This is a genomic window from Reticulibacter mediterranei, from assembly GCF_016587455.1.
Genome location: NZ_BNJK01000001.1, coordinates 1,495,474 through 1,956,846 on the forward strand (window position 1 = coordinate 1,495,474; position 461,373 = coordinate 1,956,846).

General features: G+C 50.8%; 369 protein-coding genes, 1 tRNA gene, 3 other RNA genes and 3 pseudogenes (2 of these 376 cut by a window edge). 174 read left to right on the forward strand and 202 right to left on the reverse strand.

Translation table 11 applies throughout. The features are described 5' to 3' along the window. Positions 1-410 carry the 3' portion of a P-loop nucleotide/nucleoside kinase family protein gene (locus K3T83_RS06595; protein ID WP_220202177.1) on the forward strand. The gene continues 142 nt to the left of window position 1, outside the view, so only the last 410 of its 552 coding nucleotides appear in the window; the start codon falls outside the window, past its left edge; the stop codon is at positions 408-410. Positions 411-490: 80 nt separating this feature from the next. Continuing rightward, positions 491-1,522, forward strand: a complete 1,032-nt coding sequence (locus tag K3T83_RS06600; RefSeq protein WP_220202178.1) for a zinc-binding dehydrogenase — start codon at positions 491-493, stop codon at positions 1,520-1,522. A 52-nt stretch (positions 1,523-1,574) separates the two neighbouring features. Here the strand turns inward: K3T83_RS06600 and K3T83_RS06605 are convergent, their stop codons facing one another. From K3T83_RS06605 to K3T83_RS06625, 5 genes are all read right to left on the reverse strand, one after another. Further along, positions 1,575-2,042 carry a GNAT family N-acetyltransferase gene (locus tag K3T83_RS06605; protein WP_220202179.1) on the reverse strand — a complete coding sequence of 156 codons (468 nt, stop codon included), beginning with the start codon at positions 2,040-2,042 and terminating at the stop codon, positions 1,575-1,577. 35 nt (positions 2,043-2,077) lie between these two features. Continuing rightward, on the reverse strand, positions 2,078-3,448 hold the full coding sequence (locus K3T83_RS06610; RefSeq protein WP_220202180.1) for a cytochrome P450: 1,371 nt from the start codon (positions 3,446-3,448) through the stop codon (positions 2,078-2,080). A 285-nt stretch (positions 3,449-3,733) separates the two neighbouring features. Further along, complete coding sequence (fabG, locus tag K3T83_RS06615; RefSeq protein WP_220202181.1) at positions 3,734-4,495, reverse strand: 3-oxoacyl-ACP reductase FabG; 762 nt, start codon at positions 4,493-4,495, stop codon at positions 3,734-3,736. 18 nt (positions 4,496-4,513) lie between these two features. Then, entirely contained in the window at positions 4,514-4,879 is a 366-nt protein-coding gene (locus tag K3T83_RS06620) for a response regulator transcription factor (RefSeq protein WP_220202182.1), read from the reverse strand. A gap of 32 nt (positions 4,880-4,911) precedes the next feature. Then, entirely contained in the window at positions 4,912-7,071 is a 2,160-nt protein-coding gene (locus K3T83_RS06625; RefSeq protein ID WP_220202183.1) for a PAS domain S-box protein, read from the reverse strand. A 241-nt stretch (positions 7,072-7,312) separates the two neighbouring features. On the opposite strand from K3T83_RS06625, the gene K3T83_RS06630 reads away from it, so the two are divergent. After that, positions 7,313-8,773, forward strand: a complete 1,461-nt coding sequence (locus K3T83_RS06630) for a DUF4032 domain-containing protein (protein ID WP_220202184.1) — start codon at positions 7,313-7,315, stop codon at positions 8,771-8,773. 77 nt (positions 8,774-8,850) lie between these two features. Here the strand turns inward: K3T83_RS06630 and recA are convergent, their stop codons facing one another. The 7 genes from recA to tyrS form a co-directional block, all read right to left on the reverse strand. Further along, positions 8,851-9,912 carry a recombinase RecA gene (recA, locus tag K3T83_RS06635; protein WP_220208182.1) on the reverse strand — a complete coding sequence of 354 codons (1,062 nt, stop codon included), beginning with the start codon at positions 9,910-9,912 and terminating at the stop codon, positions 8,851-8,853. Positions 9,913-10,392: 480 nt separating this feature from the next. Next, positions 10,393-11,004: a recombination mediator RecR gene (gene recR, locus K3T83_RS06640; RefSeq protein ID WP_220202185.1), complete on the reverse strand. Its 612-nt coding sequence runs from the start codon at positions 11,002-11,004 to the stop codon at positions 10,393-10,395. Positions 11,005-11,007: 3 nt separating this feature from the next. After that, on the reverse strand, positions 11,008-11,307 hold the full coding sequence (locus K3T83_RS06645) for a YbaB/EbfC family nucleoid-associated protein (protein WP_220202186.1): 300 nt from the start codon (positions 11,305-11,307) through the stop codon (positions 11,008-11,010). A 13-nt stretch (positions 11,308-11,320) separates the two neighbouring features. Further along, a complete protein-coding gene (gene dnaX, locus K3T83_RS06650; RefSeq protein ID WP_220202187.1) occupies positions 11,321-13,552 on the reverse strand; it encodes a DNA polymerase III subunit gamma/tau in 2,232 nt (743 codons plus the stop codon). 101 nt (positions 13,553-13,653) lie between these two features. Continuing rightward, positions 13,654-13,753: signal recognition particle sRNA small type (gene ffs, locus K3T83_RS58620), an RNA gene on the reverse strand. Positions 13,754-13,846: 93 nt separating this feature from the next. Further along, positions 13,847-14,722 carry an S-methyl-5'-thioadenosine phosphorylase gene (gene mtnP, locus K3T83_RS06660; RefSeq protein WP_220202188.1) on the reverse strand — a complete coding sequence of 292 codons (876 nt, stop codon included), beginning with the start codon at positions 14,720-14,722 and terminating at the stop codon, positions 13,847-13,849. A gap of 78 nt (positions 14,723-14,800) precedes the next feature. Next, positions 14,801-16,036: a tyrosine--tRNA ligase gene (tyrS, locus tag K3T83_RS06665; protein WP_373324587.1), complete on the reverse strand. Its 1,236-nt coding sequence runs from the start codon at positions 16,034-16,036 to the stop codon at positions 14,801-14,803. Between the two features lie 430 nt (positions 16,037-16,466). Between tyrS and K3T83_RS06670 the strand changes: the two genes are divergently transcribed. After that, positions 16,467-16,907 carry an Hsp20/alpha crystallin family protein gene (locus K3T83_RS06670; RefSeq protein WP_220202189.1) on the forward strand — a complete coding sequence of 147 codons (441 nt, stop codon included), beginning with the start codon at positions 16,467-16,469 and terminating at the stop codon, positions 16,905-16,907. 64 nt (positions 16,908-16,971) lie between these two features. Here K3T83_RS06670 and K3T83_RS06675 read toward each other — a convergent pair whose 3' ends face one another. Then, positions 16,972-17,571, reverse strand: coding sequence for a methyltransferase family protein (locus K3T83_RS06675; RefSeq protein ID WP_220202190.1), 600 nt, complete (start codon positions 17,569-17,571; stop codon positions 16,972-16,974). Between the two features lie 263 nt (positions 17,572-17,834). Between K3T83_RS06675 and K3T83_RS06680 the strand changes: the two genes are divergently transcribed. Next, a complete protein-coding gene (locus K3T83_RS06680; protein ID WP_220202191.1) occupies positions 17,835-19,784 on the forward strand; it encodes a bifunctional homocysteine S-methyltransferase/methylenetetrahydrofolate reductase in 1,950 nt (649 codons plus the stop codon). A 33-nt stretch (positions 19,785-19,817) separates the two neighbouring features. On the opposite strand, the gene K3T83_RS06685 is transcribed toward K3T83_RS06680, so the two are convergent. Then, the gene (locus tag K3T83_RS06685) at positions 19,818-21,434 is read right to left on the reverse strand and encodes a thioredoxin domain-containing protein (RefSeq protein ID WP_220202192.1); all 1,617 of its coding nucleotides are present in this window, start codon (positions 21,432-21,434) and stop codon (positions 19,818-19,820) included. A gap of 468 nt (positions 21,435-21,902) precedes the next feature. Here K3T83_RS06685 and infC point away from each other — a divergent pair, with 468 nt between their 5' ends. The 3 genes from infC (at position 21,903) to K3T83_RS06700 (ending at position 25,501) form a co-directional block, all read left to right on the forward strand. Next, a complete protein-coding gene (gene infC, locus K3T83_RS06690) occupies positions 21,903-22,517 on the forward strand; it encodes a translation initiation factor IF-3 (protein WP_236064842.1) in 615 nt (204 codons plus the stop codon). A 244-nt stretch (positions 22,518-22,761) separates the two neighbouring features. Then, positions 22,762-24,174: a S41 family peptidase gene (locus K3T83_RS06695; RefSeq protein WP_220202193.1), complete on the forward strand. Its 1,413-nt coding sequence runs from the start codon at positions 22,762-22,764 to the stop codon at positions 24,172-24,174. A gap of 37 nt (positions 24,175-24,211) precedes the next feature. Next, the gene (locus tag K3T83_RS06700; RefSeq protein WP_220202194.1) at positions 24,212-25,501 is read left to right on the forward strand and encodes a hypothetical protein; all 1,290 of its coding nucleotides are present in this window, start codon (positions 24,212-24,214) and stop codon (positions 25,499-25,501) included. Between the two features lie 392 nt (positions 25,502-25,893). On the opposite strand, the gene K3T83_RS06705 is transcribed toward K3T83_RS06700, so the two are convergent. The 5 genes from K3T83_RS06705 to K3T83_RS06725 all read right to left on the reverse strand — a co-directional run bounded on the left by K3T83_RS06705 (position 25,894) and on the right by K3T83_RS06725 (position 30,725). Beyond that, positions 25,894-26,727: an AAC(3) family N-acetyltransferase gene (locus K3T83_RS06705; protein WP_220202195.1), complete on the reverse strand. Its 834-nt coding sequence runs from the start codon at positions 26,725-26,727 to the stop codon at positions 25,894-25,896. A gap of 14 nt (positions 26,728-26,741) precedes the next feature. After that, on the reverse strand, positions 26,742-27,665 hold the full coding sequence (locus K3T83_RS06710; protein ID WP_220202196.1) for a hydroxymethylglutaryl-CoA lyase: 924 nt from the start codon (positions 27,663-27,665) through the stop codon (positions 26,742-26,744). Beyond that, positions 27,662-29,098 carry a hemolysin family protein gene (locus K3T83_RS06715; protein ID WP_220202197.1) on the reverse strand — a complete coding sequence of 479 codons (1,437 nt, stop codon included), beginning with the start codon at positions 29,096-29,098 and terminating at the stop codon, positions 27,662-27,664. Before K3T83_RS06715 ends, K3T83_RS06710 begins: the two co-directional genes overlap by 4 nt. Before the next feature lie 9 nt (positions 29,099-29,107). Further along, entirely contained in the window at positions 29,108-30,550 is a 1,443-nt protein-coding gene (gene glmU, locus K3T83_RS06720; RefSeq protein WP_220202198.1) for a bifunctional UDP-N-acetylglucosamine diphosphorylase/glucosamine-1-phosphate N-acetyltransferase GlmU, read from the reverse strand. A gap of 100 nt (positions 30,551-30,650) precedes the next feature. Continuing rightward, positions 30,651-30,725: transfer RNA gene (locus tag K3T83_RS06725), tRNA-Gln, on the reverse strand. Between the two features lie 238 nt (positions 30,726-30,963). Here K3T83_RS06725 and K3T83_RS06730 point away from each other — a divergent pair. The 5 genes from K3T83_RS06730 (at position 30,964) to K3T83_RS06750 (ending at position 37,486) form a co-directional block, all read left to right on the forward strand. Continuing rightward, complete coding sequence (locus K3T83_RS06730; protein WP_220202199.1) at positions 30,964-32,571, forward strand: carboxyl transferase domain-containing protein; 1,608 nt, start codon at positions 30,964-30,966, stop codon at positions 32,569-32,571. Between the two features lie 124 nt (positions 32,572-32,695). Continuing rightward, complete coding sequence (gene corA, locus K3T83_RS06735) at positions 32,696-33,673, forward strand: magnesium/cobalt transporter CorA (protein ID WP_220202200.1); 978 nt, start codon at positions 32,696-32,698, stop codon at positions 33,671-33,673. Positions 33,674-33,725: 52 nt separating this feature from the next. Next, positions 33,726-34,523 (forward strand): enoyl-CoA hydratase-related protein, encoded by a 798-nt coding sequence (locus K3T83_RS06740; RefSeq protein ID WP_220202201.1) that lies wholly within the window; start codon positions 33,726-33,728, stop codon positions 34,521-34,523. A 15-nt stretch (positions 34,524-34,538) separates the two neighbouring features. Further along, positions 34,539-36,536 carry an acetyl/propionyl/methylcrotonyl-CoA carboxylase subunit alpha gene (locus K3T83_RS06745; protein ID WP_220202202.1) on the forward strand — a complete coding sequence of 666 codons (1,998 nt, stop codon included), beginning with the start codon at positions 34,539-34,541 and terminating at the stop codon, positions 36,534-36,536. Positions 36,537-36,574: 38 nt separating this feature from the next. Continuing rightward, positions 36,575-37,486, forward strand: coding sequence for an NAD(P)-dependent oxidoreductase (locus K3T83_RS06750; protein WP_220202203.1), 912 nt, complete (start codon positions 36,575-36,577; stop codon positions 37,484-37,486). A 65-nt stretch (positions 37,487-37,551) separates the two neighbouring features. Here the strand turns inward: K3T83_RS06750 and K3T83_RS06755 are convergent, their stop codons facing one another. The 3 genes from K3T83_RS06755 to K3T83_RS06765 all read right to left on the reverse strand — a co-directional run bounded on the left by K3T83_RS06755 (position 37,552) and on the right by K3T83_RS06765 (position 41,524). Continuing rightward, complete coding sequence (locus K3T83_RS06755; protein ID WP_220202204.1) at positions 37,552-38,433, reverse strand: site-2 protease family protein; 882 nt, start codon at positions 38,431-38,433, stop codon at positions 37,552-37,554. Between the two features lie 351 nt (positions 38,434-38,784). Next, the gene (locus tag K3T83_RS06760) at positions 38,785-40,107 is read right to left on the reverse strand and encodes an Nramp family divalent metal transporter (protein ID WP_220202205.1); all 1,323 of its coding nucleotides are present in this window, start codon (positions 40,105-40,107) and stop codon (positions 38,785-38,787) included. A gap of 175 nt (positions 40,108-40,282) precedes the next feature. After that, on the reverse strand, positions 40,283-41,524 hold the full coding sequence (locus K3T83_RS06765) for a competence/damage-inducible protein A (RefSeq protein WP_220202206.1): 1,242 nt from the start codon (positions 41,522-41,524) through the stop codon (positions 40,283-40,285). A gap of 277 nt (positions 41,525-41,801) precedes the next feature. On the opposite strand from K3T83_RS06765, the gene K3T83_RS06770 reads away from it, so the two are divergent. The 4 genes from K3T83_RS06770 (at position 41,802) to K3T83_RS06785 (ending at position 47,770) form a co-directional block, all read left to right on the forward strand. Next, positions 41,802-44,168 carry an adenosylcobalamin-dependent ribonucleoside-diphosphate reductase gene (locus K3T83_RS06770; protein ID WP_220202207.1) on the forward strand — a complete coding sequence of 789 codons (2,367 nt, stop codon included), beginning with the start codon at positions 41,802-41,804 and terminating at the stop codon, positions 44,166-44,168. Positions 44,169-44,496: 328 nt separating this feature from the next. Next, entirely contained in the window at positions 44,497-45,627 is a 1,131-nt protein-coding gene (gene efeO, locus K3T83_RS06775; RefSeq protein WP_220202208.1) for an iron uptake system protein EfeO, read from the forward strand. Positions 45,628-45,642: 15 nt separating this feature from the next. Then, the gene (gene efeB / locus K3T83_RS06780) at positions 45,643-46,902 is read left to right on the forward strand and encodes an iron uptake transporter deferrochelatase/peroxidase subunit (protein WP_220202209.1); all 1,260 of its coding nucleotides are present in this window, start codon (positions 45,643-45,645) and stop codon (positions 46,900-46,902) included. 13 nt (positions 46,903-46,915) lie between these two features. After that, positions 46,916-47,770, forward strand: a complete 855-nt coding sequence (locus K3T83_RS06785) for an FTR1 family iron permease (RefSeq protein ID WP_220202210.1) — start codon at positions 46,916-46,918, stop codon at positions 47,768-47,770. 144 nt (positions 47,771-47,914) lie between these two features. Here K3T83_RS06785 and K3T83_RS06790 read toward each other — a convergent pair whose 3' ends face one another. Then, positions 47,915-50,482: a polynucleotide kinase-phosphatase gene (locus tag K3T83_RS06790; protein WP_220202211.1), complete on the reverse strand. Its 2,568-nt coding sequence runs from the start codon at positions 50,480-50,482 to the stop codon at positions 47,915-47,917. Then, the gene (locus K3T83_RS06795) at positions 50,479-51,903 is read right to left on the reverse strand and encodes a 3' terminal RNA ribose 2'-O-methyltransferase Hen1 (protein ID WP_220202212.1); all 1,425 of its coding nucleotides are present in this window, start codon (positions 51,901-51,903) and stop codon (positions 50,479-50,481) included. Before K3T83_RS06795 ends, K3T83_RS06790 begins: the two co-directional genes overlap by 4 nt. Positions 51,904-52,262: 359 nt before the next feature. On the opposite strand from K3T83_RS06795, the gene K3T83_RS06800 reads away from it, so the two are divergent. Further along, positions 52,263-53,603 carry an ArnT family glycosyltransferase gene (locus tag K3T83_RS06800; RefSeq protein ID WP_220202213.1) on the forward strand — a complete coding sequence of 447 codons (1,341 nt, stop codon included), beginning with the start codon at positions 52,263-52,265 and terminating at the stop codon, positions 53,601-53,603. Further along, positions 53,603-55,000 (forward strand): hypothetical protein, encoded by a 1,398-nt coding sequence (locus K3T83_RS06805; protein WP_220202214.1) that lies wholly within the window; start codon positions 53,603-53,605, stop codon positions 54,998-55,000. The genes K3T83_RS06800 and K3T83_RS06805 overlap by 1 nt, the downstream gene beginning before the upstream one ends. A 75-nt stretch (positions 55,001-55,075) precedes the next feature. Here the strand turns inward: K3T83_RS06805 and K3T83_RS06810 are convergent, their stop codons facing one another. After that, a complete protein-coding gene (locus K3T83_RS06810) occupies positions 55,076-55,894 on the reverse strand; it encodes a ThuA domain-containing protein (protein WP_220202215.1) in 819 nt (272 codons plus the stop codon). Positions 55,895-56,224: 330 nt separating this feature from the next. Here K3T83_RS06810 and K3T83_RS06815 point away from each other — a divergent pair, with 330 nt between their 5' ends. Next, positions 56,225-56,860 (forward strand): mycothiol-dependent nitroreductase Rv2466c family protein, encoded by a 636-nt coding sequence (locus K3T83_RS06815; RefSeq protein WP_220202216.1) that lies wholly within the window; start codon positions 56,225-56,227, stop codon positions 56,858-56,860. Between the two features lie 36 nt (positions 56,861-56,896). On the opposite strand, the gene K3T83_RS06820 is transcribed toward K3T83_RS06815, so the two are convergent. The 5 genes from K3T83_RS06820 to larE form a co-directional block, all read right to left on the reverse strand. Then, positions 56,897-58,213, reverse strand: a complete 1,317-nt coding sequence (locus K3T83_RS06820) for a hypothetical protein (RefSeq protein ID WP_220202217.1) — start codon at positions 58,211-58,213, stop codon at positions 56,897-56,899. A gap of 179 nt (positions 58,214-58,392) precedes the next feature. Then, entirely contained in the window at positions 58,393-59,565 is a 1,173-nt protein-coding gene (locus K3T83_RS06825) for an aminotransferase class I/II-fold pyridoxal phosphate-dependent enzyme (RefSeq protein ID WP_220202218.1), read from the reverse strand. A 131-nt stretch (positions 59,566-59,696) separates the two neighbouring features. Next, positions 59,697-60,863 carry a cysteine desulfurase NifS gene (nifS, locus tag K3T83_RS06830; protein ID WP_220202219.1) on the reverse strand — a complete coding sequence of 389 codons (1,167 nt, stop codon included), beginning with the start codon at positions 60,861-60,863 and terminating at the stop codon, positions 59,697-59,699. Positions 60,864-60,946: 83 nt separating this feature from the next. Beyond that, positions 60,947-61,615 (reverse strand): hypothetical protein, encoded by a 669-nt coding sequence (locus tag K3T83_RS06835; protein WP_220202220.1) that lies wholly within the window; start codon positions 61,613-61,615, stop codon positions 60,947-60,949. Positions 61,616-61,633: 18 nt separating this feature from the next. Then, positions 61,634-62,521 carry an ATP-dependent sacrificial sulfur transferase LarE gene (gene larE, locus K3T83_RS06840; protein ID WP_220202221.1) on the reverse strand — a complete coding sequence of 296 codons (888 nt, stop codon included), beginning with the start codon at positions 62,519-62,521 and terminating at the stop codon, positions 61,634-61,636. 345 nt (positions 62,522-62,866) lie between these two features. On the opposite strand from larE, the gene K3T83_RS06845 reads away from it, so the two are divergent. Next, entirely contained in the window at positions 62,867-63,445 is a 579-nt protein-coding gene (locus K3T83_RS06845) for a nucleotidyltransferase family protein (protein WP_220202222.1), read from the forward strand. 98 nt (positions 63,446-63,543) lie between these two features. Next, positions 63,544-63,927 (forward strand): tetratricopeptide repeat protein, encoded by a 384-nt coding sequence (locus K3T83_RS06850; RefSeq protein WP_220202223.1) that lies wholly within the window; start codon positions 63,544-63,546, stop codon positions 63,925-63,927. Here the strand turns inward: K3T83_RS06850 and tmk are convergent. From tmk to K3T83_RS06865, 3 genes are all read right to left on the reverse strand, one after another. Beyond that, on the reverse strand, positions 63,922-64,584 hold the full coding sequence (gene tmk / locus K3T83_RS06855; protein WP_220202224.1) for a dTMP kinase: 663 nt from the start codon (positions 64,582-64,584) through the stop codon (positions 63,922-63,924). The genes K3T83_RS06850 and tmk overlap by 6 nt on opposite strands. Continuing rightward, positions 64,585-65,190, reverse strand: coding sequence for a dCTP deaminase (locus tag K3T83_RS06860; RefSeq protein WP_220202225.1), 606 nt, complete (start codon positions 65,188-65,190; stop codon positions 64,585-64,587). It abuts the gene before it with no gap. Positions 65,191-65,308: 118 nt separating this feature from the next. Continuing rightward, positions 65,309-67,375: an exonuclease domain-containing protein gene (locus tag K3T83_RS06865; RefSeq protein ID WP_220202226.1), complete on the reverse strand. Its 2,067-nt coding sequence runs from the start codon at positions 67,373-67,375 to the stop codon at positions 65,309-65,311. Between the two features lie 567 nt (positions 67,376-67,942). Between K3T83_RS06865 and abc-f the strand changes: the two genes are divergently transcribed. Further along, positions 67,943-69,616 (forward strand): ribosomal protection-like ABC-F family protein, encoded by a 1,674-nt coding sequence (abc-f, locus tag K3T83_RS06870; protein ID WP_220202227.1) that lies wholly within the window; start codon positions 67,943-67,945, stop codon positions 69,614-69,616. Between the two features lie 33 nt (positions 69,617-69,649). Here abc-f and K3T83_RS06875 read toward each other — a convergent pair whose 3' ends face one another. The 9 genes from K3T83_RS06875 to K3T83_RS06915 all read right to left on the reverse strand — a co-directional run bounded on the left by K3T83_RS06875 (position 69,650) and on the right by K3T83_RS06915 (position 80,397). Next, a complete protein-coding gene (locus K3T83_RS06875; RefSeq protein ID WP_220202228.1) occupies positions 69,650-70,867 on the reverse strand; it encodes a hybrid sensor histidine kinase/response regulator in 1,218 nt (405 codons plus the stop codon). A gap of 13 nt (positions 70,868-70,880) precedes the next feature. Further along, positions 70,881-72,065: a sensor histidine kinase gene (locus K3T83_RS06880; RefSeq protein WP_220202229.1), complete on the reverse strand. Its 1,185-nt coding sequence runs from the start codon at positions 72,063-72,065 to the stop codon at positions 70,881-70,883. Next, positions 72,056-73,378 (reverse strand): PAS domain-containing protein, encoded by a 1,323-nt coding sequence (locus K3T83_RS06885; RefSeq protein WP_220202230.1) that lies wholly within the window; start codon positions 73,376-73,378, stop codon positions 72,056-72,058. Before K3T83_RS06885 ends, K3T83_RS06880 begins: the two co-directional genes overlap by 10 nt. A 457-nt stretch (positions 73,379-73,835) precedes the next feature. Further along, positions 73,836-75,116, reverse strand: coding sequence for an amino acid ABC transporter substrate-binding protein (locus K3T83_RS06890; protein WP_220202231.1), 1,281 nt, complete (start codon positions 75,114-75,116; stop codon positions 73,836-73,838). Positions 75,117-75,552: 436 nt separating this feature from the next. Continuing rightward, a complete protein-coding gene (locus K3T83_RS06895; RefSeq protein ID WP_220202232.1) occupies positions 75,553-76,347 on the reverse strand; it encodes an ABC transporter ATP-binding protein in 795 nt (264 codons plus the stop codon). 19 nt (positions 76,348-76,366) lie between these two features. Further along, positions 76,367-77,101, reverse strand: coding sequence for an ABC transporter ATP-binding protein (locus tag K3T83_RS06900; protein ID WP_220202233.1), 735 nt, complete (start codon positions 77,099-77,101; stop codon positions 76,367-76,369). Positions 77,102-77,118: 17 nt separating this feature from the next. Next, positions 77,119-78,135, reverse strand: a complete 1,017-nt coding sequence (locus K3T83_RS06905) for a branched-chain amino acid ABC transporter permease (protein ID WP_220202234.1) — start codon at positions 78,133-78,135, stop codon at positions 77,119-77,121. Next, entirely contained in the window at positions 78,132-79,013 is an 882-nt protein-coding gene (locus K3T83_RS06910; RefSeq protein WP_236064843.1) for a branched-chain amino acid ABC transporter permease, read from the reverse strand. Before K3T83_RS06910 ends, K3T83_RS06905 begins: the two co-directional genes overlap by 4 nt. Before the next feature lie 124 nt (positions 79,014-79,137). Next, complete coding sequence (locus K3T83_RS06915) at positions 79,138-80,397, reverse strand: amino acid ABC transporter substrate-binding protein (RefSeq protein ID WP_236065103.1); 1,260 nt, start codon at positions 80,395-80,397, stop codon at positions 79,138-79,140. Positions 80,398-80,958: 561 nt separating this feature from the next. On the opposite strand from K3T83_RS06915, the gene K3T83_RS06920 reads away from it, so the two are divergent. Further along, on the forward strand, positions 80,959-83,196 hold the full coding sequence (locus tag K3T83_RS06920) for a methyl-accepting chemotaxis protein (protein ID WP_220202236.1): 2,238 nt from the start codon (positions 80,959-80,961) through the stop codon (positions 83,194-83,196). A 120-nt stretch (positions 83,197-83,316) separates the two neighbouring features. On the opposite strand, the gene K3T83_RS06925 is transcribed toward K3T83_RS06920, so the two are convergent. The 3 genes from K3T83_RS06925 to K3T83_RS06935 form a co-directional block, all read right to left on the reverse strand. Further along, complete coding sequence (locus tag K3T83_RS06925) at positions 83,317-84,687, reverse strand: TrpB-like pyridoxal phosphate-dependent enzyme (RefSeq protein WP_220202237.1); 1,371 nt, start codon at positions 84,685-84,687, stop codon at positions 83,317-83,319. A gap of 130 nt (positions 84,688-84,817) precedes the next feature. Next, on the reverse strand, positions 84,818-86,806 hold the full coding sequence (locus K3T83_RS06930; protein ID WP_220202238.1) for a WD40 repeat domain-containing serine/threonine protein kinase: 1,989 nt from the start codon (positions 86,804-86,806) through the stop codon (positions 84,818-84,820). A 21-nt stretch (positions 86,807-86,827) separates the two neighbouring features. Then, positions 86,828-92,161 (reverse strand): hypothetical protein, encoded by a 5,334-nt coding sequence (locus tag K3T83_RS06935; RefSeq protein ID WP_220202239.1) that lies wholly within the window; start codon positions 92,159-92,161, stop codon positions 86,828-86,830. 523 nt (positions 92,162-92,684) lie between these two features. Here K3T83_RS06935 and K3T83_RS06940 point away from each other — a divergent pair. The 4 genes from K3T83_RS06940 (at position 92,685) to aat (ending at position 96,803) form a co-directional block, all read left to right on the forward strand. Beyond that, positions 92,685-93,965, forward strand: a complete 1,281-nt coding sequence (locus K3T83_RS06940) for a glycoside hydrolase family 3 protein (protein ID WP_220202240.1) — start codon at positions 92,685-92,687, stop codon at positions 93,963-93,965. A 36-nt stretch (positions 93,966-94,001) separates the two neighbouring features. Beyond that, entirely contained in the window at positions 94,002-94,442 is a 441-nt protein-coding gene (locus tag K3T83_RS06945) for a hypothetical protein (RefSeq protein WP_220202241.1), read from the forward strand. Between the two features lie 61 nt (positions 94,443-94,503). Next, positions 94,504-96,219, forward strand: coding sequence for a lipopolysaccharide biosynthesis protein (locus K3T83_RS06950; protein ID WP_220202242.1), 1,716 nt, complete (start codon positions 94,504-94,506; stop codon positions 96,217-96,219). Beyond that, a complete protein-coding gene (gene aat, locus K3T83_RS06955; protein WP_220202243.1) occupies positions 96,216-96,803 on the forward strand; it encodes a leucyl/phenylalanyl-tRNA--protein transferase in 588 nt (195 codons plus the stop codon). The genes K3T83_RS06950 and aat overlap by 4 nt, the downstream gene beginning before the upstream one ends. Positions 96,804-96,808: 5 nt before the next feature. On the opposite strand, the gene K3T83_RS06960 is transcribed toward aat, so the two are convergent. Continuing rightward, positions 96,809-97,729 carry a cytochrome c oxidase assembly protein gene (locus tag K3T83_RS06960; protein WP_220202244.1) on the reverse strand — a complete coding sequence of 307 codons (921 nt, stop codon included), beginning with the start codon at positions 97,727-97,729 and terminating at the stop codon, positions 96,809-96,811. A 118-nt stretch (positions 97,730-97,847) separates the two neighbouring features. Next, positions 97,848-99,065: a sensor histidine kinase gene (locus tag K3T83_RS06965; protein ID WP_220202245.1), complete on the reverse strand. Its 1,218-nt coding sequence runs from the start codon at positions 99,063-99,065 to the stop codon at positions 97,848-97,850. Positions 99,066-99,395: 330 nt separating this feature from the next. Between K3T83_RS06965 and K3T83_RS06970 the strand changes: the two genes are divergently transcribed. Further along, the gene (locus tag K3T83_RS06970; RefSeq protein WP_220202246.1) at positions 99,396-100,547 is read left to right on the forward strand and encodes a glycerate kinase; all 1,152 of its coding nucleotides are present in this window, start codon (positions 99,396-99,398) and stop codon (positions 100,545-100,547) included. 447 nt (positions 100,548-100,994) lie between these two features. Beyond that, a complete protein-coding gene (locus tag K3T83_RS06975) occupies positions 100,995-101,195 on the forward strand; it encodes a hypothetical protein (RefSeq protein ID WP_220202247.1) in 201 nt (66 codons plus the stop codon). A 90-nt stretch (positions 101,196-101,285) separates the two neighbouring features. Here the strand turns inward: K3T83_RS06975 and rnpB are convergent. Continuing rightward, an RNA gene (gene rnpB, locus K3T83_RS06980) (RNase P RNA component class A) lies at positions 101,286-101,682 on the reverse strand. A gap of 193 nt (positions 101,683-101,875) precedes the next feature. On the opposite strand from rnpB, the gene rnc reads away from it, so the two are divergent. Together rnc and rpoN are read left to right on the forward strand one after the other, a co-directional pair. Further along, the gene (rnc, locus tag K3T83_RS06985) at positions 101,876-102,556 is read left to right on the forward strand and encodes a ribonuclease III (RefSeq protein WP_220202248.1); all 681 of its coding nucleotides are present in this window, start codon (positions 101,876-101,878) and stop codon (positions 102,554-102,556) included. A gap of 68 nt (positions 102,557-102,624) precedes the next feature. Continuing rightward, entirely contained in the window at positions 102,625-104,076 is a 1,452-nt protein-coding gene (rpoN, locus tag K3T83_RS06990; protein WP_220202249.1) for an RNA polymerase factor sigma-54, read from the forward strand. Between the two features lie 56 nt (positions 104,077-104,132). Here the strand turns inward: rpoN and K3T83_RS06995 are convergent, their stop codons facing one another. After that, positions 104,133-106,094: an Rqc2 family fibronectin-binding protein gene (locus K3T83_RS06995; protein WP_220202250.1), complete on the reverse strand. Its 1,962-nt coding sequence runs from the start codon at positions 106,092-106,094 to the stop codon at positions 104,133-104,135. Positions 106,095-106,359: 265 nt separating this feature from the next. Between K3T83_RS06995 and gmk the strand changes: the two genes are divergently transcribed. Continuing rightward, positions 106,360-107,025, forward strand: coding sequence for a guanylate kinase (gene gmk / locus K3T83_RS07000; protein WP_220202251.1), 666 nt, complete (start codon positions 106,360-106,362; stop codon positions 107,023-107,025). A 207-nt stretch (positions 107,026-107,232) separates the two neighbouring features. Here the strand turns inward: gmk and K3T83_RS07005 are convergent, their stop codons facing one another. Then, on the reverse strand, positions 107,233-108,534 hold the full coding sequence (locus tag K3T83_RS07005; protein WP_220202252.1) for a WD40/YVTN/BNR-like repeat-containing protein: 1,302 nt from the start codon (positions 108,532-108,534) through the stop codon (positions 107,233-107,235). Between the two features lie 307 nt (positions 108,535-108,841). Further along, positions 108,842-110,011: a lipid II:glycine glycyltransferase FemX gene (locus K3T83_RS07010; protein WP_220202253.1), complete on the reverse strand. Its 1,170-nt coding sequence runs from the start codon at positions 110,009-110,011 to the stop codon at positions 108,842-108,844. Between the two features lie 524 nt (positions 110,012-110,535). Here K3T83_RS07010 and glpX point away from each other — a divergent pair. Further along, positions 110,536-111,561: a class II fructose-bisphosphatase gene (gene glpX, locus K3T83_RS07015; RefSeq protein WP_220202254.1), complete on the forward strand. Its 1,026-nt coding sequence runs from the start codon at positions 110,536-110,538 to the stop codon at positions 111,559-111,561. Positions 111,562-111,631: 70 nt separating this feature from the next. On the opposite strand, the gene K3T83_RS07020 is transcribed toward glpX, so the two are convergent. Next, a complete protein-coding gene (locus K3T83_RS07020) occupies positions 111,632-112,714 on the reverse strand; it encodes an isocitrate/isopropylmalate dehydrogenase family protein (protein WP_220202255.1) in 1,083 nt (360 codons plus the stop codon). A 100-nt stretch (positions 112,715-112,814) separates the two neighbouring features. Next, on the reverse strand, positions 112,815-115,304 hold the full coding sequence (gene topA, locus K3T83_RS07025) for a type I DNA topoisomerase (protein WP_220202256.1): 2,490 nt from the start codon (positions 115,302-115,304) through the stop codon (positions 112,815-112,817). Between the two features lie 636 nt (positions 115,305-115,940). Between topA and K3T83_RS07030 the strand changes: the two genes are divergently transcribed. Genes K3T83_RS07030 through K3T83_RS07040 form a run of 3 tightly spaced genes read left to right on the forward strand, consistent with a single transcriptional unit; the run spans position 115,941 to position 119,213 of the window. Further along, entirely contained in the window at positions 115,941-117,620 is a 1,680-nt protein-coding gene (locus K3T83_RS07030; protein WP_220202257.1) for a MurT ligase domain-containing protein, read from the forward strand. After that, positions 117,617-118,540 (forward strand): type 1 glutamine amidotransferase, encoded by a 924-nt coding sequence (locus tag K3T83_RS07035; RefSeq protein ID WP_220202258.1) that lies wholly within the window; start codon positions 117,617-117,619, stop codon positions 118,538-118,540. Before K3T83_RS07030 ends, K3T83_RS07035 begins: the two co-directional genes overlap by 4 nt. A 34-nt stretch (positions 118,541-118,574) precedes the next feature. Further along, a complete protein-coding gene (locus K3T83_RS07040; protein ID WP_220202259.1) occupies positions 118,575-119,213 on the forward strand; it encodes a ClpX C4-type zinc finger protein in 639 nt (212 codons plus the stop codon). Between the two features lie 139 nt (positions 119,214-119,352). Here the strand turns inward: K3T83_RS07040 and hpf are convergent, their stop codons facing one another. Further along, positions 119,353-119,976, reverse strand: coding sequence for a ribosome hibernation-promoting factor, HPF/YfiA family (gene hpf / locus K3T83_RS07045; protein ID WP_220202260.1), 624 nt, complete (start codon positions 119,974-119,976; stop codon positions 119,353-119,355). Positions 119,977-120,422: 446 nt separating this feature from the next. Here hpf and K3T83_RS07050 point away from each other — a divergent pair, with 446 nt between their 5' ends. Both K3T83_RS07050 and nrdR read left to right on the forward strand, forming a co-directional pair. Then, entirely contained in the window at positions 120,423-120,692 is a 270-nt protein-coding gene (locus tag K3T83_RS07050) for a DUF6788 family protein (RefSeq protein WP_220202261.1), read from the forward strand. A 477-nt stretch (positions 120,693-121,169) separates the two neighbouring features. Continuing rightward, entirely contained in the window at positions 121,170-121,643 is a 474-nt protein-coding gene (nrdR, locus tag K3T83_RS07055) for a transcriptional regulator NrdR (RefSeq protein ID WP_220202262.1), read from the forward strand. Positions 121,644-121,796: 153 nt separating this feature from the next. Here nrdR and K3T83_RS07060 read toward each other — a convergent pair whose 3' ends face one another. Further along, positions 121,797-122,285, reverse strand: coding sequence for a Crp/Fnr family transcriptional regulator (locus K3T83_RS07060; RefSeq protein ID WP_220202263.1), 489 nt, complete (start codon positions 122,283-122,285; stop codon positions 121,797-121,799). Between the two features lie 227 nt (positions 122,286-122,512). Between K3T83_RS07060 and K3T83_RS07065 the strand changes: the two genes are divergently transcribed. The 9 genes from K3T83_RS07065 to K3T83_RS07105 all read left to right on the forward strand — a co-directional run bounded on the left by K3T83_RS07065 (position 122,513) and on the right by K3T83_RS07105 (position 135,728). Next, on the forward strand, positions 122,513-124,747 hold the full coding sequence (locus K3T83_RS07065; protein WP_220202264.1) for a tetratricopeptide repeat protein: 2,235 nt from the start codon (positions 122,513-122,515) through the stop codon (positions 124,745-124,747). Between the two features lie 129 nt (positions 124,748-124,876). Further along, the gene (locus K3T83_RS07070) at positions 124,877-125,647 is read left to right on the forward strand and encodes a hypothetical protein (RefSeq protein ID WP_220202265.1); all 771 of its coding nucleotides are present in this window, start codon (positions 124,877-124,879) and stop codon (positions 125,645-125,647) included. Positions 125,648-125,691: 44 nt separating this feature from the next. Further along, positions 125,692-127,146, forward strand: coding sequence for a hypothetical protein (locus K3T83_RS07075; RefSeq protein WP_220202266.1), 1,455 nt, complete (start codon positions 125,692-125,694; stop codon positions 127,144-127,146). A gap of 201 nt (positions 127,147-127,347) precedes the next feature. After that, complete coding sequence (locus tag K3T83_RS07080; protein ID WP_220202267.1) at positions 127,348-129,060, forward strand: peptide ABC transporter substrate-binding protein; 1,713 nt, start codon at positions 127,348-127,350, stop codon at positions 129,058-129,060. Between the two features lie 445 nt (positions 129,061-129,505). Next, positions 129,506-131,281 (forward strand): peptide ABC transporter substrate-binding protein, encoded by a 1,776-nt coding sequence (locus K3T83_RS07085; RefSeq protein WP_220202268.1) that lies wholly within the window; start codon positions 129,506-129,508, stop codon positions 131,279-131,281. Between the two features lie 340 nt (positions 131,282-131,621). Then, positions 131,622-132,581, forward strand: coding sequence for an ABC transporter permease (locus tag K3T83_RS07090; protein WP_220202269.1), 960 nt, complete (start codon positions 131,622-131,624; stop codon positions 132,579-132,581). A gap of 15 nt (positions 132,582-132,596) precedes the next feature. Beyond that, positions 132,597-133,706: an ABC transporter permease gene (locus K3T83_RS07095; RefSeq protein WP_220202270.1), complete on the forward strand. Its 1,110-nt coding sequence runs from the start codon at positions 132,597-132,599 to the stop codon at positions 133,704-133,706. Between the two features lie 20 nt (positions 133,707-133,726). Next, positions 133,727-134,704, forward strand: a complete 978-nt coding sequence (locus K3T83_RS07100; RefSeq protein WP_220202271.1) for an ABC transporter ATP-binding protein — start codon at positions 133,727-133,729, stop codon at positions 134,702-134,704. Positions 134,705-134,720: 16 nt separating this feature from the next. Then, positions 134,721-135,728, forward strand: coding sequence for an ABC transporter ATP-binding protein (locus K3T83_RS07105; protein ID WP_220202272.1), 1,008 nt, complete (start codon positions 134,721-134,723; stop codon positions 135,726-135,728). Between the two features lie 110 nt (positions 135,729-135,838). On the opposite strand, the gene K3T83_RS07110 is transcribed toward K3T83_RS07105, so the two are convergent. Together K3T83_RS07110 and K3T83_RS07115 are read right to left on the reverse strand one after the other, a co-directional pair. Further along, complete coding sequence (locus K3T83_RS07110; protein ID WP_268963444.1) at positions 135,839-136,234, reverse strand: response regulator; 396 nt, start codon at positions 136,232-136,234, stop codon at positions 135,839-135,841. Between the two features lie 148 nt (positions 136,235-136,382). Then, a complete protein-coding gene (locus K3T83_RS07115; RefSeq protein WP_220202274.1) occupies positions 136,383-136,829 on the reverse strand; it encodes a response regulator transcription factor in 447 nt (148 codons plus the stop codon). Between the two features lie 719 nt (positions 136,830-137,548). Here K3T83_RS07115 and K3T83_RS07120 point away from each other — a divergent pair. Both K3T83_RS07120 and metG read left to right on the forward strand, forming a co-directional pair. After that, positions 137,549-138,571 (forward strand): ThiF family adenylyltransferase, encoded by a 1,023-nt coding sequence (locus tag K3T83_RS07120; RefSeq protein ID WP_220202275.1) that lies wholly within the window; start codon positions 137,549-137,551, stop codon positions 138,569-138,571. A 186-nt stretch (positions 138,572-138,757) separates the two neighbouring features. Further along, entirely contained in the window at positions 138,758-140,422 is a 1,665-nt protein-coding gene (metG, locus tag K3T83_RS07125) for a methionine--tRNA ligase (protein WP_220202276.1), read from the forward strand. 84 nt (positions 140,423-140,506) lie between these two features. On the opposite strand, the gene K3T83_RS07130 is transcribed toward metG, so the two are convergent. The 8 genes from K3T83_RS07130 to K3T83_RS07165 all read right to left on the reverse strand — a co-directional run bounded on the left by K3T83_RS07130 (position 140,507) and on the right by K3T83_RS07165 (position 146,572). Then, positions 140,507-141,133, reverse strand: a complete 627-nt coding sequence (locus tag K3T83_RS07130) for a GNAT family N-acetyltransferase (RefSeq protein WP_220202277.1) — start codon at positions 141,131-141,133, stop codon at positions 140,507-140,509. Positions 141,134-141,185: 52 nt separating this feature from the next. Beyond that, positions 141,186-142,196 carry an ROK family protein gene (locus K3T83_RS07135; RefSeq protein ID WP_220202278.1) on the reverse strand — a complete coding sequence of 337 codons (1,011 nt, stop codon included), beginning with the start codon at positions 142,194-142,196 and terminating at the stop codon, positions 141,186-141,188. Between the two features lie 11 nt (positions 142,197-142,207). Continuing rightward, a complete protein-coding gene (tsaD, locus tag K3T83_RS07140) occupies positions 142,208-143,371 on the reverse strand; it encodes a tRNA (adenosine(37)-N6)-threonylcarbamoyltransferase complex transferase subunit TsaD (protein WP_220202279.1) in 1,164 nt (387 codons plus the stop codon). Between the two features lie 44 nt (positions 143,372-143,415). Further along, on the reverse strand, positions 143,416-144,054 hold the full coding sequence (gene rimI, locus K3T83_RS07145; protein WP_220202280.1) for a ribosomal protein S18-alanine N-acetyltransferase: 639 nt from the start codon (positions 144,052-144,054) through the stop codon (positions 143,416-143,418). Beyond that, complete coding sequence (tsaB, locus tag K3T83_RS07150) at positions 144,038-144,850, reverse strand: tRNA (adenosine(37)-N6)-threonylcarbamoyltransferase complex dimerization subunit type 1 TsaB (protein ID WP_220202281.1); 813 nt, start codon at positions 144,848-144,850, stop codon at positions 144,038-144,040. The genes rimI and tsaB overlap by 17 nt, the downstream gene beginning before the upstream one ends. Next, positions 144,831-145,421, reverse strand: coding sequence for a tRNA (adenosine(37)-N6)-threonylcarbamoyltransferase complex ATPase subunit type 1 TsaE (tsaE, locus tag K3T83_RS07155; RefSeq protein WP_220202282.1), 591 nt, complete (start codon positions 145,419-145,421; stop codon positions 144,831-144,833). The genes tsaB and tsaE overlap by 20 nt, the downstream gene beginning before the upstream one ends. A gap of 204 nt (positions 145,422-145,625) precedes the next feature. After that, entirely contained in the window at positions 145,626-146,114 is a 489-nt protein-coding gene (locus K3T83_RS07160) for a zinc-ribbon domain-containing protein (protein ID WP_220202283.1), read from the reverse strand. A 68-nt stretch (positions 146,115-146,182) separates the two neighbouring features. Then, entirely contained in the window at positions 146,183-146,572 is a 390-nt protein-coding gene (locus K3T83_RS07165) for a YraN family protein (RefSeq protein WP_220202284.1), read from the reverse strand. A gap of 202 nt (positions 146,573-146,774) precedes the next feature. Between K3T83_RS07165 and K3T83_RS07170 the strand changes: the two genes are divergently transcribed. The 5 genes from K3T83_RS07170 (at position 146,775) to K3T83_RS07190 (ending at position 152,242) form a co-directional block, all read left to right on the forward strand. Continuing rightward, a complete protein-coding gene (locus tag K3T83_RS07170; protein WP_220202285.1) occupies positions 146,775-147,509 on the forward strand; it encodes an alpha/beta fold hydrolase in 735 nt (244 codons plus the stop codon). Between the two features lie 200 nt (positions 147,510-147,709). Then, a complete protein-coding gene (locus tag K3T83_RS07175; protein ID WP_220202286.1) occupies positions 147,710-148,471 on the forward strand; it encodes a YebC/PmpR family DNA-binding transcriptional regulator in 762 nt (253 codons plus the stop codon). Between the two features lie 26 nt (positions 148,472-148,497). Beyond that, positions 148,498-149,046, forward strand: coding sequence for a crossover junction endodeoxyribonuclease RuvC (gene ruvC / locus K3T83_RS07180; protein ID WP_220202287.1), 549 nt, complete (start codon positions 148,498-148,500; stop codon positions 149,044-149,046). Between the two features lie 250 nt (positions 149,047-149,296). Next, positions 149,297-149,887 (forward strand): Holliday junction branch migration protein RuvA, encoded by a 591-nt coding sequence (gene ruvA, locus K3T83_RS07185; protein WP_220202288.1) that lies wholly within the window; start codon positions 149,297-149,299, stop codon positions 149,885-149,887. Positions 149,888-149,920: 33 nt separating this feature from the next. Continuing rightward, the gene (locus K3T83_RS07190) at positions 149,921-152,242 is read left to right on the forward strand and encodes a type 1 periplasmic-binding domain-containing protein (RefSeq protein WP_220202289.1); all 2,322 of its coding nucleotides are present in this window, start codon (positions 149,921-149,923) and stop codon (positions 152,240-152,242) included. Positions 152,243-152,339: 97 nt separating this feature from the next. Here the strand turns inward: K3T83_RS07190 and K3T83_RS07195 are convergent, their stop codons facing one another. Next, the gene (locus tag K3T83_RS07195; RefSeq protein ID WP_220202290.1) at positions 152,340-153,269 is read right to left on the reverse strand and encodes a GNAT family N-acetyltransferase; all 930 of its coding nucleotides are present in this window, start codon (positions 153,267-153,269) and stop codon (positions 152,340-152,342) included. 201 nt (positions 153,270-153,470) lie between these two features. Between K3T83_RS07195 and K3T83_RS07200 the strand changes: the two genes are divergently transcribed. Then, complete coding sequence (locus K3T83_RS07200) at positions 153,471-154,157, forward strand: hypothetical protein (RefSeq protein WP_220202291.1); 687 nt, start codon at positions 153,471-153,473, stop codon at positions 154,155-154,157. On the opposite strand, the gene K3T83_RS07205 is transcribed toward K3T83_RS07200, so the two are convergent. Then, positions 154,154-154,621 (reverse strand): hypothetical protein, encoded by a 468-nt coding sequence (locus tag K3T83_RS07205; protein WP_220202292.1) that lies wholly within the window; start codon positions 154,619-154,621, stop codon positions 154,154-154,156. The genes K3T83_RS07200 and K3T83_RS07205 overlap by 4 nt on opposite strands. Before the next feature lie 56 nt (positions 154,622-154,677). After that, positions 154,678-156,027: a hypothetical protein gene (locus K3T83_RS07210; protein ID WP_220202293.1), complete on the reverse strand. Its 1,350-nt coding sequence runs from the start codon at positions 156,025-156,027 to the stop codon at positions 154,678-154,680. Between the two features lie 334 nt (positions 156,028-156,361). On the opposite strand from K3T83_RS07210, the gene K3T83_RS07215 reads away from it, so the two are divergent. Then, positions 156,362-157,351: a GAF domain-containing protein gene (locus K3T83_RS07215; protein WP_220202294.1), complete on the forward strand. Its 990-nt coding sequence runs from the start codon at positions 156,362-156,364 to the stop codon at positions 157,349-157,351. Positions 157,352-157,358: 7 nt separating this feature from the next. Here K3T83_RS07215 and K3T83_RS07220 read toward each other — a convergent pair whose 3' ends face one another. Continuing rightward, on the reverse strand, positions 157,359-158,756 hold the full coding sequence (locus K3T83_RS07220) for a sigma-54-dependent transcriptional regulator (protein WP_220202295.1): 1,398 nt from the start codon (positions 158,754-158,756) through the stop codon (positions 157,359-157,361). Between the two features lie 18 nt (positions 158,757-158,774). After that, the gene (locus tag K3T83_RS07225; protein WP_220202296.1) at positions 158,775-161,135 is read right to left on the reverse strand and encodes a GAF domain-containing sensor histidine kinase; all 2,361 of its coding nucleotides are present in this window, start codon (positions 161,133-161,135) and stop codon (positions 158,775-158,777) included. Between the two features lie 350 nt (positions 161,136-161,485). On the opposite strand from K3T83_RS07225, the gene K3T83_RS07230 reads away from it, so the two are divergent. After that, positions 161,486-162,157 (forward strand): hypothetical protein, encoded by a 672-nt coding sequence (locus K3T83_RS07230; RefSeq protein ID WP_220202297.1) that lies wholly within the window; start codon positions 161,486-161,488, stop codon positions 162,155-162,157. 24 nt (positions 162,158-162,181) lie between these two features. Here K3T83_RS07230 and codA read toward each other — a convergent pair whose 3' ends face one another. Then, on the reverse strand, positions 162,182-163,468 hold the full coding sequence (gene codA / locus K3T83_RS07235; protein ID WP_220202298.1) for a cytosine deaminase: 1,287 nt from the start codon (positions 163,466-163,468) through the stop codon (positions 162,182-162,184). Positions 163,469-163,571: 103 nt separating this feature from the next. Then, positions 163,572-165,002 carry a purine-cytosine permease family protein gene (locus tag K3T83_RS07240; RefSeq protein WP_220202299.1) on the reverse strand — a complete coding sequence of 477 codons (1,431 nt, stop codon included), beginning with the start codon at positions 165,000-165,002 and terminating at the stop codon, positions 163,572-163,574. Positions 165,003-165,488: 486 nt separating this feature from the next. Here K3T83_RS07240 and K3T83_RS07245 point away from each other — a divergent pair, with 486 nt between their 5' ends. Continuing rightward, complete coding sequence (locus K3T83_RS07245; RefSeq protein ID WP_220202300.1) at positions 165,489-167,633, forward strand: hypothetical protein; 2,145 nt, start codon at positions 165,489-165,491, stop codon at positions 167,631-167,633. Between the two features lie 392 nt (positions 167,634-168,025). Then, positions 168,026-170,137 (forward strand): GAF domain-containing protein, encoded by a 2,112-nt coding sequence (locus tag K3T83_RS07250; protein ID WP_220202301.1) that lies wholly within the window; start codon positions 168,026-168,028, stop codon positions 170,135-170,137. A gap of 73 nt (positions 170,138-170,210) precedes the next feature. Here K3T83_RS07250 and K3T83_RS07255 read toward each other — a convergent pair whose 3' ends face one another. Beyond that, positions 170,211-170,846, reverse strand: a complete 636-nt coding sequence (locus tag K3T83_RS07255; protein ID WP_220202302.1) for a TetR/AcrR family transcriptional regulator — start codon at positions 170,844-170,846, stop codon at positions 170,211-170,213. Positions 170,847-171,085: 239 nt separating this feature from the next. Here K3T83_RS07255 and K3T83_RS07260 point away from each other — a divergent pair, with 239 nt between their 5' ends. Continuing rightward, the gene (locus tag K3T83_RS07260) at positions 171,086-173,098 is read left to right on the forward strand and encodes a sensor histidine kinase (protein ID WP_220202303.1); all 2,013 of its coding nucleotides are present in this window, start codon (positions 171,086-171,088) and stop codon (positions 173,096-173,098) included. A 9-nt stretch (positions 173,099-173,107) separates the two neighbouring features. Here the strand turns inward: K3T83_RS07260 and K3T83_RS07265 are convergent, their stop codons facing one another. Continuing rightward, a complete protein-coding gene (locus K3T83_RS07265) occupies positions 173,108-174,076 on the reverse strand; it encodes an ROK family protein (protein WP_220202304.1) in 969 nt (322 codons plus the stop codon). Positions 174,077-174,614: 538 nt separating this feature from the next. Between K3T83_RS07265 and K3T83_RS07270 the strand changes: the two genes are divergently transcribed. Both K3T83_RS07270 and K3T83_RS07275 read left to right on the forward strand, forming a co-directional pair. Next, a complete protein-coding gene (locus K3T83_RS07270) occupies positions 174,615-175,160 on the forward strand; it encodes a hypothetical protein (RefSeq protein ID WP_220202305.1) in 546 nt (181 codons plus the stop codon). Between the two features lie 3 nt (positions 175,161-175,163). Further along, entirely contained in the window at positions 175,164-175,562 is a 399-nt protein-coding gene (locus tag K3T83_RS07275) for a PleD family two-component system response regulator (RefSeq protein WP_220202306.1), read from the forward strand. Between the two features lie 33 nt (positions 175,563-175,595). Here the strand turns inward: K3T83_RS07275 and K3T83_RS07280 are convergent, their stop codons facing one another. The 4 genes from K3T83_RS07280 to K3T83_RS07295 all read right to left on the reverse strand — a co-directional run bounded on the left by K3T83_RS07280 (position 175,596) and on the right by K3T83_RS07295 (position 179,468). Next, positions 175,596-175,808, reverse strand: coding sequence for a hypothetical protein (locus K3T83_RS07280; protein WP_220202307.1), 213 nt, complete (start codon positions 175,806-175,808; stop codon positions 175,596-175,598). A gap of 137 nt (positions 175,809-175,945) precedes the next feature. Next, on the reverse strand, positions 175,946-176,347 hold the full coding sequence (gene erpA / locus K3T83_RS07285) for an iron-sulfur cluster insertion protein ErpA (RefSeq protein WP_220202308.1): 402 nt from the start codon (positions 176,345-176,347) through the stop codon (positions 175,946-175,948). Between the two features lie 127 nt (positions 176,348-176,474). Next, complete coding sequence (locus K3T83_RS07290; protein ID WP_220202309.1) at positions 176,475-178,112, reverse strand: S8 family serine peptidase; 1,638 nt, start codon at positions 178,110-178,112, stop codon at positions 176,475-176,477. A 267-nt stretch (positions 178,113-178,379) separates the two neighbouring features. Next, a complete protein-coding gene (locus tag K3T83_RS07295) occupies positions 178,380-179,468 on the reverse strand; it encodes a M20/M25/M40 family metallo-hydrolase (protein WP_220202310.1) in 1,089 nt (362 codons plus the stop codon). Positions 179,469-179,777: 309 nt separating this feature from the next. Here K3T83_RS07295 and K3T83_RS07300 point away from each other — a divergent pair, with 309 nt between their 5' ends. From K3T83_RS07300 to K3T83_RS07330, 7 genes are all read left to right on the forward strand, one after another. Next, positions 179,778-180,323: an energy-coupling factor ABC transporter ATP-binding protein gene (locus K3T83_RS07300; RefSeq protein ID WP_220202311.1), complete on the forward strand. Its 546-nt coding sequence runs from the start codon at positions 179,778-179,780 to the stop codon at positions 180,321-180,323. Between the two features lie 20 nt (positions 180,324-180,343). Continuing rightward, complete coding sequence (locus K3T83_RS07305) at positions 180,344-181,468, forward strand: ATP-binding cassette domain-containing protein (protein ID WP_220202312.1); 1,125 nt, start codon at positions 180,344-180,346, stop codon at positions 181,466-181,468. Positions 181,469-181,556: 88 nt separating this feature from the next. Further along, on the forward strand, positions 181,557-182,144 hold the full coding sequence (locus K3T83_RS07310) for an ECF transporter S component (RefSeq protein ID WP_220202313.1): 588 nt from the start codon (positions 181,557-181,559) through the stop codon (positions 182,142-182,144). Between the two features lie 73 nt (positions 182,145-182,217). Then, positions 182,218-182,580, forward strand: coding sequence for an energy-coupling factor transporter transmembrane component T family protein (locus tag K3T83_RS57140; RefSeq protein ID WP_220202314.1), 363 nt, complete (start codon positions 182,218-182,220; stop codon positions 182,578-182,580). An 8-nt stretch (positions 182,581-182,588) separates the two neighbouring features. Then, positions 182,589-183,128, forward strand: coding sequence for an energy-coupling factor transporter transmembrane component T family protein (locus K3T83_RS57145; protein WP_268963445.1), 540 nt, complete (start codon positions 182,589-182,591; stop codon positions 183,126-183,128). Between the two features lie 182 nt (positions 183,129-183,310). After that, complete coding sequence (gene trxB / locus K3T83_RS07325) at positions 183,311-184,261, forward strand: thioredoxin-disulfide reductase (RefSeq protein WP_220202316.1); 951 nt, start codon at positions 183,311-183,313, stop codon at positions 184,259-184,261. A gap of 304 nt (positions 184,262-184,565) precedes the next feature. Further along, positions 184,566-185,933, forward strand: a complete 1,368-nt coding sequence (locus K3T83_RS07330) for an MFS transporter (protein ID WP_220202317.1) — start codon at positions 184,566-184,568, stop codon at positions 185,931-185,933. Positions 185,934-186,067: 134 nt separating this feature from the next. On the opposite strand, the gene K3T83_RS07335 is transcribed toward K3T83_RS07330, so the two are convergent. Next, positions 186,068-186,991, reverse strand: coding sequence for a class I fructose-bisphosphate aldolase (locus tag K3T83_RS07335; RefSeq protein WP_220202318.1), 924 nt, complete (start codon positions 186,989-186,991; stop codon positions 186,068-186,070). Positions 186,992-187,556: 565 nt separating this feature from the next. Between K3T83_RS07335 and K3T83_RS07340 the strand changes: the two genes are divergently transcribed. Next, entirely contained in the window at positions 187,557-188,087 is a 531-nt protein-coding gene (locus K3T83_RS07340) for a hypothetical protein (RefSeq protein WP_220202319.1), read from the forward strand. 80 nt (positions 188,088-188,167) lie between these two features. Here K3T83_RS07340 and K3T83_RS07345 read toward each other — a convergent pair whose 3' ends face one another. From K3T83_RS07345 to K3T83_RS07355, 3 genes are all read right to left on the reverse strand, one after another. After that, positions 188,168-189,409: a hypothetical protein gene (locus tag K3T83_RS07345; RefSeq protein WP_220202320.1), complete on the reverse strand. Its 1,242-nt coding sequence runs from the start codon at positions 189,407-189,409 to the stop codon at positions 188,168-188,170. 185 nt (positions 189,410-189,594) lie between these two features. Then, on the reverse strand, positions 189,595-191,337 hold the full coding sequence (locus tag K3T83_RS07350; RefSeq protein ID WP_220202321.1) for a S53 family peptidase: 1,743 nt from the start codon (positions 191,335-191,337) through the stop codon (positions 189,595-189,597). A gap of 193 nt (positions 191,338-191,530) precedes the next feature. After that, positions 191,531-193,324, reverse strand: coding sequence for a S53 family peptidase (locus tag K3T83_RS07355; protein ID WP_220202322.1), 1,794 nt, complete (start codon positions 193,322-193,324; stop codon positions 191,531-191,533). 361 nt (positions 193,325-193,685) lie between these two features. Here K3T83_RS07355 and uvrB point away from each other — a divergent pair, with 361 nt between their 5' ends. From uvrB to K3T83_RS07400, 9 genes are all read left to right on the forward strand, one after another. After that, a complete protein-coding gene (gene uvrB, locus K3T83_RS07360; RefSeq protein WP_220208186.1) occupies positions 193,686-195,701 on the forward strand; it encodes an excinuclease ABC subunit UvrB in 2,016 nt (671 codons plus the stop codon). A gap of 128 nt (positions 195,702-195,829) precedes the next feature. Continuing rightward, positions 195,830-196,945 carry a homospermidine biosynthesis protein gene (locus K3T83_RS07365; RefSeq protein WP_220202323.1) on the forward strand — a complete coding sequence of 372 codons (1,116 nt, stop codon included), beginning with the start codon at positions 195,830-195,832 and terminating at the stop codon, positions 196,943-196,945. A gap of 292 nt (positions 196,946-197,237) precedes the next feature. Further along, positions 197,238-197,687: an S-adenosylmethionine decarboxylase family protein gene (locus K3T83_RS07370; RefSeq protein ID WP_220202324.1), complete on the forward strand. Its 450-nt coding sequence runs from the start codon at positions 197,238-197,240 to the stop codon at positions 197,685-197,687. A 214-nt stretch (positions 197,688-197,901) separates the two neighbouring features. After that, positions 197,902-198,774 carry an agmatinase gene (gene speB / locus K3T83_RS07375; RefSeq protein WP_220202325.1) on the forward strand — a complete coding sequence of 291 codons (873 nt, stop codon included), beginning with the start codon at positions 197,902-197,904 and terminating at the stop codon, positions 198,772-198,774. 112 nt (positions 198,775-198,886) lie between these two features. Then, the gene (locus tag K3T83_RS07380) at positions 198,887-199,876 is read left to right on the forward strand and encodes a hypothetical protein (protein WP_220202326.1); all 990 of its coding nucleotides are present in this window, start codon (positions 198,887-198,889) and stop codon (positions 199,874-199,876) included. 351 nt (positions 199,877-200,227) lie between these two features. Beyond that, a complete protein-coding gene (locus K3T83_RS07385; protein ID WP_220202327.1) occupies positions 200,228-201,247 on the forward strand; it encodes a hypothetical protein in 1,020 nt (339 codons plus the stop codon). 198 nt (positions 201,248-201,445) lie between these two features. Beyond that, positions 201,446-202,390, forward strand: coding sequence for a radical SAM protein (locus K3T83_RS07390; protein WP_220202328.1), 945 nt, complete (start codon positions 201,446-201,448; stop codon positions 202,388-202,390). A 287-nt stretch (positions 202,391-202,677) separates the two neighbouring features. Beyond that, the gene (locus K3T83_RS07395; RefSeq protein ID WP_220202329.1) at positions 202,678-203,667 is read left to right on the forward strand and encodes a polyprenyl synthetase family protein; all 990 of its coding nucleotides are present in this window, start codon (positions 202,678-202,680) and stop codon (positions 203,665-203,667) included. Between the two features lie 13 nt (positions 203,668-203,680). Next, entirely contained in the window at positions 203,681-204,424 is a 744-nt protein-coding gene (locus tag K3T83_RS07400) for a class I SAM-dependent methyltransferase (RefSeq protein ID WP_220202330.1), read from the forward strand. A 79-nt stretch (positions 204,425-204,503) separates the two neighbouring features. On the opposite strand, the gene K3T83_RS07405 is transcribed toward K3T83_RS07400, so the two are convergent. From K3T83_RS07405 to K3T83_RS07420, 4 genes are all read right to left on the reverse strand, one after another. Continuing rightward, positions 204,504-205,928: a protein kinase family protein gene (locus K3T83_RS07405; protein WP_220202331.1), complete on the reverse strand. Its 1,425-nt coding sequence runs from the start codon at positions 205,926-205,928 to the stop codon at positions 204,504-204,506. 1,013 nt (positions 205,929-206,941) lie between these two features. Further along, the gene (locus K3T83_RS07410) at positions 206,942-207,349 is read right to left on the reverse strand and encodes a hypothetical protein (protein WP_220202332.1); all 408 of its coding nucleotides are present in this window, start codon (positions 207,347-207,349) and stop codon (positions 206,942-206,944) included. 50 nt (positions 207,350-207,399) lie between these two features. Next, on the reverse strand, positions 207,400-207,864 hold the full coding sequence (locus K3T83_RS07415) for an NUDIX hydrolase (protein WP_220202333.1): 465 nt from the start codon (positions 207,862-207,864) through the stop codon (positions 207,400-207,402). Further along, the gene (locus K3T83_RS07420; protein WP_220202334.1) at positions 207,848-208,759 is read right to left on the reverse strand and encodes a P-loop NTPase; all 912 of its coding nucleotides are present in this window, start codon (positions 208,757-208,759) and stop codon (positions 207,848-207,850) included. The genes K3T83_RS07415 and K3T83_RS07420 overlap by 17 nt, the downstream gene beginning before the upstream one ends. A gap of 188 nt (positions 208,760-208,947) precedes the next feature. On the opposite strand from K3T83_RS07420, the gene K3T83_RS07425 reads away from it, so the two are divergent. The 4 genes from K3T83_RS07425 to K3T83_RS07440 all read left to right on the forward strand — a co-directional run bounded on the left by K3T83_RS07425 (position 208,948) and on the right by K3T83_RS07440 (position 213,320). After that, on the forward strand, positions 208,948-209,754 hold the full coding sequence (locus K3T83_RS07425; protein WP_220202335.1) for a Cof-type HAD-IIB family hydrolase: 807 nt from the start codon (positions 208,948-208,950) through the stop codon (positions 209,752-209,754). Between the two features lie 117 nt (positions 209,755-209,871). Then, a complete protein-coding gene (locus K3T83_RS07430; RefSeq protein WP_220202336.1) occupies positions 209,872-210,363 on the forward strand; it encodes a redoxin domain-containing protein in 492 nt (163 codons plus the stop codon). A gap of 13 nt (positions 210,364-210,376) precedes the next feature. Continuing rightward, positions 210,377-211,603, forward strand: coding sequence for a trans-sulfuration enzyme family protein (locus K3T83_RS07435; protein WP_220202337.1), 1,227 nt, complete (start codon positions 210,377-210,379; stop codon positions 211,601-211,603). Between the two features lie 184 nt (positions 211,604-211,787). Then, positions 211,788-213,320: a PQQ-binding-like beta-propeller repeat protein gene (locus tag K3T83_RS07440; RefSeq protein ID WP_220202338.1), complete on the forward strand. Its 1,533-nt coding sequence runs from the start codon at positions 211,788-211,790 to the stop codon at positions 213,318-213,320. 2 nt (positions 213,321-213,322) lie between these two features. Here K3T83_RS07440 and K3T83_RS07445 read toward each other — a convergent pair whose 3' ends face one another. Continuing rightward, positions 213,323-214,324, reverse strand: coding sequence for a BON domain-containing protein (locus K3T83_RS07445; RefSeq protein WP_220202339.1), 1,002 nt, complete (start codon positions 214,322-214,324; stop codon positions 213,323-213,325). Positions 214,325-214,595: 271 nt separating this feature from the next. Between K3T83_RS07445 and K3T83_RS07450 the strand changes: the two genes are divergently transcribed. Further along, on the forward strand, positions 214,596-215,192 hold the full coding sequence (locus tag K3T83_RS07450) for a hypothetical protein (protein WP_220202340.1): 597 nt from the start codon (positions 214,596-214,598) through the stop codon (positions 215,190-215,192). A 12-nt stretch (positions 215,193-215,204) separates the two neighbouring features. Here K3T83_RS07450 and K3T83_RS07455 read toward each other — a convergent pair whose 3' ends face one another. From K3T83_RS07455 to K3T83_RS07480, 6 genes are all read right to left on the reverse strand, one after another. Beyond that, positions 215,205-215,801: a DUF4126 domain-containing protein gene (locus tag K3T83_RS07455; RefSeq protein ID WP_220202341.1), complete on the reverse strand. Its 597-nt coding sequence runs from the start codon at positions 215,799-215,801 to the stop codon at positions 215,205-215,207. A gap of 109 nt (positions 215,802-215,910) precedes the next feature. Next, the gene (locus tag K3T83_RS07460; RefSeq protein ID WP_220202342.1) at positions 215,911-217,293 is read right to left on the reverse strand and encodes a glycoside hydrolase family 1 protein; all 1,383 of its coding nucleotides are present in this window, start codon (positions 217,291-217,293) and stop codon (positions 215,911-215,913) included. Between the two features lie 192 nt (positions 217,294-217,485). Next, positions 217,486-219,894, reverse strand: a complete 2,409-nt coding sequence (locus tag K3T83_RS07465) for an FAD-dependent oxidoreductase (protein ID WP_220202343.1) — start codon at positions 219,892-219,894, stop codon at positions 217,486-217,488. 106 nt (positions 219,895-220,000) lie between these two features. Then, the gene (locus K3T83_RS07470; RefSeq protein ID WP_220202344.1) at positions 220,001-221,332 is read right to left on the reverse strand and encodes an NADH-ubiquinone oxidoreductase-F iron-sulfur binding region domain-containing protein; all 1,332 of its coding nucleotides are present in this window, start codon (positions 221,330-221,332) and stop codon (positions 220,001-220,003) included. Next, positions 221,325-222,065 (reverse strand): hypothetical protein, encoded by a 741-nt coding sequence (locus K3T83_RS07475; protein ID WP_220202345.1) that lies wholly within the window; start codon positions 222,063-222,065, stop codon positions 221,325-221,327. The genes K3T83_RS07470 and K3T83_RS07475 overlap by 8 nt, the downstream gene beginning before the upstream one ends. Positions 222,066-222,068: 3 nt before the next feature. Beyond that, positions 222,069-222,599, reverse strand: a complete 531-nt coding sequence (locus tag K3T83_RS07480) for an NADH-quinone oxidoreductase subunit B (RefSeq protein WP_373324588.1) — start codon at positions 222,597-222,599, stop codon at positions 222,069-222,071. Positions 222,600-223,075: 476 nt separating this feature from the next. Here K3T83_RS07480 and leuB point away from each other — a divergent pair, with 476 nt between their 5' ends. Continuing rightward, on the forward strand, positions 223,076-224,197 hold the full coding sequence (gene leuB / locus K3T83_RS07485; protein ID WP_220202346.1) for a 3-isopropylmalate dehydrogenase: 1,122 nt from the start codon (positions 223,076-223,078) through the stop codon (positions 224,195-224,197). Here the strand turns inward: leuB and K3T83_RS07490 are convergent. The 9 genes from K3T83_RS07490 to K3T83_RS07530 all read right to left on the reverse strand — a co-directional run bounded on the left by K3T83_RS07490 (position 224,194) and on the right by K3T83_RS07530 (position 238,351). Next, entirely contained in the window at positions 224,194-224,427 is a 234-nt protein-coding gene (locus K3T83_RS07490; protein ID WP_220202347.1) for a hypothetical protein, read from the reverse strand. The two genes, leuB and K3T83_RS07490, sit on opposite strands and share 4 nt — an antisense overlap. Positions 224,428-224,451: 24 nt before the next feature. After that, positions 224,452-228,978, reverse strand: coding sequence for a hybrid sensor histidine kinase/response regulator (locus tag K3T83_RS07495; RefSeq protein WP_220202348.1), 4,527 nt, complete (start codon positions 228,976-228,978; stop codon positions 224,452-224,454). Positions 228,979-229,081: 103 nt separating this feature from the next. After that, the gene (locus K3T83_RS07500; RefSeq protein ID WP_220202349.1) at positions 229,082-231,187 is read right to left on the reverse strand and encodes a methyl-accepting chemotaxis protein; all 2,106 of its coding nucleotides are present in this window, start codon (positions 231,185-231,187) and stop codon (positions 229,082-229,084) included. A gap of 66 nt (positions 231,188-231,253) precedes the next feature. Beyond that, positions 231,254-231,883 (reverse strand): chemotaxis protein CheW, encoded by a 630-nt coding sequence (locus K3T83_RS07505; protein WP_220202350.1) that lies wholly within the window; start codon positions 231,881-231,883, stop codon positions 231,254-231,256. 83 nt (positions 231,884-231,966) lie between these two features. Next, positions 231,967-232,332 carry a response regulator transcription factor gene (locus K3T83_RS07510; protein ID WP_220202351.1) on the reverse strand — a complete coding sequence of 122 codons (366 nt, stop codon included), beginning with the start codon at positions 232,330-232,332 and terminating at the stop codon, positions 231,967-231,969. 111 nt (positions 232,333-232,443) lie between these two features. Continuing rightward, complete coding sequence (locus K3T83_RS07515; RefSeq protein WP_220202352.1) at positions 232,444-232,878, reverse strand: response regulator; 435 nt, start codon at positions 232,876-232,878, stop codon at positions 232,444-232,446. Then, a complete protein-coding gene (locus K3T83_RS07520) occupies positions 232,879-234,297 on the reverse strand; it encodes a DUF4388 domain-containing protein (RefSeq protein ID WP_220202353.1) in 1,419 nt (472 codons plus the stop codon). It lies immediately after the preceding gene. 500 nt (positions 234,298-234,797) lie between these two features. Continuing rightward, on the reverse strand, positions 234,798-235,529 hold the full coding sequence (locus K3T83_RS07525; RefSeq protein ID WP_220202354.1) for a response regulator: 732 nt from the start codon (positions 235,527-235,529) through the stop codon (positions 234,798-234,800). After that, the gene (locus K3T83_RS07530) at positions 235,526-238,351 is read right to left on the reverse strand and encodes a GAF domain-containing protein (protein ID WP_220202355.1); all 2,826 of its coding nucleotides are present in this window, start codon (positions 238,349-238,351) and stop codon (positions 235,526-235,528) included. Before K3T83_RS07530 ends, K3T83_RS07525 begins: the two co-directional genes overlap by 4 nt. A gap of 689 nt (positions 238,352-239,040) precedes the next feature. Here K3T83_RS07530 and K3T83_RS07535 point away from each other — a divergent pair. Then, positions 239,041-239,325, forward strand: coding sequence for a DUF7800 domain-containing protein (locus tag K3T83_RS07535; protein WP_220202356.1), 285 nt, complete (start codon positions 239,041-239,043; stop codon positions 239,323-239,325). A gap of 113 nt (positions 239,326-239,438) precedes the next feature. After that, positions 239,439-240,698 (forward strand): alkaline phosphatase D family protein, encoded by a 1,260-nt coding sequence (locus tag K3T83_RS07540; RefSeq protein WP_220202357.1) that lies wholly within the window; start codon positions 239,439-239,441, stop codon positions 240,696-240,698. A gap of 3 nt (positions 240,699-240,701) precedes the next feature. Here the strand turns inward: K3T83_RS07540 and K3T83_RS07545 are convergent, their stop codons facing one another. The 6 genes from K3T83_RS07545 to K3T83_RS07570 all read right to left on the reverse strand — a co-directional run bounded on the left by K3T83_RS07545 (position 240,702) and on the right by K3T83_RS07570 (position 248,384). Further along, entirely contained in the window at positions 240,702-240,881 is a 180-nt protein-coding gene (locus K3T83_RS07545; protein WP_220202358.1) for a hypothetical protein, read from the reverse strand. Between the two features lie 70 nt (positions 240,882-240,951). Further along, a complete protein-coding gene (gene secY, locus K3T83_RS07550; protein ID WP_220202359.1) occupies positions 240,952-242,283 on the reverse strand; it encodes a preprotein translocase subunit SecY in 1,332 nt (443 codons plus the stop codon). Between the two features lie 220 nt (positions 242,284-242,503). After that, complete coding sequence (locus K3T83_RS07555; RefSeq protein WP_220202360.1) at positions 242,504-243,742, reverse strand: hypothetical protein; 1,239 nt, start codon at positions 243,740-243,742, stop codon at positions 242,504-242,506. Between the two features lie 155 nt (positions 243,743-243,897). Next, positions 243,898-245,016, reverse strand: coding sequence for a lipocalin-like domain-containing protein (locus tag K3T83_RS07560; RefSeq protein ID WP_220202361.1), 1,119 nt, complete (start codon positions 245,014-245,016; stop codon positions 243,898-243,900). Next, entirely contained in the window at positions 245,013-247,328 is a 2,316-nt protein-coding gene (locus K3T83_RS07565) for an MMPL family transporter (protein WP_220202362.1), read from the reverse strand. Before K3T83_RS07565 ends, K3T83_RS07560 begins: the two co-directional genes overlap by 4 nt. A 168-nt stretch (positions 247,329-247,496) precedes the next feature. After that, positions 247,497-248,384, reverse strand: coding sequence for a metallophosphoesterase (locus K3T83_RS07570; RefSeq protein ID WP_220202363.1), 888 nt, complete (start codon positions 248,382-248,384; stop codon positions 247,497-247,499). A 449-nt stretch (positions 248,385-248,833) separates the two neighbouring features. On the opposite strand from K3T83_RS07570, the gene smpB reads away from it, so the two are divergent. After that, positions 248,834-249,331 carry an SsrA-binding protein SmpB gene (gene smpB, locus K3T83_RS07575; RefSeq protein WP_220202364.1) on the forward strand — a complete coding sequence of 166 codons (498 nt, stop codon included), beginning with the start codon at positions 248,834-248,836 and terminating at the stop codon, positions 249,329-249,331. Between the two features lie 26 nt (positions 249,332-249,357). Continuing rightward, positions 249,358-249,723 (forward strand): VOC family protein, encoded by a 366-nt coding sequence (locus tag K3T83_RS07580; RefSeq protein ID WP_220202365.1) that lies wholly within the window; start codon positions 249,358-249,360, stop codon positions 249,721-249,723. A gap of 5 nt (positions 249,724-249,728) precedes the next feature. On the opposite strand, the gene K3T83_RS07585 is transcribed toward K3T83_RS07580, so the two are convergent. From K3T83_RS07585 to K3T83_RS07635, 11 genes are all read right to left on the reverse strand, one after another. After that, entirely contained in the window at positions 249,729-250,988 is a 1,260-nt protein-coding gene (locus tag K3T83_RS07585; protein ID WP_220202366.1) for an MFS transporter, read from the reverse strand. A 12-nt stretch (positions 250,989-251,000) separates the two neighbouring features. Continuing rightward, positions 251,001-251,174, reverse strand: coding sequence for a hypothetical protein (locus K3T83_RS07590; protein ID WP_220202367.1), 174 nt, complete (start codon positions 251,172-251,174; stop codon positions 251,001-251,003). 182 nt (positions 251,175-251,356) lie between these two features. After that, positions 251,357-252,040 carry a GNAT family N-acetyltransferase gene (locus tag K3T83_RS07595; RefSeq protein ID WP_220202368.1) on the reverse strand — a complete coding sequence of 228 codons (684 nt, stop codon included), beginning with the start codon at positions 252,038-252,040 and terminating at the stop codon, positions 251,357-251,359. Between the two features lie 97 nt (positions 252,041-252,137). Then, the gene (locus K3T83_RS07600; RefSeq protein WP_220202369.1) at positions 252,138-253,127 is read right to left on the reverse strand and encodes a GNAT family N-acetyltransferase; all 990 of its coding nucleotides are present in this window, start codon (positions 253,125-253,127) and stop codon (positions 252,138-252,140) included. A gap of 56 nt (positions 253,128-253,183) precedes the next feature. Next, entirely contained in the window at positions 253,184-254,023 is an 840-nt protein-coding gene (locus K3T83_RS07605) for an ABC transporter permease (RefSeq protein ID WP_220202370.1), read from the reverse strand. A 26-nt stretch (positions 254,024-254,049) separates the two neighbouring features. Continuing rightward, positions 254,050-254,991, reverse strand: coding sequence for an ABC transporter ATP-binding protein (locus K3T83_RS07610; protein WP_373324589.1), 942 nt, complete (start codon positions 254,989-254,991; stop codon positions 254,050-254,052). A 256-nt stretch (positions 254,992-255,247) separates the two neighbouring features. Continuing rightward, the gene (locus tag K3T83_RS07615; protein ID WP_220202372.1) at positions 255,248-255,442 is read right to left on the reverse strand and encodes a hypothetical protein; all 195 of its coding nucleotides are present in this window, start codon (positions 255,440-255,442) and stop codon (positions 255,248-255,250) included. A gap of 192 nt (positions 255,443-255,634) precedes the next feature. Beyond that, positions 255,635-256,000: a hypothetical protein gene (locus K3T83_RS07620; protein WP_220202373.1), complete on the reverse strand. Its 366-nt coding sequence runs from the start codon at positions 255,998-256,000 to the stop codon at positions 255,635-255,637. A 157-nt stretch (positions 256,001-256,157) separates the two neighbouring features. After that, positions 256,158-258,644 carry a DUF4129 domain-containing transglutaminase family protein gene (locus tag K3T83_RS07625; protein WP_220202374.1) on the reverse strand — a complete coding sequence of 829 codons (2,487 nt, stop codon included), beginning with the start codon at positions 258,642-258,644 and terminating at the stop codon, positions 256,158-256,160. 5 nt (positions 258,645-258,649) lie between these two features. After that, positions 258,650-259,861: a DUF58 domain-containing protein gene (locus K3T83_RS07630; RefSeq protein WP_220202375.1), complete on the reverse strand. Its 1,212-nt coding sequence runs from the start codon at positions 259,859-259,861 to the stop codon at positions 258,650-258,652. Between the two features lie 4 nt (positions 259,862-259,865). Beyond that, complete coding sequence (locus K3T83_RS07635) at positions 259,866-260,837, reverse strand: AAA family ATPase (RefSeq protein WP_220202376.1); 972 nt, start codon at positions 260,835-260,837, stop codon at positions 259,866-259,868. Between the two features lie 348 nt (positions 260,838-261,185). Between K3T83_RS07635 and K3T83_RS07640 the strand changes: the two genes are divergently transcribed. The 6 genes from K3T83_RS07640 (at position 261,186) to pth (ending at position 266,474) form a co-directional block, all read left to right on the forward strand. Then, positions 261,186-261,482 carry an acylphosphatase gene (locus K3T83_RS07640; RefSeq protein ID WP_220202377.1) on the forward strand — a complete coding sequence of 99 codons (297 nt, stop codon included), beginning with the start codon at positions 261,186-261,188 and terminating at the stop codon, positions 261,480-261,482. Positions 261,483-261,501: 19 nt separating this feature from the next. Next, entirely contained in the window at positions 261,502-261,792 is a 291-nt protein-coding gene (gatC, locus tag K3T83_RS07645; RefSeq protein ID WP_220202378.1) for an Asp-tRNA(Asn)/Glu-tRNA(Gln) amidotransferase subunit GatC, read from the forward strand. A 6-nt stretch (positions 261,793-261,798) separates the two neighbouring features. Continuing rightward, a complete protein-coding gene (gene gatA, locus K3T83_RS07650) occupies positions 261,799-263,259 on the forward strand; it encodes an Asp-tRNA(Asn)/Glu-tRNA(Gln) amidotransferase subunit GatA (RefSeq protein ID WP_220202379.1) in 1,461 nt (486 codons plus the stop codon). Between the two features lie 128 nt (positions 263,260-263,387). Beyond that, complete coding sequence (locus tag K3T83_RS07655; protein WP_220202380.1) at positions 263,388-264,371, forward strand: D-alanyl-D-alanine carboxypeptidase family protein; 984 nt, start codon at positions 263,388-263,390, stop codon at positions 264,369-264,371. Positions 264,372-264,530: 159 nt separating this feature from the next. Further along, entirely contained in the window at positions 264,531-265,787 is a 1,257-nt protein-coding gene (locus tag K3T83_RS07660; protein WP_220202381.1) for a metallophosphoesterase family protein, read from the forward strand. 9 nt (positions 265,788-265,796) lie between these two features. Continuing rightward, positions 265,797-266,474, forward strand: coding sequence for an aminoacyl-tRNA hydrolase (gene pth, locus K3T83_RS07665; protein WP_220202382.1), 678 nt, complete (start codon positions 265,797-265,799; stop codon positions 266,472-266,474). A gap of 3 nt (positions 266,475-266,477) precedes the next feature. Here the strand turns inward: pth and K3T83_RS07670 are convergent, their stop codons facing one another. The 3 genes from K3T83_RS07670 to K3T83_RS07680 are packed head-to-tail and all read right to left on the reverse strand — an operon-like array spanning position 266,478 to position 268,394. Beyond that, positions 266,478-267,182: an SdpI family protein gene (locus K3T83_RS07670; RefSeq protein ID WP_220202383.1), complete on the reverse strand. Its 705-nt coding sequence runs from the start codon at positions 267,180-267,182 to the stop codon at positions 266,478-266,480. Positions 267,183-267,191: 9 nt separating this feature from the next. Next, a complete protein-coding gene (locus K3T83_RS07675; protein WP_220202384.1) occupies positions 267,192-267,506 on the reverse strand; it encodes a metalloregulator ArsR/SmtB family transcription factor in 315 nt (104 codons plus the stop codon). 9 nt (positions 267,507-267,515) lie between these two features. After that, complete coding sequence (locus tag K3T83_RS07680; RefSeq protein ID WP_220202385.1) at positions 267,516-268,394, reverse strand: YhfC family intramembrane metalloprotease; 879 nt, start codon at positions 268,392-268,394, stop codon at positions 267,516-267,518. Positions 268,395-268,619: 225 nt separating this feature from the next. Here K3T83_RS07680 and mfd point away from each other — a divergent pair, with 225 nt between their 5' ends. After that, positions 268,620-272,153 (forward strand): transcription-repair coupling factor, encoded by a 3,534-nt coding sequence (gene mfd, locus K3T83_RS07685; protein ID WP_220202386.1) that lies wholly within the window; start codon positions 268,620-268,622, stop codon positions 272,151-272,153. Positions 272,154-272,214: 61 nt separating this feature from the next. Here the strand turns inward: mfd and K3T83_RS07690 are convergent, their stop codons facing one another. From K3T83_RS07690 to K3T83_RS07710, 5 genes are all read right to left on the reverse strand, one after another. Next, positions 272,215-273,639 (reverse strand): hypothetical protein, encoded by a 1,425-nt coding sequence (locus K3T83_RS07690; RefSeq protein WP_220202387.1) that lies wholly within the window; start codon positions 273,637-273,639, stop codon positions 272,215-272,217. 75 nt (positions 273,640-273,714) lie between these two features. Then, positions 273,715-275,985, reverse strand: a complete 2,271-nt coding sequence (locus tag K3T83_RS07695; protein WP_220202388.1) for a DUF2079 domain-containing protein — start codon at positions 275,983-275,985, stop codon at positions 273,715-273,717. Continuing rightward, positions 275,978-277,003: a lysylphosphatidylglycerol synthase transmembrane domain-containing protein gene (locus tag K3T83_RS07700; RefSeq protein WP_220202389.1), complete on the reverse strand. Its 1,026-nt coding sequence runs from the start codon at positions 277,001-277,003 to the stop codon at positions 275,978-275,980. Before K3T83_RS07700 ends, K3T83_RS07695 begins: the two co-directional genes overlap by 8 nt. Next, positions 276,985-278,013: a glycosyltransferase family 2 protein gene (locus tag K3T83_RS07705; protein WP_220202390.1), complete on the reverse strand. Its 1,029-nt coding sequence runs from the start codon at positions 278,011-278,013 to the stop codon at positions 276,985-276,987. Before K3T83_RS07705 ends, K3T83_RS07700 begins: the two co-directional genes overlap by 19 nt. Before the next feature lie 213 nt (positions 278,014-278,226). Next, positions 278,227-279,000, reverse strand: coding sequence for a glycerophosphodiester phosphodiesterase (locus K3T83_RS07710; RefSeq protein WP_220202391.1), 774 nt, complete (start codon positions 278,998-279,000; stop codon positions 278,227-278,229). Between the two features lie 274 nt (positions 279,001-279,274). Here K3T83_RS07710 and K3T83_RS07715 point away from each other — a divergent pair, with 274 nt between their 5' ends. The 4 genes from K3T83_RS07715 to ssrA all read left to right on the forward strand — a co-directional run bounded on the left by K3T83_RS07715 (position 279,275) and on the right by ssrA (position 281,318). Continuing rightward, the gene (locus K3T83_RS07715) at positions 279,275-279,670 is read left to right on the forward strand and encodes a Fur family transcriptional regulator (protein ID WP_220202392.1); all 396 of its coding nucleotides are present in this window, start codon (positions 279,275-279,277) and stop codon (positions 279,668-279,670) included. 49 nt (positions 279,671-279,719) lie between these two features. Further along, the gene (locus K3T83_RS07720) at positions 279,720-280,331 is read left to right on the forward strand and encodes a VIT1/CCC1 transporter family protein (protein WP_308441666.1); all 612 of its coding nucleotides are present in this window, start codon (positions 279,720-279,722) and stop codon (positions 280,329-280,331) included. A 125-nt stretch (positions 280,332-280,456) separates the two neighbouring features. Further along, positions 280,457-280,837, forward strand: a complete 381-nt coding sequence (locus K3T83_RS07725) for a thioesterase family protein (RefSeq protein WP_220202393.1) — start codon at positions 280,457-280,459, stop codon at positions 280,835-280,837. Between the two features lie 110 nt (positions 280,838-280,947). Continuing rightward, positions 280,948-281,318, forward strand: a transfer-messenger RNA (tmRNA) gene (ssrA, locus tag K3T83_RS07730). Between the two features lie 161 nt (positions 281,319-281,479). On the opposite strand, the gene K3T83_RS07735 is transcribed toward ssrA, so the two are convergent. From K3T83_RS07735 to K3T83_RS07755, 5 genes are all read right to left on the reverse strand, one after another. Beyond that, the gene (locus tag K3T83_RS07735) at positions 281,480-285,748 is read right to left on the reverse strand and encodes an NACHT domain-containing protein (RefSeq protein ID WP_220202394.1); all 4,269 of its coding nucleotides are present in this window, start codon (positions 285,746-285,748) and stop codon (positions 281,480-281,482) included. 254 nt (positions 285,749-286,002) lie between these two features. After that, positions 286,003-287,166 (reverse strand): site-specific integrase, encoded by a 1,164-nt coding sequence (locus K3T83_RS07740; RefSeq protein WP_220202395.1) that lies wholly within the window; start codon positions 287,164-287,166, stop codon positions 286,003-286,005. 132 nt (positions 287,167-287,298) lie between these two features. After that, a complete protein-coding gene (locus K3T83_RS07745) occupies positions 287,299-287,511 on the reverse strand; it encodes a helix-turn-helix domain-containing protein (RefSeq protein ID WP_220202396.1) in 213 nt (70 codons plus the stop codon). 8 nt (positions 287,512-287,519) lie between these two features. Then, positions 287,520-287,753: an FDXHR family putative zinc-binding protein gene (locus K3T83_RS07750; protein WP_220202397.1), complete on the reverse strand. Its 234-nt coding sequence runs from the start codon at positions 287,751-287,753 to the stop codon at positions 287,520-287,522. Positions 287,754-288,059: 306 nt separating this feature from the next. Next, the gene (locus K3T83_RS07755; RefSeq protein WP_220202398.1) at positions 288,060-288,548 is read right to left on the reverse strand and encodes a hypothetical protein; all 489 of its coding nucleotides are present in this window, start codon (positions 288,546-288,548) and stop codon (positions 288,060-288,062) included. Positions 288,549-288,685: 137 nt separating this feature from the next. Between K3T83_RS07755 and K3T83_RS07760 the strand changes: the two genes are divergently transcribed. The 6 genes from K3T83_RS07760 to K3T83_RS07785 are packed head-to-tail and all read left to right on the forward strand — an operon-like array spanning position 288,686 to position 296,224. Next, positions 288,686-289,732 carry a tyrosine-type recombinase/integrase gene (locus tag K3T83_RS07760; RefSeq protein WP_220202399.1) on the forward strand — a complete coding sequence of 349 codons (1,047 nt, stop codon included), beginning with the start codon at positions 288,686-288,688 and terminating at the stop codon, positions 289,730-289,732. Further along, positions 289,729-291,582, forward strand: a complete 1,854-nt coding sequence (locus K3T83_RS07765; RefSeq protein WP_220202400.1) for a site-specific integrase — start codon at positions 289,729-289,731, stop codon at positions 291,580-291,582. Before K3T83_RS07760 ends, K3T83_RS07765 begins: the two co-directional genes overlap by 4 nt. Beyond that, positions 291,488-292,540 carry a tyrosine-type recombinase/integrase gene (locus K3T83_RS07770; RefSeq protein ID WP_220202401.1) on the forward strand — a complete coding sequence of 351 codons (1,053 nt, stop codon included), beginning with the start codon at positions 291,488-291,490 and terminating at the stop codon, positions 292,538-292,540. The genes K3T83_RS07765 and K3T83_RS07770 overlap by 95 nt, the downstream gene beginning before the upstream one ends. Beyond that, on the forward strand, positions 292,537-294,873 hold the full coding sequence (locus K3T83_RS07775; protein WP_220202402.1) for a tyrosine-type recombinase/integrase: 2,337 nt from the start codon (positions 292,537-292,539) through the stop codon (positions 294,871-294,873). Before K3T83_RS07770 ends, K3T83_RS07775 begins: the two co-directional genes overlap by 4 nt. Positions 294,874-294,895: 22 nt before the next feature. Continuing rightward, positions 294,896-295,384, forward strand: coding sequence for a GNAT family N-acetyltransferase (locus K3T83_RS07780; protein ID WP_220202403.1), 489 nt, complete (start codon positions 294,896-294,898; stop codon positions 295,382-295,384). Positions 295,385-295,426: 42 nt separating this feature from the next. Beyond that, positions 295,427-296,224, forward strand: coding sequence for a tyrosine-type recombinase/integrase (locus K3T83_RS07785; protein ID WP_220202404.1), 798 nt, complete (start codon positions 295,427-295,429; stop codon positions 296,222-296,224). 15 nt (positions 296,225-296,239) lie between these two features. On the opposite strand, the gene K3T83_RS57150 is transcribed toward K3T83_RS07785, so the two are convergent. Continuing rightward, the gene (locus K3T83_RS57150) at positions 296,240-296,374 is read right to left on the reverse strand and encodes a hypothetical protein (protein WP_268963446.1); all 135 of its coding nucleotides are present in this window, start codon (positions 296,372-296,374) and stop codon (positions 296,240-296,242) included. 129 nt (positions 296,375-296,503) lie between these two features. Here K3T83_RS57150 and K3T83_RS07790 point away from each other — a divergent pair, with 129 nt between their 5' ends. The 3 genes from K3T83_RS07790 (at position 296,504) to K3T83_RS07800 (ending at position 299,493) form a co-directional block, all read left to right on the forward strand. After that, on the forward strand, positions 296,504-297,511 hold the full coding sequence (locus K3T83_RS07790) for a toll/interleukin-1 receptor domain-containing protein (RefSeq protein ID WP_220202405.1): 1,008 nt from the start codon (positions 296,504-296,506) through the stop codon (positions 297,509-297,511). 88 nt (positions 297,512-297,599) lie between these two features. Next, positions 297,600-298,334, forward strand: a complete 735-nt coding sequence (locus tag K3T83_RS07795) for a toll/interleukin-1 receptor domain-containing protein (RefSeq protein WP_220202406.1) — start codon at positions 297,600-297,602, stop codon at positions 298,332-298,334. 16 nt (positions 298,335-298,350) lie between these two features. Continuing rightward, on the forward strand, positions 298,351-299,493 hold the full coding sequence (locus K3T83_RS07800; RefSeq protein WP_236064845.1) for a toll/interleukin-1 receptor domain-containing protein: 1,143 nt from the start codon (positions 298,351-298,353) through the stop codon (positions 299,491-299,493). Positions 299,494-299,785: 292 nt separating this feature from the next. Here K3T83_RS07800 and K3T83_RS07805 read toward each other — a convergent pair whose 3' ends face one another. The 17 genes from K3T83_RS07805 to K3T83_RS07885 form a co-directional block, all read right to left on the reverse strand. Next, positions 299,786-300,964 (reverse strand): phosphoadenosine phosphosulfate reductase domain-containing protein, encoded by a 1,179-nt coding sequence (locus K3T83_RS07805; protein ID WP_220202408.1) that lies wholly within the window; start codon positions 300,962-300,964, stop codon positions 299,786-299,788. A 65-nt stretch (positions 300,965-301,029) separates the two neighbouring features. Next, positions 301,030-301,548, reverse strand: a complete 519-nt coding sequence (locus K3T83_RS07810) for a tyrosine-type recombinase/integrase (RefSeq protein ID WP_220202409.1) — start codon at positions 301,546-301,548, stop codon at positions 301,030-301,032. A gap of 112 nt (positions 301,549-301,660) precedes the next feature. Further along, positions 301,661-302,449 carry a 3'-5' exonuclease gene (locus K3T83_RS07815; protein ID WP_220202410.1) on the reverse strand — a complete coding sequence of 263 codons (789 nt, stop codon included), beginning with the start codon at positions 302,447-302,449 and terminating at the stop codon, positions 301,661-301,663. A 194-nt stretch (positions 302,450-302,643) separates the two neighbouring features. Continuing rightward, positions 302,644-303,516: an ASCH domain-containing protein gene (locus tag K3T83_RS07820; RefSeq protein ID WP_220202411.1), complete on the reverse strand. Its 873-nt coding sequence runs from the start codon at positions 303,514-303,516 to the stop codon at positions 302,644-302,646. Positions 303,517-303,578: 62 nt separating this feature from the next. Then, entirely contained in the window at positions 303,579-304,676 is a 1,098-nt protein-coding gene (locus K3T83_RS07825) for a radical SAM protein (RefSeq protein WP_220208376.1), read from the reverse strand. After that, positions 304,610-305,881, reverse strand: coding sequence for a DNA cytosine methyltransferase (locus K3T83_RS07830; protein ID WP_220202412.1), 1,272 nt, complete (start codon positions 305,879-305,881; stop codon positions 304,610-304,612). The genes K3T83_RS07825 and K3T83_RS07830 overlap by 67 nt, the downstream gene beginning before the upstream one ends. Before the next feature lie 2 nt (positions 305,882-305,883). After that, positions 305,884-306,882 carry a DNA cytosine methyltransferase gene (locus K3T83_RS07835; protein ID WP_220202413.1) on the reverse strand — a complete coding sequence of 333 codons (999 nt, stop codon included), beginning with the start codon at positions 306,880-306,882 and terminating at the stop codon, positions 305,884-305,886. A gap of 72 nt (positions 306,883-306,954) precedes the next feature. Then, on the reverse strand, positions 306,955-309,246 hold the full coding sequence (locus tag K3T83_RS07840) for a DNA polymerase (RefSeq protein WP_220202414.1): 2,292 nt from the start codon (positions 309,244-309,246) through the stop codon (positions 306,955-306,957). Then, positions 309,243-312,068, reverse strand: coding sequence for a bifunctional DNA primase/polymerase (locus tag K3T83_RS07845; protein WP_220202415.1), 2,826 nt, complete (start codon positions 312,066-312,068; stop codon positions 309,243-309,245). The genes K3T83_RS07840 and K3T83_RS07845 overlap by 4 nt, the downstream gene beginning before the upstream one ends. A 144-nt stretch (positions 312,069-312,212) precedes the next feature. Further along, the gene (locus tag K3T83_RS07850) at positions 312,213-313,289 is read right to left on the reverse strand and encodes a hypothetical protein (RefSeq protein ID WP_220202416.1); all 1,077 of its coding nucleotides are present in this window, start codon (positions 313,287-313,289) and stop codon (positions 312,213-312,215) included. Then, a complete protein-coding gene (locus K3T83_RS07855; protein WP_220202417.1) occupies positions 313,282-313,593 on the reverse strand; it encodes a DUF4031 domain-containing protein in 312 nt (103 codons plus the stop codon). Before K3T83_RS07855 ends, K3T83_RS07850 begins: the two co-directional genes overlap by 8 nt. Then, the gene (locus K3T83_RS07860) at positions 313,590-314,963 is read right to left on the reverse strand and encodes a DNA methyltransferase (RefSeq protein ID WP_220202418.1); all 1,374 of its coding nucleotides are present in this window, start codon (positions 314,961-314,963) and stop codon (positions 313,590-313,592) included. The genes K3T83_RS07855 and K3T83_RS07860 overlap by 4 nt, the downstream gene beginning before the upstream one ends. Before the next feature lie 75 nt (positions 314,964-315,038). Next, positions 315,039-315,824 carry a DEAD/DEAH box helicase family protein gene (locus K3T83_RS07865; protein WP_220202419.1) on the reverse strand — a complete coding sequence of 262 codons (786 nt, stop codon included), beginning with the start codon at positions 315,822-315,824 and terminating at the stop codon, positions 315,039-315,041. After that, on the reverse strand, positions 315,821-316,192 hold the full coding sequence (locus K3T83_RS07870) for a hypothetical protein (protein WP_220202420.1): 372 nt from the start codon (positions 316,190-316,192) through the stop codon (positions 315,821-315,823). Before K3T83_RS07870 ends, K3T83_RS07865 begins: the two co-directional genes overlap by 4 nt. Beyond that, positions 316,189-316,482, reverse strand: coding sequence for a hypothetical protein (locus tag K3T83_RS07875; RefSeq protein WP_220202421.1), 294 nt, complete (start codon positions 316,480-316,482; stop codon positions 316,189-316,191). Before K3T83_RS07875 ends, K3T83_RS07870 begins: the two co-directional genes overlap by 4 nt. Continuing rightward, positions 316,479-316,781 carry a helix-turn-helix transcriptional regulator gene (locus K3T83_RS07880; protein WP_220202422.1) on the reverse strand — a complete coding sequence of 101 codons (303 nt, stop codon included), beginning with the start codon at positions 316,779-316,781 and terminating at the stop codon, positions 316,479-316,481. The genes K3T83_RS07875 and K3T83_RS07880 overlap by 4 nt, the downstream gene beginning before the upstream one ends. An 84-nt stretch (positions 316,782-316,865) precedes the next feature. Continuing rightward, positions 316,866-317,240 (reverse strand): hypothetical protein, encoded by a 375-nt coding sequence (locus tag K3T83_RS07885; RefSeq protein WP_220202423.1) that lies wholly within the window; start codon positions 317,238-317,240, stop codon positions 316,866-316,868. A 924-nt stretch (positions 317,241-318,164) separates the two neighbouring features. Here K3T83_RS07885 and K3T83_RS57155 point away from each other — a divergent pair. Beyond that, positions 318,165-318,290 (forward strand): hypothetical protein, encoded by a 126-nt coding sequence (locus tag K3T83_RS57155; RefSeq protein ID WP_268963447.1) that lies wholly within the window; start codon positions 318,165-318,167, stop codon positions 318,288-318,290. Between the two features lie 370 nt (positions 318,291-318,660). Here K3T83_RS57155 and K3T83_RS07890 read toward each other — a convergent pair whose 3' ends face one another. The 6 genes from K3T83_RS07890 to K3T83_RS07915 all read right to left on the reverse strand — a co-directional run bounded on the left by K3T83_RS07890 (position 318,661) and on the right by K3T83_RS07915 (position 323,862). Beyond that, positions 318,661-319,986, reverse strand: a complete 1,326-nt coding sequence (locus tag K3T83_RS07890) for a helix-turn-helix domain-containing protein (protein ID WP_220202424.1) — start codon at positions 319,984-319,986, stop codon at positions 318,661-318,663. Beyond that, positions 319,986-321,800 (reverse strand): ATP-binding protein, encoded by a 1,815-nt coding sequence (locus K3T83_RS07895; protein ID WP_220202425.1) that lies wholly within the window; start codon positions 321,798-321,800, stop codon positions 319,986-319,988. The genes K3T83_RS07890 and K3T83_RS07895 overlap by 1 nt, the downstream gene beginning before the upstream one ends. Before the next feature lie 18 nt (positions 321,801-321,818). Beyond that, the gene (locus K3T83_RS07900) at positions 321,819-322,403 is read right to left on the reverse strand and encodes a hypothetical protein (protein WP_220202426.1); all 585 of its coding nucleotides are present in this window, start codon (positions 322,401-322,403) and stop codon (positions 321,819-321,821) included. Continuing rightward, positions 322,400-322,741, reverse strand: a complete 342-nt coding sequence (locus K3T83_RS07905) for a hypothetical protein (protein ID WP_220202427.1) — start codon at positions 322,739-322,741, stop codon at positions 322,400-322,402. Before K3T83_RS07905 ends, K3T83_RS07900 begins: the two co-directional genes overlap by 4 nt. Before the next feature lie 356 nt (positions 322,742-323,097). Beyond that, positions 323,098-323,301, reverse strand: a complete 204-nt coding sequence (locus K3T83_RS07910) for a hypothetical protein (RefSeq protein WP_220202428.1) — start codon at positions 323,299-323,301, stop codon at positions 323,098-323,100. 108 nt (positions 323,302-323,409) lie between these two features. Next, a complete protein-coding gene (locus K3T83_RS07915; protein WP_220202429.1) occupies positions 323,410-323,862 on the reverse strand; it encodes a hypothetical protein in 453 nt (150 codons plus the stop codon). A gap of 237 nt (positions 323,863-324,099) precedes the next feature. Here K3T83_RS07915 and K3T83_RS07920 point away from each other — a divergent pair. Continuing rightward, positions 324,100-325,271, forward strand: a pseudogene (locus K3T83_RS07920) (IS3 family transposase). A gap of 154 nt (positions 325,272-325,425) precedes the next feature. On the opposite strand, the gene K3T83_RS07925 reads toward K3T83_RS07920, so the two are convergent. From K3T83_RS07925 to K3T83_RS07935, 3 genes are all read right to left on the reverse strand, one after another. Next, positions 325,426-325,974 (reverse strand): hypothetical protein, encoded by a 549-nt coding sequence (locus K3T83_RS07925; RefSeq protein WP_220202430.1) that lies wholly within the window; start codon positions 325,972-325,974, stop codon positions 325,426-325,428. 140 nt (positions 325,975-326,114) lie between these two features. Then, positions 326,115-326,279 (reverse strand): hypothetical protein, encoded by a 165-nt coding sequence (locus K3T83_RS07930; protein WP_220202431.1) that lies wholly within the window; start codon positions 326,277-326,279, stop codon positions 326,115-326,117. 162 nt (positions 326,280-326,441) lie between these two features. Continuing rightward, complete coding sequence (locus K3T83_RS07935; RefSeq protein WP_220202432.1) at positions 326,442-326,681, reverse strand: hypothetical protein; 240 nt, start codon at positions 326,679-326,681, stop codon at positions 326,442-326,444. A gap of 1,336 nt (positions 326,682-328,017) precedes the next feature. Here K3T83_RS07935 and K3T83_RS07940 point away from each other — a divergent pair. Both K3T83_RS07940 and K3T83_RS07945 read left to right on the forward strand, forming a co-directional pair. Next, entirely contained in the window at positions 328,018-329,343 is a 1,326-nt protein-coding gene (locus K3T83_RS07940) for a helix-turn-helix domain-containing protein (RefSeq protein WP_220202433.1), read from the forward strand. Between the two features lie 27 nt (positions 329,344-329,370). Next, complete coding sequence (locus K3T83_RS07945; RefSeq protein WP_220202434.1) at positions 329,371-330,405, forward strand: aldo/keto reductase; 1,035 nt, start codon at positions 329,371-329,373, stop codon at positions 330,403-330,405. A 133-nt stretch (positions 330,406-330,538) separates the two neighbouring features. Here K3T83_RS07945 and K3T83_RS07950 read toward each other — a convergent pair whose 3' ends face one another. Continuing rightward, the gene (locus K3T83_RS07950; RefSeq protein ID WP_220202435.1) at positions 330,539-331,609 is read right to left on the reverse strand and encodes a hypothetical protein; all 1,071 of its coding nucleotides are present in this window, start codon (positions 331,607-331,609) and stop codon (positions 330,539-330,541) included. Positions 331,610-332,984: 1,375 nt separating this feature from the next. Between K3T83_RS07950 and K3T83_RS07955 the strand changes: the two genes are divergently transcribed. Beyond that, the gene (locus K3T83_RS07955) at positions 332,985-334,676 is read left to right on the forward strand and encodes a hypothetical protein (RefSeq protein ID WP_220202436.1); all 1,692 of its coding nucleotides are present in this window, start codon (positions 332,985-332,987) and stop codon (positions 334,674-334,676) included. A 38-nt stretch (positions 334,677-334,714) separates the two neighbouring features. Here K3T83_RS07955 and K3T83_RS07960 read toward each other — a convergent pair whose 3' ends face one another. Next, positions 334,715-335,392, reverse strand: coding sequence for a TRADD-N-associated membrane domain-containing protein (locus K3T83_RS07960; protein ID WP_220202437.1), 678 nt, complete (start codon positions 335,390-335,392; stop codon positions 334,715-334,717). A gap of 625 nt (positions 335,393-336,017) precedes the next feature. Here K3T83_RS07960 and K3T83_RS07965 point away from each other — a divergent pair. The 4 genes from K3T83_RS07965 to K3T83_RS07980 all read left to right on the forward strand — a co-directional run bounded on the left by K3T83_RS07965 (position 336,018) and on the right by K3T83_RS07980 (position 340,662). Further along, positions 336,018-336,746 carry a hypothetical protein gene (locus K3T83_RS07965; protein ID WP_220202438.1) on the forward strand — a complete coding sequence of 243 codons (729 nt, stop codon included), beginning with the start codon at positions 336,018-336,020 and terminating at the stop codon, positions 336,744-336,746. Beyond that, entirely contained in the window at positions 336,727-338,787 is a 2,061-nt protein-coding gene (locus K3T83_RS07970; protein WP_220202439.1) for a type IV secretory system conjugative DNA transfer family protein, read from the forward strand. The genes K3T83_RS07965 and K3T83_RS07970 overlap by 20 nt, the downstream gene beginning before the upstream one ends. A gap of 322 nt (positions 338,788-339,109) precedes the next feature. Further along, complete coding sequence (locus tag K3T83_RS07975; RefSeq protein ID WP_220202440.1) at positions 339,110-339,352, forward strand: hypothetical protein; 243 nt, start codon at positions 339,110-339,112, stop codon at positions 339,350-339,352. A gap of 167 nt (positions 339,353-339,519) precedes the next feature. Then, a complete protein-coding gene (locus tag K3T83_RS07980; protein ID WP_220202441.1) occupies positions 339,520-340,662 on the forward strand; it encodes a DNA methyltransferase in 1,143 nt (380 codons plus the stop codon). Between the two features lie 51 nt (positions 340,663-340,713). Here K3T83_RS07980 and K3T83_RS07985 read toward each other — a convergent pair whose 3' ends face one another. The 3 genes from K3T83_RS07985 to K3T83_RS07995 form a co-directional block, all read right to left on the reverse strand. Further along, on the reverse strand, positions 340,714-343,104 hold the full coding sequence (locus K3T83_RS07985; protein WP_220202442.1) for a hypothetical protein: 2,391 nt from the start codon (positions 343,102-343,104) through the stop codon (positions 340,714-340,716). Positions 343,105-343,149: 45 nt separating this feature from the next. Beyond that, on the reverse strand, positions 343,150-344,301 hold the full coding sequence (dndB, locus tag K3T83_RS07990) for a DNA sulfur modification protein DndB (RefSeq protein WP_220202443.1): 1,152 nt from the start codon (positions 344,299-344,301) through the stop codon (positions 343,150-343,152). Positions 344,302-344,930: 629 nt separating this feature from the next. Further along, a complete protein-coding gene (locus K3T83_RS07995) occupies positions 344,931-346,016 on the reverse strand; it encodes a type I restriction endonuclease (protein WP_373324591.1) in 1,086 nt (361 codons plus the stop codon). Between the two features lie 508 nt (positions 346,017-346,524). Between K3T83_RS07995 and K3T83_RS08000 the strand changes: the two genes are divergently transcribed. Beyond that, positions 346,525-347,955, forward strand: a complete 1,431-nt coding sequence (locus tag K3T83_RS08000) for a pentapeptide repeat-containing protein (RefSeq protein ID WP_220202445.1) — start codon at positions 346,525-346,527, stop codon at positions 347,953-347,955. Between the two features lie 643 nt (positions 347,956-348,598). On the opposite strand, the gene K3T83_RS08005 is transcribed toward K3T83_RS08000, so the two are convergent. Then, the gene (locus tag K3T83_RS08005; RefSeq protein WP_220202446.1) at positions 348,599-349,177 is read right to left on the reverse strand and encodes a bifunctional nuclease family protein; all 579 of its coding nucleotides are present in this window, start codon (positions 349,175-349,177) and stop codon (positions 348,599-348,601) included. Positions 349,178-349,333: 156 nt separating this feature from the next. Here K3T83_RS08005 and K3T83_RS08010 point away from each other — a divergent pair, with 156 nt between their 5' ends. Beyond that, positions 349,334-350,074, forward strand: coding sequence for a LuxR C-terminal-related transcriptional regulator (locus K3T83_RS08010; RefSeq protein ID WP_220202447.1), 741 nt, complete (start codon positions 349,334-349,336; stop codon positions 350,072-350,074). Positions 350,075-350,180: 106 nt separating this feature from the next. Beyond that, positions 350,181-352,133, forward strand: coding sequence for a serine hydrolase (locus K3T83_RS08015; RefSeq protein WP_220202448.1), 1,953 nt, complete (start codon positions 350,181-350,183; stop codon positions 352,131-352,133). 158 nt (positions 352,134-352,291) lie between these two features. Here the strand turns inward: K3T83_RS08015 and K3T83_RS08020 are convergent, their stop codons facing one another. The 3 genes from K3T83_RS08020 to lexA all read right to left on the reverse strand — a co-directional run bounded on the left by K3T83_RS08020 (position 352,292) and on the right by lexA (position 355,662). After that, a complete protein-coding gene (locus K3T83_RS08020; RefSeq protein WP_236064847.1) occupies positions 352,292-353,398 on the reverse strand; it encodes a DedA family protein in 1,107 nt (368 codons plus the stop codon). A 107-nt stretch (positions 353,399-353,505) separates the two neighbouring features. Further along, positions 353,506-354,663 carry a hypothetical protein gene (locus K3T83_RS08025; RefSeq protein WP_220202450.1) on the reverse strand — a complete coding sequence of 386 codons (1,158 nt, stop codon included), beginning with the start codon at positions 354,661-354,663 and terminating at the stop codon, positions 353,506-353,508. A 351-nt stretch (positions 354,664-355,014) separates the two neighbouring features. Beyond that, a complete protein-coding gene (lexA, locus tag K3T83_RS08030; protein ID WP_220202451.1) occupies positions 355,015-355,662 on the reverse strand; it encodes a transcriptional repressor LexA in 648 nt (215 codons plus the stop codon). Between the two features lie 343 nt (positions 355,663-356,005). Here lexA and K3T83_RS08035 point away from each other — a divergent pair, with 343 nt between their 5' ends. Further along, positions 356,006-356,542 carry a bifunctional nuclease family protein gene (locus K3T83_RS08035; protein ID WP_220202452.1) on the forward strand — a complete coding sequence of 179 codons (537 nt, stop codon included), beginning with the start codon at positions 356,006-356,008 and terminating at the stop codon, positions 356,540-356,542. Positions 356,543-356,598: 56 nt separating this feature from the next. Here K3T83_RS08035 and K3T83_RS08040 read toward each other — a convergent pair whose 3' ends face one another. Both K3T83_RS08040 and lysA read right to left on the reverse strand, forming a co-directional pair. Then, positions 356,599-357,264 (reverse strand): hypothetical protein, encoded by a 666-nt coding sequence (locus tag K3T83_RS08040; RefSeq protein ID WP_220202453.1) that lies wholly within the window; start codon positions 357,262-357,264, stop codon positions 356,599-356,601. A gap of 57 nt (positions 357,265-357,321) precedes the next feature. Beyond that, positions 357,322-358,656 carry a diaminopimelate decarboxylase gene (gene lysA, locus K3T83_RS08045; protein ID WP_220202454.1) on the reverse strand — a complete coding sequence of 445 codons (1,335 nt, stop codon included), beginning with the start codon at positions 358,654-358,656 and terminating at the stop codon, positions 357,322-357,324. 183 nt (positions 358,657-358,839) lie between these two features. On the opposite strand from lysA, the gene gltX reads away from it, so the two are divergent. The 3 genes from gltX (at position 358,840) to K3T83_RS08060 (ending at position 361,998) form a co-directional block, all read left to right on the forward strand. Beyond that, entirely contained in the window at positions 358,840-360,369 is a 1,530-nt protein-coding gene (gltX, locus tag K3T83_RS08050; protein WP_220202455.1) for a glutamate--tRNA ligase, read from the forward strand. Between the two features lie 81 nt (positions 360,370-360,450). After that, positions 360,451-361,107 carry a DUF6483 family protein gene (locus K3T83_RS08055; RefSeq protein ID WP_220202456.1) on the forward strand — a complete coding sequence of 219 codons (657 nt, stop codon included), beginning with the start codon at positions 360,451-360,453 and terminating at the stop codon, positions 361,105-361,107. A 228-nt stretch (positions 361,108-361,335) separates the two neighbouring features. Next, positions 361,336-361,998, forward strand: coding sequence for a CPBP family intramembrane glutamic endopeptidase (locus K3T83_RS08060; RefSeq protein WP_220202457.1), 663 nt, complete (start codon positions 361,336-361,338; stop codon positions 361,996-361,998). A 36-nt stretch (positions 361,999-362,034) separates the two neighbouring features. Here K3T83_RS08060 and K3T83_RS08065 read toward each other — a convergent pair whose 3' ends face one another. Then, a complete protein-coding gene (locus K3T83_RS08065; protein WP_220202458.1) occupies positions 362,035-362,721 on the reverse strand; it encodes an ArsR/SmtB family transcription factor in 687 nt (228 codons plus the stop codon). A 176-nt stretch (positions 362,722-362,897) separates the two neighbouring features. Between K3T83_RS08065 and K3T83_RS08070 the strand changes: the two genes are divergently transcribed. Then, complete coding sequence (locus tag K3T83_RS08070) at positions 362,898-363,542, forward strand: flavin reductase family protein (protein WP_220202459.1); 645 nt, start codon at positions 362,898-362,900, stop codon at positions 363,540-363,542. 169 nt (positions 363,543-363,711) lie between these two features. Here K3T83_RS08070 and K3T83_RS08075 read toward each other — a convergent pair whose 3' ends face one another. Then, positions 363,712-364,704 (reverse strand): ornithine cyclodeaminase family protein, encoded by a 993-nt coding sequence (locus tag K3T83_RS08075; RefSeq protein ID WP_220202460.1) that lies wholly within the window; start codon positions 364,702-364,704, stop codon positions 363,712-363,714. A gap of 152 nt (positions 364,705-364,856) precedes the next feature. On the opposite strand from K3T83_RS08075, the gene K3T83_RS08080 reads away from it, so the two are divergent. The 6 genes from K3T83_RS08080 to K3T83_RS08105 all read left to right on the forward strand — a co-directional run bounded on the left by K3T83_RS08080 (position 364,857) and on the right by K3T83_RS08105 (position 370,022). Beyond that, on the forward strand, positions 364,857-365,801 hold the full coding sequence (locus K3T83_RS08080; RefSeq protein WP_220202461.1) for a UDP-glucuronic acid decarboxylase family protein: 945 nt from the start codon (positions 364,857-364,859) through the stop codon (positions 365,799-365,801). Positions 365,802-365,914: 113 nt separating this feature from the next. Continuing rightward, positions 365,915-367,516: an O-antigen ligase family protein gene (locus K3T83_RS08085; protein WP_220202462.1), complete on the forward strand. Its 1,602-nt coding sequence runs from the start codon at positions 365,915-365,917 to the stop codon at positions 367,514-367,516. Further along, the gene (locus tag K3T83_RS08090) at positions 367,470-368,624 is read left to right on the forward strand and encodes a lysylphosphatidylglycerol synthase transmembrane domain-containing protein (RefSeq protein WP_220202463.1); all 1,155 of its coding nucleotides are present in this window, start codon (positions 367,470-367,472) and stop codon (positions 368,622-368,624) included. The genes K3T83_RS08085 and K3T83_RS08090 overlap by 47 nt, the downstream gene beginning before the upstream one ends. A gap of 120 nt (positions 368,625-368,744) precedes the next feature. Then, positions 368,745-368,927 (forward strand): 30S ribosomal protein S21, encoded by a 183-nt coding sequence (rpsU, locus tag K3T83_RS08095; protein ID WP_220202464.1) that lies wholly within the window; start codon positions 368,745-368,747, stop codon positions 368,925-368,927. A gap of 89 nt (positions 368,928-369,016) precedes the next feature. Next, the gene (gene ybeY, locus K3T83_RS08100; protein WP_220202465.1) at positions 369,017-369,580 is read left to right on the forward strand and encodes an rRNA maturation RNase YbeY; all 564 of its coding nucleotides are present in this window, start codon (positions 369,017-369,019) and stop codon (positions 369,578-369,580) included. 4 nt (positions 369,581-369,584) lie between these two features. Next, on the forward strand, positions 369,585-370,022 hold the full coding sequence (locus K3T83_RS08105; RefSeq protein WP_220202466.1) for a diacylglycerol kinase family protein: 438 nt from the start codon (positions 369,585-369,587) through the stop codon (positions 370,020-370,022). A 104-nt stretch (positions 370,023-370,126) separates the two neighbouring features. On the opposite strand, the gene efp is transcribed toward K3T83_RS08105, so the two are convergent. The 3 genes from efp to K3T83_RS08120 form a co-directional block, all read right to left on the reverse strand. Further along, positions 370,127-370,693, reverse strand: a complete 567-nt coding sequence (gene efp / locus K3T83_RS08110; RefSeq protein ID WP_220202467.1) for an elongation factor P — start codon at positions 370,691-370,693, stop codon at positions 370,127-370,129. Between the two features lie 34 nt (positions 370,694-370,727). Further along, a complete protein-coding gene (locus tag K3T83_RS08115; RefSeq protein ID WP_220202468.1) occupies positions 370,728-371,780 on the reverse strand; it encodes a THUMP domain-containing class I SAM-dependent methyltransferase in 1,053 nt (350 codons plus the stop codon). 240 nt (positions 371,781-372,020) lie between these two features. Further along, a complete protein-coding gene (locus K3T83_RS08120; protein ID WP_220202469.1) occupies positions 372,021-372,815 on the reverse strand; it encodes a hypothetical protein in 795 nt (264 codons plus the stop codon). 478 nt (positions 372,816-373,293) lie between these two features. Here K3T83_RS08120 and K3T83_RS08125 point away from each other — a divergent pair, with 478 nt between their 5' ends. From K3T83_RS08125 to K3T83_RS08140, 4 genes are all read left to right on the forward strand, one after another. Then, positions 373,294-373,776 (forward strand): helix-turn-helix domain-containing protein, encoded by a 483-nt coding sequence (locus K3T83_RS08125; protein ID WP_220202470.1) that lies wholly within the window; start codon positions 373,294-373,296, stop codon positions 373,774-373,776. A 104-nt stretch (positions 373,777-373,880) separates the two neighbouring features. Further along, positions 373,881-375,197 (forward strand): MFS transporter, encoded by a 1,317-nt coding sequence (locus K3T83_RS08130; RefSeq protein ID WP_220202471.1) that lies wholly within the window; start codon positions 373,881-373,883, stop codon positions 375,195-375,197. Continuing rightward, entirely contained in the window at positions 375,169-375,942 is a 774-nt protein-coding gene (locus K3T83_RS08135) for a lipoate--protein ligase family protein (protein ID WP_220202472.1), read from the forward strand. The genes K3T83_RS08130 and K3T83_RS08135 overlap by 29 nt, the downstream gene beginning before the upstream one ends. A 59-nt stretch (positions 375,943-376,001) precedes the next feature. Further along, positions 376,002-376,829, forward strand: coding sequence for a PIG-L deacetylase family protein (locus tag K3T83_RS08140; RefSeq protein WP_220202473.1), 828 nt, complete (start codon positions 376,002-376,004; stop codon positions 376,827-376,829). Between the two features lie 57 nt (positions 376,830-376,886). Here the strand turns inward: K3T83_RS08140 and K3T83_RS08145 are convergent, their stop codons facing one another. After that, positions 376,887-377,864: a C39 family peptidase gene (locus K3T83_RS08145; RefSeq protein WP_220202474.1), complete on the reverse strand. Its 978-nt coding sequence runs from the start codon at positions 377,862-377,864 to the stop codon at positions 376,887-376,889. Between the two features lie 476 nt (positions 377,865-378,340). Between K3T83_RS08145 and K3T83_RS08150 the strand changes: the two genes are divergently transcribed. The 3 genes from K3T83_RS08150 to K3T83_RS08160 are packed head-to-tail and all read left to right on the forward strand — an operon-like array spanning position 378,341 to position 380,449. Next, positions 378,341-378,619, forward strand: coding sequence for a hypothetical protein (locus K3T83_RS08150; protein WP_220202475.1), 279 nt, complete (start codon positions 378,341-378,343; stop codon positions 378,617-378,619). 18 nt (positions 378,620-378,637) lie between these two features. Then, on the forward strand, positions 378,638-380,218 hold the full coding sequence (locus K3T83_RS08155; RefSeq protein WP_220202476.1) for an asparagine synthase-related protein: 1,581 nt from the start codon (positions 378,638-378,640) through the stop codon (positions 380,216-380,218). 39 nt (positions 380,219-380,257) lie between these two features. Continuing rightward, entirely contained in the window at positions 380,258-380,449 is a 192-nt protein-coding gene (locus tag K3T83_RS08160) for a carboxymuconolactone decarboxylase family protein (RefSeq protein WP_220202477.1), read from the forward strand. A 64-nt stretch (positions 380,450-380,513) separates the two neighbouring features. Here K3T83_RS08160 and K3T83_RS08165 read toward each other — a convergent pair whose 3' ends face one another. The 3 genes from K3T83_RS08165 to folP form a co-directional block, all read right to left on the reverse strand. Further along, positions 380,514-382,142 carry a long-chain fatty acid--CoA ligase gene (locus tag K3T83_RS08165; RefSeq protein ID WP_220202478.1) on the reverse strand — a complete coding sequence of 543 codons (1,629 nt, stop codon included), beginning with the start codon at positions 382,140-382,142 and terminating at the stop codon, positions 380,514-380,516. Between the two features lie 130 nt (positions 382,143-382,272). Continuing rightward, a complete protein-coding gene (locus K3T83_RS08170; protein ID WP_236065105.1) occupies positions 382,273-383,691 on the reverse strand; it encodes a bifunctional folylpolyglutamate synthase/dihydrofolate synthase in 1,419 nt (472 codons plus the stop codon). Positions 383,692-383,728: 37 nt separating this feature from the next. Beyond that, on the reverse strand, positions 383,729-384,601 hold the full coding sequence (folP, locus tag K3T83_RS08175) for a dihydropteroate synthase (RefSeq protein WP_236064848.1): 873 nt from the start codon (positions 384,599-384,601) through the stop codon (positions 383,729-383,731). A 205-nt stretch (positions 384,602-384,806) separates the two neighbouring features. Here folP and K3T83_RS08180 point away from each other — a divergent pair, with 205 nt between their 5' ends. Continuing rightward, positions 384,807-385,301 (forward strand): hypothetical protein, encoded by a 495-nt coding sequence (locus tag K3T83_RS08180; protein WP_220202480.1) that lies wholly within the window; start codon positions 384,807-384,809, stop codon positions 385,299-385,301. A gap of 43 nt (positions 385,302-385,344) precedes the next feature. Next, positions 385,345-386,460, forward strand: a complete 1,116-nt coding sequence (locus K3T83_RS08185; protein WP_220202481.1) for a polyprenyl synthetase family protein — start codon at positions 385,345-385,347, stop codon at positions 386,458-386,460. A 46-nt stretch (positions 386,461-386,506) separates the two neighbouring features. On the opposite strand, the gene K3T83_RS08190 is transcribed toward K3T83_RS08185, so the two are convergent. Then, the gene (locus tag K3T83_RS08190; RefSeq protein WP_220202482.1) at positions 386,507-388,045 is read right to left on the reverse strand and encodes a WD40 domain-containing protein; all 1,539 of its coding nucleotides are present in this window, start codon (positions 388,043-388,045) and stop codon (positions 386,507-386,509) included. Positions 388,046-388,438: 393 nt separating this feature from the next. Here K3T83_RS08190 and K3T83_RS08195 point away from each other — a divergent pair, with 393 nt between their 5' ends. Next, on the forward strand, positions 388,439-390,091 hold the full coding sequence (locus K3T83_RS08195) for a putative manganese-dependent inorganic diphosphatase (protein WP_220202483.1): 1,653 nt from the start codon (positions 388,439-388,441) through the stop codon (positions 390,089-390,091). 84 nt (positions 390,092-390,175) lie between these two features. Here K3T83_RS08195 and K3T83_RS08200 read toward each other — a convergent pair whose 3' ends face one another. The 5 genes from K3T83_RS08200 to K3T83_RS08220 all read right to left on the reverse strand — a co-directional run bounded on the left by K3T83_RS08200 (position 390,176) and on the right by K3T83_RS08220 (position 395,018). Then, the gene (locus tag K3T83_RS08200) at positions 390,176-390,439 is read right to left on the reverse strand and encodes a DUF6755 family protein (protein WP_220202484.1); all 264 of its coding nucleotides are present in this window, start codon (positions 390,437-390,439) and stop codon (positions 390,176-390,178) included. After that, complete coding sequence (locus tag K3T83_RS08205; RefSeq protein WP_220202485.1) at positions 390,436-390,963, reverse strand: QcrA and Rieske domain-containing protein; 528 nt, start codon at positions 390,961-390,963, stop codon at positions 390,436-390,438. The genes K3T83_RS08200 and K3T83_RS08205 overlap by 4 nt, the downstream gene beginning before the upstream one ends. Continuing rightward, entirely contained in the window at positions 390,960-391,610 is a 651-nt protein-coding gene (locus K3T83_RS08210; RefSeq protein ID WP_373324479.1) for a 4Fe-4S dicluster domain-containing protein, read from the reverse strand. Before K3T83_RS08210 ends, K3T83_RS08205 begins: the two co-directional genes overlap by 4 nt. Before the next feature lie 18 nt (positions 391,611-391,628). Further along, positions 391,629-393,851 (reverse strand): formate dehydrogenase subunit alpha, encoded by a 2,223-nt coding sequence (fdhF, locus tag K3T83_RS08215; protein ID WP_373324592.1) that lies wholly within the window; start codon positions 393,849-393,851, stop codon positions 391,629-391,631. A gap of 69 nt (positions 393,852-393,920) precedes the next feature. Further along, a complete protein-coding gene (locus K3T83_RS08220) occupies positions 393,921-395,018 on the reverse strand; it encodes a respiratory nitrate reductase subunit gamma (protein WP_220202488.1) in 1,098 nt (365 codons plus the stop codon). Between the two features lie 275 nt (positions 395,019-395,293). Between K3T83_RS08220 and K3T83_RS08225 the strand changes: the two genes are divergently transcribed. Next, complete coding sequence (locus K3T83_RS08225; protein ID WP_220202489.1) at positions 395,294-396,475, forward strand: MFS transporter; 1,182 nt, start codon at positions 395,294-395,296, stop codon at positions 396,473-396,475. Positions 396,476-396,509: 34 nt separating this feature from the next. On the opposite strand, the gene K3T83_RS08230 is transcribed toward K3T83_RS08225, so the two are convergent. Then, positions 396,510-399,104, reverse strand: coding sequence for an ATP-binding protein (locus tag K3T83_RS08230; RefSeq protein ID WP_220202490.1), 2,595 nt, complete (start codon positions 399,102-399,104; stop codon positions 396,510-396,512). 277 nt (positions 399,105-399,381) lie between these two features. On the opposite strand from K3T83_RS08230, the gene K3T83_RS08235 reads away from it, so the two are divergent. The 6 genes from K3T83_RS08235 to K3T83_RS08260 all read left to right on the forward strand — a co-directional run bounded on the left by K3T83_RS08235 (position 399,382) and on the right by K3T83_RS08260 (position 406,735). Next, positions 399,382-400,404, forward strand: a complete 1,023-nt coding sequence (locus K3T83_RS08235; protein ID WP_220202491.1) for a universal stress protein — start codon at positions 399,382-399,384, stop codon at positions 400,402-400,404. A gap of 385 nt (positions 400,405-400,789) precedes the next feature. Next, positions 400,790-401,872: a LacI family DNA-binding transcriptional regulator gene (locus K3T83_RS08240; RefSeq protein WP_220202492.1), complete on the forward strand. Its 1,083-nt coding sequence runs from the start codon at positions 400,790-400,792 to the stop codon at positions 401,870-401,872. After that, on the forward strand, positions 401,853-403,334 hold the full coding sequence (locus K3T83_RS08245; protein WP_220202493.1) for an alpha-N-arabinofuranosidase: 1,482 nt from the start codon (positions 401,853-401,855) through the stop codon (positions 403,332-403,334). The genes K3T83_RS08240 and K3T83_RS08245 overlap by 20 nt, the downstream gene beginning before the upstream one ends. A 174-nt stretch (positions 403,335-403,508) precedes the next feature. Continuing rightward, positions 403,509-404,855: an extracellular solute-binding protein gene (locus tag K3T83_RS08250; protein ID WP_220202494.1), complete on the forward strand. Its 1,347-nt coding sequence runs from the start codon at positions 403,509-403,511 to the stop codon at positions 404,853-404,855. Positions 404,856-404,909: 54 nt separating this feature from the next. Further along, a complete protein-coding gene (locus K3T83_RS08255) occupies positions 404,910-405,848 on the forward strand; it encodes a carbohydrate ABC transporter permease (protein ID WP_220202495.1) in 939 nt (312 codons plus the stop codon). Next, positions 405,848-406,735: a carbohydrate ABC transporter permease gene (locus tag K3T83_RS08260; protein ID WP_220202496.1), complete on the forward strand. Its 888-nt coding sequence runs from the start codon at positions 405,848-405,850 to the stop codon at positions 406,733-406,735. The genes K3T83_RS08255 and K3T83_RS08260 overlap by 1 nt, the downstream gene beginning before the upstream one ends. Positions 406,736-406,836: 101 nt before the next feature. Here the strand turns inward: K3T83_RS08260 and K3T83_RS08265 are convergent, their stop codons facing one another. Together K3T83_RS08265 and K3T83_RS08270 are read right to left on the reverse strand one after the other, a co-directional pair. Beyond that, complete coding sequence (locus tag K3T83_RS08265) at positions 406,837-407,925, reverse strand: phospholipase D-like domain-containing protein (RefSeq protein ID WP_220202497.1); 1,089 nt, start codon at positions 407,923-407,925, stop codon at positions 406,837-406,839. Positions 407,926-408,155: 230 nt separating this feature from the next. Then, a complete protein-coding gene (locus K3T83_RS08270) occupies positions 408,156-410,414 on the reverse strand; it encodes a sodium-translocating pyrophosphatase (RefSeq protein WP_236064850.1) in 2,259 nt (752 codons plus the stop codon). A gap of 578 nt (positions 410,415-410,992) precedes the next feature. Here K3T83_RS08270 and K3T83_RS08275 point away from each other — a divergent pair. From K3T83_RS08275 to K3T83_RS08290, 4 genes are all read left to right on the forward strand, one after another. Then, positions 410,993-413,224: an ATP-binding protein gene (locus K3T83_RS08275; RefSeq protein ID WP_220202499.1), complete on the forward strand. Its 2,232-nt coding sequence runs from the start codon at positions 410,993-410,995 to the stop codon at positions 413,222-413,224. A 123-nt stretch (positions 413,225-413,347) separates the two neighbouring features. Further along, on the forward strand, positions 413,348-414,367 hold the full coding sequence (locus tag K3T83_RS08280) for an NAD(P)-dependent oxidoreductase (RefSeq protein WP_220202500.1): 1,020 nt from the start codon (positions 413,348-413,350) through the stop codon (positions 414,365-414,367). A 100-nt stretch (positions 414,368-414,467) separates the two neighbouring features. Continuing rightward, on the forward strand, positions 414,468-415,517 hold the full coding sequence (locus tag K3T83_RS08285; RefSeq protein WP_220202501.1) for a universal stress protein: 1,050 nt from the start codon (positions 414,468-414,470) through the stop codon (positions 415,515-415,517). A 262-nt stretch (positions 415,518-415,779) separates the two neighbouring features. Next, the gene (locus tag K3T83_RS08290) at positions 415,780-418,143 is read left to right on the forward strand and encodes a phosphoketolase family protein (protein WP_220208190.1); all 2,364 of its coding nucleotides are present in this window, start codon (positions 415,780-415,782) and stop codon (positions 418,141-418,143) included. 107 nt (positions 418,144-418,250) lie between these two features. Here K3T83_RS08290 and K3T83_RS08295 read toward each other — a convergent pair whose 3' ends face one another. After that, entirely contained in the window at positions 418,251-420,248 is a 1,998-nt protein-coding gene (locus tag K3T83_RS08295) for a glycoside hydrolase family 16 protein (RefSeq protein WP_220202502.1), read from the reverse strand. Between the two features lie 406 nt (positions 420,249-420,654). Between K3T83_RS08295 and K3T83_RS08300 the strand changes: the two genes are divergently transcribed. The 4 genes from K3T83_RS08300 (at position 420,655) to K3T83_RS08315 (ending at position 423,328) form a co-directional block, all read left to right on the forward strand. Further along, a complete protein-coding gene (locus tag K3T83_RS08300) occupies positions 420,655-421,440 on the forward strand; it encodes a quinone oxidoreductase family protein (RefSeq protein WP_220202503.1) in 786 nt (261 codons plus the stop codon). After that, positions 421,437-421,646 (forward strand): zinc-binding dehydrogenase, encoded by a 210-nt coding sequence (locus tag K3T83_RS57160; protein ID WP_220202504.1) that lies wholly within the window; start codon positions 421,437-421,439, stop codon positions 421,644-421,646. The genes K3T83_RS08300 and K3T83_RS57160 overlap by 4 nt, the downstream gene beginning before the upstream one ends. Positions 421,647-421,824: 178 nt before the next feature. Further along, complete coding sequence (locus tag K3T83_RS08310) at positions 421,825-422,856, forward strand: zinc-dependent alcohol dehydrogenase family protein (RefSeq protein WP_220202505.1); 1,032 nt, start codon at positions 421,825-421,827, stop codon at positions 422,854-422,856. 52 nt (positions 422,857-422,908) lie between these two features. Then, positions 422,909-423,328, forward strand: a complete 420-nt coding sequence (locus K3T83_RS08315) for an ester cyclase (protein ID WP_220202506.1) — start codon at positions 422,909-422,911, stop codon at positions 423,326-423,328. Between the two features lie 21 nt (positions 423,329-423,349). Here the strand turns inward: K3T83_RS08315 and K3T83_RS08320 are convergent, their stop codons facing one another. Further along, a complete protein-coding gene (locus K3T83_RS08320; protein ID WP_220202507.1) occupies positions 423,350-423,508 on the reverse strand; it encodes a hypothetical protein in 159 nt (52 codons plus the stop codon). An 85-nt stretch (positions 423,509-423,593) separates the two neighbouring features. Here K3T83_RS08320 and K3T83_RS08325 point away from each other — a divergent pair, with 85 nt between their 5' ends. The 4 genes from K3T83_RS08325 to K3T83_RS08340 are packed head-to-tail and all read left to right on the forward strand — an operon-like array spanning position 423,594 to position 427,630. Beyond that, positions 423,594-423,881, forward strand: a complete 288-nt coding sequence (locus K3T83_RS08325; protein WP_220202508.1) for a putative quinol monooxygenase — start codon at positions 423,594-423,596, stop codon at positions 423,879-423,881. Positions 423,882-423,937: 56 nt separating this feature from the next. Beyond that, entirely contained in the window at positions 423,938-426,025 is a 2,088-nt protein-coding gene (ligA, locus tag K3T83_RS08330) for an NAD-dependent DNA ligase LigA (protein WP_220202509.1), read from the forward strand. Between the two features lie 49 nt (positions 426,026-426,074). Beyond that, positions 426,075-427,070: a phosphotransferase family protein gene (locus K3T83_RS08335; protein WP_220202510.1), complete on the forward strand. Its 996-nt coding sequence runs from the start codon at positions 426,075-426,077 to the stop codon at positions 427,068-427,070. Next, positions 427,046-427,630 (forward strand): GNAT family N-acetyltransferase, encoded by a 585-nt coding sequence (locus K3T83_RS08340; protein ID WP_220202511.1) that lies wholly within the window; start codon positions 427,046-427,048, stop codon positions 427,628-427,630. The genes K3T83_RS08335 and K3T83_RS08340 overlap by 25 nt, the downstream gene beginning before the upstream one ends. Positions 427,631-427,671: 41 nt before the next feature. Here K3T83_RS08340 and glyA read toward each other — a convergent pair whose 3' ends face one another. After that, positions 427,672-428,964: a serine hydroxymethyltransferase gene (glyA, locus tag K3T83_RS08345; protein ID WP_220202512.1), complete on the reverse strand. Its 1,293-nt coding sequence runs from the start codon at positions 428,962-428,964 to the stop codon at positions 427,672-427,674. A gap of 221 nt (positions 428,965-429,185) precedes the next feature. Between glyA and K3T83_RS08350 the strand changes: the two genes are divergently transcribed. From K3T83_RS08350 to fusA, 12 genes are all read left to right on the forward strand, one after another. Then, entirely contained in the window at positions 429,186-430,229 is a 1,044-nt protein-coding gene (locus tag K3T83_RS08350) for a LacI family DNA-binding transcriptional regulator (RefSeq protein ID WP_220202513.1), read from the forward strand. 199 nt (positions 430,230-430,428) lie between these two features. Next, positions 430,429-431,769, forward strand: a complete 1,341-nt coding sequence (locus tag K3T83_RS08355; RefSeq protein WP_220202514.1) for a substrate-binding domain-containing protein — start codon at positions 430,429-430,431, stop codon at positions 431,767-431,769. Between the two features lie 93 nt (positions 431,770-431,862). Next, entirely contained in the window at positions 431,863-432,789 is a 927-nt protein-coding gene (locus K3T83_RS08360) for a carbohydrate ABC transporter permease (RefSeq protein WP_220202515.1), read from the forward strand. A 3-nt stretch (positions 432,790-432,792) separates the two neighbouring features. After that, on the forward strand, positions 432,793-433,707 hold the full coding sequence (locus K3T83_RS08365; protein ID WP_220202516.1) for a carbohydrate ABC transporter permease: 915 nt from the start codon (positions 432,793-432,795) through the stop codon (positions 433,705-433,707). Positions 433,708-433,718: 11 nt separating this feature from the next. Beyond that, the gene (locus K3T83_RS08370; protein WP_220202517.1) at positions 433,719-435,098 is read left to right on the forward strand and encodes a glycoside hydrolase family 5 protein; all 1,380 of its coding nucleotides are present in this window, start codon (positions 433,719-433,721) and stop codon (positions 435,096-435,098) included. Positions 435,099-435,311: 213 nt separating this feature from the next. Further along, entirely contained in the window at positions 435,312-436,715 is a 1,404-nt protein-coding gene (locus K3T83_RS08375) for a DUF4832 domain-containing protein (protein ID WP_220202518.1), read from the forward strand. Between the two features lie 284 nt (positions 436,716-436,999). Then, positions 437,000-439,261: a serine/threonine-protein kinase gene (locus tag K3T83_RS08380; protein WP_220202519.1), complete on the forward strand. Its 2,262-nt coding sequence runs from the start codon at positions 437,000-437,002 to the stop codon at positions 439,259-439,261. A 20-nt stretch (positions 439,262-439,281) separates the two neighbouring features. Continuing rightward, positions 439,282-440,910 carry a glycoside hydrolase family 44 protein gene (locus K3T83_RS08385; RefSeq protein WP_220202520.1) on the forward strand — a complete coding sequence of 543 codons (1,629 nt, stop codon included), beginning with the start codon at positions 439,282-439,284 and terminating at the stop codon, positions 440,908-440,910. 11 nt (positions 440,911-440,921) lie between these two features. Next, positions 440,922-442,187, forward strand: coding sequence for a glycosyltransferase (locus K3T83_RS08390; RefSeq protein WP_220202521.1), 1,266 nt, complete (start codon positions 440,922-440,924; stop codon positions 442,185-442,187). 28 nt (positions 442,188-442,215) lie between these two features. Beyond that, positions 442,216-444,102 (forward strand): ArnT family glycosyltransferase, encoded by a 1,887-nt coding sequence (locus tag K3T83_RS08395; protein ID WP_220202522.1) that lies wholly within the window; start codon positions 442,216-442,218, stop codon positions 444,100-444,102. 203 nt (positions 444,103-444,305) lie between these two features. Beyond that, positions 444,306-446,102, forward strand: coding sequence for a cellulase family glycosylhydrolase (locus K3T83_RS08400; protein WP_220202523.1), 1,797 nt, complete (start codon positions 444,306-444,308; stop codon positions 446,100-446,102). A gap of 325 nt (positions 446,103-446,427) precedes the next feature. Beyond that, entirely contained in the window at positions 446,428-448,482 is a 2,055-nt protein-coding gene (gene fusA / locus K3T83_RS08405) for an elongation factor G (protein WP_220202524.1), read from the forward strand. A gap of 56 nt (positions 448,483-448,538) precedes the next feature. On the opposite strand, the gene K3T83_RS08410 is transcribed toward fusA, so the two are convergent. From K3T83_RS08410 to hisG, 11 genes and pseudogenes are all read right to left on the reverse strand, one after another. Further along, a complete protein-coding gene (locus K3T83_RS08410; RefSeq protein ID WP_236064852.1) occupies positions 448,539-449,780 on the reverse strand; it encodes an MFS transporter in 1,242 nt (413 codons plus the stop codon). A 265-nt stretch (positions 449,781-450,045) separates the two neighbouring features. After that, complete coding sequence (locus K3T83_RS08415; RefSeq protein ID WP_220202525.1) at positions 450,046-452,040, reverse strand: aldo/keto reductase; 1,995 nt, start codon at positions 452,038-452,040, stop codon at positions 450,046-450,048. Positions 452,041-452,338: 298 nt separating this feature from the next. Continuing rightward, the gene (locus K3T83_RS08420) at positions 452,339-452,677 is read right to left on the reverse strand and encodes a hypothetical protein (RefSeq protein WP_220202526.1); all 339 of its coding nucleotides are present in this window, start codon (positions 452,675-452,677) and stop codon (positions 452,339-452,341) included. Positions 452,678-452,857: 180 nt separating this feature from the next. Next, complete coding sequence (locus K3T83_RS08425) at positions 452,858-453,511, reverse strand: LON peptidase substrate-binding domain-containing protein (RefSeq protein WP_220202527.1); 654 nt, start codon at positions 453,509-453,511, stop codon at positions 452,858-452,860. 241 nt (positions 453,512-453,752) lie between these two features. Then, positions 453,753-454,952, reverse strand: coding sequence for a glycosyltransferase family 4 protein (locus K3T83_RS08430; RefSeq protein WP_220202528.1), 1,200 nt, complete (start codon positions 454,950-454,952; stop codon positions 453,753-453,755). A gap of 262 nt (positions 454,953-455,214) precedes the next feature. Continuing rightward, positions 455,215-455,676, reverse strand: a complete 462-nt coding sequence (locus K3T83_RS56180) for an MFS transporter (protein WP_308441710.1) — start codon at positions 455,674-455,676, stop codon at positions 455,215-455,217. Between the two features lie 31 nt (positions 455,677-455,707). Beyond that, positions 455,708-456,547: pseudogene (locus K3T83_RS56185) on the reverse strand (MFS transporter); the annotation flags it as partial. A gap of 275 nt (positions 456,548-456,822) precedes the next feature. Continuing rightward, positions 456,823-457,566 carry a Gfo/Idh/MocA family protein gene (locus tag K3T83_RS08440; RefSeq protein WP_373324594.1) on the reverse strand — a complete coding sequence of 248 codons (744 nt, stop codon included), beginning with the start codon at positions 457,564-457,566 and terminating at the stop codon, positions 456,823-456,825. 18 nt (positions 457,567-457,584) lie between these two features. Continuing rightward, positions 457,585-458,486, reverse strand: a pseudogene (locus tag K3T83_RS08445) (Gfo/Idh/MocA family oxidoreductase); the annotation flags it as partial. 41 nt (positions 458,487-458,527) lie between these two features. After that, entirely contained in the window at positions 458,528-460,930 is a 2,403-nt protein-coding gene (cysS, locus tag K3T83_RS08450) for a cysteine--tRNA ligase (RefSeq protein ID WP_220202531.1), read from the reverse strand. Positions 460,931-461,256: 326 nt separating this feature from the next. Next, on the reverse strand, positions 461,257-461,373 hold the final stretch of the coding sequence (gene hisG / locus K3T83_RS08455) for an ATP phosphoribosyltransferase (protein WP_220202532.1). 786 nt of this gene lie beyond the right edge of the window; 117 of the gene's 903 nt are visible here — the last part of the coding sequence; its start codon lies off the right edge, out of view — the gene reads right to left on this strand; its stop codon occupies positions 461,257-461,259.

Genomic DNA, 461,373 nt, shown 5'->3' on the forward strand with positions numbered 1-461,373 from the left:
TCCTGGGAGAGCAGCCAGAAATTGGACGTTTCGCATACGATCTTCTATTCGCGCTTTCACGCAAGCAGCTCGAACTCAATTTAAGCGTGATTCTCGACACTCCCCTCACCTACCGCAGAACATACGAGCAGGCAAGAGAGCTAGCACAATCCTTTCACATCCCGATTCTGGTAATTCACTGCCAGTGTTCCCCAGAGCTACAAAAGCGCCGCCTTGAAGGGCGCAAAGGCATGGTCTCACAATTTCAGATTACTTCATGGGAAGAATGGGAGCGCTGGAAGCCACGCTTTGAGGAATATGAAGACAATAGCTGCATCGTAAATACCGCCAATCCTATCCACGACTCTCTCGCGCACATTCTGTATTGCCTGCATGAACTGCAACAGCAGGCATCGCAGCCGACCAGATGATGCCATCAATTCCAGCTATACCCGAGAAAGTTGTAAGATAGAGGAAACATCGTCAGAAAATAGATTGATCAGGAGGGACAATGAAAGCTGTAGTATTCCATGAACATGGTGATATCAACGTTCTCAAAGTGGAGGATATGCCTCAACCGACGCCGGGCCTGACAGATGTTGTGGTAAAAGTACACGCCTGTGGAGTCAATCGTCTGGATATTTACTCACGCACAGGACGAACAAAGATTGCTCCCATGCCACATATTGCTGGTTCCGAGGTCGCAGGTGAAATAGCCGCAATTGGAGACGCGGTAAGTGGCCTCACCACAGGCCAACGCGTCGCAGTCGCACCATATCTATTTTGCGGACAGTGCGAATTCTGCCGTTCAGGAGAAGAAGTGATCTGTCTGAAGAGCGACATTGTGGGTCTGGGCAGTCAGGGTGGGTATGCTGAATACATCCGTGTACCGGCGTCCAGCATCGTTCCTTTACCGCCAGAAGTTGATTACGTCCCATCTGCCGCTGTTGGCCTGGCAGCGATCACCGCCTGGCATATGCTCATCAAACAGGCTCCTCTCACCCCCGGACAGGATGTGCTTGTTCACGCGGCTGGCAGCGGAGTTGGCAGTGCCGCCATTCAAATTGCGAAACTGAGCGGCGCACGCGTCATTACAACGGTTGGCTCGGCTGAAAAAATAGAGCATGCGCGCAAGTTGGGAGCAGATGAAGTCATTAATTACCGCGAACAGGACTTTTTCCAGGAAGTGAGGCGTCTCACCAACAAACGCGGAGTTGATGTTGTCGTCGAACATATCGGAGCAAGCACCTGGGAAAAAAGCACGGCCAGCCTGACACGTCGTGGGCGTCTGGTCACGTGTGGGGCAACAACCGGCAATGAAGGCAAGACAAACCTCTGGAATCTTTTCGCAAAAGAGCTATCGTTCATCGGCTCCTATGGAGGAACGCGACAGGATCTCGCCGATGTGCTCAAGCTAGTAGCCACCAACCGCTTCCAGCCAGTAGTTGACAGCACCTATACGCTTGCACAGATTGGCGAGGCGCACCAGCGCATGGAGAATCGAGAACAATTTGGCAAACTGATAGTTACACCAATTGTTTGATTACAACATTCAAAGCGGGAGCCGCTGGTTCCCGCTTCCTTTTTACTCACGATTATTGCTCATTCTCCCAGCGAAAGACCAGCATATCCTGTAAAAGGATGCCATTCTCAAAAACCGGCGGCTGGATGTAGCGAAAAAAATCTTTGCGTACGTGATCCATACGGAAGCCACACTTTTGATAGAAGGCGATATGATAGGGAGAACTATTCCCGGTGCCAACCAGCAGGGAACGAACATTACGCCGTCGCGCCTCCTCCAACACCACAGCCATGATCGCCTTACCATATCCGCTACCGCGCCGCGCTGGGACTACCGCAATATATTCGATTTCGCTTTCATCCTCTTGCCAGCGGACCGTGACAGCACCCACCAATTGCTCACCGGCAAGGGCCGCATAAGAGGTATACGCCTCATCAGCAAGAGTGTCACGAACCCGCTGCTCATCCTCATCGGCATCTCGTAAAATTGACACCAGCGTCTCTGTAGCAGAAAAGTCTATCCTCTGTAGCACAATTGACATACAAACACTTCCTTATCAGAAGAACAGACATCATTTCATTGTACGCTTCTCCGCCGAACCACCATTTTCATCCCATACTTTGGACGAATGGTGATAGTCTTACTCGGATCAGGCTCGATCTGCTGGCCTGATACCAGTTCAAAAGAGACGCGTTGGGCAAGCGTAGCCAGCAGGAGATGGCCCTCCATCATCGCAAAATGATTGCCGATGCAGATGCGCGGACCAGCTCCGAAAGGCATATAAGCATAGCGCGGTAAACGCTTTTCATTTTCAGGCGTAAAGCGCTCTGGATCAAATTTCTCCGGGTCGGGGAAGCAATCAGGCCGTCGATGTAAGGCATAAACCACAGCTATGACGCTCTCATCTTTACGAATCGGATACCCGCCAAGTTCCAGATCATGAAGGGCAACGCGAGAAACCGCATATGCAGGTGGGTACAGGCGCATTGATTCTTTCAATACTTGTAATGTATACGGCAAGTGAGCAAGATCGGCATAGGTTGGCGTCCGTCCTTGCAGCACAGCATCAACCTCTTGCTGCAACTTGTGATAGGCGTCAGGATGGGTAGTGAGTAGATACCAGGCCCATGTGAGAGCTGTAGCTGTTGTCTCATGACCGGCCCCAAAGAGTGTCAGCGCCTCATCACGCACCTGCTGATCGCTCATGGTATCGCCATTCTCTTCGCGCGCATGGAGCAAGATCGACAGGAAATCATTCCCTTGATCGGCTCTGGCCCGTCGCTCAACGATCATCTTCTGGATTTGTTGATCCAGCACAGCAAGCGCATGCCTGACCCGTTTATTCCGTGCAACCGGCCAGTTTGGAGGGACCGGGAAAAGATGGGAGAGGGTATAGTTGGCCTGTTCAAGTACAACGGTCATAGCGTTTCCCAACTCATCCGTCTCAGTAAAGACATCTGCATTGAAAAGCACCTTCCCAACAATGCTCATCGTCACATGCGTCATTTCTTGCCCGATATCAACTGTTTCTCCATCCTGCCAACCTACCTGTATCAATTCTCCATAATGTACCATCGCATCGGCATAGCTCACGATATGGCGCGGCTGAAACGATGGAGCTATCAGTTTGCGCTGCTGCCGATGGAAATTCCCCTCGCTAATAAACAGGCCATGACCAATAATCGGCTCAAAAGCTTTGTGCATTGTCTCGCCCTTATAGAAATCATAAGCATGCTCAACCAGAAAGCTCTGCACCAGTTCTGGAGCATTGAGCTGCACAAAAGGGAAAGGCCCAAAATGGAGATGCCCAATATCTCCACATTCGTGAGCAACACGCAAGAAAAGGGCGAGACGATCCTTTTGAAACGTAAACATACTGCCTATCAGTGGAGGTTCTGCAATATGTGGAATGATTTTTGTTGGTTTTGTGGCAACCGGAGTAACCATGTACTCATCTCCTTGTTCATCTGGCGCACCTGTTCGGGACGAACCCACCATCCTTCTGTCACCCAATCATTTCTTAATACGCCTGTACATTTCAATTTTATGCTATCAATAGTGAGAGAGAGCAATTATACAAAAAGAGCATGTTCGTAATTGTTCCTGTCGTGAACGCGGTAAAGTAATCTTTTGTTTTATCGCTTATAGTATAGAAAATAGAACCCAAAAAGACTTCCTCCAAATGGAGGATCAAAAAGACTTCCATCTTTTTGGGTTCAAAGTTACCCAAAATTACTCGGCAGTTTTTCCACCGTCAATCGCGAGTACCTGGCCAGTAATATAGCTAGCAGCCTCAGAAGCAAGGAAAAGCACGGATGGAGCAAGCTCGCCGTGCTGCCCGATCCGCTGCATGGGGGTGGCAGCGGCAATCGCGGCTTCAGAGCGTTGGAGGATCGCTTCTGTCATACGCGTTCGGAACATAGCAGGGGCAACGGCATTGACGCGCACGTTTTGCGCTCCCCATTCCAGAGCAAGAGAGCGGGTCAGGTTAATAATCGCAGCCTTGCTGGTATTATAGCCAATCGTGTTGCGCTGCCCACCACCCAGACCGGCAATCGAGGCAATATTGACAATTGCTCCCTTTTGACATTTAAGCATATGTCGCCCGACATGCTGAGACATGAGAAATGTGCCGGTAATATTGGCCTCAATCACCTGATGCCATTTCTCTAGCGGCATGGTTTCAGCGGACGCGCCCCAGGTCAAACCAGCATTGTTGACCAGCACATCAATCTTGCCACACGCCTCAAGCGTTTGTTGCACGACCTGCTCAACTGATGCAGCATCGGCAACGTCGCAAACAAAAGTATGAACAGTAACGCCTTGATCGGTGAGCATCTGTTTCGCTTCACCAAGCCATTGCTCACGACGGGCAGTAATAACGACCGTCGCTCCGGCCGCGCCAAAGGCCTGGGCAATCTCTAGCCCTAGCCCCCGTGATCCACCAGTGATAAGAGCCACTTCATTGGAGAAATCAAAGGTAACAGCACCCATTGTAAAACCTCCCTGTTTTCAAATATGCATTGCTATCTTTGTTAGAATCTCATCCATCTCAAACGGTTTCGCCACAAAATCATCGGCCCCGGCAGCAAGAACAGTCGCCTCGGCACCAGGATGGGCAGAAAACATAATTACTGGAATATGATCTGTTTCTGGTTGACTCTTGAGCCACTTGACAATCTCGCGTCCATCTTTTCCCGATAGTAAAACATCTATGAGGATGAGGTCAGGCAGGTTCTTATCGCAGAGCGTCTCTACGTACTCGGCCCTCTCTGCAACGGCGACAGCGTAGCCCTCCTGTACCAATAGCTCTCGCAGAAATTCTAAAATGTCAGGCTCATCATCAACCACAAGGATTTTCTTCTGTTTGTTTTGCATAGTAACTTTTCACCTTTACATACTCGCATTACTTACAAGGAGGCGAGCCTCTTTCCCTCGTCCGTAAGGGGCAAGGTAAAATGAAAGGTTGCACCTTCGCCCTTCCGACTCTCCACCCACATCAGTCCGCCATGTCGCCTGACGATCTCGCTGGAGATATAGAGACCGATACCCAATCCTGGATACGTCTTCTCTACGGGTTCCGTCACCTGATAAAAGCGTTCAAAGATCCTGAGATGATGATCCTTAGCAATCCCAATACCAAAATCCTGAACACTCACAAGGATCTTTTGCCGACCGTTTGCCATACGCATCAGAACAGTATCGGCTTGAGGAGAATACTTTATCGCGTTATTCAGCAGGTTGATGAGTACTTGCCCGATGCGCTCTCGATCACCAAATACCGTCGCCAGCGTTTGTCCTTCAAGCACCAGCCGATGCGTTTGCGTTGTTTCCTGAATGTTTGCTACAATTTCTCGCACCAGTTCATCCATCAAAAAAGCTTCTTCTCGATAAATCAGCTTGCCCGTCTGCATCCTGGAAAGGTCAAGCAGATCATTGATCAATGCCGTTAATTTATTGATCTGAATATCCATACGAGCAAGATAATGCAGCACTTTTTCATCGCCTTGCTTGATTGAGCGGCGCTGTACAAGATTAAGAAAACCCTTGAGACTAGTTACCGGCGTTTTGAGTTCGTGGCTTGCCATGCTGATAAATTCATCTTTACGTTTATCCAGTTCTTTGCGCTCGCTGACATCACGGAGGCTACACTGGATCACCTCATGCCCATTGGCTCGATAGCGGTTGCTCACAAACTCAACATAGCGAATCTGCCCATCTCTGGTTTGCAAAGGCAAGGCATCATAACGGCTAGAAGGCTGCTCCAATGCTTCCAGCCAGGCTGCCTGACTGATCTCCTGGCTCTGAAACATGCCTGAGTGCCCGAGATCATCGCCCAACAGTTGCTCACGTGTATAGCCCAACAATTCTGTGACAGAAGAATTTACATCGGTAATAAGATGGGTGTCAGCATCGACAATCAGCAATCCATCTTTGGAGGTTTCAAAGAGACGGCGATAACGATCTTCAGAGATCTTCAGTTGACTCTCCGCCTCCTTACGTTCGACTATCTCGGCTGCTAGCGAACTTGCCTTTTGTTGCAACAAGCTAATAGCGCGAAGACGCTCATCAATCTGAGCCAGCGAGGTATAGCTTTCATCAGGAATGACATGTGAGTGCTGCTGACAAATCCTGGAGAACTGTTCTTGATAGATTTCTCCGGCGAAGCAGTGCATTGGATATGCACAGAAAAGCGAGAAAGTATAGGGATTATGATATAGATTATTCCAGAGTTCTTCCAGGCGAACGGCAGCATCCTGCTTCCCCTCAACCCACAGTTGCGCGACCATTTCCCCAAAAACACGGACATGGCGTCCCCTCTGTACCGCTCGTGCGATCATACCTCCAATAGCTTTAGAGAAGCGCTCAGGCCCAGGCAGACCATCAACCATAAAGAGTGCGAGCGCTGTATTTACCTCACATGCAATATACTTATCCTGCGCACCAGCATGCAACAGATCCACTCCATTCGCCCGTAACTGTTCTTCAAGCATCAGAAGATGTTCCTGAGAGGCAATAACGACGCAAGCATCGCCTGTTTCAAGGCCAGTGCCGAGAAAGCTACTCACCGAATCTATAAGGAAGGCATCATTTTCATAAAATTGGACGAAATGCTTTGATGTATATATCTCACTCCAATGCAAGCGAGGGGCCAGCTTTTGTTGAGAAATAGTGCGAAATGTACAAACAATAGCTCCTACACCTGGCACTGCGAGAAGATTCGTGCTCTTGCCTTCAAACCAGTGCCACGAACCATCTTTATGGCGAAGGCGATATTCACCTTCCTGGCTCTCAGGAACTGCTTGTTCTATACTGCTTCCCTCCCATAACGCAGGCTCAAAATCGTCAGGGTGAAGCAGATCACGTGCATGGCAACCCACAATGGCCTCGGAAGCACAGACAAGCAGAGAGGAGATAGAAGGGCTGACATAGGTTATTATTCCTTTCGCATCCACAAGCACAACAATCTCCATGTTGTTTTCTGAGGGGGCAAAAGATTGTTGTTCATCTAGTGGAAACGCATTCTCCTGTTCTGGACCTATGTGATCGTCGTTAGATATAATTGCCATGCACTCTGGCCTCTATTTTCTCATAGAATACATTTTTCCTAAATACTTTAACATCTTTACTCTACCAGGGCAAGGTCAGCAATTACCAAGGATTAGAAGAGCTATCAGCAAGGCAGAAGTGCTGGCCCAATGCATAAATAGAAAGCAAGTGAGAACAACACAAACATGTCAGCAAGCAGATGATACAATTACAGTAGTGTATGTTTGCTTGATACCTTTGCAAAGGAGGGGATTTGCCACAGTGACCAAAAAAGCCACCACTCAGTTCTTAATGCGTCCAGAAGATAAGCGTCGCCTCAAAGGACTTCCCTGGAATACGAGGTTAGAGGAATGGGGGGAGCAGGGAGTACAGTTGTTAGTCGTGCGGCGCGGAGAGTCGCGCCATCCAGTCGTTTTTGTAGAGCGGCAGGGAACACGCTATGCCATCAAAGAAACGACGCCCCGTATGGCTGAGAGAGAAATACGCATTCTCCATGAGATAGAGAATCGTGGTGTTCCTGCGCTCAGTCCGATCGGCTATGTCATCGTCCCATCCTCTCCGATCGCGCTCGATATGCCTAAACTGGGAGGAACAACTCAATATATCAGCGGGGATCGTGGCTACACTGTTACCAGATTGGCACCTCGCGTCATCCCCCATGTGTTGCTGTACCGCCTGCCTCTCAATAAACGAACCAAACAACATCTATTATCTGCGGTAGCAGTGTTAATGGTCGAGTTGCACGAACATGGCGTCTATTGGGGAGATCCCTCTCTGGCTAATGTGCTGATCCGCATTGATGGTCGGAGCATCCTGGCGATTATGGCAGATGCAGAGACATCAGAGCTTTTCCCAGGACCGGTCAGCGATGGGCTACGCGAGCAAGATCTGGCCTTATTTGGCGAATCGCTGGCGTGGCAGGCGGAAGATCTACGCCAGGCGCGAGATTTGCCCGAAGATGTGCAGCTCCTGGACGATAAAGATTTTCGCTATTTTGAGAAGCGCTATCGCTGGCTACGACGCCAACACACGCATCTGGCCGATCCATCAAGTTTTCGCAATCTCTTTCAGGCCGAGCAATTCTTACACAAACTCAATCGTGTGGGATACTCACTGCTGGGTTTGACCGGGCACGCATTACAGGGCTTTACCACCGTGCTGCCAGGATGGTATCAGCGGCGCATCTATGAACTGATCCACGTCTCGGTTCCGCGTCTTTACGCGCGCCGATTTTATAACCTGATACTTGGTCATCAATACTTGATGCACGAAAAACTTGGGCGCGATGTCAGCATTGAGGAGGCCGCGCAAGATTGGTACACGAACTACCATCTACCAGCGATCTTGCTGTTGCGTCAACACCTCGCCAGCAATCAAGATCCGATGCAAGCCTACTTCGATATCATGGATCACAAATGGAATATGAGCGTCAAAGCTGGACACGAAATACCACTGGATGAGGCAATTCTCGACTGGTCGATGCAACGAGCGGATACTGGAGAGCTGGGTGCAATCGATCCCGCTATGGTTGCTACCTGGTGGCGCGAACGTGAACCTGTGGCCCAGGCATTAGAACCACCATTGATCGAAAGCGAAGAGCTTGAGCCACTGCTTTCTACCAGTGAGAGGCCACTGGTCAGGCTGAATCAACCAGAATTGGCTCAGAAGCTCCCAGGGATCCTCAAGGATAATAGAAAACAACCACAGGGAGATGAAGAATAAACGACAAAAAGGAACCTGGCATCGCGGAGAATGCCAGGTTCTCGATACATTTAGCAGAGTTTAGAAGCAGGCAACAACTAGGCTTCCTCGTCAGACGATGGCGTCTCCTCCACCTCATCCTCCTCCTCCTCAACGATCTCAGCCTCACCAACTTTAAAGTTGTTCATGTTGCCGCGAATCTGCTCCTCGATAGCCAGAGCAACGTCGGTATTCTGGCGCAGAAAATCTTTCGCGTTCTCACGGCCCTGACCGAGCCGAATATCGCCAACGTTAAACCAGGCACCGCTCTTCTTGACCAGACCCATCTCCAGACCGAGATCGAGCAGGCCACCTTCGCGTGAAATGCCTTCGCTATACATGATGTCAAACTCGGCAGATTTGAAGGGAGGAGCAACTTTGTTTTTCAGAACACGAACGCGCGTGCGGTTTCCCACGACATCCTGACCTATCTTAATCGAATCGGTACGACGAATATCCAGGCGAACCGAAGCATAGAATTTGAGGGCTTTACCACCAGCTGTCGTCTCAGGATTGCCGAACATAACGCCAATCTTTTCACGCAACTGATTGGTAAAGATAACGGCACAATTGGAATTGCTGATAGCTCCGGTGAGCTTACGAAGTGCCTGGCTCATCAAGCGAGCTTGCAAGCCAACATGAGAATCGCCCATCTCGCCTTCAATTTCAGCGCGAGGCACCAACGCGGCCACAGAGTCTACCACCACTACATCGACAGCGTTGCTGCGTACCAATGAGTCAACGATTTCGAGCGCCTGCTCACCGGTATCGGGCTGTGAAATGAGCAGCTTATCAGTATCGACGCCGCAGCGAGAAGCATAGATACGATCAAAAGCGTGTTCGGCATCGATGAAAGCGGCATACCCACCAGCGCGTTGTGCATTGGCGATCACATGTTGGCAGAGGGTGGTTTTACCTGAAGATTCAGGGCCGTAGATCTCGGTAATACGTCCTCTGGGCAGGCCTCCGATACCGAGGGCCAGATCCAGGGCAACCGAGCCAGTAGGGATCACATCGACCTGAATTTTGGCAGCATCGCCCATTTTCATGATCGCGCCCTTACCAAAGCGGCGTTCAATCTGTTGAAGCGCCAGGTCGATAGCCTTCTCTCGCTCGCTCATGCCAGCAGCAGCAGTACCATTGCGATCTACGGTAGGTTTTTCCTTCTTACTCATTAACATTTCCTCAGCATGGGGCGTACATCATTAAGATGGGATTGTCCCATTCCACCCCCTGCCTTCCTCCTTTTTCTTCAAAACCAGTCAAGGATTGCAATCTTAAAGAACTCATCCTCGAAAACGAGCAGACGCTTGTCGCTGATCTATACTTTCTCTAGAGAATGAGAGTCGCTTTGCATCTCCCGTTGCAATGCTTCTATATACGTATTCTCTGGCAAGGATTGAAAACCGGAAATAGGCGCTCTCTTCGTCTATCTCCCAGAGGTAGAACAAGAGTACCATAAGTACAAATAGCTGTCAAGTTGCGCTTGTGGTACTCACGAAACAACAATACGCATACACGCTACACGCTGGCAACCAGGGGAGGCGCAAGCTTTGGCACATCCCTCGACACCCCATCTGAGAAACAGAAAATGAATACTGCTATAGCTCGCGCCTGCCCTCCAGAGCACGGCTAAGGGTTCCCTCATCGGCATATTCCAGATCGCTCCCCAGAGGAAGACCACGCGCTAAAGTTGTTATCTTCAACTCAGGTAAATTCAGCTCATTCTGGATATCACGCTTGATCGTACTGGCAGTATAATCGCCCTCAAAACCTGGATTCGTCGCCAGGATCACCTCGCGGATCGTTTCGTTCTCCAGGCGCTTGAGCAGCTCTTCGATACGAATATCCTTTGGCCCGATGCCATTCATCGGCGATAGCGCCCCATGCAGCACGTGATACAACCCTTTATACACGCCTGTCTTTTCCAGAGCCAGCACATCAAGCGGTTCTTCCACCACACAGATGACATCCTGCTCACGAGATGAGTTGCTACAGATAGGACACGGATCGGTCTCCGTGATATTAAAACAGCGCGAACAATAGACAATACTTTCTTTCACGCGTATGATGGCATCTGACAGACGACGCGCCTGATCCGTCGGGCTACGCAAAATGAAAAAAGTCAGGCGCTGCGCGGTCTTTACGCCAATGCCGGGCAGTTTAGAAAACTCCTCGATCAACGCAGCCACCGGTGGTGCAACATCGCTCATGACTTAGAACAATCCTCCGGGCAAACGCATACCCCCGGTGGCATTACTCACTAGCTTCTGCTGCGCATCGGTCACTTTTGTAAAAGCATCCTTTGCAGCGGCCTTCACCATAATCTCCAACTCAGCAATATCTTCGGCGTTAAACGCTTCAGGGTCGATTTTGACATCGACGATCTCGAACTTTCCGCTCATCATGAGCGTGACGGCACCGCCGCCAGCCGTGCCAGTGAAGTTGGTGTTTTCCAGTTCTTCCTGCATCTTCATCAGCTTTTGCTGCATACGCTGAAGTTCTCGCATGTTCATGTTCTATAACTCCTCACTTGAGATGGATGTCCTTGATGTCTGCTTTAAACATCCGCATCACTTCCTGAACAACAGGATCATTTTTCGCTTTTTTCTCTACCTGCTCCTGTCGGCCTGCATTGGATCGTCTTATACTTTCAAGAGGTGTGGCGAGAGATGTTGCTTTACTATTCTCTCTCACACTCTCCATCCTGGCAAGTGTTGAAACGGGGCCAGGAGTTTGAGACTGGCGAACAGGAGGAGATGGCTGCTGCATCTCCACCAATGGCATCACATTTTGTGGAGGCGGCGGCATTGTAGATTGGGCCGTTCCAGGTCGTTCCAGATGGGGCGACGCCTGTGCCGGTGCAGCGGACATAGTGAACATTGTTGAGTTCCCCGCAGAACCATGAGGTGATGATGAGCCGTTACGCCCATCATCAGGCTGGCGCTGAAGCGGTGGCACAGCAATAGAACCACTAGCAATATCCGATCTATGCGGTGTCTGTATTGATAGCGCGGGCGGTGGCGGCAACGGCACAGATTGTCCTGGTGAAAGCAAACGAATACGACACTCCTGCCCCAGTTCAATCTTCAACGCCCATTCAATAAGCCGCTGACGTTCTTCACTTTTATGGATTGCTTTATAGTGAAATTCGGCTGAGGCTCTCATAACAAGAATTGGTTGAGCAGCAGTTCCTTCTATCAGCACAACCGGCAAATCATTGAGCAGCGCGGCAACAATTGCTCCATCCTTCTTCGTCTTCACGCGCCGCTTCACAAACTCCCATTTCTCCTTCACCTCAGCAACGGTCAGCGACGGAGGATCGCCAGCAGGTTGCCCATCTGAGGCGGCGGGCTGAGGTGTGACTGGCTGACTCTGTACCGAAGCAGATTCTTCAACGCGCGATGACAGACTGGTTGGCGAACTTGCGTGAGAAGCAACAAAAGATTCCCGCTGTGGTCTTTGCACTTGCTCATCTGGCAATTTATTTGGCGCTGGAGTAGTTTGCACAGGAGGTGACGCGGGCGTTTCCCGTGGTGGAGACGATACCCCGGCAGGAGCTTCACGCTGAGGCTGTTGTTGAGGAGATACGGTACGAGGTGAGGTAGCGGGCATCGGTTGAGCAGGCAGAACAGCAGGGCCGGCGGTGAGTGGTTGTCCGGTCTGCGCACGGCTATGTAACCCGACACAAGAGAGCAGAGCCAGTTCCAATCCCAATTGGGGTGTGCCCTGATTCTTCTGCATCAGATCGTTCTGGGCAAAGATACGCGCACACTCGATTAACTCTTCCAGCGCAAACAGTTTCGCAGCTTCAGCAATCTCGCGCACCTCATCTTCGGTGGTGTCCAGGATCTCAGCAATATTTGCCCCTGCTTTGCAAAGCATCATCGCACGCCAATACTCCGCAACCTGATTATTAATCTGGCGCAGATCCGCTCCGGCCTCAGCAAGCTCATGAATCAGATGCAAACCCGCAGAACTATCAAGGTTGGCGATATGTAATATGAATTTCTGGATGGCGCGGGGATCAGCAATGCCCAGCATTGCCTGGACCTGAGAGAGCTGAATACTCTGTCCCGCATAAGCGATTGCCTGATCCAGCAGGCTAAGAGCATCGCGCATACCGCCAGCCGCAGCACGAGCAATCAGTTCGGCGGCCACGCGCTCTAACTGTACCTGCTCCTGTTCCGCAATAAAGCACAGGTGCTCCACGATCTGTCGCGTGGTGATCCGTTTGAAGTCGAAGCGCTGACAGCGAGACAATACCGTTGGCAACATTTTATGTACATCAGTGGTTGCCATGACAAAGATAGCGTGAGGAGGCGGCTCTTCCAACGTTTTGAGCAGGGCATTAAATGCTTCGACGGTCAGCATATGCGCTTCGTCGAGGATATAGACTTTATATCTGCCTGTTGAGGGAGGAACCATCACCTTTTCGCGGAGTTCGCGGATGCTATCAATACCACGATTGGAGGCGGCGTCAATCTCAATCACATTAAACGAATTGCCAGCGGTAATCTCCCGACATTGTTGACATTCGTTGCAGGGTTCATGATTGACAGGATGTAGACAGTTGATGGTTTTTGCAAGAAGACGAGCGGTGCTGGTTTTCCCGGTTCCTCGGGGACCAGTGAAGAGATAGGCATGAGCTAACTTGCCATCCTTGAGCGCATTTTGCAGCGTGCGAATGACAGGCTCCTGACCGACGAGATCGGAGAACGTCTGAGAGCGCCACTTACGATAGAGAGACTGTGAGGCCATAGAAAGACTCCCGCCTGTAATCCTCATGACGGGCCACGACCGACCCCCCGACAACAAGAAAAGACATAGAAAACCGATTTTCGCCCGGTCCTGCCGGTCGGCGCAACCAGGCACCCCTGCGGCACCCAGAGAGGTCCACTTACCGTTGCTTCCTCACGGATCTGGCGGGGTTCGCAAACATCTGCCGCGCAGGACCCGATCACGCCGACCGACAGGACCGGAAGAAAACCGGCCCGTCCCTTGAACATTTTCTCTAAGAGACGGTCCCTATTATACTCCTCTGTCCCTGATTTGTCAAGAAAGGTATTTGCCAATTAGCAGGCTATACTTCTCCTTCAAAGGAGCGGGGAGCTGCAAACGATCCGTCATAATCGAGGTAGCCAAAGCGTCAGCACAGCCACAGGTTTGATGAGAGCGATTCGCCGGTATCTTCTGGGCCACCGATTGCAAGATACGTTGTGCATTGGCAACATTCGCGCTGAGATTATTGACAACCATCTGTACCGTCACCGATTCCTCAGACTCATGCCAGCAGTCATAATCGGTCGCACAGGCGATAGTGGCATAACAGAGTTCGGCCTCGCGAGCCAGTTTCGCCTCTGGCAGCGCCGTCATCCCGATAATGTCCATGCCCAGTTTGCGATAGACATTAGATTCGGCCCGCGTAGAAAAGAGTGGCCCCTCCATACAGACATAGGTGCCACCTGCATGCACGTTGACATCACCCAATTCACGTGCTGAGTCCAACAGCAGATTGCTCAGTTCAGGGCAGAAAGGATCGGCAAAGGTGCAATGCACGACCAGACCACCCTCAAAGAAGCCGTTCACGCGGCTTTTCGTGCGATCAAAAATCTGATCGGGAATGACTAGATCGCGTGGGGCAATCTCTTCACGTAAACTGCCAACAGCACTGACAGCAATAACCCATTCCACACCGAGACTTTTAAGCGCCCAGATATTTGCGCGGGCGGGAATCTCGGTGGGATTGATGCTGTGTCCGCGTCCATGACGCGGCAAAAATGCCATCGGTACACCGGAGAAGTTGCCAATCGTAATTACATCGCTGGGATCACCAAACGGTGTTGCTACCCTGACCTCCTCAACATCGGTCATCCCCTCCATACGATAGAGTCCGCTACCGCCAATGATCCCAATTGTTGCACGTCGCATAGCTGTTATCCTCCTGACTGGAGACCTGAAATATGGATATAGAATGGAGAATGGGCGCAATTGCTGCGCCCATCATTTTTATTGCTCTTGTTTAATTCTAATGTACTGCCGTTTGCCAACCTTGAGAATAGCGCCATCCTCAGCGGGCACAACAAACTCTGGATCGGCAATACGAATAGATGTGCCGGCCTCGCCCTTCGGAAAGAGGGAAACGCCGCCCTGTTTGATCAGCTCGCGTGCTTTGTTGTTGCTAGCAGCCAGCTTCGCCTCGACGATCAACTCAACAACATTTTTGTCGGCACTGAGATGATAATCGGGAATGTCGGTCGGTAGTTTGCGCTCCGAGAACTGACGAATAAAGGATTCCTGTGCCTCCTGTGCCGCTGCTTCGTTATGGAACTCGGTCACGATCTCACGGGCCATACGCAACTTCACATCGCGTGGATTGAGCGAGCCTTCTACCATCTTTCGATCAAACTCGTCAAGCTCGGCCTCATCGACATCAGTGAGCGCCTCGTAATAGGTGCGCATGGCATGATCGGGCAGCGACATCAACTTCCCGAACATATCGTTGGCGGGGGCGGTGATGGCGATGTAGTTATCCAGCGATTTTCCCATCTTCTTCACGCCATCCAGACCCACAATCAAATTGACGGTCAAGATTTGCTGTGATGGCTGTCCAAAGGTGGGCTGCAATTCGCGACCAACGAGCAGATTGAAGGTCTGATCCGTTCCGCCAATCTCCACGTCGGCGCGCAGGGCAACCGAATCGTATCCTTGCAAGAGAGGGTACATGAACTCGGCCAGATAGATTTCGATGCCGCCTTTATAGCGCTTCGAGAAATCGTCACGTTCCAACATCTGTGCCACCGTCTTGTAGCCTAGCAACTTGATGGCGTCTCCCAGCGTAAACTTGTCGAACCACTCGCTCTGGCGGCGAACTTCCGTCTGCCCGCGATCAACAATTCTAAAGAACTGGTCCAGATATGTCTTAGCATTGGCGTTGACCTGTTCCTCAGTTAGAGGCTTACGAGCTTCCTCGCGACCGCTAGGATCGCCCAATCTAGCTGTCCAGTCGCCGATGACGACCACTGCTTTATGTCCCAGGCGTTGAAACTGGCGCAGTTTACGAAAGACAACTGCGTGACCGATGGTCAAATCATAATGAGTGGGGTCCACACCAAGTTTGACCCGCAGAGGCTCGCCCTTATTGCCCTCCAACAGGAGGCGACGGAGATCAGGCTCTTTTTCGACCTGGGCGACGCCTCGCCTCAATAGATGATCAATGTCTTTGATTGATGGTTGTTGCTTCACAGTCACATCAATACCCCCTCACATAAAGGATTTATCTTTATAAGAACTTATTTGCCGCATTATATCACTAACTTTGCCCCTTGCCCTCTCTACTCAATCTTCCAGTGACGAAGTGAATAGATGCATGGCATACCATCAAAACGGCAAGGGTTTTCTGGCAAAACCAGTGTACAGCAGCAACGGCTCAACAGCAAGTAGCGATGGGACCAGAGAGAAAAACTACCAGAGCCGTCACAAGTTTGAGATGCTTAGATCACAGAGTTTGATAGATGTACTATCAAGATTTCTAACACAATTCTTACACTTCGCATACGTTCCTCTAACACATGGTGATATATAGTATGGTCAGAACAAAAACAAAGAACTTTGAGCGGTGGATGAGACCTGAGCAGCCTCTATTCCACCACAACTTGAAGAAGGAGATACAACAATGGCAAACATTACACGCTACAATCCTTTTAGTGAAGTGGTTTCTTTACGTGAGGCGATGGACCGTTTGTTTGAGGACAGCGTTATCTCTCCTCGCTTCGGTAGTGCGTTTAGTACACGTGGAGTCGCCGCCAATCTCTACGAGACCTCCGAAGGCTTTATCCTGCAAGTCCCAATGCCCGGAGTCAATTCAAGCAATGTTGAGATCAATGTACAGCAAGATATAGTTACTTTGAAGTGGCAGACAAAAGTTACTGTTCCCGAAGGTGCCACTGTTCATTTCAGCGGCTTCCAGTCTGGCGAGTATCAGCAATCCTTCACGCTTCCGGCCCCTATCAATGCTGAGCGCGCCGAAGCCAGCTACAGGGATGGCATCCTCTCGTTAACGCTGCCGAAAGCCGAACACGCAAAAGCGCGCACAATTAAGGTGAACGCTCAATAGTAGAGACCAGAAGGGGTAGGGTGTTGAGACTTCACCCTACTCCTTGCATTGTATGTTGGGGTAGTTATAGCACAAAGGGGATAAGGCGTTTCGTATGCCGCATATACTCCTTGTATCGCTGACCCAGGTGCTCCTGGAGAACGCGCTCTTCCACATGGATACGGTAGCCTAGTCCAAGTAGCGCACACCCCATCAGAGCCAACAGACTCAACCAGTTGGTAGAGCTGAGTCCGAATCCCAGAAACATGATGAGTAAGCCAGTATAGGCGGGGTGACGAATAAGCTTATACGGCCCATTTTCTACCACTTGCTGATGGGCAGCCACTGTCACGCTAGGGGTAAAATAGCGACCGAGCACGATAATGGCATAGAGTCGGAAAGCGAGACCAGCGTAGATCAGGGTAATGCCTGACCAGAAGACAAAAACGCTCGCGCTCGTAATGGCTGTAGCAGGAACAGTACGGGGTAAATACCAGCAGAGCAAGATACCAAGACCAACCGTTCCAGTGATAACCAGCCGTGACCCCTTATCCTGGATCTGGATACCAGCATGAAGGAGTACAAGCTGCCTGATCCCCAGAATCACTTCCATTACCGCCCAGATAACATACCCGGCAAGGAGGACATTCCGAAACAGAAGATTCTGAGCGAAAAATGGTGACATATTTCACGTCCTTTCCTCTCCCAGGCTCTCGCATCGTACACTCACATAATCCGTCCAACACAAATTCTGTTTAGTTCAAGCTTATATATTTCATCATATCGTGTCAATAAATATTTCTTATCATCATCCCTTCCCATTTACTCCCTTTCAGCCTCATATTACTCATTTTTAATAAGCAGATCCCTCTATCAACGCATTTCATAAACGCAAAAAAACATGTACAATAGTGTGCAGAGAGCGTTCATCTGAGAAAGAGAAGTGTTATGACACATCCATTACTTGAGCAATTACAAGAAGGTCCAGTATTGTGCGATGGAGCAATGGGTACTTTGCTCTACGCTCGGGGAATCACCTATGAGCAGTGTTTTGATGCCCTCAATCTGACACAACCAGATCTGATTCAGCGCATTCACGGCGAATATATCAGTGCAGGTGCTCAGATCATCGAAACCAATACTTTCGGAGCCAACCGCGCAAAACTTGAAGCCTATCATCTAGAAGAGCGCGTCCGCGAGATCAACTTCCGCGCCGTCCGTCTGGCACGCGAAGCGCGCGAGATTGCGGGGCAACCCGTCTTTATCGCGGGAGCTGTCGGACCCAGCGGTCGCCCATTGCAAGCCCCCAATGAACAACGATTAAGCGAGCTACGCACGATCTTTCGCGAACAGATCGAAGCACTATTAGAAGGTGGCGTTGATCTGCTCATTCTGGAAACCTTCTCCAATCTGGCAGAATTGCGACAGGCCGTCTTAGCGGCAAAAGAGGTGGGAGGTCTGCCTATTGTCGCACAAATGAGCTACTATGAAGATGGACATACGCTTTCTGGACAATCCGCTACACGAGTTGCCACCGTATTAAGCGATCTGGGCATAGATGTGATGGGGGCCAATTGCAGCGTCGGGCCGGCGGCAACTCTGGACGCGCTACAGGAGATGATCATCGCCGTCAAGCAACAACTGGATGGCGCTGGCCCGACGCTCTTTTCTGCTCAACCCAACGCCGGTCTCCCCGCACGTATAGGCAATCGCTTCTTTTATGTCGCCACCCCAGATTATTTTGCCGATTACGCCTTGCACTTCGTCGAGGCTGGGGTACACTTAATCGGCGGCTGTTGCGGCACCACACCTCACCATATCGCCGCCATGCGTAAAGTGCTGGATGAACAGTACGGCACACACACACAGTTTGCAGCCGCCGTCCAGCTACAGCAACAGCCAGTCGAACAGAAGCAAAGCTCTAATGGTCAGGTCATCGTCGCCAAACTGATCGAAGAGCAGATCATCCTTCCTCAACAGGGCAGCATGACACAGCTACAAGAAAAGCTGGCGGCAAAAGAATTTGTCGTCAGCGTCGAGCTTGATCCACCCAAAGGACTGAACCCGCATAAGATACTGGAGGGTGCAGTTCAGCTTCAAAACGCTGGCGTCGATTTTATCAATATCGCCGATAGCCCGATGGCGCGTGTCCGCATGGGATGTCTGGCTCTGGCGCGTCTGATACAAGATCACCTGGACATTGAAACCATTATTCATTTCACCACTCGCGACCGCAACCTCATGGCTCTCCAATCGGAACTGCTGGGCGCTCATGCCCTCGGTATTCGCAACATCCTCGCTCTAACCGGCGACCCATTACGGGTGGGAGATTATCCCAACACAACTGGCGTCTGGGATGTGGACTCGGTGGGCCTGATTCGTGTGATACGAGACATGAACGATGGACACGATGCCGCAGGATCATCGATTGGAGCAAGGGCATCGTTCCATATAGGCTGTGCGCTGAATCTGAATATGAGTGATGAGGAAACAGATCGCGAAATCGAGAAGTATCGTCAGAAACTCGATGCGGGCGCACATTTTATCATGACACAACCTATCTATGAGATTGCTCCCCTGCAACGCTTTCTGGATCGAGCTGGCAAGCCACCAATTCCCATGCTGCTCGGTTGTATCCCACTTCATAGCTCACGGCATGCCGAATATCTCCATAACGAAGTGCCAGGAATCACCATTCCAGACGATGTGCGCGCACGCATGAAGGCAGCTGGAGAACATGGACACGAAGAAGGTTTGAAGCTTGCTCAGGAGCTACTGGAAGAGGCAAGCGGCCAGGTAGAAGGCGTCTATCTCATGCCATCGTACGGTCGCTACGATGTGGTGAGCGAATTAACAAAAGCCCTGCACACACAGAAGCGACCAGATCGCACTGGCTAGACTGTACCTGATAGATACAGTGTTGTAGATATGCTATAGCCAGGAGTTCTCGATAGCCTGAGCGACTACACAGGCATAGATGGCCCCCTGGATACCTGTGCGGCGATACTTCTCAAGACAACCAGAGAGCACTAGCAGGGCGGTATCGTGAAGATTCTGCCGCTTGCTATAGACAGCCATACGAAGCAAGCACTCAGCAGCAATCGCATTCTCGGTGAGCGGCTGTTCACGTAAGGCCAGGCGCCCAACGGCAAGAGCATCCTCGGAATAGTCATAAAACAGGCCGCTCTGTCTATCGAGCAATTCCTGACAGGCAAAATGCATTAAAGCAATCGCTGTTTCAAGATAGTACTTGCGGCCATGCAGTTCATAGGCATCCAGTAAAGCGCGGGTCATCCACACTTGATCAGCCAGCTGACCGGGAAGATCAGCATATCCATGAAGAGAATAGTGATACATCGAACCTTCACGATGCACCATATGCTCACACAAATAATCTAACGCGCGACAAGCCATAGCATCGAGGGATGGATAATTCAGCACACGAGCGGCCAGAAAATACGAAGAGATCATGCGAGCGTTCCATGCGGTATAGACGGTGGTATCAACAAGAGGGGCAGTGCGAGACGCACGGGAGTAGAGGCCAGGCTCGTAGTATTCTTCATCAGCACTCTGGCTACCCGAAAAAATGCCTACCTGTGGTTGCCACAATTTACTATTGATATAAAGAATCAAACGTTTTGACAACTGCTGCCATTGTGGGTCGCCGGTCGCCTGCACCACAAGCAGCACCAGACGCAACAACGCAGCATTCTCCTCCAACATTTTTTCTGTATGTGGGATACTCCAATCGCCAGAGGCGGAGTAGCGGAAGAAGCCGCCCTCTTCCTGATCCCACAAACCGCCATCGCGCATCTGTTCCAGGGAATAGCAGACCAGATCAAGCATCTCTGGTTGCTGGCGACGAGATAGGAGAACAAGGAGCTCGAGCGCCTCCGGGTGAGGGAACTTGAGGTGAGGGTGAATAGTAAAGCCACCAAAGTCGGGATCATAGAGATCTTGCAACACGCGACCAGCTTCTACAGGCAGATCCGCGAGAGCAGTTCGCTCTTCAGCCAGCAACGAGCGCAGGCCCGTTGAGGGGAGTGTTTGAGAGAGCTTACGGGTAAAGCGTTGATCTTGCAGGAAACGCACCTGTTCAGCGATCTCCTGTCGGTGTTCTCCATAGTAGCGGCGTACATGACCAAGATAATAGAGCATTTGTTTCGGAGGAACATAAACGCCACCCCAGAGAATCTCCCCTTCAGAAGAAAGCAAGACCACGCTAGGCCAGCCATTTTGATTATAGCGTTGATTGACATCGGGACGAATATCGCTATCAACACGAATAGGAATATAATCATGATTAATAATAGCAATCACGCTGGGTTCAGAAAGAGTAGTCTCATCCATAATATGGCACCACTGGCACCAGGAAGAGGTAATCAAAAGGAAGATAGGCTTATCGAGCCGCAAGGCTTCCTGAAATGCATCAAAACCCCAGGAGCGCCATTGAATCTTGTGAGCCTGATTAAGGCGAGGAGAAAACCGAAATATCTCAGAAATAGATGCAGATGACTGCGTGCGACCGGCGACCACATTGCCGCTCATGCTAAAGCCTCCTTCACGCCAATCCTGTTTTTTTTGGGGTGCATGCTAAGAAGAGAACAAATCCTGATGCTGCAAAATTATCTGTCTTTCCAAGTATACCATAGAATTGGTAAAAATGTATATGTCCAGAAGAAGAAACCTGGGCATTTTCCACATGAAGCAAATGAGGACTGGTGTAGATTCTAGCGATACTAACAACGGATGAAAAAAGGTAGATACATACAAGTCACCCTTGCAAACGATAAGCAGTCGTAGTATACTTGTACCGTTCGCTGCTGATCGTCAACAGTTGGAATACACATCCATCAACATGCAAGTATGGTTGTTGATTTCAACAGGATTACATGAGCGAATACCCAGAGTAGAAACCCATAAAGCAGGAGTAAATGATCAGTTTTTATTACAAAAGAGGAGGATCGGCCTATTAACAGGGACTTTCGTGGAAACGACCGTCCGCGTGAGACACGAGTGAATGAGCGCATTCGTGCCCGCGAGATACGCTTAATCGATGAGAATGGTGAGATGATGGGAGTGATGCCTCCAGGACGCGCTCTGGATATCGCCAGAGAGAAGAACCTGGACCTGGTAGAGGTATCGCCGAACGCCATGCCGCCAGTGTGCAAGCTCATGGACTACGGCCGCTTTAAATATGAGCAGGCCAAGAAAGAAAATGAGGCACGCAAGCATCAGAAGACGATAACTCTCAAAGAGATTCGTATGCGTCCGCGTACAGACGAGCATGATGTAGCAGTAAAGACTCGCAAGATACAAGAATTTCTGGCTGAAGGTGATAAAGTCAGGGTAAGCGTTCAATTTAAAGGGGCAGAAATGCGTCACCCTGATCTTGGCCGCAAGCTACTGGACCAGATAGCAGACGTGTTGAAGGGTACAGTGACCATTGAACGTTCTCCAATAATGGAGGGCCGTATGATGTCAATGATCGTCTCTCGCGCACCTGGATGGGAACCGCCGAAGAAGCAGCAACCCGCACCATCAGCAAACAAAGCTCAGTCCTCTCAGAACGCGGCGAACAACACGTCCCAGGATCAGGATAGCGATAAGACGGATACTCCACAGAAGTAGCTTGCCGTATCCATGTGCTGATAACTCCATGCATTACAAATGTCAAAGAGATCGGCAGCCAGACAGCAAGAATTCGCGTTATCAAAAGGGTATAGTTTTTCTAGACTATACCCTTATTTTTATGTAAAAAAACGACTTAACAATTGACTTTTTCGTCATGCCCTCCTAAGATAGAACCTGAATCCAAATTAAATTGATAAACCAGTAAAAATAAATGGGATGCAATACAACACGGAGGCAATCAGTGAGTAGATATGATGACCCTCGTTGGTATGAAGAGCAACATGTAAATCCTGGAGATTCGCCTCAGCCAGCGTACGACGATTTCGATCAGTATGGACACAATAATACTCCTCGTGGTGAGGATAACCAACAAAACGGAAGAGTGTTGGAGCCATACGAGGCAACAAGAAACAGCCGTCTCGCTCGCATTGTGGGGCAACTGCTGGCACTGATTGCACTTGTAATCATTGCGTTTTGCGGAGGCTGGTTCAGTCACCAGTATTTCAGCAACTCTTTTCAAGCCAATGATCAATCAAAAAGCTATGCTCAATTGTTTCAACAAGCGTGGACAACAGTAGATCAGAACTATGTTGATCGCAAGCAGGTTGATTATAAAGCGATGTCTTATGCCGCAATTCAGGCTATGGTTGATTCACTTAAAGATAAAGGACATACACGTTTTCTCACTCCAGAACAGGTGAAAAATGAAAATCAGCAACTAAGTGGCAAATTCACAGGTATCGGGATCTATCTGCGTCAGGATACAGATAGCAAGCAACTGATTATCACAGGAACAATCCCTGGATCCCCGGCTGAAAAGGCCAGCTTGAAACGTGGCGACGTGATTCTATCGGTCAACGGTACAGATGTAAAAGGCAAGGATGTCAATGGTGTCAGCAGCCTCATTCAGGGGAAAGAAGGCTCCGATGTTTCGTTGACGGTGCAGCGTCCAGGCGTAGCACAGCCTATCACTGTCACACTTAAACGAGCGGTGATTCAGGTGCCAAACGTCATCATGCACTATATTGCAGAAAGCCATATTGCGCATATCCAGGTCGTCCAATTCTCGGATAACACCTCTGCCCAGCTCAAAAGCGCGCTGGCCGAAGCGAAAGGCAAGGGGGCCACAAAGATTATTCTGGACCTGCGCGATAACCCTGGTGGCTATCTCAACGAGGCGGTCAACACCGCCAGCTTATTCATGAAGGATGGCACCGTCTTGCTTGAACAGGATAGCTCCGGGAAACAAACGCCAATTCTTGTCACAGGAAACGCCGTCAATACAACTGACACGCTGGTTGTACTTATCAATGGTAACTCTGCCAGCGCTGCTGAGATCGTCTCAGGTGCGCTGCACGACAACAAACGAGCAACGCTGATCGGAGAAACGACCTTTGGAACGGGAACAGTCCTTCAGCAATTTACGCTCTCCGATGGCTCTGCACTGCTGCTGGGCACCCAGGAATGGCTCACACCAAAGGGACATTTCATTCGCGAGAACGGAATCGCCCCGGATATCACTGTGAAGTTGCCAACTAATGCCACCCAAATTACGCCAGGCGACGAAAACAACGGCAACATGACACTGCAACAAATTCTGAATGGCGGCGATACACAACTGACGGCAGCCATCAAGTACTTGCAAAATCATTAAGCAACACTATGAAAGGCCAGAACAGGGGGAACCGTCCATGCCAACAGGACTCATCTTCTCAGAGCTAACACTCTTTGGATTAGTACTCTGGCTTGGACTCTATCTGATTGGTCGCGACCTGAAAAATTGCCGCCTCTGGTCGATTGGAGGAGGGCAGGTAGCCTACGCGGTGGGTATAAGCTGCGGCATACTGAGCAAATATAACGTTGCATCCTCATCTATGCTGACAATTACTCACTTGATCTTGCTCCTGCTCTCCTTCTTTCTACTCTTCCCAACAGGGCTTTTCCAACTCTTCTCACTCAACGATACCTTTACCACCACTTCATCCAATCCAGCATTTCGCAAGCTGAGGCTATGCTACCTCTCCTCGCTGATCTTACTCCCGCCTGGAATAGGACTCAGCCTGCTACCATTGTATGAGCCGCTCCACGCAGGCATACTCTTCTGTGTTGGCCTCGATCTACTGGTATTTGGTCTCGTCACAGCAGCTCTAGATGCCTTCAATCGCGGAGAGGCGCTGCTGCCAGATCTGTTTCGCTCGTTCGACTACTCGCTGCTTATTGCACTGCTATTTGGAGGTCAGGTACTCCTTTTCATGTTTCTAGGCTTAGGTATCACGTTTCTCTCTTTGCTGCTCCTCATGATGATCCTCACCACCGCCATCACGACGCAAGTATTTTCTGACCAGCTTGTCACCTGGCTCGATACCATCGCCTTTTCGTCTTTCCCTCATCTGCAACAGGTGCGGGCTGAGTTACGCTCACGGGCCAGCAAGATGCCACGTGTAGATCCAGGCATCGACCTCGCAACCATCGACGAGAGCGAGTTTATCCGCTTCACTCGACAGGCATTGCGCAATTTTGGTGATCTTGGCCGTCTCTCCACCAATCCATTAGCCAATCTCCCCACAATCGAAGTTCGTTTACAACAACAAAACAGGCAGATAGACATGCTTGAACGGGCAGCGGAACTCAAAGCGGTGCTAACTGAATGCATTACAAGGCTCAAACCGCGCGGGGACGATGACTTCGGCACATCTGATGAATGGAGATATTACAATGCGTTGTATTTCCTTTACGTTGTCGGACTGAAACCATACAGCCAGCGCACACAACACATTCCAAGCGATCCCGTTACCCGCAATGCCTTGGAATGGTTCCGCGTTCATGTGCCAGAACGCACGCTCTACAACTGGCAGAATGCAGCAACCCGACTGATTGTACAAGATCTACGCAATAACTCGCAGCAACTAAACGGCACGACGAAAGAGCGTGTCGCCCCGGCAACTGCTACGAGCCGCAAAGGTGCAAAAGTTAAGAGCTAGCACTTATGGAGGTGAAAACTGGCCCCTCTCAATCAACGGAGAAGCCAGTTTTTCGTAGAGTTCGAGGGAAAAACCACTCTAAGGAATAAGCGCCGTCAAATAAAATGCGCCACCGCGATCATGTGCGTATTGAATAGCTTGCTCCACCTCTGAGAGAGGGAAAGTGCGAGTTGAGAATGCATCAAGAGGCAGGAGGCCTGCGCGCAGCAAACCAGCCAGCAAGAAGGGTGCCTGTCGAGGGAACACATATTGACCCGAATGACAAGCTTGGGTAGTAAGCTAGAAAGCTATACCAGAGTGGGCTAATACTGGTAATGACACTACCTAGGGAAAAGAATTCAAGTTGCCGCCCCGGACTGTCATCAGGGCGGCAATAAGGCAAGAGGATGGCGTTATGATTGTTCTGGCAAGATTGGTCCCCCCTGCACAGCATGGTTGCAACGGCTACAGGCGGGGTCTGCGCAGTGAGTGATTGATGGATTAGCGCGAATGGCCGCTACTGCTGCACTGAGGGTTTCTCTGGCGGGAAAGATCTGCCACACGCTCTGCCCAACCTGAACTTCGCGCTTCAAAGAGGCAAGCACTGGCGCGAAATTGCCGAATCCCTCAGAGCAGCTACCAACAGCAACCAGCATTGGTCGTCCATCGGGACCGTTCGCCCAACGTCGAAATAGCGTTCGGTTTGCCTCTTGCTCGGCAAAATGCAGGAATGTCATGCGCTCCAAGCCCACACCCATCAAAATAATCGAGCCGCGCAGTTCAGCTAACACATCCATTGGCATGTAGACCTGCAAAGGCTGTTGTCCCTCGATCAATTCCTCCGCAAGTGGACCAATGGCGGCAAATGAATTTAAGGGATGATTGCCGCGCACATGTTCAGGACGAGCAAGTACGGTTCTTGGTAGGATACCCATATCGTCGTCGATCTCGCCTGTCGCTGGTGTGTAGATACGTTGCGCGCCGCTATCTTGCCAGACATGACCGTCATCCAGGCCATTGCGAGCAGGTCTGAAATTGGGATCGACAGGTGGTGTAACTGGAAAAAATTGATCGGTAAATGTAGGAACCATCACGGTCGTATCCTCTGCCAACAGGCCATCGAGCAGCGTATCTGATCCACCTTCAATGGGACCAAACGAGCGAAGAGATGAGTGGACGCAAAGAGGTAATTCAGACAAATTGAGGGTCTTTATCACCTGCTGAATATCTTGTTTTGTGAGTGCCATAACGTTCCTCGTGGCTAGCCGGCTGAAAGTGCGGCCTGATAATACTTGCTCGTGGGAGCATGTCCCAGGAAAGGCGCAATGAAGCGCGTGGCCTCTACCACCTTCTCAAGATCTACGCCGGTCTGAATCCCCATACCATGCAACATATAGAGCAGATCCTCGGTTGCCAGATTGCCAGCGGCCCCCGGCGCATAGGGACATCCACCTAGACCGCCGGCTGCCACATCAACGATATGTATCCCCATTTGCAACGCCATGAGAACGTTGGCCAGAGCGGTCCCGCGTGTATCGTGAAAATGGACCGCCAGGCGATCAAGAGGAACAGCCCCTTGCGAGACCAGCAGATCAAGCACATCTACCACTTGATTGGGGGTAGCCACACCAATTGTATCGCCTAACGAAAGCTCATCGACTCCCATATCGAGAAGAGAACGCGCGACGGAAAGCACGCGCTGAGGATCAATGCTCCCCTCGTAGGGACAGCCAAAGACGGTCGAGATATAGCCTCGCACCGCTATTCCTTCCTGCCGGGCAAGCGCAACTACAGGGCGAAAATTTGCCAGGCTCTCATCAATAGTGGCTCGAATATTATGCTGTGTAAAGCTCTCGCTCGCAGCAGTAAATACTGCGATGGAGCGTACACCAGCCGCTCGCGCCCGTTCCATCCCCTTCAAATTCGGCACCAGTACAGGATATTGAGTTTGGGAAGAAGGAATGAGGGCAGCCATCACAGCGCCAGCATCCTGGAGTTGCGGAATAGCGTGAGGACTGACAAACGAGGTTGCCTCTACGACCGGCAAACCCGCCTCGGTCAACAACTTGATAAACTGTATTTTCTGCTCCGTTGGAATTTGCACCTTTTCATTCTGTAAACCATCGCGCGGGCCAACCTCAACAACCCGGACGGAGGTAGGCAGCGAGTGCAGTGCTGAACTCATGATGCAGTTCCTCGAACCTGATAAGAAGACGGTGAGGTAGACTCTTGCGCCTCTGGTGGCGTATCGGTATCCTTTGGGGCAGGCAACAACCGTAGAGGTGACGCGGCCTCATCCTCTTGAGAGGCTCGCTCAACACGAATCTTGGTGATGCGCCGCCCTCGCGTTGCCAACACAGCAAACGTCATATCATCAGAAGTGACGACATCGCCAGCGGTAGGGATTTTGTCGAGTTGAGCATAAACGAAGCCACCAAGCGTGTCATAATCCTCATCGCCCAGATGTGTATCCATCAGATCATTGAAATCGTAGATGTTAATTTTGGCATCGAATACATACTCATGCTCATTGATCTTCTCGTACAAATTCTCCTCGTGGTCGTACTCGTCCTTAATATCGCCGACAATCTCCTCCACGAGATCCTCGATAGTCACCAGGCCAGCCACAGAGCCATACTCGTCAACAACAATCACGATATGGACGCGATTCTGGCGAATCTCATGCAGCAAATCGTCAAGCTTTTTCGTTTCGGGTACAAAGTAGGCGGGGCGAACAAGATCGCGAATGGGATAGCTATGGTGGCCCTCACGCAACTGCTTGAGCATATCTTTAGTATAAAGAACGCCTATAATCTCATCAACACCAATCTCCGCTTCATAGACGGGGATACGCGAAAAGCCTCCCTGAAGCGCGAGATCAACCGCCTCCGTCACCGTTGCATCGCTCGACAGGGTGATCATATCGATACGGGGAACCATCACTTCGCGCACGGTGGTATCGGCGAACTCGAAGATGCTATGGATCATCTCCGTCTCTTCCTCTTCAAGCACACCTTCTTCCTCGCCGACCGTCACAAGCAGGCGCAGTTCCTCCTCAGTGACGAATGGACCCTTATGCTTGACCTGTCCACCCAAAAGGCGAACAAGCGAGGTCGTGATAATACCCAACAGCCAGACGATGGGGCGTAACATCCATGATGCTCCACGTACGAGGCCGACCAGCACCTTCGCCCAGCGCAGCGGGTTTTGTACCGCAGCGGTCTTGGGCGTAATCTCACAAAAGATCAAAACCACAACGGAGATAAGAACGGAAGAGATCAGTTCGCCCCAGGTTGCGGAGAACTGAAGCGCCAGCACGGTAGCCATGCTAGAGGCAACAATGACCGCAACACTATTGACGACCAGGATTGTTGAGAGGAAGGTGTTTGGCTCGGCGAGGAGCTTCTCGATCTCTAGAGCCTGTTGATCGCCCTCTTCGATCAAATTTTTGAGTTTAATGCGGCTCACAGAGGTTAAAGCAGTTTCAGCGGCAGAGGCAAATCCACAAAGGACTAAGGCAACAAACAAAACGATGAGTTGCAACCACACTTCTCCAGTAATTTGTGAAGTGTTCGGACTTATTGCGGCGGCTATACTTCCTATGTCAGGGCCGTCCATAGCAATTTTTTACTCCTTCTCCTTCTCGTCATGCTCACCTGAAGAGTCATCTGAAGGATGTAGCGGACGTAATAAACGAGCGGGGACGCCAACGACCAGCGTATCCGGTGCCACGTCTCTATTGACGACAGAACCGGCTCCAGTCATCGCACCATCACCCACGACAACAGGCGGCACGAGAATTGTGTCACACCCAATAAACGCGTTAGAACCAATAGTTGTTCGATATTTCTGCTTTGTCAATCCATTATAATTGGAGGTGATGGTACCCGCAGCAATGTTAGTATGATCGCCAACAGTAGCATCGCCAAGATAACTAAAGTGGCCCATAGCGGCTCCCTCACCAAGACGGGAATTCTTCACCTCAGCAAAGTTCCCCACATGTACACCACGTGCAAGATAGGCACCAGGGCGACAATGACTGAATGGTCCGACACTGACATCTTCTTCGAGCGTAGCCTCTTCCAGAGCCGAGTTACGTATGACACAACGATCTCCAACTATAGATTGATCAATCGTCGTCCCCGGACCAAGACGACAGGACGAACCGATAGTGGTGTTGCCTGACAGCATGGTTCCCGGCAAAATGATCGTATCCATCCCAATCTGCACGTCATCATCGATATAGGTAGTCGCAGGATCAACAATCGTCACTCCAGCATACATATGCCGTTCCAGAATGCGCCGACGCAAAACCTGTTCGGCTTCCGCCAACTGCACCCGATTATTGATGCCGATGCCCTCATCCAGCGTGCCAGTAACAGTCTCAATCACGCGCTCCTGCGCACTGGCGATTCCAACCAGATCAGTGAGGTAGTACTCGCCTGAAGGATTGCGCGGCAAGGCTTTCAACACGGACCAGAGCCACTCGCGATCGAAGCAATAGACGCCGGAATTGACCTCTTTGATGCGTTTCTGCTCCGGCGTCGCGCGCTTTACCTCGACGATCTCGCGCACCCGCCCGCTACTATCGCGCACGATGCGGCCAAAATCGGAGGTTTCATCTGCCATCGCAGTTAAAAACGTCACCGTCGCCCGATGAGCAAGATGCTCCACCAGCAGTTGTGCCAGCAGCTCGCTTCTGACCAGCGGCGTATCACCATAGCAGACAAGCACCGTCTCTGGCAGCGGATCGAGCGCATCAACGGCCGATTGAGCAGAGAGAACGGCATGTCCGGTCCCCAATTGTTCGTGTTGCAGCGCATAGTGGCAGCGATCACCGAAGACTTCTTCTACCTGTGAGGCTTCGTGACCAAGCACAACAATGGGACGATGAGTGGAAACTGAACTGGTAAGTGGTGCAAAGGAAGAAGTTGAAGGGATGGACTCGACAGCTTTCAACACATGAGCCAGTAGAGGTGCGCCAGCCAGGAAGTGAAGCACCTTTGGCAAATTTGAACGCATCCGAGTACCCTTACCAGCGGCAAGGACTACGGTCGCATAAGTATTCATAGCAGGATGTATTAATCCTTTTCTGTTCTCTATGACATCCGAGGGGATGAATAAAAACAGACATGAGAACATCCCATGTCTACTTCATCAAGAGAAATATTGGCTCGGGTGCTAGGATTCGAACCTAGGAATGTCGGTTCCAAAGACCGATGCCTTACCGCTTGGCGACACCCGAATAAGCAATGCACATAAATCGCACGCTCTTTTACTTGTGATAGACACCAGCCATGAAGCTGCATCCCACACGGATGTATAGTACACTAAATAGTGTGATTTGTCAACAACTAGTTTTGTGAGCGACTCGCTCTCTTGACGCTCTCTATAAGCGGTGCTATGCTGCAAAAGAGAGCAACGAAGCGAAACAGTATACGACTGTGTTCCCTACCATCGACGTTGAGAGGAACTTGGATACAATGGCAATTATCGAAACACATGTAGATCGACAGAGCAGCGATTTTCAAGAGAACACCCAATACTTCCAGCAGCAACTCGACCAGCTTCAACAGCTGATACAGCAGGTGCAGCAGGGCGGAGGTCCAGCGGCCATCGCCAGACACCGCAAACGCAATAAGCTCCTGGCGAGAGAACGCATACAACTCCTTTGCGATCCCAATACACCTTTTTTGGAATTCAGCCCTCTGGCAGCCTGGGATATGTACGATAATGATGCGCCTTCTGCTGGCATTGTCACTGGCGTTGGGCTGGTCGAAGGGCAAGAGTGCATCATCATCGCCAACGACGCGACGGTCAAAGGCGGCACCTATTATCCCATGACGGTCAAAAAGCATCTGCGCGCCCAGGAGATCGCCGAACAGAACCATCTCCCCTGCATCTATCTGGTCGATTCAGGTGGCGCATTCTTACCGCTCCAGGCCGACGTTTTTCCCGACCGTGACCATTTCGGGCGCATCTTCTACAATCAGGCCCGTATGTCGAGCCAGCGCATCCCTCAGATCGCAGCCGTAATGGGATCATGTACAGCTGGTGGTGCCTACGTGCCAGCAATGAGCGATGAAACGGTGATCGTGCAGGGGAACGGCACCATCTTTCTAGGAGGGCCACCGCTGGTCAAAGCAGCCACCGGTGAGGAGGTCAGCGCCGAAGATCTGGGGGGCGCAGATGTTCACTGCCGCATTTCGGGAGTGACCGACCATTATGCGGTCAACGATGAACATGCGCTGGCAATCTGCCGCAGCATCGTCTCGCATTTGAATTGCCGCAAATACGTCCCCTGGGATATCCGGCCTGCGCTTCCCCCACGTTATGATCCCAACGATCTCACCGGTATCATCCCAAAAGACAGCCGCAAGAGTTACGATGTACGTGAGGTGATCGCTCGGCTGGTCGATGATAGCGATTTTCACGAGTTCAAGGAATTGTATGGCCCCACACTGGTTTGCGGCTTTGCGCGGCTCATGGGCTATCCAGTGGGTATCATCGCCAACAATGGTATCCTCTTCTCCGAAAGCGCGCTCAAGGCGACCCACTTTATCGAATTATGCAGCCAGCGTCAAACGCCCCTCATCTTCTTACAGAACATTACCGGCTTCATGGTCGGGCGTCAATACGAAAATGGCGGTATCGCAAAGGATGGCGCTAAGATGGTGATGGCGGTTGCCAATGCGCCAGTGCCACGCTTCACCGTCATTATTGGTGGCTCATTTGGAGCGGGAAACTATGGCATGTGTGGGAGGGCGTATTCGCCGCGCCAGCTCTGGATGTGGCCGAACGCACGCATTTCAGTGATGGGAGGGCTACAGGCGGCGACGGTCCTGGCAACCGTTCGCAAAGAAGGATTGGCGGCACGCGGCAAAACGATGTCTCAAGAAGAGGAGAGCGAATTTATGCAACCTATCCTCGACAAGTATGAAGAAGAAGGCAATCCGTACTACAGTACTGCACGTCTCTGGGATGATGGAATTATTGATCCACGCGATACACGTACAGTTCTGGCTCTAGGCATCTCTGCTTCACTCAACGCCCCCCTGCCTGATACATCGTTCGGCGTCTTTAGAATGTGATAACCATGCATCAAAGAGGCAAGCAAAAAACGTATGTATTATGAGGCGTGTTTCGCCAACACACCTCATAATACATACGCAATGATCATCAACACTATGTTGAGCAGCAGAAAAGGAATGCAGCATGCTAAAAGCGATTCACTGCGACCCTCATGAACACAATTTTAAACGGGTCACGAGCTTAGAAGAGGTTCGCCAAATCAAAAAAGATCCCTCCTCCATCTTCTGGCTCGATCTTGAGAATCCAGCGGAACACGATCTGGCAAAGATCGGCGAGGAGTTCCAGCTCCACCCGCTGGCAATCGAGGACGCTTCGCATGAACACCAGCGGCCCAAAGTGGAGGAATATGAGCAGTTCTACTTTGTGGTCTTCTATACAGCAAATCAGCAGGAGAAAACCAATCACCTCGCAATTAACGAACTGGACATGTTTCTTGGCAAGAACTACCTCATCACAGTTCACGAGAAACCTATGCCTGAATTAGATGAGGTTGAACAACGGTGGACGCGCAACGTGAAGCAACTGGAATGGGGCATTGGCGTTCTGCTTTACTCACTGCTGGATACAATTGTGGATCGCTACTTTCCTATCGTCGATGCACTGGTCGACCAGGCCGAAGACCTGGAAGATCGCATGTTTATGGGAGCGCGAGACAATACAGCATTTACCCTCGAACTCATCGAACTCAAAAAGCACTTTTTAGCCCTGCGCCGCATTGCTACCCCGGAACGCGACGTTCTCAACGTCCTGACCAATCGTGATAATCCACTTTTTGACGAGCGGGTCTTAATCTATTTCCGCGACGTGTATGATCATATTACACGGCTTGCCGATACCGTCGATCTTTATCGCGATCAGCTAAGCACAGCAATGGACGCCAATCTATCCATTGTCTCAAATGAGCTGAACAAAGTAATGAGAACACTGACGGTTGCATCTATTATCCTGATGGCTGATGCATTAATAGCTGGCATTTACGGCATGAATTTTGAAAATATACCTGAATTACATTTAAAATATGGGTACTTTGGTGCTTTAATCGTAATGGCGCTTCTCTCAATTGCGCTCGCACTCGGCTTTAAACGGATGAAGTGGCTCTAGCTCTAATTCCTGCTCTTAATTCCAACTCTTAATTCTAAATTGGGAGGAGACAATGAAAACGTACAGGCATATCACCGTCGAGTATAGCCTTGCAAATAAGATCGCAACAGTGACGTTGCGCCGCCCTGAAGTTCATAACGCTTTTAATCCGCAAATGATGCAGGATCTTCTACAAGCTTTTCTGACGTTAAGCGCGGATGAGCAGCTACATGGCATCATTCTCACAGGCGAAGGGGCTTCTTTCTGTGCTGGTGCCGATATCAATCATATGAAAGAAACGGCGAGCTATACCACTGAACAAAATCTCGCAGATGCCTTCCAGCTAGCGGATATGCTGCATACAATCAATGCTTGTCCATGTCCTGTTATCGCGCGGATCAATGGAGCCGCGCTGGGAGGAGGCATCGGACTGGTGGCCGTGTGCGACATTGCTATAGCGGTTGAGCATGCGCGTTTTGGGTTCAGTGAGGTCAAGCTAGGGATTGCCCCCGCGGTCATTTCGCCCTATGTAGTCAGCAAAATTGGCGAGACCAATGCTCGGGCGCTCTTCACCACAGGTGAGCGCTTCCAGGCCGCCCACGCCCAGGCGATAGGGCTGGTACACAACATTGTGGCATCTGAGCAACTCGATGATGCTGTCAATAAAGCTGTACAGGAGTTACTCAGTAGTGGCCCTCACGCGCTCCGTGCAAGCAAAACGCTGGCCTTAACAGTGGGAAAGATGAGCTATGAAGAGGCACGCAACTACACGGCTCAAACAATAGCAGGGCTACGTGTTAGCGACGAGGGCCAGGAGGGACTACAAGCATTTTTAGAGAAGCGCAAACCACAATGGCTGCAAACGAAGTAGTAGCGAGAAACAACGATGTTTAGAAAAATTCTTATCGCCAATCGTGGCGAAATCGCCGTCCGTATCATGGCCACCTGTCGCGAAATGGGCATACAAACAGTCGCTGTCTATTCAGAGGCCGACCGGAATGCTCTCCACGTCATCGAAGCTGATGAAGCGTATGAGATCGGACCAGCTCCAGCGGCACAAAGCTATCTGAAAATTGATACGATCATCGCGACCGCACAAAAAAGTGGTGCGGAGGCCATCCATCCCGGCTACGGTTTTTTATCCGAAAACGCTGCTTTTGCCGAAGCCTGTGCCGAAGCGGGCATCGTTTTCATCGGGCCATCTGCTGCGGCGATGAGTCTGATGGGGTCAAAAATTGCTGCGAAACAACTGGCGCAGGAGGCGGAAGTCCCTACAGTTCCCGGCTACGACGGAGCAAGCCAGAGTCACGCCACGTTGTTGAGAGAAGCTGAACGCATCGGCTTCCCACTGCTCATCAAAGCCTCGGCTGGAGGTGGTGGCAAGGGCATGCGAACAGTTGCTAGAGACGATGATTTTTTAGAGCAACTGGCAGGCGCGCAACGAGAAGCGCTGGCCGCTTTTGGAGACGAGACCATTTTTCTGGAACGCTTGATTCAGGAGCCACGCCATGTCGAAATACAAATCCTAGGAGACATGCATGGGCATCTGATCTATCTGGGCGAGCGCGAATGCTCGATTCAGCGTCGGCACCAGAAGATTCTGGAGGAAAGCCCTTCAGTTGCGTTAACTCCAACGCTGCGCGAGGAGATGGGCACGGCTGCCGTACGCATCGCCAGGGCAGCCGGATATGTCAACGCTGGCACGATTGAGTTTCTGCTGGATGCTGACAAGCGCTTCTATTTTCTAGAGATGAACACGCGCTTGCAAGTTGAACATCCGGTAACAGAACTGGTTACGGGCCTTGATCTGGTACGTCAGCAACTACTCATAGCCGCTGGCGAGCCGCTGGATATCTTGCAAGAAGACGTTGTGCAACGTGGCCATGCTATAGAGGTACGTCTCTACGCAGAAAACCCTGAGCAACATTTTCTGCCCTCAACAGGAAGGATCACCAGCTTCATCAAACCAGAGGGACCGGGTATTCGGATGGATAGGGGCATTGCTGATGGCGATGAGATTACGCAATACTACGATCCAATGATTGCCAAGTTGATCGTGTATGGCGAGGATCGTGCCGCCACGATTGATCGTTTGCAACGAGCGCTCCAACACTGCGTTGTCTTTGGCGTCACTACCAACATTCCTCTCCTCTATGCTGTCAGCGCTCACCCCCACTTTCAACAGGGCGATACCCACACCGACTTTCTGGAGAAACATGGCTTATTGAATCCCAGCAGCCCACCGGAGCTACCAGATGAAGCGCTTATTGCTGCGGCCCTCTATGAAGCTCAACCACAGCAGGGCGGTGAGAGTGACAACCCTTGGCAACGGCTCGGCCCCTGGCGAATGGTAGGATCGGATCGGATCATCACCTATCGATATCACGAACAGGCCTACACTGTCTCTATCAGACCATCTACACATACAGCATCTGCCTGGCATGTTCAGATCAACACAGAGACAAGCGAGGATATAGCGTGTACAATTAAGGATGGCGTGCTTGTTTTGTTGAGAAAGGGAGCGCAATTGACGCGGCTCTACGTCCAGCAGAGCAAAGCAGAAATGCAGGTCGCGCTGAATGGACAGCTCTATCGTTTGCAGCGGTCACAGCCACCAGACATAGCGACAACAAAACATGGTGGCGGCTTCGCTCCCACCCAGAAAACGTTGACCGCACCAATGGCGGGTACAATTGTCAAAGTACATGTTCATGACGGCGAAGCTGTCGAGGCCCAGCAGGTGCTTGTCATTCTCAGCGCGATGAAGATGGAACATGCTATTATCGCTCCCTATGATGGGAGAGTACGCCATGTGCATTATCAGGAAAGGGAAGTTGTACCTGGAGGAGCTATTATTGTAGAAATGGAAGAACAGCAGCGCTAGAGGAACCCCCCTTTTCTGTAGGTGAAAGGATACGAACCATGCAGTTAGGTTTTATTGGTATAGGTGTCATGGGACGCCCGATGACGCTCAATCTCTTGAAAGCGGGACATGACGTGACGGTCTATGCACGTCATCCCGATAAACCTGAAGTACAGGAAGTACTGAACGCAGGCGCGAAACTGGCCCCATCGTCACGAGCCGTTGCAATGGCCTCTGAGGTGGTGATTACAATGGTTCCCAACTCCATGCAGGTTGAAGAGGTAGTTGCAGGACCGCAGGGCATTCTCGAAGGATCGCGCAAAGACCTCGTGATTATCGATATGAGTACCATCGCACCTGCCATGAGTCGCAAGCTGGCCGAAAACGCGGCATCTAAGGGCGTACATTTTCTCGACGCACCCGTCAGCGGAGGCTCACAGGGGGCCATCAACGGCACCTTAACCATCATGGTTGGCGGCGACAGAGAAATACTTGAGCGTGTGCGGCCCATACTAGAGGCGATGGGCAAAAAAGAAAATATTTTCTATGTTGGACCAACGGGTACAGGCGAGATCGTCAAGATTATCAACAATATGCTGACCGGGACCATTTCGGCATCGGTAGCCGAAGCTTTTGTGCTGGGAACGAAGGCAGGAGCTGATGTAGATACTATGGCAAAGATTATCAGCGTCAGTACTGGCGGAAACTGGCAACTCTCGAATCAGTTCCCTCTACGTGCTTTTAATGGCAGCTTTAAGCCCGGATTTATGGTCGATCTCTTGCACAAAGATCTTGGCCTGGCACTTGATCTCGCCGCTGAAAATCAGACGCCGGTTGCAATGACGGCGCTTGCTCGTCAGATGTACGAGATGGTGCGCGCCGCTGGCTATGGGCGCGACGACTATACTTCGTTGATGAAAATGCTCGAAGAGATGGTAGGGGTAGAGGTTCGCAGCAAATCGGAAAAATAGGCTGCATAACAACTAAGGAGGCTGCATCAAAACAATAACAGCCTCCTCTTTGTTGCTATGAACATCTACTGATTCGCAATAGGCATCATAGAGTGGGCTAGCGACATGCCCAGCAAGAGGACGATCACCAATCCAAAGTACAGCAAGCTCAACGAGATGCGTGTAGCAAGCGGGACATCGTAGTACGCTTTCTCTTCTGGCGTCCTCGCAGTGAAACCGCGCAACCTGAGTTGTGATGCGGCCATGACGACGAAGACCAGGAACCAGGGCGAGAAATTTCCCTGGAACCATTGCCAGACTCCAAATGCGAGCAAGCCAATAAAACCGAGCAGCCAGATGCGGCGATCAAGGACGGCCAGCACTCGTCCACCGTCAAAAGGTACGATGGGGATGAGATTGAACAGGTTCACGAAGAAGCCAAAGTAGGCCAGCGATGCCCAGACGTTCATGGGATGTGGAGATAGCTCAGCGACCAGCAGACAAACACCAGCTGCCATCGCTCCAGCAATCGGGCCAGCAATCCCTACTTCCGCTTCATCCTGCGCATTTTGTGGCATGCGACGCATTGTAACGGCAGCGCCCAAAAAAGGAATAAACGTTACCGCCGCAATGGGGATACCTTTTAGCTTCATAACCAGCGCATGACCCATCTCATGGATAAAGAGTTGTACAACCAGACCAATAGCAAAGTACCAACCAAAGATCAGCGAGTAGAGGGCGACCGAGAGAAAGGCGCTGAAACCAAACCAGCCAAATTTCAGTAAAGTGAGCAACCAGGGAACCTTCAAGACTACAGCAACCAGTGCTGCCAGAGCAGCGCCAATGCCTGCAAGCCCTTTTTTCTTCCCTTTCCCTTCCATCGTGCCACGCTGCGCAGCATCTCGCTGCTCCGTCCCAACATCCATTGTATATCCCTCTATATTCTTTGGCCCGCGATATTCACTCATCGGCTCCATCTCATAGGATGCCATCGAAGTACTTACTGAGGGGGCTGCTTCGGTATATGGTGTTGCATTGCTGGATGGGTCATAAGGGTCGTCTCTCTCTGCGGGAGGAACAGGCCGTACCTCAGCCTGGTAATATTCGGGTGAGCATAATCTATATCTTTCGCGCGACGATTGTTTTTATATCCGCGATCAGGAGTAATTTCATCAAATTCCCGATACACTGTGCGCCTCAATTCTGTAAGGTAAAAAATGTCATTCTATACATGTTATTATATACGTACTGGAACGCACAAAGATACCATCTTATTCCTCGCATGAGACAATAGCAGCCAGGATCTCCCTCAAAGATTATCAGCTTACAAAAGCTTGCCAGATTGTACTGACCATCAACAGAACCACAAGAATCGTAATCAAGATGACGGTTGCCCAGGATATGATATTAAAGAAAATGCCATTGACGCGACGACCCATCAAACGTCGGTTGTTGACCAGCAAGATAATAAAGACGAGAATAATTGGCAACATTGCAGCATTAAGGTTTTGCAGGATAACTAGCACCTGGATGATGGGGAGACCAGGAATAAGCGTTATTATCACACCGAGTACAATCAGGCCCGTGAAAATCGTCTGGAAAACGGGGGCTTCGCTAAAGCTGCGCGAGACGCCCCGCTCAAAGCCAAATGCTTCACAAATGCCATAGGAGGTCGAGAGCGGCAGAACGGCAGCCGCTAACAAAGAGGCACCAAAGAGACCCACACCGAAAAGGATAGTAGCGAAAGGACCGGCAAAACTTTTCAATGCTAAGGCGGCATCGAGCGCACTTTCAACCGGATGATTGGGATAGAGGGTCGCGCCCGTTGTGATAACGACGAAGGCGGCGACTATGACAGCGAAGGCGGTACCACTATAGACATCGAGCTTCTCATAAAAGTATTCCCCGGCATGAATGCCCTTGTCCGCAACGGATGATTGTATAAAGAATTGCATGTATGGGCTAATCGTTGTGCCAATCAGGGCGACAGCGGCAAGCAAATAACCAGTATGAGTACTTATAGTAGGTAGCACCGTTTGATGAAAAACAACACCCCAATCGGGACGAGACGCAAAAGCAGCAGGTATATAGGCAAGGAATCCCAGTGACATAAAGAGGAAGATCTTCTCAACGCGGCGATAGGAACCTTTAATCACCAGCCACCAGAGTATCACGGCGCTTAAAGGGACTACGATATAGACAAAAGGTGTATGAGGATCGCCTGCCAGCACTTGCACACTGGCTGCTATGCCGAGAAATTCGGAGACGGTGACGCCGGTATTGGCAATGAGGAGGGCGAGCATTGCCAGGGCGGTCCAGCGAACACCAAACTGCTCGCGGATAAGATCGGCCAGCCCTTTGCCGGTCACTACACCCATGCGAGCGCACATTTCTTGCACAATAGCCAGACAGAAACCGGCGATTATTAGTGCCCAGAGCAGATTATAACCATAGCTCGCACCTGCTGTCGAAAAGGTTGCAATACCGCCAGCGTCGTTCCCAGCGTTGGCCGCAATCAATCCTGGCCCTAGCACAGCCAGCAATTTAAAAATAGGAGATGAACGGTTTAAGCGAAAACGAGACCGCGCCTGCTTTTTGCGCCCAGCGCGGTCTTTTCTGGCTTTCTGGCGTAGTGTATCCATAAAATTATCCACGACGCAGGGAAGAATTACACTATATGTTCTTACCCGCACTTTCTATTTCAAGTGATCTTCCGCCTTGAATCATATCACCCGTTTCCAGCGGATACAAGAGGCAATGCAGCAAGGCCGTCTCACCTGCACACTCTCTAATACGCCAGTACACATAGAAGCGTTTCTATTCTGGAGTGAGCTGGCCTTCCAGGTAACGCCGAAGCATATTGAGGGCGGTAAGAGCTGCGTGGCGCTTGTTCTCGCTCCGACCCGCTCTCCATCCCGGTCCTGTCCCGCTAACCACGCCCTCCGGCCCTTCAATAGCAATATAAACGGTTCCTACAGGCTTATCCTCCTGCTCATCTGGTCCAGCCACGCCAGTCACCCCAATGCCAAAATCTGTTCCCAGAAACTCGCGCGTGGCGTGAGCCATCGCCCGTGCCGTCTCGTCGCTCACCACACCATAGCGATCTAGAGTTTCACGCGGCACTCCCAGTTGCGCCTTCAGGTCGGTACTATAGGCAACCAGGCCGCCAATAAAGAGGCTTGAACTGGTCTGGAAATCGGTGATGGCACTTGAAAGGAAGCCACCAGTCAGAGATTCCATCACACCCAGCGTCTGACCACGAGCCTGTAGCAGTGTGCCTACGACGCTCGCCAGCGTATCTTTGTCAGTCCCAAATACATAGTCTCCGAGCGCCTGACGAGCCAACACCTCGATCTCAGCAACCAGACGTTCCGCTTCTTCGCTGGTTGCAGCCTTCGCAGTGATACGTGCATCGACGGCATCCATTTTGGCATACGTGGCAACTGTGGGGTTTGTATTGTGAATAAGATGGTCCAGTTTCTCTTCTACCGTCGATTCACCCATGCCATAGACTCGGAGAATGCGCGTGAAGATCTTTCCGCCTGTGTAGGGGGATAGCCTGGGTACGGCTTCGTTCTCCCACATGCGATACATCTCGCGAGGAACGCCCGGCATGGCAACGAGAATTCGCCCATCTTTCTCTACCCACCATCCCGGTGCGGAGCCAACAGGGTTGGACAGGCTGCTGGCTGAGGGGATCAGTGTTGCCTGTTTGAGATTACGCTCTGGCATCACTGCATCCATACGAGCAAATCTAGCGCGTAATTGCGCCTCTAGCTCGGGATCGACTTGCATAGTCTCTCCCAATAATGTGCTGATGGCCTCACGAGCCAGATCGTCCTCTGTCGGCCCCAGCCCTCCGGTCATGATAATCAGGTCGGAACGGTCCCAGGCTCGCCTCAGCGTGTCAACCAGACGTTCGAGGTTATCGCCAACATGGGAAACGAAGTAGAGATCAATACCTAGCGGGGCCAGGCTTTGTTCCAGATAAGTTGCGTTGGTGTCGCTGATATGTCCCAGTAATAATTCAGTACCGCATGAAAGTATCTCTGCCCGCATGAATCCTCCATCGTGGACGCATTTGCCCAAAAGTTTTATGCAAAGGTAACATAGAGCTACCTTTTTTGCGCATCCTTATCATATCATACCAATTAACATCTCAACATATTGTGTCATTCCCAAAATTCAATCAATATCTTGTGTCAAAAGGGTTGTTTTTGGCGCTCATTCCGGGTATACTGGGAAGCGGAAACAAAAAAGACACTTTGCAATGATGATCTCAGCCTCGCATGAGGCTATATTTATGTGTTTCGTAGTTAAAAGGAGTTACTTGAGCATGCTAGAGCAACAGAAGCGCCCCTCTGAGGACCAGATGGGCAGCGATTCCCAGAATGCGACTCAGCTAGAGGGCATCCGTCAAAAGGTCTTTATGGACAGGTATTCCCTGAAGGATGCATCCGGGCAAGCGTTGGAGTTCTACCCCGAACAGATGTGGGCACGTGTAGCTCGTGGCATAGCGGCTGTCGAGCAGACAGAAGAGAAACGCGCCGAGTGGGAAGAAAAATTTTATGAGGCACTAAATGATTTTAAGTTTGTTCCCGGTGGGCGCATTCTTGCAGGTGCAGGAACAGGACATCAGGTAACATTTTACAATTGCTTCGTTATACCAAGCCCTGAAGACAGCCGCCAGGGTATTCTCGACAACTTGAAGCTGATGACTGAAATCATGGCGCGTGGTGGTGGCGTCGGTATCAATCTCTCAACATTGCGTCCTCGCGGCTCATATATCAAAACGGTCAATGGCACTGCATCCGGCCCCTGTTCGTGGGCGCAATTATATTCAGTAGCGACAGGAGATGTAATACAGCAAGGCGGTTCCCGAAGGGGTGCTTTAATGCTTATGCTGGATGACACGCATCCAGACATCGAAGAGTTCATTACAGTCAAAAAGCAGGCAGGTAAAATTGAGCATGCTAACCTCTCTGTCTGTGTCTCCGACGCTTTTATGCAAGCGGTCAAAGATAATACTGACTGGGATCTGACCTGGCAAGGAGAGGTAAAGAAAACAGTTCGCGCCCGCAAGCTGTGGGATCTGATCTGCACCTCGGCCTGGGAATCAGCAGAACCGGGCGTGGTCTTCATGGATCGCTACAATAAAGAGTCCAACACGTGGTACTACGAAAACATCAGATGCGTGAATCCTTGTGGAGAGCAGGGTTTGCCGCCTTTTGGAGTTTGTAATCTTGGTGCTCTTAATTTATCATCTTTCGTCAAAAATGGCAAGATAGATTATGAGCAATTGGCAGAGACAAGCAAGATCTCGATGCGCTTCCTCGATAATGTCGTCGATGCGAACGAGTACTTCATCCCGGAAAACAGAGATGCACAGATGGGGACGCGGCGCACCGGACTCGGCACAATGGGGCTTGCCGACGCACTCATTAAGATGAAGATCGCCTATGGCAGCGAGGAATCGATCCCGGTGATCGAGCGCATCTATAGCACCATTCGCGATGCCGCATACGAGGCATCAGCCGACAATGCCGCTGAAAAAGGCGCGTTCCCCAACTTTGAGCGCGACAAATACATGCAGGGCAAGTTTATCAAACGCCTGCCCAAACAGGTTCAGGAAAAGATCAAAAAGCATGGCACGCGCAACGCCGTCCTGCTCACCCAGGCTCCGACCGGCACAACAAGCCTGCTAGCTGGCGCGAGTTCGGGGATCGAACCGGTCTACGACTTTGCCATGATCCGTCGCGACCGTACAGGCGAGCATATCTTGTATCATCCACTGCTTCAGGAGTGGCGCGACAAACATCCCAATGAACCAACGCCGCAGTACTTTGTCTCATCGAAAGATCTGACGCCGGAAGAGCATGTACGTGTTCAGGCAATGATCCAGCGCTACACCGACTCCAGCATCAGTAAAACCGTCAACGCACCCAACAACCATACCGTCGAACAGGTAGAGACGCTGTATCGTCTGGCCTACGAGATGGGGTGCAAGGGCGTCACGTATTATCGCGACGGCTCGCGAGACGCGGTCCTCACGCGCATCGAAGATGAGAAGAAAGCTGCCGAGCAAAAAGCGGTTGAGGCGGCTCCCATGATCGAACCTGTAACCTCGATTCACCAGGGCATCAAGCGCCGCCCCGATCTCGTACAGGGCTACACACGCCAGGTGAGAGCGCCAGAGGGCAAGATCAATATCACTATCAACAGCGATGAACAGGGGCCACTGGAGGTCTTTGTCAATCTGGGCAAAGCTGGTAGCGATATCGCTGCGCTTTCGGAGGCACTGGGCCGCCTGATCTCGCTCAATTTGCAGATCCTCAGCCCACTCTCGCAAACTGATCGCGCTAAAGTTATCGCTGAGCAGTTACGTGGTATCGGGGGAAGCCGCTCCGTTGGCTTCGGCGCGCAACAGGTTCGTTCGCTGCCAGATGGCGTGGCGCGAGCGCTTGAACTACATCTGGAATCGCTCCAACAAACAGATGAAGATCCCAGCAACGCTAATGGCAACTCCAATGGTGGAAACTCTACAGACCAGGAAGGGCATAGCGCAGAGGAGCAATCCTTCAACGCGCTCAATCTCAGCAATCTAACTGTAACGGGCAACCTCTGCCCGCAATGTGGTTGCAATACAATGGTCTACGAAGAAGGCTGCCGCAAATGCTATAGCTGCGGACATAGCGAGTGTTAGGTTCGGCCAACTTCTAGCATCAGTTTTACTCGTGCGGCGAGTGAAAAAGTACTATTTGATCTTTTTCACTCGCCGCATTTTTATCCTCATCGCCGCTCCAATCAGCAGAGACAATCTACCAATCAGAATTATCTATACCTCTACCTTGACAAAGCGTGTTAGCACATGCTAATATCCGAGTAGGCACATAGGATTTTAGCGTCACCTAATAGATATTTAGGCACATTCTTTTGGAGTCTCCATGTGTGGATGACTGCAAGTGCTGTTGACTACACGCCAGTTTGTCAAGTGCGCTTATCTTATTATTTTGAGGAGGAGAGAACCAATTATGCGGGTACTCAAGGGTGTACTTTTTCTTGTATGTATTGGATTGTTGCTCACAGCCTGTGGCGGCCAGAACAGCCAGGCCACAAAAAGCGACACATCCAAATCTACAGCTATCACAGTCAACGTTCACGACAATTATTTCGATCCCCAGAACATTAATGTTACGCCCGAACAACCGGTCGCAGTGACATTCGTGAACAAAGGCAGTAACGTTCATATCGTCGAGATTCTCGGGCTAACGGCTGAAACAACGCTCCAGCCGGGAAGCAAGGCAACATTTACCATCACTCCCCAGAAGCGCTCTTACAAGATGTATGATGAGTTGTATGTCAGTCAGGGCATGCAAGGAGCCTTCAGCGGTCAGCAGGCAACCAATGAAGCTAAAGCAACCGCGACGGTCGCGCCAAACATCCAGAGCGCCGTCACCTCGTATCGAGACTATGTCAAGCTTCAGACTGGTCGTCTGCTAACAAATACTCAGGCATTTGTCGATGCCATTAATGCTGGCGATATGCAGAAAGCAAAAGACATGTACGGCAAAGCGCGCGAAGGCTACGAGCGCATTGAGCCTATCGCCAGCGCATTAGGAGACCTGGACCCACGCCTGGATGCACGCGAAGGCGATGTACCCAACGCACAGTGGACTGGTTTTCACCGTATCGAAAAATCTCTATGGGTAGACAACACAACAAAAGGCCTGGAGAAATACACCCAACAACTACTCGGCGACGTGAAGGCGCTTGACCAGGGCGTTGACAAGCTCGAACTCAAACCGATCGATATCATCGATGGAGCCGTCGAGTTGCTCAACGAGGCCTCACATAGCAAAATCCAGGGTGAAGAGGATCGTTACTCACATACCGACCTCTATGACCTCTCCTCCAATGTGGAAGGATCGCAGGCGGCGTTCATCGTCTTCAAGAACTTCTTAACCGAGAAAAACCCGGCGCAATATCAAGATATCCAGGCGAAATTTCAACAGGTAGAAACCACACTGCGGCCCTTCCGTAGCGGCGACGGTTTCGTCCCTTACGACAAGCTGACCACTCAGGATAAACACAACATAGCCAATGCCATTAATACAGTAGCGGAAGCGCTTTCAAAAGTCGCAGTAAACCTGCCACAGAGCTAAAAGGGATTGAAGCATATGGGTAAACGGCTCACGCGGCGCACTCTGCTCGTCAGTACAGGAGTCGCCGGTGCAGGAGTGGCCCTGGTTGGTGGTGGTTATGCGCTCAAAACAGCGCAGGATGTGGCGGCAACTCCTGCCAGGAAGAGTACAGGGACAGCCATCCCATTTTATGGCGCTCATCAGTCAGGTATCGTCACACCATCGCAGGAACACCTGCATTTCGCATCCTTTGATCTGCTCACCAATGACCGTGCAGCGGTACGCAGTTTGCTGATGATCTGGTCCAACGCGGCTGCAACCATGATGAGTGGGCACCCGCTGGGAGAGGATACAACACCTCCCCTGGCACCTCCTGCAGATACAGGCGAAGCATTGGGGCATGGAGCCGAAAACCTCACCATCACTATCGGCTTCGGCCCAACGCTCTTTATCAAGGATGGTAAAGACCGTTACGGCATAACAAATCAACGGCCAGCTGCCCTGATCGATATTCCCCCCATGATGGGCGACGCATTGCAACCGCAACGGAGCAATGGAGATCTCTGCGTTCAGGCATGCGCCGATAATCCCCAGGTTGCCTTCCATGCCGTACGCAATCTCGCGCGTCTGGCACGTGGACTGGCCGTGATGCGCTGGTCGCAGCTTGGCTTCAATCGCACAGCCAGCACCAGCAAAGGACAGGAGACGCCACGCAACTTGATGGGCTTCAAAGATGGCACAAACAACTTGAAGAGCGAAGACGCAAGCTTGATGGATCAACACATCTGGGTAGGCGCGAACGACCAGCCAACATGGATGCGTGGAGGCAGCTACGTGGTCACACGACGCATCCGCATGCACCTTGAATCGTGGGATCGCGAACATCTTCAAGGGCAAGAGGAAGTGTTCGGACGACATAAAATCAGCGGAGCTGCGTTCGGCAAAAAAGAAGAGTTTGATGCCGTTGATTTGAACGCAAAAGACGGGAAAGGCAAGCTGCTGATCGACACCAATGCTCACGTTCGGCTCGCGATCGGCGATGGAACGATCAAAATCTTGCGCCGGGGCTACTCCTATACTGATGGGATGGATAGCATCACCGGCGAGCTTGACGCTGGCCTCTTCTTTATTGCCTACCAGCGCGATCCCCGCAAACAATTTGTGCCGTTGCAGACGCAACTCGCCCGCAACGACCTCCTGAACGAATACATTACACATACCAGTAGCGCTATCTTTGCCTGTCCTCCCGGAGCAGCCCAGGGCAGCTTTGTGGGCGAAACGCTATTTGTTCGCTAGTTACGAGGTTTCTATGATTGCAGCATTTATCCTCTTCTTGCGCGAAGGACTGGAAGCCAGTCTGATCGTCGGCATCCTCATGGCAGTATTACGCCAGCTGGGACAGACAAAACACATGCTTGCCGTCTGGATGGGCGTCTTTCTGGCGGTCCTGGCCTCGATTGCGCTGGGAGTCATCCTTTATCTAACGGCGGGAGCCATGCAGCAATTTCTGCTGGTCTTTAAAGCGATCACTTTCGTCGTCGCGGTAATCATCCTGACCTGGATGACCTTCTGGATGCAACAACATAGTCGGACGATGAAGAAAGAGATGCTAGAAAAGGCCAGCACTGCCACGTCAGGCTTTGCGCTGGGTCTGCTCGCCTTCAGCACAGTCGGGCGCGAGGGAGTAGAAACAGTGATTTTCTCGCTGGCCTTCATATTCCAGAGCGACGGCTTCTCGTTTATCATCGGCGGTCTGGCTGGTACGCTGGCAGCAGTTATTCTTGGGGTGCTGGTCTATGGCGGTGGCTATCGATTGAACTACCGCATTTTCTTCCGTGTGATGGGCCTGCTGCTCATCGTGCTGTCAGCTGGTCTGTTGAGCAACGCGATAGAAAGCCTGCAAGGTCTCGGCTGGCTTCCCTTCACGCCAGCATTGTGGAGTACAAGCGATATTCTCAGCGAATTGGACGGCCCGGGTTATATCCTGCATACCTTCCTAGGCTATTCGGACAATCCAACCATCCTTCAGGTTGGAGGCTATGTGATATACTTGCTCGTCGCTGGCGTTCTCTTCTGGCGTCAAACGCGCCGCCCTGAACCTCGCCCATCAGCGCATCCTTCTTCGGAAACAATCCAACAAAGCGAGGCAACTCAAAAAGCATAATACAGACTTTAAAGCGGAGAAAGATAATTGATATCTTCCCCGCTTTAAAAAATCAATTCTCATCTTCCCTTCTTCCCCATCATCTCACTCATCTGAAAACGTCACGGTTGGTCAGAGAACTATCGGTTACACTCTTGTCAATTTTCACAGCCGAGGATCGACCGGCTCACTCTCCAGCGCCAGGACACCGAAGACGCATTCATGCACACGGCGTAGCGGTTCGCCAGCGACGAAGCGTTCCAGCGCTTCGATGCCCAGGGCGAACTCGCGTCGCGCCAGACTGCGTTTTCCGCTCAGACTGCGCTGGCGCAGCCGTGCCAGGTTCTCCGGCAGGTCATAGGTCGGCCCGTAGATGATACGTAGGTATTCCCGACCGCGGCACTTGACGGCCGGCTGGAGCAGGCCATGTTTGCCGTGCGCAATAAAGTCAGCGGGTTTGACGACCATGCCTTCGCCGCCGTGGTCCGTCAGTTCCCGCCACCATGCAATCCCCTCGGCCACGCTCTCGTCATCGTTGACCGTGATGACCTTGCAGGCTGTTGCCAAGAGCAGTGCCTCGTCGGCACGGCAGAGTTCCGAAAGCCGTTCCATATGCCAGATGTGAGGCTTGTCTGTGTGGACTGCGTCCTGCGTCGCCAGCAGGTGAAATGGTGCCAACCTAAGATCGTCGATGGAACTCACGTGCCAGCAGTAGCGACGATACGCCGTGACGTACTGGCGCGCCAGTTGCTGGCGCTGGCAATAGATCTCTCGCAGCGCCTCGGCCTCGCTTTTGTGCTGGGCTGCCTGCGTCAAGGCCGCCACAGCATCATCAAGAACAGTGTGCGCGGCGGCGCCGACAGCAGCGTATTGCTGGAGCAGGAGGGATTGCGCCTTGACCGACCAGGGCATCAGTTCGGCATCCAGGCAGAGCCAGTCGGTCGCAAATCGCTCCCACCATCCCGCCCGTTCGCAGGCGATGCGCACTCTTTCCAGCAGCGCAGCTTCGAGGGCGGCATCATCGAAGAAACGGCGCCCGGTACGTGTGTAGCAGATGCCGCAACCTTGACCCATGGTGCCAAAACACCGCCGCGCGGCATCCTCATTACGGCAGACAATCACTACGACACGCGAACCCATGTGCTTCTCTTCGCAGATCACCTGTGCGATGCCCTCTTGCCGATAATAAGCGAACGCTTCGGCGGGATGCTCCAGCATCCCTGGCTCCTGGCTCGTCTCGCATGGCGACATCGTGGGCGGCAGGTAGATGAGCCAGCGAGGATCGGCAGCGAAGCGGCTCATTACTTCCAGGGCGGCGCTGGCGTTCTCCTGGCGGATCGTGATCGTGCGCTGCAGTCGCGTGGTGAGCAGGCGCTTGCCCGTCACATCCTCAATATCAAGGAGGTCGTCGTGCTGCTGCTGGGCCGTGAGTCGCGGCCGCTGCTCTTGGGGAACCGTGAGGGGCCGCGCAGGCTCGCAATAGACACGCTTGGTGGGGACGGAAACGAGCTCTTTTTCTGGATAGCGCAGGGCCGTGAGTTGTCCACCAAAGACGCAGCCCGTATCGATATTGAGCGTACGATTGAGCCACTCAGGTTCAGGAACGGGGGTGTGACCGTAGACGACCATCGCGCGCCCCCGATATTCTGCCGCCCAGTTGTAGCGCACAGGCAGGCCGAATTCGTCGGTCTCGCCCGTCGTTTCGCCATACAGGGCGAAGTCGCGTACCGCACGCGAGCCCCGTCCCTGCATCGTCTCCTTCATACCAGCGTGAGCCACGACCAACTTGCCGTCGTCTAACACATAATGACTGACCAACGCATCAAGAAACTGCTCGACCTGGGAGCGAAAAGCCAGCGGCTGTGACTCCATCTGCGCCAGCGTCTCAGCGAGACCATGCGTGATCGAAACCTTTTTGCCTTGCAATTTCTTGAGCAATTTCATGTCATGATTCCCTGGCACGCACAGCGCCTGACCACCAGCGACCATATCCATGACGAGCCGCAGCACGCCCGGTGAGTCAGACCCACGATCCACCAGATCGCCCAAAAAGATCACTTTACGCCCTTCGGGATGCCAAACCTTGCCCTGCCCATCCGGCTTCTCTCTCGTCTCGATGCCGTAGCCAAGCTGCTCCAGCAGCGCACACAATTCGTCGTAGCAGCCATGTACGTCACCGATGATGTCGAAAGGGCCGTGCTCATGCTTGAGATTGCACCACAGCGGCTGGCGCTCGACTTTGGCTTCCTCGACCTCCTGCAGAGTCGTGAGAACGTACGTGGCATGGAATCCCTCTCGGCGTAGTCCGGCAAGCGAGCGATGCATCTGCGCTGCCTGCCGGCGCACGACATGTGGACCGAAATCACGGTCGGGGCGTTGCTGGTTGCGTGTATGGCAGATTGCCTCGGGCAAGTTAAAGATGATCGCCGTCGTCAGCGCATGGTATTCGCGCGCCAGAGCGATGAGCGGCTTGCGATCCTCCGGCTGGACATTGGTGGCATCCACCACCGTCAATTTACCAGCAGCCAGCCGTTTGGCGGCAATAAAATGCAGCACAGCGAAGGCATCCTTTGTGGCAGACTGGTCGTTTTCGTCGTCAGAGACCAGGCCGCGATAAGTGTCAGACGACAAAACCTCGGTCGGCTTGAAGTGGGTGCGCGCAAAGGTAGACTTGCCGGAACCAGAGGGGCCGATCAGCACTACCAGCGACAGTTCCGGAATCGTGATCTTCATGCGTCTTGCTCCTTCGAGAACATTACCGCTTGTGAGGGTGAGCCGTGTGTCTCATCTTGTGCCCCGATCGGGAAAAAGCGCACGCTGTAGCCGTATTGCCTGGCGATGCGTTGTCCCCACGTCTGAAATTCCGCCCGTGACCACTCGAAGCGATGATCGGCGTGGCGCAGCCTCCCCTCCGGAAGCGTGGCATAATTGACGTTGTATTCGGCATTGGGTGTGGTGACGACGACCATCCCCGGCCTAGCGCACTCAAAGATGACACGCTCGAAGGCGGAGAGGCGCGGCGGGTCAAGATGCTCGATGACTTCGGTCGCGGCAGCAGCATCGAAGCCTTGCAGGCGCTTATCACGATAGGTCAGCGCGCCGTGAATGAGAGTGACGCGCTCGCGCTGCTTTGACGGCAGGCGCTCTAGACGCAGGCGGCGCTGCGCGATCTCCAGCGTGCGATAGGAGACATCCATGCCAACGATGCGCTCGAACTGCTTCTCCTGCAGCAGAAGCTTGAGCAACTTTCCCTCCCCACAGCCCAGATCGAGAACGCTCCTGGCGTTACTCTCGCGCAGGAGAGAGAGCACCGTATGCAGGCGCAGCGTGTGCAGGCTCTGGTGCTGCTCCTGTGCGGCCTCGGTGCCTGCTGCAGTAGGCACCTCATCGTCACTTTCAGGATCGCCGCTCTCTTCCGACTCACTCTCCTCTTCGGTAACGAGACGTGCGATGGCCTCGCGCACAAGGCTGCGCTGGTGTTTGAGGTAACGCGAGGTGATGTGATCGCGCTCAGGATGTGTCTCCAGCCAGCCGCGGCCGCGCCGCAGCAACTTCTCTACCTCATCGTCGCCGATCCAATAGTGCTTCTCATCGTCGAGGACGGGGATCAGGACGTAGAGGTGATTGAGCAGTTCGCTTAACCGGCAGCACTGTGTAAGCGTGATAGTGTAGTAGTGGCTCATACCCCACGCAGGAAACTCCTCATCCAGCACATGAGGTGTGATGGTCACGGTGTAGGCCAACGGCTCGAAGAGGCGGCGCAGAAAAGCTTCGCCGCCCCGGCACTTCACTACGGAAATTGTTGCCTCCAGGGGCAGCGGTGTATTCACCAACTCTGGGCGCTGGGCGCAGTGCCCATTGAGGGCTGTTCCCATCGTCTGCGCCAGGGCGACGCTGAGGAATGAGGAGGCGGCATAGGGGCGGTCATTAACGTATTGCTCAAGCGAGAGTGCTTCGCCTTTGCGCCGCACAAGTTGGATGGGATCGATGTCGAGCAACAGCGCCGCCGTGCAGCGTCGAACACTGGCCTCGGGATAGAAGATATGCGCAGTGCCGTATGCCAGCAGGAACGACTGCACGCGCGCCGGATTTTTGTGCAGCAGGTAGCCCAGGTCAGTTGCTGGCTGATGTGTCGTAGTGAGAGTAAGCAGCATGAAGTTCCCTCCAATGATAGTGCATTAGTTTGTGACCCCATTGTAACATGCATGGTCCATGTGGATAAGCAATGAAAGCAAAAGATGGAGTACCCACTTCTCTCATTATTTTGGAGAGATGCTGGGAAGCATGGTCTTGCAGTAGGAAAACGGAAGCATAGGCTTACAGATTTTGCAAAACCCATTGGTTAAATGACAACCCACACATGTGGAATTAACTATAAGGGCATATATTCGGAAGAGGAATCGTTAACAACCGTTCGGCCAAACTTGTGCCTAAATCGTTACCTACAAGCACACCACTCGTTTAAGTGGTAGGTATTATCCCGCACTTCACACGAAAAAGAGATATTTGCTGCATGAGACGTTTACGCACATATGCACCGATTATAACTATCTTTTGTCTGGCATTGCTGGTCCGCCTGGTTTATAACGTCACCGTTGCTCGCGGCTACTTTCCAGCATATGATGCCCGCTATTACGACACGATTGCGAAAAATCTGTTGGGCGAACATTGCTTTTGCCTGGTTGGACACACACCCACCACAGATCGCGCACCGCTCTGGTCGTTTATTATCGCTATCATTTACGCCGTCACTGGCCCAATAAATTTCTATGCCCGCCTCTTTTTTTGCTTAATCGATGCTGGAACATGCGTCATCGTTTACCTTCTTGCCAGAGATATTTTTAACCAACGGATTGGCCTGATTGCCGGAATACTGGCGGCGCTATACGCTGGCCTCTTTATCTACACTGGCTGGCTCTATACAGAAACGCTCTATACTTTTTGCCTGATGGCCTTCGCCTACACGCTCTACCTTCTGCAACGCACTGGTCTCCTCCGTTGGGCCGTCTACAGCGGTCTCAGCCTCGCTCTGGCCTCGTTAACGCGACCAAATGGCTTTTTTGCTCTTGGCATGGTCTGCGTCTGGGGTATTATCGTCATCCGCGCCAAGATCATCCCCTGGCGTACAGTGGTCAGAGCTATACTGATTATTGCCCTGATAACAGCCGGGTTGCTCGCTCCCTGGACGATACGCAATTATCGCGTTGCCCATATCTTTATTCCCGTTGCGACTGGCAGCGGCGTCGTTCTCGCGGGAGTTTACAACGATACGGCGCTCACCGATCCTGAACTACTGGGCATGTGGGTGCCGGGCAATCGCATACGCCCACCCATTCCGCGCTCAGCACACCCAAGCTATATGGGAGAAAACGAGAACAGAGGCTACGCACTCCACTGGATAGACACGCACCTCTCCTCTATGCCCTATCTGCTCAGCCTCCACTTCATCAATACCTGGAAACCCTACACTTCTGAAGAAGGGCTACCATTCAGAGAATTTCCTGACCGCACCTCGTCCAAAATTGCCTGGAATCTCATACAATACATGCCGATAGTGATCATCGCACTGGCAACATTGGGACTCGCAACGACCTGGAAGAAACGTTTAGATCTGCTCGTCATCTACCTGATCCTTTTACTCACAATAGGAGTAAATATAGCCTTTTACGGCAGTATGCGTTTCCGCGCACCAATTGAGCCACTATTAGTTATCCTTACTGCGGGTGCAATCTGGTGGCTCACAGGAACATTGCGTACATTACGACAAGATAAGAGTAATAACACAAAACAACACGATGGAACAAACATTTCCACAGTTTCCGCTGGAAACAACGAGAAAGTGACCAAACCCTGATGGAAGACTTGCAAGCAAAGGATATGCCTGCTGAACAAGCATTACCATATAAACGGATACAGGCAATTATTGAAACGGCGTTGATCGTCATCGGATTGGTGGCGATGACGTTGCTCTTAAATCATGGCATGTATGGGGATGGCAAGAAGCGTTTTCTCGCTCTGACAGCCTTACTGACTCATGGCGACATCAAAGACGGACCCTATTCCCAATATTCGTTGATCGGCCCGCTTTTCTCCATCCCTTTCTGGTATCTGGGCAAGTGGCTCTCCACGCCGCTCCAGATGATCTCACAATATAATCAGTTCGTCTTTGCCTGCGGTCTGCTCTGTATCTATCTGCTATTAAAAAACCGCATAGATCGCCACCTGTTGCGTAAATTTCTCATCATTCTGCTGGCAGCCTCGATGTTTAGCATGAACGTCACAGCGTATTATGGAGAAGTGTTTACGGCTCTGCTCGTTGGCGTGGGCATACTGGCCCTGTTGCTCAGTTCAACCTCGCTCGTTGGCTGGGGAGCGATCATAATAGGTGTTGCCAACACACCAGCAGCGCTCGTGGGGCTGATCTGTATGATTGGGAAACAACTGCTCGATAGCAAGCGCCTGCGCTACATTCTGATTATAGTGGGGGCAGCTGGTTTGATTATGGCCGAGTCATGGATTCGACGTGGCAGCCCTTTTGCCAGCGGTTATGAGCATGATAGCGGCGCGCATACGGTCATGCCCTATTCGGGTCTGGTTGGCTTTCACTATCCCTTCTTCTTTGGCCTGCTCTCCATCCTGTTCTCATTTGGCAAGGGTATCTTCTTTTTCGCTCCCGGCCTGCTCCTGCCAGTCCGCAAAACCTTGCTAAAGATTGAAAAGAAAGAGAAGCTACAACTCTATCGAGCATATCTGCTGTGGATATTCTTCCTGGTCGGGCTGATCCTCATCTACTCCAACTGGTGGTCATGGTATGGAGGACTGTACTGGGGGCCACGCTTTTTCCTCATCGCCTCACTTCCTGCCTCGTTTGCCCTGGCGCTACGTTTGCACTATAAGGATAGTGCATCACTACCCATCAATCTCTTGACGCTGGGAATTCTCTGCCTCTCCTTCTGGATCGGCCTGGATGGGGCCGTCTACAGCGCCCAAGCAACAGCAATTCCGCTCTGTATGGTCAACAGTGGACGCCTGGAACTGCTCTGCCACTATACGCCCGATTTCAGTGCGCTGTGGTATCCCTTTGTCCAGCCACAACGTCTCGATCAATCTCGCGCCCTGTATGTCGTTTACTGGACCTTCACCTTTGCTTATTTGCTGCTCCCCTTGCTCATCAAAGTCATAGCACAAACTGGCGCTTTCCTGAAAGCATTCTCTACAACCCATCTCGATATGGGGAAATGGCGCATCTAAACACAACACCAACAAAGAGAGGGTACATTTTCGGACGATGTACCCTCTCTTCTTCTATCAAACGCTCCAGCATACTCAAGCAGCGGCTCCAGCGGCATACATAACACCTCCCCAAAGATGTTGCAAAAATAGAGGGTCTTTATAGCTCTCTGATGTATGCCCCAACGCTGTATACCAGGCTCGCCCACCATCATATTGATGATACCAGGCGATAGGATGAAACGCTCCCATATTGCCCCCTTGATACGTTTTTTCATCGACCGTCATGAGTACGTGAACGCTATCGCGGGGATTCGTAGCAAAATTGTACCACTCGTCGGTTCTGGTCCAATGTTCAGGTAGCGTAGAGGTCGAAGGGTGATGATGGTCGATCACATCCACCGTCGCTGATTGAGTATGCGGATGATTGCGAAAATACGCGCCAACGAGCTTGCCATACCATGCCCATTTATACTCTGTATCGGTGGCTGAATGCACGCCCGCATAGCCTCCTCCTGCCCGAATATAACGCTCAAAAGCTGCCTGCTGCTCATCATTGAGGATCTCTCCAGAGGTGAGCAGAAAAACAACCGCATTGTAACGCGCTAAATTGGCATCGGTGAACAGCGCTGCATCTTCGCTAAAATCAGCAGTAACGGCTTTTTCGGCAGCAAGTTTGCGCAATGCTGCAATCCCATCAGGGATAGACGCATGACGAAACGCACCCGTTTTGGAAAAAACCAGTATCCTCACAGAGCAATCCTTTCCACGCACAGTGCCAGGTTGACCTTTACAGCCCGATTGCGCCTCAGCCGTCAGACGCTCAGATCGAAAGCGATACCCTAGAAACGATACAACGATCACAGATAGCGCAAGAACAGAGACGAAAACAAGCACCCAGGACTTCTTAGACATGCTCTACCTCCTGGTTATGGTGGCCATCGAGAACAACAATATATGCATTAACACGCGCCCATTGCGCAACCTTTTCATTGGTACATTTCTCGTCGTGAGAGAGCCAACGCCTGTAGCATATAACAACAATGGACAATCCTCAAAAACGATGGCGAAATTTCTATAAATCGACTATGTACATTTTAACTACGCACTGCCCTGATAGTTCCCCGGACAAACTTGACATGTTCCTGTCCCTCAACGTATCCTATTTTTGTTAGAAGCTATACTTTGTGAAGCACACCCTGATTGAGATGTGCAAGTGAAAAGCACCAGGGAGGAAAGCAATACATGGCTGTAAAAGACACAACAAAGCCTGTCACGATCAATTTTCATTTCGACCCTCAGTGTCCGCTGGCCTGGCGAACAGCTCTATGGGTACGCGAGACGCGTAATACTCGCCCCGTCACGATCCAATGGCGCTTATTTAGCCTCGAAGTCGTCAACCGCAAAGAAGGGGTGGAACCCGATTATGTGAATGGCTTCGGTTGGGCTGCTCTACGTACCCTGGCCCTTGCGCGACGGCAAAAAGGGAATGAGGCCATCGAAAAGCTCTATGTTGCCCTGGGAAACGCGGCTCATGGACGCAAAGAAAGCATTCGCCAGCGTGAAGGGGTCGAGAAAGTGGCACAAGAGGCTGGGTTTGGTGCAGACTTTGTGGAGACCGCGCTCAACGATGAAAGCACCATTCAAGATGTGCTCAATGACCATGAAGAGGCGGTAAAACGCTATCATGCCTTTGGCGTGCCAACTATTGCACTAGAAGGCTCCAACGTAGGCTTTTACGGCCCGATCATCAACACAGTCCCTCAGGGAGAAGAGGCTGCCGATCTCTGGGACTATACGCTCTGGGCACTCCAGCAACCAAATATATTCGAGCTAAAACGTGATAGAAGCCAGGCCGAATGGGGGCCGGTTTCGGCATAACAGCCTTATTGCCCGTTTATAGAAAGCAAAGCGATATCAGAGCGTATCATGTACATCTGATATCGTCTTATTTTTGCTGCGAGGCCGCCGCAACCAGAGCGAAACATGATCTGGCAACATTGTCTCTTCCACAACCACAACCAACCTCTCCCGCAACTGCTCCAGATCGATCTCCTGACGCAATGTTGAACTAAACGCAGCCAATGCGCGGGTCGCGTTATATTTTTGACGATAGAAGCGCCGATCAATCAGAGATTGTAGTGCGCGGCGTAGAGGCTGGAAAAGAGCCGCCGTTACCAGCGTCGAGCCAACTTCAGCGACAGTTGATCCTGCGGTTACACCACTCAAGAGAAGCTGTAACGTGATCACCAGGGCAAGGTAGACCAGGAAAAGCAGGCCGGTCAGCAAGCTATAGACAAGCGTGCGGTTGATGAGGATATCGATATCCCAGAGTCGATAGCGCATGATTGAAAAGCCTATCGACAACGGCAACAACAGAGCAAAAACGTAGTACACAGGCACGCCGATCAAAATATAGAGAATGCGAGTAGTCCCAGGCTCATAGAATGGTCGGAACAGCAGTCCGGGCAAGAAAAAGGCGATATAACCCAGCAGAGAAGCCGTCGCTCCGAACATCACCCATTTCGTTTGCTGACGCTGAATAGGAGTGGAGATGTAGACATACCGATAAATCTGAGAGAAGAGGCCGGTGCCAAGCCAGGCCAGAAAGAGCAAAAAGACGGGAAGGGGAAGTTGCAGAGGAGTATGAATCATATTTAAAGGTACTGCGGGAAACCAGAGCCAGATCAGCGTGGCAATAATCCAGAGCAGTGCCAACCAGCGGGTCCAGCGCGGCACAAAGCGACCGCTGGGAAAGAGATAGCCAAAGAGCAGCGTAAAGATCTGTCCAAAGGCGCGGAAATAGTCCATAGCGGCATGCAGAGCGGGGCTAGCCGTCACCAGCGAATCGACCGGTCGCGTTACCCATATGCTATAGATGACAAGTACCAGAGCAACGAACATAGCGATCCATTCACGCGACACACGCCAGAAAACGATGGCCGCAATGCTCGAACACCCGAGAATATTCAGGACATCAGCTATTGTAATAGCATTGGCGAAGGCAGCGTGAGAGAAACCAAGCAGCTGCAAACTACTCTGATTTTTCTGAGCAATCAAGAGCAGCTGGGCGTATCGAACGGGCATCGAGGCAAAGAATATACCAAGCCCGGCGAGGATCACACCAGCAGACAACAATCGTGTCAATAACAGAGCTTGACCTTGCAGATAGGTATATGTATCGGACAAAAAGACGAGAAGAATATTTTGCTGATGATCTTTTTTCTGCTTCAAAAAGGGCGTATTTCTTTTCTCCATAGGCATAGCAAGCAATCTGGCTCAAATTTATCTCGATAAAAAAGCCCGATCACTCGATGAGAGGGACGCATGATCGGGCTTTTCAGGATTGCGGCATCGGCCTTCAACCATTTCGCAGTGGCACCTCGCGAATGAGAGGGGCCGATCATAATGTGTTATTGGTGCTTCTTTACGAAGCGCTCAATGCGCACCAGAGCCTCTTCTAATTGATCATACGCCGTACAATACGCACAACGCACATAACCCTGACCAGCAGCTCCAAAAGAGCTACCCGGGACAACCGCGACCTTCTCCTCAAAGAGCAGCTTTTCCGCAAACTCTTCATCGCTCATGCCCGTTCCGCCAATATAGGGGAAAGCATAAAACGCGCCCTTTGGTTCGCAGGCAGGCAAACCGATGCGATTTAAGCCAGCAACGAACATACGTCCTCGACGCTCATAGTCATCGTGCATTGCCTTGACATCATCTTCCCCGTGACGCAGCGCTTCCAACGCCGCCTCTTGCGCTGTCGTCCCTGCACACATGATGGTATATTGATGAACCTTGAGCATGGCCTCAAGCACACGTGAGGGAGCTGCAACGTACCCTATGCGCCATCCAGTCATCGCATAGGCTTTAGAGAAGCCATCGAGCAATAGCGTGCGCTCCTGCATGCCGGGCAGGGCAGCAATGCAGACATGTTCAGTGCTATAGACGAGACGGCTATAGACTTCATCAACCGCCACGACCAGATCATGCTCCACTGCCAGCCGTGCAATCCCCTCCAGTTCGGCACGCGGAATAATAGCCCCGGTCGGATTATTCGGATTACCAAGCAGGATCATTTTTGTCTGAGGCGTAATGGCAGCAGCAATCTCCGCCGCTCGAATGCCAAAGTCATATTGAGCATAGGTGGGCACGGGTACAGGAACGCCGCCAGCAAAAATAATATCGGCTTCATATGCAACGTAGCCAGGATCGGGCGCAATCACCTCATCGCCAGGATCAAGGATTGTACGCATCGCAAGATCCACGCCCTCACTGACCCCAACCGTTGCCAGGATTTGTGTGCGCGGATCATAGACCAACCCATAGCGGCGCTGCAACATCGCCGCAATCTCTTCACGCAGCTCCAGCAACCCATAGTTAGACGTGTAGCGTGTGTGCCCTTCTTGAATAGAGCGAACACCAGCCTGACGAATATGCTCTGGCGTGACGAAATCAGGTTCACCAACACCAAGCGAGATCACATCTGGCATCGTATTGATAATATCAAAAAACTTGCGAATGCCCGAAGCTTTCACCTGCCGAACGCGTTGTGAAAGCATTTCACGTTTGAGAGTATCCATACTATTCATTTCCTCTTTTCCCCGTCACGGTTGCGCTACGAGCAGCAACCGGCAATGATTGCCATCCCAACTGACAACAGAAATTTGGTCTCTACAGGTAGTATACGTTTTGCGCTAACCGAACAGGAAATTTATATGCCCAGGTTTCTCAACTTCTCAATGATACCAGGCAAGGCTGAAATGATCGTTTCCACATCCTCCTCGGTATTCTCTTTCCCCAGCGTGAGGCGCAGGCTGCCATGCGACCACTCGGGTGGAAACCCCATCGCGATCAACACATGGGAAGGATCGACGGAGCCAGATGTGCAGGCGGACCCAGTGGAGGCAGCAACCCCTAACAGGTCAAGATTGAGCAGAATAGACTCGCCCTCGACGCCCTCAAAACAGAAGCTTGCATTATTGGGCAGGCGCTCAGTGGGATGCCCGGTAAGGCGGCTGTTGGGGATCTGCAATATCCCGGCGATCAGGCGATCACGCAACGCTTGAATGCGCGGCGTTACCTCCGTCAGCTCCTCCTGTGCCAGTTGTAAGGCCGCAGCGGTACCAACGATCCCGGCTACATTCTCGGTTCCGGCGCGCCTTCCCCGCTCTTGAGAGCCCCCCTGCAATTGTGGCAAAATGCGCATCCCCTGTCGCACATATAAGATCCCCATGCCTTTAGGACCGTAGAACTTATGCGCGGACAGGGAAAGCATATCGACATTCAAAGCGGCGACATCGATAGGCAAAGCACCGCCAGCCTGAACCGCATCAACGTGGAAGGGGATCTTGCGCGCACGACAAATGCGGCCAATCTCAGCAATAGGCTCGATCGTTCCAACCTCGTTATTGGCGTACATGACCGAGACCAGGACGGTTTGATCGGTGATTGCACGGGCCACATCATCAGGATTGATCCGCGCATATTCATCGACGGGCAAGTATGTCGTTTTAAAGCCAAAGCGTTCCAGATATTGGCAGGTGTGCAAGACGGCATGGTGTTCAATCGGCGACGTGATGATATGGTTGCCCTTTTTCTGCGAAGCAAACGCCATCCCCTTGATCGCAAGATTATCGCTTTCAGAACCACAGCCGACAAACGCAATCTCCGTTGGGCGACAATGCAGGATCTCAGCGACCTGCTCACGAGAAGAGTCAATGGCTTGCATAGCATGGCGTCCCAACGTATAAATGCTGCTGGCATTCCCATACTCAGTGGTAAAGTACGGAATCATAGTATCCAGTACACGTCGGTCAAGGGCAGTGGTTGCCGCATGATCAAGATAGATAGTGCGAGTAGTAGCAGTACGCTCTGACATCGTGATATTCCTGACTATCGAATGGTAAATGATATCAACGATAGAGATAAAAACGACATACCAATAACGATTCGCCAGATAGCTTACAAATCACCCCAGTTATAGACAGTATCAGGCACTACATTGGGAGACTGATAGGCCATCGTAATTAACGTATGAGCAGAAAGTTCGATCTTATGAAAATCGCCAGTGTAAGGCTTCCCGTTCACATAGACCTTCCATCCATCAGTGTTTGAGAGCTGGACTGGATATTGCTGCTGAGGAAAGACCTGGCTCCACTCCTTGAAAAAGGTTCCCAGCGTAAAGGCCTGTTGACCTGGTGCCTCCACGTGGATTACGCCGCTGGTATCATGCGTATGCAACCAGTACAGGCACGATTGGTCGCTGGCAATCCCAATATTCTGAGGAACAGGCATCTGCTGCCCATCAATATAGAGCGAAAGATGAGCATGGACGTGATAAGCGACCTGTTCATTCGCTTCACACACAATGTTATCCACCTGGGGATAAGCAGGATTGCTACTCTGAGCGGTCGTCGTTGCAGGCGAATTGTCAGGAGCTTTTGAAAACAAGTAAACAGAAGCCGCCACAACAAGGACAACAACGAGAATGCTGACGCCCAAAACAACGCGATTGCGTTTAGCTGCGCGGAGACGCTCTTCCTCACGCCTGCGCTGCTCTTCGCGCCGATCACGACGCCGATCCTGCTTCGTTTGCTTCGCCGATGTGCTGCTAGTTACTGGTTTGCTCATACGTTAACACCAACTTCTTTAAGAATTTTCTTGAGATCTCTTCCTCTTGAAGAAACTCTCGTTCATGCTGCCAGTACGATATCCTAAAAGGTCAACCGTTACATAAGTATAGCCTATTTTGCGCAAACCATCAGTCACGGTACGACTCATCTTCTCTTCGATCAAACGTGGTATCTCCGAACGTTCGACTTCAATACGAGCGATCTTATCATGATGGCGCACGCGCAATTGTTTAAAGCCAAGCTCACGTAACAGCTTTTCCGCTTTATACACCATTTGCAACGAAGCAACATCTACTCTGCTGCCATAGGGAATACGAGACGAGAAACAGGCCATTGCCGGTTTATCCCAGACGGGAACGCCCAGCATATGCGCAACGGCGCGAATCTCGCGCTTCCCCATACCAGCCTCTTTAAGCGGCCCTCGCACGCCAAATTCGCGCGCGGCTCGCTGACCGGGCCGAAAATCGCCATCATCGTCTTTATTCACCCCATAAGCAATATAGCGCAGATTATGCTCTTTCGCCAGGGGTTCTAAATGAGAAAATAGTTCATTTTTACAAAAGTAACAGCGATTCACATCATTTGTGACATATCGCTCATCCTCAAGTTCATGGGTCTCTATAGTCAGCAGAGGCAAACCCAACTGTCGCGCGACGGCGATAGCATCCTGCGTCTCTTCAGGAGCATATGCTTCTGAGGATGCGATGACGCCCATTGCTCTCTCACCAAGTGCATCATGAGCCACCTTCAGCAACAGAGCGCTATCAACGCCACCTGAATAGGCAACCAGCACCGACTCCATCTCGCGGAGTATCGCCTGCAAATGCTCATATTTTGCTTGCGTCTCGGCATCCAATACCGTTACGCTCTGCTCATTGACATTAGGGGATGAGGAATTGATCATTGGTACTCACTATCTTTCCTAAAAGGGTGGGCGTAATAACAGCAGGCACCCCATACAGCACTCGGCAGCGCCTCTACAATGCTTTTTCACCAGCAAAACAAGGAAATAATTCCGCTCCTGCTTTCCTGATGAAAGAGCCTTACCTTAGCCGTAATTATAGCACCCGGGACAATACATTGATATTCCTTCACATCAACGCATACAACAACGCTTATCAGCATATATTACAAAGCAGTATCAAGTCAGAAAGCGACTTTTGTTCTGTTCCAGGTGGTATAACAAGAATGGCATCTCGTTCTCAACAACCATCGTTCCAAATACCGTTTCTGGAGAGCACCACAACCTATGCCAACACAGGGTACAACAGCAGTCATCATTCTTGCCGCCGGGAGTTCCAGTCGCATGAGCGGTGGACATCATAAACTCCTGCTTCCATTAGGGGGCCGCCCAGTGCTGATTCATGTTCTTGAAACAGCTCTCGCTTCTCAGGCCAGGCCAATTATCCTTGTTCTGGGCCATCGGGCAGATGAAATACGCTCACAGGTGGCCGCACATATCAAGCAGCACGATATCTCCATTATTGAGAATCCCGACTATCAGCAAGGGATGAGTACATCTCTGCATATGGGATTGCAAGCTCTTACAAACATAAGAGATAACAATCATCAGAACGCCGATCTTCCCATCAGTACTGTTATCCTGCTTGGCGATCAGCCCTTGATGACTGCATCGATTATCGACAGACTGATCGCCACAAGAGAGGCAAGTGGAAAATCGATTATTGTCCCGCTTTATCACGGCAAGCGTGGCAATCCGGTCCTCTTCGCCGCCGATCTCTTTCCTGAATTGATGGAAGTGACAGGCGATGAGGGGGCAGAAGCGTTATTATGCGACACCCGCAGGATATTGCCACGGTTGAGTTAAGCGAGGCAACAGCCAGCAGCGATATCGATACCTGGGAAGCCTACCAGCAGGTTGTTGCACAGTGGCAACGCACACAACAATAAGAAGGAAATATGGCAATGAATCGAGAGAGGCAAGATTCTGTGAAGCAACAGGCCGCGTTCTGGCTAAATTATAGTCAACAGCTATCGACAGCCATTCGCTATGTTGAGGCGCTGGCAGCATCTGAACGAGCCGTAGCGCTAGACGGCACCAACGCAGAGGCGTGGTACGTCAAGGGAACATGTCTGGCGATGCTAGCACGCTATAACGAAGCGCTGGAAGATTTCGAGCATGCTTTGCGCCTCGATACACAGTACGTGCCCGCCTGGGACGGCAAAGCATGGGTGCTGGGCATCCTGGGCAAGAAAGCTGAGGCGCTGGCAGCTGTGAACATGGCGCTCAGCCTTGACCCCGATTATTTTGAGGCGCAAAGGCGTAAAAAGCGGCTGGAGGCTCTATAATGTTTCGCTGCTGAACAACTGCTCCACGAGAGTAATGATCTCGCGATGAATCCGCTCTGGCGATTGGGTGGCGTCAATCACTTTAATACGTTCCGGCTCGGCGCGAGCAAGCGCGAGAAACTCGTCACGCAGGCGCTGATGAAATTGTTCGGACTCGGCATCGAAGCGGCTCCGTTGCCCACGCTGGCCGCTTTGATCTTGCACATGATCGGTACGTTCGCGCACCTTCGTTGCATCCAGATCAAGCAAGATCGTCAGATCGGGCACGCGACCCTGAATTGCAATCAGTGAGAGATGCTTAACCAGCTCTGCACCAACACCACGAGCGGCTCCCTGATAGGCAAGGCTGGAATCAAAACAACGGTCGGTAATCACGACTTTTCCGGCGTCGAGCGCGGGGAGGATAACGGCCGCAAAGTGTTGGGCGCGATCAGCCTGAAAGAGAAATGCCTCGGCCAATGGCATAATCGTCAGGTCCGGACGATGAAATAAGAGTTGACGGATCTCTCCACCAAGCGCAGTGCCCCCAGGCTCACGCGTTTGTATATATCCTCGCTCGGTTTCATCCAACCAGCGCGCCAATAACTCTACCTGCGTCGTCTTGCCAGCACCATCAAGCCCTTCAAAAGAGATGAGATACCCTTTCTTTTCCCTCATCTACGCATCCTTCGTGCGAACCCGATCGGTCCGATACACATCATAGTCCCAGTCAAAATAAGGCTTGGGCAACATATCCTGCGGTGTCCAATCATCGCTCTGCTTCCCATACTTGCCGCGATACTCTTTGAGCGTCTCGCCAACATACTCAAAGGTCAGCTGGCAGATGCGGAAGCCAACAGGAACCCAGATCGTGGTCTGTGTATGATTGCTAATCTCCATTGTCCAACGACTGATATAGCCAACATCGCCAACTCCAGCGCACCGGCAGACCGATAGGCCGGAGCGAGCCACAGTACTACGCGAATACATCTTGGCAAGGTATCCGTTATGCCCACCGATTATCTCCTGTGTGTGGGCCAGAATCGTTGTACCGGGACGAATGGCAATCTTTCCACTGTTCGCCTGACGCGGCTCCCCCCAATACAGACGAATCTCTTCAGGATTATCCAGGTGCATCACCTCAATATTGGCGTCCCCCTGAAAGTACCACTCACCAAGACGGCAATCATAGGAATTAGTTCCCAACTGACGAGCATCAAATGGCTCGATGACGATGTTGCCGAGCGCCTTTTCCTCCAAAATGCGTTTATCCGATAATAGCATATTAATGAAATCTCCAACTGATACGTACAGAAGTTCCGATCCCACAAAGCGCGGCTGAACTTTCTTCTCTGAATAATACCACGCCTGACCCACCGATGAGGCACACCCTTCAACAAAATCACATCACTTCATCCAATTCATCGGCTTCATCCTCAAGAGGAACGGCCCGTGCAGCTTCAGCCCCCGACCAGATTTGTTCGACGAGAAGCTGAATGCTCTGTTCATCGCTCAACGCCTGTTGAAAGGGGAAAAACGCGCGGTCATCGCTGTGACGGTGTATCCAACGACTGATAATATTAATCTGATCCACCTCAGCCTGACCCACCATATCGGGCGGTTTCCCAAGTGTGGTCGCAGTCACCAGCAGATCACGCACGGCCTGCATCATCGCTACCTGTTCATGAAGGACGCGCCGCTGTTTTGCCAGTCTCCCATGCCGAATCAGGAAAAGTTCGTCGCACTCCTCTTCAGAAGATGGATAGAGGATCAACAGATTATTTGCCTCGACCGCTCCCGTAATCAGACGTTGCCCGATGAGTACTTCGTCGGCGCTCCGCATCGCATCACGAAACCAGGCGGCGCGTTCATAGTTCAATTGTTGAGATGCCTCATGCATCTGGCGGCGCAGACGTTCAAACAGATCTTCTCGCTCACCGCCGAGAAACGCACAGACCTGGGCAATAACTGCATGGTACTCAGCCGAATCACCATCGCCACGACAGGGCGCGGAACAACGCCCCAGATGGTGGCGCAAACACGGATCAGAAGGCTTCGCTTCTGGAGGGAGAGAACGCGTACAGGTGCGAACAGGGAAGAGCTTCTGTATCAACTCAATCGTGGCATCGACAACGTGCCGACTGCGAAAAGGGCCAAAGTAGCGCGCGCCATCAGCAGCCACATCCCTGGTGGCATAGACACGAGGAAAAGGATGTTGCACATCAATTTTAATGAAAGGATACAGTTCATAGTTCCGCAACTGCACATTATAGGCTGGCTGCAACTCTTTAATAAGCTGCGACTCGACCAGCAGCGCCTCTAATTCAGAACCTAAAACGCGTACCTCGATCTCTTTAATGCTCGGAAGCAGCCCATCCATCTTCCGCGTATAGCCCAACGGCTGACTGTAGTACGACGACAATCTGGCCTTCAAATTCTTGGCCTTGCCAACATAGATGACCTGACCATTTTCATCCTTCATCATATAGATGCCCGGCTTGGTGGGGAAGTCGCGCTTCCAGGCCGGATTGAGCAACAGACTTCCATTTGGCCGCGTTGTTGCCGCCGCTATAGGGCTATCAGCACGCCAGGTTTTGCCTTTTTTTGTGACGACCGCCTGGGTAATATCTCCGGTCCAGGTGACCGGCAACTGCAAGCGCAGGCGCAAATGACCAAGTGTCGCAATGCCCTCCTGTTCAGCCCGTTCGAGCAAGCGCAAAAAGACGGCTGCTGTCACCTGAGTATCGCCCATCGCGCGGTGACGATTGGAAGCGGGAATCTTTAAATGGTTGGCAACCATATCAAGCTTGAAGCGCTTCAGCCCCGGCAACAGGCGTCGTGCCAGTGGGATCGTATCCAGACCTTCATCCGGGAAGACCTGTCCAAGCAATTGCGCTTCGCGAGACAGAAAGTTGAGATCAAAGCTCAGGTTGTGGCCTACGAGTACAGCACCTTCAATAAAATGCAGAAAATCAGGTAAGATTTCAGCTGCCTTTGGTGCATCAATCAGCATTTCAGGTGTAATGCCGGTGAATTTGATAATGAAGGGAGGGATACGACGTTCAGGATTGAGCAAGCTCTGGAAAGAACCGATGATCTCACCATTGCGTAAACGCACACCAGCAACCTCTATAACGCGATCAGAGCCAGGACGTAAACCAGTCGTCTCCGTATCCACAACCACATACTCGATATCGCGCAATAAGCGTTGTGTGCTGTGCCAACTGACCAGCCCCCAATGCCGCAAACCATCTTCCCCATTTTCAGCAGCAACCTCAAACAGGGAAGAACTCTCCAATGTCTGTCGCAAGAGTATGGTCCAGAGCTGGGAACCGTTACTATCAACACTGGCTCCGAAGAGATGACGTACTAGCTGATTTTCAGGGACAGGTTGACCCGCGCTCGCCAACAACTCATGAGCGCGACGCAATAATGTGCCACGCTGCGGCGTGCTATTACTTTCCTGCATTGTCTTGCCGCTTCCCTCTACAACAAAAAAATATATCTAGATCATACGTACGAGAATAACATGAGAGATATGTTTTGACAAGGTTGATAGCACAGAATCTTCCAGGTGTACGCTATTATTTTGTACAAGGAGAAGACATTCAGGAGGTGAATTTCAACAGTTACGCGCATCCATATATTGACTTTTTACAGCCGCCCTTATATACTTTTCTTCAGAAGATTATTCCTCATCTCGTCAGGAGAAACAAAAACGTGTAGCATGAACATAACTATCAAGCAGTTCCTCGTCAGGTAATACTCTTTTACACAATGAAGAATGACATAAAAGTGTAAAGCCTGAACGATACAGCGCATTTCCTAAATCGCTAGCTGCCGTATGTTGTGTTCATGAGGTCTGGTCGCATACATGAAATTGCTCCCCTACGACTCCTGACCCCATCTGCTTGAGATCTACTCGCACGATCCTTTTATCATAGCAATAGGAACACAACATACCAACCTCAAACATTATGTAATTAGAACAACGATGAGTTTCTCATCCAACCTGGAAGTTGAGGTGTATGTTTTTATGTTGTTAACCGTCCGCAATGTGACAAAATCATATGGTGCAATCACAGTCTTGCACAACATATCCTTTGTGGTCAATGCTGCGAGTCGTATTGGCCTTGTCGGTCCAAATGGCGTTGGCAAATCTACCTTATTGCGCCTGCTTGTAGGACAGGAAGAGATAGAGTCAGGAAGCGTTACCTATGGTCCATTGGTCGAGTTTGGTTACCTTCCCCAAACCACGCCCGATTTCTATGGCAACACGGTGCAAGATCTCATTCTGGAATCGGTGGGAAACCTGAAGCGACTGGAAGAACGCATGCACAATCTCGAAGCTCGTATGGCGACCACCGACCCGGAACATCTTCCTATGCTGCTGGAAGAGTATGACAACGTCTCAACGCGCTTCCAGGATCGCGGCGGCTACGATCTTGACTATAAGATAGACAGCATTCTGGATGGCCTGCGCCTCTCCTATCTGCCGCGCACTCAGGCAGTCGATACGCTCTCAGGAGGTGAAAAGGCGCGTCTCGGGGTGGCAGCGCTCTTATTACGTTCTCCTGATATCCTGCTGTTAGATGAACCGACGAATCACCTGGATTTCGCCAGCATGTCGTGGCTGGAAACCTATCTCGCCAACTATAATGGCGCGGTGCTGATGGTTTCCCATGATCGACAGTTTCTCAATCGAGCCGTCAACGCCATCTTCGAGATTGACGAACACGATCATCACCTCAAAACATATGAGGGAAATTACGATGCCTATGTTCAGGTAAAAGCTGCCGAACGGAAGAAATGGGAAGAGGAATATGAACGACAGCAAGAGGAAATCCAGGATTTACGCAAGCGCATAAAAAATGCTGCCTATCAAGTCGGACATGGTTCTCGTCCCACCAGAGATAACGATAAATTTGTGCGTTACTTCCTTGCGCAAAATGTCGATAGCGCCATTTCACGCAATGTGAAAGATGCAGAAGAGCGTTTAAAGCGTATAGAAGCCGATCCTATACAGAGACCACCGGAATTGTTACGGGTAAACTCGCAGTTTCGCGCGATAGCAATGCCATCGCAAACAGTGCTGGAGCTGACTCATGTGACAAAAAACATAGGAGAGCGTCGTTTGTTTGATGATGTCAATCTCACGGTCTCAGCACGAACCCGCATGACACTCACGGGGGCAAACGGAACCGGGAAAACCACCTTGCTCAAACTGATCATGGGTCTTGAAATGGCCGATGCAGGAGATATACGCGTGACAACCAGTGCTCATATCGGTTATCTCCCACAGGATTCTCAATTGGATCTGAACAAGACCATTCTAGAGACCTATAAACAGGGACAGGTTGGTTATGAAGGAGAGCTTATAGGTCGGTTACTTGGCTACGGGCTGTTTCGGCTAGAGGATATGCACAAGACGGTAAGACAACTGAGCATCGGGCAAAGACGCAAGCTGGAAATTGCCTGTTTGATGGCATCTCAGTCAAATATCTTACTGCTCGACGAACCGACAAACTACATAAGCCTGGATGTTCTGGAAGCATTTGAGGCGGCCATTATCGACTTCCCAGGCCCTGTTATCGCCATTTCACATGATCGCTGGTTTATCGAGCGTTTTGGCGGAGAGATCTGGGAAATATCACATGGACATGTCGAGAAGCATGACGATATTCCAACGACCTCACGCCAAACCAACTGACAGGGGGCCACACAACATGAGAAAGACTAACCCTTAGCGCTTTTGAGAACGTGGAGCGATGTTGGTAATATCAATAGCGGCATCAGATGGAGAAGAGAGAGGAAATGTGATAGAAAATACGCTTCCCTGATCCTTGACACTTTGTACATCGATTCGTCCACCATGTCGCTCCACAATCTGTTTAGAGATATACAAACCCAGGCCCAGACCAACACTAGAGCCTGTCTGAACCTCTATCCCTGGCACACGATAAAACCGCTCAAAGATATGAGGCAGCATTTCCGAGGAGATCCCAACACCAGAATCGTGAACCGAAACGATGCACTCCCCATTCTCCTGTCTTACCACCAGGCGAATAGGAGAGCCAGCAGCAGAATATTTACGAGCATTAGAAAGCAAATTAATAACCACCTGCTCAATGCGTTCAACATCGACGGAAACCATTGAATGCTCGTTAAGGATCTCCACACGCACAACTGGAGGAGGATTCGTTCCAGCAACATATTCATTAACCAGCCGCTGGCACAGCTCCCCCATCTCGCATAGCTGCTGATGAAGAACAAACATCCCCATTTCGATAAACGAGACATTCAGGAGATCATTGACCAGTACTTCCATGCGGCGGATCGAGTTCTCCATATTCACCAGACTACTCGCCTCGTTCGATCCTGCTCGCTCCAGGCGTCGGCGCAGTAATTGCGTCATACCCTTCAGGCTTGACAAGGGAGTTTTTAACTCATGGGATGCAATACTGAGAAATTCATCCTTAGCAGCATTCGCAGCAATCAGTTCACGTGTGCGCTCCTGTACCGTTTGCTCAAGAGATTTCGCATGTAATTCCAGCGCTTGTTGTTGTTCGGCGACCTGTATGCGTAACTGATGAGTCTGAATAGCGCGATGAAGAGCAGCAATAAAATAATCGCGCTCAATAGGTTTTTGAATAAAATCGTAGGCACCGCCCCGAAGAGCTTGAATAGCGAGGCTGTGATCGCCATGACCGGTAATCAACAACGTAGGAGTTCGCGGGCACAACTCTTGAATTTTCCCTAATAGGGCTAACCCATCCATGCCCGGCATTTTAATATCACTAACGATAGCGTCATACTCATGATGTTTGATCCGTTCAAGCGCATCTAAAGCCGAATCGCATGTATCTACCTTCACATCGTTCATACGCAGGTAGATAGCCTGCGGCAGCGCTTGCAATAGCGCATTGTCGTCATCAACAATAAGGACGTAAGCTTGATTCATCGGTCTACTACCCTTACAGCTCTTCAAATTGTAGTGGGAGTTGGATTAAGAAACTGGCACCTTCATTCTGGCGACTCTGCACCGTAATCGTCCCCTGATGCTCTTTAATAATGCCATACGTGATAGATAATCCAAGCCCCGTACCCGTTCCCACCTCCTTAGTCGTGAAGAAAGGGTCAAAGATACGTTGTTCTAATTCCGGCGAAATCCCAGGCCCGGTATCACTAACGCTGATACTGACGGCATCGGCCTGCGCCTTGCACTCAATTGTAAGCAATTTATGTGGAGAATTTATCATTGCATCACGCGCATTAGTCAATAAATTAATGAACACTTGCTCTAACTGAATAGCATTTCCAACAACAATAATCTCTTCGGCAGGGAAACGCAACACAACTTCAATCTGACGCAGGCGCAACTGTTCCCGCATCAAGGAGAGAGAACGCTCAATCACCTGAAGGATGCCCACAGGCTCCCGGCTCACAGAGGCAGCTCGTCCAAAAGTGCGCAAGTGAGAAATGATTTCTGTTGCTTTACGCACCTGTTGCATGGCATTATGCAACTCCTGAAGAATACGCTCTGGCTCTGTATCCGCCATGCCAAGCTCAATGAGATCAATGGCATTACCTACAAAGAGGCCAATATTGTTGAGCGGATTATTCAATTCATGAGCGACTCCAGTCGTTAGCTCGCCCAGGGTTGCCAACTTGCCAGCCTGCACGAGTTGCTCCTGTTTCTCGCGCAACTCCAGTTCGCGCCGTTTGACCTCCTCAGTCGTCTCTTTGAGATCGCTCATAATATGGATCATCGCCTTACGACTATTACCCAGGCGGAGATTAGACTGATGAGAATCCTGCAAAATATGCATGAGAGCGCGACGAGAATTATACAAACGCTCAGTCTGTTTTGCAAGGCGGCTCCGCTCCTGCTCATAATCTGCAAGAATATGGATCATCGCCTTGCGCTGATCGGTCAGCTTGCGATTGAGGGTATTGAGATCGCTCAGGATATGCATAAAAGCGCGCCGCCGCTCTTCGCTCTTCTGGACGCGCATTTCTAGCACTTGTTCATTTTGCAATAACGCCTCATACGCCCGCCGGAGCTGCTCCAGATTCATCCTCTTATAATCAGAAACAGCGTTTTGTTCTTCCTCGACAGGAGAAGATGCAGCAGGAACATACTGCTGGGCTACGTCCATTTGCTTTGTCCCCGCGTGAGCTTTTCAACTTCGCGTTTCAGGTTCTCAATCTCTTTTTCCAGAGCGATCATTTTTAGCTCACGCCCAACCACCACTTCTTCAAACTTCTCCAGGTCAAGGATCTTCTCCTGCAATTCCGATTTCGACTCTTGCAAATCCTGCACAACCTTCTCATATGCACGCATATCGCGCAAGATACCAATTGCGCCGATCACCTTCCCATCGGGATCACGCATGGCCGACGCATTGAGGGTTGTCGGGATCACCTCTCCCGACGCGCTACGAGGGTTTAAGCGCGCATTACGAGTTACGCCACGCTCAATGACTTCGCGTAAGGCGGCCAGGAACTCTCGCGTCTCTTCCGGGCTGATAAAGCGCGACAACGACTGCTCCAATACCTCATCCGGGCGAAAACCCAACAGTTCATAGACGGCATCATTGGCCTGTAAGATCTTGCCTTCCAGGTCCGAGACGAACAATGGGTCTGGCGCATTCTTAATCAGGCTATCGGAATAGGCGCGGGCTTTGTCCAACTCGCGCATGTCGCGCAAGATACCAATCGCACCGATCACCTTCCCATCTGTATCGCGCAACGCCGACGCATTTAAGATTGTTGGGATCACCTCTCCCGACGCACTACGAGGGTTTAAGCGCGCATTACGAATCACACCACGCTCGATCACTTCGCGCAACGCTGCCGTAAATTCGCGTGTTTCTGTTGGACTGATAAAGCGCGACAACGATTGTTCCAACACCTCGTCGGTCCGAAAACCCAACAGTTCGTAGACGGCATCATTGGCCTGTAAGATCTTGCCTTCCAGGTCCGAGACGAACAACGGGTCTGGCGCATTCTTAATCAAAATATCGGAATAGGCACGGGCTTTGTCCAACTCGCGCATGTCGCGCAAGATACCAATCGCACCGATCACCTTCCCATCTGTATCGCGCAACGCCGATGCATTGAGGGTTGTAGAGATGACCTCTCCCGATGCGCTACGGGGATTCAGGCGCGCATTGCGGGTCGCGCCACGCTCGATCACTTCACGCAGCGCTGCTGTAAATTCTCGCGTCTCTTCCGGGCTGATAAAGCGCGACAACGATTGTTCCAACACCTCGTCGGTCCTGAATCCTAATATTTCATAAACGGCATCATTGGCCGAAAGGATTTTTCCTTCCAGATCCGAGATAAAAATGGGATCTGGCGCATTCTTAATGATAATATCTGCATCGAGGGAATTCAGTGAACCATGCGACTTGTTATCTGTGCTCACGCGTGCAGCAAGAGGAGTAGTTGGCACAACGTTCTCAAGCATGAACAAAACCTCCAGTCCGCGACTAACTAACAGCATGCGCCTTAGCGCGCCAGAACCAGGTCAGAAAACAGATGTTTGACCCGAACGCTTGCTCGATCCAGGTCGGGCACAAATGCATTATGTTATCTACGATCAGAGAGCGAATATATGACAGTATAACAGAATTTTTCTATAAAGTGCAAGAAGAAAAGCTTCTTTCTATTGTTGAGCTTAAATAGATTTTACAATAAAAAGTACAGACCCAGGCTCTACTTGACACATATATTACCGCGCACCTCAAGGATTGTAAAGGATCTCAGTCCTATCATCCTATCATTTACAGGGGAAAAGAGTTTTAGAGGAAGAAAGGGACAAACACGGTGAGGGAGAGAATGATTATATTGCTTTCCTCACCGTGCTTGTTCAGCAAACAGGGGTTAGTAACCAATGCCCAACCGCTATGGATGGCAAAATTGCATCAGGCCCAGGTCTTTTTCGGGTATTGAGGTTTGGCTTGAGCCTGATTGTCAGGGTAAACAGGGATCAATTTTCCTGCCTGCCACTGGAACAGGTAAGGAACGCCGACTGTATTCTGCCCTTTATCGTTAAATTTGATATCGCCGAACAAGCTCTTGAAAGAGCCTTCGTGAAGCGTCTTGATCAAGACTTTGTTATCCAGGCTTTTCGCCTGATTGACAGCCTGCTCCAACACCTGTCCAGCAGCATAAGCCTGAACGGTGGCAGAGTTAATATCTTCTGCCGTACCACCATATTTGGCCGTATATTCCTGCGAGAACTGATCGTTCTGATAATTCTTCACACCAGGGAACCAGCCCGAGTTCGGTACGAAGATACCTTCAGTCGAGTCAGATCCAACAGCTTTGGTAAACTCTGCACCCTCATCAGGGCCAGCAGTAGCAATGAAGGCTTTCGGATTAAAATGCTGCTGCTTAAAGGATTTAATAAAATTCACACAATCGTTGACGCCTACCGTACCAATGATGACGACATCGGGATTAGCATGGACCACCTGTTTGGCAATAGGCGAAACGTCGTTGATATTCTCAGGATAGGGCTGCGACTCAAAAACAGACTTCACACCGGCATCGGTCAAAAGCTTCTTCGCATAGGCAACCTGCGGAACAGCAAAAGGATTATCTACTGTAATATAAGCTACAGACTTAGGACGCTGATCCTGGGGTAGAGATAACACATAGCGAACGAAGCCTTCCAGATACGTCTCGGAAGGAAGAGTCACCGCGAACAGGTTCTTATTTTTGAGGTCTTGCTGAAATACCTTTGGCCCATTGCCAGCACCCTCAAGAAACGCGTAACCATAGCGATCAGCGACACGCACGGAAGGGGCGTTGATGAGGGTGGAGAAGGGACCGAACACCAGATCAACATGATCGGTGCCGATCAACTTCTGATAATTAGTGACAGCTTGATCGGCCTCGCTGCCATCGTCATAAAACTTCAACTGCACCTTACGGCCCAGCAGCCCTCCCCGCTTATTGACGGAATCGCCCCAGAGTTCATACCCCTTTTGCAGGGCTTTACCATCGGCAGAGAAGTCGCCAGTAATGGACGCTGAAAAACCTATCGTTACCGGCTTCTGGTTGTTGCTTCCTGATTGGCCCTGAGAGTTTCCTCCAGTGGTGCCATTTTGTGCGCAGGCGCTCAAGCTGATCAGAGCCGCCATAATGACAAATGCAAAAGATAGAAAATTACTGATTTTTCCAACAGGACGTGTTAGCACACTACGCCTCCTTACATCCGGTTCATAATTCCTAACCAAATAAAGAACGGTGTATCGTTATACACCACACCCTAAAAGATGCATTTTTTGCATCTAGCTACCGTAAAAACAAAAAAAGATTACAGAAACACGTATAGGAGTGTCTCTGCATCTCACGCTTTATCAGGAGCACCATCGCTGCTTGTACGCTTTTTTAATCGGCTGGACCTCTACAGAACCCCGCCATACTCTAGCAGAAATGTCGCTTTTACACAACCCCTTATGACATATCGGCCATAAATTTTGTATTAAAAAATGTGAGAGCAGAGGTATATATCTATTTCCTCTGCTCTTGATTACAGGCTATAGTAAAAAGTGTGCTGCATCAAATGCATAATTTAACGACCAACAAATAATCACATCCATTCAACAAAATGAATAACTGCACAGTTATAAATTATGGCATCTCCTGTGTATCTGAGGTCCGCACTGGCAGCTCAACAGAATTCGTGGCATCATCCTGCGATGTATGGCTGGACAATGAGCCGCCCAGATATAAATGGCCAATTTCAGGATTATGTAAAATCTCCTGGCTCGAACCGGTCAGACGTACGCGTCCGCTCTCCATCACGACGCCATGCGTTGAAATATGCAGCGCGGAACGAGCATTTTGCTCAACTAGCAGCACCGTTTTTCCCATCTCGCGCAATTGTGTTGCAGTCGCCAACACCTGTTTAAGCACTTTCGGCGCTAACCCTAAAGAAGGTTCGTCCAACAGGACCAGCGCGGGATCAAGCATCAGGCCGCGAGCAATCTCCACCGTCCGCTGCTGGCCACCGGAGAGATCACCAGCACGATCATTTGCTCGCTCTTTAATCAAGGGGAATAGCTCTTCCAATTCTTGCAGGCGACGAGCGACCAGGGAGGAATCGCGCAGCAAATAGCCGCCCAGCCTGATATTTTCCCTGACAGTCATATCATTAAACAGGCTATGATTTTGCGGCACCTGCACGATACCGAGGGCCAGGATTTGGCGAGGCTTCATGCCAGCAATAGCCCGATCCTGAAACGTAATCGAGCCAATCCGAGGTTTCAACAGGCCGCTAATCGAGCGCAACACGGTTGACTTACCAGCACCGTTAGGGCCAATGATGCAGGTGATGGAGTTTTTTTCAACTTCCAGATTCACGCCCTTGAGTACGTCGCCGCCCTCGTCGTAGCCAGCAACAACATTTTCTAATCGTAATACCATTGCACACTGTCTCCCGCTTTCAGTCTCCCAGATAGGCTTCCAGGACGGTTGCATCCTTACGCACTTCCTCCGGCACCCCGGCGGCAATCGTCATTCCGCGATGCAACACAGTGATGTTCTGACAGATGCCCATCACAAATTCCATATCATGTTCAACTATCAGGAACGTAATGCCCTGCTTATTGAGTACTTTGATACGATCGGCCATATAGTTAATTACTGTAGGATTCACACCACCAGCAGGTTCATCCAACAGGATCACGCGCGGTTCGGCGATCAGGATGAAGGCAAACTCAAGCAATTTTTTCTGCCCATATGAGAGATTGCCAGCCGGGAGATCTTTCAAATGTGTGATCCCCACAAAATCGAGCAGGTCAAGTGCCTGACGCTGCTCATGAGAAGAACTCCAGCGACTAAACAGCCCAGCAGCACCTTTGCGCTGCTTTGCCACGTGCATATTTTCCATGACGGTCAGCCGGGGGAAAACACGCGAAAGCTGAAATGTACGGCCAATGCCTAGTTGAAACACTTTGTCTGGGGACTGATTGGTAATGGGCGAGCCAGCAAAGCGAACTTCGCCACCATCAACCTGCTCATAGCCGGTAATCACATTGAACAGCGTCGTCTTACCAGAACCATTAGGGCCAATCAAACCTGCAATTGTCCCCTCCTCGACGGTAATCGAACAACCATCGAGGGCGTGAATACCACCATAAGCCTTCGATATATTTTTTGCTTCTAATAATGTGGTCATCCTTACTTCTCCGTCTCTTACTTCTCTACAAGGACAGCACCTTTTTGCTCAGGCTGACGCGGGGCAGACGAAGCTACAAGCGTTGCTGTACGTTTGCGCCACAATTTGGGGAAGGTGACGAGAATACCTTCAGGCAGGGCCAGGATGACCAGCAGCAGAAGCGCGCCCAGAATTACCAGGTTCAGGCTCAATGAGCCATACTGGATAGTCAGGTATTCCTGCAACGGTTCCAGCAATAAAGCGCCGAGCAGAGGACCGAACAATGTTCCAATGCCGCCCAGGAAGGACATCAAAGCAACGGCAACGTTTAACGTCGAATCAAAGGCCACGACCGGGAAAAGGGTCTGATTATAGTAAGCGATGACCGCGCCAACCATCCCACCTAAGAAAGCGGAAATGCTATATGCCGAGAGCTTGGATGCCCAGGTCTTCACGCCCAATCCCGACGCACGATCTTCATCATCGCGAATTGCCAATAACCCCAGGCCATACTTAGAATTACGTATCCACCAGGCAATAGCAAAAGCTACGACAAGCAGAATAATGGCAACATAATAGTATGGCATATTAAAATAATCGCCGGACCACTCGGAGGCGGGAAAAAAGATGCCACTTGTTCCGCCAGTGATGGAGGTGAGATTCAGGGCCAGCGATTGCAGAATAAACGATATGGCAATAGTCACGACAACAAAGGTAACGCGGCGCGTGCGCAAGGCCACCCATCCGATAGGGATCGACAGCACAGCAGTTACCAGACCGGCAACAGGTACCAGCAAGAAGACGAGAAATCCACCTGATAGCTGCAAGCGATCGCAGATAATAGCGATCGTGTAAGCACCAATGCCAGTGAACGCTGAATAACCCAGAGAGACATAGCCAGAATAGCCCGAGAAGATATTCCAGCCAATAGCCGCCGTCGCATATAACAGCGTATATATCGCAATAGAATAGAAAGTGGGATCAGCAGTAAAAAGAGGCAGTATAAGCAGCAGAACAAGAAAGGCCAGTAGACCGCCAAGTTTGATTTTGTTCATTGGCTTCTCCCTCCAGACAGTCCAAACAATCCCTGTGGACGAAATACCAGTAGTACCACGAGCAACACAAAGAAGACAGTATTGGCCCATTGCGCACCCCAGAAGGCTGCGGTCACATCGCTCACGATCATCATTATTAATGAGGCGAAGAAGGCTCCGCGCAAACTGCCCATGCCACCCAGCACAATGATCACGAGCAGTTGGGAGACGAGGTTATACGAGCTGGCAGCGTTAAAAACGGTCGTTGCACCATAGGCAACGCCACCAGCCGCAGCCAGGGCAACTCCGACCCCAAAGGTGATCATTGATACCTTCTCGACATCAATACCAATGAGGGCGGCCGCCGTACGGTTTTGCATCGAGGCGCGCAGGCTATAGCCAAATTCAGTGCGATACACTAGCACATACAAGGCAAATAACAGGACTGAGCAGAGCAGGAAAGCAAAGACCTGCACATAGGGGAGATAAAAGCCAGCTACCGCGAAAGAGGCGTCAACATAGGACGCGTGCAAGCTAATTTGGTTGGGTGTGAAGGCAATGTTGAGGAAGCCTTCAATGATGAGCGCTACTGCAAACATCACCAACACCGAGAGCATAACACGGCTCTGATTATGCTTCAAACGACGAACAAAGGCCCATTCAATAGCAATACCAAGCAGAAACATCAACGGCATGGTAAGCAACAGGCTGAGGAAAATATCGATATGGAAATACTGGCTCAGAGCATAGCTCAAATAAGCACCAAGCACAACCATAATCCCATGTGCGACATTCACGATATCAAGCACACCAAAGATTAAAGTCAAACCAGATGCCATCAGCGCATAAACGCCACCCGCCAGTATTCCAGAGAGTAAAGCATCGAAAAAAAGTGACACGATAAAACCTTCCTAAAAACTCATACGAAGGAAGATAGTACCGCCATACAATCTTCCTTCGCACTGTGGGTCATAAGAAGCAAACATCTCGTCAACTACAATGATATTGCGGCAATATGCCAGATCAAGACCAGGAGTTTTTCGGATACTCAGGATTTGCCTGAGCCTGGCTATCTGGATACACTGGGATCAATTTACCTGCCTGCCACTGGAACAGGTAGGATACACCAAGGGTGTTTTGTCCCTGATCGTTGAATTTGACAGGCCCAAACAGATTGTTGAACGTCCCATCATGCAAAGTCTTAATCAACGTTTTATTATCCAGACTCTTTGCCTGGGTGACGGCCTGTTCCAATACCTGTCCGGCAGAATATCCCTGGACGGTACCAGAGTTAATATCATCAGCATCGCCACCATATTTTGCAATGTACTCTTGCACAAACTGCGTACTTTGAAAGGTATTGATACCTGGATACCAACCAGAGTTAGGGACAAAGGTTCCTTCTGTCCCCTTTTGGCCAACAGCTTTCATAAAAGCTGCGCCTTCGTCGGGGCCAGAGGTAGCAATAAAAGCTTTGGGATTGTAGTTTTGCTCAGCAAAAGTCTTGATAAAGCTAACGGAAAGGTCGAGGCCCACAGTGCCAAAAACAACCACGTCAGCATTAGAAGCAGCCACCTTTTTGGCAATCGGCGTCGCATCCTTGAGATCGCTAGAGAAAGCAGGCTCATTAAAGACCGTCTTGAGTCCACCTTTACTCAAAATCCCTTTGGCATAATTCACCTGTGGTACGGCAAAAGGATCGTCAACAGCGACGTATGCAACGGTCTTAGGGCGCAAATCAAGCGGCAAAGAAAGAAGAAACTGAGAGAAGCTATCTAAAGCTGTCTCAGAGGGAAGGGAAGCCATAAAGAAATTCTTATTCTGGAGCGTCTGTTGAAACGCCTTCTTACCATTGCCCGCACCACCGATAAAAGCATAGTCATATTGATCCGCGACATGCATAGAAGGAACCGTTAGTTTCGTGGAAAAGGGGCCAAGCAGCAGATCAACATGATCAGTCTCAATCAGTCTTTTGTAATTGGCGGAGGCACGGTCCGTGTCGCTACCATCGTCATAGAACTTCAAATCAACCGGGCGTCCTAGCAGTCCCCCACGTTGGTTGACTGAATTGCGCCACAATTCATAGCCTTGCTGAACGGCCTTGCCATCTGACGAGAAGTCGCCAGTAAGAGAGACAGAATAACCAATTGTTACTGGCTTTTGATCTTGCATATTTGCGGCATTATTGCCACCCATTTGTGAACAGGCGCTCAAGCCGGCAAGCAACATACTTACGACAAGGATGGAAGATAGAAAATTACCAATCCTTCCAAAAGGAAGCATTCGCACATTACTTCTCCTTCAATCAATGCGGAACGGATGAGTAGAGTATCTCAACGCGCGCCAGCATGCTAAAGCATTCAAATAAAGAGGTAAAACAAAACAAATAAGAGATTTATAGCGAAGAGACTGTAAAGTGCATTTTCCAGAGCTATAGCATAAACATAGGAACTTGCATCCGGCATTGTTACGATTACAGACTGGATACACCACAATATCCCAGCTACACTCTAACAAAAATATTATGCGTATGCAAGTTTTTCACCAACTTTACCATTCTATACTTATTTAAATCCGTAGCAGTACCTTTGCCAGCTTCCCCAAAGCGACAATAATATTCACCACCTAATAAATAAGTATCCAGAAAATCTCTTAAAGTGGGTAGCAAATAGGAAAAGTAGCTAGATTCACCCCTAAATATTTGTATTTTCTAGACAGTACGGTATACTAATCTAGATACATTGTGCTAATTATTTTTAAGTAAAAACATATACAAATCACTCCATGAAGAGCGCACACATATTTTTTATGTCGAGTGTTGCTTGAGAAAGGACTGAAGTCGGCATGTTGTTCAGAGCTGTTAGTAATTTACCTATTTTCCGACGCCTCTTTATTGCGTTTACTTTGACAGCCGTTATTCCAGGTATCGTTATTGCTTTGCTGGGGACATTTTATTTGAATACGTTGGAATCACGAGGCCAGGCAGTAAGAACGAGTTTTGAAGCACAGAGCCTCGCCACTGCCCAACAAATCAACCTGCAACGCATGAACGCTTCTCTAGAAACACGTTTCGCGCAGATTTACGCGGCGAAGGGAGGAGCATTCACGGATGATAATGGCAATCCTGATCCCGCGCTGGCGGCTTCAGGAAGTCTGATTGCTAACGACATTCAAGCGCGTGAGCTTGATTTCGATCAATCGCTTCAAACATATCAGAAGAACTTTGCGATAGCAACATCAGCAAATATGAAGAGCATCCACGACATCCTGTTAAGTGACAATCCTGATAATGTCAGCATCATCAATAATCAACAGAATGCGCTCAACCATGTTATCGCAGAAAAAGAATGGGAAAACTACAAAAACGCGCAGAACCAGGTCATTCAACTACTTGATAGGCTTCAGAAGGGAGACGAAACGGTTACAGCAGCGCAAGCCTATAAAGCACTCTATACGTCGAGAACGCTGTTTCTTCCTCTGAAGAATAACTGGCAACTCGTTGCCGGCTCAGCAGTGACGATTGGTACGGCGGTCACGCAGGTAGGACCATCACAGACGCAGCCAATTTTAACATTCACAGCCATCGCCTTCCTCTTCACCATCCTGGTAATCATCTCGACTGGTTATATCGTGAACGTCACCATCACGCAGCCTCTGCGCCATCTGGCACTGCTCACGAGGCGCATCTCGAAAGGGGATACCAGTGCTCGCGCTGTTATTCGGGGCCGAGACGAGATTTGTCTGGTTGCCGCCTCGATGAACAACATGCTTGACAACATTGTACGACTTATTCAAGAATCGCAATCACGCCACGCAGTACTGCAAGCCCAGATCGAGAAGTTGGTAAGTGAGGTGAGCGGCGTTGGTGAAGGTGATCTGCGCATCCAAGCGGAAGTCACGACCGATGACCTGGGAGTGCTGGCCGACTCCTTCAACTACATGGTTGAAGAACTCAGCAGCCTGGTGGTACGCGTGAAGTTGCTTGCGAAAGAGGTTGAGACCTCCACAACGCAGACCTATGATCGTATGGGTCAACTGGTCGAAAGCGCAGATACACAGATCGGCCAGATCTCCAGAGCGGCAACAGAAATTGGCAACACAGCAAACTCTAGCCGCCAGGTGGCGGAACGCGCGCAAACACTTTACAGCATTGCATTGGAAGCCCAACGTACTGCTCAGGATGGTCGAGGTGCTGTGAGACAGGCGGTCGAGGGTATGGGCCGTATCTTTGAAAATATTCAGTCAACCTCTGGCAAAGTGCAGTTATTGGGAGATCGCTCACGCGAAATTAACAACATCGTCGAAGTCATCAGCAGTATCGCTCACCAGACGAATCGTCTCGCCCTGGACGCCGCAATCCAGGCAGCAATGGCGGGCGACAACGGTAAAGGCTTTGGAGCAGTTGCCGCCGACATCCGCCGGCTGGCCGAACGCTCAAAAGAACAGACCAGTATTATTACCCGCATTGTCCGCAACGTTATCGAAGATATTGGTGCTGCCTCGCTCGCTATGAGTGAGACCGAACATGAAACCTCTCAAGGAACGTTGCTTGCTCAAGAAGCAGGAAGAGCGCTGGAAGCAATCTTCCCCGTCGTCGAGCGTCAGGCTAGCGAAATTGAAATCATTAACCAGATGGCGAATCAGCAGTCGCAATCATCGCGCTCGGTCGCGCAAATCATGCAAAGCGTTACCGAGTCAACACAGCAAAGTAGCTTGAGTACACGTTCCGCTTCGGAACAGATGGAACGTATGGCACGCCTGGCTGAGCAACTACTGGCCTCAGTGGAAGCCTTCAAGCTCCGAGACGATCAGAGCGACACCCTCGCTCAAAGCCTCAATCTCGCCGCTCCTGACAATCTCGATCAGGAAGGGAACATGTCGTTCAGCGGCGTGTTCCGCACCATTACCTCTTCCATTCAACCAACCAACAGCGATGCGGTCGTGCTCGAAGCTCCTCGTCTGAACAGCGGAACCGCTTACTATCCCCCTGTTCCCTATCAGAATGGTAATCAAGGTATGCCTTTCGAGAATGGAAACTGGAATAACGGCTATCAAAACGGCGGCAATCAGCCACGCCAATAAGCTACCCACCTACCAGGAGGCTCTCTTATAGAGCCTCCTCTTTTTTTAGGCAAACAATTGAAGGCAAAAAGGAGAGGATCGGCACAAGCCATATCCTCTCCCATATCCTGGTCTTCTTCGCTAGACAATCTGGGGCAGTCGTTGCTGTGCAGCCGCAACAGCATCGGCGGGATACTCGTAATCCTGCAAATTGCCAGCGAAGTAATTTTCATACGCCAGCATATCAAAGTAGCCATGCCCGGAAAGGTTGAAGAGGATCACGCGCTCTTCTCCAGCCTCCTTCGCCTCCAACGCTTCATCAATCGCCGCGCGGATAGCATGAGCAGCTTCCGGTGCGGGAATGATGCCTTCAGCGCGGGTAAAGGTCGTCGCCGCTGCGAAAACCGCATTCTGATGATAGGCTCGGGCGTCGATAATTCCCTCTTCATGCAGTTGCGAGATCAGCGGTGACATCCCATGATAGCGCAGACCACCAGCATGAATACCGGGTGGCATAAAATCATGACCAAGCGTATGCATCTTAACCAGAGGCGTCATACCAACGGTATCGCCGAAGTCGTAGGCATAAATCCCTTTGGTCAAGCTGGGACACGACATGGGTTCTGCCGCCAGGAAACGGGTGCGCAAGCCTTTTCTCAACGCTTCACCCATAAAAGGGAAGGCAAGACCGGCCATATTGCTTCCGCCGCCAACACAGCCAATGACCACATCGGGATAATCATCAGCCTTCTCCAACTGCAAAAGCGCTTCCTGACCAATCACCGTCTGATGCAACAAAACATGATTCAGCACGCTTCCCAACGAATACTTCGTCGTGCCGCCGCTCTTTGCCGCAACTTCCACCGCCTCGCTGATCGCTATGCCGAGACTGCCCATATTCTGTGGGTCTTTCTCTAAAATCGAGCGTCCGGCATCGGTGAGGTTAGTTGGGCTGGCATGAACGGTGGCCCCAAATGTCTGCATAAGATTGCGCCTGTATGGTTTCTGCTGATAACTAACCTTAACCATAAAGACCTCGACTTCAACGTCGAAAAACGCTCCCGCCATCGACAGCGCCGATCCCCACTGCCCGGCTCCAGTCTCAGTCGAAAGCTTTTTGATCCCAGCTTCCTTATTATAAAAAACCTGTGCGACGGCAGTATTGGCCTTGTGACTACCGACCGGGCTTACCCCTTCATATTTGTAATAAATGCGCGCAGGAGTATCCAGAGCCTTCTCCAGCCGACGCGCCCGGAAGAGGGGAGAGGGCCGCCACTGCGCGTAGATCTGGCGAATAGGCTGTGGGATCTCAATGTAGCGCTCGGTACTCACCTCTTGCAAGATAAGCGACATGGGAAATAAGGGGGCAAGATCATCAGGCGTTACCGGTTGCCCGGTGCCAGGATGCAAAACGGGCGCGGGAGGATTGGGCATATCGGCCATAATATTATACCAGGCCTTCGGTATCTCATCCTCGCTCAACAAATATTTACTATACGTCGTATCGGGCATTTGCAACACCTACTCTCTAAACTAGTTCTCCATTGAACAAATTTCACGCATGCATCATAGCACACTCGATCAATTCTTATTCAGGCAGAAGATAGAGTATAGCAGATGATCTTCTCGCCACCAGATACAACTAACTGCGCCAGAGCATAAGCGCGGTCTCTCTATTTTCTTCCAGCGCGGCCAGTTCTGAACGGCGCGGGGACCATGCAACAAGGAGTTGTCCAGGCAACGTTTCTGACGGAAAGGCCTCATCAGGGTGGCCAGAAAGCAGACGCTTTTCGGCAGAGGCTACCGTCATATGCTCATCGAGAGAGATACTCAAGCCGCGAGGCATTGCTGGCAGTTTGGCCCAGGTTACAACCGTTTTTCTTGTCCGCGCATCCCAGGCAACCACACGATTATCACGCATCGCCCCCGCTAGCATCCCTCCATTTGGAGACCAGGCAATGCTATTTACCTTCTGACCCGGCTCTGCCACCCGCCATACTGAAGCCAGCACTTTGCCGTACCAACCCATTATCGCTCCATTGTGTCCACCAGCAACCAGCAAGGAACCATCCGGCGACCAGCGCAATACACCAACATTGCCGCTCCGCATCGCTCCTGTTGGTATGACCAGCATTGCTGCCATCCGCTGAGTCATCAGCACAGAAGAAGAAAGTTGATAGAGGACGATTTGATTATCTGCCCACAGAGCCAGACGGCCATCGATAGACCAATCCAGCGTGTCCAGAGCACGAGCATTGTATGGAAGAGCCAGCGGCAGCAAAGATTGGGCCACGCAATCCCAGAAATAGACAGCTCCCGAAGCGCTGACGGCAAGCGCTCGACTATCTGGAGACCAGCACAGGCTTGTCGCCTCCCTTGCGCGGGCAAATTGTATTTCCTGCACCCGTCCATCCCTGGCAACAATCAACGGAGCATGCCCATACAAAGAGCAAGCAACATAGTTGCCATCAGGCGACCAGGAGAGCATACGAGGGCGAGCAGGTAATTCGCAAGGTATACTATTCTTTAAATGGATTGTTTCGTATGAAGCATCATGGTGCAGCTCTGTGCTTGGTAATCTTTGCGGCTTTGCAGGAAGAGGCTCATCCAGTAGATGCTCGCTGCCGGTATTGGGAGGATCAAGGGTGAGAGGTAAGGCCAATTCATGGTATCGCGACTGTATAGGAGATGGATTCGACTTGGTGGGGAGCACTGGACCAGAGGCAGTGGGATTGGTACGTTCAGTTCTAGCACTTGCTTGCTCTCGTTCAACGCGCAACATTGCTTGCTGGAGCGCTTGAGCAAAGTGCATGATAGAAGGGAAACGTTGAGCCGGCTCTTTCTCAAGAGCTTGCAGAATCACCTCATCAATTTCAGGAGAAATGCCCCGCTCAGCGTTCAAACGACTGGGGACTTCGGGCGGATCATGCAAATGGGCTTGAGCATATTCCTCATTGGTGCCAGCCTGAATGGGCAACTTTCCTGTAAGGAGATAACAGGCCATAATAGCGAGAGAGTACTGATCTGATGCCCGATCAACCCTGCGCTCAACCTGTTCTGGAGCCATATACGCAAACGTTCCCAACACTTCACTAGCGAGAGAGAAGGAGGATTGTAGCCAGCGCGAGATGCCAAAATCGCACAAATAAAGATGAGCAATACGTGGGGTGCTCTGTTCAAGGCGAATCAGGAAATTGGCTGGTTTGACATCCTCATGCACGATAGGAGGCTGCCGAGTATGTAAATACCACAAGCTGGCAGCTGCCTGCATAATCACATCCGCCAGATGTTGCCAGGACCAATACTTCCAGGGGGGACGCGCCTTGATCAGGTCGGCTAGAGAACCGTCGCTCATGTGGGGAGAGACGAAGAAAGGAACATAACTTTCCTCGTAGTGCATGTAACCATAGTTCAAAATTGGTAAAACATGCAAATGTTGTAGGCTGCGAGCAATCTCTATTTCGCGGTGAAAACGCTCCTGAGCTTTGTGAGTACGCCGATCATCTTCAGCAATCATGGCCATGATTTTCAGAGCCACGAGTTTCTGCGTATAGGTATCGCGAGCCAGCCAGACATGGCTCATCAACCCTTTTCCCAATAATTTCTGCCGCTCGTATCGCTCTACAGTCATAACATTATTCCTCATGACTGATCACCGTGTCTTTTTTGGATGGTTCAGTTGCCAGATTAAGTCCTGATTTTGCTTAAACAATGACTCATTCTCTTCACGCATACCCTGTAGCTCAGCCTCCAGAGCAGCATTATCCTTGACTACGCGGTCCAACTCAGCATCCAACTCATTACGTTCACGCAACACTAAATCAAGATCAGCCTGGACAGCATCTCTTTCCTGTAATACCAGATCAATATCTTTATTCAACGCCTCCCTATCACGGGCAGCTCGATCTAATTCTTCATCCTTAATGCCATGTTCCTGCTGCACTTTTTCCAATTCTTCCTCAAGCGCCTGAATGCGGTTCTGTTCTTCAAGAATCTTGGCCGTCAGAGCATAAATTTGTTTTTTATGCGTTTCTTGTTCTTCTTTCAGGTCACTTTGCAGTTGGGCAATCCGTGATGTGTAGCGTGTTCCTAACAGGACACTAAACAACTCATGGGAAGGGCTTCCCTCCTGGCTGGCATCGCGTAGCTCTTGCAGCTTCTCCACATCCCAATAACCACTGGCAAGCAGCCCCCCAAGAGCGTGTAGCGCAATCGTCAATTTCTCCGGGAACAACATACTGGTTCTAGTAGAAGATAACCCATAGGCGCTGATATTTTGCGCGTAATTCACAATGAGATCGGGGGCTGACATCAAGCCCAATACAGACGCGATTTCAGCACGCAATTCAATCGAGGTTTCAGCATCCTGAAAATCTCTCAAAAGCTGCTGCTGCGTTTTTGTGCCAAATAACAAAAGCACATAGCTTAACTGCTTACGATGTTGTGGATACTCAGCTAAAATCTGTATCAGATGCTCAATGATAACAGATTCATCCGAAAGCAGCAAGAGGGCTAACACACGTATATTCGCATCATTCATTCCATGTTGTTGCATATATTCGATCATTTCAGGGATCAGCACCTGATCGGCAGGATGCATTTTGACCTCATCCTGCAATCGTTCGAGCAACAACGCAACCGCCATAGCCGTCTTCTCCGGCTGATTACCAACTAGCAGCGCAATCAATTCATCCTTAATGTCCTCTGAACGCATGCTGTGGTATACTTCCAGTGCAGCGTCTCGGCGAGCAATATCACTGCTATCGCTGTGAGCGGTCCATATAAAAGACAGAGCAGGAACGCCCATATCACGGAGAACGTTCTTCGCCGCTTTCGCCACCCTCCCGTTCTTCTCGGTAATCAATACTCCAACACGCGATACGGCAGGCGCGCCGATCCTGACCAGAGCTGCTTCGGCACCACGTCTCCGCTCCTCGGTATAAAGGGCAGCGATCAGATGATCGAGAACGGCGTCTTGAGATGCCGCCGTTTTGCGAGAGAACAGCACCAGCGCCTCCGAAACATCATCGATCAGGTGAGCATCCTCCAGACCGTCTAAGAGCGCTGGCAAGCTCACATCAGCGAGTTCATTGGTCAGCACGTCAAGCAACATCTTATGCGCACGCTCGGGAGGAGGAGGCGCAAAGAGATGAATTACGGCGCGCACCACCTCCACCGGCTGCTCGCTCTGTCGCACCAGAGCCACAATGATACGTTGCGCACGCTCCCGAGCAGCACTTCTCTGGTCATCGAGGCCCGACACCAGCGGAACGAGTATATCTGATCCAAACAGAGGCAACAGGGCGGCGGCGGCATCTCCCCGCTCATGGTCGCCAAGCAGATCAACCAATGGCGAGACTGCCGATTCTGGATGTTGCAAGAGCAGCATATTGACGGCTCTTCTCATTGCCGATTGATCCAGCATCTCTAAAAGAGGTGGCACCACTATTGGCCCTGGCATCTCCTGCAAGGTCTGATAGATATAGTGGCGGACGCGCTCATCCTGATGCAGCAGATGGTTGACGAGGATTTGAGCTGCTTCAATGCCCTGTTTTTTGAAGATGGCAATAATCTGAGCAGCTTGATTCGCTGAACTATGCTCAAGAGCCACGATCAAGGCGGCACCAGGAAAAGGAGTCATAATCAGGATAGCACGTTGCAGACGAGGAGACAAAACAGAAGACAGTTCGATATTCAGCGCGTCAACCAAACCATTCAAGGCGACAACACCCAGCCCTCCAAGCGCATCAACTGCTTCTTCATAGATTTGTGGATTGACAGCTGAAAGTTGCTCTAACAGAGGGGCAACAACACGTTCCTCGGCAAAACGGCTCAGGGCGCGGATGCAGGCGATGGTCAACAACGTCTCAAGGTCTGGTGACTGCAAGAGCGTAATGAGCGGAGAGACGACACGAGCGTCATGGACATGCTCAAGCACCTGCACCAACAGCCGTGTGCGCTCTGGGACAATGGGAAAGAGAGCCTCCATCACTGGCACCACAACCATTTCGCCAATGCTGGCAAGGATCTGAGCAGCTTGATCAGCCACCACCTCAGCTTTTTCGGAAAGTACCAACTCAATCAAACCAGGAATGCACTCCGGGGCATAGACCAGCAGTGTCTTCGTCACCTGCTTCTGGATTGCTGACGACTGTTCAGCAAGCATGCTGAGCAGTGCAGGAAGCGCACGTCTATCGCGCACGACATAGAAGATTTCGATGATCCGTAGACGCACTTCTTCCCCTGGTTGCTGCAATTGCTCTAACAGGTGAGGTGTTGCAACTGCTCCTATCTCTTGAAAGGCAAGCACAACGTTGTGGGCTACCATCTCATTTTGAGAGGCCAGAAAACGCATTAGCACCTCAATGGCCTTCTCCCAACGACGGTCCTGTACGCTACCTCGCTCGGTTCTGCGAGCTTGCCGTACCAGAATCTCACGGGCTAGAAGTTGTATATCTGGTTCAGCCTGATACTGCGAGGTGAGTACAGGAACAATAGTCTCTAACACACGCTGACACTGCATCAGCGACAATTGCCGCCGGGCATCGGTCTCATCGAGAAATCGTCCCAGTATCAGCAGTGCCGCACGGTGAGTACGCTCAAGGTAGGGTCCAGGTGTACGCTCCTCAATCAATTGCAGTACACGCGCCAACGTTAACTCAGGGCCAAGACGAACCAGAGCGCTCGCGGCACGTTCGGCAATAAACTGTTCGGTATCCTCAAGGCGGGCCAGCAGAGGCTTCACAGCGCGGGCATCGTGCGTCCCACCGAGAATATTAATCGCCGCCGTCTGGAGACGCAAACTGCTTGTGGATGCAGGTTCGCTGAGATAGGTCGCACGCTCGACCACGACCCCCCCAAAGCGACTCAGCACGCGATTCAGGCGTTTGACCTGTGCCTCATACGCAATATCGTCAACGGCATCCTGAAGATGAGTAAAGAGCAACTCTGGCACAATATTCTGATCTAACAACGTGAGCAACTCATCGACACCGTCCGCCATAATAAGCGGCAAGAGAGAACGGTATACCTCCTGCCCTCCCTCTTCGGCGCAACGAGTGAATATGCGCGCCAGTTCCTCCCGTGCCGCCCGATTGCGAACAGCAATAGAGAGCGCATCTTCAACGCTGGCGGGCAAGACGACGGTCCGCTGGATTTCTGCCTGGGGAGGAGTCCATAATACACCGACACACACAAGAGCCAGCGCCAACGCCTGCAAGACATAAGCAGGATTGTTTTGCCCTAAAGCGCCGAAGCGTTCAGCCAACACGAGCGGATTATTCAACAGACCAGCCCAGATAGCAATCGGCTCGCTCCAACGGCCCACATTCTCTAGCAGATCTTCATGAACCGCAAGCGAGGAAGGCTCCTTTTTTTGCGTCACAGAGAAAAAATACTCGGCCACAAAATATTCAGCAATCAACTCGTGGCGAAAGCTTAAGACGCCATCATCGCTGATCTCTATCAAACCAGCACTGCGCGCAAACTGTAAAAGCTGCATCAAATCATCGTAGGGCTGAGATGGAGGAAGCATATCATCGTCGGCAAATGGTCCACGCGCCGGGTGCTCGTCCAGCCAGAACTGCAACTCATCGCTCCACTCTTCAAGGGATACTCGACGACGCCCTTCAGAGAAGGAAGTCACGCGTAACTGAATAGCGTTGCGATCATTAGCCCAGCGAGCGGCGCTGGCAACCTCGCTCAGGAAACGCACCACTTCGCGCTCGGCAGGAGCGCCACGACTCCATCTCGGCTGCTGCTGTTCATAGAGGATCAATTGTTTCACATATTCGCGCAGCAAACGGCCTCGTGTATCAATCTGCTTTCCGCGCTCAACGCCAATGCGATCAATAATGCCCATCAAAGTAAAGAGCATCATAGGATTGGTGCAATGATAGCGCAGACGGCTACGATCAATCACCTGCACAATCTGTCCCGCCGTATGTTGCCAGTGCAAATCCTGTCGCTCGACATAGCGCTCAACGAATTCGTGTACCTGCTCCGGCTGGAGTGGATAGATGATGGCGCAGGAAGCGCTCCCCTCATTCACCAGTTGGATAAAATCATGCTGCTCGCGATAATCCACCTCTCGACATGTCATCACCAATCGATTACGGCTATCATGCATCAATTGTGCCAGTTCCTCGCCAACATGCGATAGATAATTGCTATCCACCTCATTTAGCCCATCGCACAATAACAGGAGACGCCCCTGCCGTGCCAATCGCGTCAAAAGTGGGCGCAAATGGCGCATTCCAGAAAGATCGCTCTGTACAAGAAAATCAAGCAACGTAATCTTTGCCATCATCGAGGCTGCATCAGCATCAGAGGCTGCAAATTGCATTTCTTTTTTAAGGAAGAGACTATAATTCTTCATGGGAACGTAAATAGGGATTCTGCCGCGCCGAAAGACGAGTCGCCAGGGTCGCTGAGAAGCGAGATACTGATATACGCGCAATGCAGTCGTTTTGCCCGCTCCCGGCACACCCAGAATCATCTGATGCGCATCCTGCTGCTGGACCAGATCAAGAATTGAAACGTTCTCTTGTAAAGAGAGAGGAGAAGCGGTTCTCTCCTGACCATAATTCTCGGTGGCCTGACGAAGATTGGTCAGAGCGGTCAGAGGCGTGTAGAGTTTATGCTGCTCCTCTTGCGCCTTATGAACAGCGCGCAGATAGGATACCAGTTTCAATGGTGGTATTGCTAAAAATACAAGGAAGAAGAGAATCAAGAAAATCAATAATGGGATCAAGAGTAATTGAGGTGTTTGTTTAGGAAAAGCTAACAGATCTGCAAGGAACTGTTCAGGATCTTGCAGCAGATGAAAAGGATTCCACCACCAGAGTATACTTATCGCAAATAAGAGCAAAAAGAGAGTGACGCTGGCACTGATTAGAAATGCATAGAGGAAACGCCGAGAATGAGTCTTTCGTGTTGCATTTGCCCGTTTATTAATTGGGGTTGTCAGTCCTTGCTCCTGTATCATTCGTTCGAGACCTCTCGATGAAAGTAGTAGGAACAGTATAGCTTATATCATTCATCGGGACAAGCACTAGTAGTATATCGACAAAAAGAGTGAGTTACACATGAGATTACGCATAGTGATGTCAGAGCGTTGGCTTTTTTCTGAAAGCCATATTCTTCCCCTCTTTACAGTAAGACGCTGTAAAAGGGATATCATCAAAGAAATAGGACATATGACCTGAATATTTTTTATTCACAAACGATTTCTCCTATTGTTACTTTCTTTTTCTAGCCGAGTTTATTGGTATGTATGTTATAATTTTCCGCGTTACAACTGTTGTAGATGACACGTTCGTAAAAGTGCATGAGTTTTTTTCTACTACAAATCACGCACGACAAACCGTTATAACCACTCTCAAAAGGGGGGTGCGCACGTGACACCAACTGGCCCCGAACCAACTGAAGCGACACCGGACAAAAAGATTGCCGATCAGCAGCACGCAAAATCACCTCCTGCCTCATCTACGAATCTGAGGGAGGGAAACATGAACAGATGGAAAGCTTTCCTCTTGCTCGTATTGGCAAGTATAATCCTTGCTCATGCGCTCAATGCAGGAGCGATCCAGTTTATTGGTCCGCAAGGGTGGGCATCTACATTGGATATAAGCTCGACGAACGCAAATGCCGATTTATTAAAGAGGGTCGATCAACAGTTGCGAAAAACTCCAGGAACCTTATTTCAACACTCGCAGACCAGGATCACCCCGCAACAATATATCAATACCATCGTTGAAAATATGACACTAGATATGAAATTGGGGCAAATGTTTCTTGTTCAATTTGTGGGATCGGACTACTCATCTGATCTTGATACAATGCTCACTCAATATCATGTAGGAGCGGTTTTGATCTTTGCGGCCAATCAAAATATCGTGAGCAGGCTACAATTGAAGGGGCTTATTCAGCAAATGCAGCAAAATAGTCAGCTTCCTCTGGCAGTAGCAATAGATCAGGAGGGTGGCTATGTGAATCGTCTCATGAAGTTGAACGGTCCACGCCCAGCTGCCGCAGTCATTGGGGCGAGCAACGACCCCCAGAAAGCACGAGCGGCAGGTATCCAGGACGCGCAGGATCTCGCCTATTATGGTATTAATCTCAACCTGGCACCTGTGATTGACGTAGATAACAATAGCAGCTCAGAGCTACATCAAGATCAGCGCACCTATGGGAACACCCCGGCCAGGGTTACACAGATGGCTGCGGCCTATTTGCAAGGGTTGCAACAAAGCCGCAAGGTACTTGGAACGCTCAAACATTTTCCAGGATTAGGTAGTGTCACGGTTGATCCACACGTGGGAGTAGCACAGCTTCCACGCCCAAAGGATCAATTGGAGCAAATAGACTGGCAACCATATCGCACTTTGATTCAGCAAGGAAATGTCCATGCCATCATGGTTACGCACGAGATTGTCACAGCCATTGATCCTTCTCGGCCATCAACGCTTTCGGCAAAGGTCGTGGCAGGCATATTGCGAGACGAGCTTCATTATCAGGGGGTTATTATGACCGACAGCCTGACCATGCAAGGTATTACCGACTACACGCCAGAAGATCAATCCGCTGCGCTAGCTGTAGAAGCAGGCTCAGATCTGTTGATGGGAGCCTCGACGCCAAGAGATGTCGCCTCTATGATCGCTGGCATGAAAGAGGCACTTCATGCTGGCACGCTGAGCGAACAACGTATCAATGCATCGGTACAGCGTATACTAATGATGAAATACGAAATGGGATTGCTGTCTCTACCCAATACTGCATCCGATAAATAACAATCATCGATCACAACATTTGGGAGAAGCCTTTTCATGTTCAGCACAAGCACGACAGGGCAAAAAGCGATAAATTATAGACATATATCTATCATAAGTCTGGTTGCAGTTGAAACTGCTCTGGTCATGATGGCACTGGTGCCTGCACAACTCTGGACGCGCCTCTTACCGCAATCTACGGCCAGTGCGCTTGATGGTCCCTTTCCACCAGTTATTGCACCTGTCATTACAATCCTGCTGTATGTTACCCCATCTGTCATAGGATTTCTGTGTCCTGGTTGGCAACGAGCGCTACTTTATGCTACATTACCGGCGTGGATCGGCTTAGGCGCTTTCCTGGTTGCTGCCACTTTCAAAGTCGGTATTTTTTATCTCGTCTCGGCAGATCACGTCACGGCAAATGTCAGTATGCTAGAACTGTTTGCAGTTCTGGGAGGGATTGGCTGGCTAGGACGATATTTGTTCAAATTACGTTGAAAAATATAATGAAAGTATCCCTATTGATTGTTCATACATTTTAGCAAGATGGTTTATTTCAATGATGAAGAATAGCGATAAAATGAAAGTAGCAGGAGCAGAAGTCAGATCCATTGATGAGGACAGCACGTTATCTGTTGCAGCCAGCACTGAAACAGCAGATAATGCGCTGGCTGAGGAGCCTCATGGTGAAGTCGAGGCCCAACGCCTGCTAAAACGTACTCCGAATAGCTACCTGTACAATCAAGCGTACGGTCTCTGGTTCTTTATTTCCTGGTTCTTTCTTACTGTCATTATTACGCACGAAGTCTCTGCTGCCCAATATGGTGTTTTCGCGATTTCGTTGACGGCATACAACACCATCCTGTATATTGTAGCGCTGGGCCTGGAGGACGCATTAACTACCTACGTCCCGCGCATCTTTGCCGAACAAGGACAGGCAGCCGCCGCCTCTCTCACAAGACGATTACTACTCGCGCGCCTTATCGTATTAGTTATCAGCGTGGGCATCATGCTCTCTGCACTGCCAGTTATTGGAGCGTTGATTGCACACTTGCCAATCAAAGGAGCAGCAGCAGCGGCCACGAGCCTGAACAATCCTGAATTGCTGGCGCACATCACTCCCATCACAATTTACGTTCTCGGCAGCAGCATTGGAAGCTTGCTCAATGCGGTCTGTGCGGCTCTCATGCGTATGCGTATCGTGTTTTTTATCGGCAGCATCACCCAATGCGTCCTCTTAGGGTTAGGATTTGGCGTGCTGCAACTGGGAGGAGGCATCAACGGGTTGTTGTGGTTGCTGGCGATTGGCTCGCTTTTCAACGCTGGCGCATTCGCATTGTGGCTCTCTCCATTCCTGTTGACACGAGGAGCAAGCTATAAACAGGCGCTAGGACCAGTGATTAAGCTGGGCATCTCAGCATGGCTCACAAACCTGGTCACGGGCGCTCTCCTCAAACAGGCGTCGATTATCCTGCTTAGCGTTTTTGCGGTCTCGCTGGTGGATGTGGGCTACTTCAACCTCTCCTTCCAGCTCGCCGATTCAGCGAATCTCTTGCTGGTGGCAGGCTTCGGCGGTGTCTCCAGTTCAGCATTAGCAGCAGCTTTTGTTGGCAAAAACTATGAGCGCTTGTCGTACTCATGGCGGGCACTGATCAAAGTGGAGACTTTGCTGGCAGCTCCTGTGCTGGTTTTCTGTCTCTTCAACGCCTCTAACATTACCCATGCACTCTACGGCAGCCAATATGATCCAGTAGGGCCACTGCTGGCGATCTTCCTCTTTTTTAATATTATCTTCCGCGTCCTGGGCACCTTGATTCACCAGCCAACGCTCTACGTCGTGGGCAAGGCTCGTCTGGTGGTACTTGGTCAATGGGTCGGTATGCTGGCCGTGATCGCGCTGGGCATTCTATTTATTGGCTACTTCAAGCTGGGTCCATCCGGTGCTCTTATCGCGGATGGTGTCGCAAAATGTATCACGGGCATATTGCTGCTGGTGTTTCTGTGGAAAGATCTCCCACACAAATACCCGCTCGGCTTTTCGTTGCGCTTCTTGCTCGCTTTAACGCTGGCTGCGCTGCCCGGGATTCTCTGGCACCCATCAGATCGCATCTTGCTCACCATCTCTGGATGCCTGTTCCTTATTCTCTGTTGCGGCCTCCTGTTCTGGATTAAGCCGCTGGATGAAGAAGATATCGAAATGCTGGGAAGCATGAACCCAAAGATTGCTAAATACTTAGGCTGGTTCGCCAGAAAGTCTGCGGCAGGAGTCAAATGAGCCAGGAAGTTCCAGAATTGCTCGATCCGGGCATAGTTATCAACGCCTATGCGCAGGGGATCTTCCCGATGGCAGATCCATCCGGCAAGATATACTGGTATGCACCTGATCCACGAGCGATTCTGGAACACGATAACCTACATATCTCACATTCCCTACGCGCCACGTTGCGCAAAGGCACCTACGAGATACGTATGGACACGGCATTTGAGCAGGTCATACTTGGCTGTGCAGAACGCGAGGAGACGTGGATTAACGATACGTTTATCGATACATATACGTATTTCCATCGCGTCGGTCTGGCTCACAGCGTAGAGGCCTGGAAAGATGGGCAGCTTGTGGGAGGATTATATGGAGTAGCGCTTGGCGGGGCATTTATGGGCGAAAGCATGTTCTCCCGCGCCAGAGATGCCTCAAAGGTCTGTCTGGTGGCGCTGGTTGAACATTTAAAAGCGCGAGGCTATGTGCTGCATGACACTCAGTTCACGACACCGCATCTGAAAACCCTGGGTGTCACCGAGATCCCACGCCGTGTCTACGAACGTCGGCTCCAGTCCGCGCTACAGCTACCTTGTCACTGGTAATGCGGTTAAGAGCTTTGCTGCTTTATTTCTGCTACCGGAACCTCATCCTCTTCTTCCCACTCATCCTCCTCTTCTTCTTCCATTTCAGCGAGTCGCTGCCTTTCGCGATCGGCTGCCTCCGTGCGCAGTTCAATCTGCTTGAGCCAGCGGAAGAAGAGGGGGGTCATGACCAGGAGATCAACCAGACCGGGGATCAATAGCAAAGCACCAGCCGCCGCCTGATCAGCAAACGGGGTAAGGCCCATTTGTGCAGGTACAGCGTTCCAGGCTGCGATAGCAAATTGTTCTGGAATCACATAATGAGGATAAAGAGGAACCCCACAAAAGACCAACACAAAAGCATAAATATCAACTGGTTGCCCATCAACAAACGCATAGAACATCTGCACAGGATAACTCATCCTGCGCAATTCCTGCACTGACCCGATGAGCGGCCACCAGTTGAGCAGAGAAAGGAGGAAAATACTGAGCATTTGAATGTGATACAGTGTTGGATCGGCCATTGCAGCATCATAAATGAGAGGCGTGTGCCAGAGCAGAAAATTGACATTAAACAGAATCGAAACCAGCAATGGACGAGTCAGCAAACGCGTGAGATGTTTAACAACAGGCAATTCAATGAGCGGTTGCAATACTATCGTGGGACAACCAGCAAGCAATAAAGGCGAACAGACCGTTATCAGAACGACTATAGCGGCTATATGAATAGTAAATAACTGAGTACGACCTATCGTATCAACCGGGGTCAATAACATGAGAGCCGCCAGAATAATGCCGGAGAAAAACGCTATAATCCTGTATACGCTCACCGTTTTTTGCTGCATACGCATGCGGCCAAGCCTCAAAAGATAGGCCGCGACAAGTAGCAATAAAACGATTATTGCCTCTGGATTTACGGGCCAGGTAGAAGATAAATCATAAAACATCTAACTTCCTCTTCCTCTTCGCAAACAAAGCATCATCAATTCTTTGCAAGATCCTGCACTAAGTATAAGGCAACTTTTGAGCACATGCAACGCGAGAAGATGAGCAGAGAAAAGATGCTTACTCACCAGAAACATGCAGTTCATTGCTAACTGGCACCACAGATGGCTCCCTGGTGAAATGATTGGCAGCACCTTTTGCAACGACTCGGGAGTGAGGAACACAGGGTAGAGTGAAACGAAACGTACTCCCTTCACCCGCAACACCCGTACTTTCTACCCAGATCTTTCCTCCCATTGCTTCGATGAGCTGCTTGCTCACATATAATCCCAGGCCAGTTCCGCGCACCTTGCCAGAAATATCGCGCTGCAAACGCACAAATTGTCCAAATAAGCTGGAGATATTCTCCGGGGGAATACCAGGGCCGAAATCTTTCACGCTAATACAGATCTCTGGGGAGGGATGATCTCGCTGCACCAGCGCCCCGTGAAGAACTGCACTCACAATAATAGGGGTATCATGGGCAGCATATTTCGTCGCGTTCGAAAGCAGATTGCGTAATACCTGACGAAAATACTGAGCATTCGCGCGTACCACTAAATGAGAGGGAATATCCATCTGAATAGCATATTCCTGTTTCCGGCGAGGATCAAAATGCTCAATAACTTCATATACCACATCAGCAACCGGCAATTCTTCCACATACAGATGCTCTTTCTCATTCCCGATCTGAATGGTATCAAGCACATTATTGACCAACAACTGTAATTCTTCGCTGCTATACATAGCATTTTTGAGAAATGTCGCTCGCATAGATGGTTCAAGTTGCTCATTATACTCCAGCAACAATTCCAGATAGCCATAAACAGCGGTAAGAGGGGTACGCAACTCGTGATTGACATTCAAAATGAATTGATCCTTCATCTGGCTCAACTCACGCTGTTGCTCATAAAGAGATGCCACCTGTTGCCGTGTCTCATCGGAAAGATCGATCAACTCGCGCAAAGAGCCAACAAGCAGCCCTTCGATAAGCAATACAAAACTGCCAATCCCGACAAAAGAAACGAACTGCATGGATTGAAAGATATTGATATCGGCAAGTAGATAGAAAATGAGCAAAAAAACGAACAATATACAGAGAAAGATGAACATTCCCCGTCTTTTAAATAACCAAGCGATCAGAGCAACTGGAATAGTCAAAAAGGTGCCGCTGTATGACGCAGGATAGGTCAATATATACAGTATCAGGCAAAGAAGCCCAGAAAAGACCGCTATCGTCAGACGAGATGTATACGATAGAGTAAGCATAAAACGAAGCCAGCTATTTAAATAGCGCACAATCCTTGTTTTCCTCCCTGGTACTTGGAGCTATTCACCCTCCTTCTGCACACACAATATCCACGTTGCAAAAATATGGTAGAGAGATATGACAATACAGCAGATGTCACAACCGGAAACCTGTTTTTCTCGACAAAGTTAAGTTATTTTAGCACGCAACAAACAATATTGCCACATTCTTGTTATACAACAGCGATGCACCAATACCCTGATACTATCATTACAATGGGAAAAAATGGATAGCAATATGGCAACCTGGGATAGCTTGCCGCGATAGATGCAGGCTGAAGTATAATAAATGAGAGTTTCGACCATTGAGAAGGAGAAGGTATGCGTATTGTTATTGCCCCACAATCGCTGAAGGGAAGTCTTACGGCAGCTGAAACAGGCCAGGCTATCGCTCAGGGAGTGCGCCGCGTCTATCCAGAAGCAGACATCGCAATCGTGCCCATTGCCGACGGAGGAGAAGGCACAGCGCAAGCGCTTGTAGATGCGACAGGGGGACAGCTCATAACACAACAGGTCACTGGACCACTGGGGGAGGCGGTACAGGCATTCTTTGGCCTGCTAGGAGATGGCCAAACAGCGGTGATAGAAATGGCCACATGCGCAGGATTACCGCTGGTTCCGGCAAATCAGCGCAATCCACGCATTACAACAACCTATGGAGTGGGTGAACTGATTCGGGCCGCCCTGGACGCACAGTGTCGCCATTTCATCATCGGTATCGGGGGCAGTGCAACCAATGACGGTGGAGCAGGCATGGCTCAGGCGCTAGGAGCCACGCTCACAACTGAGTCGGGAGAACCGATTGAAAGAGGAGGAGCTGCTCTTGCCACGCTTGCCCATATTTCGACAAGCACAATGGACCCGCGCTTGCGCGAATGCACGTTTCAAGTCGCCAGCGATGTCACCAACCCTCTCTGTGGACCAATGGGAGCATCAGCCGTTTATGGACCACAAAAAGGGGCAACACCAGAGATCGTGCAAGAACTGGACGCAGCCCTCGCCCACTACGCCCGGATTATCGCACAGGATCTCCACCTTGCTGTCGATCACATTCCCGGCGCGGGCGCAGCTGGTGGATTGGGAGCAGGATTGATTGCATTTCTCGGAGCAACATTAAAACCTGGTGCGCAGATCGTTCTGGAAGCAGTACAGTTGGAAGAAAAACTACGCACTGCTGACCTGGTCATTAGCGCTGAGGGGAAGCTCGACGAACAAACGGCCTATGGCAAAAGCGTTGGGGCAGTGGCAGCACTGGCAAAACGCTATCATCTTCCGGTGCTGGCCCTTGCTGGTGGCCTGGGCGAACAGTATCGGACAGTGTATGATCTGGGAGTCGATGCCGTAGCCGTACTACCAGATGGTCCTATGTCTCTAGCATATGCAATGGAACATGCGGTAGCATTAACCAGTAATGCGACAGAACGTACCCTGAAAATATTTCAGATGGGAGCGACTGCACGACATAGGGAATGAAGCAGGATATCGCTTGAAATCAGGGATCGATAGTGCCATCTCTATAAGTTCAATCTTCACTCAGCATATCAGATATGCGGTATTTCGATAGTCGGCACTGTTCACTTTAAGTGGACAGTGAAGGACTTTTGTGCTACTATACACACAGAAGTCATCCTTTCCGATGTTTCCTCTGTACCGATTAGTTGAAAAACGGCCCTCATTTTGTTCCACGGCCCACCTTTGAATTTCCACAGTTAAGGACGTTTATCAGAATAGGATAGTATGATAAACATAGCTGGGAAAAATAAACAGGCATTGCGGATCAAAAAATTTGATGCAGGCCGGAAGGTTGTATCTAGAGAGAGGTCTCGCACGTATACGAAGTAACGAGTAGACCATCGAGTTCCAGGATGCGTTTCTTACCCCGTAGTCCGTTTTTGCTTGCTCACAAGGGAGTATCATCTTATGCAAGAACACTTTTATGCAACTGAAGACAAAGATTTCCAGCGTCTACTGTCTCTTGGATTCTCTGATATCGAAGCCACTCGGCTTGCACATATGAAAAGCCATGTCAACGACCAGATTGAATATCGCGAAATGCTCGAAGAAAGCCGTCGTCTCAAATTTATGCGCTGGCTTATTGAACATGACCGCATTAGCCGGTAGGTAGTGGGCAGGGCATTACTATCATCTAATGGTATTATAGGCAAAAAGGACAGGAGGAGATTTCCTTCTGTCCTTCTTTTTGTTGGTGTGGAGTTGAGGGAGCCGTAAGCCGAATTCTGTCCCCATGTCGCCTCTCGACTACATGGGGGGCAACCATCTATCTAGGACGTTAGTTACCTAACGCCTCAAGCGACCAACCCGAAGGTTCACAAGCGAGCAACCTGCTAACCCCTATGCATTGCACAAGGGCTATCCCCTCTGCTTGGTCTTGCTCCAGATGGGGTTTACCCAACCAACCAGTCACCTGGCTGCTGGTGAGCTCTTACCTCACCATTTCACCCTTACCTGGCCGTTGGCCTGGCGGTATGTTTCTGTGGCACTATCCTTGAGATCACTCTCACTGGCCGTTAGCCAGCATCCTGCTCTATGGAGTTCGGACTTTCCTCGGACCGTCATCTATATGATCCGTGATTGCCTGTCTTCCTCAAATCCACCACAAAAGTGTAGCATATCTTGCCCACCACGTCCAGTCCAAAAAAACCGGAGCTTTTTCCTGAGACTTTTCAACAAGGAGCATTGCGAACTGAAGAAAAACGCGTTACAATGGCGATAGAATACGAGAATAGGCGGTCTTTTGAGGATTCACCAAATGAAGCAGAAATGTTGTTAGAGGTGTAATAATGAATGAAGAGTTAGAAGCGATATTAGGGGTACATTTTCAGGATTCGGGGCTTCTTCGCCTGGCCCTTACACACCGTTCATATATCTATGAGGCTGCTGGAGAGGGCCAAAGCTCGAATGAACGCCTGGAGTTTCTGGGAGATTCAATTCTGGCTCTGGTCAGCGCTGACTTTCTCTATCGCACCTTTCCCAACCTGACCGAGGGCGAGCTAACTGATGTGCGGGCAGTACTGGTAAGAACCGAGACACTGGCGAAGTTTGCCCGTGATATAAACCTGGGAAAATACCTGCTGATGGGCAGGGGAGAACAGCATACAGGCGGCGGGCAACGCGTCCAGGCCTCTGCATTTGAAGCCGTGCTGGGTGCAATTTACCTTGACCAGGGATTAGCGATTGTCCAGCAATTTCTTACTCCACGCCTTGAACCCATCGCGCTCAATATCGTCTCCAAGCGGCTATTCAAAGACAATAAATCACTCTTCCAGGAGCTAGCACAGGCCCACGAGGGCATTACCCCATCGTATCGGCTCGTCAGCCAGGAAGGACCATCCCACAATCGCGAGTTCACCGTCGAAGTCGTGTTGGGCGACAAAGTGGCCGGAAAAGGGCAAGGACGAAATAAGCAAATGGCAGAACAGGAGGCTGCACATGTTGCTCTACTCAACCGAGGCTGGATTTAGACGTAGCAAGAGTCAGACATTTCGTAAATAACCAGGCAAGAGGGAAAGAGGGGAAGCAGGGGAAGAGTATGAGATTAGAGCAAACACCCAGATCAGAGCAAACCTTGCGCGTAAGTGCGAGGTTAATTACATCCAGCACCATTCTCCATCTATCGTCAGATGAATTAGAACAGGCAGTCAATCAGGAACAGATAGAAAATCCAGCGCTCGAAGTTGTTGAGCAAAAGGTTTGCCTCTTCTGCGGTACGCGTATTTATGGGCAAACCTGTACAGCATGTGGTCACGCAGCCGAGCCAAACGAGCCGCTTGTGCGCTTTGAACACACTAATGGACAACCCCGGACCGATGACCTGCACGGGGCCAATACTTACTACGACATCGACAACTACGGCTTTGCCGAGATCGATGACGATGATGCCTACGATCTCCTTGCTCATATTCCAACAGGCGCAACACTGGTCGAAACGCTTTTACAGCAATTGGAGGCGCTCATTCCACCCGATGACGCACTGATAGCTGAGCAACTGGTAGGAAACCTCAACGAACGCGGCTATCTGGAAATAGGGGTTGAAGAAATCGCCGATCACCTTCAGCTGCCAATACAACGGGTTGACTACGTCTTGAGCCAACTCCAAACGCTGGAGCCGTTGGGCATCGGCGCACGCAACGCTAGAGAATGCCTGCTTATTCAACTGCATGCATTGAGCGAGCAGAGCGCTCCGCATCCATTAGCATACGCGTTGATCGATCAATATCTCGATCAATTGGGCAAAAATCAGTATCATGAGATTGCTCGCAAATTGAAAGTCACAGAGCAAGAGGTTCGGCAGGCAACTCATTACATACGCAGCACATTGCATCCCTTTCCAGCTCATACATATGATGCGGGGACACATTACGTGCATCTTGAAAGTGGTGCCACCTATATTCGCCCCGACATCATTATCCGCAAAGGAGAGAGCGGTTTTGAGATAGAACTCGTTGAGGAGAAACGCTACCGTTTTACCGTTGAGACCAACTATACGGGAGTGGACCTGGAAGGCAGAACGGCCAATTTTGCCAGCCAGGAGGTCCAGCGCTATATGCACCATCATAGTGATCGAGCAAGATTTTTTGTTGAATGCATTGAACGGCGGTGGAAAACATTGCGGCGAGTTGCCGAACTGGTAGTGGATTATCAACGCGAGTTTCTAAGCAAGGGAATACGCTATTTACGCCCACTAACCCGCGCAGAGGTCGCGACACGCCTGAACCTGGACGAGGGAACGGTCAGCCGGGCAACAGCCAATAAATACGTTCTGTTACCCAATGGACGCCTGATTCCATTTTCCGACTTTTTCGATAGTTCGCTGGGCATCAAAGATATTTTGCGCGAACTTATACAATCCGAAAATCCCAGACATCGCCTGAGCGATGAAGAGCTTGCACGGCTTATGACCGCACGTGGGACGCCGATGGCACGCCGCACGGTCACGAAATATCGGGAAGAAATAGGGATTGGATCTTCGCGAGAACGATAAAGAAAGGGGTGACTAACCAAGCAATCACCCCACACATATACTATAAAAACTGGTTACTACTTTTCTACCAACTGGCGCGCTGCTTCCGGGTGCGAATAGATCGTGCGTTCTCGCTCGTAGATCACCATGCCAGGACCACCACCTTTCATGTGACGTACGTAGCGCTGCAACGTATAATCAACGGGAACATTTGTGCTGCCCCTGGCCTGGCTGTAGTACGCAGCGAGACTGGCTGCCTGCTCCACCGTCTGATGCGGAACCTCACGGCCCGCAGCCTTCACAATCACATGCGATCCAGGAACGCCGCGCGCATGAAGCCAGATATCATGGGCGCTGGACTGATGAAATGTTACCTCTTCATTCTGGCGGCTATTCTTCCCGATCAAAATGGTAAAACCATCGCTGCTCTGCATATGCAATGGCACTCCTCCACCCGGTAATGCAGGTTTACCTTTGCCCTGCTTGCTACCCTTGCCCTTCTTCGCTGCCTTTTGGACCTTCTTCTCTACAGGTTTGCCTCGCATATATCCAGCTGCCTGCACCTCGGCCTTGACGAGAGCAGCGTCGGCTGGAGTCTCCGCCAGCATCAAATCAGCCTGCAATTGTTCAATAGTTGCCAGTTCAACGTTATTCTGCTCGATCTGATCGGGAACCAGGGTCAATGCCCGCCGTAACTTGTGATATTTATGGAAGAGGCGATTAGAATTCCCAACAGCATCAAAGCGTGGATCAAGTGGGATCGTAACGGTTGGAGGAGCCTCGCTCCCATTCTCCTCAAAGAGATTTTCTACCTCTACCGATGGCTGCCCCTGATGTATTTCGTGCTGATACGCGAGCAGCAACTCGGCCTGCAAACGATAGCGCGCAGCTTCTTCTGAAACCGCAAGTTCCTGCTGCAAAAGATCGGCCTTGCGTTTGCAGCGCTCCAGATGCGTCTGCAACACCTTACGAATAGGAGCGCGCACACCCTCCATCGCATCACGCCACTCGCTACGCGCATAGAAATCATCGAGCAGCACATTGATCGATGGCGATTCGCGCACCTGCATCTCCGGCTTTTGCATATACTGTTCCAGCACGTAGGACGCAAAAGCAACAGGTATGGGGGCAGCCGCTTCCTGCTCTCCAGCATTTATACGAGGCCGCTCTACCAGTTGAGGATGCCACTGTCTGCGATCATACAAATTACCCAGTTCGCGCACATTCCAGGCCAGTTCCTCCCAGATCTCCTCGTTTGCCTGCGCAATCACCGTTTCGGTATCCTCTGTGGTCCGATACACGGCTTCACGGGCCAGCAGAGGGCTGAAACCAAGCACATGTCTGGTTAGCAATTGCCACAAAGTGGGTTGTGAGATTGCACGTTTTCGTTTCTTTACACCAGCCTGTTCTGGTTCCTCCTCTGGCACTTCCGCTGCACTGATCGAGAGTTGCGCCGCCGTGAGTTGCGCTGGCTCAAGGCGTGGCAGCGCTTTACCAGCGACGATACGCTGTTGAGGTGGCGGCGGCACATATGGCGCTCCGGTTGCAATCACGCGATACCGGTTCACATCTGCGCCAACACGTTTCAGACAACCCAGAATCATATCATCCTCATTGCAGAGGATAATGTTGCTATGGCGTCCCATAATCTCAACAATCAAACGAAAGCGCGTCCGTTCATCGCTCTCCGGATCTTTACGATAGCCAGCAACCAGTTCTATCACACGTTCCCAACGTGGTTGCACGACGGCTTCAATACGCGCCCCCTCCAGATGTTTGCGCAAAAGCATCACAAACGCCGGAGGCTCGCTGGTAATTCTCGCTGGTTTGAGGGCGGTCAGATGCGCCCGCGCCAGTTGAGGATGAGCGGAGAGATAGATCCAGCGATTCTTTCCCCCTTCTCCCTGACTCCCCGGAACATAACATTGAAGTGCAAGAGAGTGTTCGGTCGGTTGAATAATGGTATCAATACGTCCACCAGCCAGCAAAATACGCCACTCATCGGCGACCGCTGCCAGGGTCATTGCATCCACATGCATAACATCTCCCCCATCTCTTCTTCGATAAAGAACAAACAATACAACTATCTTCTATCACGAACTCGCGTTGAACTCGCAACGCTTGGAGTTCCGCGAGGTGGAACTCGTGTTGTACAATAAGTCCCAAGAGCATTCCATTTTACAAACATAACCATATGGAATGGATCAAACAACATCAGGAAACTCGTCGCTGAACAGTATAGCAAAGAGTCGTCCGTTCGTACACCAGCCCTCTCTAGATCATCACACAGCCAGGAAAGAAAGTATGCGAATTGAGACAGAACAAACTGTAGCTCAACAGAGTAACAATGTATCTACGTCGTCTACACATTCACAACTGAAGCAGGGATTACTATTTGTGCTTTCAGCCCCTTCAGGAGCCGGGAAGGATACCGTCATAAACACCCTCAAAGAGCAGGGCATGGACTTTCATGTGGTCTCGTCCATTACGACGCGTGCTCCTCGTCCAGGTGAAAGCGAAGGGAATCCATATCACTTCGTTGATGTGGAGACATTTGAACGTATGGTTGCCAACAATGAACTGCTGGAACATGCTCTGGTGCATGACAACTGGTATGGACAACCAATGCAGCAAATTCGGGAGAACCTGCCACTGGGACGCGATGTGTTGCTGAAAATCGATGTTCAGGGAGGGGCAACAGTACGGCAAAAAGTTCCAGGAGCCATCTTTATTTTCCTGGTGCCTGGCTCCATAGAGGAGCTGACGAGCCGCCTGATCAATCGAGATACCGAGACAGACAGCGAACGTCAACTCCGTTTGAAAAACGCTCAATATGAGCTAGCACAACAGGATTACTACGACTACGTGGTAGAAAATCGGCAGGGGCATCTGGCAGAAGCGGTTGAAAAGGTGCGCTCTATCATCATCGCCGAACACTGCCGACTCCATCCTCGCTACGTTTCTTTGTAGTAAGGCAAACCATCCTGATGTACGTGAGTTCTGGTTCTATCTCATCGGAGGAGGATCTGCTCATCCAGAATACGATACCGTTGGCGAACCCTCTGTTTCAGCTCGACACAACAACACCACGAGGTTCAATCTGAGCCTGATGTTTGGGTTCGCCAACGGTATTCAACTCCCGTACAAGCAGGTTCGAGAGGCCAGATGACAGTCCCGCTACGCCTGTGGAACGTCTCCTACTTTGGTCCACGTTTTCCCACTATTACTGATCGTAAAGACGACTGAGTCCTTATTTGAAACCATCGCCAGTGCAATACCGGTTTGAAGTGAGAACATTTGTACAACGAAATCATGATAGGTGCTTGGCAAAGGAGTACCCATCCATGAATTCTTTTGCAACGTTAAGAGAGAAGAATAGCCATATCCATTTTCTGCGATATGTGTGTCATCCAGCCGGGTGAAGTCAACATATGTTCCATCAGACGCTGTTGGCAAGACGGGGCCATTGACCTTCCATGTCGTGCCGTCGGCTTGCGGCAGGTACTGATAGGTCTTTATAGCATCAGCATATTCGCCCTCTTGAAGAAAGCCTACGAAGAGGCTGCCTTCCCGCGCGGTGGAAAATGTTATCTGGATATTCAAGGGCCGATTGACTTCCTGCGGCGGGAGGGCCAGGGATTGCTGCGTCCACGTATGACCGCCGTCATGTGTTAAAAAGAGCGTGGAAGGGTAATGATATGGATCGGGAAAAGGGTGTTTGGGATCATCAATCTTAGCGGACAGCCAGCCATTATGGGCATCGGTAAAGATGAGGCTGTCGATCTCATATTTGGAGGGAAGTTGGGCCACTTTCTGCCAATGTTGACCGCCATCGGTGGTATGGAAGAGTACTTCAAAGTCTACTGGCTTCTTAGGTTTCCCTACATCACCACAGCCGCAACCACCAGTCATATTGGGGACTGCCGTTACCCATCCCTGGTTATGGTCGAGGAAGGTCCACTTGAAGGTTGCGGCAACTCCTTTCAGGGCTGGCATGGTCGGCCAGTCCCGCCTCTGCCAGGTCGCGCCACTATCGGTCGTACCATAGTAGTATGAAAGTGGATGAGGATAGCTGCTGGAATCCATCGGGATGAGAAAGGCCATTGTTTCGTCGAAGCCGTAGAAATCGAACTGTGTTGATGTAAGGCCCGACGGCGCTGAGAGATGCTTCCAGCTTTTTCCACCGTCAGTCGTGCGGTAGAGGGTGACATGTGTCCCATTGTCATTAGAGTGCAATCCCCATCCCACCTGCGCGTTCACCATGTGCATACCAAAAGTGCCCCCCTTTGTCCCGACCACGTATCGCCCATCATAGATGAGGGTGCCAGAACCGAGAATCTTGGGTAGCGGTATCTGTGTGCTGGCCGTTGTAACTCCCTGGGAACTACAGGCAACCAGCATAGAAACAACAAGCAGGATGCCCATGAACAGAAGACATGAGTGCGCGAGGGTAGTCTTGTGAGGCAGTTCTTTTTTCATTATTTTCATCCCCCGATAGAAAATTGCATTCAGCAGAACCCCATGTTGTTCAGATTATTTTAGATGTACATTCAGCCAAAGAATAGCTTCAGCATCAAGGACCGATAATAGTATAGAGGGCAGTTGAGCACTGGAGAAATGAAATGCGTCACAAATTTCGCCGTGTGGGCATTTCGCTCACTAATGGCAAGAGAAGGGAAGGCACTCAGGAAAAATTCGATACTGCTGGAGAACTGCGCTCCCACTCAACGAGCAGCAAAGTTGCGAACAGGATAGAAAAGAGTTCGCCAACAGTACCGAACTCACATTAATAATAATGAACAGCCCGGCTCCATTCCGCAATCAGCTGAGTTGCTCTGAGCGGCAAGTGTTGCCAGAGAGGAGTGACAAGCCGGTCTCGTACCGCTCTTTTCACCTGACTTGCACGACCAGGAGCCGCCACTGTGGATTGTGTGTGTTGATCGGGTACAGGTGTGGTGCTACTCGTCTCGCCATGCAAGACAAGCGGATAGGAGTAACGATAGGTCGTTGTCATTTCAGTTGCCCATTTGGATTTGAATTGGGCGATGCCTTGATTTCCTGCTGGGGCATGGCCGAAATCGTACCAGCGTAAGCCCTGTGTGCAAGCATCCTGAATCGCTTGCCAATGAAGCAGATCATTGGGACGCAAATCCTGATCCTCTCGTTTCCATCCTGTATAAAGGTGCCAGCTAATGCCATTCCATTGAAAAAATAAAAAACCTGCCACTAACTTCCGTTGTCCGGCTTCGCTATGCTCCGCCAGCAGCAATCGCAACGCTCCCAGCGGATGCAGATGTCGCCAGGATAGCTCGAAAATGCGATATGGATGCGGCATAACCAGCGCTCTACGCATGGTCTCCAGATAGAGCTGATACCATGCTTTCAATTCGCTGATCGTCTCTGCCGGTCGAATATGCAGCCCCGAACGGGTCGCTTTGTTAACCGCGCGCTTGACCCGCGAATCCAGGTGCAAAAGATCAGGTCGCTCCGGCAATTTCAGTCCATACGACTCATGCACAGGCACGCCCACCACACTGTCCACACAATTATCGAAATTTGTAGATCTTGTCATAAACTGAAAGTTGGCGGCCTGTTCATTACGACTCCGCTCAATAGCAGCCTGAATCAGCAGCGTACTGGCCTGTTCGCTATCAGCCAGCGGGCCAGCTACTGGTGGTGGTGAGAGGCAAATCTTCCCGGATCGTAATCCTCGCCGATAAAAAAGAGGCAGAATACCGTGTATATTACCAGAAGCATCTTCACAGGCAAGATGAAGCGGTTTATAGCCATAGCCTTCTTCCACGACCGCTAGCCAGGCTGGATGCTGATAAATGACGCTAGAAGGGAGACGATTCATCAAGGCTTCCCAGCGAGCATCGCTCTGCGGATCAACTTCGACAACGCGCAATGCCGAACGCTGTGCTATGGCTTCGTCACATATTTGATCTACTTGCATAGGATTTCTATCCTTCCACGATAAGTGCCTATTCAATTCTGTTGCTATTAAAATTAGCAAACACACGAAAACTATCTTTTACATTCTGTATCGCAAGCACACTTCCTTTTGCTCATCTGCGTGATTGTACTTTTTGCGAGAACGTTGAGGTGACAATGACATACTAAGAAACACGCTTTCACCTCCCTATATTATCGCTTGTGATAGTACCATAGCTAATAGTACCATCGCGAGTATCCACTTTCACCATGAGATGAAGATGAGAAAGCAGAGATAAAATCGCATGGCATGCCTGGGAAATGATATTATTAAAGAAAAGTTCCCTTCACCCCCCACGTGGAGTCGCGAACAGCCATGCTAAATCGCTCCTGTAGCAGGACAGAGAATCGTGCCCATGACATGGGGAAGCAACGTGTAATCTATAAAAGAAACAGGAGAAAAATGGGGAGCTTGTTCCGTCCTGGCTATTGCCAGCATCGTTTCAAGAGGCTCTAATTGAGAGCCTAGCAAAGGATCTAACAACTATGGAACCAAGATTCGATGTAGTCCAAGTGACAAACAGAAACCTGGCGATGGAGCTAGTACGTGTCACCGAAGCCGCCGCGTTAAGTGCCGGACGCTGGATGGGCAAGGGTAACAAAGAGATGGTCGATCAGGCAGCGGTCGATGCCATGCGTCAAGCACTCGACGGTGTTGATATGAGTGGAGTTGTTGTCATAGGAGAGGGAGAAAAAGACGAAGCCCCAATGCTCTACATTGGAGAGCAGGTGGGAAATGGAAATCAGCCAGAAGTGGATGTTGCAGTTGACCCGGTTGATGGCACGCGTCCGCTATCGCAAGGTGTTCCGGGAGCGCTCGCGGTAGTTGCCATTGCTGAACGAGGCAGCATGTATGCAGCCCCGCCAGGTGTCTTCTACATGGAGAAAATCGCTGTCGGGCCAGCGCTCAAGCATGTGATTGATATTAATGCTCCTGTTGCCGTCAATCTGGACCGCATAGCGCGTGTTCGCGAGGCCCATATCGATGATCTCACGGTCGTTATTCTCGATCGCCCCCGCCACCAGGAGATCATTCGGCAGATTCGAGAAATAGGAGCGCGCATCCGCCTCATCAGCGATGGAGACGTTGCGGCGGCAATCCAGGCCGCGATGGAAGACTACACTGGAGTAGATGTCTTGATGGGCATTGGAGGAGCGCCAGAAGCGGTACTGGCCGCAGCTGCACTCAAGTGTATTGGTGGAGAGATCCAATGCAAAATCTGGCCGCGCAATGACGAAGAACGAGAGCGTTTTAAGCAAGACGGGATCGATCTCAATCAAGTGTATCGCACCGACGATCTGGTGAAAGGCAATGATGTCTCTTTTGCTGCTACCGGCATCAGTGGCGGAGAGTTATTAGACGGCGTGAAGTATTTTGGTTGGGGTGCTCGCACCTCCTCAGTCATGATGCGCTCACGCTCGGGGACGATTCGCTATATCCAGGCCCGCCATCAATGGCGACGCAAAAGCCAGGTCATGCCACACCCGCCGCTGCAAGAGGCAGCCGAATAAGCACGAGCAGCAGAGAACAAGCAGGAGCGGCCCTGACAGGTCGTTTCTGCTTGTCTGATTAGAGAGAGGATCACCTATGAAGCCGTTCGATGACAGCGTCGGCCACCTGCGAGGTGCCAACAGCAGTAGGATCGTCTGGGCGAGGCTTTAAATCGTAGGTTACATATTTGCCTTCCGCAATGATCTGCGTCAAAGCTCTTTCGAGGCGATGAGCAGCCTCGCGCTCGCCAAGATGACGTAACATCATCACCCCGGAAAACATCATCGCCATTGGATTCACCTTATTTTGCCCGGCATACTTTGGCGCACTGCCATGTACCGGCTCAAAGACTGCACACTGGCTCCCGATATTCGCGCCCGGAGCCACACCAAGCCCTCCTATTAACCCGGCGGATAAGTCCGAAATAATATCGCCATAGAGATTGGGCAACACTAACACATCATAGAGTTCAGGCTTTTGCACAAGTTGCATACACATGTTATCCACAATGCGATCTTCAAACTGGATATCAGAAAATTCTTTCGCAACTTCATGAGCGGTAGCAAGAAAGAGGCCATCAGAGAGTCTCATAATATTGGCTTTATGGACAGCTGTCACCTTACGACGCCCATTGGCGCGTGCATACTCGAAAGCAAACCTGACAATGCGCCGGGTCGCAGCAACGGAGATATATTTGACGCTCAGGGCAGATTCAGGGTCGAGCTGATGCCCGGAGCAGCGAGAAATCGCTTCAAGTATCTCTTCGTGTTCACGGGTGCCACGCTGAAATTCAATACCGGCATAGAGGTCTTCCGTATTTTCGCGCACAATAATCAAATCAATATTTTCATAGCGGGAACGCAACCCTGGATACGTTTTTGCGGGCCGAAGATTGGCATAGAGATCAAGTTTTTTACGTAACGTCACATTTGCACTGCGTTGGCCTCTACCAACTGGCGTGGTAATTGGTCCCTTCAATCCCACCTTTGTCCGTTTAATCGATTCAATGACATCATCGGGTAGAACCGTGCCATACTTCTCCAGCATTTCCGCTCCCGCTCGCCTCACGTCCCAGACAAACTTCACCCCGGTAGCTTCAAGGACGCGACGCGTAGCCTCGGTAATCTCTGGCCCTGTACCATCTCCAGGAATCAGAGTCACTGCATGCGGCATGTAATCCTCCAATAAATGCAGACTTACCTTGATTGGGAGAGCAATAAATTATTGCTTGTGATTATATCACACTTCGCCCCCATCCTTCTGCCGCTCCCAATCACTTGACTGCTTTTGATCTACTTCTCGTGGTAGAATTTGCAGCAGAAGTCGTTTTTCGCGTAGAGCCGGCTTTTTTCGTTGTTGTCCCATTTGTTGCAGTGGAGCGGCTGCTGGTGCGTCGCGTCGTTGTTGCCGCTTTCTTTCCATTACTGGCAACAGGCTGCTCAATAGTAACTGTCTCTTCCGGCACAGTTGTCGCTGTAGCCTTCTTGCGCGTGGTGGTCGTACGGCGAGTCGCCGCCTTCTTCTTCCCTGTGTCAGCATCGCTGGCAGCCGATGTAGCTGCATTCTTTTTCGTCGTGCGGGTCGCTTTTTTTCCGTCAGCCTGCGGCTCTTCTTCCGCTGAGCGCTGAGGGACGACAACCTCCTGATAACAGACTGGTTCCTGACCAGGTTTCGCAATTACCATCAAGCCACCGCATTTGGGGCAAAGATCAGGGACGGGCCGTTCCCAGATAGCAAAGTTGCAGGCTGGGTAGTTATTGCAGCCGTAGAATATACGCTTTTTCTGACGCGTCTTGCGCTCCACGATATCGCCGCCACATAGGGGACATAACGCTCCCGTCTTATTGACGACCGAGCGACCATAACGACACTCCGGGAAACCTGAGCAGGAAATGAAAGGCCCAAAGCGTCCGCTACGAATAATCAGATTACGACCGCACTCTGGACATTGTTCATCAAGCTCTTCGACCGGCTTCTGCACTCGCTCCATCTCGGCTTCGGCTTTCCCCAGAGTTGTCTTGAAATCGCCATAGAAATGGTGCAGGAACTCGGTCCAGGAGCGGCGTCCCTCCTCGATATCGTCCAGTTTGCGTTCCATATCCGCCGTGAAGCCAATATCGACAATATCTGGGAAGTGCTTATTCATAACCTCGTTGACGATCCACCCCAGCTGGGTCGGCACAAAACGCCGTTGCTCCTGCTCCACATAGCCGCGATCCTGAATCGTGCTAATGATCGTTACATACGTACTTGGACGCCCAATGCCCTGTTCTTCCAGCTCTTTAATCAAGCTGGCCTCAGTATAGCGTGGAGGGGGTTGCGTAAAATGCTGCTCTGGCTTCAGGCCGTGTAGATCAAGCGTCTCGTTCACCTGCATGGTTGGCAAGAGCTTCTCATCTTCCTCGCGCGGCCAGACGGCATAGAAGCCTGGAAACTTCAGATTAGAGCCGGTAGCACGAAACACATACTGCTTTGCCACAATATCAACGCGCACGGTATCAAAGACAGCTGGAGCCATAAAGCTTGCCACAAAACGCCGCCAGATCAAATCATACAGCTTGAACTGATCGGGTGTCAGATAAGGCTTAACATTTTTAGGGATCAACGTCACATCGGTAGGGCGAATCGCTTCGTGCGCATCCTGAGTCGTGGCCTTTGCTTTCCCGGTACGTCCCGCACCCACATAGGGCTGACCATATTCGCCGGTAATAAAAGCTTTTACCGCTGTTTGCGCCTCCTCAGAAATGCGCGTTGAGTCGGTACGCATATAGGTGATCAAACCCTGCTGCCCACGCTCACCGAGAGCAATACCTTCATACAACTGCTGCGCCACGCTCATCGTCTTTTTGGGCTTAAAGTAGAGCCGCGCTGACGCATCCTGTTGCATGGTGCTGGTGGTATAGGGCAGATAGGGCTGACGACGCTGTTCGCGCTCCTCATATTTCAGTACGGAGTAGGTCGCGCCTTGAAGTTCGGCCAGAATTGTATCGGCCTCCTCTTTAGAAGAGATTTTGATACGGCCCTTCTCTCTTTTGGGCGCTTTGCCTGTTCCATTCTGCTTTTCAGCAGGCGCAGCAGCCTCATCTCCATTAGCGGTTGCATCCTCACCAATGGTGTTGATATCCTTGAGGCGAGAAATCAATGTGGCCTCAAAGCGCTCTTTCTGCTGATGCTTACTTAATGTGGCCGTAATGCTCCAATACTCTTCCGGCACAAATGCGCGAATCTCGGCTTCACGATCACAAATCACGCGTAGCGCCACTGACTGGACACGTCCTGCGCTGGTGCCAGACTGGATACGCCGCCAGAGAAGGGGGCTGATTTTATACCCGACCAGACGATCCAGAACACGCCGCGCCTGTTGAGCATTAAAGAGATCTTCGTTTATCTGACGCGGCTTTTTAATTGCATCTTGCACGGCACGTTTGGTAATCTCGTGAAAGACCGCCCGGCGTGGATTTTGTAACCCCAGGACATTTTGTAACGACCAGGCAATAAACTCGCCTTCACGATCCGGGTCGGGAGCCAGGAAGACTTCATCGGCACGCAGGGAGGCCGCCTTCAGTTCATCAATTAATTTATCTTTTTTCTCGATAACCTCGTACTTAGGAGCAAAATCTTTGCGTGTATTGACACCAAGCCCCTTTTTCGGCAAATCGACAATATGACCCATTGAGGCCATCACATGAAAATCACGCCCGAGAAACTTCTCTATTGTTTTCGCCTTAGCGGGTGATTCCACAATTACAAGTTTTTTTGCCATCTCCCCACCTTGATTCTTTACAAGATACCTCTAGTAGAACCTGCTTAAAGCAGGACTTCGCAATAGTACATTCACAATTCTTTGTCATCGACCTGACCCAATAATCCTCTTTCCTCATAAGAACTGCTTCTACGCAATGATTATTCCCGATGCCAAAAGCCGGCAAGTTCTGAACGGGAAGAATACATGGTCGTTCAGCACCCAAACTACAGTCTTGTTTCAAGGTTCTGTTTACACAATCAGAATGGTCGGACGTATTCTATCACAAAGATGCAAGAGGCACCTGATTTCGCGAAAGGTTATGCCACCTGCATATTGCGCAGTTTTCTTACATCGTAAAGGTGCATCCAGACTTCTCTCCCATCCAGAGAAAATCGCCGAATCGCAATTCTTCCTTCAGGTACATTACATGACTCTTCTACAAGCGTCAAGGTGTCGGCATGATCTGTTATTCTCTGAGAGGGATTGAGAGCCGGAAATATGCCGAGAACCAGGACCAACCAACGGTGCAAAGAAGATCTAGTACTTGCAGGGACAAAGCTCTTATCACTTGACCCCAACATGCATGCATGCTATGCTGCATGCATCTACTATAGAGGAGCATACCAAAGGCGCTGATTCATTCGGAGGAGTAGCATGCGAAAAAACAAGTCATCTCGGCTCATTACAGAAAACCAACCGCTAGAACAAAGCGAAGAGACCAGGGGCCGAGTCTTGCTTGCAACAGAACAGCAGGCAGGAAAGAGTCAGCGCAGTCCGAAACATCGGCGTAGCCCATTAAGAGCGGGATTAGCAATAGTGGCAGGAAGAACTGCCGGAGCACTGAGCCGTCGCTTACATCTGGGTGGAGGAACAAGTGTTGTAGGACTCGTAGCCCAGCGTGTCTATCCCGATATTATTGAACACCTGGCTACCCAATTAGAACAAGGCTGCGTCATCGTCACTGGCACCAATGGAAAAACAACCACCAGCAGTTTTATCGCCTCGATTTTGCAAAATGCAGGGTTGCGTGTGTTGCACAACAAAGAAGGCTCGAATATGATGCGTGGAATAGCCACAGCTTTTGTGACCCGCGCCTCACCTCTTGGGAAGCTGGATAAAAAACAGCGCGCCATCTCGGTCCTTGAGATAGATGAAGCAACGCTTCCCCAGGCGCTCCAGGCCGTCACGCCACGCCTGATCGTCTTTAACAATCTTTTTCGCGACCAGCTTGATCGTTATGGCGAGGTTGATTCGATTGCTTCGCGCTGGCGTACAGTTATTGCAACGTTACCAGCCGAGACTATTCTGGTACTCAATGCCGATGACCCCACAATTGCTAGCTTAGGGGAAGGTTTTGCCGGGAAAAAAGTCTACTATGGCATTGATGATCCTGCTTTGAATCTGTTAACCCTGGAAGAGTCGACCGAGTGGCATCAGGTAATTGATACACGGGCCTGCTCGCGATGTGGCAGTGAATACACCTATGATATTCGTTTCTACAGTCATATGGGCCACTATCAGTGTCCCAACTGTGGCCTCAAGCGTCCACAACCAGATGTACGAGCCGAACATATCCAATCAGAAAGTTTTGATCGATTACGTGTCCAGATTGCATCAGAAAGCCAACAAAAAGAAGTCGTAATCCCTTTGCCGGGTCTTTATAATATATATAATGCGCTCGCCGCCATTGCAACTGCTCAGGCGTTACATATCAGTTGGGAACCCATTCTGAACGGTATTGAACAATTTCAGCCGGTATTTGGGCGTGGAGAAAGTATCGAAGTAGAGGGCAAGGCACTACGCCTCCTACTGGCAAAAAATCCAACGGGTTTCAATGAAGTTTTACGCACACTTTTTAACGATGATGCAGCCAAACATATACTTTTTGTCTTAAATGATCGTATCGCAGACGGAGAGGATGTTTCCTGGATCTGGGATGTTGATTTTGAACGCGCCGTCGGACATACAAAAACGCTCACCGTCACTGGCACACGCGCTCGCGATCTGGCCTTGCGTTTGAAATACGCAGGTATCGCACCGGAAGATATGCAAATCGTTCCGGCACTCCCTTTACGAACCGGAAAAAACGAGACAACAGGGAAAAAAGCGAGGTTCCGACCAGCCAAACGTGGAACGGGAACGCTGGAGCAGGAGACTGTTGCACAACAGAATCGCATCTATGGCCTCAAAAACGCTATTGATCAATCACTGAACCGTCTCTCAATAGGTGAAACTTTGTTTATTGTACCAACGTATACTGGTTTACTAGAAATACATCGAGAGTTAGAACAACGCGGTTTGACCGCACACTATTGGAAAGGGAGAGATGCATGACGCAAGAGACCGTCAAGCCTCTCACATTGACGCTAGGGCATTTATATCCAGACCAACTGAATTTGTACGGTGATCGCGGCAATATCTTGACGTTGCGCCGCCGTTGCCAGATGCGTGGAATAGAATTGCGCGTCATCGGGCTGGGCATAGGCGATGCCCTGGCTCCAGATGAATATGATATGCTGTTTATTGGTGGTGGACAGGACAAGGAACAGGCTCCGGTGGCCCAGGATCTTTATGAGATCAAGGGCATAGGACTGTGGGCCGCTATCGAAGATGATATGCCTGTGCTGGCCGTTTGCGGTGGGTATCAACTACTCGCCCATTATTATCGTCCGGCTGAAGGACCAGATATGCGAGGCCTCGGAGTGTTCGACGCCTGGACTATCCACAAAGGCGCAGGGGTGCCAAGATGCATTGGGAACGTTGCCATCAGTTGGAACGGCACTACTCTGGTTGGTTTCGAGAATCATGGAGGCAGAACGTACCTGGGAACGGCCAAACCGCTGGGACGTGTTCTCAAAGGACATGGCAACAACGCCGAAGATCGGATGGAGGGCGCGGTGTACCGCAATACGTATGGCACCTATATGCATGGATCGCTCCTGCCAAAGAATCCACACTTCGCCGACCACTTAATTGCCCTGGCATTGCAGCGTAAATATGGTATCAAGCACCTGACCGATACGCATAACGATGCCAGCAGGCACAATGGGTATGGATCAAAGGAGCAGCAAACGGAGAAGGCGCTCCCCGCAACAGCAGAGGAGCTTTTGTCCTTAAAGAACACTATATCCGATCAGTCAGAAATTCTTAAACCGTTAGATGATACATTAGAATGGGAGGCTCACGCCTCGATGCTAGAACGTCTCGGATTATATAATGCGGCCTCGGCTGCATTACGCACGCTCAAGGGGTAATCCCCAGCCTCAAGTCACTAAGGAAGAAGGCGTTATGAGTTTTGATCGGTCATTGGCCCGTTGCTCGTTTTGTGGTCGCCACTCATCGGAGGTGCGACGCATGGTAGCAGGGCCGGGGGCAGCATATATCTGCGATGAATGTCTGCAATTATGCAATGAAATCATTAGCGATCCAACGCCATTTTCTACAAAAGCCCTGGAGCTTGCTTCGCGTCCACCGGTGGTCATTGCTGCCCCCCAATCGTTCGATACAGACCGAAGCAACCTCACAACTAGCAATGAACCGTTACGTAGCGTGACGCTGAAGTTAGAACAAAAGCAGCAGGGAATGACCCTAATACTGCATCAGCTTCAATACTATCAGGAGCGCTTTGAGCTGCATTACATGTGGATCAGGCCGCCTTTTAGCAGTGGTTTCGCCTTTGTTCCACGTATCATTTTCTTCCTGAAAGATAATACAGGGACACAGTGGACAGGCGATAGGGGAGGCATCCTCATTGCCCGCCCCGATCTCGCCAGCGGACCAAACAACGCAGTCTATCAGGGCAGCGCCCGTTTTCGCCCGCTTCCTTCACCAGAGGCGCATATCCTCACGATACGTGCGGCTGATCCGTTGGGCCAGTTTGAGTCGCCTGCTCCACAACCCTGGAATTTTGAGATTCAGTTATTGTAGCTCCTGACGATAGAGAACCATATCACACAGTCAAACACACAACAACTGGCCCTATCACTTTTCCAGGTGATAGGGCCAGTTGTATTTCTGTTCCATAGCCAGCACCACTACAAAGCATGCTGGCTATTCTCTATTATTGTTAGACAGCCGGGACCAGCAAGCCATAGCCGCCGTTGTCCAGCTTATACATCACATTCACACTGCCCGTCTCCTCATTAAAGAAGGGATAATACGTGGCACCGCTTTTCTCCATCGCCACAATCACTTCTTGATCCGTCATCGGCTGAGCGGGAAGACTGCGAATTTCCTTGACCTGCGACCAGATCTCCTCATTCTCTTCCACATCCACCTTCTGGTTAGCAATCAGCGCTTCAACATCCTCATCCTCTTCCTCCTCATCAAGAGAAGACAAATGACCTGAGCGATCAAGGGCCAGCATACGAACAGGCGGAGTGTGTTGGCGGCGAACCATTTTGCGCTTTTTCTGACGGCCAAGCTGGGCAACCACTTTATCGAGAACCAGATCCAGGGCAGTGCTTGCGTTGAGGGCACTCACCTCACTGCGCACTGGATGAGCATTACCGGAGAGGGCGACCTGCACAGAATAGCGATCCTGAGCACTGCGCGTCTGTCCCTCAGCCACCGTAACCTCCACCCGCGCATCGTCCTCAGTCAAACGTGCAATGCGCTGAATCTTGCGTTCAATCTGCTGACGCAAACGAGGGGTTATCTGTACCTGTCGGCCTTTGATGATGATCTGCATAATTTGCACTCTCTTTCCAATCCAACATCGCCTTATTTAAGCAAGGGAACAGATGACCTTACATCTTTGTGTATGGCGTCATTATACCATATCTCAGAACAATTTTTCGTTCCTCCACATTCACAATAACATCACAAAATGCAAATGTCATACATTGTATAAGCATCTAAATCATGCTATTTTTCGGTAAAGCATATTTTTCAGCCTTATGGAGAAACATTTCATATGAAGCAGGCATATTTAGAAGATACATATGGATTTGCTGATGATATGAATAAGATGTTATATAAATATAAATCTTTTAGAAATTGTAGCCATTATTATGAACGATGTTTCATCTTTGCAAACAACAAATTCAGACAATGTTCATCATTTGATGGTATTATAGTAGTGGCAACTGCGTACACGTCTAAGTTTTACAGCATTTGTGGAAGGGTAAGAGGTTCATGAAAGAGATACCAATTGATCAACACATCACCTATCAGTTGCAGTATCGTAAATGTGGAAAAGCATCATGTAGTACATGCCGCAATGGACAGGGGCACGGTCCTTACTGGTATGCCTATTGGAGGGAGGGGCCGCGACTAAAATCAGGCTACGTAGGAAAGATTCATCCCAGTCTCAAAAAATCTTCCCCGCCTCGCGTGGAGAAGAGGGACACGCCACCAACAGATATCGTTTTACAGGATATCGTCCCAACGCCAGCGCTGATTTAACGCGGGTACTTATTTCTAGTACTTAGAGCCTCCTTGAATGTACGCAATTGTCGTCGTCATGGACCCCGGCAGGGATGCCGAGGATTGCAGGCGCCCAGCATCGGGAGTGTGCCAGCCCGAACATGACCAGACCCAGCCACCAGCGCGGGATGCGTGCATCCAGGCTGATGAGGCTACGTTCTCAGGAAGTGTTCACGTTCTTACCTGCGGATGCGAGGCCGGTCTGCTGCTCTAGAGCTGCTGGATTAAACAGAGCGTGGGTATACTCAGCGTTCAGCAGAAAGTACCGCCTAAGAACTTCGTCGAGGCCACCTTTACTTGGGAAATCAGTGGGGTTTGAGCGTTCCCATCCAAAACGCTCCCCACCAGGGGAAACGTTCTTTCCTCCCCGGCCATTCATGCTGGGGCTTCCAGAAAGGAATTTGTGTGATAGAATAGTTCTATTACACACTCAACAACATTGGGGAGAGCGTGGACATGAAATGTCCTTTCTGCGGTGGCAATGAGTCACGCGTCAAAGATTCGCGTGACATCGGCGACGCTATTCATAGAAGACGCGAATGCGAGCAGTGCAAAGGACGCTTCAGCACATACGAGCGTGTCGAGAAGTCTCCATTGATGGTTATCAAAAGAGACCAACGGCGCGAGGTGTTTGATCGGCAAAAGCTTTCTATGGGCATACGTAAAGCCTGCGAGAAACGTCCTCTTCCAGCAGTCGAGATCGAAAAGGCAGTCGAAGAGATTGAGCAAGAGCTGGACCGTCTGGGCAAGCAGGAAGTATCGAGCAGCGTCATTGGAGAACTGGTCATAGAGCGCTTACGCCATCTGGACAAAATCGCCTACATTCGTTTTGCCAGCGTCTATCGCTCATTCGCTGATGTCGAAACGATGTTTGAAGAAATACAAGAGTTACTCAGTCGTGATAAACCAGAACCCGGCAATGACTCCTAGCTATACATTCATACTCATTTAGTAAGGAAACAAAGACCAGGAAAAGAGTTCCCCCAACGAAAGAGGGGGACTCTTTTCCCCTTGCACCTTTGCCCTCCATATCAGCATGCTCAGTTCACATGATTCATGCTGGCATCACATACATCTTCCCGTTCAGTCCTGCACTATGGTAGATTCAACTTTACGTAAGCGGCGACTCAGCACGGCAAGGAGCTTGAGAGCAATATCGGGATGGCCGCGCAAAATGCTACGGAACTCCCATATTGGCAGCAGAAGAGCTGTCACATCATCTATTGCCACAACTGAAGCCGAACGAGGTAAATCGTCAAGGAGAGCCATCTCTCCCAACACATCGCCAGGACCAACAACAGCAAGTTCTGTCTCGGCTCTATCAGGATTATTGGCCTGAATAACGCGAACTTTTCCGCTTTTCAGCACGTAGAGTCCTACACCTGTATCGCCTTGCGACAAGATCGTGGTTCCAGCCGGATACGAGCGCTCCTGGCAGCTTTTGGCCAATTCCTGAAGCTCTTTTTTGTTCAATGTAGAAAAGAGGTCTACACGTGCAAGGGTGTCTTCGCTCATTGGTTGGTTTGGCGCAATCTCCATAGAAAAACGCGCATATTGAGAAGAAAGCGCCATCTCCTTTCTCGAAATAGAGGCAAGAAACGCCTACATGCCCTGAAATATTCCTGATGAAAGATCCTGATTATACTACGCTATAATCGCAAGTATTTTATCACAACGAAGCCGCCAGGTCACGCTGCCAACAAGCGTTTTTTTGACTTTCTACAGACCACGCACTACAATTGCATTAGTGATTACGCCATCTTACAGATATTCACTGCCGGGTTTAAGGAATATAGATTATGATAGACCATGAAAAGCAGGAAAAAGATCGGCAATTGGCTGAGAAACGTCAGCAGGCTGGATTTGAAGCATATAACGATGGAAAGCTGGACAAGGCGGCAGAGGCCTTTGGGGACGCAGAGATACGCTTTCGACTGATCGGCGACTTCAAACGAGCTGCCGATAGTCGGGCGATGGTTGCGGATGTACAGCGCCAGAATAATGCGCTTGAGCAAGCCATTACAAGCTACCAGCGGGCCATTAAACTCTACAAAGATGCACAACGTCCCATTGGTGAGGCCAATACGCTGCTCTCGTTGGGACATGTCGAACGACAGCTCGCCCATCTCGACCGCGCACAGGATGCATATCAAGGAGCGCAACAGCTCTATCGCGTACAGAAGAATGAACAGGGACTGGGCAATGTAGCGCTGGCATTAGGCCATATCGAGCTACAACGCGGCAATATCATCTATGCGGCAGAGCATTATCAGGAAGCCATTACCCACTTCAAAGAATCAAAAGATAGCATCAACGAAGCAGATGCCAGCCGTAGCCTTGCCGATATAGAGCGCATGCAGCACCACTTCGATGCTGCCCTGACCGCCTATCAGCGTGCGTTGGAAATTTATCGACAGACACGAGATAACTTTGGGGCCATCGATGCACAAATTGGTATTGGACGCATCTATCTTGAACAGGCACAGCCAGACAAAGCATCCGATTATTTCGCCGATGCGTTAAACGTATCAACAACGCTCGAATATGAACTGGGACAGGCCGATGCAAATCTCGGATTGGCTGAAACATTGTTCTCACAAAGCAGAATAGATCAGGCATTAATTGGCGCTCAATCGGCATTGCAACTCTATACCGATCAACATAATGCGCTTGGCACCGCCGATGCGAATCGTGTGCTGGGGGAGATCAACCTGCGTCGTGGGCAACTCTCCTACGCTAATTCAATGATGGAGCGCGCCTCTCGCACTTATACTGCTATCTCATTTTATATAGGGCAGGCCGAAGCGACCGTCGGGTTGGGCGAAATTCAACTCAAGCGTGGTTTTCTAGAACGTGCCATTCAGACCTTCAACGAGGGACGCCGCCAGGCGCATAAGCTCCAGAACATCCAGGTCGAAAGCAAAGCCTTGCTGGGGCTAGGCGATGTCTACTATCAACAGGGACACAGCAGCCAGGCCCGTACAGCCTATCAGGATGCACGAGAGCGGAGCGAGGGCATCAGTGAGACGCTCGCCGCCCAGTTCCAAGCCAGAGCAGAAACGAATCTCGCCCGTCTCGCAGTCGATCTTGGCGATCTCAAAGAGGCCGAAGGCCATTTAACAACGGCTGGAGAGATAATACGCAAGGATTCTCTGGCAGAGCAGCTTTTGCCACTGATCTCCACCGCATGGGGCGAGTGGTATCTCACCCAGGGAGATTTTGCTCAGGCAGAAACGCATTTCACCACCGCTCAACAACAGGCCCAGACATATCAAGAGCCACTCATGGCCGCCGAAGCGATCCTGGGCATTGGACAGACACAACTGGCACGTCAGGAATTGGAAGCAGCACTGGCTACGTTTCTCGAAGCCGGTCGACAATTTCAACTGTTGGAGAGTATCGACGGCGACGGTTCCGCAGTCCTGGGGGTTGCACGGGTAAATATCAGCCAGCAGCATTGGGATGAGGCAATCGAAAACAGCGATGCGGCTATCACCCGCTTCAATCAGGCAGAGGATGTATCTGGACAGGCAGACGCATTGCTAACACGAGGACTGGCCCATCGTGGCAAAGAAGAGCTTGATGAAGCTCTCGCGGATTTTGAACAGGCGTTACGCCACTACCATCAAGCCAGACAACCACTCGGCGTCGTTGACACACGTTCGGCACGAGCTGGCATCTACTTCTTACGTGGAGATCTGGAGCGGGCAAGAGACGAGCAGAGCAAAGCCATCACGCAAGTCGAGCACGTTCTTCAGACATTGAGTACACCTCAAGCCTGGAGCCTCTTCCTACGCCAGTACGCGGATCTCTATGCCCAAACCGCGATCACGGATCTACGGCGCGGACAGAATGAAGAGGCACGCACGCTGTTACAGAACTTCGTTCGTATCGCTGGCCCTCAAGAATTGCAACAGCGCCTTGAACTCTATAAAGCAGATATACCAACAAGCGACGAAGACCTGTCAGAAGAAGAGGCACACGCAAATCGTGAACTGATTGGACACATAGAACAGCTGCGAAAGGGATTGTAAAAAGAGGGAAGATCATGAGACAATGAAGGGGCATTCTGTTTCCTTGAAATACACCTGGATGATGAAATATCCTGGGCAAATCCAATGCTTACGCATTGCAGATTGCCCTGATCGGAGGGACGCTTTTTTATGACAATGCGATTTTTACGTGGAAATTCACAAGCGCCAAAGGGACACGCAATCCTTATCGCCAGGAGCGCGAGTGATTCACGCGTGATTTATAGCACTTATTGCCTGGTACCTCCTATACCAATGTCGCTGGCAAAATATCTCCCACCGCTATTCGCGGCGCAGATCCCTGCAGAAGAGCTACAGGATGCGACGAATCTTACCGGAATGCCGATTCCTCCGATGCTGGAGGAAGCATTTGATCTCAGCTACCTGGAGATGCTGGCAGAACATCGCGACGACGATCTCTGTGACATCGGTACTGTCAACTCGAAGGACGAAGTATCACGCATGCAGCTGGCAACGACCAGCAGCCATGAATATGGGCAATTGTATGCATCATACTTCGCAACGTTGGGCCGGACACCAACGTCAGCCCAGATCCGCGAGCAAGCCCCGTTGGAAGAGGTAGATGCAGAAGAGCTGCTCTTGCAAACGATGCCAGATCGACAAAAACTGGCAGAGCTAGGCAAGCTAGTAGGAACCGCTCGTTATGCAATTGGAGGTCACGATACGGCCCTCTTACAAGAAACAAAACGCAAAATGGAACGTTTTGCCCGGCTGCTGGCAGACAAATATCGCGGTCAGGAACTCGTCGCTGCTGCCACAGCAACCAACGAGCAGGGGGCTAAATTAGCTGAGCTTTATCTGAAGCGGGCTTATAAACTGCTCGACGAAGAATATGCAGACATTCCAGGTATTGAACGTGCTATTCGCGAATTACAAGAATAGCATTTTTACATTTCTTATCATTTATTGTTATCAGGAGCTTATTTATGGCACAGGTTACTATGGGCGTTGACCTCTCAACCCTTGTCAACGCTTTACTTGAAGGCAATATAGATGCTATTATCGCCGCCGCGCGCGAACATTTGCAACGTGAAGAACAGGTAGATGTCCTGATCGGGCGCCTCGGCTTGATTGCTGTACAAGGCGACCCGGACGGGCATCCATCAATCACGCTTGCCGCCGCCGCTATGCTAAGCCGTTTGCTACACACGATCCCGGCCCCAATCGACACGGACAAGCATTCAGCAGAATTAGCTCTGCCTCTTCTGGTACAGGCACTCCTCTCCGCTATCCCTGCCATCCGCGCTGGCCACCAGGCGCAATCGCAGTATCCAGATCCTCTTTTCCCCAGTGAGCTGCCAGAAGGCAAAACCGTGAACGAAATGATGCATCAGGCTGTCTATAAGAATGATGCGCTGCTGGCCGAACGCCTCCTCTTTGGATTGTATGGCTCTGGTGCCGACTACCGCACCACCGAAGTACGCGCCTATGAAGGGATCGCCACTACCTTTCAGAACGCTGGCCATCCATTGATGCTTGCGGTGCGCGGCTTCCAACTGTTGGACGCGGTCGAATGGGGCAATCGCGCACCGAACATCTTACACTGGCTCGCTCCCCATCTACCACTACGTCCCGACAGCGATGAGCCTGCCTGGGTGCGCAGCGTCCGCGAATACACAGGCGACCAGGCCCACAGTGTTGTCAGCATCCGTACACGCCTCTCCACACCGAAAAACGCCAGTGCCCTCTCGTTGCGGCAGCTCATTATTAGCGACGCCGACACCACAAAGGTTTGCCAGGGCGTCTACGATGCATTAATCAAGGGTGAGGCCTCGCCACAAGCGGTCGGTGCCGTTATCGCACTGGCTGCCGCCGACATCTTAGAGTATGTTCCCGATACTGACCGGGCATTATTCGTACGTGTTGCGCATGGCCTGCTCTTCTCAGCGGCTGTCCGTCAGGTGTTCCAGCGTGTGCAGGATGTCGAAGCACTCAATCTGCTCTTCACCTCTGCGGCCTTCGTCAATGCCTTGCACAAAGAGGTCATCGGCAATGGCGCACAGCGACAGCCAGTTCCGGCTTCTAAAGGAGCTTCATCGACGGCTATCGCAGGTGGAGGTTTGATCGCTGCTGCACAATTAGAGACAGTTGCATCACAACTGAAGGCACAGGATCTTGGCGGCGCATTGGCCACCGCACAGCGCTACTTCAGGCTCGGACACGATCCACGCGCTCTGTTCGCTACCATCGCTCTGGTTGCCTCTTCTATCGACTCCGTTGACGATCAGGGGCATACATTGCAAATCGTCCAGGCTGCCGCCGAAGAATATATAAGCTGGTCACAGCACCGCCTGCCAGAAACGAACATCGAAGGTTTGTTACTGGTCGCCTTGCGAGCTGCCGCCTTTGGCAAGCGCGACACCATTGTCTCCCAACTATAAAGGTGAACGAGCGGCTTCTCGCACCATCTCAATAAAACAACACTATCCAATAGGGGCATAATCTATTGACAATTATGCCCCTGTAGAATGTTTTTCTCATGCTATTCTACATAAAAAGGCTCAACAAACGCTTATCTCATCATCTACAAAATAACGTGAAGGAACAAAACAACGTGAAAGGCATTAAAGGAGAAATGCTGCATGTCTTCCAATAAGGATAGCGCACGATTTCTAGCAATGACGCTCTGCCTCTTAGCTTTTCTGCTCACCGCTTGCGATCTGCAAAATCCATTTCAACCAGTACAACAGGTCAAGGCTCCAAAGGAGAAACAGGTTTACACTATTCCAGAAACCAGCGTGACGGACTTCGAGACGCTGGACCCGGCCCTGGCACGCGACACCCCCTCAATGAACGCGATCCAGATGATCTTTACTGGGCTGGTACAATACAACAACAAGCTGGAAATCGCGCCACAACTTGCTCAATCCTGGCATCAGGAAGCTGACGGCGTCACCTGGACGTTTCATCTGAAACCCAACCTCACCTTTAACGATGGATCGCCCCTCACCTCAAGCGACATAGCTTACAGCATTGATCGCGCCCTGCAACCCACGACCCAATCGACCACTGCTCCATTATATTTAAGCTTGATTAAAGACGCGGATCAATTGTTAGCTGGCCGAATTCCTACATTACTTGGCCGTAGCTTACAGACGCCAGATCCCACAACGCTGGTCATCGTCACCAAAAAGAATGCAGCGTATTTCCTGGCGATGCTCACTTCGCCCTGTTCATATGTGGTTGAAAAAAGCCTGATCAGCAAATATGGAGCCAAATTCACCGATCATCTGACCGAAGGAGGCGGCGCGGGACCGTTTAAAGTCGCACAATATGTACATGGACAGGTTATTCGTTTCGTCCCCAATACGCACTACTATAATAAGCAACCACAACTACAAAACGTCAAAATGGTCTTTTTTCACTCGCCCGATGAAGCATATAACGCCTATCTTAGCCATCAGGTAGACATGACCGAAGTGCCGCTCTCAACCCTCGCCAATGCCAGACAGGGCCAGGATTTTCACCAGGTGCCTCAATTGTGGATTAACTACTACAGCATGAACTATCTTGTCAAACCTTTCGACAATGTGAAGATTCGCCAGGCGTTTGCACTCGCCATCAACAAAACCGACATTGCAAAGAATGTCTGGCAGGATACGGTCATTCCCACCAATCATATCGTGCCACAAGGGATGCCTGGCTATAATGCGAACCTCAAAGGACCGGACGGCACAACCAATCTCACAGGCAATGTCCAACGCGCACAGGAGCTATTACAACAGGGGATGCGCGAAGAAGGCTGGAACAGCACGACCCAGATGCCGAAAATTACGCTAACCTATGCAAAGGGGCTGTCGAGTTTCGACCAGGAGGTACAAAGCCTTATTCAGACCTGGCACAAAGTCTTAAATGTGGCAATTGTCAGCAATCCTGTCGATTACAACACCCTGCTGGACAAGGTGACAGGTGCCACGCTCAACACACAGGGATTGCAATTCTGGGGTCTCTCCTGGGTTGGAGAATACCCCGACCCGCAAGATTGGCTCTCGCTTCAATTTGCGCGGGGAGTGCCCAATAACAACATGAACTACGGGCAGAACACCAGTACAACACTCGCGCAACAACAGGCAGTGCAACAGGCACTGGTGAGCGCGGATGCCAATCCAGATGCAGCAGCCCGCCTGAAAAGTTATCAACAGGCAGAACAACAACTGGTTAATGATGTTGCCTGGTTGCCGATGGAACAGGTGACAGCTACGTTTCTGCGCACACCATCTATTGTAGGAATTGTTGATAATGGGCAGGGCATCATTCCGCCTGACGACTGGGCTAACATCTATCGGGTACAATAATCACTCGTTCTGACTGCAAATACATATGTTTTTCGCTGTACAATACATGTGAAAACGAGGAACGATGTGAGAGATTCTTGTCTAGCAGAACGTAATATGTAATTAGAGGTATATTTATGGCATAGCCACTGGGAGGAAGGAATCTTCGCACACAAGGGCTATTTCATAGTCCCGCTCTATCGTCGAGACAGCTCCTCTTATTGGATATGCCACTCTGGTCCGTAGCCGTTGTATACAGCAGGTGCCGCTTATGACAAATGTAAGTATGCCCTGTCAACCTGTTCGGTACAGATACAGGTTTGCGGTGCGCTACCTCCTGACAAGGAGAAAAGATACTCCCTGTTCAAAATGGATGGAAGCAGCATCAACAGCAGCTATAGAGAACAGAACAAATACCGATATATCTAATGGTAGACAAGCAAGAAAAAACGAGGAGAAGAAGACAATGCAATCCGGCAAGAACCCTGCTCTACGGTTCCTGTTGCCTTTATTTTGCCTGCTATCTTTGCTGCTCGCAGCCTGTGGTGGCGGGAGCGGCACCGGGCAAGCCAATGGCACATCATCTCAGGCAAGCAAAGCCTCAGATGACAAGCAAATCTACATTCGTCCTTATAGTGGATTATCGGACATCAAAACGCTTGATCCGGCGCTTGTCACAGATCTCTACTCGGCCCAGTCTCTCTCAATGCTCTATACCGGTCTGGTGGGATTAGACGGCAAAGGCAACATCGTCAAACAACTGGCAGCATCTTATCAAGTCAGCAGCGATGGGCTGACCTGGACCTTCACGCTGAAAGACAATCTCAAATTCAGCGATGGCAATCCATTAACGTCTGAGGATGTTGTTTATAGCTTTGATCGCGCTCTCCAGCCAGCGACGAAATCACCTTATGCGAGCTATTACATGGGGCTGATCAAAGATAACGACCTACTCCAAAAAGGTAAGGTCAAAACCCTGATCGGCGATAGCATCATCGCGCAGGATGCCAAAACAGTTATCATCAAGACCAGCAAAAAAGCTGCTTACTTCCTGTATACACTTTCCTATCAGACCGCGTTTGTCCTTGAAAAAAGCTTTGTACAGAAGTATGGCAATGATTTTACCAACCATCTCTCAGAGGGCGGCGCAAGCGGTCCCTGGATCGTCTCTAAATATCAACGCGGCAAGGAAATTGATTTCACTCCAAATCAATATTACTATGGTGCAAAGCCACAATTGAAGAAAGTTGTGCGCCCTTTCTATAAAGAAGCTGATACTGCCTGGCGCGCTTATCAGGCCAACCAGGTTGATCGCAGTGGCAATGTCCCAACCCCCAATATCGCAGACGCAAAAGCCTTGCCGAACAATCAATATCATGTTGTTCCTCTGCTCAGTAACATCTACTTTGCTATGAACTATCTGGTGAAACCATTTGATAATATCAAAATTCGCCAGGCATTCGCCCTTGCCCTCAACAAAGAGGTCATCGCCAACAACGTTTATAAGGGAACTGTTATCGCAACGAACCACATCGTTCCTGAAGGCATGCCTGGCTACAATCCTGGTCTGGTCGGTCCTGCTGGTGTAAAAAGCCCCGCTGGTGATGCAGCTCTCGCCAAAAAGCTTTTCGAGGAAGGCTTGAAAGAAGATGGCTACGCGAGCGCTGCCGCCCTGCCACCAATCGTCTTTGAAGGCGCAAGCGGTGGTCAGGCCGATGTTCGTAACGAGTTCGCAACAGAACAGCAGATGTGGAAAAGCGTCCTGGGTATCGATGTCAAACTCAACGACGTCGACTTCAACAAGTTGTCCGACGACACTACCAATACCATTGGCAACAAGAGCCTGATGGCCTGGTGGATCGGTTGGATCGCCGATTATCCCGATCCACAGGACTGGACCTCTGTACAGTTTGCGGAAGGCGCTGGCAACAACAACGCCAATTATGGACAGAATCAGTCTACTGATGCCGCGAAACAACAGGAGACACAGAAGATACTTCTTCAGGCGGATGCAAACACAGCAAATAACGACGAACGTATGAAGCAGTACAATCAGGCAGAGCAACAACTGGTGGACGATGTTGCCTGGATTCCATTGTACCAACAGGCATCTCCATTCGTAGAGAAACCGTGTGTTGTTGGGCCGACAACTAACTCTATAGATATCGTGGCCCCTGACGATTGGGGAAGCATCTACAAAACAACGGCCACCCCTTGTGCCGACGTAAGCAATTACAAATAGTAGAGTACGTTCAATGTAGCCCTTGCCATTGCAGGTAAGGGCTACACATGAGAGTGAAGCCGCCAGGTTGAGTTACTTCACTCTCCCAGCTGGCAAACGCTAGCTTCGAGAAAAGCAGTTGTGATACAATACGCACAAACATTTTTCAGTTTTCTAAACATCTTAGATAAGCAACAATAGTAACTTTGTCCATTGACAGGTGCCATTTCATCGTGACAAAGCAGACACAGCCAATACTATGTTTTTTCGACGTTTGAACTCTCCTGGTTATTCGGAAAGAGTTCTGCCGAAGCTTATCACCATTGATAGCCTCATATGAGAACGCAAGAGGTACAGTAACATGGTTCAGTTCCTTGTAAAACGCTTCATAGGGCTTATCTTTGTGATCATCTGTGTGACCTTCATTACGTTCATTCTTGGGTTCAAAGCTCCTGGTGATCCAATTAGAGCGCTTTTAGGGCAACACTTTGATCCACAAACCTACGCTCAACTCAAACACCAGTATGGATTAGATCTCCCCTGGTATCAACAATACTATAACTACATTACAGGGCTTTTCCGCCTGAATTTTGGCTATTCGATCCATTATCAGGGAGAGTCGGTCTGGGATATCCTCAAAGCTGGCGTTCCAGTGTCTACGGAGTTAGGCTTCTGGGGACTGATCCTGACAGTTGTCATTGGTATCCCCATTGGTATTTTTTCAGCCTTGAAAGCCAATACCTGGGTTGATACGCTCAACATGGGAACAGCCCTCATTCTTTACGCCCTTCCCTCATTTGTCCTGGCTGTATTTTTACAACTGCTGATCGTCTGGGTCGATAAATGGACGGGGGTAGAGTGGCCCGTCTCGAACTGGGGCAATCCCTGGCAATATACCTGGACCGATATCCAGTACAAGCTCGGGCCAATTCTCGTGTATTCAGCCGTTAGCTTTGCCTACTTTGCACGCCTCGCCCGCACAACTATGTTGGAGGTGCTACGCCAGGACTACGTACGTACAGCACGCGCAAAGGGGCTACTGGAAAAAGTCGTGGTCTACCGCCACGCATTACGCAATGCGCTGATTCCATTGGTCACTGTTATTGGCCTTTCGATTGGCTTTCTGGTCGTTGGCGTCTTCTTTATTGAGCAGATCTTCAACATTCCAGGCATTGGTACAACGGCATTGGAAGCTATTAGCAATCGCGATTACCCGGTTATTCAAGCAACTACCGTACTTGGAGCAGTCGCAGTGGTTTTTGGTAACCTGATTGCAGACATTCTCTATAGCGTTGTTGACCCACGCATTAAGGCGGAATAGAAGGGATAGAGACGGATGGACACAGCAGACAAAAATCCCGAAATTTCTTCGCCAGAAATTACGCCACCGGCCGCCGCTCCTTCTCCGCTTCAGACGAGCATGGTCATCGAATCAGAGAATGCGCTGGCAGCACCCGGCTCTCTTGAAGAGAAGCAACGGCAACTAGAGAAAACGCCGACACCATTCCAGGATTCGCTGAGGAGACTACGGCGCGATAAACGGGCAATGGCAAGCGTCGTTGTCATCCTCCTTTTTATCATATTACCGATCATTGGCCCCCCTATCTATCAACACGTCGGCAGCATCTACAACAGCCCGACCAGCGGCTCAATTGGTCCAACAGTCTATCATAGCCCCTTCCATACAGAACTGACACGTCAGGATGAAGGGCCATCAGCGCAATACTGGCTCGGCACCGATGCGATTGGTCGTGATCTGCTGGCTCGCCTGCTTCAAGGTATGCTGATCTCACTGATCGTTGCAGTCAGCGTTGAAATCGTGAACGTCGTCCTGGGTATTGGCATCGGCGTGCTGGCAGGCTTCTTTGGCGGCTGGATTGATCAGTTGTTAGCTCGCTTTACCGACGTGATGTTTGCCTTCCCGGGCCTGCTTTTCGCGATCCTGATTACCGGCATCTTCGGCACCGCAGCAGACACCGCATTTAGCAACATCCCTCTGATCGGTGCCAACGGCAATGCACGCTTGATTATCGTGTCGCTCGCCCTTGCGATGACCACGTGGCCTCTGATGGCACGTTTTGTCCGGGGACAAACGCTGCAACTGAAAGAGCAACAATTCATCGAAGCGGCCCGCACGTCTGGCACCAGCAATAGACAGATCATCATGCGCCACATCATTCCCAATCTGTTCAGCATCGTGGTTGTGGCGGCAACGCTCGATATCTCTGGCACGATCATTGGGGAAGCTGGACTCAGCTTTCTCGGCCTGGGCGTACAATCGCCAGGATCGAGTATTGGCTTGATGATTAACGATGCCAGAAACCTGATCGATACACATCCCTGGGAGATTCTCCTCCCCTCCATTGTGTTAACACTGATCGTGCTGGCCTTCTCATTCCTGGGCGATGGTTTGCGCGATGCATTTGATCCAAGAGCAAAAGATTAATAAATCGGAGTAATACTGCAATGACAGCAAATTTGCTGGAAGTCAACAATCTGAAAACCTACTTTTTCACGAGAAGCGGTGTCGTCAAAGCTGTTGATGATATCTCCTTCACGATGAAGCCGGGTGAAACACTGGGAGTAGTGGGCGAAAGTGGCTGCGGCAAAAGCGTCACAGCCCTCTCGGTGATCCGCCTGGTTGCAAATCCTCCCGGCAAAATTGTGGGGGGAGAGGTTAATTTTAACGGAGAGAACATTCTGGAAAAGAATCAGGAAGAGATGACGGAGCTACGAGGCAGCAAAATCTCGATGATTTTCCAAGATCCAATGACTTCTCTCAATCCAGTCTTTACCGTTGGCTATCAGATCGCCGAAACAGTCAAGCGTCACCGCAAAGATGTGAGCAACGACCAGGCCTGGAAACGTGCAGTTGAGATGCTTGATCTGGTGCGTATACCAGACGCGAGACGCCGAGCCAAGAGCTATCCCCATGAATTCAGCGGCGGTATGCGCCAACGCGTCATGATTGCTATCGCCCTCGCCTGCAATCCCCAGCTACTCATCGCTGACGAGCCAACAACTGCCCTGGATGTCACTATCCAGGCTCAGGTGCTTGAATTGATGAAGGGTCTGTCGCATGAGTTTGGGACAGCGGTGATGCTGATTACGCATGACCTGGGCGTTGTTGCGGGCACGTGCCAGCAGGTTAACGTCATGTATGCTGGAGGGATTATAGAATCGGCACCGGTGAAGCAGATATTTGAATCTCCTGCTCACCCCTATACGGTTGGTCTGTTGCAGTCGATTCCACGCCTCGACGATCAGCGCGGTTCCAGGCTCACGCCGATTCCAGGGCAGCCCCCCGATCTGCTGAACCCGCCTGTTGGCTGTCCTTACGCCGCCCGTTGTCCCAAAGTACAATCGCGCTGCCGTCAGGAGAAACCCCGACTGATGCCAGTTGGTCGCGGCGAACAGGTTGCAGCGTGTTTTTATCCAAACTAAAGGGAAGAAATCAGTCATGGTACAGCAACAAGTTGAAGCAGAGAAAAAAACAGACCAGACGCTCGTCGAGGTAAAAGGGCTAAAAGTTCACTTCCCCATCAAGGGAGGGCTGTTGGGCCGCACCGTAGCAAACGTCAAATCGGTAGATGGGGTAGATCTGTTTGTGCGGCGCGGTGAAACGCTTGGTCTGGTGGGAGAAAGTGGTTGCGGCAAAACGACAACCGGGCGAGCCATCCTCCAATTAATCAAGCCCACAGCTGGGAGTGTGAAGCTCAACGGAGTTGAACTCACCACACTGCCCTCTAACGAGATCCGCAAAAGGCGTGCCGAAATGCAGATGGTCTTTCAAGATCCTTTTGGCTCGCTCGATCCTCGTTATACCGTTGGGCAAATCGTCGCCGAGCCGCTGGAGAATTTTCAGCGCGGGACGCCGAAGCAGATCCGCGAAGAGGTTGCTCACTTACTGGAAGTGGTGGGCATCAATCCATATTATGTGAACCGTTTCGCGCATGAGTTTAGCGGCGGTCAGCGTCAACGCATCGGCATTGCTCGCGCCCTGGCGCTGCATCCATCGTTTATCGTGGCCGACGAACCGGTCTCAGCGCTGGATGTTTCGATCCAAGCGCAGGTACTCAATCTGCTGCAAGATCTACAGGGCCAGTTTGGTCTGACATATCTGTTTGTCGCGCACAACCTCTCGGTCGTGAAGCATATCAGCGAACGTGTGGCTGTTATGTATCTGGGACGCGTGGTCGAGTTGGCGCAGAGCGCTTCACTCTACGAAACGCCTTTACACCCTTACACGCAGGCGCTCCTTTCGGCAGTTCCCGTGCCTGATCCAGATATTGAGGCACGCCGCAAGCGCATTATCCTCGAAGGAGATGTACCAAGCCCGGTGAATCCTCCTAGCGGCTGTAATTTCCATCCTCGCTGCTGGAAAGCGCAGGCTATTTGTCGCGAGGTTATACCTCCGCTGGAAGAGAAGCAGAGCAATCATTACGCCGCCTGTCATTTTCCAGGCTGAGGATGCCCCAGGGCGGCGACAAAAAACGGTGGATATTCTCTCTTGCAAAAGCGGGTATCTACCGTTTTCTATTTATGGGATAGGGAAAAGTGAGTTCATTCACTTGAAAACTAGACGCTTGTACGCTGCTCAAGCCTTTTGATACGCGAAAGGAGACGGATACGCGCTTGCAAATGGGGTCCATCAAAAGGCTTCACGACATAGTCATCAGTACCAGCATCAAACCCCGCAACTTTATCGTGCAGTGTTGTCTGGGAGGTAAGCAACATAATAGGAAGATGCCGCAGCCCAGCTTGATTCCGCACGTAGTGGCATAAATCCAGACCACTCTCCCGACCAACTACGACTTCAGAAATCAAAATATCCGGCACAAAGGCGTTGAGAAGCTCCTTCGCCTCCGTTACCGATGCTACGCATTTTACAACAAACCCGCTTCCCAAAACGCTTTGCATCTTCTCATGTGTATGCGGGTCACTGTCAACAAAAAGAATATTTAACCTGCGCAATGACCGTAGCTCACGCGTTATGCTTCACTATGTGGAAAATACACGGCACCGCCTCATCACTTACGGCATCCCAGAACGGCACCGCCCCACATGACAGTAATTTTTGGGACAGGGCATCGCTGCCACACAAACCAATCCTGTAGAGGATTTACTCTCGCTCGGCCTGTGTCTGCACCAGATAATCCGTCCGACGCTGACGCTCGGCTGGAGTGAGATGTAATACTCGCTCAATTGCTGCATTTAAGGCGGTTGGCTTAAACGGTTTTGTCAGATACTCATCAGCACCCGACAGTAAGCCCGTCAGTTGATCCTCCTCACGCGTCATCGCGCTCAAAATGATGAGAGGCGTATTCGCGGTGCGAGCATCACCTCGTAAACAACGCACTAACTGATATCCATCCATGCGTGGCATTTTAACATCGATGATAACACAATCGGGCTGTTCAGCAAAAATACGCTCCAGCCCTTGCACGCCATCATAAGCGACGATCACCTGATATGCCCCCTGCAAATTGACGGCATATTTGATTAATTCCACAATGGTTGGATTGTCATCGATAACCAATACTTTTTTCATTGTATTCCCGCTGCTCATATGGCTACCCCTCGCAAAGCGCTGCATACACCGTACTGGTTACAGGGTAAGGGAGACTATTGCACCCATTGCATTGTAACACAGTTCGCTGCTACTGCCAACACACAATCAATGCAGCACCAATTTTCCGTACTACTGTACTAGTATGTCACATAGATTGTCATTTTTCACCCTCATCATTCAAATTGAGGGCGCTCGCCTTCCCACTATGCTCCATTTGCTTGAAAACAGAACCTTGCGCAGTCAGGTTATTGCTCGTATCAACCAGAGGCACCTGAGTTCCCGTACAGGAATACTGAAAAGACATTCACTTAGCTCCAATTGTCATACATTCATAGCATAGATAGAAAGTGATACAAAAAAATATACGTTCCCATCCAGAAGGCATACAGCGCTAAAATTGAGCAGAGATCCGCTAGATACCATAATCCCTGCCACATCTTTCATAAACATATCGCTTGCATTATTACCGATATTGATGCTGCTCACCATTTCTGGCTGGTTGTAACCAAGTATAACATAAGTTCGTGAGCTATTGCACAAGATTCATCCAATATAGTACGATGTCGCTATAACCTCATTCAAAAAATGTATAATAAGAAATAAGTGATAATTAGCTTATTGGATTGACCCAGAAACACTTCGACTGCCAATTTTGCGCCTTTATGCTAGAATAGAGGAGAAAGCGTACCTCACATAGCGCATGAAGGAAGAAAAACATGCTCGACCGCTATTCACGACAAACACTGTTCGCACCTATTGGCAAGGAGGGACAAGAGCGTCTCCGTTCATCAGCCGTCACAATCATCGGCTGCGGGGCACTGGGCACGGTCCTGGCAAATAACCTGTGTCGCGCAGGCATTGGACGATTGCGTATTGCCGACCGCGACTTCATTGAACTCAACAACCTCCAGCGACAAATTTTATTCGATGAGGACGATGTCAAGAGGCACATCCCCAAAGCGGTGGCGGCGGCGGAGAAACTGCGGCATGTGAACAGCGATGTAGAGGTGGAAGCACTGGTGGAAGATATCGATGCAGATGGGATTGAAGCGCTTGTGCAGGAGACTGATCTGCTCCTGGACGCAACAGACAACTTTGAGACGCGCTATCTTTTAAATGATGCGTGCATCAAATACCAGCACCCCTGGATCTATAGCGGTGTCATTGCCTCCTACGGCGTCACCATGAACGTTATTCCCGGCGTAACGCCTTGCCTGCGCTGTGTTTTTCCTGAGATGCCGCTACCTGGCACTACCCCGACCTGCGACACAGCAGGAGTGCTGAACGGGATCGTCGGAGCCATCACAGGCATTGCCTCAACCGAAGCGCTAAAAATCCTGCTCAACAGCGAGAAAACAAGCCATGACATGGTGTGGATGGATGTCTGGGAAAATACGTCCGAGCGCATTGCGCTGCCGAGACAACCTGATTGTCCCGCCTGTGGGCAGCACCACTATGATTTTCTTGAATCGCTTGGCGAAAGCACTTCCACAACGCTTTGTGGACGCAACGCAGTGCAGGTACGCAATCATGCAGGGAAAGGTGGAGAGAAGCTGAACTTCTCGGAGCTAGCAGAACGTTTGCAGCCAGTGGGCACCGTACACTATAATGAATTTCTTCTGCGTTTCATAGTCGATGGATACGAATTAACGGTTTTTCCCGATGCTCGCGCAATTATAAAAGGCACCGCCGATCTACAGGTTGCTCGCTCCATCTATGCACGCTATATTGGCATGTAAGCCGGACTGGTACTTAAAACTGATAAAATGCTTGTTCTCATTGTGACCAGTTGTTATAATATGTCTGTCTGGCCTCAGAGTTGTGTTTGCTGACGCTGGAGATGTGTGCAAAATGGCCTGATATCTTCCAGTCCTCCCCACGCATGACTTTATCTTACGACCTTTTAAGGGAGATTATAGTATTAAATGAATGAACATATTCTCGTATGCGTTGCCTGGCCGTATGCGAAAAGCTCTACACATGTGGGGCAGATCGTCGGCGCATACCTCCCGGCAGACACGTTCGCGCGCTATCACCGTCTGGCGGGCAATCATGTCCTGATGGTTTCTGGCAGCGACGAACATGGCACCCCTATTCTTGTCGATGCCGAGAAACAGGGCATCACGCCACGCGAATTTGTGGCAGACTACCATCGTCAGATATGCGAAGTCTGGGAGAGTCTGGGCATCTCATGGGATCTCTATACGGAAACGGGAACCGACAACCATTACCGTATCACGCAAGATTTCTTCCTGACATTATATAAAAAGGGCTACATCTTCAAAGACACCATGCAGTCGCCGTACTGCCCAACGGATCGCCGCTTTCTGCCGGACCGCTACATCGAAGGCACCTGTCCACATTGTGCTTATCCATCTGCACGTGGCGACCAGTGCGATAACTGCGGTCGTACCCTGGACCCGATTGATCTGATCGATCCCAAGTGTCGGCTCTGTGGGAGCAAGACGAGCAAGCTAGAAATGCGTCAGACCGACCACTTTTTCCTGGACCTTCCCAAGCTGCAAGCACCGTTGGAGCAATGGCTCTCGCAAGGGAAAGAACACTGGCGTCCCAACACCATGGGCTTTGTTATGAACTGGCTCAAAGAGGGGCTACGGGCACGAGCCATTACGCGCGACCTTGACTGGGGCGTGCCTATTCCGCTGGAAGGTTATGAGAATAAACGCATCTATGTCTGGTTCGATGCCGTCATCGGCTACTTCTCAGCCTCAGTAGAATGGGCCGAAAAGCAAGGAACGCCTGATGCGTGGAAGACCTGGTGGATACCGGGCGAGACCGATCCTGCGGTCAAGCCCTACTACTTTATCGGCAAAGACAACATCCCGTTCCACGCCATCATCTGGCCCGCTATGCTGATTGGCTATGGCAATCGCAATCTGCCCTACGACGTGCCAGCCAACGAGTTCATGACGATGAGCGGCTTCAAGGCATCTAGCAGTCGTGGAAACGTGATCTGGACGCGTGATGTTTTGGATCGTTACAACGTTGACACCGTACGCTATTACCTCTCGGCAACAGCACCGGAGGGACGCGACACCGACTTTACGTTCGACGAACTGATTCGCCGCAACAATGACGAACTGGTCGCGGCCTATGGCAACGTCGTGCATCGTACCCTGACCTTCTTACAGAGCAAGTTCGGGGGAGCCGTGCCAACCCCACAGGCACTCAGTGAGGCTGACCGCGCTATTCTGGCCGAGGTGGAACAGGGCTTTGAAACGGTAGGACGCAACATTGAGCAGGTGCATATCAAGGACGGCCTCAATGCGGCGATGTCAATTGCGCGTGCTGCGAATCGCTACCTTGATGAGCAGGCACCCTGGAAACAAATTAAGGTCAATCGTGAAGCGGCGGGCACAACCATCTATGTGATGCTTCAGGTACTCAGCGGCCTGCATATCCTCTTCTGCCCTTATCTGCCCTTCTCATCGCAAAAGCTGCATGAGTATCTCGGTTTTGAGGGCGATGTCAACAAGGCAGGCTGGCAATTGCAGAAAGTATCAGCAGGAGCAACACTGCCCAAACCAGCTCCTCTCTTCCCCAAGATTGAAGAGCCAGCCGCAGTATAACGCAATACAAAACAGAGAAGAGACTTGCGCGCCTGTTAAAATGGATGCGCAAGTCTCTTCTCTCATTCGCCGACAATACATTCATCAATTTCCATCATTGGATGTTGAGAGACGTTTCCCCATCGAGATAGCAACCTCGTGGGCCGAGGGACCAGGCGGGTAAAAATGAGGATTAATGCTCCAGACCTCCAACCCATTGCGCAGGTAAAATTGAATCGCGGGATAGTTGATATTCTGTGTCTCCAGAATGATCGCCCAACAATCACACTTCCGTGCCCAATCCGCCGCACAATTTAAGAGCAGCGAACCAACTCCGTAACGGCGATATTGATGTCCAACGATAATATCCTGGATCAGCGTTACCGAGCGCCATTCTTCCACGCGTAGCAAGATGGCACCAGCAACCTCGCCATCCGCCAGCGCGACATAGCCTCCTTCAACGCCCCGTATCTTTTCCTCCATAGCCGCCAGCGTCTCCTCCCCTTCGCGCAAGTTTTTATAGATGGGAGGATCGACCTGTTTTTCCAGCAGCTCAAAGGCAAAGACAGGACGGTCATTACCTCCTGCGTCGTCACTATCCTGCATCAAACGATTCTGTACACAAAGCGTATAGATGCGATCCGTCTCAAAATTGTAATCCAACGCATGGAGAGCAGGAGCGTCATTGACATGTATAGCACGCACTTCAATGTGAGGCATTTCCTCGTCCATAGACAAACCCGCCTTTCTTCCTCATCCTTGATTAGTGATGGGATAGAGAGATTTATTTACTCACCTGAAACTGGTATCCCGCCCTTTGAGCGCCCAGACAGGCGGCTCCCACAACACCAGAGAAATCACCCAGTTTTGCACGAATAATGGGAGTTTTTCGAGCAGGCACAGAAAGGGCCGTCACACGCGCCCGATGAACGGCGGTCTCAAAGAGCAGATCAATGGCCTCGATCACACCTCCGCCTAGAATAATACAATCTGGATTATAAAAGTTCATGACCGCTGCCAGGCCATAGCCAAGATAATTGGCCGCCTCCGTGACGATCTCAATAGTCAGTTCGTCTTTCTGCTCAATCGCATTGGCAAGGATGCCCGAACGGATAATCGTTTCCCCCTGCTTGAGCTGGCGCACCGCATCATCAGCCAGAATAGAAGGTCGCCCGTGATGAATCTCCGCCATAATTGCCTTTGTGATAGCCGTACGTGATGCGTAAGCCTCCAGACAGCCACGTCCACCGCAGCCACAGATACGTCCGCCGGCCTGAATGACCACATGCCCTATTTCGCCCGCCGTGCCGGTCAAGCCGGTATAGAGACGACCATTCTGCACAATGCCAGAACCAATTCCGGTTCCAACAAACACGCAGACGAAGTTATTGTATCCTCGACCCGAGCCATACAAATATTCGCCTTGCGCCGCCACCTCTACATCATTGCCAATGGTAACGGGTACGTTAAATTGCTTGCTGAGAATATCCCCCAGCGGCATGTCATGAACCCCAAGATTCGGAGCATCCAGTATTACGCCAGCCTGACGATCTATCTGACCAGCAGCCCCAACACCTATCGCGACCAGTTTTTCGTTGTCAGGCAGCTTCGCCGCATTAATTGCCGCCGTTGCCAGCTCTATCGTACGCTGGGAAACAAAGTCCTGCCCACGCTCGGCACGGGTACGCTTGCGCGCCGAGGCGATGACTTCTCCAGACATTATGTCAACAACAGCCGCAAGAGTCTTTGTTCCCCCCAGATCGATGCCCAGGGCATACGCTTTTTGTTTCGGCATAATGTACTTCCTCACTTTCTAAATGGCAAACTTAATCCTGGCTCAACATCGAGATCAAGCTCATGCCGTTCACCACGACAGAGATGAAAGAAAGCAGCGCTAGCAATCATAGCAGCGTTATCTGTACAAAATTCGATTGGTGGATACGTCAGGCGAACGCCCAGAGGAGCCAATTCCTGCTCTAAATGGGTGCGTAAACTGAGATTAGCAGCCACCCCACCGGCCAGCACGACCTGCTTCACCTGATACTCCTGAGCTGCCTGCCGTGTTTTTACGGCCAGCACCTCGACAACCGCTTCCTGAAAGCTGGCAGCAAGCAAGGACACGTCAGAGGCTCCCTGCTGCGCTCCCATCCGTGTATAGCGACTGATCTGTTTATTCGCAGCGCCCACAGGTGCAGATACCGATTGCTCGGTTGCCCCTTCCGCCAGATGCAGCATCGCCGTTTTCACCCCGCTGAAGCTGAAATCATAGGTTCCACGCAACCAGGCACGAGGGAGGCGATAGGCCTTGCGAGCAGCGCTCACCGCCTTGTGCTGCTGTTGCATCTCCTCTTCCGCCTTTTGAGCCGCCTTTTGAATCGCAGGACCACCGGGATAGCCGAGGCCCAGGATACGCGCGACTTTATCGAAAGCTTCTCCAGCCGCATCGTCACGAGTGCAACCAAGCAGTTCGTAGTCCCCATGATCGCGCACAAGCACCAGTTCGCTATGAGCGCCGGAAACAATCAAGCAGATTAAAGGAAAGGCAGGGTCACCTTCATGATAACGCCAATCATTATGAGCAGAAGCAGGTCGATCACCCGAACCACGCAACCAGTTTGCATAAATGTGCGCCTCCAGATGATTGACGCCGATAAAAGGCAAATTGTGAGCAAGCGCCAGAGCTTTTCCCACGGTCAAACCAACCAGCAACGATCCAGCCAGCCCTGGCCCATAAGTGGCGGCGATGGCATCGATCTCATTCCAGGAACGGCCTGCCTGCTCCATAGCCGTTTCGACTACGGGAATAATACTTGCCAGTTGTTGGCGCGAGGCAACTTCGGGCACTACTCCCCCATAACGGTTATGAATCTCTATTTGAGAAGCCACAACGTTTGAAAGTAGATAGCGACCATCTTCCATCAGCGCAGCTCCGGTTTCATCACAGGAGCTTTCAATACCAAGTATGAGCATGCGACCAGTTCCTATTTGTAGAATTTATCCAACTGGAACGATATTTACTGTGCTTCCAGTTTTTGCAGCAACATTGATTTCAATTCCTGAAATTTTTGTTTATAGCCCGGGGAATTGATCTCATCAGTCCACATAATCAAGGCATCTTCCTGGTTATCGCTGTAGTAGCGATGACGCAAGCCAGCCTCGCGAAAACCATATTTACGATAGAGGTTTTGCGCAGTATAGTTAGAAACACGCACCTCAAGAGTGACCCATTTCGCCCCAATATCATACGCGATATCAATGAGGCTGACCAATAAAAACTCGCCTAATCCCTGCCTCCGATAGTTAGGATGCATAGCAATCGTGGTAATATGGGCCTCATCAACCATAAGCCACAAACCAGCAAAACCGATAATAGCTGCCAGATCTGGCGATGGGACAGTAACAGCAGGGCGGCTGGGTAAGAGAGAGAGAGGGAAAAGGCGGCTCTTGCGTGGCCTCTCCTGCTCCTGCTGATCTACAACCAGACGTTCCTCTGTAATATGCTTGTCGCGCAATACAATATAATGCGCCCAACGATTATCCTGTAACTCCTTGCGATACGCGCTGGGAGGCCAGGTTGACGGATAGGCCAGGCGCTCAATCTCTATAACGCGAGGCACGTCCGACATCGTCATGCGGTCAATGACGTAACGCACCTTCTTCCCTTTCTGTCGTAGCTTGATCCCTGGAAGCCTGCTCTCCCCCACCTAATAGCGGCTGTTTTCGTACACTTTTCGTGATAGAAGGACGCCGCAGATACAGCGGTTCGATAACTAACGGATCATCTTCCTTGCCTTCAAACAAGCGCTGCATTGCAAGTCTCGCCAGGAGAGATGCTTGCCTGCTTGCCTGCATACCATACACAAAGCGACTTTTCTCTTGCAGAGACGCGTACAATGTCTGACGAGAAGCCACACTCAACTCACCGGCAAAGAGCAGTGGCACATTCTGATCTAGCTGTCCTTGTGCCTGCAAATGGGCTGCCAGTTGTTGAGGGGTGAATAAGAGATAATCGCTCTCGCGTCTCATCGTATAGGTGAGATCACCAGTATTTGTGAGCTGTTCGTCAAACAGATAACAGGCGGCATACAATTCCGAGCGCCCCGCTTCCAACACAGCACAGACGGGACCACGCCATTGCTGTTGTTGAGCAGCAATCACATCTAACGTGGGAACACCAATCAGCGACTTTTGTAATGAAAAAGCAAGAGCCTTCGCGGTAGCCAGAGCAACACGCACGCCATTAAAAGATCCAGGCCCAGTTGCCACAGCGATAGCATCGAGATCCTGAAACGTCACCTGACATTCAGCCAGCAGATGACGAATACTCTCTAACAGTTCCACGCTGTGATTATTCCCCACGTGCCAGCTATATTCGCCATATAGCTCGTTCTCTGAACACAAAGCAATGCTGGCCTGACGTGTAGAGGTATCAAGAGCTAGTAGTAGCATAGATATTCTTCTGAAACTGGCGCAACAATTCACAATAGCGCGAACCCGTCGCTACGAAAAGCAGACGGCGCTGCACTTCATCAATCAATTGCAAGCGGATATAGAGCCGTTCGGGAGGCCAAAACTCATCAGCTTTATCCGCCCATTCGACAACACATACACCGGAGCTAGCAAAATAGTCATCAAAACCAAGATCAAATAGTTCATCTGGTTCATTCAGACGGTATAAATCAAAGTGATAGAGAGCGAGCCGGCCTGCAAATCGTTTGCGCAACATCGGCTCTAATGGAGAGTCAGAAACATCCGATGGAGAGAGTGATCGACCGGCATATTCTTTCAGAAGGGTAAAAGTAGGGCTGTTGATCACCTCTGCAATGCCCATTCCTTGCGCCAATCCCTGCGTAAAGGTTGTTTTGCCCGCCCCAAGATTGCCATCCAGTAAAAGCAGTTCTTTGCCGCGCAAAAGCTCACCCAACAGCTTGCCAAGATGCTGCGTTTGTGCCGCGCTTTGGCTGATAATCTCAAGAACCTCTTCCGGCAATTGATCGCTCACAATACCATCTTTATGCACGTTTTGTGTCACCTACATCCACTGTACACTGATAAAAACTTCCCATCTCCAGACCATCCCTCCAAAACATGAGCAGGTTTCTGGCTCTCTCAACTACACTTATTGAAGACGGTGATACTTATTATAGCATAAGAGCCTTTCACAAGCTATCTTCTAGCTTTCTCTGCCGCGCTCTTCAATAGTCTCTACCAGGCTCCTTGCTGACTAGCGTAGTTTTGCCCCGCAGTTGCGACAATAAAGGGCATTGGCGCGGATAGGTTGGCCGCAATTCGGACAAAGCGACTGCGCTCCAGCAGATGCACCAGCCTGTTGACTGGTTCCAGCGTTCGCAGATGGCGTCGGGTTCACAGGTGGCGGCGTATAGTCTGGGGTCTGTACTGAGCCATACTGATCTGGCGAATACGCCTCATTTTTAATATCCTGGAGCTGCCCCTCACGCGTCTTCACATCATGATCTAATTCAAGCACGCTGGCACACAGGCGCGAAAGCCGTGAGTCGGTCAGCGCCCCCTGCTGGTAGAGATTCATTGCTGTCAACGCAAGGTCATCTAACAACTTCTGACGCTGTTCCAACAACTTATCAATCTCTCCCTGTTTGCCACGCACCCGCATCTGCTTTTGAGCTTCCCAACCTGTGCGGCTGACAGCCGAGTTTACGAGATTCTTTGCAGACTCAATAAAGTCGCTCATCATCTGCCTCCAATATTTGATCTGAATATTTGCTCACTCGCCATATTCTATAGTATGTGCAGGATCTCTGTCTATTCGCTAACTGCATGTTGATAGATACGTATTTCCTCAAATTTCCCACTACTGCTCAACTGCACCGCGACCACATCGATGCGCCATGACCGTTCTGAGCAAGCATGCGCATCGAGATAATACAATGCAAGCTCTATCAGCTTTTGCTGTTTACGCACAGTGACCGCCTCTTCAGGAAGTCCGTATGCTACTCCACGTCGTGTCTTCACCTCGACAAAAACCAGATCGTCCCCCTCTTCTGCCACGATATCTATTTCGCCATAACGGCTGCGGACGTTACGCTCCAGGATGCGATACCCACACTGTACCAATCGCTCAGCTGCCAGACGCTCGCCTGTTTGACCTAATCCCTGACGTGTTCCCTTTGGCCATGAGTTACTTCTCTCCATCACACACCTTACTTCAATTACTACGTGAACCAGCCCAGAATGTTGTGAATGCTCAGCATTTTAACATGAGATGACGACCTCTTGCACAACGCCGCCTCAGTGTATCATAATCGCTAATCTCTGCACACTCAAGAGGCAAAAGGCTGCCATCGTTTATAATGGAGGAAAATGGTACATATTTTGCAACGAAAGGGCTTTGCCGATGAATCGACCATTGATCTTCCTGCATGGCTCAGCCGACAGTACATCCATCTGGCGATTGCAGTTGGAGCATTTTAGCCAGCATGGCCGCAATAATGTTTTCGCCGTCGATCTGCCGGGGCATGGTCAACGACCAGATATTTTCTCTTCAGATGTTACCATTCAAGATTATGCCAGAGCTGCACGAGAAATTATCAAGCACGAATTGCACGTTGAGCAGCCGATTCTCGCTGGTCATTCATTGGGCGGTGCTATCGCGCTCACAATTGCACTGGAGTATAGTCAAGAATTGAGCGGCCTGATTCTCATTGGAACCGGAGCGCGCCTCCGTGTGCTTCCCACCATTCTTGAACGTGCAAGAACAACGCCCCAGGAGGCACGGCAGCAACTCGTCGAATTAGCCACTGCACCTGCCCGGCAAGTCAGCATCGTGCCTGCAATCCTATCAGAACAGGCAACCCCGGGACCAACGATTTTGTATCGAGATCTCGCAGTCTGCAATAGCTTCGATGTAATGAGCAGGCTACAGGAAATCTCCTTACCTACCCTAATTATCTGTGGAGAAGAAGATCATCTTACTCCTGTCAAATATAGCGAATACCTGCATCAACAACTCACAGCTTCAACGCTCTGTATTATTCCAGATGCAGGTCACTATGTTATGCGCGAACAACCTGAAAAAGTAAATCAGGCCATTGAACGATGGGAAGAGGCGCAATCAGCAGCATATCACTAACATCACAACATATAGAGAAGCTTGCATCATAGCAGTTGGAAATGTTACGCTTGACAAAGGGAAGGCTTGTCCCTCTCGACGCTTCAAGCCTCTTCGTGTTACAATAGCGCCATCAGTCCTGAAAGCACGAGACAAAGCATATGCTTGAGGTATATTTATCATCGAACTAGCAAAACCAGAAAGGTCGGAGGAGCAACGATATGTCAGGTCATTCCAAGTGGGCGCAAATTCGCCGATCAAAGGGTGTCAACGACGCTCGCAGAGGACAACTCTTTACACGATTAGGCCGTGAAATCGTTGTCGCCGTACGTGAGGGCGGAAGTGGTGACACGAACGCGAATTTCCGCTTGCGCATGGCAGTACAGCGCGCACGCGACGCAAACATGCCAATGGATAACATTGAGCGCACCATCAAACGAGCGATGGGCGGAACAGAAGGTGGCAATTACGACGAGATTACGTACGAGGGATATGGTCCGGGCGGCACTGCTATCCTTGTACAGACGCTCACAGAGAATCGCAACCGCACGGTAGCCGAGGTACGCAATGCCTTTAACCGCAATGGTGGAAACATGGGTGAAAATGGCTGTGTGGACTGGCTCTTTGAGGCAAAAGGGGTCATCGAGGTAGAGCTGGAGGGACATGATCCCGACGAGCTTTCGATTGAAGCAATTGAGATGGGGGCTGACGACGTAGAGCCTGCTACCGCCGACGACGAAATCCTGACCATCTATACCGACCCGTCAAACCTGGAGCAAGTACGTCAAGCATTAGAAGAACAAAAGTATAAAGTTCTGAAGTCCGAAAGCACAATGATACCAAAGACGAAAGTTGAACTGGCGGATGAGAAGGTAGCGCACCAGGCTATTCGCTTGATTGAAAGACTCGAAGACCTGGACGACGTACAGAACGTGCATACAAATGCCGACTTCCCAGAAGCATTCGCGGCATCTTACAGCTAATCCATCAACATAAGAAGGTAAAAAGATTGGATACTTCACGGGGAACCGCGTCATCTCCTCGTCCACGCGTGGCTCTGGGCATCGATCCAGGCACGGCAATTGTTGGCTACGCGGTAGTGATGGCACAGGGCAGCGACTATAATATGCTGGCCTGTGATGTCATCACTACACCCGCCAAAATGCCACTCGCGCAGCGTCTACAGCTCATCTATGAAGGTCTGAGCAACATCATAGCGACCTTCAAACCTGATGAAGCTGCAATGGAAGAGCTATTTTTCGCAAAAAATGCACGCACGGCCATGACCGTAGGACAGGCGCGAGGAGTGGCAATGCTTGCACTGGCAAATGGTGGCCTCTCCGTTGCAGAATATACCCCCAAACAGGTGAAGCAGGCTGTGACAGGATACGGAGGAGCTGGCAAAGAGCAGGTGGGAGAAATGGTGCGCATTCTGCTCAAATTGCGCGCGGTTCCACGTCCAGACGATGCTGCTGATGCTGCCGCCGTTGCTATTTGTCATCTCAATACCATCCCCTACACGAAAAGTTTCGCCAGCTACACCGAATCCAGCAGGTAAAGGTCATCGAGCAGGCGACATTTCTCCCCCCCGTTTGGGCAAGCACTGACAATTGCCTGATGCCTTTTTCAGGTCACTCTTTGCAGGCGCACCCTCCTATGCTATGATAGGAGCCAGCACAAGGATACGGCTCTATTCGTTGCTAACAGGATCAGCATCTTTTTCTCCTATCGCCAACAATCAATAGTTACTGACACAGACAAAAAGGCGTTACAGTCTATAGTGAATAGAAGAGGTACGGTTTGGAGCGATGATCACAAGCATTCATGGAACACTGGAAGCGTGTCGAGCAGACCAGGCAATCATCCGCGTTGGCGGCTTCAGTCTACTAGTTTTCGCTCCATCCACAACGCTCAGTCGCTTAAACGAAGCAGGTATGGAGGTTAGTCTCTATACCCACTTTCATATGCGGGAAGATGGCATAGCGCTCTATGGCTTTGCGACAGAGGCAGATCGGGACGCCTTCGAGCAACTCATCGCAGTCAATGGGGTGGGACCAAAGGTTGCCCTGGCCCTATTATCAGTTATGGACGCTCCCACGCTCTATAAAGCTATTGCGGACGAAGATCAACAACGTCTGGGGTTGGCTCGCGGAGTTGGCAAACGGCTGGCAGCACAGCTTATCCTTGCATTGAAAGGAAAGCTGCCCACTCTTGCTGCAACTGGCACCGAAGGGGCAACACCAGCAGGAAAGATCCAGGCCGAGGTGCTGGAGGCGCTGATCGGTCTTGGCTTCAGTAACAGCGAAGCCCAGGCTGCAATGGCAAAAATCCCGCAAGATCAGGCGATGACGCTGGAACAACAGGTCACTTATGCCCTGCGTACCTTTTCGCGCCAATAAGATTATTTTATTCTTTTTATTAATGAGGGTGCGATGGCAACGGAAGAACGACTCCCCCCTGCATGCGCATTCGCCGTATCTGTATTAGCAGAACGCAATCAAGATCCTGATGCAGTGCCCGAGGAAGCTGTAGAGGCTGCCCAGCAACATATCGCGTCATGCCCACGTTGTATCCAGGCTGCGACTTCTCAGGAGGCAACGTCACGGCCACGCAGGAAGAGAAAGACGCGCCGTGTCGCTGAAGTCGCCTCGTCTTATCAATCAACCCCTGCCGGTCTGAACACCTTACTGCATGAAACTGCTCCGCTCACAATCGAGCGCGAGAAACAATCGGAACAGCCTGCCAAAGTTCCACAAATAGGATCTCCGGCATCAGCGATACCAATAGAACCCGTTGCAGCATCTGATGAGCGGGGCCCGATTGCCGAGGGGACAATAACCTGTCAACAGTGTCGGCAACTGCTGCCAGGGTATGTAGAGGCAATGGATAGTGGCCTGAATGTTGCAGAGCTTTATCCAGAAATACAAGACCATTTAGTACGCTGTGATGCAGGCTGTCTCGTCCTGTTAGATCTTTACAAGCAAGAAGCAAAAGCCACACGTAAGTATCGCCGCCAACCCGTTCGTGATCCCTTCCGAGCCATGTATTGGATACTCACGGGCTTTTTTCGTGGTGGTCAACTGCCAATAGCGCCAATGGCGCTTTCATATGGTGCGCTCATTCTGATTATTTTATTTGCATCGCTCAGCACATATCTAGGAATCAACTGGCACGAATCTATTTATCATTCGCCACCTGCACCGGTCCACCTCATACCAACGCCAGATGGAGTTGGCATCAGTGATGGGTTGAAGATCTATGACGCATGTAACTCTCAGAGCTATCAAGCGAAGCGCGAAGCGGCTCAGGCTATGCAGAAAGCTGATTTTGCGCGAGCGGATAAGCTCCTACAAACAGCAACCAATGTGGTACAAAATGACACGACGGGCTGCAATGGCGCGGAAGCGGCTATCTATCGCGAAAACTTACATGTTCGTCAATCGGGACGGCCATTCTCCATCGTCGTTGTGAGCTTCGATAGCGGACCTGGAAAGGCTGATCCACACGGAGGAACGGATCGGCATCAGCTTTACGCCGCCTACACTCAGGAACTGGTAGGAGCTTTTATCAGCCAGCAACAGTATAACGCCCGGCAAATGCAAGCGGCAGATCATGCCCCACTGCTCTATCTGGTTCTGGCCAATACAACTGGCATAGAGTCGGGCGCGTTAGAAGTCGCCAACACGATCTCATCAATGCTCTCAACGCCCGATCTCAAGCACTTTGGCCTGTTAGCAGATAACAATCATTCAGTGCTGGCCGTGCTGGGAACTGGTCCGAGCAGTCTGACGCAGGTTGTTTTACCTGTCCTGTGCCGGGCAGGAATCCCATTGATCGCACCAACGGCAACAGGGCTATTCATTTCGGATGTATTGACGCAAACATCGCTCTATCGCCACTGCGCCCCCGGCTTTGCCTTTATCCGCTTTTCGCCCGACGATGCAGCACAAAGCGCGCTGGGTGCCAGCTATGCCTATAAACAATTGCATGCACGCAATGTAGCCGTCTTTTATGATCCAGGCAATCCATCATCTAAAGACTCTGCCGACAGTTTCATCGTTACATTGGGCAAATTCTCCGGCACACATATCGTTGCCAGAGAAACGGCGGTTGCCAGCGGCCTGTCAGACACAAATGGACGCCCCCAGGCATCGCGTGATGACTTACTTGCCGGTCTCAACGATGCATTGCAGGCCAGGCCACGACCCGACCTGATTTTCGCCCCGCTGCTGACCAGCGATGCCGTCACATTGGCGCAAGCAATTGCCAGGCTGCCACAAAAGGAACAACCAGCGCTCATGATTGGCGGCGAATTTGTGCAACCATTAGCATTGCAAGGGCTGGTGCAGTGGGCACGCCAACAACAATTAACAATGCCCCGCGTGTATATCGCGCTCTCCTCCGCCGCACGGCCACCAACGGATGGCGGCTGGCAGAAGCAATTTTACGCGACCTTCTGCACGTCCTTTGCAACTCGGGGTAGCTCCTGTAGCGGTACAGCAGCACTGGATCAGGGAGCACTCTTCTTTGCAGATGGTATCGAGATCGTCGCACGCGGTATTGGCCCTATCACTGACGAGAGCAAAATACCAACCCCGGCAACGCTCGTCAAAAACATCAGTGTGGAACAGTTCGCTGGTGTCAGTGGCCCCATCGCCTTGCAAAATTGGAACAACATCCTGCTCACTGGTACTAAATCCGCACCAGTTATTCTCAGCATTCAGCAAGATAGTAGTATCCAGATCGTCAGCTAGCAGATGTTTTTACAGAGAGGGAGGTTGCTTCGTCATAAGCAACCTCCCTTTTCATGAGGTTTAACCAGATCATTTGGCAATCTTCCAGGGTGCTGGATTACCTGGGAAGCATACGTTCCGCTTCAATATAGGTGGGACCGGCTTCAATAAAGCCCAGGCGATGATAGAGATTCACAGCTGGGATACCCAACGTCACATTCAGCAGGACCGTCGTGTGCCCCAGATCACGCAAACGTCGCATCGCTCTGACGGCGAGAAATTGACCGAGGCCAACGTGACGGAACGAGGGAGCTACAGCCATATGGCGTATGCGGGGAACTCCACGCTCCAGATGAGTGAGAATGGCACCAGCAAGATGGTAACGATCAAGACTATGCTCAACCACAAAACAGCTTTCGGGAATAAACGGACCAAAGCGCCCCTCCTGAAGAGCACGCACTTCAGCACGCCAACCAGCCACATCAGGGTGAATGCAGTCTGGTCCCCCTGTATATGCTCGCTGCAATAGGATGCCGACCTGCTCCCCCTCATCGGGATGCATTTCACGTACACGCAGAGAGCCAGGCAACGGGAGTTGTGGCATGGAAAGATCAGTAGAGGCAACCATCACCGTGCGGCGGCGTAGTTCCTGAAAGCCTGCAGAAGCAAAAGAGGCGATATACGCAGCGGGATAGGTTGCTTTTAAGTAACGTACACCTGAAGCAGCTGCACGCACCAGAGCCTCACCAACCACCTGTACAGCAACGCTGCCGCCAGCCTCTGGTAACAGGACCAGCCCGTCCAATTCAGCAGTGCTTTCATGAGAGAAAAAACGCAGCCGTCCTATGGGAGCGTCTTCTCGCCAGAGCAGATAACGCTGAGCTTGCATATCGGGAACTTCCTCTTTATAGCGAGCTATTTGCGCATCTTCCGGCTCAAAATGAAGTTGATCAGCACTACGTCGTGTGACCGAAACCCAGATAGCAGCATCTTCTGGCCGCGCCTGTCTCCACTCGACGGCGTTACGGGCCACATCAGGGTCAAGCATTGAAACACCTCCTGGTGAATGCAGTACATCATTATCTAGAGAGCAGTATACAGGAGGCACTCAGTACACACAAGAGGTCAGCTATATATGTGGTTAAACAATGTGACACTCGATTAGACTTGTTGCGTCAGCAACAGCCATATGCTATGCTATGCCCGTCATACAGACACTCTTATCCTAAAAATATTTAAGAAAGCACACATGGAATTACTGATCGTCACAGTTGCATATACAACATCAGGCAGAGATGCAGATGTCCTGGCACGCATCCGCTTTATTTCAGATACCGTGCGCAACGCTCCAGGGCTGGTCTCATCGCGCTTCTACCGCAGCCGCAGAAACGATGCCACAGTTCATTCCCCAACACAATCAACCTCTCATTCGTACTATATCATGTTGACCACCTGGGATGATGAGGAGAACTGGCAGAGGGCGCAAGAGCGATATAATCCAAAGCAACTGTTGCTTGGATCGGCTAAAGAACTCCTGACAGCGCCTCCACAACAATGGCAGATGCGCTATCTCTGGGGATATAGCCGTCCAGCAGCGAACCCCATTGTGGCTACCGCCCATTTATGCACAGCCCATCCCGACCAGATCGAATTTTTACAACAAAAATATGTCGAAGGGTTGCGCCACTATGCCATGCGACCAATGCTGGCTTTCGCATTCCTGGCTCGCAGTACATATGAAGAAGACACGAAAGCTGCCAGACGTACCGGCAGCATCAACGCTCCTTCTCAATCTGGAACAACCTTTTTAAGCCTGTTCAGTTGGGGAAGTGAAGAGGAGCGAGAAGATTTCTACTCAGACCCCTACTCGCGCACTCTCACCAGATTTATGAATAACATGGGCACAGCGCGTCAACTGCCGCTAGAACCTATCTAATCGGACGAAGACTCCGCGACCGGCCTATCGTAACGCCTGTGTAATTCTTCCTGGAGCAGATCATGATTCGACCACATCGCCTGGGTCAAGGTGTGGTACTCACCATCACAGATGGGAACCGTTGCAGCACATTTGCGATGAGGAAGCAATCTGAAGCGAATATTGCTGCCCTCGACTTCAACCCAGATATGACGCTTTGTATAACCGGTCCCCCACTTAAAAAGGACCAGGGTATCGTATTCTTCAAACCAGCCGCGCCCCTTTAACAGGTTGCGATTGACGGCCTGCAACATATCCGCCAGCCCACTTTCGCGTAACACATGCTTGGCATTCTCGCGCTGGGCAAGCCGCCTGGCCTCCTGTTCATCTATTTCTGCCGATATTTCTCGTTCCTGACTCGTAATAATCACGCCCCTTTCCGCAGCACAAAACAAAAGCACCTGCAAACGGTGCATTGGCTTCATTGTACCTCTTTTGCTAACCACGCTCAAGGGGAGATTGCTCAACCTGCATATGACCATCAAGGCAGATCTTCCTCTTCATTGCTGCGAGGTTGCAACAAGGGCTGGCTTTTTTTCGGCTGTTCAAAACCACGCAACCAGAGCGAGACATGCGTTGGCTGCACCGTCTCCTCAACCACTGCTCTTAATTGTTCACTGAGTTGGTTCAAATCGACTTCATCGCGTAATGTAGCACTAAGAGTTGCCAGGGTACGAGCGGCATTATATTTCTGTCGATAAAAATGGCGATCAATTATTTGCTGGAGATGATGACGAAGAGGCTGAAAAAGCGCTGCAATCGCTAAAGTAGAGCCAATAATCGTCACCTCAGAGTTCCATGCCTGACTGATAATATCATGCAAAAGAAGCTGCATCGTAAAGACCATGATGATATAGACCAGAACGAGCGTTGTCGTCAACGCCACATAGACCAACGTGCGATTGATGATGACATCAATGTCCCATAAGTGAGAAGAGAGAATGGCAATGCCAACGGTAAAAGGGATTCCCAACATAGAGTACATGATGAGATTCACTTCGAGCGCAAAGGCCAGAGGGCTGCCATGAGACAGCGGGGAAAACACAAGATAATAGAGCAGGCGAGGGATAATATTGCCAGCAACAGCGACCACGACGCCAAACACCGCCCAGCGAGTCTGTTGGCGTTGACGCGGAGTAGAGACGTAACGATAGCGGTACAACTGGGCCAGCAAAGTACTGACAGCAAAACCGAGAAAGAGCGTCAGGCTAAACCAGGATTGATCGATTTGCCAGGAAGGAAAGATAGCCACCACCAGCCAATATACCAGGAGAGCCAGGAGCAGCCAGCGGGTCCAACGAGGCACAAATTGTCCATCCGGGAACACATATCCACAAGACAGGAGGCTGGCATTACCAAGAGCGCCTACCACCGGAATCAGCCATATCCAATCAGGGGGTAGAGTATGCAGAGTCACATCGGAAAACCCAAAGGGCAGCATCATCAAGGCAAAAGAAGTCAACAAGGCGGCGCGATCATCTGATCTGCGCCAGAACAACACTATCCCAACAGCGGCATAGCAAATTTCAAGGAGCAGACTGGAGAGAAACATAATCAGGGCATAGATATCAAGAGAAAGCCCTAACGATTGCAGAAGAGGGAGATCAGCAGCAGTAAGTTGCACGGTAAATACCTGACCAGAAGGGGGATGAAGCTGATGAAGAGAGGCAAAATAGGACGGAACAGTAACGATCAACAGGATATAGATTGGCACAACAACCACAATCCAAGCTATACGCGCAAGGAGTAGCCCGAGGCCGCGCATGCGTAAAACTCCATCATCAGACACGATAGCGAAGGGAAATTTTGCTGCGGTTTCTGATCGGCACATTTACTACCCTCCAGACGTTCTACCTGGATTTGATCTTACCAGCAGTACAAATACATTCGCGGTCTTCTCCCTGTCCCCTGAGTGAGCGCCTTGCTTGCATTTTACCATACCGTCCCGGTAAAAGCGCGAGGCAACCCTGCTCCGAAAGAAAGAAGAGAGCGCCTGCTATGCTTCGAGGAAGGCCGATATAAAGATTTCATGAAAGTTTTGCACATAGTGACAAGATTTCATGGAATATACATCAAATATCGAGTTAGCAGTTGACGCAAAGCGTTACCTCTGCTATCATAAGCCAGAGCGAGCAAAAATTAGCAGAGTAAAGAGGTCGAATGCTATGGGTACCCCCCTACCATCATGGTCAAACGTTTTGCAGGGGATTATTAAGTCAACGGCCGAACGTCAACGCCTGGCGGCAGCTCTGGGTGTGACGAATATGACTTTAACGCGCTGGGCTAGTGGGGAGTCAAAACCACATAAAAACCATCTGGTACGTTTAGTCCAGGTGGTACAACCCGCTCATCGCCAGGAATTACTTGATGCGCTTGAACGCCAGTACCAGGATATCCATACCTGGCTCATAGAAGATACCTCCAATCAAATCCCAGCCGAATTCTTTGCTCAGGTGTTAAATATTCGTACAACGACCACCGAAAGTCTGCTTTTCTGGCGCATCTGTGATGTGGTGTTAAAACAAGCGCTTGCTCAACTCGATCCCAACAATCTTGGTATGGCGATCAAACTCATCCAATGTATGCCACCTTCGCCACGTGACGGGAAAATCCACAGTTTGCGAGAGCGTGTAGGCAAAGGCACACCGCCCTGGACAGCCGATCTTGAGCATGATGTACTCTTCCTGGGCCTTGAATCATTGTCGGGCTATGCCGTAGAAGTGCGCCACATTGTCAGCAACGACGACCTGCGCAAAAGCGGAACTATTCCTGCTTTTTCGGATGTGTATGAAATCAGTGCAGCCGCTCATCCAGTTCGTCTCGAAGGACGCATCGCGGGTTGTCTGCTGGCCTCAAGCACACAACCTGGATATTTTTCGTTGCAGCGGCTTGCATTGCTGGCGACATACAGTGATCTCATCGCGTTGGCATTCCATAAATATGAGTTCTATCCTCCATCGATCTTAGAACTCCGGGTCATGCCCAAACCCGAGACGCAACGCCCTATCATCGCTGAGTTCCGACAACGGGTCACAATGAAATCCCAGCAAGTGATGCAACAGCGGCAACAACTGAGCCATCCGGAAATTGAATTGCAAACATGGCAGGAGATAGAAGAAGATCTGCTCGCCGTCAGGGATGACTCCTATCTCTAAGGTTGCTCTACTCGATGCTATGTTTGCGCATCAGATAACGTAACTGATCGACTTTGGCAAAACCGAGCAGTTCGGCCGCACGCGTGCGATTATGCCGCGCAGTCTCTAAAGCCCAGCGAATGAAATGTTGCTCAACCCGTTCGCTGACCTCATCGAGCGAAACCGGGCCAGGAGGACGTGTTCTGAGCCACTGTTCCCAGATATCGATACAAGCTCCAGCTGCCTGATCCCCTTCGCCAGCTATCTCGTGCGGCAGGTGCATAGGCAATAATTCATCGCGATTGCTCAAAATCATGGCACGCTCGATCACATTTTTTAGCTCACGTATATTCCCGGGCCAATGATAGGCCAGCAGCAGATGTTGAGCCTCTGGCGCAATCCGCCGCACATTGCGCCCCAATGATTTGTTGAAATCCTCGATGAAGCGCGAGGCAAATAATAAAATATCGCCGGGGCGTTCACGCAGTGGCGGAAGCGTGATTTTAAGGACGGCCAGGCGAAAGTACAGGTCTGAACGGAAATGACCTTCTTTCATGGCTTGCTCCAGATCACGATTTGTCGCCGCAAGAACACGAACGTTGATCTTCACCTCCTTGCTACCTCCTAGACGAAAAAATGAGCGCGTTTCCAGCACACGCAACAGCTTTGCTTGCATATCCAGGGGCATTTCTCCAATCTCATCAAGAAAAAGCGTTCCTCCCTCCGCAAGCTCAAGTAGCCCACGTTTCTGCTTTTTAGCATCAGTAAACGCATACTGTTCATAGCCAAAAAGTTCGCTCTCTAGCAAATTATTGGCAATAGCAGCGCAGTTTAACGGGTGAAAAGGGCCGCTGGCCCGGTTGCTCTGCTCATGAATTGCACGAGCAACCACCTCTTTACCTGTGCCGCTTTCTCCCATAATGAGGACTGAGGCATTGCTGCGAGCGACGCGGGCTACCAGATCAAACACGTCCCTCATGCGTTCACTATGGCCTACGATATAGCTAAAATGATAATTATCGCTGCGATCCCGGCGAAGTTGACGCAACTCTCGCGACATAGCGCCAGTCTCCAGCGCACGTTGTACCACCAGTAATAATTCATCAAGGTCAAAGCCTTTCAGAAGATAATCAAAAGCCCCTAACTTCATAGCAGAAACGGCAGTTTGTACGTCACCATACGCCGTCAACATAACGACAGGCACCTCCGGATCGCTCTTGCGAACACTCATCAAGATCTCTAATCCACTCAATCCAGGTAGACGCAGGTCAAGCAATATAAGGTCAATAGTATTTTTCTGCAATTCCTGCAAACCCCGATCGCCGTCAGCAGCCGTATAGACCTCATAGCCATGTTTCCGTAAAAAACGAGCAATTTGATGTGGTAAATGTGGCTCATCATCGATAATCAGAATACTCAAGCTCATTGGCTGTCCCTCCCACCTTCAATCCCGATGATTGCTCTTATTTGTGATAATTGGCAGTCGCACCGATAGAGTCGCGCCATACCCAAAGTGTCCTTCCGCCCGTATATATCCTCCATGATCCTCAACTAATCTTCTTGTAATAGCCAAACCGAGACCGATCCCATGCGCTCTGGTGGTAAAAAACGGTTGAAAAATGCGCTCAAGCTGGTCAGGAGGGATGCCAGAGCCAGTATCGCTGACAGAGACCTCCAACCAGGATTGGAAAACCTCTCCAATAGAACTGCGATAGGGGTGTCTGGCAGTAGAATAGATCTCCTGATTGCTTTCTGACGACACTATGGGCTGACCATCCGAGATGGCCCGATCAGCGGCGAGAACGTGACAGGTAATGGTCAGAATTCCTCCATCAGGCATCGCTTGCAAGGCATTAATATAAATATTCAGCAACACCTGCTCTATCTGTCCTTCATCAACGTAGATATCAGGAACGCTATCATACACGCGATGGACATCAACGTTCGCTTCGACGCAGCGCGATTGAATGAGTTGCAGTACTCGATCACTGACATCGGTGATGCTACATTTGACGCGATGCAGCTGGCGAGGCTTCGCAAAGAGCAGCAGGTCACGAACGATACTATCAAGGCGCTCAACCTCCTTGAGTACAACCGAAACTGCCTCCTGCGCCCAATCGAATACTTCCTCCTCATCGGCGGGAGAAGGCTTTATTCCTCCCGCCATATCATCCATCAACATCTGCATCGAGATTTTAATCGATGCCAGAGGGTTGCGTACCTCGTGGGCCACGTTTGCCGCCATCTCACCTAACGAGGCAAGACGATCCAGACGGCGTTTCTCCTCTTCCAATTGATGCACTGATGTCACATCGGTAAATGTCACTAACACGCCGACACGCGCACTCAAATCATCGCGCAGAGGCAACAGATCGATATCAAGCACCACTTCGCGGTCATGACGATCAACAGTAATCAGTGTTCCTCCCTGTATCCCTTGCATATAAAATGGCGTATCGCTCTCTCGAGGCACATCTGTTCCCTGCTCGCTCTCAGGAAGGGTATGGGAGCGAGAAAATGATCTGATATCGAGAAATTTGTGCAGCGGCTGGCCCATCACCTCGCCGGGATGATATCCCAATATAGTAGATGCCGCTCGATTAAACATCGTCACTATACCGCTACTATCAACTGCAACTAACCCGCTGGGAATGCATTCCAGGATCAGAGCCTTTAAGCGCTCATCATCCAACACTTGCCGCAACAATTTCCGCGCCTCATTGCGTGCCTCTAGAACCTCTGCCATTAGAACTGTATTTTCAAGCACTGCGCTGGCCTGACTTGCCAATACCTGCAACAGCACAATTTCCGCGCGACGCAATTTCCAGGCGTGATAATACCCCCCAATCACAATACCCAGAATCTTTGGCTCTTCTTGTGAGAAATCATATGCAGATCCACGACTATCGCGCAATAATCCACTCTGCTTCCCGCCCTCCCTTCCATTCAACAAAGGCAGTGCAAAAAACGTTTTTATATTGGTCGGGAGTTGCGCAAGACACTCCTGTACGAAGGGATGAAGAGGATCACCTGGTCGCTCAATAATGAGAGGCGAAAACGCACGCTGCCCACGAAAATAGCAGAAGAGCTTTTCACAAAGTGAAGGTGCGATCCACGATGCCTGATCCACTCCTTCCTCCAACTCAACCAGTTCGCATAAATCCACAGCAGCTATTTCGCGGGTACGCTGCACTACAATTGTGCGCAAACGCTGTAGCTCGTACATGGAGCAATGCAATTGGCTACTGATACTATTGAGCAGAGCAAGCTCGTGAATACGTTCACGGTCCCGTTCCAGTAAACGCGTATTCTCTAATAGCAAAGCAACAACGCCTGCCACAGCTTCAAATACTACGACCTCATCTCGAGTCCAATCAAATCGTTCCTGCCCATCATGGCGAATAGCCACCAGCACCCCTATAGCTCGCTGGCGATAGAGCAAAGGGGCCGCAATAAGGGCATGGGGCGCAGGTGATGAAACAGGAACAACAACGATAGTGCGCTCTCGCCATGCCCGAGCTTCTGGCAAATCACTATGCAGATCAATAGGATTAATGCGTGCAAAGCGGAGCAGGGCAGCAGACCAACCAGGAGTATCATCAAAAGAGCCGGCAACAAACTGGAGAGTATTGCTGATCTGCTGGTAGAAGAGCACACACCGACATTTCAGCAAACCAGCGAGACGCCGGGGCAAGCTATCCTGTAATAGGCGATACTCAGTGATAGTGCTGAACTCGCTCAAAAGTGTAGTCACTATATCTGCTGCGTTTATCTGTTCATCACGATATTTTGCATCTACCAACATCTTTATCCCATCCCGGTTTACTGACGCCCTCAGAAGACTTGGGAAGTTATTCAGGTCATTCAGAGGTGCTCATGCCATTGAGAACTCTCTAGCAGCGCCTCTAACAGAACGAACACGACAGACACAAGGGTACTATCGCTTCCTGTTAAACTATACCAGAAGTCTTCTTTTTTGACACGCAAAATGCTTATTTTATGAATACATTGTAATTTTATACAAGAAAATATGATTTGATGAGGTAGAATGGTATTTTACCAGTTACTATTATCAATCCAGTGCAGAAGATATCAATTGACAGGGCAAGCATGAACGCGTACACTTAAACATACCTCACCTGGGAGCGCAACAATATGGAGAATATCACTCAACAACAAACAGATTTAAACTATTGGCGGTCAAAATCTGTGATTACACGCTGGGCAGCACTCGTGGGAGCATTGATTCTGGGATTGCTTTTCGCAGCTTTGCCAGGACGGATCACGTTCGGCTTCGGTTGGGTGCCATTAGCGATCATTGTCATCATCACACTGATTATTACTCTGCCTCATTTCGTACGCCGTCCCTTCTCACCTTCCACCATACGCGTTCTCAGCTTCATCATATTAGGAGTTGTGACATTAACTCTGGCAGTTGGAGTCTGCTTGATGATTTATACGCTCCCCAACAGAAGCCAATCGCAGGCCGGAATGTTACTGCAAACAGCAGGCCTGCTCTGGATCGCAAATATTCTCGTCTTTGCTCTATGGTACTGGGAGATTGACGGAGGAGGCCCGATCAAGCGCCACAAGCATGGGCATCAGGCAGCAGACTTTATGTTCCCGCAACAGGCCGATGGAAATACAAAAGGCTGGGCGCCACACTTCTTCGACTACCTGTTTGTTGCGTTTACTGCCGCCACTGCCCTTAGCCCGACTGATACCTATCCCTTGACTCGCTGGGCAAAGATGTTGATGATGATGGAGGCCATCATTGCCATGCTAACCATCGTTATCCTGGCAGGGCGAGCAGTGAATATCCTCTAAATTGTACTATTGAGTTTCTTCTCATTAAACGTGAAATGTCACTTCCTGCCCTTCTTTCTCGCCGGCACGTCTCACTACACTCCTACCAGGTGTGGTGCGAGCGATCTCGCGCCCTCCTTTAAAAACGTAGAGGCGGGCAGGCAACAGGCGCAATGCTTCAAAGGCAGAGGGAGCATCAAGGATGAGAAAGTCTGCTGGTTTCCCTTCTTCAATACCGTAGCGATCCTGAATGCGCAACGCCCTGGCGGCATTCGTCGTAATAAGGTCGAGAACGGCATCGATCTCTTCGTGTCCACTCATATGGCATAGGAACAGGGCCAGTTGCGCTGCTGCCAGCATATCGCCTCGTCCCAACGGAAACCAGGGGTCCATAATGGAATCATGCCCAAGTGCAACATTGACACCAGACGCCAATAGTTCTTTGACGCGGGTAATACCACGCCGTTTAGGATAGGTGTCAAAACGACCCTGAAGCACCACGTTATCAAAAGGATTGGCGATGACGTTTACCTGCGCTCGGGCAAGCAAGCGCAGCAGCTTGAAAGCATAGGCGTTATCATACGAGTGCATGGCAGTACAATGGCTCGCCGTGACACGTCCCTGCCAGCTCTGCTCAATGGTGTCCGCCGCCATCACCTCTGTAAAGCGTGATTGTGGATCATCGGTCTCGTCGCAATGACAATCAATATCGCGATTGAACTCCTTCGCCAGAGCAAACGCATAGTGAACATCTTCCACGCCCATATCCCGCGTCCACTCATAGTGGGGAATGCCTCCCACAAGGTCGCATCCCAGTTCCAAAGCCTTGCGCATCAATTCGCGTCCACCTGGAAAGGAGAGAATACCATCCTGGGGAAAAGCGACCAGTTGCAGATCACAAATATCACGAACCTCCTCGCGCACTTCGAGCAGGGCACGCAATGCGGTCAGGTTGGGATCGCAGACATCGACATGGCTCCGAATATGCAACGTACCTTGAGCGACCTCCCAGCGAATCTCTTCAAGCGCACGCCGCTTAACATCCTCATGGGTCAAATCTGGTTTGCGCTCACTCCAGATCTGAATACCTTCCAGCAAGGTGCCGCTTGAGTTATAGCGCGGCTGCCCAACGGTCAGAACAGCATCTAGATGGACATGCGCATCAATAAATGGAGGCACAACCAGCCGTCCATCAGCATCCACAACGCGGGTCGCCTCCGCAGAGGGCAGATCAGCGGCGATTTTGACAAAGAGGCCATCTTTGACGGCGATATCGACAGGCTGCTGGCGACGATGAAGCCGCACGCGACGAATGAGCAGATCATAAGACATAGACAAATCCTCTCACAGCAGAACTTCCAGGCTCCTAAAACAGCAGAAAAGAGATGAAATAGCAAGCTATCCCATCTCTTTTACTATACCAAAGTCTCGCCGATTATTGCTCTGCCTCGGCCACAGCCGCGCTCGGAATAGGTCTGGAGCGCAATTCTATAGGACGCAAGATCAGATAAGAGATTGCGGCAAAGATCACGCCCAACTCGAAACCAACATCCATTCCAAATGGAGGATGAATGAGATAAGCAATGGGGCCGACGAAGAGCAGCTGAGCCGCACCGAGGTAGACACCAACCAGACCTAGAGCCATCGAGACCAACGCAGCCCAACCAGCTGGCAACATTTCAGGGTTATTCCAGTCCTCGACGTTATATTTTCCGCGACGGAACACAAAATGCTCCAGCACCAGAATAACCGCCCAGGGGCCTAACCAGTAGGCAATCAGAAGCAGGAAGTTCTCCAGCGTTGCATTAAAGTTTTGCGCGGCAGGCAAGGCGATGAGAATATAGACGACTGCGCCAATTAACGTCCATACGGCGCGAGGGACGCGCTGGAAAGGCTTACCAAGCACCTGCATAGTCAGGCCCAGGCTATAGTCATTGGGAATATTGTTGGCGATCACACTGAGGGCAAGCAGAACCAGCAGGAACGTGCCGAATGGTCCCAGAGGCTGGAGTGCAGCTGCGAGGAGATCCCCACCACCTTTCCCTTTGTAAGCAACAACCGTTGAGAGGCTGAGTCCGAGAATTTCTAGCACAATGCAGGGAATGGTTACGCCCAGGAAGGTCAGCCAGAAAACGCGACTGGCAGGTGTATCCTCCGGCTGATTAACATTATAGTCTGAAGCGTACGAACTCCATCCGGTAGCAAAGCCATAGATAGCTCCGCCAAAGGAAATGAAGGAGGCAAGCCAGGCAATGTTCAACGCCGGCGTGGGAATAATGGTGATGTGGGGGCCGGCCACAAAAGCAAGCACCACAAAAATGAGCGCCATTGGTATCCATGCAAAGCGCTCATATCTATGAACATATTTATATCCATAGATACTCACGATGGTTGTCAGGATGGCAATGATGAGAATACCAACCCAACGGGGAATAGCTCCATTACTCAATGCCTGTACAAGCTGACCACCGACAATCACATTTACGGCAGACCAACCAATACAGGCCGCAATATTAAACAAAGCCATGACAATCGCCCCTACCCAACCAAAGGAGAAGCGCGAAATGGTCATCTGGCGCAAGCCCAGTTTCGGACCAAGTGTGGAGAAAAAGGCAACCGGGAGAACTCCAAGGACATTGAAAATAATAATAGCCAGCACACTATCCCAAAAACCGAGGTTAAAAACCGGCACTGCAATTGCGCCAAGCACAACAGTCGAGATAACCAGATTGGCGGAGAGCCACATTGTAAAATTGTCAAAGATGCGAATATGGGTGCGACTCTCCGGCGAAACACGTTCGATACCATGTGTTTCTATTCCCTTTTCGCCTTCAGAAATAATGACAGTATCGGTATCTGTGGCCATCGATGATACCTCCTTAAATGAAAAACAAAAGCATACGAAAAAAGGCACTGCACTCCTAGGGAAATGTACAGCGCTGTATGCCAGATCAACCGGGATACAACCATTATAGCATACAAACAAATAAATATATACTGTTCACAAAAGAACATTGTTTCTCTCTCATCGGTCACAACAAGGATAAAAGAAAATACAATTAAAGATACAGTTGAGAAAACTACATCCTTATATGACTTTGGTATACAAGTGTCACTCTGTCGCAGATTGGGGGATTTCCCCCCTAGCAGTGCAAAAACGTCTTAGGCATAATGATATCAGGGGCATTCTGGAAGCCTTACAGGCATGCAACGAACGCAAGCATGTGTGACAGGTTCCTAGCGGGCATAGAAAAACAGATGTATTTATCAGAAATATGATGCACTTTATCTTTGTCTTCTTTCATCGAAAATGCACATTATCTTTCAACTATAATGGAGGGCATTTCCTACCATGAATGATTTCTGGTATCGTTATAACGATCTCTCAGCACGCGCACGCATTGGTATTCTTGCAGGCATTATTCTTACAATATTCTGCTGCGTGTATATTGCTCTCTCGAATCTGCAACCGACGGAGGCCGCGACAAATGAAACGCAGACAAAGACCGCCACGCCCGCACCGAAGCTGCCAGCATCACGCTTCATCTTTGGCACGAATCTTTCGCCCAGCGATGACAAATATGAGACGATCACCTCGCAAACAACACAAGGTCTCTTACAAGAGATGCATATACAAATGGTACGTATTCCTCTAGAAAAACCGCTCTCCGATGCAGTTATCACACAGGCAGCACAGGGAGTAAAAACACTCAACGCAGTACCATTGGTGAACCTGTACGACCCGTTTGCGCCAAAGAGCCAGGAAGAGAACAGCAAGATCATCAAGATCATGAACAAGGTCTTTGGACAGACAACTGTCTATTACGAATATGGCAATGAAGACGACGCCGCCGGCATCTCAGCAGAAGATTATACAGCGGCGTGGAATAAAGCGGTTCCAGACCTGAAGAAACTGGCCCCAGGCGCGCATTTTATCGGACCTGCGACGTATCGGTACACAGAACAATACTTCCAAACATTCCTCAAGCAAGCCAATCCACTGCCTGACGAGATAAGCTGGCATGAGTATACCTGCAACGCAGCAGAATCGCAGCAAATATGCACACAGCGCCTCAACAATTGGAGCAGCGACATTCGCAATGCGCGTACAACGATGACAAAGGTTCTCGGCAAATCCCTCCCCATTGTCATCTCCGAATGGAACTACGCAGCAAACGCAAAGGCGAACGATGGGAAAGCTAACGACTCCAAATTTCTGGTCAGCTGGATGACGAAAGCATTACAAATATTGAGCGACAACCAGATCTTCGCCTCAATGCAATATTCTTGCACTGGCACGACCCCTCTCATCACCAATGACGAGTTGACCCCGCAGGGGGAAGCCTTCATGAATCTCTATGAAAACTATGTTACCAACCGCTCCCGTACAAAGCCCGGAGCAACACCTACGGCTACTCTTACTGATACACCTACGTCCACGCCTACGGCTACTCCTACACCATCTCCTACGCCAACTCCTACCGTTGCTCCACCGCCTGAAATCGTTCCTACGCCTACCCCCTGGCCTACCCCAACGCCCACACCTATGGCGCAGCCAACGCCTACACCATCTCCCACACTCATTGTTGGTAGCACGCCTCTAGTGACTCCTACTCCAGGCGGCACACCTACGGTCACGCCTACCATGGGAGCCACACCTACAGATACACCAACGCCTGAGATGACACCTACAATTGAAGCCACATCTACCGTTGGGAGCACACCTACAGTAGAGATCACACCCACTTCTACATCTGAAGTGACGCCCACTGTTGAGGCAAGTCCAACCACGACGCCAGATGAAACTCCTACCCCGGAGAGTACTCCTATCGTCGAAGTCACACCCACTTCAACAGTGACAGGAACTCCCACTACTGGCATCACACCTACGGCAACCAAGCCAACTACCCCTCCGCAGATTACGGCAAGTATGACGCCGACGCAGGTCTACCAGGCAGCAACCTCCGGGCCACTGCTCTATACATCTTCACTGCTCAAACAAGGTGCGGCCTCATGGGATGTGAAGAAGTTCACCGGCGGCGGCAGTTGTGGATTTACAACAGTTGGCTATCAGGTCAATATGCCGCAGCGCAATTACTTTGCATCGTGTATGGCCCAATCGCTCAGTTATAAGAATTTCACCATCCAGATTGCGATGAAAATTACATCCGGCACTGCAAACGATGGCGGAGGCATTATCTTCCGCGATAATGGCAAGGGCAGCTATCGCTTCCGTGTAAATCTGGATGGGACCTGGGATTGTGCACCACTCAACATCAGTGGCAGCAGTTCCGCGATCAAGAAAGGACTGAACCAGACCAACATCCTGACCATCGTAGCAGAGGGATCTGACCTCTACTTCTTCATTAACCAACAGTATATAACACATGTGACTGACTCCAGTTTTAGTGCCGGACGCCTGGGTCTGATGGCAGTAGATTGGAATGGCACAACGAATGTGAGCTTTAACAACATAAAAGTCTGGCAATTGCGCTAGCATTTCTGTCACTTAGCAAAAGACAGGAGGCCTACCAGATCAAAATGTAGTGCCTCCTGTTTTTTGCTACAGCAAATCAGCCTCTTACGGCCCTGTAAGGCCACCGATTGAGTAATAACAGGTAAATTTCTTCACGAAAAAATGAACTGGTCTCGACAAGACCAGTGGTTAGGACATATAATTGCTCATAATAGTTATGTACGTAGTGTCCACAAGTCTCAAAGAAAAATGGGCGACCAGCGTTGCGAAGCTCAGGTGTTTCACAATGTTGGTCGCTTATAGCACTTGAGTACACCTACACAGGGATGAAGGGTTCTCCCTGTACCACCGTTCCGATGACAGCAGCAGTGGTGACAGGTACACACCTATCTCAAACTAGATCAGGAGGTTGCATGTCTTCCAAGGCCAGCATCAATCATCAGCCAGGTACCGCCGATGCGGGAAGCGAGACCATCGACCAGCTCCGCCAGGAAAACCACGACTTGCATATGGAGTTGGAGATGAGAACGCAAGAAAACGCCTTGCTCAACGAAGTAATCTCGACCGTTGGCTCAACGTTGAGGCTTGATGAGGTGCTACGACACCTTGTGGACACTGTTGTCCGCGCTACTGCCTGCCAGATTGCCCTTATTTACTTGTATGATAACGACAAAGAGCGGCTTGTTTTAGCCAGTACGACAGAACAGTATCAACACCTGGTAGGCAACATCTCGATGGCACTAGGAGAAGGGATTGCAGGATGGGTGGCACTGCACCGCAAACCGGTCTTTTTACGAGAAGAAGCGATGGAAGATCCACGTTTTTGCTATTTTCCTGAATTGGAGGAGGAAAAATTTCAATCTTTCATGACGCTTCCTATCATTGCTAAAGACCGCCGCCTGGTTGGTGTAATTACACTCCAGGCAGTTGCACCGCACGAATTCACGGAGCAGCATCGCACTTTCATCAGTAATACGGCTGCACTGGTGGCAGGTGCCATTGAAAATGCCCAACTCTATGAGAATACGCAGCGCAAACTCAGCATTCTTACCTCGCTCTCCATGCTCAGTCAGACCATCAGTTCGGGTTTGTATCTCGACGACATGTTACGCACTCTGGCAACACTGACCGTCCAGATCATGGAGGTTGATCTGTGTGCGATTATGCTGATGGATCAGGCAAGAGAACGAGAAGGGGAGCTATCACGGCAACCACGCCGTCTGACGGTTCACGCCACCTCACCCAACCTCAACGACCGCGCCCATTTCCAGCCGATAGATGTAGACCGCCTGACCCTGGAACGGCTACGGGAGATGAACGAAGCACTCCTCCATCCCGGCAGTGTGCAGTTGCAAAATGGGCAACATCTGGAAATTGGTGAGGAGACGTTAGAGCGCCTCAACCCCATCAGGGATGCTCAGTACAAAACCCTGATTTCCGCACCGCTGATTGCCGGAACGGAACAACTTGGTCTCATCAACTGTTATCTGAGCAAGGCACGGCGGTTCAGCACCGAAGATCAAACGCTGCTCACCACAATTGCTAATCAGATAGCAATAGCAATCAAGAACAGCTATCTGGTCAATCAACTGGCACAAAAGAACCTGGTCAAGGGCTTCTTCGACGATTTGATGCATGGTACGACCGATTCAGAAGATTCGCTCAGGCAACGAGCGCATTTTCTCGGTTGCGATCTCAACAAATCGCATGCGGTGGTGATGATCGAGATCGCCCACCTGGATGAGCGACGCTACGAGGGCAATTCAGCACGTAAAGCAGGCAAAAACGAGCGCGCAGTTGCCCCCTCAACACTGCAAAATCTCGCTCCATTGCTAGAAGAGAGCTATACGCAGGGAACACCGTTACAAACTGCATACAAGCGGATCAGCGGAGTGGTGAGAAGGCGTATTCAAGACACTTATCCAGGCTCCATTTTCTATGACCATGAAAACCTGCTCACCTGTCTGGCCTCTTTAAACAAAGATCCAAATGGCATGCGGCTCAAAAGCTGGCTACAGGATGTCGCCCAACAGATGCGTAACGAGTATAATGTCTACCTATCCATCGGGATAGGCAACGCATGCCTGCATATTAGTGATTACCGACGTGGCTTTGCTGAGGCCAATGAAGCCTTGCAGATGGGTCAGAATCTCTCACAGGATAAGGTGGCCGAGGCACGTTTTCAGCCTATTGTTACTCATTTCAATGATCTGGGCGTGTACCGCTATCTGTACAAGATCGCTCATATGGATGATCTACGCGATGTCTATCAGGATCAGGTGGCTCGCATCGATAGCTATGACCGGCGCAAAAACACAGATTTGTTGGACACACTTGAAACCTATCTCGAATGTGCTGGCAACCTTACCAAGACATCAGAGCGGCTCTTCGTCCACCGCAATACCCTGATCCAACGTCTGGATCGCCTGCAATCGTTATGTGATATCGATTTACAGGAACGAAGTAACTGGCTTACGCTGCAAGTAGCGATTAAAGTCTACAAGCTCCGTACAAGCGGAGGATAGAAACAAGCAACGAGAGATGCAGTTTATGTCATTTAAAATTGATAAGCTGCATCTTTTGCTGTTATCTCAGCACCTATTTAACTGCGGCAATTCCTTTGAAGTAGATTTCTCCGAGGTGCGTCACCAGTTCCTCTGGCGACATTTGCTCGCCAACAACCAGGGCTTCATAGGTTCTGGGAGACTGCAAACAGAAAAAAGCATTGAGCATTACCGATGTAGGAATGCCTTTATCAAACTCGCCAGTCGCCTTCCCTTCCTCCAATATCGCTCTAATACGAGTTGCAAGTTGCCCCCAAAGCTCTCGCATGCTCTCTTTTTTCTGCATAAAGAAACGTTGTAAATCCGGGCTATGATAGATAGAAGAAAGCAAGCGCGCACGCTTACTATAAAATCCACTGTACATAAAATGAAGGATTGATTTCAGCTTCTCACTTGCTGTTAGTGACGGCGGAGCGGAAACAGCATCATCAACGGCTTGCAGAAACACCTCCATATCACGCGTTAAGATCGCCACAACCAGATCTTCTTTACTAGGAAAGTGTAAATAGACTGTACCTTTGCCAATACCAACCCGCGCGGCAATCTCATCGATGGATGTATCAAAGTATCCATTTGCGATAAAGACCTCCTCAGCGGTCTTGAGAATAAGCTGTTCGCGCTCCTGGCGCTGTTTCTCTTTTAATGTACGATGCCCGTGTGCTGCTTGCATTTTTTACTGCTTCTCCTTCAGAAATTGAAGGTGCCCATTATTTTTGATCGTTCGCCTCTCATCTACCTTGTATATCATCCTGACTCATCAGTCGCAATGCTACCTCAAGGTCAGTCCTTTGTCAAGAACTGGCACACATTCATGATCGGAAAAGCAATACAAAATACTAAAGAAAATTGGAGCCATTGCAACTTGCAGAGTTCTCTCCAGAGATGTTACACTAAAGCGTGTATACACCCATGCAAACAACAAAAGACGCTCGATGGGCCAGGCTGCATCTATGGCTCACCGTTTTGTATCTGACAATTGCCTGTATGGTGCTGCTGATCAGCGGAACCGGGCATCTACGTCTCCTCAAAGAGATCAACACGACCTTTGGGGGCTTTTTCTGGGCCATCGATACCGATGGACAGATAGTGCTCACCTCGACGCCGCCGCAACTCCCTCCTTTCGAAGCACCAGCCGCTCCGCTGCTTAACAAGGTCCATATCATCGCCGTGAATACCACTGCCATCACCAAAGAGAACGAAGCAGCATTGACACACGCCTATCAAAATGCCAAACTGGGAGACTCTATCACCTACACGGTGACCACTGGCGACAAGGACAACACTGCAATAATAGTACGCCCGGTTAGCACGTTTACATGGGATATGTGGTGGCAAAACTACGGCTCGACACTACTAGCCGGACTGTGCTGGCTCGTGATCGGTGCCATTCTGTTGATTGGTGCCAGCGAATGGACAGAAGCAGTTGAAGGTTTGACGCTTCTCCCACCAGCGCTGCTCTTTCTGCTCTACAGCCATTGGGGAAATGTTCAGCAGGCTTATCCAGCCGACCTCGTATTTCAATTGCTCTGGATACCAGCCTTTGCCCTCACAGGTGCCGTATTTCTTCATCTGAGCCTGATCTATCGACCAGAGATACTACTACATACGCGCCGCTTACGCATCGTGGATGGTATCCCCTATGTACCACTTATCGTGCTTGTGTCCTATGAGTTGAGTTCGCTACTGATCGCAGGGCAGGTTCCAACGGGCATCAACATCACGGCTAGCATGGGTTATGGAGCATTTGCGCTCGTGAGCGGACTGTGCATCAGTATCTCCTCTCTGTGGCGCATTGGACTCATTTCTCCACAAAAGCAGCTCCACAAGCAGCTTGTACCAGCGCGTATTCGCCAGCGCATCGGTAAGCTGTTGACGGTATGGATTGTAGGGCTGGTCCTGAGTTTCTGCCTGGAAATCTTACCCATGCTGCTTACCGGACACGCTCTGTTCTCTCTCCCAACCTTCACCATAGCAGCCGCCGTCTTTCCCCTGTTTCTCCTCTCTGTGAGACGCTCACAACGCCTGCTGGATCACTTATATACCTCTCTGGAACAACTTGAGGAGGAACACCAGGAGCAGCAACAGGCCTCCAGCGATCTACAAGGGGCAAATCAACAACTTGAGCAGGCAACATCGCTTCTCTTGAAGGCTGATGCGCACCTGCGTTCTCTGCTCTCACAACGTATCCACGACCAACCCCGACAACAGGCACTGCGCATCCGCTCGCTGCTTGGTCACTGGCAGCACAAATTGCAAGTCGAGGCAGAACGGGACGAGGAGAGCAAAGTCGCGGCCCAACCTCTCATCGAAGTTCTGGGGAAAGTGCGTAAGATCAGCGAGGAGTTGGAGAGCGATTTGAGAGGGCTACAACTTCTGTTAGAAGATGCCTATCAACGCAGCAGTCTTGGCCTCAAACTACATCTGGAAAAGCTGATTCGTGAAGATCTGCCGATGCGCTATCCCGAATCGCCCCTCAAGCTTCAGGCCGATCTCTGGGCCTTAGACGCCTTTACCGGAGACCTGGAACAGACAGAAGAAGGCGCAACAATCGCCGAGACCATCTCCTATACAGTGACCCAGGCGTTACTAAATATCTACAACCATGCAGGAGCAACGTTTGCAACGGTCCGCACATCCTACACAGATGGAATACTTGAGGTAACGATCAGCGACGATGGGCGCGGCTTTGATCCAGAACGCATCCCAACCGAAAAAACCAGCCTGTTTAAAGCCAGGCTCAAGGTACGAGAGATTGGTGGCACGCTGGCAGTCCAATCCAGCCCACGTTCCCGCTTATCGCGCGGCACCACCATTACCCTACGCATCCCGCTGCCACAGATAGAAAAAAACGCAACGTCTGCACAGGATACAGAAGCGGAAATGTCAGCGATTGAACAGCATCATCCTCAAACGCATCACTAGCGAGCATGCTCATAACAACGGCAAGACCGCCCCGGCCAGTTCTGCATCACTCCCGAGAACAGCTGGCACCAGTTCCACCATACTACATACCCGCGATGAGGAGCGTACAATCAGCGAGCCACGCACACGCGAGAGCAGCAAATCACTGGCACAATACTGAGCGCCGAGAATGCCGCCGAGAATGAGGACGTTTGGCTCAAACAGGTCAATATACTTGGCAATAGCTGCACTGACGCAACGGCTTATTTCGCCGTAGACCTGAAGGGCCAGCGTATCGCCACGCAGCGCCTCTTCCGCTAACAGTTGCGGGCTGAAATACTCGCGCCCAAGCAAGCGCTGAACCAGGCTCCCCTCTTCGCCACGCCGCAGCGCACGTTGAACCCTTTTCTGAATGGCATCCATTGACACCATTGTATTGATGCAGCCCTGTTTGCCACAGCTACAACGAGGACCGCTACTCGAAACGTTCAGATGGCAGATATGCCCGATATACTGCTGAGTAGGATGCTCCACCTGTCCATTGATCACCAGCGAGGCTCCCACAACAGCTTCAACGGCCAGATAGAGCAGCCGCTTGAAGCCACGACCAGCCCCAAAACGATGTTCACCCAACAAAGCTGCATCGACATCGACTTGCAGGTGAGTAGGCAGTTCATAGCGGTTTTCCAGAAAATCACACAGGGGAAAATTGCTGAGAGATGGGAGCAAAGGTATCAGAAAAGGACGACGCCTTGTATAGTCAAGTGTACCTGGAATACTAATTCCAATCCCACTCACCTGCCAATCAGAAGAGCGAGCATAAGCTAGCATAGCATCAACGGCACGCAAATACGGCTCAAGAGTGGCTGCCGCAGGACGCCCTCTCAGCGTCTTTGCATGGCTGCGCTGATGCACATGTCCAGAGGAATCAACTAGAGCAACGGTTGTCTTACTACCCCCAATCTCTATCCCTACCGCTACACGCCTGTCTGCACTCATGGGACGATACCCGCATTTCTACGTTCCAGTATTTAGCTAGAACATTCGTTCCTATTTCAACAGGTCTACAGCAATAGATGCGAGAGCGAACTCGTAGTTTCTACAGAAAGTATAAAGAGTCGATCGAACATTTGTCAAGGTCATATGTTCCGAATATCCGTACTACCTACTCCAACCACGAACAACGTTAACCATAAAACGACTCAACTACAAGCAACCGACCGGGAAACTGCACAGGGATTTCCAATTCTCCCATCTAGCGGGAGTGCAGAGGGCGGCAGCCCTTTGCCGGGGTGCAGGGTGTCCCCGCAAAAAACCTTTTTTCTTCTCTTTTGCGCGCCTCCTGTGGCGGCGCGCGAAGGAGGGAAGGAAACTGGGGACCCCCCAGACCCCGGCAGGGAGACCCTGCACCCCTTTGAGCGGAGAACTGGAAAGCCCTGGAAACTGCACCCCTCGCTGGCATTATTGATGCCGACGTGATAGAGTTAAAGAATGGCAGAAAGAGCAACTACTGTAGAGTAGAAGAAGGAGCGCTATCATGTTTGGTAGAAACAAGCAGACAAATAAAGCCGCTGAGAATAGGGTCGAATATACACCGGAAGAGAGAGCGAAAATTCTCGGGCAAAGTCATAGCTTGTCTGAGGAAGAGGGGCAGATGATTCAGCAGATGATTCGCGAGGAGCAACATAGCAGCCGCCAGCTTTACATCCCTCAAGAAGACCTCGCGCAAGAGGCAACCACTCGGATGAAGCCAGAAGTGGCACGGGTCATCCAGGCGAGCAAAGTGCGCGACATCCTGCATATGTTTAACCGCGATTATCTCTATGGGCAGGGGCGCTTCGACGAGTATCAGGATGGCCTCATCTTAAAATGGGGTGATGGATATTCGCGCAAGCATATCTGGATGACGGTGGAGGACGGCAATCTGGTATTTGAAACCAGCCACTTCAAAAAGTGCGATAAACCTTATTGTAATGGCACGCACCATATTCTGTCACCAGACCTCTACACCAACCTGGATATCATCAACGCAGAGTTGGCAGAGCGCTTCCGCCGTCCTGTCTACGAGCGTTCAGAGGATTAAAACGTGGCAATTGCTATTCTGGCATTGGAAAAAGACCTCTTTTTTGCGGTCAAGATGCGCGATACTTTACGCCATCATGACATGGAGGTTACAACGGTACGTACGCTTTCCGCCTTTACGGAGAAGCTGACAGCAGAGGAAAAACCGGCGCTGGTGATTATCAATATCGCCAGCAAGGGGATAGACTGGGAGAGCGCAATCAGTCAGGCTGGAGAGCAAGGATTACCGATCCTGGCCTTTGGCTCTCACATGGACCTGGAGGCACGCGCACGAGCGTTACAGGCAGGGGCACAAAAGGTTGTCGCCAACTCCAAATTTGCGCGTGATATGCCCGGACTGGTAACGCGCATGCTGCAAGAGCCAGTAGGGGCGGCACCAAGCGACGAGGCAGATGAAGAGTAGACACGCAATCTGCGTGTCTACATGCTCTATAGCTTAGATGCGTGGCAGGAATATCGTAGGCATCAGATGATAGGGCACAGGAATGAACGAGAGCGCGTATCCCAATGGGTGCTTCTCATAGATGGCCTCCTGACGGCGATAGCTCCAGCGCTTGCGAAAAAATGCCTTGTAGGACGACTGTGAGGGCTGCTGGATAAGCTGTCGTGCAGAACGATAGCGAGGGCGATGGGCAATACGTCGGCTCATGCAAGCTCCTTTTTCAAGAAGATGTCAACCAACACAAAAAAGGTTTCTCTGACTAAGAATATACGTCAACAGAAACCTTTTTCTCTCAAGAACGATACAATTCGACTAATGGCAAATGCAATAGTCAGAGGAAGCGATTAATGACCGCAGCCGCAGCTCCGAGCCTCGCCATCGCCTTCGGCAGTCTTGAAGGAATGCCCACAGCCACAGGTCGAGACAGCGTTAGGGTTGTTGACGGTGAAGCCAGCGCCCATCAAGCTATCAACATAATCAACTTCGCTACCACTGATATATTGAATACTCATTTCATCGATGAAAATCTTGAAGTCTCCCATAGAGATAGAGGTATCACCCTCTTGCTCTTCGTCCAGGGTCATACCATATTGGAGACCAGAGCAACCTCCACCAGCGACGAAGATGCGGAGACCAAGAGTGGGATCATTCTCCTGCGTGATAAGTTCACGTACTTTTTCTGCGGCTACCGGAGTCACAGAAATTACATCTGTCTCTGTCACCACTTGCTGGTTCTGCTCGATCATGTATTCACCTCACTAGGATTTGCCTAACAAACCCATCACTAATCAAAGATAGATACCGAAGTTCTCAACAGCTACATTTTAAGCGTATTATATCCTACATAAAATGAAGCGTCAAGACAAACGATCTTCATAAGCCAAAACGCTGTTGCACCCGGATAATATTCCCCAATAGTTCAGGAGTTGTGGGAGGTACACCAAAAAGCATATCCCCGCGAGGCTCTTGCGCGCCCGCCAGTTTGATAATCGCATTCGAGGCCGTCCAGCCCTGGGCTATCAGATGCGCGCCCAGCCCACAAACGATCGAAGTCGCAAACGATGATCCGCACCAATCTGCCCAACCCGACGTATTCTGCTCTCCTTCAGGAAAAGTGGGGGAGATATATAAACAGCGGACAGCATCGGGCAACGCGTTCGCATCCGTTTCACCATAGCTATCACCACCAAAGGAGGCCACACCACTCTCAAAAGGTGGCACGTTGGCAACATTGGCAAACCCGGATGGAGCAAATTTGCTATTGACAGAGGTCACGCTTAACGTCGTTTCATAGCGAGCAGGGACACGCGGCGGACGACGTGTCGCTCTCTGCTGCGCTGCGTGAATAGAATCGTTGCCCGACGCCGCCACCACCAGCGCGCCATGCGCATACAAACCCTCAAATAACAAACGTACCCCCTCTTCAATATGGTTGAGTACGCGTGTGACGCCATGTAATTGGGTCGTTGGCCACTGCCGATGGTCAAACCAGATATAGGGAAGGCGGCGAATATCGGGCATGATGGTCAGGCTGAGATTAATCACCAGGCGACGAATAGAGCCGGCGACCAGTTCCCGTTCCAGATCAGAGAGGGCAGCAACCAGATTATAGAAATCGCCACCACCGAAATCATTCAATACACGAATGAGCCGAATACGGGCGCGCGGAGCCACATCGCGGATTAATCCAGCAACGGCAAGGCCGTGATCGGGCATCATATAATAACGCGCATCGGAATAACGATCGCGCCCAGTACGCACATCATTTGTGAGAGGATATCGGTCATATTCAACAACAAAAGAGCCATCCTCATTGCGCAGATCAGCTGCCAGACGTTGTAATAGCCAATTGCGACGAAATTCTGGACGTGTCGAGGCTCCGAGGATACGATCAGGATGTACCGCCGTATCAAGTACAGCAACTAACACATCCTCTGCACTCTTAGAATCGAGCGGAATGCTGGTATCCAGCACTCGCACATGCCAGCCAACCAGAGCATTACCAGGGGCAGGCACATCCAGCGAAGGGGAAGGTCGAGGAGGGAGCGCTGGCCCACCATCACCATAGAAGAGAGGCGCAGCAGCCGTCACCAGCCAGTTTGGCATAGCCGAGACAATATGTAAGCCCTGCTGCGCAAGATGTTCTAAATGGGCCTGCAAATAAGAAAGAGCCGTCGGGACTGGATCTGTCACTGAGGCATCCATGTGGCGCGTATGAAAGAAGATAGCAAGCAATGGCTGTTTACGATGTAGTCCGAAAACGAACGAGCGGCGACGCACGGGCGGCATCGTGGGAACCTCGCTCCAACGTCCATGAGTGCCGTATGCTTCAAGAGCGAGGCCATATTGGGCCAGAAATTCATTTAATCGGGTGCGAACCTGCTCAATCAATAGGTCTTGAGAATCATCGACGGGCAGACGAGGTAGACGGACAATCACAACCATTTCACCAGGAATCCAGTGAAATAGTTCACCTGGCGTTCCCATCAAGTCAGTTGAACTACGAGACATGCACGAAAATTCCCCCCTCCACACAAAGTGGTGTTCAAGTTTGTGCGGTGTTGCACATGTGGGTGGACGCAACGAGGCTTCAATGAAGCGTACCCTCCCCTCGGCATTCTATTATAGCTGAGCAGGCAATGCGAGACAATCAGCAAAAATGCCTACTACATCGGAGTCACGCTCAATAGAAGCATGTACACCTGGCACACCACCAGCACTTTCATCCTGGGAATAACGTACGCGGATCATCTTCATTGGACAAAGCACAGAGAACAGCTACACTGCTTGCCCACTCCATAACGCAAAGAGTTGGATCGTATCGCTCACCAACTGCTCCAGAGGAGCTAGCGCCACATACTCTTCCACCGAATGCTCACTGGTAACACCAGTCGAAACAGTAAAGGCTCTGACGGCAGGGCGCAAACCGCTAGCGTCACTACCAATAAAGGTTGGTTGCAGATGAAGAGTTGCCCCACGCTGTAAAAGCACATGGTGATAAGCCTGTAAGAGAGGCTCATCTGGATCAAGCGCATAGCCGTTAGAATGCGTCTGAAAATGGACTTCAGCGTGGCCTCCCGCCTGATCTGCCGCCTGGACAAACGCATCTTGAATAGCCTGCTTGTAGCGCTGGCGCTCCTCGACCGGCTCAAAGCTGCGCATTTCCCCTTCGACCTTGAGCTTATCGGGAATAGCATTACGGGCGGTTCCACCGCTTATGCGTCCAACAGCAATGCGGGTCTGATCGTTAGCGAAAGAACCATATGGATAGTTAGCAGCACGAAAGATCGCAATGGCATCGACTGTCTGAGCCAGATCCTTACCAGGATGCCCTGTACGTCCGGTGATTGTCACGTCAAAAGCCTCGTATGCCGCGCCTTTGGACACCACAACGCCCGCTTCAAACGCATTATCGAACACAATACCATCTTTCACGTGCCACTTTGTCGCGTCAAAATTTGATGCACCGCATAAACCTGCCTCTTCCTGAACCGTAAACACAAGGACAAGTGGGGGATGTGGCAAACGTTGCTCAATCGTGCGCCGGACCGCTTCCAGAATAATCGTCATGCCAGCAGCATCGTCCGCGCCAAGATTTGTTGAGCCATCGCTATAGAGTATCCCATCGCGCAGAATCGGTTGATGACCAAGCCCGGGCGGTACACGATCCATATGAGCATTCAACAACAACGGCTGCCCTTCCCCGGCGAGCGCGGCGATGAGATTACCAGATCCATCGATAGACGTGCTGAGGCCAAGCGCGGAAAGATGAGGCTCTAGATGCATGCGGATCTGCTCCTCATGGCCCGATGTACTGGGGATGGCTAGAAGTTCTACAAGTGTTTTGTAGAGACGCTCAGTATACATAGTAGACAAACTCCCTCTACACTAGAGAAAATATATTCCATTATAACAAACTATATAGCGAAGATGATAGATTTTCACATTGTATGAAGATCTTCTCATCCAAAAACGGCCTCTTCAATCCTCCATTCATTGTCAGGAATAGTTTTCATCACTTATGTACAGTTTAACCAGCCTTTCACCTTCTGGCCTAAGCAGCAGGGCAAAATTATCATTGACAATTATCCGTACAGGCAACTACAATGTAAGCACATGTTATTATCTCATTTCAACCATTTAATAATTTGAGACAGGACAGGTATCTATTGAGGCATGACCACACCATCTGACAACCTATCTCATTCAATTGAAGATCAATCGCCAGCGATTGAGGTGCGCAACCTGAGTTTCCGTTATGGCGTTCCCGATGAGGAACAAGAGTCGCCGAAAGGATCGGAAGAAGCAGGTCCACACCTTCCAGCAATTGAAGATATTTCATTTTCCCTACCAGCAGGCGAGCTGATGCTCATAGCCGGGCCGAGTGGCTGTGGCAAAAGCACTCTGCTCAAATGCCTCAATGGACTGATTCCTCGCAGCTACCCAGGCGTAGTCAGCGGAGAAATCAATTTGGAGGGGCGCTCCATCACCAACCTGACATTACGCGACCTTGCTCAACACGTAGGCACGATGCTGCAAGATCCCGACAAACAAATCCTGGGCAGCACTATCGAGCAGGAAATCGCCTTTGGCATGGAAAACTTATGCGTCCCACGCAAAGAGATGATTCGTCAGATACAGGAAGTGTTGCAGCGATTGCATCTCGAAAAGTATCAGAAGCGAGCTACACATGCCCTTTCGGGGGACAGAGGCAACAGGTAGCAGCAGCTGGTATTCTGGTCATGCAACCGTCGATTTTCCTGTTTGACGAACCATTCGCTAACCTCGACGCCCGCGCAGTTGATGAACTGGAAACGCTGATCGCGGCGCTTCGTGCAGAAGGACGCACCGTTATTATTGTCGAGCATCGGGTGGAAGAGGCGCTGCAACTCAAACCAGACAAAGTATTATTAATGCGTGAGAGGCGTCAAGTCTTCTTTGGAGATACAGAGGCATTTCTCAAAGTGGCTGATCCCGAACAGGTCAAACTTCCCATCCAATCCACGCTCGACAGAATGAGCGATTCCTCACAGGCAAGCACGGTGCTGGTTCGCCCGATTGTGACCGGACAACATAGCCAGTCGCAACCAGACCAGCAGGATGATGCTCCCATTCTGACCTTCGACGATGTTCATTATCGCTATAATCTGTTCTCAGAAGAGATTATACACGGAATCTCATGCAACGTTCGTCGCGGTGAAACGATAGCGCTGCTCGGACCGAACGGGGCGGGCAAAACGACGCTGGTAAAACAGGCGCTTGGTCTGCTTCGACCATCTAAAGGGACGGTCCGACTCTATGGAGAAGATACGCGAACGTTGAGCGTTGCACAACTGGCCGCTCGCATAGGTTATGTTTTCCAGAGTCCGAGCGCCATGCTTTTTGCGCCAACAGTTCGCAAAGAGATCAGCTTTGGGCCGGATAATCTGCGCTTCCCACGTGAGCGCATAAATGAGGTCGTACAGGAAGCGGCTCAGGCTCTCAACGTCCTCCAATTCGCAGAGCGCTCGCCCTTCTCGCTGAGTTTTGGACAACAAAAACGTGTCGCCATTGCTTCGGTGTTGGCAATGCAGGGTAAAATTCTTCTGCTAGATGAGCCAACAGCAGGGCAGGACTATCGTTCGTATATTGCTTTTATGGAGTATTTACGTAGTTTACCCGGCCTGGATGCACTGCTTTTTATTACCCATGATCTTGACCTGGCACTCCGTTTCACACAACGCGTACTGCTCTTAAAAGATGGCAAACTGGTTGCGGATGGTCCACCTTTACAGGTGCTTGCTGACCCTGCGCTGCTGGACGCCTGTAACCTGCGTCCCACCTCGTTGCTACGTTATTTGCTAGCGACGCAGAATGCCATTGCTTGATCTTTCTCTCGAAAAGACAGGGGATTTCCCCTATCTTGATATTTTCTCATTTGCTTTATCCATGTTATTGCCTGAAAGGAGAACTCGCATGGCAGTATCAGAAAAGAGCACTGGCAGAGGTTTGCTAAGTACGAACATCTGGGCAGTTGGTGTGCGTCAGATCGTCTACATGGCCCTCGGAGCTGCTCTCTATGGTGGCCTGAGCTGGGCTACCAACGCGCTTCAGTTGCCCAGTGCTGGTAACGTTTCATTGCGTCCCGCTATCGTCATTCCATTATTCTTCGGTACAGTGTTCGGTCCCTGGGTTGGTCTCTTTACAGGAGGTATCGGCAACCTGCTTGGCGACTATGTTTCGGGCTACGGTGTCTTCTGGAACTGGGATGTTGGTAACGCGTTGCTCGGCTTCATCGCTGGCCTCACCCTGCTTCGTACCGGAGGACGCTATACCTCCACGCGCAATATCATCATTGCCGAAGTTTTTTCGGCCGTTGCTATCATCATCGGTATTGGTTTTGCCTCCTACACGGAGATCTGGCTCTCCAAGCTGTCTTTTATCTCAGCAACGGTTGGCTATTTCGTCCCGGCTGCCTTATCCGATCTCATCAATGGATTGATCCTGTTGCCAATATTGCTCATCGCTTATAACGCGGCAAGAGCACGCTCAGGCAGAGGATAATACACGCAGATTACGTTCAGGAGCAGAAGAGCACGCTTTTCTGCTCCTGCATTCATACAAAAGGTTTACTGCTATGCTCATCAATTTTCCCTATATTCAACGCGATACGCCGATTCACCGGCTTGATCCTCGCGCAAAATTCCTCCTCCTTTTTGCATATGGGCTTGCGGCAGCTCAAACCTCTAACATCTGGATCATTCTGGCCGGTTTGATCGCTGCTGCCTGGTATTACAGTCAGGCCCATCTCAAGTGGAAAGAAACCAGGCAGGTATGGATATTTATTATTATTTTAAATTTGATGATTATCGTTTCTAACTATTTTCTCTCTGGTGGAGCAGTCGTGAAGGGCGTCGATATCAGCAATCCCCATATTCTCTTTAGCCTTCCATTTCTCGGCCTCAAGTCAACTGCACCCTATATTGGTCCGGCCCCCTGATTTTTAGCGTGGAAAGCATCACGTTTATGCTGACGCAGGTTATGCGCAATTTCAGCATTGCGTTGCTGGCGATTGCAATCCCCTATACTACCGATCCCAGCCATATAGGAGCGGCTTTTAAAGGCATGGGTTTATCAGACAAAATTGCCTACGCCATTGATCTGGCCTTTCGGTTCCTGCCAACGGTTTCACGCGACTTTGGCACGACGCTTGACGCGCAACGGGCACGCGGCTTCGAGATCGATAAGTTGCGCGGCGGCATCTTCGGCAAAATTGCACGTCTGGCCCCGATGGTTGTTCCGGTGGTGATTGGTTCGGTTGTGGGTGCCGAAGATATCATCAGCGCTATGGAACTACGTTGCTTCGGCGTCGGCAAGCGTACATGGCTGATCGAGCTGCATACCACACAACGAGATCGCGCCATTATCATACTGAGCGTCGTTCTCTTTGTGATTGTTACCGCCTGGAATATCGCTGGTAACTACTACCACAGCGGTCTGCTTCATGCCTTGCAGACACAGGGTATACCTTTTTTCCTCTTTCCATAGAGCAAGGACTCCTCTTACCTGTATCACATATCCCTCAGTGGGAATAGGTTCGTGTTATTAATAGTAGAAGATAATAATTGTGAAAGGGAGTATGGTCAGGGATGGGCATAAAATTGCGAACTATGCTGTTATCATAAGCAGAACACAACAAGTTTTACAGGTAAGTGAGGAAGTCTTCGATTATGTCAAAGGTCTATGGTGTGATAATCATCGGCTCAGGGCCAGCAGGATATACAGCCGCACTCTATGCAGCACGCTCCAACCTCTCCGTACTGGTACTTCAGGGCTATCAGACAGGTGGGCAGTTGATGCAGACAAGCGAGGTAGAAAACTATCCCGGCTTTGAAGAGGGCATCCTGGGTCCAGAGATGATGGAAAAATTTGAGAAGCAGGCGCAGCGGTTTGGCGCGGAGATGATCCCAGAGGATGTGATCGCGGTCGATTTCACCAGCAGACCTTTTGTGGTCACGACCGATTCTGGAGAGTACCGTTCGCGTGCCGTCGTTATTGCGACAGGTGCCAGTGCCAAATGGCTGGGGCTGCCAAGTGAAAAACGTTTGCAGGGGCGCGGCGTCTCGGCCTGTGCAACCTGTGATGGCTTCTTTTTCAAGAATAAAGATCTCGTGGTCATTGGCGGTGGTGATACAGCGATGGAGGAAGCCACCTTCCTGACGCGCTATGCAAATCATGTGACGCTCGTTCATCGCCGCGATACGTTCCGAGCCAGCAAGATTATGCAGGATCGTGCCAGTAAGAATCCCAAAATCAGCTTCCTCATGGATGCTGAAGTTACTGAGGTGCTGGGAGATGATGCGGTAACAGGTGTACGGGTGCGCAATGTCAAGACTGGCGAAACGCTGGAAGTGCCGGTTCAGGGCGTGTTCCTGGCAATTGGGCACCAACCAAATACCGATCTGTTTAAAGGAATCATCAATACGGATGACGTTGGATATATCGTTCCCGTTGAGAATACGATGACGAATATTCCTGGCGTCTTCGCTGCTGGTGATGTCACTGATCATCGTTATCGTCAGGCGATCACCGCCGCCGGCGATGGCTGTCGCGCCGCCATTGATCTGGAGCGCTGGCTGGAGAGTCAGGGCGAGGATGTCGGCGTCGAAAACTGGGATTAAACTTGTTTTGCTATCCGTCTACCAAAGAACGCTTTTTTCGGTAGACGGATTATTTAATGCTCCTTGCAACTTATAATCAATTCGTAGCCACGCAATTTATCGCGCCTTACTTGTTTACTTGCGATGCACGATAAATCGCGCGACTACGACATTGTGGTTCTTCCTGCCATGCCGATTCTCCTACACCTATTTGCTTGCCAGAGCTAACAATGATCAGTATACTTTAGAGAGAAATAAACCCCAAAAGCGGCTTGCTCCTTTTCAGGAAACACTGTTGTTATCTATATGCAAAAGGGGGGTCTGAATGGAGATCAGTAAACCGCCAGAAGATACCTCAGTCTCTCTTTCTAGCAGCAGTTTGCAGCCAATCACGCTCTTTGACCAGATCAACATCAATATTTTTTGGATGGGCTGCCAGTTTCATTGGCAGGCACTACAAGCCATTGTCATCCCCAGTATGGTGGCGCATTTCCTTGATCCTCGCTTCAAAGCCATTAACCTCTCAACTGTTGTCACGCTGGGCACTATTGTTGCCTTCATCGTCAATCCGCTGGTGGGAGCAATTTCAGACTACGCAACATTTCGTATGGGACGAAGACGCCCATTTATGATCATTGGCACAATCTTCAATGTTATCGTGCTGATCATCTTCGCATTTTCGCCATCATGGTTCTCTCCCGGCTTGCTGCTCCTCATCTTCACCATCCTCTTTCTCCTGTTAGAGTTCACAAACAATGTGGCAAACGCCCCCTGGAGCGCAATCATTGCCGATAAAGTTCCAACTCATCAGCGCGGCCTTTGCTCTGGCTTCAATGGACTATTCAGCCTGTTAGGGACCGCTCTTGGCTCTATCATCGCGGGAGCGCTATTAGGTGGTGAGCTATCTATGCCTGCATACCGCAACGCCGTCGTGCAGATCTTTCTGCTCATCGCCATCGTACAAATCGTTTTTGTAGCCTATACAGTCATAACGGTCAAAGAGACACCATTACCAGCGAGCCAGCAGCAAGTATTTCATCTGAGCGCTTTCGTCAAAAAATTATTCTTTCATCCCGCTCGCTATCCCGATCTTTCCTGGGTTCTCCTCGCTCGCTTTCTAGTAATGATGGGTATCTGGAGCGTTTTCTATTTTCTGGTGTACTTCTTTACGGACGTACTTGGTGGCCCGGGAGTGAGAACGATCGTGTTGAACACGCCGTTTACCGGAGAAGAGTTTAACGGCGTGCTGTTTCAACCGGTTCTGCTGCTGGCCTCGCTGCCAACATCGCTGGTTGCGGGTTGGGCCTCTGATCGCTGGGGACGCAAGGGTCTGGTCTATCTATCCGGTGCGATGATGGCGCTGGTCTGCCTGATTTTTATTCTCTTCCCCAACCAGTATATAGCGCTCATTGGCGGCGTCTTTTTTGGGGTCGCATATGGAGCATATAGCAGCGTTGATTGGGCATTGACCGCCGATGTGCTACCATCCACCAATGAGGCCGGCAAATTCCTGGGTATCTGGACCGCGATGGGCATTCTTCCACAGGTTATTGGCATTGTTATTGGTGGCATTCTGCTTCAGAGCCTACAAGGTCTCCCCCATCACCTCGGCTACACGATCCTCTTCTTGCTGACCGTCTTCTACTGCACATCTGGAACGGTCATTATAGCAAAAGTGAAAGGGGTCAGATAAATTTTCGAGTAAATTATTAGTAAAAAGCGTTCTCGCTGTTTTTTTTGCGAGAACGCTTTTTACTCTTCTTCATGGTTTTCGTGTTAATTGATTGATATCTTTTATGTTGGAAAGATATCAATCAACACACAACATTATTTAACCGATCCCTCGTAGACGCCCATGATGGTTCCCAGGAACTTCAGAGCGTCTTCTTTTTTGCGCTGGAATGAGTTGCGGCCAATAATGGAGCCGAAGCCGCCGCCATCGCGGATCGCACGAGCCTCATCGAAGACCTGATCGTCGGCAGCGGTTGCGCCACCGGAGAAGATCACAATGCGGCGGCCATCAAACGAGCTTTGTACCACGTGGCGAACACGATCCGCCAGGGTGGAAACAGGGATCTCGTACTTCTGATAGACCTTCTGCGCTTCCGCCAGCTCAACCTTCGCGCTGGGCAGTTTCACCTTAATGATGTGTGCCCCCAACTGAGCGGCGATCTGTGCTGCATAGCTCACCACGTCAACAGCAGTCTCGCCCTCTTTGCTCAACGAGCTACCACGAGGATAGGACCAGACCACAACAGCCAGACCAGCCTCTTTCGCCTGCAAGATCAGATCACGCAACTGCTCATACATGGTGGTGCGCTCCGACGATCCGGGGTAGATGGTAAAGCCAATTGCGACACAACCCAGACGCAGCGCATCCTCAACGCCTGCCGTTACAGCAGAGATCGGATCACGCTCATCGTTCAGAACATCGTGGTTATTGCATTTAAGAATCAGAGGAATCTCACCCGCGAAGTCGGCTGCACCCGCTTCAAGGAAGCCCAGAGGAGCTGCATAGGCGTTACAACCCGCCTCAATAGCCAGTTGGAAATGGTAGCGAGGATCGTAACCAGCAGGATTGGGGGCAAAGCTGCGTGCAGGTCCATGCTCAAAGCCCTGGTCAACAGGCAGAATAACCATCTTTCCTGTACCAGCCAGGCGACCATGATTCAGCATGCGAGCAAGATTGGTGCGTACACCAGGGTTTTCGCTGGAATACCAGCTAAGAATTTCTCGAATACGATCGTTCATCTTTCGTTCCTTTTCATTCATCGTCAAGTGTCACTATCCCACATCTTCCCTGATACCTCTTTATGCATCATAAGACTATGTGGCGATAGAAATAAGCAGCCACTATCTATTTAGAAAACGCCTGCCACAGGCAATTAGATACGAAGGCGCGTTGGCATTCCTTCAGATTGCGCTGCACGCCGGGTTGACGGCTCGTAGAATCGTTGATCCTTATAAGAGGCCACCACAAACACGTATACAACTTTGCCACTCAACACAGTTTATATTTTAAGAGGACAATCAAACGTGTTCCTGCTAGAGATAGATCCTTGAAGCCCCTTTTTCATCGCTGATAGTGTACCACAGCAGGGAGGTTCTCACAAGGAATAGCCTTCAGGAAGAGCTGGGAAAGCGCAATATGAGCAGAACAAACGATAGACCAGCAATAGAGACTGGTACAGATGCAATCAAGAGATGTATGCTGTTACTTTACACAAATTAACACGTCTCTATACCAAGATAACAAGGAATCACCTTCCATAAGAAAAAGCGCAACTATACAAGTGCCCTCTATAAGGAGAACAATATGAACGGAGCCAGCTTCGACCTTATCGCGCACGAGCTATTAAAACAAAAATATATTATGGAGAAGCTGCTAGAAGAAAATCGTGAATTGCGGCGTCAAATTGCACAATTGCGTGCCGGACATGGAATTTTTGTGGAAATCGGTGGACAGCGGATAGCACTCAACCTCCTTCTAGAGGATGCAGCCCCAGCAACACCAGTAACACGCCCTGCGCCAGCAGCCCAACCAGCGAAAGCAATAGCGCCAATCACTCCCGCTCCTCAGACGGAGGAGAGCGCTGATCTCTCGCAGCCTACAGATCCACGCATACCAGTTATTCCGAAGGCGGCTGCGGCCCCCCCACGCAAACAGGAGAACGAGAAGAAAGCTCCCTCTACCTTCCTGGAAGAGATGATGGTTGACGAATTCTCAGCAGCCATGACCAGCCAGACAGCAGTATGGACGGGGCCAGCCAAACAACCAGAGATCACAGACGACGAAGAGAAGGCCGCACTACGCAAACAATTAATGGGCAGCTTCTTACTAGAATAAGACAATATCTACAAAAGTCTCAATGAGATCCAATACACCATAACAAGAGGAAGAGGCGCGATGTGCGCCTCTTCCTCTTGTTAGATCTGGAAGGGAATGGTAGCCTGCTGTGAGCCAGAAATCGAAGGGGTCGCGAGAAAGATCAGAGAAAAATCGGTACTACCTTGCGGAACTAGAAAGGCACATTCCCCTGTTGCTCCTGTTTTTCCTTTTTCGATCACAAGAGGAACGGTTGTATCTCCAGATGGTGCAGAGGTGACATCTCCGGCCTTCAAACGCAGGTAATCAACTGGGCTACCATAAAAATCCTGCGCGGAAGTATTGTCAACCTTTAAAGAGGTAATGACATAGATCATCCCTTTTTCCGCATGTTTCCCATTGGCACTCCAACGCACAAACGCGCTGGTTAAGGTCCAGGATAACCCGGTATAGGTGGTCTGCTTGTTGAGAGTTACGGTCTTTGGCTGATATTTACTCACATCAGCATTTGCCTTCAACGGTATCTGCATCTGCGCTTCAGCATCCGTTCCAACCCTCAACACCATATTGGAAACGCTTAAATCTGTAGAGGCGGGAAAATCGATCCAGTTTTGACGGTTGGTCGAGGCATCCGTTACAGTGCCGTTCTTCGCGGTAATGGGTGCAACAATCGTCCCATCAGGTAGGATCAGGCGCATTACATCACTATAGCTATAATAGGCGGCTTTTGTACCATCTTGCTCCTCTTTAAAACTAATCCTGATAACTCCAGGCTTTGGCGGTGTAACCCCATCAGAAAAACTGGCCGCTTGTTTCACATCAAGAAGGGTAATTTTCACATCGGAATAAATGAACGCAAGAGGTCGAGAACCGCTCAAGGATGTTGTTTTGATGGGAGCGGAAGTAGGAGTGCTGTCAGCAGTATTGCCGCTATTGGAGCTTTGAGTAGAACCCGTATTTCCGCTAGAGGGACTATTTGCCAGCCCCCTTAGCCAGTTGTAACCGAGATAGCTCACGCCTCCACAAAGCAAGAGTACAACGAGAATAACAGAGAGCAAGCCACAACCAATTTGCCTCATAACGCTTTTGCTGGAGTCCTTTATAGGAGGGCCAGTATAATAAGAGGGCGGTTGCTGCGGAAACGAGGATGGAGGAGGTGGCGGAGGCGTAGCAGGTACAGTGCCATCATTATGAGCAGAGGCCCAGCCTTCCATTGACGGAGGACGCGCGGTGGGTTGATGCGCTCCCACATCAATGACGGTGCCACAATTGGCACAAAAGCGTTGTTCGGGCATGAGATGAGCGCGACAGTTTGGGCAGTAGCTTCCAGGGTGCTGTGACATATATCCCCCTTGATCAAAAAGATTGTTCGGACATAACCAGAAATGGAACAATTTTTTATGAGAGAGAAGTGCGCCGACCATCTTGATGATATTACAATAAACGCTTGCCTGGCAGCATTTTGAGCCGTGACATATGGCGGGCCCGGAAAAGCTTTTCCGGGCCCGCCAGGAGATTATATACCTGTTTAAAACGTTTTCAGCATCGCCTGGTAGAAGCCGGCAATATTGGGAGTTCCCAGACCTGTAGAGTAGTCCCAGCCTGAAGTCGCTGGATAATAGAGGTTATTGCCCTTCGTCACATCAAAGTACGGGTGCAGCCCACTACTTTTATTAGCAACTTGATAAAAGATAGATGGCGAATATCCGAATTGTTGCGTCTGTTTCAGCAATCCCTGATTGACCAGCGCAAGACCTGTTGCCCAGATCGGGGCAGCGGCACTGGTTCCTCCAACGGCTCCCCATTGTCCTCTAAAGTAGACAGCCAGAGCATAAGCGGCTGCTGAAACATCGGGCAGTTGCCGTGCTCCACTTGTATATTTATTGCTGACGCCAGCGGCATTCTGCCACTGCGGGCGCTTGAAGACAACGCTATTGCCACCACCACTGCCCCATTGATTCTTACAGCTAGAGCGCTGCGAACCATCGGCCCACACCACCTCTTGCGTACGCTGACGATTGCCATTCACCGCGAGCATCGTGCCGCCAACAGAAGTGGCCCAGGGATCGCTCGCGGGAAAGCTCACCGCCAGTTTGCCATACACGCGACTGGTAAATGCTCCACAATCGCCGCTCGCGATAAAGACCGTCATATGCTCTACACGTGTCAATTGCTGAATACTGCTATCAATAGCACGCATATCCTCGGAGGTAATTTCCTGCTCGGCCGCCCCCAAACTAATACTCACAACACTCCCAGCGTTCGCATTATTCACGTTGTCATCTGCTATCTGCTGCAACATATCGTTGATCTGCCCCCAGATATCTCCATCTGTATTGCCGTCTGTCTGATAGACCATGATATTGGCAGAACGTGCCAATCCAGCTGCCATTTGAATATCCAGCGTAGACTCACCAGCGGCCTCACTGGGCTTGCCATCAATATTGATCGTGGAAAGGCGGCCTTTGAACTGGATACAATCAAAGTAGTTTTGAATATCGCTGCGATACGAGCCATCAATCTCGACCAGATTAATCGTCATGTTCTCGCCGTGTAGCCCCTGATTCCAGAGCTGCTCAAAGCCGTAAGCGCCAGCCACATCGCGTGGAAACAGGGTTTGATCTGGTGGAGAACAATCTTGAGTCGGCTGCTGGTGATTAAACGGCACAAACGAGGAGAGGGCGTGAATGGGTTTGCTACTGTAGTTATCCAGCCCTGTAATCGCATCAATATAATTCGCCAGGAAGTGCGGCACTTTGGGTGGGGTAGCGGGCGCATAGAACGTGCGACCATTATACTTGTGAATGACAAACTTCGTCTGAAGCAGCTTGGCAAACGTGCTGGCTTTGGCATCAATAGCCAGATGAGTGCGCAGCTTGCTCAGTTTGAGCGATATACCCTGAATATTGAAGAAATCCTTGATCTTCTGATACGTAGCATCATCGACGCCAAGCTTCTTTGCAAACACCTCCAGGTGCGACGGCTTGCCTGGCTGTATCTTCTGTTGCTCTGCCTGCTTTAAAAGATTGGAATTAATTTTGAAGGTAATCCGCACGGCCAATTTTGTATTATCGGGTAACGGCCCCACAACAGGAGAATTTAAGGCGTCAGCAGGGATGCCGAGATTGATAGTCGTAAATTGTACGGTATCAGCAGGCCCGGAACAGGCGGCCAGTGGAAAAAGCAAAAGCATAAGACCAAACATAGCCATCACAGCCCGACCGGACATCGAGCGAAATATGCTATGAAGCGTAGTGTGTAGCGCAGACATTTTTATTCCCTCCAATACAAGGCCCACGTCACTTGTGCCTGAAGATGATGTGACCCTGAAAAAGCACAGATGATAGGTTATGCCTTCTTGTATCACGGGCCACTCGCCAGAATCAGTTCAACAAAGTGTCGGGAATACAGGGAGGAGCATGAGTATGCTCTGTGGGCATACTCATGCGTTGTGAATTGTTTAGCTATACACTTTTAGAAATCGCAAGAAAAAGGTTGGGCAAATTGGGGGAGCCGAGGCCTGTCGGATAGTCCCAACCAGCGGTGGTCGGATAGTAGAGGTTATTGCCCTTTGTGACATCGTAGAGGGGATGCATCGATCCCTGGTTGTTTTGAATCTCGTAGAACAGATCGTTGCCATAAACGTAAACCTGTTTATCCTCGATCAATCCCTGGTTCATCAAGATCATCCCGGCAGCCCAGATGGGTGCGGCAGCACTCGTTCCACCAACACTGATCCACTGCCCCTCGAAGTACACAGCCAGGTTGTATGCAACAGCCGAGACATCTGGTATCTGTCGCATATTATTTGAGTAGCGATTTTTCACGCCGGCTCCCTGCTGCCAGGAGGGTTTATTGAAAATGACGCTGAGACCGCCTCCCGTTCCCCACTGATTCTCGCATTTGGACTTATTAGTGCCGTCAGCCCAGGCCACCTCGCCAACGCGCTGTCCTTTATTATCAACGCCCAGAATGGTTCCACCAACCGCTACGACGGAAGGATCGCTGGCAGGATAGCTGACCGAGAGATTACCATAGACCCGACTGGTAAACGCGCCACAGTCGCCGCTTGAGACAAAGACCGTCATATGTTCGGCCTTCGTCAAGATCTCCAGGCTCTGACGCACGGCACGTAGATCACCAATGGTCATATAATCCTCTGCCATCCCCAGGCTAATGCTCACAACACTGGCAGAGTCTTTGTTGTCGGCATTGTCGTCAATAATTTTTGTCAGCGCATCATTGATCTTCGTCCAGCCTGCATCCTGCTCCTGGCTGATGTCAGTTTGATAGACCATCATGTTTACAGCGGGAGCCAGGCCAGCAACCATTTCAACGTCCAGTTGCGTCTCGCCGCCCGGATTGGGGATGGTATCACCAATCGTGACCACACCCACCTTGCCCTTGTAGTCCACGCAGGCAAAGTAGTTTTCCAGGTCGGTGCGAGAGACGCCATCGATCTCGACGAAGTTCACGTTCAGTTTCTCGCCATGCCACCCCTGCTTCCAGAACTGATCGTAGCCGTATGCATGTGAGACCTGAGAAGGAACGAGCGAATCACCGCTGGCCTGACAATCAACCGAAGCGTGCGCCTGCAATGTTGCAGTTCGCTGCTGCGCCTGGGCATGGAACGTGTGCTGCGGAGGACGCGAGTAGTTATCCAGCCCGGTAACAGCCAGCACATTATCGGCAACAAGCTTTGGCACTTTGGGCGGATTGGCCGGATCAGGAGTATAATAGGTGCGCCCATCTAGCTTATGCAGAACAAAGCTTGTATGGAGCAACGATGCGAATGTTTTCGCTTTGGCATCAATCGTAATATTTGTGCGCAATTTCCCAATATTGACCGTCGCATCCTCTACCCCGAAGTAAGACTTGACCTTTTGATAGGTCTCTTCGCTAATGCCAAGCTGCTTCGCCAGATCAGCCGAGGACTGCTTCTCGCCAACCTTCACCTTATGTTTATCCATTTGATCTAATGCCGCCTGATTCGACTTAAACGTCACACCAACATGCATTTTTTGATCGTCCGACAACTTCCCAACCACAGGAGCGCTCAGCGCCTTCTGAGGCAGCCCCAGGTCAAGGGTTGTTAACGTATTAGCTGTGCTGGTATTGGCAGGAGTAGGTGTGGGCTTCGCATTTCCCGAATCGTTACCCCCACAAGCTGTTACCAGCGGAAAGAGGAAGAGCAACAGGCCCAGCACACTGAGCATTCCCCTCCACGAGCCGCAAGATGATTTTCTTGCCCCAAGCATAGAGAACATCCTCCAAACATAGTAATTAAGTAGCGTCCGTCATAGAGTGACGCCATTTTTAGCAAGTACCCTGGTCCATAAAAAGCCTTCACCGATCAGTGAATAGCTATACCCCAATCAGCTTACCCAGTCACTAAACGCTACCATAAGCTTTTTTTTGCCAGCAGTTTGATTTGGCACAAAAGAAGAAGAAAAAGACAATGCAATAGATATAGCTATCTGCAATAGCACAGGCATAAAAGCGACCGGTACAAGTGGTATCATACAGCGGCCAGACGTGGTATAATAGGTGAACCATTGGAAAAAATATTCTATACAGAGGCACAGGGAAGCACAAAAAAGGGGCAGCACTATGCCAGAAATGAGCATACAACCATCTAATGGACATAAATTTAAAGTAGAGGCACCATTTGAGCCTACTGGAGATCAACCAGATGCCATTGCCCAATTAGTAGAGGGCATCGAGAGCGAGCATAAATTTCAAACGCTGCTAGGAGTCACGGGCAGCGGCAAAACCTATACGGTTGCCAAGATCGTAGAGCAGGTGCAAAAGCCAACGCTGGTGCTTGCTCCCAATAAAACGCTTGCAGCCCAGCTCTACAGCGAATATAAAGAGTTTTTCCCCAACAACGCGGTTGAGTATTTTGTCTCTTACTACGACTACTACCAACCAGAAGCATATATCGCGCGTACGGATACCTACGTTGAGAAAGAGAGCATGCTCAACGAAGAGATCGAGAAGCTACGGCTCTCGGCCACCCGCAGCCTCTTTGAGCGGCGTGACGTGCTGATCGTGGCCTCTGTCTCCTGCATCTACGGTCTAGGCAGTCCAGAAGAGTACAGCGATGTCGTATTGACCCTGAAAGTGGGAGAAGATCGACGCAGAGATAAAATCCTGCGCCACCTGACCTCAATTCAATACGAACGCAACGACGCAAACTTTATTCGTGGCCGCTTTCGTGTGCGCGGCGACGTGCTAGAAATCTTCCCGGCCTACGAAGATGTTGCAGTGCGGATCGAATTTTTCGGCGACGAAATCGAGCGCATGACCGAGATCGACCCATTGACCGGGGAGGTGCTGGGCAAACGGCAACGGCTCGACATCTATCCCGCCAAACACTGGGTCACAACGCAGGAGCGCCTGAATAAATCGATCACAGCAATCGAGCAAGAACTGGAAGAGCGCCTGAAAGAGCTGGAAGCGGAGGGGAAGTTGCTGGAAGCGGCTCGGTTGAAGCAACGAACCAACTTTGATATTGAAATGTTGCGAGAAACAGGCTTCTGCTCCGGCGTCGAGAACTATTCACGCCACCTTGCTGGACGAGGGCCAGGCGAACAACCCTGGACTCTGCTCGACTATCTACCAGACGATTTCCTGCTCGTTGTGGACGAGTCGCACGTCGCTCTCCCCCAGGTACGCGGTATGTTTGCCGGTGATCGTTCGCGCAAACAGGTGCTGGTCGATTACGGTTTTCGCCTGCCATCGGCAATGGATAACCGCCCACTGACCTTCACCGAGTTTGAACAACATATCAATCAGGCGCTCTTCGTCTCCGCCACACCGGGACCATTTGAATATGAGCATAGCCAGCAAATTGTTGAGCAACTGATCCGCCCGACAGGTTTGATCGATCCTGAGATCAGCGTTCGACCTACCAAAGGACAGATCGACGATCTACTGGCAGAAATTCGCCAGCGTGTCGAGAAAAGCCAGCGCGTTCTAGTCACGACCCTGACCAAGAAGATGGCCGAAGATCTTGCTGACTATATGCAGGAACTAAATATTAAGGTTCATTACCTGCATTCTGAGATCGACACAATAGAACGCATTGAGATTCTGCGCGACTTACGCCTGGGCGTCTACGATGTTGTTGTAGGTATCAACCTGCTACGAGAGGGACTTGACCTGCCAGAGGTCTCGTTGGTGGCGATTCTGGATGCAGATAAAGAGGGTTTCCTGCGCTCTGAAGGGTCGCTAATCCAGATGATAGGCCGCGCCGCTCGTCACGTTGAGGGAAGCGTGATTATGTACGCAGACACCACAACAAGATCGATGCAGCGAGCCATTGATGAGACCAATCGCCGTCGCACGCTCCAGACAACATATAATGAAAGGCATAACATCACCCCCAGAGGTATTAAGAAAGAGATCAAGACGCTTTCTGAGCGCATCAAAGCCATGAGCGGTGCAGAGAGCGCGGAAGCGGATGGCAAAACTGTTGCGGCAACTCTGGCAGGAATTCCTAAAGATGAAGCTCTGCGCTTGATTAAAGATCTGGAATCGCAAATGCGCGCAGCCGCAAAACAGCTGGAATTCGAGAAAGCGGCCCAACTACGCGATCAGGTGATAGAGATCAGGCGGCTGATGATCGAATAGTTCAAAGCAACCAGATACTAGAGAATACCAGGTCGCCGCCAATTACAGGCGGCGACACTTTTATGCAAAAATCGAGTATAGTATAGAAGGTGTTTCTCACTCACTTTCTATGAAAGGATCAGCAGTAAATGTCTCACCATCATGATACACACGATAACCACGAACCAACGCAGCAGGAGTATTTGAGCGGTCCACAAATCCTGCCGCATCGCGTGCAGCCAGATATGACTGTCGCCGACCTGATCGACCAACAATTTCAGGCATATAATGCGGCTCGCCTGCATGAAGCGGCTCGTCTCTATACAGAAAAGATGCTCTCTCCCGAAGCAAATACAACGGTGGGCCTGACGATGGCAGGTGCCTTAACGCCCGCAGGATTGGGAGGGTGCCTGATTACATTAATGGAATATGGATTTATCGATTTCATTATTAGTACAGGCGCTAACCTCTACCATGATATGCATCATGCACTGGCAATGTCATTGCATCGTGGAGATTTTCGTCTGGACGATACAAAACTCCAGGAAGAAGGTGTCATTCGTATTTATGATATCTTGTTTGAAGATAAAGTATTACTTGATACTGATTCCTTTGTACGTGAGAGTTTAAAAAGTCTTCCCAATCGACCCATCTCTACATCAGAATTGCACTATCATTTAGGAGCACAGTTATTAAAAGCTGGAGTAAAACCTGAATATTCGGTGCTGGCGCAGGCGGCTGCCTGGAATGTTCCCATTTATACTTCTTCTCCCGGCGATTCGTCGATTGGTATGAACGTAGCTCGGCATGCTCTGGAGGGCAACCAGCTCACCCTCGATCCACTGGCAGACGTGAACGAGACGACCGCTATCGTCCATCATGCGGAGCGCAACGGCGTGCTGATCCTCGGGGGGGGTAGCCCCAAGAACTTCTATCTGCAAACACAGCCTCAATTATGGGAGGTTCTGGGCATTCAAAAAGGTGGTCACGACTACTTCATCCAGATCACAGCTGATGCACCACACTGGGGTGGCCTCTCAGGCGCAACGCCCTCTGAGGCGGTATCCTGGGGAAAAATCAAGCCGGATCAACTGCGAGATGCGGTGGTAATCTATGGCGATTCTACTATAGCTTTACCTCTACTTACCGCGTATGCAGTAAGCAAGGCAAAGCCACGTCCGCGCAAAGAGCTGTACACAAAGCGTGCGGCCTTGCTAAGCGACCTGAAAGAGGCATACGAAGCAGGCAAAAAGGTGCGGCCATAAAGTAGTGATTTCATCTAATGACAACTCGCTTTTCCTATTAGGTAGATGCCCTGATCACAATTAGGTACAATGCCTATCCCTATTTTGGGGTAGATAGGAACTGCCAATTAGGTAGAACGGATATTGTCATTAGATACAAATTTCGGCGTTTCCCTTTGCATTAGCTTGACAACCTAATGTATAATACCATCCGGTGTGTTTTTTCCACCTGAGATACTGTTACGTGGCTGTAGCTCTCCTCTACAGAGAGGGATAATACAGCTCGGACCTACCCCATGAGGAGGGAAACGCGATGCTTGTTCATTTGATGTTAGAGCTTTACAACTGCGACCGTGAGTTGCTCAGCAACGAGCCATTGATCCGCCGCGTGCTGGATGAGTACCCTGGTCGCGTGGATATGGAAAAAGTGAGTCCGGTTCACCTGTATGATATAGAGACCTCGAATCCACTGGATGCCGGGCTTTCTGGTTTCGTCGTGATCGCGCAGAGCCATATCAGTCTCCATGCGTGGCCGGAATATGGTGAAGTTGACATCGACATCTGCTCGTGCAAAGAATTTAGCCAGGAAGATGCTATTGCCTTTGCGAAAGAGATGTTCCAGACCGACGATGTAGAGTCTCATTTCGTGGTACGTGCCACGCGCTCTCTTCGGCCTGAAGAGCCTGATCCAGTACGTTTCGCTGAAGCAATGGCAGCACGTCGCAATCGCGCCGCAAGCCTGGCCCCTGCGGAGGTGGGCTAAAGGCAATAAGAGAAAGGCGAAGAGTACCTTCGCGATAAGCCATACAGATTACGGAGGGTGAGAAGGTTTCCAGCAAGCATCGCCGGAAGTCTTCTCACTTCTGTATTTTGCCCCTCCTCCAACTGGTCTTGACGGCCTTTTTTTTCTGTCGAAAAATAGAAGTATCCGATTAAAAAGCTCTTTATTCGCTCTCATACGAGGTCACACGCATACAATGGAAGATCTAACCATCACACAGTTTGGAGCGCCTGACGCGCCCTATTGCCAGCAGGAAACAGCGAAAGTTACTATTATCCCGGCCCCTCTCGAATACAGCGTATGCTATATGAAAGGCACCGAACATGGGCCACAGGCTATCCTCAATGCATCAAGCCAGATGGAGCTGTATGATGAGGAGCTTGATTGCTGCCCTATCGAAATAGGCGTCTATACCTGTCCTGTGCTTGACTATAACGGAATGGACCATGCAGCTGCGCTCAAAGCAACGGGAGATACCGTACGTGAGGTTCTCAAGCGCGGTCAGGTACCTCTAATACTTGGAGGCGAACACTCGCTCTCTGCCCCCGTCATCGCCGCTGTCCATGAACAGTATCCCGATCTCACCGTCGTCCATATCGACGCACATGGCGATCTACGCGACGAGTTCGAAGGCACTCCGCTATCGCATGCCAGCATCGAACGCCGCGTTGTGGATATGGGTATTCCGCTGCTCGAAATTGGCATTCGTAGCTTCAGTCCCGAAGAGGCGGCTTTTATGAAGACACAGCCTAATGTCGCTATCGTCTGGGCCTATAAGATGGCAAAGGGGCTAGCAACCATTCCCTGGGAACGGCTGGGCAAGCACACCTATGTCACCATCGACCTTGACGCCTTCGATCCAGGTGAGATGCCCGCTGTTGGCACGCCCGAACCAGGCGGTCTTTCCTGGTATCAAGTTCTCGACCTCTTCCGCGAGATCTGCCACCGCACAATGATTGTAGGTATGGATGTTGTTGAGCTTTGCCCGATGCCGGGGCAGGAGCGCGCGGATTTTCTAGCCGCCAAGCTGGTCTACAAAATGATCGGCTATCGCTGGTGTGACCGCTAAAGGGGTACTATCGTCTCTACATGGAGACGATGAAGGCAAATTTGCAGATAATGATATACTATGAAGAGGAAAGCGGTAATGCATGTAAACTCTTTTAGGATGTCAAATCATCGTGCAAATTGATCATCTGCAAAAAGACAGTATGAACAAAAAGGGCGCTGAGAAAGGAGATTTATTTCTCCTTCTCGTTTGCTTCACCCTGTTGCTCCTGGCTCTAAGCGGTTGTGATCCAACAACGCTTTCATCTAGCAGTCACACACAAAACAGAACATTTACAGGTTCATCGACTCAGCCGATTACATACAGTAGCAACCCATCCGACGTGCTCATCCGTACGTTCTACGGTGGCGGCCTCCAGGGGTCATTCTCGTTTGGTCCACAGGTGAGCATCTACGGGGATGGCAGTTACATTCTTGGCCTGGATCGCCAGGGCAAGTTGACAACAGAAGAGCTACAACAGTTGCTCAACGCCCTGGTCAACACCTATGGTGTGTTGAGCTTTTCGCAACAGCGATTTTCTGACGTTCAGGACGAAAACGCAACATTTCTGGAACTGGCATTCAATGGGAAACAGGAAGAACTGATCTATGGCACATCGAGCAGCGATCAGGATGAATATCAGCGTTTAGGTCGGGCACTGACAGCCATTAACGAGGCACTAAAAGGCCCGACGCAGCCTTATAAAGCTTCGGCGATTTCATTGCTCGTACGCCAGACCTTTAGCCCGGATCTGCATGCTCATATTCCATCCTGGCCCTTAACTGATTTCACGCTAGCCCAGGCAGCTGTCTATGAGTGTGGACCAGTGCCACCCGATGAAACCAGTCAGAATGCAGAAACAGCCTGCCTGAAATTTGTCATACCAGAACACGCCATTTTGCTCAACGGAGCGCAAGTGCAGAGCATTAAAGAGATGCTCACGGGGTTGCAAGGAGATTTCACAGAGCAAGGCTTGTACTACACAGTGTTTCTCCGCCCACTGCTGCCAGACGAAGTAACCAGAAAGCAACTCGCAATGTTTGGCAGCGATCAGGAAATATTTCGAGGGGTGCCATTGTTATCAGGTAAGGTACCGCCAATACCGAGCCAGACAGCCTCATAATATCCAGGGCGGCCCTTCTTTTTGATTGTAGAACATGTGGTGGTTGATGAGGCGACTCTAACAATTGCAGAGTTTAAGCTACGCTGGGAAGTGTCTCGCAAACATCGAAGCATATATGGTATACTATAGCAGGCGTACCCCCTTGCAACAAACACTTCCTTGCAGGCGGCCCGATCGCAGGTAGAACACAGTGAGTTCATGAGCAGTCAGGATAGCAATGATGTTAGAGAAGACTGCATATCAAGCTTATCAGGGATAGGTGCGGAACGACCAGAGGGAGGAAGCAAGAAGACTTGCGGATCTGACCACCACAGACAGTAATCCCCATATGGTTTTACCATGAAAGGAATTATGACCAGAGAATACAATAAGCCAAGACGAAATGACTCGCGTCCACCATTTCGCCAGAACTCCTCATCAAACAGATACGGAGAAGAGCAATCTTCACGCCCTGGTCGCCCTCGTCTCAACCGCGAAATAGTAGATCGCGCCTGGGAACAAGGAGCGCAAACCCAACATGCGGATTATCGACCGCGCAATGGGCAGGGGCGACAAAACAACTGGCGCGGCAATCAGCCAGACTACTCCCCCTATCAAAATGGTTCTGGCAATAACAGGCCTTACGGGAATCGCCAGTCTGCACAGGGTTCTGGTGGCAACAGACCCTATGGCAACCGGCAGCCTGCATATGATCACCCCAGGAATCGCCAGGACAACTACCGGAATAGCGGCTCTCCAACGCAGGGCTATCGGGGTACATCACAACAACCTTTTGAACAGGATCGGTATCAGAGCCGAACACCAGGCAATCGTACCAATGGAGACAGGCCGTCCTACCAGCGGAACAACTATAATCAACGTGGCACGCCTGATAATCGCAGAGAATACCGGCCTTATGACAATCGTCGGCCAGGAGAAGCGGGGAGAAATGGTCATCGTCCCGCCTACGAAGAGCATTTTGAGGGTGATTACGAGCGGTACGATTACACCGAGACGGCTCATAACCACAACAATCGCTCCTACGAAAGGCCACAACGCAACAACCATCGCAACGAGTCACGCACGCCAAACCAGGAGCGACACGTGACCCGTTTGCCAGATGGTCGTGTACTGAAAGGTTCGCGACCAGCACAACGCAAAAAGGCTCAATTCTGGACGGAGGTCGCCAACGACACCGACGAACTCATCCAGCACATTCCCGAACCGCCTGTGCATGACGCAGACAGCACGGATGAAACGAAGGGGAAAAAAGTACGAGCAAAGAAGCCTCGCACAACGCCAGACGGGGTGCGCGACAAAAAGAGCGCCTCAACAGGCCATCATTCAGGCTTGAAACCATCTCAACGTGGTTTTAAATGGCCAACGCCTTAAATAATTCAGCAAGTAACAACAAAAGGTGTTCAGTTTGGAAACTGGACACCTTTTGTTGCTGTCGGCTTAGCGTAGGGAAAGCGCAGATGTCTCCTACGCTAAGCTGCACCTCAGCACCACACTAGAGACATCAGCGCAGAAAACTTGATAGAATATAGTTATAGGCAAAGTAATTTACACGTGTAGCGGAGAAGTCCGATGCTTTATCCCAGTTATCTTCAACTTTACGAAACTGGCGAACTGGCGCAACGTGCGGCCCAGGCCTGGGAAATCTTGCGCAGTTGTACCATCTGTCCACAGAATTGTCGCTGCAATCGCATTGCAGGGAAAACAGGGGTTTGCCATTCGGCGACCGAGGCAATAGTGGCCTCGTGGAACATCCATCGCCGCGAAGAGCCTCCCATCAGCGGTACACGCGGAGCAGGTACCATTTTCTTTGGCTATTGCCAGGCTCGTTGTACCTATTGCCAGAACTTCTCGCTCAGCCAGGGAGGTCTGGGGCATCGCGTGGGACCGGAGCGTTTGGCGGATATGATGCTCTACCTCCAGAAAAAACGCTGTCATAATCTGGATCTGGTCACACCAACCCATTTCGTACCGCAAATTCTTGCCGCGCTCGTGATTGCATGCGAGAAAGGGCTGCGGCTCCCGCTCGTATACAATTGTGCGGGATACGAAAATCTGGCAACGCTGCAACTGCTGGATGGAGTCGTGGATATCTATCTTCCCGATGCCAAATATGCCGATAACAAACACGCGCTCCGAACCTCAAAAATGCCCCGGTACGTCGATCATAATCACGAGACGTTACGAGAGATGTATCGTCAGGTGGGGCCGCTCCAGATGGATGAAGAAGGCATTGCCCGACATGGTTTGCTCATTCGTCACCTGGTTATGCCAGAGGATATCTCTGGAACGCGCGAGGTTCTACGCTGGATAGCGGAAGAGTTGGGTCCAGATACACCAATCAGCTTGATGGATCAGTATTTTCCGGCCTGGAAAGCTGTCAACGATCCAATCTTGAATCGACGGCTCTCCTGGAAAGAGTATCGTACCGCATTGGATGCACTTGATGAGTTCAATTTCACAGCAGGATACGTCCAGGAGGATCTTATCGAGGTAGACACAACGGCAGAGCTTTAAAGACGAAAGAGAGCCTCCTGAAAAGCACATAAGTAATCTACTGGTCTTGGACAACACACGCTATAATCTATATGGATTAAAGACTCTTACGCGTTCATACGAAGACTTGTAGGGGGATCATCTTTCCGCGAATCTGGCCCTTTCCAGGGGGAGCGAACGCAATCGCCGGACCATAGCTGCCCGAAAAGTCAGGTTATCAGGAATGCATACAACGATGTGTACTTGCTCCATCCTATGCTCGTGATGCGTACGTCGGACCAGAAGATATACGAAATGGAGAATCATACATGAATAGAACGGCCACTTTGAGCCAACTCTTTGCCAGTATCCAGGATGATTTCGCCCTGGTCGATAAAACGTTTCAGGAGCGAGCCACATCAAGCATCTCTCTCCTGAACTCCGCCTCCATGCATGCACTCGCCTCACCAGGCAAACGTCTACGAACCGCCATCACCCTCCTCTCAGGCAAATTGAACGATTATCGCCTCGACAAGCTCGTTCTGCTCGGGGTTGCTTACGAAATGTTGCATTTAGCCACGCTCATCCATGACGATATCGTCGATGAAGCCAAAACGAGGCGCGGCAACCCAACGGTCAATGCTCTCTGGGGAGATAAAATTGCCATTCTTCTTGGCGACTATTATTTCGCAAAAACTGCCGGACTGATTGCCGACATTGAAGATCCCCGCGTCGATCACCTCTTCTCAGATACCGTCGCCACCGTTTGCGAAGGCACTATTCTTGAAATGATGACCGCCGGAAGCATCAACTTGACGGTGGATACCTACTACGAAAAAATCAAACATAAAACAGCTTGCTTGATCGCGGCTTGCAGCAAAGGCGGCGCGATTGTCAGCGGAGCCTCCGACCGGGATATCGAGTTATTATATGATTATGGCTACTATCTAGGCATCGCATTTCAGATTATTGACGATATCCTTGATTACACTGAAGATCAATCAACGATAGGGAAACCGGTCGGCAACGATTTGCGCCAGGGTATGGTGACGCTCCCCTTGATCTTTGCTCTGCAAGAGCCATCGCAAAACGGCTATCACCAGCAAGTTCAAGATCTACTCGCTGGCGGCACCCAGAAGGATGAAGATATTCAAAAAGTGGTTAACTGGGTTGTCCAGGGCAACGGCATCAAAAGAGCGTTTATGGATGCACATGCATATGGCAACAAGGCACGCGAGGCTCTCTACCACTTTCCACCATCGCCAGATCGCGACGTGCTTGATGAGTTGATCGATTTTGTTCTGGAGCGCAAACAGTAGAAGGCAGCGATATATGAGTTCTAGAATGTCATTAGAAGAGAAATTTCATGCCACCGGGGGCAAACGCTCCTATGTACAACGTCTTTTCGGACGCATTGCAGGCATTTACGATTTAATGAATCGACTGATGAGTTTTGGTCTGGATCGCTACTGGCGCAAAAGAGCCGCGCGCTATCTCGCGCTAGCTACAGGCGAGACAGGCCTCGATCTTGGAGCTGGAACCGCTGATCTCTCCATTGCCGTTATTCGTCAATCTGGTCCGAACACCCATATGATCGGCATGGATATTACCCCGGAGATGCTTGAAGAGGGGCGCAAAAAGATTGCTCGCCTGGGCCTACAGGATCAAATCGAGCTACGAACCGGGGATGCCGAACATATTGATCTGCCAGATAACAGCGTCGATGGGTGCTGCTCAGCCTTTACAGTGCGCAACCTAACCGATATCAAGCAGGGCTTTCGCGAGATGTTCCGTGTGGTCAGACCTGGAGGACGCGTGGTTTGCCTGGAGATCAGCCATCCTCCGGGCAGAATTTTTGGTGGGCTTTTTTATTTCTACTTTTATAAACTGGCACCACTGTTCGGCACAATTATCGGAAAAGCCTTTGAAGAATACAATTACCTTCCCAACTCGCTTACAACATTTCCTGATGCACCAACATTGCAAAAAATTATGGAAGAGGCTGGATGGAGCGATGTCCGTTTTTATCGCCTGAGTGGAGGTATAGTCGCACTTCACGTTGGAACGAAAGCATAAAAGCGCCTGTTTACCAGCAAATGCATTCAGCATGGTAAACAGGCGCTTTTTCTTTAGAAAAGCAGATCAAATCGCTTTTCTATATCAATCCTCTACTCAAAATGACTATCGCGATCAAACATACCAGAATACCAGCCAGCCAGATTATCGACTGCAACTGTTCATTGCGCGGCTCCATCGGGGGTAGATCCTCTGGCCTGGGCAACATCGTGCTCAGATCATCATCATCCACCATACCAGTTGCTAAGAGACCAGGCAATACCTGAGCTACGCTATCCGGGATCTCCTGTTGCGATGAAACAGAGATCGTGCTTTGAGACAACGCAGGGCGTGGCCCTCCCGAAGCGCTGATCAGCGCTTCATTTTTCGGCGTAATTGTGCCACTCACTGATCTCAGCCCTAGAAGATCCTGCCGCAACTCTAATGGGTGCTGATACCGTTGATTGACAAGAGGCCGCAATCCCTTCATCAGAATGTTGTCAAAAGCCGACGACACATTGGGATTGAGATTCTGAGCAGACGGAATGATCGTGCCACTATGCCCATTAGGAATGCTACCGGTGACAGCATAATAGGCGCTGGCAAGCAAGGAATACAGATCAAGGCGGGGATCAATGGTGCCACGAGGCAACTCGGGAGCCATAAAAGGCGAGAGTTGCGTACGATCGATGCCAGAGACAAACTGTGTCGCTCCACCAGCCATGATGACCGAAAAATTGGTCAGAAGATACTGATTTCCCGAAAGGCTCATAACGATATGCTCGGGGCGAATCAACCCATGTACCAGCGGGGGCGACTGCTGAGAAAGAAGGTCGAGCAGGTCAATGAGTTGCAAGCAGCACTCAATGACTTCTTGCTCCGCTAACGGTCGTCCTGTCCGACGCATACGAGCCAGCAAAGACTCTCCCTCAAAAGACTCAAAGACGAAAAAGTTCTGTCCCTGATCGCTAAACGCATCCCACAGCGTAGGAATGCTGGGATGCCGCCCCGCAGAGGTTAAAGCCATAGTAGCAGCACGCAACATGGACTGCACCATCATCGAGTTACTTTCGGGCACTGTCAGTTCGCAAATCATCACTTGAGAACCAGAGCGCTGGGCATCTTGTGCTATCCACATCGCCTCGGAGACGCCAGAAAGCCAATCCTGGCGACTATGCAACTCACGCAAGCGGTAACGTCCATTTCGCAGCACTGTACCAGGGGCGAGCGTGCGCTGATCCTTCAGTAGATCAGCACTATCACCGGTATCCGGTAACGGTAATTGTTGAGATAGCATGCTCTGATTTGGAGAAGAGGTGCTGACAGCGTTTCCTTCCCTCTCAGTAATCAGGCGGCTCGGGCGAAGAGGCGCGGAGATACGTCCGAAATCGGTTCCGGGGAGAGGCGTAACGGGAGAAGATGATATCGGTCCCTGGGGACGCGATGGCACATTACTGGCAGGGGCACGATCAATAGGAGGCATACCTGAGAGCTGACCGGAAAAGGTTTGTGGATCGAATTTCATCGATCCTTGAGTTCCTGAAAAGCTAGGGGTGGCGGGGAAAGGAGTCTCAGGCGACCGAGAGAAGTTGGAGGAAGAGAATGGATCAAAATTAGGCGAGCTAATAGAGGAACCAGGTGGCTGCATTGGGGGCGAAAACGACGAATTGATATCCTTTCCCCCCTGCATCGATTGAAAGCCTGGTGCAGAGAGATCTGAACCCATTCTATTCGACTGAAATCCATCATCTATATCTAATGGAGGTAGCGGTGGTAACGTTGACGGTGACCTCAGCGGAGGAGTTTGTGTTCCTTGATTCGCCCCTCTCATCTCCTTTAATACACCATTTGTCGGCGGCGGAGGTAGAGGTGGTAGTGTTGCGGATGGCTTTGGTAAGGGCATTTGTGCCCCCTGATTCGCCCCTCTCACCTGATGAGGTAAGCGCACCTGAAGGCCACAACGAGAACAAGGATTTTTGCTTACATCCCCTTCATTGCCACAACGTGGACATAACATATGCGTCTCTCCCAATAAACCAGTACATTCAAATATGCGCGGATTTTCTCTCTTGCCAGCCTCTTTGCTCACCTCACCCATTCAGCAATGAGCCAGAAGTAATAATCCTCTCCCACCAGGACCATGCAGCAATCTGATAGATATTCGCCAATACACCAGAGACGAGATTGCATGATAATGGCAGGAAGTTGGGGAGCAATCGCCACAAGATAAGTCAATCAGCGGCCAAAAATAAAACTAGATAGGTACAAAGGAAATGCCTGACAGACACTATCAAATACATCAGGATAATCATACAGCCACAGGAAAGATATATGAGAGCGCCTTGCCCTGCGTCAACGAATTACACATCATCAGGCAACAAAAAGTTAGAGACATCAGTGGCCTCCAGGTAGCAACCAGCTACAGAGATAGTTACGCATAAAGTATAGTAGAAGGAAAACAGTGTGTCAATCATCCCACTCTGTTTTCCTAGCCATATACTCCTACTGATGTGTATGCTTGCATTTGCGCTCTTATACTTAACGCTTTGTCTTACGACCAATGGGGGCCAACCCTGTGAGAAACAGCTCCAGAGTTTTTGCCAGATCGTGCAGTTGGGTTGCCTCCACAACAGAAATTTCATGGCCAGGATGAGCCACCTGATAGAGCAGTTGTACGGCGGGATGTTTTGTTTGCGTTGCGGCTTCAGTGGAGGCAGAGCCAAGCAGAGAAGCCCGTAAAGCATCAACGCTGGCGTTTACCTCCTCAAGCTGAGTAATATCAATGAAGCTGGCTGGTTTTGGAGCCGCCTGCCCCTGCTTTTCGGCAGCACGCATGATTTCCCATTGTCTCCTGGCCTGTTTGCCAGCGGAACAAAAACAAAACTCAGGGTTGGCGGGATCGGAATTTTGCAACCCGGTATCGTCGCAGATTGGACAGATAGGCATACATCTACTCCTCTATAGCGTCCCAGACACAGCGAGGACGCACATCGATGTCAAGAAAAGCGTTGATGCTCGCTCAAATAATCTTTCAGCATACTCTCGCAATCAAAGGCCATATGCCCAAAGACATCGCCGGGTGCCTGCCAGCACGTACTTCCTTCACCCGAGCCATGCTCAGTACCGCCGACGATCTGGCCCTGATATGCGAGGGCCACAGCACGAAAGCGGGGGTCGCGTTTCAGCGAAGAATAGACCCCAACGAATCCGGTGAGCAAGACATCATAGCCTGTCTCTTCACGAGCTTCACGCAGCACGCATTGCTCCACCGTTTCACTATAGTGAACGATTCCTCCCGGAATGGTATAGCCTAAGCCATCTGAGCGATCAATCAACAAAATTTTACCATCACGCTCAATAATCACACAAGCGCTTAAAATAGGAGAGATCTGGCCCAGAGTGAGGAGCGCGATCAGGCGAAAAGCCAGACCCGCCAGTATTCCCTTAACCTTCTCGATCATGTTCCGTTTTTCCCTCTAGCGCATCTTCAGACACCGCGGCTGGATTTTGCGAGGACGAGATCTGATGATGCTGTTGTTGTATGAGAGAGGCAAGCTGCTGCCCCGCCAGCACAAACGCCTGCGCAACAGGCGAATCGGGCAGACTGATAATCACCGGATGGCCCTTATCTCCACTAACAACCGCCGCTGGATCGAGGGGAATACGTCCCAGCACAGGCAAAACATCTAGTACTGAACGCACCTCCTGGCTCTGAGGAAATATATCGACATGCCCCCCACAATGAGGACAGAGAAAGCCATCCATATTCTGCATGATCCCCAGGACAGGCACACTGCTCTGCTGGAACATAGCCAGAGCTTTCGCAGTGTCGATGCGCGCAATATCCTGCGGAGTTGTTACTAGAATAGCTCCATCAAGGTGTATCTCGCGACAGAGAGTGGCCTGTGGCTCGCTTGTCCCAGGGGGAAGATCTATCAGCAAATAATCGAGATCGCCCCAATCCACAGAATAGAGCAACTGACGAATCAGCATCCCCAGCACATCGGGCATGGGCGCAACAGCCTGCTCCTCACCAATGAAAAAGCCAACCGACATAATTTTCACCCCATAGCGAACGAGCGGCTGTAGCTTCTTCTCGCGGGGCAGCTCCTTACGCTCAGCCAGCGGCAACACCGCCTCTGAACCTTTACTGGCGGCTCGCTTACGTACACCTAACATCATGGGAATACTGGGGCCGTAAGCATCCCCATCGAGGAGGCCAACGCGCAACCCCTGCTGCGCCAGGGCAACAGCCAGATTCACGCTCACCGTCGATTTGCCCACACCACCTTTCCCGCTACCAACCACCAGCAATGTATCAACCTGTTCCAAACGTGTTCGCTGTATATGTTGCACAACACCACTCCCTTTATACATGAATTCAGCACCTTCCGGTAAGAGTAGTATAAGTATATTGCATGCATTTGGCAAGATTTCACGTCGCACTTTCGCCACTTGTCAGCGACCATCTCTCACCATATACTAGAGATACATCTATCGATCAGCACACTCTGCCTATAAATATTATCAACCAGGAGTACCCCATGTATCGCTTACTTGCCATTGATCTTGATGGAACCCTCTTAACACCTCAGCGTATCATTACCTCTCGTACCTATGCAGCTTTACGTCAGGCGGTCGCAGGTGGAGTAAAGCTAGTCATTGCCAGCGGACAAACGCTGGATGTGTTGCGCGCTGTCTGCGCCAATCTCCCCCTCAATGTGCCGCAAATCATTTATAATGGTGCCATCATTGCCGATATTCAGAGTGGTACAGCATTATATGAACAACTGGTTCCAGACGAGCATATTTTATCAACACTCGCGCTCTTACGTCGCATGCATCTGCACCGAGTCTACCACACCCATAAACGCGTCTACGTTGATGAGGGGACGCCTAACGCCCGCAACTGGTATCATCCACCCGTTCCACCAGCCATTGAGGTGCCAGAGGTAGAGAGCCTCTATCCGCAGCCCTGCATCAAACTGGTCGGTGTTGGCAACGCTGCAACCTTGCGGGAGAAGCGCGAAGAACTGGAGCGCATGCTGGCAGGACAACTCTATGTTACCCAGGCGTCGCGCCACCTGCTGGAGTTCTTACATCCCGAGGTCTCAAAGGGTCACGCGCTCGCAACGCTTGTACGTATCCTGAAGGTGAGGCCTGAAGAAGTGGCAGCAATTGGCGATAATCACAACGATATCGGAATGTTGCAATTTGCTGGTCTAGGCATCGCAATGGGCAATGCTCACGATGAGGTCAAAGCAGTGGCAGATCACGTCACCACCAGTAATGCTGAGGAGGGCGTGGCACTGGCAATTGAGGAAAAGATTCTCCCTTTTCTGCCGCGTTAACCGAAAAGACATGTTCTTCTTAATATGTTTTCGCAATAACGAACGACTGGCAAAAACTACTGATTATAGCGTACTATGTACGTATACGATGAACGATCTTTCCTAGAGGAATTATTTATGACTCATAACGATACATCATATCCAACACTGGAAACGGGCCAGATTATACCGGCATTTAGCCTGCCCGGTCCTGATGGCATGCCGCATAGTCCCTGGGATTATAAACAACGCGAACATCTGCTCCTGCTCTTTGTGCAGAGCGCAAAGGCGGGACAGGATCTTCTACAAACGTTTGCCAGACATTATCCAGATTTTCGCGAAGAAGCTTGTGCAATTCTGGCAATTACAGCCGATCCGGTAATCACGAATTTGCAGGCACAGGAAGAGCTACGACTCCCCTTCCCGCTGCTTTCTGATCCGCAAGGCAACGTCATTGCGCACTACACCTTTTGGGATAGTGCAACACACAAACTGCACCCTGGCATCGTCCTGGCAGATCGCTATGGCGCGCTCTACCAGCAAGAAACCGCAGCAAATGAGGCAGAGTTGCCCGCTATTACAGAGTGGTTAGAGTCACTTCAATATCTCAACAAATTATGTACACCCTAACCAGAGGAGATTCATGGCACAACACGATCACAACCATTCCTGGAATTTTGAGACCCTCCTGGTGCACGGCGGGATCGATCATCAAGCAAAGAAGGCTGGTGGCACACCGACTGTCCCCCCTATTTACGCCAGCACCACCTATCTTCACAACAGCGTAGAGGAACTGGACCGGGCCTTCAGCGGCACAACGCCCGAAGGAGAAGATGCATTTGTCTACGCACGTCAGGCCAATCGCAGCGCGCATGCACTGGAAACAACCCTGACCAGCGCGGAAAAGGGGGTAGGAACTGTTGTTTTTAGCTCCGGCATGGCCGCTATTCACGCCTCTCTGCTCGCAGCCGGACTTGCTCCTGGCGCAAAAATTGTAGCCTCAAAAGATGTCTATGGTCCATCCATCGGCTTACTCCAAAAGCTCTTTATTCCTGCTGGCGTCGAGGTAGTTCTGGCCGATCTTTGCTGTCCAACCGCCGTTGAACGCATTCGCCAGGAACAACCAGATATTATTTACGTGGAAACCATCTCCAATCCTCTTGTTAAGGTGATAGATATCGATGCTATCAGCGCGGCGGCAAAAGAAATAGATGCAGTCACCATTGTTGATAGCACCTTCACTCCACCGAGCCTGTTCAGGCCTATCGAGCATGGAATCGATCTGGTCGTCCATAGTGCGACGAAGTATATTGGCGGACATGGAGACAGCACCGCCGGAGCCGTCATCAGCGCGAAGAATACGTTACTCGATCAGGTACGCGCCTATTCTCACCTGCTCGGCTCGATGCTCGGTCCTTTTGATACTCACCTGATGCTGCGTGGCCTGCGCACCCTCTCGTTACGTATGGAACGCCATTGTAGTAATGCGGCACAGGTTGCCAGCTTCTTACACGAACATCCGGCTGTTGCACGCGTTCACTACCCTGGCCTGCCAGATCATCCACAGCATGACATCGCCAGCCGTCTGCTAAAGCCGGGACAATATGGCGGTCTGCTGGCCTTTGAGCTGAAGGAAGCCTCACGAGCAGCCGTATTCCGCTTTATGGATAACCTGCAGCTCTGCCTGTCTGCAACCAGCCTGGGCGATGTCTTTACGCTGATCAGCTATCCACCTATCTCCTCGCACCGTACGCTCACAAACACAGAGCTACAAAATCTGGGCATCACCGAAGGGTGTGTGCGCGTGTCCGTCGGCATCGAACACGTTGAGGATATCATTCAGGATCTCGATCAAGCATTGAAAAGCTAATACCCGTTATAAAGTGGCAAATTCACAAATACGTTTCCTCCCTGAGAATTTGCCACTACCTTAACCCATAAAACAGCATGCTTTTCGATACTACACGTTGACACAAAAAGCAAGATTTTTGTATGCTCTATATGGCTTTCCCTAAATGTGCGCTACGATGTATTTTTTGAATAAGAGATAGCATATGCAAAACACGCCACCTATAGAGCCACCCGACGACGAAGTCTCAATTACCGATTTAGATACAAACAATGATGCAGACGATAAAAAGCGTGGTCAACTTGCCTCTTTTATACAGCGTTCTCTACAGTTCTTCCTTCAGGCCAAAAGAAGAATTCTGACCATCGCCATCGTAGGAGCCACTGCCCTGTTTCTTGTTGTAGTCTTTCTTCCACTCCTGCCCAAACCTACCGTATCGCAACCAAAGGTACATCCAGCAGCACCTGAGACTCAAGCGAACGCTGTTGAAACCTCCTATCTCTCCGATAAAATCATCTATCTCAACACACTTGATGGCAGCGTCAACGCATTGCAGGCAAATAGCGGGAAAGCGCTCTGGCACTATCAGCCAACTTCTCCCGCCAGCAGACCGCTTAGCATCGTCCAGAACACAGTCTACTTTACCACGCAAAACAACCAGAAAAGTGCGGCTTATGCGTTGGATGCAGGCGACGGCGAGCTAGTATGGCAGCGGCAGTTGCCCGACACCCATCTATCACTCATCAGCGCCACAACGACCGCATTATATTTTCAGGGCTTGCATGGCGAAATCTACACATTGGATGCAAAAAATGGCGAGCTACTCTGGCGGTACAGGGAGAAAAGCTCGTCCTCACATTCATGGCTCGCAATACTCCACGACATTGTTTACCTCACCAACCTTGATAGGATGACAATTTCCGCGCTACAGGCCAACACAGGACGCTTCCTCTGGAGCAAGCAAGGATCAGGCGCTATCTGGATACTGGAAACGACCCCCGATGTCGCTTATATTCAACTGAGCAATACAACGTTCGATGCTATCAAAACGAGCGATGGTAGCACGCTCTGGCAATATACAGGCGTGGAACAGGGAGGCAGTTTCACGCTTCAGCAGAACATCATCTATCTCACGACGCGCACCGGCACAGTCATTGCCCTGAAAGCTCGCGACGGTACATTGCTCTGGCAGTTTAAAGAGATGTATCCCATCTGGGGATCGCTGGTTGTGACGATACAGACCATCTATCTCAATGCTCTTGATGGAAATATCTATGCATTGAATGCTAGCAATGGCAGACTGCTCTGGAGACAGAAAATCAACGATCCGTTAACTAGCTTTGCGCCACCGATCAGTGGACAGGTGTACACAAACAGCACGGAGCAAATTTACGTCGCTACCAATAATGGCATCACCTATGCATTTCGGACGAGTACTGGGGAGCTGCTCTGGCAATATCGCGCAGGATTGATCTTACCCGCTAGAAGAGACGAGACGGAGGCAGTGATCGAACCAGCGGTCTACATCATCTTACACGACAATACCTTTGTTGCATTACGACTACGAGATGGAGCGATTATCTGGAACTATAAGAAAGCCGTTCAAGAACCGCCTTTTCTGGAACGCGGCATCCTGTATATCAGTACACAGGATGGTTTGATGCAGGCAATTCGGGCTGATACAGGAACTTCGCTCTGGCAGGTGACGATAGCCCGTCAAGCTCCACCTGCCAGATAGCGTTATTTGGTATGCCTGATATATTTACCCGGCACTTTATCAATGGCCTCTCCACCCTCCGATGAAGACATGACTCGAAGCATCTCGGCATCTGGCTTCACAATCAGATCGTTGATCACCCCCTGAACGCCGGGAAACTTGCGCGCGATCTCCTCGGCAGCATTTTTCTGCTGCACATTATGTACCGCGCCGCTCAAGCGCACAACTCCCAGGCGCGGATAGACACCGATGGGCAGAGTATGTGTACGTGGATCATGGGCCAGCTTTTGTGCAAGATCACCGGCCAGACGGTCATCGCCAATCAGATGATTTTCAATTGCCAGCAGGCCAAGCACACCAAGCGCCTGATCGCGCACAATATCGCCCCGCAGCGCACTAGAGATATTCCCATTGAGATAAAGCACTCCATCCAGCACGCGCACGGACATGCCTTTAAAATCAACATGTAACGGAGTGAGGTCAAATAAAATATCCTCAACTTCGCGCTGTAGTTCGGAATCGGGACGATAAGGAGGGAGGGTTTGCAAAGCGGCCTCAGAAATAGAGACCTCAACATATTCTTTGTCCAGCTCCTTAACGTACTCCTCACGCAACAGGGTATCCTGTCCCTGACGTAAAGAGCGTGCCACGATATAAGCCAGTTCGCCGCTTTTTGGCTGTACCGCTACCAACAATAAGGTTCCTCTGGCCGCTGATCCCTCCTGCTGGACAACACTTTTCCCGTCCAGTAGCGTAAGGGCGGGTGCTTCCTTACTGGCAGCGGCTAAAGCATCCCTGGTAATACTCAAATCCACGCCATTACCAGATGCATTTGTGACGGTATTGAAAGGGATATAGACCGTCTTACCAAAGAATCGGCCCTGTTTGACTCCGATATGTGTTAGCCGACGCGTTGAGGCATCAACACCAATATGCGTCAAAACACCATCTTCACCATCGGAACAGATGACCTTGCTGCCAAAAATAAATTTTTGCATTTCGGCAATTGACGTTGTTTTTTCCATTTAACAATCCAGCCTTTTATGAATAGTATGAATGCGAATAAAGCACAACGAGATGCTACGCCTCTCTTCTACAGAGTGTAGCACGCCAGATTTCAGAAAAACAAGCATATCTCCCCCCTATTCTGCTATAAAAACGAAGCACAGAACAGGAGGTAAACAGGCCCAACATCTTCTATCAACAAGCTAAGAATGCTATTCGCTATATACTATCACGCAAACACACGTTAAAATTAATACATCTGGCAACCAGTAGAGAAATAGGATAAATACAATGACGGCAGATATCCCTCCAGATGTGTATATTCATGCTCTGAACAGAGTACGAGAGGCATTTCAGGCATGCTTACAGCAAGATGAACATCTTGCCCAGGAGCTTTTGATGTATACACGCAACGAATTGAAGCGCTTCACTGGTGATTTGCCTATCGTTGGGCACGACTCCTCAGATGCTCCATTTCTCACTGGCACATTCGCGGAGGCGCGAGCATGGGGCTGGCTGGAGTTCGTCTCGGGCGCCTATCAATTGTGGAGAGAACGTCCTGGCGCGGCTCTCGTCCATTTCAAGCGAGCATGGCGGATCTGGCGTCCCTGGAATACGAGCGCGCCTCAGGAAGCTGAACAACTTGAGGCAAGGCGCGAAAAAGTGCGCGCAGGGTTATGGTTGGGCGAAGCCTGGGCGCGAGTGATGAGCGACCGCGCTCCCCAGGCCAGCAAAGCAATACAGCGTGCGGCGCTGACAGAGCTTTACCGCATCCAGGCGCAGGATCTCTTGCAAGAGACTCTCACACAGCAAGTAACCCTTCCACCTGCTCCGCCAGGATCACCAGCCTATCACCAACCAGCACCATATATGCGCAGATTACTGTAATCTTAAACATCGTCACCGGGAAAGAGGCACATTTGCGTTCTGATTCGCTCGTGACGACTTCCTCCTCAACCGGCGAATAATACGCGGCACGGTGACAAGGAAAATGACCACAAAGATCAGCAGCACAACGACCATCACGACAGGGAGCAACAGCGATAATAGCACGGTCAGCACCACCACGACATCTTCAGCAATACTCAGGATCGTATTTAACAAGCCTGCACTGGTCGCTGTAGACGCAACACGCGTAGCAGCCTTCGTTGTATGGGTCATCGCGGCCAGGCCAGCTCCAACCACCAGCGGCACCACCTGAGCAGCACCAGTCACCTGACTCTCGCTCGCTGCGGCGACAAGCGCGCCAGCAATCGGGCGCAGCACGGTATGAATAATATCCCAGATATGATCAAAGTACGGGATCTTATCTGCTACCAGATCAGCAATCGTGAGCAGCACCAGTCCCGCAATAAACCAATCCTGGGTGATAAAGGCGTACTGAGGGTTGACATGGTAGAGATGGAACCAGCGTACAGCAATGGAAAATGACAATAAAGGCAAGTACGCATTGATTCCAGAGGAGAAAGCCAGCCCATAGGATGTGCCGAAATTCACTATTCCTCTCAATTTCTAGCATAAAAGCAGATGATGACAAACAGAAACAAATGTCCTATGTAATATCAACGTATGACCCTGGCATTTCTCCAATAAGCACAGATGCTCTCTATACTGGCAACTCTTGCTGGCTGGTGTCGGCCTTCCCAAAAATGCTCTCAAGCGCTTCTGGCGCATAACGCTCCACCATATCTTCAGTGATGGCATTGGCGCGACAAATTTCCCCAAACATACTGGCGCTGCGGCGAGGGATGCGCTCCTGCGTTTGCGGATTGATCTCAATCAAGCCAAAACGCGCGTGCCATCCATTGTTCCATTCAAAGTTATCCACCAGCGACCAATGGAAGTAGCCACGTACCGGAACACCCTCTTCTATTGCGCGATGCACCATTGCCAGATGCTCAAGAATCGCGCGTGGACGCCGACTATCTACCGAGTCGCAAAAGCCATTTTCGGTAATATATAGTGGCTTATTGCCCCGCGCATATTTATAGACATCTTTCAATACTCGGTATAGCCCCTGCGGATAGATCTCGCCAAAATCTTCGTCTAATCCTGCGTCATTACGAATCGTGCCAGGGCGCACAAATCGTCGTCCAAAAAGCTCAGCAGGCACGGAAGGATCGAAGCGCACCATCTCACGCGTATAATAATTGATGCCGTGATAGTCTCTGGCACCAGAAGCGCCAACAATCGGAGGAACCAGTGCGTTGACGGGAAAGTGGAAGCGACCAGTTTCAGCGGCTCGCAGCATGGACCAGTTAAAGATCGTATCCTGCGCATGAGCAACGGCACGATCCAGCAGCGAGAGAGGATTGGCCGGATCAAAGAGGCGATAGTGCAGGCAATAGCCAATTTGTGAGCCTGGTTGCAGGCGACGGATCGTATAGAAAGCGGCAACGTGAGCCAGCACCAGATTGTGAAAGACCTGAAGCGTGCGCGTGATACTTTGCTCGCCCGGTGGAAATGTACCCAGATCGTACCCCTGTACAGCATAGACGTTTGGCTCGTTAATCGTGATCCAGAAATCGCAGAGATCGTGCAAGGCTTCCACAATATAAGCAACGTAGCGGGTAAAAAAACGGATATTGTCGCCTTGTGTGAAACCTCCTCGATCAGCAAACCAGAGCGGCTCAGTAAAGTGATGCAGTGTGACCACCGGTTGAATATGTCGCTGGCGCAGATCGCTGAGCATGGCTCGGTAGCGCTCTACCGCTGCTACGTCCCAGCGTCCCTCTTCTGGCTCAACACGACTCCACTCCACGCTCAAACGTAACGCATTGTTCTCCATCTGTTCAGCCAACTCAAAGTCTTGCTCTGCCCCCTCCCACCAATTCGCGGCCCGAGCACACTGCTCTCCACTGAGAATGTGCCCTTGCTGCTCCCATCGATACCATTGATTGTTGGTATTGCCGCCTTCACATTGATATGCTGCCGATGCAGTGCCCCACAGAAATCCCTGGGGAAAACGTAATACATGCTGCCTTGCCATAGAAAAACACACACTGCCTTTCCATATGTATTGCGCTGCAAACAGGCCGCTCTGCACCACGCTCGATCAAGCGCATCTAGAGATGCAGTTGCGGATACTTCTATCTATAGTATACCCCATGCGAGTTGAGGAAAAGAAAATGCCGAACCGTGTAAAAAGGTTCGGCATTTTCTTGAAACAAACGTCTTCTGATTATTCGCGGATATTGCGAGCAGGCAGAGGACGAACCAGCGGACTCATCACAGGCAAGGCTTTCTTGCTGCGTGGGAGACGCTGACGCACCAGATAGGTGGGCGCGTTGGCCAGATCATCCTTCTCCAGCGTGACATCTTCTCCGAAGCGGTTGAAGAAGGACAACTCAAAGTTCGGGGTTTCGCCCAAAGCACCATGAGGGCAAACCTCCACACAGTCGCCGCAGAAGATACAGCGATCGAGCGCGAAGGAGTAGCGCGTAAGATAGCGCTCAGCCATCATCAGCGATCCAGTCGGGCAGACCTGGACACAGGCGCCACAGGAGACACAATCGGTCTCGTGCAGGCTCACGTTGAAAGGCGTCGAAACGATGGTATCAAAACCCTTGCCAAACATGCCGTAGCAGTCAGGGCCGATCACATCGTGACAGACACGCACACACTGGGTACAGTTGATGCACTTGTTGGGATCGCGCAAGATGAAGCTATGGGAGAGATCCGTCTCATAATCATGGTAGTCGCTCGGCTCTCCATCGTGGAAGCGGTTATCAGCCAGTCCATGCTCGATACTGTACTTTTGCAGGTCACACTGTCCAGCGGCGGGACAGGCACATTGCAGGCAGCGGGCCGCTTCTCGTTCCGCCTGCTCCTTGAGATAGCCCATCTCAATGATGCGGAAATTGCGTTTGCGCTCCTCATAGGGCAGCATCGGCATCTTGACCTTTGGCTCAACCGGCTTGTAAGGCACGATATCGAACAGATCAGGCTTGCGCTCCTCCAGTTCCAGCCGCCGCGCCACCTCGTCCATTTCCTCTCCACTCAGGTAGGAATGGATGGAGCGAGCACCCAGTTTGCCCTGTGCCACACACTCGATGATCGTCTTGGCTCCCATCTGGCAGTCGCCACCAGCGAAAACACCCTTGCGATCCGCCATGAAGTTGTGCGGATTGGTCTGGATCGTCTTCCACTTGGTCCACTTCACTCCTGATTTCTCATCCAGCACACTCGTATCTACCGCCTGGCCGATAGCGGGGATTACGGTATCGCATCCCAGCACAAACTCGGAGCCGGGAATGGGAACAGGACGACGGCGACCACTGGCGTCAGGCTCGCCCAGTTTGTTGCGCTGGAACTCAACGCCTGTCACTTTGCCGTTCTCAGTCATGATCCTCGTCTGGCTCACGTAGAGTTGCAAATGCGTACCCTCTGCCTCACCATCCTCAACCTCTTCCTGTGTAGCCCCCATCTCGTTGCGGCCACGACGATACATAGTGTGAACTTTGGCACCGAGGCGCAATGAGGTGCGGGTGCAGTCGAAAGCGGTGAAACCACCACCAATGACAACAACCTCGTTGCCTTCTTTCACTGGAATTGGCTTGCCCTCAACTTTATCGCCCAGATAGGCAATAGCATTGACGACACCCTCCGCATCTTCACCAGGAACGCGCAGATCATTACTGGTCCAGCATCCGATAGCAAGATAAACGGCATCGAAGCCCTGCGCAAACAGATCGTCAATCGTGAAGTCTTTGCCCAGCGCAACGTTCGCCTGGAAATCGACACCCAGCTGCCAGACATGGCTGATCTCACGATCCATCATATCCTTCTGCAAGCGATACTCAGGAATACCATAGCGCAACATGCCACCGGGCTGCGGCTGCTGCTCAAAGACCTTACAATAGTGACCGCGCAGCGCCAGATAGTAGGCACAGGACAGACCAGCAGGTCCGGCACCCACGATCGCCACACGCTTCCCTGTAGGTGGATCTTGAATGTACGGTACGGGCGGTTCAAGCAAGCTGCTTTCCGCTGCATGCCCATGCATACGACAGATAGCAATCTCTTCTTCCACCAGCGCACGGCGGCAGGCTTTCTGACAGGGAGCAGGACAGGTCAGGCCCAGAATATAGGGGAAAGGCAAGACCTCTTTGACCAGACGAGCGGCCTCTTTCATCGAGCCTTTGGCAATCAACTCCAGATAACCAGGGATATCAATATGGGTTGGACAATCCACCTGGCAGGGAGGTTGACAATACGCATTGTGGTCTGAGAGCATCAATTCCAGATTGGTGCGCCTGATGTGGAACAACTCATCGGAGTTGGTAGTCACTACCATACCGGGCTGGGCAGGCGTATTACACGAGGGCAACGGCCGATCAGCGCCCTCGATATGAACCAGACACATACGACAGGCGGAGGTTGGCTCCAGCTTCTCGTCATTACACAGGTTTGGAATATCGTGAATGCCGTTATCGATGGCAACGCTCAGGATCGTCTGTCCCTCGTACGCCTGCATCACCTTGCCATCAACGGTTATGGTAAAGCTGGGATGCCCCACCTCATTACGCACCAGTGGGCCTTGTGGCTCCTGAGCGCTGAGTGAGAAATTATCTCGGACTGATATAGCCATGAATGAACTTCCTCTTCCGAGCAACAACGTTCAGACAATGAACAACGACGGAATTCAGTTTCAATGTCGCATATGAAATTCGTTGATAAAGAACGAATTGATGATACTAAGGCAATACGTGCTTTGTGACAAAGCGATGCGAACGAACCGGCACACACGCTCCCGTCGGGCATTGCTGTTCTTGAATGTGCATAATGAAATGTTCAGGCCAGTAACGTTTAGCAGTTTTTAGCGGATTCGTTGCCTGTACCCCAAAACCACAGATCGAACCGTTGGGAACATAGGCCGCGAATTCATCCAGTACCTCAAGATCTCCATTCACACCGAGGTCACTGATGATACCCTCAAGAATACCCGTGATGCGCTTCACTCCCAGGCGACATGGCACACACTTGCCGCACGTCTCTTTGCTAAGATAACGACTGCGCTCCATCGCCCACGACACCATACAAGTGCCCGCTGGGAGCAATTCAAGAATGCTCGAACCAATAATCGCGCCAGCATCTTCTACCGGATCAAAATCATAAGGAGTATCGAGCAATGGCGGGGGGAGAGCACCACCTTCAGCGCCTCCAACGACCACAGCGCGCATCTGATCCGGAGCGCGGTTCACACCTGCAAAGGCCAGGATCTCGCGGAGAGGAGTGCCAAAGGGAACTTCGACCACGACTGGAGCGCTATCAGGAACGAGATCATAAACGGTCACAAGCTTTGTGCCACCGGTAGTAGCCGTACCAACGCTCTTGAAAGCTGCCGCCCCATCGCGCACAATGACGGGAACGTTTGCCAGTGTTTCGAGCGAGTTGATGGCTGTTGGCTTATCCCACAGGCCGTACTGAGCCGGGAACGGTGGCCGCTGCTCAGGCATACCACGACGCCCCTTAATCACAGCGATTTGAACCGTCTCTTCACCGCCCATGAAGCCCATATCCAGAGCCAGCACGGTGATATTACAACTGAACTCTGTTCCCAGGATATCACGCCCAACCAGATTGGCCTCGCTTGCCTCTTTTAACGCGGCCTGAACTGCTTCAATCCCCTCATTGAAGAAGCTGCGAGTAACAAGGTATGCTTCCGATGCCCCCACTGCGTAAGCGGCCAGTACGATCCCCTCAATCACCTGATGAGGATTTTGAGCCAGCAACGTACGAGCAGCATAGGAGCGGCTATCAGCATCATAGGCATTACAAATAACATATTTCTGGTCATCGGGAGACTGGCGAACGATGCGCCACTTCTCACCGGCGAGGCGACCAGCACCGCCGCGTCCTCGCAGTTGCGCATCGGTAACTTGCTGAATGAGCTGTTCCGGTGTTTGCTGACGCAGCGCCTTCTCTAAAGCCAAATAGCCGCCTGTCTCGCGATAGGCAGCGAGGGAGCGAAGTGGAGCTTCTCCCGACCGCCGCAATAAGCGATAAGATTTTGCAAAATCAGGCATATGGCTGCCTCACATGATTAATATTGCCCCACACACCACGTTTATCCGGTGCCAGACCACGCTCCGGCTGATCATCACGTGTGATCCCTTTAACGGCAGGTGCAGGTTTAAACTTGGGACTCATCGTAGCGATCCCAAAGATATCGCTGAGATCGACGCCACGAGCCTGGACAACACGTTTGGCCGCCTGCATGGGTAAATAGCCATAGATATCCATAATGGCGTCCAACAGATCAGGCAACGTGCCAGCTTCGTATGACCAGGAGTCCAGTAAAGCATCAACTTTGCTCAGATCAATCTGAGGCTCCAGGTAGTCTTTTACTGGCATTGCCACACAGGGAGCGACCGGCTTATTCGAGTAGTCAACGGCATATTCAGAGATGCGCGTCTTATAAAAGCCAGCCTTTGGTGAGCCTGAAGCTGGGGGAATCTTGCGTGGAGTGAACTTTTCGGCCCCTTCGCGAATATACGACTTATACCAGGGGCGCTCTTTCCACTCGTTCATCGGCTCGTATTCAATCGTAATAGCTCGTGGGGGACAGGCCTTTTCACACAGCAAACAGGCTTCACACTTCAAATTGAACTCTGTCTTCAAGCCTTCTTCAGCGATTAATTGAATAAGGCCGCGACTACGCGGCGGCAATTTTGGTTTCTCATAGGGGTAGAGCCTCGTGACCTTTGGCCGAAAGAGATGGCTAAAGGTCAGGCCCATACCTTCAAGGATACCTCGCATCGATTACACCTCTATTTCCTTCTCGCCACGCACCTTGAGACCCTGCTTAGCGATCTTCTCGCGCAGTTTCAGAATGCCTTCAATCAACGCCTCCGGGCGAGGAGGACAGCCAGGGACATAGACATCAACGGGCACGATAGTATCAACGCCCTGAACCGTATAGTAGCTATCGTAGAACTCGCCACCTGAGTTGGCGCATTGCCCCATGCTCAATACCCATTTGGGTTCGGGCATCTGCTCCCACAGGAGGCGCAGGCGTGGCCCCATTTTCACGGAGACAGTCCCGGCCACAATCATCAAATCGGCCTGGCGAGGACTGGAACGGAAGACCTCAGAACCGAAACGAGAGAGGTCATAGTGGGACTGCGCAGAAGCCATCATCTCAATCGCGCAGCAGGCCAGCCCGTAACCCAGCGGCCAGACTGACTTGGAGCGTGCCCAGTTCTGCGCCCACTGTAACATATCTGCAAGACTGGTTAATTGAACTGGAAGCTCTTGATCTCCTGGAATATATTCCTGGGGACCAGTTGCCATAACAATTGGCACCGGTTTACGTCGAACACCAGGAACCGACGTTTTCCCATTTGCAGTTTGACTATTTTCATTACTATTGCTGCTCATAATATTTCTCCTACGCAAAGGTTTAGCAGCACCTATTGCTCAGTTTGGATAAATGAAGAAATGCGCAATGAGACAGGAGTGATTTGTCTACTTCATCTCGTCACTATTATAGCACGCACAATCCACCCGTGCTAGAAACAGTGAGCGGGGAAGCCCTGTGATGACCCATTCTCCTTGCCTCCCCCGGTTGATGCCCTGGCACGATCAACTCGACAAAAAACAGGCATTGGACACATCACTCGGAGTCAACTATACTTGCTTCCATACGTTCTAGCGCGCCAATAAAAGCAAGACAGCTGCCCACAAACAGCCATTTAGAGAGTTGTTTTCATATCGCTAAGGGCGTATGATAAAAAAACATTTGACCCTTCTAGCAAAGGAGTTTCGATTTGGGTACATATACGATTACTGTTTTACCCGGAGATGGTATTGGCGCTGAAGTCACTACGCAGGCAATAGAGGTGTTGAAAGTTATAGGAGAGCGCTATGGGCATACCTTTACCTTCCATCAGGCATTAGTGGGCCTGGCTGCTATCGCAGCAGAGGGAGAGCCTATTTCTGACGCTACGATACAATTGTGCCAGCAGAGCGATGCTATTTTATTGGGAGCTGTTGGCGGCATTCCTCAACCAGACGCAAAAGTCAAGCCGGAGCAGGCGCTCTTCCGTCTGCGCAAAGGGCTACAGTTTTTCGCCAATCTGCGCCCCGTTCGCACCCAGAAAGCGCTGCTCGACGCCTCCACAATTAAGCCAGAAGTGTTACAGGGAACCGATCTGCTCGTCGTTCGTGAGTTGACTGGCGGCCTCTATTATGGGCATCTGGAACCCTCTACGCCGGGGAAGCCAAGTGAGATCCGTCAAACCGCCAATGGTATCGAAGCCATCGATACGCTGCTCTATACTGAGGCGGAAATCGAGCGTATCCTTCGCGTAGCATTTGATATCGCGAAAGGACGACATAAAAAAGTGACATCAGTTGATAAGGCCAACGTCCTCAGCTCCTCCGTACTCTGGAGGCGCGTCGCCAACCGCGTTGCCGCCGATTACCCGGATGTCACATTCGAGCACCTGCTGGTGGACGCCTGCGCCATGCATCTGATCCGCCGTCCCACGAGCTTTGACGTGATCGTCACAGAAAATCTCTTTGGAGATATCCTCACCGACGAAGCGTCGATGCTGGCCGGATCAATGGGCATGCTCCCTTCTGCCAGTCTGGGCACGCGACGAACCAAACATGGCATTTTTGGCCTTTACGAGCCAATTCACGGTTCAGCTCCGGATATCGCGGGACAGGATAAGGCAAACCCGATTGCTACCATTCTCTCGGCGGCAATGCTGCTACGTTACTCGCTGGAACTATCACAGGAAGCCGACGCCATTGAAACAGCCGTCGAACAGTGTATCAACGCGGGCTATCGTACAGAGGATCTTCGCGAAGAGGGAAAAGAGGTGCTGGGAACAAAAGCAATGGGCCAAAGGATCGCGTCTGCTGTTGCACGCGTCACTATCTAGCCCATCATTGGTTTTGGACATGGACCCAGGAGGCGTAACCGCTCCTGGGCCATTGCTAATTTCGACATGCTAGCTGTATACTCGCTGGCCGCGTCTGCTCTCACCACATTGGTCTCTCCGCTCTCCCCAAGCTCATGCTCTGTCTGCAACGATGCCTCTAACAGAGCAATCTCATCAAGGATCACCTGACGCTGGACATACCAGCGAGTAACAGCACGTTCAACGCCCATACCAGCATCCTCCGTTATAACATACTAGCGAACAGCAGCGCCATAGACCAGAGATCTGAGCGTTCCCAACAGTTCCTCATCCTGGTATGGCTTGACCACGTAAGCACTTGCCCCAAGCTGCATCGCACGTTGCTGGTGCTTTGCGGCTGCACGAGATGTCAGCACAACGAGAGGTAGTGTACGATATTGTTCCTGCGCACGCACTGTTGCAATCAGCTCGTACCCATCCATACGAGGCATCTCGATATCGAGCAAGACAGCTGCCGGAGTCTCGTATGAGATCATCTCCAACGCCTCTACACCATCACGAGCCATCTGCACTTCCCAGCCGTTACTCTTGAGCATAGTACTCACAACTCGCCGCACGCTGGGGCTATCGTCAACGACCAGGATATGCTTCCCACGCTCGGGCACCGCAGCGGCTCCGGGCCGTACCGGGGCGATACTCTGACGATTCCCAGAAAGATCAACGCTCTGTCTCACCGGCGTCTGAGGCACAGATGCCGCGATACTTTCCTGGCGCGTGAGCATCTGAGCGCTGCCGGCAACATTCGCCACCAGCTTAGCACCGCCAGACAGCAGGTCGCTCAACTCAAGCACAAGCACCACCTGACCATTACCAAGAACTGTACCACCAGCAATACCGTGAACCTGTCGCAAATGAGGCCCGAGGCTCTTCATCACGATATCATAGCGGCCCTTGATCTCATCCACCACCAGAGCAACACGCTGTCCACTCACGTTGACAATCAACAACTGCGCCTTCTCATCGAGAGAGCCAATTGGCAGCGACAGATATTGCGCCAGCATACGCAAAGGATAATGCTCATTCTGGACCAGAATGGTTACTTGACCTCCAAGCGATCCGCGTTTGAAGTTATCCAGGCGACCAATCGACTCCACGTTGACAGTAGGAATAGCGAACTGTTGTCCACCCACACGCGCCATCATCGCGTTCTGGATCGCCAGGCTGGTTGGGAACTTCATCGTAAAGGCAGTACCCTGGCCGGGCATTGATTCTACTTCCAACGTTCCACGCAGGCGAGAAACGCTATCACGCACCACATCCAGGCCGACGCCGCGACCGCTCTCCTCGCTCAGCACAGCGGCAGTCGAAAATCCCGGGCGGAAGATAAGGTCGATGAGATCGCTCTGACTGAGGGATTGATCCGCGCGAATGAGGCCGCGAGAAATAGCAGCATGGCGCACATGCTCCGCATCAATACCGACGCCATCATCACGCACAGTAATCACAACCTGATTGCCATCATACGAAGCCGATAGCTTGATCTGTCCGGCGGGTGGTTTGCCCTTCTGTATGCGCACCTCTGGCGTCTCAAGAGCATGGTTGACGGCGTTACGCATCAGGTGTAGCAGAGGAGCGGCAACCTCTTCATACACGGTACGGTCAACCTCAGTCTCCACACCTTCCAGCAGGAACTCAAATTCCTTATGTTGCTTCAATGCCACCGCACGAGCGGCACGATACAGGCGCGGAGTCATCGTCGAGAGCGGCACCAGACGCACCTTCATCAGGCGATCCTGGAACGTTGTGCTGAGGCGGTTTTCACGCGCAAACACGCTTTCACATTCGCGGATAACCGCTTCCATCTCAGTACTCAACGTCGCCATATCTGAGATACCTTCGCTCAAACCGCGAGTCAACTGGTGGAACTCGGTGTAGCGGTCAAGCTCCAGTTCGTCAAATTCGGAGAGGTGAGCTGGCTCCGCAGTTCCCTGGCCGTTTTTATGACCATTTGCCACGATCAAGCTCTGATCGCCCTCTCCCGGAGGAACCTGAATCGAACGACCACTGGGCAATGTCGCAGCTTCAAAGCGGCTCTCCAGCTTTTGTCCAACTTCACGCAACCTGTTACTACTGATGCCGACATCAGAAACCAAACGCACAAGACGCTGCACACGCTCTTCCAACACACTACGATTAACCAGCAACTCACCGAACAGGTTCACCAGTTCGTCAAGTTTTTGCAGGCGAACGCGCACATTGAGGTCGCCGCGTGCGCCGCGTTGAGCATTCGACTCCGCCCCTTCAACACCAACCACACTACTGGCAACGGCACTGGCCTCCGTCCCTGACGTAGCAGGCATCTCGGCTTCTAGATCAATATCCTCCTCGTCTTCTGGTAGAGACGAGGTGTTCTGCTCACCTAGTAGCTCTGTATAGCGAACGCGCAACGCCTGCACACGAGCACCCTCTGTCTGCGGATTGTTCTCTTTTCCAGTGATAAGCACATCAAGCGTTTCAGCTGTATCAAGAATAATACTCAACACGGCTGGTGAAATTGCGGTCGTCCCCTCCATAATACTGTCAAGGAGGTCTTCTGATATATGGCTGAGATCGGCAATGGCGCGAAATCCCATCATACCAGCAGCGCCCTTGAGCGTATGGGTGGCACGACGAATGCCCTGAATGAGTTCGCGGTTCGTAGGTGCTTTTTCCAGTGCCGCGACATGCGTACCGATTGTTTGCAGATGCTCTTCCGCCTCCAAGCGGAAAATCTCTGTTGCCTCCTCACCAAAATCGCTGGCAAAGGAGGAAGTCGAGGAAATGCCAGCTTTTGGCGCGGGAGGTGGTGGAAGCGGAGCCATCGGGACAGGAGCAGCACCCGCAGCAGTCGGCGGCGCAGCAGTCGAAGCATTATACGTACGATCAACAAAGCTTGCAACTGTTGATGGTGAGTCTCCCGATGTTGATGTCAGACGTGAGGCAACGCTTGCATCTCCGCCTTCGCCCATAATCTGCGTCAAGAACTCCTGACGTACCTGGATCTCAATATCATTGCGCAAACGTGCTTCCAGTTCTTGCAATGACTCGGGTACTTCCATGCTACTGGTCGTGCTGCCTTGCAAACGCTGCTTCGCCTCATACTCCTGAAGTACCTGGTTGCGGATCTGCTGTTCAAGCTCTATACGAGCCATCGCTGGAATAGAATTCGCATCGTATTCGCGACGCAACTCCTCGCGCACTTGAGCTTCTATCTCAGCACGGAGAGCTTGTAGATCGCCATGTCGCTCAAACGTCACCCGCTCATGCATACCATCGTGAGAGAGCTGCATATCCCAGGGCGTCCACCCGTTCTGCTCTTGCAGAGTGTGGGTAGAGGCCTGGACCTGCATCTGCCGGAAGGCATCGCCACAGGCCGCGATAGAGGCATGTAACTGCTGAATCGCCCCGGCAATCTGCTCGTCTGTCAGCTCGATGCCGCCAGTGATCTGGTTGAGCAGATCAAGAACTTTTTTCAGTTTGCTATTTGCTACCCACATCACAGAGAGAGGCAGATAGCGACGCACCTGTTCAGGGCTATTGCGCAGGTTTAACCCCATAGCCTTCCCTGCCCAATCTTCCATGCGATCCAGAGCATCCTTCGAACCATCGAGGAAGCCTTTAAACTCGGCACGCTGCGTTTCAATCACAGACATGGAAGAACGAAGCTGTAACAGGATATTTTTGAGCGAGGCTGCCTGAGTCTCTAACGATTGAGCGTCTTTCTGTGCATCGTCATAGACCTGTGGTAGAGTATCTTCCCCCGTCGTCTCCGGGCCAGTTTGTCCGGGAACGACAGGAACAATATTGCTATCGTAAATGGTCGGTGTGCTCTCAAAAGCCGCTGGCGAGTGTTCGACGAAAGTAGGAGAAGTTTCCCAGGCAGGCATTACCGAGGGCGCTGGCGGAGGCACAACATCAGGGGCAGGCTTGCGTATTGAAGCTGCCAGAGCCTCTAAAGCGCTTGTATTGGATGAATAGCTCTCCTGTGGCTGAAACTGCGCCGGCTGCGGCACAGGAGGGAGAGAGTTCGACGCTTCAGGTTGTACAGAACGCATTTCGGGCTGCGTAGGCTCCTGAATCGAGATATCAAAGGGATCAGGAACAACAGACTCTTCAGGCCATGCAACATCCTCAGAAGGGTTCACTGGCTGAGTACGAAATGAAGCCAGCACCTCATCAAATGTGGGTATTGAAGAGGAAGATGGAGGCCCGGACAACTCAAAAGGTTGTACAACCGGAGAGGAAGTATATATTCCTTGCCCCTGGGGTGTGTCTACAGGGTAAAAAGATGTATCATACGATGGAGGTACTTCCATCATCGTCTGATAAGTTGTATTGGATTGAACATCTGAAGGCGCAGATGCCTCCATCGAAGCCCGATAGCGTGAATAATCAGCATCATCCTCCGCGATCACAGCTTCTTCATTAATGCCGTTACGAATACCCTCAAGGAGTTGATGCAATCGACCGAGAGAACGCTGTAAAAGCCCCAGAGTGGGTTCATCAAGCGTCGTCAAACCATCCAAAGCATCACACAAGATATCTTCCATCCCATGTGCCACATGCGCCAGACCAGGAAAGTCCATCATGGAAGCTGCCCCACCAATAGTATGAGTATGGCGGGAAGTTTCTTCAAGGGCATCCATGTCGCCAGGTGACTGTGCCAGACGCTCAAGGTTCGTCTCGATTTCCGGCAAATAACTATTCACCTCTTCGATAAACGAATCGAGAACTGATAGTTTATCAAATGATGTATTCGACATGTTGCGCAAACCCACTTAACTATCTTAAATGTCACGGGCACTATTTTCCTATTTGTTTGTAGGAAGACTGTGCCACGTGACACTCACTTGCTACTAAGCCCAATTATCCATTATTCGAGAAAGGCATCTGGTCCTGATTGAATGGAGATTGACCTGGATTCGGCTGAGAACCTCCCTGCCAGCGAGGACGCTGCTGAGCGCCACTCTGCTGCCCTGGCTGCTGAGGAGGGGGCAAAAGGGCTGAATTTGGTGTCTGAGCTGGAGGAGCCTGATTGGGATAGAAAGGCTGACCCTGATTCCCGCCCTGATTGCCGAAACCGGACAATGAACCAAACTGCGGGGAAGATCCAAAACCATTTCCGCCAGAAGTCGGCTGACTGTCAAAACTCCCGAAATCACCAAAGTCCTGTGGAGCACTATTGAAGCTCCCGAACTGTTGTCCTCCACCAAAGTTAGGTTGAGGCGCGCCAGACGAGGGACCGAAACTGCCAGACTGCGCACCACCAAAGAGTTGCTGTCCTCCTCCCAGGCCACCGGATGAAGGAGCAAATCCCTGCTGTCCTGCACCAAAGCCGCCAGACTGCGCACCACCAAAGTCTTGCTGATTGGCGAAATTAGGCTGCCCGGAACGCGCGGCCAGCGCCACTAGCGAACCAGTATTCCCAGGCTCGGGCAATGGCGGGAAGTTACCGGAGAATCCCTGTCCCCAATCATTGTCCATCATTGGACCGGACCCAGCAGCAGGAGCAAAGCCTGCCGACTCAGGAAGTTCCGTGACGGAGGTCACGTTCGAGAAGGAACCGCCCATTTCGTTGTTGCGATCAGGCAAGCGGAAGGTCGAAACAGAAGCACGCAATTGCTCTGCCAGTTCTGCCAGATAACTCACGCTTACAGCGGCTTCCTGCGTACCAGCGTCAGTCTGACGGGTAATTTCAGAAATTCGACCCATAGCAACAGCAACAGCCTCAGAAACAGAGGTCTGTTCGTTAGCGGCACGTGCGATGCCTTCAATCATTTGCGCCTGTCGTTCCACAGCACTGTAGATAGAGTTCAATGAACGTCCTGCTTCGTCGGCAAGTTGCGATCCCTTGACCACTTCTTGTGTGCTATCTTCCATAGCGACAACGGCTTCGTATGTATCACCCTGAATACTCTTGACCAGGGTTGCGATACGTTTTGTAGATTCTGTTGAACGTTCTGCGAGAAGACGGATTTCATCAGCAACGACAGCGAAACCGCGTCCGTGTTCACCGGCCATGGCAGACTGAATAGCAGCGTTCAAAGCGAGCAAGTTCGTTTGATCAGCGATATCTTCAATGATGCGGACGATTTCACCAATTTCGTTAGAACGCTCACCGAGACGTTTAATCTTTTTCGAGGTCTCTTGAACGTTTTCACGAATAAGCATCATACCTTCAATCGTCTGACGCACGGCGTGTTGACCGGTAGCAGCACTACGAAGTGCTTCCTGGGCCACTTCCACACAGAGCTGTGCGTTGCGGGCCACGTTTTGAATAAAGCCTGCCAGTGCTTCCACAGCCTCAGTCGTTTGAGAGATTTGCGCCACCTGCGTTTCAGAGGCCTGCGCCAGCTCAGCGGAACGATCAAGGATGCGGCGTGTAGCATTAGTAACCTGCACAGCTGTTGACTGCACGCGACCCACGACCTTCGCCAGCTCTTCAATCATATAGTTAAATGAGTCAGCGAGAACGCCGAGGGTGTCAGGTGTCACTTCAGCCTGTACGCGGAGATCGCCATCACCGACAGCGCTGACCTCCTGAAGCAGCTTCTCAATTTGAGCTTGTAGAGCCGCAGCATCGCCGCCAGCAGCAGCAAACGTAGCACCAGGAGAATTTGTCTGATTTTCAAAGAGGGTATTGAGAGACATTGAAAGTGCCGCAAAATCATCATCTCCATTCACCCCAACGCGCACGCTGCGATCGCCCGCCGCATAATCGCGACACACATCAACCAGACCTTGTATTCTTTCTTTGATTCTGCGCTGCACAAAATAATTTACGATGAGAATACCAAGCAATACAATGATAGCACAAAAAACAATTACTAACACTAGAGTAGTGTGATCCAAAGAGAGAGAAGTAAAACCAAGTAAAGCAAAGGCTACGACAGGAATAGCGATGGATACAACCAGGCCCGTCTGCATAAGAGCATCTACTGTCATACCACCTTTATTGCGTTCAGGATTCATCCGCCGACCTCCTGTTGATCATTAAAGTTATCTATATGTAAAGATAACCAGCAAGTTATCTCTATACTATCCAAGTGCCGCATAATGCTGCATTTTCTCAGAGAAAAGAAGACGGGCTACATCTAATAAGATCAGATTACGATTAGCAAGCAATGCGCTCCCGGCAGCATAGGGAACAGCCCAATGTGGAATACGAGCCTGACGCGCATTTACAGGAACAATAGCGGCCGCAGGAATAGGCAACATTTCACTAACCCCATCGACCACGAAACAAATAACCATCTCATTGTGGTGCAAGGACAACAAGCGCGTACGCGGGGTAAAAGATAATTGCGCTAGATCCAGAAACGCCCGGAGATCCACCACAGAGATAATAGACCCACGCAGATTAATGACCCCTTTCACCCAGGAGACCACGTTTGGTACAGGGGTCACATCAATAAGGCGCTCCACGCCTTGAACCATTTCCGCCTTGACAGCCAGCTCTTGATCGGCCAGAGAAAAAACAAGATATTGCTCTCCAACGACGGGAGGGCCACCATTTTCACCGGCGGCAAGATTATCTGTCTGAAGCCGCCCTGCTTGCGCAAGGGCTAGCTGCGACTGCAATGAAGCGGCGGTGGGTGATAGTGCTTTTAGTTGCTGAATTGCAGCGAATTCATCACGTTGTAGTATTCTTCGATCTTCGCTGGACACAAAAATTACTCCCCAGGCAAGGCTATAGAAGCATCAATGCCACATCAAGGGTCATCCATGCTAAAACTCGGCGTGACGACGCCTCAGACGAGGCGTCGCACACTAGCCACTAATTCATCCTCGCTAAAGGGCTTCGTCATGTAGAGGTCTGCCCCCTGTCTCAGCCCCCAGGCTTTATCCAATGGAGTGTTCTTACTGGTCAACAAAATGATTGGAATGTGCCTGCTCGCCTCAAGGCTTTTAAATTTACGACATAACTGGAAACCGTTTTGTTTCGGAAGCACAACATCAAGGACAATACACTGTGGACGTTCTTTAAAAACTTTCTCCATCGCCTCATCGCCATCGACCGCGGTTACTACCTCAAAACCGCTATTGCGCAGCGGTGCAGCGATCATGGTCAACTCTGTCCAGCTATCATCCACAACGAGTATTTTCTGCCCAGACATCCAATTATAACCCTTTCCTAACATACCACACCAGTGCGATGGGAGATAAAGGCTATCCCACTGACGTTTTTTACCTCATGGTTGCGCCACTGAGATAAAGAGAGACAAATCCTAGCCCCGGTAGCGTAAGCGAGGCCGCATATTTTCATGCTGAGGCGGCACGCGCTCCTGCCAGTTGGCAAGATGCTTTTTTACGGTCTGCACCAACTCCACAGAATCAAACGGCTTTGTCAGGTATTCAGTCGAACCAGCAAGCCGCCCCCGCATCTTGTCGAACAAACCGTCCTTCCCACTCAGCATAATAATGGGAATTTGCCGAAACTGCAAGTTTTTACGTATTATTTGGCAAATATGGTACCCATCCATGCGTGGCAACTGGATATCCAACAGGATAACCGCAGGCATTTCATCAGCAACGGATGTAAGAGCGCTCAGCCCATCGCTAGCGGTGATCACCCTGATATGCTCTCGCTGCAATGTCATCTGAACGATTTTACGCACAGTCGGGCTATCGTCCACTACCAGTACCGTCGGTTCAGCAGCCATCTACATTGACCTCCTTCGCACTTCAGGCGACCAGAATCCCCCCTGATTGTTATTGCCATTATTATCGGGGGAACCATTCCAATTTTGCACAAGACCAAGAGGTGGCGTCTGCATTCCATCTCGCCCACGAGTCGTTTGTGTATTGCGATGGGCGCGATAGACTTGATACTGTTGTACCTCGTGATCAATTTCCGAAAGAAAGATTTTCCAGGCGACTCCAAGCTGACGACCAGTATGAGAATTGCCGACTTCGTCATTCAACAATGTGCCAAAAACCATTCTCAGGAAAGCAGACAATCCTTGCACCGCTTCCCAATAGAATTCTTCGAGTTGCTCCCCTTTGACCAATTTGTTCAGAGTGAGTATATCACTACAATCAAGTTGACCATTCGCAAAGGTGGTTGTATCTAAAATCGGATACTGCTGCTTGGAAAGCGACCGCAATTGTTGTACGAAGCGACGCTCCAGGTAGCGCACAATCTCCATAGGAGGAATGTGGCCTCGCCCACGCAGGCTTCTGGCATACTTGCCATGATGGATGAGCAGAAGATTAATACACTCGGACATGGTTGTAATCAGACCGAGCAGGTGTTGTTCGGGATTGGAAGAGCCACGTTGTTGAGCCAGAGTATATTGACATTTAATAATAATATTTGAGAGATCTTGTTGGAGTTCGGTCTCCATCACAGTATCGACAACTTCGATCAGGTTCATTTGCAACAGTTGAGCCATCACACGAGCGACACGCGCCTCTGGCATCATTAATACCAGCGCGACCGCCTGCAAAGGCAGCTCGCCGTTAGAAAGGCACAGCACTTCAATGGCTTCCTGGGCCAATCCCAGACTGCGAACATCGCGACGCACATCTGGCTGCCAGCGAGAGACCGTCGTACGTGCTAGATGAGTAACGCCCTCACCCATAATCTCCTCCCACTCATCGGCCTGTCGCAATGCTTCCAGCAAGACCGAATCCACATCGAGAGGCTGCATACGGCTCTCAATCGAGACAACCTGACGATGAAAGGCAAAACGGCCATTGACCCAACGCAATGCATGGCTAATCGACTGCGTGACAGAAAACTCAAGACGACGCTGCATTTCACCTGCGCTCATCCAGCCTCGCTCTACCAGCATCGCCAGGGCGACATGCATATTGCCCTGAGCCAGCTCGCGAATCGACTGTGCGCGCGGCGGGTCCAATTTATTAATCAGGCATAACATCCCCAGGAGATCCGGTTGCGCCACCCCCTCCTCATGCAATCCCACGATTTGTCCCTTACGCAAACTAATCGAGAGTGTTTCTGGCCCTGAAGAAACAAATAATTTGCCAGTTTTGCCACTCAAGGCAAGCATTTTGAGTATGGATTGAAGACCTAGCGTTTGCAGATCTCCATCCATGATGCGGTCTTGCTGCTCCATTCTTAAATCCCAGTTCCCTTAATATCAGACTAGCCCACGAGTCGCATATACATGATTGCAAGCGGTCTCGTAACAGTTTCGGGCATCTTGCACTGTTTACTGCACCATCTACCGGCTAACCAGCAATGAATAAGCACAGTAGAAATTTCGCTCACTTGTAGAAATAGCCGCTTTACCTCTGTAAATAGCAGCGACAGGCATATCAGGAACCTTTGACCCTGGTAAGACACCCACAACCATACTACACGTTCTCTCCAGTAACAATTACACTTTCATATCTTATCGCCAAACATTCCCTTCTTTACTACCCTCTTCCTCTCCACTTTTCATTCAGTATGATACCCCACCGTCTTCTTCCAAGCTTAGCATGTGAGCGTCTCTTGAAGTTGTCACTTTTCCGGCATCCTCCTTGAGCCAGAGAAAAGCCATACTAGCCAATAGTGTATACGAAAATGAGCCAGGTAACTATTAAAAAACGTTCACAACCCATTAAATTTTTATTAAATATTCTTTTCCTCGGTTTGTGAACGAAAAACGTAGCCAATACCAGGCTCCGTTAAGATGTAGCGGGGTCTGGACGGCTCAATCTCGACCTTACGCCTCAATTGCCGAATATATACTCTCAGGTAATCTGCCTCCTCTCCATACTCCGGTCCCCATACTGCACGTAATAAAGAACGATGAGTCAACACTTTCCCTGCGTATGTCATCAACTGCCGCAGCAATTCAAACTCGGTCGGCGTGAGGCGCACATCATTTTCCCCGGCCTTTACTTGACGACGGGGTACGTTCATAGTCAGGTATCCATCGTCGCTGATCAGCATCTCTGGCCCGCTTTCGACCTGTGTCTCTGCTGTCTGAGCGCGGCGCAAACAGGCTCTTACGCGCGCCTGCAACTCATCGTTGCCAAACGGCTTGGTCAAATAGTCGTCAGCCCCAAGATCCAGCGCGCGGACCTTCTGTTTTTCTTCTGTCACAGCCGAAAGCACAATAATCGGTGTTTGTACTGATTGTCGTACCTTAGCACATACGTCAAGCCCATCCAACTCGCCCGGCATACATAGATCCAGCAGTATCAGATCTGGTTGGTGCAGACGAACCATCTCCACAGCCTGCTTGCCATTCTCCGCAATAAATACTTCATACCCGCTCATGGTCAGGTTTCGTCGCAAAATGCGTTGGATCGGTGCCTCATCATCAACGACCAGAATGCGCTTACCTCTTGCTTTCATTCCACCTCCCCCTCATTAGATACACGAGTCCCCGGCAACGAATATGCCTTCTCACCCGAAACCTCCCTGCTGCCTGTCGCGAATCTCTCCTGTCCATTCGCTGAGCTGGTGCGTAGATGAATAGGGAGCGTAAAGACAAAACATGTTCCCGCATGCTCAGGCGATGCAGTATTATCTGCTGCCTCAGCCCATATATGCCCTTGATGAGCCTCCACAATTCCTTTACAAATTGCCAGCCCCAACCCATTCCCATAAGAACGCAGGCTATAAAACGATTTAAAGAGGCGTTCTCGCTCATGAGCGGGAATAGACCGACCACGATCAATCACACAGGCGCGCAGCACTCCATCGCTGGCGTCCAACTTCACCAGGATTTCGCCTGCCATCGGACTGTGATTGGCTGCATTCACCAATAAATGATAAAAAACGCGCTCTATTTGTGTATGATCGGCATAGACGAGCGGCAGCGGCGGCGGCGCAACGATACGCACAGGATGGTCCGCCAGCATGCGATTCATCTTCTCCAACGTACCATCCACTACCTCTACTAAATCACACCACTCTTTTTCGAGAACCAGCGCACCCATCTCAATTCGCGATAATTCGACCAGAGCGTTCACCAGAATCGTGAGATGATCAGCTTCAGCGTCGATATCCTCTAGCATCCCCTGGCGATCCTCTTCATCCCAGGCAACATCTGTTTGCAAGAGACCTGTGACCGCTGCTTTGATGGTGGTTAAAGGTGTACGCAGATCATGCGAGACGGACGAAAGCAAAGCTGATCGGTTTTTCTCATCACGCACCTGCTCTGTCACATCGCAGACCTGCAAAGCATTGGCAATGAGAAAACCATCTTGATTACACAACGGATGACGGATCAATTGATAATGATAGTCGGAAGGAGCGCTCTCCAAACGGGCCGTACGATCCCTGGTCATAGTCTCCTGTAGAGCAGAAAGAGATGGCAGAGGTTCGACCGCGAGGACACAACGCATTTCACGATAATACGTATCCTGTGCAAACTCTTGCAGATAGCGCTGTACATCTTCGACATTGCGTATACGCGAGGATAACGTGGCAAAAACTTTGTCGATGGTCATTCCGGTTCTTTGAGCCACTGGTTGTCCCTGATTAGCGGCTAACAACGAAGAAGGATAGGCGACAGCAACATCTTCCAGGCGAGTCTCACAGAGCGTCTCAGCAGCAGGGTTCATATATACGCACACGCCGTTTAAATCAACCACAAACCAGGCATCCTTGACCCCATTTGTCGAGGCTTTTAACTGCATAATCAAGCGGCTCAATTCGCCCACGATGCCCGTACGCACTAGCGCGGTCTCGGCCATTTGCGTTAAGAGCGAGAGGGTATCAGCAAACGTTTCAGGCTGCCCAGATGCTCTTCTGGTTAGCGAACGCTCAGGCGGCAGTTGCGCCAGGAGAGAAGAGATAGGTGAAAGGTTACTGGTATCGAGCGTGGCTTCGGGCTGATAATTATAAAGCATGGCCTGAAGATTGCGCTCATCCTGCGTTAACAAATGATCACTAATAAACCGTAACAGGCTTGTAAAGCTCACGCCAAAGGTGCGCCGGGTCTCCTCACGTACATACGCCAGCAGTTCCAATTCATCCTGTTGCAGCTTTTCCAGTACCTGACGTGTATCCTCTGAAGAGTCTGCGGTCTCTTCGTCAACCTTCAGCGCAGTACTCACATTCTGCATGTGAGCTTTCTCAAGTTGTTCAATAGCCTCTTGAAAACGGCTGCGCCGATGAGCGGATTCAAGTAACATGCCATTATGTATGGCAACGGTGGCCTGGCTCGCAAAGAGCGAAAAGATATCTGCTTTGAGCGGTGTAAATCCGCCCGGCTCCGGCGAGCAGAAGAGCAAGACGCCAAAAACGGTTGTTCCCGTCACTAACGGATAACTAAAAATAGAATGAATCCCCAGTTCGGTAAAAAACACGCGGCTCTCAGGGAAGCGCTCATCCGTCGCAATGTCCTGCGTGACCAGCGGTTGGCGACGCTGCAACGTCTGACAGATGATGCTATTATCGTCAACGAGCAAATGGCTAAACACGTTCTCTAAGGCAACTGAGTCCATACCAAATTGCGCCTGTAAAGAGAGGCGTTCCTGGTCGCGATCCAGCACCATGATAACAGCTGCAACATTGAGGGAGTTCGCAATCCCTACGACAATCTGTTTCAAGATTGTTGAGAGATCAATCTTTGAGGTGAGAGCGCTGGTGACATCTTTGAGAACCTGTCGCTGCCGATCCTGGATAGCTGCGCTGCCACCTAACTGCACACTTTCAATCGCTGTTGCCAGCACGCCAACAACGGCACGAACCAGACGTTGCAGCGTTTCATCAGTATAGGTATCAAGAACAGAACTGCCAAGTTCCAGAGTGCCGAGGACGCGATCTTCAACTATCAGAGGCGCAATCAATGTTGCATGGAGTTGAGGCGAACCCGTTAAGGCATCACCACTTACCGCTGGAGGACCATCCAGACCTTCAGGGTAATTATTGACCATGAGCCGGGGAGAACACAGCACTTGCTCTAACATAGAACCGGAGAGAGGATGTTGATGATACGTGGCGGCCCACCTATCTGCTTCGTCACGCTGACACACAGTAACACGCACAGCCTGACGATCATGGCGTAGCAGAACAATCCCAAAGATATCAAAGGGAATAGCCTGCTCCAACTCGGCTGCCAGCCGCGTATAATCAGATTTTGTTCCGCGTACACTGGAGACAATGCGTGCAACACGCTCTACAATCGCGGACTCTTCTTGTATGGAAGTGTGTGTTCTCGTTTCCATTGCTTCCTTGCCAGTTCCTACTGGCGGATGGTGACAGGAACAAATACGATACCTTTTCGCTACACCCTCACCCAGTCGTTTTTTCTACCATTCAGGCAAGCATCCTTTTCCTGATCAGATGCATATGCCAGAAGAAATACCTCTCACCTCACAACATCCAATTTAAATTATATTACATTGTATTACAAATGTGCATCTTAATGTTGTTCAGAGGTTGCTACGAATCATCACATACATCCAGAAAATTCTTTAAACACCGCAACAAAGTATACCATATGAGTGTATGTTCTCGTCAATAATCTCACTGCTCTACCGTCAACACTCATAGTTGCAACGAACATGTAACATATTATTTATCGGTGTTTCATCGCTTTTCGTTGCATAATCATGAACATTACCTCACAATCAGCACACAATTTGTGGTGGGAGATGAAAGGACTGTCATCCTCACAGCTCGATCACAGTCTTAGATGAACAAAAGATGAAAACTACCACAAATCTATCAATCTGTTACAATGTTCCTTACATTTTATCTATTTGTAACACGTTCGCAATATTTACCTTTTTCTTTGATCGGCTACACTATCTCTTTCCATCTCTCTGTTTTACACTGTCTCATGCTACTATAGCAATCAAAAGAGAAGATTGGCAACCTATCAACAGGCATGAAGCGAAAGGAAACACGTTTTATGAGCCATGTCCGTATTGGACCACTTGTTCGCGCCACCACCACCGCTGAAGCTACCATCTGGCTTGAACTCTCCCAATCCTGTATTGTCCAGCTACAGGTTACACCTTATAATGCTTCCGATAGTGAAGTCGTAACTATTAACACGCCAACTATTACTATTGGGGGCATTATTATGCGGCACCCCAGATTACGCACCTGCAACCGGCAACCTGGTACAGTTATAACCTCTCCATCGCTGGACAGGAGCAAGCCAGCTCAGTACTTCAATGTTTTCGCACGCTAACCCCGTCCCTAGCACAAGAGCAGCCCCTGCGACTGATCTACGGCTCCTGTCGCAAGCTCAGTCGTCCAGAGGAAGATACACTGACCGCTTTTGGCAGGTGGTTGCAAAAGCATGTGGAAGAACGAGAAACGCTCTGGCCTCATCTTTTACTCTTCATAGGCGATCAGATTTATGCCGACCAACCAGCACGCGAACTGGTAGCAGTAGCACCACAGGTCAGACGAGGTGCAACCTCTTTTGAAGATTTCACTCATTTCTATCGCCATGCCTGGACGAACAACGAAGGGACACGTCAGGCGCTCGCCGCTATTCCAACCTATATGACCCCTGATGATCATGAACTTACCAATAGCTGGAATACCTGGCCTACATGGTATACAGAACTGGCGCAACAGGGTAAGGAACAAATCATTATCGATGGGCTCGTAGCATACTGGGTCTATCAAGGATGGGGCAATCTGTCAGAGCAGGAACGTCAGCGGCACCCACTCGCACAGATGATGCAGGCGGCAACACAAAGCGGTCAGGATATCATCGAAGAATTACGTGCATATATTCGCACGGCCATTGAAGAACAAACTGAGCAACGCTGGCACTACCAGATTCCTACCACTCCGCCTATTTTTGTCACCAACGCACGTGCTGATCGCACAGAAATAGTAACGGATAATCAGCAAGAGCAATTCAAGCCACTCCATATTATGGGCAAGCAACAAATGGCGGATTTACGCAACTGGCTGGCAGAACGTCAGCAGCAACCAGCAATCATTGCCTCTTCGGTACCAGTTATCCTCCCTCCCGTAATCGGTCTCGCTGAATATCTGACGGGGATTCGCCTCTGGAGCAAGAGCATAGCCCCTTTACGCTGGATGGGAGAACGACTGGCACGTCTTCAATTGCGCCTGGCTCGCCGACTGAAATTCGATCACTGGCCGATCTACAGTGCCAGTTGGAAAGATCTGCTGCAAGCGGTGCGAACTCACCCTGGAACGACGCTACTGCTTTCAGGCGATGTTCACTTCTCGTACACAGCCGAAGGACGTGTCCTCTTTTCGCCCTCATGTGCTCGTAAAAAGCGACTCTACCAGCTCGTTTCTACTCCTATAGAAAATGCGCTCTCTTATGGTGATATGAGTTTGATTAAAGGGCAATCGCTCATTCCGCGCATGATCTATGGCGGCCTGGATACACGCATCCTACCCCTTGAGATGACGGCGTCCGACGTGCATAGCCAGCGTCATCTGCTCTTTGAGAACACGCTGGCATCCATTACGCTCCAACCCGATGCCGAGGGGTGCTATACCATTCAGCAGGACTACTATGGCCTCGTGAATGGACACCTGGAGGTCATAGCGCGCATCACTTTGCCGTAACCATTACGCCTGAGAAGATTGTTGTTGGGCCTGGGGAGAAGCTTCGAGAGGAATTTCTAGCCTTGCCCACACATCATCTTTTTTACACACAAAGCGCTTGTGATCAAATTGCTTGCCTTCTTTGCTATGTGTAATCATCGTTTGCCAGATTTCCATCGGCTGATTGCATATTGGGCAATTCATATTCTCCTCCTTTGCATCGATATGGACGGACATTATATGAATAAGTATACTCACCCTAACAAAAACAAATCTACGAGAGCAGCCCTTTATACGTTCGCATTTGCATATGAGCATTCACTTGACGTACAGTATCCAATACAACTCCAACCACGATCAAAAGTTTGGTGCTATCGAGACCTCCAACAGGGATTAGCAACGGCAAGACAGCAGCAACGCCCAGGCTGAGCGCACCAACAAGCGTAAGGCGCTTGAGAATCGCCAGCAGATACTTCTCAGTTCCTACACCGGGTCGCTGACCAGGGATCACTGCACCCTGTTTTTGCAACATTTCTGGAAGGCGCTGTTGCTCCCATTGCACGAATGTATAGAAGTAGGTAAAAGCAACTACCAGAACAAAGTACAGCACCCAGTACGACCACAATCTGGTATTTGCCAGATAGGTGCTAATCCATAGCGCGCTACCGGACAACCATTTTACCGGACTTGCTGTTAAATAGCGAGCAAGCAATGCAGGGAAAATAGCTGTCGAACTGGCAAAGATCAGAGGAACCATACCGACACTGTTCACCTGCATCGGAATATAGGTTGTACTGGCCGCACCAACCAACAGATCTTTTCCCACACGGCGCTTAGTAGGATAACGCACAATAATCCGCTTCTGGCCCAGGTAAAGATAGATCATACCAACAATCAAGAGCAAGCCAAGCAGGCAGGAAACCAGCAAACTGATCATCGCACTGCCGCCACCGCCAGAAGTGATCGCGGTAACAATGTCTTGCTGGATGTTAGAGGGCAGTGTGCTCACGATACCGGCGAAGATGATGATAGAAATGCCATTGCCCACGCCATATTCCGTAATCAGTTCACCCAGCCAGACCAGAATCATCGTTCCAGCAACCAACGTTGCTAGCATTGACAGCGTATCGAGCCAAGCAGGACCAACGAAGGTGAAGCTGCTGCTCTCGACTATTCCAGCCTGCACAAAGATCGAAAGCTGCCCGATACCCTGGAGAAATGCCAGAGGAACAGCCATCAGACGAGTAATTCTGGAGAAGAGTTGCTTTCCGGTCTCTCCCTCGGTCAACCTCTCTCGCCAGGCTGGAATGATCGGGATGAGTAACTGCGTGACAATGGTAGCGGTAATGTAAGGGTAGATGCTTAGCGCAACAATAGAGAAGCGTTGCAATGATCCACCAGAAAACGTATCAAGCAGTCCCAACAACTGGCCTAAAGCAGCATCGCCTCGACCGGCAAAAAGATCTATCAGTCTCCGCTGTCCCTCGGCGCTCAGTGGCACAGGGATATTTGCCAGCACGCGAAAGATGAACAGCATTCCCAGCGTAAACAGTAATTTGTTGCGAAGATCAGGCATGGCCCAGAAATTTTGTATTTTTTCCCACATAAAAATACTCCCTAAAATACTCCTTAAGTACGCTTTTATCCACATCTTACAAAGCAATTGCTCTGAAAACCAGCAGCATTTTTTCTCTTGCTACAATGGTATTGAGCGTAAAATTTCAACCTGCCGTAGTGGGGATTTCAACGGGTGAGCATGGGAATTTCAACCAACTGTAGTGGGAGTATATATTCGGAGAACATAACGTCTCAGAGCAAGATCATAGCTATCGAGGAGGAGTGATACACCAGGAAGAGGCCAGCCAATCGGCTCCCCAATGTGCCTTTGTTCGATCTACCGGCGTCAGACAAACAGGCTTTTCGCCAACAATTCCCTGTTCATAGAGCTTTTGCAATGCAACTTCCACGCGTGGTGCAAAACGAGAGGTTAGATTGGCTTTATCGACAGGGATCATACTTGCAGCAAGCAGGTCAGCCATCACAAGAGGCATTTGGTACTTCTGACCACGCGCAAGATAACGCCAGTGTTCGACAAGATAAAGGGACATACGTAGCGCCAAACGATCATTTTGTGGATGAAGCTGAAAGATGCGCCGCTGCATCTCTGTTACGTACACATTATTATATGCTGCATACTCATCCATCCATGCTCCCGGCCTGACCAGATAGCCGACCAGTGGTTCATCCTCAGATGTGATGGATTGCAGAGAAGTGAGGTGTAGATAAGGACTATCAACAGGCAAGCGCCGCACCTTACCTTGCTCGACGATGGTATGCTCACCCTGCACATAATAGTATTGCAACAGTTGTAGATCCTGCATCACCTGTTGCTTATGCTTCCATTGGTAGCCATCGCTAAAGCGCTTCTGCGAACCGGCATAGGCTCTTCGCTGGTGCTTCTGAACGCCGCGCCATTGCAAGATTTCATCGGCACGCATAACCACGCTGCCACAGGACGCAAAGCGCGCATCATAGCGGCGGCAGAACCACAAACCCATTACAATCCGCGCCGTAAGGGCCGTTCGCTCACTCTGTTCTGCTAGCTTATCTCGCATCGCCTCAACAGGCTGCAAACGATCAGGATTTTTGAAATAGACGCGCAAGTTGTTTGATGCAACGAAATACCTTTGCTGCGAGTGTGGATCTTCCTCCCATTGCCCAACATCTGATAAAATTGCTTCTCGTATCGCACGATCTTCCGCATAATTTGCGATCGTTAACGTCGGCGCTTTACTGACCGCTGGTATATTGGCAAATAACTTTCGCCATTGCTGGTGATTATTTGGAGCACTTGTAAAAGGCTGCTCATTCGCAATGGGGCGTTCAATTGTTTGTGCAGGCAGAGTATTTGGGAGTGGCTGATCCGCTGAAAAAGAGAGGAAGGTCAAGAGAGGATGAATGACCACATTGAGCAACAAAATGCCCAGGAGACAAAGAGTCGTCCAGAGCAAACTGGTGCCCCGACTCTTTTGAGTTGGGGTTGACGCGTGCAAATGGTCCTTCATTACAGGCGTTATCTCCTCATTTTCGCAAGCTTTTTACCCACATTGCATCTATACAGTAGGTACGCATCTCTCAGCAGAAAGTTCACATTAGCACATGTACTAGAAAAAAGGATAGTGATACTGACTATTTCAAAGTATCACTATCCTCAAAAACGCTACTTCAGATATCCTGTCAGTTCCACATAGCCCATACCATTGACAGCTTTTCCTTTATGTTGCCCCTGGATATCCACAGCACCTTCCCAATAGGTATTCCCCGTCGATTCACGGACCACCAGTTCTTGATCTTTCAATTGCGGCGTAATCGTTAACGTCGTATGCACCTGGGGATCATCGACAACCAGCTTCCAGCCCGAGGGATAGGTGATGCCTGTTACCGGACTCGTCCACTTATCCAGTACTGTGATATGCAATGCATCAGCAGCTATCACACGATCATGCCCCTGTTGATCAACGTAGCCGGCATAGGTTGAGATCGTTTTGCCGCTGGCATCGCGGATAAAGTAAATCATCAGTTCGGTTGTATCGTTCAACTGAATGCTGAACCAATCCCAGCCGCTGTTTGCCAGAGTCAGAAAATCGCCCCACTGGTGATCCATCCACGCCTGACCAGTTACCTGCAAAGATTGCCCGTGATCCTGCACAGTGCCAGCTACGGCCATATTGGTGCGCGAATAATAATAAGAGAAACCAGCCAGGCCATACGTAATCAAACCGTTGCCGTTGTGCAGGATCGGAGCTTTCTGGCCCGTGAGATTCAAGTTTATGGCATAATTATTCATAGCTGCCATCAAATGGTCATGTCCATTTTCCCCTTGAATCTGCCAATCGCCCGCCCGAACGTTGATACCTGGTGTGGCAGGCTGTGCAGGCAAGGGAGCCGAGGCCATCACCTGACGCTGATCGTAATGAAACTCTCCACGTGTAATATCGCTAATGGCAAAATGGGAGGCATAAACAGGCGGCAAGTCGCTGCGTAAGACCTGAAAGATGACCAGTTCAAAACCGTAACGATGCTCCTTCCCTGATGCTTCTTTGGCCGTAAAATGGCCGGTGTAATACCACCACTCAGTCAGGTTATGATGCGAACCTTCGTCTTCAGGAAAGCGCACAGGTGGTAATGGAGTTGGCTGAGGCGACTGTTTCACCTGCGGTAACTGCTGTGCTGCCGAGATGATCCCGGGAAAGCCGCAGGATGAAAGCAATATCAGAAGCGACAGAAAAGAGAGCAGGAAGGCGAAGCGCCTCGTATTACGTTGTATGTGATCTTTCATCGCTCGCCTCCAATCTTTATATCCGTTCCCTCTTCATCGCCTGTTATTTCCTGTTCTGGCTTCAGCGGCTCCATATATTCTGCCAGGGCTGGAGGGTGGCGCTGCACACCGACAAACGGGAGCCACCAGTTCCAATCGCCCAACAAACGCATCGTCGCAGGCACTAACAGGCCACGCACCAGCGTTGCATCAATAACCACAGCCAGTGCCATACCCAGTCCCAGCGCCTTAACCAGAATCATGTCAGCAGTCGCAAAACAGGCGCTCACCACAATGACAATCACTGCCGCGCTGGTGATAATACCGCCACTGCGCTGTAAGCCAAGCGCAACGGAGCGTGTGTTATCTCCCGTTTGCCAGAACGCCTCCTGGATGCGCGAGAGCAAGAACACCTCGTAATCCATCGAGAGGCCAAAGAGCGAACAGAACAGCAGAATGGGACTCGATGCCTCCACAAAGCCAAGCGGCGTAAAGCCAAGCACTTGATGCAAAAATCCGTCCTGGAAGATGACCACCAGAGCACCATAGCTTGCCAGGATCGAAAGCGTGTTCATCAAAATCGCCTTGAGCGGCAGCACCAGAGAACGGAACAGGATGAGCAGAACAATATAAGTGACCAGAGCGACAACCAAAACGGCTACAGGAAAATCGGAATAGAGCGAATCAACATAATCGATATTGCCAGCCGATCCTCCATCAACCAGCACTGTTATCCCGTTGCCTGGAGGCGTATTGCGAATGGTCAAGGCCAATTCTTGCGAGCGCGGATCGCCCATATCATATTTACTAATCACCTGAACCATCGTCGTATCGCCTGCCACCCACGATTTCGCCAGAATTGAGAGATATGGATCAGAGATTAGCTCAGGATGGGTATAGAGCAGTTCATATTGCTCAAGCGTCATACGCGGATCGGCACTGACGATGCTATCGACTCGTGCAACACGTGGATCAGCTTCAATACGCTTGACATAATAATAGAGATTGCGAATATTCTCATCCGTCAACACACTGCCCCGCGTTTGCACTGCCAACAGAACTGGCGTGGTTTCGCGCAAATTGAAGCGTGTCGCCAGCAGATCATATGACTCACGCGACGGCACATCCTTTGGCAAAATCGAGGCGTCGGGAGCGGAGAAGCGCACCCCTAAAAAGGGCAAGCCAAATCCGATCAGGAGCAGAAAGACCGGGATAAAGACTCGCACCGGATAATTCATGACTATATGAGAGAGGCGATACCAGAATCCATGCTGTAACTCAGTTGTGGCCGCGTTCTGACGCGGCCACAAGCGCGGAATACTCACAGGAAAAGCATTGATACGTGGTCCAAGTAGGGAAAGCAGGGCCGGGAGCAGCGTTAGAGCTGCCAGTACCGCAAGCAGGACCACCAGCATTCCACCCAGGCCGACCGAGTGCAGCATATTGATGCGAAAGAAGGTCAAACCAAAAAGCCCGATAGCCACAGTGAGACCAGAGCAAGCCACCGCACGTCCGGCAGTGGCAACAGTAAGCGCCACCGCCTCATCAACAAGCCGCCCATGCCTCATCTCTTCGCGAAAACGACTCACGATAAACAGCGAATAATCAACGCCCAGACCAAGTCCAAAGAGTGTGGTGATATTAAGCACAAAGATGGACAGGTCGGTAAAGTGACCAAGCCAGAACACCAGTGCCAGCGACACAACCACTGCACAGCCACCAACCAGAGCGGGCAAAACTGAAGCCACCACCGAACGAAAGACAAACAACAATGCAACAACGGCGAATGGGAAGGCCAGCAGTTCCGCACGGCGCAAATCACGTTCGCTCACCAGCTGAATATCTTCATAAAAGACGGGGCCACCACCGATATGAAACTGGAGGTCGGGTGACTTTTGCAATCGCCGCTCCATTTCCGGCAATAGCTTGGCCGCGCTGTCGGAATCAGATTTCAGCAAGACGTTGGCATATGCCGCCTTGCGGTCAAGAGAGATCTGGCGTGGATTATCCGCGAATGTGACGATCTGGGCAACCTCCGACCAGCCATGCAGACCAGAGAGCGATTGTGCCGCCTGTTGCTGAAAGTGCGGGTCATCTACTGTGTATTTCTGGCTCGTAAAAATAACCTGAACAATCGTTTGATTTACATGAAGCTTTTGCACCAGTGTATCTATTGCACGTTGCGACTCGGCATCAGGGCTGACGAATCCGCCCGAGTGCAACACCTGACTCGCCTGGGGCGCAAAAGGCAAGGCAACGACTCCAGCAACCATCCACAGCGCCAGAATCCACCAGCGATACCGCGTTGCCATCTTGCCAAGACGGTAGAACATGCGCAAGCCTTTCTCTTCTCAAAGTATCCTGTTTGTTATCCCAACAAAAATCATAGCATGGATTGACCACTCCATACCAGGAAAGAAGAGACAGGAAGGCAAGTGAGTTGGCGTACGAGCGACTCTATCAATCATCGAGATGGATTGTACATCTCGCATGTTTTGCAATTACGAGGAGCTATCCTGGCAAACAAAGACAGTAATTTCTGGACTACAATTCAAGCGAATCTGAGGCGACATCATACCCAATCCGCGATTTGTATAATGCAGCATGCCATCCAGATGATACAGTCCCGCCTGATAGCGCTTGCCCATACTCGGTAAATGCAATGCTCCATATCCCGGGAGACGAACCTGTCCACCGTGCGTGTGACCGGAGAGTTGAAGGGCGATACGCTGCGTCGTCTTCGCAATATCCGCAAAATCAGGTTCATGCACGAGCAAAATAGCGGCACCGGTCGCCGGAAGCGATTTGACCAGCGAAAAAAGCACGTCTTTCCGCCCATCAAGCGGAAGGCGATAATGCTCCGTCTGCCCCCATAAATCATCTAATCCGATCAGATGCAGCATCCCACCGTCACGAGAGATGGTATGCACTCGATCCTTCAATTCTTGAATGTTATAAGCATGCAGCAGTGCGCGCACCACCTGGGGATCTCCCACATAATCGCGATTGCCTAATATTGCAAAGACCCCATCGCGCGCCTGTAGCTCTTTCAACGTGGCAAGTGTTTTCTCCATGCCCTTGTGCTGGTAGGTCACAAAATCGCCTGTTATCAGCACGAGATCAGGGTGTTGCTCATTCGCAATCTGAACAATATGTGCGAGACGTTGAGCGTCCATCCAGGTTGTATCGGCGTGAATATCGCTGAGTTGGAGGATACGGTAGCCACGAAACGGCGCATCCAGATATGTAAGCTTGACAGGAAGTGTCACCACCTCTAGCTCGGCGGGTTCAATGATCGTACCATACCACACAGAGCTACCTCCCAGAACAGTCACCCCAACGCTGCCCACCCCTACATATTTCAGAAACGTCCGACGTTTTATACTCATAAAATTTGTCAGTCCTCATCATCCAAAAATTCACATCTCTCTACCGAGAAAAGAGGCTGCGAGGGAAGATTCGCTCCCCACCAGGAGCAGAACAGCTTGCAGACCATACATTTTCGATATGATATTCTCAAGAGAAACTTCACATCAAAATACGCTTCATCGCAGAGATAGTTGTAACTACCCCTCTTTCGACTCACTACAAGCAATTCTTTGCAACCATTCTCGTTATTGTGGGTCTTGTGCCAGCATAATATAATAGTTACACCCAACTGTATGCAGGTCTCAGCTTAGATTGTCAAGGATAGAGCAGCTTTTAATCTAAAGCGGAGGCCTACCTATTCCTGCAAGGCCAGACAAGTACGTATTATCCTTGCAGAGTTCCTGCTCTGCCGGCAGGCAATGTTGCTCTAGCAGAGAAGAGCAGATGTACGTCCATGAAGGAGTTTTTTATGGCGAAACAGACAGCAGTGAAAAAAGACGCTGCACAGAACCGGGAGCCATTCAAAGTCATCACCGTCAATCGGCAAGCGTACCACGATTACACGGTTGAGCGCACAATGGAGGCTGGTATCTCGCTGGTTGGCACCGAGATCAAATCTATCCGGGAAGGTAAAGTCAATTTACGCTCATCCTATGCCATCATCCGCAACGGCGAGGTATGGCTGGAAAACGCGCATATTGCCGTATATGAGCATGGGAATCGCTTCAATCACGAGCCAGTGCGCCCTCGCAAACTCTTGCTGCATAAACGTGAGATTAGCCAGCTCGCGGGCAGAATAGCCACCAAAGGCTTGACGCTCATTCCTCTCAAGCTCTATCTCAAAGGGGGCAGAGCAAAGATTGAGCTAGGTCTCTGTCGTGGTAAAAAGCTTTACGACAAACGCGAGGCATTGATCGAACGCGATGTCAAACGCGATATTGAGCGCATCGTTCGTCAGCGCGGATAAACAACATTTTCTAAGGAGTTTCATCGATGAGCATTATAGGATTACATCACGCACAAATCACCATCCCCAAAGGGGCCGAAGCACAGGGCCGCCATTTCTATTGCGAAGTCCTGGGACTACCAGAGATAGCCAAACCTGAATCGTTACAGGGCAGGGGCGGCTTCTGGTTGCAGGTGGGAGATCGCCAGGTACACGTGGGCACTGAAGACGGTGTGGATCGCAAGGCCAGCAAAGCGCATCTTGCCTATCAGGTGACAGATATCACCGAATGGCAAGAGAAGCTCCAGGCGCAAGGCATCAAGATGCTCACTTCAGTGCCCATCCCTGGCTACCGCCGCTTTGAGGCTCGTGATCCCTTTGGCAATCGTATTGAATTTATCCAGGCTGAATAAAGTGTTCAGGCGAGGCGAGGATGCTCCTGTTTGAAAAGCCAGAGCAACGAAACCAACGCAACGGCAGCGAGAATCGCAGTCAGATAGATCAGTCCATCAAAGCCAAAATCGCGCGCAAAGACTCCACCCAGACCATTGCCTAACATCTGCCCCAGGCCAAGAAAAACCGAGTACAAACCCATCAACAGACCGCGGTCTTTAGCCGCATCCTCCGAAATATCCGCCAGATACGACAGCGCGGATGGTGCAAAGCTCGTCTCAGCAAAAGTCCCTAGCAAGAGCAGGGGCACCCACACATACAACCATATTCCACTCACATGATTCATACCAAAGAGCGCCACGCACGCCATGTATACGCCACCAATCGAGAGCAACATAAGCCGCAGACGTGGTACTTTATTGAGGAAAAAGGCCCAGAACAGGAGGCACAAGCCAAAAAAGAGGACAAAACCGCCCAGCATCAGGCTCAGGAGATGACCCCCACCCACTCCGCTCAGGCTCCCCATCAATAACTGGTGTGGATGATGTACCGGCGAGGAGAGAATAAATGTTATTTGTGAACTGAACCAGACGCCAAGCAAAGCGCTGATGCAGAGCCACGCCGGGATGAAGATAAAGAGACGCGGCGTGCGCAAAATATGCAGATAGCGCGCCAGCACTACACGTGTACTACCGCGATCAACAACCTGAGCCACTCTAGGGGCCAACGCCATACACACACTGACGATGACATAGAGCAACGCCAGCAAGAAGAAGGAATAACGCTTAAAATGATCCCAGGCAAAACCGCCCAGCACCGTCCCAGCTGCGATACCTCCCGTCGTAACCAGTTCGTAAAAGCTCATAATACGCATGCGCTGTCCCTGATTGTACATCGTGAAGTCGGCAAGATAACCAAGTACAGCAGGTGTTGTCATAGCCCCGGAGATCCCAGCCAATACCTGTAGAGATAGTAAATAGGGCAGGGGATTAATGGCGGGAGTAAAAAAGAAGAGAGCGGCATGAACCAAACCGAAAACGGGGCCGACAATCATAAAGCGGTGACGCCCCCAGCGATCCCCCAGTCCACCCATAAACAGGGCGAGAGAGAGTTCGGCGCTATAAAACGCGACAGGAAGCAGGCCCACCTGCACATTTGTAATCATATGGGGTGCAGGCGTGGCAAAATGGGCCAGGAAGAGGCCCAGAATAACCGTGCTGGCCCCGGAACTTGCCCGCAGAATAAATGTACCTATTAGCAAAGGAGTAATGGAACGCCGAAACATAGTGATCGATACTCATTCTCGGGCTTCGTTTTGGGCTTTGCGTTGATAGTACCACGTCAGCAGAGCGATAACACATCCGGCGAGTATCAGAATAACCGCCAGCATCACCAGTACCAGCAACCAACCTCGAAACCCTTTATCATCAGCAGCGGCCGCATATAACGATAGCAACATCATTATTGGCATACTACCAGTTGCTCCATTTCTGTTTTATTTCTACAAATATGCTACTACCTTAGTAGAACTAACACGTCCAATGAAAAGTAACAACCTGTTCCCTCTCACCATCTCTCCTCTATAAAGAGAGCACGGCGAGCAGGCCCGCCGCGCTCCAAATTGCTACCCCATGTTGTTAAGAATGGCACCTTTTATCCAACAGTGGCCCACTGCTTTTCCTGCTCCATCAAGGTATGTCCTGTATGCAAGACTTTTTCATACACATGATATTGACGAGCAACATACATGCCAGTGCGCCTTGCTAATAGCGTCGCCCCCATCAAATTCTGGGCATCGACGACCAGGTCAACCCTGACCTTGCCTTTCTCAGTGCCATCGTTCGCTTCAGGTAAGATAGCCTCATCCATATCGACCAGTAAACGCCAGAAATGACGCTCCTGTGCATATCTCTCGCGTTCCAGCAAGCGTTGCGCTGCCTGATTGAAGCTGCTGATAGCAATGCTCAGAGTGACAGGTTGCTCCAATTGAAGCCGCCGTGCCATCTGACGGGCGCGCTCTTCCACCAGCCAGATCAGCAGTGTACCGATGCCACGACCGCGATAGTCGGGATGCACATAAATCGCAAAGCTCAATTGAGCCTCTTCACTTTGCCGCACCTCGCCGTAGCCAACGATATGTCCAGCACGCGTAACGATGACCCAGGCATCCGTTTTCAAATCGAAGCCCGAAGCCTGCCAGTTTTTTTGTACGTCCTCCTCCATTGGATCTGCGATCCCAAACTCAGCGGCATCGCATTGGACCATTAATGCTGTTACAGCTTGCACATCTCCCATATGTGGAGACCGTGCCGATAGATTATGTAGACGTACGATCATAAACGTCTTCTCCATTCTTCCCCAGGACACTGTGGGGTAGTGCAGAGTGTCCTCTTCTATGTATGGAGAAAGAGACAGGCAGGGACAAGCCATTTTTCTATACTTCTACAGATTGTGTACTTAGCTCTCTCCCCGCTCGCAATTCCTTCTCGTATCGTATATTGTCTTTCACAACATGCATGCCTGCACGCTCATATAAACGTGTTGCCCCCGTCAAACTTTGTGCATCAACTCCGAGGTAGACGCTCTGCACACCCCGGCGATAAAATTCGGCAAAGGCGTGATACAACAGGGCCAATCCAATCCCTTTACGACGCCAGGCGCGCCGCACTCCCAATACATTGACCCATCCCCCCAGCTCCTTTTCATTGTGACAGAAGGCAAATCCAGCAATCTGATTGCCGTCCATCGCCAGAAAATAGAGAGAAGGATCAAAGCTTTCGCGTTTGACCATCCAGCGTTCCCATTCCTCAAACGTGCTGGGAATATGTCCCCAATGATCCCGAAACGTCTCCTCATCGACCTCAAAGAGCGTTCGCTCCGTCCCCGGAGCCATTGTCTGAAGCGTCAGACCCTCAGCCCATTGAGCCGCAGGAGTGGTTCCATCCAGGTCAATTCCCATGCGCCAGAAATGTCTGACCGGCTGAAAACCGTTATCTTCCAACAAGCGCTGTGTCGCCTGATCTTTGCTGCTGACACCTGTTCCCAGCGAGACACGTGCATCGGGAGCAGCATGTGGAATAAACTGTTGAGAACGCTGCTCAGCCACGTGCAGCAGATACGTACCAATGCCTCGCCCTTGATAGTTGGGATGGACATTGCCAAACATATGTGCCCTCGCATATTGCCGATGGCCCACATCCACCGCCCCAACACACTCCCCTTCCGGGGAAAAGACCACGCGCGTATCGGTCTCAAAGTGAAAATCAGGCATCTGCCAGGCTGTACACACCTCATCCAGTGATGTCTCAGACTCGCCGTCCACTGCTATTTCACAGGTATTAATCAATCTGGTGACAGCTTCAAGATCTTCCATGCTGGAAGGCCGCGCGGTAAACCCGCGCGGTAACAACTCATTTATCATCATATATATGCTGACTCCTTTCGAAGAGAAAATGCCTATAAGAATATTCGTTCTTGCGACTAGCCGTTACGCTTGAGACGGCCCGTATACTTGGCGTAGCGTTCTGCCCATCGAAAGATCACCACTCCCAGAGGGACGCTCACCACGCCGGTAATAATCAATGGCCAGGTATTTTGCCAGATGACGCCAGACAAGATCGTCGCCCCATCCAACAGAGATGCGCGCAAGCCCTGCAAGACGTAAGTGGCGGGAGAAATGCTCGCCAGCGGTTGCATCCACCCCGGCAACACCGATATCGGGTAATACACGCCCGATATGAGCAGCAGAATCGCACGCACGATATATGACATTTGCGAGCCACGCTCAGTAAAGAGCAGAGGCAGGACCGATGCCCCGATGCCAAAGCCAATAAAAGAGATGCTGCCGATCAACAACATAAAGATTGCCGATAGGTAGTTGGCATGGCTCAGATCAAGGTGGAAAAAAGCGCTCACCACGAGCAACTGCACAAATGTAAAGAGCAAACCATGCGCGATAGCATACCAGCAGCTTCCTACCAGATGGGTAAATCGTGAAATAGGAGCCATGAAGGTATGCTCAATCGTTCCCTCCCAGCGCTCAATCGTGATCATATCGGTGACGCCCTCAAAGGTTACGCTGAGGTAAGACCAGACTGAGGTACCGATCAACAGGTAGAGTATCAAGGGCTGCGTATCAATCTTCGCGCCATGCGCGCCGGGCAACAGTTGAGCAGCCGCGCCAATGTAGGTCACAGAAAGTGCATTGACAATGTTATAAACCAGCCAGACGACTTCCCAGGCCCAGTAACGCTTGGTCAGATTCCAGTTGCGTTCAAAGAAGGCATAGGTTGCACGTCCCTGATGCATTAAAAAAGACATAGATGTTATCCCTCGTCCTCTCTGCTCTATTCCTCGTCCTCGCGCTCAGCTTCCAACGCCTCAAAAGCTTTTTCCCAGCTGCCGTAGCGCTGGATATCCTCTTCGGTAATAAGTTGCGAGGCCGTATAGTGCATAAACACTTCATTCATCGTTACTGGATCTTCGCGCCCCATTAGCGCTGCAACGGCCCGTTTCAATTCTCCAGTTTCACCCAGCGCCATCATGCGCCCCTGATCAATAATCGCCACCCGATCACAAAGCGCATCGGCTTCATCCATATCATGCGTCGTAATCAGGATGGTTGCATCATGCTGCTCGCGCAGTTCCTCGACAAAATTCTGTACATCGATCTTTGAGCGCGGGTCCAGGCCAGTTGTTGGCTCGTCAAGCAACAACACAATCGGCGCGGTCAGGAACGCTCGCGCAATCGCAACCTTTTGCTGCATACCACGCGACATATTCTCCAATGGAGCATGGATGCGATCTGACTTAATGCCGAGGCGGGTCAGAATTGCTATAATTTTGCTGTGGGCCTCTGCGCCGGACATGTTGTACAATCGGGCTGCATACAACAGGTTCTCCATCGGCGACAACTTCTTGAAGAACGAGGCCTCCACACTGACGCGATTGATCAACCGCTGCACCATACGCTCGTCTTTGACCACATCATAGCCAAAGATGCTAATCGAGCCGGTATCAGGGATCAGCAGGGTTGAAAGCATACGAATGAGCGTTGATTTGCCAGAGCCATTTGCACCCAGAATACCCACAATCTCGCGCCGTTTGATCGTCAAGCTCACATCATCAACAGCACGCACCTCCAGTTTCTTCCCGTCTACTTCTTTTTGATTGAAAAACCTGCGGAACAACGGACGTGGCTTCTTAAACACTTTTGAGACGCCATCAATCACCACAGCATCCTTTGTTGGATCAATAAAGACATTTTCAGATAATTGAGTCTGAACCATAAGATCATCACGGACAGCCAAGTTCTCTCTCCTTCCAATGAAGCGAAACACTACTGTACCCACACCTTTCCCTGCCAGCATAAAACACTTTTTCGGGCAATGCATCCTGCATATGCACAGTCTGATACCTGTACATCAGGGCAATCGAACTACGAATCTGCTATCGAAACAACATGAAAAATAACAACAAAAAACCGTGAGTCTGGATTTTTCGGATGCCCAGCGCTCACGGTTGAGGAAGTTTATTTCTTCTCGATCACCTGTTTCTTCTCGGTAAAACAGGTGGACCTCCCCAGGAAATGGGCGCACTGATCCTCTGGGCCACATCCGTGAAGCCAGTGATGAGATGCAGACGGATAGGCCAGGAGTCAACGGGCATAGCATGGCCATGAGCAAAAAGCATATTATCGGGCTGATGGAACACACAAACATGCAGAGTATTCTTCGCCATGCTCGCCATCTCCTTTCGTGAGAGTTTGGTTACTAATTAAAATCTAATTCAGGTTACTAGTGAAATACCCTTTAATTTCAGGGCTAATTTGAGGGGATTGCACCGAGCAATCCCCGTTAGTTTCAAGTATACGGATACTTTAGCGATCTGTCAAGGCCAAAATATCCAGGATTTTTCGCAAAAAAAATTTGCTCAACCTTGCTGAGATTGCGCAAATGCCTGCAATTTACCCCGTTGAATTGCCTGCGTGCAGGCAATATGTTTTTGTGCCGCTTCTTCTGGAGTCTCGCTACTGAATTCATAGATAACGAGACGCAAGAGCGTGAGGTAGCCATTTTGTTGAGGATAGACTGCCGTGATGTAGTCACGATCCATACGGATATCATCAAATGTTGCTACGACATAGCGTTTCCCATCGGGGGCAATTGCGACATGACGAGCAATATCCAACGTTTGCAGGCGAACAGGAAGGGCATTGGCAATCTCGATCCCGCGCCTCTGGCCGGTCGAGAGCGCTACAAGTGATTGGTCGTCCTCCACAGCCTCGTTCTTGAGCATAGTCTGGTTCTCCTGGGTGTATATAAATGTGTGCACCGTGAAAGAAGAGTACACCAATTTATAAAATAGACACAACAATAGCATTGCAGTCTGTGGGAATCACAGACTGCGCTATCTATAGTGTACGAAAACACATCCTTCTGGTCAAGCAAACAGGCTAGAAATCCTCATCATCGAAGAAATCCTCGCGACGATAACGCGCCCGCCAAGCAGAGAAGAAGTTTCCCACCCGGCCAGGGAGCGAACGCAAGAAATGAGGATGCCGCAGCACATAGAAGAAGAGACGAGGCTGCAAACGGCTCCACATACCGGGCAACTCGGCCAGTTCTCCATTGCGGCGCGGATGCTCCTCGCTTTCAGGATCGGCCCAACGCTCACGGACATAGATATCCCCCAGACGCTCAATCAGTTCGGAATCCTTCGGCGTTACTGTTGCCAGATCCTGCATGTACTCGTATGGCGTTTGCGAAGGCCGCAACTTAATTCCGGCCCAACTTGCCAGGACACAGACTCGCCCATATAATTGGGACGCCAGGCTATAACGACGGAACAGGCGACTCCACCAGATGCCAAAGAAGATACTGGCAAACAGCAGCAGCAGAACCAGCCCACCTAGAGTCGTACCGATGCGCTGGCGTAGCAGCACTGCACCCTGCGTATCCGCTGCGCTGCCATCGCTCCCACCATCACCTTCATCAAGCTCAAGCGGCCTCTTCCCTTTCAGCCCGGTATCACCCAGGCTGCCAGCAGTGCCACCGACAGCTCCGGTTGCATCTGTGCCAGAAGTAGAGGGCAAGGGACGCGTAAAGGTTGCAAAGCTGCGTGACGGCTCAAAATTGATCCAGCCATAACCCGCAAAGTAAACCTGCGTCCACGCATGAGCATCTTTGCCCCGAATGACGTGCTGGTTGCTTTTGGCGTCGAGCGTCCCGTTGGTATAACCAGCTACCACACGAGCGGGTATCCCCAATGAACGAGCCATCACCGCCATTGCAGAGGCAAAGTAGTTGCAATACCCGCTCTTGTTGGGGTTATCGAACAAAAACCAGGCGACCCCATCCTCTTTCTGAGGACGTTGCACACGCACATCATACGCATAGTTTTCACGCAAGTATTTCTCTAATGCAACCGTCTTATCGTACATTGTCGGCGCGCTGGCAGTAATCTTTTTCGCCAGGGCAGCAATGCGCGGATCGAGTTGATTTGGCACCTGCGTGTAGACCCGAACAACAGCGGGGTTAAAGTACGTTACCGGAGTAGGCTCGTCATAATTGCCATACATCGGTGGCAGCGTCTTAGGAGCATCGGCAGGCATCAGAATATCACGGAGAGATTTTTCATCGGCCGAAGACACGCTAGAAACCACAGTGTAGGTTGTGCCATTCGCCAGATAACTGTTCTGTCCCAGCCATGCAGTCACCTCGCCGGTCGCCTCGCTCTGCCAGAGATTCGGCTTGAGACTGGTCGAGACGATCTGCGGAGCACCAAAGAGGTAAGCGTACTGCTCACCAGGGGGATTGACAACCGTGATCTTCTGCGTAATCTGATGCGTCAGTTGCGCACCCGACGAATATTGCTGGTTCGCTTCAACTTTGAGAACTGAATATGGGCTGACCATCCAGCCACGTTCAGAGGTATAGGTGTCATAACTGATGGACTGCAAGTATTGCGATGAATCATCGCTCTTGACGTTAAACACGATCTCATTGTTGAGGTTAGGATTGCCGCCCAGCACCAGCGTATCTCTAAAGTTGCCGCGATTCGGAGGAATGGCCCCGCCATCGACTGCAAAAGCGCGGTTCCATGTGTTCTGGAATTGTACCCAGGGATTCGCGTTCATTGTCCAGACCTGAGAGGCCGTAGGATCTAAGTAACCTGCTGGGAGCAACCAGGAGAAGATCAAAATGCCAATCGAGAGAAGCGCACCGGCCTGCATCACATCCCAACCGATATCATCCGCATAGCGCAACCCCTGTCGTTGCCACCGCTTCACCGATTCGTAGAGGTTGAAACGCAATAGGAGGAGCAGAGCAGCAACCAGAAAGACGACCAGAAACACTGTATAGCCCGCATCAACATTGCTTAAATTGATTAAAAGCACAACAGCATTTGCTACGATCATCAGCCAGGGGCTACGGGTGCGATAGACCAGCCAGGCGCTTGTATAAGCCAGGATAAACCCCAGCGTCACGATGAAGAAGAGGAAGATGGAATTATCATCTGTCGCGCCATTATGCGTAATTGTCATAAACCAGCGCTGCAAGCCATGTGCAAATTCAGCGGTACTGCCCTCGTAAAACGCTCCAGCTGTTTGCCAGAATGCGAGCAATATCCCAAATACAATGGCGAGACAATGGATCAACAGGCGAGAAAAGTGTTGCTGTTTCGCGGCAAGTACGCCACCAATCAGGCCCAGCGCGGTTGTCAGGGTGAGGATATTCAGGTGTTCAACCCAACCTGCTGACTGTACACACCAGATGGTACTATAGACGACTGTTGCTACCAGGAACAGCGAAAACCAGCCTTCAGCCAGCCCGATATGGACCTCTAATGGTCTGCGGGAACGCGTGCCTTTACCACCAGAGCTATCGTCATTTTTCTCGGAGATAATCTTCACCAGGCGTTCAACCGCAGCATCGCGCATCGCCCTTACCTCCGTTGTGCATAGCGTGCATCAGGACCACTCTCCAAAATTTGAGCGAGAGGCTCTCTACACTTCATACGCAATACAGGAATACCTGCACCTTCAAGTAGTGCTAATGTATTTTCGTCAGAAGGTTGCTGTACAAAAGAGGCAGCATCCAGACCAATAACAGCAACCTGCACTCCACGACGTTGTAAATGACGTGCGCCCTCATGCCAATCGCGAGAACTGGATGGAGTGATGATGACGGCAGCCGTATTACGTCCAAGATGAAACGCATCGAGGGCCAGGGCTTCTCTCAAGTCAGGCCCGGCACCAGCCGTTACCACTGCTAATACTTCCAGCACGCGCTCTATTTGTCGATCCCCGCGATCCAACGAAAGAAACTCGCGCCGCTGACCATTGACGATCATCCCAACCGAAAGATCCTGCCGTAGCAGATAGACGGCCACAGTTGCGGCAATCGTCACTCCATATTCTTCCGTCGAATGTTCTCCCTCACCAGCCTGCACCATTTCGTGCAGATCGAGAAAAATCCAGACATCGACTGCCGGATCGAGGTCAAACTCCTTGACCATCAGCTTATTATAATGTGCGCTAGAACGCCAGTGAATTCGACTGAGCGAATCGCCATCGGCATATTCACGAATTGTAGTAGCATTTGTCGTTGTTTGCAAGGCACGACGAGAGCTTCTCCCGCGCCCTGGCAAGCCACCTGAGAACAATGCGAAACTAGTAATCGGCAACACGTGGGGCAGCACCAACAACTCCTGTGCCGAAGAAAGGGCGATACGACGACGGAACAGACCAAAGGGATCGCCACTGGTAGCGGAGACGGGACCAAGCTGGAAGCGCCCGCGCAGACGGCAGGTTGTTCTCGCTCGCCACATAGCGCGTTTACGCCCTCCCATACTCGCCACGTAGCCAGCACGATGATTCGGCAGCGTCGAGGCATCGGTGATCTGTACCCACAGCTTGGGCATCACGCTCAAATTATCGAGCATTAAGCGTTCGTCGAATACCTCTCCAACCTGCACACGACCGCTGGCAGTTGTGCGACGAAACACCAGTTGACGGAGACTGTAACGTGCCCACAGCCAGGAAAGCACAAAAAGGGTCAGCAGCACGTAGGTCAGCACGTAGAGTACTTTCCAACCGCTGCTCACCGCAAAAAAAGCCAGTACGACGATCAGCAAGATTGCCTGCCAGGGACGCATAAGCCTAGCGCCCCTTTCCACCACCAACCCATGCACTTGGTACAGGGATGGTCTGTAAAAGCTCCTCTAGAATAGTGGTGGAGGTAATTGAACGCACGCGGGCAGCTGGCGTCACAATAATACGATGAGCCAGCGTTGGCTTCACCAACAATTTGATGTCGTCAGGAATCACATAGCTGCGCCCTCGCATCGCTGCTAGCGCCTGAGAAGCGCGGAACAGTGCCAGCGATCCACGCGGACTGGCCCCCAGATAGATATTCTGGTGCGAGCGAGTCGCATTGGCAATGGCAACAATATATTCTCTAATTGATGGATCAACATGTATAGAGCGAACCTGGCGCTGGATCAGCACCAGTTCTTCAGCCGTCATGATCTGGGCGAGATCTTCCAGAGGGTGATGATGCTGGTGGCTATCGAGAATATTCACCTCATCAGCTGCTTTCGGATAGCCCAGCTTGATATTCATCATAAAGCGGTCAAGCTGGGCCTCGGGCAGCGGAAATGTGCCTTCATATTCAATTGGATTCTGAGTTGCCATGACCATAAACGGCTCGGGCAGACGATAGGTGACGCCATCAACTGTCACCTGGGCCTCTTCCATTGCTTCCAACAGAGCGGATTGCGTTTTCGGTGTGGCGCGATTGACCTCATCAGCCAGGACAATCTGTGCCATCACCGGTCCAGGACGATATTCAAAATTCCCGCTTTTCTGATTGTAGATGGAAACGCCCGTAACATCGCTTGGCAAAAGGTCGGGTGTAAACTGGATGCGCTTAAACGTACAACCGATAGATCGTGCAATGGCTTTGGTCAGCACCGTCTTGCCAACGCCTGGCACATCTTCAATCAACACGTGACCGCGACAAATAACAGCGATCAAACTAAAAGCAACGGGTTCAGCTTTTCCGACGATAACGCGTTCAACATTTGCAACGACCCGCTGTACGGCGGTGGCTAAGTCCTGTACTGACTGCATACTTTTCTCCCCAACGAGGTATAATTGAGGTCAGTGCATCTATGATTTTATCAAGGCCGGTCTATATAAGTATCTCCTATATTATCACATCTACACAAGCGCACACACACATAAAAGCAGAGGAGAAGCATAGACTCAGGCGTGGCATGGTACCAACATGCTACTGAATAGCATGCATGCTAGCTACCTGATACGTACTACATACGTACTACGCGCATTTTTGTTCCACACTCACGCCAGCCATCCTTTGAGCGCGGTCGTCCCTTGTTGCCTGCCCGGTCCAGATCTGCTTTCCCCGGTCATAATCAGGACTATGCTCAAGACGAAGATTATGCTATTATGGTGGACATGAGCCAGAGCAAAAACTCACCTACGGAAGAACTGTATGCAGTGGTACGCGGACGGGTGCAGGGAGTAGGCTTTCGCTATTTTGTGGTTGAGAAAGCGGCCAGCCTGGGACTGCGCGGCTACGCACGCAACGAGAGCAACGGCGATGTAGAAGTGCTCGCGCAAGGATCTCGACCAGCCCTCGAACATCTCCTCTCGCTCTTACGACAGGGACCGTCCGCTGCCTATGTCAGCGATGTACAGGTGATTTGGAGAGAACCCACAGAGCATGTGAGCGGCTTTCACGTCCGCTGGTAGTTATAAAAAGAGGATCGCTATGATTGATCGCGAGACAGTGCTGAACGTTGCCAGACTCGCCAAGCTCGGCTTGAGCGAGGAAGATATCGAGACTTTTGGCAGCCAGCTTTCCGCAATTCTAGAACATATTCAAATTCTACAAGAGGCCGATGTGAGCGGAGTCTCACCCACAGCCCACGCCTCACGCCGTACCAATGTAATGCGCATGGATATTCCACAGCCTTCATACCCACCTGAAGTCCTTCTGGCCAATGCTCCAGATCAGGAAGATAATTGTCTGAAGGTCAATGCGGTATTGGAGGGGGAATAAAAATACATGACAGAACTCTATCAACTGACGATTCACGAAGCGGGAGATCTTCTTCGACAACGCAAAATCTCTTCGGTCGAATTAACGCAGGCCCATCTCGACCGCATCCGTAAGGTAGAGTCCGAGGTGAAAGCATTCACGCTGGTCACTGACGATCTCGCCCTGCAACAAGCAAAAGAGGCGGATCGGCGCATCGCGAGTGGCGAGAACCTGTCACCGCTCACTGGTATCCCGATTGCAATTAAAGATGTCATTTGCACCAAAGACATCACCACCACCTGCGGCTCTCGTATGCTGGAAAATTTCAAGCCGCCTTATGATGCCGCCGTCATGGAGCGTCTCAATGCAGCTGGCATTGTCATGGTGGGCAAAACCAACATGGACGAGTTCGCGATGGGATCATCCACCGAACATTCCGCGTTCTTCCCCACACGCAATCCCTGGGATCTTGAGCGTGCTCCGGGAGGGAGCAGCGGCGGCTCAGCGGCCGCGGTAGCAGCCGGGATGGCAATGGGTTCTTACGGCAGCGACACGGGCGGTTCTATCCGTCAGCCCGGCTCTCTTTGTAACGTGCTGGGATTGAAACCTACCTATGGTCGGGTTTCACGCTACGGCCTGGTCGCCTTTGCCTCCTCGCTCGATCAAATCGGACCATTCGCACGCGATGCCCGCGACGCCGCATTGCTACTGCAAGCCATTGCTGGACAGGATGCCCGCGACGCCACCAGTTCACTAGAACCGGTCTCTGATTATAGCGCGGCCCTCAGTGAGGATATCAAAGGCATGCGCATTGGTGTGCCGCAAGAATACTGGGTAGAAGGCACGCAGCCCGGCGTGGTGGACGCGGTACGCAAAAACATCGAGCAACTGCGCGAGATGGGAGCAGAGATCGTCGATGTCTCCCTGCCACATACCAAATATGGCGTTGCCGCTTACTACATCATCGCCCCGGCAGAAGCCAGCGCCAACCTCGCTCGCTACGATGGCGTCAAATATGGCTATTCCTACCGCGACACCGATGACATGTGGGAGGCAATGGAGAAGACGCGTCAATATGGCTTCGGTCCCGAGGTCAAACGCCGCATTATGCTTGGCACCTATGCACTCTCAGCTGGCTACTACGATGCTTACTATAAGCAAGCTGAGAAAGTGCGGTCCCTGATTACCCGCGATTTCGAGCAGGCGTTTGAACAGGTTGATGCGCTGGTCAGTCCGGCTTCCCCGACGGTGGCCTTTAAAATCGGCGAGATCTCCGATCCCTATCAGATGTATCTCAATGACGTATTCACGATCCCGGCGAATCTGGCTGGCATCTGTGGCATCTCAATTCCTGGTGGCTTCAGCGAGGGCTTACCAGTCGGCATGCAATTGCTCGGCAACGCCTTTGCTGAAAGTACGATTTTGCGCATCGCCGACGCCTTCGAGCGTGTAACCGATTATCACACCCGCTGGCCCGCCAATCTCTAATCGCTTGCACAACCATTTCTGAGCAGGGGCGCAAAAGCGCTCCTCCTCAGTCGTATATATTAATATAAGCTCTTTTCCGCTTTTAAATATATTGCTAGAAAAAATAGTAAGATCAGGTATAAGCTTCGATGAGACGCCGCATCTTTGCAGTTATTTTATTGCTGCTGGCAATCTGCATCGCCAGCGCAACACTCATACTTGCTATAACGCCCTTTGGAAATCGCTTGCTTGGTTCGGCAGGCATTACGTTATCAACAACGACCCTCACACCCATTCCGTATACTCCCACACCCACGCCACCTCCGAAGCCAGTTCTCACAGTCAAGGGCACACCACCAAAGATCCAGGCCACAGCCGTCTACCTCATGGATATGGATACAGGCAATGTATTAATTAATACGGATGGTGAAAAGACTCTGGCAATGGCAAGTACGACCAAGATCATGACCGCGCTTATCGCCATTCAAACAGCCGATCTCGATCAAATGATGACCATCCAACAAAGCGACATTGACCATGCTCTGCTGAACGATGGCAGCAATGCAGCGCTGCGAACCAATGATAAGCTTTCATTAAGAGATTTGCTCTATGCGTTGATGTTGCCATCAGGCGATGACGCAGCGACAACTATTGCGCGTGTGCTGGGTGGAGGCTCCATCGCAAACTTTGTTACGCGCATGAATCTGTTTGCATATCGTCTGCATCTCTTTCAAACCCACTTTAGCAACCCGGATGGTCTGACGCTAGATGGCGATGGCCCTCACTACACAACCGCCGCTGATCTTGCACACCTGACCCGTTACGCGCTCAGCGTGCCACTTTTCGCGCAAATCGTCAAAACGCCCACCTATACCGTGTCAGCAACTAACCACAATCATCTCTATCACTGGTCCAACACCAATCTCTTGCTGACCACCTATACAGGTACAGACGGAGTAAAGACGGGACATACATTCGCAGCGGGCTATTGTCTGGTATTTGCAGCAACACGCAACGGACATACACTGCTTGGCATTATTCTGAATAGCCCGAGCGAGACGCAGCGCAATAAAGATGCGATAACGGTCCTCAACTGGGGTTTTGCGCTCCCTCTATTACCACCTACGCCATAATTTCGATCTGGCCACGTGAGAAGCACAAAACGACGCACTAAAAATCTATCAACTCAATATCAACCGATATTTCAGTGGCCAGATACTAGAAAGGTTGCAGGAAACATGATAGAATGGTCACACTAACCCATATCATGTAGTTTGAATAGAGTGTACAAGATGCGTTACGCCATTTTTACTGATATCCACGCAAATATTGAAGCATTAGAAGCTGTGCTGGCCAAAATTGATGAACTGGCACAGGAGAACCCTATTGACCAGATCTGGTTTCTGGGAGATCTCGTTGGCTATGGTCCCAACCCTAATGAATGTATTGACAAACTACGTGAACGAACAGATGTCATCATCGCTGGAAATCATGATTGGGCAGCCGTTGGAAAGATTGATTTAGAAGATTTCAGTGAGGCCGCACGCATCTCCGCAGAATGGACTGCCAAACAGCTTACGGAGGAGCACCGCCAATTTCTGACCAATCTACCAGAACGCCTTCAAATTGGCGAATGCACGCTCGTTCACGGTAGTCCTTATGGCCCCCTGTGGGAATACCTGACCTCAGAGGTATTAGCAGAAAGAAGTTTTCAATACTTCTATACACGTTATTGCCTCGTCGGACATACCCATGTTCCGATCATTTTCCAGCAGCCTGATACCATCTCCAGCCTCCCAACAACTCCACTGGGAAATAGCGAGCAGCAAGAGGATATCGAGACCGCGCCTCTCTCCTCACCCAGTCAGGAAACGGCTGTCAATGGAACAGACGAGTTCGATTTTGATGATGACGAGACAGTCGAAATGGTAGCAGTGCGTCCCTTCCTGCGTCTAGCAACCAATCAGGTTGCGAAAGAGTCACCAGCAACTACCATATCGGATGACAAGGCAGAAAGTCAACCAGCAGATACCGAATCACCTGCCGTCGAGGAGACCAATTCCGTTCAACCTGATGAGCTAGAGAGTACAGAACAAGCTCAGGAGGATGATACCCAGGAAGAGCCGGACGATAGCAGCGCATCGACAGCATCACCTTCTGAAGCTGATGTACAGGCTGATGAGGATAACGAGGCTAAAGGTAAGACTGCCGAAGAAGACATTGTGAATGCTGAGGAACGCCTGAATCAAGAGATCGAAGAGCTTCTAGGACTACTTGGCCTTAGCCAAAGCATGGTTCAGGTCACAAATGAAATGCTCATTCCTCCTGAAGGAGAATGGCAGGCACCCGAAGGCTTTCGTGCCATTGTCAATCCTGGTGGAGTGGGTCAGCCTCGCGATGGAGATGCACGCGCGGCATTTATGATTTACGATACGGAGAGCGGCTTCACATTCTATCGTATCCCTTATGCAATTGAAAAAACACAGGAGAAGATCATTAAAGCGGGCTTGCCACCTTACCTGGCCACACGCCTGGCTTATGGTCGCTAAGGTTCTGGCATGAAACTGGTAATCGGCCTGGGGAATCCAGGCTCTCAATATGAGCAGACTCGACATAACAGTGGTTTTCGCATTGTAGATATGCTGGCTGATAAGCTTGGTTGGAGATGGGAGCGACGAGGAAGGGCCGTGTTAGCCAGCGGCACAATTGGAACAGAAAAAGTGGTCCTTATCAAACCGCTGACCTACATGAACAACAGCGGAGAAGCGGTAGGAGAGCTTGTGCGCTGGTATAAAGTGCAGCCCGACGATGTAATTGTTGTGTACGATGATCTCGATCTGGCTGTAGGGAAATTACGCCTGCGTGCCAGTGGTAGTGCGGGCGGCCATAACGGTGTGGATAGCATCATTCATCATCTGCATACGAATCAATTTCCTCGCCTGCGTGTCGGCATTGGACGGCCAGCAAACAACCGCATGGACACCATTAACTACGTGCTGGGCGTTCCACCTGGCGATGAGCGCATCCTGCTAGCAACTGGCGAAGAGAAGGCGGTCGAGTCTATCCCGCTCATCATTGAGCAGGATGTCGGCACAGCCATGAATATCATCAACGCAGATCCTGAAGCCCAGCGCAAAGCAGAAGAGAAACGTCGCCGCCAGCAAGAGCGGAGAGAACTGCGCCGTCAGGAAAAAGAGCAGCAAGCTCTTTTGGAAACCGAAAGTGCATCTGATTAGCCGCTAAGCTTTCCCTCCCGACTGGCTCAATCGTCGATAAACCAGGAAAGAATAACCTGTTAGAATGATCGCTACCAGCAGGATTGGCCCAATGATTGCCAGGGGTCGTAGCGGAGCAAAGAAACTCATAACGAGCATGACCACTCCTGCACCAACCAATAACCATCCACCCAGGCGATGCGTACGTTCCCACACTGTATCATCTGCCAATGTCCAGGGCGTGCGAATGCCAAACCAGAAATTGCGCTGTATCTTGCCAAGATAATTGCCCATAAAGATGAATAGCAGGGCAGTGGCGAGACAAACGACAAAACCTATATCAACTGGCAAGCCGAGAGCTGCTGCTGTTACAACCAGTTGTATTGCAAACATAAAAAGTATAACACCACACAACAGGTAATCAGAGAGCTTCGCTAACACGTACCGATTGGTATTACGACTAGTAGATGGAGCAATAAAAAGCAAGATGCGTCGCAGTATATATATTCCAGCGCTAATTGCAGGTACAAAAATGGCGTTGGCTGTCCTGGACATATATCCATCCACCTGCCCGCTAGCGTTCCAATGCGAAGGCACCTGTGCAGGCATAAAAGGATAAGCAAGCACAGATACAAGAATCTGCGCCAAGATGACACCAAGCACAAACCATGTCGAAGGCCAGATCTTTGCTCGTGAGCCTGTATGGTTATTCTCTTCTCGAAATTTCATTGGTTTATCCTATTCTGCTTTTAATTCAGGAGAGTCAGATTGTTGTATGCTACTCTCTTCGTCTCTCAGTCCCTCAACAAAATCAAGAATATTTTGTAGAACATCTTGCAAAACTGTTGTATTTAACGAATACACTTGAAATTGTCCACGCCGCTCAACACGCACCAGATCTGCCAGTTTCAACACCACCAAATGATGAGAGAGCGCTGTTGGCTTTGCACCTGTATACTCAGCCAGTTCGCCAGCGGTACGTTCTCCCCCTCGCAAGTACTTTAAGATGCGGCGTCGTGTAGGATCGGCAATAGCTTTATAGGCTTCCTGCATGATAGCTCCTCATTCCCCCTGTTCTAGCTGAGATGCTTCAGTAGCATCAAGCGAGAGAGTAGCAGGCGGTACGCTCTCATCAGCAGGAACCGACGCTGGCGTTTCCACACGGCGAAAGCGCCAGATAAGCCATATGCCAAACAGTCCAGCTAGCGTTACCCACCCCTCCGATAGCAACGTCACTGTGAGATTTGAACCCAACCATAAATTCAAGACAGGCCCAACAATATCCACGGCGGTATGCAACAATACTGCCAGCCAGAGCCAGAAGAAACGCTGCCGCTGAAATACCTGGAGCACCAATACCGACGCGCCAATATGAAACGGAACCGTCCACACGCGCTCCCAGGCAGCAACCAGCGGAGTCCAGAAGGGCGCGGCATTGATGGCGGCAAATTGCTGAGCAACTACCTCACGTTGAGCGGCAGGCAGGGCCTCTAACCCCGTATTGGAGAGGTACAACACATTGATAACCGTCACCAGCAGCAGCCCACCGACCAGCGCCATCGATTCAAAACCGCCATGCCCCAACCCATACATCACCGCTTTATTCCAGGTCTTCTCCTCCCGCTTCATAAACCAGCGATAGCCGAGATAACGACCAATTTCCTCTGTCAAACCAGCTGTGAGCGCCAATACAATGATCCAGACCAAACTCAACGCCACCGACGCCTTTAATTGCGGCCCCAGTACATTTTGTAACCACAATACAAGAGGGACGCGCGTAACTAATTGGAACAATAAGAAGATAAGCGCTCCATAACCAAAATAGCGCCAACTGACCTGCAAGCGTCGATGAACTACAATCGCCAGTACGAGCGGATAGAGAATCACAAAGACAAGGGCCATAATCGTACTAACTAACCAACCTGTATTTGTAAGCAGCATAGAACACCTCTAGCACAGATCTTTTCAATATTTCAGCATTTACTGAAATATTAAAGGGAATTGATGAAATTGTCAAGGGCTTCGTACATTCTCAAAGGGAAATATACTCATCTGGAAGGGCAAAATAGTATAGGAGCATTGCAAGGATGGGTCATGTGCGGTATGATTAGAACAATAAATCAGCAGGCATGACCCCCTATCGAGCTATTCATAGGGGGAATTGTCATGGTGTCGTTGGAGGATGTTGTGACATTACAGGGATTACTTGCTCTGTTAGCACAGAGGCCGGAGTATCGCCGCCTGATAGAACATTTACGCAACGCGGAGGGAGTGCCAGCCCTGACCGGAATCACGGAGGCTGCACGGCCATACGTCGTTGCCACACTCGCTCAAACACTAAAACAACCACTATTCATCGTCGTTCCCGATGAGGTGCAGGCAACTCAGATGGTGGAGACACTCAAGACGTTTCTCCCGAATCCGAGCGATATCTTCTGCCTGCCAGATCGCGACGCCCTGCCCTATGAGCGGCTCATAGGCGATGCCGAGACAACGCAACAACGTATGCAAGCGTTGATCGCTATGGTGGAACGCGAACGTACAACCATTGTAGTCTGTTCGGCTCGTGTACTCACGCAGCCTATCATTCCACCACAGGAGTTATCTGCCGCCCTGTATGAACTGGAGCCGGGGCAAGAAGTAGACCTCACCTTAATGCTGGAACATCTCTATAATCTTGGCTATGAACCAGTTGCTGAGGTAGAGGAGCCAGGACAGTTCAGCCATCGTGGTGGCATTGTTGATCTCTTCCCTCCAACGCTGCCACGCCCAGTGCGCATCGAGTTTTTTGGCGATGAGATCGAATCATTACGTACCTTCGACCAGGAGACACAGCGCTCTCTCAATCCCATCCATAAATGCATCGTCGGCCCCGCTCGCGAAGCGTTACCAATTCGCGGGCCACAGATCATCAAAGAGTTAGAAGAGCTAGATAGCAAGCTGTTGCACCGCGACGCCGAAGACCGCTGGAAGCACGATCTCGAAGAACTGCGCCAGGGCCGCTCTTTTGACGATATCGCCTTCTACCTGCCTTATCTTCACGATCAGGCCACTGCGCTGGATTATCTCCCACGCCAGGGATTGCTCATTCTTGACAATCCAGCCAGTATCCAGAACACCATTGCAGAGCTTGATACACAGGCACAGGAGATGAAAGAGCGCCTGGAACGTGAGCGGGAAAACCCGACTCATTTGCGCGATGCTCATATCGGATGGTCACAAGTCGAACTACAGATACAACAGCGTCGCCAGGTACGTTTCGCCGACATACTTTCGACAGCCGAGGGCGATTTCGATGTACGCCAGCACGACGGTACCGAATTGATTATGCCACCGTTTAGTAGCGCAAATTCTTATGGTGGCAGACTTCGCGCCTTCGTGCTAGATTGTCGCAAAACACTCGATAATCGTGATCGTATCGTGATTGTCACAGCCCAGGCGCGGCGCATGGCAGAAGTCCTCAGCGACGAGAGCATATTGCAAGAGGCAACCATCCATGTCAGCCCCGGCACCAACATTAATCAGTTGCCAGAAGCGGGTACGTTAACACTTATACAGGGCCAGATGATGGAGGGATGGGAATCTCGCTCGCTGGCGCTGCATGTCTATACCGATACAGAGATATTCGGCTGGTCGAAGCGGCGCAACGTCCAACGTCGGAAACCAATCACGCCCGCCTCGTTTTTGGCAGAGGTCAAGGCTGGCGACCATGTAGTCCATCAGGAACACGGCATCGGGCGCTTTGAAGGACTGGTCAAAATGAATATGGCTGGCGTTGAGCGTGAATATCTGTTGATCCATTACGCAGGGACCGACAAGCTGTATATTCCAACAGACCAGCTAGATCGCGTGACCCGCTACATTGGGATGGGCGAATCCGTCCCGGGGCTCAGTAAGCTGGGCACAACCGAGTGGACCCGCGCAAAATCGAAAGTGAAAGAAAACGTGCAGGACATCGCACGCGATCTTTTGCGCCTCTATAGCGCCCGTGAAGCTGCTAAAGGACATGCCTATCCACCAGACTCAGAGCAACCCTGGCTACAAGAATTGGAGGATGCATTCCCCTACGAAGAGACGCCAGATCAGGCTCATGCTATCGAAGAGGTCAAAAGCGATATGGAGCGACCACGACCAATGGATCGGCTGGTGTGTGGTGATGTCGGCTATGGCAAGACGGAAGTAGCCCTCCGCGCGGCGTTTAAAGCGGTGCTGGATCAGCGTCAGGTTGCTGTACTCGTACCTACAACCGTTCTGGCGTTGCAACACTACAACACCTTCAAAGAGCGCCTCAACGCCTACCCGGTTCGCGTTGAGCTATTAAGCCGCTTTCGGTCCGACAAAGAGCAAAAAAAGGTTCTTGAAGACCTGGCCTTTGGCAAAGTCGATATCGTGATTGGCACTCATCGTTTGCTGCAAAAAGACGTTGTTTTCTTTAACCTGGGATTGCTGATCGTTGACGAAGAGCAGCGCTTTGGCGTCACCCATAAAGAACGTCTCAAGCAAATGCGCGCGGAGATTGACGTGCTCACGATGACGGCGACGCCTATTCCACGCACGCTACATATGTCGCTCGTCAATTTGCGTGATATGAGCGTGATCGAGACGCCACCGCAAGAACGCCTCCCAATTCGTACAACCATTCGCGAATACGATGAACACATGGTACGTGAAGCCATCATCCGCGAGATAGATCGTGGAGGGCAGGTTTTCTTTGTCCACAATCGGGTGCAGGGCATCCAGATCATCGCGCAAAAGATCCAGCGTCTCGTTCCCGAAGCGCGTATTACGGTTGGGCACGGGCAAATGAACGAGGAACAATTGGAGAAAGTCATGGTGGGCTTCTCCAATGGAGAATTTGACGTGCTCATCTCAACCACTATTATCGAGAACGGCCTGGATATCCCGAACGCCAACACCATTATTGTCAATAACGCCGCCTACTTTGGCTTATCGCAGCTCTATCAGTTGCGTGGACGTGTAGGACGTGGCACGCATCAAGCCTATGCATACTTTTTCTATAACAAGGATGCCAAACTCACACCCATTCAGGAAAAACGTTTGCGTGCCATCTTTGAGGCGACTGAATTAGGGGCCGGTTTCCGTATCGCAATGAAAGACCTGGAGATTCGCGGAGCTGGCAACCTGCTGGGCGCAGAACAATCGGGGTTTATGAACTCTGTCGGCTTCGATCTGTACTGTAAATTGCTGGCTGAGGCTGTGCAAGAACTACAGGGCAAACCTGCTGAAGTGGGAGGAACGCCTGGCACCACTGTTGACCTCCCGCTCGATGCCTACCTGCCAGACGAGTTTATTGGTGATCGTACCCTCAAGGTGAACTTCTACCAGCGATTGGCGAGTCTGAATCACCCGGAACAAGTGGATGCAATGGCGGCAGAGCTGGGAGATCGCTTCGGCCCGATTCCACCACCTGTCCAAAATCTCCTGGCAACCGTGCGTCTGAAGGTCGAGGCAGCTCACCTGGGATACGAATCTATCGCGGTCAAGGACAACGCCTTTGTGTTAACTGTCAAACGCAATATCATCCCGAATCGCATCGTCCTCTACCGGCGTTTCCGCAATGAGGCTCAAGTGCAGCAGGGCATTATCCGCATCCCACGCCGTCTGCTGGGCCAGAACTGGTTGGAGCAACTGGGTGATCTGCTACCAGCGATTGCGGCCACAGCCTCATCAACGGCATAGTCATACCCAATAAAGAGGATAGCACGAGCAGATCATTCTCGTCTGCTATCCTCACGTTTCCCTAACGACGGGTATGCATCAGGTGGAACATCAACGCTTGCTTGTAATCGATCAGGCTGACCAGCCCAGTCTTGATAACTTGATTGGACAGATTAAGCAAGGTCGAAACAACCTGCAAGCGAGTTTCATCCAGCCGTCCATGCTGGCGCAATAGCTCAAGGAGTTGCGAGGGGCTTTGTCCAGCAATTTCCAGACCGGCTGTAATCGCTTCGACCCGCAGCCAGACTACGAGTTGGTGGCGCATTTGCTCGAAAATCGCAAGGTCGTCTTCGCCCACACTCATGATCGACCCATCGCGCTGTCCGCTGGCAACCGATGGAGCAGGTGCAGGCGATGGCATAGTCCGCGCCTGGGCAGGCTGCGGTGCTGTAGGTTGCTGAACAGCAGGTGCAGTTGAAGCGGGAGGAGGTTGCGTACGTGTTTTCTCAGCCTCAACCGCAGATTTTGCCCTGGGCAATTCGGAAGTCGTCTGCAAATCTAAAGTAGAGGCAGCCTGGGCAACCAGCGGCTCAGATTTACGAGTTGCAGGGGTTGGCGTCAGCGGTGCAGGTGGTGCCGCTAACGGTTCGGATTTACGCGCAGGAGGCGTGGGAGGAACGGGCGATGTGGGGGCAGACGCAGGAGGAACCAGCGGTCCAGAAGTGCGTAAAAGCACCGATGACGACGCCGAGGCTGCTGGTAAGCTGGCAGGTGGTACAGAGGCGGCAACATTCCTAGAGCCAACGAGAGGACCAGAAGGAGACGTTGCAGGCAGAGGTCCGGAGCGTACAATTTGCTGAGACGAAGAAGGCACAGCAGATGCAGGTTGAGCTGAGGCTTCGTTTTCAGTGCCAGTAGGAGATTGAGGGCGAAGTGTGCGCCGTGAGGCTCCATTCGCAGCATTGGCAGGTCTGGCCTCCCCACGAATCTCTTGCATTTGCTGCTGAAGCATCATTGTAGAAGCCGCTATCTGCTCCCACGTTAGCTCAGAACGCCCTCCCACAAGCGCAGCGCTCCAGGAAATAACAGGTCGCGGACTACCAAACGGCGGGTGTCCCTGCTTCTGCCCCGACAGATGGTTGCGCAATCCCTGAGCTACAGACCCCGCCTGTGCGCTGATCAACGTGCGAATATCGAACATCCGCTTGCGGCCCTGCTGACCAAAAAAGCTGCGATTACGCTGTACAAACAGAATAAAGAGGCGCTCGATCTGATGTTGAAAGTCGGGAGACATCAAATCGACGCGGCTCCAGGCAGTAAAATCAACAGAGCTAAGATACAGCCAGACCTCCTGCCGCTTTGCTCGATCCACAGGGCGCATACGCAACGACTGGGTACGCGGATCAAAAAATCGTGGATAGCAGAAATTGGCAATGATTGTCTCAGCCAACTCAGCTTTAAATCGCGCGATTTCAGCCGCTGGCAGTTGACCTAAATAAATGCCCATCGCAACATCCTCTTTCCTTGCTTGCATAAGTCCTATTCGCGTTCACTATGTACTCCGCTTAATACCTCTTGTCGCTCAGGGTACGATTGTCATTGGCATTAAGGGTACTGTATTCGTATCTTGCGTGGCAGAAATTGCATTCGATCCACTGATGACATGTGCTGACAGTCGCGGTTGCTGCATCAGTGTCTGCATGTCCACTATTTTACTTGACGATTGTACCAGAGGCACAAGGGCTACTGACATTTGTGCTAGCCCTTTTGGGGTAGCCAGTTCTCGCAAATTAAATTGCCTGGTAGTCATCCGCACGATTTTCCCCGGTTCCCAGGTCTGACTCTGGCACCAGAAGATAGCAGGAACGTCATTGTTTGCATAATATTCCTTGCCATCTTTATCTTTCAATACGAATAACAGTTGCAGAGGAGCGGCCATAGGCTTTGTCACCTGCCAGTAGGTCGTAACCGCCATATAATCCCCACTGCGGCTGAACGGATTCGCGCCACTGATGCTATAGCCAACAAGATTCATGCTGCCCTGCGCATCTGTAAATTGCGCCTGCAAAGAATGAGGCACATCCCGGGGAGAAACATAGACATATGAGCAGAAATTCGCCGGGAAATCAGGCAATACCAGGGCATTGCTCACATCAGGACCGGGCTTCACCGCTGAAGCAGAGGACAGCTCAGGAGCGGGTAAGCCATGCTTCAACAACAGATAGCCATCTTGTGCGGCCACTATCCCATATTGCTTGTTCACCAACAAACTCTTGATATCGCGCACATAATCAGGAGTCGTATAGTAAGGATAGATATCAGCCGAGACATCCAGAAACACATAATCGGCTACAGTCGCAGGCTGGGGAGTTACGGGATAGGAAAGAGGAACCGCGTAAGGGAACTGGTAGATATGTTTCCTCTGACTAAGATGTGGTGCCAGTGTTGCCTGGGCAGAAACAGAGGCATCTGGAGGGATCATATCCATAAAGTGTTGTGCCAGGGCCGTATGAGCATTTACGCGCGGCCAGCGAAATCCCTGAGAGTATGGAAGTTGACCGTGAAAATAATAATCAGAACGTAGGGACATAAACACTACCAGACCCAACAAAACAATCAGCAGGCCGCCCTGAACAACAGGTAGACGAACTTTCATAGGAACTGGCGAGGCATCTGTTTGGCTGGAGCGATTTGCCAGCTTCGTCTGCACTCGTCCATGCAATACCTGAGCCAACCACAAAAGGAGGACCATTGCTTCAATCGTGGAAAATATAAGTACGGGCACAATGTCGGCGCTATACTGAAAAAGACCGCTATATTGCCCCGGAGATGCGGACAGCAAATTGAGTGCGATGGAGGGAGAGGCCAGAACAAGTATCCAGGGAGCCAGCAGTGGAAGATACCCTGCTGGAGAGAGCAATGTCTGCACATACATTCTATGGCTATGCTCAATCAAGTGATCCATCAAAAAGCTACGTGGATGGCGCACAATATTCATAATCACATCGACCGGTCCCTTGCCCAAACCATCATAGCGGCCAAGCAGCAATGGTTTCCCGGTAGGACTGGCATGCGGCATTACAAGATAGAACGCAATTCCCCACCAGGCCAGGCCAAGTAGGACGAGTCCCAATCCTGTCCACCAACGACGCTGAAAGAGCATTGACCAGAGGCCAATCATCACAATTACCAGCGGCATCTGCTCTTTACAGCCCATAGAGAGGATAGCAAAGATAAAAAGCAGGACGGTACGACGGGTGTAGAGAAAATAGAGCGTAAAGAGAAGCAAAGCACTTGAGAGCGTAACTGCATGGAAATCATAGGTAGTGGCCTGTTGCTGACCAGGATAGAGCAAATACAAGAGAGCAATAGCCACGCCTGCCAGATCGCTGCGCAAGCGCAGGCGAGCCAACCAGAATGCAGGATACGCTCCGAGAGCAACAATGATCGTCTGGACGGTCAACAATGTTTTTGGACCAGGAACGATCAGATAGAGCAAAGCGATCGGGAAGAGAGTCGGCTCAAAGTGGATGGCAAAACGATTGACCCCTTCAACGCTGTAACAGTTGGTATCATGCAAAATATTGCAAATGGTCTGATGCAATCCATTGCCATGTACAAGATTCCAGAGAGCCTGATCCATGATCCCCAGGTCTTCAGCAGTGGTCAGCAGGGCATCATGGCGCGTCGTCAGGTAAAGGATAAAATAGCTGCAAAATACGATAACAGCGCCAGTCACCAGAGCCGTTGCAAGCCAGAAAAGACGCGTCTGTGGCAACGGTTCTGGTGCAGGATACAAATACAAACGATTGAACAAAATAGAGAACCGTTTACGCCAGACGGCACTAATCATCCCCAACACCTCCCTGAATACTGACACCAGACGGTACATCAGCCTCATCCGATGGTCCAACAGGCACCTGTTTGCCGCCACTCACATACGCGATACTGACACAAACCAGTTCAGCGACGGTGGACACAAGACGAGAGAACAGAGCAAGAATACCAGCGATGGTTCCAGGCACAAAAGGGACCGACAGCGCAAAAAGGCCAACAATAGCCCCCTCGCGAAAGCCCAAACCGCTGGGAGTAATAAAGCTGACAAAACCAATATCCCAGGCAATTGCATAAATGCCAATACAGATAGGCAAGACGCTGATAGGAACCGCAGGTAAGAGCGAAAGGAGCAACAGATAGAAGGCGGTCCCGGCAATTGCCCAGCTTACCAGCCAGTATAGCGTTATCAACAAAATATCGCTATAGCGCAACGTTAATACGACGGGATCGCGTTTTAAGAGACGCAATCCAAAGCTCATCACCCCATTCAGCACACGCGGATGCAAACCGACCAGCAGCCCAAGTGCCAGGGCCACGCCCAGACCGATCACAATAGGAGTGCCGTGCAATAAGATTTGAATTGCACCAATATCGGACCAGAACAGCAGGCTAAAGGCAAAAATTAAGGCACCTGCCGCCAGTTTGGTAATGAGTTCGATAGTCATACTCGCAAACGCTACTGGTCGTGAAACACCATACTTCTTCACCCATAAGATGCGGGTGAGAACATGCCAGACATTGCCCGGAATATAGCGTACAAATTCCGAGGCTAGATAGATGCGCAAGGCAGCGCGCAAATCTAACTGGGCGCCCAACCGCATCAGCACTTTACGCCAGATCAAGCCATAGGACAATTCTTGTAAGAGAAAGCCTAGAAAACCCAGTGCCAGAAACCAGGGATTCCATTCAAATTTGTATGATGTTAATTCGTTCCAATTGCGCTGTACCGATATGATAAAAAGAGCGAGAATAACCACAGGCAAACCGATCTGTAAGATCCGTTTCCCTATTTTTATCAACTTTGACCGTTGCATGAATCGAGTTCCTGCTTGATACTATACTCTTCGCCAGGCTGGAATGCATAATGCCGAATCATCTCACTTTGCAGACCAGTTATCACGAACTGGACGCCGAAGATCATGAGCAAGATACCAACAAAGAGTAATGGCTGCTCGTGAATAGGTTGTCCAAAGAAAAAGCGGCGACCAACAACAAAGATATCGACCAGGACGCCTGCTAAAAATGTGAAAAAGCCCAACGGACCAAAGAGCCGCAGAGGAGTACGCAAAAATGATGTCAGGAACAGAACATTGAGCAGGTCAATCAAGCCACGAGCAAAGCGGCGAGTACCAAACTTCGAGACCCCAAATTTACGCGGGTGATGACGCACTTTGATTTCAGCAACTTTAAATCCACGCCAATGGGCCATTACCGGCACAAAACGATGGAATTCGCCATAGAGCTTTAAGTGAGGATCTTCGATTAGCTCCCGACGATAGGCTTTAAAACCATTATTAATATCGTGCAAGTGTACACCGGTAAGTACACTCACCATCCTGTTAAAGATACGGGATGGGAACGTCTTAGAGAGAGGATCAAGCCGGGGGAATTTCCAGCCTGTGACCAGATCGTACCCCTCGTCCAACTTCTCTAAAAAGCGGGGCATCTCCTCTGGATCATCCTGCAAATCGCCATCAATAGTAAAGATCACATCGCCACGACAGCGACTAAAGCCTGCAACCAGAGCAGGTGTTTTGCTAAAATTACGACGGAAGCGGATCACACGCACGATATTGGTGTGTTCCTCATACAATTTTTTCAATTCGTTGAAGGTATTGTCGGTACTACCGTCATCAACAAATATTACTTCGTAGGTTAGCCCGAGTTTTTCAATCTGTGTAGAGACGTTATCGAAGAGGAGGCGAACGCTCTGCTCTTCATTCATTACAGGGACAACTATTGATAAAGCAACTTTTTGAGAAAAGGTCGCAGAAGAGGGCGACTCAGTTTCCGTTACTCGCGCTGGTGTTTCTGTTTGTTGCATACCTTGTCTTCTCCGCTCACAACCTTACATAGAACATCTCATCGTCATATATAGTCGTTAACAAAATCGTCGCTTGACTGGCGCTCATTATAACACACCTCTATAGACAAGCCGTAGAGGATGGTACCTTTACCTACCATGCTACTAAAACGGATAAATATCAGGAAGAGACACAATCTTCCCAAAAATACGATACGAGCTTATCTGGAAGAGCTAATCCACCCAGACCCGCGAGAAGAAATCTGGCCGATCCGTTGTTAAGGAATTAACGCCAGCAGCGGCAAAATATTGTAACTGCTCCAGTGTATTGACCGTCCAGAGTCCCAGTTGAAATCCCTGCTCATGCAGCAGTGCTGGCATATCAGGAGTAAAGAGCTTGTGATCCAGCGAGATCCATTCGCAGCCAAGCGGCTTTATTTGCTCTGTGAGGGTGTCGAGGGCGTGTTCCTCTTGTGGGTTCCACAAACTATCGGAAACAAGAGCGCCAGTGGTCAGTGTTGGTTCCAGCGATTTCACGAGGGGAAGCACCTGCCAATCAAAAGAAATAATGATGGCCAATTCTAACATGCCTGTAGCTCGCAATTCGTTAACAACGGCCTCGGCAATATTTGGATAGCGTCCCTCTGTACCATCGCGTCGGCTCGTTTTGATTTCGATAAGCACCTGGACACGTTTCTGAGAGAGATCCAGCACTTCACGTAGGATGGGAATCTGTTCCGCAGCAGGCCAACCACCAGGAAAATGCGCGGCAGCATTTAAAGAGCGCAATGAGGCCAGGTCTAAATCGAGGATATTGCCTTCACCATTTGTAACGCGCTCTAAAGTATTATCATGGATGACAACAGGAGATCCATCGCGGCTCATATGTACATCCATTTCAATAGCATCTACAGGCAACGTCAGCGCATTGCGAAAAGCAGCCAGTGTATTTTCAGGAGCGAGACGAGCGCCGCCGCGATGTGCAACACGCAAGAAAGAGGTAGTCATCAGGCTTAATTCAACCTTTCATGCTTAGTGATATCAGAGCACACATACTCTCTATATCCTAACACGCCTTTGGCCCAATACCAACTGTCCCGAAAGGATATGCCATTGCAAACAATGAAAGAACAAAGCAAATTCAATATATAGTCGTTCCGATGTAAGGAATAAGGCGCGTACATGTTCCTTGACAAGAAAGTCAAAAAGAGATATAGTAAGGATGCAAAAGTGAGAATAATTCTCATTCTTAGGTAAACCTAATATAGGAAGACCTGAAGTAATGAAAGAGAAACTGAATACGAACGCACAGGCCGTACTCGATATTGTACGCGCTACACATAATCATCCTACAGCTTTGGAGATATATGATGCGGTCAAGCAGAAACGTCCACGCATAGGGCTAGCAAGTGTATACCGCATTCTCCATCAGTTGGTTGAAAAAGGATATATTAACGAGCTTGGGCGTAGTGACGAGAGCTGTCGTTATGACGGACAAACGTCGCGCCACGATCACGCGGTCTGTACAACGTGTGGAGCGCTTCTCGACGTACCAACAGAGATAGTTTTACCGCAAGACGTATTACAAAACGCAGCTCAAGCGGCGGGTATTACGTTGAAATCCCATGAGATCAGGTTATATGGGCAATGCCCCTCATGTCATAAGGCCAGTAACTAAAATATAATGCGCTCACGAATATTGCTCATATGGAAGAGGAGTTGATTGTATGGCACAAGAAGGGAATACGAATATATTGAGTACAGAGCCACAGGAAAAACGGTCTGCATTAGCTCAGGTCGAAAACATCCAGAAAACGACGGTTCGTCAGGAAATCGCTGATATCTTCAAAGCGATTGGTCGCAATGACGCTTCATCCCATGACTTCTTGCTCCGGGTTGTTCAGCCAGGGTTGGCGGGCTTGATGGACGGATCTGTCTCGACGCTGGCACCAATTTTCGCAACAGCCTTTGCCTCTCACGAACCCTGGTTGGCCTTCCTGGTGGGTATGGCATCGGCAACGGGTGCAGGTATCAGTATGGCCTTTTCTGAAGCGCTTTCAGACGATGGAGTGCTGACTGGGAGAGGTAGTCCAATCGTGCGAGGAGCAATTACTGGCATCATGACCTTCTTTGGTGGTGCGCTCCATACCTTACCATTTTTAATCAGTCATATCCAAATAGCCTTACTAACAGCGTATATCGTTGTTGCATTTGAACTCGTTTTGATTGCCGCTATCCGTCACCGCTATTTCGGGACGAGTTGGCTGCTCTCTATGGTTCAGGTAGTGGGTGGAGGTGCCTTAGTCTTTGTTGCCGCAATGATCTTTGGCAATGCCTGACAGAACCAGTGTTCTCACGTTCAACTGAGTTGCAATAGCTTCCAAGCTCTCGTATCATTACAATAGCAGCGTTTCGTTGTTATTTGTAATGTAGTGCATCTAGCATGAGAAAGGATATTCCTGACATGACACTCACCATTGGAATGAGAGGGGAAGCGACCGCAACAGTTGTCCATGAGAACACCGCAGCAGCAGTCGGAGCGGGAGGGGTTGAAGTGTTTGGCACTCCTATGATGATCGCGCTCATGGAAAATGCGGCCTGGCAAGCGGTTGCTGATACATTGGATGAGGGACAGGTAACAGTAGGCACACATGTCAACGTAAGCCATCTGGCTGCAACGCCATTAGGCCAGACGGTGCGAGCAACGGCAGAGTTGATCGCTATCGATGGAAGACGCCTGACTTTTCGCGTGGAAGCATTCGATGAGCAGCAAAAAATCGGCGAAGGGCAGCATGAGCGTTTCATCGTTCATCTACAGAGATTTTTGCAGAAAATAACGAACTAAAAACAGTGTATTGATAAAATCACTTGCTATTTGTCAAGGTCTATGATATAATACTGACGTATTGGAAAGATCTCATAAGAGGCGGACCAATGACAACAAGTTCTTCTTCTGGGGATGTCGGGTTTCGACAGGCGGTCAGATTGAAGAATTGCAGGTCGAGGTGCCGGTATGCACTCTCGTTAAACAACCGGCAAAACATAGTTGCCAAACCAGCAACTGCACCTGTCGCTCTCGCTGCTTAATAACCAGTAGACGACCGTCCGCCCGACTTTAGCTCATGGGGTCGGAACACGGGCGTCATACACATGAGATGCGATGACGAGGACTGTCCTCTAATCGTCATCAAAGACCAGAGGACCAACGCAGAGGAATCCTGTCGATGGGAGTCCCCAGCGTACAAGCAAAGCATCGACTAAGCCTGTAGTACATTCTCCGATAAGTCCGTGTGGACAGGGAGTTCAACTCTCCCTCATCTCCACCACAAAGAAGGCGAGAAGCAATGGGTGTCAACCCGCTTCTCGCCTTTGTTTATGCTCTCTAGCAACCAAACCGTTCCTTTTATAATAGGGCGCACGGGCAGCAACGCGGGCAGCAATAGCCCTCAGAATGCACCAAAGACAACTCAATTTACCTCCTTTTCCCTCATATCTTCAACCTCTCATCGATTTTTTCTACCAACTCACCGTCACCGAATTTCTGTGCTAAACGTCGCAAATCGACAATTGTATCGATTGGCAGCAACCCTATGTAGCAGCGATCTGATGTAATGTTTTTGTAGTAGAAGGTTTCTATGCTAGCTTGCTCATAGATACTTGTCTCTTGTGCTAACTTGACTAATTCGATAGCTAACTCAACAGGCACCAGGCTTTGAACATTCAGAGCTTTCTTGAGATAATCATGACGGAAATGATCAGGAAATTCTAGATCATTGATTTTGCGGCCAAACTTGATAATAGGGACAACCAGTTCTTGTGGCACATTTGGTAGGATCTGCTGTTTTATATACGGCACAAAAAAAAGATCCACTGACTCTTGGATTTCTTGCTGATGGTCAAATTCTTGCAAGGTATTGAGCAGCTCAATCATGAGAGTTATAGGTAGGCGTCTCTCGGCTGTTGTGACCTCAAATATATAGAATGCGATAAATCTAATCAGGCCTGTCTTATCACTTGTTTCACGTATCAACTTGAATAGTTCAAGGGAAAGCTCTACTGGTATATCCTTATGCTTTCGCAGATATCTTAAAAGATACTCAACAAAGTAACCAGATATATGCTGATCTCTTTTATCTCTTGCCGATTTGACCAATTGGGTAGCTAACTTGATGGATATAGGAGCAGCATAATCTGTCATATTTTTTGAATAGTAATGATAAATAAAGTTGATCGTTTCTTGGTCGCCAGTCTCACGGGCAAGTCCAACCAACGCTGCCGCAAGTTCCATAGATAAGTGTCCTTGCTTATGTATAATTTTTTGTATTTGTTTTATGTTAATATTATGGTGAACAGATCTGCCACTTTTTTGTATAAATCGAATTACTTCAGTTAATATTCTCTGCGATTGCAGCTCTCCACCTTTTTCCTTAAATATAGGGGAACTCATAACATACCAATCTATAGCATCCTGATCGTTGGATGCTATAGATAGCCTAAACTCTTCTATTGAAATCAATTGATCTCCAAAGAATACCCTTATAAAATCATCCCCCTCGACTTCTACACCTTGGTCATCTGCTAGCTCTTGGGCTATTCTAGTCATTTCCGCAAATAAAGATGCAATTGCTTCTCGCTTACCTGTTGTTACAAAGGCATCTTTACGAGTCTCTGTCTCAAAAAACGCACGAATCTCTGCTTGTAAAATTGATAGAGCATCTTGTCGAAAAATAGAGCCTTTTCGCCTCAAACTCTGAAGCATCTTCATGGAAAGAATCGCATTTAACTGCCCATCAACCTGTTCAGCTTCTAACTTTCTACGGATGCTGCTTAGGTTTGCCTGTTCATCTTCGGTGTCAAGGGGATTGTCTACAAGGAGGCCAGCCAACCCACTTGTAATATTGTCCGCTAAGGCTTGACTGGCGCTAATAACTTGATAGAATCGGCCAATGCCTCCGAGAGGGCGAAGGTTTTTTCTCATTTTAAGGACAATTTTTGTATTATCGCGTTCTGCATCAAGAACAGTTGCTAGTTCACTGAGTGTTTCAAGAGAAAACCAAGAACGCCAGAGATAGGCGAGACGATCCCAAGCTCGTGTGCCATCAGCCGATTTTGCAAACTTCTCTTCATCGAACACAAAACCATCTCGCCCAAACATTACTCTGAGCAAGATCATATTTAGGGTGTAAATGGCAAAAAAGCCAATGGTGGGAAGAGCATCAAAGGGGCATTTTTCTCTCTCTATCATCATAGTTGGCAGTGTATTTTGCTCCAACAGGAGCTTGATATGATGGTACACAATGGTTTCCAAGTCTTGTAGAAAATCCGGCTCTTTGCACTTACTCTCCTTGAAACAATGGGGCAACCATTCACCCATCATCTTCATAATTACTGGTCGCGAGAAAAGAGGAGCATACATCAAACAGGTAAACCAGGAAGGTGAAAAGCGACTAAAATTGGCTAGTTTCTGCCAGTACTCGGCCTGGAGGTACTCGTCAGTACGCATGCTGTAGAGGGCATTAGTTTCGCGTAGGACTTGGTGCAGGATAAAATCGGCGGTGAGAAATTCGCCAAAGGTTGCGTGTAAGAATTCGTACGCCAGTTCATGTGCGCTTTCTTGCACTGACTGGTCTCCTTGCCTTGCTTCTGCTTTCTGGACGAAGAAAAAACTGCCAAGCAGAGAAGAACCTTGTTGGAGCCTCAGCCCTTTCGCTTCTGGGAACGTTCTTTCTTTGCCGAAGAAATGTAAGTCTTTGCTTAAAGCGTCTTCGCGGATGTAGAGAGCGCGGCGATTAAACATGCCAACGGCTGCCACGCCTAGGCGCTCCATTTCCGAGGCGATCTTTTCCTTTCTCGATTTTTCTGGAAGTGATGTAAAATTCGTTTCCTTCGCCAGTTCGCGCTCGATAAAGCGGTGTAGCAAGCGTTGATAGAGTAGCGTGCGGTCGAGGTCACGCGCTTTGTGGAGTCGGTTGCCCTCACAATCATAGAGAGCAAGCATAAGCAGTAAGAGTGGTTGCTGCGCCAATTCTTTGATCTTTTCGTTGTTCTGCGGCACCTTGAAAGGTCTGACCCCATGCTGCTGAAAGTAGTCTGCATTGGTAGCATTCCAGATATCGATCCAGCGTTGTTGTTTTGTCTCATTGAATTCACACAGGCGAAGGATGGTCGCACCTATTGGAATATCCGCCTTGCCGATCAGCGTCCTGCGGCTGGTCACAATAGTACGTGTAGGCCGATCCAAGTCCAATTCTTCTTCCTGAAAACGGCGCACTGTCTGTAAATAATCGGAAAAGACACTGCCAGTCGCTTGGAGCAGTTCGTCGTAGCCATCAAAGATTACTAGCGCCGAGCGTGTTTCCAGGTGACGCGCGAATTGTCCCCAACTCACGACTTCTCCTCCACTATCAAGTTCTAACTGCGCCTCGATTTGCCGTTGAATTCTTGTATCGGCCCTGATGTTACGCAGCGGTATTCGTATGGGAGTATATGCAGTCGTTGCCCAGCAAGCAGCAATCATACTGGTCAGCAGAGATTTACCAGAACCAGGATCACCCAAGATAATAAGTGGTGTCTGTACGCTGTAGGGCGATTGGAAATAACTGAGTAGAAAGATACCTAGATCGTTACGCGGTGCAGCATGTTTCCACACCATCTCCTGCTCCAATTGTTCCTTGCCAGTATAACGGAGAACCCGAAACTCCTGAGGAAGAAAAATCTGTTCTTGTTTAGGGTATGTTAACCCCGAAATACCCTCCTTACTCTCAATATCGAAAATTGGCTTCTCTAGTGCGCGTGTGTAGGTTTTCTCTAGCGCCATTAACACATAACCAACTTCTGTTTGCGCTGCCAAATCTGGTAATGAGCGTATAGTCACTTCAAGTTGTTTAAAACCGGTATCGACAACATTTTTGCTCATATCCGCCAGTTCTACGTATTTTTGAGTGAGGACGGATAAATTTTGTAATTGCCTACGCGTCTCTTCTTGCTCTTGCAGGTTCGACCAGATATAAAACTCCTCATACCTTACTGCCAGGACATAGTATTGCGCTTTAAAATATTCTGCGGCTCTGACAGGCAAATTTTTGAGCGCTTCACTGACAGAACTACGGTCTTGTCTGCTCGCTTTTTCCCAAACAGCTAGCTTTTTGAAAAATTGTTCAGTGCCAAGTGTTAGGCGTCCGTAGAGGGGCTGGAGTTGCTTAATCTGTTCTTCAAAGGTTTCAGCAGGATGAGGTAATGTAGGTTTAAATTCTAAAAAAGCAGGTTTACCACCAGTTCTGTCGTCGCTACTCGCTTGGATATTGGGACCCCATACTTCACGTGTGGCCTGGTTAGCAACAGCAAGTTTCTCTTCACGTGTCACTCCAGCCTTCTTCAAAAATGATGCCAGACATTTATCGCGGCCCAGGGCCTCAAAAAAGGCAACATAGCACAGAAGACAGTAGGCACGCTCTAGGCGATGAAAATGATCAAGAGGATCATTACCTCGTCTTCTAGTAACAGTATTGATAATGCTCTTAACAATCCGAGGAATTTCGTTTTTGACACCGAAGAGATTCGCAAGTATGCCTACTGCGGTAAGTCCCACGGCAAGTGGTGTAGCGGTAGTGCCTACAGCAACCGCAACTGCTGGGCCAGTTGCGGCAACGCCGAGTATAAGAAGAAGATTGGAGAAATTGTTGATGTCATCGCTGATTTCGGGGTATTCATCCTTGAGGCTCTGACATGCCTTATCAAAGGTCAGGTCAATGGTCATATGCACATCCATCTCTTTCTTCCAAATTATGTTCTATAACATTATAAACGGGATGATATTGCAATATTTTGCCGTGATTTAATTTCCAAAGGTGCCTGGATACCTTTTAGGCAATCCAGGCAATTCTTTTTTTAGCAGTCAAGGCTACAAAAGCTTGTCCTCAAGTACATACCAATGCATCAAAAGTATCTATTGAGAGCAAAAGTTCTTCAGGATTTTAGTCTCGAAACCAGCCTCTTAAAGTAAGGCCTGACTCAGTTTACCTCCTTTTCCTTTCCACTCTCATGCCCAAATGCAATATCCCACTTCTCCATCGTTTCTTTTTGCAACGAAGGTAAGACATGAGAATATATCCCTAGTGTAGTTGTGATATCTTCATGGCCCAGCAATTCTTGGACAATTTTCGGGTGAACACCCATGCTCAAAAGGATTGTTGCAGCACTGTGCCGGAGGTCATGAAAGCGGATATCAGGCAACCACGCTTCTTTTAGTACCTTCTTAAACAATTTCACCAGATAGCGCGGATTCAAGACACCTCCCTGTAAGCCAGTAAAAACATATCCTTCCTCTTTCCAGTCGGCCCCCGCTTTGAGTTTCATCTCTAATTGGCGCACGCGGTGCTGTTGAAGTTTTTCCACTACAAAATCAGGCAATTCTATCTTGCGTTTCCCTTTTGTAGTCTTCGGCTCCGTCACAACAATGCCATAGTGCGCGAGATAATCCAGCGTACGACGAACATGAAGACACCGATTCTGGAAATCGATATCAGTCCAGCGGAGTCCCAGCAGCTCCCCCCGACGCATTCCCGTCGTGACGGCCAGGACAAGCAATGCATCAATACGGTGTCCTTCTGCAACGCTGAGCAATTCCTGGGCCTGGATCATGGTGAGCGGCTGTATCTCAGGTTTCGGAACCTTTGGAGGCTTCACCCGATCACAGACATTACGTGCGACCAGATTCCACATCACAGCCGTATCCAGCGCTTTATGCAATACCCCATGTATCGATTGAATCGTCTTCGGCTTTAGCCCATCGTCACTCTTTTGCCTGTATAATCGTTGGACATGTTGTGGCGTCAGTTTCTGCAACTGATAACGCCCCAGGGCTGGAAGAATATAGCTGCGAATGAGTTTTTGGTATTTCACATATGTACTTGCACGTAGAGCTGGCGGTTTGCACGTGGTCTCCAACCATTCCTCAAGAAATTGCTTCACTGTCTGCTGAGGGCCAGTAGGCAACATGCCTTCATCACGCTGCTGAAGCGCTTGACGAAGGACTTCCTGGGCCTCGCGCTTTGTCTTGACCTTCCGATACTTTCGTTTTCCATCGGTTCCATAGAAGCTCACTACCCATCTCTTTATCTCTTCACGATAGTAGATTGATCCCTCACCATTGGCTTTTTGTCGAGGCTTCCCCATAGAGTCAAATCTCCTTCACAAGTGGAACTAACCTCAACAAAGAGCGCTAGATAAGATGTATCGCTTCATGACCTTATTGTGAAAACATCTTATCTAGCGCTCTTTGTTGAGGTTAGTTATTTTACTGTCAATCTATGCCGATTGTTGTTGCTCGCGCTTTTCTACCCAGGATTTGAGAGACTCCGCACGTACGCGCGTAGCTGCCCCAAACTTTACCGTTGGAAGCCCTTCGTACTTTATCAGTTCATAGACTGTTGTGCGGCCAACACTGAGAGATTGAGCAACCTGGGGAACGGTCAAAAGGATCTGCTCAACCGGCTTGGGTGTTTGTTTACGTCTTGGCATTCACTCACTCACTTTCTGCTATATGAAATCTGATCGATGGTATACCAGGGAGCCACATTATTCGCTAGTGGTGCAGTCCACCACCTTTTGTCGTTGCGCGTCATGCCGTGCGCTTGCATCTCACGCTTGGCCATGCAGCGGCGGGTTCGTTTGGAAAAGCTGCCAGTACGGTGTGCGTCGAATGCGTCCACGCCCACAAAGACTTCTCCGCAGGATACGCACTCAGAACGAAGTATGCCCATCGTGATAGTGATCCTTCGTGGAAATGCCGTTTTTTTATGCCGAGTGCCACCAAGAAAGCCTCTCTTTTGCAGAGGATAGTAATTTACCGGTCCAGAGAAAAAGAGAGGCTTTCTAGAAGGCATCTGAGCTTACGGATGTTTAAAACTACTGGTAGGAATACTGAACACACTTCCTTTTGCATCCTGAATTGGCCGATCAGCCCTCAACAAAGTCTCTCCCGGAGGTACATCTTAGCCGCATAGGAAGCAGGAATACTCTTTATCTGGAGCGGAAAGAACATGCAAAGGTGTAGCTGAAAATGGGCATCATGAAGGTATCCAGGTTAATTGTGTATAAGCATTTGCTCGTCGTGCCTCTCTGAGCTTCCGACAGCGCGGATCGTGATGTGAGCGATTCGCGATAATGGCTTGTTCAGTAGAAGTGAGGCATCGGACAGGACGCACATAGGTTTCTATTCCAACAGCGTTCTTGCGTACAAGGGTAAAGCGTGACGCACGATAGAGCGTGCCCCTGTGCCTTCTGGCGTCACAATAGCTCAATATTTCTCGTATCTGATAGGGTTCCTCTATCCACACTGGAGGCCTGCAATAGAGAAAGTCAAACACGACACGCTCCAACGCGAGATCCATCACGTAGCTGGCCGCGCTAGAATGCCAGCTACGCCTTCTATCATAGAAGCCTGGAAGCACGCTAGGGCCAATCAGCCCCGGCGGGTGATACCACTTACCTCCATCCTTCTGGAGCGCTGGATCGAGCCAGACGCGTGCAAGGTTGAGTACTTCCCAACGCGACAAGCGACATTTTCCTATGCGAACATCTTCAACACTTCCATATATTAGATATAATCTGAAGTCTGAACAGGGCAAAATCATTGTTCAGTTTCTCCTTCCTTTGTCGGCGTTGCATAATGTAAGTAGAATGAGGTAGTTAGATGGTTGAGGTTCGATGGGAATACTATCCTCTAGTGGCAGAGCATGAACGAGCACGGAAGTGGTTGCAGATCCAGGCTAATCTACAGCTTGCACCAACGACGATTGATGCATATGGGCGTTCGCTCAATGACTTTATCCACTTTTGTATTGAGCGAGGGATACAACCGGAAGAGGTCACACGCGAGCAGGTGGCGCTCTACGTTCAGGATCTTGCTACACGCCCAAACCCCAAAGGGGCCAAGATTCTCTCCATTGAAAGTGGCCGAGGCTTGTCCAACTCGACGATGCAATTACGTATTACTGTTCTGCGCTTGTTCTGCGATGCGCTGGTAGAAGAGCAGCTTCGCCAGGACAATCCCGTTGGTCGGGGACACTATGTCGCAGGAAAAGGGTTTGGTGGCACTCGTGATAGAGGACTCATCCCTCATTATCAGAAGCTACCCTGGCTTCCAAGCGATGAGGAGTGGCAAACTCTCCTGAAAACCCTCAAAACAGATCTCCTGCGTAATCAGGTGATGCTTTTGCTCGCTTACGAGGGAGCTCTCCGGCGAGAAGAACTGGTCACGCTTGCAATCGGCGATTTTGATTTCGCTTATCGTCAGATGCGCGTTCGCGCCGAGCATGCAAAGAATGGAGCGGAACGTGTAGTCGGGTATGGAAAAATTACGGAGAAGCTACTTGAGGCTTATTTACAACAGCGGCGCACTCTTTCGACGAAGCGTGGTCCCCTTTTCCTCTCAGAGTCTCGTCGCAACCGTGGACATCCCCTTTCGCTCGTTATGTGGTCAAAGGCAGTCCAGGCTATCGCCAACCGTTCACAGATTCCTCAGTTTACTACCCATACACCGCGACATCTCCGCCTCACCCACCTGGCGCGTGCTCATCTGGAACTCCACCAGATCGCGCTTTACGCTGGTCATCGTTCATTGCAAACAACGATGCGCTATATTCACTTGAGCGGGGTAGAGCTCACCATAGCGGTGAGCCGAAGCCTGGCAGGCTTTGAACAGTGGATGGATTTGATGTTAGGAGATCAACGCTCGTGAACAATCAACAACCACTTTCACCTCAAAGCCCCTCCTGGCAATGGCCGCTTAATCCCACTGTCTATGACCAGGGATTTGAACTGAGTCAGGATGAACGTGCAGAATTAGCTTGTCGATTTGATGGAGCGTCCACAAGCACTAACCGTATTTGTCCATCAACCAAAGTACGTCTCTTCCGTTTGCTACAGCCCATTGACGATGCGCTAGCATATATCAAGCTTGCCCCTGACAAACGTCTAAAGGTCATGCGAGTTCTCTGTATTGAAATGCACTGGCGCGACTCTTCCTTTTGGTCCTGGTCGCTAGAAGAATGGAAGGAAATTCTTGCGCCAAATGATACTATCTTTACTACCCGGTATGGATGGCATGAAGGCGCGGACAGAAACCCAGCTCGGAGATGGTTACCAGTGGTGGCGTATCTCCTTCAGGTCCATCCACATGCCGCCCTTCTTTTTGATGTGATGACCTATTGGGGCAATTATGCACGAAGGATCTTTGGGGAAGAGTTGGTAAGCCAGAATATTCAGCGCCTTAGAGTTCCCCTTCAAAAGTGGGGCTATCGAAATTTACAAGGAACTCGCCTGGAGCATCGGCTCGATGCTGCTGTCGGATATCTTTTGCTCCGAAATGGCAGCCCATATCTGGAAGATATCCCCATTGAACTCCTTGAAACCCTTTATGAAAGCTGCACTCATCCATCTATCCATAACTTACTTGTCCAGATTTCCCGTTCGTTGTGGGCATTGGATATTCTCACCTATCCTCTTGCAATACAAGGAAAACCTTTGTTGCCAGCCTCTGGTACTGATGGAAGCGTCAGTGATGAATGGCTTTCCTGGTGCCAGCGATGGCGTAAGACGAGTATCCTTCAACAGCCCCAAAAGCATTACTATGCGCTGCTCAAAGTCGGGCGCTGGCTCCAGGTGAATCATCCAGCAGTCAAAGGCCCCGCTGATTGGAGCTATGAGTTGGCGGCAGAGTTAGTCGCTGCCCTGAATACGATGAAGGTTGGTGAATGGTCAGATCCATCTCCCCGCTCACAATCACAGTTACGTAAAAAGCAATTTGGACAACCACTTGGTCCAGTAGGCAAAAATGCTATGCTCAAGGCAATGCGAGTCTTTCTGCATGATTGCCAGGAGTGGCATTGGATTCCAGTGACCATTAACCCTCATCGGGCCTTTCGTACACCTTTAGCTATTCAACGTCAGATAGGAACCAATCCTCGGGTAATCGACAAGGAGTTATGGGCAAAAATCTTATGGGCTGCCATGAATTTGCAAGAAGAGGATCTCCCGCGCAATGCACGTGACTATCTTTTGTATCCTTTTGAAATGGTTCGTGCCCTTGCTACTGTATGGTGCTTTGCCGCTCTCCGCTCTGATGAGATTTGGCGGTTACGGGTAGGGTGCATTCGCTGGCAATATGAGGACGTGATGATCCCTGAAACAGGCGAAATGCTTCCCAAAGACGCCGTGTGCTTCTTAGATGTACCCGTAAACAAGACATCGAGAGCCTACACAAAAGCGGTTCATACATTGGTTGGGAGAAGAATCAACGAGTGGGAACAGGTCCGCCCACAAGAACAGCCACATGCTATCGATCACAAAACAGGCGAACAGGTACAATTTTTGTTTGCCTATCGAGGTATGCGTGTCTCAAAAACATATATTAACGAAACGCTCATGTATGTTATTCCGAATACACCTCTCCCGTTATGGATAATAACATCGGAAAGAAGAAGAGGTGGTAGCGATGCAGACAATCTGTTGGGAATTTTACCCTCATGTAGCAGAAAATGCTCATGCACGCAACTGGCTAGAAACACAAGTAATGCTGGGTCTGGCTAAAAACACGATCCAAGCATATGGGCGCGGTGCCAACGACTACCTGGCTTTTTGTGAGCGGACAAGCCGCTCTTTCGTTGAGGCTACCAAGGCCGATATCGTCGCCTACATCGACGATATGACTCATCGCCCTAACCCTAGAGGAAACCATATTCGATACCTTCATACCGGCACTGGCCTTGCAAACAGCACGTTGCAGCAGCGTTTAACCGTCGTGAGATTGCTGTATGACTATCTGATCGATGAGCAGATTCGATGCAATCACCGTAACCCGGTGGGAAAGGGGAAATTTACTCCTGGCCGCGCCTTTGCTGGGAAACGCGAAAGAGGGATTCTGCCTCACTACGAACTGCTCCCATGGATACCGGGCGACTCAGAGTGGGATGCCATTCTTGATGCCACACGACGGGAGCCAATCCGGAATCAACTCATGCTCCTTCTTGCCTACGATGGAGCCTTACGGCGGAGCGAACTGGTAGCATTGCAGGTACGTGATATTTCCTTTCCTCATCAACAAATTACCGTGCGTCCGGAGATTACCAAAAATGGCCGTGGCCGAGTGGTAATGTACGGTGACGTGGCTCACCTCCTCTTGCAGGAGTATCAAGAGGAGCGCGCAGAAGCAGATATTGCCGGAGGCTTCCTTTTTCGATCCCAATCTGATCGGAATCGCACACAAGGGGTGACAGCTGACACCTGGGACAAAATCGTTGAGCGGATCGCCAAGCGGGCGGGGCTGCACCACCACTTTACGACCCATACACTCCGCCATCTTCGCCTCACGGATTTAGCGAGAACCGGCATGGATCTCAATGCCATTGCGCAGTACGCAGGGCATCGATCACTGGAGACCACCAAGATCTATATCAAGCTCAGTGGACGCGAAACAGCCGAGCGGGTTCGTCTCTGCATGCAGGATCTTGATAAGCGTCTGGAACGCTTGCGCAAGGAGGAGCAATGATGGAGCAGCAGCTTGCCCCGGCCATCTCTTCCTCAAAACGATGGAAGTCACCCATCGATGTTGAGCGGTATGATCGCCATCCCAAACTGACCGAGCCGGAGAAAGAAGCACTGGCGTGCTTTGTGACACACTTCACGGGACGAATGCGTTCCTGGCCAGAGGAGACGAAAGCCACTCTTCATCGGTTCGTCCAGCCTCTTCAAGATGTTCTGGATGTTCTGCACATTGTAGCGAAATATCGTGCGACACCTCTTGCGGTGATCTTGCAAGAAATGCACGAGCGAGGCGTTGCCTACTGGGCTTGGTCCGAGGAGCATTGGCAAGAGATTCTTCAGCCCAATTTTAAAGCTTTTCAGCAGCGCTATCCAAACTTCACTGACCAGACGGTTCGGCTTGAACTCCTCGCTATTGGCTACTTTCTGTGTCCACTCACCGACCTTTCCAGTTCGCTTTTACGAAGTGTTCAGCCTGTTCCTCTGGCCCGGCGACTCTTCGGGAGCGATATGCTTGAGCAGGCAGTCGAGCGCATTTATCAGGTAATCATGTCCTGGGGATACAACACTGGTAACCACAAAGCAGAACTCACGCAGGCCATCGCAGAAGCTTTCATTGCCAATCGAAGCCCTTACCTGGAGGATCTCACGTTCTCTCTGCTTGCAGAACTTGCCGAAAAAACGCGCTGGCATCTACGCCACAGCCTGGGGCGTCTCTCTCGTGCCCTTGAACATCTGGGACTCATTGATGGGTCACTACCTCGCACCGGGCTCCAACCGGATATCACTGGGCGGATCGACACCAACGACGTTGCTGCTGAGTGGGCCGAGTGGTGCGTTCGTTGGTATCGCTTTTCAGGACTAGCAACGCGGACCAAGAATAACTATCTGCATGTGCTTCTGAGAACGGGACGCTGGCTTGCTCTCGTCCATCCGGAGGTTACCACGCCCCACCAATGGACCTCAAAACTGGCCGCCGAATATATCGCCTCGCTCGAAGAGATCCGCGTGGGCGATTTCGTGGATGCCCAACATACCAAGACCATTCTTCCGAGCGCCTTTGGCAAGCCGCTTTCCGCACGAAGTAAAGATCGTCATTTCGCGATCATGAGGGCTTTCTTCAAGGACCTCCATGATGAACCGCACCTGATTCCTCGACGATTTGATCCGGTACGGCTCTTTCGCACCCCACGCGCTATCAGAAATCAGATTAGCCCAAATCCTCGGGATCTTAATCCGCTGTTGTGGGCCAAACTGGTACATGCAGCGCTCAATTTGACCGAAGAGGATCTTCCACGTATTGGAGGCAAAGAAGCCAATCGAGGGCTGCGCTATCCGCTCGCTCTCGTGCGTGCCGTCGCCGCTGTCTGGGTCTACTCAGGGTTGCGGTGTGACGAAATCGTGCGCCTCCCGCTCGGATGTATCAGGTGGCAACAAGAGGATGTCACGCTTCCCGAAACCGGGGAAATCCTCCCCAAAGAAGCAACCTGCTTTCTCACGGTTCCGGTGAACAAAACGACGGGGAGTTTTCAAAAGCCAGTGAATCCTCTAGTGGGCAAGCGCATTAATGAATGGGAGCAGGTTCGTTCTGCGGGGCAACCACCACAGACGGATCGGAAGACAGGGGCCACTGTCCACTATCTGTTCGCTCATCGAGGATACACCATCGGCACCAGCTACTTGAATCATAGCCTAATACCGATGCTTTGTGCGAAGGCAGGCATCCCCTCTGCGGATGAGCGCGGGACTATTACCAGTCATCGTGCCCGCGCAACTACTGCAACATTGCTCTACAACGCTCCAGAGGGCCTGACCATCTTTGAACTGATGCAATGGTTGGGGCACAAAGATCCCAAAACCACCCAACACTACGCGCGGGTCAAGCCGACGAAATTAGCGGCAGCCTACTCCAAGGCTGACCGTAACAGTCGATTAGTCGAAGTGCTGGTGGATACCAAAGCTGATGCCAATGGTGAGGTGAAGGTCTATTACGTCCTGGGGGACCATGGACTTTGTGGCAACCCGGACTGGGCCACCTGTCTCTATCGGATGGCTTGTTTGAAGTGTCCGTTCTTCGTTCCCAAAGACCAGGCACAACTGATCGCGGCCTACACCTCTGTCAAACGTTTCATGGAGATTGTCGAACTGACCGATGAGGAACTGGCTGCCGTACAAGAGGACCATGACAAATTGGAAGCAGCAGTCAAGCGAACGCAGATTCTCTCTGCTCCAACACTCTTACGAAGACGGGCGAAAGGAGAAAAAGGTCGAGGAATTCCACTCACTGTTTTGAACACATTTCAGAAGCAGGGAGAAGATCAAGGGACTATTTCTCTCTAGCTCTTGTATCAGGAGACAAGCTATGGATACACCTTTTATTAGGTTAGCAGCAGAACAAGATATTGATCAACTTATCCCTTTGTACACCGAGTTCCATGAGTTTCACGTTCTTGGTGTTCCTGACCGGTTGCGCAGACCAGATATCTATGACGAGGCATGGTTACGTGACGCGTTACATACCATCTTGTCTAATGATGACGCGGCTCTCTTTGTCGTTGATTCTGGAGAAGAACTTCTTGGCCTGGCCGAGGTCTATCTCCGCCAGGATGAGCCTCACTCGCTCACGGTGGCTCACCGGTACGGATACCTGCAAAGCCTCATCATCTCAGCTTCTCATCGAAAGAAAGGTTTGGGAAAACAGCTTGTGACAGCGGCACAACAGTGGGCGAAGGAGCGGGATGCAACGGAGATGCAACTGGATACGTGGGAGTTTGAAACGGGACCATTGGTTTTTTATGAGTCGCTTGGCTATCGTACCTTGAAGCGGTATCTCGTGACCGATTTGAGCTAAGGAATCTCTATATGTCCCCGTCAAAAGAAAACCGCTCTATGGGTGAATGAACATGTCAGTGGGAGATTTAGTCTATTCGGAATAATTCCTCTCTTATGTCGCAAGGCTGGCATTCCCAAACAAGATAGCCGTGGAAACATCACCAGTCATCGCGCACGTGCCACCATTGCTTCTATGCTCTACAACGCCAAGGAACCCCTCTCAATTTATGAACTCAAGGAGTATCTGGGGCATCAGCATCTCGCATCGACGCAGCATTACATCAAAGTCGATCCTACCAAGCTTGCCAGTCGCGTAGCAAAAGCCGGATACTTAGAGCAAAACATGGCAACGATAGAAGTTCTCCTTGATCAGGATGTGGTGCACAGTGGGGCAGCAGCTCACGGTGCTGTATGGAAGTACTACGACTTGGGACATGGCTACTGCACCAACGATTTTTGGGCCGACTGCAAGCACCGCATGGCCTGTGCTCGCTGCCCCTTCTATCGGCCCAAAGACTCACTCAAAGAGCAATTGGTAGAGGGTCAGGCCAACCTAGTACGCATGCTAGAGTTCGTCAAGTTAACGGAAGACGAAAAACTACTCGTGACAGAGGGGATTGACCTCCACCAGACACTCATTGAGCAATTGGCCGACACACCAACGCCTGCTGGGCCAACCCCACGAGAACTCACCGCGAGCAGGCAAGGTGAGACGAAGATCCTCCCCCTGGGGAGCATTGGACGAGCCACGACACCCACTGAACAGAGTACCAGTCCATCCTCTCAGAGAGTGAAAAAGCGGCACGTGCCACGTTTACAGAACAAGTGGGAGCTTGGTGATGCGCCAGAAGGACAGTAACATCTGGCCATGTTCTCATGGTCTGGGTGATTGCACGGGATGCAACCGGCAGATCGCGACGCGCATCATCGCGGTCTCGTTGGTGCCATGCATACGGCTTGCAACATCCTCAAACTCAAGCCTGACGCCGTGCGTGTGGAAGTGCATCATGGAGAGAAACCACCTCGGGATATTGTGAGAAACCGTTGGCTGTGATGGGTTGAGAGGATCTACATGTGGAGCAACGGTGTTGTGTGAGCTACTTAGAACCAGAAGACAGCAGCTATGTAGGAATGCCATATGGCTACCAGTGAGGAGGCAACCAGGATGGCGAGCCAGGAGCATCTTGACCTGTTCAAGCAAGGTGTAGAGGTTTGGAACAAATGGAGGGCAGGGAATCCTCTTATCCATCCGAACTTGAGTCACGCTCGCTTTGGCAAGCGTAGTATTGATCTCAGTAATATGAACCTGAGCGCAACCAATCTCAGCTTTTGTAGCATGACGCACGACAATCTTAGTGGGGCAAATCTCAACGGAGCTAATCTGATGGGAAGTTACCTCATGGGAGCCAATCTGTGTAGGGCTACCTTGCATGGAACCAGACTTAACGTGACTAATCTCAGCGAGGCTAACCTCACAGAAGCTGATTTGAGCGATGCTGTCCTCTCCCTGACCATCTTTGGGAATGTCGATCTCCAAGGCGTCAAAGGTCTTGAGAGGGTAAAACATGCAAGCTCATCAATCCTCGATATTCAGACTGTGTATCGTTCGCGAGGAAACATTCCAGAAATTTTTCTCAAAGGAGCAGGTGTTCCCGACTCCTTCATCGACTACGCTCGTTCTCTTGTTGGAAAACCCATTGGCTACTACACTTGCTTCATCAGCCACTCCAGTCGCGATGAGATATTTGTGAAGCGACTTTATGCAGACTTACAGAGCAACAATGTTCGTTGTTGGTTTGCCCCAGAAGATCTCAAAATCGGCGACCACTATCACCAGCGCATTGATGAATCCATTCACCTCTACGACAAGCTTGTACTCATTCTTTCAGAACATGCAGTTCAGAGCGCCTGGGTGGAACGCGAAGTCGTAGCTGCCCGTGAAAAAGAAGATCAGCTTAGACATGAGGTCCTCCTTCCGATCCGCCTAGACGACGCCGTGATGCAAACTAGTAAAGCCTGGGCCGCCGATGTGCGCCGTCGCTGGCACATCGGCGATTTTACTCAGTGGAAACACCACAATACCTATCAACAGGCACTTGAGCGCCTCTTACGTGATCTCAAGGCTGAACAAAAGCCAAAGGACTAATCTCTTGTACTTCCAGTGGTCTGCATCGTTTATCATACTGAAGCCCATATATTCACACCTTGCTGTGTTATGAGAGGAGAGAGCTCAGATGTCCACGCGCCCGTCGCCACGACTATCTGTAACCATTCTGCTGACCGTCCTCGCAGGTGTCTTTGCTGCCCTGGTGGGTATTCTCGGCAATCTTGCCACCAGCACCATACCACCTGCTATCACCCCGTGTTTACGCTTTGCCTGGCCTGCTCTTGGCGTCGTGATGCTGCTTGGCATTGGCGTCTCGGTATGGCAGGTTCGTCGCGAGGCTCTCTCATCTTCACCATCGCCTCCTGCGCGACAGAAGATTGCTGTGTCATCGCCTGCCCCAACGACCACGCAGCCACAGAAGCCATCTTCTGACTACCACTCCTGTGTCTTGAGCTATGCCACAGAAGATCAGGCATTTGCCAAGAAATTGCATGCTGATCTGCAAAGTAAGGGTGTCTCGTGCTGGTTCGCTCCACACGATCTGAAAACAGGTGATAAATTGCGCACCCAGATCTACGAAGCCATCCAGAAGAACGACAAGCTGTTGCTGATCCTCTCCGAACATGCTGTCACAAGTGATTGGGTGGAGCGAGAAGTGGAACTAGCCTTCGAGCGGGAACGTCAGCCACCAGAAACCCTCGTCCTCTTTCCCATCCGGCTTGATGATGCAGTGATGTACACTAACACAGCATGGGCAGGAGATATTCGCCGGATACGCTTTATTGGTGATTTCCGTCAGTGGAAAGATGATACTGAGTATCAGAACGCATTGCAGCGACTCTGGCGTGATTTACACATATGAAGCAAGAGGAGTATGTATGGCAAAGCAGGAACATTTTGATGTTCTCAAACAAGGGGTACAAGTGTGGAATCAGTGGAGACAAGAACATTTGGGAATACGGCCTCAGTTGAGCTATGCTCAGCTGAGCTATGCTAGTCTGACAGGTGCTAACCTAACTGATGCTAACCTAGATGGGGCAAATCTAAGCCATGCTAACTTGAGTGATACCAACCTGCACAATGCCACTTTGAGCCGCGCCAATCTGCGCAATACTGATCTGAGAGATGTTCGTCTGATTAAGGCCGACCTGAGCTTTGCCGATTTGAGCTTTGCCGATCTGCGACATGCCCACATGTTTTGTGTCAATCTGAGTAACACCGATTTGATCTACGCCAACCTAATGGGAGCTGATCTGCGCAGGGCCAACTTGCACTATGCTGACCTGCGTGAGGCTAACTTGCACTATGCTGACCTGCGTGGGGCCAACTTAAGCCGTGCTAACCTGTACAATCCTAACTTGAGCGAAACCAACTTGAGCGGAGCAACAGTAAGTCAGACATATTTTATCCAAGTGGATCTTCAGAGAACGAAAGGATTAGTCGAGGTTAATTACCAAGGTCCATCTCATGTCGAATTGTATACTGCGAAACTTCCCCAAGATGGCAGCGCTCTCCACTTTTTGAGAGGTGTGGGTATCTCTGACGAGTGGATCGACTTTTACCGTGCACAGATGATGTCACCAATTCAGTATTATTCATGCTTTATCAGCTACTCCAGCAAAGACGAGGTGCTAGCCAAACGCTTACATGCTGATCTGCAAGATCAGGGAGTACGCTGCTGGTTCGCTCCCGAAGATATGAAAATTGGCGACAAGATTCGCGCCCGCATTGATGAAGCCATTCATTTGCAGGACAAGTTGCTGCTCTTGCTCTCCAAGCATGCCCTTGCAAGCTCCTGGGTCGAAGATGAGGTGGAAGCAGCGCTGGAGAAGGAGCAACGACAACAACGTGAAGTACTCTTCCCTGTGCGTCTCGATGAGCATGTGATGCAGACGGGCACAGCATGGGCGGCGAAGTTGCATCGCACGCGGCATATTGGCGACTTTACTCGCTGGACGGACCCACAGGTATATCAGCAGGCATTTGAACGTTTGCTGCGTGATCTCAAGGCGCAATCTTAGTTGCTTAGAAAAGCAGCTAGAGGTATTGACTTTTGATTACACATAACATACCAACCGTTCACACGCGTTGCTTCTGGTCTCCCAAAGATGAAACAGCCCACTCTCTCCTCGAAGAGCGTGACTAACAACGCTACAGGGTTACAGCGGGGATCAACTGGTGTGTGGAGGTAGTGATATCGTTCCACTTGCTCTTGCGCCCAGGAGAGACCACACTTATCCGCTAAGACCACAGAGAGCATAGGTTTCCTCTCGTTTTCTGAATATGATGATCTTCCTCACAGCTTCAGAACATTCAGCTCCACAACTCTTGCTGTATAAGCCTGATGGGAAGAGATGCCTGCTTCTGCCCTTTGCGACGTGCAGCGTTCACGGCCATCAGTTCCGCATAGCGATCAACAATAGCGTCCGGCTCGCTGTACTGGATGGTCAGGTGCATGATCTCGGCAATACCCCTGCGTACCTCACTCAACAGGACTGCCTCTGCCCTGGTAGGCATCGCGGTCGGCCATCCCTTGACGTAGTGCAGGTGCTTCGGGATGCGCGCCTCCATTCGCTCTCTCAGTGCCGCTTGCTGCTTGGCCTCCTTCAACCTTGCGAGCATAGAGCCTGAGAGAAGGTGGGGGGCCACGTCTCCCAACCACCGTCCGCTCTGAAAGCTGAATGTGGAAATGATCTCTAGCTCAACCATCTCTCGATAGATATCATGATTGCGCGGATCAGTCGCAGATGCCGCGAGGTCATCTATTCCTGCCAGGATACAAAAGGCGCAACTCACTCGACCCAGACTGTAGGTGGTATAGGCTTCGTGGAGTGGGAAGTCTCGATAGCGATGGTAGGCGAGAACATCCTCCCGTGACCACGCCAGGATAGGATGCCAGGTATATCCTGTTGTACCAAAGGTGGCATTCTGTAACTTTACTTGTGGCACGCACACAGGCGCTTGCGCGCGGGTTGCGCTTTCTTGACGCCGGAGGCCCACGACCGACAGGATGATAGAGTGCTGAAAACGCTCTACGAGATCGCGGCAGATGATTGCTGTTTTCAATTCGCTGATACAAAAGCGCATAGCGGGCGTAGACCAAGGCAAAATCATCTTGACACATTGCAGTTGGCAGTAACGCTCCAGATTGTGCTGCCAGCGCACCAGCCAGCGATCCATCAGGTCTCCTGCTTTTCGTTTGACCACGATCAATTCGAGGTCGAGACGTGTGGCAAGGCGCTCACAAGCAGGCCGAGAATCTGTATGCTCCACACGCCCTAAATCACTATGGATCAACACTCTCGGGCCCTTATGCCCGGCGCGTTCAAGTGCTGCTAGTGTCTCGAAGGCGGCAACGTCGCTGTCTTTGCCACCAGAAACTCCAATCGCCACTGGTACGTGAGCCACAATCAATTCGTCGATCAAAGGAGTGGTCTCAATAGGAGGAAAGCGCGTGGGACCGACGAGGGGGCCGCTAACATTCCATGCCATCAGATACCTCGCATTCTCACGAACGTTGCATGAATGCAGGTTGATTGAAATTGCACGCTTTCATCCTACCCCTCTTCTCCATGAGAATAGGTCTCTAGCGTGGTTGCGCTCGCTTCGTGACCCGACAACTCTGGCACCATCGATGCTAGAAGCGCTCGTCTCACAGCTGCCCGCACCTCATGAAACGGGAACTGAGGCAAGGCAGCTTGTTTAAGAAGCGCGTGCCAATCCTTGAACAGATGCGCCAGTTGGAGCGCTCCCCCTCCATCGTCGGTAAAGATCAAGCCCTGATCCTGCCAGGCATCCCCAGCCTTCGATTGCAGCTTCACTTGTTGGCTCTGCTGATACTTGAGGAGTTCAACCACATCCTCTGGGAGAGAGATCCGGCGTGGACCACTCTTCGCCTTCGTGTTCTGGGCCTGGAGTTGACGTTGCTCCAGGTCCAGATCCTGCCAAACCAACCGTAACAACTCCCCTGGACGCAATCCTGTGACCAGAGCGACAGTGAAGAGCGCCTCGCGAGGATGGCCTTTGAGGGACTCTCGCAGGGTTTTGATGTGCCCTGGTATCAGATGATTTTTCATAGGTGGTTCCCTTTCATCATTTTCCAAAGTTAAGCATTCAATCCAACCAACAGCCCTTCTCACAACCATGAGAAGGGCTGAAGGGGAAAAGTGTTCAGGCATGAGTGCATCTCTAAAAGGGATGCTCATCATCCAGCTCGCCCAAATCGTCATCTTCTGCACGAGATGGTGACTGTGTGGTGCGGACATCGGTCATGCCTTGAGCCATCGCTTGCAAGAAGGCCAATTGTCCGGCAACGCGATCTTGCGCTGTCGCAGGTTGTGGGAGAGGATGCTCAATACGGCGGCACACATCAGCCAGCTTGAGCGCTATCGCTGTGTTATAGTAGCTGGAGGCCCGGTTCATCAGGCATTCTCCAACAGGATACAAGGGCGAGAGGTGATAATACTGCGCATTCTCCCGCAATCTTTCAGCCAGAAACTCCCAGTTATACGCCAGGACGTACCGGCCTACCAGCGCAGCTTGTAGCTCACCCCAGATGTCGGCCAGCGTGGGGGCATTGCGGATCTGAGCGTCCGTGATGCCAGTGTAGAAGGTATTGGCGTGCCCTCGTTGACGTTGCGGCTGAAGAAGACGATCAAACACTGGAGCGCCTGCCGCATCGGAGAGATGGACCCGGATGATGTCGCTCTCGTCATGTAAGCCGGTACTGTCAATCACGAAGAACACCAGATTGGAAAATTGGAGGAGCGCATGCGCCCACTCGACATGGCGCGGATCTGGAAGTTTCACCAGGTGATAATAACGGCTAGAGAGCGCGTTCACCGCTTTGTGCAGAGCGTTCAGTTCTTCACCGAGCGCCGCGCGGGTGGCATGTCGCTGGGCCACCTCCGCTCGTGTCATCACAGGGCCAGCCTGTTCCTCTTGCTGAAGATGCGTCTCAACGGTAGAAAAATTCATAGGATTATCCTTTCTTTATGGATCACAAGACGCAATCCACGACAATAACAAGTGAACATGGAATACAATCTAAAAAGGAGATCTCTCAAAGAGGGGGTGAGATGGCAAGTGAGAGGGATGAGGATTGCAGGCAGGGAGTTGACCAGGTGAGATTGTTTCAGTCCTGCGCCCTTTTCCTCGTGCGAGTGAGATTGTTACTGTTCTATGACCATCTTTGGTATCGCAAACAGTTTCTGCGCTCCGGGATAGTTTAGAACGGGACCAAAGGGCTGAATCTGCTCAAGCGCCAACCCATAGCGCCCCACAAACCAGGGACTATTGTGCGCCTTGACGACATTGACCAGTTCCGCCTTGCCCACAATGGCCTTGCGTGAGTACTCTGCGCTCGTTTGTGGCATCTGGCGGGCCAGTTGTCCCCCACGTGCGCCAAAGCACCGTTGCCAGTACCAGTGATCGAGCTGCCCCGCTGTATCAAAGAGACTGTCATCGACCTGCGAGCCAGCATGCAGATAGAGCGGACCACGATAGCGGGTGAACCACTCACGATTTTCTACCTCTTTGGGAGGAATACCACAGGCCTGCACCACCTCTGGATGAGTAAGTATCCAGGCCCAGGGTTGCCGAATGCTGATGCACTGTACACACTCCAGTTGTGGCAGCGCATCTGGCATGATCACTTGCACCATTGGAAGCGTTTTTTGCAAGAGAGCGACGATCGCGCTTCGATGGCACATGCCATATTCACGGCACCCACAAAGCAGTATGAGCGGGTGGCCTTCTTGCAGATAGCGGACCAGCCCTCGGATTCCGGTATCCGCATCCACCAGACTGATCGGGCCTCCAGTCGTGTGATTCTGGTTGCCCAGAAACTTGCCCGCCCAGCGGTAACGTTCTCCATAGGTGGCCCTCAGCGTTGGCTCGTTCCAGGCAGTTATCCGTGAGAATGGCGTATGGCGTGTATCGATCAGTAACATTCGGGGATGGCTCTGCATCAAATGCATAATCAGAGCAGCATCGCTACTGTAGCCACAGGGGTATATTTTCATCTGGTTGCTTTGATTCATCACACAGGATTCTCCTTGACGAACGGAAAGATGAAGTGAATGCGCAATGAGAGGAAGTGACAATATCACCCCTGCCATGTTTTCGGGCAGAGAAAGGCGAATGGAGGCGGCTCGTTTTTGCGATTTTGGTAGTGCCAGATCGGATAAGACCGCCAGCCATAGCGGTTAAAGTAGCGGCAGAAGTCGCGTCCTTGCTGGTATGAAGTCCAGTCATAACGCGATTTCACTTTCTTAGCATCTCCCAGCCAGTTGAGTGGGAGAAGAAATTGACAGAAGGGTTCGCCTCCCCATTCAATGATCTTCATGGCGCGCTCATAGCACGCCTGGATGGGTTCATTGCCGACCAAACAATAAACACGTTTTCGTGATGGGGAAACTTCTTTGAGGATGGTCATCATGCAACGAACATCCTCAAGCTCTCGCGTTTCATCGAGCGCAAAACGCCAATACGCGCGAGTCTCGTCGAGGAGCGGTTTCCAGCGTTGGTAGGTTTCTTCAGTGAAGTAGCGAGGTTCAAATCCACTATTCGCATCCACCAACGGTTGATGATACGCCCGATACCGCTCTATAATGTGGTCCTGATAATCAGCCGGTAACGCACTCAAGTTGTTGTCACATAATTTGGGAGCCGGGATAAAATCTGGATCAAAGGTGAAATGCGTCCCTTCAAGACGTGGAACAATACAAAAGCTACAATTGACAGGACACCCACGAGAGGCAAACGTCATATCATAACGACCGCGCTGCTTATCGAAGCGGTCATCAAGCCCCCGCACTGTTTCCAGGCAGGTTTCTTTGCGCCACCAGGAGGCCAAAGCAAACATGCCAGGGCCACCACACCATACCTCTGCTCGATTCTTCATACGTAGCGCAATTTCTCGTGCAAGAGGAGCATGCCAACTGAAAATCACTGAGAGGGCGACCAGATCCGCATCCAGTTCCCACATCCCAGGATCTCCATCAACATACGTAACGCAATAGCCTTGACACCAGAGCCAGTCTTTCAACTTCTGCGCCCCAAGATTATACAGTCGCTCTCCTGAAGTACTTCGAGCAGAACAATTGACGACCAGTGCTTTCATGATCTGCATTCCCTTCACATAGCGGCAATCACCCGACTCGCTACCCATTGCGCCAGCGGAGGTGGGACCATATGGCCACATTGCCTCGTAACTTCATCTTTGGAGTCCGCAACAATTTCATACTGTGGCGGCAATCCACTCCCGGCTTTGATCTCGCGCTCGTTGAGCATTCTGAACGAACACTTGTGAATATCGAGCGAGCCGTCATCAGGAGGGAAAACGAGGCCGCAACGCTCACGGGTTGAAAACGTACAAAATGGTTCGTAGATGGAATAGGGCTTGCCGTTGGAGTAGTAGGTGATCCAGAAGGGAGCTATTCCGTCGATGCGTGGCACTTCCCGTGCCTCTGATGGAGGTAGGGAAGGACGTCGAAAAAATTGATTGATGCCGTCGGCAATGCGTTGCATTGTCGCTGGTTTCAACGTGGGGAGCCGACTTGCGAGGCGCTCCCCAATCGGGATGCCACGATCCGAGAAATCAATCACCTCGGCTGCACAACGGTAGTAGGGTTGCACGCGCCTGGAGCAGCGAGGGCAATTGTAGGTATACTGCCCTCGCAATCGATAGTCATATCGCCCGGTCTTTTTTGTCGGGTTCTTCCAGCATTGCACGGCTGCAATGTCCTGCTTGCAAGACCAACAGAAAGCTGGTGGACGGAAGTTCAAGTCAGGTTTCCTAGCGCCCTTCGGCCAGAACACGGCGATCCACCTATCGCGGCACTGAGGAACGCCAAAATGCATAGCATTGACAGAGAGGATCTGATGTTCATAGTGGCGATGCGCGGGTTCTTCATCGCTAAGCGTGAGCATGTGCTGTAACCAGTCGAGGTATCCGCTCCACTCCGCAACCTCTGGCACATTCTCAAAAATCATGCTGTGATAAGGCATATGCTTGTCAGCCTTCGCTTTTGCCGCCCGATAGACTTGCCACATAGAAGCCCTGGATTTCTCAGCTTCAGGTTTGCTATCGTGATCAGTCCATCCTGGTAAACGCAACTGCCTCCGATCTCTTCTCTTTTCTCCTTTCGCTCGTGAATGATTAGTACACTCTGGTCCTCCGACCTTGATGAGAGTATCTGGCGTCGTTTTCCAATCAATCGTTTCTAACCAGGCGCACCGCACATCCGCGTGGGGGAAATTGCGACGATAGGTGGCGATACTACGTTCGTCGTGGTTGACAGCAAACTGAAGCGAGGCTCCTGCGCGCTCCAGCCCACAGGAGAGGCCTCCAGCTCCCGCAAAACTATCAGTTGCGGTCAGATCTTGATCCCAATAAAATGATCCCATACTCACGCCCTTTCCCATTCCACAATGCCTTGAAAGATGGGATAAATCTGCTGTGGGACAATGGCGTTGCCCAGTGCTCTTAGACGTTGACTTCGGGCGCGGTATCGTCCAGTGATGGTGCGGGAGGGTTCCCACTCCTGCTGGCCCTGTCCAGGTGGGGAAGGCCAGCACATGCTGTCCAACCGGGCAGAACCCCCATCAAACACTCGACCCATTCGGGATTGAGGTGAGATCCCGGTTGTGGAGCTGCCACATAGCACAACTGTACCTGATGGTTCTTCGTACTCGCTCCCCCTTTGGCGTCTCCCGTATTCGGAGTCGGCCACATCTTCACTGCATGCGCAAGCTGCGTCGTATGTCCTGGCATTCCCCCCGTTCCACTTGGATGATGATCTCTGGCAACTGGCGTCGGCCACATGCGCCGCTCTATCTTCCCATTGGCAAACACTTGCTGGCTCAAGCGCACTGCGCTGCCGGTTGGTGCTGTTGCTTGTCTGCCTGCACTCTCTGAACCGGTCGGAGTGCGCCACAACAAAGCAGCGCTCTCGGATGTGCGGGGCATCGACGGCGCAAGCCGGAAGTACAAACGCTTGCACGGCGTAACTTTCACTTTCCAGATCAGCCTGTACGATGTCGAGCGCCAGATAGGTAAAGTCATCAACGTTCTCGATAACCACCCAACGGGGCTGGCATCGTCGTACAATGCGGAACAGCTCCGGCCAGAGGTAACGGTCATCAGCCGTGCCGCGCTGCTTCCCGGCATTGCTGAAAGGTTGGCAAGGGATTCCTGCGACCACAAGGTCAATGTTTCCAAATTCATCACCCTGGACTTCCTTGATATCATGTAGACGCTTCACGTGCGGCCAATGCTTTGAAAGGACCGCTCGACAAAAGGGATCGATCTCGACCTGACCAACAACCTCTATGCCTCCAGTCCACTCAGCAGCTAAATCTGCACCGCCAATCCCAGAACAAATGGATAGCAACCGTAACGTGTTCATTGGTTTCCCTTTGAAGCAACCCGGTTCATCTTCTGAGGGGATGAACCGATAGGAGCGTGACAAGCGAGGATCTTAATCGTCTTTTTTCCAGTACGGGGCGACAATCACATCAGGAGCGGGAATATGTACGATCTTGAGGAACTGGCGGCAAGCCTGCACCATTTTTTCTTTCATCAATGCTTCTACCTGGGGAACCAACGCCTCTGGGCATTCAATGACCAGTTCATCATGCACGGCCAGGATGAGCGAGGCTCCCTCTGGCAACTCCTCATAGAGCAGGGCTAATGCACATTTGAGAATATCGGCGTTCGTGCCCTGAATCGGGTGATTTTTCGCGGATCGCTCCATATTGCCGTATTCATCGAGATCAAAATCGAACCAGCGCCTTCGCCCGGCCATCGTCACCGCATAGCCATGTTGCTTGGCCTGTTGCCCCGCCTGACGAAGCCAGGTGGCAATGCCTGCATAGGTGGCAAAGTAGGCTTTGACCAACTCTTTCGCATCCTCAACAGAGCATCCGATACGATTAGCAAGCCCCTGCGCCCCCATGCCATAGGCGAGGCCAAAGTTAATCGTCTTGGCAACGGCTCGTGCGGAGATGCCCCCTTTGTAGAGATGTTTCTTGGTGTCCGTTTCCGGCGGCAAGTCAAACATCATCTTCGCGGTCTCTGCATGCAGATCGCGCCCTTCTGCAAACAGGCGCAGCATCACTGGATCATGGGCCACCTCCGCCAGGATACGTAACTCGATGTTACTCAAGTCCGCCTTGAGGATGAGCGAGCCTTCCGGGGCCACAAAACAACTGCGCAGGTTCTCTTCCTCGTTCGTTTCTTTGGCAGGAATCTGCTGCAAGTTGGGGTGGCTGCAAATGATGCGGCCAGAGACCGCGCCAATCTGTGCATACTCAGTTCGCAATCTGCCGTCTGCTTCGACTTTCGTGAGGATGTTTTCCCCGAACGCGCTTCTGAACTTCTCTAACTTGCGCCACTCCATCAGCTTGGCGATAATGGGATGGGCCTGCACGTAGCATTCCAATTCAGCCTCGCGGGTCGAGGAGACCTGAATACCTGCCGCAACCAGGGCGGCTTGTAGCTGGGCAGACGAGGCAAGATTGATCCCTGCTTTCGGCGGCGCTGGCACTGGCGGGTGCGTCTTCTGCCATCTCGAGAGACCCGCTTTTCTAAATGCCTGCCACGTCTGCTTGCCCGCAGCGCTCTGATAAGCCTGCATCAAGCGTTTTTCTTCCGCACGTTGCGCCCCTTGATAGGCATCATAGGCCGTCTGAAGTGCCTGGCCTAAGAATGCTCGTACATGTTGCCCAAACCCTTCTTGCCGCAGCTGCTTCCGTTTGAGGATCTCACGCCAACGGGTGGTATCAATGCAAACGCCTTGCAGTTCCATCGCGGCCAGTGCCGGGAGCGCCTCGTTTTCCAGAGCTGCCACAGTCTCTAGATGGTGCGCGCGCAGTTTTGCCTGTTGCAACGTATAGAGGCGATAGGCCACTTCTACATCCTGCACCATATACGTCAATTGCTCTGGGGGAAAGGGAGCTTGCCATTCCTGGGGCCGCTTCTCCAGGCCGGGAAACCAGGCTCGCTGCTCTTTCGTCACGGCAATCTCATAGCGTGCCGCTGTCTTTTGCAAACTCACGGAGAGTGCAGGATCATGCAAGCCGACACCATGTACCAGCTGCTCCGCCAGCATAGTGTCATAGACGCGGGAGAGCTTCACGCCGAAATGGGCCGCTAAAAACTGCCAATCAAATTTGAGATTATGGCCGATCCATACGACGTTTGAGGACATGAGGAGTGCAACAAGGCTCTCACGCCATGCAACCTGCACCTCTTCAGGCAAGCTATAATACGGACGCAGGTCCAGGATCGAGACCTTCCCTGGAACTCCCAGGAGGATGGCAACCACACGATCCCTCTTTGGATGCAGTCCGGTCGTCTCCAGGTCCAGGGCTGCGGGACCGCCCTCAGCTCTCAGCGCCTCCCTCACCTCGGCCACATCCTGAGTAAAAAAAGAGGACTGGGTAATTCTGACCAGTCCTGGGGTTGCCGCACAGTGTTGCTGCGCGGATTGATAGCGGTGCGCCTTACAAAACGGCTGGCCGCGACTATCGTAGTATTCAACAAGCGCCTCACACTGACAGCAGCGTTCGCTCGTCTGGCTCGCAAAATGAGCGAGCAGCGCTGGCTTGCACTGGCGAATGCGCTCCTGGAGTTCTGCTGTCATCGCCCCTCGTGGTGCTTTGACATGCAACTGTTTGCCATCAGGATCAGGTGTACAGCTGGCCCCAATCCCCTCTAAGAGCGCAAGTGTCTCAGCCAGATCAGGGTTAGTGGTTTCAGGGGAGATCATAGGGTAAATTCCTCACTTTCATTTTCATGTGCGGGTAGTTGGTCCGTTGCGGGTAGTGCTTGTGACGATTCATCGCATCCTCCATCGAGCTTCGATTGGCCTGTAGAGCCATTTGAGGTAAAAGTGGTATTGGAGGGTTGCGGGTAGTGCGGGTAGTGGTCCCTATCATTACTATTATTATTTTTATTTTGGTCAGAAAAAATTTCAGAATTTTTTCCGTGCGCGGGGGTATTACTACCCGCACTACCCGCAACAACTCGCCACACTTTGCGTTTTTTATGGGTATCGAGTTTGCGTTCCAGGTGGATATTCTCCGATCCATAGCAGGTGCCAATCTGCCTCTCAAGCGCTTTCCCAAGGCAGATAGCAAAGCTGAGCGGTTTGTCTTTCCTCGCCAGTGCCAGTCCTTCAGGAAGTGCATCTACCAACACACTACCCGCACCTTCTTGCTCTAGCTGGGCGATAATGTGCTGCGTCGTCATCCATTCCTCACGAAACAGATCGCGCCAACCCGAGAGAAACTGTTCCCACTGGACAGACTCTTCATCAGCTTCTTCATACAATTGCTCTAAATTCGAGAGGAAGCCCTGGACCCCTGCATGCGAGACAATCGAGCCAACCGTTTTGACCCAGCCGGTGAACGTTCCCAACGCCGGGAGGCCTTCAGCCACAGGTTGACCGGCGGCATACCAGGCGCGTGCGAGCGTCAGGAGCGCACCGATTAAGGCTCCTCGTTGCTCAGTTACCCAGGTTGCCAGATCCTCGTGCTTGAAGCCTTGCCGCATCCAGGGGCGAGAGACATGCGGATCGAAACGAATGCGATAGCAGCGCCGCGCCAGATCGCCGCCGATCTTCACATTGTTGCCTGTTGCCATCCAGGTCGCCCGATTGGGGACTTTCACCATTGTCGATTGCCCCAGAATACGGCCCTCGTGGAGCGTCGCTGTCAGCACCGCATCCAGTTTGGCCGATTGGAGCTGGCCTGCAAGGTTATCAATACAGATGATGGTCCGGCCCTGCATGAGCATGGCAGTGATACGCTTATCCCATTCCTCCTCATTGTCTGGTGCTGTTAAAATGGCAGCACAGTCGCCGGTGGCGATAATCGACACCACATCCGCGAACAGCCCTTTCCCGGTCCCTGGCTTGGGAGCGTCCAATAAGGCTAGTGGGACATGCCGCTGAATGGTAGGACGCAACATCGGCGTCAACAGCAGTCCCAACGCGTTGGCCCGGTCTGCCTCACCAACATAGGGGAACTCGCCAATGGTCTCCCAGATGAGCGCGAGCGCCGCTTCCTGTTCTTCCTTCGTTGGGGCAACAGGCACCGAGCGCACAGACAATTCAGGATGAGGGGCATAGTAGAGACGTGTTGCTGAATCGTAGCCAGGAGTGTCCAGAATCGAGCCATCAGGCCGGATCACAGGCGTCTCTACAATGGCTTGCAAGGGAGGAAATGGTAAGTATGGATATTGCGTCTGACGTGCCAGGATTTGCTCTGCCACGTCTTTCGGGGGAGGAACAGGCACCTTGCGATATTCCTCCTCGTCAGTTCCAGGTAGTTTCTTGAGCCGATAGTAGTTGGCCGCATGAGTGAGGACTTCCTTCACTTCGGTCGTCGCCATCGATGCGACGATGGGATGCTTCATTTCGTTGTGTCCAACCCGCACGAGGCGAGAGGATTGAAGAAACAGCGATGGAGCGACATATTCTTTGCGCATCACAGAATTCAGCGCCAGATCCGTCAGCTCACGTAACTGCGCCACCCCAACGATGATTTCAGGAAGCGCATCACCACCATCTGGCCCATCTGGGGTTGCTGTCTGGATGCCATCGTGACGGCCAGCGCCACCGCCATTGCCTTGAGAGTCAGGAGATGGAGTTGCAAGCTCGCTCCAGGCCTCGCGTGCCTCCTCACGATAGGCACTCTCCAGACTGGCAAGCGCCTCCTCTACCTGATAGAGTTCCTCCAACCCTTTGCTATTGGTGGAAGGAACACGACCGGCATAGGCCCGCATCACCTTCTCTGCGTCCGCACGCGACACGTGATTGTCGCGCAACTGGCAGGCGAGCCAGAAACCTGCATTATTGCGCCCCTCGTGGTCATTGACCAGCTGTAAGGCACGTTTGAGCAGGGTGCGCGCCAGGGATGTAGAGGCAGGAGAGGGCGATGGAGGCACAGGTTCTTCCTGTGGAGCTGTGTTGCGAGAACGCCTCCGTTTGCTCTCGGGGGGATGGAGCAACCCAAGAAAGGCGCGTAAGTCTTCTGGTAAGAGGTCTACTTCATCAGGAATGGGATCTCGTACCCAGATGTAGGGACCACTGCGGTTGCGTCCACAAAATGCACCATACCCGCCATCCGCGCGAATATCTAAGCCCGGCCAGTGTGTGCCTAATTGCCGGTTCGCTTTATGATTCAAGGTCGCCACAGGCCAACCAGGATGACGGAAGTAGACATGTGCCCCACCGGAGCCAGTCAGCACATGAGGTTGCAGGCCCAGGCGTTCCCTCGTCCGTTGTCCATCAGGGATGTCAAAGTCGAGAATAAGTACGCCACTGATCGCCCCTGTGACAACTGCCCATGCACTTGGAGCGTAGAGACGATCCCAGTGACGAAGCTCATCAGGCGTAACGTGACGACTTTGCAATGACTTCCAGGCTAGCCGTTTAGGAGTTCCATCTGAGTGGTACTCTTGCAAGGCTGGTGGCCGCTTCTCCTCATCGAGCGGAAAGACCGACCAATGCAATCGTTGGAGCGCCTCAAGTGCTGTATGGTATGGTGTCTGCTCGCTCCATACAGTCGCCAGTGATGTGGTGGTCATGGTGAGCGTCCTTTCGTTCTAGAGGAAGTTTCCTCGTTGTGAAGCAAGCCTGCGTTGTGATCGCCCCCTGCCAGACCACAACGCTCTGTATGAGAACACTTCCGTTGGGGATCAACCGTCTCTGAAAGGGGCGTAGCACGAGGCTCATGCCACATCGCTCCCTTCCAGAAGGGCTAACCAGGAATGCTGGTGATAGATCGGGGTGTACCAACGGACCTCTCGTTCTCGAAAATGCGCGAGCCAGTCGCTGGTCAGGGCAATGTGCCGTGCTCGCTCCAATCCGCGACACCGCGTTCCTGGTGGACAGATCGGAGCCTTCTCCCCGCGCTGGTCCGTCATCTTACAACTCTCCAGCACAGGCGGCGCTTCATAGCGGGAAGAGTGCCAGGAGGCATACCCCCATTCAGCATAGCCAGTCTTTGGATCGCGCTTCACCGGGCGGGTGGATGGCCCTATACTATCCGTTGACACCTGGATGCCATAAGCATCACAGAGGTAGAGGAGCGGTCCCAATGCTGGCGCATAACAGACGCCCCAGATGTGGATGCGCTTGACTCCCTCAGCGCTCAAAAAGGGAATGAGACGCGCAAGGATAGCATAATAGGCTGGCAACAACGAGGGCATCCGCCCTAAAATGCAGAAGCCACCGAGTCCAAAGATGTCGTCCTCACGCATGAAAGGAAGAATGCGCTCAGCACAGCGGAGATACTGTTCGACGCTCACCCCTTGCGCACTCATCACACAAGAGATGCCATTACGGTGGGCATTGAGATAAGCGGCTGCGGCAACGGTTTGCTCGACGGCCCATGCCGCATCTGCCTCGCTCCAGCGTCGTTTCGTGCGTACCAGTTCTCCAGCCTCCCCTTCCATCCAGGTTTCGTCAATGAGAACGTCATAGCTTGCTCGCGCCTCTAGTTGTTCGGCATATCCAAAGTGTTCTGCATGCTCTTCCTGTCGCTTCAAGGCATCTTTGAGGGAGAGGCGCTGCTCGGTCAGCAGGGAGAGGTGTCGAGCCTGCCCCCGAAAGAGGAGACAGGCATCGTTAAAAGCACCGCTATCCTGAAGCACACGAACTCCTGGAGGGATGGCAACCTGATTCACTTTTTTCCTCGTCGTGCCACAAACCGGAGACACACAAGCATAGGCACCAGTATAGACGGAGTGATAGTTGTAGGCGCGTTCTCCCACCCCGCAATAAAACCGAATGGCCTCACTATTCACGAGCCGCGCTCCTTTCGCTGCCAGCAGTGACCACCTTCCAGGTATCGGGATAGCATACCCGCATCAACTCAACGGGGTCCACAGCCACAGCCCCTAACTGAAGAGCTAGCTCACGTTTGGAGGGAACCAGATCATAATGGGGGAAGCGCCCAGAGTGACTCGGTTGAAACCAGGATCGTTTGAGGCCCAGCTGGGCAGCGAAGGTGTGCAATTCTTCCAGATCGCCATCGGTTGCCAGATGACACCAGTATTTGTACAGCAGTTTGCAGGAAGGATAGTGCCGAACGGTATCGACATAGATCATGCCGTCACCTCACTCTCACTCACACAATCAAACAGAGTAGCCTGCGTGTTTTTCTGAAGGATGCGCTCCAGATTTTTGTGGGCCGTCTGAAAGTAGGATGGCTTCAGTTCAATGCCGATAAATTTCCGTCCATGTCGGAGTGCCTCATACCCTTCACTCCCGATTCCGCAAAAGGGAGATAAGATGGTTTCGCCCGGATTGCTCCATAGGCGCACACACCGCTCAATCGTTTCCAGTTGTAATGGGCAGATATGCCGCTCATCGTTGGCATCGCGCCCCTCTGCCGCGTTCAAGGTTTTCGACTCTTTGATGTGATACCAGACCGGGTGCGCCCATTGTATCCACTCCTCATTGGTAATCTGCGGGATGATCGGAACGGCATTCTCACCAGGCTTCCTAAAAAGCAAGATGTAGTCTGCCAAGCCTGGACGCATCCAGGAAGCATCTTTGCGCAATTGGACAAACAGGAGTCCTTTGGATTTCGTGCGAATGGCCTGGACCTGGGGGTTCTTGTCGATGCAGATCTCGCCATGATAGATCCATCCCCGTTTGAGAAACGCAGCGATGATCTCACCACGAAAATCTTTCAACCCGATGAAGCCATCACTGATGAGCGTTGCGGCCAGTTGTTGGACATGCACACAGCAGTTGCGGCCAGTCTTGGTCACACGCAACAGGTGATCAATAATATAGCTGAAGTGGTGATAGAATTCGTCGATGCTGCGGCTATTGCCCAAATCGCGTTCACTGGGGCTGTAGGTATAGAGGCTCTGGAAGGGTGGCGAGAAGATCGAGAGATCAACGGAGGCCTCCTCTAGCTCCCCTAAGCGCTCACAACTATCGCCAAGCATCAGTGTATACTGGTCCGTTGTGATCGTGCGTGTGCGATACTCATCGTGTTGAGGGATCTGCTCCAGCTCATCACGTGCGTAGGCTTGCACCTGTGCAACCAGACGTTCATTCATAATGGTTGCCTCTCGCTCCTTTCGTAATACGTTGGTATAAATGCCCTGCTCCACCTGTGACAGCACGACAAACACCTGTACTGGATACTGCTGCCCAAAGCGCCAACAGCGCCGGATGCATTGGTAGTACTCCTCAAAACTATCGGAGAGACCCACAAAGGCCATCTTGTGGCAATCCTGGAGATTGATCCCAAAGCCTGCAATACGAGGTTTGGTGATGAAGATGCGCTTGGCACCTGCTTGAAAGGCTTCAATCGCGTGCATCTTGGCATCTGGGGAGTCTGCGCCTTTGATTTCTATCGCATCGGGGAGTGCGCGGGTCAGTGCCTCGCTTTCATCATTCCGGCCACACCAGAGTATCCACTGTTCGCTGTCGGCCTGGACCAGCGCAACGGCCCGCTTCACACGTTCCTCCAGGGTGTTCTTGCGAACCTGAGAGCGGTCCGTGATCCCCCCTATTCCCGTCGCAAAGAGCGCCCCTTACGGAAGGTAGGTCGTTTCGACGAACAGAGGAGTCACAGACAGAGGAGGCAAGATGTACCCCTGCTGGGCATAGCCCAGATCGGCGGGAGTTTTCACACTCATGGACCAGGATGCCATCCAGCGGTAAAATGGCTCCTCAGCATGTTTCTTCAACCGCCACCCGCCATGCGCACTCACGTCAGAGTCGTGGGTGAAGAACAACGCGAGCAGATCCGCTCGACGCATCACCCCTAAAAACTCGGCGTGATTGGCAATCTCAATAATATCGTTAGGAGCCGGAGTTGCGGTACAACAGAGTCGGTAGGGAATACTGGCGAACAGAGAGATGAGCCGATTTCTCAACTCCCCATCAAGCGACTTGAGGATAGAAGACTCATCGAGAATGACCGCCCCAAAGTCCGCCGGGGTGAAATGGGAGAGCAATTCATAGTTGGTGATGTTAATCCCATCTACTAGATCCTTGCCTGATCTAGTATAGTGGGCCTCGATCCCGAGCTTGCGTGCCTCGCTGACGGTTTGCCGCGCCACAGAAAGCGGGGCAAGGATCAGCGTCCGTTGGCCTGTCAAACGCGCAAATTCAAGCTGCATGCCAGATTTCCCCAATCCCGTATCGGCAAACAACGCGGCTCGACCTTTGCGTAACGCCCATTGCACCAGCATCTTCTGAAAAGGGAAGAGGCGCGGGTGGATATCAGACAGGGTAATATCTATTCCGGCAGGAGAAGCGATGATTCGCTTGTGTTGTAAAAAGGCGTGATAGGTGTCGATTGTGGAGGCATTCATAGCCGTACCTCCTGCTGGGTCACTGGTTCTAACCAGCGGATCTTCTTACCCATGTGCTTTGCGTAGGCGATCTCTCGTTGTGTGGACGCTCCAACATATCCCCCGACGTTGAGAACCAGAATCTCGTGCGCCAGGTCGATTTTGAAGAAGTGGAGCAAGTCCAGTTTATCCTTATCGACTGGCCCAAGCGTCAAATCGTGATCCGATTTCGTATCACAGCCAATAGAAAGCACTATACGCCCGGCCAGGGTCTCACGCAGATTGGCCTCTTGAAATGCCTGTGAAAAACGGGTAGAACCGCATAAGCAGACAATCGTGGGGGCTGGCGTATTCGCTTTGCGGAGAAGGAAATCTTCTAGGGTGGTCATGCTTGCCCTCCCATCAGATCGCACTGGAGTTGCTCGATAAGACCATCCAGCAGTGCCAACAATTCTGACTCTAATGCCTGATCCTGCTCGTACGCATCATCCGTTGGGGTATGCGTTCCACGCGATGCTCGCCGATCCAGATAGCGCCGTTCCCGCTGTTGCTTGGCGACGAGGCGCTCTTTCATTCCGATGAGCCAGTCGAGGCCTTCTTCGAGCGTCATTGTGTCCAGCAATTTCTGATAAGTCAGGGAACCTCGCACCTGCTGTCCAGTGCGCTTGTTGCGGTTCATGGCCGCACCTCCAAACCAGGAAGCAAGCCCAAATCTGCTGCGGTGAGGCCATAGAGAGTACAGAGATGTTTGCAATAGATGGGGCGCGGTTTGCTTTCGCCACGTTCCCAGCGCCCAACTAGTTTGGCACAAATGGCAACGTCAGCTTTGCCTTCCGCTGCACAGCGTTTGTATAGCTCGTCGGCCACATCTTGCTGCGACCATCCGCGCAATAGCCGCTGATACTTGAGCGGTGAACATGAGAGCGGTGCAGCAGTGGTTTGGGAGGACACAGCCGTCTGTAGGGGGTGTGTTATCATGGAGCGGTAACTCCTTACTCACCAGGTTCCTACATTCATTAGGAACCTGGTATGGAAAACTGTTGGGACAAACGGTTGCACGAGTTACTCTGCTAGTTCAGGTGTTGGCGCACATGGGCTAGCATTTTTATTGGGGAAACGTTGCCAGGCGGCGAGAAAGTCAGCTTTGGTAACTGGCTCCTGAAAGTGAGCTTTGGTCCCATAATCGAAGCACTCCACCATGTGCTGCTGTTGAGGGGTAAGTGCTAACTGAACCCCTTGAGTGGCAGTCGAGATGAAAATGGTGTTGTTGTACACGTCAACCGCGACATCAGGGTATTTCGTTTTCACCGCACGGGCAATCAAACAACAGGAGGGAACGGTACAAATGCCGATGACCTCTTCATCTCGTTTGGAAGCGAGATAGGCTTCGACATCCTGATCGCTTAAACAATAGGTGACAGGAAGAAAATGGTTCAAACTGGAACCTCCTTTGAAGAAAAGTGAAAAGTTGGTGGAGAAAAGGAAGTAGCATAAAAGAAATACACTACAGAGTATCAGATCACTATTGCGTCAGAGGATCGTACTCTGTCTGATCCTCGCTTTGACGAATGAAGAAGCTACTTTGTGAGTGATTCGTACATGAAGGAAAAACTTCTCTTGCTCCTCTCTAAAATTCTTTCTACATATTTTACATCGATAAAATATGCAATATTTAAATTCATCCATTAAATTTTATTTTATATAAAAATAGTATATATTCTACTAAATCTCTTGTTTGTTCTCTATCAAATCCATTTCCAACTCAGCTTCAACTTCTTTTCTATCTCTTTTCTACTGTATTTTCTCCTTTTCTAGGATATAACAAAGGTGTTGTATAGAACTACCTTAAGGCGCCTCTCAAGGCACGGTTCGCCTTCCTCGGTAGAAGCCACATTCCTGCGCTTGCGCTGGGGCTTGGTTGGAAAGAACCGATCCGAACGGAGTGCCAAGCACAAGAGGGATCAAAGGATCCCTGAGCAGATATATTGGGAGTCGGCCTCGTAGAGTTGGCTGACCCACATGTAGGTGTGCGTCAGACAAGTCTTCGGGGAACAGCATGTGTCGTTTCCCGAATCCCTGTAGAGGAACGAGAGGAGGTGAACGAACATGTTTCCTGGTCTGATCCCGGTGCCTGTGCACCCGATCCCGATGGCTAGCCCTCCGCCCGCTTGCGGGCACAACCAGTGCGTGACCTGCTGCATGGGGCTGGCTTGCGTCAACCACCACTGCAACGGTGGGTGACCTGAGTGAGTGATGAGGTTCCGCCCCTGAACATCGTCGTTTCGGGGCGGAACCTCCCACCACACGAGGAACAGCATGTGTCGTTTCCCGAACCCCTGCCCTGTAGAGGAACGAGAGGAGGTGAACGAACATGTTTCCTGGTCTGGTCCTGGTGATCACGCCCATGGCAGACAATCCTCCCGGTTGCGGGCACGCTGGTTGCGCTGCCTGCGAAGCGAGGGCCGTCTGCTACACCCATCACTGTAACGGTGGGTGAGCCAAGTGAGTGACGGAGTTCCGTTCCAGGCTCTTTCTGGAACGGAACTCCCACCAACCCATCTCTCCTGATGATGACACTAGACTCACCTCCTTGTCTGGTAGTCCAGCTCCTCAAATTGGATCAAACGTGCTGTGGTATACTTTCCCTCCTATGCGTTGCATCGCCTCAATACATCGCTGTTTGTGTTCCGGTCCTTTCAAAAAGTTGTTCGTCATTGTTCCTCGCTTTCTTTCTGCTCTCCCGCACGGATCATGCGGAGAAGCTTGTTCGTCGTAACACACTACAACCCAGACTTGAAATGCCTCGCCAGGATTTGCACCTGGCCCTCGCTTTGACGAATGAGGCTCTTTCGTTGTCCTATTGAGCAGCGTGCCGGAAGAGGACAACATTATTGATCGGTGCTTCACTGTCCTGTTCTTCGTTGTCCTCTGTCCGCTCGTTCGATAGGACACTTTCCGGTGTTGGTTGTCCTATTGGTTGCGCTGTCCTCTCCTGTCCTCCTCTTTGGTTGTTGTCCTCCTCATCGTGTGTCCAGGTGAGTGGCAATTGTCCGCTTGCGCGTAAGGCTGCAAAGTGGCGCCTCACTGTTCGCTCAGTGATCCCCAGATGAACAGCGACCGCCTTTTGTGTGATCGGCTCGTGTGTCTGAACGTAGGCCAGCACGCCAGCAAACGCCCCATGCTCGCCATTATTCTTATCGCTGGTCGCGTCGAGCAATTCTTGAGCCTTCAAGCGCCAGAAACGTGCGCTCGCTGGCCGATTAAGGCCCAGGTGAGCAGCGAGGAGTGTGTCGATATCAGGCGAGCTGGCACGTTGTAGATTCTCGCGCAGGAAGTTAAGTGTCAATTCAAGCTTATCTGGTGTCCTCTCCGCTTTTGTGGTCGCTGTCCTATTGTTGGCGCTTTCGTTGCCCTGTGCCTGCTCGCTTTCCTGTCCTATTGCTGATGTGGTTGCTGTCCTCTCTGGCGCGCTGGTCTGTCCTACAGATTTGATGTCCGCTGTCCTATCGGTCATGGCCTCGTTGTTGGTCGCTGTCCTGATGCGAGAGGACATGGCCGCTTTCAATTGCTGAATTTCTTCGAGCGCTTTCGTGAGCGTGTCTGCTTTTTGATGCAATGCCTGTGTCATCTCTTGCAGCTGCTTCGAGAAGGTTGCCGCCAATTCTTCCATCTGTGAGCGATGTTGCTGCGGCGTGATCTCCTCGCCATCTTCCTCGTCGTCGTTCATGTGGGAAAGATAGCAGAAAACGATACCGGCGGCGCATCGAACCCACAAGAGCACTTCCCCAGCTTCTTTCGGCACATGAAAGACACGAAAGCCAACTGTGACGACTGTGAGAACGGCAAAGAGCCAGCCCAGGTTCCGCATCATGTTTGCCTGACTCGTTTTCCCATCGCGCCGTGCCTGCTTCGCCAACGCGATACAGCCAAGCATCGACCCTTCTATCGCGGCGTTCAACAAGTCTTCAGTGAGTGTCGCGAGTTGCTTGCCGAGCGTTTCCTTCTCGAACCAGTCAGGGGCGGCCAGTTCCGCGCCAATGACGATAGTACATCCGATGATGAGCGGCACGGCTAATATCGCCATGATCCGCAACCACCAATCAATATGCTTTTTCAGCGGCTTGAGCGAGACGACGCCACGCCAGAAACGCCGCTTTGCTGGTTGTTGTTGTGCTGCCGCCATTATTTCGACTCCTTCCATAATCCTTGCTGCTTCAAAATGGTACGAGCAAATTCGCGGTTTTTCTGGCTGGTCGTGAGTTCTAAACCAGTAAGTGTACGGTCGATATTGCCAACTGCACGGTACACAAACGGCAACATTTTGAGCTTTTCTTCATCCCAGCCGGTCGGCAAATCAATGACGCCAGTTACGTCGTCGTTTTGCCCACGTACGCCCTGTTCTGAAGCCGATAGAAGCTCATTTTTACGCGCGTAACTTACGCGCGTAACATCGGTGTTTTCAAGCTCAGAATGGTCAAGATTGCCGCTGGTTGTGTTACGCGCGTAACGTCGAGAAATTTCCCTCTCAGCTGGCGTCTGGTCAGAGCGTACGTGCTTTTTTCCCGGCGTAACCTCTACGCGCAGACGCGTAGGCAAGCGACCCTCGTTATCTTTATATCTTTTTTGCGCTCGTGCTAGATTTGGTGTTTTTGACACGTGCCGCGCTTCTTGCTGATCAAACTGCACTAGCATCGGTGTTTTTGATAAACCTCGTACAAATCCCTGCCCCGCTGGTAAATTGCGCAACTGCTTACACAGTTCTTTGTCGATGTATTTTTCGCAGCGCTCGATATCGTTATTTAAATCCTGTTTCATGACAACCTGGATGTTGAGGTTCGCAACGGACCAGTTCGCAATGTTGGCGAGTCGCTGCGTTGCCATAATGAGGGTATAGCCGAATGAGCGGCCAGCATTCGCGACTTCCACATACGCTTTCTTGAGCCGCTTGAAGCTCTTTGGATCGAGCGGAAGTGCAGAGAGAGTCGGTTGCTCAGGAACAAGATTGTGGGCCTCGTCGGTGACGACAAGACACGGAGGCCGGTCCTCTTCACTCTCCAGGTCAAACGCCCATTCAACCAACTCATGTAAGATGGTCGCGAGGGTTTCAGCCATCTCATCGAAATCGCCGCGATACGACTGGACGTTAAAGACGGCCTGAGCACCCCATTCCATCATGTCGTGGGCGAACTCGGCGGCATTGTCAGGCGTCACGCTGTAGTATGGCGCTCCAGCCTGTTCTTTATAGTCAGGATGCCCACAGGAGATGATTGTCTGATGCATCTCCCGCAATGGGTAGAACTCGTTTTTGTAGTCCACCAGGAAACAGGGAACGTTGTTGCGCGCCGCACTCAAGATGGTCGAACCGATCAGGTTGCTTTTGCCTGCACCTTGCGTGCCAGTGAGAAGAACACCTCGCCCGAACACATTATCGAAGAGTGGATCGAAGCGCCGCCCAAATCGTACCGACACGCCCCACTTGAGCGTGCCTTTTCTCCATGATCGTGTCTGGTCTTTGCTGGTCGCTGGCGAGGTACTGGCTGTAGGCTCAATCTGTTGTGACTGCACAGTTGGAGATGGCGCGGCGACCGGAACTTGCAGATAGAGACCAGGGGTTTTCTCTGAACGCAAGCCGAAAAGCCGTTTGAGCTTGGCTTGTGCTGACTGGTCAACATATACCATCGGAGTCGCTGGCGAAACAGTGTCCACGACGTGCTGTGTTGCTTCAACAAGACGAGCATGAGTTTCAGCGCCGCTGCCCGGAACCAACCATTTCGCGATCTCGTCGCTATGTCTGGCGATAGCTCCAACGGCCAGCAGGCTGAAGAACATGCCTGTTTTGTCAAAATGCATTGCTACGTCGGCGATACCGGAGGCAACGAGCGCCGTGCCAGTCACAATGGTCTGACCTTTGGTGATACGCTGCCAGATAGGGAGTGCTGACTCCCCGATCTGGTCAGGCGATGCGGTTGTTGTTGGGAAATGGCGTTGATCTTCCATGCTCGTATTCCTTGTGCGCTAGGCTCTCGACCACCCATGCTCGATCAGCGCGAGGCCGATGGTTCCGAAAAAGCCGACGATAAAGCCGGTGATAAACGCGAAGGCGATATGCCCCCAGGCCGCTGTTGAGAGCGTACCGTAGTTGTAGTCGGTCCAGAAATTGAAGCCGACGATAATCCACGAGCCGGTCTTGAAGATGCGGCCCATAAGCGCTCCAGAACGCGCGACACTGTGCTGCATCAGTTCATAGCCAACAACGAAGCCCAAGTACACCAGTTCAATGCCCCACCCAAAGATCGTGGCGATGGCTTCTTGCGGCGACTGCTGACCCGCAATCAGCGCGATAGGTTGCCACAAAATGGCCCAGTTTGGATGGTAGACATTAATTTGACCTGCATTCGTGATGAATGCCTCATTGGTTTGAATCTGCGTCATAAGCGCGACTACCCACAGAATGAGGAAGCCAACGCCGACAGCAGTGATAAACTTCGGTGGATGCGTGGACGGGGCATAGCTCATCGTTGAAACTGGGGCAACAACCGAGCTAGCCGTCACGCTCGTTGCTGGCCCGCGCGTCGTACGTGACCGTCTGGTAGTGGTCATGGTTCATTCTCCTCTTCCTCATCGCTGATATCGCGTGTGTAGGTGGTGAAATCAATCACCATTGGCTCGTCTCGCAGGATCGCGAGCAACAGCGAATCGACTTCGCATTCTTCCCATTCCAGAATGATGTAGCCGAAACCCTCTTTGTCGGTGGTGCCGTAGTCCACCAGCACGACTTCGTTGCGTCCCTCGAACCAGCCTTCGATCTTCTTGAGAAGTGCCTCGTGGATCTCCAACTCTAACGTGAAAAAGACGCCTTGCGCCTGACCAGGCAGATCTGCACTTGACGAGGGCGGTAAGGTGTCGCGCTGGAACCCTTCAGGGATAATCTGAGGCATGTGGCTCTCCTTACTATGGATTCAACCTCCTAATTGCCCAATACAATGCGAATGGGCAGCATCGGCACAATGCAAACATACACAAACAATGCATTCCAGCCATCATCAACAATCCGATGCCAATACACCCCGATCCAAATGTCACGAGGTTCAAATGAGACAGAACAAGAAATTGATTTGCGTAATAGGTCCATACGTGTCACATCTCCATTCAGCAGGGATAATGCCCACTTGTGCGGTGGGAAGGATTGCATGGTCTACTAAAGAAATGCACTATAAACACATCGCGAATTGCCAGGCCGAGGGATCGCACCTCGGCACCCGCTTTGACGGATCAGGCCGCCTTGAGAAACGCGCTAAATGGTTTTTCCGTTCACCATATCTGTCGCCTCCGAAGTGGTCAGCAACCCCTCCTGGTACAGATCGTTCACACCGTTTATGAGGTCTGAATCTTCATGGCAAGGGCATCCAAATGGGCAGAAGCCTGTGCCACTGTGAACATCCAGATCACCATCTTCGTTGAGACCGTATGTAGGCATGACTTCGTACTCTTCGTCCATGTGCTATACTCCTTTCGATAAGATCGTTCACTGCGATACTGTCACCCTGGCCGGTGCTGGAAACGCCGGCTCAGGACTCTTCAACGCGCTACGCATTGAGAAAAAAGTTCACTCCGCACCCTGATCGGGGAAAGAAGCTGCGCACTCTTCCTGCTTTCGCGCACGCTTTTCTTCCCATTTTTTCAGCACATCTGCCTCTCGCCGCTCCATTTCAGCATCTTCCTCCTGGGGCGTAGAAAAACTCGAGGGGACTTCCTCTGGAATGGTGATATTCAGATACGGCTTGCCATCATAGCCCTCTTTTTGGATGATGAGCATACTGAAATCGCGTGGTTGCACATGCTGGAGGCCTTGATAGGTCGCACGATAATCCACCTGCCAGGTCGCTGGAACGGCGATTTCCGGGACAAGAGAAACTTTCAGAAGCTCGTAGGATGGATCTTGATAATTGCCAAAGGAAGTCTGAAAGAATGCGGCCAGATCAGCATGCGTAAAGGCGCGCTCTGGATTGGCGAAGGCCTTGCCCAACGTACGTATGGAGGGCAGTTGTTGCGCTGACATGAATATTTTCCTTTCACTCTTGTTGTGTGTGCTTGACACCAGTACTCGCCATCGGTATGCTCGAAGAGAGTACCAGGTGTGTGAGGAGATCGCGGCCACTTGGGGGCGAGTATCCCTGCAAGGAGACAAGCGCTTGCTCTTTTCCGCATTAGAGAGGACAACGAAGTGAGCTTCCCCCCGTTTGAAAGAGTCGGGAAATGTGGAATATACTAGACTCAATCAAACGAGGGAAGAAAGATGACCAAAGAACAAAAAGCCTACACGAAAGAGTTCAAAATCGAAGCTGTACGCTTGGCCGAGACCAGTGGCAAACCTATCACCGAGATCGCTCGTGATTTAGGGATAAGCGACAGCACCATTCATAACTGGCGTAAGCAGTTTTCCGAGCACGGCGAGCAGGCATTTCCAGGCAGCGGGCATCAAACACCCGAGGCCGAAGAACTGCGCCACCTCAAACGCGAACTGGAAGTCGTGAAACAAGAACGAGACATTTTAAAAAAAGCGCTTCATATATTTTCACGACAATAGCGGTGAAGTTTCAGTTTATCGAAGATCACCGGCAAGAATATGCGGTAAAGACGATGTGCCGAACACTTTCCGTCTCAGAATGTGGCTATTATGCTTGGCGCAAACGACCAAAGAGCGAGCGTGAGCAGAAGAACGAAGAACTCACGCAACACATTCAGCAAATTTTTGAGCACAATCGGCAGATCTATGGGAGTCCGCGCATTCATGTGGAACTGAACGATCTGGGGGTGAAATGTTCGCGTAAGCATGTGGCTCGTCTCATGAGAGCGGCAGGCATAAGTGCAGGACAGAAACGTCGCCGGGTTCGGACCACCGATAGCTCACATAAGAATCCAGTAGCGGACAATCGCTTGAATCGAGAGTTCAATGCTTTTGCCCCAAACACCAGATGGACAGGCGACATTACCGGCATTGAGACGGGGCAAGGCTGGCTCTATCTGGCGATCATCCTGGATCTGTATTCGCGGAAAGTGGTTGGATGGTCCATGTCCTTGCATCGTGATGAGGAGCTGGTCGAAAAAGCCTTGAAGATGGCACTGATCCAAAGATGCCCCAAATCAGGATTGATGCATCATACAGATCGAGGGAGTCAATATACTAGCCAAGCATATCAAGGTCTTTTAGCTAGTGCAGGAATCACCTGTAGTATGAGTCGAAAAGGCAACTGTTGGGATAACGCCCCTACGGAGAGTTTCTTTGGCACACTCAAACGAGAATGGACTCATCGACACCACTACCAAACTCAGACCCAAGCCAGGCAGTCCATTTTTGACGACATCGAAACGTTCTACAACCGCAAACGTCGGCATTCGGCACTCGGCTATCTCAGCCCTGTAGCCTATGAGCAGCTAAATAGAAAGGAGCTTGAAACAACTGTTTAAAACGTTGACGTAACGTATTTTTTCTGATAGAGTAAAAGTATCTTAAACGTTTAACGTAACGTTCTCTACGTTTTCTTCATCGAAAGCAAACTCATGAGACGTGGAACGCTCAGACGTTCTCCACACTCCTCGACTCTACGAAACGGGGTCAAGCTCAAAGAGACCAAGAATGATCCAGATCCAGGGAATAGTGGTGCAAGACGCTGAGATTGGAACCATACCGACCATTGACGAGAACCGTGCTGACGTTTCCCTCATCTTTCGTCAGTTCCACGACTGCCTTATTGCCCACCTGATCCCGGTAGTAGATCGTGCCGTGATGCATGCGGCGGGCAAGCGTTAAAGCGTTGAGAATATCCATATTGCTGCCCCCATACCACCCGGCGGGGATATGGTGCAGTTCACGATGCTGGACAAGCCAGGCCGTCCCGGTTTCACACACAAAGATCACATCGCCGATAGCAGTGGAGCGCAGGGGTTCATCAGGAAGAAACCAGACAATTTCCTGGCGCGACATCCAGGAAAGACGCGTATGCGTCGTGAAGGCGCGCACATATTCCACTCGCGCTGCCACTTCTGCCACCAACTGATAGTGTTGGATACGGTCTGTCAACCAGTACTCTGCACAGGAAGTGTGCCTCATCTGGAGATCTTTGGCATGATAGACCAGACAGCGCGGTGGAGCATCAGAAAGGTGTTGCATCACCGTATTCCTTTATGATGAGATTATTAGGGAAGCCACAGAAACGCACTACAACCCACAAGCACAAGACCTGGCTGAGGAGTTGCACCTCAGCTCCCGCTTTGACGGATCAGGCACCGGAAAAGTTCAACAAGCAAGCACTACGCATTTGCATTGAGGATGGCAAGCCCTTCCTCATACGGGACAATCGTGATAACCAATTCCGTATCTTCGTCATCCTCATCGCTCTCTTCGGGCACCGGAAAAACGAAGTCTTCATTCTCTTCTTCATCCTCTGAAAAAGATGGAGTAGAATAGAGTGTCACTTGCGGCCTCCTATGCTGCACTGACGTTGCCCAGCAGAAGTCTTGATAGGGGCTTGCTGGGCGATACTTGTTCACAGAACGCACTACGAATCCGAAAGACCCAGCTGAGGGATTGCACCTCAGTTCCTGCTTGAACGGACCAGGTATTGAGAAAACGGGCTATCAGAATTTCCACCAGGGTTTCGCGGCAGGAGATGGCTCCACTGGTGATTGCTCCTGCGTCTCCGAGGTGTACTCGTGGGCGTGAGTATTCCAGCTTTGTATCGCTCTCTCATAGGCTAATTCGCTCGCCATCGCTTTGATTTGCTCCGGCAAATACCCTGCTGCCGCCAGGCGTTGCACATCAGCATCAGCCCGCGCTCTAGCTTCAATCGCCGCTATTTGTTCTGGTGTGAGAGACACGTCGTTTTCCTTTCCATGTAAAATATGGTTACTCTTTACCAGCCATAAGGACTGGCTACTGTCTGGCCGGAGAATTGCACTCCGGCATACCGCTTGATGGTCAGACAGTGAGGGCTTACGACAGGGATGCTCTCTTGCTACCCTTCCTTTCCGAACATCTGACGCTATCGCTCCCTCTGAAGCGTTATTTGTGACTCGCCACGCAACAGGCGAGCGGTTTATTTCGTAACGTGCCACCGATCCCAGGCACGGGGCCACTTCGTATCGCGCCGCCCGGAGCGCTTCAGCCTCGCTTGTGTCGTGCTTAGTGAACGTTACTTCCTTCGCCACTACAACTAGCAGCTAATGCTGCCACGAGACCTTTTGAGACCGCGCATCCTCTCTGTATGACCTCGCTGGCTTACTTCGCCTTCACCAGAAGCATTCACACGGGAGAACCTTGTCTATTTGTTAAAGTGCTGCTCGTTCATCGATCCATGAAAACAGTCGGAGTGACCTCAATCAGCCGTGTCTGCTCACCTGTGGTGTGGACCGATATTGATGTGAAAGTGCGCCATCAGGCCTGACCGAGTATAATGCTCATAGACCTGGTGTTGCGAGCATCGACGCTGCCTAGCCTCGAAAACTGTCAGTGCCGATGCTGTACTAGGTTCTGGAAGACACTTACGGTTGCAGCCGCAGGTGTCTTTCTGTTTATGATTATGCATGATTTTAAATAGATCTGGAACATCACGAAATAGTCTTGGTTTCTCGAACAAATGAGGCATTTTATAACTACTTCGTAACTACTCCCAAATCATGTGTCCTACGTCACATAACCACTGTAAATAATTATGTGACATAGGACACATGATTGTCAAGGGCATTACTGACCTATTTTCCTAATCATGTGTTATACTTGAGAAAAGTCATGTTACATAGGAAACACAATTAGTTGGTGAAAACATATGACGCAGCACCTTAAAAGCAATGATCGCGTTCTACTGAAGGCTGTAGATGCTCGCAAGATTGCTGGGTTCAGTAGACAACATATGCAACGCCTCTTAAAAAGTAAAAGCATTGAAGGAGAGAAGCTGGGGCGCGATTGGTTTGTGTATGAAGATTCTCTTCGAGCTTTTCTTGACCAACCCCGCAAGCCTGGACCAAAGGGGCCGCGCAAACAATCGTCTCTACAGGATGTTCAAGGAATGTCAGATACCTCGTCAATAACTTCTTTAGAGGAAGAGTCAAACAGATAAAAGTTAATGGCTTTTAATCGGATCATACAGATCAGTCATAAATAAGTAATTTACGTATGTTGCATCATAGGCTTATAAGGCTGAAAGGATGAATAAGAATGGCCTCTCATGCATCAAAGAAGCAACCAAATGAGCGCCTAACTTATTACCGAAAATTGCAACATTGGACACAAACACAGTTAGCTGATGAACTATATAAGCTGTGCGATGAGACAGAATTAAACGATCACGGCGTTCTTGATAAGAACATGGTTTCTAAGTGGGAGCGCGGCGAGAATACCCCTGGTCATTTCTGGCAAAAGAAATTATGTACTCTCTTTAAAAAAGATGCTAAAGAATTAGGCTTCATAGATGTTCCAGGCTCTCATAGCTTAGATCTTACACTTCTACGATCTGATGCGGAACAAGATACAGAGAGCAGTACAATGGATAAAAGCAAACGGCTAACTCTGCAAGTTCTTGGTCTAACAGGCACATCTCTCATTACAGGCAATTCAGAAATCGAAAATCTTCTTGTTCGTAAAGTTGCGCGCCTTCAATCCTGGTTTATTGATAGCCTGGAGGATGGAACGCTAATACGATGGCAACTGTACTATACAGCAACTAATTCACTTACTGAAAATGGGTTACGTAGCCAGATAACAAGGCTGGAGCAGATTGCAGATGAAGGTGGCAGCGAACACGCGAGAATCTGCCGTATACTCGCGCAAAACTATCAGCTCGCTGGGAGCCTGGCCCGCGATAGATTTCAGTATAGTAAGGCTAAGGACTACTTTCATAAAGCAGAACAAGCTGCCAATGAAAGCGAATTACCAGCAGATATGTTAGCTACCGCAACAGCTCGTCGTGGGCTGGCTCTATTGCGTCAAGAGCGTGTCGAGGAAGCATTGCACATCTATCGACATGCAGTGGACGCCTCTGTACATGCCGAACCTCTTACAAGAGCTTATGTTTTCTCTGGTTTAGCGGAAGCTCTCGCTAGAAACGGGGAACAGTATCGAGATGAATGTTATCATGCTCTTGATCAGGCAGAGTTACTTCTAGACCGCGCTCACAATGTTCCTCCAGAAGAAGATTTTGCCTTTGTTCGTTTAACAATGCAATCCCTACAGGACTCTCGTGGTGAGTGTCATGTGCTGTTGGGAGAACCATATAAGGGGCTAGAATATCTTCAGAAAGCCGAGAAGCAACTTGATCATAAATTGAGCCGAAGCCACTGCCGACTGCTCATGCAACAATCAGAAGCATTTCTTGTTGCGGGTCAACCTGATGACTGCGTAGAGTTTGCCTTGAAAGGACTACAGGTAGCACGTATACTTGAAAGTGCAAGCAGCATCAATTGGTCCCGCGAAATCTATGCGAAACTGCTCAACTCTCAATGGAAGGGTGAGCCTGTTGTAGAGCATTTAGCAAGCGCTCTGTAAAGAAGACATCTAGAGAGGCACGCTAACATGTCACAATCCAAATCAACCAGGATTTCTTTAGGACAGGAAAAACTAAGCGGCAGCTGCGTAGGAATTGGTACATGGGCCATCGGAGGTGGCTGGGGATCGCAATCAGATGAAGACTCACTAAAAGCAATACATGCTGCACTCGATCTTGGATGCCAGCTTATTGACACAGCACCGCTTTATGGCAATGGACATGCAGAACGCCTTATCGCGCGCGTCTTCAAGGAGCGAGGATCACGTGTTACTACGTGTACAAAAGTGTATCCCCTTGACTACCAATGGGCACCTGCCCCTGGTACGCCTCTTCAAGACATTTATCCCCCTGAACATATTCTTGCTCAGGCAGAAGGTAGCTTACAGAGATTAGGAATTGACTGCCTTGACTGCCTCCTCTTCCAAACCTGGTGCCCTTCCTGGTCTGAGGAACGTTCATGGTCTGAAACTATGTTGCATCTGCGACAGCAAGGAAAAATACGCACATTTGGCATTTCCGTGAGCGATCACCGACCCGAAGAAGTTATCGGCATCATAGAAGCGGGATTGGTTGATATTGTCGAAGTTCCGTATAGTATTCTGGATCAACGTGCAGCTGCGCGGCTTTTCCCAGTTGCCCAACAGCACCATGTCAGCATCATTGCCCGAACCCCTTTAGCCTCTGGATCATTAGCGGGTGATTGGTACAACGGCATGAAATTTCCCCGTGATGATTGGAGGCGTCGAGTCTTTCGCAACGACCTCCTTCAACAAACGCTCCAAAGAGTCGCTAAAATACGATCACTTGTTGATCCATCATTTCCTCTTGCGCAAATAGCCTTGCGATTTTGTTTGAGTCATCCAGCTGTGACCGCTGTTATCCCTGGGGTACGGAATGTGGACCAGGTACATTGCAATTTGGCCGTCCTTGAACAAGATCCGCTCCCACACACTCTCCTCGAACAGATTGACAGCTTGTGGCATGAAGAATTTCACGAAAATGTACGAACTAGTGTTGGAGAAGAGGGAGAAGGAGAGAAGAGATTGGCCTCACACGTATAATATACACAGGGATTTCGTGTTCTGCAAAAATGTTTGATAACCTAGTGGCTCTTCGGGACATGCTTCTTTCTTAGGATTAAAAGGAGTGGGCGTTAAATCGTAGATAACAATGTAGTAGATTGCATAGGTGAAGCTACGAAGATGGATTAGGTATCACTTGCTCTTTCTCTAAATCAGCAACATCCTCTTTTTGAGCTTCGTTTTGCGAAGAGGCTTCTTTACTAGGATGGCCTGGGTTATCTGCACCTAGTACAATGTTTTTTGGTATCATAGCTTTTTGCTGCTCTATCCATGATTTGAATACTGGTAGAGCTTCAGATAATGAAGGTTTAGCAGAGTTAGATATTCCATCTAAAGTAACTAATCCTGCCTCTGCGTTCCCTCCAAAACGTCCCACAAGTGCTTTAAGAAGTCCATCAGCAAAACGATCGCTAAAACCGCTAATAAAAGCAACAAGCCAAAGTATTTCCGTTGCTCCTGCAGAAGAGAGGGTTTTAGAAACCGCAGTTGGATCTTTAACAATGGAGATTAAACCTATTAAAACAGCAAAATAGGCAATAGTTCCCATTACAATTCCTGTAAGCGGCCTCGTGAAGAGCCATCGTAGAGGATCTTGTAACTCAATGTCACCTGAACTATTAAACCTGTAAAGTATTGCAGTAAAGCTTCCTATTGTACTCCACAATAAGATAGGAAGCGGTACTTGTATGATAGGCAGCACAGTATTAACGTTTGGCCCACCAGAACTTCCCCAAAATATTAAAGCACCTAAACCAGCTAAAGCGGCAATAGAGACAACGACAGCTAGCCAGCGAGCTAATTTGCGTTGGCTTTCGATATCTTGATATTGCTTTATAGCCCCTTTGATTTGTTCAAGGCTTAATTCAGCTAGTTTAAGATCTTGCTCTGTTTGAGCTTTATAAACCGTTATTGTTTGATCTAACAGTATAGGTAGAAGCCTTAATAGATCTGGCTGGTTTGACATATATAACATGATTTTTGTCTGAACTTCATTTAAAGTCCCTAAAATTTTCTCTCGCCGCTGTTCTATAGACGAGGTCAAATCCTTTGGTGCCTCTTGATATTCCTTCCGAGCGTTGGCAAGGCTTTTTACTAGCTCACCGGCAGTTAATAGTACATCACTACCTGGAATCATTTGAATGGCTAGACGGCTGATAAGTAGCGCTATAGTTGTTGGCTCCATTGAGGTATTCCTTCTCTTTCCACAAGAACTACTTCATATCATAAATCCCAGTACCGTTAAATAGGTACACCGAGATCAGTACTGATTTATGAGTTGACATTTCTCTCTTTTGAAGTCGAGATATACGCCGAATATCATTCAATTCTGCTATTTTATAAACGTGTAAACAAGCAATTTTTGTAGATAATGTATAAAGAAAACATGACATCAAAAAGGGAAAAGACGAAAACCTCATCGTAAGACAGTAGCCAATCATTCCCTTACTCCACTATAATCGTGTGCCAAACGTCCTGCTCAATGTGAGCTGATCCACATGATAAAGTGTACTCAGTATCTAAAAATGACGAGAGAAGAGCGCTTCTATGACAAGTGCTAGCCACAAGAAAAAATAAGAGCGATAAAAACACATCCACACAACGACGATCGTCTCTTGCAGAGCTGGACACGTCAACAGATACAAGGCTTGACCTTCTATGCATTCATGCTCTCTCCGCATCGACCTTTGCGGAGCGGGGAAACGCAGAACATCCCTTGCGCAGTCTCCTACTCGGGCGGGGTTGTGTCCCTTCTGCTCATTGCCTATCCCTCGAAGCATCCTTTCTTTGTCCCGACTTCCTCCCACACGCAAGCCATTGCACTCTGTTGATCTGATCTACCCCATCGCCTGTGGCGAGGAAATCTTCTCGGTAATCTCTTCGGGTGTCGCATCAGTAGGAATGGACCCATACTGACTAAGAAGAAATCTAGGCATTGCGTTCCTGGTTCGGTTGTCAGGTATGCTACTGCTGCTATTGCTTTTGAACGCTGGCCGGGTTACTTCGCCTTCGCCAGTCAGCCTCCAACGCTCAATAGTGAGTCTCTTTGTTCAGGCGCATGACGGCTCATTCCCTATGTCTCAATAAGGCATCAGATGAACGTCGACCGCCCATGCTGGTGAGCGAGCCACATGCGGAGACCTGGTAGACATGGGCACAACAAGGAATATTCCTGACCCACACAGTTACACCAGATCCTTTGCCCTGGACCGCGCTGCATGTCTTGAGGGCAAAATAGCAGGAGAAGCGCTAACAACTCCAGTAACATTTCGACCACCGTGAAACTGATTGATTTGTTAGCGGTTTTGTTATAGTCTGTAAGTATTTATTAGTTCAGCGGAAAAGCGGGCAAAAACCCCTGTGGTCACGAGAGAGGAAATGTCATAGGATACGATCCTGAGGGTATATCACACTTCCTCTAGACTTTCTCCCTGACAGGCGGTTCTTCCATACACGTGAATACGTCTCATGTCTCCCGACAATATCAGATGACCGTGAGATGCTCGAACCTTGTTGAACCTATTACTGTCTACCCAGCATATGCTCAGCTACGAGGATCTATGAACCAGAAACACAAAAGATTTCCACTATTTACTCTTCCTGCGCCAAAGTTCTTGACCGAAGATCTCAAAAAGATCGACGATTTTGTGGTCATGGTACGAGTGACACCCAAAATTACTCTTCTCAACTATGCTCAAACCGTGCTGTATCTCCTCATCTTTCTCTCTTATTGCCTGATCTTGTTTCTTATCGTATTCCCTGTTGTGCTGAAGATACCATTTCCTGTTCTCCTAACGGTCGTCCAACGAAGTGGCTGGCTTTTCGTGGCATATGGCCTTCAAGGAGGCATGGCCACCATTCCACCTGAACATCTAAAAGACTTTTTGTATATCTGGGTTGGGATCTTCGTGCTCGCAGGCGCGGCAGTCCTTGTGGCACAAACTAGGCGTGCTATTCGGGACTTTCGTGGCTTACGGGAGATCCACCAGATGACCCCACAACAACGCTCAAACTTTGCGCTTGAGAAGTACCTGCGTGTCTCCCTGCCAACTTGGTTGTATTCTTCGGTCAACTATGAGCCAACGCCAGAGGAACTGCTTGCGGTAATTCGTGAACGGGAACAGGTTACAGAAGGCCAGACGCAGGCGATTGTCGATGCCCTGGAGAGCAATGAAGGCAGTGAAACTCAAGAGGAAGAAGAGGAACAACCATCAATCAGCACGCTCCTGTCCGTCACAGATCGCCTCACGTTCTCCGCACTTGGGCCTGAAGGCAAACAGATGACGATGGTACTCAGTGATGCGGTGGCACCATCGGTCGGCTTCTTTGCGACGTGCGAAAAAGGGACATGGACGCTCAAAGGTGATGTGGAGAAAGAGGTCTACGATCTAGGGAAAGACACTGCATTCGCCGTTCATCGCCAACGCGCCAATGACCAGATTATTGCCAGAATGCGAACTGCTGACCTGCTTCCTGCCTCAGTGAAGCCTGGAGAAGCAGGATCTGACCCTGGGACGGAACCAGTAGTTCCTTTCTCTCACGAAGACGAAAAAGGCACAGAGCAAACCCCATCTCCTCAGCAACTGATGCTCAGCGAGAAGGGATTCAATCTCTTCGAGAATCGGATAGAGGGACAAGACTCCTTCTGGCGACTCCTGAGTACCTGCAGTGTCGAGGTGTTTCCCATCATGGCAAACTTCTATAAGCAAGTGGCTCAGGCCCAAGCACTCCCGCTGGCGGATGCTCCTGTCCTGCTTACGCTAGAGCAACTACGTCAAGGATGCCATCATGTCATGAAAGAATATGGTGAAGGCTTTTTAGCTTTTCATATGAAAAAAGGCTACGTCTGGTCCTGGGCGCTTCCCTTCTATAAGCACTATCGTGAACAATGCCTCGCTATTCTAGCCTATGCCAACCAACGAGAACAGGAGTATCTCAAAACCTGTGAGACCGCCAAGGAAAAATATGAAGTCATCGAGCATATTGCCCAGCTCTATGGGTGGCAGGCATTAGTCTCCACCGGATTGGACCTCAAAGACAAAGGTGTTTACAGTGAACGCGATATGGAACGCTGCTTGGCCTACTATGGAAATGTGAAAAAAAGGTCCGCAGCACGAGCCATCTATCATCGCTATTGTGAACTACGATCACGTATCGATCCTACCTATGAACCAGGCGAAGCACTGAAAAAGCGTGCCGATGAAGTGTTAGCCTCACCTAGCAAACCCTTGCGATCTCACAAAACACGGTGAGGCGATCCATAGGCCAATTTAGTCTTTTGGCCTATGGATCATGGGGCAACGGTCGCATTGCCAGTAAGAGAGTTATGCCCATTATGAGCATACAGATGTGTCTGCTCAGTAGAGAGTATGGCCCGATGCTTGATAATTTCGCCGATCACACGCTCCTCGTTCTCTGAAACTGAAGAGCTGGCAATAATGAGCGAGAGCTGTGCACAAGTAAGGGATCTCGGGACATCCTCCAATCCTTGACAGATACTGTTCGCAAGCATGTAGTTCTGCAATCGGTCCAGGCTCTTGTGAAAGGTCTGGAGCTGATCAGATGCGCGGCGGTAGAGGTAGAAATTGATGGCTGAGAGAACTTGGACGAGCGCACCTCCCACCCCGCTGATAACCGTAGTAGCCAGGTCAGCGGAGAAGCCGACAACCATGAAGATGATAATACTGAAGAAGATCAAGATACCAATACCTGCAAAAACAAGCGCAAAGATGAAGCTGAGATTAGCCTGTCGCAAGACGCATTTGTAGTAGTCTCCAGTCAGTTCCATCTCAATCAACAATGTTTTCTTGATATCTTTGATATCTGCTTCATTGAAATCATCTCGGGCCTTCGTGCAGGCCTTGATCGTCGCTTGCAAGTTAGAGCGAACCATCCAAACACCGAGCGCCACCACAGCAATAACAACAATGAATGCTGCAAGTATCCACAACGCGGCCATCAAACTCATAGCCTTTCCTCCTGATAACGAACATATTCTATTGCAAGACCCATTAGAAAAACGAAGAAGAACGCGTATTTTTACGCAGTGACACAGGCACAGACTATTCAAGACGGCAATAAACATGATGCAATGAAAAGTCATTCTTCTTTTTCAAAAATGGCATTTTTATGCGATTTGTTACTGGTTTTGTTAGTGACTTGTCTGCTAGAGTTGCAAGGTAGGCGGTTCCGCTTTCACTCTGCATGTGGCGAGCGGGCAGACCAGAACATATGACATCAGGATACAGCTTGCCCGCTCACAATAATCAAACCTTACATATAGTTGTGGAGTCGTGGAAAAGGGCCTGGAAGAGATTGAGGTCCACATAGATTGAATAAAATGGTCCCGTTTCCTTTTCGGTACTGTATTCGATACCCTAAGCCCATTTCTTTGGCTCTATATCGGCGCTTACTGCTATTCTTTCTCTTCGGTAAACATGCCAAGTACTCAAGAAGGGCAGAAGAATTATGCCAACTCGCTTCTTACGAGATGAAAGACTGACATTACTTGGAGTGCCGGGCTGAAAGTTTCATCATAGTGTGTCGCTCTTAGAGAATATGTTTCCTCGCTCTATTATGGAGGTATCGACTCGATGTCATCTGAGATAAAAACGCCAACCCATCGACTCATGCCACGTGATCATGTATGTTTAACGTGGATCACGCTACAATATGCGATTCGCCTGGATCAGTTGCAGCGATTACTCTTCCGTCACACACCAGAAGAGGACCGCTATAAGCTCAAACCCGGCGTTGACTACCTTTCATTGGATCGAACCTATGAGATCATCAACAAATGGCTTACTCTTGGACTGATCGAGAAAGATGCTATCCTGCACCGAGATAAACTCTGGATCTGGGCCTCACGTGCTGGAATGCGGGAAATCGAGCTTTCCTTCAACTTCAGCGGGAAACCCTCCTCGATCCGATTGCCACATCTCTACTACATCAACCAGGTACGCCTAGCGATTGAAGCTAAACGGCCCAATGATCATTGGAAATCGGAGCGCCAGATCCGTAAGGACACGCCCGCTAGCGTCAAAGGGACGAGCCAACCACATACACCAGATGCACTACTGACCAACGCCATGAACGGCAAGGTGACAGCTATAGAAGTAGAGTGCCATGCGAAAACGGACGACGAACTGGCCGATGACCTGCGTGAGCTGGCCGTAACCTACCGCTCTGTCTGGTACTTCACAACCAGTAGCACTAGGCGTCAAATCAAAAACATGCTAGAGAAAGACTTCACCCCTGAGATGCGGAAGCCTTTTGTGCTTTATGACCTGGAGGACTATGGACATGAGTACAGAACATCGTAAAAATCACAACGCAGGGGGCCATGATTCATGGTGGGTAGTGCTGTGTGCATTGTTCGTCGTGGCACTGTGTCTCACTGGTCTCCCAGCACTCCTCATCGGTTTCGTGGCACAACGTACTATCTCATCGCGCCTGCACTGGCGCTTGAGCTTTTTTCTCTGGTTTCTGCTGCTCTTGCCAAGTGCTTTTCTGTTGTACCAGCACTACCAACACGGTTTACAAGGCATGCTCACAAAAGTGTTCACAGACTATATCCTGGCAGTAGAGCACCATCAAGAGGACCTGGCACATTGGCCCATAGCGTTGTTATGGGCCGAGACATGGCCGCTTTGGCTCCATACCCTGATTGGTACTCCTTTCGTAGGTTTCTGGTTCGAGATCACCTCGCACATGACGAGCAATACGACCAAGCAGCTGGTTCAGCAAGAGCACCGTCGAGAACATGCCATCGCCAGAGCGCAACAGCAGGCAAGAAAACGCACACGCCAGCCAGAACAGGTTGCTGATGTTGTGGGTGATGCAATGGTGGTTGGAATACCTATCAAAGACGTAGAACAAGGGTCAATCCCAATGAGAGATCCCTTTTGGACACGCCATAAGCGATTCACCTTTCCACTCTCAGCCCTTCGGCTTCACAGCACCATCTTGGGCACCTCTGGGAGTGGAAAAACTGAAACCGTCTTCCGCATCTGTTACGGGGCACGAAAAGCGTACAAGCTCCAGGTGATCTATCTGGACGCCAAAGGTGAAACGAAACGAGAAGAAGAACAGGCAGAGGATAATGCCGCACGATTTGTCGCCGCCATGACAGCCGCTGGCGCACACAATGTGAAAGTCTTTCCGTCGCTCCATCTCGACGGATGGAAAGGCGATGTCGTGGCCCTAAAGAACCGACTTCTTTCGGTCATCGACCTGAGTGAAAGTGCCTACTACGGCGACGTAGCCGCTAATGTAGTGGATCTGGCACTTTCTGCACCAACCACACCGCGCACGAGCCGCCATTTCCTGGCAAACTTGCAATTTGAGAGGCTCAAAGCAATCTACCAGAACGATCCACGCCAGTATCAGCGAGTCCTAAACCTAGACAAAAAACTATTGCAGCAAGTCGAGATGCGCTATCAGGTGTTCTTCCGAGCTATGCAGGGACAGCTCGATGGAACCCTGGACTATTGCAATGTCGATGCAGCGTACTTGCGTGTGCGTGGCTTCGTCCTGCGTGATGAAGCACCACGTCTGGGTAGATTTCTGGTTGCTGATTTCATGCATTATGTGGCTGAACGTCGTCATCCTGGCACAAAGACGCTGTTTGTGATCGACGAATTTGGGGCGCTGCACCTGCGAGAAGAGACCAGTCTCCTCTTTGAGCAAGCTCGCTCCTTTGGTGGGAGCCTAGTCATTGCGGCACAAGGTTACTCAGCACTTGGTCCAGAGGAATATGCCAGCCGTATTTTAGACTCCTGTAGTACTTACATTCTGCATGCCTGCACCAATCCTATGTCCATTATCGAACGGGTAGGAAAAAAGTTTCGACTGGAAACATCCTGGTCAGAGGATGAAGAAGGGTTTCCTCGCAAACATCTTCGCACCACGCGCGACTGGAAAATCCCATCCGACGCAGTGATTCAGCAGGAAACCGGACAAGCCTTCTGGAGCTATAGAGGGCATACGCAACAGGTTCAAACTATCCAAGTTCCGCTCGATACTGAACAGGTCCGTGAAGGATGGGGCGAGATTCGCCGCCAAGAAGAGTTGCAGCGCCGACGGGAACAACAGACTCAAAAGAAGAGAAACACGACGAATGCAGATAAGAAGTCGTTGAACGATGCTGCATCTAACCCCCAACAAAACACCCCATCTGGCAATACGCAAAAATCACGAAATGGGAGCAAGACTCTTCCCAACAAGAAGCAGAAGCCTGAGCAAGAGAACATCCCCACTTCTTCATTAGCTTTGCCACTGCCAAAACCAACGCTATTGACCACATCTACATCAACCATGCCACCTACGCCGGACCTGGATGACGATGAACCAGATCAGCTGTAAATTAGAAGGTTACTTGGCATTTCTAGCAAGATTTGGCAGAATCCGTAAAGCAACTCCACAAGCTAATGGGAAAGCCATTAAGGTACTTAATTCGGTATCTCCTAGTTTTCAGGACACAAAATCGATACTTATTTCTGTTCTGTGAGGTCTTGTTGTAAAAGATCTATGAGAACTATCATACAGCTATCAGATCCGTATCAGAATATTGATTTATTGTTATTTTTCTGGTACGCTATAATCGATTCAACAATATTTCCTCGTATTCGTATAATGTGCTCTGTGTCAACTATTGTTCATCAGAAGTGCAGGTCGAGGAGATGTTATGGAGCAGGAACCAAATACCTCCCCTGGTCCACCTGAATTTGTAACACTCAAGTTTGCCGAAACTGAGCTTGGCATTACTCGCGTCACGCTTCGTCGCTACCTCAAGCATCTCGGCGTTGAAACGCGATCCTTTCACATCCGAGATCGTAGCCTCTATATCTCGCGAGAAGAGCTAGAGCGAGTTAAACAACTCAAGCAAAATCCCGCGTTGCTTGAGCACTTGCGCTTCCGCCCTCCCTAAATGCAGATTGGTGTAGAGATCAATGTTTGCAACAAACACCATGCTTCTACACGCCTTTGCTTTCTTCCAGTATCGGACTTATACATTTAATCGCCTTTCAACACTTACCTGGAGGAACTATGGGGGACACTAATGCGCGACCAAGGGCAGAAGCCTTAGTCGATGCTATGCGAAATACTGCACCGACCCAGGGTCTTACCCATACGTTTTACAAATATCCTGCGCGCTTCTCGCCTGCATTTGTACGCGCCGCTATTACTGAGTTTTCTCAACCTGGAGATGTCATTCTTGATCCCTTTATGGGAAGTGGGACAAGCTTGGTAGAAGCACTCATCTCAGACCGTCATGCGATTGGATCGGATATCAATACGCTGGCTCACTTCCTTGCTCAGGTGAAAACCACTCCCCTCAGTTCTCTTGAATGTGACGAGGTTGCTCACTGGGCCGCCTCTATTGGCACGTATCTTCGGCTTTCTGGGCCACAACGATCTGTAATCCCGCCTCTTCCTCCAGCCGACGACCCTTCACAACGTGGCATTCCCAGGTCACTTCGGCAGATCATCGCCGCGATTCGTGCGGAGATAAGTCACCTCTCGACATCTGGACAACGTCAATTAGCCCGATGTGCCTTGCTGCGAACGAGTCAATCAGCACTTGATTGTACCACCACCTTTCCATCAGCACCACTATTTCGTGAGCAATTCGTCGAGACTGTCAATCTCATGCTCAAGGGGCTAGAGGAATTGCGATCGATGCTTGACACTACTTCTCACGGTGTCCGTCCGCAGATAATATGCTTGAATGTTCCGGCGCAGAATCTTCAACCGGCACTCTGGGAACTCAGTATTAAGCAAAAACCTACTCTGATTGTCACTTCCCCTCCCTATCCGAGTGTACACGTGCTGTACCACCGATGGCAAATCAAGAGCCGCAGAGAGATCACAACGCCTTACTGGATCACTGATCAACTCGATGGACACGGAGAGGCATATTACATGATGGGGAGTCGAACTCCCACAGGACTCGATAACTATTTCAGAACTATTGAAGCCTCTTTTGCCCGTTTATATCAGGTAGTTGCAGAAGAAGCGTTCGTAGTGCAATTACTGGCCTTTTCCCACATCGATACGCAGCTTCCACGCTATCTTGTTGCTATGGAACGAGCAGGTTTTGAAGAGTGTGCTCATCTGATCGAAGATGAACACACTGGACGGATATGGCGGAGAGTTCCGCTCCGCCGCTGGTATGCTACGTATCAAGGAAACACGCCTTCCTCTCACGAAGTGTTGCTACTTCATCGGCGTCGTTGAGTTGCCGAGCACGAGTAGAGGAGTCAGCCGAGACCGTCAACGCCCACTTCTCTACTCGCTGTTTTCTCGCAAATTGCGATACAGCCTGGTCACTGGAATGAGCGTTTCAGCCAAGCCATTACAGGCGAGATTGACCTGTTCTAAAAGATCGCGATCTCCCTCTTCTGAAGGAGTTAGGTCGTCGTCCTGCTTGCCCAATTTGGCTCGTTCACGCACAAGACGCTGATCGTGGTTGAGCATGCCCATAGCAGCTAGGATCAGCCCCCAAATGAACCATAGTTTGACCGGTTGCCCTTCATTCTCTTTCGGCTGCTTAAGTTCTCTCACTAGAAAGGCACTATCGATATTGACTAGATAGTCGTAGCCTCCTTGTCCATCGTTCTTGATACGAATCGATTCGTAGGGGGTAAAAGGAGGACTGTACTTTTCCCATTCGGACTTCCGTACCTCTCTAAATTTAGGAGTAGAGAGGACCACCCGGCTAGTACGACCATTAGGTGATGGTCTCTGTGCGCTACGGGAAGAGGAACCTGAGGGCTGGTCTTCCATGACTTCAGGATCTGCACGCAGTTGAAAGTGACAAACAAAGGGATTGGGATGCATCACATCGCTGACGCTGACTGTGACAGGTATGAGCGTCCCAACCTCTGCGTCCCAAGGAACACGGAAGTGTGCCTCAAAGCGACCGTTCCACAGGTGACTTCCCCCCTCTATCAAGTTCGGTGGATCTATTACAATGTTCCCTGGGCTATCAGCACGCTTGAAGTAGTCATTCACCACATCAGTCTCAAATTCGACCCGACAGGTGCGGTTGAGCGGGCACCCTTTCGTCCCTCCTTCTTTTGGACTCTTCAGACGGAAAAAATTGGGGAACTTGCGCCCAACGAAAGGAGTTGGAGAGGGATTTGGACCGGTCGTCGTCGAGAGACGATCACCAGGCGAAAACACAGCAGCAAGTGTAGGATCAGCTTTGAGCAACTGCTGGAACACCTCCGCAGGTCCTTCTTCGCTTTGTTGCTGTTCCACTTCTGCTTTGCGCCGCTGCTGATTCAGCGTCTGTAGGCCAGGATGATTTTGAAGTTCATCTATTAGCGTGTGTTCGATCTCACGATACACTTCATTACGTCGAAAGCGGTCGCGTGAGGCCATGAAGAAATCTTCACGGACCTTTTCATTCATGGCAGTGCAATCAACTAGAACTAGCAGTGCACCATATTTGTCTGTCAAGTAGTCAAACTTGAGACGGCTTTTGACAAACTCTGGAGAGAAGCTTCCATGCACCTGCCCATTAATGACGAAGCAGATGCCGTGGGGGAAACGCTCTTTTTTGATTGGTTTGGTGAAGACAGCCATCTGATAGGGAAGCACCCCAATTTCTCCCAAGTTCAATTCCCCATAAGCGGGAAATCCATCTTCTAGATGCCTGCTTTCGCCTTCGTCCGTCTCCGCAGTGGCACGATTCCACCCTCCTGTAACGGTTGCACTATAGTAATTGGCACGATATTCACGTGTCTCTGTGATGCGAAAGGGAAGACAGCAAGAGAGGAGAAATTGCTCCAAATCATAGCGCCCATCCAGAGTTGCCATGCCAGAGCCTCTCCAACGATAGTTATAGAGCTTAATGCAAGTTCCGTACGGCAGGTCAGCCACATAGGAGGCATCTGGCTTATTGATTCCTGCCGATTTCCCCGGCAATACACTGATGGTATCTGCCCTAAAAGAGGGAACCCGACCGCCTGGAGCAAGGTAGACATACATCGAACTACGGCGTCCTCCCGATGGCAGTAAGCGCCGGACAAGGGTAAAACCCCAGAGATCGCGCGTCTGATCGTCCTGGTGAGTAGGGCAGCCAGGATGTCTGCGGGAGACAATAAGTTGGTAATTCTTTTGACCACAGAATTGCAGTACCCCTGTTCCGCCAGCATTAAATTTGCCCTGGACAAAAGGGATATCAATTTTATTTGTTCGCATCAAGGAAAGAAACGTTTGCGGAAACATCGCAGGGGTTTGTCCTTCGCCCTTATCAACAATGAGGTAACAGGGATTCTTTTTGCCACCAACAGCAACGATTTGGATCTCCTCGGCAAGCGCTCGCAGCTCCTCACGACTGAGGCGACCCAGGTGTCCATCGCGCACACGGAAGAAGCGAGCGGTCGCCTCAGCCATTGATTGGGGAGCCTCTGGTCCCTTCGGGTCAATTCCTCGCTGATAGCAAGCTGCCATCAACATAGCATCAATGGAATTAATCATTTTTTCGACGAGTGCTCCCGTCGCATCGCTCTGCTGGTTTCCAATGGTAGCAAAATTGTTCTCCGTGCCACCAAAGGGAAGCCAAACGTCTAAATTGTCAGTGAGGTAACCACATTCTCGAAGAATGTCTTCAACACCATCTTCAGTCTCAGCAAACATCAGCTGCTTAAAAAGGTCCAGGTAGTCAGTCACGCGATATGCTCCTTGCGTTATCAGGTTAATTCCCACTGTAGAGGATCATGATACGGGATCGATAGTAGCGGATGCTTTGGCTGGACGAGTTCCATTGCTCCCAGACCTTTTGGGAAGATTAGAAAAGATCACCCTCTCTTGATTGCCCAAAGGAAGGTCAAGAGCATTTTTCAAAACGGCCAGGGTGGCAACGCGGGCTTGGCGATGGGAAACCACAGAACCAGCGACGATGCACACATTATCCCACAGAGGATTGACCTGCCCATCAATTGATTTTCGCCAATCCAGATTAGAGAGCGCCTGGATCTTTCTGTCCCAGTCATTGGGATGACGCGCAAACAGCGTGTTGCCAACTCCTCCAAGAGCACGCAAAATGATAGCATGCGTACAGATCTTCTCCTGGCGCAGCGCTGGAGCGGCAAGCTCTCCATCTTTGACCTTCTGCCAATCGGGGATGGCCTTCGCCACTTCCGTCCAGTAGGCAATAGCCCTGCTTACCTTGTCTTTAAACAATTTGGAATCTGGATGTTCAATGGGCGATCCCAACAGTTCGCTATTGGCATCGTAAAGGGCCGAGAGAGTCAGGAGTTGGGGAGAACGCAAGGGAATGGAGGCCTTTTCCATATCGACCATCTCCTGAAACACCGGAACCTGATTAGCGACCTGGATGTTGAGGGCTGAAAGAGGATCACGATGATCATACAACACGTTCATAGGTTTTGAGGTCTTATTCACGAAGCGGTTGAGATCCAAGAACATCTGTTGGAGACGATCAAGATCTCCAGTCGGGAATAGCAAGACACTAATGCGTTCTTTGCCCAGTTCTGGTTTTTGCTTGAGTGCTTGAGTAATGGCAGCAGAGCGATGTTGTCCATCATTAATAATGAACTGCATATCCTCCAGATCCATTTCAAGCAGGCCCATCTGCTCGTTCTGCTCACTTGGAATGAAGGTGGCCGGGCAGGAGTAGGAGACTGTAATGGAGGAGAAGATATAGCCCTCGTCATTATCAAGGATATACCGTGTAATCTCTGGGATGCGTGCGACATTAAGCACGCGCTGAGCACGCGCAGCTGGATCAACCTGGTCCCAATCGTTGAACTTGAAAAAACGTGGAATCTCCGAGAGCGCCATTAGGGTCGAGTAATATTCTTGTTTTCCAATGACACCTCGCATAGCTGGAAATTGTACTTTCATGGAAATCTCATTTCTTTCATAAGAATGCACAAAACATACTACAAGAACGCTTTTTCAAAATATAAGACATCTTTTCCTTGTTGTCAAGACGTCTTCCCTACAATTTTAGGACGTCTCGCAATTCAAATAAAGACGTCTTCTTAGCTTGCTTGCATTGTAGCAAAATGCAATTTCTGAAATGGGGCTGGATATGTGCTTTTGAGTAGCAGAGCGACATTATCTCAGTTGGCTTGTGATGGGGTGTAAGGGCTCGTTTTTCTCGTACTCATTTCGCAAAAAACGGATGGGAAAGTCTATGTGGGAAGGTGACGAAGAGCGGATTTTTGCTCAAATTCGACACGTAAGTAAGGTGTCAAATAAAGTATCCACCCCTCCTTAGAGAGGCGCAAGCTCGCCTCTCGTCTGTCTTGAAGCAGACAAAAATAGTATCATTTTGATTACACTGGCTCACCGTTACACAACTATTAGTTTGGAGCCTGGAGGCTGTGTTCTTGATCTCCTAACGAGAAAGGCCTTTACTACATCCTAAAATTGACCGAAACAAGCTCTAGATCAGCAACACTTACGCTAATATGAGCTTGTTTCGTTCTGTAATACATCTTTCATCAGAGAGTCACTACAAGACTCTATTATTTACTATACGCTCCAGCAGTTGCTTTGAGCCGATCAGCCAGCCTGTAGATATCGTTCAGATTGGCAAGAGGAATACGTTCTTCATTTTTCTCGGTATTCATGAGACCTATATATTTCTGCTTGCCATTGAAGTGCAAACGACAGATAGGTTTTCGATTGTTATCGTCACATAAAATCCCAAAATAGCTCTGAGTATCGCGATAACTGATTCTTTCTGCATCGACCACGGCACAGACGATAGCCTTCACGATATGGTAGCCCTGAAGTTCCTCCTCAGTCGTCACGATCCTGCTTTCGTTCGCAGGGGATATCATTCCATTTTGATTACCGTCCAGGTGATTATCATCAGTTGTTTCTGTTGAGGAAGCTGGCTCGTCCATAACAGAGCGCAAGCGCTCAGTGATCCGTTCATTAATAAATTGAGCAAAGGCTCTTTTCGTGATACCCGTAAACTGTTCCCGAACTGCACTAGTTAACTTGCCAGAATAAACTTGAGCCGCTAAAAACTTGACAAACTCTTCTGAAGGGGCATTAAGTTGCTCATTGAGGATATGTTTGATTTCCCGTGTATATTTTAGTTCGCTGGCGACAGTCAGAATTGCTTCAAGATTGAACGCCTGTTTTGTCAATCGTTTCAGTTCGATGACCAGAGATTCCTGAATATCGAGCATATTGAATTCCATGAAAGGCTTCGGGTCCATTTTATTTGGTTGCTCGATATCCGTATAGAACCGATAGATGATGCCATCCGTCAGCACTGCAATACGTGCTTCGGTGACAGAAAAATATCTGTACAGCTGTGAGGCATGACTCTCATCCAATGAGCCATTACAGCATTTACACTCAAACAGCATGATGATTTTTCCATTCTGTTTGATGGCATAATCCACTTTTTCACCCTTTTTAATGCCAACATCCGCAGTAAATTCGGGGATCACCTCTGTCGGGTCGAAAACATCATATCCTAGTGCTGCTATAAACGGCATAACAAAGGCGTTCTTGGTAGCTTCTTCCGTCTGAATGAGATCTTTCTGCTTGCTAATCTTCGATGAAATATTTTGTAGTACTTCGATAAAATCCATGTCCATCACCATCATTCGTTCTACTCTAGAATATTCTTCAATCTCTAGGAGCTTATGAACCTCTCCCGGCACAACAAGAGAAGCACGTTGAGTTAAGAAATATGTGAACGATAGTATAGCTGAACTGGAAAAGAAGCGAAATAACAAGGCATCAAGTGAACAGATAGACATAGAACGGCCTTACAGCACACATGAGAAGGTTAGCAAGCAATAAGGATGAACTTATCAAGAACTTATCATTTTCTCAACATATCTTTATCAGAAGCATAGAAGCAGCGTTTTTTGTAAAAGTCGTGGTAAGAGCCACACACCTTTGACGTGTGGCTCTTACCACCTAAGTCGCTATCAGGAAACCAGACTCGAATTGCCCTACTCAAGACCATCTCGCTTGACATGCCTTTTTTAAATTTGTTGAAATGAACACGTTTATAGTGGTGAGAGGATTACTGATTTTTGCTCGGATCGAGACTGTATGCATGTTACCATAGAGAAAGTGGTGAAGAGAACTATGGATTGGCAAACCCTGACAAAGCGAGCAATGATTGTGTGTGTCTGTTTTATTCCCCTAGCGTTCCTCATAATCTGGCTACCCACCATTAGAGCTTCTGCCCATGAAATAGCCTCTGCAAACTCATCTCATCTTGCAAGAACAGGAATGGTTCAAGATACACCAACTGCTGACGCAACAATGGTATCCTTGCAGAAAGAGCAATTAGCAGCGCAGGTTGAGCAAGTGCGTATTCAGAATACGTGGTCTACTTGGACGAGTCTGGCAACACCACTTACTGTCTTAATAGGTGTTCTCACTCTCATTGGAGGTACGTGGCGTTACATTATTGGTCAGCGCGTTGAACACGAGAAGCAAAGGGAATTAGAGAACCAACGTTTAGTTGATAAACAGTCTGAAAGAGAAAAACAGGAAGAAGAACAACAACGCTGGCTGGAGGATCGCAAGGCCGAAAGAGAGAAGAGAGATGAGGAACAACAACGCTGGTTAGAGGATCGTAAAACTGAACGAGAAAAACAAGCAGAAGCTCGCTTCCAAAAAGTTGTTGAGGGGTTAGGGAGTGACAATGAGGCAACACAAGTTGGATCTGCCATCTTGCTTCACACATTTCTCCGTAAAGATGAAGGCAATGAACGGTTTTATACCCAAGCATTCGACCTCACTGTTGCTCATTTACGGCTTCGGCACGCCGATCCTCATGTCCCAGAACCCCTTACACCGCTGAGCTTGGCATTGATTACTGCCTTTAAAAAGTCATACCCTCTCGCCCATGATTGGCTGAATCAGGCTTCTCAAGCTTTAGACGCAACCCGAATTCAGCTAGATGCAGCATACCTTGTAAAGGCAGATTTACATAAAGCATGGATGCCATCTGCATATTTAAGGTTGGCAAACCTTACTGAAGCGGATCTTCATGAAGTAAATCTCATCCGTGCAAGCCTGAGAGGTGCAGATCTTATTGACACCAGTCTCGAAGGCGCACTTCTCTGTGGAGCTGATCTTAGTTACACCAATCTTAGTCATGCTAATCTCATCGGGGCGGATCTTAGTCATGCCAATCTCTGCGGGGCTACACTTAGTCATGCTAATCTCAGCAGCGCTAATCTCAGCAGCGCTAATCTCAACGGGGCTAAACTTTTTTATGCTGACCTGACCAGAGCAAATCTCAGAATGGCGGATCTCAGCGAAGCAGATCTCAGCGAAGCAGATCTCAGCGAAGTAAACATCTGGAGGACAGATCTTAGTGGTACAGTCTTTTGTGACGCAGATCTTCATGGTACTCATCTTCATAGGGCAAAGGAGTTACAAAATGCTAATTTGAAGGGCGTGAAGGGCTTAACTGCAACACAACTGAAAGTATATCAAGCGAGAGGGGCAATCATCGACGACCATCTTCAATTCAATCCCGATCAACCTAGTGAGGTTCCATAGCTGGGTCTGTAAAACGATATGAACTCTGCGAAATAATTCACCCTCACAAGGCAAACACTCCCTCAAGGTGGTCACTCAACAGAACCTTGCTCGCCTTCAGGCACTTTTCACATGTAGAGAACAACTTCAATCTATATCTCTATAGAAGTAGAGTGATTTCTCACACCACGGAATAGGGAGGCATTTGTTTATAATTTTCCAAAGAAGCGAAAAAGATCTGCACTTTTTTCCCTTTTTTGGGCAGCAACGGAGGCAGCAGTACCCGCGATTTTCGACGGTTGCATAAGAACGGCTACGAACAAAAATATAGTTCTCGATATTCCTCGTGGGGCTTGTGGGGCACATCGAAAAAGATGAGAAGCGAACGCAGAAAGCAATAAAAAGTGCATTGAGGGAGTTCAACTCTCCCTCATCTCCACCATCACAAAGGCGAGAAGCGGGTTTGTGACCTTCGCTTCTCGCCTTTGTTTATGTCACTCACCTTTTTATCCACAACCAACCAAGCTGAACTATTGACATCCATTTTGACATTCAAAACAGCATGACATCTATAAAACCTCTATCCTAGCTTTCCTAAACCCTCTTTTTGTACTTACCTCGATCTTGGGTCGTATCATGCAACTATCCCATTCATGATAATTTTTTATTGACTCTCCAACTCTGCAAGGCGTGCCTGCGCCTTCCTCAACTCATCTTCCACCTGAGACAATCGCTCTTTCAACATTGTCACATCTGTTGCTTCTGCGCCTACTACATCAGTATCCACATCTGCTTGCCTCTGCTCCGCTTTCTCCGACTCCGCTGAAGATGCAGAAGTAGTATTTTTCGGATCTATGCCGCATCGCTCCATCACCTGCTCTGCTACAAAGATGGGGGAATTTACACGTACGGCAAGTGCTATAGCATCGCTGGGACGTGCGTCAACCTCTATTTCCTTGCCCTCTACATCCAGAGCAATCTGACTATAGAAGATCTCATCAACAAGGTCTGAAATCGTTACTCGTAGCACTCTGCCCCCCATACTCTCAATGAGATTTTTCATCACATCATGTGTCAGAGGACGAGGCGAGCTTGTTTTTTGTAAGTGGACGGCGATGGCATAGGCTTCGGCATGTGCTATCCATATGAAGATGTAGCGCTCTTGATCAAGCGCCTTGAGAACGACCACACGTTGCTGCGTCTTCAAGTTGATACGTACACTCTCAACCAACAGTTCGATCATAATACTGGCTCCTTCCTCAGCTATTACCTCTATCAACGAATCTTCCATACACACTTAACAATATATACAACGCGAACGATATAAAAAAAGTTTTTTGTGACTTTTAGAAGGAGATCCAGGGATAAATCTCAGGACTCCACAGGAGGAATCAGTATCGTGGCGGCACTGCGTGCGCAGATTTCTCTAGAGCAGGGACGCCTGGACGATGCGCTCGTGTGGATGCAGAATCATATGCCTTCCCCCGAGAACGACATAGTGCCTCGTAATGAGATCGAATATTTTGTGCAGGTGCGAACGCTCATCGATGCTGGCAGAACCTATGCTGATAAGTTGTATATGCAGCAGGCAATGATCTTATTAGAACATCTTCGGCAGGTCGCCGAAAGCAGTGGCAGGACAAAGACGCTGATAGGAACGCTGATCTACCAGGCACTTGTATATTATTTCCTGGAGGATCTGGAAGGTGCGCTGGCTGTACTGGAACGTGCGCTTTTACTGGCCGAGCCGGGACGCTATATCCGCGTCTTCGTGGTCAAAGGCGACCCAATGCTCAAACTGCTGCGACGAGTACGGGACCGCTACAAAGCTTGCAAATCCCACGAATGCCCTATCAATCTTACCTATGTGCGCAAGCTGCTGGCTACTTTCCCACAATCTACCTCTCGCATCAAGCCGATGACCGACCGAGAAGCATATACGCTTCTCGAACCTCTGAGCAACCGCGAGCGCGAGGTCTTGCGGTTGGTGGCCGCTGGACGTAAGAATCGGGAGATTGCAAAAGAGTTGGTGGTCGTTACAGGCACCGTCAAAGCTCATATCAATAGCATCTACCGCAAATTGTCGGTCAATAACCGCATGCAAGCTGTAGCACGAGCCAGAGCATTGCATCTCCTCTAGAGACCTCTTCAGAATTATACCTCCCGCTGTAACTTTTGATAGATGCTCTCCCCTAAGCTAAAAGGTACACTGCACATAAAGGATACTTCCCCTCTTATGAAGGAGCATGATGGTGCAAAAGAACAACAATAGACAATTAGATGGGTTGAACGAATTTATTCAAGCAGTGATGCACGATACCAACGTACCTGGTCTGGCATTGGCCATTGTGAAGGATAGCGAGGTGCTGCTATCGCAGGGCTTTGGCAGGCGCAATGTAGCAGAGGACCGGGGTGTGACCTCTCAAACGCTGTTTGCTATTGGTTCTTCCTCTAAGGCGTTCACGGCGATGGCCCTGGCTGCGCTGGTGGATGAGGGGAAACTGGATTGGAACACCCCCGTCAAACACTATATACCTACTTTTAAGCTCTACGATGCAGTAGCAACCGAGCATCTAACGCCGAAGGACTTACTCATCCATAGTTCCGGGTTGCCACGCCATGATACAGCGTGGTATCACTCGACAATCTCACGGAAAGACCTGTTTGACCGTTTGCGACATTTCGAGCCAACATGCGATTTGCGCACAACCTGGCAGTATCAAAACATGATGTATATGGCAGCAGGTTATCTTATCGAGGTGATTACTGATCAGACATGGGAAGAATTTGTGTATCAGCGTTTTCTAATGCCGTTGGGCATGACGAACACGAATTTCTCTGTGCTAGACTCTCAGCAAACAGCCGATTTCGCTCTCCCCTACCGCAAAATCAATGACCAGGTACGCCAAATAGCCTTTTATGACCGTTTTCAGGCAGTTGGACCTGCCGGGTCGATTAATTCCAGCGTAGACGATATGGCGAAGTGGTTATGCTGCCTCTTGAATAAGGGCAAGAATAGCAAAAGTGAGGATGACGAGCAGCGCCTTGTCTCGGAAGTACAGTTCGACCAGCTTATCACACCTCAGAGTGTGTGTCCCGCCCTACCAACACTCTATACCAAATACGAGGAGACCTTCCATTGGACCTACGGAATGGGCTGGTTTGTCTCTTCCTATCGCGGCCATACGATGGTGCAACATGGAGGCAATATTGATGGGTTCAGCGCACTGGTTGGTTTCCTGCCCGATGATCATATCGGTATCGTCGTGCTTACAAATCTGGATGGCAACTTTGCCGCTGAGGTTGTGCTGTTCAATGTTTGTGATCGCCTGCTTGGTTTGAGCGAGGTAGACTGGTCTAAACGTTTTCAGACCAGAGATACCGAACTCAAGGAGCAGTTGGAGAAGATGAATCAGGAAAACGAGGTGAAATGTGTGCCTGATGCGCCGCTCTCACATGCGTTGGGTGCCTACACAGGCGAGTACAAACACCCCGGTTATGGCACTTTCACCATCAAGCAGGATGGCAATATGCCGGACGGGATGCCAGGCTTCAATGAAGCGTTGACCGGGCCTGCTGGAGTCTCCAGTACGCAGGGTGACGCGACAAAGGCAAAACAACTGCTGCAAGAGGGCATGCAAGAAGACGGCTACAGTAGCATTAGCCAGATACCCCCGATCACCCTGAGCTACTTTATGCTCGATAGCGATACGACCAATCTCATAAGTGTGCTTGCTCAGCGCTGGCAAACGATGCTAGGTATCACAGTACACTCTAGTGTGATGGAGGTAAATACCCTGATACAACAGATGACAGATAGTACAGGGCACCCAGGGCCGCTGCAAATGTGGTTCCTCAGCTATGGTGGCACGGCCGACCCAGAGCAATGGCTAAGTATTATCTTCGGCAAAGGTGCCACATTCAACAATATGAACTACGGGCAGAACAATAGTGGTAATGCTACTGAACAACAAGCTGTGCAGGCTGAGCTGGCGACGGCGGACTCGAATCTCAATCCGCAACAACGCATTCAGCAATACAACGATGCTGAAGTAAAGCTGGTGAACGACGTGAGCTGGATTCCTCTGTTTCAGGTAGAGCAGAACTTTGTGGTGAATCCAAAACTCCAGGACTACCTAATCTATCCCATCAGCATCATTCCTCCTGATGAGTGGGGAAATATCTACTTTGTACAGTGATCCCTGCTTAGTATAAGCTCGGTCCGATAGTTTTATTTAAAAACAAAAAGTAGGTGAATAATGCATATGACAGCACTATTCACCTACTCAATATTCAGCGAGGCTCTTCCATCTAGCCAGACAACTAAAGTTGAGCAATACTCTTTTTGCGAATTTTTCTACTGTTGTCCCCAACCCTGCTGAAATGGTGGCGACTGAGGTGGCTGCTGGCCCCATTGTTGCTGTTGGCCTTGCTGACCGGGCGGAAACGGCGATGGCTGCGGCTGTTGTTGCGGCCACTGCTGCTGCGCTGGTTGCTGGTTCCAATTCTGCCTCGGTTGAAACTGAGATGGTTGCTGTTGCGGCTGTTGCCATTGTTGCTGTGACGGCTGCTGCCCCCAACCCTGCTGCATTTGCTGAAGTTGGGATGGTTGCTGCTGAGGTGGCTGTCCCCATTGTGGCGCTTGCTGTCCCCACTGCTGTTGCGGCTGAGGCTGCCCCATTGGTTGCTGCGATTGAGTGGTCTGCTGAGCATTAAACTGTGAGAACTGTTGCTGTCCCCACTGCTGCTGCGACGGAGAAGCAGGTGCAGAATTCTGAGCTGACTGTCCCTCTTTCCCATTCTGCGTTGCATGCGCTGCACGCGCCTTGCGGTCGCTGCGTACATGATGCCAGATGTAGAGAGCAATCAAAACCACCAGACCAATAACAACGACAACATCTAAACCATGAAATACATTCCCAAGTTTATCGAGGTTATTACCAAGAACTGTTCCAACATAAGCTAAAAGCAGACAGAAAGGAAAAGAGCCAAGAAAGGTATAAATGCAAAATTTGACAAAAGGCATTTTTGAAATGCCAGCAGGGATGGAGATGTAAGTGCGTACAACCGGAAGGAGGCGAGAAAAGAAAGCAGTTGCACTTCCCCAACGCTGAAAGAACTTATCAGCAAGGTCAGCATCGTGCTGAGAGATCAGTACGTAGCGACCGTATTTAAGCATCAATGGTCGCCCACCTTTATAACCGATCCAATAAGCGGCCGTTGAACCGACCAGACATCCCGCAGCACCCGCCAGCGCCACCAGAATCAAACCTAAAATCGGATTCGTACCAGGTAAAATTTTGTTTTGATAGAGCATAATGCCAGCCAGAGGCATCACAATTTCACTGGGGAGAGGAATGCAACAGCTTTCTATCGCCATTGCCAACACAATGCCTAATAGTCCAGTAGAAACATACAGGTTTGTAATAAGATGTTCTAAGATTGTAGTTATCTGTCCTAACAAAGAAAGCCTCCTTCGCATACTGACATGTTTGTCCAATACTAACACACTTTGCGAAAAGAGGCTATAATCACTAGTACATTAAGCGCAGCTTATCAGGCTCTTCTTTCCTATTTGTAGACATCATGGTCGTCGCCCTGCTCATGGGTTTCAAAACGTGAGGAACGGCGAACTACGGGACCATCGATCTGTTGCGCCAATTCCTGGCGCAAGTCATCATCATCATATAAGTAAGGGGCACGACGCACGAGAGGATGGGTGAAATTGCCGGTTGTCACGCTGAGGGAGGAATCTCCTCCTATCGGCAAATCCTGCTCTTCAAGCTCCTGTGCGATCAGATCGGTTTGTTGATAATAATGTGCTAGTAAATGATCAGTATGAGGTTCCGCTGATAGCGATGACCCATAATGAGCGGCACTTCCCCCAGCTGGAGGCAGAGAACGAGGCGAAGCACCTTGTGGCGGTACAGAATCGACAGTGCGCCGGGAACGAGGTCGCAATCGAGCTTCCTCATCTACCCGCTGCGGCTGCAAACGATCCGTCTGACTAGCAAGGGGACGACTCGCCCGTCGAGAGGAAGATAATGGTCGCGAGAAATGAGAAGGTACAACATCGACATCATCATCTTGATGCTGGGCAGCTTCCAAGCGCGCAGTCCGTAGAGCCTGCGAACGGTGTTTATTATGTCCAGGAACGTACCCAGGAACACCTGGATAATACATGCGGCGTGTGGTCGCTCGCTTGTTCACCGGTTCCTTTTGTTCCATTTCAGGAACATCATCGGATATTTGCCGCGTGGATGGCCTTGCGATTGGTGCGTGTATGCTGCGCTGCGCCATCGGCAAGTGGTTGGCATAGTGACTTTGTACAGGAAGACGTTGAGACGAAGGGGCAGGAAGATGATGAGCAGTTGGCACATGACGATAATCATGCTGCTGATAATACGCCTCATATTCCTCATCGCTCAAGGATTGACCTTCTGCAAGAGCATACCCTTGCGCCTCATATATTCGCCTCACCATCCTTGAAGATCTTGTTGGAGTGTCGTACACAGATCTGCGACTGACCTCTTCTGCTTCAGCTTTGAGCCGCTCATCATGGCGACGAGAAAGGTATGAAAACAGCGTCAAGGAAATGGGAATACTAAGAAGCAAAGCGGCCAACCCACCGATCAATCCACCGAGCACCCACGAATTGAGGGTATTACCATACCAAAGAACCACTGCTGCACCTGCAATGAGAACCAGTGCTGCGGCAACAGCCTTCATAGAACCGGGCGTCCTTTCTGAACTTCCACGACCATCCATGGCACCAAAGATCAATAGTACCTCACTGTCATGAAGTACTCTTGCTAGAGTATACCAGACTTTAAACGAGAGAACAAGAGGAAGAGTTAGAGATGAAGGCTATAAACACAAAATAGAGGCAACAGCAAAAATGGATAAATAGAGGCAGTAAGCAAATTGCCACTGCCTGCACACCGCTGCCATCATACGTGGATCAGCATAAATCAACATGAAACACCCTGGTACTATTTTCCTACCATCAGTGTCATCAACCAGAAGCAATCGAGCAAGTTGAACAGCCTGAGCCAGCGACCTGAGTGAGAAACCTGATTGCTAGGCGGCCGAACCACACTGACGGAAAATAGCTACGACTTTCCCCTGCACCTGCCACTCACGATCCCAGACGCTCTTGGGGATCAAAATGGGTTCCAATTCAGAGTTTGCAGGCTGGAGACGAACCCGGTCGTGATCCTTTTCCTGGAAGAAACGCTTTAAAGTAGCGCTACCATTTACGCCATCCTGCATATGAACCGCAACGACGATATCGCCATTCTGACAGGTGGATTGTGGCTTAATGACCACATAATCGCCATCGCAGATATGATCATCGATCATGGAACGGCCCTTAACGATAAGAGCATATGTATTCTCGCTCTCCACCAGATCGCTTCCCAACTCGATGGTTTGAGTTGTATCGGGGAAGATATCGAGAGGCTCGCCGGCGGCAATAGCACCCATGACAGGAATACCAGAGCGGGTAACAGGTTTGGTCAGTTTAATCCCGCGACTCTTTTTGGGTTGGCGAGCAATTAGCCCTTTTTTCTCTAGCATCGTCAGATGATAATCGACATGTCCTGTACTGGCGATTTGCATCTCGCGCCCAATCTCACGGTTTGTGGGGGGCATGCCTTCGCTTCTCATATAGCTGACGATAAAATCGTACATCCGGCGTTGTATATCGCTGGCTTGCTCTAATGACATAAAACGTTTCCCTGCCTTTCTCAAGACGGTTACATACAAATCCACACCACCCATTACTAGAACGGCTATTCAAGGCAATCATACCATACTAGCACAGCCAACACAAGTCTTTTATTGAACGAATTTTCCGAATATTTTTTCTTCATATTGGTATAAAATAGACAGTCTTGGAATCACAAATTCATTTTGTTATACTCTTGAAAGTCGAGAAACAGACGTAGGAAGTATGCTGAGTCAGGACAAAAAATCCATTTGAGATTTGCGCCGGGTACTCGGATAGGTGTACAATAGTGGCATAAGATTTTCGACGGACACCGGCACGAAAGAGAGAGTCAGAAAAACTATGGTAGAGATGACGGTTGAAAGCGTGCGAATAAACCTGGCTACGCAGCAGCGGGTGGTCATCTTGAAAGCTACGAAGCAAGAGCGCTATCTGTTTATATGGATAGCGCATGCAGAGGCATATGCTATTGCCGTCGAACTTCAAGGGACAACTTCTCCCCGACCACTCACGCACGACCTGCTCAAAAATGTCATCGGCGAACTGGGGGCAAAGCTGGTCAGCATTGTGATCTCAGACCTCATCGATGAAATTTTCTATGCACGTCTCATCCTGGATGTGGATGGTAGGCATGTTGAAATTGACTCTCGCCCAAGCGATGCAATTGCCCTTGCCGTACGCGCCAAAACGCCTATCTTTGTTGAAGAAAGCGTTCTAGAACGTGCGGGAGTGACTCTAGAACAAGGCGAAGAACAACAACAGTCACCTAGAGCAAAACCTGAGCCAAAGCGAGAGCGAGACCAGGAACAAGACAATCTGGATGCGTACCGCGATTTTATCAACAGCCTGGATGTGTTAGACGAGTTTGGCAAAGACTAACACATCCAGCCTCTCAAAGCACGATAGTACTCCTGGGAAAGATGCAATTACCAATATTAACGGTAACGCGTGATCCATCTTGCAAGACGAACCAGAATGCGCGAGAGGACACTGTAGAAGACAATAGCCAGCAAGGTATAGAGTTCCGGCCAGAGGGAAAAGGGCAAGGGTATCTGTTGAATAAGTATACGTACAGGCCAGATAAACACCGGACTGAGTATATATACAACACTCACCCAGAGCGCATTATCTTGCCAATGTAGTAGTGAATGTAAAATTGACAGCACAAACTGCACAAGCAATAATAGCCGAACAGCTATGAAAAACAATCTTACAAGTGCTGGAGCAGAACTACGACGAGTTGTAGGGGCTGAATGAGCATTCTTTGGTGGCAGACCCATTTCACCATCAGGAGTTTCACCACCTGGTCGCTTCCCTTTCTTTTGTCCTGGTGCTACTCCTGATGGTGGGAAAACTGGATACGCGCCTCCTGGTGCTGGTGGAGTTGCTATTTGAGCGGGCATGAATGGGATATATTGCCGGGGAAAAGGCTGTTCCAAAGGCTGGGGAGTGGGAACCATCTCACTATAAGATGGATTCGCTTCCTGAGAAACGGTCGGCGCGGATGGCGATACAGCCTCATAGGAGATCGGCTCGGTTGGCATATCGTGTTCATCTATCTCTTCAGCACTATTATTTTGCGGTATTTGCCATTGCATCATAAAACTCCTCCCACAACAAAACAATCATCACGCCCCAACGGGACCGCCGCCAGATCCTCATTCGGTATAACGCATCAAGAGATCAGTATATGTTTCTCGGCGTTCCATCTGCCATACCTGCTGTTCGTCTATCAGAATTACGGCTGGACGAGGAACGAGGTTGTAATTACTCGCCATTGGAAGACAATATGCACCCGTCGTTGGCAACAACAAAAGGTCGCCCTCTCGCATCTGAGGCAAAACGACGCGCTCAATCAACATGTCGCCTGACTCACAGTAGCGCCCGGAGATACAGACCTCTTCTCCGGGCGTCGCCAGTTGCTCAACAGGCAGCGCTGTATAGTGAGCGCCATAGAGTGCTGGACGGATATTATCGGCCATCCCACCATCAACAAAAAGGTAAGTGATCCCGCCGGGCGTGGGCTTTCGCGCTCCAACTCGATAAAGTGTCACACCGGCTCTGGCAATAATTGAACGTCCAGGCTCAATAATAAGCGTTGGAACCGGCAACGCCGCATTATCTGCTAATCTCCGCTCCATCGTCTGTTGTAGCGCCTGAGCAAGCATATATACACCTGGAACCTCGACGCCATCAGCAGTTTCAATTCCCCAGCCACCGCCAGGACTGACCTCTTCAGGCCACCAGCCAGTCTCTTCATATACTTCAGTGGCCAGATCCAACAGGCGCTCAAGGCATTCCTCATATGGCCGCGTTTCTCGCAGCATTGTTCCTGTATGAGCATGCAGACCTGCCAGATGGAGTCGCCCCTCCTGTAAAACTGCATGGATAGCTGCCTTTGCCTCGCCATTGTTCAACGGGAAACCAAATTTAGAAGCGGCATGTCCTGTTTGCAAATAGCGATGTGTATCTGTTTCAACATCAGGAGCAATGCGCAATAAAACGTGCGGCGTCTTTTTTGTCTCCTGAGCAATCCTCGTCAGACGTTCCAGCTCGCTCCAGTTATCCAGCACAATACGTCCCACACCCAACTGCAAAGCTAGATATAGCTCGTCCTCACGTTTGTTGTTGCCGTGAAACGAGACGTTTTCCATAGGAAACCCGGCATGATGAGCTACCGATAGCTCGCCACCTGATACCACATCCAAACCCATTCCCTGCTCAGCCATCGTTCGCGCAATCAGAGGAGAAAGATATGCTTTCGCAGCGTAGATAATGCGTACTGACGAGGCATGATAGTATTGACGAAAAGCCTCCTGGTAGTGTTGGCACGCATTGATAATGGTAGCCCGGTCAAAAATATAGAGCGGCGTGCCGTAGCGTTGCGCCAGTTCGCTTAACAAATATCCAGCGATCCGCATTACTCCATACTGAGATACGGTTGTGGTATCAGGCAACAAACGGGCGGCCGACAATTGAGTTGGTGTGAGCATTACGATTGACTTCCTCTTCTCGACTTCTTATTGGGAATCATCCAAACATACATTATTCTACACCTCATGCTTATTCTGTCAAACCAGAGATAAGCCACAAAGTACTACCCAGTCGGTAGCACAATATGTTAAAATAGACCGGAAAAAGTAGTTATGATGTAGATTAGGAGATTTTTCAGAATCATGACCCAGATCGACAACCGTATTCAGGAGCCGCACACATGGGGCGCAGATCGTAAACCTCGTCTGCGTTTCGCCCCCAGTCCGACCGGCTTCCAACACATCGGCGGGTTCCGTACTGCTCTCTTTAGCTGGCTGTATGCACGCCATACAGGAGGACAATTTATCCTGCGCATTGAAGATACCGACACTGCACGCACAGTTGAAGGTGCGGTTGAAGATCTGCTCAAAGGTATGGCATGGCTTGGACTGGATATCGATGAGGGTCCGGTGATTGGAGGAGCCTATGGCCCTTATTATCAGGTACAGCGCAAAGCTCTTTATCAGCAGTACGCCAGCCAGCTGATAGAAACGGGACACGCATACCGCTGCTATTGCACACCAGAGCGGCTCGACCAGATGCGCAAAGAGCAAGAGGCGAAAAAATTGCCTCCTCGCTATGACCGGCGTTGTCGTTACCTGACCCCGGAGGAGCGCGCTGCAAATGAGGCCGCTGGTATCCCTTGGACGGTCCGCTTTGCGATGCCTTTAGAGGGTGAGACGGTTGTTCACGATCAACTGCACGACGATATGGTTTTCAAAAATGCCGATCTGGACGATATGATCATCCTCAAAGGCAACGGATTAGCGCCATACCATCTCGCGCATCTGGTTGATGACCATCTGATGGGCATTACCCATGTCATACGCGGCGAGGACTGGATACCAAGCGCTCCCCGACATATCCAGATATACAAAGCTCTCGGCTGGGAACCGCCACTGATGTATCATGTGCCAAACATCCTGGGCAAAGACAAGAAGAAGTTGAGTAAACGGCGCAACGCTCCCTCCTGGTCTGACTTCCAGCGAGAGGGGTATCTACCCGAGGCTGTCTTCAATTTCCTGGCCCTGGTTGGCTGGTCGTATGACGATAAGACAGAACTCTTCACCCGCGATGAGTTGATACGCGTCTTCACGCTGGATCGCATCGGCATTTCGTCTGGCATCTACGATCCTGATAAACTCCTCTGGATGAATGGGGTCTACATTCGTCAGTTGCCGCTCGATGAACTGGTCACACGCACCTTACCTTATATGGAGCGCCCGGCGGCAGAGGGAGGATTGCCAGATAGCGTGCAGCGTCCACTGGATCGGGATTACACAAAACGCGTCCTCGAACTTGAGCAGGAGCGCTTAAAGACGTTGGGAGCTGCCGCGCCTGCTGTTGCCTTCTTCTATGTGCGCGACCTGACCTATGATAAAGCCATGCTCATTCAGAAAGGTATGGACGAGCCACGCACGCGCGATGCCCTCATCCAGGTACGTGATCTGCTGACGGGACTTGAAGAGTGGAAGCACGAGATCATGGAGCCGCCAATGCGCGAACTGGCAAAAACGCTCGCATTGAAACCCGGCCAGCTCTTTGGCGCAACTCGTGTTGCAGTGAGTGGCAGCAATGCAACGCCTCCTCTCTTCCAGATGATGGAGGTACTGGGCCGTGAAGTGACGCTGAAGAGAATTCAGCAAGCCATCGATCTGCTCTCCCCCTCCTAAAAATATGCTCTCCTTTATGGCTGGATACTCCGTTTGCAGCACTGAGTACCCGGCCATCCAATACATCAGACAGGGGCTTCTATGATTAATAAAGATTACATCCTGCGTCTGGCCGAGCAGTTTGGCAGAACGTTGGCAATCCTGTTGCGATTGCGCGAGCGCAACCAGCACGAAGAAGCCCTTATCTATATCGACGATCTCTTCCTGAAGTATCTTGGCCTTACTTCTCGTCTCATCAACTCCTTGTCAGAAGAAAAGCTCCTGCAAACGCTCTCCCCGATGGGCGTCGTCAATATCCATGCCTGCCTCTGGGCTGCCGTTCTGCTGAAAGGCGAAGGCGACATCTACGAAGCCCAGGAAAACAGTACAGAGAGCTACTACCGCTACCGTAAAGCACTCTCTCTACTACTGGCCGCCCTGCTGCACGACCCAACCATTGCCGAAACAGATCTCTACATCAACGTTGATGAACTGTTGAGCAAACTGGAAGAGTATGAACTGCCGTTACTGCTTAAACAACAACTCTTCGCCTACTACGAACAGCTAGGAAATTATGCAAAGGCGGAAGATACGCTCTTCGATGCACTAGAAGATGATGAACGTAACCTCACACTTATCCAACTTGGCGAGGCATTTTACCAGCGCTTGCTTTTGAAAAGCAATGCCGATCTTGCGGCTGGCAATCTATCAAGGGAAGAGGTTCACGAAGGGATCGCACAATTGAAGAAAAGACAATAACCACTTTTTATAGAACAGCATCTATTGTATGCACCTTTCTCTCGAAGGGAAAAGAGAAAGGGTTGCATTACATTTCTCTTCCAGCAGCCAAAAACGCTGGACAAGTGGCGGCGAATTGATTACACTGGATTAACATGCTATTAATAGCCACTTAACGGAAAGTTTGTGTAATCAAGAATGGCTGCGACTCCAACAAAAGAGGTCTTTCTACCCAGAAGAGGTTCACGCGTGTCATCAGTACAATCATCCCAGGTGGTGCGCTCTACAGTGCGCGGCTCCTGGCGCTGGATGTGGCCGGATCTACTCATGCGCATTCTGCCAATGACGGCAGTGCCATTTATCTACATCGCCATCTTCCACCTTCCGCTCTCGTTTTTGGGCATCACCCTCCATAATGTTCCACAACAGGTGATACTTGGCCTGCTGGTAGGTATCGCGATGGCAGCCTTCGCCGCATTTTATCGCATGAGGTTCGTCGGTCCCTGGTTTCGCTGGCCCACAACGGGCGATCACTTTTTCCAGGGAGCATTCTATCTCTTCATTAACGCTCCTGTCGAAGAACTATTCTTTCGCGGCTTTCTTTTAGAAGTGGTCACGCATTGGACTGGCTGGCTCGGCTGGGGCTGGCTGGTTAGCACAGCCGCCTACACCCTCTATCATCGGCTGGGCAAATGGAACTGGCGTAGTGTGGCAGGTGTTGGACTGGCCGGAATTGTATTTAGCCTGGTTTATCTTTTATTCCCGGGTCCACATACCCTGCTGGCGGTCACGATCGTTCATGGCTTTACGACCAGCGGGTTCCTCAGTTGGGGGGATGAAGTGCTATATCGACGCTGGAAACGCAAACAACTTCAAGCGCTGGCAAAAGTAGGAGAAGAGAAGCCCGTATGAGGCTTCTCCGTCCAGGCTCCTGCATCCCCTCTCCTCCTAAAAGCTTAGACCAAGCTCTTGTAAGAGTCCTCTTTGCCCTGCATCGGAAAGGCGGATCGCACGGCTAGTTGGTGATCGCATGATCCATCCTTGCTTCAAAAACTGAGAGGCGAGGCTTGCGCCCAGTGCGCCCGCAAGATGAGGGCGTCTTTCACTCCAATCAAGACAAGAGGATGCAAATACTCTCCGCTTACATCTGACCTCTGCTACATCAATTCTCATATGTGAGAACCATACTTCCCCTTCAGTAGTCAGCCGATAGTTTTTCTCGGCTTCTGTGAGATAACCATGCTGGCACATCGCTTGCGCAATACTCACACCAAGTTTTCCTGCGAGATGGTCATAACAGGTGCGAGCAAAGCAGAGTGCTTTGGTCTCTTCAGATTGTCGCAAAGAACGAACTGGAGGACGAGGAGCAATTACCTGAAAAGCTTCAAGCGCATGCCCGACTTCAGCACTGGCAAGCCGATAATAGCGATGCCGCCCACGCGGTTCTACCACAAGAAGCCCTCCGGCAACCAGTTTCGCCAGATGCGCACTCACAGTTTGCTGTGTTAGTTGACAGCGAAAAACCAATTCGCTAACTGGCAGAGCTACACCGCCAAGAAGCGCGGTGAGGATAGTAGCACGCGTTGGTTCTCCAATCAGAAAAGCAATTGCAGCGATATCGGGTTGTGTATCCATATATCGATGGTACACGATATATTTCTGCATTACAATAGGCGGGAACCGACAAGGCAGAAAGGAAGCTGTTCTGATAGGAGGATAAGGCGCTCATGCCACATGACCTCTGTTTGAAGGATAGAAACAACACTTCCTTCTCCTGGCTCAAACTCTCTTTTTGCTATCTGGAGGATAGAATGACGAACCAGTATGTCTCTTCTAAGCAAAACGTTTCTCCAAGTTTTGACAGTTTTCGTTCTCTCACACCATCTATTCTGTACTTTGGGACTCCTGTTGTTCTCATCAGTACACTCAACGATAATGGCAGTGTGAATCTCGCGCCCATGTCATCAGCCTGGGCTTTGGGCTATACCGTGGTTCTGGGTTTAGGTGCCGCAAGCAAAACCATAGAAAATCTCAAGCGCACGCAGGAATGTGTCTTGAATCTTCCTTCCGACAACCTGTGGCAAGCTGTAGAGCGCCTGGCTCCTCTCACGGGGAAAAATCCTGTTCCGGTCTCGAAGGCGGCACAATTCCGCTATGAGCAGGAGAAATTTACCGCAGCAGGTCTCACACCTCTCGCCTCTGAATGTGTTGCACCTCCGCGAGTTGCAGAGTGTCTATTGCAGTTTGAGGCAAGAGTTCAAACAATTCGTCCTTTTCATAAGGCAGATTCAGCATTCATTGTTGAAACGGAAGTGCTTCGTGTACATGTACATCAGAACTTGATTGAGGACAAACACTACATTAACCCGGAGGCGTGGCACCCACTCATCTATAATTTCCGTCATTATTTTGGTCTTGGAACAGCGTTGGGAAAAACATTTCGAGCAGAACGCTAACTTCTCAGAAACGTTATTATCCATTTTGATGTTGCATAGCTCCTTGCTTTTTATATAGGAGCTATGCAACTCTCTTCAAAAAGATTTGCCTGTAGCACCACCACTTGCTACCACCCTCTCCATGTTTCTATTTGAGAGATTCTTTACACACTCAAGACAGGAGGAATCATTATAGATCCACCTCAACACCTATACCTATTGAACGTGCTCGTTGGTAAAGTTGCAAGGCTGCGGCCAAATCCTGCATCCCCAGGCCAACCGACTTAAAGACAGTAATCTCATGTCCATCCTGACGCGCAGGCTGTTTGCCTGTGACCAGATCTCCCAGTTCAAGCCATGATTCAGGTCCGGCTATCACTCCTTGAGCAAGAGAGCGCAACAGATCCCCAGCTTCTATCAGCGCTGCCTCCCGCTGGTCCACAATAATCTGCGCACGAGCCAGCGTTTCACCATCCAGCTCGCACATTGCAGGGGTAAAAGCTCCAATTGCATTGATGTGTGTGCCAACCTCAACATCTCTTCCGTCAAAAAGCGGTTCAGTTGCAGATGTAGCACAAACTACCAGTGACGCTCCAGCCAATGCATCATTTGCCGAATGAACGCGAGAGATCGTTGGACAATGCTCTCCTAACAACTGTTGCAACGTCATCACCAACGTTTGATAATGCTCGTCGCTGCGATTGAGCACCCTCACCTCACGTAAAGGACGCACTGTATACATTGCCAACACCTGTGTAACAGCCTGCGCTCCAGCTCCGAAAAGAGCAAGCACATCTGCATCGGGATGAGCAAGGAGATCCGTCGCCAGACCAGACGCAGCGCCGGTACGCATAGCGGTCAACCATCCCCCCTCTAACACAGCCAGCGTTTTCCCGGTGATCGCATCAAGCAAGAGGATCGTCGCGTAGCTACGTGGCAAGTTGCGCTCAGGATTGTGCGGCATCTGCGTGACGAGTTTTACGCCAAAAGCATGCCCTTCATTCGTATGTAATACAGAAGGCATGAGCAAAACAGCGCCCTGATCTTGCAGTTCCACAGCTAAACGTTGCGGCATCTGAACCTGGTCGGCGCTTAACGCTTGAAAAGCGACCCGCATAGCCGCAATAGCATCTGTCATAGTGAAACATTGTTGGATATCCGAGCGTGAGAGAATGAGGGCCATTGCCGATACTCCTTACATCTATAGAGAGGATGAGGTTCCTATAAGAGTGCTACCTCGTTACCTTCCAGAGTCCGATTCGTCTAGCCAATAGGTAAGATATACTAAAGAGAGATATCTAGCAAGCTATCTATCTATTTTTGGAGGTCAATTCTTTGAAAGTCGTGGTAACAGGTGGAGCAGGTTTTGTTGGCTCCAATCTTTGTAAACGTCTGCTTGAAGAAGGACACAGCGTTTTATGTGTAGATAATCATATTACCGGTTCTACTCGAAATATAGAGCCTTTATTGACTCATCCCCAATTTCGTTATCAGGAACAGGATGTCACTAAACCATTCGAGTTTGAAGCAGATGCAATCTTCCATATGGCAAGCCCGGCTAGCCCTGTCGGTTATATGGAGCATCCCATTGAAACGATTATGGTGAACAGCATAGGAACCTATCAAATGTTGGAGCAGGCCCGCAGGCAGGGAGCAATGTTCCTGATCTCTTCAACCTCTGAAATCTATGGTGATCCGCTCGTTCATCCTCAAACAGAAGATTACTGGGGCAATGTCAACCCTATTGGACCACGCGCCTGCTACGATGAAAGCAAACGTCTCGGCGAAACGCTCACGATGGAATATTATCGCCAGTATCGCACCAACGTCCGTATTGTTCGCATCTTCAATACGTATGGTCCCAACAGTCAGATCCATGATGGGCGCATGATTCCAAACTTCATCACGCAAGCATTGAAAAATGAACCACTCACAATCTATGGCGATGGCACCAAAACACGAAGCATCTGCTATGTCAGTGATCTGGTTGAGGGGCTGCTACAAGCAATGTTCCATGCTGGCACAATGGGCGAAGTATTCAATCTGGGCAACCCTGAAGAACACACAGTCCTCGAATATGCGCAAACCATTACTAAACTGTGCAATTCTTCCTCTCCCATCATCTTTGAGCCTGACCGCATTGATGACCCGGAGAGACGCCGTCCCAATATCACAAAGGCTCGCAAAGTTCTGGGCTGGGAACCCGCAATTGGTATCGAGGATGGCTTGAAAAGGACGATTGAATGGTTTAGAAGTCAAACGCTATCAACGGTTTCGTAGCAGCTACTTTGAACCTTCAAGTAGAGTAAAGGCGAGATATGTATCATCCAGGCATCGATAGATCTGGCCTGCGTTTTTGCGGCTCTGTGTTGCAAAGAATAGTAATAAATCCATTGGAAAATCTACATACACGTGCAACACTTGCTAATATTGTTGGCTTGCTTGGCGGCATTTTCGTCCTGGCCTGTTTACTACTTCTACCAATGCAAGTCAGTTTTCGCCTGCTGCTCTATCTGGCGGCTGCTATCTGGACGCTACTACGTCCACGAATGGTGCTGTATCTCCTGCCCCTCGCCGTTGCCTGGGGATCGCTCGATCCGATTACACTGAGCGGTATGAATCTCACCAGTGCTGATATTCTCGTCTTCTTACTTGCGGCAAACTGGCTCATGAGCTTTCCATTACGCAAGTTTGCCGCAAGCGCTTCCCCACATGTTGCGCTCTCAACAGCTATTGGTCCGCTTGACAAAGAGCATGCTGCAACTTCCCCTCGTTATCTTATCCTGGCAACAGCGATATTGCTAGGCACCATGTGTCTCTCTATCGTTGGAGCCGCCAGCATCAGTTTAAGTCTGAAAGAGATTTTCAAATGGGTCGAGTTTGCTCTGCTCCTTCTGATAGGCACTCAATATATTCGGACACGCCAACAGATCTGGACCCTGATTGTTCTCATTTGCCTTGCAGCACTTTCACAGGCGTTTCTAGGCTATATTCAAGCGTATTTCAACCTGGGACCAGCAGCGTTTACCCGTGGAGGCAGCAAGCTCCTCCGCGTCTATGGTAGTTTCAACCAGCCCAATCCTTATGCTGGCTACATCAATATAACCTTGGCCCTCACCCTGGCTCTCGCCTTACTAGGACGCAACTTATTGATACGGATACTGTCCGGGATAACCGCAATTCTGCTCGCTCTCGCTCTCTATCTTTCACAATCACGCGGCGCAGATATCGCCGTAGCAGCCGCATTTCTCTTTATTATCAGCGTTGGTATGCCACGTTTGCATCTCCTGATCAAAGCCGGAGGAATTGCAGTACTCACCATTCTAGGAGCCTACTTTGCTGGTATAGTTCCTCAACGTTTTCTACTACCCCTTCTCAAACAGCTGGGACTGGCCAGCATTTCTTTTATCGCGCCAAGCGAGGCCGATTACTCCACAGCCGAGCGGCTGGCACACTGGATCGCTGGCGTGAACATGTTTCTAGACCATCCATTTTTCGGCGTGGGTATTGGGAATTATCCAGCCGTCTATTCAAAATATTTCATTACCATCTTTGCCCTTCCCCTGGGACATGCGCACAACTATTATATTAATATGGCAGCGGAAACAGGCATATTTGGACTGGCGGGTTTTATGCTTTTGTTGATGGCGATATTTCTAGCGGGTAGTCGCACGGTACAGACCATTTACGCCCGCCTCAAACAGATCCAACCACAACAACAGACTGTCATCGCAACAGGGCAAGAACACGTAAGTATTTATGTAAGCATGCTTGTTAATGACCGGGCACTGGCAATAGGATTGTTGGCAGCGCTCGTCTCCATCTGTGTACATAACCTGTTCGATAACTTATATGTCCACAGCATGACCAATCTCTTCGCGTTACTCCTCGTGGCACTTATCCGTCTAGAGGGAGTAATGCCAATTGTAGGAAGTAACGGAGGACATTTTGATTACAGAGAATCCTCAAGATCCTGGCGTCGTGCCGACAGATAAGACTCCATCACAACCTCTCGAAATAGAGAGCGATATACTGGAAGCAAAGGGTAAAGAGGCTCAACCTGAAATCACACAAGACCAGTTAGCGCTAGGGAAACGTTTCTTCAATTGGCGAACGCTGCTTCCTCTCATTATCGTCGTTATCGCGCTTGTCATTTTTGCGCAAAAAGCCAATATTAATCCCCAAAAAACATGGCAGGCCGTCAAAAATGCCAACCTGCTTTTTTTCTGCTTTGCTTTCGTCATTTACTACCTTTCGTTTGGCCTGCGAGCATTACGCTGGCGACTCTTACTGGAAAATGTTGGTTTCACCAAAGAAAATGGCGTTCACCTACCAAAATTCTGGAAACTGGTTGAAATCATTTACATATCATTTTTCGCCAATGTCGTTGTTCCGGCAAAACTGGGCGACCTTTATCGCGCTTACCTGTTGCGACAGGAGATAGGGGTCTCTACAACACGTAGTTTTGGCACCGTACTCGCCGAACGCCTGCTTGATCTCATCATCCTATTACTTCTGTTCATACCGGCAATCATCATCAGCCTGCACGAAAATATGCCTCCCCAATTACGCCTGAGTCTGCAAGTGATGCTAGCAGTGGTCATTATCGGCATAGTTGGCTTGATTGTCTTACGTATTGCACGCGAACCAATCGCCCGGCTGGTCCCTGCTCGCTTTCGCGCTCATTACTACCACTTTCAGGAAGGCACGCTTGGTTCTTTTCGCCGTTTACCCTCGCTGACCCTTCTGACCGTTGGCGTCTGGATCTGCGAAGCATTACGCTTTTTCTTCGTTGCCGTTTCCCTTCACCTCATTGATGGTAGCTTTTTGCATATTGTTGCAGCGGCTATTTTCATTGGGCTGGGCGAAGCGCTTCTCACCGCAATTCCGACAACTGGTGGAGGCGTTGGATTGGTAGAGGGCGGCATGGTAGCAATGATCTCGCTGTTCTATCAAGGCCCAAATGCTGTCAATCTTACGGCCGCCGCAATTCTCTTAGACCGCACAATTAGCTTGTTCAGTATCCTTGCAATTGGCTTGATCGTTTTCCTATTGGCCTTCAGTCGTAAGGCGGCAAAACAACATCCGTCCAAAAAACCTTGACACGGAGATATGTCTACACTATAATTTTTGGGCAGGTCCGCGAGGGTAGAAAGGATGCTTCTACCATCCAGAGAAACAACTTTCTGCCTCGAAAACAGGCCATGAGAGGGGGGATTCTGGTTGTCGGAAGTCAAAATCGGCGAGAATGAGTCGTTTGAGACCGCGTTGAAGCGTTTTAATCGCAAAATTCAACAGGACGGCATCCTCGCAGAAGCACGTCGCAGGGAGCATTACGAGAAGCCGAGCATGAAGCGTAAAAGAAAAGAGGCTGCTCGACGACGCAAGACAGCGCGCAAAGCTTGATAAAGAGCTACCTCCATCCCGAATGGAGCTTTTCCTGATGGCGATGGAGGCCTCTTTTTATACATATTACGCTCTAAAAGGTGGGGAACATGCAAGAACACCCTCTGATAGAACTCTATGTTACAGTTGGAAATGATCAACAAAATAAGCAAATTGAACAACTGCTTTCGTCTGTCAATCTTGATGCATTTGTTCAACGCACATTACTTCAGATAGGTATTACACAAAAAGTGATGCTGACGCTCCTTGTTACCGACGAGGCTGGCATCCGCGACATGAACAAGCAGTATCGAGAGCAAGATAAACCGACCGATGTTCTGTCTTTCCCACTACTGGAGCAACCACTGGTGGAAGCTCCAGAGGAGCAACTCTGGCAACCCCAGGAAAACGCCGAGACACCCCCTGCAAATACGCCAGCATTCATCAACCCTCCCGGAGCCATACTCAATTTAGGCGATATCGTGATGTCCTGGCCCACATTGCTTCAGCAAGCTCGCGATGCAGGGCATAGCGGACAGTATGAGTTGCTCTATCTGCTCTGTCATGGTGTCCTCCATCTTGTTGGCTACGATGACCACACTGAGGCAGGGTATCAGGCAATGGTTGGCCTGCAAAACCGTATTTTGCAAGAGAGCGGCATCACAAAGGCATAAACGCATGAGTCAACCATCTTCTCCATCCAAGCCCGCCGAGCCTCGTATATCACCACCATCGCCGCCGAAAAGTGCCTGGGCAAAATTTATCGCCAGCTTTGGCTACGCCTTTCAAGGACTCTGGTATGCCCTCAGTACACAACGTAACGCGCGCGTCCATGCCGTCATTGCGACGCTGGCTACTGTTCTTGGAATTGTTTTGCGCATATCAGCAGTTGAGTTTGCTATCATCTTTATCGCTATTGCAGGCGTTTTTGTTGCAGAGATGTTCAATACAGTATTCGAGCTATGCGTTGACCTGACATCGCCCGAATACCATCCTCTGGCAAAGATTGCCAAAGACGTAGCTGCTGGCGCAGTACTTGTGAGTGCCATGCTTGCAATCGTAATTGGCCTCTTTATCTTTGGACCACACCTCTGGCTCTTCATTTCACATCGATAGCAATCAACCCTTCCCTCTTTCAGACCGCGAGCCAATCTTCCCAAAACATTAGAGAGCAGGATCAAACTACATATCCTGCTCTTTTCTTTTTTTATCGATTATTCTTACTTTACGCGCGAAACGTACTGGCCGGTGCGTGTATCAATCCGAATTTTATCGCCTGGATTGACAAACAGGGGAACGTTCACGGTGGAGCCTGTCTCCAGAGTGGCGGGCTTGGTCACATTATTGGCGGTATCGCCGCGTACGCCCGGTTCAGCACTCTCAACCGTCAATTCTACAAAGTTGGGCAGTTCAACAGCCACAATAGTCTCACCATCGACCAGCATTTCGACAACATCACCTTCTTTGAGGAACTTTATGCCGTCGCCAAGCATCTCTCTACGAATAGGCTGCTGATCAAAGGTGTCCGTATTCATAAAAACATAATCATCGCCATCAACATACAAAAACTGCCAGTTTTGATGCTCCACGCGCACCTCATCAATGGCTTCACCCGCGTTGAAGCGCTGCTCAATCACGCGTCCATTTTTTAAGTTCTTCAAGCGTGTACGCACGAACGCGCGCCAGTTTCCAGGGCTGACATGATGGAATTCTGTGATCGTCCACAAATCATTGTTATAGCGTATTACCATACCGTTACGAAAGTCGGCAGTTGTTGCATTAGCCAATGGAGTAGTCTCCTCTCAATAGTTGAACTAGATATTACACGTGTTCGGCGACAAAGATACTGGCAGGTTGTCCCAACACAACAAGTACAATTTTCTTCACCACGCGCCACCCATGATCTCGCAGCATCATCTCCCAAAGTCGATCCTCGCTTGTAAGCGCAACGAGCAGACCGTCAGCAGCCAGGACGCGGCCAAACTCCTGAATGAGCGCGTTGTAGAGATCAACATTAGTGGCATGCGAACCAATTTGCTTGCCAAAGGGTAGATTGGTAATGATGCGCGTCACGCTGGCATCCTCTATGGGCAAAGCACGTGCATCCCACTCCTCCCACGAAGCGCGCACACTGGCAGAGCGAGCATTGCGACGAGCCATCGCGACCGCTTCTTCGCGAATATCGCCGCCCAAAGCGCGCTCGACAGGAGCAAGCAGGCAGCGCTCAATCACGATAGTACCAGCGCCACAGAGCGGATCAAGGACAATATCCTGCGGAGTTGGACGAGCCAGCAAGCCCATAGCAGCTGCGACGGTTGGACGCAACGAAGCTGGTAAATGCTCCTGCTTGTAGCGACGATGCCGCATTGTGGCATCGCTCAACCTCATCCCAATGAGTGCCTCGCTCCCATATAACCAGAGCCAGAATTCGACATCCGCCTCATCTTTTGCAAGGTGCATCGCACGTGGCAAGACACGCTGCAAAGCATCCGTGACAGCCTGTCCAGCATCGATGCGACGAAACTGATGAGATCCCGCCTTCTGACTCACCACACGCCAGGTTTTCGGACGTTTTCCAGAATGGGCGCGTTGCCACATTGCTACAGCCTGACGGATATCAGCATGTAGTGTTGCGCTGTGAAGCACACGTAATGCATTGTGCTCATGTCCCAGACTTGTTATATGTGCCAACGTACAAAAAACATCTTCGACAGTTCGCAACGAGAGTAGTTTTTCGGGAGTTGATGTGGTACGAAAAAGGGCAATACCACGTGCGAATTTGACCAGTTCGGCATCTGGCATGGAAGCACGAACTTCACTGAAGGCCAGCGTCTCCAATCCTGGCATAGTCATGGCATAAAAAAGCTGCGACATCTACCTGCTATTTCTTCTGTAATGTACTTGATCGGATATCTGCGACGGGCTATCACAGAAAAGCGCAGCAAGAAATCCTGGTCATTGAAGCCAGGGAGGAATGCCGCGCCTCTTTATTTGCTCTTGTGTGCCTCCCGTTGCCGGGGTCCATAACGACGACTTACAATCTACCGGCGTGCCATGATATCACATACCGTCTGAACTGGCAACGCCCCCATCTACTTGCTTACTCACTTCAGATCAGGTTAACAGTCTTGTCACTTCCTCCGTATGGCTCGCAAACTTTGCCAGTCGCTTCTTTTTCAAATTTTCGCGCAAAATCCAGGTAATATTAGGATCATTCCAACCAGCACATTGTTTCATCAGAGCAAAGCCTTCATCGGGCGAGGCGGCTGTAATCACGCTTAGCGTATATCCCAGCGTTCGGCGAAGCTGGCGAAATGCTTCCTTTTTACTATCAGCCGATGCTTGATGCAACCGTTCCAGCACCACACGTTGCATCTCTAAAGCGGCTTTCAATATATCCGGCGTATAGAGAACAACTGGTTCGGAAACTGTTGCAACCGCGACACGTTGCTGGAGATAGTTTCCACCAGTAGCCAGTTCCATCAAATGAGGGAGAATATCCTGTGGACCGACCTCTAACAAACAACGGAAGGCGATCTCTACCCCCTCTCGAATGCGACCGTAAGGGCTACATGCGTAGTGATCCAGCAAGTCCAAAGTTTCTGGCAACCATAACGAATAGACGGCGGCACAGGAGCCAAAGGCGATAATGCCGCAAAGCATCACAAACTCTGAAGGTGTGTTGCTGGAGATCATCTTACGATCACCATTGACGAAATAAGTGAGGAGCGAATGTACGTTCTCGGGACATCTAGAAACTGAGACGGCCAGAAGATTACTGACATCATTGGCCAGTTCCATATTTGGTCGCGGTCCTGGTAAGCGGCTCTGGTCACGCAGATAAAATTCCAGAGGGCGCTGATTGCCTGTAAGCGCACGCTCAACCAGAGAAAATAGTGTATCATGCATAGTGACACATCCTCGCATCATCCAGACTGTATTGAAACAACGCCTACTCAGGTAATGCTTCTCTGAGGTCGTCAGAATACATGTAGTCAATTGTACCACATCTTCTACCAAAAGCTACCAGATTGGTAATTGCTGACCTGTATAAACCTCTTTTGACACACAGGGCTTTCCAGTTCTCCGCTCAAAGGGGTGCAGGGGTCTCCCTGCCGGGGCCTGGGGCGTCCCCAGTTTCCTTCCCTCCTTCGCGCGCCGCCTGCGGCGGCGCGCAAAAGAGAAGAAAAAAGTTTTTTGCGGGGACACCCCGCACCCCGGCAAAGGGCTGCCGCCCTCTGCACTCCTGCTAGATGGGAGAATTGGAAAGCCCTGTTTTGACACACTCTAACCTTGCCGTAAACGTTAATCTTGTGATATACTAGTGATATATTTCCACCCACTAACTTATTCATCTCTTCCACAACAGTGAAAGGGCAGGTGTACTATGGTCGCGGCCAACGGAGAAGATCAGCAAGAACTACAAAATACAGAGGAAATACAAACCTATACGATAGAGCAGGTAGCAACGAGTACAGGTTTAACCAAACGCACGTTACGCTATTATGAAGAAGTTGGTTTGCTGCCCCCCACAGGCCGCACCGAAGGAAACTACCGTCGTTATAGCGAGGAAGATATAGAACACATCAAACGCATCAAGGAATTACGCGATTTATTAGGTTTCTCGTTAGCCGATATCCGCCAGTTACTTCAAGCTGAAGAGGAGCGCGGATTGATCAAGCTAGCCTACCAGCAGGAAACTGACGTTGATGGCAAGATAGCTCAGCTGGATCGGGCTGACGAGTTAATTCGCGAACAGCTTCATCTTATAGAGCAAAAGATCAGTGGGCTGGAACAAATGCGATCATCACTTTTAATAAAATTAGAGAGACATCAGCAGAAAAGAAATGTATTAAAAAATAGAGAATAATATTGTGTATATATAACGTACTGTAGCTTTTCAAGAGCTGATAGAGGACTGGCAAGTTTGCTATCATTTCCTGAAAAGTTACGGCATTCTAGAATGGAGTCTTCATGCAAATATCCGAGAAGGATGAGGGATCTTTAGCTGCCGAACAGGTCATAGAAAAAAAAGCGAGCGGCATCGGGCGCACATTTGCCGCGCTACGTCATCGTAATTTTCGTCTCTTCTGGTGTGGTCAACTTATTTCGTTGATCGGAACATGGATGCAAACGACAGGACAATCGTGGCTTGTCCTGCAACTCACGAAAGATGCCTGGGCGCTTGGTATTGTTGGAGCGCTACAATTTCTGCCAGTAATGCTCCTATCGCTCTTTGGTGGCGTGTTAGCCGACCGCTTGCCCAAGCGCAGAATGCTACTTTTCACGCAATCGTTCGCTGCCATACAAGCCACTATCCTCTGGGTTCTGGTGGCTACTAACACGGTGCAACTCTGGCATGTGTATATTCTGGCCTTCTTGCTAGGCTTAACCAATGCGTTTGATATGCCAACACGTCAGGCATTTGTTGTGGAAATGGTAGGACGTGAAGATTTGCCTAATGCCATCGCGCTGAACTCATCGCTGTTCAATATGGCACGTATCGTCGGCCCCGGCCTCGGTGGTCTTATTATCGCCTGGCAAGGAGAGGCTTCCCTCTTTTTGCTCAATGCTATTAGCTTTATTCCTGTCATCGCAGGATTGGCATTAATCGATCTCAAACAGTTGCATTCCCAGGTCAACCATAAACGTCGGGAACTGCAACAGGGTACATTCCAGAGCCTCCGCGAAGGTCTGAGCTACATTCGCCAGGCACCAGCGGTGCTGCTGATCATTGTCGTCATTGGCACAGTCTCGCTGTTTGGCATCAACTTTAACGTTGTGTTGCCCCTGTTTGCCACTGATGTCCTGCACGCCGGACCAGCGGGCTTTGGGTTTATCTCATCAGCATTCGGGTTTGGCTCGCTGCTCTCAGCCCTCTGGCTGGCGTGGCGTAGTAACAGACCAACAATTTCGCACATGTTGCTGGCAACCATCATCTTCTGTGTCCTGGAAATGCTCTTTGCCCTTTCACACTGGTATGTCCTCTCGCTGGGACTCATCGCGGCAGTAGGCTTTGCGCAGATTGCTTTTTCAGCTACGGCGAACACCACCATTCAGACTATCTCGCCCGATCATCTGCGTGGTAGAATAATGAGCGTATATATGTTGGTGTTTGCTGGAAGCGTTCCCCTCGGCAACCTCTTCACGGGTGGTCTGGCTAGCCAGTTTAATCCCACTGTTGCATTACTCGCTGGAGGTGGATTAAGCTTGATCGCTGCCGTCGCCGGATGGATCTTACGCGCTCCAGCGGAGAAAGCTGTTGCAGAATATACGTACGTACAAGAATAAATGGCACATCTACCCGCTCACTCTTGCCGATCAACAACGCCATATCGAGCAAAGTGAGCGGTTGCTTAGCAACGTGCAACCAGGAGATCCAGCGGTGCTTTACTGGTCAATGGCAGAGTCGGATGGCCTGGTGCTGGGATATTCCCAAAGGCATACATTCCTCAATCAAACAGCGCTGGCGGAATTGGAGCTGCCCATTTACCATCGGCGAGCGGGAGGAACGGCGGTACTGGTAGGTTCGCATCTGCTGGCTCTGGATGTCGTCTTACCCGCCGGGCATCCACTGATCCTCAATGATATCGTCGAGTCGTATCGCTGGTTGGGCGAGACCTGGGTTGCTGCGTTGCGACAGTTGGGCATAGAAACCCGCGCCGTACCTCCAGAAGAGGCTCACGCTCAACGCGCGCTACGCAAACAGCCGGAAACCAGCTCTTACGAGCTGTTGATGAACCGCGCCTGCTATGGCACGCTTTCACCATACGAGGTGGTTGTGGGACAGCGCAAAGTCGTGGGCATGGATATGATTCGTCGGCGCGCGGGAAGCCTGCTGCAAGCGGGTGTTCTCCTCCACTGGGATACAGAGCAGCTTGCGCAGTTGCTTGGCCATACTGTTGAGGAGCAGGAACTGCTGCGAACAGGGCTGTATGAGCGAGCCATCGGGCTGGATACGCTGGCGGGGCGTTCTGTAGGAATAAACGAAGTCATAGCAGCGTTTGAACATACGATTGTATCTTTAGCTCAATGAGCTTGACACACCTTCTCTATTGAGCAAACTTGAAAAAGACCACGGAAAGGGTATCACCAATGGGAGATCGGAATGCGCCAGGAGCAATCCAGGTAGTCACAACTCCTGACTACGAAGTGATGGTTATTGGCGCTCATCCAGACGATGATGATTTTGCAGCATCGGCAACCAGCGCACTCTGGGCCAAACAAGGCAAAAAGGTCGTATGGGTCATTATGACTGACGGAACCGAGGGTGGTGAGGTTCCCAGTACACCCGACGCGGAATTCATGCTCTTACGCGAACAGGAACAGCGTATGGCCGCAGAAATGATCGGCGTTCAGGCAGTCGAATTTCTACGCTTCCCAGATGGACACCTTGTCAATAGCGAGGCGACCCGTAAAGCTGTTGTGAGGCTGATCCGCAAATATCGCCCTCGCGTCGTGATTACACATGATCCAACGCAGCTTTTCTTCGCGCCTGACCCCAATGAGGAGCCGAACGCTACGGGATATTTGAATAATCCAGACCACCGCGCCACAGGCAATATTGTTGTTGACGCGCTCTTCCCATCTATCGGCAACCCTCGCGCTTATCGCGAATTGCTGGCTGAAGGTCTGTTACCATATCGAGTGCATGAACTCTACCTCTTTGGCACCAGAGAGGTCAATACCTACATTGATGTCACAGAGACCATTGAACTGAAAGGCCAGGCGCTCAAATGCCATGCATCGCAGTTCGATTCAGACTCTGATATATCGGTGCGAGTTCGCGAGCGTTCGGCTGACGTTGCAAAAGAGGCCAAAAAGAAACAGGGGTTGGATATGCAATATGCCGAAGCGTTCCGTCGCATCAAGCTCCATATCCCACCGGAACCAAAGGAAGAAGCCCCAACCGAAGTCAAATAGGTTGCAAAAAACAGGATACCGTGACATAGGTATCCTGTTTTTTTGTGCCTATTTCAACTACTTTTTGGGCGTCACCACCGCTGCAAAACCAGCCCAATATTTCAAGAACGTCTGTCGCGGCATGACTTGCATATTTAAGCGAGACGAATCGGTGAGATAGACAGAAGAACTGTTCCCGCCACGCAAGACGAGCAGATGACCTCCAGCCCATCTATCGGGAGGGAAATTAATGATGATGGGTCGGCCATCGTTGCCAACTTTGACAAGATCATCAACCGAAGGCTTATTGAGCCATTGCACCTGAAAATTAAATTGTGCCAGGGTATGATCTAAGCCGGTACTTCTCAGCAATCCCAATTCAGGGGAGATCTCATGTAAACCGGACTCCACTTTCAAAATGTCCGTGATCCTATATTGCTTCCCGGTATTGTAATACTTGTTGTAAGCGTTGATGATCTCCGTCATGGAGGCGGCAGAGCAAGCAGAATATGCCCAGGTATCAAATTCCTGTGAAGAGTTATATTGCTGAGGATCTAACTGATTGACACGGGCCATGACTTTCGTAACGCCAATGGTGCCGGCGAAAGTAGCGGGCTTGGTCGTCGCAGAGGTTGGAGGCGGTGTGGAAGCTGCGACATCGGGCCAGGCATCAATCAAGACGGGCGATCCAGGTAACAATATTCTAAATAACAGAACTCCACTCAGGCACAATACACCTAAAACGAGCGCCAGGCCCAACCAGGGCGTTTGACGAACATGCGGGGAGAAGAGACCTCGCACATCCACTAGAGCAGCCACATTACTACCAGAACGTTTTTCTAACCCACGAGAAGCTCGCACAGCCCGCCCAGTTGTTCCATAACCATAGCCACCATACGCCCGACGTGATTTTGTATACCGTCCAGCACGTTCAGCGCGTCCAGCATAAGAAATACCAGGTTGTTCGGGTGTATCGACGGATTTGGCAGAGAGAAGAAACCCAACAAAAATTACCGCAAGTGCCACAGCGAGGAGCGTGAGCAGGAAGATGATCATCCATGACTCCTATCCCAAGTCATTTACAGACCCATTCGAAAAATACACGTTACGAGGTACTCTGGCCTTCGATATGGGCAACTGATTCACCTGAGTACCATTTCAGAATATACCATTACGTTCCACCATTGAGCAATATGCATCACCTTATCTTCCAAAAGTACCGGCTGCATTTGCTTCTCCATTCAGGGCTTTTCAGTTCTCCGCTCAAAGGGGGGCAGGGGTCTCCCTGCCGGGGTCTGGGGTGTCCCCAGTTTCCTTCCCGCCTGCGGCGGCGCGCAAAAGAGAAGAAAAAAGGTTTTTGCGGGGACACCCCGCACCCTGGCAAAGGGCTGCCGCCCTCTGCACTCCTGCTAGATGGAGAATTGGAAAGCCCTGCTTCTCCATTCCTACCTGCTGACAACGTGAGGATTTTAGTATATCATACAGAAACGACAAACCACCACCATACAATCGGGTTTGAGAGGATCTATGTTATGTATATTTATTATGTGCTGCGGGGAACCAGCAACGAAAAACCGGTTGAGTACGAGGGGGATCTAAGCGAAGAGCTATTTCCCGACGTTAATCTGAACGATGGCCCGGCCACTATTCAACAGATCGTTCAAAATCTGCGTACAGAAGGAACCGTCGCAGAATGGGACGATTGCGATCTGACCGATTCCTTCTTCGACCGCGAGGATAGCTATATTTACTTCAACAACCGCTGGATGCGCCGTTCAGATGCCCCCTGGCGCAAGGATAGAAACAACTAGATGCCATAGGAAATAGAGATGCCCATACTTGCAGGATGGCTTACAGGCGAGCAGGTGCCACAAGATATCATTCAACAAACGCTGCTCACGATGGAAGAGGTGCTTGGTGCGCATGGAGGAACGCCAGCGCGCACGACGCAACCCGGCGCGGGTCTTGTGGCCTACTCTGATCCCGCCTATGCAATGCAGCACAACGACGAACCAGCGGTCCTCGATTGGGTTCCAGATCGTCGTACCCTGGTCTACCGTCGCCCACTCTCCGGGCAACACCCTCTGTATTATATTGAAAACTGGCCTGCCGAGGGAAACCTGCTCTTCGCCAGCGAGATCAAAGCGCTACTCACTCTGGGTGTCCCCCGTCGTTTACATCTTGCCGCTCTGGATGCGCTATTCCGCTATGGCTTCATCCCTGCTCCCTGGACGATATTTAAAGACATCTACGTGGTGCCAGCAGGTTCAATATTGCGCTGGCAGCGAGCGAAAACTGTTGTCAACCATGCAACCGATTATCGTCTCGGCGAACCACTCGCCCCATCTGACGGCCTCGTAGACCAGTTCCACGCGCTGCTTGATCAAGCCACAGCGAACATGCTCCCTCCCCACGAACAGCTCGTTGCGTTAACTGGTGGTGGCAGCGCATCGGCCCTCTCTATCCTTCTGGCATCTCGTCATATACAGGCACCATTCAACGTTGTATCCATAGGCTACAAGAAATCTCTTGCAGCAAAGGCGTGGCGAGAAGCTGAACATATCGCAAAGCAGTGTCAGCATCCATTTCTGGCAATTACGGGCATTGATCGGCCTGAGTTCTGGATCACGACGCTTACTGCTCTGGAGTCTCCCGCTGTCGATACGCGACCAGTCACACTCCACCAGCTGTTACATACAACTACGAACGAAACTGAAGCGAGTGTCGCCATCAGCGGTCTAGGAGCACAAACATTATTTGGTTCCCCCCCACAAGCATTTCTTCAGACGCAAGCATCGCAAGATATCCTACAAAGATATTGCCAGCAAACCACCTTACGGCAAGATACTATTCCTCTCTGGTCATCTGATGTTGCAGCCAGGTTATCGCAGGAAGAGACCTGGGAAGAGACACTTCACGCGCGTAAGCTAGCGCGGCAGGCAGCAAAGTTCGCCAATCAGCTCCTCGGCTGGCATTATCTTAATCTTCATCTCCGCTTGCCCGACCTGCTTGTCGGCCCGACGCAGCAACTCGCTATTCAAGAGCGCATGGCGATACGCACACCATATCTCAATACAGATGTGATGGATGCGCTGACACGGCTCCCTTCCAATGATGGAGGTGATGAGATGAAGGCCGGTTTACTGAAGAATTTGCTACAAAGATATATACCAGAGAGTGCAGGATCTCCGCTCCCATTAAGCGGCCCGATGGCATCGCTACAACACATAGCCGACTCAGAACTGCTCCAACAAACGCTTTCGGCTGAGGCTATAGGGGCAACAGGGATTTTCAACCCTCAACTCGTGGATAGCTTGCTGAAAGAGAAGCTCACAGACACTAATCGCCGCAAGTTGTTGCTGGTATTTACGACGCAATTACTGTGCCAGATTTTTGGGTTGAGCTTATAAAACCCATCTCAGATAACAAATATTCCTGCCACCATCGCTATGCTTACAGTCCTGGGTGGCCGCGAACCACAACTACGCGTCCATCTCCATGCCGGATTCCATATCGGCATGTCGAAAGAAGATATGCAAGAGGTTATTCTACAAACTATTCCCTATGCAGGCTTCCCGACAGCGATCAATGCATGGAACCTTTTGCAGCAGATAGCTAAGGAGCTAGAAGAAGCAAAGTAAATAATTGTACAAAAGAAGAAAGAATATGCGCAATTTTGCAATTCGCATATTCTTTCCCTTTCCCCTAATCCTGGGACATACTGTACATCTCGTATTGTTTCCTGAGTACCTTCTTATCGAATTTTCCAACACTCGTTTTGGGGATGGCTTCGATAAAGATCACGTCATCAGGTAGCCACCATTTGGCGACGTGGGGACGCAAATAGTCCAATATCTCCTCTGCGCTGATTTGATCAGCAAATTCGGGTTTCGGTACGACGCAGGCTAGCGGCCTCTCCGCCCACTTGGGATGAGGTATGCCAACAACACAGGCTTCTAACACCTTTGGATGCCCCATAATCAAACCCTCTAACTCAACCGAAGAGATCCACTCACCACCAGACTTCACCAGATCCTTTGTGCGATCCACAAGCTGAAGCGTGCCATCCTCATCCACGACCGCCACATCACCGGTACGCAGCCAACCCTCAGCAAATTTTGCCGCCGATTCGCTATCGTTGTAATATGCTCGCGCGATCCAGGGGCCACGCACCTGCAACTCTCCAAACGTTTGATTGTCCCAGGGCACCTCCTGGCCCGTTTCCATATCCACCACGCGGAAATCTACGCCCGGCAGCACCGTTCCCTGCCGAGCTTTGATACGAAACTGCTCTTCTGAAGGGAGATCTTCCTGATAGCTGCGGAGTTTGGAAAGCGAGGCCAGCGGTGAGGTTTCGGTCATACCCCAGGCATGCACAATATTGATATGCTTCTGATATAGCCCCTCTATCAATGCCTGCGGGACGGCAGAGCCACCACAATAAATAGCTCGCAACGAGGAGAGATCTATCTGCTCTTTGCCAAGCAGGTTCAAGATCCCAATCCAGATTGTCGGAACTGCCGCTGAGACCGTCACACGCTCTCGCTCGATCATTCGGGCGATGCGCATCGGGTCCATAAAACGACCAGGGAAAACGAGCTTGGCACCTACAAAAGCGGCAGCATGAGGAAAACCCCAGGCGTTTGCATGAAACATCGGAACAATCGGCAGGATCACATCGCGTTCGGCCACCGCCGCCCCATCAGCCAGACACACTCCCATCGAATGCAGATAAATAGAACGATGACTATAGACAACCCCCTTTGGATTGCCCGTCGTGCCAGAGGTATAACACATTGCAGCGGCGCTGTTCTCATTCAGGCGCGGCCAATCATAGGTAGTGGGATGGCTACCGATAAACGTTTCGTAATCGACCGAGGGCTGCAACTTGCCCGTCGCGTGAGCCGCCTCTCCCATAATGACATACAACTGCACCGATGGAAATTGATCGGCATGCTCCTCCAACAACGGCACCAGATCGCCATCGACAAAGATCACCTTATCCTGAGCATCGTTGACGATATAAACGAGCTGCTCGGCAAAGAGGCGAATATTGAGCGTATGCAGGATAGCACCCATACAGGGGACAGCGTAGTAGAGTTCAAAATGACGATAGGTATTCCAGCCAAACGTGGCTACCCTATCTCCCTCCACCACACCAGCCTGCTTCAAAGCTCCTGCGAGTTGTGCCACACGCTCTCCCCAGGCGCCATAGGTGTAACGATATGGCTCACCATCGGTCTGCGTGACAATTTCTTTACGAGGAAAAATATGGACGGCGCGGTGAAAAGCATGTTGCAAGGTAAGAGGATAATCCATCATCAGAGATTGCATATATTACCTCCACAATGAAGTACAGCGCCCGAAAGATCCTGAAAGATACAACGCCTCAAGCATCTAACGCATTACAATGCAAACAATAAGTGCCAACCTGCTCCATTGCAGGCTTGCACGTACAAGAGATTTAGTGATCAACACCTCCTATTTCAGCGGCAGCAGTAGCACTTCCATGCGCGGCGGCCCAGCGCAATGCCTCCCCCGCCAGATAGACCGAACCAGTTACACAGATAAGATCATTGTTATCGGCCAGATCAAGGGCCAATGCCATCGCCTCCTCAAGATCGCTCGCCATATAACGAATCACATCTGGCGCGTGTTCGACAAAGGCAGATTCCAGCGTCTCGATAGCAGTCGTCCGGGGATTATGAATCTTTGTCAGCACCACCGCATCAGCCTCCGCCAGTTCACGAGCAATGCCACCCTGATCTTTATCCTTATTTGTCCCCAGCACAACGATTAGACGATGCATGTCAAAAGAGGAGCGGAGCGCCTGCACCAATTTTTGCATCGAGTCGGCATTGTGCGCCCCATCGACAACAATTGTCGGGTTCTGCCCAACAACTTCTATACGAGCAGGCCAGTGAACCAGCGCGAGACCACGTCGCAACGCCTGCTCATCCCAGGAAATTCCACGCTCACGCAGCATATCAAGCGTTGCCAGAGCCAACGTCGCATTCTCAATCTGATGCTCACCTGCCAGGGGTATCTCCAGCCCATTATACACCCGCTCAGGCGTCCAGACCGTAAAACGCTGCTGCTGTCCGTGCCGCTCCTCCAAGCGATAACGATAACTTAGCGGGGGAAGCTTACCAGCATCAACCTCCGCTTGAGCAGGATCATCATCAGATGGGCCAACACGTACCATCCTGGCTGCGCGCTGCTGGGCAACACGGGCGATGGCAAGCAATGCCTCTGGAGGACGAGCAGAGGTCACAACCGGGCCGTTTTGTTTGATAATCCCGGCCTTTTCCGTCGCAATCTTATCCAATGTATTCCCAAGAATGCTCATATGATCATAGCTGATCGAAGCAATCACGGAGACCAGCGGGTGCGTTACGTTCGTCGCGTCCAGTCGCCCGCCCAGACCAACCTCAACAACCGCGTGTTGCACCTGTTGCCGAGCAAAGTAAAGCAAGGCAAGGGCAGTACCAACTTCATAGGTAATGAATGGCTCAAACTTGTGCCAGGATTGAATCTGCTCAACGGCGGCACGCAGATCCGGCACTAACTCCGCTACTTCTTCCTCGCTGATCATTCTCCCGTTCACCTGCGCACGCTCGCGAAACGTATGCAGGTCAGGCTGAGTGTAGAGGCCAGTAGAGATACCCGCCTCGCGCAAGACACGCTCAATCAAGGCCGCTGTCGATCCTTTGCCTTTTGTTCCCGCAATGAGCGTATTGCTATATTTTTGCTGCGGATTACCAAGCTGATCGAGCAGAGCCTTTTCGCGCTCCAAATTTTCGTTGCGATCTCGCGTATATTTGCCAGAACGTTCATAATCTATAAAGCTGTAAATATAAGCCAGAGCTTCTTGATAATTCATCACAATACTATGTATCCCCTTAATAAATATCTCTTATTTATGATAATGCAAACGTGCCACGTACAATAGCATCGCTCATTTTTACAACTCGCATCATCTCATGAACATCATGTACGCGTACGATATCGGCTCTCTGAGCAACACTCAAAGCCACCGTTGCGGCGGTTCCTTCCAGGCGCTCGGATGCTGGTAATCCTCCCAATATACGTCCAATAGATGATTTACGTGATGTTCCTACCAGTACAGGCCGTCCCAGGACACGCAATTCCCCCAGCCGACGCAGCAGGGTCAGGCTCTCTTCAGGAGTCGTACCAAAGCCAATGCCTGGATCAACGATAATGCGCTCCCAGGCCACGCCAGCCGCCAGCGCCATATCGATGCTGCCAGCGAGGAAGCGCACCACATCGCTCACAATTTCGCGTTTTTGATATCCACGCATATTAGCCATCAATATCACTGGAACCTCGTATTTAGCAGCAACTGGTGCCATTTCAGAATCGCCGCGCAACGCCCAGATATCATTAATAATACTGGCTCCTGCCAGTAGTGCCTGCTCCGCCACTTCAGCCTTATAGGTATCGATTGATATTATTACTTCAGCAGGCAAGGCTTCGCGCAACGCCTTAATGACCGGGATGACACGAGCTTGCTCCTCCTGTGCCGAAACGGTCGCAGCCCCTGGTCGGGTTGACTCGCCGCCAACATCGATAAAAGCTGCTCCCTCATCGACAAACTTTCGGGCCTGTGCCACTGCCTGCTGAACCCAAGCCTCTTCAGAAAGCGTATCAATAGCGAGGCCATCGCCCGAAAACGAGTCGGGCGTCACATTGACAATGCCCATCACATAGGTTTGTGCGCCCCATTCTATATGGTGATCAGACCAGACAGTAGGAGGAAAAGATACAGACATAGCCAGTCAATCCTTGTTTCGTTTGTGATTATGATAGTAACGTTAGTTATCATCATATCTTTTCGCATTGCTGAATGGCAAATCACGATGTTATACTTGGCATACCGGCTATAAATAGAGTTTTAAGACCGTTCGATAATAAAATACGATTACAAAAGTTTGATCGTCATTTGGGATCATCCGAATAGACGAATGAGGGAATACGATGCACAATACAGGTGAAATCAAACATATTCATCGTCCCGTGACCGCCTCTCGTCGGTGCCACGAGTGCAGCGAAGAGGCTCTGGGCCGTTGTCCAGATTGCGGATTTAGTTTTTGTCAGGATCATTTCCCCAAGCAGCAGCATGCTCCTTGCGCGGAGAAGCAGATGAAGCTGGCTCAGACGCAAGTATGCTATGTCTGCGGCGTTCAGGTCTACCCCGATCAATGGTCGCTTTCAAAAACCTTACACTTTGTCGATCAATTCACTTGCCGAGGATGTGGTAGGCATATCTGTGATGCATTGCACACCAAGCGTAAAACAGAGGATGTGATGATCGTTCGAGAAGGTATGCGCGGCCATCGTTACCAGTATGTCAATCGGTATTGCGATCTATGCGCGCCACTTGCTTCTGTTGGAGGTATTAAGGGACTGGCCCGCTTTATCGCCGTTGCGGGAACAATAGCCGCTACAATCTTATTTTTCCTTCGTCCCTGATCGCGTTCCCATCTATCAATAGAAGAGGAAAACGAGCAAATCTATGGCCCTGTCATCTACGATCCAATCCACACTGCTACGCCATCACCACGAGATCGAGACAGCGCTGCATACAGCTATCGCAAACGTGGCGATACGTACAGGTACACAGGAAACTGATCCTTTTTATGGACAAATTCAGTATCATTTAGGGTGGGTAGATGCAAATCTTGTACCAGCGAAACACAATATGGGCAAACTGCTACGTCCGACCCTCGTGCTTCTTGCCTACGAGACAGCAGGAGCCGGGGGGCGAGCAAAGACCGAACAGCCAGGAAGTGCGTACTTAGAATGCGCACTCCCTGCCGCTGTAGCAGTTGAGCTTACACATAACTTCACACTCGTTCATGATGATATCGAGGATGGAGATATAGAGCGTCGCCATCGCCCGACCTTGTGGACGATCTGGGGAGTACCACAGGCTATCAATACAGGAGATGGAATACATTCGTTAGCGCGTATAGTCTTATGGGGTGTCCTCGATCACGGTGTCGATGGACATACCGCCATCCACCTTGCCGACCTCCTTGATCGTGCAAGCCTGACCGTAATGGAGGGACAATACCTAGACATCAATTTTGAAGCACGACTCGATATTTCTATTCCAATGTACCTGGATATGATTCGTCGCAAAACAGCAGCATTAATCGCCTGTTCAACCGAGATGGGGGCCTGTCTGGGTACTGCCAATCAGGAAATCATTCACCATCTGCGCAACTTTGGCGAGGCCAGCGGTGTTGCCTTTCAGATCCGCGACGATCTGCTTGGTATATGGGCTACCAGCGCCGAATCAGGCAAAACCCCTGCCGGCGATATTCACCGGCGCAAAAAGAGCCTCCCCATCATCCATGCTCTCACGCATGCGAACGACCAGGATCGCCAGATCTTGCTGGAAATCTATCAACAAAGCGATCCGATCACCTTCAATCAGGCAGAAGTGGTGTTGGAGATCATGGAGCACACACAGACGCAGGCGTTTTGTCGTCAATTTCTGCTGGAGCAATGCCAGCAAGCCTACGAAGTGCTCAAGAAGGTTCCATACCTTACGAACCCTCTCTCCAGGCGTGCGTATCATGATCTAGAGATTATAGTGCGTTTTATTGAAGAGGCCGCTCATTAGAACGGACACGATCAACATCAGCGTTGATGTAGAAACGGCATGGCACCTACATCAACGCCCAGATGTTGACGGCGTTGCCAACTGCCGCTGCCAGATGCTTGCCATCCGGCGACCAGGACAGGCCACGTACAATCTGCTTTACGGCTACGGTTAACAATGGTTGCTGATTCTGCGTAGAGTCCCAGAGCGAAAGCATACCATCCGTAGTGCCAACAGCAAGGAGGCGGCCATCGGGCGACCAGGCGAGCGAACGCACCGCGCTCTTGGAGACGGAGAGACGCTGCGGCACATCCATACATTGCGGCCCAAAGAGACCATTACCCTGTTGCTGACAGGTCAATCCGTCCCAAAGACGAACCTTCCCATCTGCGCCACCAGCCGCCAGCATCATACCCGTTGGAGCAAACGCAATCGCATTGAGCGACACCTGACCATCCAGATACAATCCATGCACTTCTTTGCCGGTAGCAGCACGCCAGACGCGCACGACGCCCCCCTGAGAAGCGGAGGCCACCGTTGTTCCATCGCCCGACCAGGTAACGGCATCGAGAGCAGTTGTATGACCAGTAAAGATCGTTTGCGCACGATAGTTCGTCGTGTTCCACACAATCGCGCGCCTATCCATGCCGCCGGAAACGACCTGCATCGGCTCATGCGCGGCCCAGGATAGACCCGTAATTTGCCCGGTATGCCGCTGATTTGGTCGCGCAAGTACCTTCCCATCTTGGGCACGAAAAAACGTGACTTGTGTGTTTGCCCCTGTCACCAGGCGCTTTCCATCGGCAGACCAGGCCAGAGCACGCACAGAGGCCGGATGCGCTAGCGTCTGCTGAACAGCCCCATTCATGTTCCAGATAAATACCTTTGTATCATCGGCACCACTGGCGAGCAGAGCACCATCGGGCGACCAGGTGATGGCGCGCACGGCCCCTTGATGACGTGTGAAAGTAAAGACAGAGGTCAGCTTCGTTGGAAGCGTTGGTTGAGCGGTCACAGCTGGAGGAGCGGAGTTAGTGGCCTTCTGTTGTATCATACTTTGCGTCGTCGCCTGCACTATGTTTCCTAGCGTCTTAAAAGCTCCGGCTTGATAGGCGGTATAACCAACGCCACTACCAACAACCCCCAGGACAACGCCGCTCAAGAGCAGGAACCCACGACGCGTGGGCCGAGATTTTCTTTTGACCGGCGACAAATCGTCGGAGGTGTGTCTTTCCCCGGATGATGGTAAATTGCTAAAATCTGCAATTGTCTGCGAAGAGTACAGGCCGGGATCGGGAGGCGGCGGCTCCTCAACTGACTTGACAAGCGTTGCGATCGTTCCATCTACCACATAAGAGTCCAGGGCTAGACGCATACCGGTGGTAATGCCGGCATCAAGAAGCGTGCCATTTTCTGGAAGGATGCGCCCTCCTAGAGACTGACGCAACATGTAGACCAGTTGCTTCCCAAACAGATCCGTTTTAGGGAGCTTCAATTCCTCTACCAGAGCAGGCACCAGCGCGGATACAGGCGCATCAGCCACAACCTCCATCGGACGAACGGCACCAAACGCGTTCTCTTCTATCAAAACCTCTAGCTTTTGCATACGTTTTCACTCTGTCTCCGAGCTTAATTTTTCTGTCTTAAAATATTACACGTAGTTTACCTTAGATCTTTTCAATTCCTCCGAACGAACCAAAAAGGCTAGCCACAAGATGCTAATGCCGTTATGATACTAGTAGGGAAGTAAAAAAGATGAGGAAGAGGCTATCGACCTCTATTTATTGTGACGAGCTTCGTTGTACTTATATAAACATTGATAAGAGGAGCCGTTCTAGCGTCCTTCAAAGACGAAGAGCCAGAGCAAAGAATGAAAGTAAATATTATAGACAACGCAAAGCTTGACGACACCTTCATAATAGACTCAATGAGTGACATGGATGACGTAGAAGAGATAGATGTTGCGTTACCGGAGATCACTCTTGCATGGAGACAAACTATGATGCGACCCATCTATGTAATCGGTCATAAAAATTCTGATATGGACTCCGTTGCTTCTGCCTATGCCTATGCAAAACTCCTCCAATTGCAAGGTGAAGAGGAAGCCATTCCTGCACGCAACGGCGAGTTAAAGCCCGAAGTACAATTTATTCTCGACCGCTATCAGGTCGAGCCACCCGAAGCGCTCGATGATGTCTACTTACAGGTACGGGATGTCATGCGCCGGGGAGTGACCTCCGCACGTCTCGATCAGCCATTACTGGAAGCCGGGCAGCTGTTGCAAGAACACAATCGACGTTCTATGCCCGTTGTAGATAATGATAATAAAGTACATGGAATTATAGCGAACGAAGATTTTGCCAAACTCTTCTTTAATGATCTTGATCCCCGAGCGGTCAACCGCATTCCACTTGATCGCGACAATCTGGTACGCGTCCTCAAGGGTAGTGTGCTGGTTGAGGGTCGCCGCAAGCTCGGTAATCGCGTCTTAGTGGCTGCGATGGAGGCGGAAACGATGGCGGACTACATCGAGCCAGGATGCCTTGTCGTGACAGGCGACCGAGAAGACGCACAGCTCAAAGCCATTGAACGGGGAGCCGCAGCCCTGGTTATTACCGGCGACCTGCTCGTCTCAGGAAAAACCCTCGCGGCCGCACGCAAACAGGGCGTCATGGTGATCAGCACCGGACACCACACGTTTACCGCCGTTCGTCTGATAAACCTCAGCATCAAAACGCAAGAATTTATGACCCGCGAGGTGAGCTATTGCCATCCCGAAGATCTCATGAGCGAGATACAGCCAACGCTTGCTCGTATGCGCTCGATGCCAGTCGTAGATGGCGAAGGCCGGCTGGTTGGCTTCCTCTCGCGTACCGACCTGATTAAAGCTCGCCCTAAACGCGTCGTGCTGGTCGATCATAACGAACGCTCTCAGGCAGTTGATGGCATCGAGGAGGCCGATTTATTAGGTATCATCGATCACCACCGCATCGCCGATGTCCACACAACCCGGCCCATTATGTTCCGCGCCGAACCTGTCGGCTGCACCGGGACGATTATCGCCGGGCTGTATCACGAAGCCAATATCCCTATTCCTCGCGAGGTCGCAGGCTTGCTCCTGGCCGGTCTGCTCTATGATACGTTGATCCTGCGCTCTCCTACCTGCACATCCAAAGATGAGCGCATCGCCGCAGAGTTGGCCGACATCGCCGGCGAGGATATCGAGGAGTTTGGACAGAGCATTTTTGCCGCCGCCGCCAGCGATCTGAACGAGAAACCTGCCGAGGCACTGATCACCTCCGATTTCAAAGAATTCGCCGTCCATAATACAACCTTTGCCATTGGCACCGTCGAAACGGCCAGCCCCGCGACCATCGAGAAACGCATCCCAGAACTGCTTTCTGCAATGCAGCATATCGCGCAAAATCGAGGCTATACATCATTTCTTTTCATGATCGTTGATATCATCAATCTGCGCTGCCATCTCTTAATCTACGGTGGCGAACACGCAGTTTCAGAGGCGTTGGGCGTGCCTTTAGAGGAAAATGGACATTCGGCGTTTGTAGAAGGTCTGGTCTCACGAAAAAAGCAACTGGTACCACTCTTGCCACGTATCCACGCCGCCTTCTCAGATGCAGGTGGCGGTCTATAAACAGATATTGGACAAATAAAGAGATTGGAATACGCAAATTGGTGCATCCATTGTTTGGATGCACCAATTATATACTTGATAAACTTATATTCGTCGTGGCAGGGCAATGCGCCAGACGAATATGCCTCCGAGAAAGATCAGGCCGGAGGTCAGTGCAAGCTGCCAGACGCCCTCGTTGCGGCCCGACAGGTATAAATCAAGTGCGATCGTTAACAGCCAGAGTTGCAACCCCATCAACAGAACGCCGATGGCCAGACCTGCCATAACGACCGCCACACGCCCGGCAGGAGGATGTCGCTCAACATCTCCAGTCGTCTCGCTCAAAATGGTGTTGTTCTGCTCACTCACTGTGGGTGCTCCTCTACTGCATACAACATCTCACCGTCCTGGCGAATCGCGATCTTTGGCAGTGGGCGCTGTGGTGGTCCAGCTGTAGGCTCGCCCGTTTGCGGATTAAAAGCCCCCTCGTGACAGGGACAAACCAGCTCTTCGCGCTCCTGATGATAATAGACGGCACAGGAGAGATGGGTGCAACGTCCGCTATAGGCCGCAAAGGTTCCATCGGGCAAGTGCAGCAATATGGCCTGCTCTTCCGTCGTAGGATACTGGAAGTAGTGAACGCCGCCCTCTGGCACCTCCGAAGCCTGCACAACCGCATGCAGACTCCCCTCATCTTTACGCGGACTTACATAATCCAGGCCAACAACTCCAGCAGTGGCAGCGAAAAGCGCTCCCGAAGCCATTACCGCCAGTTTGAGCAGTTCGCGGCGCGAGACGAACTCATCGGCATCCCAGTGATAGGGGAAAATGGTTTGCCAGCGCGTGGTACGTCGGTGCAAAAGGGAACGACGTGCGGAGATATGATTGTTCATGACAGCACCCATGCCTCCTCTTGCTGTTCTCCTCCCACTTCAGCACGCGCCTCTTGCAACAGGTCAGCAATATTCAAGCGCGGCATCTCTTCTGGCAATACCCAGTACACCCGCGTACGCACCGACTGCGTGCCATAGCTCGTCACATTGATCGGTTGCCCCTCGCGCTGATTCATAAACTCCTCATAGTCGCCGTACCAGAGCGCTTGCGTTGGGCAAGCCTGGGCACACCAGGGCTTGAGATCCTGACTCGTGCGATCATAACAGAGATTACATTTTTTCATCAAACGAGCCTTGATGTCGAATTTCGGCACACCAAAGGGACAGGCATAGACACAGTTGCGACACCCGATGCAGCGCGACGGCTCGGCCATCTGTACCACCCCATCGGGCGTAATTTGAATTGCCATCACAGGACAGACCTGCGCACAGGGAGCCACCGGGTCTTCGCAGTGCATACAGACCGTTGGCTGCGTTGCCACGCTCATACCCCGGTCAATAAAATCGACCATCACCATGCTCTCCCCCTTGTGGGAGTCGCATTCGCGGCAGGCAGCCTCACATGATCGGCACCCAATGCAACGCGACGGATCGATAAACATCGTTTTTATTGCCACTCTCAATAATCCTCTCTGCTCTATAATCATTGTTTTGCTCGATTGCTCCTACTTCCCTTTTGTCTCACCCACAACATAAGGGAACATCTTTGGTGCATTCTCTGCCGTAAAGTTAGTGGTATAGCTGCCCGTGTTCGGGAGTGGCTCGGCAGTTGAGAGCTTCTCAATTGTTGCGGCACAGACCTTGTATTCTGGAATCTTGACGGTCGGGTCAACCGCAGCATTTGTCAGTTGATTGATGGCCTGAGCGTGGCCGTAGTGATAGGGCACAAAGAGCGTATCCGGGCGAATCGAGGGTACAACCAGCGCTTTGAGTTGCATGGAGCCACGTGGAGTACGCAACCGCACGATCTCGTCGTTGCTGATGCCAAGCTGATTGGCGGCGTGCGGATGTATTTCCACCCAGGGCTCTGGCGCTTGCGAGTTGAGAAACCCCAGACGACGCGTCTGATTGCCGGAGAGATACTGATAGACTACGCGCCCGGTCGTCAAACGGAACGGGAAATCTGCTCCCGGCTCTTCAGCGGCAGGTCGATAGGTGATTGGAAACATTTTTGCCTTGCCATCGGGGTGCCCAAACCGTTCAGTGAACAGGCGAGGTGTGCCAGGATGATCTTCCGAGGGGCAGGGCCAGAACACGCCGCTCTGCTCGTCAATCTTCTCCCAGGTGATCCCGTAATAGTCCGAGACGCCTCCCTTTGAGGCAACGCGCACCTCTTCCCAAATTTCACGCGATGTCTGATAGGGAATAAGCGCTCCCTTGCCCATCCTTCGCGCCAACTCCCGCAGGATCTCCCAATCTGGCATTGCCTCTCCGGGCGGGTCCACAGCTCGATTGATCTTGATGACGCGCCCTTCCAGATTCGTTGTTGTGCCTTCATCCTCGCACCAGACCGTTGTGGGCAGCACCACATCCGCCAGTTCAGCCGTCTCCGACATGAAAAAGTCAACGACGATCAACGGATCGAGGTTATGCAACGCTTTCTGAACCACCTTGTTATCAGGGAGCGAGACCATCAAATTGGAGCAGGCGATCATAGTGCTTTTAATCTCACCATCGGCCATCAGATGAACCATCTCCGTTGCTGCCGCGCCCTCCCAGGGCAACTCATCAACGGGAATGCCCCAGACATCGGCGATATACTGGCGCTCTTCCGGCACATCGATATGGCGATATCCCGGCAACTGGTTGGCCTTCTGCCCCATTTCACGCCCACCCTGACCGTTGCCCTGGCCCGTCACCATCATCGAGCCGCCGCCAGGCTTGCCAAGCTGTCCGCGTGCTAAAGCAAGATTGACACATGCCAGACATGTATCGACGCCATGTGTGCTATGCTCGATGCCGCGTGCATGCATAATCAGCGAGGTTGCGGCGCGTCCATAGAGGCGTGCGGCGGCCACAATGCGTGCGGCAGGCACACCGGAGATCTTTTGCGCATATTCTGGCGTGTACGACTCGACCTCCTCGCGTACCTGCTCCCAACCGTTGGTGCGCTCCCGCAGATACGCCTCGTCGATCAGACCATCATGGATCATCTGTCGCAATATGGCGTTGAGCACCACAATATCGGTGCCGGGACGCACAGGCAGCCAGAGGTCGGCAGTGCGCGCAAGCGGCGTCTCACGCGGATCAAGCACAATCAAATGCGCACCCTTATCGCGAGCCTTCCAGACCCATTGCATGGCGATGGGGAAACATTCGGCCAGATTGACGCCAACGGTCAGAATACAATTAGCCTCTGGAATATCGGTCAGCGGCAAGGGAGCACGATCAACGCCAAAGGCTTTGGCATAGGCAACAGCGGCAGACGACATACAGAGGCGTCCATTGTAATCGATGTGGCGTGTTCCCAGCACAGCCCGCGCGAACTTGCCCATCGCGTAACACTTCTCATTAGTCATGGAAGAGCCACTATAGATAGAGACGGCATCTTTGCCATATTCAGCTTGAATGCGTTGCCAGCGTTCGACGATATAGTTGAGTGCCTCATCCCAGCTTGCCCGTTCCAGTTTGCCACCTTTGCCACCACGTCGAATCATGGGATAGAGCAAGCGGTCGGGATGGCTCGCCTGTTGATAAGCAACGATCCCTTTCGGGCAAAGGGAACCGCGATTGTGAGGATAATTGCGCGGCTCCACGCCGATCACCTGCCCATCCTTGACCTTCAAATTCATGCCACATTGCACGCCACAAAAACTGCAATGGGTCGGCACCAGTTCTTCACTGATACGAGTCGCATGCTCCCAGACAGTGCGAGGTCTGCCTGCCAGTTGCAGGTCATAGTTTGCATCACGTTGTCGAAAGATATCTTTATTGACTGACACGAGAAATGCTCCTTGCTAGAGAAAGCGCTTGCCCATCAAATGATAATAAGCGCTGCCGCGCAACACCCGTTTGCATGTAGGACAATAATCATGCAGCGATCCCAATCCCTCGCCCAGCTGATACTGCTGGCCCAGATCATTGAGCACACCTTTGAGGTCATGAATAAACTGCTCAGAGGGCAACTCCTGACCACAGCGCTCACATTGACCGCCTTCAGTTGTTGCATTGTTATGAGTATGCTCTCCATAATGCTCAATATCTTGATTGATCGTTTGATATAGAGTCACGCCGATACTGGCGGGACGCTGGATGATATGGAAAAACTTGCCAAATGGGATGGAGAGCAGCCAGAGAACCACCGTGATCTGATGCGTCAGGGAGATAAACCAGTAGAACTTCCCTTCCCACCACATCGAAGATGCCGTCAGAGCTAATCCGGTGACAGCAATTGCAATCAACAACACCAACGGCACCAGATCGAAGCTAAAGCGTTGCACAATCAACAAACCAGCATCGGTAATGCGCCTCCAGAGGGCAATCACCACACCAATAATCAGCAGAGCAGCAGTAAAATCTAAAGCATGATAAATGGCAAAACCGGTGCCAGCCTCGATGGGAAAGCGCAACATAGGCAGGCCAAAGAACCAGGCCAGATATTGGTCAGGAGGTATCAAGGTGAAACGCAACCAGCCGAACGTCAATGGCAACGTGATCGCCAGCGACAGAATCACGCCCCAGAAAATGGACATATGCATAATCCAGCGCCACAGGCCACGCTTGAGGATAAACGTCTGGGCCAGAATGTCGGTCCACCAGGCTTTGGGGATGAGCAGGCTATAGCGGCTAAAATTCCGTAAAGAGAAGAAATTGGCCCAACCTGCACGAAAATAGCGCCAGGTCGGAGGGCGGCTGATCCAGAGCGTGTAACGATAGGCCAGCGCCGCGACGGTAAAGACTGTTGCCACTGCATAGCCGATCAGGGCCGAATCAAAATCGCGTAGGCCGCGTGATCCAATCACAATCAAAATCAGCAAGAGGAGCGTCACCAACAAGGCAATACCAAACGCTGGAAAGCGCGGCGGACGGCGATCCGGTTGCACATTATCATTCATTCTATTCTCCCCCCTAAATTGTATTTTTTATCGTGCCATTCTCGATTCGCTCTATGGGTGTTTCTACCACTACTAGAAGTTAAGTATGCTAGGGGAGCATAAGCATGTCAATATATTTGCAGGGCTTTTCATTGCACTGTGATGGTTTTGTGAGGAGAGGATAACTTGCTGTGATTGCGCTGTAACTTTTTTCGGGTGTAATAGCGTTAACCAAACAACGATGAAGATTACCTCCCGTTCCAACGGGATAGCGCTCTACGGAAGGATATCATTTCATGAATACGCGCAAAGCGTCCCTTGCCCTGCTGATGGCAACGCTGGCATTCACGGTTTCGTTTGCCGCCTGGTCGTTGCTATCACCGCTTGCTCCTCAGTTGCAACAACAGTACCACATCAGCGACCTGAACATTAGTATTCTGATTGCAATCCCGGTTATTCTCGGATCGCTGGCTCGCATTCCAATGGGACTGTTAACAGATCGCTTCGGTGGTCGTAAAGTGATGACTGCTCTCCTGCTCTTTGCAATTATCCCTTTACTTGGCATGACAACGGCCACCAGCCTTACAGGTTTCTTGTTCTGGGGCTTCTTGCTTGGCATGGCCGGGAGCAGCTTTGCGGTTGGAGTACCTTTTGTGAGCCGCTGGTTTAGTGCCGAACGGCAAGGTCTGATCGTGGGTATCTTTGGCATGGGCAACATCGGTACGGCCATCAGCGCACGCTTTGCGCCACAGATCGCCCAGGCCAACGGATGGCAGATGGTCTTCTTGCTCTGTGCAGCCCTGGTGCTGGTTATGGCCATCGCTTTCTACTTCCTAGCTGGAGACGAAACAAGGGTGGCCGCGCCAAAATCGTTCGGGCAACAGCTAGCAATTTTAAAGCGCGAAAAGCTGGCCTGGGTCTTCAGCCTCTTCTACTTCGTCACCTTTGGCGGCTTTGTTTCCTTTAGCCTCTACCTACCGAAATTGCTGGTTGACCAGTTTGGCCTGGATAAGTTGGATGCCGGAAATCGCGTTGCAATCTTCGTTATCATGGCGACTCTGGCGCGTCCCTTCGGCGGCTGGCTCTCAGATCGCCTGGGCGCGGTCAATGTCTTGCTTGGAGCCTTCATCGGTATTCCACTGTTGGCGCTGATCCTCTCGTTTTCACCCAATATGATCGTCCTCACCGCCTGCTTCCTGCTGATGGCGATGCTGTTCGGAGTCGGAAGTGGAGCCGTCTTCAAACTGGTGCCTCAGCACTTTCAGAAAGAGGCAGGCACTGTGACCGGTCTGGTTGGAGCCGCTGGTGGCCTGGGTGGATTTTTCCCACCAATCGTGATGGGGTTCTGCAAATCAACGATCGGCAGCTATGCACCTGGATACGTCCTGCTCTCTGCTGCGACCCTGGGCTGCCTGCTGGTCGCCTGGACAGTGCTGGTTCCCCATCACCACAGGCAAACCGCTCACGCACACGAGTAATACGCACGCCTCCTTCCTGCGAGGGGCCATGCCATCAGGCATTGGCCTCTTTTTGTTGCTCAATTGCATCTGTTTCGATTGGCTCTGCCAGAGGGAGCGTCAGGAAAAAGGTCGATCCCTCATTCTCTACTGACTCAAACCAGATATGGCCGCCAAGCCGCTCGATGATTTCGCGACAGAGGTATAACCCCAATCCGGTCCCGGTAATACCATAGGCGTTGGCGTTTTCGGCCCGTACAAAACGTCCAAAGATACGCGGCTGCTGCTCCTGGGGAATACCGATGCCATGATCGCGGACGCTGATCTGAGCAATTTTCTTCTCGCTGTCTTCCTCGATGGCGATTTCAACTGGCCCCCCTTGCGGACTATATTTCACAGCGTTCGTAATCACGTTCGTTAACACCTGCTCCAGGCGTTGAGCATCGGCCTCTACGATAAGATGGGACAAACTGGTATGCAACGAAAGCGTGTGCTGTTCGGTGGTCATTTGTAGGCGTGTGACAACGCGGCGCACCAGAGCAATCAGATCGCCCGGCTCGCACAAGAGATGCAGGCGACCAGCCTGTAAACGCGTCACATCGAGGAGATCCTCGGTCAGGGCGACGAGGCGCACCGTCGCCTGATCGATATTTTGCAGCGCCTCCATCTGCCAATCAGCCAGTTCTGGACCTCTGCCACGTGTCGTCTGTCGAATCAACATCTGGGCATAGCCTTTGAGGACCGCGACAGGTGTTCGTAGCTCATGAGCAGCAATACCAATAAATTCATCCTTGAGCCGCTCAGCCTCTTTCAAAGCCGTCACATCCTGATGCACTACCAGTGCTGCCAGTTCCGAGCCCTCGCTTGTTTCGGTTGCATTGGAGAGCGGCGACAGCTTGAAATGCTTCATTCGTAGCGGCACAGCATTCACAAGGACGGGCAACGTGGTTCCATCGGCGTGGCGAATACTTTCCTGATGGTGATAGATGGTTTCACCCCGCTGAACGGCTCGCAGGGTCGCCAGTTGCGGAAGAGGATGTTCTCCCCCATCAACACTTGAGATGCGAATATTGTTCTCCTGAAGAAATTCGCACATAGGCTGGTGTGTTGGCCAGACCGCACCCCATAATGTGGCAGCGGCCCGATTCGCCAGCACCAGGCGAGCTTCAGGCCCATGCACCAGATAGACGCTGCTGGGAAGCTCATTGAGGATCAATTGCAACAGAGCACGCCGAGCCTCAGTCTCAGCATGGATCGAGCGCTCTTTCAGCAAATGCCGTGCTTCCGTGACATCGTGCCAGACAATAACGGCCCCTGACGCGCTCTCTGGATTATAAGATTTACTTTTTTCGCGTGTGAACAGGCGGATTGTAAGCGTAGTTGGTAAGCGCAACGGTGCCACATTGACAATGTAATCACGGGTCTCCTGTATTTCATCGGCGACACTCACCGCTATATCCGGTTCTACGACCCCACTGAGCGCATTGCGAACGGGCATATGAAAAAGAGCCTTCAGCGCTTGCTTGCCTGCTGTTGTGCTTTCAAGTTGTTTGCGCAACCGATGAGCAGCACCATTCTCGCGCAGGATATGTCCTTCCGCATCAACCAGAATGACGCCATCAGCGATGCTTTCAAAGATCGCATCGAGTTCCTGAGCATGCAGTTGCTCGACGCGATAGAGCCGGGCGTTTTCCAGGGCAATCGACGCCTGAGCAGTCAAGCCAACTAGCAGCGCCTCGTCCTCCGGCGTAAAGTGGTCCGGCTCATCATGGCCCAGGAGCAGTCCACCACAAACCTCTCGCTCACGATTCAAGAGAGGCGCACCAAGAAAGCTACGCATCCCTGGATGGCTTTTGGGGAGATGTGTGGAGCGCGACCTCTCTTTCACCAGATGTTTATGAACCTTATCGAAGCTCGTCTGGGAAACAGCGAGAATATCCGGGATACGCACCGGCATCCCTTGCCGAAAGATCGGGGCAAGCAAACCCTTGCCACCTAACGGCATCCTGCGTAATATCTGTTCTTGCTCCGGTGTCACGCCAACCACTGCCGCCAGATGAAATAGGTTGCCCTCCGCTGGCCCCAGCAACTGTCCTAACTCATCAGTCGGCCGCAACGTAAACGCGGCAATAGAGGCCCCCGTGAGATCACGAGCAGTGCGAGCAATCAAATTGAGCAGGCGTTCTTCATTCAGCTCACTACTCAACGCAGCCCCCACAGAATGAAGCGCGGCCATCCGCTCAGTCTCATGCTCGGCTGCCGCTCGCCGCTCGCGAGCAAGTTGCACCAGAGCCAGCACAAAACCAGTTACTCCGGCTAGAATGAGCAATTGCACTATATCCAGTGCAGTTGGAACTTTCAATGCCCCGCGAGGAGCAAGAAAGAAGAGATACACGCAGAGCAATTGCAATAGTGCGGCGATGATAGCATGCCATGCTCCCCAGTGATAAGCCAGCATTGCCACCAGTGGCAGATAAATCAATCCAGGATTGGGCAGGGTCACAACGGTATGGTCGAAGATCCAGATACAGAGCGTTGCCAGTACAATACCGCCTGACAATGTAGCAACCCCCGAATAGGGAGTGTCTTGCCATTGTTTGATGATCGCTCGACAACGAGCAATGAAGGGAGATTTGAACCAGGTACTCATGCTTGTATTTCCGTTTTTATGCCAGACGTATCTTCTCTAGAGCAGGATCGGCTATTCTCATTGGAGAGCATAGCACGGGGAATCCCCTGGTGCAAGGTGGCTCTTTCTTCACTATCCCCCTCCTATCTACATTGTGATCGAAATGTGAGATTGGAAGATCGTTCTGTGACAATGCTGATATCAAGCAGAAATATACTCATATCAGTAGAAAGAACAGAATAGAAAAGCACTATTAAAGAAGCGCACTTTTTCTCGCAAAGACGGGAGGAGGGAAACCATGTTTCAGCGTATTATTGTTCCTCTAGACGGATCAAGCCGTGCCGAGCGTGCCATTCCGGTGGCCGCCAATCTAGCGCGTGCTTCACAAGGATCGATTGTTTTTCTTCGAGTTGTTATTCCTGCACATAGCATAGGATTTTACGGTGCTGAGCCAGCGGTTGGAATCGTACCAACGACACTTGAAACAAATATTGCAGAAGCAGATGGCTATCTCACTTCGGTTGCAACCATTTTCCGCGACTATCTCAAAGACATTCAGATAGAAACTGAAGTGGAGACCGGCGCGGCAGCATCTACTATCCTGTCCGCTGCTCGTTGGGAGCATGGAGACCTGATCGTATTATGCAGTCATGGCGATACAGGTTTGAAGCGCTGGCTCTTCAATAGCATTGCGCTCCAGACTGCTCGCAAGAGTCCCATGCCAGTCCTGATCGTCAATGAGCATGGTGAGGCCCATCCTTTAGAAAATCTGACGCATCCGCTAAACATCATGGTGCCACTGGATGGCTCAACATTGGCAGAGACCGTCCTGACTTCTGTTATGCAATTGATGACCGCCTTGAAACCAACAGGACAGAACAGGCTCCATCTGCTACGTGTGGTCGATATTCCCGTTGTGAATGGCAGTATGAGGGGTCATGCACAACTTGATCCCATCATTCGTGAGAAAGCATGCACACGGGCGAAGGCATACCTGGATACAATCGTAAAACGTCTGCAAGAAGAAGCGCAGGGAAAAACACAACTAGAGATTACCACCTCGATTACCGTTAGTCCCGATGTTGCTGGAACCATTATTAGGCGAGCAGAAGAAAGCCAGTGCGATATGATCGCCATCGCAACACATGGGCGTGGCGGCCTGATGCGCATGCTTATGGGTAGCGTGACAGAGCGTATTCTTGGGTACACAAGGCTACCATTGTTCATAGTACGGCCCCAGGAGCCGATAGTGGAACACAGCGAAGCTGCTGACCCAATGGCAGATGAGCAAGAGTTACCATCCTGGGTAGGTCTGCTCTAGTTTGAGACCTGTTCGTGACGTTTCTCATTTTGTTTGAGAGCTGGTTGTGATAGTGCAGAAGTATGATTGTAGTGTGGTTAAGGAAATGTAGCGATGGTTGAAAGGCCGCGAACAAAAGAGGAATGTTGTCGCTTGACAGCTGCTCCCCATTCAGGACACCTGAAGCACGAGACAATGATGTCTCTGATATCGTGGGAATCAAATCCCCAAAGGTGCTTCTTGTCTGCCTTGTTGGGGAGCTTCCTCACTTCCCTACTCCCTTATGAATACCCCTCTCGCGCTCATTGCAAACGACGCCAAACTCGTGCATTTCTCTCTTGACAGCCGTTCAGTCAATATGTTACAACTCTTCTAGGCGAACGTTCGTCTAGAGGGAGTTGTTATTGTGTCCCACGTCTCTCTCAAGGATATTGCTGCTCAGGCCGGGGTCAGTTTCCAGACGGTCAGTAAAGTGCTTAAGGGAAAGGGCAATGTTTCCCCTGAGACGCGAGCCTGGATTTTGCAGGTAGCCGATGAGTTAGGCTATGTGCCTAATGCACTGGCACGGGGCCTCGTCAGTCAGCATACATCCACAATTGGCATTGTTGCCAGCGATTTCAGCGATTATGTGCTTGCTCAATTTGTAGTAGGCGCCGAACAGGAAGCGCGCCGTCAGGATCAATGCATCATTATTGGCAATATTGATCTGGCGGGGTCTGATAGTGAGCGCTATATCCGCCTTTTGATCGAACGCCGGGTTGATGGCATCGTCCTGGCTGCTCCCCAATTGGAGCAGAATCAACAGGTGGGCAAGATGTTGCACGATCAGTTGCCGGTGGTAAGCCTGCATCACGTCCCCGGTCTGCAAGTCTCGCGCGTCGGACAGGATCAGCTCCAGACGGGCTACATGGCGACACGCCATATACTAGAGCTTGGGCATCGCCAGATCGCCACTATTATAGGACCGCGCGACCGCCGCGTAACACAGTTGCGCTTACGTGGTTATCAGCAAGCCCTTGAAAGCGCTGGTATAGCGTATGATCCCGAGCTGGTTGAAGAGGGCACCTGGCAGGTAGAGAGCGGCTACGAGGCCATACTCCGACTGCTGGACCGAACGGCGACCAGCAATGCTCATTTTACCGCTGTTTTTGTACAGAACGATACGATGGCAATTGGCGTCCTCAGCGCGCTACAGCAGCGAGGATGTCGGGTGCCGGAGGATTACTCCATTGTGGGATGCGACGATATTGCGATTGCCGCCCACACCATTCCTCCCCTGACAACTGTGCATATTCCCATGTATGAAACAGGTGGAACTGCCGTTCGTTTGCTCCTTGATATCATTACGCAGCGAATTGTAGAGCCACAACGCATCATACTACCAGTTCATCTGGTGGAGCGAGCGTCAAGCGGTAGACTTGACAACAGTTCAACCATCGTCTTACCCTCGATGAAGAAGGAGACTATTTGTGGCAAAGATCAAAATTGATCTGGATCGTAAAATTGGCAATGTAGATCGTAGAATTTATGGCGGCTTCATTGAACATCTGGGACGCTGTATTTACGGTGGCATCTATGAGGAAGATTCCCCGCTGAGCGATAGCAACAATTTCCGTAAGGATGTGCTGGAGGCCGCACGTCCGCTTCACATGCCTTTACTGCGCTGGCCTGGCGGCAACTTCGTCAGTGGCTATCACTGGGTTGACGGTATCGGTCCAAGAGAAGATCGCCCACGCCGCATTGAGCTGGCCTGGCTCTCTGAGGAATCCAACCGCTTCGGCACTGATGAGTTTATGCATTATTGCTCGGTACTGGGAACGGAACCATACATCTGCGTCAATATGGGGACGGGCACGATGGATGAGGCTCAAGCGTGGGTTGAGTATTGCAATGGAACCAGCAATACCTACTGGGCTAATCTGCGCCGCAAGAATGGACACGAGGAGCCATACCGCGTCAAGTACTGGGGTCTGGGCAACGAAATGTATGGTCGCTGGCAGATTGGCATGTTAAGCGCAGAAGACTATGTGAAAAAGGCGCGCGAATTTGCCAAAGTGATGAAGTGGATCGACCCAAGTATCGAGTTGGTCAGTTGCGGGCAGACAGGTTGGACCGATTGGGATCGCATTGTACTCGAAGGCCTCGCCCCATACGTGAACTACCACAGCATTCATATCTATACCGGTAGTTCCGATTACTACAGCAACGTCCTGGCCCCCCATCAGGCCGAACGCGCCCTGCGCAATTGCCGCGCAATGATCGATCTCGTTCGCTACAATCAGAATATTTCTCATCCTATTCACGTGGCGTATGACGAGTGGAACGTCTGGTTCCGCGAGCGTACCCCTGAAAGCAAGCTGGAAGAGCGTTACAGCTTGGCGGATTCGCTGGCGGTGGCAACATACCTCAATATTTTTATCCGCTATTGTCAGACAGTCAAGATCGCGAACCTGGCTCAGCTTGTAAACGTGATTGCGCCGATCTTTACCAATAAAGAGGGTCTTTTCCTCCAGACTATCTATCATCCGTTACGCCTGTACGCCGAACATATGCAGGATATCGCCCTCGATGCCTTTGTCGATTGCGAAACCTATGCGCCGCAAGCAGACCAGGAGACCTCACAATGGCCTCATCGCGTGGCCGATATGGGACCATTCAATCTCTTAGATGTCGCTGTTACATGTGATGCCTCTGGAAAAGAATTGATGGTCTCTGTCGTCAATCGTGATCTGGAGAAGGAGCATACGACGACAATCCAGCTGGCCGACAACGCCGCCGTTGCAAGCGGTGTGGCTTATGAAGTGAATGGGGCCAGTCCTGATCTCGTCAACTCCTTCGAGCAGCCCCAGGCTGTCGGAGTACAGGAACATCAGCTCAACCTTGCCGGTCAGGACGTTACCTACACCTTCCCAGCTCATTCGCTTACAGTTTTGAAGCTCCAACTCGCATAAAACGCAGGTACAACAGATGCATAAAGCTATGCATCTGTTGTACCCAGGACGTTTACAATAGATAATTGCTCAGTTTCCGCTGAGCAGCTATCAATGGCAATCACCTCTTTTATTTACAGTTCATTGTAGTACTGTTATAGCATTGGTTGCAATTATTCAGGAGGAGATTTACCCATGATCTCTCAACGACAAGAGGCGCTGGGGCAACTGGAAAACCAGATGAGGACGGGACGCATTACGCGCCGGTCTTTTATGGCACGTGCCACAGCTCTGGGACTGAGCGCAGGAGCAGCTCTGGCTTTTCTCGAAGGGTGCGGAGGCTCCCCCTCTGCATCAGGACCGAGCGGGAGCGTGACATATTGGAACCTCTTCGGTGGCGGCGATGGCGTCCGCATGGTACAAATGCAGGACGATTTCACCAAACAGTATCCTAACATCAACTTAAAAGCTGTCACTTTAGCATGGGGCCAGCCATACTATACGAAGGTGGCAATGTCGGCTGCTGGCGGGCGCGCACCCGATGTTGGCATCTCGCATATCTCCCGCGTGGCTACGTATGCCCAGATAGGCTTCCTGGACGCGTTTGATCTCAACGAACTGGCAAAAGTTGGCATCACCGAGGATAAATTTCTCCCCGAACTCTGGCAAAAGGGGCTATACAACAACAAGCTCTATGCCATTCCGCTCGATACTCACCCCTTTGTGATGTATTACAACACCGATGTTTGCAAAAAAGCCGATCTGCTCGATGCCGATGGCAATCTCAAACCCATGCAAGGGCCAGACGAACTCATTGCAGCGTTCAAAGCAGCCCAAAAGGTGACGGGCTACTGGGGACTGGTATTTCTCAGCACATGGCGTCTTTTCAATGCCCTCTATGCAGGACAATTGAAAGGAACATATCTCACACCAGACTCTAAAGAGATAAACATCGATGACGATAAAGCATTAAAAGCGTTAGACCTGATGGCCGATCTTACACTCAAGAGCAAGGTCTGCCCTCCTATCGGCGACTCTGTTGCTACGTTTGGTAGTGGGCGCTCTGGCTTTTACTGGAACGGCGAATGGGAAGTATCGACGTTCATCACTCAGAAAACGCCCTTTTCGATGGTTCCATTCCCTAATTTCTTTGGCAGTCTGGGTACGCATGCCGATCTACACTCATTTATTCTTCCTCATCAGGACAACCCTCAGAATCGCGATGCCACCTATCTGTTTATTTCCAGCCTGCTCAAAGATAGCTACGTCTGGGCGCAGGGAGGACACATTCCAGCATATCTGCCCGTCACCGAAAGCGAACAATATAAGCAGCTCAAACCACAATCCAATTATGCAGGCGTGGCGAAAGAAGTTGTGCTTGATCCCCCAGCCTGGTTCAGCGGCTCCGGCTCCCAGTTTGAATCGCAGGGTGAAGCCGCATTTCTGGCAGTGATGTCCGGTCAGATGACGGGGAAAGAAGGGCTGCAACAGTTCAAAAAAGCGCTGCAAAAACTGTTAGATACGCCGTCTCCCGTCATTTAAGGCGTATACATGCGACACGAAATGACATAGTTGTCAACGAAAGGTGTTCGTTCAATGTCTGACATACTCGTGCAAAAATCATCGGCGCAAGTTGGCACGCTCAGTTCGCAACAAACCAGAGCGAGCAGATGGCGCACCGATCTGGTGGGATTGAGCTTTGTCGCTCCTTTTCTGATCATTTACCTGCTCTTTCTCGTCTGGCCCGTCATTCTGGGGCTGTTGATGAGCTTCTATAACTGGACGCTGGCAGGATCAGCAACATTTCTCGGTCTTGGTAACTACGGAGAGCTTCTCGGCGATCTGGACTTCTGGCGTTCACTCTGGCACACTATCGCGTTTACCATTATCAGCACGCCGATCCTTGTGATCCTGGCACTGGTCCTGGCGCTGCTTGCCAATCGCAAGATTCCCGCTCGCTGGCTCTTCCGTCTCGTCTTTTTTATTCCGGTTGCGCTCCCTGTTACCGTCGTCGTTATGATCTGGAGTTGGATGTATCAGCCGGGCTTTGGTCTAATTAACAATACGCTCGCATCGCTGGGCTTGCCCCAACCCGACTGGCTGAACGATCCCAACGTTGCTATGATCTCGGTCGTCATTCTGACCGTCTGGTGGACATTAGGCAATAACTTCCTGCTTTACCTCGCTGGTCTGCAACAAATTCCCCAGGATCTCTATGAAGCGGCAAGCATTGATGGTGCCGGGACGTGGGCGAAGTTCCGCTGGATCACGATCCCGCAACTCAATAGAATCAGCACTTTGATCGTCATCTTACAGGTCATTGCTTCGTTGCAGGTCTTCACTCAGATCTTCTTACTCACGTCTGGTGGTCCGAATTACTCGACACGCCCGGTCATTCAATACATTTACGAAACAGGCTTCTCGTCCTTCCGCATGGGATATGCATCGGCAGGCTCCTACGTCCTGTTCGTCCTTATCCTCATCGTGACCATCGTTCAGTTTAGACTATTCCAACAACAGAGGAGCAGAGCGTAATGGCGACACAGACGATACAGAATGTAAAGCAGACCGAAATTGTACACGGGCCAACGAACCAGGACACAATCAAGCGCAAGCTTTCCAGTTGGAGCGCGTTTGCCATCCTTCTCGTGCTGGCCATCCTATGGATGCTCCCGGCAGCATGGGCCATCGATACGTCTTTCAAACCCGAAGGCGAAACTACAGCGCTGCCTTTGAGCTGGCTGGCATCGGCGTTTACTGCTGAAGCATATGTGAAGGTATTCCAGGCAGGTGATCTGCCACGCTGGTACTTCAATAGCATTTTTACCTCTGTGTTTATCTCTGCGGCGAGCGTCTTGCTGGCTAGCATGGCCGCATTCGCCTTCTCGCGCGTCCCATTTCGTGGCCGTGGGATCGTTTTCTGGGTGATCCTGGCAGGCTTGATGGTTCCCGGACAGGTGCTTATCGTGCCGCTCTTCTCGATCATGCAAGCCTTCAAAATGGTGGACACCTACTGGGGTATTATCCTGCCCCAAATCGCCTCGCCGTTCGCTATGTTCATCTTTAAACAATACTTCGACGGTATCCCCTTCGAGTACGATGAAGCGGCCCGTGTTGATGGCTGTAGCCGCTGGCGCATTTACTGGCAGATCTGGATGCCGCTGTCGAAACCGATCATTGCAACGGTCGCCATCTTTGCCTTTGTTGGCTCGTGGAACAACTTTATCTGGCCCTTTATCGTCATCACCAGCACCGATATGATGACGATCCCGGTTGGTCTGGCAACGGTGCAATCCTCGTTTGGCATTCGCTATGCTCAGATCATGGCCTCAGCCGTTCTAGGTGGCCTGCCCGCCGTCATCGTGTTTGCCTTCTTCCAGCGCCAGATTGTCCAGGGATTGGCGGGTGGCTTGAAAGAATAAGATACTCCCGCCTCTCTACTCATTCTAAACAGGAGAAGCTAAAAAAGGGTCAGATGCATTGCTAGTGTATCTGGCCCTTTTTCTATGGAACGTTCAAATTACTACTCGGCGCTTTGCGAATCGCTCCAATCCTGTTGGAACGTCTGCTGCAAAGTTGTGAGTACGTTCTGATCGGAGACGATGAGGCCCAGTTCGCGGTTGCGCTCCAACGATGCCGTCGAGATGTTTTCTGATCCCACAAAGGCCTTTTGTCCATCGGCAACAATGATTTTTGCGTGCATATAGAGGTGTGCGTCCTCTTTCACCTGCGCACCACCCTGCTGAATCGTCTGTATCCCCTGGCTGTTGCTATCTTTTGATGAGCCGCTGGGAGCAGGCAGAATAACCTGCACATGTACACCTCGTTTGGCCGCATCGACAATGGCCTGTTCAATCGCGTTATCCTGCATCTCCTCCGCTTCGATCAAGAGCGTATTATGGGCATTTTTGATCAGCGAGTTGAAGACGTTGCGCGAGTTGACGGGGCTGACGACCAGATTCGCATCGTTAAACTGGGCCGTACTACGGTTCCAATCGGCATTGAAAATGTCGGACACAGCCTTAACATCCTGGGAATTGGTATCGATGATGCCATATTCACGATTAGTCGTACTATTACTGCTGCCCAGCGCCGCTGCGGTGAGATTGGCGGTCATGATATAGGCGGTCTGTCCATCAATCACCATCCCCTTCTCGTGAGTCAGGGCAAAGCTGGGATTGGTCGTCTTTGCCTTCACGCCCGCGGCGTTTAAACGGTCAAGCGTCTGTGTTGGAGAGATGTTCCCTCCACCATAAGGATGCCCTTCCAGCATGACGCGTACGTCCACCCCACGATGAGCCGCCTCTTCCAGGCTCTGGATGACGTGTTTCTCCGTCAAAAGGTACATCTCTAGCCAGATTGATTTCGTTGCACTGCTCAGCGCGTCGGTAATCACACGATAGCCAGCATCCGGCTCCACAAAGACCTTCACCCCCTCCGCGCCAGAACCTATGGCTCCCGAAGTCGTCGTGCTATTCATCGCTCCTGTGCTAGCACCGTCCTGTGTGATGCTAACGTTACACCCTGCCAGCAACACATACAAAATCGCGATGACCAGAAAGAGATAGAAAGGCTGTCGTTTATCATGAATGGGTGATGATGAGCTATGCATGGGTATTGCTGCCTGCCCTTCTACGTTTACTTCATACGAAAGCTGTTCCCTACAGATCATATATCAACATATGCGATTAGCTGCAAAGCAAAACACATCAGCAGGAAATGCCTGCCTTATTTTTAATACGGTTTCAGAGGGCATAAACGGATACAAAAGAGAGATTCGTGAAAGAAGTACCGGCTTCGCGTGTATCGAAACCGGTACTTCTTATTCATGCATGAGTTAATTTACGGATGGAGAAACACATAGAGAGGAGCAAGAACTAACGTAATAGTACTAAGCAGTTTGATAACGACATGCAGTGATGGGCCGGCGGTATCCTTGAAGGGATCGCCAACGGTATCGCCAACAACACCCGCTTTGTGGGGTTCGCTCTTTTTACCAAGCACAGTTCCCGTTGTATCAAGGCGATCAAGCATCTCCCCCTCGCTATCCACGCGTAAGTAACCGGCCTCGATATACTTTTTCGCGTTATCCCATGCTCCACCGCCATTGTTGAGGAAGAGGGCAACGACGATACCACCCATCGTGCCAACCATCAGCATACCAGCTTCCGCCTGTGGCCCCAGGATCACGCCGACAGCAATTGGCGTCAGGACGGCGACAATACCGGGCCAGACCATCGCACGTAACGCGCCACGCGTGCTGATATCGACGCAGCGGGCATAATCGGGATCAACACGGTCCGCCGGGTTCTCCGCCATAATTTTCGGATTATCGCGGAACTGGCGACGCACCTCTTCAATCATCCGCTTGGCGGCGGCACCAACCGCTTGAATAGCCAGCGCGCTGAAGAAAAAGATGAGGGTCAGACCAAGCAGTGCAGCGATAAAGACTGTGATATCGGCCAGATCAACGCGATAAACATCCGGGGTATGCTTAAAGCTATACAGCACATCCAGATATGCGCTGAAGAGCAGGAAGGCCGCCAACGCAGCAGAGCCGATGCCGTAGCCTTTCGTGAGCGCCTTAGTCGTATTGCCAGCACTATCCAGAGCATCGGTGATATCGCGCACTGATTCTGCCTCGCCGCCCATTTCCGTAATGCCACCAGCATTATCGGTGATAGGACCGAATGTATCCATCGCAAGGATATAAGCACAACTCATCAACATGCCCATCGTTGCAACAGCGGTTCCGAAGATGCCACCAACATTGATCACGTTGGGAGTTCCCGCGACAAGGGGAATGTGTACCTGGCTGCCCAGGAAGAACGAGAGACCGAGCGCAACACAGATCGCCAGCACTGGCAGCGCCACACATTCAAAGGCGATAGCAATACCGGTGATAATGGTTGTAGCGGGTCCGGTCAGCGTAGATGCCACAATCTGGCGAACGGGACGCCATGTACCGGCAGTGTAGTACTGCGTGATATAGACAAACGCCACGCTGAGCAGGATACCAACAGTCCCGGCCAGGCCGAACCAGACCCAGGCCGCAATCCCCGCGTTGCCGGTCACGTTATCGTTGTTCAGCAAAAGATAGCTGCCCAGGAAGACACCGATCACAGACAGCACGCAGGTAATCCAGTAGCCGATGTTCAATTGCTGCATGGCGATTTCGCCGGGATCGCGTCCGGCAGCTTTATCAGGCTCGACGACGACGGATGGGCGAACCCAGAGCAGGCCGAGGGCCGAAGCGATCAGGCCGAAGGCGCGTACCACCAGAGGGAAGAGAATCCAGCCGATGTTACGGGTTGCCAGATAGAGACCGACGCCAAGAATCATCGCACCAATGTTCTCTGCGGCTGTCGATTCAAAGAGATCAGCGCCACGACCAGCACAGTCACCAACGTTATCGCCCACCAGATCGGCAATAACAGCTGGGTTGCGCGGATCATCCTCTGGAATGTTGGCCTCCACCTTGCCCACCAGATCGGCTCCCACGTCGGCAGCCTTGGTGTAGATACCACCACCAAGCTGAGCAAAAAGAGCGACAAAACTGGCCCCAAAGCCAAATCCGACAATCAAACTGGGGGCTACATCGGGACTTGTCAGCCCACCATAGGCTGTAAAGACCAGCGATACTCCCAGCAGAGAGAGCGCAACAACCAGGAAGCCTGAGACAGCTCCTCCTCGTAGCGAAACCATCAATGCTTCACCCAGACTGCGCCTCGCTGCACTGGCTGTGCGACTGTTGGATTGGACTGCGACGTACATACCGATATAACCAGAGATACCCGAGCAGAGCGCACCGATCAAGAAAGCAATCGCGGTATGCCATGCAAGGTTAAATCTGGCTTCCGGCGTTCCCTGACTGAGGAAATAAAGTACGGCAGCAACAATGATAGCAGCGAAGACGGCAAGGATGGCGATGGTACGATACTGACGATTGAGGAACGCCATAGCGCCTTTGAAAATAGCACCTGCTACTTTCTGCATGGCGGGCGTCCCTGTGTCCTTACGAAGAACAAAGTTTGCGAGATAGGCGGCAAACAGGACTGCAAGAAGTCCTACCACAATTGGAACCCAGATATAGTAACTCACGACTGGAAATACCCTCCTTTGCGGAAGAAGATACTGGTAGTCAACGCTGACCACCCAACTACATCGTGACGAAACCATTGTAGAGCATAACAAGAGCGTTATCTCTACCCATATCTATCCATTTCCACCTACGAGGAGCATCTAAGTCGAAGTATAGTGTAACATATAGATGGACGAACTGACAAGAGAGAATTAGATATGATTCATGAGAATCACAAAACTGAGAGAACAAAATAAAAAGCTCTACCATGTAAATGTCATCAGCAAGATAGATGACGGAGTAATACATGATATATATGATTATGATCAGCATATATCTGGAAAAGTCACCAATCATATATAGATATGGATTGTGTTTGATCACATGTCACCTTGCTGATATATACAAAACATCGATTAAAAATAATCAGCTATCGACAAAAAATCTCATCAAGAGACGTTTATTGAAGGATGAAATTGCATATAACGGGAGCCATCATATGCTTATTGACAGTTGCAAGCCGGAACAGCTATGATGACAGGGGTACATGCTCAACATGAACAAGAGTGTTGCATCAAAACAGCCAGAAAGAGAAACTATGCCATCGCAAGAGGCGAGCAAAAAGCTCCCAACGCCTGAACGGTTTGCTGCACTCAGTCGCGTAGGAGTCGCGCTGCTTAGCGAACTCAATGAAGAGCGACTTTTACACTTGATTGCCGAAGCCGCATGTGAAATAACAGGGGCAACCTTTGCTGCCTTTACTTTGCGCCCGGTCAGCGAAACCGGACAGCCCCTTGTCCCCTCAGAGGGCAGTTTTTTCTATCTCGCGGCCATCGTCGGCGTCACCAAAGAGCAAGAGACCTTCTTTCGCCATATGTCGCTAGGGGGTGAAGGGCTGCTGGCTCCCATTTTCCGTCACGGCGTCTCTGTACGTGTCGATGATGTACACGACCATCAAGATCCCAACCACCACAAGCAGGCAAAAGGACAGGAGCGAATCACCGCGCAAGGTCTCGCCTCGGCCTATGCGCAGGGCAAGCTTCCCGCTTCCCAGCTTCATTCAATGGGAGTGCCACATGGTCATCCCATCATGCGCAGTTTCCTGGGTGCCCCCCTCCTGGATCGTGATCGACAGGTGCGTGGCGGATTACTATTGGGACATGCATTAGCAGGTCAATTTACGGCAGAAGATGAACTGTTGCTCACCGGTCTGGCATCGCAGGCGGCAGTTGCCCTGGAGAATGGACGGCTCTATCGCGCCGCTCAGATCCAGGCGCAGGAGCTTCAGGTCATTTTTGATAGCAGCGCCGATGGCATTACGCTTGTGGATAGCGCTGGACAGATCGTGCGCGAGAATCGGGCTGCCCAGCGTCTGCATCAACAATTACAGCAAGAAGCGGATGGAGCCAACACATTCGAACAACTGCTCTTTGCTCCTGCACGTCTCGCTCTGCAAGCACAAACGGAACAACAGTATTCGGTCAGTTTTCAACAAGACGGCGAAACGCACGACTATCTGGTTACAGCCTCACCATTGCGTCCCCCACCAGATGCGGGAACGCTCCAACTGGGCAAACAGGCCGCTCCCAAGAATATCACGGGCGCAGTCGTTGCCTGGCACGAAGTTACAGAAATACGCCGCCTGCTTTCGATCCAAAGGAAACAGGCAGAAACGGAAGGACGCCTCGCCCAGCTCCAATTAATCCTGGATGAGCTACCGAGCAGCGTCTATCTGGTGCGTGGACCCGATGCGCGCTTAGTGCTGGCTAACCGTGCCACAACAGGGATCTGGGGTGCACAATGGCGACCGGGACAACCTCTGCAAGATTTCTTAGAGCAGCAGCATATCCGTATTTTCGCTCCTGACGGCAATCCGCTGCCATTCGAGCGCATGGCAACCATGCGGGCAGTACAACATGGCGAAACAGTCTATCATCATCAACAGGTGATTCGCCAGCCCGATGGCTCCAACCTCCCCGTACTGGTCAATGCGGTAGCCCTGGATCTACACAGCCTGGATATCACCGTTCCCAGCGGCTCTCTGCACACCTCCGATCAACCTTCCTGGGCAGCGCTGGTTGTGCATCAAGATGTATCCGCATTAAAAGAGGCTGAACAGCTCAAAGATGACTTTATCGGTATAGCCGCACACGAGTTGCGAACACCTCTGGCAGTGCTGAAAGGATTTGCCCAGACGCTCATTGTGCAAACGGCGCGACAACAGGGGCCAGAACTGGCTGATTGGCAAATGGAAGCGCTGATGAGCATTGATCAGGCAACAATACGCCTGGTTGAACTGACCGATGATCTGCTCGATGTTAGCCGCCTGCAAGCGGGACGCTTAACCCTCCATCCCACCTACTTCGATCTGGTGTCACTAACACAACGAGTATTGACGCGCTTCCAGACGACGACCGCACACCATCATCTTGCGCTCCAGACCGATGCTGAACATCTTGTTGCCCACGCCGATCAGGTGCGCATGGAACAGGTTCTCTCCAATTTACTTTCCAACGCCATCAAATATAGCCCGAATGGTGGCCCCGTCCAACTTCGGCTGACCTGTGATGATGCAAACACAATCCTCAGTATCCAGGATAACGGCATCGGCATTCCCCAGGAACAACAGGTGTACATCTTTGGCCGCTTTGCCCGTGCAGAAAACGCCCGTATGCACGGCATCAAGGGAACCGGGCTGGGCCTGTATCTCTGTCGTGAACTGGTTGAACAGCAGGGCGGACGCATCTGGTTCGAGTCCACAGAGGGAAAGGGTACAACCTTCTACCTTTCCTTACCTTCCATCGTGGAAGATACAGAAGACGAGTTGTGAGTCACCTGTGAGATGCACCTCCCAATACAGTGATGCATCTGTGACTCTTGCTTGCTACACTTTCTGTAACGACAAATATAAAAAAGCTCCTATGTTACAGAATAACTAGCAGGTGTAAAAAATATGGAGAAGACATTGGTAAAAGCACTGGCAACCGCTGTTAACGATGAAGAAGGCCACTATCTTGCTCAAGCATTACAGGGGATCGTGGAATTACAACAGATCTCTGGCTCGCTGAACGATGTTGACCCACACGATCTGGCTGAGATTGTAGTTCTCATGCCCTTTATTCATGAGCGTATTGGGCATGCCGAAATAGAGAAAATGCCGCAACTCAAACTTATCGCCACGCGCTCGACAGGCTACGATCATATCGACCTTGCCGCAGCTGCTCAACATGGCATTGCCGTTGCCAACGTTCCAGGCTATGGCGAAACTGCCGTCGCAGAACAGACATTCGCCCTGGTGTTAACGCTTTCACGCAAAATGCATCTCGCTTATACTCGCACACAGCAAGGCGACTATAGCATAGAGGGGCTGCGAGGCTTCGATCTCTATGGCAAAACGCTTGGCGTCGTCGGCGCTGGCGCAATTGGCTTGCATGTCATTCGCATTGCTAAGGGCTTCGGCATGAACGTGGTTGCCTATGATGTGAACCAGAACCGCCTGTTAGCTGAAGTTCTGGGGTTTCGCTATGTAAAACTGGACGAGCTGTTCACCATTTCGGATATCATCACACTGCACGCACCTGCACTTCCATCAACGCAACATATGATTAACCGTGAGACGCTCTCTACGATGAAGCATGGCGCACTCCTGATCAATACGGCTCGCGGCTCGTTGATCGACACGCAAGCGCTCGTCTGGGCGTTGGATACTGGTATCCTCGCCGGAGCCGGATTGGATGCGCTCGAAGGTGAGGAGTTCTTGCAGCATGAAGAGGAACTGCTGAATACACCTGATACAGAGGACAAATTGAAAATTCTGGCACATAACAGATTGCTGCAACGCCGAGACAATGTGGTCATTACACCGCATATTGCTTTTAATACTGAAGAGGCTCTCAGGCGTATTCTAGATACCACTATCGAGAACGTTCAGGCGTTTTTACAGGGACATCCCTCTAATCTTGTGAAACGCTAACATAAACATTAGCATAACTGTGAAAGGTTGGAGCTGAAGGAGTCAGTTTACAACGAGAGGTTGAACGGTCGAGCGTTCGACTTATGAAAGGAGTCACGCGATGTGGCAACATATTCTTGTCCCATTAGATGGTACAGCGGGCGCAGAACAGGCTCTTCCTCTGGCCGCTCATATTGCCAGAGCAGCCGGAGCAACCCTGACCCTACTACGCATTCAGCAATCACTACCTGAGTCTACCTATCTATTAGATGGTGGCCTTATGCTAGCAAAGATTAAAGAAGCCGAGCGCGAACGAGCTGAAGCCAAAGAATACTTGAGGCACATCATCACAACAGACTGCCTGGATGGTGTAGGGCTTCGCACAAAGCTTCTGGAGGGGCAACCAGTTGAAGTACTACTTCGGTTTGCCAGAGAACAGCAAGTTGACCTGATCGTCATGTGCCGCCACGAACATAACGGCCTCAAGCGCTGGGCATCAAATCACACAGCTCGCCATCTTGCCCGCCAAAGCACCATCCCCATTCTTGCCCTGCACGAAGATGGCCCGATGACCTCTTCTCATGAACAGAACATCCTGCCACAACCGTTCAGCATCATGGTGGCGCTAGATGGCAGCAAACGGGCCGAAACAGCGCTACATGCTGCCGCACAGTTGAGTACAACGCTCTCATCGCCATTCCAGGGCTTGCTGCATTTAGTTCGCATTATTCAGCCCCAGGTTGCCTACAGTGAAGCTGCTGAGGTTCAATTCAGCAAGCTCAACAAACAGGCAATCATACAGGCAAAAGACTATCTGGATGAGGTGGAATGGTGCATCCAGCATGGCGATCTGGCACGTTACAACCTTCAGATTACCTCATCATTAGCAGAAGAGACAAATATTGCTCGTACACTGATACGAGATGCCGAGTTGGGTGAGCGTCTGGGCGATATGCGCTTGAGCGCAGGCTACGATGCGATTGCTCTTGCCACACATGGGCGCAACGGCCTCAAGCGTTGGCTACTTGGTAGCGTTGCTGAGCGCCTCCTGGACAGGACGATCATGCCAGTACTGATTGTGCATCCCATTGAACATCATGCGGAGTACGCAACAACGTCTAACGTTTCTGAGCAAATCGTCTCTGAACTTCAGACGACCGTATCATCATAATATATCGATTTATCAAAACTAAGACCCTTACGCATTGACACAAGCAAATGTTTGATTTGCGATACTCTCAAAGAGGCTGTAACCGCACGTCGAGCAACGCTGTGATACATTTGTGAGATAGTGTGATCTTCCTGTGATATAACAGTGAGATGGTCTCTGTATGATAATGCAGGATAGAAGAAAACTCATGCTCACTCGTTGATACGCTTTTTACGAAACCCTGCACGAGCGAGGCAAACATAGTCCGAGTCAGGAGTAGATGATGTCAAAAATTGATCAAACGCGCTTACAATTAATGGACCGCTATTGGAAGGCGGCAAATTACCTTACCGTTGGTCAGATCTACCTGCAAAGCAATCCATTACTCAAAGAGCCACTACGTCCCGAACATATTAAACCGCGCTTGCTCGGCCACTGGGGAACCTCTCCTGGTTTAAGTTTCATTTACATTCACCTTAATAGGCTGATTCAAGATCACAACGTCGATATGATCTATCTGGCAGGCCCGGGTCATGGCGGACCTGCTTTGCTGGCAAACGTCTATCTCGAAGGCACCTACAGCGAGATATACCCACGCGTTACGCAGGATGAAGCGGGTATGTACCATTTATTCCGCCAATTCTCGACGCCCGGCGGCGTACCAAGCCATGTGAGCGTACCTACCCCAGGCTCCATCCACGAAGGCGGCGAGCTGGGCTATGTATTGAGCCATGCTTTTGGTGCAGCCTTCGATAATCCGAATCTGATCGTCACGGCAGTTGTGGGAGATGGCGAGGCTGAAACGGGGCCGCTGGAAGGGGCATGGAAAAGCATTCGCTTCCTCAATCCAGAACGCGATGGAGCAGTCCTCCCCATCCTGCACCTCAATGGCTATAAAATCTCCGGTCCCACCGTCTGGGGACGATCCAGCAATGAAGAGGTCCAATCATTTCTCTCGGGCATTGGCTACGAGGTCTTCTTCGTAGAGGGCGACGATCCCATGATGATGCATCAAGCTTTTGCCGAAACATTGGAAACCTGTTATGAGAAAATCCGCGCCTATCAGGAAGATGCGCGTAAAAACGGCTTTCATGGTCGCCCACGCTGGCCTGCGATCGTCCTGCGCACACCTAAAGGCTGGACTGGCCCTCATGAGGTCGATAATGTCCAGATCGAGGGCACATTCCGCGCACACCAGGTGCCAGTATCCGAAGTCAAAACTAATGCAGAGCACCTCGCCATTCTAGAAAACTGGCTCAGAAGCTACCATCCAGAAGAAAACTTTGACGAGCGTGGACACCTCGTTCCAGAGCTGGCGGCGCTGGCTCCTCGTGGCAATCGGCGCATGGGAGCAAACCCGCACGCCAATGGCGGAAAGCTTCTGACCAACCTCGTATTGCCCGATTTTACACAATACGGCATTGATGTGAAGGAACCGGGAACGGAGCGCCACGAATCGACGCGCCAGCTCGGTAAATTCATGCGCGACATCTTTGTACGCAATACTCAGCACGAGAATTTCCGCCTGTTTTGTCCTGATGAAACCAATTCCAATCGGCTTGGCAATGTTTTTGAAGTAGAAAACCGCTGCCTGGTTGAACCTATTCTGCCAAACGATGATCACGTCTCGCCAAATGGACGCGTCATGGAGGTATTAAGCGAGCATCTGTGCGAGGGATGGCTGGAGGGCTATCTGCTCACAGGACGCCACGGCCTCTTCGCAACCTACGAGTCGTTCGCAATGGTGGCCGATTCGATGATGATCCAGCATGGCAAGTGGCTACAAGAGTCGCTCAAGCTGCCCTGGCGCAGACCCATCTCTTCCTTAAATATCCTGCTGACCTCGACCTGCTGGCGCAACGACCATAACGGCTTCAGCCACCAGGGACCGGGACTCATCGATACCATCCTGTCTCGCAAAGGCGAGGTCTCGCGCATCTACTTGCCGCCCGATGCCAACTGCCTGCTCTCGGTCGCAGATCACTGTTTCCGCAGCCGCAACTATGTCAACCTGATCGTTATCGACAAGCAGCCGCAGCTTCAGTGGTTGACGATGGAGGAAGCAGTCGAACACTGCACGCGAGGGCTGTCTACCTGGCAATGGGCCAGCAACGATGAAAAGGTGGAACCGGATATCGTGCTGGCATGTGCCGGTGATATCGTAACGATGGAGACCATCGCCGCAGCCTGGTGGTTGCGCCAACATCTGCCAGAGTTGAAGGTTCGCGTGGTAAACGTCGTCGATCTTATGACGCTCAATCCACCCAACCTGCATCCACATGGCCTTGATGAGGCAACTTTCGTCGAACATTTCACGGAAGATAAGCCAGTCATCTTCGCCTTTCATGGTTATCAGCGCGCAATCCATCAGATCGTGCATGGGCGTCCCAACGCCGAGCGCTTCCATGTACGCGGCTTCAATGAGCAGGGTACGACGACAACCCCATTTGATATGGTTGTGCTGAACGGTGTCAGTCGCTATCATCTCGCGATGCTGGCAATGGAGTTCGCCCCACGCGTTCAGAAGCTCACCCCTCCACTCAGACAGGAGTGCGAGGATATGCTCAACAAACATGAGTCATACGTGCAAGCCAATCTGCAAGACATGCCTGAAATTCAAAACTGGGTCTGGTCGAACAAAGCATAACAATGTGAAAAGTCTGTTCGCCACTCATAGCAGCCCGCCCACGATCGGCTGGATCGTGGGCGGGCTGCTATGAGTGGCGAACATCTCAGAGCGGCTCATCTTGCTATTTAATTATGCTGATAGACACGAACAAATTTGACATTCATTTGCTGCGGGAAGATTGTGCCATCAGGATTACCCGGCCAGTCGCCACCTACAGCAAAGTTCAGAATGATGAAGAACGGCTGGTTAAATACAGTATCACCACCAAGCGAAGAAGTAGAGACCGTCTTATACATGTGCCCATCTACAAAGAAATCAATGTGATCTGTATACCAGTCCATACCAATCAGATGATACCCATTGGAGAAGGTTCCGCTTTCCAGCGTCTCGTGCCCACTGCCCGAGTAGTTATTTAGACCATGCACCGTAGCCTGGATGGTGGCCGCCGACATGTTTCTCAGCCCGCTGTTCTCCATAATATCGATCTCTCCACAGTTCGGCCAACCCACTCTATCGATGTTATGGCCCAGCATCCAGAAAGCTGGCCAGATACCATTCCCTCCCGCTGGCAACTGTATGCTCGCTTCAATCCGCATCGGCTTCCCGCTCTTCGGCGCGGGAACTTCATATTTGCCCTGCGTGTCCAGGCGGCCCGATATATAAGAACAGCCGCCCTCGTTGGACTGATCCGCTTTCAATACCAGGTGGCTGTCTGCACCACTACCATTGATAGACACATGCCTGCTATCCGTCCTGTAGCACTCCAGCTCATTATTCACAAAGCCAGCAGGATAGTTACGCACCGTCCACTTGCTCGTATCGACCACGCTGGAGTCGAAGTCATCCTCCCAGACACTCCTCCAGTTAGAATCGCTCGCCGTGAGATCAAAGGCGTCTTTCCCTGTCAAACCAGTATTGTACGTTCGGGGTGTGCTACCAACGCTACTGCCACCTGTCGGCAGCGTCCCAGTGTTCGTACCTGGAGTCGTGTTTAAGGCTACGCCTGAGATGATCTCCACATAATCAGGATTGATATGGCTGGTAGCAGCATCGGCGTTCTGCTGCCCTGTCACCGTTACCTTGAGCGTATGTTGTTGATCTGGATCGAGCGTAGGGCTAGTATACATCAGCTGGCTCCCAGCTTCAGTAGAAGCATAAAAGTCTCTTTGGACCTCCGCGCCAGCATCCAGGGAGAAGCTCGCAATACCATGATGAGTACCTTTCACCCCATAAAACTTGATTTGGGTCCCCATAAAGGTGATCTGCACATAATCACCGGGCGTACTATCCCAGCCATTACTTTCATTATAAAAACCCACATTATCGTAATCACAGTTCTGGCAGTGATGCCAACCATCACCATGATAGTCAAACCGAGCGGGTTCTGTCCCTGTCACACTATCATCCACCGTCAGCATGCCGCTTCCTTCGTTCATAAGAGCTGTTGGGAGAGGCGAATTGGTGCTTGTGTCTACAGTCCAATTTTGATATTTGTGCCAGAGGGCAGCACCAACACACGTGCCAGGTGCCGAATCGAAAAGTGAGGTTCCGTTCGGATATCCTTCAGGCGTGGGATAGCCAGCACCGGCATTAGCGATCACATCCGTTTCCCCACCGTAACTCAACTCACAGGCAAGGAGGCCAGAACGATTATCCGAATCCCCATTGAAGAGATCCATATGCAGTTGCGTGTCGTCATCTTTATCGCGACCATTATCCGTGCAAACATTGTAGGCGATATCAATGTTGCAACTATCCTCGGCTACAAAATAGAGATGTAAAACGGGTAGATAAAACTTCTCGCCGATAGTGAAAGGACCATGAGGCACATCACCATTAGGGCCGTTCTTTGAGTTGATCGCTACCGTAATCGGGTCAGCAAAGGTGCCAGATCCCCCAACCTTATTGTGGACTGTGGGATATCCAGCATTCGCGGGCCAATCTATCAAATCACTGGGAGGATTGGTATCATCACCGCTATAGTTTGTTATGCGTGCCGTCAATTTGGTTCCCCCATGATTCAGAGGGATAACTGGAGATGAATCGGCATGGGCAGAATCAGCATAGGCAAAAGTGGTCATCGTTCCTGTCAGGAGGACCAGGATAAAAATAAAGTAGATCATCTTGACCCTGTTTTTCTTCAGGGAGTGCATAGGCCTCTTCTCTCTTATGAATGGTTGCAACTGGACAAACCGACAATTGCAGAAGACAAATACTTTTTATCGCTGGGCGATGCGCATGCACGCAATAAAAGTACCTTTAAAGTTTGGCAAAGGCCTGACGTAGCTTGTATCTACACCTTGCGAGGAAAACATAACAGATAAAACAGATTGCTTTGAGAGAAATAGAGGGAAGCTTGCTCAAGACTGCTGTTTGCTGGACAATGTTTTCAGCCTGATTTCTGAAGCTATGACTTTCCAGACATATGATACAACACACTCCTGGTTACGGCCGAGCTAATGCCTCATACTCTCCCCTGAAAGAGACATGATCTTTTTACATTGAACATAATGAAAGAAGGCACAACACATGAAAATTGTTCGATATTACGAGCTTGGTGGACCGGAAGTGTTGCGGATCGAAGATGCGGCCATTCCTCAGCCAGAGGCGGGACAGGTACTACTCAAAGTGGAGGCGATTGACATCGGCGCGATTGACACGCAGGTACGGCGTTCAACCCTATGGGGTACGCCCTCGTTCCCAGTCACTCCAGGTGGCTATGTCTATGGTACGATCGTGCAAATTGGACCCGATGTAAGCGATGTTCACAAAGGAGAGCGTATCTTAGGATTCGCCCCTTCGGGAGCATACGCCGAGTACGCGCTGCTCCCTCTTGCACTTCGAGTACTTCCGTTGCCAGATGCCGGCATCTCGCCCGAAGAACTGGTGACGCTCCCGGTTTCGGGCGAAACAGCGTACCATCTACTGGCAACATCTGCACAGATGCGCCCCGGCGAACGTGTTCTGATCCATGCAGCCGCCGGTGGTGTACCCCATGTCGCCGTTCAGCTCGCGCGGGCGATGGGGGCAGGACAGATCATCGCTACCGCCAGTTCCGCTGCCAAACTCGCATTTGCCCAAACGCTGGGAGCCGACACGCTGATCAATTATACAGACGCCGATTGGACAAAGCAGGTTAAACAGGCAACAGAAGGAAAGGGCGTCGATATCATTCTCGACGTAGCTGGTGGTCAGACCTTGATCGAAAACATTCCATTGCTTGCCCCCTCCGGTCGCCTCATTTCTTATGGTGCAGTAAGCGGAAATCTTCCCGCGCTCCCCCGGAAAGTCTTATGGATCTTATGCTGGGCATGAAACGCCTCGAAGGTTTTTCTGTCCTTACATTGATGCAGCAGCATAGCGACCTCGTTGTACAGGGAAGGCAAAAACTGTACTCGTATGTTGAGCAGGGCAAGGTTCGTCCTCGCATCACTCATACCTTCACGCTGGAAGAGATAGCCGAAGCACATCGCCAGCTTGAGTCACGATCTATAGTTGGTAAAATCGTGCTGCGTCCATAGCAATTGATCAGATTCTTCAAAGGTAATTTTAATTAGGAGCGATTCTCTCAGCTTATCAGGGTACAATCAAGAACGTTGCAGCAGTGATCCAGCACTCCCACGATAGACGCTAAAATCATCTGGGCACGCCCGATCCTGCTGAACCAACCAAATAGCCTGAAGAAGAGAGGGGTTCGCCTTGAAAAGTTATCACGTCAACATGGGAGCAGGTCTTGATGGATTGCTCATAAAAGAACACGATGTACCGATACCAGGGCCAGGCGAGGTGCTGGTGCGCGTACGGGCCTGCTCGCTCAATTTTCGGGAGCTGATGATCCTGGCCCTGGGCTACTATCCTTTGCCTATCCGACCAGACGTTGTTCCCGTCTCCGATGGGGCTGGTGAGGTGGCGGCAATAGGCGAGGGAGTCACCCGCGCCCAAGTAGGAGATCGGGTGGCAGGAGCGATCTTTCCACACTGGAATAATGGTCCATTCGAGCAGCACACGTCAGACCAGCTTGGTGGCTCGCTCGATGGGATGTTGACAGAATATGCTCTTTTGCCAGAAGAAGGAATAGTCCACATCCCGGATCATCTCTCCTTCGAGGAGGCGGCCACTCTCCCCTGTGCTGCCGTCACTGCCTGGAATGCGCTCACAGGAGGCCAACCAGTCCTGGCAGGAGACACATTGCTCACGCTGGGATCGGGAGGAGTTTCGCTCTTCGCCCTTCAACTCGCTAAAGTGCTGGGGGCGCGTGTCATTGTCACGACATCAAGCGCAGAGAAAGCAGAGCGACTCAAAGCGTTGGGAGCAGATGAGGTGATCAATTATCGCACGACTCCCGATTGGCATCTGGCAGTGCGCGCATTAACCGACGGGCGAGGCGTCGATTATGTGGTCGAGGTTGGTGGTCCCAATACGATTGTGCAGTCGATCAAGTCCATCCGCTTCGAGGGAGAGATCGCCCTGATCGGTGCTGTTGCCAGAGATACTCCAGCAAATAACAATAACATCCCCGCACTTTATAATGCAGCCATTATCAACGTCGCCAGACTACGAACCATTGCCGCAGGCAGTTGCAGCCAATTTCGCGCCGTGAGCCAGGCAATCGCCACAAGCAAGCTCAGACCCGTCATTGACCGCGTGTTTCCCTTCGAGGAGGCAAAAGCTGCCTACCAGTATTACCAACAATCTCAACCATTTGGCAAAGTTGTTATCACTCTACCCTGAGAGGTAGGGTCTCAGAAACATTCAACTCTATAGAGAAAAAGGAGCATTCATAATGTCAACAGAAAACAACAAGGAAATCGTTCGTCGTTATCGACAGGCCCATACTACGAATAATCTGGATGAGTTAGACGACATCATTGCGGAAGATCTCATTCCCCATAACCTTTTGCCTGGTCTGCCTTCTGGTTTAGAAGGTGCTAAGCTGGCTCACCAGACGGTCCTGGCATCGTTCCCGGACTACATGACCACAACTGAAGGCGAACTGGTTGCTGAAAACGATAAGGTTGTAGAACGCTGGTCCTGCACTGCCACCTTCACTGGCGCTCCGTACCAGGGAACCCCCGCTAACGGAAGAAGCTTTTCAGTAACAGGTATCAGTATCTACCGCCTCGCACAGGGCAAAATCGTGGAGCATTGGGCCGAAGCGGATTTCCTCGGCGCGTCTCAACAACTTGGCACGCTTCCTTCTTAGGAAGTTGCTGCCGACCATCTGTTAGAAATGGCGAAGCACTGTCTCGCCTGGCTGCGAGACAAACTCTTTTAGATCGGCTTCACCAAACCGTCTGCGCAGCAAGAGAATCAACCGGTCAACACCCAGGTTGGCATATCGTTTCGCATCATTCAGCGTGATCTTCCCTGATGGTGGGGTCACGCTGATCTCCAGCTTTGCCAATTCCTTCTGTAATTGCTAAAAAGGGCATTCCATGATAGGATAGTGGCTAGAAATGGAGGCAAAAATGGTAACAGAAATCGCTATCTTCACTGCGCTAGCCGGGAAGGAAGAAGAGCTAGGTCAGGCTATTCTCAAGGGGCTGGACGTAATACGTCAGCACCCGGAATGTATTTCAGCAAATGTCACCCGCTGCATCGAGCACCCGGAACGCTATATGGTCACAAATGTCTGGACCTCTCTGGAAGCACATACCGTCGATTTTCGCGGCGGTCCCCTCTTTGCGCAATGGCGCAGTCATATCAACGGTTTATTTACAGGAACAGCAGAAGTATTCCACTATCAAGCCTTCTAAAAAGAACTCTATAGTATCTGCAAAAAAAGAAAGAAGCCGGGGAGGAGAAGCGTTTTATGTCTACAAATAACGATACGACACCTGAGCAGAACTATACGAAAGAAGAAGAAACTTCATTATTAGAGCAAGCAGGCAAAAGCGAAGAGGAACAGCTCGCTGCTCACGTGGCAACGCTACGTCACCAGATTGAAGAGGCCAATTACCATTACCACGTCCAGGATAATCCAATACTGACCGACGCTGAGTACGATCAACTGATGATAGAGCTTTTGCGCATCGAGCGAGAACACCCGGAGCTACAAACGCCCGACTCTCCCACTCAGCGCGTTGGCGCAGCTCCCATCCAGGATGTACCACAACGTCGTCACCCGCAACCAATGCTGAGCCTGGCAAACGCCCGCAACGAGAAAGAGTTGCTCGACTGGCACAGGCGCGCACAGAATATTTTACCCAATGCGCAATTTAGCTACGTCTGCGAACTGAAGATCGACGGCCTGGCAATGGCACTGACCTATGAAAAGGGGCGTTTGACCATCGGAGCCTCGCGCGGGGATGGTATGATCGGCGAGGATTGGACGCAAAACGTGCGCACGATCCGCACGATTCCTCAAAGACTGCGTGGCGATCTTATTCCTGATAAAGTTGAGGTGCGCGGCGAAATCTATATGTCAACCAAAAGCTTTGAAAAGCTTAACGAGGAAATGACTGACAATCGCCTCTTTGCCAATCCGCGTAATGCTGCCGCTGGCTCGCTGCGGCAAAAAGATTCCCGCATCACCTCTTCGCGCAATCTTGATTTCTTTGGCTATCAGCTTGGCTATATCCAGGGGATGCGCATCAATACACAGTGGGAAGCGCTGGAACTGATTCGCGGCTGGGGCTTCCCCGTCAACCCTCATATTCAGCTGGCACACAGCCTCGACGAAGTGATGGATTTCTGCAAAAAATGGGAGCACGAGCGCTTCAACCTGCCCTATGAAATTGATGGTGTCGTCATCAAAATCAACGATCTGGCGCAGCAAGAGGAACTAGGAGTTGTCGCGCGGGATCCTCGCTGGGCCATCGCGTTCAAATATCCTCCCATCCAGGTTGCAACACAATTGCTCGATATTCGCGTCAATATTGGTCGTACCGGTTCTGTCAACCCCTGGGCCTTGCTCGAACCGATCAACATTCGCGGCGTCACCGTTTCGCGCTCTGCCCTGCACAACGAAGAAGACATCCAGCGCAAAGATCTACGCATCGGCGATTGGGTGCTGGTCCAGCGAGCAGGCGAGGTGATCCCTCAGGTTGTCAAACCCATTGAGGAGCGGCGCACTGGGAAAGAAGAGGTCTATCATCTGCCGGAAAATTGCCCGCGCTGTGGCACATCGATCATTCGCATTCCCGATCAGGCAATGGCTTACTGCCCCAATACACAGTGTCCTGCTCGCAACTTTGAAAGTATCACGCATTTTGTCTCAAAGGGTGCAATGGACATCGATACGATTGGCGAAAAAACCTGCGAACAACTGCTAGAGGCTGGATATATTCAGAATGTCGCCGATTTCTATCGTTTGACGCGCGATCAATTGCTGGCGATGGAGGGCGTGAAAGAAAAAAGCGCCGACAATATGCTCAAAGCCATTGAAGCCAGCAAACATCGTTCCCTATCGCGACTCCTCTTTGGCCTCAATATCCGTTATGTTGGCGAAAAAACGGCGCAAATCCTGGCCGGGCATTTTCTCACAATGGATCGCCTGTTGGAGGCCAGCGAGGAAGAGATTATCAAAATACCTGGCATCGGTCCTAAGATCGGCCATAGCACCTACCTCTGGTTGCAGGAGCCAGCAAACCGTGCGCTGATCGAGCAATTGCGTGAGGCGGGAGTGACGATGGAGGAGGAGCAGAAGCAAAAGAAAGATGGCCCTCTCTCCGGCCAGACCTTCTTGCTCACGGGCCGCCTCAACAATATGACCCGTTCAGCAGCAGAAGAGGCTATCGTCAACCTGGGAGGCACGATTGCGTCGGGCGTGAGTAAATCGCTCAGCCACCTCATCGTAGGAGAGGATGCCGGTTCCAAGCTGGCAAAGGCGCAAAAGTCAGGAGTACCAGTACATGATGAGCAATGGCTTGTTGATTTGCTGGAGGAGCATAAACAATAGCTGCTGCCATGTGGGGGTAAAATGACAAAACTATCCAAAGGAAGGATACATGGAGAAATATTGGGGTAGACGGCACGATTTTGTAGCGATAGAAGAGAAAGTACTCACCTCTCTGCTACAACCGGCCTTTCCAGGAAGAAAGGTCGTTTCTGCGGAGTTGCTGACTGAGGGACATTGTAATACAAATTACAAAATTCGCGTCTCTGATTTCAATGACGCCTTTGTCCTGCGCATCTATGTCCGTAACAACGAAGCACTGCAAAAGGATTGGGATATCTTCAACCTGATCCATGAAAACGTGCCCATTCCAGAACTGCTTTACGCCGATCTCCACAGCACCCATTACGATAAGCCGTACGCGATCATGAAATGGGTGGAGGGTCCACTGTTGAGCGAGGTGATGGAAACGGGCAACACTGAAGATATCGTCGCATGTGCCTACGACCTCGGAGCAGTGCTGGCTCGTATCGGAACGTACACTTTCTCTCAAACAGGCTTCTTTGGACCAGGATTGACCATTGCCGAATCGCTCGGCGATGGTCCTGCGTCCTATCTCAGCGGCATCAAGCAATATTTACAACATGGCCGTGTGCGTCAACGGCTTGGCGAGGAGGAGACCGGACAACTGGAGCAGTTTGTCAGCGACAATGCCGAATATCTCACCGAACTGAACTCTACTCCTATGCTGGTTCATGCGGACTTTAAGGGGATCAACATTCTGATGCATCAACGCGCTCAATGCTGGAAGGTGGCCGCTGTGCTGGATTGGGAATTCGCATTTGCTGGTACACCGCTGTTCGATATCGGCAATATGTTGCGCTATGAAAATCTCTATCCACCGGCTTTCGAGGCCGAGTTCGTTCGTGGCTTTCTCGATCATGGGGGCGTTCTTCCCACCAACTGGAAAAAGATCATCAAGCTCCTCGATCTCCTCAACCTTTGCGAATTTCTCAACGCGGAAACGCCAGAGCCAGCAATGACTGAGGAAGTGAAAGGTTTGATTACAAACACACTAGAACAATGGAAAGCAAGCAGCACGCATTAACCATCACCGATCTATTTCCAGATAACGAAGCCGCTATCCAACAAGTGGCACAATTGCTCATAGACGGCTTCATACACTCGCCGGGTGCCTGGAAAGATATGGAAACAGCTCTAGCAGAAGTGCATGAGTCATTTGGCCCCAACAATATCAGCCGTATTGCCATTAATGAGCAACAGCAGGCGTTGGGATGGATAGCTGGATACAGCGCCTACGATGGTAATGTCTGGGAACTGCATCCCCTGGTAGTGAGTATTGCTCACCAAGGGCAAGGCATCGGGCGCAAACTGGTCCTGGATTTTGAGGAGCGAGTGAAAGAACGAGGTGCTCTGACAATTACGCTGGGGACAGATGATGAGGACTATCGAACAACGCTCTCAGGAGTCGATCTCTATCCCAACATTTGGGAGCATATTACCAGCATAAAGAATATCAGGCGTCATCCCTATGAATTCTATCAGAAACTTGGCTACGTTATCATAGGGGTGATACCAGATGCCAACGGGCCTGGAAAGCCAGATATACTCATGGCGAAATCAATCGCCTCGAAAGCCACACGTTAGAGGGAGGAAGACATCTATCTGTCTTCCTCTCTGCTCAACAACTACACATACTTCATTTCGGTAAAACGGCCACGCAGAGCATTGACCTGCTCTTTTACGCTCTTGCCGCGCACTGCTTCGTGCAATAGTTGAGCTAGCTCGCCCATCGCCTGCTCATCCATGCCAAAGCGCGTCATCTCAGAAACGCCGATGCGCAGACCGGATGGATTGCGTGGATCGCTATCGCCAGGCAACATATTGTAGTTGAGGATAATATCGCTCTCCTCAAGGCGCTTGGCGACCTCAACGCCACCGCCCCATCCTGCGACATTCACCGCGATCATATGGCTACGTGTATAGCCAAATTCGCGCGCCTCGACCTGTGTACCCAGCTCATCAAGGGCATGACCAAGCGCCTGAGCATTGCGCACGATTTGAGCGGCATAGTCACGTCCATATTGCTTCATTTCGCGAATAGCCACCAGCAGAGCAGGTAGAGTATGCAGATGATGATTGCTGGACGAGCCTGGGAAAACGCCTCGATCAGCGGCAGGCCAGTATTTTTTCTCGCCTTCAGCATCCAGATTGCCCAGAATCACCCCACGCTGAGGGCCAGGAAACGTTTTGTGAGTACTCCCGGTCAGCCAGGTAGCCCCTTCATGCAATGGATCTTGAAACTGTCCACCTGCGATCAGCCCCAGCACATGCGCGCCATCATACAACAGGGGAATACCTTTGCTTTTACAGAAGGCCGCAACCTCCGTCACAGGCTCCGGGAAGAGAAAGAGGCTCTTGCCCATAATCACAAGCTGAGGCGAGATCTGATCGATCAACTCAATCGTTTTCTGCGCATCCACATGATAGTGATCCTCGGTCAAAGGCAGATAGTGGAGGTGAACGGATTTGTCCGTACCCAGCTTCAAGACCTGCCCTCGATTTTGAATGCGCCGGCCAATAACACCTACCGGACCATGACTGATATGTCCACCAGCATCGGTCGAGTTGCACACAACGGTATCGCCACCACGCAAATATCCCAGCGCGATGGCAGTATTCGCCGCATTTCCGCTGATGGGACGTACATCCGCTTGCTGGGCCAAAAACAGTTCGCAGATCTCATCATGCGCCATGCGCTCGATCTGGTCAATATACTTTGTGCCCTGATAATAGCGATTGACCTTGCCCGGCTCGTTAGGATGCCCCTCAGCATAGCGGCCCATAAAGTCTGAGCACTGCACCTTCCGCACAGCATCGCTCGGTGTGTTCTCACTGGCAATCAGGTTTATCGTCTGTGTCTGACGCCACGTCTCTTGCTGCGCCACAATGTTTTCAATATCATGTGTATCTACAGTCATAGCTTCCGCTCCCTCATGATCTAACAAAGAAAAGCAAATACGTCATTCAGTATAACGTGAAAGGCAACTTTTGGCTACTCTCGCCCCAGCTTCATACAGACAACGTTGTTTATTCCCGGAAATATTTCCGGGAATAAACAACGAAAATTTCTCTTGACAAAGCATTTATTTTCGGGAATACTATAGAATATTCCGAAAAAAGAGGGGGTGAGTTTCAGAACATGAGGCAACCTTCATCCAAACGTAACACTATCGCCGAGATTGCTGCAAAAGCGGGAGTTTCTATCCCCACTGTCTCGCGCGTCTTGAACAATCGGCCTGATGTAGCGCCTGGGACACGAAAACGGGTGGAGCAGGTCATCGAAGAATGCGGGTTTACTCGTAACCGCGCAACGCCTTCCTCACGGAAAGAAAGTAGCGGCATCGTTGATATGCGGGTGACGGATCTTGCCAATATGTATTCCGTCGAAATTATACGTGGAGTTGAGGAGGCTCTTGAGCGCACAGAGCTGCGTCTGGCCCTTTCGGTTACACGTTCCTCATCACAGCTTGAACAGCGCTGGCTCAATAAAGTCCTCAACGGAACCACCGATGGCGCAATCCTTGTGCTGGCGCGCGGCCAGTCGCAAGATCTTGACACCTTACGCCAGCACAAAATTCCATTCGTCGTTGTGGATCATCGCGGAGAGCTAGGCCCCGATGTTCCCTCCGTCGGAGCAACCAACTGGCTTGGTGGACGCATGGCAACAGAGCATCTCCTCTCGCTTGGACACCGCCGCATCGCAGTTATTAGAGGGCATGCCGATCTTCGCTGTAGCCGCGATCGTGTCGCGGGCTATCGGGCAGCATTAGAAGACGCGGGCATACCTGTTGAACCAGAATTAGTACGTCGCGGCGAATTTTCGCAACAAACTGGCTACGAACAAACCTGCGCCTTACTCGATCTACCAAACCCTCCAACAGCCATAGTCGCAGGTTGCGATATCCAGGTAGTAGGTGTTTATGGGGCATTACGAGAGCGCGGACTCAGCGTCCCCAACGACATGAGTGTGATCGGCTTCGACGATGTTCCTATCGCATCAATTGTCACGCCCGCCCTGACTACCATTCGCCAGCCACTTGTCGAAATGGGGCGCGTCGCGACTACTATGTTGCTACGCTTGATCGCAGAAGAACCACTCGATAGCATGCGCGTTGAGTTAACAACAACTTTAGTGGAGCGCGACTCATGCGCCCCTTTCTGTCCTCTCAACGCCAAAGGGTAAGCTCCTACATCTAAACAATATCATTCCGAGCGAAAGGAGATGAGAAAAACAAGTCCACACATGCGCTTCAAAACACTGCAAGGTAAGCAGTCGTAGGATAGCAGCTATATCGGTTTTTTTTGTTTGATTTTGATGTGTTAAAATGTGCCAGACTTTTCCGTTCGATCTGGTCAGGCAGAGATGCCAGGGAGACAATGCTATGCAAGCAAAAGTATCGCGCCGTGCCTTTCTAGAAATCGCAGGAGCAACCGCGTTAACCACCTCACTTGCTGGTTGTTTTGGCGTTGGTGGCAGCCAGCAAACTTCAACTGGAGGTGGCAATAGCAGTGGCTCAGCTGTCACCATCTGGGATATCCGTACTGGTGCTCAGCAAAAAGTCGTGCAAGCCACCGCCAGCAGATTCAACTCCAAGCATACAGATATCCATGCAACCATCAACTTCTTCCAGAATGATCCCTACAAGCAAAAGATCCAGGTGGCAATGGGAGCGCACAATCCACCTGATATCTTCATTGGCTGGGGTGGTGGCGTCCTCAAATCATACATCGATGCCAATGATGTATATGATCTGACGCCTGATATCAACGCCGATAGCACCTGGAAGAACAGATTCCTGCCTTCGGTTCTGACCGCTGCAACCTTCGATGGCAAACTCTATGGCGTACCAAACAGTGGAGTACAGCCAACAATGTTCTACTATAATAAAGATCTGTTCAATCAATATCACCTGTCGGTCCCTAAGACCTGGAATGAATTGCTGAATGTCATCAATACATTGAAACAACATAATGTCATTCCTATTGCGCTCGCAGGCAGTAGCAAATGGCCGTATCTGATGTATGAGCAGTATCTTGTCGATCGCTATGGTGGTCCAGATGCATTTAACAACGTTATCACAAATCAGAAAGACGCATGGTCGCAAGACGCATTTATTAAGGCCAATACAGCTATTCAGCAGCTTGTGAATGCAGGCGCATTTGGCAGTTCTTTCTCGTCGGTCGTCGCTGATACCAACCAGGATGCAGCACTGCTGTATACCGGGAAGGCTGCGATGATGTTACAGGGAAACTGGAACTTCCCAGTTATTCAGACAAACAGTCCTGAATTCATTCAAAGCGGCAAGCTGGGCTGGTTCCCCTTCCCCACTGTCGAAGGTGGCAAAGGCGATCCGGGCAATATTGCTGGCAACCCCTGCAATTTCTACTCCATCTCAAAAACCGCCAAGTCCTCTCAGAACTGCGTCACATTCCTCAAAGACGCCGTACTGGACGACCAGGAGGTCAAGGATTTTATTGCGGTTGGTAGCATTCCAGCGGTACAGGGGATCGAATCGCAGCTCTCCAGCTCGAAAAACAGCGAGTGGCTGCTCTTCAACTACCAGATGGTACAGAAGGCACCTCACTTCCAACTGTCATGGGATCAGGCGCTAGCGCCTCAAGCGGCTCAGGCTTTGCTCACCAATCTGGATCAGTTGTTCCTGAAACAAATCACGCCACAACAGTTCTCAGACAACATGAACAAGACCATTACCGCCTCCTAGTATCCCTTTCACATGCTGGGGACGTTTCGCCGTTGCCTTTTCCGCAACGGCGAAACGTCTCATTGCTAGCAATTCATTAGATAGGAGAGTGCAATGAGCGCTTCAATACAGGCATCGCAGGCATCAAAAGCAGCACAACGAGCAAACTGGGTGGCGGTACTCTGGACAACCCCAGCGCTGGTCTTTTACGTCATCTTCGCGCTGGTCCCTATGCTCATAGCGCTTTACCTGAGCTTTACAGAATGGAATGGTCTCTCACCGGAAACATGGGTCGGCCTGAAAAATTGGATCACTCTGCTTTCCGATGGCGTTACCGGACATGCCCTCCTCCTGACGATTGAGATGATGATTCTCAGTTGGGTGATACAGACGCCTCTCAGCTTGCTTCTCGGCGTTTTTATGGCTGGTATCCAGCGCTACCGTGCAGTCTTGAGCGTCTTCTACTTTATCCCACTGCTTTTCTCAACGGTTGCCATCGGATTGACGTGGCAGTCGATTCTTGATCCAAACTTTGGCTTGCTCGACATTTTGTTAAAAACTGTTGGCCTTTCTAGCCTGGCAAAAGGCTGGCTGGGTGATCCAAATCTAGCTTTCTACGTCATCCTGGCTCTGATCTCCTGGCAATTTATTCCGTTTCACGCACTGCTCTATCTTGGAGGTGCGCGCCAGATTCCAAAGGAAATCTATGAGGCGGCAAAGCTTGATGGTGCAGGACGCGTCCAGCAGTTTTTCTCGGTGACGCTCCCTCAACTCAAATATACCATCATCACCTCGACAACTCTGATCCTGACCGGATCTCTCACATACTTCGACCTCATCTGGGTGACGACGCAGGGCGGTCCGGGCTATGCTACGCGCGTACTCCCCCTCCAGATGTATATTACCGCCTTCCCCAATCAATCAGTAGGTTATGGCAGCACACTGGCCGTCCTCCTGGCAGTCTTCGGCATTATCCTCTCGCTACTCCTGCTGCGTTTTACCGGCTTCACCAAAATGTCAAGCCAACTCGAAGGACTATAGAGTATGACAACACCGAAATATAGGGAGGGTATAGAGATGCGTGCAAGTATGTCTGTAAATGCTACTGATCGACAACATATTGTGAAACATACACCTCGCTGGCGAGGATGGGGAGAGATCATTCCAGCACTGCTCGGCATTATCTGGCTCGTGATCGCGTTCTATCCAATCCTCTATATGGTTATGACCAGCCTCCGCTCGCAAACAGGATTTTTCGCGGAAAGCCCCTGGCTACCACCTACACATCCCTCGCTGACAAACTATCAGAACGTACTGGATAATGATTTTGGTCTCTACTTCGTTAACACTCTCTTTGTGACGGTTATTAGCGTCCTGCTGATTGTCGCCGTTTCTCTATTCGCCGCATATTCAATTTCAAAAATTCGCAATCGCTTTACGCAGGGTGTGTTCAGCCTGTTTCTACTGGGATTGGCGATTCCCCTTCAGGCAACCATCATTCCCATCTACGCAATGATCACCAACTTGCACCTGTACGACACGCTCTTTGCGCTGATTCTACCATATGTGGCCTTTGGCATTCCGCTCTCCGTGCTCGTGCTGGTAACGTATATCCGGGATATTCCGAAAGAGCTGCATGAATCGATGATCCTGGATGGTGCTGGGCATTTCCAAATTTTGCGCAGTCTGGTGCTACCATTATCACGGCCCGCTTTAATTACGGTGGTCATTTACCAGACAATCCAGGTCTGGAACGGCTTCCTGTTCCCACTGGTGCTGACGCAAAGTCCCAATATTCGTCTCCTCCCGCTGGCCCTATGGAACTTCCAGGGTCAGTTTACGACCAACGTACCCGCAATTATGGCTGCGGTCATTCTTTCAGCAACACCCATTATTCTGCTCTACATCTTTGGCAGACGCCAGTTACTCGGCGGCTTGATTGCGGGCTTTAGTAAATAGAAAGGCTATCTATGTCGAATAACATATTGAAAACACGCGGGACACAGATTGTGGACGGACAGGGCCAGACGGTCACGTTGCACGGATGTGGCCTGGGCGGTTGGATGAATATGGAAAACTTTATCACAGGCTATCCCGCTAACGAAGAGGCCCAACGCGAGGCCATTCGTCGCGTGCTTGGCAACGAGAAGTACAAACTCTTCTTTGATCGCTTCCTGGAATACTTTTTCGGACCCGATGACGCCCACTTCCTGGCCTCCATTGGCTTCAACCTGCTGCGGCTCCCTATTAACTATCGCCATTTCGAGTCCGACATGGAGCCATTTGTGCTGAAAGAAGAGGGCTTCAAGCATCTGGATCGCGTGATTGAGCTATGCGCGGAACAACACATTTATACCATCATCGACCTGCACGCGCTACCCGGCTACCAGAACCAGGACTGGCATAGTGATAATCCAACCCATAAAGCCTTCTTCTGGCAACATAAGCATTTTCAGGATCGAGTGGTTCATCTCTGGGAGGCCATCGCCCGGCGCTACAAGGACAATCCCTGGATCGCGGGCTACAATCCCATCAACGAGCCGGGCGATGTCAACGCGGAAATGATCATCCCCTTCTATCAGCGACTCTATCAAGCAATCCGAGCCATCGATCCCGATCATATCCTCTTCCTGGAGGGCAACCGCTACTCGACCGAATTCCATATGTTTACCGAAACATGGCCCGATACCATCTATACTGTCCACGACTACGCCCTTCCCGGCTTTATCGATGGCGGCCCCTATCCCGGTATTTCACGTGGAGAGTATGTCGATAAGGCTGTGTTAGAGGAAACCTTTTTGAAGCGTACGGAATACATGCGGCAGACGGAAACGCCGATCTGGGTAGGAGAGTTCGGGCCTGTCTATGTGGGCGAACCGACCGCCGACGCCATGCGCTATCAAGTGTTGCGCGACCAGTTAGAGATCTACCAGCGCCATCATGCAAACTGGGCCATCTGGACCTACAAGGATATCGGCTTGCAGGGTCTTGTCTACACAGCGCCTGACTCACCCTGGCGCAGGCTGCTGCAACCAGTACTTGAAAAAAAGGCACGGCTAGGTGTCGATGAGTGGGGAGGCGTTGATACACAGATTCGCCACATCATGCAGCCAATCGAGGAGACGTTTGCGAAAGAGTTTCCCGACTATGATCCCTTCCCGTTTGGCATTCACTGGCAGATCAATCGCGTAGTACGAAATATCCTGCTGGCAGAACCAATCCTGGAAGATTTTGCAGCGCTTTTCGAGGGTCTGAGCGAGCAAGATATCGACACGTTAATGCAATCCTTCCAGTTCAAACATTGCTCCCAGAATACTGAACTCATCGGCATTCTCTCGGCAGCTCAATAGACCACACCTTCTTTGCCTATCATAACATGATCCCTCCTGGTTCTGGAAACAACATATTTCCGAACTGGGAGGGATCTTTTCTCAACAATCAGAGCTATCCAACCACACTGCTCTTTTTTAACGCTAGGTAGCAAAGCGTAAAATACTTATAGCAGTTCTTAATAATATAAGCACAGCATTTCCTCTATTGAAGCTAAGAAAGACGAGGTTTTGATGGAAGTGTTCTGGCAAAGATGGAATAAATGGCGAACGAAGCCACTCTTTTTAACGATGGTTAGCATTCTATGTATTGGTAGTCTATTTCTCCTTACCTTTTCTATTTTTTCACATCAAAAAATATATATTACATCTAAAAAGCCATTTCAACAGGGTAATCTGAAGCCGCTTCCCGCTTTAAGCGACAACGATATCACATTTACCCCTCGATCGTTTGATAAAAACGTTGAGCTAGATAACCCACAACGCGGGCCACAATACGCCGGAGATGAAACGCCGCCCCCAAACTGGCCGCTCACTGATCGCTATAAGCGCTGGTGCTGGGGAGATCTTGAGCCACGACAGGAACAATACAACTTTTCCTTAATTGACAGAGAGCTTGAGGCAGCAAAGAAAGCTGGCTATACCTTTGGTTTCCGCATCATGCCCAGTAATCCCGGCAATCGCTCACGTGCAACCTGCCTTCCCAGCTATCTCGCCTCTGTCAGCTACAATTCCCAACGTTATCTAGATGCAGCCCAAGCGCTCTTTACTGCTCTTGGCCAGCGCTACGACCATGATCCGCGCCTGGGGTGGCTAGATATGAGTTTGTACGGGTGCTGGGGTGAGTGGAACGAATCGTGCGGAGAAGAGGAGATGTCCTCCAATTTCAGGCAACAGTTGATCGACATTCAATATCAGGCATTTCCCGATAAGCGCTTCTTAATGCTCACCGATCATGATGATTCGTTAGAATACGCTCTCGCCGCACCACGCACATATCCAACAGGCATTCGTGCAGACTGTCTGGGCCGCCAGGGAATTGGAGGAGCACAGGCACATCTCGATATGTTGTCACAAAGATGGATGAAAGCTCCGATCTATTTTGAGTATTGCGGGCAGGCAGACTTTCAGCAGGCATCGAAGGATATTCAAGCTTATCATGCCAGCGCCATCGGAGACGGAGATGGCAATATCAATCCTTATGAAAACTATAACCGTCAACAGCAGGCTTTTATGAAGCAAAACTATCAGCTATCGGGGTATCGTTTCGTATTGAACGCTATCAGCCTGCCCAGAAAGCTGGTTCCAGGCGGAACCTTCACCGCTACGACAAGCTGGTCTAATAGCAATGTAGCTCCTGCATACCACCCCTGGAACATCATGCTTCAGTTGCGTGATTCAACAAATCATGTGCTGTGGCAGGGAAAATCCGCATTCGACCTGCAAACGCTCTTGCCAGGAGTAGCGAAGGCAAACACCGATAACTTCTCCCTTCCCGCCACTCTGCCAGCCGGAACCTATATTCTCACCCTGCAAATATCCGATCCACAGCGGTATTATCAACCACTGGAACTGGCAATTACAGGCATGCAAAAAGATAGAAGTTATGTCCTTGGCTCGGTCACTGTTTCCGCCTAAAACACGACAATACTATCAGCTGGAAGAAAAGGCCATATACTGCCTTGCCCTCTTTTAACGTATCTTCATACCACAGTGACAGCTTTCACAAAAATAGTGTGAACAGCCAAATTGTCAGTAACAAAATTTTCAGTCATACTACGTTTAACAAGTATAACGTTCGCTTGTACAACCAAACTTTTCATCCTTCTACATCACATGTTTTGTTTCGAGTAACATGAGTTTTAAAAGCGGTTTCTTTTGCGATATGTTCGTTACTATAAATAATCAGTGGGAGAAAAACGATGGGCAGCGAGAATAAAAAGCCCGATATTGTCTTTCAGAAGGGGCAGCAGATCGGACAATATCGAGTCGTCGGGACGCTGGACCAGGGAAGATTCTCGGGTGCATATCTCTGTCAGGACATCCAGCAGAACAAGGTCACAGTCGAAGTACTCCGACCACCATTAATGAGTGATTTGCAGGAGAGCTTTCACACGCAGACAAAAATGTTAATGATGCTGGAACACCCTCACATCTTACGATTGCGCGATGCAAATGTGGAGAATCATTATCCCTTCCTGGTCACTGACTACCTACCACATCTTACGCTGCGCGAGGTCTATCCACACGGAAAAACCTACACATTAAATCGTGTTTTACCTTATATCAAACAGGTCGCTTCAGCATTACAGTACGCGCATGAGCGAAACATCGTGCATGGAGATGTACGCCTGGAGAACATCTTGCTCAACAGGAGCAATCAGATTCTCCTCTGGGGCTTTCTTATTGAGGCGATTACACAGAACAGAGAGCACCTGCACTATCAAAAGTCAGGCGATAAGCGCGATAGCATCACTTATACCGCACCCGAGCGCATTCAAGGGCAAACAGTGCCGGAAAGCGATCAGTACTCGCTCGCCATCATCATCTACGAACTACTCTGTGGCGTCCTGCCGTTCACAGGATCATACATCGAGATCGCTAACCAACACATGCGAACTCCACCTCCCTCTCTACGCCAGAAAGATCCGCACATCTCGCCTAAAATAGAGCAGATTGTGCAGAAAGCGCTGGAGAAGGAGCCGGGTGCGCGCTTCTCCACAATTCAGGAATTCATCGAAGCCTTAGAGCAGGAACAACAACAGGCAAAACCCAAAGTTGCAACGACTCGCAGAACTCCTCCCGCGCAGCCAACGGGAGTGATTGCGCCAGCGGACGTAAAGCAACAGGTCGCCCGATCTTCGGTGGCCCCTACAGAGGTTGCGCCCTCGCCAGTGCCAGCGCCAGTATACTCAAATAAACCACCAGTCATCCAACCGGTAGCGCAACAGCCACCACCTCCTGTCATCCGGGCTAACACACCACCATCAACACCGGTGATGATGGCAGCACAGACTCCCATGCCGCAGACGCCAATACCGCCAATCATCTCAACACCTATACCAGTAGATAGTCCACCGGCCCCACGACGCGGGGGCACGACAATGTCACGCCGGGTATTCGCCGCTGGCTTGGTTGGGTTGGCAGCAGTGGGAGGCGCTGGAGGCTGGTATCTGCTCTCGAAGAGATTGACGAAAGCGGCACCTCCCACTACAACGACATCGGATGATACGCCGCCGGCCACGCCGACTAGCGTCAATAATCAGAACGCCCTGATCTTCGCCGGCCATCTGGCAGGTGTAAACTCGGTTGTCTGGTCTCCTGATGGCAAACAAATCGCCTCGGCCAGCGACGACAAATTTGTCCAGATCTTTGACGCAACAACCGGCAAGCGCTCGGTCATCTACTCAGGACATACAAAGGAAGTGGCAACCGTAGCATGGTCGCCAAACGGGGAAATTATGTCGTCCGGCGGCCAGGATGGGACGGTGCAGATATGGAATGCCAAAACTGGTAAGATCCTGTTCACCTATAGAGGTCATAAAGATCGCGTCAACGCGGTAGCGTGGTCGAAAAATAGTCAGCGCATCGTCTCAGGCAGCGAGGATAAGACGGTACAAGTATGGAGCGCAGTCAATGGCACTGTGATCTTCAACTTCCACCAGCATACAGCTGGTGTGCTTTGCGTTGGCTGGCAACCGGACAACAGCAGCGTGGCCTCTGGTTCCTGGGATGGCACCCTGCGCGATTGGGCAATTATCCAGCACGGCAACCACTTTGACGCCGGAGAGCAAATTTTTAGCTATGGTGGACACGGAAAAGGCGAGGTGTACGGATTAGCATGGTCGCCTGATGGAGGCTTCATCGCCTCAGCAGGAGCCGATCAGACGGTGCAAATCTCGAACAGCATCGATGGCAAGCCCCGCCCGCCATTCTTTACCGACCACCAGAGCAAACAGCACGTCAACCCGGTACGCTCAGTTGCGTGGTCGCCAGGTGGCGATTTCATCGCTTCAGGGGATACAGACGGCAACGTCTATGTCTGGGCAGTCGCCGGAAGAAAGACCACCTTCATCTATCGCGGACATAAGAAAGCCGTCAACTCCCTGGCATGGTCGCCTGATGGCAAGAAAATAGCCTCAGCCAGCGCGGATAATACTGTACATGTGTGGCAGCCTCGATAAGCGACAAAGGGATAGAGATAATGCATTCATATAACGATGCCAGACGGTACAGCATGCAGAATATGGGAGCCAGAACGCCAATGACACCAGGCGGGCAAGGCAGTTGGACGGCCATCCAGCCGGCGAGAAAGGGACCGGAACAGAAGAAACCGCGTCGGGTGCTTCCGTTCATCTTGCTGGTAGGCGCACTCATCATCGCAACCGTCCTGGTAACATCTGACTACCAGCGCGCGAACTCAGCGCTTGCGGTACAGGTCGGAGATCAGCAAGCGGTCCCGATAGACCTGAATCAGAGTCTTCCCATCAGCCCATACCTGCTGGGCAGTAACGTCTTCCCCAAAGCGGGCACCAACTCTCAGGATCAGGCGAAAAGCGGATTTATGAGCTACGATCAGCAGGTAGTGCAAGGGTTGCGCTCGTCTAAAGTCAAGCTGTTGCGCTTCCCCGGTGGCAACTGGGGCGAGGAACATACGCTCTCAACAGAGCAACTTAATGCCTTCAGCGATCTGCTCAATCAGGTCGGAGCCGAGGGCTTTATGCAGGCCCAGTTATCGGACCCCAATGACATCACGCCAGTTCCGCTGGAAACCAGGGCCAGCCGCGCTGCATTGCTTGTAGACTACATGAATAACAACCAGAGCATCCAACGGACAGGAGCAAATGCAAAAGCTCCCTTCCATCCTATCAAATACTGGTCTATTGGGAACGAACCAGACCTGCTGACCAACCCGGAGACGAATCGAAAGTTCACGGTAGCAGAATATACTCAGGCATTTATCGCCTTCTCGCTTGCCATGCATCAGAAAGATCCAAATATCAAGGTTTTCGGGCCAGAGATCAGCCAGTACATGGGAACGAAGGGGCCAAAGGACACGACGGGCAAACAGTGGATGGAAGACTTTTTGCGAGGCGTCAACACCTATGAACGCACTCACTCGTTGTCGTTTCGCCTGCTCGATGGGGTCTCCTTTCATCGTTATCCATTTGATAATGCTCAGAAAGACTCGAACAAACTGTTAAACAATCCAGCAGAATGGGATAGCACCTTGCCAGCACTGCGTCAATTCATTCGACAGCAATTCGGCGAAGATCTCCCCATCGCCATCACTGAGATCAACACCAACCCGGGCAGGAATGTGCCGCCGCAGGAGTTGGCTGCGCTCTGGTGGGGTGAGACGCTCGGCAAGCTCATGAGCAATCAGGTTGAGTATGTCGCCTTTTTCTCGACTGAAGGCGTTGATACTCCCTACCCATTCTTTACCAGAGGTCTCAAAGAAACGGCGCTCCTGCGCACGACACAACTGTTCGCGCAACTGCAAAACAATCTGATCCCGGTACAGGGAGCGCAGGGACCGGTGAGCATCTATGCGACACAGGACAGCGGACACAAAACCGTCAGCCTCCTTCTCATTAACAAAACCAACGAGAGCAAACATATCAGCATACGACCTGATAGCTTGCTCCCGTTCAGCACATGGAGCAGCAGCAACATGACCATTCCAGGATACAGTATGGCAGTGCTGACGCTCCATCGCAACAATAGCAACGAGGCGTTCAGCTTCAGCAACAAAGAAAATGCACAACAGGCCGCACCGGATGTACAGCACGCCAATTGTGGCAGCAATACGGATAGCGCATCTGTGTGTTAGAGGAGGCAAGCATGAGCATTATCATCTCAGCTCTACAATACATCTACATAGCAATTATTATTCTGATGACCGCCCAGGCCATCTTTAATATCAGGTTGCGGCTCTACATCTGGGAAGATCCCAAGCAAGCCTGGAAGAACAGCGCACCGACGATCTACCGTGAGCCGCAGCTTTCCTTTACGATCCTTTTACCGGGCTATCACGAAGAGGCAATCTACAATTACACAATCCAGAACGTCTACAATCTGAACTATCCTAAGAAGTTGGTGCAGGTAATCGCACTGTTACGCGAGAATGATACAGAGACTATCAAAGTTGCACGCAAAAAGCTCGCCGAGCTGCGGGCACCCAACGTGCAACTGCTTATTACCAACGACAAGCACGGTGGTAAACCGCATCAGCTTAATCTTGGCTTGAAGATGGCGAAAGGCGATCTTGTCACCATCTTCGATGCAGAGGATGAGCCGCATCCCGACATTTTGCAGGTCATCAACACTACCTTCCTCAATGAGCCGGTGGATGTGGTTCAGAGCGGCGTGCAGTTGATGAATCACAACACAAAATGGTTCTGCTTCCTGAACGTCCTGGAATACTTCTTCTGGTTTAAATCATCGCTCCACTTCTTCGCCAAATGCGGAATGACGCCGCTGGGAGGCAATACGGTCTTCGTAAAGCGCGACCTGATGGAACGTCTGGGCGGCTGGGACCATACAACCTTGACCGAAGACGCCGATCTGGGCATTCGTCTCTGTATCGCGAAAGCCAGAGTGCGCATTTTGTACGATGATGAGTTTGTGACCAGAGAAGAGACTCCACATACTATTGAGCAATTCATCAAGCAGCGTACACGCTGGAATCAGGGCTTTATTCAAATCCTCCTGGCCGGGCGTTGGAAACAACTGGAGAAGTTCTCGCAGCGCATGCTGGCACTGTACGTGCTGATCTCATCGGAGGTGCAGGCGTTCTTCACGCTGATGCTACCCATCTCGGTCCTCATGTTCTTCTTCGTCAAGATGCCAGTATGGATGGCAATTATCACCTTTATGCCATTCTACTGCTTCATCTTTGCCATGTTTATCGATCTGGCGGGGCTGCATGAATTCGTCAAAGTCCACCATCGTAAATGGAAGTGGAGCGAGGCTTTCACGCTCTTGATCGCCTTCATTCCTTATCAGTTGTTGCTGGGTATTGGGGCGGTACGCGCCGTATGGCGACACATTGTAGGGGCATCGAACTGGGAAAAAACGGCACATATTGGACAACATAGAGGCAACTAGTATCCTGGCTGAGAAAGGAATGAGCGATATGAACGCATCAGGCAGACCAAACCAGCCCAATCAGGGGCCGCTGCAACAACAACCAGGAAATATGCAGCCCCCTCCGGGCTACCAGGGACCAGGCGCGCCCTGGACACCACCAACGCCACCTCCGCCGCAAAGAAAGCCGGACCCGGACAGAGATCCGGGGAACGTAACGCTGTTTCGTACCGGTAACTTTTTTGTCCATGCAATTCAACCATTAAAGAAAACGGGGGCGCTGCTACGAGGCGATGGCAGTACAACCATCATCGAGCGCATTCGCTGGGTATCGGCTGAAAAACAACGATTGGTAGCGGCCCAGACGCGCCTGCTACCACAGGCCGAGACATATACATCATCGCTCTTGCACGAAATCAGCATCCCCACCTGGATAGAGATGCTGGTGGTGCTGCTCGTGCTGTGTATTCCGCTTGCCATCCAGGGTGTCAACATGTTCAACTACCCCGCCTATTCGATAGACGAGGGAAACTATATGTCCAATGCCTGGGCAATTCTTCACGGCCAGATCGAGCCATACACGTACCTGTATGACCATCCCCCGTTGGGCTGGATACAGATCGCAGGATGGGTGCAACTGACGGGAGGGCTGGCGAGCTTTAGCAACGCCATCAACAGTGGTCGTGTCTTTATGCTGGTGCTGGCCGGGGCAAGTTCTCTGCTGGTCTACCTGATCACGAGCCGCTTGAGTGGCAGTCGCAGCGCGGCATTGCTGGCAACGTTGATCTATGCCCTCTCGCCGCTAAGCCTCCTCTATCGACGTGAGATCCTGCTTGACAATATTGGCATGTTCTGGCTCCTGCTGGCGCTCTGCATGATTACCACCGGCAAAAGCAAGATGCCAACCTTTCTGTTTGCGGCCGTGTCACTTGGTATGGCAATTCTGACCAAAGAGATCTTTGTCTTCTTCGTCCCGGCAACATTATACGCAGTATGGCTATACGCAACACCTTTCCAGCGCAAGTTCTCGCTGGTGACGGTCATCTATGTCACACTGGCGGTCGCATCGGCATACGTCTTGATGGCTATGCTCAAAGGTGAGCTTTTCCCGCCGGGGGTTCTCCCAGGAGATAAAGGACCACACCCCAGCTTGATTGCGGCATTGCTCCAAAAAGAGCAGCTACCAGCGGTGGGTGGCCAGTTCGTCGATAGTTGGAACAACTGGACGCAGCTTGATCGGGTCTTACTCATAACTGGCACGATTGCCATGTTCATCAACATTCTTGGCGGCACCGTCAATCGCTTTCAACTGCTCGCAGCACTCTTCGTTGCCACATACTGGGCATTTTTGCTGCTGAACAATGTTGTCTATCCCTTCTATATCGTGCCACTCCTTCCCTTCCTGGCAATCAATATCGTCATGGCACTCAATACGCCGCTACGCTGGCTAACGCGCAAAGTCGGCTTTGATCTGGGCCGCGCGCTGCTGCTGTTTATGCTAATCGGCATACTCATTCCCGCCAGCCTCCAGGCAGCAAGCCCATTGCTGACGAAAAATACAGCCGAGCCACAGCGACAGGCAATGCTCTGGCTACGCAGCAATGTGCCACATGATGCGGTCGTGATTACTAACAGCTACATGTACAGCGATCTACATGAACCCGGTGGAATGGGTGTAGGCAACGGGAAGCCCTTCGCACATGCTCACATTTACGTCAACGCTGCTCAAGATCCCGCAGTGTACAACACGGAATTAAAAGGGGATTGGCAAAGCATCAACTTCCTTGTTGTCGATTCCAGTATGCTCGACGAAATCAGAGCCAGCCAACAATATGCGCTACTGAATCAGGCGCTCCATCATGGCATTGTAAGGGCGCAATTCGGCTCCAGTAAGGATGGGACACAGATCCAAATCTACCAGGTAATTCATCAGTAGTTGCCTGACGGCAGAGACGCATGCTCTATCCATGTGGGCTGTAAAAGCTTATAGATGTGATTATACTATGGCTGATAAGCGCTACTGCTCCAGATACAAACAGCAATGCAAATAAGCTGATGACACGCAATCGTCATTAAGTGAAAAAACTATGACAAATAGTACCTGATGATAAAAAGGCGTTTCCAGGGAAAGAGGTTTCCATGTTACCACCACATAACCAACCAACCGAACCGCTGACACCTCCGACAAAAACACTCACGGCACATCCAGGAGGCTCTCAACCGCCAAAGCCAGGTTCGAGAAGGTCGCGCTATATATTGCTGGCAGGACTGCTCATAGTGATCTTGGGAACGATCATCGGAGTTGCTGCCGCTCTGTGGGGCAAAACAGTTAATCCAACACCTGCCACCAGCAAACTAGGGCAAGGCCCCTGGCACACAGACAAAGCGCAAATCCTCGACGCGAATAACCAGCCGGTGCGCATAGCTGGGGTCAATTGGTTTGGCTTTGAGACAACCTCATTTGTTGTGCATGGATTGCAGAACCGCAATTACAAAGACATGATCAACCAGATCAAGAGTATGGGCTACAACACCATTCGCCTGCCCTACTCCAATCAGTTGTTTGATAAAAATAGTGTACCGAACGGCATCGACTACAGCAAAAACCCGGATCTACAAGGGCTTCAAGGCTTGCAGTTGATGGATAAGATCGTCGATTATGCCACCAGCAATGGCCTGCATATTATTCTCGATCAGCATAGACCCGACGCCAATGGACAATCGGCGCTCTGGTATACCGGTGCTTACCCTGAGGAACGCTGGATCTCCGACTGGCAAATGCTAGCAAGCCACTATAAAGATAACACGATGATTATTGGAGCCGACCTCCACAATGAGCCACGCTCGCCTGCCTGCTGGGGCTGCGGCAAACAAGATGTAGACTGGAAATCGGCGGCGGAACGTGGCGGCAATGCCATCCTCGCCACCAATCCTAACTGGCTCATCTTTGTTGAGGGCGTCGATTGCTATGGCACGACACAGGAGAACGATTGCTACTGGTGGGGAGGCAACCTTCAGGGCGTCAAGAGCGCACCGGTACAACTGAATGTAGCAAACAAACTGGTATATTCGATACATGACTATCCTGCATCCCTCACTGAGCATCCCTGGTTCAAAGCAGCAGACTATCCGCAGAATTTGCCAGCGGTCTGGGACAAATACTGGGGCTATGTGAAAAAAGAGGGAATCGCGCCCGTCCTGGTCGGTGAGTTTGGTAGCAAGCTAGCAACAGCAAGCGATAAACAGTGGTTCAGCAGCATGATCAACTACCTGGGAACGGGTGCCAGCGGCTTCAACTGGACGTATTGGGGCTGGACTCCAGACTCAAGCGATACGGGCGGGCTTTTGAAAGACGACTGGCAAACAATCAACCAGGATAAACAGGATCAGTTGAAAGCGATCCAATTCGCGCTCGGCAGCGCCACGCAGACGAACACAACACCGGTCGCTACTCCTGCGATAACGCCAACGACTGCATCGGCCAAAGGTGTCGTGACGATCAGCTATCAAAACGGCAATCAAAATATGTCAGTGAACCAGCTTCAGCCCGCCTTGCAGTTGACCAACACTGGCAGCAGTCCGATCTCGCTCAAAGACATAACAATCCGCTACTGGTACACGGCCGATTCGCAGCAGGCACAGGAAATTGCGTGTGATTACGCAAAAGTTGATTGCAAAAACGTCTCATACAAGCTCGTGAAGATGAGTCCAGCGCGAACAGGAGCCGACACGTACCTGGAGGTCAGCTTTACGGGAGGCACGCTGGCAGCTGGTGCCAATTCAGAGGTCAAGCTTCGGGTCCATAAAAGCGATTGGTCCAACTACAATCAGAGCAACGACTACTCATTTGTAGCCGGAGCCAGCAATTATAGCACCACCCAGAAAATAGGGGTATATGAGCAAGGTAAACTGATTAGCGGCAGCGAACCGGCTTAACCTATTGCTTTTCGCCCTGCTTTTCAAATCCGGCAAAGTCATTAATCGTTGGCCCTCTAGATCTTTTAGAGGGCTACACTCACATCTCCATCACAAATCCTCAGCCCTCTCTGGTCAATTGAGAAACCCTTTAATTATCGTTGACACAGAAAAACGAATGTGTGTTATACTGGACCTACTAAACTGGAAGGGCGTACTGCACAGTTTAAATTCTGTACCGAACCAGCCATTCGTGCGGTCCACGTAGCATAGGCGGTCTATCAGACCCCCTCATGGTCTGGGCAGGCCACCTCTTGCATAGAAAATCAGGAGGAATACGGGTTTTATGAAGGTTTATAGGGCGGAACAGATTCGCAATGTGGCATTAATCTCTCATGTTGGAGCAGGTAAAACTTCCCTGGTTGATGCAGCACTCTACGATAGCGGCGCGGCAAACCGACAGGGCAGAGTAGACGAGGGTAACTCACTCGCCGACTATGATCCCGACGAAATCAAGCGCCGTATGACACTCAATACCAAAGTGCTACCTGTCGAATGGAACGACTGCAAGGTCAACTTTATTGATACCCCCGGTTACGCCGACTTCGTGGGTGAGGTCAAAGCAGGCCTGCGGGTGGCTGATGCGGCTCTGGTCGTCGTCACAGCCGAAAAGGGTGTAGAAGTTGGTACAGAACTTACCTGGCAATACGCTGATGAGCGCAATTTACCTCGTATCGTGCTGGTCAACAAACTGGATCGCGAAAATACCTCGTTCGATACAGCACTTGAGTCCCTCCGTCAACAGTTTGGCGTCAAGGTCGTCCCACTTCAGATACCAATAGGCGAGCAGGCAGGCTTCAAAGGCGTGGTCGATCTCGTCACGCAAAAGGGCTACACCTTTGAAGGTGGCAACAAAATACAGGAGATCGCAGTACCAGCCGATCTTCAGGACAAGATCAGCAGTTATCGCGAACAACTTATCGAATCGGCGGTCGAAAGCGATGACGAACTGATGGAGAAGTTCCTGGAAGGCGAAGAGCTGAGTGACACCGAAGTACTCGCTCTTGTCAAGACAGGCACCATCAGCGGACAACTCATCCCCGTTTTATGTGGTTCGGCAAGCAAAAATATTGGCGTCCAGACGCTACTCAACGCCATTACAGATTATCTTCCCAACCCGGCGGACAGTCTACCCGAAGACGCGCAAGCGTTTGGTGATACTATGTCGGCGCTCGTCTTTAAGACCATCGTAGCTCAGGTCGGCACAACGTCGCTCTTCCGCGTCTACACCGGAACGCTCAAATCGGATAGCCACGTCTATAACATTCAGACAAAAACAGATGAGCGCGTCGGGCAGATCTCTATCCCACGTGGCAAAGCGCAGGAGACAGCGGCAGAGATTTCAGCCGGTGACTTTGGAGCTGTCGCCAAGCTCTCCAATACACACACAGGCGATACGTTAGCAGGAAGCAAGGATATCACGACGCCGCTCGACCCTATCGACTTCCCCAGGCCGTGCTATACGGTTGCTGTCTTCCCCAGAAGTCAGGCCGACCTCGACAAGATGAGCAACGTCCTGACACGTATTCTCGAAGAAGATCGTACGTTACATGTTGCACGTGATCCCGAAACAAGCGACACTCTCGTTTCTGGCATGGGCGAAGCACATCTGCAAATCGTTGTGGAGGCCATCAAGCGTAAACACGGCGTCGATCTGGAGATCCGCGAACCTCGTATATCTTATCGCGAAACGATCCGCAAAAAAGCGAAGGCCAACGGTCGCCATAAACGACAGAGCGGCGGACATGGACAATTTGGCGATGTCTGGCTGGAGATCGAGCCGCTTACACGCGATAGCGAGCAAACTTTCGTCTTTGAGAATCGGATCGTCGGCGGCGTCGTCCCAGGACAATTTATCCCTGGCGTCGAAAAGGGGGTGCGCGATTCACTCAAACGCGGCTTCGTTTCGGGCAATCCCATGCTCTATGTGAAAGTCGCCCTCTACGACGGCAAGTATCATCCAGTGGACTCCTCGGCCCAATCGTTTGAAATTGCTGCCTCGCTCGGTATGCAAGAGGCAGTGCCACAGGCAAACCCGGTTATCCTGGAACCGATCATGAATGTGACCATTACCGTCCCAGAAAGTAACATGGGCGACGTAATGAGCGACATTAACACCAAGCGTGGACGCGTCATGGGCATGGATTCGCCTGGCAACGGTATGCAGGTCATCACGGCCAGTATCCCCCAGGCCGAAATGCTCCACTATGCCACCGATCTGCGCTCGATCACGCAAGGGCGCGGCTCCTTTACATCAGAATTTGCGCAATATGAAGAGGTACCGAGCAATATCCAGCAAGAACTGGTCGCACAACACAAGAAGGCCGAAAGCGAGAAATAGCCTTTCCCTTTCCAAAAAAAGAAGGACGCCTCCTATCAAAAGGAGGCGTCTTTTCTTTAGACGTTCGCAATAGCTTTACGCCTGCTATTCACAGCATAGATGCCGAGAGCCGCCACCAACAAGATACCACCTACAGCACATACGCCGGTCCATCCTGCAATGCTCCACCCATAGGAGCCAAGCAGCGAGCCAAGCGATCCACCAATAAAGTATGAGACCATGTAGACCGAGTTAAGGCGGTTACGCTCGTGAGGATTCAGGCTGTAAACTCGCGTCTGATTAGAGACCTGAATCGACTGCATGCCAAGGTCCAGCAGAATTACGCCGATGATCAAACCCCAGAGATAGTGACCCGTCAGCCAGAACAGGGCAAATGACACAACGACCACTCCGACCGCAATACCAGTCGTGCGGCGCGAATCCATTTTATCGGCAAGCCTGCCAACAAACGAGGCAGCCAACGCTCCAGCAACCCCAACCAGTCCAAACAGCCCTGCAACATCGCTCCCATAATGATAGGGCGGCGTCTCCAGGAAGAAGGCCAGCACCACCCAGAACGCACTAAACGCCCCAAAGACCAGACCACCAATCACGCTTGTTTCCCGCAAGACCGGTTCTCGACGAGCCAGCTGCCAGAGCGAATGTAGCAAACGAGGATAGCTCATGCTTGAACGTGGTCGGTCGGCTGGGAGAGCAAAGCGCATCACAACTGCAAGCGCAACCATCATTGCTGCCGCAATCCAGTAGACCGCCTGCCAGCCAAGATGAGCACTGATAAAGCCGCTTGCTGTACGCGCGAGCAAGATACCAATTAACAACCCGCTCATCACCGTGCCAATCACCTGGCCTCGCTCATGGTCTCCCGCCATGCTCGCGGCAAACGGGATGATCAACTGTGGCACAACGGTTGTCACACCAACAGCATAGCTTGCAATTGCCAGAAAAACTGCATTGGGGGCAATCGCCATTGCAATCAAGGCCAGCGTCACGGCAACAAGCATACACACAATTAATGTACGTCGATTATAGCGGTCGCCTAATGGCACAATAAATAAAAGGCCCGAAGCATAGCCAAGCTGCCCCAACGTAGCAATAAATCCAGTTTCGCTTACGGACATATGAAAATTGCGCCCAATATCAGCGAGAATAGGTTGACTATAATAGAGATTCGCGACTGAAATACAACACGCAATGGCCAGCAACCAGACCAGACGGCGATCCATTCTGCTTGCCGCCGCTCCGGTCGCTATGCCAGCAGCAGACGAAGAGGTGACATCTTTTGTAAGGTTACGACTCAAAAGAGATTTCCTTCCACATAACTAAACAGGAGGCACGCGGCGAGCAGCGTGCCTCCTAGCATTTGTGGGTCATACATTGAACCATCCGATTATGAGAACACAAACCAGGGGGTAAAATATTTCAACAAATTGTCTTAACAAACAGACAGTAGCATCGTTGCCCCGAAAAGAGAGAAGATAACCAGTTCGTAGCCGAGCGATTTATCGCGCAAAATGTACAAATTGAACAATGCGCGATAAATCGCTCGGCTACGAAGAATATATATTAGTCTTCCAGATTCAGCCAGCGCAGCTCTTCAGGCGTCAACTCGATCTCCAGAGCTGGGAACGAAGTTCGCGTCTCCGAGATCTGGCGAGGACCGATCAACGGGAAGGTCGGGAACGGTTGGCAGAGTACGTAAGCGAGCGCAATATTGATTGGCAACACGCCACGCTCTTTCGCCATCTGATTGACGCGCTCAAGACGCTGGAAGTTGTCGTCGCTATACCAGCAGCGCACCAATTCCGCATCCGAAAGATCATTCGGATTGGCACGGCCTGGAAGGAAGAAGCCACGCGCCTGACTCGACCAGGGCATGAGCGCCATATTATGCTCCGTCAACCAGTCACGCGAGCGCTTATCCGAGGCCGAGATACAACCGGCCCAGACGGGATCGACCATACGAGCAAGGCTGAAGTTGTTGCTGATCGCCGAGAAACCACTCATGCCATGCTCCGCCGCCCATGCATTGGCCTCTGCAATACGTTCGATGGACCAGTTTGAACCACCAAATGCCCGCATGCGTCCCTCGTTCTTGAGTTCATTCAACACCGTAATAAACTCGCCAACCGGGATCTCCGGGTTGTCGCGGTGCATCATATACATATCCACATAGTCCGTTTGCAGGCGATCAAGGCTGATTCTAAACTGCTTCTCCAACCACTCTGGCGTGCAGTATGGCGAATGCGCACCCTTGTCTAGAATAACCACCTGCTCACGTACGCCGCGATTCTTGATCCACTGGCCCAGCAGCTTCTCACAGGCACCACCGCCGTAGATATAGGCAGAATCGAAGCAATTTCCGCCGCGCTCAAAGAAATCATCCAGCATAGCTGCGGTATGAGGCCAGGTCACTTGATTATCGACGCCCATAATCAGGCGCGAGACTGGCTTGTCCACTCCGGGCAAACGACCATACTTCATAATGCTACCATCACGTACAGCAAGTGGCCGTTTACTAACTGTCAACGTTTTGCCCTCTGGTCGCTCAGCCTCGTAAACCAGCCCAATCGCCTCACGCCAGCGGTCCAGAGTCTTGATATTGCCCAGCGTATCATCCCAGCTCATAGTAGGAGATTGCCGCGCATCGAGGTATTCAGCGACCGTATCGGCCTCCAGCGCGTACAGCCCCCGGTCGCTCTCGATCACAATCTCCTGTTCTTCCTCACCATTTTTCTTCAGGAAGATGCTGATTTTCTCGCCAGTCTGTGGAACCCAGGGAGTCGGCACAAAAATGGAGCCTTCAGAGCCAACGATACGCACCGTATTCTCGCCATTGGCCTGCACGCCAGTAAAGAGCTGAGCAAGGATGCCGCCGGGGAACTCCAAAGAGGCAATAGCGTATTCATCGACATGAGTGATCTCTCCGAGATGCGCAACACCTGTCACCTTTGTCGGTTCGGCGAAATCTTTTCCAGTTGCCGCCCCCGCAATCAAACGCGCCAGAGAAGCACAATAGCAGCCAACATCGAGGATGCCACCACCACCTAACTCGTTTTTGAGGAGTCGGCTCTCCGGGTTAAAGCGCGTCTGAAACGAGAACGTAGCCTGAATGACGCGCACCTGACCAATGGCACCAGAGCGCACCAACTCAACCAGTTTCGCCGTCTGCGGATGGCAGCGATACATAAACGCTTCCATCAGGAACACATTGTTGTGGTGAGCAGCTTCAATAATCGCCATCGCCTCGGCATGGTTGAGTGCAATTGGCTTCTCACACAGCACGTGCTTGCCAGCCTCCGCCGCTTTAATCGCCCACTCAGCATGCAAGGGATGAGGCACCGAAATATAGACGGCCTGCACATCTTTATCGGCCAGCAACTCTTCATAGCTGCTATAGCGACGAGGTGCCTTCCAGGTCTCGCCAAACGTATAGGCGGTTTCCTGCGACCGGCTCCCAACAGCCAGCAAGGTGCCAGTCTGTGATTCGGCCAACCCTCTCGCAAAGACGCTGGCAATATGCCCCGTCCCAATAATGCCCCAGGTAAGGGTTTTACTCATCGAGTTCCTCCTGAACAGCGTGATACAGTTACGACTCAGTAACATTGCTCCCGACATAAAAAATATGCAGAGCGGCCCATCCAGCTCTGGTCTTCATGTTGTAGATATGCCAGGATGACAAAAAAACGTAGAAGTAGCATTCCCTCCAAAGTAGCAGTATCCATCGCTGGACGCCCTGACATTGAAATCGACGAATACATACAACGTTTTCTAAGGTTATACCACCCCATCAACAGATTCGTCAATTTATCGATAAACTAATTTTTGGGAGCTATATTTTCGCCGCTTTTCTACTCTTTTACTTCCTATACTTCCTGTTAGGATTGGCGCTTTGCGGCTTACTTCCCTTCTTTTGAGCTGCTCCTTTGCCTGATGATGGACGCTGTTTCTGGCCTCTTCCCAGGATAGCATCGGCCTCCTCTTGACGCTCATGAGCCACCAGCCATTCACGCGCCTGTGCATGCAAATCTTTGAGCGTGGCGCTGCCAGCAATCATCATCCACATAGCCAATTCTGGATCTTCAGGCGTATCGGCGCTCCACTGATCCTCAGCTATAAGAAAATCCTGCACCTTCTTCACATCTCGTGTGCGTAACACCGTATCTAATCGTTGTCGAAAGCTCATCGGCTCAGTCATAAATCATACTCCTTCACAAATTGATACCTCTTTTAAACGAATCACTGCCATAATTTGTAGTCGAGCTATTTATCGCACAATTCCGTCTACGCGGATAAATAGCTCGACTACAAATTATGGCTACACAAACAAAAAAGACTGGTCGAAAGCCCTCCTACCAGCCTGGCTTCGCTCTAAAAGCTAATTTAACATACTTCGCTCTTCCGGCAAATCCCTGGAGAGAATCTGGCGCATAAAAGGAACTTCACGACGCAAAAGCGCAATCTCCTCATGCAGTCGCTCGCTCGTGGAGTCCATTTCTAGAAGATGTTGTTTGATAGAATTATGAATATCCAGAAAGTAGGCCACGCTGTATGAGAGACTCTCCGGCTCATCAGGCAAGGTCATTTGTAGATCATTTTCATTGGCCGCCTCCAGCAACATATTCAGATACTCGCTAAAGAGCATACTCGCCTGCTCCATCTCAGAATAAAGTGTGGAGAGAGGCTCAACGGTATCTTCAAATGGTTCCACCCAACCAGAAAGATAGGGCTTCTCGCGGTGCTGGCTGACAATACGAAAACGGCTCATCCCGACAGCGACCAGCGTGTAACGCCCATCAGGGAGCTGATCCAGATTGCGGATCTCGGCCATAGTGCCGACTGTATAAGGAACCTCCTGGAGATACTCGCTTCCCGGCCTCGCCAGCACAATCCCGATGGGTATCTCTTTATCGACACAATCAACAATCATTTGACGATAGCGCGTTTCAAAAATATGTAACGGTAACGCCGTACCAGGAAAGAGTACAACATCCAGCGGAAATAACGGTAATTCAATCGCTGCTGCTGACATCTGCGATCTCCTTGTGTACAAATCCACCGCTTCCAGTAGCAAACCTCTGCCAGATGTCTCGATCTGTCTATATCCTGAGTTTCACCGGCTGGAAGGGAACATCACAACATCTGCTTATTCAGGCATAACAATCATCAACATACAACTGTTCTCAGCAATAGAGTGAAGTCTAACAACATACACATAGAGTAACGAAAATGCTGCATAATCACAAGGGGCAAAGAGTTAATACGCGAAACGCTTAGCCTTCCACCTGTGGCTGTTCTTCAGCCATTGCTCGCTGTTTCTCAGCTTCTCTTTTATTTTGCAGGCGCGAACTCCAGATCAGCAAGGAGATCATAACGATGCCAACCAGCCCAAAGCCGAGAAATTTGTAGATGCGCTGCAACTGCAATGCCAGCAAGCCAAAGGCAAATGTAACGCTATAGAGGATATAACAGATCTGGCGAGGATTTAAACCGCCAAACAGGAAGCGATAATGCAGATGAGTTTTGCGATAATGGAGCTGTAAGATATCAGACTTCATCGGGTTCTGCCCACGCCGTATCCTGTTCACCATCACCAGAGCAATATCAAGAATCGGAATACCCAGAATCATCAAAATAAGCGCAAACTTGGCACCACTGATAACGGAGAGAACAGCCAGCGCCATACCAAGAAATTGCGCTCCCGAATCGCCCATAATAATTTTTGCCGGATTCCAGTTATGCGGCAGAAAGCCTGCAACAGCGCCGGTAAAAATTGCCGACAGGATAGCAAGGCTGTATTGTTCCATCCTCCAGCTGATAATGGTAATAAACAGGCCCACAATCGCCACGATCCCGCCAGCCAACCCATCGAGACCATCAATAAAATTGATCGCATTCATCATGCCAGCGACCCAGAACCAGGTAAAGAGGATCGCAGGAATTGCCAACCAGGAGACGACAGGTTCGCGGATAAAGAGGGTCAACGTTCCATCCGAGGCAAACGGATTATTGACGCCGAAGAAGAGGACACCATGAAAGATATGCAGGCCGGGACCGAGCAAGATGATCACAGCAACAGTTTGCCCCAACAGCTTTGGCAGTGGCTTGAGACCTTTAATATCGTCGTAGGCATAGACGGCAACGACTACCAGCGAAGCAATAATAAACAGTGCGTACATCACAAGGTCTTTGGGGTAAGTATGCCCGAAAATGATCTCCTGATTGTCGTGAGCATTGAGCGATGGAGGATACAGGCAGAGGGAGACGACCAAAAATGTCAGGAAGATGCCGATACCGCCGAGGCGAGGAATAGAGCCGGTAAAAAGCTTGCCCTCCTCGCGTCGATTAAATAAAGCAACTTTACGGCATAGAGCAATAATGCCAAAGGTCAGCCCGTATGTCAGGAGGAAGGCAACGACGCCACCAATTACAATAATCCAGTGCTGCGAAAATAAAAAGGCCGAGGAATACATACCTACATACAGTCCTTGCATCAAAAAGTATACATTTTTCACTGTCAGTTTTTGACAGTATACAGGATAGAACGAACAAAGAAGCTCGCTTTCTATCTACTTCTAGTACTTTTGTGACAGGTGAAACACAAAGACACAAAACAAGCGGCTAACTCATCTTCGCTTTAAATACCCTTACATTTGCTCCTTAGCTATTCTAATAAAAAAAGAAGATGTAATGTCTGGCATCACATCTTCTTCCTCTTAATGAAAGGCTCGATACTTAATCCGAAATGTCAACGTGAGCCATCTCTTTGAGGCCCAGCGTAGCAATGAACGAAAAGGCCGCAAGAATGATGATATATAAGGCGACAGGCACATAGGAGCCTTTAAACGTCTCAAGCAGGACAGCCGCAATGAGCGGAGCTAAACCACCAGCGAAGGGGGCGGCAAGCTGATAGCCAATGGACGCGCCACTGTAACGCAACCGAGTGCTGAAACGCTCGGAGATCAGCGCGGCCTGGGGTCCATAGACAAAAGAGTGGAAAACGGCCAGCGAAAGCACAATCCCGAGAATAATCAACACAGGGTTCCCAGTATTCAACAGGAGGAAGTAGGGGAAGGCAAACAGCAGCATTAACAAGCAGCCGAGCATATACCATTTCCGCCTCCCATAGCGATCCGAGAGTAGACCGAAGTAGGGGATCGTGAAAAAACTCGATAATCGCCGCGATATAGATGCCAGCCAGGATCAACTGCCTATCCGCATGTAAATATTGCGCTCCATAGACGAGAACAAAGACAGAGAACAGGTAGAACGGTGCCTGCTCAACAAAGCGGACAGCCGCCGACAGGATGACCTCTTCCCAATTCGAGCGCAACACATCCCAGACAGGGAGGCGAGCTTCCTGTTTGGCCTCCTGCACCTTTGTAAAGAGGGGAGTTTCCATAATGCGCAGACGGATATACAGGCCAACAGCGATCAACAAAGCGCTCAGGAGGAAAGGCACGCGCCATCCCCAGTTACTAAACTGATCGCCAGAGATGCCAGCAAAGATCGCCACCAGGCCAGCCGATAGCACCAGACCAATAGGAACTCCCGCCTGGGGCCAACTCGCCCAGAAACCACGATTGCGCTCATGCCCATGCTCTAGAGCCAGCAAGACGGAGCCACCCCATTCACCGCCAACGCCCAAACCCTGACAAAAGCGCAGTACTGAAACCAGGATTGGAGCAGTCACACCGATCACATTATAGCCAGGGATACAACCGATCAAGACCGTTGAGATGCCCATCAACAGCAGGGTTGCAATCAACGTCGATTTACGCCCAATGCGATCACCGAGATGTCCAAAAACGATGCCACCAATAGGACGAGCAATAAAGCCAATTAAGAAGGTTGTTAATGAGAGCAGGGTGCCAACAAACGCATCGGACTGAGGGAAATAGAGGGAGGGAAATACGAGCGCGGCAACGGTGCCATACAGGAAAAAGTCATACCACTCAATCGTTGTTCCTAGCGTACTTGCGACAATGACCGGGAGCATCCGCCGCTCCGCCATCTGTTCGGGAATAGAAGCCATGAGATTCCTCCAGAACTCGCAGATAATGTACATCAGCGTACACTACAATTGTTGCACTACAAAAACAATAGAGCCGGGCCTGAGGAAAGATCGGGGTAGAATAAACAGAACAATAAGAGAAAAAGACAGCATACTAGCAGCTGGCGTTGGTTACTCAACAATGAGCAACCGGCCTTACAACAACTATTATGCGTTATCCAGGGCAACTTTTCAAGCCCGAAGCGTTACGAGCAGCATCATCGCAACATGCTCATAGAGAGGACATGAGTTATTGTACGATATAGCAAGACAATGAGTGTGCATCTCAATCAGCAATGCACACTCATTGTCTCACCGCCACGTTCCGCCGAGCGTTTTGCTGCTTCCATGACCACGATATTGCGCCGAGCAGCTTCTGGAGGGATAGCGAGAGCCTCTCCTTGATGCAGATGATTTGCCAGATTGCGATGAAAGGCATGCTGAGGCATAGGAGGAAGTGCAAGCTGTTGCTCATGAATGCGATCACCAGCATCACGAATGAAGGCTGTCAGCGTGGGCAAGGCTTCGGAGGGTGCCAGCCGATCCTCGATCAGATCGCCGGACCAGCGGCGCGACTTGACGCTCTCATAGCGCCACTGTCCAACAATGGCTCCCCGCTCACACAGGATATACCACTTTGGCTTGAGGGCCGCTGCAATATCAGAATGGATGAACGACGCCTCCTGCCCACCAGCAAACCGCAGAGAGACACAGGACTGATCAGCATTCGTCACATCATGCCAGACACGTTTATGCTCGACGCCGCGCACACTCACCACAGGGTCGGGCACTAGATTGAGAATCCAATCCAGATAGTGCGCACCCCAATCGTAAAAGACACCACCTGAAATCGGCTCATGGGAATGCCAGTAATCGCACGGATGCGAGTAACTGCCGATAAACGTCTCGATATGAAAAGCAGGGCCAAGCAAACCCTGTTGCAACACGCGCTGAATAGCCAGGTAATCCGAGTCCCAGCGGCGACATTGATAGATGGTCAGCGTACGCTGCCTCTCGGCGGCAAGCTCAATCATCGCATCTGCTTCAGCGGTGGTCAGACAGAAGGGTTTCTCCGTCACGACATGTTTGCCGGCCTGCAACATCTGCATAGCAAGGGGGCATGAGTGTTTGGGGGAGTTGAAATAATGACGGCGTCAATGGCAGGATCATCCAGTATTTGAGCCATATCAGTGCAGGTAGAGACATCTGGAAACGTCTCTCCAACACGCCGCAACCGTCGCTCATCGCGATCACAAACCAGGGAGAGTGTCAGGCCGGGCGTGCTGGTAATGGCGGTAGCATGCTCCAGACCGATCACACCATACCCCAGCAGTGCCACACGGACAGGCTGTTCCTCCGTCTTCGCTCCCGCAACGTATCGAATCGCTCGCTCCAACATCTGAGCAAACACGGGATGCTTGCTCGTCTCTTCAGCACTTCCCAGCGTCGTACAGAAGACACGCCCCTTACCATACGCGCGGGTATAGGCCAGCACACGCGAGGTATAACGCCAGGAGAGACGCCAGAGCACCTCAGCATCAGCAGGAATATGATCGAGCAGATATATCTCCTCCACAACTGCAAACGACGAATCAGCGCGGCGCGTGATATAGTGATCCTCCGTGGCAACGTGTGCTATCAGTTCGCAATGGGGAATGCAGGCACCGTAGACTCCACCAAGCAAATCGCCGAACATAGCATAGTCATGATACGCCTCTATCGTATCTCCACTACAAACCAGTCCTCCACCGCGCTCGACAAAGGCACCGAGAGCGAGTTCTTGCTCTTTATTAAGAGGTCCAACGGCATGAGTAAATACGACAACCTGCAAACTATCCAATGAATATAACTGATCAGGAGAAGAGATTACAAGAACAGTATCGGCATCATGCATAACAGGCTCCTTAAATAGAGATCTCGCTCGATAAAAACTATACAGAACAGCAAAAAACATCCCTCCCCACTCATCAGGAAGAGAGGGATGTTCTCGGCCCGCTACTCACTAAGCGTGTGGTAATGCGGATGCTCATGCGAGTGATCGGGCCAATGTTGATGGGTATGCGAATGCATCACACCTGGTGGAGGCAGTTCCTCAGCTGGATGGATATGTGTGCCCTCTAAATGCTGCGGGTGATCGTGACCATACCACCAGTGTTGAGGATCAAAGTTCGCAACAAGCAAGCTCTGTCCATGATGCCAACGATCACGGAAGATATCATAATTCTTCTTGCTCTTCGTAGCTCGCTCATCTTCGCTCAGGCTATACCATTCGCGATGAGGATGTTTCTGCACCCGTTCGGCCACCAAAGGCGTTGTAATAATGCGATAACCCGAAGTTTTGAAGAAAAAGCTACAATGAATATCCATCAGGCGATAGAAGCGAAACTTCTCGTCAATCCAGCCAACCTCCGGCAACAGCTCGCGGCGAAAAGCCATGAGATAGCCCTCGATTGCATCGACATCGGGTCCATCTGCCTCGCGAAATTCGCGCAAATCGTCGGTCACAAGGCCATAGGGACCGGCTACACCGATATGTGGATCACTAAGCGTTGCCAGCAAAGGCTGCCAGATATCACCGATCAGCTCAATCGATGTGTCCATCAGTACAATATAGCGACCACGACTGGCCCGCATAGTGGCATTACGCCCGGCGGCAAATCCCATGTTATGGTCGGCGAAAATCACCTGCACCACAATGGTCTCGCCCCGCTCTGAAGTAAGATTGCCCTGACGAGCCAGATGCTCCAGATACGCAAGTGTCTCATCAGTCGAGCCATTATCGATGATGACCAGCTCGATTGCATGCTGAGCGGTGTGGCGACAGATGCTTTGAATGCAGCGCTCCAGATCTTCGCGGCTATTATGCGCCAGCAAATTGACTGAGAACTCAAATTGATCCGGGGTACGGGTATGGTCAGGTGCGTCGGTGGAGCTAGAAAGTACTGTAAACTCCTCTTCCGAGCGCCTGGGCAAGACGAGCGTGCCCTGCGCTGTATCTCTGACGGCAAAACCCTCCAGCTTGAGATCGTCACGTACGCGATCTGCCTGCTCGTAGTGTGAGGCATGGCGCAATCCCTCGCGCTCGCGCACCTGCCGGGCGACCTCAGCTGGGACAGCTTCCAGATAGACTTGTGGATCGCGTTTCTTGAGGGGTCGCTCACTCAAAAGATAACTTTTGAGATCAAAGCCAAGTATACGGTCAAAATCGAGTAGCAAGCGCACACGCGTAGCGGGATCGTCTTCTTGAGAGCGCAACATCGCCCAGACGACAGCCATCGCACGCGGCATGTTCAGATCGTTCTCGACCTCAGCCAGAAACGCCGTCTGCCAGCGATTGGCCTCCAGTGGCTCCTCTGAAAGAACCTGCGCCCTATCTGAACGCGTGAAAAGATCGTATGCGTGGTCGCGTAGCCGTTCGAGAGCGGTCTGAGCAGCCTGTAATGCACGGAAGGTAAAGTTCAAGCGGCTGCGATAGAGGGCGGTGGTATAGAAATAGCGGAGAGACATCGGATCAAAGCCGCGCGCCTCGATCTCAGCTCGTGTGTAGGCATTGCCAGTGGACTTTGCCATCTTCTGTCCATCGGCCAATAGGTGTTGAGCGTGAAGCCAGTAATTGACGTATTGCTGACCCGTACAGCCTTCACTTTGAGCGATCTCATCTTCATGATGGGGGAAGATATTATCAACCCCACCTGTATGCAAATCGAAGTGTGTGCCGAGATACTTCATCGCCATCGCAGAACATTCGATATGCCAGCCCGGAAAGCCACGCCCCCAGGGACTCTCCCAGGCCATCTCGCGTCCCGGTTCAGCTGGCTTCCAGAGAGGGAAATCTTCGGGATTGTGTCGATCAGTATGAACCCCTTCGCGCACTCCGGCAAGCATACTCTCTAAAAAATTGCCCGATAGTTTGCCATAGCCAGGAAAGCGCTTAACATCATAGTACACATAACCATTGACATGATATGCAATATCATTGTTCAACAGCCCCTCAATAATGGCGATCATCTCAGGAATATGCTGCGTGGCGCGCGGAAATACATTGGCAGGAAGAATATTGAGCGCATCCTCATCCTGATGAAATGCCTCAGTATAGAACTGCGCAATCTGTGCCGACGATTTGCCCTCCTTACGGGCCTGGGCAACCATTTTATCCTCGCCACGATCCAGCATCTCCTGCCGCATATGTCCCACATCGGTAATATTTTTGATATGCAGCACTTCAAACCCGCGATATTCAAAGGCCCGCCGCAGCCAGTCCGCCATCGTAAAGGTGCGCAAATTGCCAATATGAATGTAGCGATAGACAGTAGGGCCACATGAATACATGCCAAGCTTTCCAGCGTGCATTGGAATAATCTCTTCAATACGCTTCGTTAACGTGTTATAGATCTTCATAGCAGGATCAATGCCTCCAGGGAGGGAACTTTAGCAAGGGCTACGCTCTAGAAAAAATGTGCTTATATATGGTACGAACAAACAAATGCTCATGTCAAGACTATCTATTGCTTCCCATGCTATCTTATCCTTCTTCGGGTTCTATTCTCACGCCAGGTATTTTTTTCGGAAGAAGGCGTAAGGAAACACCATTTCTTGTGGAGAAAGATGGAACTTTTATGGAGGAATATAAAATAAGACCTGCTCAATATATATCAGATGTAGGGCAACGTTGCCCTACATCTGATATATATCAAGATAGATGAGAACAGTCTTCAAGCGACCAACTATAGAAACAGTTTCTCGATTGGGGACACCAAAATGCCTTGGGCACCAAGAGAGCGCAACTGCTCAATGCTCTCCCAGAACACATCTTCAGCAACGGCAATATGTACGGAAATCCA

Excerpts from the sequence above, each read along its gene's own strand:
- K3T83_RS06600 (WP_220202178.1), top strand. The coding sequence starts at position 491 with ATGAAAGCTGTAGTATTCCATGAACATGGTGATATCAACGTTCTCAAA.
- K3T83_RS06605 (WP_220202179.1), bottom strand. The coding sequence starts at position 2,042 with ATGTCAATTGTGCTACAGAGGATAGACTTTTCTGCTACAGAGACGCTG.
- K3T83_RS06610 (WP_220202180.1), bottom strand. The coding sequence starts at position 3,448 with ATGGTTACTCCGGTTGCCACAAAACCAACAAAAATCATTCCACATATT.
- fabG (WP_220202181.1), bottom strand. The coding sequence starts at position 4,495 with ATGGGTGCTGTTACCTTTGATTTCTCCAATGAAGTGGCTCTTATCACT.
- K3T83_RS06620 (WP_220202182.1), bottom strand. The coding sequence starts at position 4,879 with ATGCAAAACAAACAGAAGAAAATCCTTGTGGTTGATGATGAGCCTGAC.
- K3T83_RS06625 (WP_220202183.1), bottom strand. The coding sequence starts at position 7,071 with ATGGCAATTATATCTAACGACGATCACATAGGTCCAGAACAGGAGAAT.
- recA (WP_220208182.1), bottom strand. The coding sequence starts at position 9,912 with ATGAGCGAGCGAGAGAAGGCTATCGACCTGGCGCTTCAACAGATTGAA.
- recR (WP_220202185.1), bottom strand. The coding sequence starts at position 11,004 with ATGAGCGATGTTGCACCACCGGTGGCTGCGTTGATCGAGGAGTTTTCT.
- K3T83_RS06645 (WP_220202186.1), bottom strand. The coding sequence starts at position 11,307 with ATGAACATGCGAGAACTTCAGCGTATGCAGCAAAAGCTGATGAAGATG.
- dnaX (WP_220202187.1), bottom strand. The coding sequence starts at position 13,552 with ATGGCCTCACAGTCTCTCTATCGTAAGTGGCGCTCTCAGACGTTCTCC.
- mtnP (WP_220202188.1), bottom strand. The coding sequence starts at position 14,722 with ATGCGACGTGCAACAATTGGGATCATTGGCGGTAGCGGACTCTATCGT.
- K3T83_RS06670 (WP_220202189.1), top strand. The coding sequence starts at position 16,467 with ATGGCAAACATTACACGCTACAATCCTTTTAGTGAAGTGGTTTCTTTA.
- K3T83_RS06675 (WP_220202190.1), bottom strand. The coding sequence starts at position 17,571 with ATGTCACCATTTTTCGCTCAGAATCTTCTGTTTCGGAATGTCCTCCTT.
- K3T83_RS06680 (WP_220202191.1), top strand. The coding sequence starts at position 17,835 with ATGACACATCCATTACTTGAGCAATTACAAGAAGGTCCAGTATTGTGC.
- K3T83_RS06685 (WP_220202192.1), bottom strand. The coding sequence starts at position 21,434 with ATGAGCGGCAATGTGGTCGCCGGTCGCACGCAGTCATCTGCATCTATT.
- K3T83_RS06700 (WP_220202194.1), top strand. The coding sequence starts at position 24,212 with ATGCCAACAGGACTCATCTTCTCAGAGCTAACACTCTTTGGATTAGTA.
- K3T83_RS06705 (WP_220202195.1), bottom strand. The coding sequence starts at position 26,727 with ATGGCACTCACAAAACAAGATATTCAGCAGGTGATAAAGACCCTCAAT.
- K3T83_RS06710 (WP_220202196.1), bottom strand. The coding sequence starts at position 27,665 with ATGAGTTCAGCACTGCACTCGCTGCCTACCTCCGTCCGGGTTGTTGAG.
- K3T83_RS06715 (WP_220202197.1), bottom strand. The coding sequence starts at position 29,098 with ATGGACGGCCCTGACATAGGAAGTATAGCCGCCGCAATAAGTCCGAAC.
- glmU (WP_220202198.1), bottom strand. The coding sequence starts at position 30,550 with ATGAATACTTATGCGACCGTAGTCCTTGCCGCTGGTAAGGGTACTCGG.
- K3T83_RS06730 (WP_220202199.1), top strand. The coding sequence starts at position 30,964 with ATGGCAATTATCGAAACACATGTAGATCGACAGAGCAGCGATTTTCAA.
- corA (WP_220202200.1), top strand. The coding sequence starts at position 32,696 with ATGCTAAAAGCGATTCACTGCGACCCTCATGAACACAATTTTAAACGG.
- K3T83_RS06740 (WP_220202201.1), top strand. The coding sequence starts at position 33,726 with ATGAAAACGTACAGGCATATCACCGTCGAGTATAGCCTTGCAAATAAG.
- K3T83_RS06745 (WP_220202202.1), top strand. The coding sequence starts at position 34,539 with ATGTTTAGAAAAATTCTTATCGCCAATCGTGGCGAAATCGCCGTCCGT.
- K3T83_RS06750 (WP_220202203.1), top strand. The coding sequence starts at position 36,575 with ATGCAGTTAGGTTTTATTGGTATAGGTGTCATGGGACGCCCGATGACG.
- K3T83_RS06755 (WP_220202204.1), bottom strand. The coding sequence starts at position 38,433 with ATGAGTGAATATCGCGGGCCAAAGAATATAGAGGGATATACAATGGAT.
- K3T83_RS06760 (WP_220202205.1), bottom strand. The coding sequence starts at position 40,107 with ATGGATACACTACGCCAGAAAGCCAGAAAAGACCGCGCTGGGCGCAAA.
- K3T83_RS06765 (WP_220202206.1), bottom strand. The coding sequence starts at position 41,524 with ATGCGGGCAGAGATACTTTCATGCGGTACTGAATTATTACTGGGACAT.
- K3T83_RS06770 (WP_220202207.1), top strand. The coding sequence starts at position 41,802 with ATGCTAGAGCAACAGAAGCGCCCCTCTGAGGACCAGATGGGCAGCGAT.
- efeO (WP_220202208.1), top strand. The coding sequence starts at position 44,497 with ATGCGGGTACTCAAGGGTGTACTTTTTCTTGTATGTATTGGATTGTTG.
- efeB (WP_220202209.1), top strand. The coding sequence starts at position 45,643 with ATGGGTAAACGGCTCACGCGGCGCACTCTGCTCGTCAGTACAGGAGTC.
- K3T83_RS06785 (WP_220202210.1), top strand. The coding sequence starts at position 46,916 with ATGATTGCAGCATTTATCCTCTTCTTGCGCGAAGGACTGGAAGCCAGT.
- K3T83_RS06790 (WP_220202211.1), bottom strand. The coding sequence starts at position 50,482 with ATGAAGATCACGATTCCGGAACTGTCGCTGGTAGTGCTGATCGGCCCC.
- K3T83_RS06795 (WP_220202212.1), bottom strand. The coding sequence starts at position 51,903 with ATGCTGCTTACTCTCACTACGACACATCAGCCAGCAACTGACCTGGGC.
- K3T83_RS06800 (WP_220202213.1), top strand. The coding sequence starts at position 52,263 with ATGAGACGTTTACGCACATATGCACCGATTATAACTATCTTTTGTCTG.
- K3T83_RS06805 (WP_220202214.1), top strand. The coding sequence starts at position 53,603 with ATGGAAGACTTGCAAGCAAAGGATATGCCTGCTGAACAAGCATTACCA.
- K3T83_RS06810 (WP_220202215.1), bottom strand. The coding sequence starts at position 55,894 with ATGTCTAAGAAGTCCTGGGTGCTTGTTTTCGTCTCTGTTCTTGCGCTA.
- K3T83_RS06815 (WP_220202216.1), top strand. The coding sequence starts at position 56,225 with ATGGCTGTAAAAGACACAACAAAGCCTGTCACGATCAATTTTCATTTC.
- K3T83_RS06825 (WP_220202218.1), bottom strand. The coding sequence starts at position 59,565 with ATGGATACTCTCAAACGTGAAATGCTTTCACAACGCGTTCGGCAGGTG.
- nifS (WP_220202219.1), bottom strand. The coding sequence starts at position 60,863 with ATGTCAGAGCGTACTGCTACTACTCGCACTATCTATCTTGATCATGCG.
- K3T83_RS06835 (WP_220202220.1), bottom strand. The coding sequence starts at position 61,615 with ATGAGCAAACCAGTAACTAGCAGCACATCGGCGAAGCAAACGAAGCAG.
- larE (WP_220202221.1), bottom strand. The coding sequence starts at position 62,521 with ATGATCAATTCCTCATCCCCTAATGTCAATGAGCAGAGCGTAACGGTA.
- K3T83_RS06845 (WP_220202222.1), top strand. The coding sequence starts at position 62,867 with ATGCCAACACAGGGTACAACAGCAGTCATCATTCTTGCCGCCGGGAGT.
- K3T83_RS06850 (WP_220202223.1), top strand. The coding sequence starts at position 63,544 with ATGAATCGAGAGAGGCAAGATTCTGTGAAGCAACAGGCCGCGTTCTGG.
- tmk (WP_220202224.1), bottom strand. The coding sequence starts at position 64,584 with ATGAGGGAAAAGAAAGGGTATCTCATCTCTTTTGAAGGGCTTGATGGT.
- K3T83_RS06860 (WP_220202225.1), bottom strand. The coding sequence starts at position 65,190 with ATGCTATTATCGGATAAACGCATTTTGGAGGAAAAGGCGCTCGGCAAC.
- K3T83_RS06865 (WP_220202226.1), bottom strand. The coding sequence starts at position 67,375 with ATGCAGGAAAGTAATAGCACGCCGCAGCGTGGCACATTATTGCGTCGC.
- abc-f (WP_220202227.1), top strand. The coding sequence starts at position 67,943 with ATGTTGTTAACCGTCCGCAATGTGACAAAATCATATGGTGCAATCACA.
- K3T83_RS06875 (WP_220202228.1), bottom strand. The coding sequence starts at position 70,867 with ATGAATCAAGCTTACGTCCTTATTGTTGATGACGACAATGCGCTATTG.
- K3T83_RS06880 (WP_220202229.1), bottom strand. The coding sequence starts at position 72,065 with ATGGACGTAGCCCAGCAGTATGTTCCTGCTGCATCTTCTCCTGTCGAG.
- K3T83_RS06885 (WP_220202230.1), bottom strand. The coding sequence starts at position 73,378 with ATGCTTGAGAACGTTGTGCCAACTACTCCTCTTGCTGCACGCGTGAGC.
- K3T83_RS06895 (WP_220202232.1), bottom strand. The coding sequence starts at position 76,347 with ATGGTATTACGATTAGAAAATGTTGTTGCTGGCTACGACGAGGGCGGC.
- K3T83_RS06900 (WP_220202233.1), bottom strand. The coding sequence starts at position 77,101 with ATGACCACATTATTAGAAGCAAAAAATATATCGAAGGCTTATGGTGGT.
- K3T83_RS06905 (WP_220202234.1), bottom strand. The coding sequence starts at position 78,135 with ATGAACAAAATCAAACTTGGCGGTCTACTGGCCTTTCTTGTTCTGCTG.
- K3T83_RS06915 (WP_236065103.1), bottom strand. The coding sequence starts at position 80,397 with ATGCTTCCTTTTGGAAGGATTGGTAATTTTCTATCTTCCATCCTTGTC.
- K3T83_RS06920 (WP_220202236.1), top strand. The coding sequence starts at position 80,959 with ATGTTGTTCAGAGCTGTTAGTAATTTACCTATTTTCCGACGCCTCTTT.
- K3T83_RS06925 (WP_220202237.1), bottom strand. The coding sequence starts at position 84,687 with ATGCCCGATACGACGTATAGTAAATATTTGTTGAGCGAGGATGAGATA.
- K3T83_RS06930 (WP_220202238.1), bottom strand. The coding sequence starts at position 86,806 with ATGACTGTAGAGCGATACGAGCGGCAGAAATTATTGGGAAAAGGGTTG.
- K3T83_RS06935 (WP_220202239.1), bottom strand. The coding sequence starts at position 92,161 with ATGATACAGGAGCAAGGACTGACAACCCCAATTAATAAACGGGCAAAT.
- K3T83_RS06940 (WP_220202240.1), top strand. The coding sequence starts at position 92,685 with ATGAACAGATGGAAAGCTTTCCTCTTGCTCGTATTGGCAAGTATAATC.
- K3T83_RS06945 (WP_220202241.1), top strand. The coding sequence starts at position 94,002 with ATGTTCAGCACAAGCACGACAGGGCAAAAAGCGATAAATTATAGACAT.
- K3T83_RS06950 (WP_220202242.1), top strand. The coding sequence starts at position 94,504 with ATGATGAAGAATAGCGATAAAATGAAAGTAGCAGGAGCAGAAGTCAGA.
- aat (WP_220202243.1), top strand. The coding sequence starts at position 96,216 with ATGAGCCAGGAAGTTCCAGAATTGCTCGATCCGGGCATAGTTATCAAC.
- K3T83_RS06960 (WP_220202244.1), bottom strand. The coding sequence starts at position 97,729 with ATGTTTTATGATTTATCTTCTACCTGGCCCGTAAATCCAGAGGCAATA.
- K3T83_RS06970 (WP_220202246.1), top strand. The coding sequence starts at position 99,396 with ATGCGTATTGTTATTGCCCCACAATCGCTGAAGGGAAGTCTTACGGCA.
- K3T83_RS06975 (WP_220202247.1), top strand. The coding sequence starts at position 100,995 with ATGCAAGAACACTTTTATGCAACTGAAGACAAAGATTTCCAGCGTCTA.
- rnc (WP_220202248.1), top strand. The coding sequence starts at position 101,876 with ATGAATGAAGAGTTAGAAGCGATATTAGGGGTACATTTTCAGGATTCG.
- rpoN (WP_220202249.1), top strand. The coding sequence starts at position 102,625 with ATGAGATTAGAGCAAACACCCAGATCAGAGCAAACCTTGCGCGTAAGT.
- K3T83_RS06995 (WP_220202250.1), bottom strand. The coding sequence starts at position 106,094 with ATGCATGTGGATGCAATGACCCTGGCAGCGGTCGCCGATGAGTGGCGT.
- gmk (WP_220202251.1), top strand. The coding sequence starts at position 106,360 with ATGCGAATTGAGACAGAACAAACTGTAGCTCAACAGAGTAACAATGTA.
- K3T83_RS07005 (WP_220202252.1), bottom strand. The coding sequence starts at position 108,534 with ATGAAAAAAGAACTGCCTCACAAGACTACCCTCGCGCACTCATGTCTT.
- K3T83_RS07010 (WP_220202253.1), bottom strand. The coding sequence starts at position 110,011 with ATGCAAGTAGATCAAATATGTGACGAAGCCATAGCACAGCGTTCGGCA.
- glpX (WP_220202254.1), top strand. The coding sequence starts at position 110,536 with ATGGAACCAAGATTCGATGTAGTCCAAGTGACAAACAGAAACCTGGCG.
- K3T83_RS07020 (WP_220202255.1), bottom strand. The coding sequence starts at position 112,714 with ATGCCGCATGCAGTGACTCTGATTCCTGGAGATGGTACAGGGCCAGAG.
- topA (WP_220202256.1), bottom strand. The coding sequence starts at position 115,304 with ATGGCAAAAAAACTTGTAATTGTGGAATCACCCGCTAAGGCGAAAACA.
- K3T83_RS07030 (WP_220202257.1), top strand. The coding sequence starts at position 115,941 with ATGCGAAAAAACAAGTCATCTCGGCTCATTACAGAAAACCAACCGCTA.
- K3T83_RS07035 (WP_220202258.1), top strand. The coding sequence starts at position 117,617 with ATGACGCAAGAGACCGTCAAGCCTCTCACATTGACGCTAGGGCATTTA.
- K3T83_RS07040 (WP_220202259.1), top strand. The coding sequence starts at position 118,575 with ATGAGTTTTGATCGGTCATTGGCCCGTTGCTCGTTTTGTGGTCGCCAC.
- hpf (WP_220202260.1), bottom strand. The coding sequence starts at position 119,976 with ATGCAGATCATCATCAAAGGCCGACAGGTACAGATAACCCCTCGTTTG.
- K3T83_RS07050 (WP_220202261.1), top strand. The coding sequence starts at position 120,423 with ATGAAAGAGATACCAATTGATCAACACATCACCTATCAGTTGCAGTAT.
- nrdR (WP_220202262.1), top strand. The coding sequence starts at position 121,170 with ATGAAATGTCCTTTCTGCGGTGGCAATGAGTCACGCGTCAAAGATTCG.
- K3T83_RS07060 (WP_220202263.1), bottom strand. The coding sequence starts at position 122,285 with ATGGCGCTTTCTTCTCAATATGCGCGTTTTTCTATGGAGATTGCGCCA.
- K3T83_RS07065 (WP_220202264.1), top strand. The coding sequence starts at position 122,513 with ATGATAGACCATGAAAAGCAGGAAAAAGATCGGCAATTGGCTGAGAAA.
- K3T83_RS07070 (WP_220202265.1), top strand. The coding sequence starts at position 124,877 with ATGACAATGCGATTTTTACGTGGAAATTCACAAGCGCCAAAGGGACAC.
- K3T83_RS07075 (WP_220202266.1), top strand. The coding sequence starts at position 125,692 with ATGGCACAGGTTACTATGGGCGTTGACCTCTCAACCCTTGTCAACGCT.
- K3T83_RS07080 (WP_220202267.1), top strand. The coding sequence starts at position 127,348 with ATGTCTTCCAATAAGGATAGCGCACGATTTCTAGCAATGACGCTCTGC.
- K3T83_RS07085 (WP_220202268.1), top strand. The coding sequence starts at position 129,506 with ATGCAATCCGGCAAGAACCCTGCTCTACGGTTCCTGTTGCCTTTATTT.
- K3T83_RS07090 (WP_220202269.1), top strand. The coding sequence starts at position 131,622 with ATGGTTCAGTTCCTTGTAAAACGCTTCATAGGGCTTATCTTTGTGATC.
- K3T83_RS07095 (WP_220202270.1), top strand. The coding sequence starts at position 132,597 with ATGGACACAGCAGACAAAAATCCCGAAATTTCTTCGCCAGAAATTACG.
- K3T83_RS07100 (WP_220202271.1), top strand. The coding sequence starts at position 133,727 with ATGACAGCAAATTTGCTGGAAGTCAACAATCTGAAAACCTACTTTTTC.
- K3T83_RS07105 (WP_220202272.1), top strand. The coding sequence starts at position 134,721 with ATGGTACAGCAACAAGTTGAAGCAGAGAAAAAAACAGACCAGACGCTC.
- K3T83_RS07115 (WP_220202274.1), bottom strand. The coding sequence starts at position 136,829 with ATGAGCAGCGGGAATACAATGAAAAAAGTATTGGTTATCGATGACAAT.
- K3T83_RS07120 (WP_220202275.1), top strand. The coding sequence starts at position 137,549 with ATGCTCGACCGCTATTCACGACAAACACTGTTCGCACCTATTGGCAAG.
- metG (WP_220202276.1), top strand. The coding sequence starts at position 138,758 with ATGAATGAACATATTCTCGTATGCGTTGCCTGGCCGTATGCGAAAAGC.
- K3T83_RS07130 (WP_220202277.1), bottom strand. The coding sequence starts at position 141,133 with ATGGACGAGGAAATGCCTCACATTGAAGTGCGTGCTATACATGTCAAT.
- K3T83_RS07135 (WP_220202278.1), bottom strand. The coding sequence starts at position 142,196 with ATGCCGAAACAAAAAGCGTATGCCCTGGGCATCGATCTGGGGGGAACA.
- tsaD (WP_220202279.1), bottom strand. The coding sequence starts at position 143,371 with ATGCTCATACTTGGTATTGAAAGCTCCTGTGATGAAACCGGAGCTGCG.
- tsaB (WP_220202281.1), bottom strand. The coding sequence starts at position 144,850 with ATGCTACTACTAGCTCTTGATACCTCTACACGTCAGGCCAGCATTGCT.
- K3T83_RS07160 (WP_220202283.1), bottom strand. The coding sequence starts at position 146,114 with ATGATGAGCGACTTTATTGAGTCTGCAAAGAATCTCGTAAACTCGGCT.
- K3T83_RS07165 (WP_220202284.1), bottom strand. The coding sequence starts at position 146,572 with ATGGAGAGAAGTAACTCATGGCCAAAGGGAACACGTCAGGGATTAGGT.
- K3T83_RS07170 (WP_220202285.1), top strand. The coding sequence starts at position 146,775 with ATGAATCGACCATTGATCTTCCTGCATGGCTCAGCCGACAGTACATCC.
- K3T83_RS07175 (WP_220202286.1), top strand. The coding sequence starts at position 147,710 with ATGTCAGGTCATTCCAAGTGGGCGCAAATTCGCCGATCAAAGGGTGTC.
- ruvA (WP_220202288.1), top strand. The coding sequence starts at position 149,297 with ATGATCACAAGCATTCATGGAACACTGGAAGCGTGTCGAGCAGACCAG.
- K3T83_RS07190 (WP_220202289.1), top strand. The coding sequence starts at position 149,921 with ATGGCAACGGAAGAACGACTCCCCCCTGCATGCGCATTCGCCGTATCT.
- K3T83_RS07195 (WP_220202290.1), bottom strand. The coding sequence starts at position 153,269 with ATGCTTGACCCTGATGTGGCCCGTAACGCCGTCGAGTGGAGACAGGCG.
- K3T83_RS07200 (WP_220202291.1), top strand. The coding sequence starts at position 153,471 with ATGGAATTACTGATCGTCACAGTTGCATATACAACATCAGGCAGAGAT.
- K3T83_RS07205 (WP_220202292.1), bottom strand. The coding sequence starts at position 154,621 with ATGAAGCCAATGCACCGTTTGCAGGTGCTTTTGTTTTGTGCTGCGGAA.
- K3T83_RS07210 (WP_220202293.1), bottom strand. The coding sequence starts at position 156,027 with ATGTGCCGATCAGAAACCGCAGCAAAATTTCCCTTCGCTATCGTGTCT.
- K3T83_RS07215 (WP_220202294.1), top strand. The coding sequence starts at position 156,362 with ATGGGTACCCCCCTACCATCATGGTCAAACGTTTTGCAGGGGATTATT.
- K3T83_RS07220 (WP_220202295.1), bottom strand. The coding sequence starts at position 158,756 with ATGAGCTTGAGTATTCTGATTATCGATGATGAGCCACATTTACCACAT.
- K3T83_RS07225 (WP_220202296.1), bottom strand. The coding sequence starts at position 161,135 with ATGTTGGTAGATGCAAAATATCGTGATGAACAGATAAACGCAGCAGAT.
- K3T83_RS07230 (WP_220202297.1), top strand. The coding sequence starts at position 161,486 with ATGGAGAATATCACTCAACAACAAACAGATTTAAACTATTGGCGGTCA.
- codA (WP_220202298.1), bottom strand. The coding sequence starts at position 163,468 with ATGTCTTATGATCTGCTCATTCGTCGCGTGCGGCTTCATCGTCGCCAG.
- K3T83_RS07240 (WP_220202299.1), bottom strand. The coding sequence starts at position 165,002 with ATGGCCACAGATACCGATACTGTCATTATTTCTGAAGGCGAAAAGGGA.
- K3T83_RS07245 (WP_220202300.1), top strand. The coding sequence starts at position 165,489 with ATGAATGATTTCTGGTATCGTTATAACGATCTCTCAGCACGCGCACGC.
- K3T83_RS07250 (WP_220202301.1), top strand. The coding sequence starts at position 168,026 with ATGTCTTCCAAGGCCAGCATCAATCATCAGCCAGGTACCGCCGATGCG.
- K3T83_RS07255 (WP_220202302.1), bottom strand. The coding sequence starts at position 170,846 with ATGCAAGCAGCACACGGGCATCGTACATTAAAAGAGAAACAGCGCCAG.
- K3T83_RS07260 (WP_220202303.1), top strand. The coding sequence starts at position 171,086 with ATGCAAACAACAAAAGACGCTCGATGGGCCAGGCTGCATCTATGGCTC.
- K3T83_RS07265 (WP_220202304.1), bottom strand. The coding sequence starts at position 174,076 with ATGAGTGCAGACAGGCGTGTAGCGGTAGGGATAGAGATTGGGGGTAGT.
- K3T83_RS07270 (WP_220202305.1), top strand. The coding sequence starts at position 174,615 with ATGTTTGGTAGAAACAAGCAGACAAATAAAGCCGCTGAGAATAGGGTC.
- K3T83_RS07280 (WP_220202307.1), bottom strand. The coding sequence starts at position 175,808 with ATGAGCCGACGTATTGCCCATCGCCCTCGCTATCGTTCTGCACGACAG.
- erpA (WP_220202308.1), bottom strand. The coding sequence starts at position 176,347 with ATGATCGAGCAGAACCAGCAAGTGGTGACAGAGACAGATGTAATTTCT.
- K3T83_RS07290 (WP_220202309.1), bottom strand. The coding sequence starts at position 178,112 with ATGTCTCGTAGTTCAACTGACTTGATGGGAACGCCAGGTGAACTATTT.
- K3T83_RS07295 (WP_220202310.1), bottom strand. The coding sequence starts at position 179,468 with ATGTATACTGAGCGTCTCTACAAAACACTTGTAGAACTTCTAGCCATC.
- K3T83_RS07300 (WP_220202311.1), top strand. The coding sequence starts at position 179,778 with ATGACCACACCATCTGACAACCTATCTCATTCAATTGAAGATCAATCG.
- K3T83_RS07305 (WP_220202312.1), top strand. The coding sequence starts at position 180,344 with ATGCAACCGTCGATTTTCCTGTTTGACGAACCATTCGCTAACCTCGAC.
- K3T83_RS07310 (WP_220202313.1), top strand. The coding sequence starts at position 181,557 with ATGGCAGTATCAGAAAAGAGCACTGGCAGAGGTTTGCTAAGTACGAAC.
- K3T83_RS57140 (WP_220202314.1), top strand. The coding sequence starts at position 182,218 with ATGCTCATCAATTTTCCCTATATTCAACGCGATACGCCGATTCACCGG.
- trxB (WP_220202316.1), top strand. The coding sequence starts at position 183,311 with ATGTCAAAGGTCTATGGTGTGATAATCATCGGCTCAGGGCCAGCAGGA.
- K3T83_RS07330 (WP_220202317.1), top strand. The coding sequence starts at position 184,566 with ATGGAGATCAGTAAACCGCCAGAAGATACCTCAGTCTCTCTTTCTAGC.
- K3T83_RS07335 (WP_220202318.1), bottom strand. The coding sequence starts at position 186,991 with ATGAACGATCGTATTCGAGAAATTCTTAGCTGGTATTCCAGCGAAAAC.
- K3T83_RS07340 (WP_220202319.1), top strand. The coding sequence starts at position 187,557 with ATGAACGGAGCCAGCTTCGACCTTATCGCGCACGAGCTATTAAAACAA.
- K3T83_RS07345 (WP_220202320.1), bottom strand. The coding sequence starts at position 189,409 with ATGTCACAGCACCCTGGAAGCTACTGCCCAAACTGTCGCGCTCATCTC.
- K3T83_RS07350 (WP_220202321.1), bottom strand. The coding sequence starts at position 191,337 with ATGTCTGCGCTACACACTACGCTTCATAGCATATTTCGCTCGATGTCC.
- K3T83_RS07355 (WP_220202322.1), bottom strand. The coding sequence starts at position 193,324 with ATGCTTGGGGCAAGAAAATCATCTTGCGGCTCGTGGAGGGGAATGCTC.
- uvrB (WP_220208186.1), top strand. The coding sequence starts at position 193,686 with ATGAGCATACAACCATCTAATGGACATAAATTTAAAGTAGAGGCACCA.
- K3T83_RS07365 (WP_220202323.1), top strand. The coding sequence starts at position 195,830 with ATGTCTCACCATCATGATACACACGATAACCACGAACCAACGCAGCAG.
- K3T83_RS07370 (WP_220202324.1), top strand. The coding sequence starts at position 197,238 with ATGCTTGTTCATTTGATGTTAGAGCTTTACAACTGCGACCGTGAGTTG.
- speB (WP_220202325.1), top strand. The coding sequence starts at position 197,902 with ATGGAAGATCTAACCATCACACAGTTTGGAGCGCCTGACGCGCCCTAT.
- K3T83_RS07385 (WP_220202327.1), top strand. The coding sequence starts at position 200,228 with ATGACCAGAGAATACAATAAGCCAAGACGAAATGACTCGCGTCCACCA.
- K3T83_RS07390 (WP_220202328.1), top strand. The coding sequence starts at position 201,446 with ATGCTTTATCCCAGTTATCTTCAACTTTACGAAACTGGCGAACTGGCG.
- K3T83_RS07395 (WP_220202329.1), top strand. The coding sequence starts at position 202,678 with ATGAATAGAACGGCCACTTTGAGCCAACTCTTTGCCAGTATCCAGGAT.
- K3T83_RS07400 (WP_220202330.1), top strand. The coding sequence starts at position 203,681 with ATGAGTTCTAGAATGTCATTAGAAGAGAAATTTCATGCCACCGGGGGC.
- K3T83_RS07405 (WP_220202331.1), bottom strand. The coding sequence starts at position 205,928 with ATGAAATTCGATCCACAAACCTTTTCCGGTCAGCTCTCAGGTATGCCT.
- K3T83_RS07410 (WP_220202332.1), bottom strand. The coding sequence starts at position 207,349 with ATGCCTATCTGTCCAATCTGCGACGATACCGGGTTGCAAAATTCCGAT.
- K3T83_RS07415 (WP_220202333.1), bottom strand. The coding sequence starts at position 207,864 with ATGATCGAGAAGGTTAAGGGAATACTGGCGGGTCTGGCTTTTCGCCTG.
- K3T83_RS07425 (WP_220202335.1), top strand. The coding sequence starts at position 208,948 with ATGTATCGCTTACTTGCCATTGATCTTGATGGAACCCTCTTAACACCT.
- K3T83_RS07430 (WP_220202336.1), top strand. The coding sequence starts at position 209,872 with ATGACTCATAACGATACATCATATCCAACACTGGAAACGGGCCAGATT.
- K3T83_RS07435 (WP_220202337.1), top strand. The coding sequence starts at position 210,377 with ATGGCACAACACGATCACAACCATTCCTGGAATTTTGAGACCCTCCTG.
- K3T83_RS07440 (WP_220202338.1), top strand. The coding sequence starts at position 211,788 with ATGCAAAACACGCCACCTATAGAGCCACCCGACGACGAAGTCTCAATT.
- K3T83_RS07445 (WP_220202339.1), bottom strand. The coding sequence starts at position 214,324 with ATGGAAAAAACAACGTCAATTGCCGAAATGCAAAAATTTATTTTTGGC.
- K3T83_RS07450 (WP_220202340.1), top strand. The coding sequence starts at position 214,596 with ATGACGGCAGATATCCCTCCAGATGTGTATATTCATGCTCTGAACAGA.
- K3T83_RS07460 (WP_220202342.1), bottom strand. The coding sequence starts at position 217,293 with ATGGCAAGGCAGCATGTATTACGTTTTCCCCAGGGATTTCTGTGGGGC.
- K3T83_RS07465 (WP_220202343.1), bottom strand. The coding sequence starts at position 219,894 with ATGGCTATATCAGTCCGAGATAATTTCTCACTCAGCGCTCAGGAGCCA.
- K3T83_RS07470 (WP_220202344.1), bottom strand. The coding sequence starts at position 221,332 with ATGCCTGATTTTGCAAAATCTTATCGCTTATTGCGGCGGTCGGGAGAA.
- K3T83_RS07475 (WP_220202345.1), bottom strand. The coding sequence starts at position 222,065 with ATGCGAGGTATCCTTGAAGGTATGGGCCTGACCTTTAGCCATCTCTTT.
- K3T83_RS07480 (WP_373324588.1), bottom strand. The coding sequence starts at position 222,599 with ATGGCAACTGGTCCCCAGGAATATATTCCAGGAGATCAAGAGCTTCCA.
- K3T83_RS07490 (WP_220202347.1), bottom strand. The coding sequence starts at position 224,427 with ATGGGCGTTGAACGTGCTGTTACTCGCTGGTATGTCCAGCGTCAGGTG.
- K3T83_RS07495 (WP_220202348.1), bottom strand. The coding sequence starts at position 228,978 with ATGTCGAATACATCATTTGATAAACTATCAGTTCTCGATTCGTTTATC.
- K3T83_RS07500 (WP_220202349.1), bottom strand. The coding sequence starts at position 231,187 with ATGAATCCTGAACGCAATAAAGGTGGTATGACAGTAGATGCTCTTATG.
- K3T83_RS07510 (WP_220202351.1), bottom strand. The coding sequence starts at position 232,332 with ATGTCTGGGCAGAAAATACTCGTTGTGGATGATAGCTGGACAGAGTTG.
- K3T83_RS07515 (WP_220202352.1), bottom strand. The coding sequence starts at position 232,878 with ATGGCTGCTGAACCGACGGTACTGGTAGTGGACGATAGCCCGACTGTG.
- K3T83_RS07520 (WP_220202353.1), bottom strand. The coding sequence starts at position 234,297 with ATGGAGCAGCAAGACCGCATCATGGATGGAGATCTGCAAACGCTAGGT.
- K3T83_RS07525 (WP_220202354.1), bottom strand. The coding sequence starts at position 235,529 with ATGAAAGCAAGAGGTAAGCGCATTCTGGTCGTTGATGATGAGGCACCG.
- K3T83_RS07530 (WP_220202355.1), bottom strand. The coding sequence starts at position 238,351 with ATGGAAACGAGAACACACACTTCCATACAAGAAGAGTCCGCGATTGTA.
- K3T83_RS07535 (WP_220202356.1), top strand. The coding sequence starts at position 239,041 with ATGAGCCATGTCCGTATTGGACCACTTGTTCGCGCCACCACCACCGCT.
- K3T83_RS07545 (WP_220202358.1), bottom strand. The coding sequence starts at position 240,881 with ATGAATTGCCCAATATGCAATCAGCCGATGGAAATCTGGCAAACGATG.
- secY (WP_220202359.1), bottom strand. The coding sequence starts at position 242,283 with ATGTGGGAAAAAATACAAAATTTCTGGGCCATGCCTGATCTTCGCAAC.
- K3T83_RS07555 (WP_220202360.1), bottom strand. The coding sequence starts at position 243,742 with ATGAAGGACCATTTGCACGCGTCAACCCCAACTCAAAAGAGTCGGGGC.
- K3T83_RS07560 (WP_220202361.1), bottom strand. The coding sequence starts at position 245,016 with ATGAAAGATCACATACAACGTAATACGAGGCGCTTCGCCTTCCTGCTC.
- K3T83_RS07565 (WP_220202362.1), bottom strand. The coding sequence starts at position 247,328 with ATGTTCTACCGTCTTGGCAAGATGGCAACGCGGTATCGCTGGTGGATT.
- K3T83_RS07570 (WP_220202363.1), bottom strand. The coding sequence starts at position 248,384 with ATGAGTATAAAACGTCGGACGTTTCTGAAATATGTAGGGGTGGGCAGC.
- smpB (WP_220202364.1), top strand. The coding sequence starts at position 248,834 with ATGGCGAAACAGACAGCAGTGAAAAAAGACGCTGCACAGAACCGGGAG.
- K3T83_RS07580 (WP_220202365.1), top strand. The coding sequence starts at position 249,358 with ATGAGCATTATAGGATTACATCACGCACAAATCACCATCCCCAAAGGG.
- K3T83_RS07585 (WP_220202366.1), bottom strand. The coding sequence starts at position 250,988 with ATGTTTCGGCGTTCCATTACTCCTTTGCTAATAGGTACATTTATTCTG.
- K3T83_RS07590 (WP_220202367.1), bottom strand. The coding sequence starts at position 251,174 with ATGCCAATAATGATGTTGCTATCGTTATATGCGGCCGCTGCTGATGAT.
- K3T83_RS07595 (WP_220202368.1), bottom strand. The coding sequence starts at position 252,040 with ATGATCGTACGTCTACATAATCTATCGGCACGGTCTCCACATATGGGA.
- K3T83_RS07600 (WP_220202369.1), bottom strand. The coding sequence starts at position 253,127 with ATGATGATAAATGAGTTGTTACCGCGCGGGTTTACCGCGCGGCCTTCC.
- K3T83_RS07605 (WP_220202370.1), bottom strand. The coding sequence starts at position 254,023 with ATGTCTTTTTTAATGCATCAGGGACGTGCAACCTATGCCTTCTTTGAA.
- K3T83_RS07610 (WP_373324589.1), bottom strand. The coding sequence starts at position 254,991 with ATGGTTCAGACTCAATTATCTGAAAATGTCTTTATTGATCCAACAAAG.
- K3T83_RS07615 (WP_220202372.1), bottom strand. The coding sequence starts at position 255,442 with ATGGCGAAGAATACTCTGCATGTTTGTGTGTTCCATCAGCCCGATAAT.
- K3T83_RS07620 (WP_220202373.1), bottom strand. The coding sequence starts at position 256,000 with ATGCTCAAGAACGAGGCTGTGGAGGACGACCAATCACTTGTAGCGCTC.
- K3T83_RS07625 (WP_220202374.1), bottom strand. The coding sequence starts at position 258,644 with ATGCGCGATGCTGCGGTTGAACGCCTGGTGAAGATTATCTCCGAGAAA.
- K3T83_RS07630 (WP_220202375.1), bottom strand. The coding sequence starts at position 259,861 with ATGCGTCCCTGGCAGGCAATCTTGCTGATCGTCGTACTGGCTTTTTTT.
- K3T83_RS07635 (WP_220202376.1), bottom strand. The coding sequence starts at position 260,837 with ATGCAGTCAGTACAGGACTTAGCCACCGCCGTACAGCGGGTCGTTGCA.
- K3T83_RS07640 (WP_220202377.1), top strand. The coding sequence starts at position 261,186 with ATGAGCCAGAGCAAAAACTCACCTACGGAAGAACTGTATGCAGTGGTA.
- gatC (WP_220202378.1), top strand. The coding sequence starts at position 261,502 with ATGATTGATCGCGAGACAGTGCTGAACGTTGCCAGACTCGCCAAGCTC.
- gatA (WP_220202379.1), top strand. The coding sequence starts at position 261,799 with ATGACAGAACTCTATCAACTGACGATTCACGAAGCGGGAGATCTTCTT.
- K3T83_RS07655 (WP_220202380.1), top strand. The coding sequence starts at position 263,388 with ATGAGACGCCGCATCTTTGCAGTTATTTTATTGCTGCTGGCAATCTGC.
- K3T83_RS07660 (WP_220202381.1), top strand. The coding sequence starts at position 264,531 with ATGCGTTACGCCATTTTTACTGATATCCACGCAAATATTGAAGCATTA.
- pth (WP_220202382.1), top strand. The coding sequence starts at position 265,797 with ATGAAACTGGTAATCGGCCTGGGGAATCCAGGCTCTCAATATGAGCAG.
- K3T83_RS07670 (WP_220202383.1), bottom strand. The coding sequence starts at position 267,182 with ATGAAATTTCGAGAAGAGAATAACCATACAGGCTCACGAGCAAAGATC.
- K3T83_RS07675 (WP_220202384.1), bottom strand. The coding sequence starts at position 267,506 with ATGCAGGAAGCCTATAAAGCTATTGCCGATCCTACACGACGCCGCATC.
- K3T83_RS07680 (WP_220202385.1), bottom strand. The coding sequence starts at position 268,394 with ATGCTGCTTACAAATACAGGTTGGTTAGTTAGTACGATTATGGCCCTT.
- mfd (WP_220202386.1), top strand. The coding sequence starts at position 268,620 with ATGGTGTCGTTGGAGGATGTTGTGACATTACAGGGATTACTTGCTCTG.
- K3T83_RS07690 (WP_220202387.1), bottom strand. The coding sequence starts at position 273,639 with ATGGGCATTTATTTAGGTCAACTGCCAGCGGCTGAAATCGCGCGATTT.
- K3T83_RS07695 (WP_220202388.1), bottom strand. The coding sequence starts at position 275,985 with ATGATTAGTGCCGTCTGGCGTAAACGGTTCTCTATTTTGTTCAATCGT.
- K3T83_RS07700 (WP_220202389.1), bottom strand. The coding sequence starts at position 277,003 with ATGCAACGGTCAAAGTTGATAAAAATAGGGAAACGGATCTTACAGATC.
- K3T83_RS07705 (WP_220202390.1), bottom strand. The coding sequence starts at position 278,013 with ATGCAACAAACAGAAACACCAGCGCGAGTAACGGAAACTGAGTCGCCC.
- K3T83_RS07710 (WP_220202391.1), bottom strand. The coding sequence starts at position 279,000 with ATGACTACCTCTTTCTTGCGTGTTGCACATCGCGGCGGCGCTCGTCTC.
- K3T83_RS07715 (WP_220202392.1), top strand. The coding sequence starts at position 279,275 with ATGAAAGAGAAACTGAATACGAACGCACAGGCCGTACTCGATATTGTA.
- K3T83_RS07720 (WP_308441666.1), top strand. The coding sequence starts at position 279,720 with ATGGCACAAGAAGGGAATACGAATATATTGAGTACAGAGCCACAGGAA.
- K3T83_RS07725 (WP_220202393.1), top strand. The coding sequence starts at position 280,457 with ATGACACTCACCATTGGAATGAGAGGGGAAGCGACCGCAACAGTTGTC.
- K3T83_RS07735 (WP_220202394.1), bottom strand. The coding sequence starts at position 285,748 with ATGACCATTGACCTGACCTTTGATAAGGCATGTCAGAGCCTCAAGGAT.
- K3T83_RS07740 (WP_220202395.1), bottom strand. The coding sequence starts at position 287,166 with ATGGGGAAGCCTCGACAAAAAGCCAATGGTGAGGGATCAATCTACTAT.
- K3T83_RS07745 (WP_220202396.1), bottom strand. The coding sequence starts at position 287,511 with ATGCCAAGACGTAAACAAACACCCAAGCCGGTTGAGCAGATCCTTTTG.
- K3T83_RS07750 (WP_220202397.1), bottom strand. The coding sequence starts at position 287,753 with ATGGGCATACTTCGTTCTGAGTGCGTATCCTGCGGAGAAGTCTTTGTG.
- K3T83_RS07760 (WP_220202399.1), top strand. The coding sequence starts at position 288,686 with ATGGTTGAGGTTCGATGGGAATACTATCCTCTAGTGGCAGAGCATGAA.
- K3T83_RS07770 (WP_220202401.1), top strand. The coding sequence starts at position 291,488 with ATGCAGACAATCTGTTGGGAATTTTACCCTCATGTAGCAGAAAATGCT.
- K3T83_RS07775 (WP_220202402.1), top strand. The coding sequence starts at position 292,537 with ATGATGGAGCAGCAGCTTGCCCCGGCCATCTCTTCCTCAAAACGATGG.
- K3T83_RS07780 (WP_220202403.1), top strand. The coding sequence starts at position 294,896 with ATGGATACACCTTTTATTAGGTTAGCAGCAGAACAAGATATTGATCAA.
- K3T83_RS57150 (WP_268963446.1), bottom strand. The coding sequence starts at position 296,374 with ATGATGCACTTCCACACGCACGGCGTCAGGCTTGAGTTTGAGGATGTT.
- K3T83_RS07790 (WP_220202405.1), top strand. The coding sequence starts at position 296,504 with ATGGCTACCAGTGAGGAGGCAACCAGGATGGCGAGCCAGGAGCATCTT.
- K3T83_RS07795 (WP_220202406.1), top strand. The coding sequence starts at position 297,600 with ATGTCCACGCGCCCGTCGCCACGACTATCTGTAACCATTCTGCTGACC.
- K3T83_RS07800 (WP_236064845.1), top strand. The coding sequence starts at position 298,351 with ATGGCAAAGCAGGAACATTTTGATGTTCTCAAACAAGGGGTACAAGTG.
- K3T83_RS07805 (WP_220202408.1), bottom strand. The coding sequence starts at position 300,964 with ATGGCATGGAATGTTAGCGGCCCCCTCGTCGGTCCCACGCGCTTTCCT.
- K3T83_RS07810 (WP_220202409.1), bottom strand. The coding sequence starts at position 301,548 with ATGAAAAATCATCTGATACCAGGGCACATCAAAACCCTGCGAGAGTCC.
- K3T83_RS07815 (WP_220202410.1), bottom strand. The coding sequence starts at position 302,449 with ATGAATTTTTCTACCGTTGAGACGCATCTTCAGCAAGAGGAACAGGCT.
- K3T83_RS07825 (WP_220208376.1), bottom strand. The coding sequence starts at position 304,676 with ATGTGGCCATATGGTCCCACCTCCGCTGGCGCAATGGGTAGCGAGTCG.
- K3T83_RS07830 (WP_220202412.1), bottom strand. The coding sequence starts at position 305,881 with ATGGGATCATTTTATTGGGATCAAGATCTGACCGCAACTGATAGTTTT.
- K3T83_RS07835 (WP_220202413.1), bottom strand. The coding sequence starts at position 306,882 with ATGAACACGTTACGGTTGCTATCCATTTGTTCTGGGATTGGCGGTGCA.
- K3T83_RS07840 (WP_220202414.1), bottom strand. The coding sequence starts at position 309,246 with ATGATCTCCCCTGAAACCACTAACCCTGATCTGGCTGAGACACTTGCG.
- K3T83_RS07845 (WP_220202415.1), bottom strand. The coding sequence starts at position 312,068 with ATGACCACCACATCACTGGCGACTGTATGGAGCGAGCAGACACCATAC.
- K3T83_RS07855 (WP_220202417.1), bottom strand. The coding sequence starts at position 313,593 with ATGATCTATGTCGATACCGTTCGGCACTATCCTTCCTGCAAACTGCTG.
- K3T83_RS07865 (WP_220202419.1), bottom strand. The coding sequence starts at position 315,824 with ATGAATGCCTCCACAATCGACACCTATCACGCCTTTTTACAACACAAG.
- K3T83_RS07870 (WP_220202420.1), bottom strand. The coding sequence starts at position 316,192 with ATGACCACCCTAGAAGATTTCCTTCTCCGCAAAGCGAATACGCCAGCC.
- K3T83_RS07875 (WP_220202421.1), bottom strand. The coding sequence starts at position 316,482 with ATGAACCGCAACAAGCGCACTGGACAGCAGGTGCGAGGTTCCCTGACT.
- K3T83_RS07880 (WP_220202422.1), bottom strand. The coding sequence starts at position 316,781 with ATGATAACACACCCCCTACAGACGGCTGTGTCCTCCCAAACCACTGCT.
- K3T83_RS07890 (WP_220202424.1), bottom strand. The coding sequence starts at position 319,986 with ATGGCGGCAGCACAACAACAACCAGCAAAGCGGCGTTTCTGGCGTGGC.
- K3T83_RS07895 (WP_220202425.1), bottom strand. The coding sequence starts at position 321,800 with ATGGAAGATCAACGCCATTTCCCAACAACAACCGCATCGCCTGACCAG.
- K3T83_RS07900 (WP_220202426.1), bottom strand. The coding sequence starts at position 322,403 with ATGACCACTACCAGACGGTCACGTACGACGCGCGGGCCAGCAACGAGC.
- K3T83_RS07905 (WP_220202427.1), bottom strand. The coding sequence starts at position 322,741 with ATGCCTCAGATTATCCCTGAAGGGTTCCAGCGCGACACCTTACCGCCC.
- K3T83_RS07910 (WP_220202428.1), bottom strand. The coding sequence starts at position 323,301 with ATGGACGAAGAGTACGAAGTCATGCCTACATACGGTCTCAACGAAGAT.
- K3T83_RS07915 (WP_220202429.1), bottom strand. The coding sequence starts at position 323,862 with ATGTCAGCGCAACAACTGCCCTCCATACGTACGTTGGGCAAGGCCTTC.
- K3T83_RS07925 (WP_220202430.1), bottom strand. The coding sequence starts at position 325,974 with ATGCAACACCTTTCTGATGCTCCACCGCGCTGTCTGGTCTATCATGCC.
- K3T83_RS07940 (WP_220202433.1), top strand. The coding sequence starts at position 328,018 with ATGGCCTCTCATGCATCAAAGAAGCAACCAAATGAGCGCCTAACTTAT.
- K3T83_RS07945 (WP_220202434.1), top strand. The coding sequence starts at position 329,371 with ATGTCACAATCCAAATCAACCAGGATTTCTTTAGGACAGGAAAAACTA.
- K3T83_RS07950 (WP_220202435.1), bottom strand. The coding sequence starts at position 331,609 with ATGGAGCCAACAACTATAGCGCTACTTATCAGCCGTCTAGCCATTCAA.
- K3T83_RS07955 (WP_220202436.1), top strand. The coding sequence starts at position 332,985 with ATGAACCAGAAACACAAAAGATTTCCACTATTTACTCTTCCTGCGCCA.
- K3T83_RS07960 (WP_220202437.1), bottom strand. The coding sequence starts at position 335,392 with ATGAGTTTGATGGCCGCGTTGTGGATACTTGCAGCATTCATTGTTGTT.
- K3T83_RS07965 (WP_220202438.1), top strand. The coding sequence starts at position 336,018 with ATGTCATCTGAGATAAAAACGCCAACCCATCGACTCATGCCACGTGAT.
- K3T83_RS07970 (WP_220202439.1), top strand. The coding sequence starts at position 336,727 with ATGAGTACAGAACATCGTAAAAATCACAACGCAGGGGGCCATGATTCA.
- K3T83_RS07975 (WP_220202440.1), top strand. The coding sequence starts at position 339,110 with ATGGAGCAGGAACCAAATACCTCCCCTGGTCCACCTGAATTTGTAACA.
- K3T83_RS07980 (WP_220202441.1), top strand. The coding sequence starts at position 339,520 with ATGCGAAATACTGCACCGACCCAGGGTCTTACCCATACGTTTTACAAA.
- dndB (WP_220202443.1), bottom strand. The coding sequence starts at position 344,301 with ATGAAAGTACAATTTCCAGCTATGCGAGGTGTCATTGGAAAACAAGAA.
- K3T83_RS07995 (WP_373324591.1), bottom strand. The coding sequence starts at position 346,016 with ATGGATTTTATCGAAGTACTACAAAATATTTCATCGAAGATTAGCAAG.
- K3T83_RS08000 (WP_220202445.1), top strand. The coding sequence starts at position 346,525 with ATGGATTGGCAAACCCTGACAAAGCGAGCAATGATTGTGTGTGTCTGT.
- K3T83_RS08005 (WP_220202446.1), bottom strand. The coding sequence starts at position 349,177 with ATGATCGAACTGTTGGTTGAGAGTGTACGTATCAACTTGAAGACGCAG.
- K3T83_RS08015 (WP_220202448.1), top strand. The coding sequence starts at position 350,181 with ATGATGGTGCAAAAGAACAACAATAGACAATTAGATGGGTTGAACGAA.
- K3T83_RS08025 (WP_220202450.1), bottom strand. The coding sequence starts at position 354,663 with ATGAAGGCTGTTGCCGCAGCACTGGTTCTCATTGCAGGTGCAGCAGTG.
- lexA (WP_220202451.1), bottom strand. The coding sequence starts at position 355,662 with ATGTCATTAGAGCAAGCCAGCGATATACAACGCCGGATGTACGATTTT.
- K3T83_RS08035 (WP_220202452.1), top strand. The coding sequence starts at position 356,006 with ATGGTAGAGATGACGGTTGAAAGCGTGCGAATAAACCTGGCTACGCAG.
- K3T83_RS08040 (WP_220202453.1), bottom strand. The coding sequence starts at position 357,264 with ATGATGCAATGGCAAATACCGCAAAATAATAGTGCTGAAGAGATAGAT.
- lysA (WP_220202454.1), bottom strand. The coding sequence starts at position 358,656 with ATGCTCACACCAACTCAATTGTCGGCCGCCCGTTTGTTGCCTGATACC.
- gltX (WP_220202455.1), top strand. The coding sequence starts at position 358,840 with ATGACCCAGATCGACAACCGTATTCAGGAGCCGCACACATGGGGCGCA.
- K3T83_RS08055 (WP_220202456.1), top strand. The coding sequence starts at position 360,451 with ATGATTAATAAAGATTACATCCTGCGTCTGGCCGAGCAGTTTGGCAGA.
- K3T83_RS08065 (WP_220202458.1), bottom strand. The coding sequence starts at position 362,721 with ATGGATACACAACCCGATATCGCTGCAATTGCTTTTCTGATTGGAGAA.
- K3T83_RS08070 (WP_220202459.1), top strand. The coding sequence starts at position 362,898 with ATGACGAACCAGTATGTCTCTTCTAAGCAAAACGTTTCTCCAAGTTTT.
- K3T83_RS08075 (WP_220202460.1), bottom strand. The coding sequence starts at position 364,704 with ATGGCCCTCATTCTCTCACGCTCGGATATCCAACAATGTTTCACTATG.
- ybeY (WP_220202465.1), top strand. The coding sequence starts at position 369,017 with ATGCAAGAACACCCTCTGATAGAACTCTATGTTACAGTTGGAAATGAT.
- K3T83_RS08105 (WP_220202466.1), top strand. The coding sequence starts at position 369,585 with ATGAGTCAACCATCTTCTCCATCCAAGCCCGCCGAGCCTCGTATATCA.
- K3T83_RS08115 (WP_220202468.1), bottom strand. The coding sequence starts at position 371,780 with ATGTCGCAGCTTTTTTATGCCATGACTATGCCAGGATTGGAGACGCTG.
- K3T83_RS08120 (WP_220202469.1), bottom strand. The coding sequence starts at position 372,815 with ATGCATGATACACTATTTTCTCTGGTTGAGCGTGCGCTTACAGGCAAT.
- K3T83_RS08125 (WP_220202470.1), top strand. The coding sequence starts at position 373,294 with ATGGTCGCGGCCAACGGAGAAGATCAGCAAGAACTACAAAATACAGAG.
- K3T83_RS08130 (WP_220202471.1), top strand. The coding sequence starts at position 373,881 with ATGCAAATATCCGAGAAGGATGAGGGATCTTTAGCTGCCGAACAGGTC.
- K3T83_RS08140 (WP_220202473.1), top strand. The coding sequence starts at position 376,002 with ATGGGAGATCGGAATGCGCCAGGAGCAATCCAGGTAGTCACAACTCCT.
- K3T83_RS08145 (WP_220202474.1), bottom strand. The coding sequence starts at position 377,864 with ATGATCATCTTCCTGCTCACGCTCCTCGCTGTGGCACTTGCGGTAATT.
- K3T83_RS08150 (WP_220202475.1), top strand. The coding sequence starts at position 378,341 with ATGTATATTTATTATGTGCTGCGGGGAACCAGCAACGAAAAACCGGTT.
- K3T83_RS08155 (WP_220202476.1), top strand. The coding sequence starts at position 378,638 with ATGCCCATACTTGCAGGATGGCTTACAGGCGAGCAGGTGCCACAAGAT.
- K3T83_RS08160 (WP_220202477.1), top strand. The coding sequence starts at position 380,258 with ATGCTTACAGTCCTGGGTGGCCGCGAACCACAACTACGCGTCCATCTC.
- K3T83_RS08165 (WP_220202478.1), bottom strand. The coding sequence starts at position 382,142 with ATGCAATCTCTGATGATGGATTATCCTCTTACCTTGCAACATGCTTTT.
- K3T83_RS08170 (WP_236065105.1), bottom strand. The coding sequence starts at position 383,691 with ATGAATTATCAAGAAGCTCTGGCTTATATTTACAGCTTTATAGATTAT.
- folP (WP_236064848.1), bottom strand. The coding sequence starts at position 384,601 with ATGTCTGTATCTTTTCCTCCTACTGTCTGGTCTGATCACCATATAGAA.
- K3T83_RS08180 (WP_220202480.1), top strand. The coding sequence starts at position 384,807 with ATGCACAATACAGGTGAAATCAAACATATTCATCGTCCCGTGACCGCC.
- K3T83_RS08185 (WP_220202481.1), top strand. The coding sequence starts at position 385,345 with ATGGCCCTGTCATCTACGATCCAATCCACACTGCTACGCCATCACCAC.
- K3T83_RS08190 (WP_220202482.1), bottom strand. The coding sequence starts at position 388,045 with ATGCAAAAGCTAGAGGTTTTGATAGAAGAGAACGCGTTTGGTGCCGTT.
- K3T83_RS08195 (WP_220202483.1), top strand. The coding sequence starts at position 388,439 with ATGATGCGACCCATCTATGTAATCGGTCATAAAAATTCTGATATGGAC.
- K3T83_RS08205 (WP_220202485.1), bottom strand. The coding sequence starts at position 390,963 with ATGAACAATCATATCTCCGCACGTCGTTCCCTTTTGCACCGACGTACC.
- K3T83_RS08210 (WP_373324479.1), bottom strand. The coding sequence starts at position 391,610 with ATGATTATAGAGCAGAGAGGATTATTGAGAGTGGCAATAAAAACGATG.
- K3T83_RS08220 (WP_220202488.1), bottom strand. The coding sequence starts at position 395,018 with ATGAATGATAATGTGCAACCGGATCGCCGTCCGCCGCGCTTTCCAGCG.
- K3T83_RS08225 (WP_220202489.1), top strand. The coding sequence starts at position 395,294 with ATGAATACGCGCAAAGCGTCCCTTGCCCTGCTGATGGCAACGCTGGCA.
- K3T83_RS08230 (WP_220202490.1), bottom strand. The coding sequence starts at position 399,104 with ATGAGTACCTGGTTCAAATCTCCCTTCATTGCTCGTTGTCGAGCGATC.
- K3T83_RS08235 (WP_220202491.1), top strand. The coding sequence starts at position 399,382 with ATGTTTCAGCGTATTATTGTTCCTCTAGACGGATCAAGCCGTGCCGAG.
- K3T83_RS08250 (WP_220202494.1), top strand. The coding sequence starts at position 403,509 with ATGATCTCTCAACGACAAGAGGCGCTGGGGCAACTGGAAAACCAGATG.
- K3T83_RS08255 (WP_220202495.1), top strand. The coding sequence starts at position 404,910 with ATGTCTGACATACTCGTGCAAAAATCATCGGCGCAAGTTGGCACGCTC.
- K3T83_RS08260 (WP_220202496.1), top strand. The coding sequence starts at position 405,848 with ATGGCGACACAGACGATACAGAATGTAAAGCAGACCGAAATTGTACAC.
- K3T83_RS08265 (WP_220202497.1), bottom strand. The coding sequence starts at position 407,925 with ATGCATAGCTCATCATCACCCATTCATGATAAACGACAGCCTTTCTAT.
- K3T83_RS08275 (WP_220202499.1), top strand. The coding sequence starts at position 410,993 with ATGCCATCGCAAGAGGCGAGCAAAAAGCTCCCAACGCCTGAACGGTTT.
- K3T83_RS08280 (WP_220202500.1), top strand. The coding sequence starts at position 413,348 with ATGGAGAAGACATTGGTAAAAGCACTGGCAACCGCTGTTAACGATGAA.
- K3T83_RS08285 (WP_220202501.1), top strand. The coding sequence starts at position 414,468 with ATGTGGCAACATATTCTTGTCCCATTAGATGGTACAGCGGGCGCAGAA.
- K3T83_RS08290 (WP_220208190.1), top strand. The coding sequence starts at position 415,780 with ATGTCAAAAATTGATCAAACGCGCTTACAATTAATGGACCGCTATTGG.
- K3T83_RS08295 (WP_220202502.1), bottom strand. The coding sequence starts at position 420,248 with ATGATCTACTTTATTTTTATCCTGGTCCTCCTGACAGGAACGATGACC.
- K3T83_RS08300 (WP_220202503.1), top strand. The coding sequence starts at position 420,655 with ATGAAAATTGTTCGATATTACGAGCTTGGTGGACCGGAAGTGTTGCGG.
- K3T83_RS57160 (WP_220202504.1), top strand. The coding sequence starts at position 421,437 with ATGAAACGCCTCGAAGGTTTTTCTGTCCTTACATTGATGCAGCAGCAT.
- K3T83_RS08315 (WP_220202506.1), top strand. The coding sequence starts at position 422,909 with ATGTCAACAGAAAACAACAAGGAAATCGTTCGTCGTTATCGACAGGCC.
- K3T83_RS08325 (WP_220202508.1), top strand. The coding sequence starts at position 423,594 with ATGGTAACAGAAATCGCTATCTTCACTGCGCTAGCCGGGAAGGAAGAA.
- ligA (WP_220202509.1), top strand. The coding sequence starts at position 423,938 with ATGTCTACAAATAACGATACGACACCTGAGCAGAACTATACGAAAGAA.
- K3T83_RS08335 (WP_220202510.1), top strand. The coding sequence starts at position 426,075 with ATGGAGAAATATTGGGGTAGACGGCACGATTTTGTAGCGATAGAAGAG.
- K3T83_RS08340 (WP_220202511.1), top strand. The coding sequence starts at position 427,046 with ATGGAAAGCAAGCAGCACGCATTAACCATCACCGATCTATTTCCAGAT.
- glyA (WP_220202512.1), bottom strand. The coding sequence starts at position 428,964 with ATGACTGTAGATACACATGATATTGAAAACATTGTGGCGCAGCAAGAG.
- K3T83_RS08350 (WP_220202513.1), top strand. The coding sequence starts at position 429,186 with ATGAGGCAACCTTCATCCAAACGTAACACTATCGCCGAGATTGCTGCA.
- K3T83_RS08355 (WP_220202514.1), top strand. The coding sequence starts at position 430,429 with ATGCAAGCAAAAGTATCGCGCCGTGCCTTTCTAGAAATCGCAGGAGCA.
- K3T83_RS08360 (WP_220202515.1), top strand. The coding sequence starts at position 431,863 with ATGAGCGCTTCAATACAGGCATCGCAGGCATCAAAAGCAGCACAACGA.
- K3T83_RS08365 (WP_220202516.1), top strand. The coding sequence starts at position 432,793 with ATGACAACACCGAAATATAGGGAGGGTATAGAGATGCGTGCAAGTATG.
- K3T83_RS08370 (WP_220202517.1), top strand. The coding sequence starts at position 433,719 with ATGTCGAATAACATATTGAAAACACGCGGGACACAGATTGTGGACGGA.
- K3T83_RS08375 (WP_220202518.1), top strand. The coding sequence starts at position 435,312 with ATGGAAGTGTTCTGGCAAAGATGGAATAAATGGCGAACGAAGCCACTC.
- K3T83_RS08380 (WP_220202519.1), top strand. The coding sequence starts at position 437,000 with ATGGGCAGCGAGAATAAAAAGCCCGATATTGTCTTTCAGAAGGGGCAG.
- K3T83_RS08385 (WP_220202520.1), top strand. The coding sequence starts at position 439,282 with ATGCATTCATATAACGATGCCAGACGGTACAGCATGCAGAATATGGGA.
- K3T83_RS08390 (WP_220202521.1), top strand. The coding sequence starts at position 440,922 with ATGAGCATTATCATCTCAGCTCTACAATACATCTACATAGCAATTATT.
- K3T83_RS08395 (WP_220202522.1), top strand. The coding sequence starts at position 442,216 with ATGAACGCATCAGGCAGACCAAACCAGCCCAATCAGGGGCCGCTGCAA.
- K3T83_RS08400 (WP_220202523.1), top strand. The coding sequence starts at position 444,306 with ATGTTACCACCACATAACCAACCAACCGAACCGCTGACACCTCCGACA.
- fusA (WP_220202524.1), top strand. The coding sequence starts at position 446,428 with ATGAAGGTTTATAGGGCGGAACAGATTCGCAATGTGGCATTAATCTCT.
- K3T83_RS08415 (WP_220202525.1), bottom strand. The coding sequence starts at position 452,040 with ATGAGTAAAACCCTTACCTGGGGCATTATTGGGACGGGGCATATTGCC.
- K3T83_RS08420 (WP_220202526.1), bottom strand. The coding sequence starts at position 452,677 with ATGACTGAGCCGATGAGCTTTCGACAACGATTAGATACGGTGTTACGC.
- K3T83_RS08425 (WP_220202527.1), bottom strand. The coding sequence starts at position 453,511 with ATGTCAGCAGCAGCGATTGAATTACCGTTATTTCCGCTGGATGTTGTA.
- K3T83_RS08430 (WP_220202528.1), bottom strand. The coding sequence starts at position 454,952 with ATGTATTCCTCGGCCTTTTTATTTTCGCAGCACTGGATTATTGTAATT.
- K3T83_RS08440 (WP_373324594.1), bottom strand. The coding sequence starts at position 457,566 with ATGATTGAGCTTGCCGCCGAGAGGCAGCGTACGCTGACCATCTATCAA.
- cysS (WP_220202531.1), bottom strand. The coding sequence starts at position 460,930 with ATGAAGATCTATAACACGTTAACGAAGCGTATTGAAGAGATTATTCCA.